This window comes from Psychrobacillus sp. FSL K6-2843 (genome assembly GCF_038626375.1).
Taxonomy (GTDB): Bacteria; Bacillota; Bacilli; order Bacillales_A; family Planococcaceae; genus Psychrobacillus; species Psychrobacillus faecigallinarum.
The window spans coordinates 692,060-1,153,432 of sequence record NZ_CP152021.1; the positions used below are offsets into that span (position 1 = coordinate 692,060).

Sequence of the window (461,373 nt, forward strand, 5' to 3'; positions counted from 1 at the left end):
ATTGAACTAAAGCAGGAGGTAGTTGAACAAATTACCACAAGATATATTGAAACGAAAATTACGAAATTCTGTCTAACTATAAAAGGGGTGACGATATTAAAAAACTTAGCCTAATTTTGTCTTTAATATTTTTATCAATAGGGTTATTGGGCTGTCAACAAAGTGTTAAAGAGGAGGAACTCAACAACGAAATTATTAAAAATGTAACCAATTCTACTAATCAAAATATGCCTAAAGTTATGCCAAGTGATTTTGGTTTTTCTATTCAGTTCGGTGTACAAAAAAAGAATGAAATTAATACTTTCAAAGGAACAGTAACTAAGGATTTAGTAGCAGATGGTACTGCAACCACAGAGTTAATCTTAACAGAAGAAGAAATGAAAGATATTTATGAGAAAATGCAAGAAATTAATATAGCCGAAAAGAAGGAATTTACACCTGAACCTATAAACGGAACGGTTTGCATGCAAGAACCATACGAAGAGGATGAGTGGAAAATTATTATCAACGGTGAAACGTTAACACTTTCAATTTCAGGGAAACACTGCGAACCAACGAACGATGGAAAACAACTAATTGAGTTGAGAAATTATGTCTTTAATATAATTAAAAGCAAGGGTGAATATAAATCAATCCCAGAGTCCAATGGAGGGTACCAATAGTTGTTCAGCTAACGAGGTGCTTTAGCAAAATATGGCCATCATTTTGGTGGTCTATTTCTATGTCCAAAATATTAAGTTGATCTCAGATATGCATTTGTGAAATGTTACACCTAAACTAAAGGTGCAGGTTAATTCAATAAATTAAAGGCAGGTGAAGAAATGAAACGAGGAATCAGTTTTGAAATTCCCAATGAATACGGAAGGTTTCTTTGGGAGGTATTAACTCCCTTTGAAATTACTAAATTCATTTGGCTAAGTGGAGGCGAGGAATCATATTTAGTTGAGGATGATGAATTAGGAAAACCACTATTCGCAGACGAGGTAAACTGGATAGAGGGCTTATCCCTTAAAGAACTTTTAGAAGATAATAGATATTATCTCATTTTTGTGGACTTAAAAGCCTACTCAAAAGAGAAAAATCCATCAGTAATTGAGACGTATAGAGATTTTTTAAATAGTGATTGTGAACTCGTATTATTAGTTGTTGATTCTGTTTATGTCACGATTTATTGTAAGGACAATGAAAAACTTGAAAGATTTTATGATAATGCAAAGATAAAAAGGTTTGAAAACCTCCAATACATTACTGATAAAAATGACACAAGAATAAAGCTATCAAATTGGTAACAGTGATTTATAACTATACCTTCTTATTCCACTAACGGGTGCTTTACTTCAGGAAGGGGTAAAGCCTTTTTTCTTATTGAACTAAAGGTGCAGTTCAATTCAATAAAGTGTGATAATATCCTTGTAAATTAGGAGGGAAAAATGATATCTAAAATAAAGAAAATTGTAAGTTATTTTATATTTAAGATTGGACTGAAATCAAAACAAAGTTCGGTGGGATGGACAACCTTTGAACCATTAAGAATCGTACCCGAATATACAAATATAGATTTAGAGAAAAAACAAGTCACAGGGGTAGTAAAATATAATGGTGAAGTATATTTAACTGTAATTGTGGATGTTCAAAATAATAAAACAAAGACAGTAGGAAGCTTAAGAAGGATTGCTGAAGTAACAAAACCTTTTAAAAAAAGTAACTACATTGAAATAATTAAATCTGAAGCAGAATTTTTAATAAAAAATGGAGAAACAAACCCCAGATAATACTACGTTAATCGTTAACTTCTTATTCAACTAAACCAGCTAATAGAATGTCAAGAAAAACATTTTAAATCGAAAAACACTTCATGTTATACTAAAAATGCACAACACAAATAACCCTCCAAATTTAATTCGGAAGGTTTTTGATATATTTGAAAATTATGTTATTTAATAGTTTCTTGGAATGGTGTTTTCGTTTTTAAAATCGCATAAATCCAGTGTAAGAGCTTATTAGCACAAGCTATAACGGCTACCTTATACGGCTTACCTTCATCGCGTTTTAAATCGTAGAAGGATCGTAATCGTTTATTTCGTGCAATGGTTTCATCTTTTGTTTTCTTTTTACGGCTATCTCGGATTGAACAGCGAACAGCTGTGTAAAGCGTGTGGCGAAGCCTAGCTGAACCGCGTTTGGTAATGTGATTTTTCGTGCCTTTAAAGCGACCTGATTCAAACACACTTGGGTCTAGACCCGCAAAGGCTACTAACTTTTTCGGATGATTAAACCGCTCAATTTCCCCGATTTCTGAAAGAATCGTGGCCGCGATTTTTTCACCTATACCGGGAAGTGACTGGATTAATTCATATTCTTCGAGTTGTGCCGCCAATTGATCCATCTCACGCTCTAACGTGGAAAGTTGTTGGCGGTACGCTTGAAGTAAATCAATATACATATTCAGACTAACGAGAAGGCTCTGATAAAGCGTTGACTGAAATGGGTTGCGTTCCGCCGCTGCGATTAAGTCCTCAGCTCTTTCATACGCCCAATTAAATGAACGTGCTTTACAATGCTTATCAATAAATTGTGCAATCTCTTCTACACCTGCTTTTAGTACTGATTCAGATGTAGGAAAGGACTGTAAAGTCCTTAATGAAATCTCAGCGTATAAATCACCATAAACTCCTTTATACTCCGGGAATACTTGATCTAATATGGCTTGAAATTGTAGCTTTGTTTGAACCATAATTCCCGTCATATTTTCGTGTTGTCTTGTGAGATGTCGAAGGTTTAATAGCTGAATACCACGCTTTTTCTGAGGCTCTAAATCCTCTTTGTAATATAGTTCACCTAAGTGATAGGCATCAATGGCATCAGTTTTAGTTTTTCGTAAGTTAGAGCTTTTTGCTCGATAAGATACCAGTGGATTTACGATTATGACAATGTACTCTTGTGCCTCTAAAAACTGTACAACTGGGGCATGATAGTGACCTGTTGATTCCAAAACAACAGGTGGTTTTAACCCTGTTTTGCGCTCTAAATCTAGTAAATAAGCGTGTAACTCTTCAAGACCTTCCACGGTATGTTGAATCTTCACACTGTTTTTATAGGGCATTTTTTTATCCAAGAACATTTGAACCTGACTTTCACCTTTTGCGACATCCAGACCGACTACTGGATTCATATTTTATCTCCTCCTCATAAAGTGTATTGACCGGTAACCTCTATCTAGCTTGTTATTCATATCTTCGCTTGTTATGCGGGATCATCATGTCCCAACCAGCCTAATCATGTGTTAACAAGTAGAGGGTGAACTGTTTAGTTGTCGGGATCAAGTCCCACGAGTGCTTCCGTTCTACCCCGGCTACTATCAATCTATAAATTGAATAAAAAATAGTCAACCAGTTATCTGGCTGACCTTATAATACGAACGGGTGCTTTAGTAGAGATTATTGATTTACTTCGGGAAAGTAAGATAAGAACACTGATCAATCAAAGGGGTGATGTAAATGTTAGAGTATATTTGGTTGGACGATAAATCCCCCATTTTAAATCAATTACCAAAGAATTTTAAATCAGCAGCTATTTTGCTTCATCCTTTTATCCAAATGCCCTTAGGGTGGGAAAAAAGTAAACGGAAAAATGAATTCGAACATATATATCCAACAGATCAAGAAATATTACAAAGTGGAAAACCGATTAGTTGGGAGACAATGAGAAAACAGAGTGGTTTGAATAATTTAGAAGAGCTGGCAATAGCATTAAAGTCTTCTATCGGTGCTCTAAATGAAAATTACTTAAGAAAAGATTTAGCTAAGAAATTAGTTGCATGTATAAAAGATGACCTATATTATCCTTATGAAGATCTCCCATCGGTATTTTTAATCACTGATTTACTTAATATCCTTAGTTCAAAAGGGGCAAAGCAATTAAGCTACTCAGACCCGTTGTTAGATAAAAGTGAAATTGTAGACGTAAATCAGTTAGATCCATTAAAGATATTTGAACTGGCACTGAATGAACTATTAATTACCGATGAAAATATGGATTTCGCTTTCATGAATGTTTATGACTCATTTATTACAATAATTATGGGAAAAGATGATACATTAAACGACATTGTTAAAACGATGAGCTTGGAAGCAATTATATGTGACAAAAATACTTATATTAACTGGTATTCAAAAGCTTATTAAGCTAACGGGTGCTTAGTTAAACAAGACCATCATATTTTTCGGTGGTCTATTTTTACGTCCAAATCATCAATTAGATATCGACGATATGATGTGAAATGTTACACTTAAACTAACGTAGGGGGGTTATAAAGTGGTGGAAATCTCATTTATAAACATAAGCGAGGACTATGAAGAAGAAGTGAATTTCGGTATTAAAACAAAGGAAATACCTATAAGTATTTTCGAAATAAAGTGTGAGGACATTGAGCAGTACCATAACGTTTTTAGAGGTGTCATATCCATTCTCGCTGATTTTTCAACTAGGCTAATTACAATTATATCGGAACCTGTTCCATTGAAAATCCCCTTTCATTATAAACAGACTGTTTTAAAAGGGAAAAAGATGATTCAAACTGACTTCATAGATTCCTCAGCAAGTGGTTTTCTTGAAAACTATTTTTCCGAAAGTGAGTATCGAAATTCTAATGATTTTCTTTGCATAGGTGAAGTCCAATCATGGGAAGTAAAACCTAGACCTGAATTTACCCCACTATCTTTTATAGACTTAAAAGGTTTGTTTGCCTTTTCTGAAGACCTAAAAATAATTCAGTGTGTAGTATTTGAAGCAGGCTTTCAAACTGAATTTTTAGCGGAATTGAAAGATATCATGTCCTAATCCTTATTCAACTAACGGGTGCTTAGCAAAACATGGCCATCATTTCGATGGTCTACTTTTATGTCCAAATCATTAGGTTGATCTCAGATATGCATTGTGAAATGTTACACTTAAACTAATGGTGCATTTAATTGAATAAGTGAATATCTGCATCTTTTATAATGATGCAGTTTTATTAAAAGTGTTGTAACGAAATCAATAATTTTGTGATACATAGATAAATGGCCAGACGGAAGAAGGAGGGTGGCAGTGGATAAGGACAATATATACCAAGATTATGGAGATTTTATTTTTAAATACTTGTTAACTTTGACAAACAACCTTGATTTAGCAGAAGAGCTAACCCAAGAAACATTTTATCAAGCGATTAAATCCATTAATAACTTTTACGATAATGGTACAGCCAAGTTTTCCACGTGGCTTTGCGCAATTGCTAAAAACGTTTGGCTACAAGAATTAAACCGTAAAGATAAAAATCTACAATTGAAGGAATCACTACAAGGTGAAAGTATAGCGTTTTACGACTTGGAAGATGACTATATAAAAAACGAAGATAAAGTTATGTTTTTTAAAAAGGCCCATCAACTCAATGAGGATAAACGAGAAATACTTTATTTAAGATTGTTGGGGGACTTATCGTTCAAAGAAATTGGTTCAGTTCTTGAAAAGTCGGAAAACTGGGCAAGAGTAACTTTTTATAGGGCAAAACTTGAACTCAGAAAGGATGAGTAAGGTTATGAAACATAGTGTATTTAAGGATTTGGCTCCAGCTTATATTGATAAATTAACAAGTGAAGAAACAAACGAACAGATAGAAAGTCATATGGATCAATGTGAAGAATGCCGAAATTATTTAAATAAAATGAAGGAAGATTTATTTTCAGAATATGAAAATGAAAGAAGAAAGGATAAAAGGAATGTTGATTATTTCAAAAAGGTACGCTCCAAAAATAGAAAAAAGATAACAGTTATCGTCTCATCACTACTAGCTATGTTTCTTGTTCTGATAACGGCTTATTACTTTGTGTTCGTAAATATGTGGCAAGCAAATTCCAGTGATGTTGATACAAACATTCAGACTCAAGGAACGTTGTCTACACTTTTATTCAAAGCAAAAAAGGACAATCATTATATAATTTTAACCACTTCACTAACGGATGGGGAATATACAGATACTATATTTGTATATGAAAAAAGAAACGATTTCTCTTCCCCATCGAAAATCTTAAAAGATGGGGGTGGCATTACTTTCACATTTGAAGATGAAAATACGTTATTACTGTACAATGGGAAGAAAAAGAAACTAACGGATGAGGATAAGATAACTATACAATATAAAGATAAAACCGATGTAATTCCTATAAAAGATTTATATGATAAAGGTAACGATGCTGAATGATTTAAAATGGGATAGACGACGGCCATTGTTGAAAAAAATATGATCATCATTTCGATGGTCTATTTTTATTTTTACAAAACATTAATTTGATCCTAGATATGCATTGTTCAAAAACGGTGCAGTATAGTTGAACAATGATAACCAACTATAAGGAGTGAGAATATGATTTTTGTTGCTGGATTAATAGGAGGGTTTTTAATGCCTATCTTGTGCGTTGTATTTTGTTTAAATTTGGTTTCTATAGTGAAAAAGGTTAAACACGAAGAAAAAACTACGGCTAGTACTTTTTGGCTTACAATATCGTTTACTCTTATTATGTGGAGTATTGCAATAATAGCAGGAAGCAGTTATTAAGCTAACGGTTGCTTTAGCAAAATATGACCATCATTTCGATGGTCTATTTTTATGTTCAAAACATTAAGTTGATCCCAGATATTCATTGTGAAATACTACAATTTAACTCACTCGGCAGATTAGTTCAATAATAGGATCGATCCTTTTAGTCAAAATTGCAAAGTAAATGGGGAATAAACAGATGGGTAAAAAAGTTACCTTTTCATTTAGTACAGAACTTGAAGATTCAAAGATAGTAGAAACATTCAATTTTGAAAATTTAGGTATTGACGAGGGTATGGATGATGAAGTAGAAAAAAATGTAATAGATAATCTTTTTCAAAGATGGGTTTGGCATAAGCTTAATATTTCTTATAGCATAGTTATAGAAGAGGAATAACCTACATGGACGACAATATTTTACAATCAAATTTTATTCAACTAACGCGAGCTTTACTTCAATAAGAAGAAATAACTTTTTAACAAAGCGGCGGGTTAGTTCAATAATTCGAGGGGGAATTGAGTTGAAATTTATTAAAATAAATCTTGCTTTAGTTGTAATAGCGATTTCAGTATACGGCTTAATTACAAAAGTTTTTTTGTATGGTCTAATACCATCTTTATTGCTGGGCATTTTTATTGCAATTATTGGAATAGAGGAGTTTAAAAATAAAGGAAGAAATAGTTGGGGAATGTTTTTTATACCAGTATCTTTATTAGTTATTGTGGTGGCTCTATTTAGTATCTAACTTAAACTAATGAGTAGTTTAGTTAACAGGGGGCTACCTGTAAGGGTATATTTTTCTTATTGATCTAACGTGGCAGGCTTGCTTAAATGTCGACATAAGAATTTAATTAAGGGAGGCAAGAAATGACTGATAACAATAATAGATTACTCCTCTTATGTGAGAAGTTTATAAAAAAAGAATATGGTCTTATAGAATTTCAAAGTAGAATGGGAACAGCTAACTTCCCAGATCATTTAAGTAATTTTCAGGATGAAATTATAAATCGGTTAGAAATTATTAAGTTTACCGAGAAAGAAATAGACTACTATCGACAAACATTAGAGGTAATAGAAGAATTAAAAAAACAACTATTAAAATAAGTATTCTTATTCAACTAACGCAACAGTAAAAAAGGATAATTGCATATTAATAACTAATTGTTAATGAACAGAGTAAAGAAGGATAATTAAGTGATAAAAATGAGTTCAAACCGTGTAGAGACATTCAATGGCGAAAATTTATTTGTAGGGTGATAAGTAGATGATAGGAATAAGTATTGCAACGAAGTGGGAATATGAAGCGACATTGGAATACTTTAGCGTAAAAAATAACGAACGTTTTGGTTATCCATATGGCGAGTATTTCATAAGAACAATTAATGATACTGAGCTTGTTTTTTATAGTACAGGTGTAAGAAAAGTAAATGGTGTTGGTGGTAATCAATATATGATTTCTAAATTTAATTTAACTAAAGTAATCGTTGCTGGAACATGTGCAGGAATAGATGAGAAGTTCAGTAATTTGGATATTTTTGTGCCCGATAAAGCCGTTCAATATGATTGTACAGTAAAAGAAACTGAGCCTCTTATTAAACAATCCTTCATAGTCGATATTGATTTATCGAAATATGGAAATGATTTTTATACAGGAACAATTGGCACCGCTGATAAAGCAGTAGTTATGTGGAAGGACTATATAGAACTTAAAGAAAACGATATAACAATAGCCGATACAGAAGCGGGTGCAATTGCTTATATCTGTAAGAAGAATGATGTTGAATGTATTATTATTAAAGGAATATCTGATTTCCCAACAGATGAAAGAAACTCTGATAAATTCGAATCGAACATTGAACAGATTAATGTTTATTTAGAAAACACACCCAAAGTTATGAACAAAATATTTGGCGAATATTTAAAAAGATTTATATAAATAAATTTAAAGTTAAGTAGAAAGATTATGATTGTTGATGAAACTTGTCTTTTATTGAACTGTTGTTTTCCGATAGTTCCAAATCCTTTATTTTTGGGCTTCCGGTAAATATATTGTATGACCATTACACATATCCCCATTATAATAAAGGCAGGAAATTTGGGGCGGAATACTTTTCTGTATCGAGAGGTTTAAGTAGAATTTAGAATAGCTTCAAAAATAATAAAACCAAAAAACGGTGAATATTTAGGAAGTATAAAAGAAAATAAATATCATCTTATCAAGCTAACGAGTGGTTTAGTTAACAAGGGGCTACCTGTAAGGGTATTTTTTTCTTGTGGATCTAACGTGGCAGGCTTGCTTAAATGTCGACATAAGAATTTAATTAAGGGAGGCAAACAATGACTGATAACAATAATAGATTACTCCTCTTATGTAAGAAGTTTATAAAAAAAGAATATGGTCTTATAGAATTTCAAAGTAGAATGGGAACAGCTAACTTCCCAGAACACTTAAATGATTTTCAGGATGAAATTATAAATCAGTTAGAAATTATTAAGTTTACCGAGAAAGAAATAGACTACTATCGAAAAACATCAGAGGTAATAGAGGAAATAAAAAACAAATACTAAAATAAGTATTCTTCTTCAATTAACGCAGCAAGTTAGTTGAACAAGAAATGTTTGGTAGGATGTCGAATAGTTAATAAAAAGGGGAGGTAGCTTACATTGAAGAAAATTTCTATGTACGTTTTTATTATCTGTTCAATGTTGACGTTAGCGTCTTGTCAAAACAATAGTGGTCTTACATTCAAAGGCGAAGGTGAAAATTGGAATGGCGAACTAATTACTAAATATGATTTTTTTGGAAAAGAGATTCAGAGTATAAAGATTACCTATAAAGGGGAAAAACCTGAACAACTAAGTGTACTTAATATACTTGTAGAAAGTCCTGACTTCTTAACTTTGGGTATGGGCGAGATAGAATTAGATAAAAATGGTATCTATTATGGTGAAGATGTTTTTGAATTGGAAACTAAAACTCCCTCTTCGTCCCAGATAATATTAACAATAGATGGTGAAGAGTCTGAAAGTATAACGTTAAATTCAAATTCATAAAATTTTTTAGCTAATGGGTGCTTTAGTAAAGATTTTAGAGCTAATTAGGCAACTCTTTTTCATATTGTACTATCGGGCAGGACTAATTAGATAAAAATTAGGAGAGTGCTATGAGAGTTTTTTTAGAGTCAGCACTAATTTTAGTTATATTCGTATTTGTTAGTAGCATATGGGTTATTTTTTTCGGAAGTATATATTTAGAGATTGGCATTGATATTGAAAAATATGGTTGGACGCCTTATGTCTCTATTCTTATGCTGTTTTTGGTGCTATATACAAATAAATTGCAATTTAGCAGAAAGAATAAAGGAAAAGTTAGAGAAAAACTACCGAAATTGATTTCTAAAATACTTGTTTTCACTGCAATTAGTCTGCTATTCTTTCCGCCAGTACTGAGTTTCTTCTTCAACTAACTGGTGATTTACTTCAATAAGGGATCCCTTCAGAAAAATGCGGATTTACAACGGTAAGGATTTTTTTCTGACGGAATCGCGTACAAGGCTAAGGAATTCGTAAAGGTCTAAGTTCATTGGGACTAATCATGTTCCTAAAATCCAATCGAATCAGCTAGTATATGCATTAAATCATTTCGTTGATTTTCCGTTAATACTTTCCGTCCTCTTGAAGTTTTCATGATTCACCAACCTTGTAATTAATGGCTATGTTAAAGGTAAAGGTGGATTTAAAATACAATTAAAAAATGAGCTAGGATATTTTTTCCTGACTCATTTTACTATGATATTGTTTTTTACGAACGCAACCGTTAGTTACGTTATTACAAACTAATTTCTTCACCTATACTTATAGCACGAAAAGGATTTTTTTCCTTTGACTTTAACGATTCAATAAAGTCTGAAGTTAAGTCCTCTTTGTTAATAATTATTCTTGTAGAACCAAATACTACACCGTGTAAAAAAATGGGTTCAATAGATTCTGGATTCTTAAGTCGTTCATAAAAAAAACTGTCTAAAACAATAGTTGCATAACTAAAATTGCCTGTATTGTTAGTGAATTGATAGTTAACTTCAATAATAAGTTCGTCATTGTTTTCCTCTATCTCATAGGTGAAACTTTTTACTTCTGCACTTTTATTAGGAAATAAAATCCACACTAAGCACAACAAAAAAATCCCAGATATAATGAAAGCTATTACTTTGTTTCTTTTCAAAAATTCCCCCCCATTTTATTTTATTAAACTGCACCGTTAGTTTAAGTGTAACATTTCACAAACAAAACCACCTCACGAAAAATCAACCGAAGCCTTTAACATAGCATAATTAATAATAAAAACAGCAAGGCGACTGTCATTGACAGTCACCTACTTATTGTAAAATAATTTTTTAAATGCTCCGCACAATTACTCTTTCTTTATTAATTTTAATTCTTCATAGTCCTTCACTTTTAACGAAAGTGATTGCTGTTCATTCCACACACTGTAAGGGAAAACAACGGTAATAACTGTTTGTTGTTCTTGCTCTAATCGTTCAATGTTGGCGCCCTTTGCATAAAAGGATTCCCCGTTACCATTTATCAACGCTGTTTCAAAAGTAATATTTTCGTCTTCATTACTGATACCATTGATTTTAAAACTCACTTGCATCGACCCGTTTGTTACGATAGCCTGTTGTAATGTTAAACCAGGAACTGAGTTTTCTGCTAGATACACTTGTGTAACAACGTTTGCTGATGTTAAATCAAATGCCCATTCACCATCAATGGAAGTAATGCCATCTTCCTTGTTTAAAAAGTGGACGGTTTCAACGACTAATCGAGCACCTTCTAAAGATGGGGCAGTTGTCGTCATTGACTCCGCAAGCAATTCAAGTGTAGCTCTATTATTTTTCACACTTGTCAGATGGAACTGTAAACCACTATAAATGCCTGGTCCTGCAATTTCTTTAGTATCTGATACATGAGCATCAATTTCTTTACCAGCTGCATCAAACAGACGATATTCAAAGTCCAAGTAGTTTAAATTGTCCTGCGAAATATGCTCGGATTCAATCGTTAACTGCGATCCTAGGCGATAGGCATCTGCAAAGAAATTATCTAATGTAATGGTAATGTTTTTAGATTCCTGTGTTTGCGCAATATATTGTAAATCACCATTTTCAGCAGCTGTCTCTAAGCCAGGATCGCTTATGCCTAAAAAAGCTTGTAGTTTTGCTAATGCTGTATCATTTGTTAGTAAAATACTTGAACTTAAGGCGATTGCAGCAGCAGCTACTGATATAGGTTTTAGCCATGATTTTTTTGCTTTTTTCTTCGATTGCTGACGAATTTGTTCGTATGATTGGTCAAAAGCTGTGCGAATGGAAGTAGGTAATTCTTGCTCCTGATTTATATCCTCTTTCATTAACTCATCCACATTACGTTTCATATTAAATTAGCTCCTTCCAAATAATACGTATGTTTTAATTGTTTTTTAGCCCTTGAGATACGTGATTTGATAGTCCCTTCAGATTCATGCAAAAATTCACTAATTTCCTTTGTCGTAAAGCCGTTTACATAATAAAGCGTTAATGCAAGCCGGTGATTATCATCTAAACTATTTAGTGCATCATCTAGCTCCAACGTCAAAAAATCTTGATGCGATAAATTATTGAGTACTATTTCATCCATTGCAGCAAATGGTTTATTTTTTTTCATAAAGCGGTAGCAATTATTCAATAAAATTCGACATATCCACGTATTAAAATACTGTCCTTTTTTCAACGTCGCAATTTTCTCGAAGGCAATCATAATTGTTTCTTGCAATAAATCCGCAATGTCCTCATCCTTTAGTTCTAGTCGCTTTGCTGTTCGATACAAAATAAGTTCATATTGCTGAATAAGCTGTATAAACGCTTCGCTATCTCCTTTCTGCGCTTTTTTCACTAAAATGTCATTCTCCATTGTCAGCACCTCTCATTTCATTACATACCGTTAGAGCATTTGATGGGATGTTTAGTTGCATAAAGATTAATATTTTTATTATTTCATTTTCTAGTCTAGAAAACGATGGTTAGTTGAAGAAGGGGTTTTATTTCAAATTGCAGAATAACTATGAAAAGGTATGGGTTAACAAAATAGATAGCAAAAGCAGGGGGCGGCACTATTGAGCGAAGAGATTTATAAAACAGTAGAACAACTGATAAAGAAAACAAAAAGAAAAGAGACTGTAATTGCGATAAATAACTTACAAAAAAATAAAGATGGATTTAGTAATGACATTTCAATGTTTCATCTTACTTACTCCCAAGGTGAGGAAATATTCTCCAAGGAAGTTGTCTTAAAAGAATTTAGTGAAAATGTGAAGTTTAATAAAGAATTAAATGTTTTAAGGAGTAAGGATGTAAATACGTCCATTAATATTCCAACTATTTATTTTGAAGATAAAGAAAAGAGAATATTATTGATGGAACTAGTAAAGGGAGTCACTCTGGACAAATATTACTTAGCAAACCCAGAGAATATACAGTCAGCATTTAGAGATTTTGGTGTCACGCTCGCACAAGTTCATTCAATTTGCACGGATACGGTTCGTGACTTTTTTGCGGATAACAATTTGCGAAAAAAAGAATATATCAATTTCTACATAGAGAGTTTAAAAAATAGGGTTGCGAAGTTTGAAGACCCTGTATACATAAATTGCCTTCTAAATATCTCTGAAATGTTCAATACTGTTTCATTTACTGAAGTTTTAAATCACGGAGATTATCATTTTTGGAATACAATATTAACTAATGATAATAAATTGTATATTTTGGATTGGGAAAAAGCTTTTATAGGAGACCCTCGTTATGATATAGCGAATACACTTGTCTTAGGGTATTCGTGGTTCGGGACTAACTTCAAAGAACCTATGTTAGATGCTTATCAGAACATCACAAACAAGAAAATTGAACATTTGGAGTGCTTTGAAGCCTTATCAAGTTTTGACTCATTTACTAAAACGGTTCCGTTAATACAAGGTGCTGATGACTCCCATATTCGAGACAGATCGTTTGAGTGGTTAAAGAGACGTTATGAACTTTTTGTAAGACACAACGGAAAGAGAATAAATGAAGCTGAAGAATACTTATTGTCTAAAGGTGTAGTATTCAAAATTTAGTAACTTTTCTTATTCAACTATCGGTCCTTTAGTTAAACAAGTGGCTGCTGTTATGACAGCTTTTTTTATTGAACTAGCGGCAAATAGTGAAATATTGAATAATTATAAACAATAAGCCTGTATCTATGATTGCTTGGTAATCTAAGATACAGGTTTTGTATTTCAGTTATAATTGTAGGCATGCATTTCTACGGAATATTATAAAGAACAATTAAATATTAAACGCCGATTAGAATAGAATCTGTCTTCAATATTAAATAATTTAAGAAATTGAACCTATTATGAATTGATAATCGTCTAATAGCAGAATTTGAAGTAGGTTGAAAGGGGGGAGTAAATTGGACAGAGAAGAAAAAGATTACATATTAGAAAAAATGATGATTGAATATGGTAATGAGTTGGTACGATTGGCATTTTCTTATGTGAAAGATACAGAGACTGCTAAGGATATGGTTCAAAATACGTTCATCAAATGCTACAAAAACCTTGATTCGTTTCGGTTTGACGCACAAATAAAAACATGGCTATTTCGTATAACAATTAACGAATGTAAGGATTACTTAAAAAGTTGGAATTACAAAATGGTACAGGTGAAAAGTTTTATTAATGAAACAGCAAAGTCGATATTACCATCAACAGAAAAAACAGTTATTGATAAATACAATAATGAAGAATTAAAAGATACTATTTTTTCTCTACCAAAAGTGTATCTAGAAGTGGTTTATCTATACTATTATGATTCATTTACGACGGAGGAAATTGCCGAAGTTTTAGATATTCCAGTGAATACAGTGAAAACTCGATTGAGAAGAGCAAAACAAAGGCTAGAGTCGATGATAAAGGAGGCGGAACTAAATGGCAGATAAACGATTAAGAGATAGATTTTATAATGCGTCAAATCAAGAACTAAGGTTTACGAAAGAAGATCGTAATGAAGTATTTGAACAAATTCATAAACTGGAGAAGAATCATCATAAACAAAAGAAGTTTCATGTTTCTTCTAAAAAAATTGTTCCATTTACAGTTTCTTTATTATTGATAGGCTTGAGTATGTTCTTGTTTCTTCCATCGCTTCTCTCTGCAAACTTCAATAAAGAATCTAACAGCAGTAATGCAAGTGAATCAGTATTTCAGGAAGATGAGTTATTAACCACTCTATTTACGGTGAAAGATGACAATCTTAGAATTCCTCTTAACCTTTTACTTACTTATAGTAAAGATAAAAAGACGATGAAAGTTCTATCTATCCCTCGTGATACTTATGCTCCGATAGTGGATAAGAATGATGGGACTACTTCATATGATAAATTGACATTTGCTTATGCCTACGGTTCGGGAGGGGCTGAAAGTGTAAGAACAACAGTTTCTAAGTTATTTGATTTACCCATCGATTATTATGCTGTTATGGATCTAGAAACTCTTTCAACGTTGATTGATTCAGTGAATGGTATAGATTACTATTTGGAAGAAGATATTCAAGTAAGAGCTATATCTAGAGTGTCATTTGAATTCGAAAAAGGGCCGAATCGTTTGAATGGAGAAGAGGTTGTGGCATTAATGATGGCTGCTACAGTAGGAAAATTGGGTGAAGAAAACCAGTTAAACCTAATGAATGCGGTTATAAATCAAACATTAAACGAATTACCACAAACACAATTAAAACAAATTGCTACTAAAATAGAAGGCAATATTCCAATTGAACAATTGTTAGAGAATAAAATGGAATCTGACTCGATACAATCGGTATCATTAATCGATGGAATGAAAGATGTAAAAATAGATGAGAATTACTATATTAAATTTGAAAAAGAGTTTTTAAATTCTATTTCAAAAGAGTTAACTACATTTAACTAAATAAAAATTAGTATATTTAGGAATTACTTACGGATGTAAATTTATACTTAGAAAATTTAAAGGTATATTAATTATAAATGTAGATTAACGCACTTTTTAAGAGTGATGTTCAGCTAATGGGTGCTTTACTTCAATAAGGAATTGAATGGAGGTAGAAAAGTTGAGGAGAAAGCAAATACTCTATTACCTGTTTTGGAACAGTTTTGTGATTGGGTAGAAAAAAACCGCAATAATTAACATGAAGTTAAACAAGTAGCTGTCTGTAAGGATAGCTTTTTCTTATTGAACCAATGCCGCAGGTTAGTTTAATAAGTTATGTAATGGAAACTTTATTGGTTGGTTTAACGTATTTATTACAAAGAGTTTAAATTTTTAGGTAATTAAAACGAAAAGGAGGGTGGCTTTGGAGCATAATAAATCAAATGTTGAGTATAAGAAAAAGAAACTTAATAAATTGTTAAAGATATTCATAATGATTGGTTTGTTAATTGTTGGACTTATCGGATATGGAGTTTATTGGGCTTTCTTTGATATGAATAGGTTGCCGACAGGAGAATATCTAACTGAAGAGATATCACCTGATGGAAAGTATACATTAAAAGCATATGTCATCAATGGTGGGGCAACAACATCATATTCTGTTCGTGGTGAGTTGGTATTTAATATTAAAGATAAAAAAACTAAAAATATCTATTGGAACAATCAAGAAGACACCGCCACTATTTCTTGGAAGGACAATAACACAGTAGAAATTAATGGACATACGTTAGATGTGAAAAGGGATAAATTTGATTTTAGGAATCAATAATAATTTCCTTTCTTATTCAACTAACGAGAAGCTTTAGTTAACAAGGGGCTACCTGTAAGGGTAGCTTTTTCTTATTGAACTAACGGTGCAGATTAGTTGAACAATGATAAACAACTACAAAGGAGTGAAAATATGATTATTGCCTATGCCTTTCTATTAATAGGGGCTTTTAATGCCTATCTTGTGCGTTATATTTTGTTTGAATTTGGTTTCTATATTGAAAAAGGTAAAACACGAAGAAAAAACTACGGTCAATACCGTTTGGCTTACAATGTCGTTTACTTTTATTATGTGGAGCATTGCAATGCTAGCAGCAGGCATTAATAATTAAGCTAACGAGGTGCTTTACTTCAGAAGGAGTAAAGCTTTTTCTTGTTGAACTAAAATCAAGAAAAAAATATATTGACGTTCGGAGGGGGCACTTTGTCAACAGAACGATAAGCAATGATTAGATTCTTGAAACAACAAGTTACTCAACGTTACGAGAACGAGGTTTTAAGGGTTCTTTTCCTCACTTTTATAGGAAGTCAGAAATGGAGTACATATCCGAACTGGCGGAACAGCTAGATTAATTCACTGCTTGTTCAACTACCGTGTGCTTAGTTCAAGAAGGAGTAAAGATTTTTTCTTCTTAAACTAAAGGTGCAGGATAGTGTAAGAAGGAGTTTATTTTTATTTGTAGAATTATTATCAAAATAAGCAAAGGTAATGGGGGCAGACAGATGACGAATAGTAGTAACCAGGTAACCCTAAGAATTGGGAATATAAATGATGCAGAAGCTGTTCTAAAACTTCAAAAGGAAATTCTTTCAGAAAGTGAATTTATGATTTCGGTATTAGAAGAGTTTGAAGAAACTGTGGAGCAAATAAGAAACTGGATAGAGAAAATCTTAGCGAATGAAAGAGAAAAGCTAATCATGGCGGAAAGCAATGGGCAGATTGTTGGTTTGATTGTTTTTCGCGCAAAAAGTACTAAAAGGCTTTTACATACTGATTCTTTTACGGCAATGGTCAAAAAAGAGTTCCGCAATCAAGGCATTGGTAAACTGCTGATTAAAGAACTTTTAAACTGGGCGGAACACAACCCTTTAATAGAGAAAGTTAGTTTAGGTGTTTTATCAACAAATCAACGAGCAATCGAATTGTACAAAAATATGGGATTTGTTGAAGAAGGACGTAAAATTAAAGAAGTTAAGTTTAATGATGACTTATATGTAGACGATATACTTATGTATAAACTGGTTTAACAATCTATTTAAACGGAGAGCTACTATATAAAATAATTGTTTGTGAAGAAATGTACTTAAGCTAACGGGTCCTTTACTTCAATAAGGAGTAAAGCCTTTTTCCTTCTTCAGGTGATTGCATGAAATATACTTGTCCTTGCTGTGGATATAAAACTTTGGATGAAGAACCAACAGATACAGATGCAATTTGCAAAATATGCTTTTGGCATGATGACGGTGTTCAATTTCGAGACCCTGATTATGAAGGTGGGGCAAATGAAGTCTCATTAAAACAAGCACAAAAAAAATTATTAATTTTGGGGCATGTGAAGAATACTGTATTAAATTTGTCAGAAAGCCAAATAAGGAAAATATAAAAGACACTAATTGGAAACTACTTGATTAGTGATTTCTTATTCAGCTAAAGGGTGGTTTAGCAAAATATGGCCATCATTTTTGTGGTCTATTTATATGTATAAAACATAAGGTTGAACCCAGATATGCAAAGGGGTGTTATTGTGAAAAATATAATCACAATAAGTTTTTTATTATTGATTTTTTTACTTTTTGCTGGTTGTTCTAATTATCAAGAGAGCTTTACTATCACAGGGACAGTAGAGGAGATACTTGTTGAGGAAGAAATGTTAGTAATTAAAGAATACGGCGGAGTTGATGAAGGTAGAAAAGATGGAAATGTATACGAAATACCTGTTGATGATGTAGAGAAATATAATATTGGGCAGAAACTTGAAATAACTGTCTTTTCTAATACTACTGCTGATATTTGGGATTTAGATTATATGAAGTTCGATATAAAAACAGTCGAAAGTTAAACTTCTTATTCAACTCCCATGAAAATTAAAAAATGCTCCAAATATACATAATTGCATAACAAAAGAGACTCAGAAATTGCTTTTTTTAAAAAAACTGAGCCTTCAGAATGTTTATATTAAGTTAAAAGGTAAATCAAGAATCAACTCCATATTCTTGTAAGAATAAAGGCAGGCTGGTGCAATAACCAGAGTAGGATTAATCTACCATGAGTGCTACTCATATAGAGTGCGACAGCCTGTGATGCAACGTGGTCGTCGGAGTCAGACTAACGGATGGGCTCAATGGCACCATAGTTGATCGACCTTCTTCGCCAGCCATAGTATCCTATACCCGATTTTCACATTTTCATTCTCTGTGGCGTAGCGCTGGTTTTGCGCTATATGGATGGCTAACGGTGCGGTTTAGTGCAAGAAGGATAGTGATTACATATATCTCTTTTTGATGGAAGGCGTGTATGAATGAAATTATTAATAATCCAACCAAAACTTGAAAAACATATTGAACAGCTCGAAGCTGAACTAAAAAATAACCCTGATGTTGATGTAGTCATTTTTCCAGAGGGGTATCTAAATGAAAATGTTAAAAAAGCATGTGATTTAGCTAAAAGATATAATACTATCTTAATCGGCGGACATAAAAGGCTACAAGAAAGACCAAAAGACAGAGTTATAGTAATAAATCGTAGGGGTGAGATAATTTTAGATAGAGTAAAGTATAGTACAACATCTTTCCTAGTAGTAGAGGGCTTGAAAATTGGTCACATTCTTTGCGATGAGTTAATAGTACAAGGAATTAAGGGTGAAGAATATAATGACGTAGACTTAATTGTACATCCAATTGGTGTGGGGATGTTTAGCAATGAACAGTTCGAAGAATGGATTACAGAAGCAGCAAAAATCGCAATCAAATATAAAACAATGGTTATTGGGACTAGCCACGCTGATGGTTTATTTGGAGATACAGGTATTTCTATACCAATTGCTTATTGTATTGACAAAGATGGTTCAGTTGTTTTTATATCAGAGAACGATGTCCGAGCACGAATTTTAAATTTTGAAACAAAAGAAGTGTTAGTTCTAAGTGAAGGCTTAATTCTTCAAGATTAGTTTGTGAAGAATTGCACTTAAAGTAACGGGTGCTTTAGTAAAGATCATTGGGATGCTTAGGAAACTCTTTTTTCTTATTGAAGTAAAGTGGCAGTTTGTTCAATAAGAAAAAAGAAGATAAAATCAAGAGGTAAAAAATGAAAAAAACAAATAGTTATACTTATTTGGAATAGGTAGTAAAGGAAAAATAGATCATAGAGGCTTCGTTGCTTATGAAAGTGGTATTTTCAATCCAGATGATATAACTAAGCTACTTGGAATACAACCATTTAGCAGTTGGAACTATGGTGATACAAGAAGGAATGGTTTGAAGTATTTGTTTTTGGATTGGTCTGCTGAAAAATCTAACGTAGATAGGTTAGATGTTGAAGCGAAATGTATGGACACCATTAAAAATCTAAAAAATAAAATATCACTACTAAAGGAAATCAAGGAACAATATGATGTACACTATGTAATCATGATTGTTCCCAGTATTTATGGCGAAGAAAAACCACTAATGGGTTTTAATGAAGAAATAATTGAATTCTGCTATTTAACAGGTACAACCATAGAGGTTGATATGTATGTGTATCCAGATGAAGTTGAGAGTATATAGATACTAAGCTAACGGATGCTTTAGCAAAACATGGCCATCTTTCGATGATTTATTTTTATATCCAAAACATTATGTGGACCCAGCTATGCATTGTGAAATGTAAGACTTAAACTAAAGGTGCAGTTTTAGTCTAAGATTTCGCTTTGAATATGGTAAAATATAGTTTATATTTCATTACTTGGGGATAGGGGATGTAATATGAATAAGACGGTTGAAGCTTTTAAAAATATGTTCTTGGATTTAGTTTCGATGGGTAAAGGCTTAGTATATGGATTTGTAATGATTGGATTGTTGATTTTAATTGGTGGTGCTTTATTATACGGTATTCTGTTTCTAAGAAATCTTATGTTTTAACCATTGTTTATGAATTTGAAATTAATTTCCTTGTTCAAAGAGGTGCTTAAGCAAAATATGGCCGTCGCATTTCGAAGGTATATTTTTATGTCCAAAACATTAAGTGGATCCCAGATAGCATTGTGAAATGTTACGTTAAAACTAACGGTGTAGGTTAGTTGAAGTACAATCTATAACTTTAGTACGTATTATGCATCTAATTTTTTAAAGGGGTTGTTATTGTGAAAAATAAAATCACAATAAGCTTTTTCAAACTTGCGAACAGAATAGCGTACAATGGACGGTCTTATCCGTCTATATTTATAGTAAAAGCCTCATTACTAAATAAAATTAGTAATGAGGCTTTAAGCTTAAAAAATACTATTTTTCTTCGATATAAGTCAGTGTTTTTCCAGTCAGTCCAAATAATATAGTCAAGATCGGACTAAGCAAGCAGAAAAATGCAAATGGTAAGTAGTCGAGTGTTGTAACAGCCAATACATTCGTAATGAAAATTCCACATACACTCCATGGTACAAGGGGGTTTACAACCGTACCAGCATCTTCCATTACGCGTGCTAAGTTTTTATTCGCTAAACCAACTTTTTTAAATTGTGCTTGGAATGCTTCTCCAGTCAATAAAATTGATAAGTACTGCTCTCCGATAAGTGTATTCACCCCAATTGCGGTAAAAGCAGTTGCTGCAATAACAGAACTAACTTTCTTTAGCGAACTTTCCACTTTCATCAGTAAGCTTTGAACTATGCCGAGTGTAAACAAAAGTCCACCCATACTTAAGGCAAGAAGAACAAGCCCAATCGTAAACATCATGCTATTAATGCCTCCCCTAGAAAGTAAGGAGTCTATTGCTTCAATACCTGTGCTAGATGTAAAACCATAAAATAGTATATTCAATACTTCACTAAAACTAATAAAGTGATGGAAATAGGAAATAAGTATAGCAACAACTGATGTTAAAGCTAAAGATAATATAGCAGGCACTTTCTTAATGGAAAGTATAACGAGTAAAACAAGGGGGATTAATGTATACCAATGAATCATCCCTGTTTGGAGTAGTCCTGCTTGAAATTCATTTAGTTGCTCGAGCTCTTGAAATTCTTTGTTTGGCGATAAAATTCCATATCCAATTAGCGAAATAAAGAATGCTGGGATCGTTGTCCATCCCATATTCCGAATATGTTCAAATAAATCTACCTGAACGATAGCAGATGCAAGATTTGTAGTATCTGACAGTGGAGACATTTTGTCTCCGAAAAAAGCTCCTGAAACAATGGCTCCAGCTGTAATAGCTAAAGAGATATCCATAGCACTAGCCATTCCAATAAAAGCAACACCTATTGTAGCTACTGTTGTTAGGGAACTTCCTATCGATAAACCAACGATACAAGTTACTAGAAATACAATAGCATAAAAAAAGTGTGGCGTAATAAATTGAAAGCCTAAGTGAATAAGTGTTGGAATCGTACCACCTATCATTAAGCTACTTACTAATATACCAATAAAGAAAAAGATGAAAATTGCGCCAAGGCCCGCTTTGGCACCATCTACTAGTCCTTCTTCTAGTTTTTTGTAAGGTACTTTCTTCATAAGACCATAAGTTATAAGTAATAGAACTGCCAGTAAGATAGGCATATGAGGAACTGAATCAAATTTTATGATACAAAGCGCCATTATAGCGATAATCATAGTACTAAGTAGTGCCGCCTCCGCAAATGAGGGGGAGATTGTGGAACGAATACGAAACATTGTAAATCCTCCTAATAATAGTTTTTAGGAATGAAAAAAACCTTCCAATCCCTATAGCTAGGGACGAAGGAAATCTCCGCGGTACCACCCTATTTGTCGAACAATTTGTATGTTCAACCACTTCATTAAAAACGAGTTTACTTGATTGTTGTAATTCATCTATCATGTTTACCTGAACTTTCACCAACCGTTCAGTCTCTTTGTGCTGGGTACATGCAGATTACTAGGACAATCACTCGTACATATTATGCTTTCGCGATTCAACGCTTTCAATCACTAAAGTAATTAGAATTTTATCATGTTTTACCGCACTGTCAAGAGGTATTATTTAAAATGTAGTGAGTTTCCTAGCTAACTTGATTTTACCAATGATAGTAGGAGCGGCAATAAGGGAGGATGAATTCCAAGAATTAACCCGATGGTTTTTTCGTTTAAAAAACAGTTCTTCAACTAGCGGGTGCTTTACTTCAAGAAGGAGTATAGCTTTTTTTCTTATTGAACTAAAGGTGCAGTTTATTTTAAGAAAATAATTGGAATTTTTATGGTAAAATATAAATGATTAATAGATGATTTTATGTTAAGGATTTTCAATCACAGGGGGTGCAGAATAATGAAGCTAATAACATTCGCATTTACAGGATTATTGGTAAGTGGATTATTAACTGGATTTACGAAGGAAGAAACGAAAGTTGAACAATCTAAAACAGAAGACACGGAAGTTGAACAAGTAAAAGCAGAAGCCGAAGTCAACGACCCGAAGACGTGGAAGGATGTTTCAACGCCTGAAGGCTTCAACAGTAATGGAATAGAACCAACGTTGGAAGCTTGGATTGCCTATCACGCTGAAGATATTGCCAAAACAACCGACGTCAAAGAATATTACCCGAGGGCAAATCGTCTCAGATCGGAAATGAAATATTTTCGGATTCAAGGTGAAGACCTTCAAAAAGACTTTGAAAATTTGGAGGTGCTTCAAACTTTGATGGGTAATCTTGTTTATTCTATTTCGGTGGCAGAAGAGCAAGGGATTGAAACGGCAGGAACCTATGACGAATTAAAAAAATCTTTTAGGTATTTCACCGAACTAGTTCACGATATCGACATTGTAATAAATCGCGACGGAAAGGGCGAAACTTTTGGGTTCACGCACCAATTAGACGGGAAAAAGGTTAAGGAAATGGAAACGTTTATCTATATAGATTAACTAGTTTTGAGGTCACTTCAAGAAGGATTACTGCTTTTTTTGTTGAACCTATTAAGCTAACTGGTGCTTTACTTAAACAAGACTATCAGTTTTGATGGTCTATGGTTGTGCTTAAACTATCGGGTGCATACTTCAAGAAGGAGTAACGCCTTTTTTCTTGTTGAACTAACGGATCAGTAATTTAGTTGAATAATAGTATTTAACTTGTTTTCAACAATCTGAAGATTAGGGGAGTTGTGTTAATAGAAGTTTTTCAAGAAGATGAATAATAAAGAATCACTTAACTGGAAAAAGGGAATTGCTTTTGGTTTTTATACTTATATGTTAATAACAGTTGTAAACTATTTTTATTATTTATCAACTGAAAATGGCTTTTTTTCTCCGACTTTTATTTTTTGGAGTGGTCTATTAGCTGCTTTTGCGTATGATTTTATTTTAAATCTTATAGATAAAAAACAATCCAACATTAAATTATCTTAATTGAGAAAGTCATTCTTATTGCACTAAGTTGAGCTTAGTTATAGATCATGGATTGCAAATGCATTTCTTTTTTTCTTGTTTAGCTAATGTCACAGGGTGAAACAATTGTGATTATTAAACGTAGAATGAATTGAATGGAGGTAATGTTACTGTGTATGGTATTGAACCGATATTTTGGCTTAAGTTAATCTTCTTGATAGTAATCCTTTCATTATTGTTTATTGTTTTTGGTTCAGTTATGAGAAGATGGTTGAAAGTTGAAAAGAAGAAGTTTTTTTCACATAATCACGTGAATGAAAAACACAAAAAATTGGATTGGACGATTAGAATAGTTTTCATCGCTTTTATAATATTGGGATCTTTTATTAATGCCACTTTAGAGTTTTCAGAACGAATTTGGTTCTTAGAGCCATGGTATTTATTATTCGGTCTAACTATATTGTCTGAGACGGTTCGAGCATTGATGGAATGGAAATATGCGGATAATAAAAACTCATATATTTTTACTTTGAGTCAGTTAGTTTTTGGCATGATATTAGTAATTTCAATATTAACAACTAACTTTTGGGGGATAGTTTAAGGAACTTTGTTTCTTAAACTAACTGGTGCTTTACTTTAAAAAGGGTAAAGCTTTTTTCTTGAGGACTAAATTATTTTATTTATACTTTTGCTTTTCGTAATATTATTAGGAGTTTTATGGTTTTAAACTTTATTGCTTTTTCGAAAAACTTAAAGAATGGAAAAGCACTCTTAAACCTTGCTCTATTGTAGTTTAATTTAATAAAACTTTTTGAAAGGATGTGTCTAAAGAAATGGAAATAACAAATAAACGGAAGTTTTTTCAGTGGGGCGGGTATTTTGTAATAACGCTTACTCTTCTTTTAAGTATAGTGCTGAATATATCTGAAAACACACTGGATGCTTTCAAATGGACTGGGCTAGGGCTAGGGGTTTTTCTAACGTTGATTTCCTTTTTATTTCCCGATAAGAAGTAAAAGGATGGTACAAAGAATATCAACAAATGAGTGCTTTAATTGAAGAAGTAAAGCTTTTTTCTTATTTGAAAGGTGCATTTTAGTTGAGGAAGGAAATGATAAAATTTGTTATCGTATTTTAAAATAGATAAAGTAATCTTATATTAAATATTAAGAGAATGGGGGAATTCAATTGAGTATTAAAGAAATAACGATAGTAAATAGAGAAAAGGTTGTTTCATTTTTTAAGGAGCATTGGGGAAGCACTGAAATGGTAATTTCAACAGGTGTTTATCAATGTGATACATTGGATGGTTTCATTTTTGAGGGAACTAATCAGATTATTGGTTTGGTTACTTATGTCATTAAAGATAATGAAATGGAGATTATTTCGTTAGATAGTCTCCAAGAAGGGAAAGGTATTGGATCTTCATTAATGAAAAGTGTTGAATACATAGCAAAGCAGAAAAAAATACAAGTAGTAAGTTTAGTAACAACAAATGATAATTTGAACGCTTTAAAATTTTATCAAAAAAGAGGTTACAGAATAACGTCTGTTATTCCTAACGGTGTAATCAAGGCACGAAGCTTAAAACCTTCAATACCTTTAATAGGACATGAAGGGATTCCATTAAATGATGAATTAATATTAAAGAAAATATTGTAGTTACATAAAAATTATTGAGGATTGCTTATTTATGGGATTTCTTCTTTGACTAACGGAGTTTTAGTAAAAAAGGGACATTGGAGAAAAATGAGCTTGTAGATTCATTTTCCTGCTCATTTTTTATATGTATTTATAAATAACCTATGCATCAAGACATAAATTACTTATGATTACAGCGACAGGTGGCGACTCCAGTGGGATAAGTGAGTCAGATAAGACAACACAAACGACGCGCAAGCGGCGGTGGTGGCTTATCGTTCACCCCACGGAAAGCGTCCATCCAAAGCGGAAATCTGCCATCTATTGTCCATATTTTTACGTAAAACAATTATATAGATAGAAATATATCCTTCTTTAAAAAAGGTTGTCTATAATTTGTATTCTCTTCCCTTTTTTTGCATACATTTAATTATGCAAATAGACGGGAGAGATTTTTTTGTGGACAGAAATAATAGCAGGACTCTTAATGTCGGTCGATGTACTTATCTTATTTTCTCTTGTATCATATAGAAAACAGGTTTTGACTCTTGCGGCTTGGGTGGCATCATTACATATGCTCTTCCCCTTAATAGGATATTATGCAGGTGTTTTAGTACAAACCTACTTACAGCAGGCAAGTCCTTATTTGTCAGGGGTTCTTCTTTCGTTGGTTGGACTTCAAATGGTACTATCCAAATCACCAAAAGAAACTCCGATCATGCCCCCCTTCGTATTAGCGATAGTGGCAAGTCTAGATACCTTTTCTGTGAGTATTTCATTTGGTATGCTTCAAGTGGAAAAGCTAATCTTTATACTAAGCTCTGGATTCTTCGCATTTGTCGGCGTAATAATTGCCCAGAAGATTATATTTAAAAAGACAGTGATGAACAGAGGAATCATTATGAAGCTTGCAGGTGTAGTTCTATTAACAATGGGCCTATTAACACTTCAAAACATACAATAATATCAAAGTATATTCGTAATCCAATATATAATAGAGACGAGGAATGATCGCAGTGAATATTTTATTTGTTTGTACTGGTAATACATGTAGAAGTCCCATGGCAGAGGCTATTTTAAAATCTAAAAATCTAAAAAACATACAAGTTCAATCCGCAGGTATTTATGCTTCGGACGGCGAGAACATGTCCGCTAACAGTCGTAAAGTACTAGAAAATAAAGGAGTTCCTTTTGCTCATAAGTCTTCATCTTTACAGCCGTCTACGGTTGAGTGGGCAGATCTTATATTAACGATGACTGCTGCTCATAAGCAAGCTATTATTTATGCCTTTCCAGAAGCAATTTCTAAGGTTTATATGTATAAAGAATTTGCAACTCCGGACGATATACAGGATGTAATGGATCCTTTTGGTGGGAATATAGGTATATATGAACAAACATTTGAAGAACTAAATGTATTAACAGAGGAACTAGTGAAGAGACTATAGGGGGAAAAGGGATGAAAGAAAAGAGAAAGAGGAACGCTTTTGGCATTCAAAAGAAAATTGTTCTATTTGTAACGGTACTTGCTTTAATTACTTACTCTACAAGTGCATTCTTTATTAATTATGTACAGCCTTATTTGCAATCCTTAGACATTAATATTGGAACAATTCAATTTGAAATTCTTACATATGCGTTAGGAATTTTTTGGTCAGGCCTTTTAGCTTATTTTTTCAGTGGACTTATTATCAAACCCTTATTTAATCTAGAAAAGGTTGCCACTCTTGCTTCAGAAGGAAAAATAGGAGTCGATGTGGAAGTACCAAACTCAAAAGATGAAATACAATCAGTTGCTATAGCTTTTCAAACGATGCTAGAAAACCTGCGAGAAATGGTTCAAAGTATCGAAAAGAATTTTGATAAAACAAATAAAAGTGTGCAAAAGCTTTCTGAGGAATCGTCAGTTGCCTCTGAACAAGCGGAGGCCATTGCCTCCACAATTGCTCAAATTTCTGAGGGAGCAGAGCAATCGGCAATAGCAGTCCAAGAAACTGCAGAGTCTGTCGAGGATGTTCGAGTGCTAGCATCCGAGGTAAACAAGCGTGCAGAAAAATCTTCTATACATTCAAAAGAAATGATCACAGAGCTTTCGGAGACAACAGAAGTCATACAATCACTTGTCAGTGGAATCCAAAAGATTGCAACAGGAAGTGAGTCAGCTTTAGGTAATGTCCACCAGCTGGAAGAGAATGCTGGGAAGGTGGAAAGTATTATTCAATTAGTTGGGGATATAGCAGCCCAAACTAATCTACTTGCTTTAAATGCTTCTATTGAAGCTGCTCGTGCAGGTGAGCATGGTAAGGGCTTCGCTGTAGTAGCAGAGGAAGTTCGTAAGCTAGCCGATGAGAGTGCGAAGGCTGTTCAAGGAATTTCAGAACTAATATTAGCAATCCAAACGGATGTTAAAACGGTCGTACAGCAAATGACTAACCAAGTTAGCTTTGCTGTTAATGAAGCAAAACGAGTATCTGAGACAAACGCAGCAGTCGAAGGAATGACTATAAAAATTCATGAAATGGCTGAGTCAGTAGTCGAGATTTCATCATTAGTTGAAAAACAGCTGACTAATATTGAAAGCACTGCTCGCCAATCACAGGATGTTGCAGCTATTGCGGAGGAGACATCAGCTGGTGCTGAGGAAGTAAGAAGTGCTACAGATGAACAAGCCCGTTCTATAGAAGAAATTGATATTTTAGCAGCTGACTTGAAGCATCAATCGGAAGATTTATTCAAGGTAATCTCTCAATTTGACCGCTCTTCCAAATAATTCATATCAAAAAGGTATGTTAAAAAAACAGATACAACTCATACTATATGAGTTGTATTTTTTTGCTCAAAAAGATGTTATGATTGGGTTGAGTACTAAACAGAAAAGAGGGAACAAGATGAAAATTGCAATTTCTTCTGATCACGGAGGGAATAATCTTCGGAAAGAAATTATTCAGCAGCTTGAAGAACTCGGTCTTTCCTATAAGGACTTTGGTCCACAAACGAATGATTCTGTTGACTATCCAGATTATGCGGCACCAGTAACAGAGGGTGTAGCTAGTGGGGAATATGATCGCGGAATTTTAATTTGTGGAACAGGTATTGGGATGTCCATTGCTGCTAATAAAATGAAGGGCATTCGCTGTGCATTAGTGCATGATGTTTTTTCTGCTAAAGCTACACGATGCCATAACGACTCAAATGTTCTCGCTATGGGAGAACGAGTGATTGGTCCAGGACTTGCCAGAGAAATCGTAGCTACTTGGTTAGCTCAAGAATTTGAAGGTGGCCGTCACGAACGACGTATTGAAAAAATTTCAGCATTAGAAAAATAAGCTTGAATAGAGGGATTTCAGATGGAAGCAAAAAATTTGTGGCAACAACAAATGGAACAGCTTCTCCTGGAAGTAGAGCAGCAAATTACTTTTTCTAAGGATGATTTGTTTGTCGTTGGCTGCTCTACCTCTGAAGTCATTGGGGAAAAGATAGGAACTGCTGGCGGTTTAGAAGTGGCTGAGGTTTTATTTGAACCAATTAAGGCTTTTGCTGAACGAAATAAAATCCATCTTGCCTTTCAAGGCTGTGAGCACATCAACCGTGCTCTAACGATGGAAAGAAAAACGCAGCAGCTCTATAGACTGCCAGAGGTTTCTGTTATCCCAGTAGTTCGCGCAGGGGGTTCCATGTCTGCATATGCGTACACACAGCTTGAAGAGCCTGTAGTAGTAGAAAGCGTTCAAGCCAAGGCAGGGATTGATATTGGTCAAACTATGATTGGTATGCAGCTACAACCCGTTGCTGTACCGATACGTGTATCTATCAAGAAGGTTGGAGAAGCGATTATTACCATTGCAACAACCCGTCCAAAGCTAATTGGTGGGGCACGGGCATTTTACGGATGATATTAGAGGAGGAACTAGAAGTGGAAAAAGTGGAAAAAATTCAATCACAAGATCCAGCGGTATTTGAGGCAATGTTAGCGGAGAAAAAACGTCAACAATCAAATATTGAACTAATTGCGTCAGAAAATTTTGTTTCAGAGGCTGTAATGGAAGCTCAGGGCTCTGTTCTTACAAATAAATATGCAGAGGGCTATCCGGGCAAACGTTATTATGGTGGCTGTGAGCATGTAGATGTAGTAGAAGATATTGCTCGTGATCGTTTGAAAGAAATTTTTGGGGCAGAGCATGCAAATGTACAACCACATTCTGGTTCCCAAGCGAACATGGCGGTTTATATGACTGCTCTTCAACCAGGTGACACTATTCTAGGTATGAACTTATCTCATGGTGGACATTTAACACATGGCTCTCCTGTTAACTTTAGTGGTATTCAATATAACTTTATTGAATATGGAGTAAATAAAGAAACCGAAATGATAGATTATGAGGAAGTTCGCTCAATAGCTTTAGAGCATAAGCCTAAAATGATTGTTGCTGGGGCAAGTGCTTACTCACGTACAATCGATTTCGCTAAATTCCGTGAAATTGCAGACGAGATTGGAGCTTATTTATTCGTAGATATGGCTCATATTGCAGGTCTAGTTGCCGCTGGTCTTCATCCAAATCCAGTGCCACACGCACACTTTGTAACTTCTACAACACATAAAACTTTACGTGGCCCACGTGGTGGTATGATTTTAACTACAGAAGAATTTGCGAAGAAAGTTGATAAAACAATTTTCCCTGGTATCCAAGGCGGACCGCTAATGCACGTAATCGCTGCAAAAGCAGTTGCCTTTGGAGAAGCTCTTCAACCGGAATTTAAAGAATACCAAAAGCAAGTTGTAGCTAATGCTAAAATTCTAGCAGATAGTTTAACAGAAGAAGGTCTACGTATTGTATCTGGTGGTACAGACAACCATGTAATGCTATTAGATGTATCTGCTTTAGGACTAACTGGTAAAGTAGCAGAACATGTACTAGACGAGGTTGGTATTACTGCAAACAAAAATACTATTCCTTTTGATACTTCTAGCCCATTCATCACTTCTGGGGTGCGTATTGGTACACCAGCTGTAACTTCAAGAGGTTTTGCTGAGCAAGAAATGAAGGAAATCGCTTCTATTATTGCTAAACTATTAAAAAATCACGAGGATGCTTCTGTAATTGCTGAAGCAAAAGAAAGAGTGAAAGCTCTAACTGATAAATTCCCTCTATATAATTAATTGATAATAGGGAGGCTTATGACAACATCATAAGTCTCCTTTAACTATGATTAAATAGGTTGCGCATATGATTGTTTGATTTTATCCCAAAAGCAAATATATTCCTGCTAATCGCTTGAACCAAAGGACAATCTAAGGCTGTTGTTTCTATAAATGAAATAGACGAAATATTAAGTCCCAAGGATTAGTGGTATGATGTGTATCGTTTTTGGTATAATGACAAAGATGTAAAAACAACAAAAGGAGAGATGTTAAATGGCTAAAGTATACGTATTTGATCATCCACTGATTCAACATAAACTTACATATATCCGTGATGTGAAAACTGGTACAAAAGAATTTCGTGAGCTTGTAGATGAGGTTGCTACATTGATGGCCTTTGAAATTACGCGTGACCTTCCTTTAGAGGAAGTAGAAGTAGAGACTCCTGTTCAACTTACGAAATCTAAAGTAATTGCAGGAAAGAAATTGGGACTAGTTCCAATCCTTCGTGCAGGTATTGGAATGATTGATGGCATGTTAAATCTTATTCCAGCTGCAAAAGTAGGTCACATCGGACTTTATCGTGATCCAGAAACATTGAAGCCAGTCGAATACTACGTTAAGCTTCCTGCAGATGTTGCTGATCGTGACTTTATCTTAGTAGACCCAATGTTAGCAACTGGAGGCTCTGCAATAGAAGCAGTTAACTCTCTGAAAAAACGCGGTGCTATGAGCATTAAGTTCATGTGTCTTATTGCTGCTCCAGAAGGCGTAAAAGCACTTCAAGATGCTCACCCAGATGTTGATATTTATATTGCAGCACTAGATGAGAAACTTAATGATCATGGTTATATCGTGCCTGGTCTTGGAGACGCAGGAGATCGCTTATTTGGAACAAAGTAAAATTGAATCTCTCTTAAAGATATTCGGTTGTTTAAGCAATGGTAGCAATCAGCTGACTTGTGCTTTTTTTAAGGCATGTCAACTTATTATACAGATGGAAGATAAGACTGTGAAAATGTGTCTAAACGGATGATAAGTTTTAGAATTTATGAATGAAATTGATTATGAAGAAAAAGTTTCTACAATATTCTTTAAAATTTGTCGATAAATTGTCAATCTAATCATCTACGTGAAGTTTTTCACTGATAGCAATTGACATCAAATAGCCCCTATTGTATGCTTACTTAGGATAATCATGATAGGGGTTTCATGCGTGGAACACTTGATGTATCAACTTTCTACTAGATTCACAGTTTTTACTTATTTCAAGGAAAACGTGAGGATACTTTTATGCGTCATTTTGACGTCCGTTACAAGGGATAGCTCATTATTCAGCGATTCTCTCACAGCTTGTCGGTTCTATAATGATAGGTATTCACAAAAAGTGGATTGATCATACTTTTGGAACCACTCCAATTTTTTAGTAAATTGTCTACTGCCTGCTTTGCGCATTGACAATCCTTACTACCATTCGAAAATATGATTCAGGAGATTAGACCAATGCTAGAAATGCAACGTATTTTTACGAGGCAAAAGAAGTGCATATTTTTTTTGCTTGCGTTATGTGTGTTAGGGTGGGCATTTACGCCGTATTCTTCCATTTTTGCAGGCTTAGCAGTAGGTTCCATATTCGGTCTGTATAATTTCTGGATACTAGTACGTAGAATGGAGAAATTTGATCGTGTGATGATGGGTGAAAAAGGTCGAGCACGCTTAGGGACAAGCTTTAGATTTGCCTCTGGTATTGCTGCCGTTGCAATTGCACTTCTTTTCCCAGATGAAATTCATCTTATCAGCACGGTTATCGGATTAATGATTCCCTATGTTCTACTTATTGTGGAACGCATTTTGTTAGTTAGAAATCAGCCATGAGTATGTGAAAGAGAGGTGAAAGAATCGTGGGACACTCAAATCCAGAGTTTGTGCTTTGGGGTATGACAGGGAACTGGTCAAACATCCTTATGTTGTTTGTAACTTCTCTAGTTGTTTTCTTAATTGCATTTATTGCAACAAGAAACTTGAAGCTTAAACCAACGGGTATGCAAAACTTCATGGAGTGGATTATGGACTTCGTGAAAGGAATTATCAAAAGTAATCTCGACTGGAAAACAGGCGGTAGATTCCATATTCTAGGGATTACATTAATTATGTTTATCGCGATAGCCAATTTGCTTGGACTTCCGTTTTCAATTTCGTATGACGGAGTACTTTGGTGGAAATCACCAACTGCGGATCCAACAATTGCAATGACACTATCAGTGATGATTATCGTTTTAACTCACTATTACGGTATTAAGATGAAAGGTTTCAAACAGTACAATATTGATACCTACTTAAAACCGATGCCGGTATTATTCCCACTTAAAATTATAGAAGAATTCGCAAATACGTTGACACTTGGTCTTCGTCTTTACGGAAATATCTATGCAGGGGAAGTATTATTAGGTCTTATTGCAGGCTTAGCAACAGCGAGCTGGTTTGGCTTTGTTGGTGCAATTATCCCAGCAATGGCTTGGCAAGGATTCTCTATCTTTATCGGTGGAATCCAAGCGTTCATTTTCGTTATGTTAACAATGGTTTATATGTCACATAAAGTGTCAGCAGACCATTAATATAACTGTTTAGGAAACTAAGCAGAAAAAATAAAAACAACATTCCAAGGAGGAAATTAAACAATGGTAGGTTCAGTTGGTCTTTTAGCAGCAGCTATAGCAGTTGGTTTAGGTGCACTTGGTGCAGGTATTGGTAATGGTCTAATCGTTTCAAAAACAGTAGAAGGTATTGCTCGTCAACCAGAAGCACGTGGAGCTTTACAAACAGTTATGTTCATCGGGGTAGCGTTAGTTGAAGCCGTGCCGATTATCGCAGTAGTTATCGCGTTCATCGTATTAAACCAATAGTATGTATAAATAAAGTCAATAATGGCGGAAACTAACTCCGCCATTCTCTTTATGAATAAAACCTGAATTAGAAAATAATAAACAAAAGTTTAAACATTATATAAGTAAGATCTCTTAATAGCGTTTGAAAGGAGTGAAACAATCGTGTCTTTTGAATACCTCGCACTTGGTGCTGGTGATGCCCATGATGGGTTAAATGTTTTGGATATTGGAGCTACATTATTCTTCTTCATCTTACTGATGATCTTATTGAAGAAAGTGGCTTGGGGTCCTTTAATGGGGATTATGACACAGCGTGAAGAGTTGATCGCGAGTGAAATCGAAGCAGCAGAAACTAGCCGCCAAGAATCTCAACGTTTACTTGAAGAACAACGTGACTTACTAAAAGAAGCACGCACAGAAGCGTTAGCGATTGTAGAAAATGCGAAGAAGCAAGGGGAAGCATCACGTGAAGAAATCATCACAACTGCTCGCTCTGAAGCTGCGCGTTTAAAAGAATCTGCTATTCGTGAAATCGATACAGAAAAAGAAAGAGCGATTGCAGCGGTACGAGAAGAAGTCGTTTCACTATCAGTACTTGCAGCAGCTAAAGTTCTTGAAAAAGAAGTTTCGGAAGAAGATAACCGTGCGCTGATCGAGGCAACGATTGCGAAGGCAGGCGAAGTTAATTGAGTAATTCAACTGCAGCAAAACGCTATGCCATCGCGTTGTTCGAACTAGCACAACAAAAAAATGAACTTCAATCGGTTGAAAATGATTTACGTGAGCTTAATGTTGTATGGAAAGGCAATAAGGATTTGAAAACATTGTTTACTTCTCCTAAGCTTTCTTTAGACAAGAAAAAAGCGCTAATCCGAGAAATCTTCTCAAACGCTAATCCGATCGTTATCAATACACTACTAGTGCTTATTGATAAGAAAAGATTACATGAAGTTACTGATATTATTTCAGAGTATATGGCACTTTCCAATGAAGCACAAGGTGTTGCAGAAGCGAAGGTCTATACAACACGCGAATTAACAGAAGCAGAACGTGCAAACGTTTCATCTGTATTTGCAAAAAATGTAGGGAAACAATCTTTACGCATTCAAAACATCGTAGATCCATCAATTATTGGTGGTATCCGCGTTCAAATCGGAAACCGCATTTACGACAGCACTCTTAGCTCTAAGCTAGATCGCTTAAAACGTAACTTGATCGGTTAATATTATGAATTATGAGAGGTGACATACATGAGCATCAAAGCTGAAGAAATCAGTGTCTTGATTAAACAGCAGATTGAGAATTATGAATCTGAGATGAAAGTTAGCGACGTTGGTACGGTTATTACAATTGGTGACGGTATCGCGCGTGCTCATGGCCTCGACAACGTCATGGCTGGAGAGCTTTTAGAATTCTCAACTGGTGTGTTAGGTATGGCACAAAACTTGGAAGCGAATAACGTTGGTATCGTTATCCTTGGACCATACACAGACATCAAAGAAGGCGATGAAGTACGTCGTACAGGCCGTATTATGGAAGTTCCAGTTGGTAAAGAATTGATTGGCCGCGTTGTCAATCCACTTGGCCAACCAGTTGACGGACAAGGTCCTATTGCAACTACAAAATCTCGTCCAATCGAAAGTCCTGCACAAGGGGTTATGGCACGTAAATCTGTTCATGAACCACTTCAAACAGGTATTAAAGCGATTGACGCTCTTGTACCAATCGGGCGTGGACAACGTGAGTTAATCATCGGTGACCGCCAAACAGGTAAAACATCTGTAGCGATTGATACAATCCTTAACCAAGCAGACCAAGATATGATTTGTATCTACGTAGCAATCGGTCAAAAAGAATCGACTGTTCGTAATGTAGTAGAAACACTTCGTAAAAAAGGTGCTTTAGATTACACAATCGTTGTAACTGCATCTGCATCTGCTCCAGCTCCATTATTATACTTAGCTCCTTATGCTGGTGTAACAATGGCAGAAGAATTTATGTTCGAAGGTAAGCACGTATTAATCGTTTATGATGATTTATCTAAACAAGCTGCTGCATACCGTGAACTTTCATTACTTCTTAAACGTCCTCCAGGTCGTGAAGCATATCCAGGGGATGTATTCTACTTACACAGCCGTCTACTTGAGCGTGCTGCGAAGTTAAATGAAACATTAGGTGCAGGTTCAATCACTGCATTACCATTCGTTGAAACACAAGCTGGAGATATCTCTGCTTACATTCCAACAAACGTAATTTCTATTACGGATGGTCAAATCTTCTTACAATCTGATTTATTCTTCTCTGGTGTACGTCCAGCGATCAATGCTGGTTTATCCGTATCACGCGTAGGTGGATCAGCTCAAATTAAAGCAATGAAAAAAGTTGCCGGTACACTTCGTCTTGACTTAGCTGCATACCGTGAGCTTGAAGCATTCTCTCAATTTGGATCAGATTTAGATGCTGCAACACAAGCTAAACTTAATCGTGGTGTACGTACAGTAGAAGTATTAAAACAAGACTTGAACTCTCCTATTAAAGTAGAAAAACAAGTTATTATTTTATACGCTCTAACACGTGGCCATTTAGATGATATTCCAGTTAAAGATATTTCTCGTTTTGAGGCTGAACTTAGTAGCTGGTTAGATTCAAACCACACAAACGTTTTAGATCATATTCGCACGACAAAAGATCTTCCTTCAGAAGAGGATTTAAACAATGCAATCTCTGCATTCAAGAAAACTTTTGCTATATCTGAATAATATCTTTGTCTAAGTGAAAAAAACAATAAGGTGGTGAAATACCAGTGGCATCTTTACGCGACATTAAAAATAAAATTACGTCAACTAAGAAAACAAGTCAGATAACAAAAGCTATGCAAATGGTTTCTGCTTCTAAATTGAACCGTGCGGAGGAAAATGCGAAAGCATACGTTCCTTACATGTCTAAAATGCAAGAGGTAGTAGGCTCCATTGCTTCAGGAACAAGTGATAGTGGACATCCAATGTTAACTCATCGACCTGTAAAGAAAACTGCATATATCGTCATTACTTCTGATCGTGGTTTAGCAGGGGCATATAACAGTAATGTTATACGTGCTGTTGCGAATGCTATTACTGAACGCCATGCTTCAAAGGATGAGTATGTAATTTTTGCAATTGGACGCATGGGACGTGACTTCTTCGTAAAACGTGGTTCAAACGTAATTGGAGAAGTGATAGGGTTACCAGACCAACCTTCTTTTTCGCATGTTAAAGAAATAGCGCGCAAAGCTGTTGGTATGTTCACGGATGGTACATATGATGAACTTTATATGTACTATAACCACTTTGTAAGTGCCATCTCCAGTGAGGTAACTGAGAAAAAGGTGCTACCGCTTACGGATATTGCAGCAGAAACTACAGGCTCAACTGCTTCTTATGAATTCGAACCTTCTAGTGAGGCGATTTTAGAAGTACTTCTTCCACAATATGCGGAAAGCCTAATTTTTGGTGCATTACTCGACGGTAAAGCAAGTGAACATGCTTCGCGTATGTCTGCTATGAAATCTGCAACAGACAACGCAACTGATTTGATTAGTAACTTAACGTTAGTATATAACCGAGCACGTCAAGCTGCGATTACGCAAGAAATTACGGAAATTGTCGGCGGTGCATCGGCTCTAGAATAGGTAAAGAAAGAAAGTAAGACAGGAGGGAACAGTAGTGAACAAAGGACAAGTACTACAAGTAATGGGTCCAGTTGTTGACGTTAAGTTTGACAACGGCCACTTACCAGCTATCTATAATGCATTAACTGTAGCGATTGAACGTCCAAATGAAGCTCCTACTACATTAACTTTAGAAGTAGCTTTACACTTAGGTGATGACTCAGTTCGTACAATTGCGATGTCATCTACTGATGGACTTAAACGTGGTGCAGAGGTATTAGATGCTGGCGCAGCAATTTCTGTTCCAGTTGGTAACGTAACTTTAGGACGTGTATTCAACGTTCTTGGTGAAGTAATTGACTTAGGAGAAGAAATTTCTACTGCTGAGCGTCGTGACCCAATTCACCGTCAAGCACCAACATTTGAAAACCTTTCAACTGAAGTTGAAATTCTTGAAACAGGTATCAAAGTAGTAGACCTTTTAGCTCCATACATTAAAGGTGGTAAAATCGGTCTGTTCGGTGGTGCCGGAGTAGGGAAAACAGTTCTTATCCAAGAACTTATCAATAACATTGCTCAAGAGCATGGCGGTATCTCAGTATTCGCTGGTGTTGGAGAGCGTACGCGTGAAGGAAATGACTTATTCCACGAGATGAGCGATTCTGGCGTTATTAAGAAAACAGCAATGGTATTCGGTCAAATGAACGAGCCACCAGGAGCACGTATGCGTGTTGCACTAACTGGTCTTACAATGGCTGAATATTTCCGTGATGAACAAGGTGCAGACGTACTTTTATTCATCGATAATATCTTCCGTTTCACACAAGCAGGTTCTGAGGTATCAGCACTTTTAGGGCGTATGCCTTCAGCAGCTGGTTACCAACCAACACTTGCTACAGAAATGGGTGCACTTCAAGAGCGTATCACGTCAACTAATACAGGTTCTGTTACATCTATCCAAGCGATCTATGTACCAGCCGATGACTATACGGATCCAGCTCCTGCAACAACATTCGCTCACTTAGATGCAACAACAAACTTAGAGCGTAAATTATCTGAGATGGGTATCTATCCAGCGGTAGATCCATTAGCTTCTTCTTCTCGTGCGCTTTCTCCTGAAGTAGTAGGACAAGAGCATTACGAAGTAGCACGTCAAGTACAATATACTTTACAACGCTACAGAGAGCTTCAAGATATTATTGCGATCCTAGGTATGGATGAATTAGGAGACGAGGATAAGGTTGTAGTTAACCGTGCTCGCCGAATTCAGTTCTACCTATCTCAAAACTTCCATGTTGCTGAACAATTTACAGGTCAAAAAGGTTCTTATGTTCCTGTTAAAGAAACTGTTGAAGGCTTCAAACAGATTCTTGAAGGAAAATATGACCATTTACCAGAGGATGCATTCCGTTTAGTTGGACGTATCGAAGAAGTTGTGGAAAAAGCGAAAAGCATGGGCGTAGAAGTATAATAAATCGGACCTGGAGGTAAAAATATGAAGACAGTTTCAGTCAATATTGTCACTCCCGACGGCCCGGTATACGATTCTGAAATAGACATGATTATCGCTAAAACAGCATCGGGTGAAATCGGTATTTTACCTGGCCATATTCCAATGGTTGCACCACTTGAAATTGGTTCGGTTAAATTGAAAAAAGATGGTAAATCAGAATTTGTAGCAGTGAGTGGCGGATTTATTGAGGTTCGTCCTGAAAAGGTTACAATCTTGGCTCAATCCGCTGAAATTGCTTCAAGTATAGATTTAGCTCGTGCTCAAGAAGCGAAGAAACGTGCAGAAGAACTACTTCAAAGTAAACAAGAATCAGTTGATTTTAATCGTGCTGAACTTGCTTTGAAGAGAGCGCTTAATCGTATCAACGCTTATGAGGGTAGATTATAATTGTTTTTTTGATAAAACGGGCAGAGATTATTTCTGTCCGTTTTTTCTTTCTTGACTGTTAAGAATGTACTTGCTTTGCTAAGTGTTTTTCCTAATTTGAGGGTCTTTAAACTTTATGGTCAGATTTGGGAGCTTTGAATTTCTTGCTATAAAAAGTGGGAGATTTTACAGTAATTTGACGAGGGTATTTTTGAAACGACAATAACATAAACATGTTAATTGTTTTGTTGATCAGTACATCGTTCTAGGAAGGCTTTCGTTTTTAAAAACTGGAGGGAAAATAATGGGTCTTTTGACTTCAGAGCAAGCTGTTATCGCTATATTAGCTAATATCTTTTTTATCGGTATTTCTTTTTATGCATTACAAGCTCTTATGGTGGACAAATTTATTAAAAAGAATCATGTATTTCAAGCCCAGCTTTTCTTTATTTTGGTAAGTATTATGTTAGGCTCGACAGTAGCTAATTTCTTTTTAAATTTAACTTCCTGGTCTAACCAATTACAGTACTTATTTTAGTAGAAGATCCTGCATGCTCATGCAAATTATGGACAAGTTTGTATGAGCATGTAGAATCTCCTCATATTTCCTGGGAAATATGCTGTCGAATATGTTTATTACATAACATGTGGGGTAATTTATAAATATCTACACGAAAAGACTGGGTATTACGTATAATAGACTAAGAAAATTTACCAAAAGAGGACAAGAAAATAGGGTTTTCGGTGCTTGTATATAGTCGAAATACGTTGTATGATGATATTGTTTTGAAATAACAAAAAACAACACCATACATATTTCTTTTATATATTAGCTTAAGAGGATTATGAACGCGGAGGGAACTAAGTGGATAAAATTGTTGTTAAAGGCGGCCAAAGGTTAAAAGGTAACGTACGGGTCGAGGGTGCTAAAAATGCAGTATTACCTGTACTTGCAGCAGCTTTGCTCGCGACAAAAGGGAAAAATGTGATTAAAGATGTACCAACACTTGCAGATGTTTTGACGATAAATGAAGTATTAAAAAGTTTAAATACAGAAATCAAATATAGCCCAGAGCACAACGAAGTAATTATTGACTCACAGCAAAGACTATCAAGTGAAGCACAATTCGAATATGTGCGCAAAATGAGAGCGTCAATCCTTGTTATGGGTCCAATTCTTGCGCGCAATGGTTTTGCTCGAGTAGCTCTTCCTGGGGGCTGTGCTATTGGTTCAAGACCTATTGACCAACATTTAAAGGGCTTTGAAGCAATGGGTGCAGAGATTTCATTTGGTCATGGATTTGTAGAAGCGAAAACTGTTGGACGTTTAAAAGGTGCTAAAATTTATTTAGATGTACCTAGTGTGGGCGCTACAGAAAATATTATGACTGCAGCAGCTTTAGCTGAAGGAACAACGATTATCGAAAATGCTGCTAAAGAACCGGAAATCGTAGACTTAGCAAACTTTATCAATGAAATGGGCGGTAAAGTAAAAGGTGCTGGTACTGATACTATTCGTATCGAGGGAGTCGAAGAACTTCATGGCACTGAGCATCACATTATTCCAGATCGTATTGAAGCTGGTACTTTCATGGTTGCAGCAGCCATCACAAAAGGCGATGTATTAATTGAAAATGCAGTACCAGAGCATATGACAGCTCTAATATCTAAAATGCAAGAGATGGGTGTGGAAATTACTGAAGAGAACCAAGGGCTACGTGTGCGTTCTAAAGGAAACTTGAAATCAGTAGACATTAAAACTATGCCACATCCAGGTTTTCCTACAGATATGCAATCGCAAATGATGGCATTGATGATGACAGCCTATGGTACCGGTATCATTACGGAAACTGTATTTGAGAACAGATTTATGCATGTGGAAGAGTTTAGACGTATGAACGGAAACATGAAAATCGAAGGTCGCTCTGTCATGATGGATTCCCCATCTAACCTTCAAGGTGCAGAGGTAGCAGCTACAGATCTTCGTGCAGCGGCAGCTCTAATCATTGCAGGTCTAGTTGCAGAAGGCGTAACTCGTGTAACTGAACTTTACCATTTAGATCGTGGATACGTTGATTTTGACAAAAAGCTAGCAGCTTTAGGTGCAGACATCGAACGTATTGGAACAGAAAACACAGAAAAAGCAGTTCAACTCGTTTAATAATATATGTAAAGCACAATACACCTATTCGTGTATTGTGCTTTTTTTGATGTAATTTTTCACCCTGTTTTAGGCGTTTTAAGAGTGAAAATTAACATTTTAGTATAAATTGCTCATCTATAAGATTAAATAGCCTCTAAGGGGCTAAAATAGTGTATAAAGGCTACTTAAATATAAAGATTCAAATAGATTCTTATAGCATTCCATAAATTTAATAAGAATTCATGTCCATATACTATTGGTTAAATGGATGATTTCAGAAATGATAGAATATAAACACTTTCCAATTACTCATCTGTATGACAAGAGATAGATCAAGCAGCTTTTCTATAGCTTGTCCGTCATTAGATTCTTTGTAGCTGCATATATTACCCCTATGAAACAAAACATTCTCTTAGTAATCGTATGCATCTGCCTTATGTTATTACCTTTTTTATTGATCAAAGACAGAGTGAAAGAAAAAGCTGCACCAGAAGTCGTACCGGAAACTGAAGTTGACTGTCCAATAGAAATTGAGGTGAAAGGGGTAAAGGAAAAAATTCCTCTAGAAACGTATGTATTAGGAGTAGTTGCCGCGGAAATGCCAATCACATTCCATGAAGAAGCATTGAAGGCGCAGTCTATTGCTGCTAGGACCTATGTTTTAAGAGAAACCGATTACGGAGCAAAGTCAATCGACAAGACGGTACAGAAGCAAGTGTATGTTGGTCCAGAGGAGAGAAAAAAGCGTTGGGGTGCTTCCTTTGAGGAATACGAAAAGAAGCTTCAAAAAATCGTAGCTTCTACAGAGGGAGAAATTATTGTTTATAAGAATCAGTTAATCACTGCAATGTTTTTTTCAACAAGCAATGGGCAAACAGAAAGCGCGGAGAATTATAGCGGATATGCAATTCCCTATTTAGTATCAGTGCCGAGTGAAAAGGAAGAGCAATTCTCAAATAAAATGAAACAGAAATTTGAATTTACGAGTAAAGAATGGTCGGACACTTTTAAGATGAAGTGGTCTAATAATATTGGGGGTACTGTCAAAATAGAACGGACAGACTCCAATCGAGTAAAGTCAGTAGAAATGAACGGCAAAAGTTGGACAGGCAGAGAAATTAGAACTTTACTTGGACTACCCTCTACTGATTTTTCAATAGCTTTTCAAAATGATAAAGTTGTAGTGGAAACTATTGGATATGGGCACGGAGTAGGAATGAGCCAGTATGGAGCTGAGGTAATGGCTAACGATTCTACGAAGGCTCATGATATTTTATTGCATTATTATACAGGAACCGAAATAAAAAGTTTTTCTCCATGTTTAAAATCTCCTTAATATGCCAACAATGCAATTAGAGGTGATGAAAATGAGAGAAGAACAATCTAAAAAGCCTTCTCAGAAGAAGAGTAACAGCCCGAAAAAACCTTGGTTTTGGCCACTAGTATATGCAGGTTTTTCGGTAGCATTTGTTGGAATGATTTGGGGTTATAATGTATATGTCAGCGATGATTCTGCAGAAGAATCCGAGTGGACCGATGCAAGTAATCCAGACAAAGTAACAATTGAAACGAACGCTAAAGCAGAATCTATGAAATACCCTTTCAAAGAAGCTATGCTAGATAACGTTGAAATTGTTCAGCACTACTATGATATGGAAGCAGACGAAGCGACTCGTGAGAAATCTCTACTTGTTTTTGATCAAACTTACGTAGCTAGCACAGGAGTTTCCCTAACTATGAAGAACGAGCCATTTGAAGTTGTTGCAGCATTAAGCGGAAAAGTAGAAGAAGTAAATCTTGATCCATTTGTTGGTGACGAAATCGTAATCTCTCATGCAAATGGTATGCTAACAAAATATCGCTCTGTCACTGGCATTCTAGTAAAAGCAGGAGATGTAGTGGAACAAGGACAATCCCTTGCAACCGCAGCGGAAAATGAGTGGAATCCTACTGCTGGAATCCATCTTCAATTCGAAGTATTAGAAAACGGAGTCCTTGTAAATCCGGAATCATATCTAGCATTTTAATTCATATTAGCCCTTCGCTATGCATAAAGTGGTGAAAAGTGTTCCTTTACTAACGAAAGGAAGAGTTGGTGCACGAAACGATTCGTCATAGATGCATACGTTTGGGTGAAATGGTAATTGAAACAAAGAAAACAGTTCGCGCTATTGCGAGCAAAACAGGTCATTCCAAAAGCACCGTACACAAAGACTTAACCGAAAGACTCCACCTTGTGGATCCTGTGCTGGCTAAGGAAGTCAAAGAAATCCTTGCTTACCATAAGTCAGTCAGACACCTACGAGGCGGAGAAGCTACGAAGCAAAAATGGAGGACCAAAAAGGAAGATAGGTAAGGTCGTGAAATGTATTATTTCACGGCCTTTTCTTATATCCGAAATAATTCGTTGTCTGAGTAGTATGAGTAAGTCTTTATAAAATATACATAGGTCAATAAAAATAAATTAGCATCAGGAAAAGCCCATTTTAAAAGAGAGAGCGCAAGGAGGAAAGGCATTCTAATAACAGGAGAGCCTGCAACAGATTCTTTGACTTAAAAGTTGTATACTCTAAAAAGTATGAAACACTGCTTGTATAACGAAGTCCAACGTTCGAATCCTCTAGGGAGGGAACTATTGCTAGGAAAGCTCTTATGGACAATTAATCCCCTTACATATGGTAACTAATTGTGATACTTGAAAAAAATCCGTAGCTCAGGAATAGTCTTTCAAGAACACACAAAATAATTCGTAACTATCAACTGAAATACTATATCTTTCAAACAGACAGCTTCCTACTCAATTTCCCCTCTAAAGTCACAACATAAAAATGAGCGTACTGACCTATAGAAGAATCGGGATAATAGTTTATAATTCGTCAAAAATTTCTAATTTCTTCATAATTTTTTCCGAAATACTCTTCAAAAAAACTGTTTTTATGACAAAACTATGATAAAATTAGAAGTTAGATACATTACGGAGTTTACAAACAAAAGTTATAGCAAGGAAGGGGAAACACTGGTAATGTTTGCAAAGGATATAGGAATAGATTTAGGAACAGCAAATGTATTGATTCACGTGAAGGGAAAAGGGATTGTGTTAAACGAACCTTCAGTGGTCGCTTTAGATAGAAATACGAATAAAGTACTAGCAGTCGGAGAAGAAGCTCGACAAATGCTAGGTAGAACCCCAGGAAATATTGTGGCTATTCGCCCGTTAAAAGATGGAGTAATTGCGGATTTTGATGTGACAGAAGCTATGCTTAAGCATTTCATTAATAAATTAAACGTAAAGGGATTCTTATCGAAGCCACGAATTTTAATTTGCTGTCCGACAAACATTACAAGTGTAGAGCAAAAGGCCATTAGAGAAGCGGCAGAGAAATCTGGTGGTAAAAAGGTTTATTTAGAAGAAGAGCCTAAAGTTGCAGCAATTGGAGCAGGGATGGATATCTTCCAACCAAGCGGGAATATGGTTGTAGACATAGGTGGGGGCACAACTGATGTTGCTGTTCTATCTATGGGGGATATAGTTACCTCGGAGTCTATTAAGGTAGCAGGAGATGTGTTTGATAACGATATTCTTCAATATATCAAAAAAGAGTACAAGCTTCTAATCGGTGAACGAACAGCTGAGAATATAAAGATTGAGATTGGAACTGTTTTTCCAAACAGTCGTCATGAAGAGATGGATATCCGTGGGCGAGACATGGTTTCAGGTCTGCCAAGAACGATTACTATTAAATCTGATGAAATCGAACACGCGTTAAGAGAGTCTGTATCTGTCATAGTACAAGCTGCCAAAAATGTGTTAGAAAAAACACCGCCTGAGTTGTCCGCAGATATTATTGACCGTGGCGTTATTATCACTGGTGGCGGTGCGCTACTACATGGTATGGATAGTCTATTGATGGAAGAATTGAAGGTTCCCGTGTTTACTGCGGAACAACCGATGGATTGTGTGGCTATTGGCACTGGAATTATGCTAGATAATATCGATAAAATAAGTAGAAGATAAGAGTGGAGGCTTCATCATGTTTCGTGGATTTAATACTGTAGCATCTGGGATGATTGCTCAACAGCGTAGAACCGAGCTACTAACTAATAATATGGCTAATGCGAATACACCAGGCTTTAAGGCTGATCAGTCTACCATTCGTTCTTTTCCAGATATGCTAATGTCACGTTTAGGGCCAGCTAAAATTCCTACGGAGAATCCGATCAGTGGGAAAAAATTGTCAACTGTCGGGGGAATTAGCACAGGCGTTTATATGTCAGAAACCGTTGCTCTGCAAACACAGGGGCAGCTTCAGCAAACAGGCTTGAACACTGATATAGCTTTAATCGATGGAGTACTTCCAGTGGATGCAGAATCAGGGCAATCAGGTGCGCTATTTTTCCGTTTAGAACACCCAACTGAGGGAGAAGCATATACACGTAACGGAAACTTCACATTGGACGCTTCAGGTTTTTTAACGAATGCAAGTGGACTATATGTTTTAGATGATGCAGGCCAACGTATTCAATTGCAAAATGATGATTTCCGTGTAGGGGATAATGGCCAAGTTTTTGTGGATGACGTAGCGGTTGCTCAGCTAGGGGTTTCATATGCTGCTAATCCGGATCGTTTATTGAAGCAGGATAATGGTTTATATAGAACGGAAGATGGCACGGAGCTACCATCTGCTTATAATAACGGTGATGTGAGCTTTGCTATGCAACAGGGCTATATTGAAGGATCAAATGTAGACAGTGCCAAAACAATGACAGAGCTTATGTCAGCATATAGAACATTTGAAGCCAATCAAAAAATTCTACAAGCATACGATCAGAGCATGCAGAAAGCTGTCAACGAGGTTGGTCGTGTTAACTAATAACCAAGGAGGTGTGGTTGAATGTTACGCACAATGATAACAGCAACAAACACAATGTCCCAATTGCAAAATCAACTGGATATTATAGGGAATAATCTTTCCAATTCAAATACCCATGGATATAAGTCAAAAGAAGTAAAATTCCAAGAATTACTTTATCAGCAATTTAATAATGATAAATTAGATAAAACAGAGAGACAATCACCTGTTGGGATACGCTATGGAGTGGGAGCAGCACTTGCACAGTCTCAAATGAACTGGAAGCAAGGGAGCATCCAGTCTACTGGCAGAGATCTAGACTTTGCTTTTCAGGAGCCTAAGCAATATTTTCAAATCATTATGCCCGACGGACAAAATGGAGAAAAAACTGCATACACTCGTCAAGGAGCTTTCTATGTTTCTCCAATAGAAAATGGACAAATGATGCTTGTTAACGGAGATGGTTATCCTGTTTCCGACTCACAGGGACAGGCTATTACGATTCCTGAGGGAGCTTCTAGCTTTTCTGTAAATGAAAGAGGAGTGCTAACTGCAACATATCCTGATGGTACTACAGCACAAAGAGAGTTAGCTGTTTCCGTTTTGCAAAAGCCACAATTCATGGAACACTTGTCTGCGACATATATTGTAATGCCCGAGAATTTAGATGAGTTAGGTGCAAATGCTGAGGATGTAATGACCGACCTTCAGGGAGCAGACAGAGAAGAAATTTCCTTGAGCAATCAGGTTTTAGAAATGTCTAATGTAGATGTTTCCAAAGAAATGACCGATTTAATGACAACGCAGCGTCAGTATCAGTTTAGTGCTCGTTCTATTACAATCGCCGATCAAATGATGGGCTTGATCAATGGAATTCGCTAGTAAGGAGTTATTTTAATGACGGAAGAAGTAAAGGCTTCTAGCCGACAACAGCGTAGGTTAGAAAAAGTACAAGAAGAAGTAAATAAGAAAGAAACGGTAGACAATACCAAACCAACCAAGTGGGTACAAATTCGTATGTTTCCTATATGGCTGCGTATACTAATTGTTATTGCTCTTTTTTGCATATCTGCAATAGCTGGACTAATGATTGGCTATGGGGTTATAGGTGATGGTGAGCCGAAGGATGCGCTAAAATGGGAAACGTACCAACATATAATTGATATAAAAGACGGTAAATAATTGGAGGACGATTCCATGCTAACAACGGAGCAATTACAAGCTATTTTGCCTCATCGATATCCATTTTTAATGGTTGATCGTATTCTAGAAATTGAAGAAGGTAAACGAGCAGTTGGATTAAAAAATGTAACAATTAATGAAGAATTTTTTAATGGTCACTTTCCTGGCTATCCAGTAATGCCGGGCGTTCTTATTGTGGAAGCGTTGGCTCAAGTAGGAGCAGTGGCTGTGCTTCAAATTCCCGAAAATAAAGGAAGACTTGCTTTTTTTACAGGAATTGATAACTGTCGATTTAAAAAACAGGTCAAACCAGGAGACCAGCTTAAACTGGAAGTTGAGCTTACTAAGCTCCGCGGACCAATGGGCAAAGGACATGGCATAGCTACTGTCGATGGAGAGCTTGTTTGTGAAACAGATATCCTGTTTGCATTAGGTCCAGTTGCAAATAACGACTAATAAATAGTATTATTCCACTTCTTTTAAAGTATATGCGAGTATGCTGAGCATTGAAAAAAGAGGTAATAATGCCATAGGATAGTTCCTTCTTTTCTTGGATAACCTATCGTAAGTCACGTGAAGAGTGTGATGACGATATCAAGAAAGGAGGAATTTTTATGTTGAAAAAAGTCGTTCCTACTGTGGCATTATGTTCGCTTTTACTCGTTGGATGTAATAATGATGAAGCAGTACCTTCAAACAATGAAACACCAATGGGGGAATTAAACAACGGTAATCGTGTAATTACTCCATCTCCTGATGAGAACACTGGTAATAACGGAGCCGGAACCACTAATGGTGGTATGAATGAAGGCACAAACGGTAAGAATGATATGAATGGTCTTAACGATGATCTGAACAATGGTCTTAACAATGGTGATAATAATGATTTAAATGGAAATATGGACCATTCAAACATGGATGAACGTACATTTGTAGATGAGCCAGAGGTTAATGGAAATAAAGATAAATAGTCCCTTTCTGTAACTTATGGAGCGTTTTTAAATTGGAAATGGTTGATCAAACAAAAAATAGGCAACTTCTTGTATTGTAAACAAGAAGTTGCCTATTTCTTTAGGCATTAGTCAGTATGCCTATATCAATTTTCTTTGTCTTTCTTTAAGGAAGGACGCGTTTTCATATCCTTTTCGAATTGTGTCAACAATTCTTCTCCAATTAATCCATCCTCAATAAGTTCAGCAAGTAACGATTCAGCGTATTTTCTACGTGCACGCTTTAATGTTCCGCGAAGTAACACGGAAAGATGATCTCCTATTTTCTTAACGGAGTAGGTTGCCACTTCAAAATGTGCAGGCTCATTCTCGGGGTAAGAGATAACGACCTTAGCATTAAATAATTCATTGGATGTTTTTAATTCATTAAAGAAATCCTCATGTTTTTGATCAATAAATAATTCTAAAATCCAAGAACGACTTGTGTTTTCTTGATTAATTACTATGCCATCCTCTAGTAAAATCGGCATTTCATCATTATTGCGGATAAGGGACACGGATATCATTTTAAATGTTTTCATATACAATCCACCTTTTAGTAGGACTAATTAATCTTCATTATAGCATAGGGATTCTATGGAAAAAAATAATTGTGAAAATGCCAATTTCTTATTTTTGATTTCAATGAATGCGGTAAGATGAGGAATATTCTTGAAAACAAATAACATTATTTTATTTTGACCCAGAAAAACGACCCAAAATGAAATAACTGCGCTTTGCCAACAAATTTTCAAAGGATTATGATATGGCTAATGAAAGGGAGGTGACAGATTGAATACAGTTTCGATAATTGGAAGAATGACGAAGGCTCCACAGCTGAAGCACTTATCTGAGGGGAGAGTGCAAACAGGATTTGTTGTTGCAGTGAGTAAGGGCTATAAGAGCGAAGAAGCTAATTTCGTGCTTTGCACAATTTGGGGGAAACTAGCTGAAACCACGGTAAAGTACTGTGGAAAGGGCTCTTTAGTAGGAATCACTGGCCGCTTGAACACAAGATCTTATGAAAAAGGGGAAGGCATAAGAGTATTTGTAACAGAGGTTATTGTGGAGGATATCAGATTTTTAGCTACCAAAAGTCGCGACGAAACAGAACAAACTAGAGAGGAAAATAAGCAAGTAGAAAGTGATTTTGAATTTCCAGCAGAACAAATAAAAAAACTTCCAGTGTAAAATTTTGAATGGCCGCAACCATCCAAATGATACAAGAGAGAAAAAACCTGACCAGAATATGGCCAGGTTTTTGTTAACAAGATATCAGTTAGATTGAAAGAGTAAGCAAATCCTTTAGATCTGCATCCGACATTTCTGTAATCCATTGACTAGAGTGGATCAGTTCTTCAGACAATGCTTGCTTCTGTTCAAGAAGTTTGTCTATTTTTTCTTCAATTGTACCGATAGTTATGAACTTATGGACATGGACGAAATTAGTTTGACCGATACGATAAGCTCTGTCAGTTGCCTGGTTTTCGACTGCAGGGTTCCACCATCTATCCGCATGCAGCACGTGGCTTGCGGCAGTAAGGTTCAAACCAGTTCCACCAGCCTTTAAGGAAAGAAGGAATACAGGGAATTCCTTTGCCTGAAACGCCTCTACTAAATGGTCACGCTGATTTTTTGGCATGCTTCCTGTCAAGAAAGGAGCATCTATATCGAACAGCTCAGTTAGGCAATGCTGCAGCAAATGACCCATTCCGATATACTGTGTAAATATCAGACATTGCTCACCACGAGCAGCAATTTCTCCAGCGAGTGTCACAATACGAGCAAGCTTCTCAGAGCGTTCAAGCATATCTTCTGCATCATCAAATGGCTCCTTCAGATAAAGGGCCGGGTGATTACATAGTTGTTTTAGCTTGCTAAGCATTTTGAGAATAAGCCCCTTTTTCTCAAAGCCGGTTAGTGTATCAAGCTTGCTAACGGTTTCTTGAATAAGGGATTCATATAACGCTGCTTGCTCGGTAGTTAAACCACAATACTCGCGTTGCTCTAATTTTTCTGGGAGGTTTAACAACAATTCTGGATCCTGCTTGGTTCTTCTTAATAAGAACGGCTGAATTTTGACCCGGAGTTTATGCTTAACCGAGTCAGAGTTATCTCGCTCAATCGGCGCGATATAATTTTCCTGGAATTTACGGAAGGAACCCAAATAACCTTTATGAATAAAGTCGAAGATAGACCAAAGCTCGGACAATCTATTTTCAACCGGTGTTCCAGTTAAAGCAATATGATGCTTGCCTGTAAGCTTGCGAATCGCACGAGATTGCTTTGTATGCATATTTTTAATGTTTTGAGCCTCATCGAGAGTTATACTAGCCCATTCTAAATCCTCTAATGCTTCAATGTCCTGCATTGCTGTACCAAAGGTTGTGATTACTACGTCAGCTTCTTTATCAATTTCTCGGGTTCGCGCTGTGCCATAATGTGTTTGGACATTTAAAGAAGGAGCAAATTTAGCCAGCTCTTTCTGCCAGTTTCCAAGCACGGAGGTTGGACAAATGATCAAAGAAGGCGTTGTTTGTTCACCGCTTTCATGGACATGAAGTAGATATGCGATTAATTGGACTGTCTTACCAAGACCCATATCATCAGCTAAGCAGGAGCCAAATTTTTCATTTCGCATAAATACAAGCCAGTCTAAGCCCAGCTGCTGATATGGTCGAAGAGTCGTCAACAGATTGGATGAGACCTCCACAGTGGGATAACCTTTTTTCTCAGACAGCTGTTCCATCAATACTTTAAGAGATTGCTGCATTTCAAATTGGAATAATGGATCCTCATCAGATTGCTCATCATCATCGATAGCTAAAGCAATTTCCTCCGGGATTTCTCGGAATAAAAGCTCCTTCACAGTCCAATTTTCATCCTCGGACTGCTTCATCAGTTCTCGAATTTGATGCATCCACGCAGCATCTATTCGGAACCACTCATTGCCTGCCTGTATATATGATCGATTTTCAGTGACCATTTTTTGAAAATCCTCTGCAGAGATTTCCTGTCCGTTTAGAGAAAAACTCCAGTTAAATTGCAGGATTTCATTTAAGCCAGCGGCGGTTTTATAAGTATTGGCAGTCTTTGCAACAGTCTTAACACGCATTTTAGATTCTTTCAAGCTCTTCAGCCAAGACGGCAGAATAACTTCGAAACCAAGAGCCTGCAGTTTGATTAGGTCATCACGTAAAAAACGTCGCACTTCTTCATCGGTTAATGGAGAGGAGAAGAAGGTCGACAGTTCTACGGCATCTATCGAGGAGACTAGGGAAAAGATTTTTGCCTGAGTTTCTTCGATATAGGTGTTATATTCATTCCATTTATCAGGAAGAGCCTGCTTAATAGGCAATACTTTTTTTCGGAAGGATGGCGTCCAGTATACACTGCTTTTCTTACCGCGAACGACTGTTTCTAATAACCAGGTGTCATCAAATTCATCCGGCTCGGACAGGCGCAATGCTACTAACAGATTTGGATGGGTCGATTGCGATTTTAGGGGCCAGCCGCCTTGTTGAAAGAAAGGAATGAGGGCGGGTAGGTCCTCCATCGTAAGCCCTGCCTGAAAAAGCTTTTGCTTGATAGCATTTTCAACTAGCTGCTTTCCTTTGTCCTCTATGGGAGCAGACAACTCTAAATTGTCTTCCTGTAATTCGACTGTCTTCCAAAGATCAGGTGAATTCCAAACACTTCCTGCTTCTTTAAAGGTTTTAAGCCATTGAAGCGAGGGCTCGGTAGCTCCAGAGAATGTGATGAAGGGATGAGCTTCAGATGAAAAGAGTTCAATGACTTCTACTGGAGAAGCTATTAATACGTCATCCTCAACTTGTGCGTTAAGACCAAAAAAGCTTTCTCTATGATTTAAGTAGAGCGTCTCCACCCATTTTTCGATAGGCGCATCATTACATGATAGAAGAAAGCTTCCATTTGCTGCTTGATCGATATACAGGGAAAATTCTTTTGTAATAGATAAAGGTTTATTCATAATGGCAGGTTTCCTTTCTCTATTTCTTGTTGTAAGGCACGAAGACGGCGATACTTTTCACGAATACTTTCCACATAAGCATTCCAGTAATCAATTTCGTTTGCTTTCTTCGCTACCTGTTTCATTTTCTTCCAAATACGAACAGCTTGCTTATAGCTATATCTGTTTTTTTCTTGGATAAACCTCATGGCATAATGGTGGTAAAGCGGAAGAAGGACTTCTGGTGCCTCATCCTTCACTATAGATAATCCACAGGACTCAGCATATTCAAGAGATGAGTTGGCAGATTGGTGCAATGCCATCCATTCCCTATAACGTTTTTGTTCGATTAGTAAGTTGGAGTATGATTGGATTCCATATAAACCGAATGATTGATACAGTTTTTCCAGTTCCTCCGTTTTTAAACTTACTTGGTTGAATAGCAATTCTAATCTTCTAATGAGCATGACTCTAGAAGGGTTTTGTATGACTTCATTTAAATAATAAGAAATGTGAGGGAGTAATTTTCTAGCTAGCTCGCTAACTAATTCCTTGTTGGAGGAATGAATGGCCTTTTCACAAACCTCCACCCACTCCAAGAGCTGATCCTTCTCCATATGCTCAGCAGAATCTAATAGCTCATCCATCATCGACAAGGTGAGGTAAAAGTATGGAAGTACCATATTTAACGGGATTCCGTCCTCTTCAATGGTCAGCTCTTGAAGATATTTGACTTCCTGCATTCGCGCTGCTTTATCTGTTACTAAAGCTTCCCAGCAGGCTAAATATACGTGCTTCCGATAACGAACAAGGCCTTCCTCTTCAAAGTAAAAGGACCGTACGTTTTCCATCATTTGATCGAAAAAGGGGTCCGCTGCAAACATTTTAGGCTTTGCAGCAAGCTGGGACAGGCTATCATCAATATCCTCTATATAATCATTTAAAAACTGGTAAACGCGATTACGCATATTAGTATCGTTGTATTCAATTAAATAAGGCCATGCGCGTGTTAGTATGGCCAGATTGACATATACATCAAAGATAGGTTGCCATTCTCGTTCAAATGGTCGAGATTTACGAACCTGGGCCTTCAAGTCATGAATAGCAAATTCTAAAAGATAAAAGCTTGTTGGCGGATAGCTGGAGATAAACTTTCTAAAAAAGTTATCCACTAGCATATCCCAGCTTTTGGGACTACGTTCATCTCGAAGTAAAGATAGCTGTAGGTGGTCTATGTTAGCTTTCCACTCCGAGATCCAAGTGGATAGGGAGTTGTTTTGTTGATATAAATAAAAAACCGCTGCGACGATATGTCTACATGGCTTCTGCATTTGGCAAGGGCAATGGATCAGGTCAACCATTGGCAAGTATCGTACCTCGATGTTAGTTACATCTCTAACCACAAAATCAATTCGATTGTCCTTTAGTGAATAATTTGCAATTGAAACCGCGCCATTACGCACAAAAAAGGTCGCTCTTCGAACGAGCTCCTCATCTTCCGTAACAGTAGGGTTAAGTTTCTCTTCAATCGTCCGCATGGACGCATCTATATATTGGTTATAATGATTGGCTAATTTTTGATACGAAGTTAGGTTCAAACAAATCTCTCCTAATGAAAAAAGGCTTTCCTTCCATTATACGTTTAATCCTGCTCGAATAAAAGCCAGAGGAGTGTAAAAGTGATTCACTAAAATAAAAAGCCTTACCTATGCTGATCATAAGTAAGGATTTTAATCTTTTTTTAATAAGCCTTTTATGTATCGTTTAAGTTCCTTTTCCTCTTTCGAAACGGATTTAATATCCATTACAAGAAGACGAAACTCTTTAAAGGATGCAAGTGGGGTAACATATTCCTCCTGAAATGTTTCTATATACTTTGATCGACTTTCACGCGCCTCAAATCCCGGATTCTTACTTTTAGAAGGCTTATCCTCCAGCATATTTAGAAAATCGTCATTCGAGATCGCATACACCTCTTTAATTTTCATAAGTAAGTCAATGGGAATGGCTAAGTCACCCTTTTCGTATTTAGACAAAACTGAATGGTCAATGCCTATTCTTCTCGCTGCTTCCATTTGAGTAATATCTAATTGTTCTCGATAAGCACGGAGATGCTCGTAAAATGCCATATAATTACCTCCTTTACAATGCAACAAGAATATCGAAAAGATAGGATTAAACTGTAATAATCGCCAAATTGGAGATATTTATTAAAAGAGCGGTTAAATATAGTATATAAAGCTTATAGGACAATTTACATAAGAAAGGAGTGGGGAGTAGTAGAAAGAATTCAATTGCATATACCTTTTTTATTAGAATCTCTGGACATTTATTCGAAAAATGGATTCAATCATGTCAAGGTAATAGGAGTAAAGGCGCGGAACATAAAATACATTGTGGAAAGTCCTATAAACAATTTAAAGCACATACCGTTAATCGCATCAGAGTACTACAGCATATATGATCTACAGCTTGATTTTGAAAAAAATATGCTTCAATTTTATATTAAAAGCGTGAGAGAAGCATCGAAGGAAGAAATCCTGCAAAGGGTGTTTGAAGCCATTTTAGTAGAATACAGTCCTAAAAAATACGGTTTCTTTACAAGTCCAAGAGAAAAAGGAAGAGCAGAAAGTGCATTGCAATTTAAATAGAAATATTTTAATGGCGAATGCATATTGCGTTCGCTTTTTTGGATTTTAAGAAAGTATATTCTCTTTTTTGATTATTTGTCTATCTTTGTCTATCTTGAAGGGTATTTTCTCATAAGAAAAAAATAGAAAGCTCGACTATAGAACCGGAACTTGGCTCCCTCTCCTATAGTGGAAATTAACTATCATTTATTCTAAGATTCGCTGTTTTAAATTTGAATAGAGAAGCCTATACCTACAAGGATATGAATGCGTTTTTTTGGATAAATACACTACACGAAAAATGTAGAATATGATATACTAATATAAATCAGAAAATTCAAAAAGGACAGGAGGGGATATGGAATGTTACTTGTACAATTAATGAAGCCTTTTTATACTCAGCTCGAGGGAGATAGGATAAAGCTTGTATTTGCCTATCAATACTTTTCCTTGCGCAAGGACGACGAGCTATTTGATTTTATTCCTGTAGAAGGAAAAGAGATAATAGTCAACGCTAACTCGTTACAAGTCGAAAACCTGTCCGAGGTATTTGTCTTTCAAAAAGGAAACCGATTTATACGACTTCCTTTATACCAACTCCTACTAGTCTCTGATATTCATGTGCATTTACAAACAATTATTAATTCAAACAATAATGTAGAAGAATCTAGCTCGATGCTATTGGAAGGAACAAAAGAGATTATTAAACAATTGGAAAAAGAGAATTTTGAACGTATGATAGATTATGCATTACTTCATAAAGACGCAGCACTATTCAAAGAACTACAACAATACAAAGACACATACGGAGGACACCATGTGGACTAATTTTTCAACATAAAAAACACCTTACGAAAAGATTATTTCGAAGGTGTTTTTTATATGAGCAAAAAGTTAAAAGGAAGTAAAATAGTAAAGGAAAAAGATAAACGCACTTGAGCCGAGCACCCCAAACAAAATATCCTCCCAACTGAAACCAAATTTAGTCATTTTCATGCCTACCCTCACCTCTTTTCTGTTTAATAGATAAGTCGGAATTAAGTCTATAAAGGTTACAGCTAATATATTACAGGTGCCTGGCACCTGTAATATATTAGCTGTAATAAAAAAAAAATTTATCTATTGATATTTTTGTGGGATAAGACGATATAAAGGTTAAATAGATGGGGTGGGGGTGGAGAGATGCTAGGCAAGTGGAATGCGACTGGTTTGAATATTCTTCGTAATATGAATAACCAATGGGCAATTGCTAATCGGTCGATGGAACGGCTTTCTTCTGGCTATCGTATTAACCGTGCAGCGGATGATCCTGCGGGTTTAGCGATTTCTGAAAAGATGCGAGCTCAGATTAGAGGCCTTGGGCAGGCAGCACGTAATATTCAGGATGGTATTTCATTGTTGCAGACGGCGGAAGGTGCACTAAATGAAACGCACGCTATTTTGCAGCGGATGAGGGAATTGGGTGTGCAGGCGGCTAATGATACGCTGACGGACAATGACCGTGATTTGCTTAATATCGAGTTTGAGGAATTGAAGAAAGAAGTAAATCGAATTTCTAAGGATACTAATTTCAATACAAAGACGTTATTGGATGGCACTCAAACCTCCATCAAAATTCAGGCAGGTGCAAACTCAGGGCAATCTATCGAGCTTAACATTGGGAATATGTCTGGTGATAGCTTAGGGTTAAAAGATCTCTCGATATCGACAAGAGAGAAAGCAGATGCTGCGATAGCTGGCATGGATGAAGCCATTAAGCAAGTGTCTCGTGAGCGTTCCAGAATGGGCGCCTATACTAATAGGCTGGAGCACGCTTATAATAACGCAGTTAATATGGAAGAGAACTTAACAGCTGCTGAATCTCGCATAAGAGATGCGGATATAGCTAAAGAGATGATGACACTCGCTAAAGCAAATATTTTAATGCAGGCCGGTCAATATGTTTTAAGCTTGCATATGCAGCAGGCTCAATCCGTACTACAGCTACTAAAAAGTTAACTCATTCTAACAATCGTGAATTGAAATTTTCACGGTTGTTTTATTTTGCTGAGTAGTTAAATGCATTTATGTTGTAATAAAATTGAATTTTTATATTGCCAAATATATAAACTTTTTAGCATTTCATATTTTTTTAAGTTAAGATAGGTTTATAGCATATGGGAAGTGGGAATTAGTTATGAAGAAAGTCTCTGCATTAACTACATTTTTATTAATAATAGGACTGCTGTTTGCTCCTATTTTAACATTGGCTGCCCCTATTGATGAGGTCAGGCAAGTAATAGAAGAAAATTATAAAGGGGAGCTTCCAACCAATTTAATGGAACTAAGCTCTATTGATGCTATCATCGAGCAGCTCGACCCTTACTCAACCTATTTTACAAAGGAAGAGTTTAAGAGATATACAGACTCTATTAATAATACAACAACAGGTATTGGGGTTGTTATAGAAGAACACGAGATGGGTATCCAAGTAGTGAGCACATTTGAAGGAACTGCAGCAATGGAAGCTGGAATTGAATCAGGAGATATTATTATATCTATAGACGGGACATCGACTGAGAAAATGTCTGTGCAGCAGGCTTCTACCCTGATCACTGGAAAGGCTGATACAAAGGTTAACATAGAAGTTTTGAAATCAACGGGCCAAAAGAAAACATACATATTAACGAGAAAAAACTTTAGTGTCCCGGTAGTTACACACAAGCTTTTAAATGAGGGTGTAGGTTATATTGGTGTCAATTCCTTTTCTGAGGATGGTGCCTCCCTGGTAATTTCGGCAAAGGAGGAGCTAGCGAGGAAAGGTGCAACCTCCTATATTTTAGACCTTCGTAACAATGGCGGAGGTTTTGTTAAAACCGCAGAGGAGCTAATTGGTTTATTTCCGAACAGTCCATACGCGTATATGCTTATGATGAAAAATCAGGTTGGTCTTGTTGAATCTATTCCGCAAAAGGCATTGTTTCCAAAGGATACAAAGGTGCTTGTGAATGGATATAGCGCGAGCGCATCTGAAATGACTGCAGCAGCGCTCTTGGACCAGAAGTCTGCCAAGCTTTATGGTCAAAAGACTTATGGGAAAGGCTCCATGCAATCGTTCTATCCGTTAACAGACGGCTCCTATTTGAAGCTGACAATCGCGGAGTTTGCAGGTCCTAAAGGCAGCTCTGTGAATAAAACCGGAGTGAAGCCTCAAGTAGTTACTGAAGAAGGTATGGAGCTAGAAAAAGCACATTTAGACGCAATTCTTGAAAATTATCAAACATATAAGAAAATGCCGGCCATAAAAAACGTGATGACCAATAAACAATTTACTATTACATTTTCTAAAACGATTCAACTGAATGACAAAGAGAGAGTTGAATTGATTAAATTGGGTGAGACAGAGGGAACTCCAGTCACAATAGAGCAAAAGTCAGCAAAACAATTAAAAGTCATACCAAAAGCAGCATTAGAAAGAGGAGCAGCATACCTCCTACTCATCCACCCAACCTTCCAGTCAAACAAAGACACTAAGATGGAAAAAGGTGCATATGTCGAGGTGACTGTTCAACCATAAAGGGGGAACACCTAGTGTTTTTTGAATTTAGATTTTGGAAATATCTTTTTCATCAACAAGAATTAGCAATGTCATTAAAGGATTCGACCATGCGCGACTTTAAAGGACGCGTATGGTTCGTTGTATTATGCGGGGTGCTTCTGTTTGCACTTCGAGACGTTTGGGGAATGCATACAGAAGGACTTACCTCCCTATTTGCAAAAGGATTTGGAGAAACATATGTGATTGCTAGAATCGTTTCCCTTATAGGAGCTATTCTTTGGTCGCTTATTTATATCGCATTTTATTTTTTCGGGATTTCATACATACTTCATAAACTAACGAACGTGGACTTAGCAAAGATTGCTGTATTACAGCTTTTTGTAGTGAGTCTGCTGTTAATGGAAAAAGCATTTGTTTTTATTTTATATTCATTAGTTGGATATACAACAGACTTTTCGGTCCTATCATTTGGTCCGATGGCAGCCTTATTTTTAAGCAATAAGTTTTTTATATACTTTTTTAATGAATTAAGCCTAGTTACGGGGTTAATTGTTGCTCTTCAATATCAGTTTCTACGTATCTACACAGACTTGTCGGGTCGTAATCTAATAATTATTTTAATAGCAATCCCGGTAGTGCTGGCGTTGCTAGTAGCAGGATTCGAGATCCTTCCTATTGAAAAATGGATAGAAGGGGGGCAAGCAGCATGAACAAGTGGCTAGTAATCGGAATTTCTATCATTGTATCTACCTTTGTTGCGGCTAATGCAATTCTGCTGTTCTCGGATAAGAGTGAAATTGCGAGATCGTATTATTTAAAGGATCACGAGAGAGTGAACACGAATACATATGCGAAAGAATTAGAGAAAGAATCCGTTGTTGTACCTACAGATGAAATAACGGTGACAGTCGATGCTGAACAAGTAAGTAACATCATGGTAAAAGAAGGAGAAGAAATAGCAGCAGATTCGGAGCTTGCACAATTAAAGCAAGACTCCGCTGAAGAGCAACGAGCGATTTGGGAAACAGAAATACAGGCTTATATGCAGGAGCAAAGCCAGCTGCAACAAATTATTGGAAACCTTGAGTCGGAGAAATCTAGCTCCCAGGGCAGTTACTCTGATACAGACACAACTACTAGCAATGAAGGCAACGACGTCACAGATGTGAATGTGCAAGTGGATGTTCAGCTTAAACAAGACGGAAGCTATGCCCAAGCTATTGCAGCAGCAGAGCAAAAGCTAGCTGATATAGAGCGCCAAATGCAAATCATTAACGCACAGCTCAGTCAGGAGACAGGAGCAGTCTCAGTCCTTAGCCCAATTGCAGGAACCATTGCATCTGTTGAAAATCTAGACGGTAAATACAAAATAGACATCTATTCACAGGAAAAGTCGCTACTTACCTTCGTTCCTGAAAAGGAATGGCATGAGTTAGAAAAGGATCAGCCAGTTCGAAACTACTCCTCACATAGTGAAACTGTGGTAGAAGGTGGCATTATAACGAAAAATCAAGTCCCGACTAACAGTTCGCCATGGCTGTCTGCCTACAAGCAATTCGACTCAAAAGCTGAGGAGCCATTATATGGGGTCATGATCCAACCAACCGGGGAGCCAGTAAATTTGCCATTCGCTGCAAATATGAACTCCGTTATTACAACTGCTCAAACAGACAATGCAGTAAAAATAAAATCCGATTGGCTGTTAAACCCTTCAAAGGAAAAAGCAGAGCTTTACATATTAACTGAAGAAGGAAAAATTGCCCGAACAGCAGTAACCATACCCTTCTATCTAGATAACTGTGCTATCCTTTCGGGACTTGAAAGTGGAATGATTGTCCTAGAAAAGGATACAAAAACAGATAAGGCACCAGCATTCTTACCATTTCCATTAGAAGCACCATCCTGGAACAGCATAAAAGCAGTAAGCTGGAAAGATTACCTTAAATACCTAACGTACAAATAACTATATAGACAGTCTACTAAATAATTAAGAGGATATTATGTTCATTAGGGCATATATTCTCTTTTTTGTATTTTACAGTGTTTTAAGGATGGTAGCTCGAAATAGGAAAACAAGGGCGGTCAATTGTAATAAGGAATATATTTTCAATTCTACGCTTTCCATGGGTGGAGCGTTAAGTCATTACAACAGTCGCTTTCGCATCGTGTTCATGAAACACACTTAACTAAAAAGAAAGCTCGAACATCTTGTGTGCTTTATTCGTCTTATAAAATACTTATAAAGAATTACACGTTTTAAAGAAAGTTGCGTATTTACTAGAAAATATGTAAGCAATGCTTAGCTGAATAAAGATTTGGAGGAAATCACTTGGAAAATGAGAAATGGGAAAAGCAAATGATAGAAGAATACGGCTGGTATATGGATATTATTTACGCTGAAGAATATGACCAAATTCACTCTAATTATCATACTCATGGAGTGAAAGAGAATTTTAATCATATTGATTTTCAAATAGTGCTTAATATTGACCCAGAAGTTGCGAATGGTATTTTCTTCAATTTAGTAGAGGACATCCGAAATGGGAAAATATTTGAGGAAAACAAAAAATACTCCGACATCATAGAGGGCTATAGAGTGGAATTTAAACAGTATAGAGAAATGGGACGGGATGTGTTAAGAGTCCTTCTTCCTGATGAAGGTGGAGTGTTGCCAACTGAAGAGAACTGTCACGAATTTTATAAAAGTCAGCTAGATGATTATGATTTTGATAGCGATGTTTAATATGGAAGAACGATAAAAAGATATGGGAAGCGGGAAAATTAGGTGTTAAAAACACTTACCAAAGCTTATTGCAGATGTAGTCATTAACAAATGAATAGATAATAGAAAGTGCATAACATATTTGTTATATAGTTATGTCTTTTCTTATTTTGTGTCGGCTGGCGAAAACCCGAATACATACAGGATGATTCTCTTAACATATTACCATTATTTCGATATACTAAGGTTTAACCTAAATGAAAGCAAGGCGAATAACTATATGAACCAGTGGAAAATATACGGTATGCTCGTATTTGTAATGTTAATATGGGGAGTTAATCTACCAATGCTAAAGTATTTAATAGCAGAGGTTTCACCGGTAACCCTCACTGCCTTCCGTATTTTGACAGCTGGTATAACAGTATTTCTAATTTTGTGGAAAATGAAATTAATCCGAAAGCCGTCTAAGCAGGAATGGAAGTATATAGCGATTGGGTCACTGACGAACGTAGTGGGTCATCATTATTTTTTAAACATGGGGCTATCTATTACAAGTGGCACGCACGGTGGATTGATTCTTGGGACAGGACCAATGCTAACAGCTATAGCGGGGGCATTTATCCTAAGATACTTTCCTTCTAAAATACAATGGCTTGGAGTTATTTTTGGGACAATCGGAGTAAGTCTCTCAGTGGCTGGGGGCAGTGATATTGGTAGTTCCGGTCTAGGGGATTTCTTTGTTTTTCTTGCTATAATCGCGCAGGTAATGAGTTATATGGTCATCAGTAAGGCCGCTAGAACATTGGATCCTAGACTGCTGACAGCATATATGCTAGTAATTGGTTCGCTAATTCTAATCATAATTAGCTTTATCCAAGAGCCGAAAGCGATCACTCAATTTGCAGAAATGGATTTAAAGTTTTGGGCAATTTTCTTCGCCTCTGCAATTTTCAGTACAGCAATCGGTCATATGCTATACAATTATGCAGTCGGCAAAGCAGGAGCAACCAAATCCGCCATTTTTATGAACCTGAACACTGTATTCTCCCTAATCTTCTCTGTCATTTTCTTAGGAGAAGTACTAGGGTGGAATCACCTTGCTAGTCTAATATTCATCATAGCCGGAGTAATCCTCGGCTCAGGAGCAGCAGAAGATCTATGGAAAAAGCATAAAACCAAAAAAGTAGCTACCTGAGGGTAGCTACTTTTTTGATTTCAGCTTTATGTCAGGTGCCTGGCACCCGTAATGTAGTAGTAACAATATTACAAGTGCCAGGCACCTGTAACAAAACAAAAAAAGTTTAAAAAGTTTTAAAAGCGACCCCCATAAAAATTGCTCATGGTTCGAATAACTAGGTGTCCGCATAAGAAACGCTGGGCAAATTCTATTCGAGGTGATCAAATGCAGAAATGGAAGAAGACTGGAGTAGCTGTATTAGTAGCTACTTTGACAGTATCAGGGGCAGGTTATGCGTGGGCTAGTGGAAATTATGACACGGTCAGCATCAATGATGTATACAAAAACAAACAGGTATCAACAGAAACAACTCAAACAACGACAACACCAGAAACAACAAAAGCTGTCGCAGAATCAACAAAAACAACTCCTACTGCAACACCAGCAACAAATTTGGATATTCCAGTGGAAGTGTCGACGGAAAAGCTAGTTGGATTGATGAAGGCTTACGAAAATGCTGACAGCACAGAAGCAAAAGCAGCAATTTTAAACGTGATTAATCGAGTTATTGCAGAGTATGAAACTACTCAAAAAAATATCTATAAAGAGAAAGCACCAGAGCTTACGGCTGCAATCGATCGATTAATCGTGTTGTTCAAAACTTATCAGCAAGCTCCTAGTGCAGACACAAAAGCGGCAATTATCACACAAGTTAAAGCAGTGATTACTGAGCTTCAAAATTATTTAAATAAACAAGAAGAGCCTAAAGAAGACAAACCTGTCATTGTCCCTCCAGTAAACGATAAACCTAACAAAGACAAGGAACAGGACAAAGCAGAAAAAGAAAAGAAAAAAGCTGAGCTAGAAAAGAAAAAAGCAGAAGAAAAAGCAGCTAAGGAAGCAGCAAAAGCAGAAGCTGAGGCAAAAAGAGCTGCAGAAAAAGCTGCAAAAGAAGCAAAACGCGAAGCTGAAAAAGCAGCAAAGCAAGCAGAAATAGAAGCAGCGAAAAAAGCAAAAGCAGCAGAAATTGCAGCAAAAAAAGCACTACAGGAACAAAAAGTGGCTGATAAAAAAGCAGAAAAGCAACATAAGCATCCACATGGGAAAGACGACAAACAACATAATCATGGCCCAAATCACAACCAAAATAATAACCATGACAAGCACAATAAACATGATAATAACAACAACCAACACAACGACAAAAATGATAGAAATTAATCATATTTCATAATACCGCTTTTCATTTCCCGAATAGACAGCTACAATACAAGTTTATACGGAGCTTATGAGAACGGAGGGTATGTATGCTTTTGTCGATTATTCAGGGCCTATTCAAAACAAAACAGAATAAAAGAAAGCTAGGTTCAGGGACATTAGCTGGCGAAGAGGAGGCAATTAATGACCTCCTTTTAGCCAATACCTCTTTTATAAAGAAGACTGCAGCTTATATTTGTAAGCGGCCAATCGATGAGCAGGATGAAGAATATAGTATCGCGCTTAATGGCTTTCATGAAGCATTACTTGCTTTCAATCCAAAAGAAAATGCATCACTACAAACACTTGCTCATCTAATCATTAAAAGGCGACTCGTTGACTTTATTCGAAAAGAAGCTGCCCGTAAGGAAAAGGTGCTCTTACTCCATACTGGGGCATCTGATGAAAGCGTAGACGAGCAACATTTTATATGGAATGAGCAATCGATTGAATCATATACGGAAGAACAATTGACGGAGGCTAGGAGAGAGGAACTAATTCGATACGGAGAGCTGCTTGCGGAGTATAATTTATCATTTAATGAATTAACCGTGGCTGCACCAAAGCATAAGGATGCAAGGAAGACTGCCTTTTTAGTGGCACAGATCATCTCCGAATCAGAGGAACTCTATCAATCCTTTATCAAGCACAAACGGCTTCCGCTCAAAGATATCGAAGCACTGGTTGATGTATCACGCAAAACATTAGAACGGCATCGCAAATATATGATTGCTGTAATATTGTTGCTTAACAGTGACTTCGTTTATATAAAAGATTATGTGAAAGGAGAAATCATATGATGCGCACGTATAGAGGCGTTGTCTGCGAAAAGAAAGACGCCTACTACGTCTTTCTAACAGGCGAAGGCGAATTTCTGCGCGGTACCCCATTGGTTGATGACCCAGTGATTGGTGCCGAGGTAGAATTTCAAGTGCTAGAAGCAGGTGCTCCATTTTTACTGACACAAATAAAGCCAAAGATTCTAGCACCAGTGCTTGTAGCGGCAGTTGTTCTCATTTTCTTTGTCGCATCATTGATTCCTCAGCAAAACAGTGCTTATGCGTATGTACAACTTGAAGGGGAAAGGGCTGTCGAAATCGGTGTAGATGAGGAAGGGGATGTATTTTCTCTCCGTTCCTTAGATGAAGACGCCCCCCTTGATGTTACAGAGTGGGAGGATCTAACGCTAGCTGCTGTCTTAGTCCACGCAGTGAAGCATGTAGGAGCCAAACAGGATGAACTTGTAATCACCACAGTTTATGAGAAAGATGCTAACCCAGAAGTGAAATCTCAGGTAGAACAAGCGGTGAAGGAAGTACAGGCTGTACAAACAGAGCAAAAAGTGAATGTGAAGGAAAGCTCTGCAGAGGAACGTAAAAGAGCGAACGAAGAAAAAACCTCCATTCAAAAGTACAAACAAAAAGAACAAAAGCCAGTGAAAGAAAACAAAACCGGCAAAGAACAACAAAGCAACACCAGTGTAGATAAACCAAATAACACAAGTGTAGAGCAACCAAATAACTCAGTCGAAAAACCAGTCGTTCCATCTCATGCTCCAGCTGCCACTGACAAGCGGGAGAAGGAGAAAAAGGAACAACCGAACAAAGATGTAAAAGAACAAAAAAATAAATCTCATAATCCCGAAAACAAACCGAACCCTAACCAGTCAAAAGAAAAGCAAGAATATCAAAACAAACATGAACAACCCCAGTCTAATAAACATGATCAGCCAAGAGGCAAGGATCAGAACAACCGAAATAATAATTCGCAAAATAACAAGCCAGACGGCAATGATGGTAATAAAGGTAACAATAATAAAGACAACCATCATGGTAACCAAAAAGATAATAATGCGAACAAACAACAACATGAGCATAGATAAAGAAGAAGACCCAGAAACTTTTCTGGGTCTTCTTCTCTTTTTATGACCTTGATTAATTATTACAGGTGCCTGGCACCTGTAATAATCGTTTTGTGATAATAATAAGATGTTTTTCATATATATCCATGATGGTTTGGCAAAAATAGAATAGGCTTGAACTATATTCTCCTTGAACATAAGAACATTATGTTCAAGGAGATTTTTATTGGAAAGATTTTGGATTTGGCCATTATTTTAAAGGTTAATAAAAATAATTTTCCTAAAAAGGTAATATACTTTGAATTTGAACATATATTAATTCTAGTCCAAACGATATAGGATATTTTTCATGAACATCATATTTTGAGATTGAATTAAGTGCAAGAGTATATAATTCAAACTTTTTCGTTAGAAAGAGATACAAATTTATGTTTAACAAAATATATTTGAGTTAATTTTATTATTCTTATTACTATAAAGAAACATAAAGAAACACGAACAATCGAGAAGAGAATAATGATATCTAAAGGCTCAGTAAAATATAATTGATTTCCGCTTTCGGCGGACGCTTTCCGTGGGGTGAGCGATAAGCCATCACCGTCGCTAAAGCGAGCGTTTGTGATGTCTTATCTTTCTCACTTATCCCACTGGAGTCGCCACCTGCCGCACCAATCACCCGTGGACAAAAGTCCGTATTTTACTAATAAAGTGCTATTTTTGAAAGATATTAGAGAAAGAAATCTAAAAATTTTCTTACATGAAAGGAGCGACTGTTAAAAAGTATGTAATTATAACAACGGCAATAATAGAAAAATACTTTCATCAAAAATATGTTTGGGGGGGAATAATACACATGAGGAGAACTGGGATGAAAGTGCTCATAACAGGGGGCTATGGTTTTATTGGATCACATGTAGCGGAAAGGTTTTTTAATGAGGGCCATGAAGTGTTCATTATTGATAATTTGTCCTCTGGAAAAAAAGAAAATGTTACGTTTAAGCATGAGCATTACCGAGTATCGGTGATAGATTCTTGTTGTGAACAAGTTTTCCAAGCGTATAACTTTGATATAGTCGTTCATTTAGCGGCCCAAGTTAGCGTAGCCAAATCTATAATAAATCCAAGGCTAGATACAGAGATTAATACAGTAGGTCTAGTGAATATGCTTTCTTTATCGCAAAAGTATAACGTCAAGAAGTTTATTTTTGCCTCCTCTGCAGCAGTTTATGGTATGAACGAGAAAATTCCTCTAACAGAAGACATCCCATGTAGTCCTATCTCTCCGTATGGCATAAGCAAATGGATTGGGGAGTCCTATTGTCAAAAATGGAAGGAGCTATACGGGTTAGAGAGTGTCGTACTTCGATTTTCAAATGTGTATGGACCACGCCAAAGTAATGAAGGAGAGGGCGGAGTAGTATCTATATTTTTAGACAGGCTTTTAAAAGGAAAACCTCTAGAAGTATTTGGTGATGGGGAACAAACTAGAGATTTTATCTATGTAGCAGATGTAGCAGATGCTATATATAAAGCTTCCTATACTAACTTAACTGGAGTTTATAATCTCTCCACTCAAAGTGAGTGTAATTTAAAGAATCTCATAAAACTAATGGCAAATATACACGGAAATCTTCAAGTCACCTATTCACCAGCCAAACAGGGAGACATTTATAAATCCAAGCTTAGCAACGAAAAGTTGAGAAAAACTCTTAACTGGAGCCCATCCTATGGAATGGAAAAAGGAATAGAACAAACTTATAACTGGCTAGTGGAAACAAAAACAGAAAAGGAAGAACAAACAATCTTAAACCCAGTCTTAATATAAGATGAGTTCAATGTGGATGTGATGTTACAGGTGCCTGGCACCTGTAACATCAAAAAAACGAAAACTAACAAAGAAAATCTGATCGGAGCTGTACAAACAGCTACTTTGATCAGATTTTCTTTTTACATCGCTTTATTACAGGTGCCAGGCACCTGTAATAAAGCACCTGTAATAAACTACTTATAATAAAATACATCAAAAACAAATAAAAATACAGTTGACTTTATAATTATGCATAGTTATAATATTTTTAACAAATGGTAAGAGGTGGGTATATGAAGGTAGGAATTATAGGAGCTACGGGCTACGGTGGACTTGAGTTAATACGGCTTTTACATAATCATCCTGAAGTGCAAGGTATTGATCTATTTTCTTCATCGGAAGAGGGTATGCAATTTTCGCATAAATATTCATTTTTAATGAATATTTACGACCAGCCATTATTAAAAATCGAGACTGATAGATTAGCAGAGTATGATGTATTGTTCACGAACACTCCCTCAGGGGTTTCCTCTGAGCTATTGCCAGCACTGATTGGAACGAAGCCAAAACTAATCGACCTATCCGGTGACTTTCGTCTGAAGGACCTTCCGACATACGAGCAGTGGTACAAAAAGGCTCCAGCTCCGGCTGATGCAGTCGAAAAAAGTGTATATGGCTTAACGGAATGGAATACTCCTGCTATCGCCGAAGCACAGCTCATTGCTAACCCGGGATGCTACCCAACTGCCGTCCTACTTTCCTTGCTACCGCTTATCAAAGAAAACCTGATCGACGCTAGACATCTCGTCATTGATGCTAAAAGTGGTATCTCTGGAGCGGGCAACAAGCCGAGCCAGATGACACATTACAGTGAGACAAACGAAAATACAGCAATATACAAGCTGCACGAGCACCAGCATATACCGGAAATCGAACAGGCAATTCAAATGTTTGCGAAACAGTCGACGCCAATCACCTTCACGACACATCTTGTTCCGATGACAAGAGGAATTCTCGCAACGAGCTATGCGCCAGTAAACGAGGGGGTCAAAGAAGCGGATCTAGTGAACACATTACAGGAAACATACGCAAACCAACCATTTGTCCGAATAATAAAAGACACCAATAAATTCGGCACAAACCAGGTATACGGCTCCAACTATTGCGATATTCATGTGAAGGTAGACCCGCGTACGAACCGAGCAACCATTGTTTCGGTTATCGACAACCTAGTCAAAGGTGCTGCAGGGCAGGCCGTTCAAAACATGAATGTCCAATTCAATCTTAAACAAACAACGGGCCTCTCGCTCGTGCCATTATTCATTTAAAGGAGGAAACCATATGTTAACGGAAACGATGACGATGAAGCGTATTACATACAAAAACATCGCTTCACCAAAAGGTTTTAAGGCGACCGGCATCCACTGCGGCGTTAAGCACAAGAAAAAAGACTTAGCTCTACTGACAAGTGAAGTGCCCGCAAGCGTTGCTGGGGTTTTCTCCACAAATGCAGTTCAAGGGGCTCCGCTTGTCGTGACGAAGGAAGTTGTCTACACCACACAGAAAATGCAGGCACTAGTCGTGAGCTCTGGCATTGCGAACTCCTGCACAGGAAAGCAGGGCTTAATCGATGCCTATACAATGCAGGAAAAAACAGCAGAAAAGCTTGGTATCGAGCCAGGATTAGTCGGCGTTGCCTCAACAGGAGTCATCGGTGAAATGATGAAAATGGAGCCAGTCCTATCGGGAATAAAAAAACTTGAGCCAACCGACGAGTTAGAAGGAGCCATCAACTTTTCCCAAGCAATCATGACAACCGACACCGTTACTAAGGATACTTCCTATAAAACAATAATCGATGGCAAGGAAGTCATTATCGCAGGAACTGCCAAGGGCTCCGGTATGATTGAGCCAAACATGGCAACAATGTTCGCTTTCATAACAACTGATGCCAATATCGAATCAAACCATTTGCAGTCAGCATTAAAATCCATTACTGATGTGACCTTCAATGCTATCACGGTGGACGGCGATACGTCCACGAATGACATGGTAGTAGTGATGGCAAATGGCTTAGCAGAAAACAATCCGTTGACTCCATTACATCCAGACTGGGATAACTTTGTGCAAACACTCCATACCGTTTCATTGGATTTAGCTAAAATGATTGCAAAAGACGGCGAAGGAGCAACAAAGCTCATTGAAGTTGAGGTGCAAGGGGCTCTTAGCGATGAAGAGGCACGTAAAATTGCTAAGACTGTCGTCGGCTCACCGCTTGTGAAAACTGCTGTATTTGGTAGCGATGCAAACTGGGGGAGGGTTATATGTGCGGTCGGCTATAGCGGCGCAACCATAGATTCGAACGCCATTAAAATTTCTATTGGACCAACGCCGGTGGTAGAGAACGGAGAGCCAGTCTTATTTTCCGAGGAAGAGACGATGCTGTATTTGAAGCAGGCTGAAGTAAAATTTTTAATAGAGCTCAACCAAGGGAATGGCCAAGGAACTGCATGGGGGTGTGATTTGACTTATGACTACGTCCAAATCAATGCAACCTATCGTTCCTAATCGTATCGTCATCAAGCTCGGTGGCAGTATGCTCGAGGGATTGAACGAAGAATTCTTTGCAAACTTTAAAAAGCTACAAGCCGAGGGCAATGAAATAATTATTGTCCACGGTGGTGGTCCGGCTATCAACAAATCGCTAGCTGATCATGGAGTAACATCCACAACAATCAATGGTTTCCGTGTAACATCCGAGGAAGCGGTTGATATCGTACAATGTACGTTGGTCGGTAAAGTCAATCCATCTCTAGTGCTCCAGTTAAACCAAAACGGAATTGCAGCACTAGGCATGAGCGGATATGACGGTAACTTATTGGAATGCGACTTCTTAGACAAGGGAGTTTACGGTTTTGTCGGGGAAATAAAAAAGGTGAACACTGCCATCCTAGATATACAACTCGTCAACGGCATCACACCAGTCATTTCCTGTATCGGCTGCCTACCTGACAGCACTCCGCTCAATATAAACGCTGACACAGTTGCAAGCAAAATAGCTCTGGCAATAAAAGCAGAATGTCTGCTGCTAGTAACGGACATACCAGGTATTAAGATAAACGGAGAAATCCAAGAGGTTGTCCAAACATCCTCTATCAAGGAGTGGATCGAATCCGAAGACATATATGGTGGCATGATACCAAAAGTGAATGCAGCCATGGATTGCCTTAAGGAAGGGATCCCATCTGTGAAAATTGTAGATGAGCAACTACACGGCACAACCATTGTACATCAGGAGGTTTACGCATGAGTTCTTTATTTCCAAACTACGCCCGACGACCTATCCATTTAATAGAAGGAAAAGGCACAATCGTCAAGGACGAACAGGGTAAAAGCTACTTGGATTTCACTAGCGGTATCGCCGTACTCAGTCTAGGGCACGCGCATCCTGCCATTGTAAAAGCACTCCAAGAGCAAAGCGAAAAGCTATGGCATACATCTAATTTATTCGAAAGTCCAAAGCAGGAGCAGCTTGCAAACATTCTAATAGAAGAAACTCATTTCGCCCATGCTTTTTTCTGCAATAGTGGAGCAGAGGCAAATGAAGCGGCGATAAAGCTTGCACGAAAGCACACAGGCAAGCACGTCATCATCACCTTCGAAAACTCCTTCCACGGGAGAACATTCGGAGCAATGTCTGCAACTGGTCAGGAAAAGGTGCGACAAGGCTTTGGCCCGGTGCTGGAAACCTTCCGTACTGTTCCCTTCAATGATGTAGAGAAGCTAGAAGCGGTAATTGATGACGAGGTCGGTGCCATCATTCTTGAGGTTATCCAAGGTGAAGGCGGTGTCAACAAAGTAACGCCTGAGTTTGCCGAAGCCATCTCTAGCATATGCGAATCCAAGGGCATCCTACTAATTGTCGACGAGGTACAAACCGGCATCGGCCGAACTGGTACGCGCTACGCCTACGAGCAAACCGTCTTAAAGCCAGATATTATGACACTCGCTAAAGGACTTGGCGGTGGCTTTCCAATCGGAGCAATGCTAGGAACAAGCGAACTAGGAGAAACATTCAGTCCAGGAACACACGGTACCACATTCGGGGGCAATCCACTTGCAGTCAGAGTTGCCCAGGCAGTATTAGAAAATGTCTTTGTCCCAGACTTTCTAGACGAGGTCAATAAAAAATCCGAATACTTCGTGCATAAACTAAACGAGGCACTCCCATCCTATAAGGTAGTTGGTGCCGGCTTATTACTAGGACTTGTCTGTGAAGACGAAGCGGCACCATACATAACCGAAGCTGAAAAGGCAGGACTTCTATTAGTAGGAGCAGGACCAAACGTCATCCGCCTACTGCCACCCCTAACCGTTTCTCATGAAGAAATCGATCAAGCAGTAGACATACTGCGTACAATCTTAAACTAAATAAACTTGAATTAAAGCGCTCAGCGAACCGCTATTCACAAAACAGGGACCACTCTCTATATGAAAGTGGTCTTTTTATATTTCATTTAACAAAGATTTAATTACTACTTCGGGCAAGTCGAAACTGTTTTTTTCCTTCCGTTGGAATCTAAATTCGTAACGAGCTTGAACCACTATAACAAACTCTATTGGTTTTTCTTTTATATAGAAGAAACTCAATATAACACTAGGTGCCTGGCACTTGTAATAATTAGCAGTTTGGAAGGAAAACATTATATAAATATAGAGAAATCTCTTTGAAACTTTCCATATAGCTAAATCATTGTTCCTATTAGAAATAGACTAGTGTTTCAAGTTATTTACAGGAGTTTTACATTCAAAAAAGAGATATTACAATGAAAAATAGCTCTTCATTAGATTTATAAGGTAATATATGAGTTCAATCGGACTAGGTTGCTAGAGTCATATAAATACCATACTAATATAAGAATTCTTGGTTGGAACTGCTAGAAAAGAAGAAAGAGTGAAGATGTGTATCTATTATATAGAAGGAAAAGACAATGAAAAAGCATCGACCCAGTGGAGAGTCGATGCAAATTTGAATGTCAATTTATATAAGCCAGATAAAATAAGAAAAGAAGCATCCGAAGTTCAGATGCTTCTTTTCTTGAGCGATAAAACGAAGGAAGTAGAAGGCTGCACACTAATGAATGTACAAACAAGTTTACGGCGTTACACATCTATAAGTAACCTTCTATACTGTACATCATAACATATATTTGGAAAAATGCACGCCTTTTTCTAAAAAATATAAAATAATTTTTTTAATCAGACTTATCCTAATAAAAGTAAAATCATATAAATCTATCAAGCTTAAGAGTATTAAGAAAATTTTCTAAAAAAGACTAGCATAATTGGTAATATTACTGTATTATGGAAAGTGTAATGTAGTCACTGGTGCTTTCATAACATCATTCTTTAAAAAAATTGGTAAACTTACTAGTTTATTGGTTGATTTTAGTATAAGAGTTGGATATACTCATATATTGTTAGGGTGATGATAATGGACGCGATCAGGCGACCGCTTTTACACACTACAAAAAATGCAACACACAAGCGAAGGGAGATCACAAGTTTATGAAGAAAAAAGCTATCAAAATTGCAGCTTCAACTGCAGTAGCAGCTTCAGCATTCGTTGCAGCAGCACCAGTTCAACAAGCTGATGCAGCAACAAATGTAAACCAATTAGCAACAAACGCACAAAATGCAGGTACAGTATTAAAATGGGCTATCTCATATGAAGGTTCTGCAGACTTCAAAACTCGTCCATTTAACGAATTCAATGCAGCTAAAAAAGCAGTTGCAGCAGCAGAGGTAGCAGCTAATAAATTATCGGCTACTGAAAAATTAGCTGTTCAAGCTAAATTAGTAGATGCTAAAGTACAAATCGTACGCGCTACAGCTTACATCGATGCAATCACTTCAAGTGAAAAAATTAAATCTTTAACAAGCAACCTAACTGCAGCTACTGCATCTGGTGACCTTGGTAAAGTAGAAACTGCTTACCATGCAGCATCTTTCGAATATAAAAAACAAGCTAAATTATTAGACCGTGTATACGGACAATCTACTCGTGACGGAATCCGTAACGCTGTTAAACCAGCTATGGAATCTGCACTTGACGCAGTTAAGTATGACGTAACTGTTAAAATGCACTTAGACAAAGCTTCTGCTTTGATCAAAGAAAGCAAGTTAGAAGAAGCAGCTGCTGAATTAGCAAAAGCTGACTATAACTTAACTCTTAAAGATGCGAAATTCACTTTCAAATCTCAATTAGAAAAAAGCTATGCAGACGTAGCAGCTTCTCTACCATTACAAGCTATCTCAGCTACTGGTGACGGAGCAAACACAGTAACAGTTAAATTCTCTAAAGCTTATACTTTAGACAAAAACCTTACTACTTTAGAAGCTGGACAATTTAAAATCAATGGTTTAACAGTTCAATCTGCTAAATTATCTGAGGATAAAAAATCAGTTATCTTAACTACTTCTACTCAAAAAGCTAACACTGAGTACACAGTTACTTGGCAAGGTAAATCAGTTACTTTCAAAACTGCTGCTGTAGCAGATACTTCAGGTATTGCAGTTAACCAAACTGATGTAACTTACAAAGAATCTTCAGAGTCTCGTACTTACGAAGCTAAATTAACAAACACTGATGGTACTGCATATGTTGGTGCTGTTACTATTGATTTAGATACACTAATTCCTGCAACTGGTAAAACAAATGACCATACTGACGCAGTAATTACAGCTGTTAACGGTCAAGCTTACTCTGTAAACAACACTGCAAGAACGTGGACTGGTGTAACTGATTCAAATGGTAACTTAGTGTTCACAATTGCAGCAGCTACTAATGCTTCAGTAAACACTCCATCTGTACTTTACGTTCAACCAACTATCAAAAAACTTGATGGTGATAAAAAGACTAAAGTAGCAGCTGTAACTCATTTCTTCCGTTTACAAAATGCAAACGTTATTGATACTTTAACTATTTCTGATTTACATGTAGATGCTGCAAATGATTATGTTTTTGCTGAAGGATTTAAATACAAATGGGATAATAATGACCAATTCTTTATCCGTAACCAAAAAGTAACACAAGATGCATTCGAAGCAGCTCTTTCTGAGGGTGATGATGTATCAGTTGATTACAAAACAAGTGCTGCAAACGTATCAACTTGGAACATTGTAAAAGATGTAACTTTATCTAAAGGTGTATCATTTACAAATCCAAAAGCAGATGTACGTTTTGATGGTTTCAATTATGATTTAAGTGGTAAAGGTCAAGCTGGAAATACTGTTAAAGTTTACCGCGGTTATGATTTAATGGGTACAACTACAGTAAACTCTGATGGTACTTGGACTCTTAGAGCAGTAAACTTAACTCAAGATGTAACTAATACTTTCACTGCTTACCAATTCCTACCAGGTCAAGATAGTGCAACACCATGGAGTGCTACAAACGTAGATTCATCTAAATCTGTAGTAATCTCTGAAGGTGCATTTGCTTCAAAAGGAATCTCTTTAAAGGATAATGGAGATAATGGTTTATCAGTAACTGATGAATTAACTTTCACATTCTTGAACTATGATTCTACTGATAAATTTAAAGAAGATTTAACTGGAACTATTACTGTAAGTGATGGCTTAAGTAAAACAGCAGTATTCGAAGTTGAATATGTAAATGCTAAAACTCTTAAGGTTGTTAAAGCAGTATCTGCTCAAGAAGGTTTCAAAAATAATTCTTCAACACTTACAATCGAATCAGCAACTGGTGTAGTTAACGAAGACGAACTAGCTTATAATGTAGCAGTTTCTAAATCTAAAGGTACTGCAACAATTGGTGGTACTACTATAAATCCAGGAGCTGGCGTGGTTTCTTATACAAACACTACAGTTGATGCAACAACTGACGAAGTAGTTAAAGTTACTTTACCTGCTGGAAACACAGATTTCTATAAAGTAAAATTATTTAATTCTAATACTGGTGCTCAAGTAGGAACTACACAAACAACATTAGTTTCTAAAGCATATACAGCAACTGATTTAGGAGTAGTTACACCAGGGGCTGCAAACCAAAGCTATATTGTTAGAGTTTACAAAGAAATTAACGGTGTTGATACTCAAATTTCAAGCTCAGTTATTAACAATGTAGATCCTGTTAAGGCTAAATTAACATCAACTACTTTAACAACTGATAATGCAATTGCTAAAACTGCAACGCTTTCAGCTGGAGATATTAAAGTAGATGCTAAAACTGCTGGTGTTGCTGGTAATAACATTAAATTTGCTGTAGTAGCAAATGGAAATAACACACCATTCACTGTTGAAGTAACAGCTACAGATGTAACTGTAAACCTACCAACTGATAGTGGTGGTGCTATTGTACCAACGACATTACAACAAGTTGTTGATAAAGTAAAAGCTGATGCAAATGCGAGTGCGTTAGTTAACGTATCAGTTGATTCTGCTAAAGCAGCAAACGCAGCAGTAGCATATGCTCAAGCTAATCTTGCTAATGGTGCAGCAGCAACAGATGCAGTATTTGCAGTAACATCTGATATTGCATTAGACACTACTAAAACAGCAGTTAACGTAACAATTGGTGGAAAAGCTTATACTGGTACTGCAGTTTATACTGGTGGTACAGTTGCAACTATCACTATTCCAGGTAGCCAATTTACTGCTGATGCTACATTAGCTGGTAAAACAATTCAAGCTATTGATTTAGTTAAAACTACTGGTACTGGTGTAGATTTAACTGCTTCAACTGATGTAACTCTTTAATAAAAATAAACGAAACGTTGCTTTATTAATCGTTAATTCGATGAAATAGGCTGAAAATATACCTCATGTCCTTACTTTATAAATCTAGTTGTTTATACTCTATGATTTAGTAAGTAGACATGAGGATTTTTTCTAACTGTTACTTCCAATTGATAGGTGGAATTCCTATCCTAGCTAAACAGTCTTAAAGCAAGTGCCTAATCCTCCTGGATCCAGTGATGCTCTGATAAGCAAAAGGGATTAAGTCAGGTGAAGTCGTACTCATAGAATGAGGCGGGGCTCTTTAAAAGACAGCTATGGTCAGGTAGACGAATCCATGTAAGCAGGGTGAGGTAGTGGATACTGCGAAGAATGCTAGGAGTTCGGTATTCATCCTTACAGATGAAATGATGTAATGGCGCTCAGTATAATTGACTGTTAAACTAGGCGTTCTCACTCCTGAATAGTGGAGACCTACGGTTGTAAAAATAAGGGATGGAAGTAACGGAACGTTTGAAGTTCTCTTGGAAGAGGTGTATCAGCACCATAGAAGCTAAGAGAATGGCAGCGGGTTCATAGTAGTGTTGATTGCTAGCCGTTTGGACTTGGATGGTAACATACGAGAAGGATAAAACTAGCAGGAGCGAAGGAACCCAGTCAGTGGTAAGTATCTAGATAACTTGTTTCCCTAAACAATGTTTATAAGTTTAAGAGGACCAATCATATTATATGATTGGTTCTTTCTTTTAACCATTACATTGGGAAAATTACAGACGTAAAACTACTTTATAATTGAGGATATCGGGTTAATTAATGTTTTTAATAAAACATTAGACACGCATCATACATAACGATAGGTTAGGTGAAGGTAATGGAAATGGTTTCTTTTTATAATATTGTCAAAGAAATAATGGAAAAGAAAAGTAAAAAGAAAAGTTTTAAAGTACCATCGGATATAGTATCAAAAGAAACATCTAAATATTCCAGATACTTTAAAGAAATACTATATGGTGCAAAAATTAATCTTGCTTACTTCCAAACTGAGAAGAGTGAGTATGAGATTCCAGTAGAAGCAAAAGATGCGGTTAAAAGATTATTGCAATTGTATACTTCCAAGCCTATGAAAGCCATTCGAAAAAGCCAATTTGAGCATCTAACGTACCAAGAAATGCAGGAGATTGTTGGTTGTCTCGAAATATTACTGCGTTCGAAACTGCAAGGGAAAATTCTTCTGTTAGAGATAGATAAACTTGCATTTCTCATGAAACATCCATTAAAAGAAGCGATTTTTGAATTAGAAGAAGAAAGCTTAGAAGAATTGATGAGTGATGCTAAATTGATGCTTACTTCTAATGCTGAATTAGACTTACAATTAAATCAACGAGATCGAACTGTGTTAATGAAGTATTACAATCAAGAAATTAAAAAGTTAAATAAGGGTTTGCGAAGAATAATAGATATAGTAATGGAATTGAGAGAAGAAGAAATACTTCTAAAAAGTGATAAAGCAACTGAAAAATATGAGCATGAAACCTATAGAGAAAAGACACCTATACATAACAAGGTTCTAGAAGAAATACTAGAAAAACCAGATGAGTACATAAAAGATTTAAGAAAAATGGTAGGCTTACCACCCGGTTCAGATATTACAACGATTTTAACGGAATTAGAAACATTGAGACAATCCAAAGAAGATACTTTACATTTCCGATTAGTAATAGATGATGATGCTAATTTCAGTCAGAAGTATACCGATACAGTGGATTTAATCAACAATGCAATAGAAATATACCAAGAAGAAATAAGAAGTAATAAGCTCACATAGGGCTTATTTTTTTTTGCCTTAATACAGTGGTTGCATGAAAAAAAGAAATTACTTTAACATGTAGTTTGTTTTAGCAGCGTGTCTTAAAGTAATAGTTGTTAGCAGGGGAAATATTGCTTACAGAAAACACCGAGGAGGAAAAGAAATGGAATATTACACAGACGTAGATGGTTATGGTGTAGAGGTATCTTTTGATGTAAACGGCTCTAACCTATCGAAGAAATCTTATTATTTTAGAGATTGTTTTGTCACAATTAATTTAAGCAATCTTGCACAGAGAGAAAAGGTGGAAAATGAGGTTAATATTCCAGAGAAGCTTTCTGGATTGTTTTCAGGTGTAGCAAAAAGTGTGACGTACACTCAGTCCGGAAATATAGTTGTCTATTCGATTCAACCGAAGAAACTAATGGGATTTAATACACTGGAGTTATTTGAACTGTCCATATTAGACCAGGTGAAAGCGCTAAAAGAAAAGTTTAATGAGTGTGACTATTATTTAAATAATGCAGCACATTTCAAATTAGTGATAGATATGTTGTATTAACCATTCTAAGCACTCATTCCATATGATATACGATAAATTACTAGGAGGAATCATCATGTTAACAACTATTGTAAAAGAGCAAGAAGTGGAAATTCAAATGAATTATCTACAAGGTTTTCCAAAACCGGGAGCATACTTTGCCTATCATAGTATCAAGGTCGATATTACATCCTGTGAAAACAATCAAGAGGTAGAAAATTTGAAAAAAGTCTTTATGGAAAAACTGGCAGATGTGGAGTTTCAACTCATTAATGAAGGTCTACAATTTAGATATTTATATCCAGAGATGAAACACATTTACGAAATTCATTCCATGGATAAATATATCGAAGAAGTTGTAGATGAGATTCAAGAGAAACTAAAAGGAATAGAAATACCTTATGTAATAGAAATTGGTATCTCTATTTTGAATTTCTATTATTAATTTTCATTGCATCATTACACTGAAACCATCATAGTCCATAAAGTGGCTATGATGGTTTCATATATTCCAATGTTTATAAATGGAAAACAGAATGATCATGTAGCGCGTTTCGGATTAATCGAAGAAAATTACATAAAGGGGCTGACAAATTGGATAAAAACTTAAAGATAATTGACTATATAATTGAATTTGAAGAAGCTGGAAGTCCACGTTTAGTGAAAATCCAAGCTATTTATATTAGACATAATTTCACTAAAAAACAGAAGAAAGCATGTGAACTGTTTCTTTTTGAACCAAATAAGAAAAATGCACTTCGAGCAATTGAAATAACACCTAAAGCATGGTTGTTCCTTAAAAAATTTCCTGCTATTCATCCAGATATTGTCCAAACAATTGATAGTGTATCAGTAAGCACAAGAAAAAAATCGTATTTGAAGGAATTAATATCCTACCAAAATAATTTCTTGGACTTGTTAGAATTACTTCAAAAAACCTCTAGTAATCGAGAATTAGTAAAGCAAATAAAAGTCATTATGATGGAGAGGAAACTAAGTAAATCAATCTGATAAAAAGTTGAAATCGATTCCATTAAGAAAATAAGCTTATATTATAATCATGTATCAATAATAGCAGCGCTACTCCCATCTCATGGAGTAGCGTTTATTTTATTTGGAGGGATTCTATATGAAAAAGTATCAAGTACAAGAGGGTGAGCAGTTGGAGTTATTAACCGTGAAAGAAGACAACAAACGAAAACCAGCAAAACGAGTAGATATTGTATCCCTAAGGATGGTAAAGGAATCAAGTCTACTATATAAGGATCGAAACGTGAAAAGCCCGCAAGATGGTTACAAGTTGTTCAAACAGTTCCTAGGCGAGTTGGACCGGGAGTATTTTGTGGTGATGTGTTTGGATGTAAAGAATCAACCAACTGTAATTAATGTTTGTCACATCGGTAGTTTAAATGCGAGTATCGTCCATCCAAGAGAGGTGATGAAAACAGCAATCATGTCTAATTCAGCTTCTATTATAGTGGCACATAATCACCCATCTGGTAAACCAGAACCAAGCCAGGAAGATATTGACGTGACCAAACGATTAGTGGAAGCAGGTAAAATTCTTGGAATAGAAGTATTGGATCATCTGGTCATTGGCGAAAACACCTTTGTTTCTTTGAAAGAGAAAGGGTACATGTAATGGGAAATAATCAATCAAGGGAGCTACAGTGGTTTGTGGACATATTACAAAATGTATTTGGAGTAGAAGTAGATACAAATGAAATTGGGGTGGAAGCAACAGAATTAGGCATGGAGGAAGTAGAAGATTTCTTTGTTCCGAGAGAATTATTTGAAGTACTGCCTGAATCATTTGTTTATGAAATAATGATTGCGGATGATCCAGCAGCTAATGTATGGGTTGGTGCAGTAGCTTTCTATCCAGACAGTCCAGAATGGTGTATACAGGTAGTCACAAAAAATGGCGACATGGTACTACGAAAAGTACTACCGTTTACTGATTAGGGCTCACGACAAAACTCTTCTAGGGTGACTCAAATCTCACGACAGTTCTTTTGGTTTATGATTCGTTTGGTTAGAAACGTAATGAACAAAGGAAACTACCCATTCTTAGTTACTAAAATCTCACGACATTATCTAAAGAATGTCATGAGTTACTAAAACTCAATGAAGGAGGCGAAGGAGTTATGTGGGGGAAAGTAATTACACTTGTCCTGGTGACAGTGGCAACAGAAGTTGTAAGACATCTAGTAAAAGAAATGAACGAATACTAAGAGTTTTTCAAAGGTGACAATGAAATTTATTAGGAATAGTAATTAATCACTTCTTTATTGAAAAAATTAGCATTGACTTAAGGGTTTAATTTACCATAATATAGAATTTGTAGTAGTATATATTTACTAAAATATATTATATTGCCTCTTTCTCTACTTTGGAGAAAAGAAAAATAATGTAAGGGGTATACGTGTTGAGAAAAGTTAGAAGATTCATAATGAATGGTTTGATAGTTGGAAGTATATGTTTGTTAATAGGTTGTGAAGAGGCTACGAAGACAGCAGATAAGGTAGTTGCGGATGTAGAGGAGAAAGTTCAGGCAGAGATGACAAAGGATAATGAAATTTTACTATCTGTAAAAAATGGAACATTGACTAATTATCCAGATATAAAAATTGATGATGCATTTACTAATTTCTTCTCGTCTCCTACATGGAAGTATTTCCAAGCAGAAACAGGTGAACATGTGGTTGAATTTACTGGCTATTGTACGTACGTGGAAAAAGAGGTCAAGGCAAAGTTACAATTTCTTGTAGAGGAAGGTGAGGAAAACTTTGAAATTGGTGCGCTAGAATTTAATGAAGTACCTCAAAATGAACTAAATAAGTTAGCTTTACTAGCAGCAATCTATGAAGATGAAACATTAGATGAAGTAAATACCGCAGAAGAGAAAGAAATAACTGAAAGTACTCCTACTGAATCTAATAAAAACCTACAAAGCTTCGAGAAATGGTCATATGGTGAACCTGATAAAATAATTCCGGTTTCCCTTGATGGCGAACAAGAATCTATTATTTTGGGCCTCGATTCACCTAATGGGATAAAAACGCAGGTACAAATAAATAGTATTAATACTGCGTATCATTTACCGCTAGAAACAGAGAGTGAATTTACACCTTTTGATGAATTAGGAGAATTACTTCCTGGATTTGATGTATACGCACTAGGGTATGATTTTGATTCTGATGACACAGATGAGGTCATCATCGCAGTTAGTGACGGTTTAATCGAGACGTACTTCTGGGTTTTCTCTTATGATTTTATGGCACTTGAATATGGAGATAACCCTCTCATGCCAATATTCTACGGTGAGGGTCAGTCAGATATAATCTTAGAAGGCAATACACTTACTGTTCCATATGGTTCACAAGGGCTCTTCGAAGAATATATTTACTCAAATTATGAGTTTATAATGCAATAGTAGGTCCTTTTTGATTGCAAAAAAACGTAGTAAAATAATTAAATGATAACTAAGAGTCGTTGGTGCATCCTTGCATCAACGATTTTTTTGTCTGATAGAGGTGAAATAGATGGACTATATCCAAGCGTTTCAGCAATGGCTAATAGAGGATGGTAAGAGCCCTAAAACCATCGAATCATACTGTAATGATGTGCATAAATTCCAAGTATATCTTGCAGAGAAAGTAACGGATGAAATGCAGTCACTTTCCCGATTTTCTTTTGTACGATACAAACAATATCTGCTCGACCAAGCGTTTCAAATAACCACCATCAATAAGAAAGTGAATAGCCTTAAAGTATTTAATGACTTCTTAGAGGAAAAAGGAATCGTGCCGGAAAATTACATTCAACTAAAAAGGGATCGTGTACCAATAGCAAGTGGAAGTGAGCGAGTAGTAGAAGCTCTTTCCGAGGAAGAAATAGAGAAGGTATTGTTCTATGTAAATGATCCGTCAAAAGTAAATTTGCGAAATAGATTAATTGTTTACCTTCTGTTGTATACAGCAGTAAGGGTATCAGAACTTGTTCATATTAAACTAAAAGATATTGATGCGATAAATCGAACATTAACGGTTAGAGGAAAGGGAGGGAAGGTTCGAGAGATTGGTATACGAAGAGATGTCATGGAATTAATCCAAGCGTACTTGGTAGGTGAAAGAAAAGAATCCCGTTTCTCTGACAGTGAATATCTGCTACTTAGTCAGCGAGGCAGGAAGATGCATCGAGATGCAGTTCGGGACTGGCTAGCTAACATATCGAAAGAGGTAGGAATCAAGCTACATCCCCATTTGTTTAGGAGAACTTGTGCGACTTTGCTTTTAAGAAGGGGAGTACCAATTGTCACTGTCAGTAAAATTCTTGGACATCATTCGGTAGACATGACTTCCCAAATGTATATCCAAACTTCTCGAAAAGATAAACAGGATGCTTTGGATTTGTTGTAGAGCAGGACAGTGTGAAGGGAAAATGGAAACTGAAATCGGTAGCAATCGCTTCCTAATTCGAAAAAAAATTTCGTAAATCTAGTGATGAAACTAGAGCGAGTGCAAAAGGTATCGGAGAGAAAATCGAAGGTGAATTTTTGTATGGTCCCGTCCAAACAGAGTGGAATATATAGGATGCATTTCCTAGGGGGAATGTTAAATCCAAGGTTCAGAACAATGGCTAATGAATTGAAGAGATGAAAGATTGTTTGATAACAAAGAAAATCGATTTATGACAAGAAGCATTGCTGAATCCATACATCCAGAAATTGCGCTTCTATTATGGAATCTAATCGATTCTAAAAAGAAACTAAATGCACCGTTGGATTATCTACAAGTATTTGAACTATCAGAGAGTAATGGAAAGCAAGTGATTATACAATCTCAAGAAGTTCCAGAAATGCGGTCATTTCATATACTTCCTTTGAAGCAAGCTGTTCCGATTACTAAGACTATCTGGTGTATCGACAATAGGGAAACAGAAATGATGTTGTTTCCAGAGGATTATTAAAGAGTCTGTCCTGTCTGTTACGAATGAATAGTGTAAACAGGCAGGCATTGCTCTGACTTTAAAAATTGAGGATGCTTATTTTTTTTTCCTTTTTACTGTACATAGATATAAAAACATTAAAATAATGGGTCTGCCTGAAAGCCTACGTAAAAGTCGGCGTGGGAGCCGTAGTTGTGTAAAATCAGATGTTTTATATGAAAAGATGAAAAGAGGTTGTTCAGATGACAGGATATTATGAAAGAAGAAAAAGAGTATTTGATTCAAGTAACATGAATAGTAATGATACTGCAGTCCACACAATTCGAGAGTGGAATCATGAAAAGAGCAAATCTTATACAGAGGAACTTGAAGAGGATGAGGAAGAGTATGAAGTAGAGGAGGAAGATTATGAATATGAAGAAGTGCTAGAAATAGTGGAGTCAGAGGAAAAACATTCAAAATTTCTTATCGATGGAAAGCAATTTATTCCGAAAACAGTGACTAAAAAACAAACATTCGCTGATACGCATGTCAAACTGACCACATATGTCGAAAGGAATCTAAATCAGATAATACGTATGCTGCAAAAGCAGGGGCAAATAAAATCCATTACGAATTTCATCAATGATAGTATTAAAGATCACTTGCTTAATCATTACCATAAGGATAATTAATATCAATTTCTATTAATCCGTTTTAATTTTTCCTAATTACATCTTATTCTCTTATAAAAACAACTGACCTATCTTTAATTGGTAGGATAGGTCAAAATAATCATTTTCGAATCATTACGATTAAAGTAAATTCATACATAAAGAAAGTAAAAAGCCTAATGGGGAGTGAGGACTGCCCATTAGCAAAAGTAGTGAACAAACTAAGAAAATGAACATTCTAGTAACAGAAGAAAGAACCAAGCGAAGAGTATTGACAATAATAACTAGAGTCATATATTATGATTACAACAACCAAGTCACATTCTGTTTGTGACTTTTGCATTAGGGAAGCTTACTGGTGGATGAATTATTTATCCGTGTCCATGCTTACTAGAGTCACTACTCAAGAAACCTCTCTTTAGAGGAATTCTTGCTACAGACGCCTTAGCGCAACAAAGATTTCACTATATAGGAACGGGATACGTATGCCCATTTCTATGAAATTTTTGTTCTTGCTTTGGCGTCTTTTTGTTGTCTAAAAAGGTGATGAAGTAAGAATTGGGTCTAATTTGAGAGGAGTGAAGAAAAATGTCAGTTAGTAAGCAAATGGTAGAAAAAGAAAACGTAATGATGATGGAGCAAGAAGTAATCATAACAGACAAAATGGTAAATGAGGACTTGGAAACGGATGATCTGGATCTAGATTTTTCAGGACTGGATGAAGTGTTTGAGTTTCCGGGTAGTGAAGAGGACGTATCGGCTAGGGAAGTAGATGAAGGATTGAAGTACGAGCGAGTACAGCATGAAGACACAGATGAAGAAGAACTGGAAGAAGCAGACTTTGCCATTTCTGACCTGATTCCTTCCATTTCTACTGTAGTATCTCGAATTGCAGAAGCAGGCGTTTTATCAGTAATTAATTCCAACAATGGTAAACGTGTTTCATTTTCTTCTGAGATATATGAACGACTAAAGCAACCGACCACCTTACAAGTTGCATACTTGGAATCTCAAATGGTTATCGGACAGCATCTGGGGGATGAACATCCATCCTACTATTTAAAGAAACAAGGAGCGAAGAGAGTCATTTACAACAAAGAATTAGTGGACCAAATTACGAAACATTGTGGTCTTGATTTTACAAATCGTACTTCTATCACGTTTCCAACGGCAACTTATCAAAAGATAAACGGTAACATAGTTGCTGTTATTGGAATGGAGTAAGTGATCTTATAGAGATTCCATACCTTAGTAATCACTGGTCACTAACCAAATCTTTTGTACGCAATAACACCAATTCGAGAAGTTCCATCAGTGGGCTTCTCGAATTAAATACTCGTTTTCATCAAAAAATAAAAATGGGCTTGTACTCAAAGGAGAATGAACAATGAACCTACCAAAACAGCGAAAAAAATCAACTACACTTAGCAATAGCAAACGTAAACGCAATCAACAAAGTGGATTGGTTGTAGAGAATATCAACTTGCCTGTTCGTATTCTTGATTGTAAAGAAGGTGAGCAAACGCAATATGGAACAAATACATTACGCTTCAATTTTCAGCACTTAGTGTCCAAAGAAGAGTTTCCATCGACTGTTTTTGAACAGAGTGCACCTGCATATATCGATGACCAAATCGTAAATGCTGTATTACCTCCTGACGTTGAAGACTATTTATTAGAAGACCTTGTGAATCGAGGGTTATTCGTTCAATTGAAGTTTAGAACGAGAGGCGATAACACATACATCAATGTGGTAAAGGCACAAGCTCTAGATGATAAGCATCAACAAATGCTAGAAGAGCTACTTAAAGAAGAAAATCGTGAATCGCTAGAGTTAAGTGGGGGAATAGACGATGACGAAGAAATCGAACTAGGCTTAGAAGAAGATGAAGAATACGACGAAGATGATTCAGACCTAGTAGATGAGGATGATATGGAATAAGCAGATATATGGTAGTAACTAATTCAAATAAATAAAGGAGGATAATAGGTTTCTCACCTATTATCCTCATATATAAACAGAAAGTAGGAAAACAAATGATGTGGTTAGAAGCAAAAAAACAATTTTTAGAACAGCTTTCGGCTGCATCTACACGCAAAGGGTATAGTCAGAATTTATTGCAGTTTGAGCAATACCTTGCTACTACGGGTTTACTGATGCCTTTTCAAATGGATGCGGTGACAAAAGAGCATATTAACATGTACCTTCATCACTTAGAAACAGAGAAACAGTGTAAAGCATCAACTAGTCAACGCTATTACTATGCTTTATCATCCTTTTTCACTTATGCATGGGAGAAAGAATGGATAGCTTTTCGACCAACAATCGGAGTTGAATTGAAAACACCTGATAAGAATAAACCTGTATTCATTACAAAGCGTGAGTGTCATGAATTAATACAACAGATACAAAATCCAGTCATCGCAATGGCGGTTCTCTGTCAGTTTGAAACGGGTCTTCGAGTAGCAGAATGCCTTGCCTTGAAAATAGATGATATTAGTTTCTTACGTAATAGAATCCTTGTGAAAGAAGGGAAAGGTAGCAAGGATCGTTTTGTACCGATGAATTCTGCCTTTTCGAGAAAACTAGCAAATTACTTAAAACATGACCGTCCCCCAGTAGAAGGTTCTTATGTTTTTGCCACAAAACGAACTGGTAAACTATCTTCTGCTTACTTGAATAGAGAGATAAAAAAAGCAGTACAAGCGCTTGGTTGGGAACAGCACATCACTTGTCATACCTTGCGACATAGTTATGCTTCTCATCACCTGAATGGTGGTGTTCCAATCGTCCAGATACAACGGTGGTTAGGGCATGAAAGTTTAGCTTCAACGGGTGTGTACGCACATCTAGAATTAGATAGGGAAAATAATCAGCTTGTGGACATATAAACAGATAATAACCATGAAATAGGGAGTGAAGATGGGATGGAAACAAATAAAAAGAAAATAGAAATAGTCGAAAGCACCAAGATAATGCAATCAACAGCAACTAATCTGCCAGCAAAAAGACGGAAACAAAAGAATATTAGAGAAGACGCTTTTATTGAGAATACAAGGGGGTCCATAGAAAAAGATAATACCGAAGTTCCTAGTATTATTAAACCGGACAAGCATTATTTATTAAAAAATAAACAGGCCACCTCTTCTGTGCGGATGACATACGGAAACTATTATATTCTAAATAACGACCTGTTCCTAAAAGAGATTAATAAAAAAACGGAAGAAGTAGAAGTCAAACGAATCGGAAAAATGATACGTATTAAAGCGATACATCAAGATATCGAAACCCATAATGTGGAATGGGAATTAGAATTCTATAACTATGAAAAATTACAGACTGCCATGATATTAAGAGAAAATTTACAGAAAAATAAGCTAACACAATTGGTGAATATAGGCTGCGACATTATAGAGAGCAATGTGGTAGCGATTCAAAACTTCCTTCGTTATCAAGAAGACTTTGCTGATTATAAAAATACGCATAAACAACTGGGGTGGGCAGTATTTGAGGATAAGGAAGTTTTTAAACATCATTCCTTGATCGGTACAGATATTGAATCAACGTATAATGGACCGTTTGTGGTTGAGTCTAAAGGAACTTTTGAAGGATGGGAAGAGACTATAATAGATCAGGTCTTACCATCTGTTCCCTTGACTCTAGCACTTATTGCTGGCTTTGCTTCACCTGTAGTCGCTTGGATTGCTAAAGACTTTGACCTAGAAGTTATTTTGTTTCACATTTATGGAGATAGCACTATGGGGAAAACAACAGCAGCTCGTGTTTTTGTTTCCCCATTCGGTGCACCGACAACCAAAACAGGAGGTACATTAGTGAAATGGAATGGAACCGCTAATGGTGTTATTGGGCAATTGGTCAATAACTTAGGTGTACCTATTGCTATTGACGAAGCATCCATGAATAAAATGAAGGATTTCACTGAAATGATTTACACATTAGCAGAAGGTGTGGAAAAGGCTCGTATGACCAAAACATTAGATAATCGAGAACGGCGCAGATGGGCTGGTGTCCTCTTTTCCACAGCAGAACATCCCTTGATAGAAAAGACAAATTTCAATAGTGGCTTACAGGTCCGGTTGATGGAAATAGGGAACGTTCAGTGGACAAATTCTAGTGAACATGCGAACAAATTGAAGGATAACTTGCTAGCAAACTATGGTCATGCAGGTAGCAGGTTCATTGAATATATATTAAACATTGGAAAAGGAAAAGTGATTGATTGTTGGAGGAAATGGCAGGTCAAATGTATGGGAAGTATGACCGAAAAGGATAATCTGTCCAATCGAATTGCAGATAAATTTGCATTGATTATGATGGCTGGTGAAATGGTTCAAGACTGTTTCAGTTGGGACATGCAGCTAGACGAAGTACTGGGAATGTTGATAGAACATGACCAAAAAAATGTGGGACAGCGTTCAGTTGGGGAAGAAGCATACAACCAGTTCATTGGTTTGGTAAAGCAGCATAGAAGTAAATTTATTACCCAATTCCGAGATGAAAAAGGAACGGAATGTTGGGGCCGTATAAATACAAAAAATAATGCCAAAGTGGAAGTAGAGATTTTGACAAATGTATTCCGACAGAAGATGGGAGAACTAGGTTTTGAAAACTATGGAGTGATACTAGATAGTTGGAGAGAAAAAGGTTTCTTAGACCATGACTACAACAAGTTTACTCGTAAACGTACTGGCGTTGAGCCGAAAAAACAGCGTCAAAACTATTATTGTATCCAACTGCCAAAAGAATGTTTGAGTTTAATACAAGAGCAAAACAATCAACATACAGATGAATTCAACCTTTTAACTAGTGAAGTAAAATCCGCTAAAAGAAGAGTTCATTTGGATAATCTGCCAGAAGATATGGATGTGGTTGATAGCATAGATGAGATGGATTAATTATGTGCTTCCATATGCATTATCGGTATTAGAGGCTTTTAAAAGGGACGCCCCGCATGACCTGGAGCGCCCCGTCCCTTTGCCCCGTTAATAATCCATACAGGACAAGGCTTCAAGGGAAATGCCCCGATAGCCCCACCAAAAGAAGTCCTATTAGATAGGATGAATCAGGTTTGGTCAGAGTTGTGTACTTATCCTTACTACTAATGATGATGAATTTGGTAATCCATGTTTATATGTAATAAATAGATGGATAGAGATATTTCTTTTCTTACTTGATTTAAATTATCTTTTAATTTTAACAATTCATAGTATGTTTATTGGTTTTTGGTTGGACAAGTTTATAACTTTGTACAAAGCATTTTTTTTACAAAATATTCTTTTCAATTTATTTATAACTTTTAAAAACTAGATGGGCATATGGGGCAATTGGCTGTTTTTCTTGTGGGGCCTAGTCTTCTGCTGGGGCAATCATTGGGGCGCAACTGGGCATCTTGGGCATGAGTTCCTCTCTTCCAGCTTTCTAGTAGGTTATCTAAAATTGAGCAGTAGCAGAAGGATGCAGTTAATGATGACTGCTATTCTTACCAGAAGCGAACTAAAGCACACTATATTTATATATTATATTTTAGAAATAGATTAGGAGGAGAAAAAGAATGAATGAATTATTGACATCAACAATCCCCACATTACAACAAGCAGAGGAGTCTTTTATCCAATCCATCAAAGCAAGTAAAAGTACTGAAACACTACGGGGATATGGCATTGACCTCAAACAATTCCGTTGTTGGCTTTCTACGGATATCAATGGACCGATGTTTGTAGATATTATTTCCGAACAACATATTCATGATTATATTAGTTATTTAAAGTTTGAGAGACATATTTGTGCAATGTCCATCAACCGTAAGGTTAATGCGATTTCTTCTATGTTTAATTATTTGATGCGTAAGAAAATCGTACTGGATAATCCTGCAGCTGGAGTTGATCGTTTAAAGGTCACTACAAAAGAACGGACACATTTAACTAAAGATGAGGTTGATGCCCTATTGCAAGCGATTGACCATCCGATTGTGCATTATGTGGTGGTCATGATGTTAAACACAGGTATTCGAATTCGGGAATGCGTCGAACTATCCCTACAGAATGTGGATTTAACAGAAAAAATAGTGCGTGTCATTGAAGGAAAGGGTGGTAAAAATCGAGTAGTACCAATGAATGATTATCTGGTAGAAGAAATGCGGGACTACTTAGATAACCATAGACCTTATACTACTTCTTTGAATTTCTTTGCGACAGAGCAATCTGGTCGCATAAGCGCCCAGTACGTCAATGTTGTCATTAAAGAAGCGGTGAAAAAAGCAGGTATCCAAAAGAAGGTATCGAGTCATATTTTACGCCACTCGTTTGCGAGCCATTTAGTTAATGCTAATGTTTATGTTGCAACCATATCTAAATTATTGGGACATGCTGATGTTCGGACAACAAGCGTATACATGCACTCTACTAACCAACAGATGAATGATGCTGTGAACAAAATTGACTGGTAAGGGGGGATAGGAATATGAGCCAAGTATTTGATGAATCAGTTTTAGAAAATCCAAAGATTAAAGCAGTTTTAGCTATGTTAGCAGAGGGAAAATCACAGGATGAAATAGTGGAGCATTTTGGTTATGCCAATTGGAAGAGTGTGTACCTTTACTTTAATAGGCATGGTTTCCGATGGGATAAAGAGAAAGAAACCTTTGCCCCATACACAAAAGAATCAGAAACGATTACTTCATCAGTAGAAGATGTTCATTTAGTACAAACAAAAGCAGCAAAGATCGTCCGTCAATTGAGTAAAAAGAATACGAATATTCGTCAAATTGCACAACAGCATCGATTTGAAGATGTGAGTGCCATGGGTGAATATATGAAAGGACACGGTTATCGGTGGAATCATGAGGAGAATAATTATGAGTATGATGCTAGTCTCCAACCAACTCCCACTGCCACTTCGCAGCCGAAAGCAAACTTTTCTGGGGACATTCCAACTTCTCTTATGGAGTATGAGGAATTGCTACAGTTCTTGCTTGCTAGGCAAGAACAGTTGCGAGATTTGTTGGAACCTACTTCTACTGGAACTTTACCTCGCTACACCTTCCGAGGTGCAAAAGTTACTAAAACACTAGGACTCCCCTCGTCAGTCCCTGTTTTATTAAAAGATTTCAGTGATGAGTTCAATATTACCCAGCGAGCGATTATGGAGATTGCACTTGCAGAGTTTTTTCAGAAGTATGGATATGAGGAGCAGCTCATGCAGGTATTACAGAACTAATGAAAAAAAGAAAAGAGAATTGCCGAAGCGATTCTCTTCTTTTTTCCGTTTCTAACTAGGTAATCAAGAATGCAAACCATCTTCTAATTATTACTTTTTACTAATCCAATCTTGGAAATCTACTTTGATTTTATTCATATTACCTATTTCTTTTTCTAGTGCTTTTTCAAATGTTGGTTCAGGGCTCATTAAAACTTTATGAATTGTTTCAGTACTATATTTTTCATGTAAGAACTGCATTAAAACAAGACCATCAACATACACACTATTAACTTTAATTTCTTTATCCGTAAATTGTATTGAATTTTCATCAATGACTCTATCAATCATGAGTCGTAACTTATTAGTATTAGCTGCATATTTAACTGCCATATACTCTGAGTATCCTTCTTTAAACCACGCTGGACTACTATACATACTTTTCCATCCCATGGATTTATTAATTAATATTGCATACATTACAGAATGGGTCATTTCATGCATCATTGTGTCTTTAAAATATGCATCATTAAAATTAGAACCTGTGCTTGTACAACATTTTACTTTATGTGCTGATTCTGTTAAGAGGTATATTTCACCTTTACCGTTCCCCGTGGTAACGAAATTCCAGAGACCAACATTCGCATATTTATCTGGTGTATCTTGGACATGAATTTTGAGATCTAAGCCTTCCAGCATTCCTTGAATGTCACCAAGGTACCCAAGTTCACCGAGTATCCCTTCATTTGCAATTTCAGCGTACTCAGTATACTTTGCTAATTCTTCTCTTGTAACTTTACTGTCTGGAACCATTGTGAAATAATACTTATCCAATTTTACTCGTGGTTTGTTAATATCGATAAAATTAGATGGCTTCTCAAAAGCAGTGTTTTTTCTTACAATCTTTGCAATTTGTTTTCCAATATCCTTATCTAGTGTATTAAGTTCTGCAATGGCATTTTTATTTAGACCATTTGCAATTTTAGCTGAATTCTTTTTCAAAGCATCAAGTTTTTTAAATTCCTTTACAGCTTGTTCTTCTTTAGTTTCGATTAATAAATTTTTAATCGAATTTAAAGAACGGTACTCAGAAATAGGATGAATAACTGTATCTCTAAGTTTTAAAGCGGGTGTAAGATAAGCAGTTTTTAATTTTTCACGTTTAGATTTGCTGTTTACTTTATTAATTTTAATTTCAGTAGCCTTTACACTATTACTGAAAGTGTAGAACTGCTGGTTAATAGTATCAAGGTTTCCACTCGTAATTGTTTTAGAGAATGAACTGTAAGTTGATATTAATTTTTTCCCTTCTTTTTCAGCTGCTGCATAATCAGAAGCAATTGATGCCTCAACTACTGTTGCGTCCATTGTTGTAATGAATGGACTAAATAATATTGTAAATATTAAGATGATTGATATTGCTTTTTTCTTTCTCATAAATATTCCCCTTTGTTATTTATTTCCATATTTCTTTATTATAATATATATTTTCAGATATATTTGAAACTACAAAATAGGTATAATGTATGCAATGTAAACATGTGAGAGGCTTCTTACAATTTATTTGTATCCTAATGCAATCATTGTTTCTTTAAAATATGCATAGAACACTTTTGGACTAATTCGATACATAGGATGATACATTTCAACGAAATGTAAATCCATATATTTTCCTACCCTAGCTCCAGAATCACAAGTAGTTGTTTCGAACTTTAGTATTTCTTGTATTATCGAAAATGTACCACCACAAATAACAACATCAGGACGTATAATCTCAATTTCTTTTAACCAGAGCTCTTTGTTAGTGATAGCGTGTTCTTTTATTTCTTCATAATTACTTTCCCCAGTTCCCCCTGTTTTTTTGAGGTTTGTTGTGGCTAAATTTAGTAATCCATCAGTTATATTTGCTTCTTTCATATAAATTAATTTCTGATATGATGGGAAACCTTGTAGTAATCCAAAGTGCCAAAGTCCGACTGTTTCCCAAATGCGATAAAATTTCATTCTTTCTATTTGGTCATGCATTAGCTGCACTAAAGACCAATTCTCTAATTGGTCTATATCATTTACTTCTTTTAAAAGGAATAATATCTTAACATCACAACTATCATACATATCTTCATCAATAACACCACCTGAAACAAAATGCCCTGGATGATTTAGTATCCAATCATTATAAATAACTGCTAGTTTATCGTTTATGGACATAGTATTTTACCCCTTCGCTAACCACCATATTTTCTTTCTATCCTTTATTTGTTTTTGAAAGGATCTAGGAATGATTGCATATTATTTTACTCATTGCGATAACCTTTAGGGACAGTGTCCTTTTCAATTATATATTTGTAGTTATAATCAAGTTGTTTAAAATCTGTAGTTTGCTGAGTTGATGTCCTTACGCCTGTATTAATTACTTGTGGGCTTGGGTGATAGAGTGGGTAGACCCATCGATTATTCCATTTTGTAAAGGTTGCTACATCATGATTCAAAACTAATTGATGGTTCTCTATTTCTTTTATTGCTTCTAATGCTTTCTTTCCTAATGTAACAATTACTTTTGGATTGACCAAATCAATCATACTTGAAAGATATGAACGACAATTTTTAACTTCTTGTCTAATAGGACTTCTTACTGTACCATTTTCGCTTGTTGGACAACAAAGAACTGCATTCGTAATAAATACCTCAGATCTTGTCCATCTAGTGGATGCTAGCAGTTTCTCAAAGTTTTTGCCTGTCGCATCACCATGTAATGGAATACCTGTTACATCAGCACCTCGTGGTCCAGGAGCTTCAGCTATAAACATAATATCTGCATTAAGGTTACCATTTTGATAACCAATTACTGCTTCTATTTCTTGCATAGCTTCACACTTTGTGCAGCTTTTTGCTTGTTTTATTATTTTGTTGTATTCTATCTTTTTATCTGGCTTATTAATGATGACCATTTTACCTCTAATAGTTATTCTCGCAATTCCTTCATTCACAAAGAGGTAGACTTCAAAAATTGTATGGTCAGTATTTCTATATTCATTAATAGTATCTATCCAGTCAAAAAGTATTGTTACACTCAATCCTTTTTCATCGGAAATTATTATTTGTTTATTAGGAGGAATATTCTCTTCTGTTACTGATATTAAAAGGTTTTTTCCTCTCATATCAATTGAATCTTCCCAGCCTTCAATATGTGTAACCATGTTTATTTCATAAGGTTTTACATTGTTTGCAATTTCCTTTAGTCTAGTAAAATAATCAATACTAATCACTCTCGACCACCTTTCATCTAAATATTACCATAATATAATTTGTTTTTACTATTTAAGTTTTGAATGATTGAAGTAAAGTAAAGAAGCGGACATAACAAAAGAGAAGGTTGTATTTAAATAGAAGAAACTCAAAATTTAACTATCGATACTTTTTATTTTTTCTTATGTCTTTTTTCATTTTTCTTTTTCTACACTATACTTTTTTTCATATTTCTTTTTGCTTTCTTTTTCTACAATCCAAAAATATCCAGTACCCCAAACGCTTGGTACTATTGGGTTTGAGGAGAATTTGTAAATGGGAATTTATGGAATTTTATTTTTGCAGTTAACGAAACTGATGTTGCTTACTTAGAAACTACAGATTCTCGTACTTACACTGCTAAATTAACAAACTCTGACGGTACTCCATACGTTGGTCGTGTAACAGTTGACTTAGCTGAGGTTAATCCTGCAACTACTACAACAAATACAACTGCAGTAATTACAGCAGTTAACGGAACTACTTATACAACTCTTGGTCAATCTTGGACTGGAGTAACTGATACAAATGGTAACCTAACTTTCACAATCGCTGCTGCTTATGGTGCGACTGATTCGACTGATTCTGTTACTCATGTACGTCCTACAATCACTAAAAAAGATGGTGACACACAAGCTAAATCTACTATTGCAGTAACTCACTTCTTTGAATTAGCAACTACAAATGGTCAAAAGAATTTAAATATCGCAAGCCTGCATATCGATAAGGACAAAGACTATGTATATGCTAACGGATTTAAATACAAATGGGATAGCAATGATCAATTCTTCATTGCTGGACAAAAGGTTTCACAATCTGAATTCGAAACTGCTCTTTCTAACGGTGATGAAGTAACAGTTGACTACAAAGTTAAAGTTGAAAACTCTTCAACTTGGAACATCACTAAAGATGTAACTTTAGCTGACGATGTTGAATTCACAAACCCTGCAAATGATGTAGTGACTTACGATGGCTATAACTATGATTTAAGTGGTAAAGCTCAAGCTGGTCAAACAGTTAAAGTTTACCGTACAGTAGATGGCGTTTCTACTAGAGATTTAGTTGGTAAAACAACTGCTGACTCTAGCGGTAACTGGACAATCAAAGCTGTTAACTTAGCACAAGATAAAGCTAACAAATTTGAAGCATGGTCATTTGCTCCAGGTAAAGATAGTGCTACTCCATGGGCTACTAATTCTGGTGCGGAATCATATGGTTCAACTGTAATTAACGAAGGTGCATTTGCTTCAACTCAAATCAAAGCAACTGATAACGGAGATAACGGTCTATCTGTTACTGACGTTCTAGAATTCTCATTCCTTAACAGTAATTATGGTCACAAATTTAACGATAATGTAAAAGCTGGAACAATCACTGTGACAGATGGTCAATCACAAACAGCTACATTGACAGTTAAAAAAGTTGGGGATAATAAACTTGAAGTAACAAAAGTTGAAAAAGATGTTAATTCAACATTCAACTTCAAATCATCAACTATCTCTATTACATCGACTACAGGTGTAGTTAACCAAGATCAACTTGCTTATAATGCTTCAGCATCTACTGGGAAAACATTTAACTTCGTAGCAAATATTGGTTCTACAACAGGTATCGCTTCTGCTGCTACTGCAGATGCAATTGTAATTGATGGTAAAACATATGCTCTTAAAACAACATCTCTTTTATACAAAAAAGATGGCACATCTGTACTAGGTGGAACAAATATCGCAGCGTATATTAATGGTGCTGGAACTAATGCACAGGTAACTATTAGTGGAGATGTTCTTACAGAACTAAATACTCCAGCAGAAGTAATTACAGCGCAAGTTGCTGCTTTTAAATCAGCTCATGCAACTGCTTTAGCATTGACAGTACCTACAGTTGCAATAACAGATGAAGCAGCAGTAAATAATGCACTTACAGCACACAGTCAGTTAGTATCTGGTGCTAAAACAGCATTATCTGCTGAAAAAACACTACTTGATAATCTTAAAAATAAAATTGCATCTTTAAAAGCAGCATCAGCAGACCAAGCATTGGTAAATGGTGAATTGGCTAAATTAACAGATATAGTATTATCTGCAGATGTAGTGGCAAGTAATGCAACAGTTAAAGCAGAAGTTGAAAAATTAGTTAACCTTAATACAGTAACTGTAGCAGTGTCACAAGTTGCAGCAACAGATAAATGGACTGTAACATTAACTTCAAAAGTGGCAGGAGCAACTGCAGTTAAAACTGTTACAGTATCAGAAGTAGTATCAGCTGACCAAGCTTTGGTTAATGCAGAATTAGCTAAAGTTGATTCTACTCTAGTGTTGCCTTCAAGTGCAACAGCTGATGAAGCAACAATTCTAGCTGCTGTAGGAAATAAAGTTAACCTTAATGCAGTAACAGTTGGAGTTTCACAAGTTGGTGTTACAAATGTTTGGACTGTAACAGTAACTTCAAAAGCAGCTCCAACAAAAACGGCTAATAAAGGCGTTACAGTAACTGTTGCTCCTTAATAAAAATAAACGAAACGTTGCTTTATAAATCGTTAATTCGATGAAATAAGCGGAAAATATTCCTCATGTCCTTACTTTATAAATCTAGTTGTTTATACTCTATGATTTTAGTAAGTAGACATGAGGTTTTTTCTAACTGTTACCTTCCAATTAATAGGAGAGGTTCCTATTCTTGCTCAACAGTCTTAAAGCAAGTGCCTAATCCTCCTGGATCCAGTGATGCTCTGATAAGCAAAAGGGATTAAGTCAGGTAAAGTCGTACTCATAGAATGAGGCGGGGCTCTTTAAAAGACAGCTATGGTCAGGTAGACGAATTCATGTAGGCAGGGTGAGGTAGTGAATACTGCGAAGAATGCTAGGAGCTCGGTATTCATCCTTACAGATGAAATGATGTAATGGCGCTCAGTATAATTGACTGTTAAACTAGGCGTTCTCACTCCTGAATAGTGGAGACCTACGGTTGTCAAAATAAGGGATGGAACTAACGGAACGTTTGAAGTTCTCTTGGAAGAGGTGTATCAGCACCATAGAAGTTAAGAGAATGGCAGCGGGTTCATAGTAGTGTTGATAGCTAGCCGTTTGGACTTGTATGGCAACATAAGAGAAGGATAAAACTAGCAGGAGCGAAGGAACCCAGTCAGTAGTAATTTTAATATGACTTATTTCCCCAAAAGTAATGTCATATGTTTTACAAATGAAAAGATGAAGTCAATCACATTCGTGTGGTTGACTTTTTTATTTGCTAATTTCTCACGAACGGAAAGATACAAATAGGTATAGAATTGAAGTTTTTTCTATGTTTCGAAGATTAAGTTCATATCCGTTAGTAAGCTAAATTTTATGCAGTTCTATAAATGAAGGATAATTTGCGGAAATTGTATAATGTAGCATGTAGAATTAACTTCATAAGGTTTCTTGGTACATTTTGTAATGAAAAATTTAATTTCTAAATTATTTTGTAATATTATAATTACCCCCTCATATATTTGTAGTGGGGAAATAAGAAAATAAAGAATTATCGCTGATGGCACGCCGTATGCGGTGAAAGTCGCATGTGCGGTGTAGGCTCGTTATAAAATCGAAAGTTAGATTAGATATAAGACGAGAATAGCAAAAGTATAACGTATTTTAACTTTAATGGGATTAGTGATTCTATAAGTGTAGTACCGAACGAAGAAATAAGTTTAACTTCTTCATTTACAATTGAGGCTTGGGTGAAACCTGAAAGTTTTATAGGACCAGGTGGCATAAAAGGAATTGTATCCAAGTACCATGTCGATGGAGTCCCATCCTATGCTGTAAGACTTATCAATGGAAAAGTCAATTTCACAGTGGGTGATGGAGATAGAAATGAAGTAACATCTTATCAAGAGTTACCACTTAATCAATGGACCCATGTAGCTGCTACCTTTAATGTCCACGATGGTGTAATCAGTATTTATATCAATGGTGTACAAGATATAATGAAATCAGGAGCAACATTAGCTACAAATACATCTGACCTACGAATTGGTGTTGATTTTAACAATCGCTTTTTTGAAGGAGGAATTGATGATGTTCGTATCTGGAGTGGTGCAAGAACAGCTGCACAAATTTTACAACTAAAGAATAACGACTTAGTTGGTATTGAAGCTGGATTAATGAATTATTGGAAACTGAACACTGCAACTGACGGAGTTACTCCTGATTTAGCTGGGTTTAATAATGTAGGCATAGTAGAAGGTACACAAATATTAATAGAGAACAGTAGATAAATCCGAGGTACTTAACTAGTATTTTCATCGAATTGGTTATGCTAAGTTAGTTTATGGATAGAGAGCATTTTTCCGCGTAAAATTTAGATAAAAGGGGTGAGGTGGGTTCAGAAAGGGTCCTGTTTCACCTCTTTACTGGTTTTCTAGATTAATAAAGCTGATTATGAGGATAACAGTATGGTGCATATCTCAAATCGAAAACGGAGTTGAAAGTCCTTTTTCAAATATAGTGACATTCCTGTAAATCTTATTTTCTGACTTATTATTTGGTAGTTTTTTTCTTATGAAGCATTCGGAACAAAAAGCGTCAGAAAACATAATGATCAACAGTGTGAGCATCCATCGGGTGCTCCTTATATTTAAAATGATTTCGGAACATAAAGCGAATCATTTCAAAATAGCACTTAACAAAACTATTAACATTCCTCAGTATTCGTTTTTATATAGTTACTATATAGTCAGAAATGGGGAAATAAGTTTTAAGAATTACTGCTGATGGCACGCCGTATGCGATGAAAGTCGCTTGTACGGTGTAGGCCCTATCGAAAGCCGAGAGAAAGAGAAGGTATAAGACGGGAATAGCTTAGTATTAAAAAATGCAACTGAACTAAATAAAGCTGGTAATTATAACGGTTCCTATGGTATTACAAATACTGGAACATATGGTCCTAATGATATGGAATCTGTTGCTTACTTAAATGGTAACCTATATGTTAATTCGACCGCGACATTGAGATGGATTTTTGTTACTGGTGGTAAAATTTATATTGATGCTGGTCCAACCGGTGTTGTAACACTGCATCCATCTTGGCAAGAACCAGGCAAATCCTCTGTCAAAGGTGATATAGTGATTATTTCTGGTACTGTTAATTAGTAGGATCGTTCTTATCTAACCTCACCCATTAAACGGTGGGGTTTCTTTTTGTACCCTTAGGGTATTTTTATTATTGAAGCTTAACTTTCTCTCAAATTGTGCAGTAACTAATACTCTATTGTTAGTTTATTATTTTGTACCTACTTGTCCATTCGGAACAAAGGCGTCGGTAGAAAACATAACGATCAACAGTGTAAGCATCCATGGTGTGCTCTTTTAATATTTGTAACCTTTATCCTATTTAATTGTATTTTATTAAAAATATATTGCGGAATATAAAACTAATGAACTATAATATGTGTGGGGAAATAAGCTTTTAGAAGTGTACAGCTGATGGCACGCCGTATGCGGTGAAAGTCGCACGTATGGTGTAGGCTCGTTATAAAACCGAGAGATAGTAAAGGTATAAGTCGAGAATAGCATAACACCAGTTCCAGCAACTGTAGGAAGTTTTTGGATAAAAGATCCGATGGTATTGAAAAGTGCTAGTTATACAAGTGGTCAAGCTACCACGATAAGGTTAGACTATTATACTGATACTTTATTTGTTAATGGTACTCTCACAATTCAATTACCTAGTGAAATTACCGTAACTACGGCCGATAATGTTAATTTTGGGGTGTGGAGATCTATAGCGGCATCAGAAATTAGCGCTGATGGACATACTTTAACTTTTACAGGAATAAATACAAGTGGAGATTTTGCTATTCAATTAGATAACAAATTAATTCCAACTCAAGGAAGTTATGATATATTTGCTCAAGCAGATGCAGATGGATCAGAGAATTCTTATTCGGCAGATACAGAAACAGTTACATTGATATCACAATAGTTTTTTTGACCTCACTTTTCTGGTGAGGTTTTTTTATGCATCTGGAAGACTAAAAGCAGCATAAGTTAGTAGTGTTAGCGTTATTTTTTATTCAAAATGTTAATAATAACTACCTTTAGTATCGAGTTGTATTTAAAATATATTTATTTGATAGACAGATCCAGTAAGTAATCCCCCTACAAAATCTAAACCTACTGCTTTTTTTAAATCCTCACATGCTGGATCCCACAATTTAAATCCAATTATGCCCCCATGAAGAAACTCCTCCAAATACTTTATAACACAAAGACATATCTATATACCTCCATGAATATATTGTTGGTAATACAAATTTCCGATATGGACAAGTTGCCATAGGAAAATGGGGGGAAGAAAAATGGGGAGAAAGCGGTTGGGATTTATCAGCTTGTTTATTGTACTTGCACTTGTTCTGTCTGGCTGTAATTGGTGGAAGCAATCGGATTCCAAGGGAGGTTCGGGGGAGGTAGTTGTTGGTTTGGTGTCGGAGCCAGATTCTGTTGATATTCATCGAACATCGTCGACAGGAGAGGCGAATACTCCTTTGTATGATACCTTACTGAAGCTTGATGATGAGGGGAATATTGTTCCAAATCTAATCACTGATTATGAGATTGTAGGAGATGGGAAAGAGGTAATCTTTAATCTTAAAGAGGGAGAGAAGTTCCATTCGGGGAAGCCAGTCAATGCAGAGGCAGTTAAACTATCCTTCGAAAGATTAGTGGAATCGTCTCCTTTTAGTACAAATGCTGGGGACATAGATAGTATAGAGGTAATTAGCGAACACTCCTTCAAGATCACATGGAAGAATCAGTTTGCACCATTTTTTATTAATGCGACCACTTCCTTTTTGGCACCGATAGACGTTTCTGTTTTAGATGAAAAGGGAGAAGGGTTTGAGAAAAATCCTAGTGGTTCAGGCCCGTTAAAGCTAAGTAAAATCAATCGCGGAGACTCCTTGGTGTATGAGCCGTATAAGGATTTTGATTGGAATGATGGTGGTCCAGGATTTGATAGCGTGAAATTTAGATTTATACCGGATGAAGAGACTAGGATTTTAGAGTTTAAGAAAGGTAATGTGGATGTTTTATTGAATGTGCCTTACCAATATATTGAGGATTTAGAGAAGGATTCAGAAGTGACAATCGAACGTGTGCCAGGGGATGTTTTAAGTTATTTAGGCTGGAACAATAAACTCCCTATTTTCCAAGATAAAAAAGTTAGACAAGCTATTGCAATGGCAATTGATAGAGATTCTATTATAGATAATACATTAAATGGTGAAGCGAAAGCAGTATTTGGACCATTACCGAAGGCTGCATTTGGCTATAGCGAGAAAATAGAAACGATGGCAAACGAGAAATATACAAGAGACACAGAGCAGGCGAAGAAGCTATTAGCGGAAGCGGGCTGGAAAGAGTCGAACAATGATGGAGTGGCTATGAAGGATGACAAGCCGTTTGCAGTAGATTTATGGGTAGACGATGATCCAGCCAATCAACGAGCGGCTCAGGTTATACAAAATCAACTAATGGAGATTGGTATTAAAATAAACATCTCTGTGAAGGAATCAGCAACTATTATTGAGCAAACACCTAAGGGAGCACATCAAATGTTGCTTTGGAGCTTTGGTTGGCCGGATGCGGACGTGCTGAACTTCTTGTTATTCGGGAAAGAAAAATCGAAGAGACTTCATTATGAAAATGAAGAGATTTATAGCATTTTGGACAAGGCTGCGATTGAAATGGATCAGGATGCAAGATTAAAGCTGTATGAAGAGGCGATGGAAATGCTAGTGGAGGAATCTCCATTTGTACCGCTATATGTGAAAGAAAATATTACAGCAGTTCGTAATTTTGAAAGCTTTAAGATTCATCCAATCGAGGGCACGATCCAATGGCAGGATGTAAAAGTAAAGGAATAGAAGAAACTTACTCTGTACAAAAGGAGGCGTTTATTTGTCATCCTATCTATTCAAAAGAATCACTACAATGCTTATTACCATTATTGGAGTCTCCATTTTAGTGTTTATGATTATTCATTTAATCCCGGGTAATCCAGTCAATCATATACTAGGTGACTATGCAACAGAAGAGTCTATTCAAGAATTAGAATCTAGATTAGGACTAGATAGGCCAATAACCGTTCAATATGTATCCTATATGGCGAATGCAATTCAAGGAGATTTGGGAACTTCTTTTATCACTGGTTATACGGTCGTTGAAGAGATTATGAATCGAATACCAGTGACTGCCCAATTAGCTTTTTATAGTATCATATTTGGTTCGTTTTTAGGGATAGGCATAGGAGTATTAGCTGCTGTCAAAAAGAATACTATATACGATCAGCTAGCAATGACTTTGGCTCTAATTGGTATTTCTGCACCGGGTTTTTGGATTGCTTTGTTTTTAATTCTTCTATTTTCTTATCAATTAAGTATTTTTCCAATCTCAGGGTACAGCGGGTTTTATTCACTTATACTACCTTCTATCACTTTAGGTTTGGGAACCGCAGGAAGTATTGCAAGAATGACACGCTCCAGTATGCTAGATGTGATTAAACAGGATTATATACGAACTGCTCGAGCTAAAGGAGCAGGCGCGTATCGGTTAATCTTTCAACATTGTTTGCAAAATGCTGTCATACCGGTTATTACATTAATCGGTATGCAGTTCGGTTATTTGATGGCAGGAGCAGTAGTTACTGAGACTGTATATGCACTGCCAGGCCTCGGCAGTCTAATTGTTTCAGCAATATCTACCCGAGATATTCCAACTGTTCAAGGATTATTGTTATTTATGGGCTCTATTATTATACTTGTTAACTTTGTAGTTGATTTGCTTTATACCAAATTAGATCCTCGTATTCAATACGAATAAAGAGTCGTGTGAGGGGAGAGAGAAAGCTGAAATCAGTAGATAATTCGACTATTTTAACAGCAGAATCTATTCATAGGAAATCTTCTTTAGCTATTTTTATTCAAAAAATGACGAATAACAAAGGGGCCGTCATTGGCTCCCTCATCTTACTATTTTTCATCATCACTTCAGCGTTTGCTCCATGGTTTGCAACTTATCCTGTAAATGAAATGAACTTTGAGGATAGCCTAAAGGGTCCAAGTGTAGAGCACTGGCTAGGGACAGATGAATTTGGCAGAGATATTTGGACACGCATTCTCTACGGAGGAAGAGTTTCCTTATTGATGGGGTTATTTGCAGTAGTTGTTTCAGGGTCGATCGGTGTCATTTTAGGAGTAGTGGCTGGGTATTATAGAAAATTAGATATGTATATCATGCAATTTATAGATATTCTAATGGTTTTTCCTTCATTACTGATGGCGATTGCAATAGTTGCAGTTTTAGGGGTAGGTCTAACGAATGCAATGATCGCAGTCGCTATATCGGCTGTTCCCTCCTTTGTAAGAGTAGTCAGGGGAGCAGTTTTAACAATAAGAGAGACGGAATACGTGGAGGCTGCTAGAGCGTTAGGGCTACGGAACTTCAAAATAATATTCAAGCATATACTACCGAATGTCACCTCACCAATCATCATATTAGCTACTTTGGAATTTGGAAGTGCCATCCTCTCCGCAGCATCCTTGAGCTTTTTAGGACTAGGAGCACAACCACCTAATCCTGAGTGGGGAGCGCTAGTCTATGTAGGAAAATCATTTTTAAGTCAAGCATGGTGGATGACCTTGTTTCCCGGACTAGCAATAATGCTAGTAGTACTAGGCTTTAACCTGCTAGGTGACGGTCTAAGAGATGCATTAGATCCAAAATCAAAATAATAATCAAACAAGGAGTGACTCAGGTGAGCTTACAGCAAATAATAGAATCTTATGTGACGACTATTGAAGCTGACTTTGGAATTTATATTAAGCATCTACAAACAAATGAGGAAGTAAATATACAGGGTGACAAGCTATTTCAAACGGCAAGCGTGATGAAGCTTCCAGTTTTAGCAACCTTATATGAAAAAGCGTATAAAGGTGAAATTAATCTTCAACAACGAATACAGCTGACTGAACAAGACTATGTGCCAGGCTCTGGGGTATTTCAGGAAATGGAGTATGGCATAAAGCCAACGATTAAGGATTTAGCTACGATGATGATCATCGTAAGTGATAATCTTGCCACAGATAAATTATTAAAAATTCTTGGTGGGGTTAACCCAGTGAAAGAAACAATGGACAGATTAGGACTTAATAACATTTATATTAAGCATTCTATTTGGGAGCTTCTAAGCTTAAGTGTAGGGATATCGTATCAGCCATACAGCTCTGAACTTTTTGATGAAATCATTAGACGCTTGAAGGAACAGGAAATAGATTGGGAAAGTGTCGTGTATCAGCACAATAAAGAGAGCAATGTGAGTTCAGCAAAGGATATGTCTCTTTTACTAGAGTTGTTCGCAAAAGGAGAGTTCGTCTCTACGAAATGTTCAAGAGAGATAATAGATATATTGCATAGACAGCACTACCAGCAACGTATTGGAGGGCTTCTGCCGCGCAATACGCCTGTAGCCAATAAAACCGGTAGCCTTGGAGCTATGTACAATGATGCAGGAGTTGTTTACTTACCTGAAAATCAAGGTCAGTATGTCATTTGTGTCTTCTCTAATGGACATTCCTTAGAATATGAGGGGGACGAGCCCATTGCTCAAATTTCCAAAATAGCATATGAATATTTCTTGGATGGGAGGTAGATTCATTGACTATCTCACTAGATTTGCTAACTGTGGAGCATGTAAATATATCTTTCAAAAATGATAAATCGCTAAATATACCTGCAGTAAGAGACTTGTCATTTCATATTCAGCAAGGGGAAACAGTTGGCTTAGTTGGAGAATCGGGCTGTGGAAAAAGTGTAACAGCACTTTCATTGATGCAGCTAGTGGAGAAAAATACGAGCTCTATTGAAGGAAACATTGTCTTTGAAGGAGAAAATCTAAATACATTTTCAGAAAAAGAGATGCAGGAGGTTCGTGGAAATAAAATCTCTATGATATTTCAAGAGCCTATGACATCCTTGAATCCAGTCCATAAAATAGGCAAGCAAATTAGTGAGGTTCTTTTTCTACATGGGTTTGCCACGAAAGCTAACAGCAAGGAAAAAACAATTGAGATTCTAAGAAAGGTAGGGATTCCTCGAGCAGAAAGCATTATAGATGAATATCCCCATCAGCTTTCGGGAGGTATGAGACAAAGGGTGATGATCGCTATGGCAATGGCATGTAACCCTAAACTCCTTATCGCGGACGAGCCTACCACTGCCTTAGATGTAACAATTCAAGCACAAATACTAGATTTGATGAAAAACTTGCAGCAGCAATATCATACGGCAATCTTACTCATCACGCATGATTTAGGGGTCATCTCAGAAATGGCTGATCGGGTCGTTGTCATGTATTACGGACAAATAGTAGAGCAGGCAGATGTTAGAACGATTTTCAAGAATCCAAAGCATCCCTATACAATTGGTTTGTTGAATTCTGTACCGAATATCTATAGTGAGAGTAATGATCGGCTCACTCCTATTGAAGGAAATGTCCCAAATATAGGGGCAATAAAGGAAGGCTGTCCATTTCGTTTTAGATGTCAGCAAGTACATGCAAAATGTCATGAGCATAACCCATCCTTATTTAAGCTCGATTCTCAGCTAGTACGTTGCTGGTTATACGAGGAGCAGGGGGTGAAGGTTTGAATAAACCTCTATTAGAAGTTAAAAACCTAAAAACTCACTTTCCTATTAAAAAGCGTTTTCTAAAAAAAGGAAAGCAGTTTGTAAAAGCCGTAGACGGACTCAATTTTTACGTAAACAAAGGAGAAACACTAGGGATAGTAGGAGAGAGTGGCTGTGGGAAATCCACAATGGGCAGAAGTATTCTTCGTCTTATAGAACCTACTGAAGGTAGGATTACCTTTCAAGGAAAGGAAATAACCTCATTAAATGATAAGGACTTAAGAAAAATGAGAGGCGAAATGCAAATAGTATTTCAGGATCCCTATGCCTCCCTTAATCCTAAAATGACAGTTGGTGCTATATTAGGCGAAGCACTTCAGACTCATGGTATCTCCCAAGGATCTAAGGAAAGAACAGAAAAAGTTCAAGAGCTATTAGTGAATGTAGGGCTAAGCCCGATTCACATCGACCGCTACCCACATGAATTTAGTGGCGGTCAAAGACAGCGTATTGGAATTGCCAGGGCTATCGCTGTAAATCCATCCTTAATAATTGCAGACGAACCAGTATCTGCTCTAGATGTATCGGTTCAGGCACAAATCCTCAATCTATTTCAAGACTTAAAGGAGTCTCTAGGACTTACTTATATATTCATCGCTCATGACCTTAGTGTCGTCAAGCATGTCAGCGATAGAATAGGAGTTATGTATTTAGGAAAAATAGTAGAGTTATCTGATAAGAAAGGGTTATTCCAAAATCCACTACACCCTTATACGCAAGCACTCATGTCTGCCGTACCCTCATTAGATCCTGATATAAAAAAGGAAAGAATTATCCTAACTGGTGACGTACCAAGCCCCTCCAACCCACCAAGTGGCTGCACCTTTCATACAAGATGTCCCTATAAACAAAATGTATGTGAAACAGTCATCCCAAAAGAAATCAATGTTGCTGAAGGCAGGTATGTCAGCTGTCATAAGTATGACGATCAATATAGTAAGCAATTCTAATAGTCCCCCTGTTCTCAGAATAGAGAACAGGGGATATTGCTTTAAAGATATAAAATATTGTTTTCAAGACATTTACCGATTGAAGTAACTTTGGCAAGCAGTCCATTTCTTTATTTTTTCGTTCTCCTCTCCAAATTAAACCCGAACCTCTTTTCTCTATTGATTAGAGCTACAGGTGGCGACTCCTGTGGGATGAGTGAGATGATAAGACATCACAAACGACGCGACAGCGACGGTGATGGCTTATCGCTCACCCCACGGAAAGCGTCCACCTAAAGCGGAAATCAAACATACTTTGCCTCTTTTTTAGTAAGAAAATGAGTTATTATCCCTTCCCCGAACACTATTCACTAGATTGATTGAAGCGACAGGTGGCGACTCCAGCGGGATGAGTGAGACAGATTAGCCATCACAAACGACGCGACAGCGACGGTGATGGCTTATCGCTCACCCCACGGAAAGCGCCTACCTAAAGCGGAAATCAAGCATACTTTGCCTCTTTTTTAAAGAGTAAGTAAATAAGTTAGTTACAAAATTATCCCTTCCCCGAACACTATTTACTAAATTGATTGAAGCGACAGGTGGCGACTCCAGCGGGATGGGTGAGACAGATTAGCCATCACAAACGACGCGACAGCGACGGTGGTGGCTTATCGCTCACCCCGCGGAAAGCGCCCACCTAAAGCGGAAATCAATTACTTTATTAATTGTAAAGTATCTAGATATCATTATTTACTCTTCATTTATTCGTGTTCTTTCACATAAATGCTACAAGAATCATAAGAAAGCAGAAACTCATATTTAAAATTTTCCAAACATAGATAGCTAATTTTTCACATTCTAAATCATACAAATAGGGACTAGCACATAGATTAGAAAAGTATCAAATTATAAGTTTGTTACTTCATCTCATAGGAAGGATGCGATCCTCATATTACGACATTAGCTAATGGAAGGTGCAAAATCACACTTTTAAAAGTGAAAAACATTTGTGCTAAAGGGGGATATTAAATGAAGAAAAACCTAGTTAATAAGTTTTTTAGAGTATTTTTGGTACTAGCTATGGTCTTGACGATGTTCAGTCCAATGATGACTGCATCGGCAAATGGTGCGACAAAGCAGTTTAAACCAAATACTACTAGTGAAAGCACAATGCAGTTAAAATCAGCAATCGCTGAGCAAACAAGTTTGGGGAACGATGGACCGAAGCTTCACAAAGACTTACAGAAACTATCGGGTAATCAGGAAGTTGCAGTTATCATACATCTATCCGAGAAACCTGTTGCTCTTGAAAAAGGTATTAGTGAATTAAAGGGAAAATCACTCTCTGCTTCTCAAGAAAATAGTATAAGAAATAAGGTAAAAGCTCAACAAACAGCTGTAAAAAAAGAAATAAATATAAAAAAGATTGCTATGAAGCAAGGCTATACATTTGATACAGTATTAAACGGTTTTGCAGCGGTTGTCAAAGCGGATGACCTTCCAAAACTATTAGATGTTAAAGGTGTAACACTAGTGGAGCCTGATGCAATCGTTTACGCATCAGAAGAACCACAAAAAACGAAGCCTGTTAAATCTACTGTCACTAAAAAAGAAGATAAATTAGATGCAAAGATGAATACAAGTATTTCATTCCTAGGCATTGAAAGACTATAGAATGAGGGAATAGAAGGGCAAGGGATTAAGGTTGCAGTATTGGATACAGGTATTGATGCAGATCATCCAGAATTTGCAGGTATCTATAAGGGTGGTAAGAATTTCATCCCTAATTCATCTACCTATACTAGAGCTCGTGCAGATAATGACGCATCGGAAACTTCACCGGCTGAACGTCCTGCAGGAACTCCAGAATTTAATGCGAAAGGAGATGCATTCTATACTTCTCATGGTACGCATGTAGCGGGTACAATCGCAGCAATAGGCGCGAATGAATACGGCATTAAAGGGATTGCTCCAAAAGTGGACCTTTATGCTTACCGCGTACTAGGTGCTTACGGCAGTGGATCTTCCTCTGGTATTGTAAAAGCCATAGATACGGCAGTAATAGAAGGAATGGATGTTATTAACCTTTCACTTGGTGGAGGAGCTAACTCAGAAACGGATAGCGGATCCTTTGCAATCAATAATGCGATGATGGCTGGTACTATTTCTGTCATTGCAACAGGTAATTCAGGTCCGAATCGTGGGACAATGGGTACTCCTGCGACAGCCCGTTTAGGAATTGCTGTTGGTAACACTACTAATCCTGAAGTCATGCATAACGGAAAAGTAAATGTTACGATTGGCGAATATAAACTTACGAAACAATTACAATTGATGGGAACTACTTTTGGTACGGATGTTTCCACTCAGCTTCAAGGCGAATTTGACTTAGTCGCTGTTCCTGGTAACGGTGAAGCTAAGGATTATAACGGGCTTGATGTACAAGGAAAAGTTGTAGTAGTTTCTCGTGGTGCGATTGCTTTTGTTGATAAAATTGCACATGCAAAGTCAAATGGTGCAGCAGCAGCCATTATTCATAACTTTGCTGGAGGCTCAAATGCACCAAATGCCTCTGGAACATTCTTAGGAGATTCATTTGAATTTATCCCAACGTTTGATATGTCTCAAACTGACGGGGATGCAATTCGTGCAGCATTAGAAAATGGCGCAGGGAAGGTTTCATTCGGGGACTTTGGCTCTGCACAAACTACTGGAGATGAAGTAAATAGCTCTAGCTCACGTGGACCTTCTACACCAAATTTTGATATTAAGCCAGATGTAAGTGCACCTGGAACTAATATTATGTCAGCAATTCCTATGTATAAAGCAGATTTCCCAGATGTAGTATATGGAGAAGCGTATGACCGCAAAACGGGAACGTCCATGGCTACGCCACATATCGCAGGGATTGCGGCGCTTGTTAAACAAGCAAATCCATCATGGAATGCTTTCGATGTAAAGGTTGCTCTTTCAAATACGGCTAAAATCTTGAACACTACTAACTATGATGTGTTCGCTCAAGGTGCTGGTCGAGTAGACGCATATAGTGCTGCTCATCCGAATGTACTTGCCTATGCAATCGATCAAGCTGTTTTAGATGCAAGTGGAGCAACTGTTGAAAACTTGAAGGGAACTGTAACTTTCGGTCCGCAGTCTTTGAAGGATAAAAACATTTTTGTCACAAAACAAATTAGAGTAAAAGATTTAAAGGGTCAAGGTGGAAATTATAATGTAACAGTTGATGTGACCAAAAAGTTTGGTGATGCCAAAGTGACTGTTGATAAGCCTTCATTTACATTGGCTGGAGAGCAGGTATTAAATGTTACATTGACTGCTTCTAAAGCAACAGCTCCAAATGGCTCTGAAATTCTAGGTTATATCCGTATTAACGGTGGAGGTTCAGAGGTTTCATTGCCATTCGCCGCAGACTTCTCTGGAGTGACTGCTACAGAAATTAGAAATATGGCCATATCAGGAACTGATCTATCCTTTAATGGAGATGGTGTGAAGGATTCAGCCGAGCTTACATTTACTTTGACTGGGAACGTGACAACGAACTATATCGAACTTTGGGATATCATGGATCCTGAAGGTGGAGAATATGGTGATGGTTACATTGGTTATTTACATGCAGGTTCTTCACTTGCAGCAGGCTCATGGAGACTACCGGTTGATGGAGAGTATCAACCATGGAGTGGTGCACCTGCAACAACAATTCCAGATGGTCTTTATACAATTGACTTTAATGCTATTGCAGCATCAGGAGCTGTAAGTGCTTATGTTGGTCCTGTCGTTGTAAAAACAACAAAACCTGAAATCACGGGTTCTGTGAAGAATGGAGTGGCAACAGGGAAAGTAACAGACAAATATATAACGTATAACGAAGAATTATATTTGTATGGACTAGAATATGATTTGAATGAAAAACTAAAAGCTTCGTATATTGCAACTGTAAACGGTGTGCCAGCGGAACCTGTGAAATTCAATTTGGCACAGGACGGAGCATTTACGTTCCCAGTAACAGCTGAGACTGATTCTATTAAGGTTGTTGTGAACGATGCAGCAGGTAATGTAGGGGAAGCACTGATATATGAAAGCGAAGATCCAGAGCCAGTCGTAACACTTTCTGTTAACCCGACTGAACTTACTTTAGAAACTGGAAAAACAGCTAAGCTTTCTGTTACGGAAACTTCAACGCCAGCTGAAGGTGCAGCGACAACTAAAGATGTTACTGAAGCAGCTACTTACGCTGTAGCGGACGAAAGTGTTGTAAAAGTTTCTAAAGGATTAGTAACTGCAGTAGGTAAGGGATCTACAACAATTACTATTACTTATGGTAAAAATACATTGACTGTCAATGCGACTGTCAAAGATTCAGTTGTGATTGTACCTGGCGTGAAGCTAGTTGCAAACAAAACACAAGTTGACTTGGAGCCTAAAAAAGAAGCACAGCTAACTATTAAAGAGGTAACAACAACATCGGATGGTAAAACAAAAACACAGGATGTAACGAAAGCTGCCACTTACAAAGTAGCAGACAGTAAAGTTGCATCAGTAAAAAATGGTTTAATCACTGCTAAAAATGCAGGAAGTACAACAATTACCGTTAAATATGGCAAAAGCGAATTGACGATTAATGTGAATGTTATAGAACCTGTCGTAACATTGACTGCTAACAAAACTGAGCTTGCTTTGGAGCCAGGAAAAGAAGCACAGCTTACGATTAAAGAAGTAACAACTGGAGCAGACGGAAAAACAAAACAGGTTGATGTAACGAAGGCTGCAACATACAAAGTAGCAGATAGTAAAGTAGTGTCTGCGAAAAATGGATTAGTTGTTGCTAAAAAAGCAGGTAGCACAACCATCACTGTTAATTACGGTAAAAATGAGTTGACTGTCAACGTGACTGTCACAGAACCAGGAGTAACATTAACTTCAAACAAAACACAGGTAGACCTGGAGCTAGGCAAGGAAGCACAGCTAGTTATTAAAGAAGTAACAACAGGTGCTGACGGAAAAACAAAACAAGTTGATGTAACAAGATCTGCAACGTATAAAGTAGCAAATAACAAAATTGCTTCCGTGAGCAATGGTTTAATTACAGCGAAGAGTGCAGGTGACACAACAATCACAGTTAAATACGGTAAAAATGAATTAACAGTAAATGTGACTGTTACAGAACCAATCGTTACACTTACTACTAATACAACAGAAGTGAATCTGGAGCCAGGTAAAGAATCACAGCTAAAAATTAAAGAAGTAACAACTTCAGGTGGTAAAACAAAAGAGACAGACGTAACTAGCTTTGCAACATATAAAGTAGCAAATAACAAGGTTGCAACCGTAAGTGGCGGTCTAGTAAAAGCTAAAGGCGTCGGTAATACAACCATCTCGGTTAAATACGGTAAAAATGAATTGACTGTAAATGTAACGGTTACAGAACCGGAAGTAACATTAAGCATAGACAAAACCGAAATCAGCCTTGAGCCAGGAAAAGAAGCGAAACTGAAAGTGAAGGAAGTAACAACAACTGCAGATGGAAAAACAACTGAAAAAGATGTCACTGCAAACGCAACTTATAAAGTAGCAGATAGTAAAGTTGCCTCTGTAAGCAATGGTTTAGTAAGAGCAAAAGCTGCCGGAAATACAACCATTACTGTTAAGTATGGCAAAAACGAATTAACGGTAAGCGTGACAGTTACTGAACCAGAAGTATCCCTAAGTGTAGACAACAGTCAAATCACTTTGGAGCCAGGAAAAGAGGCACAGCTGACTGTTAAAGAAGTAACGACAACAGCAGATGGAAAAACAACAGAAAGAGATGTTACAACATCCGCAACTTATAAAGTAGCAGATAGTAAAGTGGCTTCTGTAACTAGTGGATTAGTAAGAGCAAAAGCTACAGGTGACACAACCATCACTGTTAAATACGGTAAAAATGAGCTAACAGTAAATGTTTCTGTTTCAGCTCCAGAAGTGACAATAACTGCAGATCAAACACAAATTGACTTGAAGCCTGGAAAAGAGAAACAACTGAGAATTACAGAAGTAACGACAACAGCAGATGGAAAAACAACAGAAAGAGATATTACGATAGCAGCTACGTATAAAGTAGAAAATACTAAAGTAGCATCTGTTAGCAATGGTTTAGTAAGAGCAAAAATCCTAGGAGAAACGATTATCACTGTTAAATATAATAAAAAGGAAATTACAATAGCTGTTACCGTTACAGATACAGGTAAATCCGGGAACGACGTAATAGAAAATGAGTTACATGCACCTGAACTTCCTTTACCTTTGGCAGAAGAAACGTTAGCAAATTAATAAAAGATGAAAAGAAGTAGCCAGATTCTGGCTACTTCTTATTTTTGAATCAGAAAATGCAGCTTTTTATAGAGAGATTTCTTATTTATGACCGTTCACGGTGATTTATGACCGGATAGAAATTTTTATGACCGGATAGCCCGACTTTATGACCGGATAGAATTTTTTATGACCGGATAGCCCAATTTTATGACCGTTCAGCATTTTCTATACCTTTAAGGTTTTAAAAGTTTGAAAGAAGTAGCCAGTGAGAAATCATCTGGCTACTTCTTATTTTGGATTAGAAAATGCAGTTTTTTATAGATAGATTTCTTATTTATGACCGTTCGCGGAGATTTATGACCGGATAGAAAGTTTTATGACCGGATAGCTCGACTTTATGACCGGATAGAAATTTTTATGACCGGATAGCCCAATTTTATGACCGTTCACCATTTTTAAGGTTTTGAATGAGAAGTAGCCAGCGAGAAAGTGGCCACTTCTTTCTGATTAAAAGTCCTATTAACGTCATGTCATTATATAGAATTATAAGATACTATAAAGTTATATATTTCAGAAAAGTCAATTAAAGGGAGGGTTAAAAATGAACGAGGGTGCAAAAATTGGGGTTGCTAGTAACACTAAGGTCGGTAGAAAGAGTATTTTTAGTTATTTGGGTCCGGCATTAATTACCTCTGCGTTAGTTTTAGGGCCGGGGAGTGTGACTTTGTCCTCGAAGATTGGGGCTATTTATGGCTCGCAGCTCGTATGGACATTAGTTTTAGCGGTTGTGTTGATGATGGTGTACACGGAGATGAGTACGCGGATTGGAATTGCTGCAAAGGCTAGCTTCATAGGGGTTATGAAGGAAAAATGGGGGTTTTGGTCAGGGCTGCTTATTGGGATTGGCGCATTTTTGGTAACGGCTTCGTTCCAGGCGGGGAATGCGATTGGAACTGGTCTTGCTATTTCCACGGTGACTAATATGAAGCCGACTGTTTGGATTATCGTATTTACGCTTATTTCTATTGGGCTATTGTTTGCGAAGCAGTTCTATCAAATACTTGAGAAGCTTATGCTTGTTTTGGTAGTAGTGATGCTATTGGCATTCCTTATTACAGTCATTTTAGTAAAGCCATCGATCGTTGAAATTTTTCAAGGATTTATTCCTGTGATCCCTGATGGAAGTATGGGATTGATTATTGCCTTATTTGCAACAAGCTTTTCCATAGTTGGTGCATTGTATCAATCGTACTTGGTTAAAGAAAAGGGTTGGACGCTTACAGATGCAGCCAGTGGAAAGAAGGAGTCTTTCTTAGGTATTTTCCTGCTTGGATTTATCTCTTTTTTAATCATGATCACAGCTGCCACTATCTTAAAACCACAGGGCCTAGTCGTGAATAATGCAACGGAAATGGGCTTGGCATTAGAGCCTTTATTCGGTAGTTGGTCAACTTTCGTGTTTATGCTTGGGCTGTTTGGTGCTTCGTTTTCTTCGCTTATGGGAAATGCGACGATTGGCGGCTCGTTGCTGGCAGATGGATTTGGGCTAGGAAGTAACCTTTCTAATATGAAAGTAAAGCTTCTCATTATTTTAGTGATTTTGTTTGGTTCGGTTATTGGAATTGTATTTGGTTCCGCACCGCTCAATTTAATCGTCTTTGCTCAGGCGGTGACGATCTTTGTTGTTCCGTTTATAGCAATTGCAATTTTAGTAGTGGCGAATGACAAGCGGGTGATGGGTGAGTTGAAAAACAAATGGCTAAGTAATGTATTAGGAATCATTGGTTTGCTTGTGTTGATTTATCTTGCATATAACAACGTACAAAATATCTTTTTTACTTAATAGACTGGAGGACAATATGAAAACAGTAGAAGAATTAGAGAACCTGATGACGCAGCCATCTGCTGCATTGATAGATGACTTAGTGAAGCTAGAAGGAAATATTATGGTTTTGGGTATCGGCGGGAAGATGGGCCCGACGCTTGCGATAATGGCAAAGCGAGCGATTGATGCGGCAGGCTTGGATAAGAAGGTGATTGGGGTTTCCAGATTTTCGAATGGCACGCTGAAAGATGAGCTAGAGTCCGCAGGTGTTGAAACGATTGCCTGTGATTTGTTAGATGAGGATGAGCTAAAAAAATTACCGGTAGAAAAAAATATCATTTATATGGCTGGGAATAAATTCGGGACGACTGGTAACGAGTATTTCACATGGGCGATGAATACGTATTTACCAGGTAGAGTAGCAGAACATTTTAAAGGCTCAAATATTGTGGCATTCTCTACGGGAAACGTTTATCCATTAGTTCCTGTTTATGCAAGCGGCTGCGATGAGAATCATCCTGTGGCTCCAGTCGGAGAGTATGGTCAATCGTCCTTAGGGAGAGAGCGCGTGTTTACTTATTTCTCCCAAAGAGACAATACACCACTTGCTATATTCCGATTGAATTATGCAATTGATATGCGCTACGGGGTTTTATTGGAAATTGCCAAGTCCGTCTTTAATGAAACACCACTTGACCTTTCCATGGGGCATGTCAATGTGATCTGGCAGGGAGATGCAAATGAGTATGCGATTCGTTCACTTCTTCATGCGAGCTCGCCTCCGACAATCATCAATGTGACAGGTCCAGAGACGCTTTCAGTTCGCTGGCTGGCAAAAGAGTTTGGGCGCTTGTTCGATAAGAATCCTGTGTTTGTTGGCGAGGAGCAAGAAAATGCATTACTCAACAATGCGAGTAAAGCTCACCAGCTATTTGGTTATCCTCGTGTTTCTATTAGAGAAATGATTGAATGGATAGCTGACTGGGTGGCTAATGATGGAGAGACGATTAATAAGCCGACCCACTTCCAGGAGAGGAAGGGTGAATTTTAAATGGCATTAACTGACGAGCTGAAACAGCATTTACACGATGGAGCTTTCATACCTGCTCATCCACTGGCAATCACACAGGATAAACAGCTTGACGAAGAGGCTCAGCGCCGATTAACTCGATATTATATCGATGCAGGTGTTGGAGGAGTGGCGGTTGGTGTCCATACGACGCAATTTGAAATTCGTGATCCGCAATTTAATTTGTATGAAACGGTATTGAAGCTTGCGATGGAGGAAATCGAAAAGGCAAAAATTGATCGACCATTCCTTAAAATTGCAGGTGCTTGTGGGAAAACAGAGCAGGCAATAGAAGAGGCAAATACTGCAAAAAATCTTGGATATGATATGGTATTATTAAGTAACGGTGGATTAAATGAATATTCAGAAAAGGAATTGATTGAGCGCACAATGGCAGTGTCAGATATCATCCCAGTTTTCGGATTTTATCTGCAGCCAGCTGTAGGAGGACGTGTATTTAGCTACGATTTTTGGGAGCAGTTCTCAGCTATCGACAACGTGTTCGGTATTAAGATGGCACCATTTGACCGCTATTTGACGTTAGATGTTATTCGTGCGGTAAACGCCTCTCCTAGAAAAGATGAAATTGCACTGTACACAGGTAATGACGACAATATCGTGACTGACCTATTTACAGAGTATGAAGCAGAAGTGAATGGTCAGAAAGCATCGAAACAAATTGTCGGCGGCTTGCTCGGTCATTGGTCTGTCTGGACACATAAGGCAGTAGAGCTTTTTGAACAAATAAAAGAAGCGAGAGTAAATGAACAAATTGATAAAAAGTGGTTCTCCATCGCTCAACAAGTGACGGATGCTAATGCAGCATTCTTTGATTCTAAGCATGATTTTAAGGGGAGCATTGCTGGAATCAATGAAGTGCTCAGAAGACAGGGGCTAATGAAGGGAAATTGGTGCCTGATGGAACATGAAGTGCTAAGTGATGGGCAGCTAGAGGAAATAGACCGTGTTTATGCTGCTTATCCAGAGCTGAATGATGATTCTTTTGTAAAAGAGTTTTTGGAAAAGGAAAGCGCAGTGCCTAGACTCTCTTGAAATATATGTCTAGGTAAGGAAGAGGATATCGCAGGAAAAGAAACAGCATTCTACAGACACATCAAAAGGTGTGTCTTTCTTCTATTCCAAGGGGGTGGGTTTTGTGGAAACTAGTATTAGAGTAGGAGTTATAGGGCCACAGTGGATTCGAGAAACAATGGTGAGATGCTTTGGACTTTTTCCGAATATCCAACCGATTTTTAGTTTATCGGATGAAATAGTAGATGCTAGGCAATTAACGACGGAGCTTATCGATCATGTAGATTGTTTGTTTTATTCGGGAAGAATACCGTATTTAGTTTCGAAGGATGAAATCCCTATAGAGGTTCCAGCTTTTTATATACCTTTGAAGGGAGCAGGACTTTATCAAGCACTTTATAAGCTGAAGAGCAAAAAGAGTCTATCGAATATTAGTCTAGATGGTATTCAGAACAATTACATGGAAATAGTGAAAAATAATTTAGAAGAAACGTTTACCTATCAAAGCTTTCAAGAAATCGTCTATATGGAAAACAAAGAAGATGTAGTAACCTTCCATGAAAAGAATGTATTGGACAACCCCGATACAGTAGTGATTACTAGCTTAAAGCTAGTAAGTGAACAGCTGACAAGTATGAATATTGTAAATGAGTGGCTGAAGCCAACAGACCAGGATATTATTGTGGCAATCGAGCGAATGCTGCTTGCGACCAATCAACGAAAGCAAAAGGAAATGCAAATTATTATAGGTAGGATCTTTATAGAAAGTTCCGGGGATGTCCATGAATTTATGACGGAGCAGCAGGTACATAAACGAAGTCATGCTATTCACCGTATGCTGCTTCAATTTGCAGAGCAAATAAACGGGTATCTCGTTGCACTCAGCAGCAGTGAATATATATTCGTTACCAATCGAGGCATTTTTGAAAGAATTACAGAGGGTTACAAATACTTGCCAATTGTCGATGAGATGAAGAAAAAGCTAGAGGTATCTCTATCAATTGGTGTAGGTTTTGGCTTCTCAGCTTTAGAGGCTGGCTCGCATGCCAGGGTTGCTCTCATTCAGGCACAGGAAAACGGAGGGGGCTGCTGCTTCATCGTCCGTGAAGATCGCAGTGTTTTCGGTCCAATTGATTTAATCGTACCAATGAAATACCCACTCACAGTGACCGATCAGTTACTGATCAGTAAAGCAGAATTTGTTGGCATGAGTGCTGCAAATATAGAAAAAACGATGGCTGTTATCAAGCGAAAACAAAAGAATGAATTCACAGCACATGAATTAGCAACTATCCTTAGCATCACACCAAGAAGTGCACATCGAATCATTCAATCCTGGTTAGATGCTGAGCTGATCAAAATCATAGGGATGGAGAAAATTTCAAGGCGAGGCAGACCGAGACAGGTATTTGCAATTATTATGAACGAGGAATAGGAGGAGCTCTATGAAAATAGGATTAATAGGTCTAGACACCTCTCACAGTGAAATATTCACGAGATTATTAAATGACCTGGACGATACGTACCACGTGAAAGGTGCTAAAATCACCCATGCCATTCCGACCTTCTCAGAGGATTTACCAATCAGCTCCAACAGATTCCCTGATTACTACCAAATTGTTATAAAAAAATACGGAGTAGCAGAGGTAGAGACAGTTGAGGAAATAATGAATGAAGTAGACGCAATTATAATTGGAACAGTTGACGGAAGAAACCATCTGGACTGGTTCAAACAGGTTGTGACCTATCGTAAGCCAGTTTTCATCGATAAGCCAGTCGTCATGAGCAGTGAGGAAATGGCTGAGGTCATGGGCCTGAGTAAAAAAAATGGAACACCGGTCATGAGCTCATCCGCTTTACGTTTTTCTGAATCAGTCATGACTGTTAATAGGAAAGGGAATTGGAGTAGCGGCTATTTCTACGGTCCTACCCCAATGCAGGAGCAAATGCCCGGCTACTTTTGGTATGGCATTCATTTAGTAGAAATGGCTGTCACGCTTTTTGGAACAGGCGTTGAAAAAGTACAGGTCGAGTACATGTCCGATTGTCATCAGGTTCATCTGACATATAAGGATGGTCGACATCTCTTAATTCGCGGAGAATCAGAATGGCATGGCCGATTCGGAGCGGTACTTCATTCTGCAGACGATGTTCAGACGTTAAAGCTATGGGAAGAAGAGAAACCCTTTTACGCTGGACTCGTCGAGCATATTGTAGAATTTTTTGAAACTGGGAAGGGGGCAGTTTCTCTAGAAGAAACAGCTGAGATTGTTAGGATTATTGAAGAGATTAATAAGGGGTTATAAGATAGATGGTGCCATTCGGAGCTAGGGGTTGAATGGCACTGTTTTTATGGGGCTGTTGGAGGAATTGAAGAAACTGAGCAGTAATTAAATTTTCTTGAACTCCTGGATATTATACGAATGCTTATTGGGAGAAAATGATTGTTGTTTGAGTACCACTGCTCTCACAAGGAAGAAATATTACTATTAAGGAAATGTATATTACTAAAATTCTATTAGTATTTTTTGCTTATTTCAGGTAAAGTTGAATTAGTTATATGGTATTTAATGTAAAAAAGTTAAGGGGGAATATGATTGGTGAAGAGGAAGTTTCAAATAGGATTGATTTTATTGCTTTTTGTAATGCAATTCACATTCAATCCATTTCAAGCAAGTGCAAGTACTAAGGTGATGTGGGGGAAAACAGAGTTAAAGGTGGGACAGCTTGGTAAAGCCACGATACTCAATGATACAACATTGTGGAAAATAGAGAGTGATAATTCTTTAAAGAAAATTCGAACATTGAAAAAAGGGGAAGAATATCGAGTTTATAACTATAAAGCTATTCATAATGGACTTTATGGAGTAGGAGGTGGAGCTTTTATTCAAAAAGGAAATGGAATTAAGTATGATACACCCTCTAAAGGCAAACTAAAGCTTTTAGAAGAAGTGAATACCAAGAAACCGAGCGACAAACCTATAATTCTAGATCCTATGAAAGTTGCAACAAGTGCAATTGATGGCAATAATCATGTTTTCTATGTTAATGGTGATGCATCAGCAGGTCAACGATTGATAGCTGCAAATAAAGTGACTGGTGAAAATTACGTTATTCCTGTAGACCATAAGTTACTAGATGAAGGAAGTATGTACAATCATGTTCCAACAAAAGATTATATATTTATTAATCACTACGAAAATAAGAAAAGATCTGCTTATCGTTTAACTTTACAGCCACCTTATAAAGTAGAGAAGGTATTAGATAATATTCGAGAATTTGTTGTTCATGATAATCAGATATTTTATTTTCATGTTTACGACATTGACCGTGAGACTCATAAGGTGAACATGCTAGTTACTGACTTGGACGGTAATAACACAGAAGTATTTGCAGAATTTGAACAAAATATCTTTCCTACCTTTAGAGGACAATCTAATAGCCAAGTGGTGTTAGATTATACAGATTATGAAACAGGCATTGGAAGTTTATATCACTTTGATTTAGAAACTAAAGAGTTATATGAAATTGCTAAAACTAATTCTAATGGTAGTGGAATAAGTTCATATACGGTGAACAGCCTTGTTGTAAACGAGGAGATGGGTGTGCCTAATCCTACTATTCAATTATTTTCAACAACTGAAAAGCTAGGAGAATTTAGGCTGAATAACGAACGCTTAAGCGGAGTATCACAATTTAACGGAATTTTATATGTTTATACGTTGAAATCAGATTATAGTCATCAGTTTTATGCTATAAAAGATAATAAAGTGACTCCTTTGAGAAACGAAATTAATGACATTATTCTATTAGAAGAAAATTATTATTACTACTTTGATAAAACTGACCAGAAAATAAAGAAATCATTAATTGAGAAATAAATAAAAGTACTTCCAATCATTAAATGATTGGAAGTACTTTTTAATAGTATAGGACTTCAAAAAGTACACCCAGCACACAAGTTTACTCCACAATTTCCCCATCAAAAGCAGCTTGATAGATCGCAGAAATTTCTTCATGTCTTAGCTCCATCGGACTTCGAGCTAATATACGCTTCTGTTTCAATGCATCCTCAGTTAAACTTTCCAAGGCACTTTCTGGAATGTCGAAGCCTTGTAAGTTAGAAGGGATTCCAACATCTTCTACTAATCTTTTTAACTCAGCGACACATTTATAGGATGCTTCCTCCTGTGATAGATTAGCAGAGCTGAAGCCCATTACATCGTATATGTCCTTCATGCGTTTTTCGCAGCTTTTACGTATGTAGCCCATGACGTAAGGGAGAAGCACAGCATTGGAATCTCCGTGTGCGATATGGAACTGCCCGCCAAGCGGGTAAGCGAGTGCATGTACTCCAGCAACTCCTGCATTGAAGAAGGCAAGGCCAGCTAAATAGCTGCCGTAGCTCATATCTGTACGAGCTTGTTTATCATCACCATTCGATACAGCAGTGCGAATAGAATTGCTGATCAACCGAATTGCCTGTAGCGCTAATGCATCCGACACAGGACTTGCATTCTTAGAGATATACGCCTCAACGGCATGTGTCAGTGCATCTACTCCCGTTGCAGCAGTTACCTTCGGAGGCAAGGAAATTGTTAATGCTGGATCTACAATTGCCACGTCCGCCAATAAATAATCATGCGTCACCACGTCTTTTGTAGTTTCCAAGGACAACACCGAGATGTTTGTAACCTCTGATCCAGTACCAGAAGTGGTAGGGATTAAAATAGTTGGTAAACCTTTATGGGTAATATGCTTCGTACCAGTTAGGTTCAAATAATCTGCCACATTACCATCATGAGAAGCTAGCACTCCTGCAAGCTTGGATAAATCCAAAGCACTACCACCACCGACGCCAATTACCATATCAAAGGCATGTTCACGTGTATAGGAAACAAGTTTTTCGCCGATTGCTAGAGGTGGCTCTGGCACTACATCTGTATATATTTGAACGTTGTAGCCAGCATTCTCTAGTGGCTCCGAGACTTTATTAGTCAATCTGATATCCTTTAAAAAAGGATCTGTGACGATTAATATTTTCTTCACTTCAAAGCGTTTCACTTCAGCTAGAAGATGGGAAAGTGAATCCCATCCTGTATAGCTGATTGGTGTAAACGTAATTTTTTCTGACATATTGCACACTCCTTACTGATTATTCCATACAACAAGCTTTGTTTCAGTCATTTCATGGATTGCATATTTTATGCCTTCCTTGCCAGTTCCGCTGTCCTTCACACCACCATATGGCATTTGGTCTACACGATAGGTAGGAATGTCATTAATCATTACGCCGCCAACCTCTAAAAGCTTCGAGGCTTTAAATGCAGTTTGAATGTCGTTAGTAAAAATCCCAGCCTGTAGTCCGAAGTCCGAGTGGTTGATGGCTTCAATTCCCTCTTCAATAGAAGATATGCGACTCACCCCAACAATCGGTGCGAAAACCTCCTGACAGGAAACCTTTGAGATAGCATTTACATTTTTTAAAATAGTAGGCTGAAACACATCGTTTTCAATCTTACCGCCAGTGATGATTTCAGCACCATGCTCTACAGCTTCCTCGACCCATTCCAAAGCTCTCTCCGATTCGCTAGCAGCAATCATTGCAGAAATGTCAGTCGACTCATCGAATGGACTACCGACAACAAGCTTCTTCGTCATCTCACTAAATTGCTCGATAAACTCATCGAAAATCTCATCCATTACATACGTACGTTGTAACGAAATACAAACTTGCCCCTGGTTAGAGAAGGCACCCATCACACATTTCGGTACAATTTTAGATAAATCTACATTTTTATCGATGATTAAACCTGCGTTAGACCCAAGCTCGAGCGCCACCTTTTTTAAGCCTGCCTTATTACGAATGCCCTTACCTACTGCAGGACTACCAGTGAAAGTAATCATCTTCACCTTGTCGCTTTCAACTAAAGCATCGCCAACCTCGCGACCGCTACCAGTCACTACATTAAAAGCACCTTTTGGAAGTGCCGTTTGCTCGATCAATTCTGCTAAAAATAAAGCAGAAAGAGGAGTCTGTGAAGCAGGCTTCAATACAATCGTATTTCCTGCTGCAATAGCAGGTCCGACTTTATGTGCTACTAGATTTTGTGGGAAGTTAAAGGGAGTAATTGCTCCGATTACACCGATAGGCTCCTCGATTGTATAGCCAAATCGATCAGCGCCATTTTTTGCAGCATCCATCGGAATCATTTCTCCAGTTAAACGCTTAGCTTCCTCTGCAGCAAATTTATACGTTTCAATCGTCCGATCGATTTCTCCATACGCATATTTCAAAGGCTTTGAAGCCTCTAAGGAAATAATCTTTGCAGCTTCCTCACGATGAATTATAAATAGCTGTGTAATCTGTTCCAAAATAGCAGAGCGTTCGAATGCTGTTAAAGCAGCCATTTTTTCACGTGCACCGTACGCCACTTCAATTGCTTCATCCACTTCCTCACGAGTTGCCTGAGGTATTTTCGCTATAAGCTCTTTCGTATGAGGGGAGTACAGCTCCGCATATTTCTCTGAAGATTTCCATTCACCATTTACAAAATATTTTCTTTCCATTTGAATCATCCTTTCGATAGTTATTGCATTAACAATATTTTACCATGTCTCGGATGCCTTACCTGTTTAGTTCGCTTCCTGATCCTTTGAAAATGTATTGTCCACTTCACCTTTAAAGAAGTTTTTACCATAGATTAGCAAGCAAAGGATAATTCCGACAGCGAAGGCCCAGGCAGCTCCCTTGATGCATAACACGGCTGCGATAATTCCTGCAATTCCTAAGTCTGTTTGGCTGCGTGCTTCTAAAACACCAACCTTAACACTAACATACCCCTGAATGAGTAATGTTAAAGCTAAAGCTACACCTAGTATTGGTTGTACCAAGCTCACAATTGGCAGCAAGAATAGTCCCGTATTCGTGCCCCAACGGAAAGAACCAATTCCACCGAAGAAGGAATCCATTGCCTTGCGCCCTTTTTTGTAGCGTTCAATCATAACGACCTGCATTGCCGTCCAGTTAGGACCACACATCGTTACATCCGGTCCAATAATACTCATAGCTGCGTTTCGTATACCAAAGATAAGGTGAGCACGACTTGGTTGATACTCAATTTTCTCATCTGGACGAGCAGCTGAACCATCTGCTACAAGAACCTTGTTTTGCAGAACGTCTCCAAAGAGTACGATATATGCTGCAAGAACAGTTGGCAGTCCAGTTAAAAACATGAGCAATGGAGGGAATCCTAATCCAAATATCGTGTACTCATTCCATAAAGTTATAAAGTCCGGAGAAGAGAATCCCCACTGTATAGTTGGCCAAGCAGCTTCACCAAACAGTGGAGCAATTACTACTGCAATAATAATTACTGGGAAGATTCCTAACTTAGCGATTGTCCCCCAGAAGGGATTACGTTTTTGAAAAGTAGCAAAATGCTTAGAGAATAATAGATAAAAACCGATACCTATCGCAATTGTTATTGTCCAAGGGAACTCTTCAAATTTACCTCCTATTTGGAACACTGAGATAACGGCTGCTAAACCTGCTCCTAAAATAATTCCTGATTTCATAGCAGAAGGTATCATTTGGACTACTTTTGAAGCCAAACCAGTAGCTCCAAGTAAAACAGATAAAATACCGAGCGTCAGCTGGAAGGAAATAAGTGCATGAACACGCTCAGGACCTTCAGGAAATTGCTGACAGTACAACATAATCAGTGGAATAGCTGGTGTGATCCAACCAGGAACTACAGGGTCGCCTAGTAGATGATGCGTTAAATAAAAGAGTCCGTTTAAAACAACGATCGCTAGTGCTACCTCAAACGGCATACCTAATAAGGTAATTAATAGAGGAATTGCCGATAAATCCACCGCGCACATCAGTAATCCTTGCACATAATCTGGCCACTCAAACCGGTAATGAATAAAAGGTAAGCGGATCTTAAACGGGCCCGCCGGTATGTATGGAGATTCTTCTCCATACTTTCGATTTTTCCACAACATAAACTAAATCTCCTCCCAATTTCATATGTAACCCCTTACATAAAACCCCTTTACATATTATGAATACGTAACCATTTTAAACTAGTAGAAATGGTTACGTATTCATTTAAAAAGGAAAAATAAAACAAACCTAATATTAGTTTGTTTTAAGTACCCTCGTTGTGCTTCTTTTAAATACTTTAACAGACTCTGTAATTTGAACGCAACTGTTTTTTTTATTTTCAATCATTTCAATTAATTCATGGATAGCTAAAAATCCTAAATTCTCTTCAGAGATACTTCCTACTGTTGTTAGCTGAATGGAGCCATGTCTGCTTAAGTCTACGTTATCAATTCCAATAATACTCAGGTCATTTGGTATAGAGATACCATGTTGAAAAGCTTCGTCCATTAAAAATAATGCTAGTGAATCAGATCCTCCACATATTGCCGTTGGACGTTCCTGTAAATTTATTAATTGTTCAAATGCTCTAGCTATATCTTGCTTGGAGGTATCCGTATTAAAGATAAATTGATCAGGTAATGTCAGTTGATAGTCTTTCATAGCGGCCTTATAACCAAGATAGCGATTATTAAAAGTGCTGACAGATAAGGGTCCGCCAACCCATGCTATTTCCTTATGCCCTAACTCAATCATATACTTAGCTGCTAAATAGCCTGCCTGAAAATTATCTATTTCTACAAAATACTCATTGTTCTTATGTTTACGGTTATAGGTGATAAAAGGTATGTTCATACGCTTAAGCTTATCAAAGATCGGGTCATCGATTAAAATACACGACAAAACGATACCATCAATCTTATGCTCAAATGCTGTAGCATAGGCCTCGCTAAGCTTTTCGTCATTCACAAACTGAACATTCACACGATATCCCTTTTCATTGGCATAGTTAACTATGGCAGTTGTAGAGTCAACAAAAAATGGATTGTGTAATGGACCCGATAGGAGAGCGATAGACCCAGTTTTATTTTGAACCAATGAGCGAGCATGAAGATTCGGCATATAATTTAGTTCATCAATAGCCTTCATCACTTTTTCAAGTGTCGGTTTTTTTACTAATTCTGGTGTGTTTAAAACTCTCGACACCGTCGTCTGTGAGACACCAGCTTGTCGTGCAACATCTTTAGAGGATACCAAGAAAAAAACTCCTTTTATGCAATATATATGTATCCATTCTATACGGTTTTGGAGGATGTGTCACATACAATAATGTAGAAGGAATTTATAAAATAATGTGGAATTAAACGAAAGAGGGGGAGAGGAAGTCATGTTTCAAACAATCATAGAGCCGCGAGTTTCTGAAACCGATGGAGTAGGGCATATCAACAATACAACCATCCCTATATGGCTGGAGGGTGGGAGAAATCAATTATTTTCCCTGTTCAACCCAGAACTAAGCTTTCAAAACTGGAAGATGATTATCTTAAAAACAACCATTGAATATAAAGCGCAAATTTATTATGGCCAAAACGTAGAAATCAGGTGCTGGATTAAGCGGATAGGTAACTCGAGCTTAGAGTTATATGAAGAAATATGGCAGAAAGAAAAATTGACCGTACAAGCCAATACAATCTATGTGAACTTAAATGTACAGGAGAATAAAAGCGAAGTAATCTCAGACGATATTCGAAGAGAGCTGGAGAAGCATATGTATAAGAACTGAAAAAATTTTAGCTGGATTATCTATTTCAAGCTTACAGTAAAAACATATTACATAAATATCCCTTCAATTCAACTTAATAGAATCATAGGAATGACCTAGTATTATCATAGGAGTCTTTGTGCTATAATATCCATATAGTTCGTATTTTGAAAGGAATGTTTTCATGTTTAAACCAAATCAACCAAAGACATCCAATAGATTAAAAACATTGCTAGAGTTTAGCGAGCATTGGGATTTAGACCAACAAGAACGTTATGTTTTCCAATATTATCACAACAAATTAAAGGGATTAGACCCAGATCAAATAAATATCCATGGTGTGGCATTACACAAAAACAACGATGGTTTTATTATGACTGCAATCATTCGTCATTCCTTACAAAAGAAATTGAATCTACAAGACATTAGATTAGTAGTAAGAGATATGGATGGAAAAGAACTGGCACGTAAGGATTTCAATATGGAATACTTTGGCGTGTTAAGTTCTTTGAGAGCTCGTCCATGGATCTTCGAATTTGATAGTGAATCCTTACTTGTGTCAGAGGATGAAATTAAAGAAAAAATGGAGTTCGAAGTGTTATTTGAAATCCAAGAGCCTGCTGTTACTGACTTTGCTTTACAATTAGATGAAAACTGGTCAAATGGATTATCCGATGAGCAAGTTGCTTCTTTAGAATCTTCTATGGTAGCTATGGAGCCAGTGAAGCAAAATGAAATTTCCGTTGCAGCGTTCAATCTTGCAGAAACAGAAGACGGTGTAAATGTTTTCGTTCTAGTGCGCAATGCGTTTGACGAAGAAATTACTATTAGCAACCTACCATTGCAATTGTTCGATGGATCAGGAGATCTAGTTGCACAACTTGGCTTCCCTCTTGAGCAATTTGCTGTAGGTGCTCGCCAAGCTCGACCGGTTAGCCTTCATTTCCCTAAATCAGTATTCCAAAAAGAATCTCCAGACTTGTCTAACTGGAATATCCAGTTGACTGCACAATGATGATAAAAAACTCTTTACCTTTAATTAGGTAGAGAGTTTTTTTAATATTCGATGCCCTTTGTTACCATACTCTAAGAGTCGAAACAGGAGGAAAAAGGATATTGGTGAGTTATTAAAAAGAAAAAATCAATTGCATAATTAACGGTTACAAGCAACTGTGGATAAAATACCCATTTCCAGAGAGCTATTTGTCAGGCTCAAATAGTATAATATAAGTTTAATTAGAATTTTAGAGAAATATTTTACATCCTATTAGCTGGTTTAGTTAAAGATGCAGAATATTTTATGACTAAAAATCTTAGGTGAAGTAATGTTTAATCGATGGAAGAAAATGTAGAAATGGGGATATAGCTAATGACAACACCAAAACATGTAATTTCACGTCACGAGTTATATGGGATATTAATGATACATTATTACAGCCGCCATGGGGAGATAACATAAGTTCCGATATAACGAGTTTAGCTAATAATTTTGTAACAAGTGAGGGTGTAGCCTTGATAGAGGTTTTCTTTAATGCTTTACAAACCTCCCATAATGAAAGAGAAGATATTGAAATTGAATAATATGCTAAATTAAGAGAAAGATTATTCAACTACCTAGTGTGCTATTCCACTCTATTTTTGTTGAATTCTTTCTCGCTGACCAAATAGGACAGTTTAGTTTTACAGGATATTGAAAAAGGAAATATAAAAGCTAAGTTACCTTACAAGTTTTATTTCTTGATATGATTGATTCTTATAGAAGTGAAAGGAGTGACATTACAGAACATGGAATTGATAAAATTTAGGGATATAGATCTTGAAGATGTTGTGACCTTGTTCTATGAAACGATTCATTCAGTGAATTCCAAAGATTATTCACAAGAACAACTAGATGTTTGGGCACCATATGACGAAAAAGATATTAAAAAGGAAACTTGGAAAGATTCCTTAAATGAAAATATAACATATGTTGCTAAAATTAATGACAAGATTGTAGGTTTTAGCGATTTAACACATAGTGGACATCTAGATAGACTTTTTGTTCATAAAGACTATCAAGGGAAAGGTATAGCTTCAGCTCTAGTTAATATGCTTGAATCTGAAGCAAGAAAATTAAAGATATTAGAAATTGATACGGAAGCAAGTATTACAGCCAAGCCCTTTTTTGAACGTCTAGGTTACAAAACGATTTGCTTACAAACAGTAGAACTAAAAGGCGTTAAATTGACTAATTATCAAATGGTTAAAAAGATACAGTTATAAGATTCCTATTCAGCTAACAGAGTGCTTTCATTCAAGAAGGAATAATAGCTTTATATACTAAAACAGCAGTTTAGTTGAATAATGAGTTATAAATAAAAGTGTTCAGGATTAGGAGGAAAAATGGAATATAAAAACTTAGCAGCACACTTTACAGGTGAATTTGAAGAGTACAAGGGTTACTTACAGGAACATATTGAATTTAGTGGAGAAATCTTAAATCATGTCTTCTTCGGTGAGTGCAGCAATTATTTTATTGAACTCATTGGAAAAGAGAGGGATATACCAAAGTTAAAGGAATTGTTTGATTATCTGGAACTGATGGCCACTTCAGGAGATGATGAAGTGAAAGAATTACTAAGCGTTACTATACTTGCAAAAATTGGCGACTCTAAAGAAATACTAAAAAAGTCTTATAAGTATATGAGTTCTGAGACGATGAAAGCCTCAATTGAAATTGAAAGGTTTTGGGGTAGAAATTGAACTAATGGCTGCTAGCTTAATATCTATTGTCTAGAACATCAAATTAGTTTAGGCTTAGCAACAATAGTAGTCCCTATATTAAATTCAAATTAAATATGGCTGAAGAATTAAAGGTGCCTATTAAGGTAACTTAGTGCTATTGTAAAAAATGAGAGAATGAGCATAGAAATACTTCTCCTAGCTCGTTTCTATAAAAGTCAACATTCACTTTAACATAGCTAATACATAAAAGGACCATAGACAGGTTCTGGTTTGATGCATGCTTTTGATACATAAATGAATAAGAAATAATGAATAATCTGACATTTTAATAATAGAATATATAGAGAGGTTTTTGTATTCCATACTTTTGAATTTTCTCCATTTATTCTACATATAAAAATTATTGCGCGATTACCTTTTGTGGTTCTATTTCTTCAAAATTAACGGTACCGTTTCTTGTAAGCTTGTTCCAGTTAGTTCTACTTCCAACGAAATATAAAATAGTTCCATAGAAGAAGAAAAATGTATCAAGGAAGCGATAGGTGATAGACTCCCATATAGTAAATAGGATGATGTGCAGCCAATGTAGAACAGAAAAACTATAGCCATAATGTCCTGCTCTTTGAACAGCTACTAATCTGATTACAAATTCACTAAACCAGGCAACAGACATTAATATAATTGTAGTTACAGATATGTTTCCTAGTATTATTGAAATGGGAAGTATGAACAATGCCAATAAGCCAATAACACTGAGTGTTATGGATTCAAATAAGAGAAAGCTAGAGAACTTTTTACCCAAGCTAAAGAAAAAGTCTTTTTTATATAAATTAATACAATCTATAAATCCTTTCTGCCATCTAACACGTTGATGCAGTAATGAGGAAAAACCAACTATCTAAACATTGTTTTAGAACCTTTTCCTCATTGTAGGCTGGTATCAATACGGATATCTTTTTCTCAGGGCAAATAGTAAGTTTAGTTTTAGAAGTTTTTAGTGAGCTATAAATATATTTTAGTTGTAACAGTAGGTAAAATATAAATATTATTGTCAAACTGATTGATATTAAATTCAATTAAATCCTTCTTTCTTTATTAATTATTTTTTTGATATATTCTCACGTAGTCCACTTCCATATAGGAAGGAAATTCAGTGGTTGAGTTTGGATCACCAACCCAAGTTCCGCCTACTGTTACGTTCATTAGTAAATACATTTTTGTATTAGAAATATTACTTGTTCTAAACGTTACTTCATCATCAATATAAAAAACCAGTTCATCTTGTGACCAATCGAGCGCATAGGTATGCCATTCTGACCCATCTATTTGTTCGTTAAGATGAAAAGCTCTGTTTCCATTTTCTATATGTGCTACATGCCAGAGCTCATTTGGTAATTGACCCAGCATTTCTACTATGTCAATTTCTGGGAAAGATGAATGATCAGCAGGAAGAAGCCAGATGGCAGGAAAAAGGCCCTGACCTTTTGGGAATTTAGCTCGTACCTCGAACTTTCCATACAACTGTTCATGCAAACCTTGAGTGGTAACAGCTCCTGAACGGTAGGGATAGCTTTGATAAGGGGAATCAGTAACCGATAACTTTAAAATGCCAGATGAGGAAGTTACCCGTTCTGGTAAGTAATGATGGAGTCTACCGTGCTCTTTATAACCAATATTTAATTTGTTCCATTTTGATGTGGAGATTTTCTCAAGATCAAATTCGTCCTGAAATGTAAGCTCCCAACCAGACTCTGTATGCTGGTCTTTGTATGGAACCTCCACATTCACCGGTTCAGAATGCTTTATTATCTCAATCTCTTCTTTTTCTATTATTGGAGCGTCAATCACTCGCTCACTACAGCCAGCTAATAAAACTATGAATAGAATAATACAAGCCCTCATTGGTAGCTCCTCTCCATGAGAAGTATATTCATATAACAGGAAATTAATTCATGATATTAGGAATATATGTATATAAGGTTCGGTCTTTCTTCTCCTTATAAAATAATTTTTATACTTGTGAACGTACAAATCATGTACTCCCTAAGATTAAAACAGTTTTGTTGATGTTAAAATTGAGGAATGTTAAACGTTTTTTGCTTACTAATACTGAGGAATGTTAAGAGTTTGTTTTTATCCATACAAAAAGAACGCTCCTTTAGGAACGCTCTTTCAATGGTTTTTTTCTAAGTCGATATAGTTATTATGTCCTACTTTTTCTTCTGAGCCACTAAGTGATGATCGAACGTCTCATAGTACCTTTAAGCACCCCAGATCCTTCTTCGAAAGTAACTATCCACTAGGTGAATACCAAAAGTATAAAAGACTTCATCAAGCAATTCGAAACCCTTTATTTGGGGCATTCGAGCGAGCTCGAATGGATTTTATTGTTTTTCAGGGAAGCTAAAAGTGTATTTGTCACTTATTTTTCCTGCAACCCTAAAAAGTACTTGTGGAACGACACATCATTGAAAGCTGAACCCCATCCAAACGCTCTAGCTGGTTTCGGTGTTTGTTTAATTATTAATCTTAGAAAAAACTATTATAGGAATATACATTCTTATAAATACAATAATAGGATTATTTGTATTGTCTTAGAATCATTCATGATATAATGTCTGCATTGTTAGAATTTTGAAATGAGTTTCTAAATCTTAGTGATCATTGCAAGTGCTAAAAAATACTGTGTCGTATAACTGGCTTCCACAATAACCTGTGGCTGTTTACGACAATCCCGGGCTAGTTTACGACAATCCAAGCCTAGTTTACGACAATAGGTCGCTAGTTTACTACAATCCAGCGTTACTTTACGACAATCGGCATCCTGCTCCACTCCGCGAGTAAGGTTTATGACAATCCAAGGCTAGTTTACGACAATAGCTCGCTACTTTACTACAATCCCGGCTCAGTTTACGACAATAGGTCGCTAGTTTACTACAATCAAGCGTTACTTTACGACAATCGGCATCCTGCTCCACTCCACGAGTAAGATTTACGACAATCCAGGGCTAGTTTACGACAATAGGTCGCTAGTTTACTACAATCCAGCGTTACTTTACGACAATCGCCATCCTGCTCCACTCCGCGAGCAAGATTTATGACAATCCCTCGACCGCTCTATATATTTAGCGAGCTATTGGAGTCTTTTGGCCATTTGAATTGAGAGAGATTTTTCATGGAACACCAGTTAACTATACAAGGTTGGAACAAAACTCTCTGCCTTAACTGAGGTAGAGAGTTTTTTTGAAGCGGTATGGTCTTAAAAGACTCTAATTTCTTAGAAACATGTAGCAATCAGCTATCAAATCACAATCCCAATAACAGGAGGACAAACATGGTACACATTCTTTACATAGAAGATGAAGTGGATATAGGAAACTGGGTGAGAAAGGATTTAACAGAAAGAGGGTATGAGGTGACATGGCTGAAATCTGGGCAGGATGCTGAAAAGTATATTTCAAGTGTGGATATGGCAATTTTGGATGTGATGATCCCAGGGTTAGATGGCTTTTCAATTGGGAGGCGTATTAAAAAGGAAAAGGGAGACCTGCCTATTTTAATGCTCTCTGCGAGGACTGCGGTGGAGGATAAAATAGAGGGGCTAAATTTTGCAGATGATTATTTAACAAAACCGTTTCATCCGGATGAGCTTGCAGCTCGTGTCGAAGTATTGCTACGGAGATACCAAAAGAATGACGATATATTAAAGCTTCAGCATCTGATGATCTATACAAAGGACATGAGAATAGTGGACGGTGAAAAAGATGAGGAAATCCAATTAACCGGCAAGCAATATCATCTTTTGCAGTACTTCGTTCGTCATTTGAATCAAATATTGACAAAGGAACAGCTGTATGAGGGGGTATGGGGAGAGCGTTATATCGAGGGAGATAAGACGTTGATGGTTCATATTCGTTATTTACGAGAGAGAATTGAAAGGGACCCAGCAAAACCATCAATTATTGAAACCATTCGCGGAATTGGGTATAGGGTAAAAATATGAAGAGGTTTTTCCGGTCCTTACTAGCGAAGTATATGTTTCTGATTCTATTAGCAATGTCTATTGTTCAAGTTTCCTATTTAATTATTGCTTTATTTGTATTTGGTGTTTCTAGTAACACGCAGGGTGACACTTTAAACAACCATACTATAGAGGAAGGTGACGTAGAGGAAAAATGGCATCAAGAAGCAAATGGTATGCAAGTTGTGACTTCTGAAACAATAGAAGAGCATTTTACTAAGTGGAAGCAGCAACATCCAAAAGCATCAATGTTCTGGGTGGATGGTCAAGGGACGCTCGCTAATCAAGTGAACGTAAAGGAGCAGTTGCCTGCCGAGTGGTCGGCAGTATATACAGCAAAATTTATAAAACAGCACTATGGAGGGGACCCATTTACAGTTATTGCGTTTGTTGGACAAGATGAAATGAATGGTTTCATTGTACTGGAGATGCCTAGGTCAGAGTTTGATCCACCTCTTAAAAATATTTATGATGAATATGGACTTATTTTTGTATCTGGTGTTATTTTTATTATTTTTCTGTTTTTATTAGTATCCTTTTTATTCTTTAGGAGTATTAGAAAACGGTTATTGCAATTGCAAGAGGCAATGGAAATACGGGATGTGGACGGGCTACCGATTGAGATTACGGTGAAAAAGAAGGACGAAATTGGACAGCTTGAAAAAACGTTCAATCAAATGGTATTTGAGCTAAGGGAAAGCAAACAGAGCGAGCAGAAAGAGGAACAGCTACGTCGAGAGCTAATCGCTAATCTTTCTCATGATCTTCGTACACCTTTAACAAAGGTAAGGGCTCAAACTTATTCCATTGCTAAAGAAGATTTATCGGAGGAAGGTCAAAAAGCGATAGAATCCTTGGAAGCCTCTGTTGTAAATATTGACAGACTGATTGAAAACTTGATGTCATACACGTTACTAATGGCTAGTAAATATAAATTTGAAACAAAGGATATTGATGTTATTCGTTATGTACGTGAATGTTTAGCTTTATGGTACCCTGTCTTTGAAAAGGAAGAGTTTAAATTTGAAGTCAATTTGACTCCGTTCGAACAAAATAAGTGGAAAATCGACCCTATTTGGTTAGGAAGTATAATAGATAATTTATTGCAAAACGTGCTTCGCCATGCAAAAAGCGGAGGATATATTTGTGTTAAAACCGAATCTACAAATCTATACGATGCTATTGTAATTTCAGACAAAGGAAACGGGATGAAAAATGAATCCGATGAAGCAGGTGCAGGAATAGGCTTGTCTATTGTTGATATGATGGTAAAGGGCATGAAGCTAGAGTGGGATATTGAGTCAAGTGAAGCGGGAACAACCATTAAATTAAAGAAATACAAATAATGGTGTATTTGAAGGGGCATCCTTTCAAATACACTTTTTTTAAACAAAATTTAAACTTGCCCCTTACCTAGTTTTAATATTCTATCTCTAAGATAGAAAATGAGGTGAGGGAAATGGAATATGTAGTGCAGACAAACAATTTATCCAAACGTTTTGGTAAGGAAAATGCCGTAGTAGGATTGGATATGAAAATACGTAAAGGAGAAATATACGGATTTTTAGGACCTAATGGAGCAGGAAAGACAACAACCATCCGAATGCTTTTAGGTTTGATGAAATCAACATCCGGTACGATTCAAATCTTTGAAAAAGATTTAAAAAGAGAAAGAATAGACATTTTAAAAAGAGTGGGCTCCCTAGTAGAGAATCCATCCTACTATCCCCATTTAACTGCTTATGAAAATTTAGAGGCATTAAGAAAGATTTTAGGTGTTCCAAAAACAAGAATTCACGAGGTGTTAGAAATTGTTCGGTTATCCGAAGTAGCAAATAAAAAGATTAAAGGATTTTCACTAGGAATGAAACAACGATTAGGGATTGCAGCTTCCTTATTAAATAATCCGGAGTTACTAATCTTAGATGAGCCGACCAACGGGCTAGACCCATCCGGTATTATTGAGATCCGTAATTTAATTAAACAGTTGCCCGCCGAAACAGGTATGACCATCTTGATTTCCAGTCACTTATTATCGGAAATCGATCAAATGGCGACAACAGTCGGAATAGTTACGAAAGGAAAAATGATTTACCAGGATTCCATCGAAGCTTTGCGCAAGTACGCACAACAGAAGATTCTATTAAAGGTTAGTGATAGTGAGCAAGCTTGGCGCTCATTATTAGGAAATGGAATAAAAGCTGAGTGGCAGGATGGCATCATTTTATTGTCGGAGCATTCAAATGAAGGAGTGGCAAAAGCAGTCTTTACGCTCGTTCAAGGGGGCTATTCAATTTACCGTGTAGAAGAGGAAAAAAGATCACTGGAAGATACTTTCCTTCAAATGACTACTGAGGAGAAGGTAGTATGATTGGGAAACTTTTACTGGCGGATTTTTTGAAAATAAAACGTAAAGGATTATGGTTTCTAGCGTTTTTAGGCCCTTTCGGAGTTATTGCCTTGCAGATGGTTAACTATGGAGTCAGAAAAGATTACTTATTACAGCAGAGTGAGGATGATTGGAGATATTATTTTATGAATGTACATTCTTTTACCCCTCTTGCACTTGTATTAGGAATTGCCATATTAACTTCTTTTATAGCGAGTATAGAAAATGAAACAAATGCTTGGAAGCAACTGATTTCGTTGCCTGTCTCCAAAATGGGTGTGTATTTATCGAAATTTACTGTACTTGCAAGCTTACTATTTGTGTCTTCTCTTCTACTATTAGTGTTTTCACTTTGTTATGGAGTTTTACTAAATTTAGGAAATGATATTCCTTACTTGGAGTTATTGAAATATAGCTTCTATCCTTATTTTGCAGCCTTGCCAATACTTGCGTTGCAACTCTGGATTGCATCCGTGAGCCAAAACCAAGGGATTCCGATTACGACCGGGGTCTTAGGTGTGATTTTTGCCTTTTCCGCTTTTGTTTTACCTGATTGGATGATATGGAAGTGGCCATCTTTAATGAACGAATGGGATGAGCCGTTGATCAATGTGCTGCTTGGGATTGGAGTAGGTATTGTATTGTATATCGTTGGAATGCTCGACTTTATGAGAAGGGATGTGAAATAAATGATCTCAATTCTACAATCAGAATGGTTTAAGTTTCGACATTCAAAGATTATGTTCATAATATTTACCGTACCAATTATAGGAATTTTTCTTGGATTAACAAGCAGGTTTTCCAATGAAGATATGGAGATTAATGAATGGTATTTATCATTACTCTCCATGAATTTAACCTATGCTTTACTATTTTTACCCTTGATAACAGGAGTTTTAGCAAGTGCCATTTGCAGATATGAACATCAGGCAGGTGGGTGGAAACAGCTTCTAGCATTACCTGTAACGCGGGGAAGAGTATTTACGGCGAAGTATTTATTGTTGATGCTGCTTGTATTGGTTGTACAAATATTATTTTTTGCTGCTCTATACATAGTAGGGATGATAAAAGGCTTCACCGATCCTTTCCCAATGAGGATAGTGTGGAAATGTTTGGTTGGGGGATGGGTAGCGACATTGCCATTAGTTGCTCTGCAGTTATGGATGTCTATACTATTCAAGAGCTTTGCAGCGCCTTTTGCTGTTAACGTTATCCTGACATTGCCTACAATACTTGTTGTAAACTCAGAGCGTTTAGGTTCTTTCTATCCTTGGGCACAGCCTTTTTTGATGATGTATATCGGTGGTGAGACTGGCGATACATTTTTCGTTCCTTGGGATCAGTTATTAACCGTTGTAGGCGGAAGCTTTATATTATTTTTTGTCGGTGGATATTTATATTTTCAAAGGAAAGCAATTTAAGAAGGAAGTTTAAGGGGATGATGAAAATTAATAATAAGAGTTTTATATTATGTTTGGTAATTTTTATTTCTGTTTTATTGATCGGGTGCAATGGCGAAGCAGTTGACGATGCAGAATCATACATTACCCAAGTGGAGGATATTGACATCCCAGATAATGTGAAGTTAATCGGCTTAGGGGAGGCAACACATGGAAACATTGAATTTCAAAAACTGAAAAAAGATGTATTTGAAGTGTTAATAAATAATGAAAATGTCCGTGTATTTGTCTTAGAGGGTGATTTTGGGGGTGGACAGCAAATTAATCAATTCATTTTAAATGGAAATGGCACAGCTGAAGAGGCAGTAAACACGCTAGACTATAGTATTTATAAAACAGAGCAAATGGTCAATCTTGTACAATGGATGCATGATTATAACGCGACAGCGAGCGAGGAAGAGAAGATTTATTTTTATGGTAATGACATGCAACGCTATGACTATAGTAAAAAAGGCGTACTCGAATACTACAAAGCCGTAAACCCAAATATGTTCAAAAATTATGACTCAAAGTTGGAGCTCGTCACCAATGAGAAAATGCGTGAGTTAACGAAGGAGCAATTGCACGATATCAATGAAACAGTAGAAAATATCATTTTAGACTTACAATCAAATAAAGTAGCTTATGTAGAACAATCTTCCGAGGAATCCCATGTCTTTGCCCTACAAAACGCGCAAATTCTGAAGCAGCGTACGCAATTGTTTTTGAATGAAGGAGAATACACGCAGCTTCGCGATCAATATTTAACGGACAACTTACAATGGATTATTGATTATGAAGCAACACGAGGAAACGAAAAAGTATTTATCAATGGTCATAATGGACATATTGAAAAAACATCAGCATCTTTAGCCGGCTATAAATCGATGGGAAATTATTTAGATGAACGATACGGTGAAGAGTATTTTGCAATAGGTAGTGACTTTATCAAGAGTAAGTTTCAATCGAAAAATGGTAGTGGGGAACGAAAGAATTTTACAGTGAAGAATCACAATGATTTAGTGGATTCCTTCAGTGAGGTGGAATCAAATACTTTCTTTGTGGATTTTGAAAATGCGAGTGAGTCAGATGAGTTATCGGATATAATTTCTTCGGAGCAAAAGATGGCTAATATCGGGGATGACTTTCGTATGTGGTACAAGTTTTTAAAGATGTTTTATACGATTGAAATGACACCGAATGAAGCATATGACGGGATGATTATCGTAAAGGAAGCAACACCGACTAGTGTAAAAGAATAAAAAATAAACGAATCCATTTTGATATTTAGTTATCTAAATGGATTCGTTTTGTTTTTTATAACATATTGGAATATGGGAGTGTATAAGCTATGACTAGGACTTGTTTTTGTTATTAAAACTGAGCTCATTTCAAAAATAGCACTTTACTAATAAAATACGAACATTTATCTCTTTGTTGATTGCCACGGAAAGCGTCCGCTGAGAGTGGAAATTTGTGATTTTTCATTCATGTTTTCAATATTAGTAGGATAAATTTCAGCACTTAATTCGGCATTTCGTAATATGCAAAAGCATCTTTGAAAAGGTAGCATATTTATTATACGCGACCGTCGAAAGTGTAAAACAATCTTTATTCAACGACAACTGAGAAAGCATAGTTTCCGTCTCCTTGCTTCCAATCAGCTGTTATATAGTAGACATATACTCCTTTTTCCTTTGGAGCTACGATTGAATTATCTTTCATTTGAATAGCATTTACATTTTCTTCATCGATCCATTGCTCCACTATTAATGATTCATCGATGGGGTCTTTTCTAAAATCAATTTTAATTTCTTCTCCTGGAGAAACAGATGTGGGCGTATGTTTTTTTGCCATATCTAACGGACTGGTATAAACCATATCAACACACTTGGCTGATATCGGTCCGTTCCAACAATAAGAACCCTGTGTGGTAGAAATTTTTGTTTTTCCAACTGTTACAGTCGGAGAAGGAGGCTCTGAACAAAAAGGCTCAAAAACAAAAAATCCAATAATAATTAGACCGATGATACTTACTGTTAAAATCCTTCTAATGATTATCACCCCTTTATCTACAATAGACGTAGAGATTCGGAATGTGTTACATAAAATGGTAGAACTATATTTTTATCGAAGGTTTAGTGCGTGTTATAAAACTCTTCACCTTATATACACCCCATAGCACAAAAGTTACGGTTAAGGCGGAAATAGTATATTGTAGGTAGCTCGCCAATTCTAAACCATTTGTTGTTGAGTAAGAATTTGGATTATAAAGCAGTGTTAAAATAACTCCCTGTATTAAATCAGCTACTCCAACTGAGATAAGTACAATGATGAAAATACTAATTATTTTTTTCATTATTCTTCCTCCTATCTATCATACTTACTGATTTTACACGTAAAAAGTTTCAACATTATTCCTGATCGCGCAAATTCGGCTTCTTTAAATAGCTTAGGAATTCAAATTAAAAAAACTGCTGCCTTAGCCGCAGCAGTTTAACTAAATTTTTTCCTCCATCTAATCAGTCCAAATATCTACGCGCACCTGCATAATTCGTCTTAAACGTCCCAACATTCATCGACTCAATTTTTACCTTAGAGGAGGAGCTAGGGGCATGGAGCATTTTACCTTCTCCGATGTAAAGACCCACGTGATATACCTTTCCTCTTCCTCGATTACCTGCAAAAAATACTAAATCTCCTGGTTGAAGGTTAGCCTTTGACACAGCTTTCCCTTTTGTTGCTTGAACAAAGGAGTCTCTTGGAATGATGATTCCGTGATTTTTGTAGACAGAGTAGATGATGCCTGAACAATCATATCCAAAGGAGGAGGTTCCTCCCCAGAGATATGGGAGGTCTAGGAACATTTTGGCACTATTCACGATATCCTTTTGATTTGGTTTAGGGATAGATTGATAGTTTTTATATAATTTCGCTTCTTTTTTTTGCATGTACTTCACGCCGTTTTGTGGAGTTTGCACGTGTAGCCAATCGCCTTCTTCCTTGATGACTGGAAGGATAGTAGAGTAGCTGAGACTGATGTATTTATTTTTTTTTGCAGTATCGCTATAAAGCATGGTGCTTTTTGCATTTACTACTGCAATGTAGCAATCTGAATAATCCTTAGTTGTTTCTATTATATGTGATTTTGGCACCCAGCCCGGATAGCCTTCCTTTTGGTTAGGAACATATTGGTCCTTTACAGCTATTTTGACCCAGTTGCCACTAGTTTTCAAAATGGTTACTTCATCTCCAAACAATGCTTGGGTGTCGACTCTATTAACCAACCACCATTTTTCCTTTAGACTCATATTTTTTGTCCATTTATGAATGTCTACAGGAGCCGTTATAGACGGTTTATCTACAGTACGATAAGCGTTTGGCAGCTTCCACAGTGTAGTGACTTGAACATTTACTTTCACTATTTTTTTATTGCTAGGTTTCTCACAGGACTTAGTAGGAGGAGCAGCAGGGGTGGGGGTTTTACGTAAATCTGGCTGAAGGCTACGTGCTAACCAAACAGCAAAGTCTCCTCTTGTTACATTTTCTAATGGTCTAAAAGTATTGTCGGAAGAGGTGCTAATGATATTGTGAAATTGTAGTGTTTTTATATCATCCGTCACCCAATATTCCGGTAGTACATCTTTAAAGGTCTTCGGAACAGTTCCGGTCAATCCAAATGCTCGAACAAGAAAAACCGCAGCTTCTCCTCTAGAAAACGGCTGCTCTCTATTAAATGCACCTTCTTCATCGAGGCTCATAATCCCCTTTTCTACTACAGCTGCAATGATTGGATAGCTAGCGTGATCTGAATCTAGATCCGTCACTATTACTTCAAATGGTTTAGTAGTATCAAGGTCAAGTGCTTCGACGAATAATTCAGCAGCCTCTAAGCGAGTCATATCCTTATTTATACCAAAATTACTAGACGAATTTGCAACAATAATACCTTTTGCAACTAAGAAATCAAAGGCGGATTTGTCTGGATGGGTATCCACAATATCCTTATATAGTGCAGCGGCTGATGCAGTAGTGAAAGAGGACAATAGCAGAACAAACAAGGTGACAATCATGATGATTTTCTTCAAATTCTTGCTCCTTTCCTATTAACAACTATATATACCGAATGGTTGTTTATCAATCTATTATATGGTTTAAAATGGAAAAATAAAATGCTATTTTATCCCTAAAAAATGAAATTAATAAAATCTTATGATTTTAATATACTACTAATTACTAAAAAATAATTTTATATTTATGAATATATTGAAGGATAAATATCCTAAAAAAGGAATTTGTAAAATAGATATAATTTACCATAGTTAATTAAATTATCCATATAAATGGTACGAAAATTGTGAATTTATGGGGTTTTTGTTTGAAATTTGTCGAAACGGATAGTACTATGAAGCTGTTGAAATATATTGGTCATTCTCAACAGACTTTACTATTAGATAAGAGGAGGAGTAATATGACAAGGATTTGGAAACAAACGGCAGCAGCAGTATTGTTAACATCTTCAGTTCTATCATTTTCATCCGTGGCTTATGGGAACACATCAAATGTAAATCGATCCATTGAGGCAACGAAAGCTGAATTGAATCGAAGCACGACACATTATGTTTACCCGGCGTTGGAAGACAAATTGGTACCAAGTAACTCACTTAATTCATCGTTAAATAGTGCAAAGAAGAACTACCAACATACTAGAAATCTGATAGCTTCGTCTACCTATTCTTCTTCACAAAAGCAATCATATCTAAGAGATTTAGATGCACTCTACGATGAGAAGATATCAAAAGGATTGGTTCCATATATTGACGCATATAATTACGCAACAAAATATCTTGTACCTATTATGAATAATATTAACAATGCTCAATCTAGGAATGATTTTGCAACAGTTGAAAAAGAATATCATAAATTATCCTACCAGCTAAAAGGTAGAACAGCTATCTTATATAGATTTTCAGGTAAGGCAGCTCGAGATTTGTTACTTGAGCAGTACAAAAAGCCAGCTGATGCTAAGCGCGCTGAGCTAATGGTTCCTGTAACTATTTATATGAAAACTGTTAAAATTAACGATTTCTTAGCTGCGGGTAAACTTATAGAAGCCCAAGCTTCCTACAATGAAATTAATGCTCTTTTAAGCAGTCTACCATCTTCCACGAACAATCCGTTTATAACGGCATTATTAGAGGAGGTTGCTAAAGTTAAAAATGCAATTGATAATGCAGTTAATCCGCTACAACAAGAGATTCTTAACTCTAAAATTGCTAACTTAGTCACAACATTAAACGCAGCTCAAAGTAATATTGCTACGTTAGAATCAACTGGACTGAACGCTGTAACTGTGACAGTTAAGGCTGATGCAAAACCAGAGGATGTAGCGAATTATTTAGGGCAAGATCTTTTTAATAATGTGGTTAGTCAATTGGGAGTAACTCATGTTAATGGTTTCACTCCTCTTTCACCAGAGGGACTGGCTTACATTAAAGCACAGGTTCCTGGAGCTGACTCATTGAAAGATGTAAAAGGAAAAACAATTTCACTTCCTTTAACAGTAAACAATGGCGCGCCGATGAATGTGGATTTTACCATTACATTTAAATAAGTTACTAATCTATTAGGCCCACCACATATAAAAAGTGGTGGGTTTTTATACATAATGTTGGCATATTATATACTATTAGAATATTTATCATGCTAAACTAAGGTTACTTTTCAGGAGGGATATATCAATGAAGAAGTTGAAGATTTTTGCTATTATTGTCCTTGTTTTAATTATAGCAGGGGGCAGTTATTTACTGTATACGTTTAAATTTAAGGAATATGATGTTGCAGATGACGAAGTAAAAGAAATTGTAGAAAAAGAACCGTATAAAGTAGAGCTGCCAGGTGGAGCTACTATTTCTATGGATGAAAATGGTGAAGTGATAGAAGAAGAGGGAACAAGTGAAGAAACAGCAGGGGACAATGCTGCCGATGGAAACGAGAGTAGTGGGAGTGGAAATGGAGAGAGCCCCAATAACGTAACTGGAAATGGTGGTGCCGATAATTCTTCAGGGACAAGCTCTGGTTCCTCCAATGAAACTACGGTTGCTGCGATTAAAGAAAAATATACACCTGCTTTAGAAGGATTAGAGGATCAAGCAGATACGAAAGTAAATGCCTTGATTGTTAAAGCTAAAAAAGAATACGTAGACAAACAAGCAAATGGTGAAAAAATTAATGTTGGATATTTTTATAATAAATATATGGCTGCTGCAAAGGATTTGGAAGGAAACACAGACAAAGTGTTTGATGCAGTTTTGAATGCAGTAGAAAAAGACTTAGCAGCAAATGGCTTTGATAAGACTGAAGCTAAAGCAATGGAAGAAGAATATGAAGCAAAAAAGAAAGCCCGACGAGATAGTATATTGAAAAAGGCTTTAGGAAATTAAACTATTGAATAAATATTCATTTAGTTTGCATAAGGGTAGTGAGGATTGTTATCAGTAGTTTTAATAAGTTTGACTATGATAGAATAATATAAACTTTTTAGCATTGTCTAATTTAGTAATAAACGATAGAAGGAGTTATCAATTTGAATGGAAGAAACAATAACACTTCAAGATATTTTTAAAACACTTAAAAAGCGATTATCATTAATTATAATATTGACGATAATTGCACTAGCTATCAGTGCGGTAGTGAGCTATTTTGTTATAACTCCTATTTACCAATCGTCAACACAGATCTTAATAAATCAAGAGAAAACAGAGGTAAATACGTTTAGTTCACAGGATATAGAAACCAATCTTCAACTTATTAATACATATAATGTGATTATTAAAAGTCCAGCGATCTTATCATTAGTAATTGATGAGTTGGATTTAAATACTACACCTGCTGCCTTGACCAATAAAATTACAGTAAATAATGCAGAGGATTCGCAAGTAGTCAATATTACGGTTCAAGATCCTGATCCTCAAAGAGCGGTGGATATTGCTAATAAAACTGCTCAGGTTTTTCAAGCACAAATAAAGACTCTGATGCAAGTAGATAATGTTAGTGTTCTCACTCCAGCTGTTCTTGGAGATAATCCCTCACCTGTTAAGCCAGATCCAATGTTAAACATGGCAATAGCAGCGGTAATTGGTCTGATGCTTGGAGTAGGGCTTGCTTTTCTATTAGAATATTTAGATACGACTGTAAAAACAGAAGAAGATATAGAAGAATTATTAAAACTGCCTGTATTAGGTTTAATCAGTAATATTTCAGAAAAAGATCTTCAAGACACCAAACTAGAAGTAATTGATAGACGAAAGAGGTTGTGAAATGCCAACTAACAAAAAGAAAAATAAACCATTATTGACTGCAGCTAGAAAGCTGATCACATCATCTAATCCAAAGGCAATTGTTTCAGAACAATTTAGAACGCTAAGAACAAATATCAACTTCTCGATGCCAGATAAAGAAATAAAATCTATGTTATTTACTTCTGCCTCCCCTAGTGAGGGGAAATCCACAGTGGCTGCAAATAGTGCTGTGGTATTTGCACAGGAAGGAAAGAGAGTGCTTCTGATTGACGGTGATATGCGAAAGCCAACAGTGCATTATACTTTTCATCTAACTAACACTTTAGGTCTTTCTAATTTGCTTACGCGTCAAGCTCTTTTAGAGGAAGTTATTAAGCATGATGATGTACAAAATTTAGATATAATTACATGTGGCCCAATTCCTCCGAACCCAGCTGAATTACTTGGTTCTAAGACGATGGAAAAGGTCCTGGAAGACTTGAAAGAAAAATACGATATGATTATTTTTGATGCTCCTCCTGTATTATCAGTGACCGATGCACAAATATTATCTAATTTATGCGATGGTACAGTTATCGTGTTAAGTGCCGGAAAAACAGAAAAGGATGCACTATTGAAGGCTAAAGAAGCATTAATTTCTTCTAAGGCAAATATTTTGGGGGCGGTTTTAAATAACTATGTCCTTCAAAAAGATCATTACTACTATCAATATTATGGATCTGAAGAGTGATTGGGAACCATCCTAATCACTCGTTTTTCTATTTAAATTGAATGGAGGTTATATTATGGTAGATATCCACGCACATATTCTTCCGGGAGTTGATGATGGTCCTGAAACGTTGGTAGAATCGCTTGGGCTTGTATATCAAGCGGTAAAAGAAGGTATTACAGATATTATTGTGACCCCTCATGCATATCATCCACAATATAAAGTGCTGAAGGAAGCTGTAGTAGAAAAATACAATAATATCAAAGAGGAAATAGCTAAAGAAAATTTGCAAATAAAATTGCACCTAGGGCAAGAAATAAGAATTGGGGATTCTATCGTAGAACAACTGAGAGAAGGGAGTGCTTTAACATTAGCTGGTTCAAAATATGTTTTGTTAGAGCTGCCATCATCGAATGTGCCCAATTATACGATAGCTATCATTCAAGAAATATTAAGCATGGGAAAAGTACCGGTCATTGCACATCCCGAAAGAAATAAAGCTATCGCAGAAAAACCGAGTAGATTACTTAAGCTTATAAATCATGGTGCTATCTCTCAAATTACAGCAGGTAGCTTAGCAGGACACTTCGGTAAAAGTATACAGAAAACCTCTATACAGCTAATAGATTGTAATTTAGTCCATACGTATGGTTCCGATGTGCATAGCAAAAAAACAAGACCATTCTTATTTGATGCAGGACTATGCTATCTAGAAAAGCAAAAAAAGCTAGATACTGTAGATATTTTTCTAGAAAACAATGCAAGAATTGTAGAAAATAAAGAAGTTATTCTTTTAGAACCAACGGAACCCACTCCTAAAAAATGGTGGAGCTTTATCGGATAACAATAACTATTCTTTTATCATATTTTTAATAAGAATTAAAGACATACATGAGAGAGAAATAAGCCATCACCCTCGCACAACAAAAGCGAGGGTGATGGCTTATTACTTTGCCTAATGAATTTCTATATTTGTTTGTTCTCTTTAAGGAAATCTATTCTTAAAAACACTTATTAATATACCCTTTTTCAAGGGAAATAAACTATAAGGTAAGCTAAAACTATTAAAATAAATTTAGAATCAAATGAACTATTCTGTAAATATAATTGTAAAATAATTGATTTTTATCATAAATAACGGTAAATAATAACAGTTAAAAAGGAATAAAAAGGAAAGTAATTAGGATATGTAAGATAAAATTAAAAGGACAAAATACCCACATAACAGTTATATTTCAATTGCATTACAATAAAATTACAACAAATTTATATCCAAAGTGCTATAATTATGTGCAGTGAGAATAGAAATTATACATAGGTAAAAGAAATAGCTTACATAGGTAAAAGAATAGGAGAGTGACACGATGTCATTAAAGCGAAGAATGTCGATGCTGATATTAGTCGATTCATGTATAGTGTTATTTTCAATATACATCGGCTATTTTCTACTGCATCCAATCGATAATCCATTTACGGATGTATTATTATTGATTAGTTCGCTTACGATATTTGTAGCGCATCACAGTTTTGCAATGTATTACGGACTGTATCGGAAGGTATGGGAATATGCATCCGTGAAAGAATTATTGTCGATATTTAAGGCAGTAACTTTCTCCATACTAACAGTCGCTCTTATCCAAGTAATCGTAACGGGAGACGTACTTGTTAGAGCATTATTCGTTACATGGATGTTGCATATGCTACTAATTGGTGGGACAAGATTATCTTGGAGAGTGATAAGAGACACCTTCATAAGTGGGCAAAATTTAAAAGGTTCTAAAAAAAGGACGCTTATTATTGGTGCAGGTGCAGCTGGGACAATGATTGCTCGACAATTATTGAAGAATGCGAACTCGCCGCTTAAGCCAATTGCTTTTTTAGATGATGATATAACTAAAAAGGGATTGGATATCTTTAACATGAGAGTGTTAGGTGGAATCGACATAATTGAGGATGTAGTCTTGGATCAGAACATTGAACACATTATTATTGCTATTCCTTCAATGGAAAAGACGCGTCGTGCAATGCTTTTACAGCTATGCTTGGATACTGGAGTTCGTACTCAAACAATGCCTCTTATAGAAGACCTACTAACAGGGAAAGTATCAATCAATGAAATAAGAGATGTGAGAATTGAGGACTTACTTGGTCGTGACGAAGTAGAACTTGACCTTGAAACAATTTCATCTAAACTAACTAACAAAACTATTCTCATTACTGGAGCGGGCGGCTCCATTGGTTCAGAGATTTGTAGACAAGTAGCCAGATTCAATCCAAAGGCAATTATTCTACTCGGTCACGGAGAAAATTCTATCTATACTATAGACATGGAATTGCGACAAAAGGTTTCCATGATTACAAAAATAATTCCGATAATCGCAGATGTTCAAGATCGTGGACGTATTTTCGACATTGTATCGGAGTATAAACCTGATGTAATTTATCACGCGGCTGCACATAAGCATGTTCCATTGATGGAACACAATCCAATGGAAGCCGTAAAAAACAATATTTTCGGTACAAAAAATATTGCTGAGGCAGCAGATGTGTTTGGAGTGGAATACTTCGTTATGATTTCTACTGATAAAGCAGTAAATCCTCCGAATATTATGGGTGCTACCAAACGTTTCGCAGAGATGGTTGTGCAAAATCTTGCTAAAGAGAGTAAGACGAAATTTGCAGCGGTTCGCTTTGGTAATGTTCTTGGATCTCGTGGTAGTGTAGTGCCACTCTTTAAAAAACAAATTGCTGTAGGCGGACCAATAACTGTCACAGACCCAGAAATGACGAGGTATTTCATGACAATACCCGAAGCCTCTAGACTTGTTCTTCAAGCGGGCAGCTTAGCTAGCGGGGGAGAAGTATTTGTTCTAGATATGGGCGAGCCGGTTAAAATTGTTGACCTAGCTAAAAATTTAATTAAGCTCTCTGGCTATAGAGAAGATGAAATAGGTATAGAGTTTTCAGGTATTAGACCGGGAGAAAAATTGTATGAAGAGCTCTTAAGCGAAAATGAGATTCAAAGCAGATTTATCTTTCCAAAAATTCATATTGGAAAGGCAAATCCGATCAGTCAGTCTGAATTGAAATATGTGATGGAGAAGCTTCCTCATATGAACAATGCAACACTTAAAGAAACGTTAATAGGATTAGCGAATCATAAGTTTGTCGACTCCCCTATTAAGGAACACGTTTAAAAGATAAATCTTTATAAATTTGAGAAAACATTATGTTTGGAAATAAGGTTAGATGTATGAATGTTGAAAACCTATCCAGATGCTATTTAAATAGGAAGGAAGTCAAATAATGAATGAAAGAATTTTCCTTTCGTCCCCTCATATGAGTGAGGAAGGATATGAAATACAATATGTGAAAGAAGCATTTGATACTAATTGGATTGCTCCATTAGGAGAAAATGTAAATAATTTTGAAAAAGAACTTGCTGCAAAGGTAGGCTCGAAAGCAGCAGCAGCTCTATCATCTGGAACAGCCGCGATCCATCTGGCGCTAAAGGCTGCGGGAGTAGGGGAAGGGGACATTGTATTTTGTCCGACACTAACATTTTCTGCTACTGCTAATCCTATTATCTATCAAAATGCAATACCTGTTTTTATAGATAGTGATTATGAAACGTGGAATATGTGTCCAAAAGCGTTGGAAGAGGCTTTTGCTAAGTATCCTAATGTTAAAGCTGTTATAGTGGTTCATTTATATGGTTTATCTGCCGATATGGACAAAATAGTAGCGCTTTGCAATAAGCATAATGTTGCTTTAATAGAGGATGCAGCAGAATCGTTAGGAGCATATTATAAAGGGCAGCATACAGGGACCTTTGGTGACTATGGTATTTTTTCTTTTAATGGAAATAAAATCATCACTACTTCAGGTGGTGGAATGCTCGTATCTAACAATGAAGAGAGAATTGAAAAAGCAAGATTCTGGGCTACCCAATCTAGAGATCAAGCTAGACATTATCAACATAGTGAGCTCGGTTACAATTATCGAATGAGCAACGTGGTTGCTGGAATTGGTAGAGGGCAGCTTAAGGTCTTGGATAAGAGAGTGGAAAAGAAAAATTACATATTTAATTTTTACAAACAAGAGCTCAGCGGTCTAGATGGTATAGAATTTATGCCTAGTAATGAATGGGACAAGCCTAACTACTGGTTAAGCGCCTTAACTTTAAATGGACATGTTAGACCGATTGATGTTATGCAAGCCCTAGAAAACGAAAATATTGAATCTAGACCAGTATGGAAGCCAATGCATTTGCAACCGTTCTTTGAAAGATATGACTATATCGGTAGTGATGTTTCGGAAAATCTATTTAATAATGGAGTTTGCTTGCCATCTGATTCGAAAATAACAGATTCAGAACTAGAGAGAGTTACTAAGACTATAAAGAGGATTTGGGAGGCATAACTCATGAGGCAAAAAGATGGGATTTACAAAAAGCTCATTAAAAGACCATTAGATTTTATCGTTTCCCTTACGATGCTTATCATCCTTAGTCCTCTACTGCTAGTCGTAGCGATTCTCGTTAGAAACAAATTAGGGAGTCCGATTTTATTTAAACAAAATAGACCTGGTTTACATGAAAAGGTTTTTACAATGTATAAATTTCGAACAATGACAGAGGAGAGAGATGAACATGGAGAGCTGTTACCCGACCATGTAAGGCTTACTCGCTTCGGGAAATTCCTCCGTTCTACTTCCATAGATGAACTACCAGAGCTTTTAAATATATTAAAAGGAGATATGTCCTTTATTGGTCCACGACCTTTATTGGTTGAGTATCTTAATTTATATAATGAAGAGCAAAGAAAAAGACATAATGTTCGTCCAGGTTTGTCTGGTCTTGCCCAAGTAAGTGGTCGAAATTCACTTAGCTGGGAAGACAAATTCAATTTAGATGTTAAATATGTAAAGAATATATCTTTTCTAGAGGATCTTAAGATTATATTTATGACAATTAAAAAAGTGTTTGTAAAAGAAGGCATCAACTTCGACAATACTAAAACAAATAATCGATTTCAAGGAACTGGAAGTAATCAAAAATGAACCAAATTTGAACTCGAGGGTGACATATGAAAAAGCTTTTTATAATAGGTAGTGGTGGTTTTAGTAAGCAGGTTATAGAAATTGTAGAAAAGCTAAACGTAAATGAAGAAAGATATAAACTCTTAGGTTTAATAGATGATAATGAAAATCTCGTAGGAAGCAATATAATGGGCTATGAGATTCTTGGTACAACCGATTATTTGAAAGAATACTCAGAGCAAAATGAAGTATTTGGTGTGATAGCAATAGCTAATTGTAACGTCCGAAAGCTCCTAGTTAAAAAATTAACATCCGTTAACTGGCTAAACTTAATCCATCCAGACGCTATAGTAAGTAACTATATTCAACTGGGAAAGGGTAATATTGTTTGCGCCGGTGTGGTTATTAATCCTGATTGCTATATTGAAGATCATTGTCATATCAATATAGGAACAACCATGGGACATGATATACAAATGGAGAGTTTTGTCACAGTCATGCCTGGAAGTCGAATCTCCGGTAATGTTACTCTAAAGGATTGCTCAATGATTGGGACTGGTTCTACTATTTTGCAGGGCTTGACTATCGAGGAAAACGTAAGTATTGGTGCTGGTGCAGTAGTCACAAAAAATACAAGTGCTAATGGTCTATATAAGGGTTTACCAGCTAAGAGATATTAGATAAATAGAAGGCGATTAAATGAAGGGTGATTATAATGGTAAGAAAGACTCTTAGAGGAACTGTGTTTTGGGGAATGGATGCATTAAAAGGTAAGACAATCAAACAGAACTATAATGATATTAAACAAATAATGGAAAGTAATACTTCGAATCTTAAACGGCTTCAGTCAATTTGTAATCATGCTTATGATACTGTTCCTTTTTACATTCCATTAAAGTCATCCAATTTCAGTGATTTACCTGTTGTAACAAAAAACCATTATAAAGAAATGTATACATCTTTTCAATCTCAAAAACATTTGAATAATGTATATCATCAAATGTCCACTAGTGGTTCCACGGGTACTCCTTTTACGGTAAATCAAGACAAAGCTAAGCGTGAAAGGACAATGGCAGAGGTAATCTATTTCAATGAAATAGAAGGACAGACGCTTGGTCAAAAATATATGTACTTTAAAGCTTGGCCAGAAAAGAAAACTACAATTGAAAAGCTTAAACAAAATTTAGTTCCTATAGACATATTGCGATTAGATGAAGAGGCATTAGAAAGTATTCGAAGAACATTACAGAACGATAAGCATATTAATAGCTGCTTGGCCTATGCTTCTTCCTATGAAATTCTAAGTAATTATATATATGAAAAAGGCGATACACCGGATATGTATAATTTAAAGGTTATCTTTTCTAGTTCCTCGTTATTAAAAGAAGAAACGAGAGAAAAGCTAGAGAAGATTTTTGGTTGTCCTATTATCGACAGATATTCCAATCAAGAAAATGGGATTTTAGCCCAGACAAAATCTAATGATAGAGTGTTTAGGGTAAATAGAGCAAGCTACTTTATTGAATTATTAAAGTTAGATAGTGATGAACCGGTAAACGCTGGAGAACTAGGGCGGATAGTTGTCACAGATTTATATAACCACGCGATGCCTATTATTCGATATGATACAGGAGATTTGGCTATATCAGATGATTTAGATCGTTATAATATTTCTACCTTGAGAAGTATTCAAGGTAGAAGAATCGATATGGTGTATGATGCACAAGGAAATGTTTTAACGCCACATACTATAAGTGTACATATGAAACGATACAAAAAATTAAAACAATGGCAATTTATTCAAGAGGATAAAACGTATTATATTTTAAAGGTCAATGGAGCAGAGGGCATTTATACGGAAAATGATTTTATAGATTCGTTTAAAGGAATTTTAGGTGAGGATGCCCGTATTGATGTGAAGTTTGTAAATGAGATCCCTGTTTTAGCTTCAGGTAAGTTTAAGAATACTATATGTAATTATAAAGTGCCGGAGAGAGTAAAATAATTACAACAAACAGAAGAGGATATGACAATGCAGAAAAAAACAGTATGGATTTTCAATCATTATGCTCATGGTACATACTTCAATAAGGGTGGGCGACATTATTGGTTTGCCAAAAATCTTATTAAAAAAGGTTATGAGCCCACTATTTTTTGTGCAAGCACTAGACATAATAGTGATTCTCAGATATCGATAACGAACGGAACTTACGAGTTAAAGTCTGTAGAGAAAATACCTTATGTTTTTGTGAAAACTACCAAATACAAAAATGGTATAGAACGACTACAAAATATGTGGAATTTCTACAAAAACCTTTTTCCCACTACAAAGGAATATAGTAAAAAGTATGGTAAACCAGATATAATCATAGCTTCCAGTGTACATCCACTAACTCTATTAGCAGGTATTAAGATAGCTAAAAAATTTAAGGTTCCCTGTATTTGTGAGATTAGAGATTTATGGCCCGAGACAATTGTCCAATACGGAACTCTTAAAAAGAATAGTTTTGTGGCAAAGCTTTTGTACAAAGGTGAAAAATGGTTATATAAGAAGGCGGACAAGCTTATCTTTACTATTCCAGGAGGAAAGGATTATGTTGAAGAAATCGGACTCGACTCATCTAAAGTAAGATACATCAACAATGGTGTGGATTTAGAAGAGTATAATAAAAACAAAAACGAGTTCATTTACTCTGACGACAATCTTGATAATCCTTCTACTTTCAAAGTTCTTTATACTGGTAGCATGGGCGTAGCTAATGAATTAACATATTTAGTAAAAGCAGCAGAGGAAATCCAAAATAAAGGAATAGACGATATTCAATTCATCTTATTTGGCCATGGCAGCCAAAGAGAAAAGCTAGAAGAATATGTTGCTAGTAAAGGATTAACTAATATTGTTTTTAAAGGTAAGGTCGATAAAAAGTTAATTCCTAATATTTTAAGTAAATCTAATTTAAATATATTCACTGGTAAGCATATTCCTTTATATAAGTATGGCTTAAGCTTGAATAAGCTCTTTGATTATATGGCGTCTGGAAAGCCTACGCTGTCCAATATGGAAAATGGCTATGATATATTAACAAAGCAAAACTGTGGGAAAACCGTAAAAGGTGGCTCAGTGGACGCTTTAGTACAAGGTATTTTAGAGTTTTACCATATGGATAAGCAAGAATACAATCAATACTGTCAAAACTCTTTATCAACTATACAAAATTATGACTTTAAAACGCTAACGGATAAATTAGAGAGCATTATTATAGAAAGTTAATCGATTTTTACATACTAGTGAAAGTAACCAATGGGGTGGAGTAAATATGAAGGTTTTACATATAAATTCATATTACGGAGGCGGAATGCTATATAAAAATATATACGATCGCCAAGTAAGAAATGGCATCCCTATTGATGTTTATGTCCCAACCCCTTTTACTACGGACTTATCTCATTTACAGTTAGGGGAATATACAACTGTTAGAAAAAATCATTATAAATTTGATCGTTATTTGTTTTATGTGAAGCATAAAAAAATTTATAAGGATTTAGTAAAAAATTTCAATGTGCAGGATTATTCACTAGTGCATGCACATACTCTCTTTTCTAATGGTTATATCGCTTTGCAGACAAAGAAAAAATTTGGCATCCCTTATGTAGTAGCTGTAAGAAATACAGACGTAAATCAATTTTTTAAACGAAGAGTTTTTTTACGTAGTTTGGGTATTGAGATATTAAAGGAAGCAGAGTCTATTATTTTTCTTTCCGATTCTTATAAAAATATTGTTGTAGAAACTTATGTTGCTGAGAAAGACAAAAAAGAAATCCTAGAAAAGTCTATCATTATTCCTAACGGGATTGATGAATTTTGGTTCAATAATTTAGGAAATCCTAAAACACTATCTCAGCCTAAAAGTATTAATATAATTTTTATAGGAGCAGTAAACAATAACAAGAATATACTGACCTCAGCGAGAGCGCTTGAGATGTTACAGGGGAGAGGCTACAAAGTTAAGTTCACTGTTGTGGGGAAGATAAGCAATGAACAAGTTTATGAAGAGCTGATGAAGTTTTCTTTCGTAAATTATTTAAAGCCTCAGCCAAAAGAGAGTCTTTTAGAAATATATCGTTCTCATGATATTTTTGTTATGCCATCTTTAACAGAAACTTTTGGACTCGTATATCCAGAAGCTATGAGTCAAGGCTTGCCACTGATTTACTCAAAGGGACAAGGATTTGATGGTCAATTTGAAGAGGGGAAAGTTGGATATCACGTTGATTCTCTTGATCCTACTATGATAGCGGACCGAATAATAGACATTATGAAAAATTATGAGGATATATCAAAAAATTGCTTGGCGCTAGTAGACAATTTTAATTGGGATAGATTGCTGACTCAATATGATGATGTATACGCTAGAGCATTGCAGAATGAATCCAAAAGATAAGAGGAATGTGAATAATTTATGGTGAAAAATAAATCAGATGATCAAAAAATAAGCATAGCAATAATGGCATCCTTTATAGTTCTTACTATACAATATTTTCTTCTGATTTATTTTAATCTTATTGGGACTGCAGCGGGCTCAGGAGTACAACTGATATCGAAAGTACTAGTAGGTGTATTGTTTTTGTATGCCTTACCTGCAGTGCTAAAAAGAAGCTTAGGGAAATTTATAGGAGTATATTTTGTAGCTATTCTCATCTTTCTTTTAAATTATTTATTTTTCCCTCAAAATCATTTCTATTTAAAGCAGTTAATATTCCCGTTATTTGGAATGTGCTTGCCGGCGTTTATATATACGATGAGCTTAAGAGATTTTGAGATTTTTAAGAAAGTGATGATCAAGTCAAGCTATATAGTATTCTTTTTTGGAGCATTATTGGGTCTCATAATAGTTTCAGGAAATGCAACTGCCGGTTCCTATAGTATGGCTCTTTCCTATTATATGCTACTGCCAGCAATTCTTTTTTTAGATAGTCTGATAGATAAATATTCCAACAAGGCTCTTCTTTTTTCTTTAATATCTATTTTTGTTATTCTAGCCCTTGGTTCAAGGGGGGCGCTATTATGTATTGTTGTATTTATTGCGTTAAAAATGATTCGTTTGATCTTTCAGATTTCCTATTCTAAAGTCTTTTATAACCTTTTAGTAGTGGTCAGTCTAGTTTTCTTAAGCCTCAATTTAGATAAATTATTTAATATGCTATATGAAATATTAAATAAATACGACATTAATAGTAGAAGCATAAAACTATTTTTGAGCGGTGAAGTACATCTAAGCGGTAGAGATTACATATATGAAAATCTAATAAAGGCTGTTATGAACAACCCCTTCCTAGGACTCGGACTAGGGGCGGATCGGCGGATTATTGGTAAAGAGGGAGGATATGCACATAATTTCTTTCTCGAGATGGTTGTTAACTTTGGTGTAATAGCTGGAGGTATAGCAATCCTTATCATCTTGTTTTTATTAGTAAGAAGTCTATTAACAAAAAATCTAAATAACTATTTTTTAATAATCATTTGGATTGGTTTAGGGTTTGTCCATTTAATGATAAGTAGTTCCTATATTACGGATATTAAGTTTTGGATTTTATTAGGTTTACTTATCAAACTAAATTTAGAAAACGGTGAGAGATTAACATGAAAAACAAGAAATTTCTCGTGGATTCCCTATTAAATATTATATCAGCTGCTCTACCATTACTTATCCTACAGCTTGTATCCTATCCTCTAATCGCAAAAGCTTTAGGAGGAGAAGAATACGGGCTAATAATAACACTAATCAGTGTGTTTACGGTTGTGAGTTTTCCATTAGGTAATGTATTGAACAATATACGTTTATTGAAGGATAATGAATACAAGGAAAAAAACGAAGAAGGAGATTTTAATCCTTTACTGGTAGGTTCTTCTTTTGTAAGTATTCTTCTAATTATTGCTATTTCCTTCTACATAGACTCCAGTTTAACCCTTCTGGATTATCTATTATTAAGTCTGATAACTGTTGCATCAATCTGGAAGGAGTATTTAGTAGTAACTTTCCGATTAGTTTTGAATTATAAAGGGATTCTTTTAAATAATATCTATATGAGTGTCGGTTACCTAATAGGTTCCATCATATTTTTATATTTTGAAAGCTGGCAGATTATCTATTTCACCGGACTGCTATTTAGCTTGATCTATATTTTTCGTCACACAAGCTTACATAAGGAAAAGTTTAAATTATCTGCTCTATATAAGGACACTGCTTCAAAAGGTGTATTATTGTATATAGCCAATCTATTGAAAAATGTTCTTTCATATGCTGACAAATTAATCTTACTTCCTTTGCTAGGACCTGTTAGTGTAGCTATTTATTATAGCTCCACTATTCTGGGGAAAATTATTTCGATGATGATTAACCCAGTGAACTCTGTCATTTTAAGCTATTTAGTTAAGGTAGATAATATTAGTTTGAAAAAAGTAATAAAGATGTTTAGCATCTCTTGTGTATTAGGTGCAGTCGGCTATCTTGCAACTGTTTGGATAAGCCCATACTTCTTAGGTTTTTTCTATAACGACTGGGCAAAAGAGTCGCTAGAGTTGGTTTATATTACTACAGCTACTGCTATTATAAGTGTGCTATCTACAGTAGTTCAGCCATTCAATCTTCGTTTTAACAAAATTAGCTGGCAAATTTACATGAGCGGACTTCATTTAGTCGTTTACGTTTCGGCAGCCTATTATTTTTACAAGATAGGTGGATTGAAAGGATTTACATTTGGTGTTCTTGTAGCAGCAGTGTTTAAGCTAATTATGCAGTTAAGTGTTTTTATGCTTAATTATCGAAGAAGCAAAACAGTTAAAAGTTCCAAAGGTGGTTAAGTCCAACCTAAAGGACTTCCAAAATTGGTACTAAATAAATTTACATAAACAAATAAAAAACGTTAGAAGAAAGTAGGACATAGAAGATGAAAAGAAAATTATTAGACAAGATTGAAAACAAACAAATTACAGTAGGTGTAATAGGGCTAGGATATGTTGGACTTCCATTAGCTGTTGAAAAAGCGAAGGCGGGCTTTAAAACATTAGGCTTTGATGTTCAACAAGAAAAAGTGGATATGGTCAATAAAGGACAAAATTATATTGGAGATGTAGTTGAGACAGAATTATCTAGTATAGTTGAATCTGGCTTGCTATCAGCTACCACCGATTTTAGTCATATAAAAGATGTCGATTTCATTGCTATTTGCGTTCCAACTCCTTTAGACGAATATCAACAACCAGACGTAAGCTATCTGGAAAGCTCTTCAAAAGAAATAGCTAAGTATCTTACAAAAGAAACGATGGTTGTCCTTGAGTCAACAACTTACCCTGGAACAACAGAGGAATTAATTAAACCAATTTTAGAAAATGGTTCTGGCTTAGTTTGTGGAACTGATTTTTACTTAGGATTCTCTCCAGAGCGTGTAGACCCAGGTAATTTGGTTTACAAAACAAACAATACACCGAAAGTAGTTGGTGCAATTGGAGAAGAAGCTACAGAGGTTATTGCAGAAATGTATCGTGCAGTTTTAAAAGGAGAAGTAATTACTGTTTCCTCTCCGGCAATTGCAGAAATGGAAAAAATTCTTGAAAATACATATAGAAATGTTAACATTGGGCTTATAAATGAGCTTGCGATGTTAAGTAATAAAATGGGGATTAATCTATGGGAAGTTATTGATGCAGCTAAATCTAAGCCTTATGGTTTCCAAGCGTTTTATCCAGGTCCAGGGTTAGGTGGTCATTGTATCCCTCTTGACCCATACTATTTGTCATGGAAAGCTCGTGAATTTGGTTTCCACACATCAATGATTGAATCTTCGATGATGGTTAATGATCGTATGCCTGAGTATTGTGCAGAAAGAGCAAGTAAAATCTTGAACAGAGATAGAAAACCTATGAATGGATCTAGAATTTTAGTGCTAGGTGTTGCTTATAAGCAAGATATTGAAGATTTTAGAGAAAGTCCGGCTATTCGAGTAATTGAGGAGTTAGAGAAAGAAGGAGCAGACGTAGTTTACTTTGACCCATTTGTTCCTGAATATCGCGAAAATGGTGAAGTGAAAAAAGGTGAACCTGAGTTAACTGCTGAATTACTAGGTAATGCAGATCTAGTAATCATAACAACAGCTCACACAACTGTAGACTATGACTTTGTTCAAAAACATTCTAAAGTGATTTTTGATACGAAGAATGCTATGAAATCTATCACTAATAGAGAAAATGTAGAATTATTATAGTTAAGTTTATTTCATAAATAGCAATTTACCGATTAAACATGAACATTTCTTCTTTGTTGAATGTAGAGGCAGGCGGTGATTGCGAAAGAGATGAGGGAGCCAGATAAGCCATCACAACGCACTCATAGAGGACGGTGATGGCTTATCGATCACTCCGCCGAAAGCGGCCGACAAGAACGTCAATTAAATTATAAGAAGAAAAGCATGTATATATCATATTCCTTCTTGATTGTTCGTGTTTTTCATAAAAACAGGAATTATGAAAATGATTCAATTTTAAAAGATAACTGTATTTACGATATGGAGGCCTGAACATGAATTTCTATGTACATCCGAGTAGTTACGTAGACGAAGGTGTTATAATCGGTGAGGACACAAAAATTTGGCATTTTAGTCATATTCAAAAAGGCGCAAAAATTGGTGAAAAATGTTCTTTAGGTCAAAACGTCAATATTTCTAACAATGTCCAAATAGGTAATGGAGTGAAGATCCAAAATAATGTTTCCATTTACGAGGGTGTAGAGTTAGAGGATTACGTATTTTGCGGACCATCGATGGTTTTTACAAATGATTTGACTCCTAGAAGTAAGTATCCTAAGGGAGCAGAAGGATACAAAAGAACGTTAGTTAAATACGGTGCTTCGATTGGGGCAAATGCAACTATCGTGTGTGGTAATACGATTGGTCGTTGGGCAATGATTGCTTCAGGAGCGGTAGTAACCAAAGATGTACCTGATTATGCTTTAATGACAGGAATACCTGCCAAACAAAAAGGTTGGGTTTGTGAATGTGGGCATGTACTGAAAAATGAGTTAAAATGCAGCGAATGTGAAAGAGAGTATAATCTTTCTAACGGGGTTCTAACAGAAGGTAAATAAAATATAGTTAAATATTTAGGCGACCAATTTTAAGTGTGTGGAGTGATAAGTTACCCCGCTAAATTTGTCGCCTGTCGTTTTAACTAGCCAGATGACTCTGGATATTTTATGATGATAAAATAATCCCTACCAAATTCACTAAAGTAACGACTATTAAGAATAGAAAGCTGGGCTATCATGGAATTTAGAGATTTAAAAACTCAATATCAAACATATAAAGATGAAATTGATACAGCAATTCAGAAAGTGATTAGTAATGCAAACTTTATAGGTGGCAATGAAGTAAAAGAACTAGAACAACAATTATCAAAGTATACAGGAGCCAAACATACTATTACATGTGCTAATGGAACAGAGGCATTATCTCTTGTTTTAATGGCCTGGGGTATTAAAGAGGGAGATGCAGTATTTTTACCTGATTTTACTTTCTTTTCAACAGGTGAAGTAGTTTCATTTGTTGGAGCTACTCCCATTTTTGTTGATGTAGATAGAAACACCTTTAATATTGATACGAAAAAACTAGAACAGGCAATCATTAAAACAATGGAAGAAGGAAAACTATCTCCAAAGGTTATCATTCCTGTAGATCTATTTGGACTTCCAGCTAATTATCCAGAAATCTTAAAAATTGCTCAAAAGTATAATCTTTTAGTTTTGGAAGATGGTGCTCAGGGCTTTGGTGGAAGCATTGATGGAAAAAGAGCTTGCAGCTTTGGTGATGCGGCAACTACATCCTTCTTTCCAGCTAAACCGTTAGGAGGCTATGGAGATGGAGGAGCTATCTTTACTGATGACGACAATTTAGCAGAGTTGTTACAGTCTCTAAAAGTACATGGAAAAGGAAGTAATAAATACGACAATGTAAGAATTGGTGTGAACTCGAGATTAGATACTATCCAAGCTGCCATTCTTCAAGTCAAACTAAAAGCCTTTGATAAGCATGAGGTTACAGATGTCAATCGTGTAGCAAGTCATTACAATGAACGCTTAAAGGATGTCGTTGAAATTCCTTATATTCCTGAAGGCTATGTTTCTAGTTTTGCTCAATACACGATTAAGCTTAAGAATAAGACTGAACGAGATAATCTCCAAAACAAGCTAAAAGAAGAGAATATCCCAAGTATGGTCTATTACGTAAAACCAATGCACAAACAAGAAGCATTTGAAAACTTAGAGTATATAGAAGAAGATTTCATCGTAACAAATGAGCTATGTGATACAGTACTTTCCTTACCGATGCATCCGTATTTGAGTGAAGCGGAAGTCGATCAAGTTTGTAAAGTTATTAAAGAATTTATGAGTTAAAATCATGAGCAGTCGAAGTAATTCGACTGCTTTTCTATACTTGATAAAGATCTAATTGGAAATTATTATTTGCTGATTTAGTTTCATCAATTTAGACAAAGAAACAAAGAAGAATATTACAGGTCAAAGAAGTTATTGTGCATCTGTCACGCAATCAACCAAGTAATAAATATTAGTACTTCACTGAACAAATGTACTATCTATGAAATTAACACAGCTATTTATTTAATTCAAAAAGGTGGATGTGCTTTTATGATAAAGAATAAAGCGATTAATCTATACCGTCAAACTAATATCTATCGTACTTTTATGAAGAAAAACTTAAAATCCTCTGTGAATAAAGGAATTAGTAAGAAAATCAATTTTTCTAGAAAAGGTTTCTTAAGTGAGTCTGCGATAATTTATAATTTTACTAAAAATGATCCGAAAGAGTACTTATCCGATATCCAACGATTAAATACTAGATACTTAAATAGCCCCTATAGTTTTATTTTAGATGAAAAGTTAGTGTTCGAATCCATGTACAAGCAACATATTACTATTCCTAAAAATTTTAGTTTAATTGAAAAAGGAAAGTTTTTATGCTTAGAAAATGAGGAAAAAATTGATTCGGCATTAAAAATTTTAAACTACTTAGATAAACATAATGCCTGTGTTATTAAGCCTATACGCAATGGCGGTGGATATGGGATTTTTGTTTTAAAGAAAATCAAAGAAGAATATTACTTAAATGAAAAACAAGTAGATGAAAAAGAATTAGAAAAAGTAATTTCTAAGTTGCACAATTATGTAGTGAATGAGTTCGTAGGACAAAGTAATTTCAGTAAGGAGTTTTATCCAAAGACTACTAATACTATTAGAATCCTAACTATGATAGACCCAGTCACTAACAAACCTTTTATACCTATAGCTGTTCAAAGAATGGGGAACTTAACATCCATTCCTGCTGATAATTGGACGCAGGGCGGTTTAAGTGCAGCGATTGATCTGAATAGTGGAGAGTTAGGCGAAGGTGTGACGTATCCTAAAAACGGAAAACTAGAATGGTATAGTGAACACCCAGAAACTAAGTCTAAAATTAAGGGAAAGATAGTTCCCCATTGGCATGAAATTAAAGAAAGTATATTAAATGCAGCCTCTCTCTATCCATATATTAAATACGTTGGTTGGGATATTGTAATTACAGATGATGGATTTTCTGTACTTGAGGGAAATAATTTTAGTGACGTAAATTTATTACAGGTCCATCGACCATTACTAAGCGATGAAAGAGTATCAAAATTTTATAAATACCATGGAATCATATAGTAATGATTTCCGCTTTCATTTCTTTCCTCAGGATGAATAGTTTAAATTTTTTAGAAAGAAAATAAAGACGAGGTCACAGAAATCATAAATTCTGTGGCTTTTTTATATTTAAATGGAAAGTAAGTTTATAAAAACTATTAATTGTATCTAGTACAAGAAAGATGACAAAGCTTGGTGGGCCATATTGTATATGGTTGGGAACAGTAGATAGCTTAATGCGGTAAAGAGACATTGACAGTCTGGGGATAAAGTAAGGGCTACACGAAGCCGACCACAAAAATTGTGAAGCATTGTTAGTTGAATTGACGAAGATTCTAAGTGAACAATGACTAAGACAAAATTATATCATAGGAAAATAGTTTATAGAAAAAGAAGCAGTTATTTTGGTAATCTAATTAGCTGCTTCAATTAGATTAGTTTTTAGAGTTAAACTCAAACCGTTTTATATAATTACAACCCTCACAAGCCATGCCGAGTTGTTTATTAGTTTCTGGATCGATAAAATAATATTCATTATAGCCACAAATTTCACATTCTTTTATGTGTAGAATTTTTCGAGGCCCAATCTCCTTGTCTAACTTAGAACGAAAGTCTGATAACAATCTTTACACCCCTTCATATAATCTCTTTTATTTCCCTTATAATTCGACAAAAATCTTGTGCATTTAATAATATTTTGTGCATATATTCGACGAAATCATGTCTTTTACTTTCAATTTTATCTTACAAGAAAATTAATCAGGAAAAATAGAAGTTTAAAAAATATAGATTTCATATTTTGTGATTCTTTTCATAAATAAATTCATAAAATTAACATTTAAATAGATTTTTGTGTTTATGAAGTGGTGAAAATAGGTATAAAAGAAATGGTTCAAAAATATAATGAACATTAAAATTATAATGGGGAGGTACACAGGTGGTCAACAAGAATTTCCCAGAGATAGAAGAGAGGTTGCTAGGGGCTTATGTTGGAGCTAAAAACAGAGAGTATTATTTTAATAAATGGGCGAAGAGTGCTCAATCTTGGAACTGGGCAGCTTTTTTCCTTTCTTTTTTATGGCTAGGCTATCGTAAGATGTATTCCTATATTTTCATGGTGATTGGTATTTTCCTTTTGTACGACATAATCATTGTTTTTAGTGGATTTGAATTTGGTATGGATAGCACGATAGGCATAACAGTATCTGTTATTTGTGGTCTATTAGGCAATTATTTATATCTAATGCATGCAAACAAGGAAATAAAAAGAGTTACTGAACAGAATTCAGCGAGTATGGAAAATATTCATGCAGAGCTCGAAAAGCGTGGGGGAACTAGCTGGCTAGGGGTGCTGGTAGCTTTTGGAATGATAATTATGTATATCATACTAGCAGCATTTATATATGGAGTTTAATAAAATAATACTTTCGTAAAAACCGATGCAGTTACGTTACTGTACATCGGTTTTGTCGTTTTTAATACATAATGATTAATATTGAAATTTATAGTATCAACTATTAGTAGTAAGTGCTAATATAAATGTTAAAAGTATTATTAGGAGGAAAGAGTTTAATGATATTAGACATTCAAAAAATTAAAGAAGTAATTAGACATCGCTATCCATTTCTTTTAGTGGATAGAATTTTGGAATTAGAAGAAGGAAAACGAGCAGTTGGTATAAAAAATATTACTGCTAACGAGAATTTTTTTAACGGACATTTTCCGGATTATCCAGTGATGCCAGGTGTATTAATAGTGGAGGCATTAGCTCAAGTAAGTGCAGTTGTAATGTTAACAAAAGAAGGGAACAAAGGACGATTAGGGCTTTTAGCAGGTATAGATAAATGCCGTTTCAAAAAACAAGTTAAACCAGGAGACCAACTTAGGCTAGAGATCGAGATTACAAGATTAAAGGGTCCTATAGGGAAGTGCAAAGGTATAGCAACAGTCGATGGAGAACTGGTTTGCGAAGCAGAAATAACATTTGCGTTCGGTGATTAAAAAATACTAGGGAGAACTTATTCAACTAACGGATGTTTAAAATTTGACCATCGTTTCGATGGTCTATTTTTATGTACAGAACATTAAGTTGATCCCAGATATGCATTGTGAAATGTTACACTTAAACTAACGGTGCAGTTTAGTTGAAGAATTTAACTGTTTTTTTTTTACTTGTTTCAATAGTTTGGAGAGTAGCCTAAAATTGAGTTCTATAGTGGTAAGAAAGAGGTTTATATATGATTTTCAAGAGAACGTTTATTGTAATATTACAGGCAAGGAATCTTTAAGTAATGAATGAAGCAAGTTTAGTATCAGGAGTTTTATTTTTTGTGTGCTTTATTGGGTTAATACTAGTTATTGGTGTTAAAGAATCCAGTCTTCCAAAAGAACATTCCACCATAAGTAGTGCACCTTTTTGGTTGAATTTAATTATAGTAGCTATGTCATATTTGCCGTACAGAGTCTGGAAATTGATAAATGTGATTTTCTTATTATTACTAACTATTTTGTTTGGTTATCTATTTTTAACTACATTGGGAATAAATTAATAAAACTAAATCTTTTTCAACTAATGCGTGCTTTACTTGAAGAACATAGAGATGCTTAGACAACTCTTATTCTTATTGAACTAAAGGTGCAGTTTAGTTGAAGAAATTGTTATAAAGACGTTCAGCAACAGGAGAAAAAATGGAATATAAAGACTTAGCAATACACTTTACAGATGAATTTGAAGAGTACAAGCGTTACTTACAAGAACATATTGAATTTAATGGTGAAATCCTAAATCATGTCTTCTTTGGTGAATGCAGCAATTATTTTAATGAACTCATTGGAAAAGAGAAGGATATACCAAAGATAAAGGAATTATTTGATTATCTTGAACTGATGGCAACTTCAGGAGATGATGAAGTGAAAGAATTACTAAGCGTTACTATTCTTGCACAACTTGGCGACTCTAAAAAACTATTAAAAAATGCTTATAAGTATATGGGTTCAGAGACGAGGAAAGCCTCAAATGAAATTGAAAAATTTTGGGGTAGAAATTGAACTAACAAGTACTTTAGCAAAATATGGCCATTTTTTAGATGGTCTATTTTTATGTCCAAAACATTAAGTTGATCCCATATATGCAATGTGAAATGTTACACTTAAACTAAAGGTGCAGTTTAGTTGAATAAGGAACAGGAAATATTTTTATATAGCGTATTCGATATAATAATGATTAAAATGGGATGACGTATGTTTTATTACTAAGTTTTATTAAGAGTGGGAGATTGTATGAAAACCTATATGAAAATTTTTATGTATTTCTTTGTAATGATAGCTATAATCGGGATGACGAGTATTTATTCTAGTGAATTCAAAGGTCATTTAATACTTTAGATGTTATGGATATTTCAAGAATGATTTTGATATACATAATTAAATTAGTGAGTGGATTACTTCTTATTGATACTCACATGAGATTTAACGAAATATCCAATGTAAAAAAAACATTATTATTAGTAATTGCTATTCCAAGCTCAATGTTTGTTTGTGCATTTCTCACAACCATTGAGCTTTAAAAAAATTTAATGTTCATCAACTAACGAGGTGCTTAGTTAAACAAGTGGCTGCCTGTAAGGGAGCTTTTTCTTATTGAACTCACGGGGCAGGTTAGTTGAATAATGTTGTTTAACTTGTGAGAAAATCTTTTGTTTAAAAAAACAGTTTTAAGAAGGTGAAAGTTCTGGAAAGAAAAGTTGAATTAAAACACTTTTTATTAGGTGGTTATACAATCGGTTTTGTTGCTGGATGTCTAGGGGGCCTTCTATCCACGATCAGCACCACATTTACTCTTAGTTTTTCTTTTGAAAGTATTTTTTGTATTGTTGTGGTTTTACCAATATTTTATTGGGTGTATCGCTATTCAGGAATGGTTTTCAATGACGAAACAATGAAAATGAAGTTGTTATACTTTTTTATTTCAATGTTAGGTTTATTTTTTGGATTATTCTTTTCTGAATTACTTTTAAGTTAATAAATAATCTCTCAACGTAGAGGGTTATGAAAATTAAGTACGAGCCAGCTTCAATAACCTTTGATTTTTCAATCGGACGATTATTTTAAGAAACGTCTCTGTTCTTCTTCAACTAACGGGTGCTAGACTTGTAGAGCATTGATGCTTAGACAGCTCTTATTCTTATTGAACTAAAGGTGCAGGTTAATTCAATAAATTAAAGGAAGGTGAAGAAATGAAACGAGGAATCAGTTTTGAAATTCCCAATGAATACGGAAGGTTTCTTTGGGAGGTATTAACTCCCTTTGAAATTACTAAATTCATTTGGCTAAGTGGAGGCGAGGAATCATATTTAGTTGAGGATGATGAATTAGGAAAACCACTATTCGCAGACGAGGTAAACTGGATAGAGGGCTTATCCCTTAAAGAACTTTTAGAAGATAATAGATATTATCTCATTTTTGTGGACTTAAAAGCCTACTCAAAAGAGAAAAATCCATCAGTAATTGAGACGTATAGAGATTTTTTAAATAGTGATTGTGAACTCGTATTATTAGTTGTTGATTCTGTTTATGTCACGATTTATTGTAAGGACAATGAAAAACTTGAAAGATTTTATGATAATGCAAAGATAAAAAGGTTTGAAAACCTCCAATACATTACTGATAAAAATGACACAAGAATAAAGCTATCAAATTGGTAACAGTGATTTATAACTATGCCTTCTTATTCCACTAACGAGGTGCTTTAGCAAAATATGGCCATCTTTTCGATGGTCTATTTTTATGTCCAAAACATTAAGTTGATCTCAGATATACATTGTGAGATGGTACACTAAATTAACGTCGCAGGTTAGTTGAAGATCATAATGTTTTCAACTTATCAAAATTGGGGGGCTTTATAATGAGATATAATATTAAAGGAATATGTAAAATTTATCATAAGAAGAGGGGTGGGGCTGGATTTCAATCGAAGGGGAGGATGACGTATGGGTACATTTCAGTAGTATTCAATTGGATGGGTTTAAATCACTTACCAAAGGTGAGGCAGTATTGTTTGACCTTGAAGAAAACTCAAATTTAAAAGAACAATCACGTCGAGCTGTAAATGTTAAGAAACTAGTAAATAAGTTCAACTAATGGGTGCTTACTTCAAGAAAAGAGAAAAATCTTTTTCTCAAACCAAAGCGGAAGGGTAGAAATATTTACAACTTCCGAAACATCTATTTTGACTATATCTGAAATGTTTTTAATTTTAATCAATAATAATCGATTATGATTTTAAATTACTTGGTCCCTTATTAAGCTAACGGGTGCTTTAATTCAAGAAGGAGTAAAGCCTTTTCTCTTATTGAACTAACGCAGCAGTTTAGTTGAACAAAAAATTAGGGAAAAGTAAAACATATATTAGAACGGGTGTGGGTTAATTATGTCTGAATACATTATCCATTTAGATAACGATTTTGATAAAGAAGAAGCTTTTGAAATAACAGGAGACAACATTGGATTAGTAACCGTTATGGATAGTAGCGGAAATGATATAACAACGAATTGTAGAGTACAAATTACTCTAAGTAAGAATGCATTACTCGGATTAGGTACTGAGTTAATTCGTTTAGCACACGATTATGGTGATGGAAAGCACTTCCATATAGAACCGATAAATAAAGAATATGTAGTCCAGTCTAAAGGGATTATGCTTCACCCAGAGAGTTGTGAACTTATATTGGGTTGTGGAGATTTCGATTCATATACTGAATATACAAAAGAAGAGGTTTAGTTGAGATTGTGAAGCAATGTACTTAAACTAACGGGGGCTTTACTTCCAGAGGAGTAAAGCCTTTTTCTTGTTGTATTAAAGCATCAGTCTAGTTTAAGAAGGAGTTCTGAAAACGATTGGTGAAATAACCAATATGTATATTCAGGAGGAGATTATTTTGAATGGGGTGAGTCAAATAATTATCAGAAAACTTGTTTCAGCAGTAATGGCTTGTGTATTGGTTATGTTCATCTATTTCATAGAAGAACAGACTGGTTTTGTATTCATAATAGGTATTTATCTATTTCCTATTCTTTTGATTTATGGAGTACCAGTATCTATTCTCTCCGATTTTGTTACAAAAAAACTAAGAGGATTCTTTAGAGGTAGTATTGCGTTATTCATCCACTTATTTCTAGCCGCATTGTTTGTTATGATTCCAATCTTATTTTCAGAATGGGAAAGGGAATTGTTGATTTCTGACACTAGTAATTTATTTGATAACTTTTTCTTCATTACTTCTCTGCTATCTTCATTTCTTTTCTACTTTTTAGATGAGTTTCTTAGGTCTCAACTAGCTAAATATTTGCATCAGAAGATACTATTGTCTAAAAGAGCTAAAGCTCTGTGTGAAAAAATTGGTGATATGAGAATTTAGGGAAATGTATTAGCTTATTTAACTAACGGGTGCTTTAGCAAACTATGGCCAACATTTCGATGGCCTATTTTATGTCCAAAACATTAAGTTGTTCTCAGATATGTATTGTGAAATGTTACACTTCAACTAAGCAGCAGATTAGTTGAAGTAGAATTTGGAAAGCAAAAGGGTTTTAAATGTGTTTATTGAACTAATATTGATGATTTATTAAAAAGGGGGAGAGTATTTTGGGTTCAAGAATAATGCACTCGATTATTGGGGAAAAAATTGCGGAGGGTTTATCGATGGAAGACAAAACATCATTTTTGCTTGGAAGCATTGCTCCAGATGCAGTTTTTTCACACGAAGAAAAGAACTTTTCACATTTCTTTATAGGTGAAGTGCAAGATTATTCAAGAAGCGTTGATTATAAAGGTTTTATCCATAAATACAATTCGCAATTAGAAAATCCTTATATATTGGGGTACTTTGCACATTTAATTGCTGATGATATTTGGTTAAGAGGTTTTAATCTTTCTTGGTTAAGAAACAGAATGAATGCTGATGAAGGATTATATAAGTTATACCATAATGATTTCCGATTGCTAAATGGAAAGTTACTAGAGCACTATGGTTTTACAAATAAATTGAGAAAAATATTTAGTCAGTATCCTGCAATTATAGATTTGGATGAGGTTTCTTCCAAAGATGTTGAGAAATTTGCTTCTTATGTGTTAGAGGATATGAATTACGACAAGGAAGTTCTAAATGAAAAACTTAATATTTTTACTTTTAATCAAATAATTGGCTATATAGAGACATCAATTGAACTGGGTATAATGAATATAAAACCAATTATTACAAAATAAATCTTCAACAAATGGGTGCTTTAGCAAAATATGATCATCATTTTGGTGGTCTATTTTTATGTCCAATACATTAAGGTAATCTCAGATATGCATTGTGAAATGTTACACTTAAATTAACGCAGCAGGTTAGTTGAACAAGGAAATCTGATAAAATAAGGATTCATTTATAAAAAAATCTAAGCTATATGACTGATTAGCAACCAGTCGTGATTATTATGATTATTGAAATTGACGGTTTTTTTCAACAAGTTCTACTTACGGGTAAAAAGTGTTCAAAACAGCAACTAAAGCTAAAGTACCTCAAAGCTAAAGAATTAGCATTAGAGACAAGTAATAGTAATCTTACAAATGTCTTTTGCAGTCTTCACAATTTTGAACAAATACCTTATTCCAACCATATTAAAGTTGATTTTGTAATTGATACTGATACAGATAGGATATATTCACCCTCTTATTAAGCTAACGGGTAGCTTTACTTCAAGAAGGAGTAAAGCCTTGTTCTTATTCAACTAAAGTAGCAGTTTAGTTGAATAAGAACAAATAAAGGATTTTATTATTTAACGTTGAATTATCTAAATTAATCAAGTGCATTTTCATCGTTATAATGTTACTTTTTGAAATTAAATTAGGGGGTTATTAAATGCAGTTTCATATCAGAGTACGAGCAGGTGCAATTATCATAGAAAATAATAATATATTATTAACAGTATATAATGACCCGATAAGAGGTATCGTCTATGATTTACCTGCAGGTGGAACAGAACCAAATGAATCTATTACTGATGCAGTTAAAAGAGAAGCCAAAGAAGAAGCATGTATAGATGTAGAAGTAGGCCCTTTAGCATTTGTTTATGAATATACACCACATCTTAATCTTGAAAAGTTTGGAAAAACACATACATTAGTTATGATGTTTGAATGCAAAATAATAAACCACACGACTCCAAAATTCCCCAAAAATCCGGACTCGAATCAAATAGATGTTAAATGGCTACCTATAGCAGAGTTACAAAATGTTGAAATGTATGCTAATATCGGTTCTTATTTACAGAGTTACACCACTAACGGTAGAAACATTGAACTAATCGAAGAACATAAACTAAATCAAGCTGTTAGGTGAAATTTTGAGGAATTAAATATGACCATCTTTCGATGGTCTATTTTTATACCCAAAACATTAAGTTGATCCCAGATATGCGTTGTGGAATGTTTGATTTTGGGGATGCAATTACAGGACTTGTTGAACTACCAATACAAATCGAATTCGTTGGATGGACATCACTAGAAGGAACTTACCATTTGATGCAAATAGAATGTAAGAATGCCTAAGTGATTATAATGAAGAGGGTTATATTGTAAAATGTGATTTCTTATTCATCTAGCGGTGCAGTTTATTGTACCAAGGATTATAGTCAGATTTACAAAGCTAAGTAAAGAAATCTTATCAAACAATGCTTTGGGAAACTTTTAAAACAACTAAACTATTCTTCCATTTTTCGAAACTTTCAGTTCATTGTATTCGTAAAGATAAACGAATGGATTATTTTTGAATGCTGAGATTGGAGGATACATATGTCAAAATTAGACTTAAATAAATTTGGGGCACATTTTATCAATGAAGAGTTTGAATTACTTTATAAAACTACATCAAAAGATTTTCAAAATCTTCTTGGGTTAAATGAATTTCAAAATATATGCCATTCTTATAAACAAGGTATACAAAAATTAGAGAAGTTTTCCGAAAAGGAATGGTTTGGTACAACTCAAGTTATTTGGATAGACCAAAATAAAGAAAAAGCGATTCAGTTAGCATATGATCCTAGGCAAGTAATTACAGGATTTTATTTGAAACCTTTTATCACTTACGACTCTGACAAAAGACGGACAAAAAACCAATATCGAATGCCAATCCGTGATGAGTGGTTCGTATTTTGGGGCGGTACAAATGAGTTTGATAATTATCATTATGCGTATGAAAACCAACGCTATGCTTACGATTTAGTACGTGTAATAAACGGGGTAACATATGAGGGTACAAATTTAATCAATGAAAATTATTTTGCTTTCGGCAAAGATATTGTTGCTCCGTTGAATGGGAAAGTTGTAGAAGTAGTAGATGGTATTAAAGATAATGTACCTGGTAAAATGAACGAGCAATATCCAGCCGGCAACTATATAGTAATTGAACATTCAAACAAGGAAAATAGTATGATTGCACATTTTAAAAACGGCTCGATTTTAGTAAAGGAAGGCGAACATGTTAAAGAAGGCCAACTATTAGGGCTATGTGGGAATTCAGGCAATTCGTCAGAGGCACATATCCATTTTCAAGTAATGGACTGCCCACAATTTGAAAAAGCTAAATCAATTCGCATCCAGTTCCAAAATCATCTTGAACCAGTACAGGGAGATACAGTGACGTCATGGCCTTTGGATGACAATAAGATGGATACTTTTGATAAAATAGAAAATTCATTAACCTTTACAGATATAGTACTAACGATTCCAAAAATCATTGGACAGTATTTTAAGGGATAAAGAAAAAATTTATAAAGCATGCAAAACAAATTCAAAAAATGTTCCCAAATAAAGTTTGGAATTAAATATAACCTCTTAGAATTTTGATTTAACAGCGTTGTAGGAGATTTCTCTTTGTTTAACTTTAAACAGCTTTTTATTAAGTCGTTTAGTGATGGATACCACAAGACTTTTTTATTGTTCACCCTCAGAGTTGTGAACTTATATTGGATTGTGAAGATTTCGACTCATATACAGAATGTACAAAAGAAGAGGTTTAGGTTAGATTGTGAAATATTGTACTTAAACTAACGGTGCATTCGTATTATAAGGTTAACCAGTTTTTACTGGTTGACCTTATTTTTATAGGATTTAATATATCAGTAGCCAGGGTAGGACGTACGGGTGCGTGGGACAATGATCCCGTCGGCTAAACTGTCCACCCCCTACTTGTAGAAACATGTTTGAGGCTGGTTGGGACATAGATCTCGTATAACAAGCGAAGCTATGACACTATAAGGAGGAACAGGGGTACTGGTGAGTTAGTCAGAGGAGGAAGTTAAATGAACCCAGTAGTTGGTCTGGATGTGGCAAAAGGAGAGAGCCAAGTTCAGGCATTTTTAGATAAATCGAAGCCGTTTGGAAAGAGTTATTCTATGAAGCATACACAAGAGGATTTAGACCATTTTATAGGCTTCTTACATGAGATTGAAGTGATGACCGGGCAAATGCCTATAGTCATTCTAGAATCTACAGGCCATTACCACTCTCCTGTTATTCAATGCTTGGAGGAGAATGAGGTTTTATATATCTTGCTTAACCCTATTATTTCTTATCAAGCGAAGAGATCTAGTTTAAGAAAGGTAAAAACAGACGCAATTGATGCGTATCAGTTGTGTATGCTTTATTACAAAGAAGATTTTGAACCTCATAAAAAAAGAGGGATTCAACTCTTAAATCTTAGAAATCTATCGAGACAACAGGAGCTTGTGACGAATATGTATGTGGAGGCTAAGCTACAGTTTCACACTATTCTAGATCAAGTGTTTCCTGAATACCGCAAGGTTTTTGGTGATCTTTATTCAAAGGTTTCTTTATTGATGTTAAAGAAATACCCAACTTCAGAAGATGTAATAGCAGCTGGAGAAAGTAAGCTAGCGGAGTGTGTGATGGAGTTTTGTCCAAGACGTTCTAGTCAATGGGCATTGGAAAAGGCAAAAAAACTAATGGATTCTGCCTATCGAAATCCATTTCAAAAAGTGGTGTATCATAGTCACTTGATCAATCTTCAAATGTATATTGAAATGCTTTTTCAGTACCAAGGGCACCTTTCGGAGTTGGAAATTCGTATAGTGACCTTGGCAAATGAATTAGAAGATTACAAGATTGTCCAATCGATTCCAGGAATCGGAGAAAAGATCGCTGCCACGATAATCTCTGAGATCGGAGAAATCGAACGGTTTAATCATCCGAAAAAACTAGTTGCCTTTGCAGGAGTAGATCCCAGTGTTCACTGATCAGGAAAGTTTACTGCCACAACCAATCGTATTACAAAACGAGGTTCAAGTAGATTACGCCATGCTTTGTATCTTGCCGTATTGTGTGGTATCAGAAGTTCAAGAAACAACAAGCTGAAAGAATTCTATGATAAGAAGAAATCAGAGGGAAAGCCTGCAAAAGTGGCGATAGTAGCCTGTATTAACAAACTGCTTCATTGGATTTATGCTTTATTAAATAGCAAAGAAACTTTCCAAGATATAGCGTAATTACTGGTTACAAGTAATTAAGAGAAAACCTTCCAAAAGGTTTTTGGAGGGCTATTTGTCATGCATAAAATAGTATATCATAAGATTAATAATAATTTTAGAGAAAAATATTGACATCCTATTAGCTGGTTTAGTAAAATGTGGCCATCATTTCGATGGTCTATTTTTATGTGCAATATATTAAGTTGATCTCAGAATATGCATTGTGAAATGTTACACTTAAACTAACGCAGCAGGTTAGTTTAATAAGGTGAAAAACAGGTACAATAACACCATTGATGGAATTGAGGTAATAATTTTGTGGGAAGCAGTTATAGTTGGATTATTTGGGATTGGCTTCTTTGTTTTAGGTTTTAGACACAACAAGAAAATCCATAAAGAAGAGGGCACAGGCACTGGGATAAATGAATCATTAATACTTTCATTCATTGTTGAAGGGTTATTTTGGATATTTGATAAACTTCCATACTGGGTCGCTAAAACTTTATATTTTATATTATCTATTGTTTTATTTGTTTGGAGTTATATTTTATTTAGAGATTCATATTAAATTAACGGGTGCTTTACTTCAAGAAGGAGTAAAGCCTTTTTTCTTATTGAGAAGAGAATCCTTTAAAATGATTGTAGGTTTCAAAAGTTAGAATATACTGTAAATAAAGGAGAGATAAATATGATTTGGTTAATAGTTTTTATTATTCTTTTTATTATTATCACCTTTGCTGTATTAGTTGACAGGAGAAATAAGAAAATTAATAACAATAATCAAAATCCAATTAATTCAAATGCAAAACCAGGAGAAAGATCTAACTATATGATGGGAGATAATAAATATACAAATGGGGAATAATTCGCTTAATTTATAGAGTTTGTGAAGTGGTGTACTTAAACTAACGGGTGCTTTAGAAGAGTTATAAAGCATATCAAATGAGGAGGTTGGAAATGAAAAAAAATACTAGGTTTTTCGAAGAATATAACATTAGTAGCGTAATTATTTTTTATGGAATTGTTTTGCTTTACACCTTGTGGATTGGTATAGAGATAGATGTAAAAAAAATATTTACAATTCTAGTTTTCACAATTATTTTTTGGTTAGCAAATAGTTTGCAATCATCCAAATCACCCCAAAAGTAATTTATTTTTGCAATATTATATATATTTTTGAAATAAACAAGCGGCTGCCTGTAATGGTAGCTTTTTCTTATTGAACTAACGAAGCAGTTTAGTTGAATAAGGATTTATGTCGATTGTCATTAGAAAAGGAGAAAAATCATATGTTTGACATAATCTATGCATTAATTGGGCTAATCATTTGCACCTCTATAGTAATCTTTTTTGTGAAAAAAAAACGGGGGCATAAAGATTTTTATTTTAGTGTTATTACAGTAACCTTTTTTGGAATCCTATGTTTGTTTCTTATAATTTGGAATACAGTGGATTATATTGCCATTAAAAATAAGGACTTTCAAACAGTGAGTGGTCAATGTGTCGTAACAGAATTTGAATCAACGGGTAGAACAACTAACCATCAACTTCACGTAGAAATTAATGGTCTTGTTGTTTTTGGAGAGTTTGATGATTTTAGTGATGTTAGACGAGGGACCTATCCTTGCACTGTAAAATATATCGAGAAAACTCGTACACTGTTTAGTATCAAGCCAAATTCCACTAACAAGTAAATTTGGATAAAAATTGATGTGAATTGAATAATATAAAAAAAGTCTTAGTGAACATTTCGCCCATTACTTGAATTAGATGAAAAGGTGCTTGTTCAACTAACGGGTGCTTTAGAAAACAGGGCTATCAGGTAAGACAGCCTTTATCCACAAATGAAGGAAAAAAGTGTTGCAAGCAGCACTTTTTATCTTTAAAATTTTCTTCCTTTGTCGCCAAACCAGTAGATAGAACCCATGATAAAACAGAAAACAAAGAATATCAAGGCGAAAAATGCCATAACGACAAGACCCAAACTCATACCTCCTTTTCTCAGCAATCGTTATTAGTATTATATTTCATCTTTCGGAATTATATTTAAATTATGTTAACCGTGATTAAGAAGGGGAAAAGGAAGTTTGTGAAATAATGTACTTAAACTAAACCAGCTAATAGAATGTCAAGAAAAACATTTTAAATCGAAAAACACTTCATGTTATACTAAAAATGCACAACACAAATAACCCTCCAAATTTAATTCGGAAGGTTTTTGATATATTTGAAAATTATGTTATTTAATAGTTTCTTGGAATGGTGTTTTCGTTTTTAAAATCGCATAAATCCAGTGTAAGAGCTTATTAGCACAAGCTATAACGGCTACCTTATACGGCTTACCTTCATCGCGTTTTAAATCGTAGAAGGATCGTAATCGTTTATTTCGTGCAATGGTTTCATCTTTTGTTTTCTTTTTACGGCTATCTCGGATTGAACAGCGAACAGCTGTGTAAAGCGTGTGGCGAAGCCTAGCTGAACCGCGTTTGGTAATGTGATTTTTCGTGCCTTTAAAGCGACCTGATTCAAACACACTTGGGTCTAGACCCGCAAAGGCTACTAACTTTTTCGGATGATTAAACCGCTCAATTTCCCCGATTTCTGAAAGAATCGTGGCCGCGATTTTTTCACCTATACCGGGAAGTGACTGGATTAATTCATATTCTTCGAGTTGTGCCGCCAATTGATCCATCTCACGCTCTAACGTGGAAAGTTGTTGGCGGTACGCTTGAAGTAAATCAATATACATATTCAGACTAACGAGAAGGCTCTGATAAAGCGTTGACTGAAATGGGTTGCGTTCCGCCGCTGCGATTAAGTCCTCAGCTCTTTCATACGCCCAATTAAATGAACGTGCTTTACAATGCTTATCAATAAATTGTGCAATCTCTTCTACACCTGCTTTTAGTACTGATTCAGATGTAGGAAAGGACTGTAAAGTCCTTAATGAAATCTCAGCGTATAAATCACCATAAACTCCTTTATACTCCGGGAATACTTGATCTAATATGGCTTGAAATTGTAGCTTTGTTTGAACCATAATTCCCGTCATATTTTCGTGTTGTCTTGTGAGATGTCGAAGGTTTAATAGCTGAATACCACGCTTTTTCTGAGGCTCTAAATCCTCTTTGTAATATAGTTCACCTAAGTGATAGGCATCAATGGCATCAGTTTTAGTTTTTCGTAAGTTAGAGCTTTTTGCTCGATAAGATACCAGTGGATTTACGATTATGACAATGTACTCTTGTGCCTCTAAAAACTGTACAACTGGGGCATGATAGTGACCTGTTGATTCCAAAACAACAGGTGGTTTTAACCCTGTTTTGCGCTCTAAATCTAGTAAATAAGCGTGTAACTCTTCAAGACCTTCCACGGTATGTTGAATCTTCACACTGTTTTTATAGGGCATTTTTTTATCCAAGAACATTTGAACCTGACTTTCACCTTTTGCGACATCCAGACCGACTACTGGATTCATATTTTATCTCCTCCTCATAAAGTGTATTGACCGGTAACCTCTATCTAGCTTGTTATTCATATCTTCGCTTGTTATGCGGGATCATCATGTCCCAACCAGCCTAATCATGTGTTAACAAGTAGAGGGTGAACTGTTTAGTTGTCGGGATCAAGTCCCACGAGTGCTTCCGTTCTACCCCGGCTACTATCAATCTATAAATTGAATAAAAAATAGTCAACCAGTTATCTGGCTGACCTTATAATACGAACGAGTGCTTTACTTCAAGAAGGAGTAAAGCCCTTTTTTATTAAAATAAAGCAGCAGGTTAGTTCAATAAGAAGGGTATCTTTTACGATATTGAATTAGTTGATGAATTCGAAAGAATACACTGTCATTTTGAACAATGATAACAAGTTTTATTCCAAGCCAATGTTAAAGGCTTGGAATTTTATTTTTATAAATAAAAATTAGACTTTCATGCTTTTTAATTCGTCTAATATGTAGAAAGGGGATGCTTATGAATCAACTTGAGGATGAAAGGTTTCGATCTATTATCAATGAACATAATGATTATTTACTTCAGCTAAGCTATCTCTACGTGAAGGATTGGAATACTGCAGAGGATGTTGTACAAGAGGTATTTATCAATTATTGGGTTAAGTCTGAGCAATTTCAAGCTCAAGCAAGTTTGAGAACGTATTTAACACGAATGGCAATTAATCGATGTAAAGATTATTTGAAGAGTTGGCGTTACAGGACACAAACATTAACCAATGTTTTTACAGATATTATTCGAACCAAAAATCAGCTTATTTTACAAGATGAACAATTGATTGTGGCAGAAGCGGTCTTATCCTTGCCTATTAAATTTCGAGAAGTAATTATTCTGTATTACTTTAATGAACTAACCATACAGAAAATCTCCTATACGTTAAATACGTCAGAAAGTACGATTAAGTATCGATTAAAAAAAGCGAAGGAACGATTGAAGGAAAAGCTATCTACTCAACAATGGGAGGTGTTTGTAAATGAATGAAATCAAACGACAATTAAAAATGAAAATCGGTGATACAACGCAACAACAGAGAAATGTAGTTCATAAAATTCAGCAACTATACCCAATTTCCCCCAAAAAGAGTAAATCATTATTACCTGTTGTATTAAGTATAGCTGTTTTCGCAGCAACACTTATTTTTGTTTTTTCTATAATTGGTGAAGAAAGTACGTTGAACCCTACTAATTCAGCAAATTTTCCTGACTCTATTACAATGATTGATTCAACAAGTGGTGAATTAGTGGAACTTAATTATCAGGAGTATAATGGTTTCTTGAATTACATATCAGAAAATAACTATGGCAAACGAGAAGATGTACTATCGACTTTAAAATATACACCCATAAAAAATGAGTTACCATCATATCTTGTAACATTTGATTGCGGAAAAACTGTTTGTGCTAGTGCGTATCTTACTTTAGATCAAAAGAGTACAATGGCTCCTTTAGGAGAAGGTATTCTTACAAGTGAACTAATCTATTCTCCAAATCAAGAAAATGTCATGTTTTTACTTTCAAATAGCGAAAAGACAAAACAACGAATTGTTGTCATTAATTTTGAATTTCGAGGCGAATCTAGAATTCCATCTTTACATCATGAATATTTTAGTAATTATAATTGGCCCATTACGAATGTTCATTGGCTTACTGACAATAAAATTAAAGTGACAGTTGCAGATTTAGAGGAATCGACAGACGTAATCATAAAAGAATGGGAACAAGACATAAATAGACCTACTAAGACTATTGAAGTGCCATTACCATAAATAAATTAATTATTAAAAAATCGTCTATATTTCGGTGTGTTGGACTAAACAATTGATTAATGGTGGCTTTGGAGATATTGTGAAGGTTTGTACTTAAAGTAACGGTGTGCTTTAGTAAAAAGGAAATCAAATTAAAATGAGCTTGGAGAAAATATCCCAGCTCATTTTTTGTGTCTTAAATCAACCTTTGCCTTTAACGTAGCTATATTAATTTAACTGAAGATGTCCTCTTTTATTTCTGAGATTATATACAGTTTTCACCTGAATAAAGAATTTTAGTTGTTTTGAGCGAAGGCGGCGAATCCTAGGGGACAAGCGCGTAGGAGATACTACAGGCTCGCTCCGTGTCCCCAGAAAAGCGTTCACTGTAGCGGAGAACACAGCCTCTTGAATTTCTAAGAAAGGTTTTGTCCTAGCCTTTCAACTTCATAAAATGTTCATACAAGGATTCTAAGCGTCTCTTAAAATAGCTAATCAGTGAGGTGCAAAGAACCCCGGGCACCTATATTCGTCCTTCTAACACCAAACAATAATTTTATACGGCGTGGTTTGGGCAGGAATGCTTCGGGTGGTGGGGCCATAGATTACAATTAGATTTCGGTTTGCTGGACTTTTTGTAAAAGCTTGCCCGTTTGTCAAAATTATGGGGGTATACGGTGAAATATTTAAGCTCAATTGACCATCGCTACTAACAAACTGGCTGTTAAAGAAGTCAACTTTTACAAATTGATTTGGATTATTTTTTACTATAACAAGTGCCTGATATTGTGGTGGAAAGATTAAAGGAACGGGTGCATTTCCATCATAGTATCCAGTAACCCAATCTCCAACCCCTACCATTTCTTGGTCTACAAAATAAGTAGAGGGTGATACTACAAAATTTACTAAAGCCCCGTTACCGTTGTCTACTGACATTAACGTATAACAACCATCTTCTCCATTTAACCCTGTTGCAAAATCACTTATCATAGTAACAATCCCATGAAAAGATTGGAAACTCACCATACTTTATCCCTCCAACGCTATTTAAGCATTTCCTTATACATGTTATGCATTTCTAAGACTTTGTGTTATCCGTCCTCAGTTATGGAAAGCGTTTTCTAAAAATATTAAGAAAATTCTTGATTTTATATCAATCTAGTTTTATAATTCAAATTGAAAGCGGTTTCACCTTCTAATAATCGCTCTTTTTCATCAAGTTTAGAAACCGGTTTCCGAAGTATGGTAAATAAGTTTAGTTTTTATGAGGAAAACAATATGGGAGGTGAATGATACAAAAATAATAACTTTCATTATTTTTGTTGAAGAATTACAACCTGTAAGAAAACATTAGTCAAAAAAATAGGGGGAATCAAATTGAAAGGTTTGAAAAAATTAAGTGCAATAGGCTTGTCAACAGTTCTTGCATTTTCATTGGCAGCTTGTAGTGGAACCGAAAAGGAATCGTCTAATAGCGAAAAAGGCGGAGACAAACAAGAACAAGTTACATTAAATTTTTGGACTTTTGGTGCTACTGGCTATGAAGACTTGGCGAAAGCATATGAAGAAGAAAACCCTAATGTGAAAATAAAAGTAAGAGCTGCTGAAACAGCAGAGCATCATGATGCATTATTTACGGCATTATCGGCTGGAAGCGGAGCTCCAGATATTACGATGTTAGAGATTGATCAATTAGACCGTTTTAAAGTAGCACAAGACCAATTTGAAAACCTCTATGATCTTGGTGCAAAAGATATTAAAGATCAATACCTGGATTGGAAATGGAACACAGGGGAGAATAATGCTGGGGATTTCTTAATCGGCTTACCAACAGATATTGGTCCTAAAGCTTTATACTATCGTACAGATGTATTTGAAGCAGCTGGGTTACCAACTGAACCTGAAGAAGTAACTAATTTAATAAGTACTCCAAAAGCATTTGAAGAAGCGGGTATAAAGGTGAAGGAAAAGACAGGAAAACCATTCGTAGATAGTATAGAAATGGCATTCAGAGCTTACTTAGACGCAGCTCAAGAAACCTTCCTTAATCCTGAGGGTGAATTACTACTAGAGCAAGATGAAAATGCTGTTAAAGCAGCATATGATTACGCTGTACATTTAAATGAGCTTGGAATTGTTGGGAAATTTGAAATGTGGTCACCGGAGTGGGCAAATGCTGTGAATAAAGGTGAATTTGCAGCAGAATTAGGAGCTGGTTGGTTAAAAGGTTGGATGGAAGGTAATGCACCGGAAGCTGTTGGCAAATGGAGAGTAGCTACTTTACCAACTGAATTTGCTGCAAACTGGGGCGGTTCTTTTATCTCCATTCCAAAGGAAACTAAAAATGCTGATGAAGCTTATAAATTCGCAGAATGGTTAATCTCTCCAGACAATCAATTGAAATCATTCCAAACAAAAGGATTATTCCCATCTGCACCAGCTGTTTATGATATGGATGCCTTCAAAAACAATGAAGATGAATTCTTTGGAGGACAATCGACAGCACCAGTATTTGCAAAAGCTGCCCAAGACATTAATGGAGCAGTTTATAAAGGAGAGAAATACTTCCCACTTTATCAGGAAGTGTTGAATGCCTTGAAGAATGTTCAATCTAAAGGAGCAGATCCAGAAAAAGAATGGACATCGGCAGTTAAACGTGCAAAAGATTTATTAAATCGCTAGATAAAAAGATTACTAGATATGAAGGTGGATGAGGGGTTAATGAGCTCCAATTCCACCTTTGATAGGGATGAGGTGAGTACATGAATACTGTAAGTAATAAGGAAAAGGTAAGAAAAAAAAGGTACATGTCTGAACAGAAAAAAGATATGGCTTCAGGCTATTTATATATAGCCCCTTTCTTTATTATTTTTGCTATTATTGGGTTATATCCAGCATTATTTAGTATTTATTTAGGGTTTCAAAAATGGAACGGATTAAGTCCTATGACATTTGTTGGCTTAGCTAATTTTAAAATAGTCTTAACCGATCCTCTTTTTTGGAAATCAGTTTACAATACAATCGTCATGGGAATCATGGGTACCGCCCCACAATTACTGTTCGGAATCATTTTTGCCTATTTGTTAAATCTTGCATTTCTTAAGTTTAAGAACTTCTTTAGAGTAACGATTTTTATGCCGTATATAACTTCCATGGTAGCTGTAGCTCTTATTTTCAGTGTGTTGTTTAGTGATCATGAATCTTCTTTAGCCAATTATGTGTTAAGTTTGGCGGGTCTAGATCCTGTGAACTGGAGCAGCTCTGAATGGGGAACGAAAATTGCCATATCGATTATGGTATTTTGGAGATGGGTAGGGTATAACACCATTATTTATCTTGCTGGTATTCAAAGTATTCCAAATGATTTGTATGAAGCTGCAACGATTGACGGAGCAAATAAATTTCAGCAGCTTATGTACATTACCATACCGATGCTTAAGCCATTTATCATCTTAACTGTATTCACATCGACTGTAGGGGCTTTGCAGTTATTTTCTGAACCAACTATCTTTTTAGGAACTAGTGCTTTCACAAGAGACGAAGGCATGACTATTGTGATGTATTTATATCGGGATGCCTTTAAATTACAATCTTTTGGAACAGCGTCAGCTACAGCTATTATATTATTAGTATTGATAACTGTTTTTGCTGCCATAAATACTTTCTTAACCTCAGGTATTGGCAGGAAGAAAAGAGGTGGAAACTAGTGAATAAATCGGAGAAGGGAAAAAAACCGTCCATTAGCAGAATCCTTGCTTATGTACTATTATCCATTGCATCGCTACTTTCGTTGTTTCCGTTTTATTGGATGTTTGTAATGGCAACAAGCCCTAGTTCTGCTTACAATTCCATTCCACCAACGGTTACACCAGGGAGCTTGTTAATAGAAAATTTTAATAAGGTCTTGGATAAAATCGATTTCTTTCAAGCAATGTGGAACTCATTTATTGTTTGTTCCATTGTCACCATTGTGGTTTTATTTATTAGTTCATTAGCTGGGTTTGCCTTTGCGAAGTTTAAGTTTCGAGGTAAAAATGTACTTTTTACAGCTATCCTCTTAACAATGATTATACCGCCGCAATTAGGGTTAATCCCACAATATTTCCTGATTTCTAAGGCAGGATTACTTGATACATTACCAGGTGTGATGGTATTGTTCTTCCTTAATCCTCTGGGGATTTTCCTGATGAGACAATATATTAGTCAATCTGTACCGGATGAGTTAATTGAAGCAGCAAAATTAGATGGGTGTTCCAACTTTAAAATTTATCGTAGTATTGTGCTTCCAATTATACTTCCGGCATTTGCAACTTTAGGGATAATTGTCTTCTCAGCTGCATGGGGCGAGTTTTTATGGCAATTTACCGTTTTAAGAGATCCAGAGATGTATACGATTCAAGTTGCTTTAGCCCAATTAAGTAATACACAATATGCAGATTTTGGCATGATCTTATCAGGTGTTTTTTGGGCAACTGTACCACTTTTGATTATTTTCCTATTGTTTAACCGCTTATTTATATCAAGTATTACTGAAGGATCTGTGAAATAAAGTAACGTGAAATAGAAGGGATTAGAGATGAATTTAACAATTAAAGATATAGCGCAAATGGCAGGTGTTTCCCCAGGGACTGTTTCAAAAGTCATCAACAACTATGAAGGCATTAGTGAGAAAACAAAGAAACAAGTAATGGATGTCATTAACCAAAAGGGTTATGAACCCAACTTTTCTGCAAGATCACTGGCAACAAAAAAGTCAAACCTAATCGGACTGATCTATGCTGGGAAGATTAATGTTGAAATGACACATCCTTATTTTAATGAGGTTATATCAGCTTTCAAAAAGAATATTGGTCTACTAGGTTATGATATTATCATGTTTTCAAATGAACGCTTTCAAACGGGGCATGGCAGCTATTTAGCAAGATGTCGACATTTTCATGTCGATGGCTGTATAGTGATTGCGGGTGAGGAAGTGGAAGAGGCTATCTATGATGTGGCAAAGGAAGGAATTCCGTGTATTGGGATTGATATTGAGTTAAAAGGTCCAAAATCTAGTTACATCATGACAGATAACGTGGATTTATCGAGAAAAGTGATCGAATTTTTTTATTTACATTCTGTAAGAAAGATTGGTTATATAGGCGGCAAATGGGATTCAGCTATTTCTCGTTATCGGAAACAAGGTTTCTATGAAGCCATGCAACAATTTGGTCTTGAAATACGTGGAGAATGGATTCAGTATGGTGACTTTCATGAAGAAAGCGGATATGAAGCGATGAAGAAAATACTTCGATGCAAAGAGTATCCTGAAGCTGTTTTTGCCACATCTGACTTGATGGCATTGGGTGCTCTAAGAGCGATAAAGGAAGAGGGACTTAGTGTTCCACAAGATATTCAAATTGTCGGGTGTGATGACATTGTAGCTTGCCGCTATAGCGAGCCGAAACTTACGACAGTAAAGCAGGATAAAGAAAAATTCGGGAAATTATCAGCTTATATGTTGAATGATTTGATAAATGGAGAAACACAATTAAAGCCAGTATTGATTGACTCAGAATTAATCATTAGGGAGTCGTGTGGAACGAAAAGGGTTGATAGGAGGTAATTGTGTGAATTACTACGCTGTTTTTGATGTTGGAGGTTCTTCTATTAAATATGCCCTTATGGATGAGGTAGGATTATTTATTGAAAAGTCCTCTGCTCCTACACCTGAGACTAGTCTTGAACTGTTTGTAGATACGGTAGAATCCATCGTGAAGAATTTTCAAAAAAGGTATGCATTAAAAGGTATCGCTATAAGTTTGCCTGGTGCAGTGAATGTAGAAACAGGACATATTGGTGGAGTCACAGCACTTCCGTATATCCATGGACCGAGTATAAAGGAACTTGTTCAGGAACGGACACATATACGTGTTGAAATTGAAAATGATGCTAATTGCGCTGGATTAGCAGAAGGATGGATTGGTGCTGCAAAGGATGTACAGGATTATATTTGTATTGTGATTGGCACCGGTATCGGAGGCGCGTTAGTTCTTGATAAAAAAATCCGGCATGGTAAGAATCGATTTGCTGGAGAATTTGGTTATATGATCATGGAGGATTATTTCGAAGAGCCAATAGGGAAAACATGGAGTACTTTAGCTGCAATCGGTGGATTGATCAACCAAGTGGCAAAACGAGAAGGAATGGATCCGAATTCCCTTACCGGCAAAACTGTGTTTGAATTGGCCGAAGATGGTAATAAAGAAATACGAGATGAAATAGAAAAATTTGTGAAGCGATTAGCAGTAGGGATTTATAATTTACAGTATGTAATTGATCCGGAGAAAATCTTGATAGGTGGAGCCATCAGTACTCGAGAAGGTTTCATTGATCAGATTAATGAAACCTTAAATCAAATGAAACACAATAAGGATAGCTTAACCATCCAAGTAGAAAGATGTCAGTTTGGTAACGATTCTAATTTAATCGGTGCTTTGTATCACTTCTTACAGAGACAATCGATGAATGTGAAAAGATAGGAGGATGAAAACAGTGATACATCAAACGCTTAAACCGTTTCCAAAGGATTTCTTATGGGGAGCAGCCTCTGCAGCCTATCAAGTGGAGGGTGCTTGGGATGAGGATGGAAAAGGTGCTTCAAACTGGGATAAGTTTGTTCGTATACCCGGTAAGACCTTTAAAGGGACAACCGGTGATGTTGCAGTAGACCACTACCATCGTTATAAGGAAGATGTTCGTTTGATGGCGGAAATGGGTATGAAAACCTATCGTTTCTCTGTTGCTTGGACACGTATTTTCCCCAATGGTAGAGGAGAAATCAATCAAAAAGGCTTGGAATTTTATGATCACTTAATCAATGAATTAAAGGTAAATAAGATTGAGCCGATTTTGACATTGTATCACTGGGATTTACCACAGGCACTTCAGGATGAATATGGAGGCTGGGAGTCTAGGAGAATTATAGAGGACTTCACGAATTATAGTGTTGAACTATTTAAACACTTTGGTGACCGTGTGAAATATTGGGTTAGCTTAAATGAACAAAATATTTTCACGAACCATGGCTACCATTTGGCGACACATCCACCAGGTATTAAAGATGAGAAGTTATTTTATCAAGTCAATCACCATGCGAATCTTGCGAATGCTAGTGTGATTAAGGAATTCCATAAATATATTCCCGATGGAAAAATTGGCCCAAGCTTTGCCTACTCACCTTCCTATGCCGCATCTTCTAGTCCAAAAGATATTATGGCAGCTGAAAATGCCGAAGAGCTCAATAGTCATTGGTGGATGGATACGTATGTATGGGGCAAGTATCCAGAAGTAGCATGGAATTACTTAGAGGAAAAAGGACTAGCTCCTTTAATTGAAAAAGGCGATTTTGATTTATTAAAAGAAGGTAAGCCAGACTTTATTGGTTTAAATTATTATCAGACAACAACTTTTGAAGAGAATCCCTTAGAAGGCGGTATTGGTTCATCGGAAATGAATACAACCGGTAAAAAAGGAACATCCAAGGATTCTGGAATACCAGGACTGTATAAAACAATTGCCAATCCAAACTTGGAAAGAACGAATTGGGATTGGAATATCGATCCTCAAGGGTTAAGAATTGCTCTACGTAGAATGACTAATCGTTACGGACTCCCTATTTTGATAAGTGAAAATGGGTTGGGGGAATATGACAAGTTAGATGCGGATGGAGTAGTTCAAGATGATTATCGGATTGAATATCTGCGTTCCCATATAATCGCCATTCAGGAGGCAATTTCCGACGGAGTAGATGTAATGGGTTATTGTGTCTGGTCCTTCACTGATTTGTTAAGTTGGCTAAACGGCTTCCAAAAACGCTATGGGTTAGTTTATGTAAATCAGCATGAAGAGGGTGTACATGATCTCCGTCGCATAAAGAAGAACAGCTATTATTGGTACAAAAAAGTCATCGAATCGAATGGCACCTCCTTGTAGTTGATGAAAATAGTAAGTAAAGTTACACAAATAATTTAACGACTTCTAAGATCTGAGTTCGGTATTCTACTGGATTTAGGTCTTTTAATTTTGCCTTCATTCGTTTGTGGTTTTAATACTCGATATATTCATCTAGTTTTCCTTGGGATTAATAAGATTACTTTCAAGAGAATCGCTTTAAAAAAAACAAAAAATGATGTCGAAAAATTGGGAAATTAGTCTTGACTAAAGAAATATTCTAAACTAGTATTAATACAATAATCAGAAAATACTTTTATTTCCGAATATTATATTAAATAAATTAAATAGGAGGATTAAATGAAACACAAAGTAGTAGAAGAAAACGTTTTGCTTAAAGAGGCACTTGACCTTAAGGATAATTTAATACAATGGCGTAGACATCTTCATGTGAATCCGGAACTATCATTTGAAGAATATGAAACTTCAAAGTTTGTTTTGGAAAATTTAAAAGAACTTGGTTTAGAAATTCAAGCACCAGTGGCGAAAACTGGAATAGTTGCTCTTCTACAAGGTACTCATCCAGGTCCGACTGTTGCTTTAAGAGCAGATATGGATGCACTTCCTATACAAGATGAAAAAAATGTTTTATACGCCTCGTCTGTTCCTGGGGTTGCACATTTATGTGGACATGACGCTCATACAGCCATTTTGTTGGGAGCAGCCAAATTACTAAGTAAACATAGACCCCAAAAAGGGAATATCAAATTTATATTTCAGCCAGCAGAGGAAGGTTTAGCAGGGGCCCTACATATGGTTCAGGAAGGGGTGCTTAACAATCCTGATGTAGATGTTATTGCCGGTTTGCATGTACATCCTACAGCAAACACAGGGTATATAACTGTTGCGAAAGATGTCGCAATGGCATGTGCGGATTCCTTTGACATAGAAGTGATTGGAGAGGGGGGGCATGCGGCTCATCCACATATGTCGATCGACTCGATAACGGTAGCAGCCGAAGTTATCTCTTCGTTACAGCAAATTGTGAGCCGATCAATCGACCCTCTAAAACCAGCTGTTTTGACAATAGGTAAAATAGAAGGTGGCTTTAAAAGAAATGTTATTGCACCGTCCGTCCGATTGGAAGGCACAGTTAGAGTCTTAGATCCTTCGTTAAGAGAGGTCATTTCTCAAAGAATGGAAAGATATATTAAAGGTGTCTGTGAAGGGATGGGGGCTAGTTATAAATTTGATTATCAATTTGGCTATCCTTCCGTTAAAAATGACAATACATTGATCCCATTATTAGATTCAGTTGCTGAGAAAATATTGGGCGCCAGTACGCTTTCAATTGTGAATCCGAGCATGGGGGGAGAGGATTTTGCTTACTATGCTGAGAAAGTGCCAGGTATTTTCTTTAGATTGGGTACTTACAATGAAACAAAAGATTGTATCTATCCAAATCACCATCCAAAATTTGATATTGATGAAGATGCACTGCCGTATGGCTCTGCTTTATTGGCCCAATTCGCTCTTGATTACATAGAGAATAATTCAACCGAACAATAAGTATTTGATTCATGAAAAATATATAGATAAAGGGGTATGAGTATGAGGAAATGGGTAGGGTTAGCTAGTTCTATACTTTTGACAGTGGGCTTGTTGGCAGCCTGTAATGGAGAGGAATCTTCCACTTCGACGCCAAAAAAAGAGGATGATAGAACATTAACGATTGCAATGGGAACGGACATGGTAACATTTGACGTTCATAATCATGTAAATACTTCCACAGAAGCAATTCACGTGAATATGTTTAACTATTTGTTTAAACGAGATAACGAAACTGGAGAGATTTTACCAGACTTAGCAGAAGGTTATGAAAAAATAGATGATAAGACTTGGGAAGTGAAACTAAAAGAAGGCGTTACTTTCCATAACGGCGAAACTTTAGATTCTGAGGATGTTAAATTCTCACTTGAACGTGTTGCACATGATTCAACACTTCTTGATCACATTAACTATAACTCTATTAAAGAGGTACAAGTTATTGATGAACTTACAATCCGTATTATTACAAATGAACCAGATCCAGCTTTGCTAAATAGAATTTCAAGAATTGCATCTAGTATCCTTCCTTCCGAATATATTGAAGAAAATGGAATGGATTATTTCTTGGAAAATCCAGTTGGGACAGGACCATTTAAGTTTTCCAAATGGGTACGCGACGATAGAATTGTCCTAGAAGTATATGATGATTATTTTGAAGGAAAAAATGAAGAATGGGACGAAGTGGTGTTCCGTGTAATCCCGGAAAACTCTACACGTGTCTCTGAGCTACTAACAGGTGGAGTTGATATTGCAACAAACATGCCTCCAAGTGAGTGGAAACGTATTGAGGATAACGATGGCACCCATTTATCACAAGGAACTTCTAACCGGACAATGATGATATTTTTGCGTTCAACTGAAGGATATCCAACTTCTGATCCTCGAGTTAGAGAAGCTTTGGACTTGGCAATTGATAACAAGGCAATAACGGATAATTTATTAAATGGCGCAGGAATACCTACCATTACACGAGTAGCGCCAGGAAACTTTGGTTTTGCTGAAGATCTTTATGACACCTATAACTATGATGTAGAAAAAGCAAAAAAATTATTGGCAGAAGCAGGCTATCCTGATGGCTTTGAAATGACCTTCCATTCTCCAAAAGGACGTTATTTACAGGATGCTGAAATAGCTGAGATGGTTGCCGGAATGTGGACTGCGATTGGGGTAAAAGCAAATGTAGAATTCATGGAGTGGAGTAGTTTCGTTGAACTTCGTAATTCAGGCAAAAATAAGGATGCTTATTTACTAGCTTTGGGTAACTCTATGTTTGATGCTGCGAATGCATTAGATTGGTATAACTACGAAAGATTTAAAGGACAAATTGATTATTACAATGAAGAAGTAGAGGGATTATTGGCAGCTGCTGCTCAAAATATGGACCCAGAAGAAAGAGCACAGCAATATATTAAAGCACAACATTTATTAGCTGAAGACACAGCTCACATTGTTTTACATCAAGAATCTATTAACGTAGGTGTGAGTGATGCAATTGATTATACTCCTACAATGGATGAAATAATTTACGTGGATTCCATTAATAAAAAGTAGGTACGGTTATCGGTAGGGAGAGCTTGCTCTTCCTTCCTTTACTATTTGGTTGTGTAAAAAAATAGTAGGTTACAATAAATCATTTCAAAATATGTGTGAGGTGACAATTGATGAACAATTACTTTGTAAGGCGAATACTACAAATAATACCTGTTTTATTAATCATTTCATTTATTGTCTTTTCACTAGTCTTTATCGCGGGAGACCCAGTTGCATTAATGCTCCCTGATGACGCATCCCAGGAAGATGTGGAGCTATTAAGAGAATCCTTAGGTTTAAACGAAGCCTTTATCGTTCAATACACTACATACCTTATGAACCTTGTACAAGGTGACTTTGGAGAATCCTACCGTTATGGTCAGGACGCTATGGAAATCGTCCTTGAGCGTCTCCCCGCAACACTTGAACTAGGTATCGCAGCGCTTATAATCGCAATTGTTGTATCGATTCCACTTGGTATTTGGTCTGCTACAAAACAAAACTCTAGTCTAGACTTAGTGGCGACGGGTGCGGCTGTCATAGGAAAAGCAATGCCGAACTTTTGGTTGGGTATCATGTTGATTTTATTGTTTTCTGTCACTTTAAGTTTCTTCCCGGTTTCAGGAAGAGGGACGCTGTTACATTTGGTTCTCCCTTCCATAACTCTTGCTACTGGGATAGCTGCGGAAATGACACGACTCATCCGGTCTAGCATGATTGAAACCTTGAATCAGGATTACGTACGGACAGCGAAGAGTAAAGGTTTAAAGGATAGAATCGTAGTTTATAAGCATGCTTTCCGAAATTCACTTATTCCTGTCATAACCATTACTGCATTACAAACCTCCACTTTGGTTGGGGGGACATTGATTACTGAAACTGTCTTTTCATGGCCGGGTTTAGGTCAATTATTAATACAGGCTGTAAATACGCGTGATATGGCAATTGTTCAAGCCAGTGTATTTGTCATTGCAACACTCGTAATTCTTATGAATCTAGTAGCAGATATTCTTTACCGACTATTAGATCCACGGATTAAATATAGCTAGGGGGAAGTTAAGTTGACCCAATCACAGACAATAAGCATGACACAAAACAAACCCTCTTCTTTTAAAAGGTGGAGTAGATTATTACTTAGAAGTAAGACAGGCACAGTAGGATTCTTTATCGTTTTCTTTGTTTTCTTAGTGGCCATTTTTGCACCACTACTAGCACCACATGATCCCGCTGCTATTAATGCGGCTAATATGCTAAAGCCTCCTTTCTGGATGGAAGGTGGTAGTACTGCAAATCTATTGGGAACGGATAACCTTGGTAGGGATATTCTTAGTCGGATTATCTATGGTTCTCAAATTTCCTTATTAGTAGGTATTACCTCTGTCGTTGTTGCGGGAATTATCGGTGTTACTATTGGTTTGATAGCAGGGTATTATGGTGGTTTTATCGACAATGTGTTAATGCGCCTTGTAGATTCCTTCCTAGCAATACCAACTATTCTTTTTGCGCTAGTAATACTTAGTGTTTTTGGACCAAGTGTTATTACTCTTATTTTCGTTCTGGGTGCTACGAATTGGGTAAACTATGCACGGCTTGTACGTGGCGAAGTGCTAACTATAAAGGAACGTGATTTTGTAAGAGCTGCCCGTTCAATTGGAGTAAAAAACAATAAGATAATTATTCGTCATTTACTACCGAATGTTATTTCCTCTTTTATCGTAATTTCTACGTTAAGTGTGGCAACAACGATCATTCTTGAAGCATCACTTAGCTTTTTGGGGCTTGGTGTTCAACCACCGACTGTTTCATGGGGGTCTATTTTGAGTGATGGAAGAGATTATTTAGCCACAAGTTGGTGGCTTGCGACTTTTCCGGGTCTAGCCATTACAGTAACAGTTCTAGGAATAATATTCTTGGGTGATTGGTTAAGAGATGTTCTAGATCCTCGCTCTATCAAAAAATAATCTTAAGGAGGAATCCCTAATGGCGGAAGAAGTACTGAATGTAAAAAACCTCAAAACTTATTTCCATACTGAAAATGGGATTGTTCCCTCAGTCGATGACGTTTCAATTAGGATAAAAAAAGGAGAGACATTAGCTATAGTAGGTGAATCGGGATCAGGGAAAAGCGTGACGTCCCTATCCATTATGCGTTTAATTGACTCTCCTGGAAAAATTCAGGATGGACAGATTTTGTTTAAAGGAAGAGACATTGTTCCTATCTCGATGAAAGAGATGCGTAACCTTCGTGGTAATGAGATTGCGATGATTTTCCAAGAGCCTCTTACTTCTTTGAATCCAGTTTTCACCATAGGAAATCAAATGGCAGAATCCATTATGTTACACCAAAAGAAGGGTAAGAAAGAAGCACGAAAGCTCAGTATTGAAATGCTGAAAAAAGTAGGAATACCAAGAGCGGAAAAAGTAATTGATTCATTTCCACATTCATTAAGTGGAGGTATGAGACAACGTGTAATGATTGCAATGGCACTCTCCTGTAATCCTGAATTATTGATTGCAGATGAGCCAACTACTGCTCTTGATGTAACAATCCAGGCTCAAATTCTTAAATTAATGAAGGGGTTAATTACGGAGTTTGATACTTCTATTTTGTTAATCACCCATGACCTAGGTGTAGTGGCTGAAATGGCAGACCGTGTAGTTGTTATGTATGCAGGTCAAGTAGTGGAGGAAACGGATGTATTTACATTATTTAGAGAACCTAAACACCCGTATACGAAAGGGCTGATGGACAGTACGCCTAAGATTCATGAATTAAAAGATGAATTAACCTCAATACCTGGAACTGTTCCAAATCCGTTAAATTATCCAAAAGGTTGTCGTTTTATGGATCGCTGTCCATATGCTATGCAAAAGTGTGCAGAAGCTCAACCAAAACTTGAAGAAATTTTGACAAATCACAAGGTCAGATGCTGGCTTCATGAAGAAAAGGTGGTTGATTTGTATGAAACAAAATCATTTGCTGGAAGTTAGAGGATTGAAAAAAGCATTTGATATATCTGAAGGTTTCTTAAAAAGAAAAAAACAGTTTCTTTATGCAGTCGATGGCTTGGACTTTTATGTGGACGAAGGAGAAACGCTTGGTATAGTAGGTGAATCAGGATGTGGAAAGTCAACTACAGGAAACTTGATTGGTCATTTACTTGATGCAACGGAAGGAGAAATTCTTTTTGAGGGAGAAGATTTGACTAAGCTAAAAGGAGAGGCTTTAAGAAAGAAACGAGCAGATATCCAAATGGTTTTTCAGGATCCTTTCTCTTCTTTAAATCCACGTATGCGAGTTTTTGATTTGATAGCCGAACCGTTGAGAACTCATAAATCTTTCAATAAAAAAGAACTCTCTGAACGAGTAATGGAACTGATGGATCTAGTTGGTTTAAACCGTTCTTATGTCAATCGATATCCACATGAATTTAGCGGGGGACAGAGGCAAAGAATCGGAATTGCCCGTGCTATTTCCTTAAATCCAAAGTTGATCGTATGTGATGAACCAGTTTCTGCACTTGATGTATCAATTCAATCCCAAATATTAAACTTACTATCTAAATTACAAAAGGAACTAAATCTAACTTTCATTTTTATCGGACATGGATTACCAGCTGTAAAGCATATCAGTGACAGAATTGCTGTGATGTATCTCGGTAAAATAGTGGAGCTGACGACAAAAGAAAAGTTGTTTCTACATCCGATGCATCCTTATACAGAAGGTCTATTGTCCGCTGTGCCAGTTCCGGATCCTCTTCAACGAAACATTGAGGGAAGACAACTTCTGGAAGGCGATATCCCGAGTCCAGCCAATCCACCACCTGGGTGCAATTTCCATACGAGATGCCCTTATGCTCAGCAAATATGCAGTAAAAACGAACCTGTATTTGAGGAGAAATCACCAGGTCAATTTGTAGCATGTCATTTTCCTCTTAAGGATGGAAAAGGAATTATCAATGAAGAGAAAGTGATGGTAGATACTCATGGACTATCTTAAAAAAAAACTTGAACCAATGCTTAACCTCATTGAAAAATTAGTGAACATCGATAGTGGTTCAACAAATAAAGTTGGAGTCGATAAGATTGGAAAAATACTTATAGAAGAATATAAACAAATGGATTTTACTATAGAAGTTAAAGAAAACAAAGACTTTGGGAATAATATCCTAATTAAGCATAAAGAAGCTATGAAGCCTGAAATTCTGCTTATTGCTCATATGGATACTGTATTTCCGATTGGAACAGCAGCAGAAAGGCCGTTTACTATTAAAAATGGCCTTGCCTTTGGTCCAGGAGTGGCTGATATGAAAGCAAGTCAGGTTACATTATTGTATGCTATGAAATATTTGTACGAGAAAAAAGATGCGGCAATGAAAAACGTCATCATTATATTAAATAGTGATGAGGAAATAGGTTCACCTACTTCAAGGGAGCTCATTGAGGAAATTTCAAAAAATGTTAAATATGCATTGGTTATGGAACCTGCCCGTAAAGATGGATCGATTGTGTCCTCGAGAAGAGGGGGAGGCAGGTATACGTTGCATGTACACGGAAAATCTGCACATTCAGGAGTAGCTCCAGAAGAAGGCAGAAGCGCTATTGAGGAACTTGCGTATAAAACGATAAAACTTAATCATTTAACTGACCACGAACAAGGAATATCAGTAAGTGTAGGCATAGTTGAAGGTGGAGACGCGGTAAATATGATACCAGATAGCGCCACTGGATATGTGGATGTACGCGTTGAGAGTGATGAGCAAAGTTTAGAAATCGCAAAGAAAATCGAAAGTATTTGTTCAGTACCAGATGTACCAGGGACAACAATTGACTTAGAAGGCGGAATTACTCGCCCACCAATGGAACCTGATGAAAAGAACCAGAAATTACTAGAGATAGTTAAGGAAGTCGGGAATTCCTTTGGCTTGATAGTAACGGATTCTCATACGGGTGGAGGATCAGATGCATCATTTCCCTCTCACCTTGGCGTAGCAACTATAGATGGTGTAGGACCGATTGGCGGAAAACTGCACAATGAAGGTGAATACCTTGAAATAGACTCACTGACTGAAAGGTGTTTTCTGTTAGCCGAAACAGTATCTAAACTATCAGAAAGCAATTAGCAAATAATCATGTTTAAATTTATGTACACAATGCAAAATCTCTATTAGTATACGATCTACAAAGATTAATCGGATTAGAACTATTTACTAAATTACATAGTGGTGCGTAAACCTAAAGAAAAATAAACCTTGCAACCTTAGAGCGAGTGTTACTTGTAGAACCTAACTTGCTTTATAATTACTACACAACATGTGATAGTAGCGAAACATGATACTTAGCGAGATGAGCAAGACACTACAAGCAACGCGTGGAGGCAACATATTATCATCCCACGGAATTCAACCATCTATAGTTCGTTTTTATGTATATAATTCATTAAAAGCCGAGGAGGATTTATTCGCTCGGCTTTTTAGATTTTTAAGGCTATGTTTAAGGCTAGGGTTGTTTTTTCGTGAATCGATTTAGTTTGTGAAATGTTACACTTAAACTAACGGTGCAGGTTTAGTTTAATAAGAAGGTATATATGAAATGAATCGAAATAGTCAATAAAAGAGAGTTATTTTATATTATAATTAATTTATTAATTGGGGAAAGAGGTAAGAAAATGAAAAAAAATATGTTAATAGCGATTGCATTTACTTTAGTAGCGATGTTTACGTTCAGCATCACTTCAGAAGCTTCATCCACAAAAGTAATGTGGGGTAAAACGGAACTTAAAGCAGGGCAGATTGGTAAAGTAACACTTTACGGAGATATGGGAACATTTAAGACAGATGGCTCTAGAGGAAAAGTGTTACCAGCGGGTGGTGAGTACCGTGTCTATTCATTCCGTAAAGATATTTTCGGAGGAGAATACGGCTTAGGCGGCGGATTGTTTGTCCATATGTACGGTCCTTTGGAGTACAAAACACCTTCTAAGGCTAAGTTAGCATTACTTAATAAGTAATAATTCAATAGATTAAAAGAAATAGAAGGATAGATATTATACAATGTAGTCCAGTTTTAAGCTGGGCTATTTTTTTATGGAGGAAAAAATGTGTTTAGTGAATGCAAGGATAGTACAACGACAAGAAATTCATGAGATTGGTATGTCAATGGTTGAAGTGACAGGTTCTCAAACAAAATTAGGCGATGGTGTACAACATAATCAAGATATTTATCTCAATAAGAAAGATGGTAGTTTATTTGTAATCAGTATAGATGGACCAGTCGAACGGGGGGGTAAGTTATACCAATGAGGGATAGTATAGACCTCTTTGTTCAACTAACGGGTGCTTTGGTAATATATGGCCATCATTTCGATGGTCTATTTTTATGTGCAATATATTAAGTTGATCTCAGAATATGCATTGTGAAATGTTACACTTAAACTAACGGGGCAGGTTTAGTTGAAGAAGGAAAGATCTAAAGAACAATATAGAATCAAGAATAGTAGGAGGTAAAACATGGCTAATGAATTAAAGGGACCAATAGATTTTGTTAATATCAAAGGACAAAAACTGCATGTCAATATTATTGGTGACGGAGAAGTTATCGTCTTCCTTCATGGTGGTCCTGGAAGTGAGCATCGTTTTTTTCTTCCTCACGTTTTACCATTAGCCCAAAAGTTCAAACTTGTTTTATATGATCAAAGGGGTTGCGGTAAATCAGAACACGCTAAAAGTAATACATACTCCATGATGGATGAAGTAAAGACATTAGAATTATTGCGCAAAGAATTGAAGTTGGAAAAAATGAACCTTTTCGGAGAGTCTTGGGGTTCTATGCTTGCCTTGCTTTATGCAACTACCTACCCGGAAAGAGTTAATAAAATACTTCTAACAGCTGCTATAGGAGTTTCGGCAAAAGGATATAAAAGCTTTGAAAAAGAACTTTTGAAAAAAATCTCCTTGAAGGATAAAATAAATCTTTTTAAGGCAGATAGAAAAATGAAAAAAGGTTCTGGATCCTATGAAGATATTTTAAATATTTTAGACCCATACTACGTATTTTCAGTCGATACATTAAAAAGGAAAGAGAAGTCCAGTATGAATAGTTATGTCAATCAATTAATAGGAGAAGATATTGAAAAGAACTATGACTTAAAAAGCGAAATCTATAAATTATCTGAAATACCAATTCTAGTCGCACAGGGAAGTCATGATATTATTACACCTGCAAAAATTAAAGAGTTATTAATAAAGTACGTACCACATGCAAAATTAATTGAAATTGAAAATTGCGGTCATTGGACTGTTGTAGAAAAGCCAGACAAAATGAATACGATAGCAGAAAATTTTTTCAGCCCCAGCTTGTTCAACTAACGGTTGCTTTAGCAGAACAATGATAAACAACTACAAAGGAGTGAGCATATGATTTATGCCTTTATATACATAGGATGGCTTTTAATGCCTATCTAGTGCATTATATTTTGTTTGAATTTGGTTTCTATATTGAAAAAGGTAAAACACGAAGAAAAAACTACGGTCAATACAGTTTGGCTTACAATATCGTTTACTCTAATTATGTGGAGCATTGCAATGACAGCAGCAGCAGGCATTAATTAAGCTAACGGGTGCTTTACTTCAAGATGGAGTAGAGCCTTTTTTCTTATCGAAACAATGACGGAGTTTAGTTGAAGAAGGAATTCGAATATAAAATAAAGAATAAGTAATAATTAAAAAATGGAGATTGTTAAGAGGGAGATGTAATGAAAAAATCATTATTCATTTTTATATTGATGTTACTTACTTTTACGACTGGGTGCAGTTCTACCACTCCGACTAATCCTTACACTGGGCGTGTTTTGAACATTGGTATCATTGGAAATTCACCTACTATAATAGAAAATAAGACGGTAAATTTTGTTCCGATTACTTTTGAAGATTTATCTAACGACAATTATAAAAACTATGATGCTGTCTTTATCATGAAAGAACAATTAGCAGAAGCCTCTAACGATAATTATTCAAAAATTTATGCTGAATTACAGAAACCAATAATATTCATTGGAACCGATTCATTGACCCCCTTCATCTCGGAAGCTATTGACTATCGTCCAAAGGATTTTCAAGAAGGATTGTTGTATTCAGTTGGGTTAATTGAAGGAACTGAATATGGCTTTGGATTATATAACGATAAAGAAAATGAAGCAACGATAAAACTTTTTTATTCTGACCTTTTTAGATTGATAGAGTAAAACAGGTAAAGTTAAAGGGAATTTCCTTCTTCCACTAACGGGTGCTTAGTAAAATGAAGAGCTGGTAGTACAGCTCTCATTTCTTGTTCAACTAAAGACGCAGTTTAGTTGAACAAAGAAATCTATTGGGGATAGTAGAATGAATACTAAAGACAACAATATACGCTCCATAAAAATTAGAAATTTAAGAATAGATGACTATGAAGTTGTTTTAAATTGGAGTAAGGATGACATTTTTGTTCAGCGAATGGCTGGGAGAAAAATAGAAGTGAAGAAGAATTGTATAGATAGTGGCTTCATTGTATAAGTAATGAATCTGAAGACTTTGTTCGAATGGGAATAGAATTGAAAGAAAGGTTAGTTGGGTATGCAGATTTAGCCTGTATTAAAGATAATGCAGCTGAATTAGGTATTGCAATTGGTGAGAGTACATTATGGGGAAAAGGAATTGGGACTAATTCTATTCTATGTATGATGGATTACGCTTCTATAAACTTAGGAATTACAATTTTTAATGCAGAAACCCACGAAGAGAATATTCGCTCCAGAAAAATGCTTGAGAAAATAGGATTTATAGAGATAAGCAGGATTGGCAATGAAGAATACTTAGGAACGGAAAACCAACTAATACAATATAGATATAAATAAATATACTTCTATTTCTTATTGAACTAACGGGTGTTTTGCAAAATATGACCATCTTTTCGATGGTCCATTTTTATGTCCAAAATATTAGGTTGATCCTAAATATGCATTGTGAAATGTTACACTTAAACTACGGAGCAGGTTAGTTGAACAAGGAAAGAGGAAAATAAAAGGAGGAAGTGATGGAAACTAAAATGTTGTATTATAAAATATTCGAAAAGAAAGTAGAACCTGTCGATTATGTTAATTGGTCTACCTAAATGTCAGAAAATAGTGATACATCTACATCACTAAATATACTTTCTTCCCTAAGAGAAACTCTAAATATTTTTGAGGTAGAAGATTATTTTCATAGGGCAGTAAGAGAATTAAGTATGGAAGAACCCACACAGGATGAGTGTTCTAAGTATTACTTCTGGTATTTGCTAAAACAAATAATAGATAATGAATCTATTGCAATTAACTATGCATATGAAATTTACCAAGTAGTTCGTGAAGAATTTGTTAGCGAAGAATTAAATGTATGGTATGAGATCAGTGAAATGATAGACGACTATCGATATGGTGATAATGTAGAGGGAATTACAAGAGAATCTCTAATTACAACCATTGTAAAAGAAGCGGAAAAACAATTAAATTGTAACTTCTTATTGAACTAACGCGTGCTTTAGCAAAATATGATCATTATATAAAATTTTATTATGGTAAATGACAAGGAGTTTGGATAAGTATTATGGACAATAATTCATTAAGATTTGCAATAGAAAATGAAAAGTTTGATGAAGCAGAAATCATTTTAGAAGAAATTAGCAGAAGTAAGGACATTCAAGCAATTCCTTTACTTATTGAATATTTACAAAGAACTGAAAATCCTTTATTAAGAAACGAAACTCTATTGCTTTAACGTTAAGTGATATTGGGAACGAAGAAGTGGTACAACCGTTAATAGATGTTATTAATGACCCAAAAACTTTAGGTTATAGAGGAACACTATTATACGCACTAGAACCATTCGATTGTTCAGCACATTTAGAAACACTAATTTACCATTTGATAAATGGAAACTTTGAAGTACAAGCACAAGCATATCAATTGATAGAATCAATTAAAGGTGAAATATCAGATGAAGTTTTATTGAACTGTATTATAGAGGTAAAAGAAGAGTTAAATGATAAAGAAAGACAAATGGAGATATTATCAGATACGATAGAAACTTTGTGTACTTTTAAGAAAAAATAATTAAGCCTTTTTCACTATTGGTGCTTACATAAAGAAAGTAGAAATGCTTTGGTGTCTTCTATTTCTTATTCAACTAACGCGTGCTTTAATAAAAAGGAAATCAAATTAAAATGAGCTTGGAGAAAATATCCCAGCTCATTTTTTGTGTCTTACATCTACCTTTAACATAGCCATTTTTAATAAAGCTTCCCTTGTCTATACAGCACAGTAGATAAGCGAATAACCGCATGGATATAGCAATTTTGGCGAAGTGGTAAAGGATCTCCAAAATATAATGGCAGTAATGTATCCATTGTATTTTTCATTTTCGCTAGAAGCTGGTTGTACACTTCTTCCTCTGAGTAAAACTGTGTTTCGCGTCCCTGAAGCCATTCTAAATAAGAAACAATTACCCCGCCGGCATTTGCTAAAATGTCTGGAATAATGATGACACCTTTTTTGCTCAAGTAGTCGTCTGCTTCCTTAGTAGTTGGGGCATTCGCTCCTTCTACGATAATTCGAGCCTTAATATCAGCTTTATTGGAGTCATTCAATTGATTTTCTAGTGCTGCAAGGAATAAAACATCTACGCCCATTGTAAGAATTTCTTCTCTGCTTAATATAGACGCGGTGACTCCTGTCTCTTTTAGCTGCTCCTCTGAAGTCGGAAGGTCGCCTTTGTTCTCGGATGAAAATTGTGCAAGAGCCTGAATATCCAGCCCATCTGAATTATATAGAGTGACATTACGATCACTTACTGCAACGACCTTGTTTTGAAGATGTGTACAGCGAGAAGCCTCAAGTGCTGTAACTGAACCAACATTACCGAATCCTTGCACCGCAATTGTTAAAGGGCGGTTGGAATATTCCAGTGCCGTTTTGGCAAAAGGGTTTTCAGAGCTTTCTAATTTTTGCGCATGTTCCTTTACATAATTACTTAACATGTAGCGGAAGGTGAAGTAAACTCCCTTGCCAGTAGCCTCTCTACGGCCTAAAGATCCACCATTTGCAATACTTTTTCCTGTAAAACTGCCCAAGTAGGGTTGTCCTTGGTTAATCTTTTTGTACTCTGCCATCATCCAATCCATCTCTCGTTCACCGGAACCAACGTCTGGTGCTGGAATATCACGGTCAGGACCGAGGACATCGTTAAAATAGCGAACATATTTTATGCAAATACGATGTAACTCCTTGTCGGTAAAGTTTTTAGGATTGATGACGATTCCACCTTTTCCTCCACCGAAGGGTACATTATGAAGTGCATTTTTTAGCGTCATTAGAAATGCCAAATTAATAACCTCTAACTCATTAACCGACTCATGAAAACGAATACCACCCTTATACGGACCAAGGGCATCATTATGATGCACACGATAAGAGGGAATCCGAACAATTTCTCCGCTTTCCAGCGGAACACGCAGGAAAGACTTATGTATCTGATTCGGTGTAGATAGAATTGCATTCAATGAAGTAAATGCCTTTGTCCGCATCTCTCCTTGTAAATCAGGCAAAAAGGTCTCGTTCTCCAATAATGCATTTAGCGACTGCTTTACAATTGATATTGTTTGTTCTTCCACTTATTTCAGCACCTCCGTAAATATAGTTCATCGGAGTTAGTTATACCCTAAACTGCTGGGAAAAAACGTAGGGAAGTTCATTAAATTTTGATAAATTCATATCCGAATGGACAAGACAAAAGGGACTTAAACAACGCTTAGATCCAGTACAACAAATTATTGAATATTCAAGGACAATCAGACCTATTAGCGAAAGCAACGCAAGCAGTGTTAAAAGCGAAAGGAAGGTGAATACTACTTCATTATATCCATCAAGTTTATTAGAAAGGGTGATTCATTTGACTAAATCTTATATGTTAAATGAGTTTGAATACACGTTATCAAACTATCGAATGAAATATAATTCAAGTTTCCACGAAAACCGTAGTAAACCGTTTACAGAAGAATGGCTCGGTTACATATGTTCGATATGTGATGTTACTAAAAAGGATAGCATATCGAGAGTTCTGGGTAGAGCGCATGTAACAAGTTTGAAGAAAGTAAGTGATTTAAGAAGGAATGGCCAATTTGAAAATTATTAACGAAAGGGTTTAGACCTTTATCATATGCAATTATATGGGCAGACTGCAGACAAAAACAAAAAATTTGAAATTGTCTATAGTCTTTTTAATTTTAAAATCATTTATCCAGTAAAACACCTTTATTTCAATACTGGCGGTCCATGTATTAAATATGTTGATTTCTGATTAGAAAATTTGGAAACCCAAAAAGAGATTGGCTACCTTGCAGCAGCCAATCTCTTTTATTCGCTAATTCCCAAACGGTATTTCATTTTCATACTCTATTTTATATTCTTGGATTAGATTATTTTTTTCATCATTATTATTAATTAAAATGTCCCCATACACGGGTACTAAGGTATACCAATTTTCTTCTTGCAGATACTTTGTAACAAATAAATATAATTGTCCCTCTTTAAGTAGTGGATCATTTTCTACTAATATTAATTCTTCTTTTGTGTATCCACCTTGTTGATTCACTATTATGGTTTCTTCAAGATCACCTTTAATGTTATCTGTAACTTCTACTTCAAATTGAGTTTCGGGGATACCACCCAATGATTTAGTACCAGATTGTTTTATAACTTTTCCAATGAATACATTGTCTGCCCAACCAATAAGGCGAGGAGTGTCCGACAAATCAAAGCTACTGCTGTATTCCATTGTTTTTATTATAGGATTTTCCGGTACTGAGTCATTTGTAAAGTAACTTGAAGTAAAAATACCTATTGCTAATGAAGCTACTATCGCTGGTGCAATTATAAAAGAGCGCTTAAATTTATGTTTACCTCTTTCTGATTTCACTTTTGAAATTCCTAATTTACTTCTTTCACTAATTTCTTTTGGTATTTCTATTTTACTCATTTCTTGTTTAATTTTATTGCTCATATATATGATCTCCTTCCAAATTTTTTCGAAGTTTATTTAAGGCTCTATACAAAATAGTCTTTGTTGTACCTAAAGGAATTTCCAAAGTTTTAGATACTTCTTTTATAGTTAAATCATCATAGAACCTTAAAATAATTACACTTTTTTCGTCTTCATTTAAACATTCGATTAACTCATTTAACGTTATTTCTTCAAATATATCTTCGTTAAAATCTCCTGCTATAAAGTTTTCAAATTCGGAATTTAGAGGAAGAATATTTTTCTGTTTTCTAAGTAAATCAAGTGCACAGTTTATCGCAATTCTTATCAACCAAGTTTTAAAATATTTAGGTTCTTTTAGATTTTTTATTGATTTAAAGGACTGATATGCTGTTTCTTGAACAACATCAAGGGCATCATTTTGATTTTTCACATATACAAAAGCTACTCTGTAAATGTCATTTTCATACTTTTGAAATAATGTCAAAAATGCGTTGTCATTACCTTTTTGAGCTTTATTCACTAAATTTAAAATTTAAAACACCTCCTTATTTTCTATCAACTATTAGACGGTCTAGAACTCCATTTGGCTTTAATTTCAAGCGGAAATATAGTTTCAAACGTTATTCAGTCCCTATACATATGAACACTTATTGAAGGGCAAACTAAGAGAAACTATATCAGTGTGCTTTATATTTTATAATTCACTTGTTTAGAGTAGAAATCAATGTAAATGAGTTTACTTTAATTTTCAATAAATTCACAATATATTTAATTCATTTTTAGAAAGTTTACAATACCTTTACATTCAGTTAATAAAGGGTTAAAAAATTAACATTATGATGGAAAGTAGATAGAAGTCTATAACTCTTGGAGGTTTCCCATGTTATTTAAGAAAACGATCGTTTCTCTTGTTATTCCCTTGGCGATTCTTACTGGCTGTGGAAGTGATGATACAGAACACTCAAGTGGCGATAAGCAAACTATCTCTATATCAGGATCTACTTCGGTCGGACCTTTGGCAGAGAAGTTAGCGGTGAAATATGAAGAAACAGAATCGGTCAATATAGAGGTCAATCAGATCGGATCATCTGCGGGTATTACGAATGCAACAAACGGTGTTTCTGAAATAGGAATGAGTTCTCGTGATTTAAAGGAAGAGGAAGCTGCACAATTAGAGGAAATTATCATTGCCTATGATGGGATTGTAATTGTTACACATCCATCGAATAAGGTTCAGGATTTAACGATGGAGCAGGTGAAGCAAATCTTCACTGGTGAAGTGACGAACTGGAAGCAGCTTGGCGGAGAGGATTTAGAAATTGTGGTAGTATCGCGTGAGGATGGCTCAGGCTCCCGTGATGCCTTTCAGGAAATTGTCGGCTATTCCTCCGGTGAATTGATTCGAAATGCGATTGTCGCAAGTGGAAATGGAAATATAAAGACTACTGTGGCAACTAACAAGCACGCAGTTGGATTTATATCCTTCGAGTATATTGATGAAACGATTTACCCGATGAAGATAAACGGAGTAGAGCCGACTGCTCAAAACGTGTTAGACAACAAATACAGTCTTTCAAGACCATTTTTGTTCGTATACAAAGATGGTGATTTAACGCAAGGAGGACAGAAATTTATCGATTATATTTTAGGCTCTAATGGACAGGAAATAGTTTCCGAAGCGGGTGCTATCCCTATTCTGCAATAAACAACATATGTTGAATTTACAAAATGGGAGGAAACTTGCGTGACTACACCACCATTCGAAAAGCAAACTGAAATAGAAAAAGCAAATAAACGTAAGTATTTTTTAGAAGGTTTATCTGCAAAGGTTTTCCTTGCTTGTGCATTATTATCTGTAGTGAGTTTAGCGTTAATTGTAGGCTTTGTGTTTTATAAGGGCTCTTATCCGTTTATAGCAGAGGGCTACAGCTTTATAGATTTTATTTTCGGCACAGACTGGGTTCCGAGCGAGGATAAATTCGGTATTTTTCCAATGATCGTAGCATCTCTATTCGCTACACTTGGTGCACTAATTATTGGAGTTCCGATTGGTTTATTTACAGCCATCTTCCTAGCGGAAATTGCACCTAAGAGATTAGCCAAGCTCATTTCTCCGGCTATTCAGCTTCTTGCTGGTATTCCATCTGTTTTATACGGAGTATTCGGACTCGCGATTATCGTTCCTTTATTACAGGACAATTTTGGTCTTGCGAGAGGGCAAAGCTTACTAGCTGTTATTCTAGTGCTTGCTATTATGATGCTTCCTACTATTGTTACTGTGGCAGAGACATCGATAAGAGCGGTTCCCAAATCTTACACAGAAGGCTCTTTAGCTCTAGGGGTTTCACATATTGGGACCATTTTTAAAGTAATCGTTCCTGCTGCAAAGTCCGGGATTATGGCGGCAATCGTCCTTGGTTTAGGACGAGCTATCGGGGAGACAATGGCAGTTATATTGGTTGCTGGAAACAGTCTGATTATCCCTACAAGTCTTACAGACAGTGTTCGTCCGCTAACTACGAATATTGCATTGGAGATGGGATATGCGTTTGGTACTCATCAGGAAATGCTATTCGCAACTGGGATAGTGTTATTCTCCTTTATTCTCATCTTAAATTTCGTACTAGCTAGAATTACAGCAAGGGGAGGCAACTAATATGAACAAGGTAAAGGACAATATTCTCCGAGGTCTCTTATGGTTTTCGGCCTTTATATCTGTTGCCATTCTAGTTGTAATTGTCGGCTACATATTCTACAAAGGCTTTCGATTGATCAATTTAGAGTTTATCTTCGGTGATTACTCGCCAACTGGTGGAGGAGGCATTTGGCCTATGATCGTCACCACTGTTTATTCAATTTTAATATCGTTGGCTATCGCTACACCAATCGGGATTTTGGCTGCAGTGTACTTACATGAGTATGCGAAACAAGGTCGACTAGTGAAAATAATTCGTTATGCGACTGAGAGCTTAACAGGGATTCCTTCTATTATATATGGACTGTTCGGAGCGGTGTTTTTTGTTGCAACCTTGAAGCTGGGTATGTCTATCATCGCGGCATCTTTAACCTTAACCATTATCGTATTACCGGTTATTATTCGAACAACTGAAGAAGCGTTAAAGACAGTGCCTAATACTTATAGAGAGGGATCTTTGGCACTTGGGACAACCAAGCTGCAGACTCTTTATAAAATTATTTTACCGAGTGCAATGCCGGGAATTCTTTCGGGAATTATACTATCCATTGGGCGGATAGTGGGCGAATCGGCAGCTATTTTCTTAACAGCTGGTACAGTGGCTGCCATGCCAGAAAGTATTTTTTCTTCTGCTCGTACACTAACGGTGCATTCTTATTTAGTTACTCAGGAGACAGGAAATATTGAACTGGCGGCGGCCATTGGTATTGTGTTAATCGTGATCATCTTAATACTTAACTTATCTGCTACGTATATATCCAAGAAATTCAATAAGGCAAATCATTAAACGAAGGAGACCAACATGAAGAAATTACTTTTTAAATCTACCTCTGAGAGCTTTGGGTCAACGACTACTACTGAGCATTCGAAAATCAATGTGTATGATCTCAATTTATTTTACGGGGAGAAGCAAGCATTGTACGGTGTTTCCCTAGGTATTCAGGAAAAAGAAGTAACAGCATTGATTGGCCCTTCTGGTTGTGGGAAATCAACCTTTCTACGTACGTTAAACCGTATGAATGATTTAATCGATGGAGTTAAAATCACTGGAAAAATTGTAATTGATGAAGAGGATATATATGCAAGTCAGGATGTTATAAAGCTTCGTACGAAAGTGGGAATGGTTTTTCAAAAGCCTAACCTGTTCCCAATGAGTATATATGACAATGTTGCTTACGGTCCACGTATGCAGGGCATTAAAAACAAGAAGGCTTTAAACGAAATTGTAGAAGAAAGTCTTCGTGGCGCTGCCATCTGGGATGAGGTGAAGGACCGCCTAAAAACCTCTGCCCTTGGTCTTTCTGGTGGTCAGCAACAGCGTGTTTGTATCGCTCGTGCTATTGCAATGAAGCCAGATGTTATATTAATGGACGAACCGACTTCTGCCCTTGACCCAATCTCAACATTGAAGGTAGAAGAGCTTATCACCCAAATGAAAAAAGACTACACGATTGTCATCGTAACACACAATATGCAGCAGGCTGCCAGAATCTCCGATAAAACAGCATTCTTCTTAAATGGAGAAGTAATTGAGTACGATAAAACAGACGTTATCTTTTCAACACCGAATGATTCAAGAACAGAAGATTATATAACTGGACGTTTCGGATAACAAGATGGGAGACGGAAAATGATACGCGAAAACTTCGAAAACAATATGCAGGAGCTGGAAAATAAGCTTGCGGAAATGGTTCGAATAACTGAAGAGCAATTGGAGCAATCATACAAAGCTCTAAAAACGCAGGACATTGAGCTTGCTTTGAGAACAATAGAAAAAGACAATACGATAGATGAAATGGAAAAGGAGATAAATCAAATGGCTATTTGGTTTATCTCCAAGGAACAGCCACTTGCACGTGACTTACGCAGAATCATTGGTGTTTTGAAAATTTCGAGCGATATCGAGCGTATTGCTGATTTCGCGGTTAACATTTCAAAGGCAACTATTAAAATAGGAGAGCGACCGTCCCTATTGTATTTGACAGAACTCGAGCCGATGAAGACAGTCTCCATAGTCATGCTACAAAAATCACTAGAATCCTTTGTGAAAGAAAATATTACGCTAGCAAAGGAAGTAGCAGACCTCGATGATCAGGTCGATGCTAACAGCAAGACTAATTACCAAAATATCACACATTATTTAAGTGAACACCCAGAAGACACGAGTCAGCTCGTACAGCTCCTGTTCATCAATCGTTTCTTAGAACGTACAGCTGATCATATTACAAATATAGCAGAAAGCACTGCCTATCTGATCAAAGGGCAGATGTATGATTTTAACTGATAAATTGATCTATTGAGTAAACTCCATGTAACTTTACCTTTAAATATAAAGGAGCCTTCGAAATTAAATTTTCCGAGGCTCCTTAAAATTGAACTCATTTACATACATGATTTGAAATTCACAAATAGTACTTTGTCATTAAAATACAAATATATATCATTATGTTGAGGAAAGACGATATGGTTAACTCAGACCGGATGAGTATGGCGCATAAGCTATTAAAAACAACGTGTGAACTACGATGGTAGCCTATCACTTATCCCGTGGGAGGTGCCCAGTTGTAGCCAAAATAAACTATATTCAAGGTAAAGGACATAATTCTTTAGTTTCCTCTATATTATTCGTATGAATCAATTATATAATTGATTCATATGTAGTTGATAAAACTATAGATTGAATTATGATATAATAGTGGAGGCTTTATGTGAAGATAATCACTTAGAGTATAACTTTGAGTGTTTGGGTAGCATAAGAGCATATAGACATTGGGTATTCCAAAGGAGGAACACGAAAGTGAGTTTAAAATATGCAATTATCGGGTGTGGACGAATCTCTCCTAATCATGTTGCTGCAGCTATAGAAAATAATTTAGATATCGTGGCATTATGTGATGTAGATGAGAGCAAAATGGATGCAACAATATCCATGTTCGAGCTTCCGGAAACAGTAAAAAAATATACTGATTACAAGGAAATGCTTCAGCAGGAATCTCCTGAGCTAATCGGGATTTGTACAGAAAGTGGAAAGCATGCTCAAATCGCTTTAGATTGTATTGAACATGGAAGCAACCTAATCATTGAGAAGCCAATCGCTTTATCTTTAGAAGAAGCAGATCAAATCATTGCATTAGCTAAAGAGAAAAACGTTAAAGTAAGTGCTTGTCACCAAAACCGTTTCAATAAATCTGTTCAAAAAATGAGAGAAGCTGTAGAAGAAGGTCGCTTCGGAAGATTACTTCACGGAACTGCTCATATTCGTTGGAACCGTGGAGAAGATTATTATACACAAGCTCCATGGCGCGGAACTTGGGAGCAAGATGGCGGCGCGTTGATGAACCAATGTATACATAATATTGACTTGTTACGTTGGATGATGGGTGACGAAATCGTAGAAGTCGTTGGTATGACAGACAACTTAATGCACGGCTTCATCGAGGCAGAAGACCTTGGTATGGCTTTAGTTCGCTTTAAAAACGGAAGCTATGGAATTATTGAAGGTACTACTAATATCTTCCCTAAAAATCTTGAAGAAACGCTTTATGTTTTTGGTGAAGAAGGTACTGTTAAAATCGGTGGTAAATCCGTTAATATTATTGAAGAGTGGATGTTTGCAGATAACAAGGATAACTCCGAAGAAGTAAAAGCAAAATACTTCGAAAATCCACCATCCGTTTATGGCTTTGGTCATAACCCACTATATACTGATGTGATCGATGCGATTAAAAATGACAGAGATCCTTATGTAACAGCAGTGGACGGTAGAAACGCACTTGAGCTAGTGTTAGCAATTTATAAATCAGCTGCAGAAGGCAAAAGTGTTAAGCTTCCAATGGAAAAATGCAGCACAATGGACTTTAAAGGAAGATTTTCAAAATAATATAGAGTACTCTAGCAGCCGAATTTACATTCGGCTGCTTTTTTCATATTTCTTGCGGTGATAATATTATTCAAATAATGTAGAAAATATAGAATAAAATACCTTTTTCCTTCTGAAGGATTTATAATAGAGTTACTTACTATTAATTAGATAGAAAGAAGGGAAGCATTTGTCTTCTATTAACCAGCAACTTTATAGTTATTTAATTGAAAACTCTCAAAATATTACCAAACAGTGGTTTGAGGAAAAAAGAAAGTTTACAGATCCTTTTTACTCGAATAATCCGAACCCTCAGATAGATGTGATACTTCAAGAACAGCATGCGCTAACTATTAGAACGGTAGCTAGTGCTTTATGGGAGGGTGAAAATTCCTTTCCTGAACTTTTAGACATTTGGGCAGAAAATGTTGCGAAAAATAGAGTTGAAAATAGTATAGCCATTCATAATGTAATTGAAGCACTCAATAAAACTAGGGAGACCATTTGGAGTTTTGTAGAATCTTTTGTGAATGAAAAAACAGATAGCATTACTCATGGTGATATATTGAAATGGAGCTCTGTCTATAATATATCTTTCGATCGGTTAATTTTTGAGTTTTCTAAACGCTATTATCTTCTTTCTAATACTCGTTTTAATGCACAGCAAACGCTAATCCGAGAATTGAGCAGTCCAATTATCCCTATTTTAGAAAAGGTTGGTGTATTGCCGATCGTTGGGGATATTGATACATATCGTGCGAAGTCTCTAACTGATGAAATACCACAAAAGTGTATAGAACTTGGTATAGATAAGCTATTTATCGATATTTCCGCAGTACCGATTATAGATACGATGGTCGCAAATGAGTTGTTCAAATTTATGGAGATTTTAAGCTTACTAGGCATTCAGCCATTTGTATCAGGTATTAGCCCAGAGGTTGCTCAAACTTCTGTCCAATTAGGATTGGACTTCGGGAATATTTCTACTTATAGTTCATTAAGACAAGCTTTGCTACGTACGGGTGTTTACAAAAATATGTAATATTTATAGTGGAGCAGCTGAAGTTCACTCTTTAGCTGCTTTTATTAGGTTTCTCCTGTTTAAGATAAGGAGTAGCTAGAAAGTGCAAGGTGAGTATAAATGTCTAAAATTCTTTCTTATGTTGCGGTGATTTTATGGATGGTTTTGATTTTCTTTTTCTCCAGTCAACCAGCTGCGGATTCAAAAGAGTTAAGCTTAGGAGTCACGGAAATGTTTTTATCGATAGTGGAGATGGCAGCTCCTGATTCGGATTTGTTTATGGAGAACTCTCATCATTTTGTACGAAAGAATGCACATTTTTTTATTTATTTCCTTTTAGGAATATTGGTAGTACGTGCATTAAGGTTGAGCAAATTTTGGAACAAGAAAGATATTGGGTTAGCGTTCTTGATTTGTGGCATTTATGCGATTAGTGATGAGCTGCATCAACTGTTTGTACCTGGAAGAGGGGCACAAGTGAAGGATGTATGGATTGATAGCGCCGGTGCTTTAGTTGGTATCTTGCTATACAGCTGGCTGATAGGATTAAGGAATAAACGTAAAGCATAGTATTGTGGAAGATGGGAGTGAAGGGTCATATTAAAGGGAAATAGTTCTACAGAAATTAAGAAATACATAGATTCTCCAGAAGAAATACAGAGACTTTATAAAAGAACTCTATGGATTGTCGTTTTGTCACAGATATTCGGAGGAGCAGGGCTTGCGGCTGGAATCACAGTGGGTGCTTTGATTGCTCAGGATATGCTAGGGACGGATAGCTATGCAGGAGTGCCTACAGCGTTATTTACATTAGGGTCAGCTGGAGCAGCGTTAATCGTTGGGAGAATGTCTCAGCGTTTTGGTAGGAGGTATGGCTTGTCTTCTGGGTTTATCGTTGGTGGTATAGGAGCTATAGGGGTAGTTATCGCTTCTCTGAGTGAAAGTATTGTATTGCTGTTTGTATCACTTTTAATATATGGCGCTGGGTCTGCAACGAATTTACAGGCAAGGTATGCTGGTACGGATTTAGCTAGTGCAAAGCAACGAGGAACGGCAATTAGTGTGGCGATGGTATCTACCACTTTAGGCGCGTTTGCAGGTCCCAATTTAGTTGGGGTGATGGGTGAATTTGCTACTTCTATAGGAGTTCCATCTCTTGCAGGTCCTTTTATATTGGCAGCGGCTGCTTACATTTTAGCTGGAGCTGTTCTTTTAATTTTATTGAGACCAGATCCTTTAGTTATTTCGACTGCTATTAACAAGCATAAGGCAGATGTGAGTGCTAGTAACGATTTAGAGGAGCAAGTAGAGGATAAAAGGGGTATTTATACTGGAGCTGCGATTATGGTTATCACTCAAGTCGTGATGGTTTCCATAATGACGATGACACCTGTTCATATGAGGCATCATGGGCATGATTTAAATGCTGTCGGTTTAGTGATTGGATTTCATGTGGCGGCAATGTATTTGCCTTCACTGGTTACAGGAATGCTTGTAGATCGCTTTGGACGAATGGCAGTGGGTGTTGCTTCCGGTTTTACTTTGCTTGCAGCAGGGATTGTGGCTGCGTTTGCTCCCGGAGATTCCTTAGGGATGCTCATTTTGGCATTAGCGTTGTTAGGTTTAGGATGGAACTTTGGTTTAATTAGTAGCACCGCTTTGATAGTAGATTCTACTGTGCCTGCGACGAGAGCTAAAAGACAGGGTTCGGTGGATGTATGGGTTGCACTGGCCGGTGTCTCAGGTGGTGGATTGTCCGGTGTAATCGCTGCGCAAACTAGCTACATGATGTTGTCTTTAGTTGCTGGAATTTTGTCGTTCGTGTTAATAGTTGGTTTGTGTAAAGTTCCTAATCGGGTTTGGAGATTTTCTTGGAAAAGTTAAAGATTTTAGTTGAATGGGTTGTCTTTTTTGTCTAATACTCAGTCATTTTAGTTGTTTTACGACAATTTTGGCTTGTTTTACGACAATCGAGACCTATTTTACTACAATCAACACGAATTTTACTACAATCAACACGAATTTTACGACAATCTACAATTATTTTACGACAATCGAATATCAAGAATAAAAAGCTCCCGAATCTGGGAGCTTTTTCTATAGTCCTTCTATAAAAGGAATCATTTTAAAGGCTAGTTTCTTGTGACCAGCATCATTTAGATGAATACCATCGATCATATAACGCTCACGGTACCAAGTTAGCCATGGATATTGATTGGCTTGGTGATAAAGATTAAAGCAAGGGGTTCCGTATTTTGCAGTTACTTCTAACTCAGCTCTCACCATTGCTTCCAGCTGAGGGTTAGTGGGCTGTCCCACATCGCGTCTAAACTGGGTGAATGTAGCGATGGTTGCGTTTGGGAACATATTGATAGCTGTGCTGATAGTGTGATCTAATGCACCATAAAAGGAAGAGACGGGATCAGTATCACCTAAAGTACCTAAAACAAAGGACTTCTCCGTTTCAGCATAATCATTACCTCCTCCTAAGAAGGTGATTAAATCTGCCTCTTTATCTACCTCATCTAATCTTAGGTAGAATGCCTCGTAACCAGCCTTCCAAGTATTGAACCACCCAGATCCACTTTTTCCCAAGTTTTGTACTTTTAACCCAAGATTTTCAGAGATGTAGCCGGAATATTTTATTTCACCGGCCCAATTGAGCTCCGTGTTACTGTCACCAACGACTGTCCAATTTTTATTGTTCCATCTGCTTGTGTACGAGTTTAGCTGCAACTACGTATACCTCCCATCACTATTTATTACAAGCCGTTACACCTTATTATTTACCTTTAATTATACAATTGTTCTCGGTAATTTCTTTATTAAATTGAAAGTAGAAGTAGGGTTCTAAAATTCACATATAGGAGATATTCTTCACCTCGGTTATTAGTTAAATGCAGTGTAGAAATATAACAAGAGTATTGCAGGTGCCAGGCACCTGCAATACTCTTGTTATAAAATGGATTATATATTGTATGTGTGGTAATTCTGTTATAATAAAGTGAGTTTTTGTGTATTTAAAAGGCCTGCAAGGTTGCAGGCCATAAAAAGAGTTTCTTCCTATTAAATATAGAAGTATTATAGAGCTTCGGAGGTAGTTTTTGCTTGCACATGAAGCTGTAAGTAGTCGGGACCACCGGCTTTAGAGTCTGTTCCAGACATATTAAAGCCTCCGAAAGGTTGGTAGCCTACGATAGCACCTGTACAACCGCGATTGAAGTATAGGTTTCCTACATGGAAGCGTTGGCGTGCATATTCAATGTTCGTTCGATTAGTAGAGATAACTGCACCGGTTAGACCGTAGTCTGTAGCGTTAGCAATCTTTATTGCTTCTTCGAAGTTAGCTGCTTTCGTAATGGCAACAACTGGTCCGAAGATTTCTTCCTTCATGATTCGTGCATCAACCGAAACGTCTGCAAATACTGTTGGATGTACGAAGTACCCTTCTGATTGGTCAGCGGTACCACCAGCAATTAGGCGTCCTTCTTGCTTTCCGATTTCAATATAGTCTGTAATTTTGTTAAAGGCAGCCTGGTCAATAACTGGGCCTGTATAGTTTGTTGGATCCAGTGGACTTCCAACATGTAACGCCTTTGTTTTTTCTTCGACTCGTTTCACGATTTCGTCGTATACATCTTCGACTATAACTGCTCGAGAACAAGCGGAGCATTTTTGACCACTAAAACCAAAAGCTGATTTGACGATAGAGTCTGCTGCTAATTCTAGATCTGCTTCCTTGTCTACTACAATGGTATCTTTTCCGCCCATTTCAGCAATGACGCGCTTAATCCAAATTTGACCTTCATTTACAACAGATGCTCGTTGGTTGATACGAAGACCCACGTCACGTGATCCAGTGAAGCTAATAAAGCGAGTAAGTGGGTGATCGACTAGATAATCCCCGACCTCTGCACCAGATCCTGGAATGAAGTTCACTACACCTGCAGGAAGTCCTGCCTCTTCTAACACTTCTACAAATTTGTACGCAATAACAGGGGTAGTAGAGGCAGGTTTTAATAGAACTGTGTTACCAGTTACAACAGCTGCCACTGTAGTGCCAGCCATAATGGCAAATGGGAAATTCCAAGGGGAGATAATAACGCCCACACCTAACGGAATATAATCATAGCGATTTCTTTCACCGGGACGGCTTTCTACTGGTTGTCCGTCCTTGATAGTTAACATCTGACGTCCATAATATTCTAAAAAGTCGATTGCTTCAGCAGTATCAGCATCTGCTTCATTCCATGGTTTTCCGGCTTCATAGGTTAACCAAGCAGAAAATTCATGCTTGCGACGACGAATGATTGCTGCAGCTTTGAATAAAATATTTGCACGAACCTCTGCAGATATGTATTGCCACTCCTGAAAAGTTGAGTAAGCAGACGTCATTGCTTTTTCAGCTAATTCTTGAGTTGCCTTTGAAACAGATCCGATTAGCTCAGATTTCTTGGCTGGATTATATGAATTTATCTTTTGTTCGGTAGTTATTCTTTCACCATTTATAACTAAAGGATAATGATTTCCTAATTGATTTTTCACAAGCTCTAGAGCTGCTTTATATGCTTCAGTGTTTGTATTAACTGTAAAATCTGTGAATGGTTCATGTTTATAAGAAATCAATTTTTATCCTCCTAAGTGAAAAGGTGCAAACTCATTTTGCACTTTTGCGAAAAGTATATATATAATAATGCAATAACATTTGGCATAATTCAACTATTAAATTTAGAAAACTTTAATAAATTTAGAACAGTTGTAGTTTTTGGTCACTTAAATACTATACTTTGTTTATATACTGTCTAATTTTCATACATATTTGCTTTATCCATATCTATGAGTAAAGGAGCTGTGAATCCAGTGGAGCATAAACACCTACTCCAAATATATGAATTTATCACAGAAATGAGTGATAACGGAATTCGTGCAATCGATATACAAGGCAGACCTGTTGTCTACAATCAAAAAATGAAAGAGCTGGAGGGACTAACTAACGAAGAAGCGGAGAAGCGTATCGCCAAAGAGATTATTCAGTTTGGAATGGAAGAGAGCATTCTACAACAAGTTCTTCAAAGTGGACAGTCCATCAAAAATCAGAAGAAGACCTTTTGGAATGAAAAGGGACAAGAAATCACTACCATTCGTAATATCTTACCGATAGAGAATGATGGTCATATTTTAGGAGTAGTAGAGTTTGCGAGGGATATTTCAGCACAAGAATTTATGATGTATCAGCCGCTTCGTAGATATGGACAGCCACTCATGTTTGAAACGATTACTGCAGTTTCGGAGGTAATGAGAAATGTTATTTCAACAGCAAAGGTGGCGGCAGCTAATCGAATCCCTGTTATGCTAATCGGTGAATCGGGTACAGGGAAAGATATGATTGCTGAAGGAATCCATCATGCATTATCTGAACCAAACTCCCAGTTCATTACGCTGATTTGTAGAAGAGATGAGGCAACTGTCATAGCTCAGCTTGAAAAGTATGTAACTGAGCTATCTAATATTACTTTTTTTGCCGAGCGAATTGAATATTTATCAATGGATGCTCAAGAAAAAATCGTGAAGATGCTTAAACAACATGAGAAAAAGAATCATGTTTTTATTGCGAGTATTGGTGACGATCCAATTGAACTTATCAGTACTGGTAAGCTTTCTAAGAGGTTATATTATTTCTTTTCTACCATCACGATACAGATTCCATCACTTCGTGAACGAAAGGAGGATATTATGCCCTTTGTGGTCGATTACCTTTCTAGACTTCGGCAAAATGTTGGTTGTATTGTGAAGGGACTTGAAGCAGACGTTGAACAAATCTTTTTATCTTACGACTGGCCTGGAAATCTAAAGGAGCTGGAGGTACTACTCGACGAGATTGCCTCCCTCATATCTACAGAAGAATATATAACGAAGGATATGTTACCGATTTATTTTCGTTGGAAGACACAGGAGATTAATCCGAAAGACCAGCATACAGATACCGATTTATTTATCGTTCAATCGGAAAAGGATCTCCGACCACTCGACCAATATATTCGAGAAGTTGAAGATTATTATATTTTAAATGCGTTGAGTTTCTTCAAGGGCAATGTCTCTCAGACTGCTAAAGCGCTAGGGATAAAGCGTCAAAGTTTGCAATATCGCATGAAGAGGATGAAAGCAGTGGAAGAAAAAGAATATAGTGAATAAAAAACTGGACCACCTGTAAAGAGGAGGTCCAGTTTTTTTAGGATAAGAGAATATAGCTATACCCATCTGATTGCAGATGCAGAAATAGATGCTTGTACTTCTCTTATTTGCGTTTTGTTAAACGTCCAGCTAGGAATGCAGCAGCAGCTAATCCAATAACTGTGTTTGTTTTTTTAGTGAAGACCTGCTTGGTCACAAGGGTTAAATTTTGTGGGCGTTCAGCTAGACGGCGCATGAAGTATCCATACCAATCACGACCAAAAGGAACATAAGTACAGAAATTATATCCTTCTTTTGCTAGCTGTAGCTGCATGTCCTTACGGAAGCCGTATAGCATCTGGAACTCAAATTTATCATTAGGAATGTTATTAACTTTTACAAATTGCTTTACATGATCAATAACGTTATGGTCATGTGTTGCGATAGATGTAAATTTGCCATTTAGTAAATGATACTCAATCAATTCAATAAACTTCTGGTCAATTTCCGCTTTGTCCTGATATGCGATGTTAGCAGGCTCTTTATAAGCGCCTTTAACAATTCTTAAACGATAGTTTTTATATTTTTCAATATTTTCATCGGACTCATGGAAGTATGCTTGAATTACAGTTCCCACGTTTTTATGCTCTTCGTTCAACTCCTCCATCAATTCAAAAGAAGGATGTAAACGGTCATAGTTTTCCATATCGAAGTTAACAAAAATATTGTATTCGTCAGCAAGAGCGACAATTTCTTTTAAATTTTGATAGCAGAAATCACGCTCAATATCTAAGCCCAGTTGAGAAGGCTTTAGAGAGATATGCGCATCCACTCCGTTTTCGTGAATTGCTTTAATCACTTCGAGAATTTGCTCCTTAGCCGCAGTAGCCTCAGACTTTTCATATACGAACTCGCCTAGGTTATCAACCGTGCAAGAGATTCCTTGTTTGTTTAACTCTTTAATACTTGCGATTGTTTCTTGAATGTTAGTTCCCGCAACAACGCTTTGGGCTCCCATTTTTAAACCATATTTTTGAGCTGCACTATTTAGTGTGCGGTTTTCTGATAAAGCGATAAAAAAGTCACGTAATGCCATCTAAAACCTCTCCCTTATTTTGGTGAAATAATTTCCAAAGCATTATATCACAGAAATTAAAAAAACAATAAATTTCTCTTATTTATTTTTAGAATATTTGTTGATTAAACCGCTAACCCACAGGCTTTGTTATATATAAATAATTATTTTATAAGAAATATATGAATTCATTATACTTTTCAAAAGATATAAAATAATATATGTTTTTAATTATGTAAAAAATTTTTGTGAAGGAGGAATAGTATGGAACAGTATGTTTTAAGCATTGAAACAATCGATACACATACTATGGGAGAAGCTACACGTATAGTTATCAACGGTTTTCCAAAGATTATTGGGAAAACGATGATGGAAAAAAAGGAATATGTTAAGAAAAACTATGACCATATTCGCAAGTTGTTGATGAATGAGCCAAGGGGACATAAGGATATGTTTGGTTCCATTTTGACAGATCCTACAAACAAGAAATGTGATATTGGAATAATTTTTATGGATAGTGGATCATACTTAAATATGTGCGGTCATGGGACTATTGGCACTGTAACGATGTGCTTGACTAAAGGTATTATTCCCAAAAAAGAACTTGTTTATGTGGATACTCCATCAGGAATAATAGAATGCAGAGTGAGCTTCAATGGAGAACGAGTGGAAAGCGTAGAATTTACGAATGTGCCTGCATTTATCCTACATAAAGGCTTGTCCATAGACTTAAAAGAAATTGGAAATGTTTCAGTGGACATAGCATTCGGAGGAAGTTTTTTTGGAATAATAAATTCCTCTGATTTAGGGGTCAAAATTGATTTGTCTGATAAACATAGAATAATAGAGCTGGCTACAGAGGCTAGAGATTATATTAATAAAAATATAAACATTGAGCACCCGACTATTCCCAATATCCGAACAGTGGATCTAATCGAAATTACTGACAAGATTAGTGACAACCACTATAAAAACGTAGTTGTTTTTGGAGATGGACAAATCGACCGTTCTCCTTGTGGAACGGGAACCTGTGCAAAAATGGCAGCATTGAATTTAGAGACTGGTGCATCTATTATTCAAGAAAGTATTATAGGTTCTACATTTGAAGGAAAAGTTTTAGGGAAAACAAAGGTTGCAGAAATGGAAGCTATTATTCCAGCAATTAAGGGGTCTGCTTGGATCACTGGCGAGCACAAATTTATCCTACAAGACGCAGATATTTATGCGGAAGGTTTCGCTATATAATTATATTAAAATATCTTTTGTTTAAAAGTTTTTAAAAAAAGGGAGAAAATAAATGGAAAAAAAATTATCGTTTTTTCAAATTGTAGCCATTGGGTTTATGTTATTCGCCATGTTCTTGGGAGCTGGTAATGTAATTTTTGCTCCAGTTCTAGGGCAACAAGCAGGTACAAATACGCCGATTGCTATGGCAGGTTTCTTGGTAACAGGGGTAGGGTTAGTTTTGTTGGCAATTATTGCACTTACAAAGGGTGGAGGCACTGTAGAAAAACTTGCAAGTCGTGTCTCTCCTAAATTTGCTATTGTTTTCTCGGTGTTATTATTCCTAACTTTAGGGCCAATATACGTTATTCCAAGAACTACGTCAGTTGTCTATGAGATTGCTATAAAACAGCTGATCGCCGACAGTAGTCAAATTGGTTTGTTTTTACTTATCTTTTCTATTATTTTTATCGCTTTAACGGTTTACCTATCATGGGAAACTACTAAATTTGTTGATAGATTAGGGAAGTTGATCACACCTGTTTTTGCAACTCTTTTAGTGATCATTGTTGCAAAATCTATTTTTACTCCAATGGGTTCTGTATACGGACCGATAGAAGGAAAGGGCTACGAAACTGCTAGCGATGCATTTCTGAAGGGTTTTACTCAAGGTTACTTTACTATGGATGTGCTAGCTGCATTTGTGTTTGGTGGAATTTTCATTAAATCGATTGATGCTTTGGGAATTCGTTCAAAAAAAGAAGTATCCAAAGTATTCATTAAGGCAGGCCTCATCACTGTGGTGGGACTAGTTCTTCTGCAGGTGTCTATGTCATGGATAGGTGCAACTAGTGTGGATGCTGTTGGTTATACAACAAATGGTGGAGAACTGATTGCGCTTGCTTCTAAGGCGTTATTTGGACAAATCGGTATTTATTTAATTGGAATAGTTATTTTCTTAACAGGTATTACAACAAATGTAGCATGTTTAGCTGCTGTTGCAGAATACTTCGAACGCATTATTCCGAAAGTTTCCTATAAAAAATGGTTAATAATCTTCTCACTTGGAAGCTTGATCATCACAAACTTTGGATTAACAAAAATATTAACAATGGCTTCTCCAATATTAATGTTACTCTATCCAATTGCCATTGCGTTAATAATACTTATTTTTACAGATAGCTGGTTCAAGGGATCACGTTCGGTTTATGTAGGTACTATTATCGGAGTTGGTATGGTAGCAATTACAGATGCGCTTAAAGAAGCAAACATTGCTGTGGAAGCGCTTAATAACGTATTTGGTTTTATTCCTTTATTTACAAGTGGAGCTGGCTGGATCGTGACAGGACTTATCGGTGCGGTGATCGGTTACTTCTTTAAAAAGGAAAAGCAAGAAGAGACAGGGGAATTGCAGGAAGTATAGAAATTTTGACATAACGTTTGATCTTGGTGGCTATGAGATTGGATTGCAAATCGACATAGAGCGAATAACGGAAAAAAGACTTTAACGATATATTAAATGATTTTAAAAATGTCCCTGTAAGATTTAATCTTCGCAGGGACATTTTTTTGTTAAAAACGATGCTAGTTAGTTATATTAAACTTTTTAAGCATTGCTTCGCGTGTACTTTTCCCATAAACGCGATAAATCATTGTATTAGTTTTTTGTGTTTGCTTTTGAAATGCTACATATGCTTGTTTTGTTTTCTCACCGTTTGAATCAAGTTTATTGAGTGATTGATAATCTTGAAATTGATTTAACAGTTTTTCTCCCGAGTTAATAGCATCGATATATGCCTGAGTTCTTAGGTAAATCTCTGTTACTTTCTTCAGTCTCTCTTCTAAATCATTATATAAAGTAACGTTTGAATTAGCTCTTGCAGCCGTGATAGCTTTTTTAGTATTGTTGTAAAGCTTCATATCAATTTGACTAATTGGGTTATTAGAATATTTTGTTGCTCTATAATCGTAAGAAGTTTCCCATTTAAGTGACCCAGCGTAGCTTTCTGCTTGTTTTATTAGTGCCTCAGCTTCTGTGTAAGGATCGATGGATACTATATTCTTTTGGCTATTCACAGTATTACTTGTGTTGCTTTTAGTAGTCTTGTTAGTCGCTGGCTTCTTGGACGTGCCGCCATTATGATAATGATACTCACCATAATTTAACCCCCATTTTCCACAATTTGTCCGACAAGTGTGTCCACCGTTTGAATCTGTACGCCCTGGGTGTGCCATAGCAGGTGTGGTCAGCCCTACTAATAATAAAGTGAAGGTTAATAATGATACAACTAGCTTTTTCATAGTTTCTCTCTCCTTTTTATGTAAAACAAGTGTTAATTTTACCATAAAAAATACAAAAAGAAATATAAAAAAGTAAATTAAAGGTAAAAATAGAGACAAAAGAGGTGAGTGATATTTGCTATAGAAAAATTTGCATTGCGTGACAAATATAAATAGTTACTTCAGTAATATCGCCTTTGCTCTAGAAGTGACACCAAGCTTACTGTAAATAGTTGTCAAGTATACACGAACGGTTCCTTCTGTTAGAAAAAGCTTTTTTGCAATTTCGCGATTGGTTGTACCATCTACAAGCAGATTAAAAACTTCCATTTCTCGTGGTGTGAGTGTATCTAATACATTGTCCGCTACCCTTGAATTTTCTATTAGAAGTTCTACGTAGCTCAACGGCACTGAATTCCAAGATATTTTTTTATTCTTTTGGCGTATTTTTAAATAAGCTTTTAACAGATTTAAACAGGCTTCTTCATCCACGAAAGTTCGGACATATCCATAATTTGAGCCATGGCTTAATGCTTCATGCAATGCTTTTACAGCACTGTCTTTATGCCCCATCTCCATTTCACATATTGCCTCTAACATAGTAGCTTCTATAATAGTAGATACTTGCTCTTCCTGTAATGCTTTCGTTTTTACCTGGATTATTGTCTTTAGAGCTTCTTCTAACTTTGCTTTTGCTAATAAAAAGCGAACATGCGCGAGTAACCAAAAAGGTTGTTTCGACTCCGCTTTTCTCAACTCGACTTCCGTGCGTAACATATCTCCTTCAAGTAGATAACATCGTGCTTTCATCGTGCGCAATATATTCCACCAATGCTTCTCACTTACCAAATCCATCACATTATCTAATAATGCATGAGCTGCTATAAAGTTTTTATTTAGGACGTAAATCTGTGCTTTTAATACATACATAGGTATAAATAATCCTGGATCTTGTAAGCTATGTCCATATTTTATAGCCACTTCTAATTCGGATTGAGCTGCATCTATATAGTTTTTTTCATACATTGTTTCTGCGGAAACCCCGTAGCTAAAAGCGGTCATACTTTTATCTTTGAATTCTGTTTCTCGAAATAACTTGGCGAATGGAATGGATTTCTCCCAAGACCAAAATTTACCTTTAGATCCAATGCTCGTGCGCAAAATCTTATGTTCAAATAAGTTATATTGCATTGGAATATGGTCCCATCTAGAACCAACAATTCCTTTTTCTAATTGTTTTTGAATTATTTCTGTCGCTTGTTCAATATCCTTACCCATTCCAATAAGACCATACGCCTTCACTGTAACAAAAATATCTGCAATTCCTCTATTTTTCTCTTGGTCCATCCATTGGCCTATACGTTGTTTTTCATCCAACTCATAAATAAGTAGACCAGCCTCTACTATTTCAAATGTAGATATTAATGTGATTATATACATAACGAGTATTTCAAAATTAGCATCGTAATGATTACTACGTAAAATTTTTACCCACCTTGCAAAGGTAGCGGTTTGGCCGGTCTGAAATATATCTACAAGATGTTCTATTATCCACGATTCAGCAAGTTCATATTCACTTTCATTTAAAGCTATTTCAATCGCAGCTATAAAATCCCCTTTGTTATGCAGAAGTGTTGCAGCCCCCAGATTTATCGACGAAACGATTTCCTTAGAATAACGATGTCTTAGTTCAATTTGTAAAGCTTCGGCAAATAAATGATGATATCGAAATAATGGTTGGTTAGAATTTAATCGGACAGTAAATATGCCCTTTTTTTCAAGCTCTATTAGCACTGTATAACTATCCGTTCGATTCGTTAGGATATTACAAATTTCTGGCTCTAATGATTGTAACAAAGAGGTACGAAGAAGAAAGTCCTGTATTGATGAAGGGAGCGTATTCAGAATCTCCTGCAATAAAAAATCAGTTATAGAGGGCTGCAAATGATCAGTTCTATCAACTATTAAAGCATTTTTTGAGGATGCGATCTTCGAAATACTTGTTAATTGGATTCCGGCCGCCCAGCCTTCTGTTGTATTTAACACATGAGAAAGTAATTTATCTTCCTTGTAAAAGAGGTTTTTATTTTCATAAAACTGTTTTAATTCTTCGAAGGTAAAACATAGCTGCTGCGTATCGATCTCCCAAAGACAAGATTTAACGCGCCATTTGGCGATAGGAAGGGGTAGATTAATGCGAGTAGTTAGATAAATGTGAACGTTGTCAGGTAAGTTTTCAATTAATTGAACGAGCATTTGATGAATAACATCATTTTCAATTAAATGATAGTCTTCCAATACGATACATATTCTGTGTTTGAATTGACTCATTTCGTATAAAAATGAGTCAATTAAAAATTCTAAAGTAGAAGGATCCTGGGATTGGAGCAAAGAGGAAAGAGTATTATACATATTGCTTTGAGTGATATTAGATGTTGTATGAATGACATATTTCCAAAATCGAATTGGATCATTATCCGAGGTATTTAAGGAAATCCATGCAACAGGTTCGGTTGAATAACTAAACCATTGGCTTAATAAAGTTGTTTTACCATAGCCTGCTGGAGCTTGAACAACGGTGATTTTTTTTGCTTGATTGTTGCGAAGTAATTCATATAACCGTTCTCTTTCAACAGCTTCAGCCATAGCTCTAGGCACCGTTGTTTTAGAACTCAACCAAACCATTTGCATTCTCTTACCTCCATGAAATTATTTTTTTGCAAAACATAAGGATAAATCACTAGTTCGTATAGCTATTATACTATTAAGGTATGTCTTTTTCTTCTAAAAATTCAAAAATATTAACATTCTTCCATGTTTAAATGATTTCGACTATTTTAGAGTCTAACGGTATTTGTTTATGGCAGAGCATCAACAGATGAGCAAAAAATTTTAAAGAGAGGGGAGAAATATTGAATAAACTCTGGCCATCCATTAAAGACAACCACGTTAATAAGTAACCGAAGCGTGTTAATGCAAGTAAGTAGAAAAAATGGTACATATCAGGAAGGATTTTTTTAAAGAGGAATGTATTTAAAACGACAACAGCAGCAGCTTTATTGGCAAGTTCCATAATGGCATTTTCCCCGACTGCCTTTGGAAAACTATTTCTGTGGATCAATCTATACGAATGTGAAAAATTATATGAACATGGCAGTGAGCCAATATGTTTTTCGAGCACTTGAAGTTAAATTATCTCCAAGCGATACATTTCTTTCTGAAAAAAAAAATACACCCTAAGCTGTGGCTATAATTAAAAAGAGGTTATGCAAATTTATATGTTTGCATAACCTCTTTATTTTTTACCTACAGAGTGAAAACAATATTATTTATTCTTATTGTTTATATCCATATAAATTAGACTGAGGGTTTAGGGAGAGATAAAACCTAAAGAAAGCTGCTCTTGAACAGTCAAAATCTCATATACACTTTTTTTATTATGGGAGTATAGAGTCATTTTCTCCATTAAATAAAGGATTTCAACTAGGTTTGTCGAATCTTGGGAGGGGGATTGAGGATGCTTATGGGTGTAAGAAATGAGGGATGCAAGATGATTGAACTACGTGATGTGCAAAAGAAATATCGATCAGGAACTAAGCAGTTGGAAATATTGCGTGGGATGAATCTCCGAGTAGAGCAAGGAGAATATGTAGCTATTATGGGGAAGTCGGGCTCAGGCAAGAGTACAATGCTCAATCTATTAGGGACATTGGATTTATTAGATAAAGGAATATATGAACTAGCTGGAAAATCTGTACATAAAATGGGAAAGGCTCGTCGTGCAAGACTTAGAAACGAGGAGATTGGATTTGTGTTTCAGCATTTTCAGCTCATCCCAAACTTGTCAGTTTATCAAAATGTGTTACTTCCCTTAACATATGGGAAGAAAAGATTTAAAAGGAAGAAAGCAAGAGTTCTTGCAATGCTAGAAGAAATGGGCATCCTGGATAAGAAAAACCAAAAGCCTGACCAATTATCTGGTGGTGAAAAGCAACGGGTTGCTATTGCAAGGGCTTTGGTCAATGAACCATCGCTTATACTTGCAGATGAGCCGACAGGGAGCTTAGATGAAGAAACCACCGAAAGCATTTTAAATCTGTTTGACCGTGTGCATGAAAAAGGAGCGACTCTTATTGTTATTACACATGACATGGAAGTGGCTTCTCGTGCTCAACGTGTTTTACAGCTGCAGAACGGGGTGCTCGTATGAAACTACTTACTTCGTTTAAACTAGCCTGCTTTGGTTTATGGTCTAATCGCTTTCGAGTATTGTCGGCCATGATGGGCGTGGTCATTGGTATGTTTGCTGTTATTGTTTTAACTGCGATTGCCATCGGGGTCAAAGATACATTGATGAAGCAGATGGGTAGTCTTGGGGCAGAGCAGATTCTCGTAATGCCAGGACGGCTTCTAGACACCACAACTGGTGAGAAGGATTTACTTAGCGGATTGACTAGCGTGCCTAGCACACTTACATATGAGGATGCCGAAGCGGTGGCAGAGGCCGAAGAAGTTAAAACTGTTACTCCTATTTTAGAAACTATTAATGTGGTGAAGTATGGAGAAAAAAGTGCTCAGTCTTCAATGGTCGGGACAACTGATCAATTCTTGCGCGTTCAGCATGCAGAGCTGTCGGAAGGTCGTTTCTTTACACAAGAGGAGCAGGATGCAAAGGCAAGGGTAATCGTGCTGGGTAACAACATACATAAGACTCTTCTTGATAAGGAAGTGTCTACCACGGAAGGAGAGTCTCCGGAGGATACCAAAGTGGAGCCAGAGCCCTGGTGGAAGCGAATAATGAACAAGATTCTAGGAGAGAGCGCCTCTGCAGAGGAACTTTCTACGTTGGTTGGTCAAACCATCACGATAAATGAAGAAACGTATGAGGTCATAGGTGTATTGGCGCCAAACGCCACTCTTGGCTCTAGTACTGACAATAATGTCGTTATTCCTATTCAAACTGCTCTTGAAACTACCGATATGAAAAATTTAACCAAAATCATTGTAGAAGCATCTAGTGTGGGAGCGGTTGATCGAGTGGATAGTGCGGTGTTTGGTGCAATTAAGACCAATCATTCAGAAATAGACTTCAGCGTCGTAAAGCAGGAGCAAATGCTTGGAGCATTAGGGAAGGTAACTACTATTTTACAGGTTATGCTGTTTGGTATCACTGCAACTGCATTGGTAATTAGTGGGACTGGTATTATGAATGTAATGGTCATGTCTGTTAGAGAAAGAACAAAGGAAATCGGTATTAGAAAGGCGCTCGGTGCAACTACCTTTGAAATTTTGATGCAGTTCTTCTTTGAGACCTTGTTGCTTTGTATCTTAGGAGGAGCGGTAGGGATCGGCCTCGGCTATGTGTTCATAGAATTCTGGAACAATAACGTGGAGATTTTCGCATTGGTGTTACCGCTTTGGGCAGTAAAACTTGCACTGTATACTTCTTTTGGAATTGGAAGCTTGTTTGGAATTTATCCTGCCTTAAAAGCTGCACGTATGAATCCTAGTGAGGCTTTGAGATATGAATAATCTTAAGTAATATTTAAGCAGTCGAGTTTTTTCTCGGCTGCTTTTTATCATTTTTTAATTTTAAAGGATTTAAAAGCAAATATAGGGAAATAAATAAGGTATAGAGCTTTTAATATATATGTAGGGAAAATTGCTTTAGAGAGTTCTAATGAAGGGAGTTTTGGGAATGAAGCAAAAAATGATGGTTGTGATGGCTTTATTATTGTTGGTGTTTAGTATCAACATGCCTGCTGCCTATGCGAACAATGCAAAGGTGGATTACGTAGCTCTGGGAGATTCGATTGCAAGTGGTCATACTCCTTACGGGGAAAAGATCGGTCGAGGCTTTACAGATATGATTGCAGAGAGACTTGAGAAGGAAGGGAAGTTAGGTTCATTTACTAAAGAGTTTGCTACATCTGGCGAAACAACTAATGGACTTTTAGAAAAATTGAAGCGAAAAGACGTTCAGCAGTCTCTAAAGGATGCTGAGCTTGTTACCATTGTCAGTGGAGCGAATGATTTTATAAAAGCCTTTTATGATCCAAAAGATGAGAGTGTGGATGTAGATTTAGCGGCTGCAACATTGTTATTGAACCAGGTTTCAGAAAATTTAACTTCTGCGGTAAAACAGGTAAAGGCAATAAACCCAAATGCGGAGATTTACTTGTTTGGCTATTATTTTCCATTCCCTTATTTAAAGGATCCAGCAACGAAGCAGCAGATGCAAATGGCCTTCACTATTGTGAACAATCGAATAGCTGCTATTGCAGAACGTGAAGGTGTCCATTTTGTCAATGTAGCCCCCGCCTTTGATATTAAGGGTACTGACTATTTGGAGAATCCAAAGGATATTCATCCTAATGAGGCAGGCTATCAAGTGATTGCAGATCAATTTTTCTTAAATACTTTACCAGAGCTACCAATTGGCTGGGGCAAAGTGATGGAAAAAAATATTCCGGTGGCTTCTAACAAGAAGTGGACAATTACGTTGAGCCAAGAAATCGACCCAACAAGCTTGGACCAATCGATTTTCGTGACGAAAGACGGAGCAAAGGGAATTTCAGTTGAGAAATCTGTTTCTAAAGCAAACGGAAAGCAAATAGAGGTATACGCCCCTAAAGAAGGATATTCCCCAGGTGCATACGAGCTAATGATCACCAATGACCTGAAGGGAAAAAGCGGCACTGCGTTAACTGAAAGTGTTTTAGTCAAGTTTGTAGTGAAATAAGCATATATATCAAAAAGCGTTTCCATCCTTATTAATAGGTGGGAAACGCTTTTTCATTGCCCATTTGTGCAATTTTTTATGTAACAAGTGGATTATAGGTGCCAGGCACCCGTAATCTATCTGTAATTATATTTTCTTAACTTTCTGCTAATATAGTATTTAAGTATATTAATAGTTGTGTGAATAGGGTGAGTGATTTGATGTCTATTGAGCGATTGGCTCCGAGGTTAGAAAAGTATGGCATTCGTTTAGTTAGTGGTTGGCAGGGGAAACAGAGAGAAATAGATTATATAAATATACAGGAGCTGCCGCTTAGAAGTGAGCGGGTTCATCCAGGTGGGTTCATTTTGACGACGTTTGCTGCTTTTAAAGATGAGTATGAAATTTTATCTCATGTAGAATGGTTAATCACTCGAAAGATTTCCGCACTAGGGATCCATGAAGCTGGCTGGGCGGTTATTCCCGATAGCTTGTTGCAGCTTTCTAATACGAACAGTCTACCTATATTCACAATCCCAGTGGACTTATCCTATAAAGAGGTTTTTAAGGAGTTTAATGAATTGCTGTTAGGTGAAAATGATGCTCTTCGTGTTCGGATTGAGGATATGAACCTTCAATTACTAGAAGCGGTTGCCAGGGATAAGGGAGTCAGTTATATTGTTGCTACATTAGGTAAGTATCTTTCCTGTCCCATTGTATTTCTAGATCAAAGCTTAAGCATTGTTTCCATTTGGACTAACAATAATTTTAATCGTCAGGAATTTAGCCTACTAGTAAAATCTGTTTTAGAGAAAGAAAGAGACTCTCTATACAGAGAAAAATACTTGGAGGTCGGGAGCGCCTTGACAGAGTCCTTTTCTTTGCAGCATGATTTAGTGTTTTTCGTCCTTCCTATTATGGAAAAAATCGAAAAGCATGGATATTTGATCATAGGTAATAACGGGGTAGAAGAGTTAATGATCAATTCAGCTATTCAATATGGAAAGACGGCCTTGTTGCTTGATGCGGTAAAGAAAAAGTCTTTAGAGCGTTTTTTAAAGAATCAAGAGATACAGTTATTAGAAATGGTTTTTGAGAACAGGAACAATTTACCGAATCGTACCTCCAATCTATCCTCTTCTCTAAAAAAAATGTCCCAGATTTATGTGTTTCATTTTGAAAATGAAGACCTAATCAATTATGGATTTACTGTAATTTACGAAAAATTGGATGGAAGAAATTCAGATAAGATTATTTGGATCTATCAACAAGAGGTAATTTGCATTGCATCCACCTCCATAGAAATACATAGCCTACAGGAAATATTGTCTTCTCTGCAAGGCACCTATTGTGGTGTGAGTGAGTATAAGACTAGTAAAGTAGAAAAAGATCTCCTTCTAAAATATAAGCAAGCGAAGCATTGTATAAAGCTAAGTGAACAAATGAACGTAAAGCTTATACTCTTTCAGGATATAGGAGTAGACAGGTTTTTGTTTATGATAAAAGAAGAAGATTCTATGCAGGAGGCAGCGATAGAGTTGCTCCAGCCCCTGTTAGATTTTGATAAAAGTAACCAGGCAGACTTAACCAAAACTTTGGAGGTTTATTTGAAGCATTTCTTTAGCCTTAAAAAAAGCGCAGAGGAATTATTTATTCATCGTAATACCGTAAGCTATCGAATGGAAAAAATTCAAGAGCTTTATCCGGGAATTATTTTTGAAAATCAAAATGAATATTTGCTTTTTTCTATTGCATTGCGCTTAATCAAATAGCTTATTGTCCAGAGACTATAAAACAGTCTCTTTTTTTTGTGCTCTAGATACAATGAAAAAGATTTTAGAAAAATCTAAAATTTCTATTAACAAACAGAAAGAAGGGATGAAGATGCAGACCATCTTATATAACTGTTCATTAATTAATGGACTGGATGAAGAAATTATAGAAAATGCTTATTTAATTATAGAAGATAAGAAAATTAAAGAAATTGGGACTGGAGAGATAGAAAAAGTCGAGTCAGCAAATTTAGTGGATATAAAAGGTCAATATGTTATGCCAGGACTAATTGATTGTCATGTACATCTAGTATGGGATGGAAGTGAGGACCCTCAAAAGAACATACAGCATTTAGATGAGTCCACTATTGCATTGGAGGCTTACTCCCATGCACTCCTAACTTTAAAGGAGGGTATTACTACCGTTCGCGATGTTGCTTCTCCAAAGAAAAGTGTATTAAATCTTCGAGATGTTATTAATAGTGGGGATTTGATTGGACCAACCATTATTGCTTCAGGACCAGCTATTTGTATGACTGGGGGGCATGTTCATTATTTAGGAAAAGAAGCAGATGGACCAGAAGATGTTCGGAGGGCAACTCGTCAGGTGATGAAGGAAGGAGCAAATCTTATCAAGCTGATGGCGACGGGTGGAATTTACACGTTTGGTGAAGAGCCAGGATCTCCACAGCTAAATGTGGACGAGCTGAAAGCAGCTGTTGAGGAAGCACATAAGAAAAATAAGAAAGTGGCTGCCCATGCAGAGGGGCTAGAAGGTATCCATAACTGTATTGAAGCAGGCGTAGATACAATAGAGCATGCTATTTATGCAGATGAAAGTGCACTTCAGAAAATGAAGGAAAATGGAACCTATTTAGTGCCTACGATGATAGTGATGAAAAGATTGGCAACAGATGAAAACATACCAGAATGGGCTTTAGAAAAGGCAAGGCATGTAGTGCAGCCTCATGCGGAAATGCTTGAAAAAGCAGTAAAGCTTGGTGTGAAAATTGCTACGGGAACTGATTGTGGTTCACCGGTAACTCCGCCTAATTATTATTTTGATGAATTACAGATTATGGAGGACGCAGGTATGAGCCGAATGGAGGTCATACATGCATCTACTCAAATAGCTGCTGAGTGCTTAGGATTGGAGGACAGGGGAGTCTTAAAAGAGGGCATGTTTGCAGATTTATTAATTGTAGAGAGTAATCCATTAGATAGTATATTAGCTTTAAAAGATTCTAAAAGAGTTATGAAAAACGGTCTTTTTATTAATAACTAGGTAGAAAAAAGAAAGGGGTTTATGAATGTGAATTTAGAAAAGAGGATATATCAATTGCGAGAGGTGATGGCTAAGAAAGAGGTAACTCTTTCGGTCATTATGAATTTTGAAAATCAATATTATTTTAGTGGGTTTAAAGCCATTACTTATTCTCGACCAATTGTTTTATTTGTAGGTGAACAGAACACAAAGCTAGTCGTGCCATCATTGGAAGAAAATCACGCAAAAGATAAATCAATAGCGGATCAACTACTAGTCTATTATGAAACGCCTTTGCACCAAACTCAGGCAAATTCTTATGTAGAGCTTTTTGAAGAAGTAATATCAACTTATCCTGAAAGTTCTAGAGTCGGGGTAGAGTTTAGTGCCTTACCTTTTGAATTAGCAAGAAGATTACGTGATAAGGGATATGAGTTAGTTAGCTTAGATGAAGAAATAATACAGATGCGGGCTATAAAAGAGGAGGAAGAAATAGAACAAATTATTGAATCCGGTAAATTGGTAAGCCTTTCATTGACTGCATCACTAGCGCATGCTGCTCCAAATATAACGGAAATGGAGTTAGATCAATTTGGAAATACAGCACTATTTTTAGAGGTCGCTAAGAATCATCCAAACTCTACATTAGATTATTTTGTTATGTCTCCATCCGGTATTGAGAGAACTAATATGCCACATGTGTTTTCTAATACTAGAGCTCTAGGTACTAACGATATTATTATTCACAGTCGACAGGTTGGAGTCAATGGCTACAGAGCCGAATGTGAACGTACTTTTTTTGTTGGGAAACCAACAATTGAGCAGGAGGAAGCGTTCAAGCTGGCACAAGAGGCGCAGCAGGCTGCGCTGGATTTTATACGAGTAGGGGTGACTGCAGCGGAGGTAAATGAAGTTGCATTGAATGTATTTAAAGATGCGAATGTGGAGCAGTATGTCAGACATCGCACAGGACATGGAATCGGGATAGGACTTCATGAAGAGCCATCGTTAAAATATTCAAATGATCTTGTCCTACAAGAGAACATGGTATTTTGCGTAGAGCCGGGGCTTTATATTCCAGGAATTGGAGGTTTCCGTCACTCCGATACTGTCATTTTGACCAAGCAGGGAACTCAGTTAGTCACTCATTATCCAAGTAAGCTGGAAGATTTAATTCTTTAACTAATTTAGGGGAGGGAATAAAATGAGTATTTATTTAATCGCAGTTGTAATTTATTTAGCTGTAATGGCCTTGATGGGGGTATATTTTAGTAGAAATTCGATTGATACAAGTCAGGACTTTATGGCAGCTGGAAGATCACTCCCCTTATGGGTTATGACTGGAACTCTGCTAGCTACCTTTGTTGGCTCTGGGACAGTGGTCGGTGGGGCAAGCTTCATATATCAGTACGGTCCGTGGGCTGCAATTTTCAATTTATCAGGTGGAATATTCGGCATTATTGTACTTTATTTTATCGCAGGAAGGGTTCGCAAAGGGGAAGCATATACGGTTCCAGAAATTATTGAGAAACGGTTTGGAAGTCAAGCCCGACTTGTTGCGAGTATATTAATACTTCTTGCATATGTGGGAATTACCGCTTATCAGTTCACTGGTGGTGCGTATGTACTGCAAATTACGACTGGGTTACCGATTGAGACTGGTGCGATTATTATCGCGGTGCTTGTTATCTTCTTGACGGTGAGCGGTGGGTTATTCTCTGTTGCCTATACAGATGCTTTAAGTGCTCTGTTAATAGTTTTTGGATTTTTAATAGGTTTACCTTTCGTGTTGAACGGAGTAGGGGGACTGGAGGGATTATCTTTAAATCTTCCGGAACAGGCCAAGCAATGGAATGGAGGGCTTAGTCCACTACAATTGTTAGGGTATTTCCTGCCCCTGTTCCTGCTTATTTTAGGGGATCAAAATATGTATCAGCGTTTTGCTGCGGCAAAGGATGAGAAAACGGCGAAAAATTCAACAATTGGTTTTTTCTTAGGTAGTGTACTTGTCATTGGGTTAACTATTACATTTGCCACTGCGGCTATTGTAATGTTTCCGAATATCACACCAGATACAGCTGTGTTGAATATGGCTATTAATGGATTACCTTTAGCAATAGGATTAGTTGTGCTCTGTGCGTGCGTTGCCTTTATCATAACCACAGGAACATCTTACCTACTCTCTGCTTCAGGGAATATTGTGTATGACTTGTATAAGCGCTATAGCAAAAAAGAGATTTCCGATAAAAAACTATTAAAAATGAATCGTTATGTAGTTGTAGCATTAGGGGTTGTTGCATATGTGCTTGCTATGTACTTCCCCTCTGTGTTAGCTATTCAAATGTACTCTTATACAATGTACGGCGCATCCGTTACACCTGCACTGCTTGCCACCATCCTATGGAAGCGAGCAACAACAACTGGAGTGTTAAGCTCGATGGTGGTTGGTGGTGTAAGTACAATCGTCTGGGAGGTTGTCTTAAACAAACCATTTGAGCTAAACAGCGTCTTATTTGCCTTACCAATGGCTGTAATCACATTAGTAGTCGTGAGTCTATTAACTCAACCAAAAGAAAACATGTCAGGAATCTTAGCTAAAAACTAACCTATATTGTTTCAAAAGTATTACGGGTGCCTGGCACCTGAAATATATTAGAATACTAATATATTTGGAAATCCTGTCCCTGTTTGGAGGGATGGAGGGTTTATCGAACAATATCAACTTTAAATATTATAGAAAAATTATTACGGGTGCCTGGCACCTGTAATAATTTATACATACTTTGGAAATAGATAGGTTTTTATGTATTTTTACCCATAATATAAATCTTTTGAGTGTAAATAGTTTGATTTTACGATATTTTTACATTTATTGCATTGTTTTGATTAGAGTATTTGATTATCTTTAGATAGTAGCCCAATTGTTCGTTATTTATGAATAGAATGATAGGCTGGGGGATTTTAAAAATCAGAAATAGGGGTGGAAATGTGAATAGGAAATCTTTAAAAAAATCGGTAGTCTCGGCTGTGCTTGCAACGTCTTTATTTGCTTCTGCAAATGTTACTTTTGCAAGCAGTTCGACTCAACAGATCGTCGATCAAGCTCGTATGGACATGAAAAATGCAGCGTATGCTTATGTGGTGCCTGCCCAAAAGGGGAAAATTGTTACTAGTAAAGAATTATACCCTGCTTTAAACAAGGCGAAGGCAAGTTATGCAAAAGCGAAGGCTACAATTTCAAAATCCAATGCTAAAAACAAAGCTACTATGTTAAAAGATTTGGATGCTTTGTATTATGAAAAAGTAACAAAAGGAATTGTTCCTTATATTGATGCTTATAACTATGCGGACAAGTACTTAAATCCAATTATGAAAGACATTGAAAAGGCTGAAGCAGCTCGTGATTGGTCAAAGGCAGAGAAATCTTATCATCAATTATCTGCTCAACTGAAATCACGTACAGCTATTCTTTACCGTTTTACTGGTAAGTCAGCTCGTGATCTTTTGTTAGAACAATATAAAGATCCGGCAAATGCTAAGCGTGATGAGTTAAAAATACCTGTCACTGTATATATGAAGGTTCTAGAAGCTGAGAAAGCTTTAGCAGCTGGTAAAACAGAAGAAGCTAAAAAAGCTATACTTTCTATTTATCCTTTAATTGATATGCTGCCTCAATCTAACTCTTTACCAATGATTAAAGATTTGATTGACCGAGCTTATGACAATAAATTTGGTGTTGATAAAGAAGCTGCGACAGGGACATTTTCCCTACGTATCCTAGGTACTTCTGATATTCATACAAATATTGTAAATTACGACTACTATAAAGACACAGCTTCAAATAGCTTAGGTCTTGCTAAAACTGCGACATTAATTAAAAAAGCACGCACAGAAAATAGTAATACATTGTTATTCGACAATGGAGATTCTATTCAAGGAACTCCGCTAGGATCTTATAAATCTTCAGTGGACAAGCTAGAGGATGGAGAAGAGCATCCATCTATTACAGCTATGGAGCTTTTAGACTATGATGGAGCTACTTTCGGTAACCATGAATTTAACTACGGCCTTGATTTCTTAGATGAAGTTTTAGATGATGCAGACTTCCCTTATGTAAATGCAAATGTTCGTGACGCAGCTACTGGTAAATTAGCATACACACCTTACGTATTAATCGATAAAGAAGTGGTTGATGCGAAGGGGAATAAAGCAACAGTAAAGGTCGGGGTAACTGGTATTGTACCTCCACAAATCCTGAAATGGGATAAATCACATTTAACAGGAAAAGTAACAGTAGATGATTCTGTGCAAGCTGTGGAAAAAGTTGTTCCAGATATGAAAAAAGCTGGAGCAGATGTAGTAGTAGTTCTTTCTCACTCAGGTATGGGAGACGCTACTCATGAGGTTGGTGAGGAAGATGTAACCTACTTATTGACTAAAGTAGATGGCGTTGATGCGATTATCACTGGTCACGCTCATCAAGTATTCCCTGGAAAAGTAGATGCTTCTTTAACTAATGTGGATATTGCAAAAGGAACTATGAACGGTGTTCCAGTAGTAATGCCAGGTAAATTCGGAAGCCATTTAGGTGTAATTGATTTGACATTGGAAAAAGACGGACAAGGCTGGAAGGTTGCTTCATCTAAAGCTGAGGTTCGTACGATTGCAAAGGATGCATCTGATGTAGACCAAACAATCGTGAATGCAGTAAAGGAGGCTCATGAAGGGACTATTTCTTATGTGCGCCAAGCTGTTGGAACTACAACGGCAGATATTCATAGCTACTTCTCACAGGTGCAAGATGACCCATCCATACAAATCGTAACCAATGCACAAACCGAATATGTAAAAGCAAAGCTTAAAGGTACGGCAAATGAAAAACTTCCGGTTCTTTCTGCTGGAGCTCCGTTTAAAGCTGGAACAAGAAGCGACCCTGAATATTACACTTATGTACCTACAGGTGAGTTAGCAATTAAAAACGTTGCAGACCTATATTTGTATGACAATACAATCTCTACTGTAAAGGTTACAGGAGCTGATGTGAAAGAATGGTTAGAAATGTCTGCAGGACAATTCAATCAAATCGATGCAACTAAAAAAGATGAGCAACAGCTTATTAACACAGATTTCCGCTCATATAATTATGACGTGATTGATGGAGTAACATATGAAATTGATGTAACACAACCAGCTAAATATGATCCAGACGGTAACTTGGTGAATAAGGATGCTTCACGTATCGTTAACCTTCAATTCGATGGCAAGCCTATTGATTTGAAGCAGCAATTTATCGTAGCAACAAATAACTACCGTGCGAACGGAACATTCCCGGGTGTGCGTAATGCGACAGAAACAGAAGTATACCCAGATGAAAACCGTCAAGCAATTATAGACTTCATCCTAGAGAAGAAAACAATTGACCCTTCTGCAGATGGAAACTGGAAATTTGCAACACTTCCATCAACTGCAAAAATCATATTCGAATCTTCTAAAAACGCAGCGAAGGTACTTCCTGCTGACGGAAGCATTCAATATATTGGTGAAGGTACTGACGGATTTGGTAAGTACTCTATCAAATAAATAAAAATATAAAAGATCCTTTCTAGCGCTCTGGCTAGGAAGGATCTTTTATACTTTGAGCTATTCTACTTTAAATTCAAACTTCTTTACATAGTTACATTGTTCACATGCCATCCCATTTTGTTTGCTAGTATCGGGATCTTGATAGTAGATTAAATCAAATCCGCAAACATCGCATTCCATTTGATGAAAAATAATACGTGGACCTATAACTGAGTCAAGTAAATTAGTAAATTCTATATGTTGCATTCTCCATGCTCCTTATTGTTGGTATGTATAAATATAGCAAAAACGTTTTTCAAAATTCGTCGAAATTTGGAGGAAACTAAATTATTTCCGTAGACAATTTATTTTGTACTTGGATTACATGAAGCCATAATAGTTGAAAAATAGCCGACATTTTTTCTAGCAGGCTCTAAATTCCACTCGCCCTTAGTTTTTGCAAAATCGAAATGACAATCAAATTGATTTTGTAATCCACTTATATTGCTCCATTTTTCATCATACTTATGAAGATCGACAAGTTTGTTCCACGCATCTAATCTCTTTAATGTCGAAATTTCATAGTTAGCAGAAGTTAATAGATAAGGACTAGGTATCATGCTGACAGAATCTAGTTTGCCTCTTGTAATCCACTGATTTTTAGAAAAGTAGGTAGTAATATCTGGACTGGAAATTTCTATATCAATAGTTACTGGGTCTAAAAGTTTATTTGTTTCAATTTTTAATTCGAGTATGTTTTTATTTTTTACATTTGTAGTCACTTTTAATTTGTTTTGAGCTTTTTCTGTTGAAATGAAAAATAAACCGATAGATTCATTTTTCTTATTGAATATATGTCCTGCATTGTATTGCTTCCCTGAATCCTCTTTGTAGAGAACTAGATATTCATCATTATAGAAACTAAAAGGAATTTCTACTACGGTAGATGATGTTGAAGGAAGAACTGTAATAGATTGTTTTATACGAGCATCTTTTTTTTCTTTTATAGTTTCTTTAGGCAAAATTATAAAAGGAGAAACCTTTTGAGTAGCCGGTGACCCAACGCCTATTTTGTTTCCTGAAGATGTAGTTATAAAGGCATTGTTGTTTGATGGATGTGCAGAAGCAGTATTACCAAATAACGTTAGTGAAGCGAAAAATACGATGAATATGTACCTATTAAATTTCATGATATAAATTACCCTTCTGTGTTTTATAAATTACATTATAGCAGGACTTATTTCATAAAAAAAGACATTTTTAATTAAAAAAAGGAATATTTTTGATTTAGATTTATTAAATAGTATTAATGACTTATTCTTTGTGACTAAAAAAAGTCTAAACAAATAGTTCTAGTGTTTTAGACCTGTTATTTCAAATGTATTACAGGTGCCTGGCACCTGTAATACATTTGAAATAAGTTGGAGGGTATTTTGTTATTTTTTTCTTAAATATATGTTATTCTAGTAAGTAGAATTAATATTCAGATATTAAGGTGGAGGGCTTATGACGATGAAAATAAAAAGGTATCTCTCTTTGTTTGTAATTACCGTTTCTTTTATTCTTCTTACTAGTGTGTATGCTGAAGCCGCGGTAAAAGTCATGTGGGGAAAAACAGAATTAAAAGTAGGGCAAATTGGGAAAGTAACTGTACAATCTAATACAACTCTTTGGAAAATAGGTCCAGATCAGTCTTTAATAAAGGTGAGAGATTTGAAGAAGGGAGAGGAGTATCGAGTGTATCGTTATACAAATGATCACAATGGTCTTTATGGGGTAGGCGGAGGGAACTTTGTGAAAAAGGATATTTCTATTAAATATGAAACACCTAGCAAAGCTAAATTAAAGCAGTTAAACGGTGACAAGCCGGATGTAGTAGAAACTCCTGCTAACCCAAAACCTGGCGATACTCTCCCAGTTGAGCCACCTATAACCGATAAGGTGGAGGTTATTTCTGTGGATTAATGAAGTGACTGTCTTATTATAAGAGGCAGTTTTTATAAAAATTTTATACTTCTAGAAAATATACCGTGAACTTAATGTTCGCGGTATTTTTATTATTTAGAGCGAAACCACTCTAGTATATATCCGGATTATTAGTTATAACAAGGCAAGTAATTATTCAATAATCTTAAAGTCCAATTAATTGTACATTTAAGCAGGAGGATAACTATACTTTTATCGTTCGTACTCAATGTAAAAAAGGTCTTAATCGGAACGCTTGATAAAGTCAGGTTCCGTTTTTTTTGTAGGCACACGTTTTCGGAAATTTAAGGATAATAAAGGAAATTAAATAAAATTAATTGGTAAAAAATTCTTCCTTAATTTAGTAAAAATTTTACCTGAATTTACATGTTATGATTAAACAAAAAGAAGGAGCATAATACTATCTATGATTAAATCTACTAAAATTTTAGTTATTGCCACGGTCTTTATTGCTACGGCCCCCGTCCCTTCAGTTAATGCTGCTGGGAATGTAAATCAGTTAGTCACCAATGCGATAAACGCAGGCACTATATTAAAATGGGCAATATCTGTTGAAGGCTTTGCGAACTTTAAAACAAGGCCGTATGCGGAATATAATACAACGAAAAAGTACATAGAAGCTGCCGAAAAAGCTTCGTCAAAACTTTCCCAATCGGAAAAGTTAAATGTGCAGGCTAGATTGGTCGATGCTAAAATACAAGTAAAACGAGCTCAGGCTTACATAGACGCAATCACCTCCAGTGAAAAAATTAAAGAACTCACCAATAATATGAATTCATCTATAGCATCGGGGGAACTTGATAGGATTGAGGCAACGTACCATTTGGCAACTGCCGAATATCGAAAACAAACTAAGCTACTAGATCGAGTCTATGGGCAGTCCACACGTGATGGAATTCGGAACTCAGTGAAGCCTACTTTTGAAGCACTAATGAATTCTGTTCAATATGATGTAACTATACATATGCATTTAGAAAAGGCGAATAAATTACTAAAGGAAGAAAAATACATAGAAACTGATCTTGAATTAATGAAGGCTTATGAATACTTAACTGGCTATAAGGATAGCTTAAGTTTTTACTCAAAGTTACAAAATAACTATGAATCCACACTAAATTCAGTTCCGTTGCTTCCACTTTTTGCAACTACAGATGGAAAAAATACTGTGACTGTGAAACTATCTAAAGCTCTGTTAACCAACTCTTCTAATTTAGAGGCTGGCCAGTTTAAAATTTCCGGGGAAATTGTTCAGCATGCCAGATTATCGGAGGATAAGAAGTCCATTACATTAACAACCACCGATTTAAACGGAGACACTGATTATTTACTTACCTGGAAAGGAAGTGAAATAATCTTTACTACACCAGAGGTTCCGGATAATTCTGGTATATTGTTAAATGATTTAGAGGAGCGATATCTCGAAACTACAGATACGCATGTATACATCGCTAAACTTACGAACAGTGATAATTCTCCTTATAATGGCCGGGTAAGAATAAGTCTAGCAAATAATAATGGAGAACCAACGACTGGAGTAATAACTTCAGTAAATGGCCACGTAGAAGAAGCGAGTCAGGAGTGGAGATCCTATGCGGATCAGAATGGACATGTTGTTTTCACTGTTACGGCAGGTGCTGGTACATATACTAATGTGCAGCCAACCATTCAAAAGCTAGATGGCAATGAAACGAGTAAACAAGCAGCGGTCACTCATTTTTATCAGCTGCAAACTAACTCAGGTGTATATGATTTTCAGATAGAAAATGAAACCATACATAAGGAAGCTGGTTATATAGTAGTTAATGGGATGAAATATAAATGGGATGCGAATGATTTATTCTTTATTCATGGTCAGCTTATCTCTAAGGAAGAATTTGAAAGAGCTTTGACTAAGGGAGATATGCTAACCTTGGGCTATGATGTGAGATTAGAGAATGCATCCACTTGGAATATAGTATCTGATATCACTCAACACGCAGCTGTAAAAATTACAAACCCGGCTCAAAGCCCACTTACCTTTGATGGTTCTTTCTATGAAATAAGTGGCACAGCACACCCAGGTAACAAGGTGAAGGTTTATCGGAACAGTGTTTATGTAGGAATGGTAACAGTAGATGAAGATGGATATTGGAGCCTAGGAACAGTAAGCCTTCTTCAAAATATGGAAAATACATTTGTTGCCTATCAGTATACACCTGGACAGGACGGAATTGATGGTGAAGGGGCAATCAATACTGCAACTAATACTATTTTGGAAGGAGCTTTTGCCTCTACAGCAATTACTTACCATGATGAAGGATCTAATGGTATCTCTATAACAGACATGTTTGATTTTTCCTTTTTGAATCCTTCCTACGGTCATTCCTTTAAACGGTCATTATCTGGAACGTTAACTATTAATGACGGGTTAGGGAAATCTGTTGTGGTAAAAGTAGATTACATAGACGGGAACACATTAAAGGTAATCGACTTTATCTCCAGAGAAGAAGGCTTTAACTTTGAATGCTCTTTGTTTGTTATTACGTCCACTACAGGAATAATTAATCAAGACCAGTTAAAGTATAGTGTGGAGGCTTCAAAATTAGAGGGAACACTTCTAAAAAAGACATCCTATTAAGCTATTCCTCGACATATTTCCCGGGGAATTTTATTAAAGCAGAGGTTAGTCTTGTTTAGGGAAAATTATTAAAAAATATTTATTGGGTTTCTGACCGGTTTCGACATTTTTTTTAGTATCCTTTCTATAGAATATAAAGTAGCAATATCTAATATTGAAAAAGGGTGATAAAGTGCTAAAGGTAAATGTTATTCTAGGTAAAACATCCTTTACGGAGTACATGATTAAAAAATTACAGGAGGACTACGAGAATATCCTAATTGTCATGGACTATAATCATTTGGATGAAACGGAGCCCATTATTGAAAACGGAGCTCTCTATTGTTCGCCGAATCAAGCAAAAACTTACATAGAAATTGCAGGAGAAGTTTCATTTCATCGATATGGTTACGTTAAACCACGGCTTAATAACTAAGAACAAGCAAATAGTCGTTCATGGTCAAACCATGAACGACTATTTTAGCGAAGGACAGCCTCATCTAAATTGGATTTTATTGCTTTTCCGGAAGTCTATAGATTAGTAACATAAAGTGTTGGAAAAAGGGTAAACTATTAGAAAATATTCCGTAAGTAGCAACAAAATGTGAGGAGGAGCTAGAGATGAAAATTCGTATAGAATGGACCTATACTACGCCTAGAGGAGCAGAAACATTTTTTCGCTCAGATGAAATGCCTGTTGCTCAGGCGCTTCTCATGGCGGAGGATATACAGAAAACTGGCAGGGTAAAACATCTAGATTTCATCGATCAGTATGATAGTTCATGGATGATGAAGGAGTTAAAAAGCTATCTTAAAAGTATCGAAACCGAGCCACACAATGTACGTGTATTTTTTGATGGGGGTTTTGACATACAAACAAAGATGTCAGGCATGGGATGTGTTATCTATTATGAACAAAACGGAAAATTCTATAGACTTCGAAGCAATGTGCCATCCGAGCATTTAATATCAAATAATGAAGCAGAGTATGCAGCACTCAATATGTGCTTACAAGAGCTAGATATACTAGGTGTTAACCATATACCTGTGACATTTATTGGGGATTCCCAAGTGGTCATTAACCAATTGAGTGGAGAGTGGTCAGTGATTGAGCCAAGTCTTTCAGGATGGGCAGATCGTATAGAAGCGAAAATGAAGAAACTAGGAATTGATCCTACATACGAGCTAATTCCCCGTAAAGAAAATAGCGAGGCAGATCGATTAGCAACCCAGGCGTTAAACGGGATAGAAATCCTGGCAAACAGCGAATTATTATAAAGCTACTTAGAGCAAATTCAAGGCTTAAATTACATTAGAAAAACCCACATCCAATAAGTCAAGGATGTGGGGTTTTTTATGGCATGTATTAACGAAGATTCATCTCGTTTGGATGAGAGCCTTTTCGTCGGTCCTTATTTAAGTTGTTAATAAGTTCTATTTCATTATTGGTCAGCTCAAAATCAAAAACCTGGAAATTCTCTTCTATTCTAGAAGGAGTCACCGATTTAGGAATAACGATTGTATTGTTTTGTAAATGCCAACGCAGCACAATTTGTGCAGGTGATTTGCCATGTGATTTTGCTATTTGTAGAATAGTCTCATCCTGCAAAACTTCTCCACCTTGGTCAAGTGGGCTCCAAGCTTCCACAAAAATATCATGTTGGGCGCAGAAATTCTTAATTTCATTTTGCGCTAAGTATGGATGGCATTCAATTTGGTTCAATACAGGCTTAATTTCACACTCTTTTAATAGACGCTCTAAATGTTCTACTTCAAAATTACATACACCAATTGCTTTTACGCGCCCTTCTTTATAAAGCTTTTCCATAGCTTTATAAGTCTCAACATATTCATCAAACTGGGGAGTCGGCCAGTGAATCAAATACAAGTCTACATAGTCCAGCCCTAAACGTTCAAGGCTCTCATCGAATGCACGTAATGTATTTTCATAGCCTTGGTCGCTGTTCCAGACCTTTGTAGTGATGAATAACTTCTCGCGAGGAACATCTGAATCCTTTAAAGCTTTTCCTACACCATGTTCATTTTTGTATATCATTGCAGTATCAATTGAACGATAGCCCACTTCAAGGGCTGTGGAGACAGCAGCAGTTGCTTCATCATTAGGTACTTGCCAAACTCCGAACCCTAGCTGAGGCATTGTTAATCCATTGTTCAAAGTAATAAAGTTCATTCTACATTTCTCCCATCCTGCTTAGATTAGTTTACTTTTGTTATTACCCTTTAAGTTTAATAGATAATCTTACAAGACGCATCTATTTGGTATTAATATGAAAAGCCTGTACTTTGCAAATAACAAAGTACAGGCTTTTCATCATTATTTAGGTGGTATTCTTTTAGTGTTTTCTTGTTTAGCGGGGGAATCATTGTTATCTTCCTGCAGAGATTCCTCCGTAATTGGTGCTTGTTTCTTTTTTTGTGATTTAGGGAAATCTTTTTTGCCATTCCCGTCTTGTACTTTTTCATTGTAATATTGCACGCTTGTCATTGCACCTTCTTCAATCATACGGTTATCATCTGGATCTCCAGGATCCGAGAAACCTGCTTTTGTCATTTGAGTAGGTGCGTGTCTTCGTGAGTCTCTATAAGATTCCACTTTAGCTTTAGTGTTTTTCATTGCAACCTTTGCTTTTTCACGATTTTCTAATTTATATAAATACATAATGGCGAAGGCAGCGATGCCTCCAATGAGTACTGCTTGCTTGTCGATTTTTGACATTCCTATCACTCCCTCTTGGTCTTGTTCTAATAATACCCATTTAAAAAGTTAACCAAACACAGAAAAATTTAAATGTGCTGGAGCTATTTACTAATGTAACGTTCTTAAAGCAGTAAATTCTTAGGTATTGTAAACTTATAAAAATAAAAACAAACGGTGGCACAAGCGCTAAGAGGATTTCATTTACCAGTAATGATGCAGTTAATTACTCATCTCCTTCCTCAATTTTTTTAGCGACCGTTCTTTGCGTTTTTTTATACCGGAAAGAGATATTCCGGCTTTTATTGCAGCTTGCTGTAGGGAAACTTCTTCAACATATATCCATAGTAATAATTCTATTTCGTGGGAAGGAAGTCTTTTTAACACGGTTGCCAATTGCTCATTTTCTATATGCAAAAGCTGGTCATGATCTATCAGATTGCTCAACCGGTCATGTTCTAGTAATTGAAATCGTTCTTCTATGAGGTTTTCTTTTTTTAATTCATCTAGCATTGCTCCATAAATGGTTCTATTAGCAAATGGAGTAAAATCTCCTTTCGAAGAGTCATATTTTATCCAAGCCCTCCATAGAGCGATAAATCCTGCTTGTTTGAATGCATCATGATTTTTATAAATGTTTAATCTTCTTAAGCAGGCAGAAATCATTGGTTTATATTTCTCTAGAACCTGTTCAAAATTATTCACTATATATCCCTTTTCCATCATGCATGATTGTTTTTTCCTAGGTAGCAACAATATAACCTGTCAAAATAAAAGGAGCGAACAACCGAATTTAAAGTATGCCTGGGGAAACGTGAAGAACATACTAAGAAATCTTAATATAAGATAATAAAATATATAAAATTACATAATATATTAATAATTACAATTATTCAGTATAATTTAACTATACAAGAGATAAATGTTTTAGTATTATTTAACTAAGGAGAAACTTGGGGAGGGAGTTAGCTGATTTATTGTGATTCTTTGTTCATAACGATGAATACTCTTATGCTTGAGTCAGGTTTTACTAATGGATATAATTCCAGAATAACTACTAAGCATGGGATCCTTCAATCCAATTTATCAGTGGTTCAATTGCTAGAAAATGCTTGTCTTCGTCATGCTTCTACACTAGAAGGTCGAATGCAGGCGACTAAAAGGTTAATGAGTTATTTTCAAAAACCTCCAATTATAATAGAACCAGGGAAGATTGCTGCTTTTCCAACGATGTCCTATAATAATTTGGAGTGTATATGGATATTTAATCACTTGTTTCATATAGAGGAGCTAGGACAAGGGGAATGTCTTCTTACGTTTTATAACAGAATGACTGTTAAGGTTGCCGCTTCCAAATACGTCCTTATTAAACAACAGGAAAGAATGCACGCGATGATTAATACTTTTGGCTTGTTAGGCAGATACTCCGACATACAAGGATGACTTATTGCTGACTGCTTGACGAAAAAATATATAGGGTTTCTCCTTGAGGAAACGACTGTTGGCTCCATACGCAGTCGCTTTTTTTTTATTAGATAATAAATTTGAAGTTCATATTATTGTCAAAAATAACTATACTTTTAAGTCTAAATATCTATTATGATAAATGAAGATAAAAAATAAGAACTATTCACAATACTAAGGGGAGAAAATGATGGATACAGCTAATGTGTACATAGATTATCAGCTTAATATGGAGGAAGGTACTTCTCTCATTAATGTTCTTGCTCAGGGAATTGTATATGAGGATGGAACAGAAGAACCAATTCAAATCGGAGAGGCTTGCTTACATTTATTTAATACGCAAAAGAGTTCTTATATAGAAGTTTGTGGTGAAGCAGATTGTTTATCTAAAAGTTTATCCTATTCTCTCCGAAACTTAGACAGGTTATGCGATATTAATAAACTCTCTGGACTTATTGCGATTTTTCATTCTTTAAAAATTGATGCTAGCTGGAGTGGCAAGGGGGTTGGTCAAGTTTTTTATAAGAAGATTGAGGAGCAGCTTGTTTTATTAAATGTTGAAATGATCTTACTTACCACCTGTGAAGATGAAATAGGTAAGGATAATACTAGCGATTTACCTGTTTATTTTAAAAATCTAGGCTTTTATCCATTTCAACAAAGCGGAGAACCTATTATGTACAAAAAGCTTTTAAATCCATATATTAAAATATAGAAAACAGCTGAGTTTTTCAGCTGTTTTTCTTAAGTATAGAGGATAGTTTTAAAGTCTTGCTGCGATGCCTTGTCCCTTTAGGTAAAATAGGAAAGTTGTATTAGCATGTTGAAGCATTCTCAGCTAATATTAATAACTTATTTTCTTTATTAAGCGATAAAATAAGCACTTAGAAAGCTGTATGAGCTTCAAATTAAAAAGCAGAAATAATTAATCACGCTTTAAAAATTGCATAGACGGAACACGCATCTTAAGATCAAACAGTCTTTAAATATCTTCCAACTGGATCTGATAAACTTTTTTAGGTCTCCCTCTCAGCTTCTTTTGCTGTTGAGTTGTAACAATTGCAGCCCCACTCTCCTCTAATTTTTTTAAAACTCTGTTGGCAGCTCTTTCGGTAATACCTAAATGAATGCTTAAATCCTCTGCCGCAAGGATGTTAGTTTGCAATTTGTCCATCACGGCTATTATTTTTTTTATTTGTAGCGACGAGGTGTGTAATTTTGCGCTTAATAGTTCTATTTTGGAATCGTATTTTGTGTCTACAAGAATCTGCTCCTCGTTACCTAAAGGTCCTATCAAATGAGCTTCCTTTGTTAATATGTAAGATTGTGTTTCGGTTGCTGTACAAAGATGAGATGCCTTTTCTGCGTTTAACTGAGCAACCTGTATGGAATGACCAATTCCCCAACCAATTTTAACTGCAAAGGGTAGTTCGGTTGTTAGAAAAGTAACTAGCTGACATTGTTTCATTTCCCCGGTAATAATTTTGAAATCGCTAAAGTTTGTAATAATTTCATAATATAGAGCGCTTTGATGAATGATAAACTTCATATTATTCTTTCTGCTGAAATCTAATATCGCCTTATAAAGTGACATTTGGCGGTATTCTAAATCTCGGATATTATCGCGGCTGATGGTAAACTCCAAATGGGCAATGACTACTTGATTTTCGATTAGTTGTAGAAGTTGAATTTCTTTTAGTAATGCCTCAATCTGGATAATCATACTTCTTTCTGATGGAACAACTAGTATAAGGTTAACTCCGTAAGGCTTTAACATGTCAGGTAGTCGGCTTAGTCTAGTCATACATACATCTACTTTATTTTCCTGCCATAGCTTTATGTGATATTCTGACATTTTTTCGTACACTTGCTGATCAGCATAAGATTGCATAGTAGCTCCAAAGATATATGGAAAGTCCTCCTCGGTTGTCCATTCCTTTACCCCTAAATAATCGTTCTCATCATATAAAAAATCAATCAAACATCTTTTCATTTGAATGTCTTTGTTAGTATACATATACTCCGTCAATGTGCGATAAAAATCATTTTGAGTGACATCAAAATGCAACATAGGGATGTCAACTTGGGGGAAGTGCTCTTTCACAAAAAAATGTGGGATTTGACCACTAAATAAAATACCGTCGACTAAGGTAATTTGCTTTAAAAATATCTCTTTTAAATGTTCAAGAGATTCATATACCCTAAAAATATATTCACACGGATCAGTCGGAAGAAATTCTACCTTCTTGACCCATCCCAGTGAGTTTTCAGTCGTAAAAATTAATATACGAGCCATTGTTTTAATGTTCTCCTTTTTCTAAAAATTTGTTGAATTTTGTTTTATTATAGTTTACCCTATTGTTTAAAGACAGGTGCAAAAAGTGTCTTTTAATAACAGAAGGGGTGATTATTATTACAACTAACAGTGTAGAGGTGAATGAGAACGGCAAGTTTTCCAAGTTTCTATCTTTGATTGAAAGAATAGGTAATAAGTTACCAGACCCATTTATTCTTTTTTTCTACCTAACTCTCGCATTAACGATAGTTTCTTGGATTTTAAATTTCTTCCAAGCAGAGGTCGTCCATCCGAATACTCAGGAAACGGTTGTTGTTAAGAGTATTCTGTCAGGGGAAGGTCTGCAGTTTATTCTAGCTAATACTCTTACAAATTTTACTAGTTTTGCTCCACTTGGTCTAGTACTGACGATCATGTTGGGAATTGGGTTAGCTGAAAAAGTAGGCTTGTTAGAAATGCTTATGAAGCGTGCAATTGTTAACACACCTAAAAAAATTATTACCTTCGCTGTATTCTTCATTGGTATTTTAGGAAACATTGCTTCAGATGCTGCTTTCGTAGTAATTCCGCCATTGGCTGCCTTAGTATTCTTATCAGTCGGAAGACACCCTCTTGCTGGTTTAGCTGTAGGGGTAGCGAGTACCGGAATTGGTTTTACAGCAAATGTTCTTATCGCTGGTACAGATGCATTACTATCCGGTATTTCCACTGAAATTGCTAAGGGAATAAATCCCGACGTAATAGTAACACCTTTAGATAATTGGTTTTTTATGAGTGCCTCTACGTTTTTACTCGCAGCTGTAGGTACTATTATTACTGAAAAATATGTTGAACCGCGCCTTGGTACTTATACAGGGGAGCAACAAGCGTTTACAAAAGAAATTAGTCCTCTGGAAAAGAAGGGCTTACGTAATACGTTAATTGCTGCCATTATTTTTATTGCTATTGTAATTATTGGTATGCTGATTCCAAATTCACCACTTTTAAATGAGGACGGCACTCTTTTGCGCTCTCCATTTTTGTCAGGAATTGTTCCTATATTGTTCTTGTTCTTTGTAACTGTTGGTATTGTATACGGCGTTTCTATTAAAAAAATACAATCCACAGCTGATGTACCTAAAATTATGACAGAGGCTATTGGTAGTTTGTCTGGTTACATAGTGTTAATCTTTATGATTGCTCAATTTGTTGCCTATTTTAACTGGTCTAATATAGCCATTTGGTTAGCCGTCAATTGTGCGGATATTTTGAGTGCACTCAATATGACGAATATTTTTGTCATTGTATTATTTGTTATTTTGGTTGCATTTCTAAGTTTATTTATCATCAGTGGTTCGGCATTATGGGCACTAGTTGGTCCAGTGTTTATCCCAATTTTTATGCTATTAGGGTATCATCCAGCGTTTATCCAGCTTGCTTACCGTATCGGGGAATCCTCGACGAATATGGTGACTCCCCTAAATCCTTATTTTGCGATTATCTTATCGTTTATGCATATTTATGATAAGAAAGCAGGTATTGGTACGCTTATGTCGTTAATGATTCCATATACGATCATCTTCTTAATCGTATGGATAGCTCTAATGTTAGTTTTTGCATTTTTCGGAATTCCGATTGGACCAGGAGTGTCCTTATATTTATAAATAAATGAATGAGGAGTGAACGTATTGAATTTATTTACAATCCCTTCTAATTCATTGAAGCAAATTATTGCATGGAGAAGAGATTTTCATAAGTATCCGGAGGTAGGCTGGACGGAGTTTCGTACAGCCTCAATTATCGCCAATGAACTGCAGAGTTTAGGCTTTCAAGTGCAGGTTGGAAAAGAAGTGGTTTCGGAGGAGCGCATGGGTGTCCCTTCAGAGGAAATTTTGACGAAGGTTTATGAAAGTGCTAGAACGAATGGCGGACATATTGGATTTATAGACAAAATGGTCGGTGGCTATACTGGAGTAGTAGGTACGATAGAAGGAACTAAAACAGGACCAACGATTGCCTTCCGTTTTGATATGGATGCTTTAGACATTTTGGAATCAAAAGAAGCAGGTCATGCTCCTGAGTTAAACGGGTTTAGCTCTACTCATGCAGGAAGGATGCATGCTTGTGGTCATGATGCCCACAGCTCGCTAGGCTTAGGACTGGCAACCGTACTATCGCAAAATAAAGAAAAGATAGAAGGTACCATTAAAATTATATTCCAGCCAGCAGAAGAAGGGGTTCGTGGAGCAAAATCGATGGTAGACGCAGGTGTTGTGGATGATGTCGATTATCTCCTAAGTATGCATGTTGGCACCGGTGCCCCTTTAGGAACAGTTATTGGGGGATCAAATGGTTTTTTAGCTACTTCCAAAATAGATGCAAAATTTACTGGGAAGGCTGCACACGCTGGAGCAGAACCTGAAAAGGGAACAAATGCATTATTGGCAGCAGCGTCTGCGATTCTTGGTCTTCATTCTATTTCACGACATAGCGGAGGAGCCTCTCGGATTAATGTAGGAACTTGTGTGGCAGGGGATGGCCGAAATATTATTCCCTCTCATGCCACATTGAAGCTAGAAACTCGTGGTGAGAATAGCGAGGTGCATACATATGTTCATGACCAGGCTATTTCTGTATTAGAAGGAGCAGCCCAAATGCACGGTGCAAACCTTTCCTATGAAATTGTTGGAGCCGCAAGAACCTGTTCGTCTTCAAGAGAATTGGCAGAACTTGTGATAAATGCAGCCAAAGATGTGTCAGATGTAAATCAAACAATTCCAATTGCTGATTTTGCAGCTGGCTCCGAGGATGCGACATTCATGATGGAGCGTGTCCAACAAAATGGCGGTCTGTCCACTTATTCCATTTTTGGTACTACACTAGCAGCTGGCCATCATCATGAGAGATTTGATATCGATGAAGCGGTGCTACCTATTGCATTGCATACTTGGTTAGCTACAATCGAACAAATTTATCAACATGAAAGAAGGGGCGCTAATGATTAACATAGAAGATCAAATAGCTAGTTTAATAGAGACATATCAAGAAGAAGTTATTCAATTGAGTGATCGCATTTGGGATATTCCTGAAACACGCTTTCAAGAATATGAATCGTTTAAGATATTGAGTAATTTTCTAGAGAGAAAGGGCTTTAAGGTAGAGCGTGGAGTAGGTGACATTGAGACAGCATTTACTGCTACCTATGGTGACGGTGGACCGGTCATCGGCATATTAGGTGAATTTGATGCGTTGTCTGGTCTTAGCCAAAGAGCAGGTTCGCCAGTAAGAGAGCCACTCATTGAAAACGGCAATGGCCATGGCTGTGGGCATAATTTATTGGGAACTGCAGGCATTGCAGCAGCCCTTGCTTTAAAGGATTTAATAAAAGAAGGCATAGTGAAGGGAACGATTAAATACTTCGGCTGCCCTGGAGAAGAAGGCGGATCAGGTAAGACATATATGGTTCGTGATGGAGTGTTTGAAGGAATTGATGCCGCTCTTACATGGCATCCAAATTCATATTCAGGAATATTTTCTTTTTCATCTCTTGCAAACTATCAGGTATATTTCTCGTTTGAAGGGAAGGCAGCCCACGCAGCAAACTCACCTCACCTTGGCAGAAGTGCTTTAGATGCGGTGGAGCTTATGAATGTCGGGGTTAACTATTTAAGAGAGCATATTATCTCAGAGGCAAAGGTTCATTATGCGATAACCAATTCAGGGGGAGCATCACCAAATGTTGTGCAATCAGATGCGGAGGTATTGTATTTAATCCGTGCCCCCCATTTAAAAGATGTGGAATCCATCTACCAGCGTGTTGTTAAAATTGCCGAGGGAGCTGCATTAATGACAGGCACCAAGATGACCGTGAAATTTGATAAAGCTTGCTCTAACTATATCCCTAACCATGCGTTGAATGTTGTAGTGAATGAAAAGCTACAGTACTTTGGCTTGCCTACTTATAATGAAGAAGAGATGGCATATGCTAAGGCGATGGCTGCAACGATTACTGCCGAGGAAGTGGAGGCTGCAGTGATTGATGCAGAAAAGCTTTCGGCATACACAGTATCGGAAGGATTTTATTCTGAGGAATCACCATTTTTCACTGAAATCATTCCTTATGTGAAAAATCGTGAGGTTATGCAAGGTTCAACGGATGTTGGCGACGTCAGTTGGATCGTTCCAACCGCTCAATTTTTCACGACTTGCTTTGTAGCAGGAACACCGTTGCATACATGGCAGCTTGTTTCACAAGGGAAAACTACTTTGGCACATAAAGGTCTCCTCAATGCAGGTAAAGTAATAGCAGCAAGTGCAGTGGAACTATTTGATAATCCACACCTCATTGATGAAGCGAAGAAAGAATTGTTGAAGCAGGTAGGAGATGGGTACAAAAATCCTTTACCGGCAGATTTACGCCCAAGCGCCATATAAAATAGAAAAGCCCTATGACAATTAAGTTTGTCATAGGGCTTTACATGTGATGATTTGTTGTTCGTTTTTATTTTATTCAAAAGTTCCGGGCTGCTTTACGACAATGCCTTCTAATTGGGACAACTCCTGGCTGCTTTACTACAATCAGAGCCTAGTTTACGACAATTGGTGGCTGATTTACTACAATCCCACGGTTCTTTACTACAATGCCTTCTAATTAGGATAACTTAAAGGCGATTTACTACAATTAGAGCCTATTTTACGACAATCGGTGGCTGATTTACTACAATCCCACGGTACTTTACGACAATGCCTTCTAATTAGAATAACTTAAAGGCGATTTACTACAATCAGAGCCTAGTTTACGACAATCCGTTCCAATTGGGACAAATCAGGGGGATTTACGAGAATCATAGCTTAGTTTACGGTGGAAAAGCGATACAAGTAAATGACTATGAGAATAGCTTTTATATTAGCCCCACAATCATTGTCATGATAATAATTACGTACAGGAAGAAATCTGTTTTAAGCGTTGTCCGCTTTCATTCAATAGAAGAAGCGATTGGGCTTGCCAATGATACGGAATATGGTCTCGTTGCGGGCGTATGGTCAAAGGATATTGACGTTGCTCATTATGTGGCTGCCCGTGTGGAGGCAGGTCAGGTGTTTGTAAATACATATGGAGCAGCTGGTGGTGTGCAGATGCCTTTTGGTGGCTATAAAAAGAGTGGGATTGGAAGAGAAAAAAGTCATTTAGCCGTTCAAAACTATGTGCAAATTAAAAATCTAGCAATTCATATAAAATTATAAAATGAAATAACCAATCTTCTGAGCAGAGATTGGTTGTTTTTTATAGGGGAGAAAGATTATTTTAAAAAAATCGGAACGATATGCCTAAACAGATTGCTAGGATGCGAGATTTCACCTATTTAGAAATAAAAACAAATAGTGTAGAATGATTCATGCTTTGTCATACATAAGAAAAAGGAGAATAATTTAGCATGACAGGAAACACTCACATCATTGGCGGTCTTGCAGCAAGTCTTGCTATTTCACAGGTAACAGATTATGACCCAGTGCTTTTAGTAGTAGGGGGTGTAATAGGAGCTATTTTACCGGACATTTGTCACGGTGGAAGTAAGATAGGAAGAACTTTCCCTTTCTTGTCCAAAATTATTAACAAGATTTTCGGACACCGCTCCTTCACACACAGTCTGTTATTTATATTACTATTAGCTGCTATGATGAATTATTTTAGTTGGAATAAGGCAATTATGATGGGGATATCCGTTGGAGTAGCTAGCCATCTTATATTGGACATGGCGACAAAGAACGGAGTAAAACTATTTTTTCCATTAAAGGTAACAGTACGATTACCAATTACGACTAGAACAGGTAGTATAGTTGAAAGTATTGTATTTGCCGTATTATCGTTATTGACAGTTTACTTTGGATATGGAGCTTTTACTAATTACTTTTAATGGATTGTTATCTTTTAATAAACGAGTAAAAATCTAATAGTAATTAAGCTTAATATACTGGAAAAAAGATAGGCAACAAAAGTTAATAATATATCTTTCTCGTGAAGCCTAACAAATTTCTTTAAATATCTTACACAGGTTTGATTAAGTCAGAAACTATTACCTAAAAAAGCAGAAGAATTATATTTACCTAAAACTCAATGTAAAAGACTCCACTTATAGCTTATGAGCTTTGGTGTGGTTTTTTGATAGTGAAAAATAATTCTTTTATTTTAAATCTATTTGTCTAGGTGACTTCCTTTCATAGTAAGGCTTTATCGTTCGGTTAACTTTATGGGCTAATAGTATTGAATATCTATTATTTTCATAAGTTTATTTGGGAGTAACATATATTAACTTGAGCGACAAACGAAAGGAAGGGAGAAATATTCAATGAGGGAAAAAATGAAAAGGATGACCGCTTCAGCAGTGGTTGCTGCTTCTGCCATTGTTGTTGTATCACCTACTTTGCAAGTGGAGGCTGCTATTAATATTAAACAGCTAGTGGTTGATGCCCAAAACGCAGGAAATGTGTTGAAATGGGCTATTTCTGTAGAAGGCTCTGCAGATGGAATAACTCAGCCATGGGAACAATTTAATAATGTTAAGCAAGCAATAGGAAATGCGGAGGCAGCAATTGCAAAGGAAAGCTTTTCAGAGAGATTGAAGTATGAATCTATGTTAATAGAGCCAAAAATTCAACTTCAGCGAGCCCAAGGTTATTTGGATGCTATTACGGCAAGCACTAAAATTCATGTCAAAACAAATGCACTTTCCTTAGCTGTACAGGCAAATAATTTAGAACAGGTGGAAAAAGCCTATCATGAAATGACTGCAGAATTCCGAAAGCAGACGATACTGTTAGATCGGGTTTATGGTCAGTCGACTCGTGATCGTATAAGAGGTGCAGTTAAAGGACCGGCTGAAAAGCTAATTGCAGAGTTAAAAAATGATGTGACGGTTCATATGCTAGCTAAGGGTGCAGAAGAGGATATGAGGAAGAACAGACATACAGAGGCCGCGAAAAAAATATATGAGGCACAGGCCATTTTAAATGCTGAAACATTAAGATGGGAAAACAGCCTCCAGGCTAGAATAAATAATATCCAAACGATTTTACCGATTCAAGTTGTTTCTGTCTCTAGAGTGGATAACACAACTGTTCTTATTAAATTGAACCGGTCTATATCTTCAGTAAAGGCAGCTGAATTTACAGCTAATAATGGTATGACCGTTAGCAGTGCTACGTTAAGTGGCGATGGTTTTAGCGTTACATTAAAAACTTCCGTTCAACTTCCAGGCACGGCTTACACGATTAAATACAAAACTAGTTCAGTCAGTTTTACTGTTCCTGGTAATATTTCACCGATTTTTATTGGAGACCAAACTGTCCAACACAAAGAGACAACTGATGTTTTAGCGCTTACTGCTGCTTTTAATAACGCAAGTAACCAATCTATTCGGATTGATGTGCCAGCTGGTCTCAAATTGATTTCTGTTAATGGAGTGGCAAATAACACCGCAGGATCTAAGTCAGTAAATGCAACTACTGATAATAATGGGGTTGTCAGCATTGTATTCACCGCTAAGGATACTAGCACTCCAGCTTTGGATAAGACCGTTTCCTTTCATAAAATCAGTAAAAATAAAGTAGTAGAATCTCAAACTTCAGGAGTATTTAATCTTTATTCTCCTGCAAAGGAAGCTGCAATTACCAAGAAAAAAATAAGGTATATTGACATTAAAAATAATTATTTTGTGTCTACGGAAGGGGTCAAATATAGCTGGAAGCTTTATAATGATATATTCCAAAATGAAGGAGTGAATATTTCCTTAGATTCATTTAAAGCAGAGCTTGATATTGGTGATGTGATTAACGGGACCTATCATTTGACATCCAGTTCATTATTTAATATTTCCGCTAATGTCTCTGTAGCCCCAGTCAAGCTGGATACTAAGTTTAACGTTAAAGCAGGAACATCTGGTTATCGTATTAACGCCAGCAAAATAGAGTTAAAAGGCACAGCACAGCCAAACTACGAATTATTCTTTTTCCAAAATAATGGGCTTTCTATTGGGAAAGTAAAGGCTGATAGTAAGGGGAATTGGACATTTACTGCAAATGTAGAAACAAATTCGATAACTGATTTCTCCATTCTTCAGCAACCAGCCGGAAAAGCAATTCCAGCATTTGTTGGATGGGGGGAAGTAGCTTTAAGAGTGATAGAAGGACCATTCTCAATTGGAGAAGTAAGTGAAGGGAAAACTAAGGATAACGACCTGAATAACGAAAAGATTACGTTTGCGTTAGCACCAATAAAGTATTTAAATGGGGCAGTTCTAGCCCAAGATCAAGCTACTATTTCCAAGCAGGCATCCATAATAGTGGTTGATACTGATGGTACAAAGGTGAAATATACAAATAGCCAAAACAAAACTGTCTTTTCCACAGAGAAAAATGCTTTCTCTATTGACTTTGGTCCGATCAATCCAAAAAGAAACGGAGAGCAACTAATAGACAAAGGCAAGGATGGCAAACTATCTGGTCCATTATCTATTGTATCAATTGAAGGTGTTACAAACGAATACGGTCTAATGCTCAAAACCAAAAACGGAGACCAAATCATCAACTACTAAACAACAATATTACAGGCTTGTATCAGGTGCCTGGCACCTGATACAAGCCTGTAATAGTTCTATTTAGTTATTATTGTACGCGAGCAAAACCAAAGCCAGAAGCGTAGTCGTCTCCAGTTGCTGCTCCGTATCCGCCTTTAATGTCTACTGCTTTTGCTCTATTTTGTAAGTTTGAGCGTAGTTGAGTATGAGACCATGAAGGATTTTGTGCCCAAATTTTTGCAGCTAATCCTGCGACATGTGGTGTTGCCATTGAGGTTCCGCTAATTGTGTTGTACCCACCGTTATACCAAGTAGAGTATACAGCGGAGCCTGGAGCTGAGATTTCGATGTCACCTTGTTGGATGACATAGTCACCGTCTGTGGAAGTATATCCGCGAGAAGAATAGTTAGCTACGCGATAAGTTCCATTTTCTTGTGTATTTTCAAGAGCTGCTACCGCTACTGCATTGACTAAAGCACCTGGGTAACCGATTGTTCCTTGTGCGTACCCAGAGTTACCAACTGCAGCGATGATTAAAACACCTTTACCATAAGCGTAGTTAACGGCATTTGATATTAAACTATTATTTCCAGAAGATCCTAAAGACATATTAATAACTGTTTTTGTTCCTGTAGAAGAAGCTTGATCTGCAGCGTGTCTGATTGCTGCAGCAATATCGTCCGAATAACCAGAACCGCTATCGCTCAGTACTTTGTATGCCCATAGGTCAGCAGCAGGTGCTACCCCATATACTCCACCTTTGTCACTTCCTCCATCTGCAAGAGCTGTTCCCGCAACGTGGGTACCATGTCCATTACCATCTGCACAGCTATTATTGATGACTGTAGTTGCCCCAGTAAAGTTTTTACATTGTTCTACTCTATTAGCTAAATCAGGGTGGGCTATATTTGCTCCAGTGTCCAGTACGGCAATATTGATACCACTTCCTCCAGAAGTAGTAGTTAAACTACTATTATTATAAATAGCTTTAATACCCCAAGGAACTTGCTGGGATGCTCTAGCAGCAATCTCGTTATCTGCTATTTCATTAATAGATTGTTCTGCTGGTAAATCTAGCGTTACAACAGGTACCTTTGTAACAGTAATATTTTTATTGTTTTGTAGAGCCTGGAACTGCTTTTCGTTCATTTCGGTAGAAAATCCATTATCCGAAAGCTCCCATCTAACTTCATATTGGCTTGCTAGAGATGCTTTGGATGACTTGTCGTTCGTTTCTACATAAACTCGAAACTTTTCTTGGCCGATTCCAGAATTTCTGTCCTCGCTAGAAGATGGTGTTTCTGCCACAGAGCTAGCTTGTACTGGTGCTGCTAGTGACCCTGCGATTAAGAGACTTGCGATTGCCATTTTTACTTTGCTCATCTGTGAAAACTCCTTTTCGTTTTAGTTTTGTAGTACAATAATAAAACTACCATGTTTTGAATATTTTGTTTATTGGGAAATAATATTTTGCAATAATTAGGAGGGATACCATGAGGATTGGCTCTTTGATCAAATTTTATCGTACAAAAAGAGGGTTAACACAAAATAGTCTTGCCATGGGAATATGTTCCGTGCCTCATCTCAGTAAAATAGAAAACAATAGCAAGGAAGCAAATGTGGAGACAATCCGCTTGTTGCTTGAACGGTTAAGCATCGACTTACAGGACGTTCAAGCTAACGAATGGAATATTCTAGAATTATTAAAAGAGTTTTTGAGTCATATCCACTATTTAGAAGAGGAAAAGGCAAAGAATGCTTATAAGCAACTAGAAGGGTATAGAGAATTAATCGTTTTTACGGACTTTATCTATTTATATGAGCTTTACAAATTACGCTATTATTTATTAATAAATAACAGAGAAGCAGCAGATTATCAGTTAAAATGGCTCCATGCACAAAGGCAAAATTTTTCCCAATATGAGAAGTATTTACTTTTATACTTTGGTGCTTTAATTTTAATGTTAAGGGGGAGATATGAAGAGGCAGACAGGCAGCTAACGCGAATCATTCAAGATAAAGCAGAAATGGGAACATTTGAAGGCGAAATTTATTACCATCTTGCAGTAGTGAAGGGGCATGTGGATGAAGCTAGCCTAGCCATTATTTATGGCAAAAAAGCTTTGCAATTTTATAGCAATCAATACAATTTTAAGAGAATCCTTCATACACTAATGTCACTGGCTTTAAACTATTCACGTGCCAAAATTTTTAATGAGGCTTTGGAAACATATAATCATTTATTAAGAAGCATAGAGATGCTAAATCAAAAGCATTTGCTTCCAAAAATTTATCATAATATAGGTGATCTCCATCAACGTATGGGAGATTACAAGCAAGCTGTGGAATACTTTCAAAAAAGTGCCGCGAATATCCCCAAAGATACGGAAAATTATCTCCTCTGTTTATATAATTTGGCACAAACCCAGTTTCGTTTAGAACAATGGGATGAGTGCCGGGAGAGTTTTACATTATTGAAAATGGAGACGAAAAAACAGAAAGTCTTACATTATCGTTTGTTCACAAACTTTTACTTGTTATTGTTAGATAACGAAAAGGAAAAGGCTATGCTTTTTTTAGAGGAAAAATTAGTACCTTATACAGCAAGGGTAGAGGATTTTAAAGAGGCCCACCATCAATTTTTAGTTATTTTGACAGATTACTATAGACAAGAAGGGAAGTTTGAAAAGGTAGTTCAGCTTACTAATCGATAGAGGGGAGTGTAAACCATGAAAAAATCAGTAAAGGCTTTGTTTTTGGCTACACTAGCAGGTGTAGTGATTACACTGATACCGATTCATCCACCAATTGGATCTAGCGCAGCAAGTGATGTAGCATCCATTCCAATTCATCCGCCAATTGGTCACAGTTTTAGTCCAGATGATTCTAATTCCATTCCCATTCATCCACCTATTGGGTGAATTAAAAAAAGAGAAATCCGTTTGGGTTTCTCTTTTTTATATTAGTCTAGCTCCAGTTACGCAAAACCTTTCGCTAGTTTGATATTGCTTACTTAAAATTTAACAACCGTTTAAAAGAATAAACAATGCAGCTACTTCAACAAATAAGTTAAATTTTGTACATAGCTATTAATGGTCAGATTGCCAATCATCATAGTAATCATTAGCATAAGCATAAAGAAAAGAACAATATATAAAAGGAATCCATACAATGGTTCAAAGCTTTCTTGTTTGCTCGTCAATATAGCGCTAATGATATAAAGGGGTATAAATAATATAGCCAAAATTAAACAAATAGTAAGAATCCCATTTCCAAAGGAAAATGATTTTAAAAACATAAGGATAAGGGATAGCGTTGCACCTATTAATAAAATTGGTAACTGCCCACCATAAAAGCTGATAATACTCTTAAAAGAATGCTGCGGTCCAAAAATAGTATTAATAAAAAATATCGAAAGTACCGCTATCACTACTAAAATAATGGTGACAAAATACATTTCTGTAAATGAAGATAGGAAGCTCGGTGGATTACTCCAATGTTGATTGAGTGTAAATAAATAAATAGATATACAAAAAAGAGCTACAAATAATAGAATACTGACAACTGCATTTGAATAGTCACCTTCCCCTTTGCTGAATGCATGCGAAGGGCTTTTTAACTGGCGAATAAAGTAGCTACTATATTGCCTTGCATAATTCTTTAAAGAGGCTAAGTGATCTTTTGCTGCAACGGAGGGAATGCTTGTAGCGATTACCGATTCCTTGACAGCCTCTCTTTGATGTCTTAACAAATAATTACCACAACCTGAGCAATAATTCCCTACCACTTGATCATGACTACAATTTGGACATATCATCTTTTTCCTCCTATTTGATTTTAGTCTATAAACTTTGCAATTTCTTCGTTAAATTTCTCTTTTTCCTCGTAAAACAATCCATGACCGCTATATTCAAATGACACTAATGTAGAGTCTTTAATATAGACATGCATGAGTTCACCTAGCACATAGGGACAAATTTTATCCCATTTACCATGAAGGATGAGTGTTGGTACTTGAATCCCAGGGAGATCTCTCCTTAAGTCTTCGTCTCGTAACGTTTCAAGACACTTCGCTGTTGCGTGTCCGGAAGCGGTTAGGCATAGACTTTGAAACCAATGTTGGAAACTTTCGCTTAAGTAACTTTGAAAGAAGATGTCAATAAAATCCTGTACCATCCTAGGTCTATCACTATTAGTCTTGTTTAATAATTCATTTACTATTTCCACTGAGGTGCCATAAGGGAAGTCGGGCTGCATTGTGAAAACCGGGGCTGCTGCACCAGCAAGAGTAAGTTTATTTACTTGGTGTCCTTTATAACGGGACATATAACGGATAGCTACCGCTCCCCCCATCGAATGACCGATTAGAGTAATACTTTCTAGCTGAAGGGTGTCTATAATAACTCGAATGTCGTCTGCCATCCGATCGTACGAGTAGCTACTCCATGGATTGGAGGATTTTCCAAAGCCGCGCAAGTCAACGCCGATGCAACGATATCCTAGTACAGGGAGTTGGTTGAATTGATATTCAAACATTTGATGATTAGCTGGCCATCCATGAATGAATAAGATGGTTTTATTAGCGGAAGGATTGACATCCTCTATGTAAATATTCACACCTTTTTCAACCTTTACATAATATCCCATATAAGCCTCCCTTTATAACCGATATATAAATATATGAAAGAATAGATATGGTTATTCTTTTGTGTGAGGTTCATGAAATACATAAAAGATAGATGGGGAGGGCTGCAATCATGTTCCACATAAATAAATTTCTTGAGAAGACGATGGCGTATTTTATTCCAATAAGTGTTGTTATCGGCGTACTGATCTCTGACTATATTGTAGATTTTGCTTGGTTAATACCTTGGATTTTCGCGTTCATGACCTTTGCCGGAAGTTTAAATTCAAACTTTGCTTCGTTTAAAGATGCTGTTTTACACCCGTTACCAATATTTGTTACATTAACTATTTTGCATATTATCATGCCACTAGTCTCACTTGGAATCGGTCATCTTATGTTCCCGGGAGAAACCCTAACTATTACAGGGATGGTCTTAGCCATGGCGATTCCTACTGGAATTACGAGCTTTGTATGGGTTGCAATTTCAAAGGGAAACAATGTGCTAGCACTGACTATAATTTTAATAGGTGCACTTCTTTCTCCAGTTATTGTTCCTCTAACGCTAGACCTCCTTGTAGGAGGAACTGTGGAAATTAATGCAGTGGGTATGATGCTTGGTTTACTTTGGACTATAGTTATCCCATCTATTGCAGGGATGATTTTAAACCAGGTGACCAAGGGGAAGGTAGTAGACATTTTAAGTGCCAGGCTATCACCATTTTCGAAATTAGGGATGAGTATTGTAGTCATGCTAAATGGTGCAGTTGTTGCTCCGTATTTATTGGAGGAGAACTATAGGTTAATAGGACTTGGAATAGTAGTAATTATTATTTCCATATTAGGCTATGTCTTTTCCTTTCTAGCTGGAAAGCTATTAAAACAAGAAAAAGTTACCGTTATCGCGATGACCTTTACGGGAGGAATGCGCAATATTAGTGCCGGTGTAGTGCTAGCAACTACGTATTTCCAACCAGCCGTAGCCATACCAGTAGTTCTTGGGATGTTGTTTCAACAAGTGCTGGCTTCTATTTTTAAAGGGTTTCTACAACGGTATTACGATAAGCTAGATCAACAAGAGGATTGAGTTCTAGCTTATCCTTGTACTTCATATATATTTTTGGACGATTGCCTTATTTGAGATGAAGAGTCCTATGTTTTCAAACGAATATAGCAAAATATTGTTTTTATTTTCTAAAAATTTAGTCTTTTGAAGGTGGTATTATGATAAAATATTTCCAAGAGAATGGACAAGCTTAAATGTGCTAATAAAGGGGGACTTCAGAATGGTAAACAAAATTGAAAAGATGGATCTTTTCGAGCAATATGCGAATGATTTAATAGAAGAGCATTTGATCCCTGGAGTGGGAATTGCTTTTAACCAAAACAATAAACGAATATATGAAAAAGCATTTGGATACAGAAATGTCGAGAATCTTCTCCCAATCAATGCTGATACTGTATTTGGGATAGCCTCGATGACAAAATCCTTTACCTGTGTTGCGATTATGCAACTTCAGGAGGCTGGAAAACTATCTGTTCATGATGAAATTGTAAAGTATCTCCCTGAATTTAAGACCAAGGATGAAAAGAAAACAAAGAAAATCACGATTCACCATTTAATGACCCATACCTCAGGGCTACCCCCTATTGCAACTCATGTTTATGCTAGGAAGCGAAGCATTGACCAAGATCCGTCGGCCAAGGATTATGGGCTGGATTTAGTTAATAATCCGGAGGCGGCTATTGATACGTACGAAGAGCTAATCTCTTACATCTCTAATCAAGATTTTCAATTGCTTGGAGAACCAGGCATGGAGTTTAGCTACTCTAATGATTGCTATGGGCTGCTTGGGATTATCATTAACCGTGTCAGTGGACAAACCTATGAGGACTATATTATAGAATATATTTTACAGCCTATTCAAATGGATAATAGCTTTTTTGACCTATCAAAAATAGAAGAAAAAGATAATGTAACGAGCTTATATATGTCTAAGCATACCTCTAAGGGACTAGAAGTTTATGAGGCTCCCCTATGGTGGGATGCGCCTTCTATGAGAGCAGCAGGTTATTTGAAATCCACTCAAAATGACATACTTAAGTATTTGAATATTTTTCTAAACAAAGGCATGGCTGGGGATAAGAGAATCCTTCAAGAGCATAGTGTAGAGCAGATGATCTACCCTCATGTGGAGTTTGAAAAAGGACGCTTTTATGGTTATGGACTACGTGTGGTTCCTGACTATTTTGGAACGACCTTTATTAATCACGGTGGTGGATTGAAGGGAGTATCTTCTTTTATGGGTATCTTACCCGAAAAAGCAATTTCTGGTGTGCTATTAAGTAGTTTAGCGGATGTTCCATCTGACAAGTTTTTCCTAGGAGCATTAAATGTGCTGGAGAGTAGGGAGCCAACTGCAAAGCATATTCAGTTTACAACCAAAGACTTGCCTTTAGAAAAGCTTCAAAAATACAGAGGAAAGTTCGTATCTGGTGAAGGTATGAAGGTTAATGTAGACATTGTGGATGGCAGTTTGGCTATTATATCTAATGCAGGCAATAATCCTCTCCGATTTATAGAGGGTAATTTATTTATCGGTACGTTGGAGGACCAAGAAAATCCAATCGAGTTTTTAAAAGACAATAACGGGGAAATAAATCGTATTTTTTATAGCTCTCGTCAAATATTCAAAAGTTACGATTAAATTTGTCCGATTAAGAGTGTAGTGTCTGTTTATGATAGCGAGCCGTCCGATTATAGGTCAACTCTCTGCATTATGAGAACTAATAAGAACGAAGCAACTCGCTCGTCAGAAAGGAAATGAAAAAATGAAGATAATTGATACGCATTGTGATGCACTGTTGAAGCTACAGTTAGCCAAACGAGGAAGAGTTTATCAAGTAAATCCCCTTACCTTTACGGATGCTCCTGAAATAGAAACAAACGTTGAGCGATTGTCAGAGGGAAATGTCCTTGCGCAATTTTTTGCCGTTTTTATTTACCCGAATATACCAGATGATCAGAAATGGGCACATGCTTTAGAGCAAATCGATTTGTTCTATACGGAAGTGTTGGGAAAAAATCCAAGGATGAAGCATATAAAAAAGTGGGAGGACTTAGGAAAGTTAAAGGATGGAGAGATTGGTGCCATTTTAGCATTAGAGGGAGCAGATGCGTTTGGGAACGATCTGATGAAGCTGCGTCATTTATATAGGCTCGGTGTGCTTTCCATTGGATTAACGTGGAATAATGCCAATTTATGCGCAGATGGAGCAGGAGAGCCAAGAGGAGGAGGACTAACGCTACTTGGTAAGGAGGTTGTGCTCTTAAACAATGAGCATAAAGTTTTAACAGATGTGTCGCATCTAAGTGAAAAAGGATTTTGGGATGTGATGAATCTAGCAAATTTTCCATTTGCTTCTCACTCGAATACAAGTAATCTATGTGAACATCCAAGAAATTTAAATGATGAACAAATAAAAGCAATGTTTGATAAGGGTGGGCATATCCATGTCGTTTTTTATCCTCCTTTTATTAATGGTAAGGACACAGCCGAAATATCTGATCTCATCAAGCATATTGATCATCTATGTTCGTTGGGAGGAGTTAAGCGAATTGGATTAGGCTCTGATTTTGATGGCATGGATTTCTATACAAATGGTCTTCACAAATCCTCTGATTTCCCAGTTTTGATAAATGAGTTATTGAAATGCTATTCAGAAGAAGAGGTACAGGGATTTGCTTACAAAAACTTTATGAATTTACCTGTTTTACAGAAGAATTAATAGTCATTTTACATTATTCGCTATATTTATATTTATTGTATAATTATAGGAAAATTTTAAGGAGGTTTCTATGAAACCAGTCATTGGTGTTTCCTCGAATTTAACGGATCTTGTACTTTCTGTACCGACCGACAATATTCATGCGATTGCAAGATTCGGTGGCGTCCCTATTGTGTTACCAAATATGGAGATCGATGTCATTGAGTCTATTTCAAATTTAATAGATGGACTACTATTAACAGGTGGCGGAGATATTGACCCAACTCTTTTTGGCGAAGAGCCCCATAGAGGTCTAGGAAATATCGTACCAGAACGGGATGAATTTGAAATAGCTCTGATTAAAAAGATGCTTGAGCAAAATAAACCAATCTTAGGAATTTGTAGAGGGGCTCAAATCCTAAGCATAGCTGCTGGCGGTGATATGTATCAGGATATATACGATCAGGTGAAAGTAGATCTCCTGCAGCACGATCAAAAAGCAACAAGAACTCACGCCTCACACTATGTTCAGGTCAATGAAGGAACAGTTCTGAAGCAAATAATTGGAGAAAATCGCATAAAAGTAAACAGCTTTCACCATCAGGCTGTACGAGAAGTTCCTAAGGGATACAAAATTTCGGGTTTAGCTAGTGATGGAATTATAGAAGCATTTGAAAGTGAAAATCATCCTTTTGTATTAGGTTTACAGTGGCATCCAGAATGCTTGGTAAATAAAGAAGATGCCCCATCCATTGCCATTTTTAAAAAATTTATTGAAGCGTGTAAAAATTGACTTTAACGACTGTCTTACATTGGACAGTCGTTTTTATTTTGTTCAAAAGACCATTAAATATGTTTCCATTTTTGATTCATGAAATTAGTTTGTTTGGGGAAACTACTGAAAGAATAAAAAAGGAGGTATTTTGATTTGATGCGCTTACTTGTAAAATCTTTATCCATCGGCTTCCTATTTCTGTTCTTTACCTCCGAGGTTTCGGCAGCCGAGGAACTCACGCGCGAGCAAATTTTAGACAAGCGGATGGATTATTATATAAGGTATTCTACAGATACATTACCTTGGTATTACTTGGCGGCAGTGGACCAATACGAAAGAAATATTCAAGAGGTTAGAAAAGATTTACCAGAGCGTGATGGAGTTGTAGCTATTCAGTTTACAGATGACTTTTGGGTGGGACCACTGAATCCGCTAGGGGATGATACTAATTTAACCACTATTTCATTTTTTGATGGACAAGGTCGAGATGGTAATAATGACGGATTCGCTGATCGTCAAAATGATGAGGACGTCATGTTTACGCTTGTCCAGTATTTAAGTCCAAGAGTGCATTCTGAAAAGGATTTCCAAAGGGCTTTAAGGGAATACTACGACAAAGAAATAACGGTCAAACAAATCATGACGAATGCTAAAATTTATAAGACATATGAAGTGCTAAATTTAGATAAACGAGCCTTTGTACTATCTATTCGGCATGACTACAGCTACCGCAGTACGTGGGGAGACAGACGGGGATGGGGCGGTAGACGTATGCATGAGGGAACAGACCTTTTTGCCTATAGCGGAGTTCCAGTAAAATCAGCAACGTACGGGATAGTGGAAACTAAAGGGTGGAATGACTATGGCGGCTGGCGGGTAGGGATTAGAGATGTTAATAATACGTATCATTATTATGCCCATCTTTCAGGCTACGCTAAAGGAATAGAGGAAGGAAGCATTGTAGAGCCAGGCACAGTGGTCGGCTATGTAGGAAGTTCTGGCTACGGCAAGAAAGGTACATCTGGTAAGTTTGCACCACATTTACATTATGGAATGTACAAATACAATGGACGTACAGAATGGGCCTACGATCCGTTTCCTTTACTGCAAAAATGGGAACGTGAAGAAAAAATCCGATATAAGTTAAATCCAGCGGCTAAATAGTTGCTGGATTTTTTTCGCCATGCAAATTTTACTTATGCAATAAACAACATATATAACCAAAATATATGTTTGAACAGTACAAATGCATAAAGGAATAGGGCACCCGCTATAAGGAGCTGCAAATAAGCTTTAGGCTTTAATTTTGTCATAATATACATAAACAGAAGCGGCAAAACGATTTTAATCGAGAAGAATATAAATACACTGTTTTCATATACATAGCGCATAAGTGGATTGGATTCTTCTATATAGCTGTTACTTAAACCGAAATGGGTGATTAAGCTATCGCAAATAGCTAATACTAAAAGAAGAAACGTTGTAAAAAGCCACCTATTTTGTTCGATAGGCTCGTTTTTAATTTTTATGTCCATAAGAGAAGAACTCCTTAACATTGTTTTATTTCTTGAAAAAATAGTCTTAGTAGTATGACATTTAAAAAATCTTTTTAACCCTTTTTATGGAATAAAATTAAAATAATATAACCTGAAATATTTAATTTTATTAAAATTTTTGTATTATTTTAATATTTTAAGTAATATTTTTACATTTATATTTTTTTACTTTGAAAAGAGAAATGCCTTTGGAATCATAGGTTGTTTATTAATAAACTAAATTTTCTTGAAATTAAAAGTATAGATAGATAGAATTGATAATAATATGTATATCTTTGGAAAATATTAAATTTTGATAATATTTAAAGAAGATTCATACAAAATAGGGGGAATTCGATGAATGGGAAGCATATGAAAAAAATAGTAGTTGCGTTTGTCTTAGTAATATCTCTTCTTTCTAATTCTTTTGTGGGTGCAGCTTATGCATCTCCAATTGATACTGTAGAAAAGGCTCAAATCCAAATAGAAAATACGATGAAGACTTCTTCTAAGTCTCCTTTTTTAAGTTCAATAATTGATCAAACTGTAGCAAAGCTATTTATGGCAATGCTCTATGTAGTACCTCCAGCTTCTAAGGTGAAGGAAAGCGATGAAAAAGTTATTAAAGTAGTCCGTGCTACGTATGAGAAGTTGACCAAAAACCAGAAAAAGCTAGTAGACATAACTAGATTAGTGGACGCAGAAAATGCATTAATAGCGTTAAAAGCGGCTAAGGAAGATAAGTTAATTGCTGCAAAGGTAGTAGCATTAATTGATCAAATTAAAAAAGATTCAAGTGCTTCAGAATATAAAAATGCGATTTCAGTAGCGCAAGCTGAATATAGTAAACTAACTAATAATCAAAAAGCTTTAGTTACAAACTCGGACAAGCTAATTAAGGAAGTAGCTGATTTGAAAGCTGCTGAAGCAGAGACGGCTAAAATTACTCCAAGCACAATTGGAGAATTGGTAGAAGGAGATATTTTACTTGATAAAATATCAGCTTTAATTGGTGAAGATTATTCAGTGACATTAACATCTACACCTGTGGGTATGGTTGTAGACGGTCGAATTGTACAGCCGGAAATTGGTGAAGAAGCGAAGTCAGGCACAGTTGTAATGTTGTTGACAAGAGCTGACGGCACAAAGGTTGAGCATTCCGTAGAGCTTACAGTAAAGGCTAAGGTAAAGGTTGAGAAAGGTCTTGCTCACATAAGTTTATACAAGGATAGTACCTCTTCTATGAATAAAATTGACTTTGCAACTGTTTCTAATTTTGCATTGAAGAATAAAGAAACAAACAAAGTTTATAATGTAGGGACTTCTCCAAGCAATCAGAAGCATGTATTTCAAATGAAGGATCTCCCAGCGGGCTCATATACGATCGAGGTAAATACTCCAGACGTATTCAATGTAGAACGCATTGACCTTGGAGATACCTATAAAGAAACAGTCTACCACCCAGATACTAATCCTGTAGTAATTGCGAAGGATAAAACGACTTATGTAAAAATTGTATTAAAATCAGAGATTACATTACAGGATATTAAACCATTAGAGAACATAACTGTTCCTTATGATATTACCTTCGAGGAGTTCCAAGCAGCCTTACCAAAACAAGGTAAAATTGTCGATTCAACAGGCGAGGAGCATGCTGTTGCATTGAAATGGGACGTACGACCTTTTCAATTTGAAAATTATAAAAAGCCGGGGACTATGACCCTTTCCAGTGAATTCTTCAGTTTACCTATAGAGGTATCTAATAGTACGCCAGCACATCGTCTAGATATGACAATTCAAGTGACTTTTGCAGAACCTGAAAAGGGGAATACACAAGTCAGCTTATTCAGAGATAGCACTTCCTCTATGAATAAGATAGATTTCACCAATATTAGCAACTTTAGCTTGAAGAATAAAAAGACAAATAAAGTTTATCAAGTAGGCACCACGCCAAGTAATCAGAAGCATGTGTATCAAATGAAGGACATTCCAGAAGGTGCTTACACGATTCATTTCGATACGTTAGATACGATGAGTGTAGACAAAATTGAATTAGGAGAAGCGTATAAAGAAACAACTTATCATGCAGACTCCAACCCACTGGTAATTACGAAGAATAAAACGGCTTATGTAAAGATTGTTTTAAAGTCAGAAGTTACTTTACAATCTATTAATCCATTAGAGCCTTTAACAGTTCCTTCTGACATTACTTACGATGAGTTCCTTGCACAACTGCCTAAGCAAACAACTATTGTTGATTCGGATGGCGATGAGCATACAGTGGCAATTTCTTGGGATATTCGACCATTTCAGTTCACTAACTATAAAAAACCTGGTACAACTTCTTTAACTAGTCAGTTCTTCCAGCTGCCAGTGGAGGTGTCTAACAGCACTCCTGCACAGCGATTAGAGGTAGGCTTACAAGTAATATTCGAAGCACCAGAGACATCTAATATAGTTCAAGACGAGGAACAATAATATAAAGAAATCTCTTTAGAGCCGAGTGCTTTAAAGAGATTTTTTAATTTATAAGAAAGTAGAAATTGTATATCTTTTCACTCGAAGATAAATAGGAAGAAGCTAGTGATTGGAGAAATAATATTCGAGGTGAGCCTATTTAAATGTATAAGAGTTATATATATTTACGTGTTTCTTATAGCTGGAAAGATTATTTTTCTGTATATAGGGTACTTTAATAAGGCTATAATTATAATTAATTATTCTTAAAACAATAAAATACATAGTTCAATGGAGGTTGCATAGATGACAAAAATGAATCGAGGCATTATTACTGCTTTATCGGCAATAGGTTTGGCTCAAGGTTTAAAGGTGCTCACGCATAAAAAACTAACAGGGGAATGGGACATCAAGCAGGCATTTACAACAGGAGGAATGCCAAGCTCTCACTCAGCAGGTGTTGCAGCCCTTGCATCATATGTAGCAGCCAACAAAGGAACACGACACACAGAAACAGCCTTAGCCGTTGTTTTTGGTGCAATCGTCATGTACGACGCACAAGGTATTCGTCGTCACACTGGGGAAATTGCACAACTAGTTAACGACCTAGAGGACAATGTCGTGGCGCTTTCTGGAAATTTTCCAAGCTTCGAATTAGTTCAAAGAGAGGAAGAACTAAAAGAGCTACTAGGTCACCAACCAATCGAAGTGTTGGCGGGAGCAGCCCTAGGCACAGTATTTGGCATTGCATGCGCCCGTTTCGAAGACCGATAACCATGCCAAGTATATTACAGGTGCCTGGCACCTGTAATATACTTGAAATATAAAAAAGTGCCAAGGGGAAAAAATGTCCGCTTGGCACTTTGTATTTTAGTTAACTGTATAATTCATGGTTTCACCGTCATCGTATTGTACATCTAAGTTAAAGGCTGTATATTCATCTACTTCGAATGCTGCTGTAACCTGTTGCACAACTTCTTCGGTGTTCATGTCTTTTTTAAGGTTTAATTCCTTAAAGACTGGGTCTAGCGTTTCTGCAGCTCCATCACCTTCTGTATTTACAGCAGTATGCATATTTTTATACACTGCTGAAGAAGAATCTACTTTATATTCGACTATTACAGATTTCTGGTTATCAGGTGTATCAATGGTTAATGTAAATTCTTGAAATCCATAATCCGTTTCAGGTTCAGAAATAGCTTCTCCTGACTTTTCTTCTGGATTAGGTTCAACAACGTCCGATTTCAAGACATTTTCATCTTTGTCATCGTTATTATCACCACAAGCTCCTAACAACAAGGCAGTGGAAAATATAGATGCCATTATTAACGTTCGTTTTTTATATATCATTTAAATATTCCCTCCTAGAAGTTATAGTGCCTATTCTTTTAATATCCAAATATAATATAGGTTAAACAATTATTTACCATTTATTAATGAAGCTACTTTTAAAAACTATGGTCATAATCTGTAAAAGCGATAAAATAATTTCAGTAAAATGAGTTTTAGTTAGCTAATACGGATAATTAACCTGGTCACTAAAGTAAAAAAACTAGCATGGGAGATTCAAGATTTCTCCAAGCTAGGCTTGTTTTATTTTGTTCGATTATATTTAATTTCTTTTCCCTCCACATAGTCAATCTCCAATTCGAAGCTAGAATAATCTTCCGCTCCAAAAGTATTCATTACATGCTGAATAACTTCCTCTTCGCTCATCTCTTGATTTAACTGAAGCTCGATGAGAATGGGCTGTAAAAGAGCAAATGCAGGGTCTCCCTTAAGATCGGTAGAAGCATAATCATTACGATATATAGCCTCGGTTTCACCGTCTTTTTTATCAAACTCTGCTAGCACAGTTGCATCCTTATTTTCTTTTGTATAGATAGCTAGCTTAAATTTATTATATGGAAGATCTTTAATTTGCTCTTCCACATTAGCTGGCTGTTCAACAGTTGCATCTTGTTTTGGATCTGAAGCCATGCCTTCCGGAATTGCTTGAGTATCCTCTTTACTATCCCCACAACCTGAGAGCAACAAAGTAGAGATCAAAAATAATGAAGAAACTAAGCTATTTTTCATTGGTAAACCTCATTTCTAAAGTATTTAATATATATTTAATATTCTCTTCTTGATAGAGCCCTAAACAATAATTAATCAGGATAAATAATTTGTACAAATACTGTACCTTTTTTAACAGCAAAGAGCATAAGAATGAGTTTTGTTTGGGAGGATATTTTTATTACAAAGGTGTTACTGGTGCCAGGCACCAGTAACACCTTTGTAATAATTGTTTAAAGTGGCTAATGGAGGGTAAGAGTAAGGAATAAGGAAGGTGATTTAGTGTCCAATTTTAAGGAAATTACAAATATTGAAGAGTGGAAAGATGTGTTGGAACAGTCAAAAAGCCATAAGATATTAGTTTTAAAACATAGCACTACTTGTCCGGTTAGCGCTCATGCATATGCGGAGTTTACTTCTTTTGAATCGCCAGTGGAAAAATATTTAGTGAAGGTAATTGAAAGCAGGGCTGTGTCTAATGAGATAGAACATGATCTTGGAGTTAAACATGAGTCTCCACAGTCCTTTTTGATTGTAGATGGGAAGGCCTCCTGGGGGGCATCACATTGGAAGATTACAAAAAAGGAACTAGCTAACGCCACGGAATCTTTCTAGAGGGTGTGTACTTAAATGAACGAGATTTTAACAGTAAGCGAGTATTTAGTAAAAAATGCAGAATCCATTGGTGATGAGCTTACAGAACGAATATTAGCAGAATTAAATAGTATAGAAAAAAATATTAAGCTTGAACCCTATTTGATCAATAAAAATAAAAATCAACAGCTCATTGCCATTCTTGGTGATGCTTTAACTAAACCGAGAGCGCTTGCAGAGGAACAATTAGTTAGTTGGATTAAGGAAGTTAAAGAAGAAGGGATAGCAGATTTTTATAGCTTTTCTGCTTATATTAAGCCGAACGTGAAAAGTAAGTCTATCTTTTTGGAATATATCAATGAAGTGTGTTTAAAGCTAAAAATTTCAGCTGAAAACATAGTGAATATTAACAACCAAGTTAGCCATCTAATTGATGTGTGGCTCGTAGATAAGATGTATGCCTACGAGGGATTTAAAGACCAAATGATGAGAGAACATCAAAAAGCAATCAATGAATTAAGTGCTCCAATCGTTCCAATTCAAAGTGGAGTAGCAGTTCTTCCGCTTGTTGGAGCAATCGATTATATTCGTGTTCAGCATTTGTTATCTTATGTCCTTCCTACTATTCCCAACATGAATATTGATGTATTAATCATTGATTTTTCAGGTATTTTAACCATTGACGAAGAAATTGCCCAACATATCTTTGCTATTCACAATGTGCTTCAGCTACTTGGTATCAAAGTGCTGTTTACAGGAATCCGTCCTAACTTATCAATGGTAATTGTTAAAGCAGGTATAGATTTTTCTTCTTTTCAAACCTTTGGAAGTGTCAAACAAGCGATAGAAAGTGTAAAACTCTAATTCACCGTTCTACTGGAACGGTTTTTTTTGTTAGTATTTTTAATTGCAAGATGGAGATCAGTCTAAACTATTTTAAAAGTGTTTAATCGGTCTTAAGAAACTTTCTCTGTCCAAAGACATACAACTTCAAATAAGTTGGAATAAGGAAGAAAGAGGATTTGTTTTTGTACATAAAGCAATAAGAAAAGGGGGGAAATAGGTTTTCATTTTTGAATATAAAGTGGGGTATTTTTACTTTTAATAAATTATTGAGAATTTATAGTTTGAAGTATAAAGCTAAGGGTAATTGGTTATTGTGAACATTTAACAAACAAAAGGAGGACACAGAATGTTTGATGAATTCTATTGGAGGGACACTCTTCATTTCTTACCAGAGTTTTTATTAGCATTATTAGTCTTGTTAATAGGATTTTTTGTAGCCAAGCTACTAGAAAATGCTACGTTTAAGCTTTTAAGAAAATATCGAGTAAATGAACGTCTTGGAAATGTTAAAGGGGAGTGGTCAGTAGAGAAAATACTTAGCAAGGTAGTATTCTTTATTGTTCTAATCTTTGCATTTATTCTATTCTTCTCTATTCTAAACATGGGTACCTTAGTATCTCCATTTGTATCTATGTATTCAGGGATTACAGAAGCTATATTAAATATTTTAAAAGCAGGTCTCATCTTACTGTTTGCATGGGTTCTAGCTACGTTAGTTAAAAAAGTGATTAAAATGGTTGGTAATAAGTTTAGCCTAAATAAATACATTATGAAAACTGGAGGAGATCCTTCAAAGGTAGACCAAGTAAAATGGACAGATACTGCAGCGAATGTTGCGTATTATTTAATTTTCCTTTTATTCATTCCAGCAGTATTAAGTGCACTTGGAATTGATGGATTGAGTGGACCTTTTGAAGGTATGCTTGCTAGCTTCTTTAATTTCATTCCTAAATTAGTGTCGGCAGCAATCGTGTTTGCTATTGGATGGTTTGTGGCTAAGCTTGTTCGCACTTTAGTAGAAAAATTTCTACAGGCTGCTGGAGTAGATAAACTAGCAGACAAATTAAAGCTTTCTAGTTTCATAGAAGGTACAAGTATTTCTAAGATTGCAGGAATTATAGTATTCGTACTGATTATAATTCCAGTTTCAATTACAGCACTCGATATTTTAGATTTACAAGGAATATCACAACCAGCGATTGCAATGTTAAATAATATCTTAGCAATGCTACCTAAGATTTTCGTAGCAATTGTGCTTGTTCTTGTTGGTATTGTAGTTGCTAAGTGGATTAAAGATGTAGTTGTTACTTTACTGCAAAACCTAGGAATCAATTCTATCTTTGGCAAAATGGGCTTTTCTTCTACTGGAGGTTCAGCACCTTCGTTTGCGGGTATAATTGGTACTATCGTACAGGTTGTCATTATTTTATTGTTTGTTGTTGAAGCATTACAAGTGTTAGACCTAGAATTCATGGTAACCCTTGCTACGGCAATATTTGCTTATTTACCACATGTCATTGCAGCGGTAGTTATATTGGCGGTAGGCTTCTGGCTAGCTAATCTAGCAGAGAAATTAGTAGGAAGCGTGATGAAGCATTCTTCAGGAACTCCACATTTCTTACGCTACGTTGCTAAATATGCTATTCTAGCATTTGCGTTTTTCATGGCATTGAGTCAGCTAGGGATCGCAGCAGCAATCATTAACTCTGCTTTTATATTAATTCTTGGAGGAGTTGCACTAGCATTTGGCCTAGCGTTTGGTCTAGGTGGACGCGAGCACGCATCTCGTTACTTGAGTAAAATGGAAAAAAGCATTGAGGAAGCTGATGTTTCGAAGGAAAGATACGAAACAGAAAAAGAAGGCATAAAAGAATCATTTAAAGAGAATTTCCGCGATCCTTCAGAAGCGGAAAAGAGTTTAAAAAGAGGAAAAGGACCTCACATTGACGAGGTCAAACCAGTAGGTGATTTTGATCAGCAAACTGGCGAAGACCACCCAACTGGAAATCCTATGAAGCAAGCTCATGAAGAGGATTCTCCAAGCACAGGCTATAATATCCCATCAACGGATGACTTACATCCATATGAGGACTTGCCTCCAAATGATAATAATAAACCGAATAACTAAGCATTTTAGGAACACTCTAGCATTAATTGCTAGAGTGTTTTCTTGTGCAACAGATGATGCGATATTTTAAATGATTGATAGTGGGAGCTAGATTACAGATATATTACAGGTGCCAGGCACCTGTAATATATCTGTAATATTTGAACGGCGTTCAATTTTTAGTTTTATTTTGTTTCTCTAATCTATATAATAAATAATAATGACAATTTTCTGAATAATATAAAGAAGGGTGTGATTGAATGAAGGGTACGTTTTTAACAGAGGAGCATGAGCTGTTTCGAAAGTCTTTAAGGAAGATGTTAGATAAGGAGGCTTATCCTTTTTATGAGAAATGGGAGGCTGAGCGAGAGATACCTCGTTCCTTTTGGACTAAGATGGGGGAGAATGGTTTCTTGTGTCCTTGGGTCGATGAGACATATGGCGGATTAGGCTTGGATTTCTCTTATTCTATGGTGTTAATAGAAGAGTTGGAACGTGTTGGACAGGGTTTAGCTAGTGGTATGTGCCTCCATTCTGATATTGTAAGCCCTTACATCGCGGAGCTTGGAACAGAAGAGCAAAAGCAAAGATGGCTACCCGGTTGTGTTAGTGGGGAGCTAATAAATGCGATTGGTATGACTGAACCGGGTGCTGGCTCTGATTTGGCAGGCATCAAAACAACTGCACGTCGAAATGGTGACCATTATATCTTAAACGGAGAAAAGACCTTTATCACAAATGGTACGATAGCTGATTTTGCTATCGTGGTTTGTAAGACAGATCCAACAGCTCAGCCTGCCCACAGAGGTATTAGCTTACTTGTTGTGGAAAAGGGGATGGAGGGCTTCAAGCATGGAAAGAAGTTAGATAAAATTGGGATTCATAGTGGAGACACTGGTGAATTAATATTTGAGGACGTCAAAGTTCCCGTAGAAAATTTACTTGGGGAAGAGGGCAAAGGGTTTTATTATTTAATGCAAAACCTTCAACAAGAACGACTGATTGTGGCTAGTCAATGTCAGGTGGAAGCAGAGGAAATGCTTCGAATCACGATAGATTATGTAAAAAGTAGAAAAGCCTTTGGACAGTCTATTAGTAAATTTCAAAACACCCAATTTAAAATTGCTGAAATGGCAACGGAAATTGATATCGGAAGAACCTATATAAACCAATTGACAGCGCGTCATATTGATGGAGAAGATTTAGTCAAGGAAGTTTCTATGGCTAAATGGTGGATTAGTGAAATGGCAAAACGTGTTGCAGCAGAGTGCTTACATCTACACGGTGGCTACGGGTATATGGAAGAGTATGAGATTGCTAGAAGATATCGAGATATTCCAGTAGCTAGTATTTACGCCGGTACGACGGAGATTATGAAAACAATTATAGCTAAAAAGTTAGATCTATAAGGCATGCAAGGAGGTTCTATTTTGACGCTCTCTGAGAATAAAATCAGGAAGAAGAAAGAGGAAATTATCTTATCAGCGGTCAAAATTATGAATGAAAAGGGATATCAGCGAGCCACGATGGAAGAAATAGCTGCTGAGCTACAAATGACGAAGGGATCACTCTATTATTATTTTAAAAATAAGGAAGATCTTATTTTCCAATGTCATGAGCTAGTACTGGAACAAGCCATCGGAGAGCTTCGAGAGGTTTTTCATAATTGTATTTCTAATGAAGCAATACTTCGCCAAATGATTGCTGTTCATATTAAATATGCGGTGCTAGAGAAGGAATCCTTTAACATGATAATCAAGCCAGATGAAACATTTTCTACAGATCAGCTTCATCCGATTTTGAAGAAAAGAAATGAATACGCTAGTTGGTTCGATCGCGTTATTATAGCAGGAATTGACTGTGGAGAGTTTAGCATTAAAGAATCTAAGATGGCAAGAATGCTTTTATTGGGATCCTTAAACTGGATTCAGCAATGGTACAAGAAAGATGGAGAGAATTCTCTTTTAGAATTGCAAAATATTTATAGTGATTATTTATTGAAAGTAATGAAGTAAGTCTAATCAATTAAAAAGGGGATTGGTTAATATGTTTATTACTGAAAAATTGGCATGGCATGTAAAGGAGCAACCTAATCACATTATCACGCAATTCAATGGAAAAGAGACAACCTATAGGGAGTTTTATGAGCAAGCAAAACGTCTAGCTGGTTACTTTCAAGAAAAAGGCTATAAACAAGAGGATATTATCGCCCTATACCTACAAAACTCCGATTATTTTTTAGTTTGTTATTACGCATGTCAGCTAGGTGGTTTTACGGTGATGCCAGTCAACACCAAGTTAGCTGCTCCTGAGATAGAGTATATATTCAAGCATTCGGAGGCAAAGGCCCTTATATATGACGTTCGATTAGAATCTGTGCTAAATGAAATTACGGAGACATTTGAAAGTTTTCATGATGTACTTGAGGTTGGTGAAGATAATACGCTAGAAGCCATCCTTGGAGACTCGAGTATACAGATGAATGAAATACCACCAATGGAAGAGAAAACAAGTGTGATTTTTTATACTTCAGGAACTACTGGCAAGCCTAAAGGAGTTATGCTATCTGCTAAGAATGTATATTCGACGGCACAAATATGGGGAGAGGCAATGGAGCTGAATGGCAGGGATAGAATGCAAATAGTAGCTCCGCTGTTTCATTGTGCAGCAAGTCATGTATTTAGCATTCCAGTTATTTATGCGGGAGGAACTATTGTCATAGAAGAGGCTTTTTCTCCAGAGCAAGCGTTAAATACGATGGAGAAAGAGAAAATTACCATTTTCTTTGGCGTTCCAGCAATGTATAGCATTCTATTAAACACACCAAAAATTCAGCAGATGAAGCTTCCTCACTTAAGGTTATTGACTTATGGAGCTGCTCCTATGCCCTATGAACTTGTTCGAAAGGTGAAGGCTTTATTTCCAACGGTAAATGTACAAAATCTGTATGGTCAAACGGAAAACTCTCCAGCTGCAACTACGTTGAAGGACTATTATGCTTTGGAAAAAGTGGGTTCAGTTGGAGAACCTCTACCGCTGACCGAAGTTCAAGTTGTCGATGAGTTTGGTGAGTCTTTGCCGACTGGGCAGGTTGGAGAAATAGTTATAAAAGGTCCTCAGGTCATGAAGGGCTATTTAAAAAATGAGGAAGAGACAAACAGAGCTATCCAAAATGGCTGGCTATATAGCGGGGACCTTGGGAAGTTTGACGAAGAGGGTCTGCTTTATATTGTAGATCGTAAAAAGGATATGATCATTCGCAGTGGTGAAAACGTGTATCCAGTCGAGGTCGAAGAGGTATTGTATCAAATCCCTGAACTGCTAGAGGCTGCTGTAATAGGGGTCCCTCACCCGGTTTACGGAGAGGTTCCGAAGGCGTTTGCAGTGATTAAAGACGGTCAGCAAACTACGGAAGAAGAGGTTTTAGCTTTTTGTTCCAAACATTTAGCGAAATTTAAGATGCCAGCAGAGGTAGATTTCATTGATGGCTTACCTAGAAATGCAAGCGGAAAGGTTTTGAAGAATTCTCTTCGAAACGGTTAGGAGGAAAATATGAAAACAGTATTTTTAATTGATGGTGCAAGGACGGCTTTTACGAGTTTTGGTGGGTCCCTAGCAAGTGTAAAAGCGGATGATTTAGGAGCAGTAACTGCAAAAGAGGCGATGGAGCGGTCACAAGTTAAACCGGACCAAATAGATCATGTTATTTACGGAAATGTCATACATTCCAGCACCAACGCCGCTTTTCTTTCTCGACATATCGGTTTAAAAGCAGGAATACCAATTGAGGTTCCAGCCATGAATGTCAATCGCCTATGTGGCTCCGGTTGTCAATCTATTGTTTCTGCGGCTCAAATGATTTTGCTGGGAGAAGCTAATATAGTTCTTGCTGGTGGTGCAGAAAATATGTCGATGTCACCTTATACAAACTTTACTGCTAGATTTGGTGGTAGCAAAATGGGAACAATGAAGTACGAAGATATGGTACTGAGCACGTTAACGGATGAGTACATCGGAAGTGGTATGGGGTTGACTGCGGAGAAATTAGCAGAACAATACAGAACATCACGAGAAGAACAGGATGAGTTTGCTCTACTTAGTCAAAAACGTGCAACCTATGCACAAGAGTCTGGTAGATTTGCAGAGGAAATCGTAGGCGTTGAAGTATCGAGTAGAAAGGGCACAACTTTAGTCGATCAGGATGAGCATATTAAAGGTCAGGTAACTGCAGAAAAGCTCGCTTCATTAAAGCCTTCATTTCAGAAGGACGGTACAGTTACTGCTGGTAATGCAAGCGGCATTAATGATGGTGCTGCCTCAGTAGTGATTGCAAGCGGAGAAGCTGTAGATGAGCATGGTCTAAAGCCAATTGCAAAAATTGTGTCTTGGGGCATAGCTGGCGTAGACCCTTCCATAATGGGAATTGGACCCGTTCCAGCAATTAAACAAGCACTTTCTCGAGCAGATTTAACTTTAGAGGGTATGGATCTAGTAGAAATAAATGAAGCATTTGCCTCTCAATATTTAGCTGTGGAAAAAGAATTAGGTCTTAACAGAGAAAAGACTAACGTCAATGGGGGAGCAATTGCTTTGGGACATCCTGTTGGAGCGAGCGGAACACGTATCTTTATTTCTTTGGCATATGAGCTAAAAAGACGAGGGTTAAAGTATGGGATAGCCAGCCTTTGCATCGGTGGCGGTCAAGGTATTGCTATTATTATTGAAAATGTAAGCTAAGGAAGAAATTTATGCAAGGATTCTATAAGCTGTCCCTAGGGCTAATAATAATTTACCAATATTTATCATGTTTCGCTAGATAAGTATTTCTATTGGAAGTATAATAATATTATCGGGCAATTTTCTGATAATTGAAGTGGCTTTAAATAGTTATATCAAAAGAGAAGTTAGAAAGAACATCTTAGAGTTTTAGGAGGTAACCATGATGAAGATTGGTGTATTAGGAGCAGGAACCATGGGGAACGGAATCGCACAAGTGATGGCTTCAGCAGGGCATGAAGTGACGCTATGCGATATTGACAACGAAACACTGAGAACAGCAGCTTCCACGATTGATGCTAATTTATGGAGACTCTATAAAAAAGAGAACAAAGAGTTTAGTGAAATTGGACAGGTGCTAGGTAGAATCACATTTACAGCTGATAAAACAAAGCTAGTAGGGTTAGACATCGTAATAGAAGCTATATTAGAAAACAGCGAAATAAAGAAAAGAGTGTTTGCTGAATTAGATGTTATTTGTGATTCAAAGACAATTCTAGCTTCTAACACTTCAGGCCTTAGCATAACAGAAATAGGAGCAGCAACTGAGCGTCCGGACCGAGTGATCGGAATGCATTTCTTCAACCCAGTGCCTGTGATGAAGCTAGTAGAGATTATAAAAGGCTCTGATACAAGTGATGAGACGTATGAAATGGTGAAAGGGTTAGTCCAGCACATCGGGAAAGAAAGTATAACGATACAAGATGCTCCGTTATTTGTTGTTAACCGTATTCTAGTTCCTATGATCAATGAAGCAATTTTTGTCTTAGGCGAGGGAATCGCAACCGCTGAGGATATAGACAAAGGTATGATGCTTGGAACAAACCAACCAATCGGTCCACTAGCATTAGCTGATTTGATTGGTTTAGATACACTTTTATCAGTAGCAGAAACATTGTTTGAAGAAACTGGAGACAGCAAATACAGAGTCCCACCTCTACTTAGAAAAAATGTAAGGGCGGGTAAACTTGGTCGAAAAACTGGCAAAGGGTTCTATACTTACTAAATTAAAAACCATCATCTATTAAAAAATAGATGATGGTTTTTTCAGTTCTATATATTAAATAGATAATCGTGTCAGGAGTGTTACAGGTGCCTGGCACCTGTAACGATTTTGTAACATAAGGGTGTTTAGGGATTGAGTTTGTGTTGGGATTTGTCATAGGTTCAAGTATCTTTGAACTAAGATATTTGGGCGATGCTATATTACAGAAAATGAGGCAAATTACTTGGTTTATGTTAAGGATAATAAAATGTTGATATTTAGAAAAAGTTTTTATGGAGATAATAGCTAGAAATTTGTTATAAATTTTAATTATTAAAAAAACGTGACGAAAGTCTGTGAGTTATTAGTGCTAGAAATTAAAAATAGCAATTTTGGAATTCTTTGACTCCTTAAAAAGAGAATGTTATTTATTATATTAGGCAATGGAAATAATGTGTTTTATACCCCTTAAAAAATATTTTTATTAATAGGTTTATAGATTGCCAAACAGGGGGATAAGACTATAAGAATTGGATTTATTTAGTATAATTCATGGCAAAAAGTATCTAAAAGTAAAATATATCCATTTGCAAATATTTTATGTAAAATATTTGTAATCTAATTGGATAAAGGAGTAAAAAGAGGAAGTACCTGTGGAGGAACATAAAGAACTTCTTTACGTTAGCTATCACAGTTATTTTATAAATTGCTAAAAAACTTAAACACAAGGGAGATGTAATGAATGTCAGGAATTATTCGCGTAACACCAGCAGAATTGGATGCTATGTCATCACGTTACAGTCATGAGTCAAGTGAGGTTGCTTCTCAAATCGGCCGTTTGGACGGAATGATTGGCGAATTGCAATCCATGTGGGAGGGTGCTTCTAGTGCAGCCTTTGCAGAACAATATGAAAGACTTAAACCGCATTTCAACGATATGCGTGAGCTTTTAAGTGAGGTTAGTGTGCAATTAAGTCGTACTGGTCAAGCTCTTCAAGATGCTGACCAACAAATTGCTAGCCAAATCAGAGGGTAAGAGTTGCAATGTGAAGGATGAAAACATAGAGCGTCATTCCACTGCGGAAGGCGCTTTTCCTTCTTTTTCTTCTATTTTGGTTAGCTTTAATACTCTTTTCGAGAGGTGAGATTTGTGTATATAGAGATTACAGTAGACCTTTCTAAGTATAACGGGAAAATTATTGACCTCCGGCTATCCGATTATTACACGATGAAAAAAATGATTGATATTGCCTGGCAGGCTGCTTCCATCTCAGAACCAAAGCGAGAAGGGCATTGGATACGCGTGGTAAACAAAGATAAGTTGTTTCCAGGGCATTTAACTATGTCTGACTGTGGAATTACGACCGGCGATCGAATTGAAATCATTTAAGGAGAAATGGATATGGCCTCTAAAAAGAAAGAAAAGATTAAACAAAGAGCTAAAACAATTAAAACTTATACATATTTAAAAAACAGAACCGGTGCGGAAATAAATGAAGAATCAAATAAAACCACATTTGTATTCCAGAAGGAACGAGTTGCTTTTAAACGTACAGAGGAAATTATCTTCTTAAAAGAAGTAAATCCTAAAATATCTAAAGATATAGTTATCACAGATGACGAGCTAATTCTTCAGGCAATGATTCCAAAGGATTATATGCGTTTTAAAGACATTCAGAGGGAAGAGGAAAAATCCAGATGGATGCTTGGTTATCAGCTAGTAGAAAAAGTATACTCACATCCATATCCTCGATTAAATCTGATTGTATGTCCTGAAAATATTGTATATAGCAAGGCTGTTGAGCCGATGTTTCTCTACTACGGTGTTCTAGGGAGTCTTCCGCCATATGAAACGGATGAAGAGAGGCTTTGGCTAGAGACAAAAGCAGTAGTAGCAGCTGCAATTGATGGTTCATTTACCTTTGAAGAGTATTTAAAGTACTCCGAAATATTAGAGCTAAAAGAAATTGGAGCTACCATAATGGGGATGAAGAATAGTCAATCCCTTTTAGACTACATTGCAGAACAAATGGAACAACTAGAAATAAAAGAAAGGAGCAATGTAAAACTACCAAGAAAGAAATGGAATTGGACAAAATATTTAGCTATAGGTCTAGGCATTTTAATTCTTCCTGCAATCATATTTACTATTATTTATTTCGTACATGAAAAGCCTAAACATGAGGCATATACATTGAGTCACGAATACTTTCTTGGCCAGAATTATAGTCAGGTAGTGACATTATTAAGTCCATATAGCGTAAAAGGGATGCCTTATGTTGTTCTTTATGAGCTAGCTTACGCCTCTGTAACAAATGAAAGACTTGATGAGGAACAGAAGAAAAACGTACTATCCAATATCACGTTACAGACCGATTCCTCCTATTTAAAATATTGGATACATTTAGGGCGTGGGGAGGCAGAAGAGGCCGTTGACCTAGCGCGAGGAATGGAAGACGGTGAGTTAATTACATTTGGTTTATTAAAAAGACGTGAAGAAGTTAAGGCAGATAAGGATCTGAGTGGGGAAGAAATGCAAATACAGCTTAATGAAATAGATCAAGAGGTAGAAGAATACGAAAAATTAATGTTAGAAGCAGAAGAGGCTGAAAAAGAAGCGGAAGAAAATTCTAAGAACTAACATTGTAAATACGACATATAGCGTTCTATTCGTTTTATTATGTATTCAGTATTTGCTCGCACAAAATTATGAGTGATTGAAAGAAGGTGTTCAGATTGTTACAGCTATGGGTGTTTTATGGAGAAGATTATCAACGAATAGAACTAAAAGAAAAAGACTTCACAGCGCTTACCATTGGCCCAGCTATTGAGCACGATGTGACCGTACAAAACTTTCCGTTTCTTTTTGGAGAAATTAAGATAGAAAAAAAGGAAAATCGTTTAGTAGTTAACGATGGGTCCCAGGAGGTTGGTGAGTTAACAGATGAAAACAGTTTAACGATCGAGCAAAGAGAAAGATTTCTAAAGCTCTATATAACATCAGCTGCGCTCCAAGCAAAGACATACTATACCGACTATGAAAATGAGGTATCTTTTGACAGTAAAGGGGATAATGCAACGTTTTATCGTCATAATTTACAGTTTCCTGAGATAGAGCTTGGACATTTCTCTGTAAATAAAATTAATGATGGTTGGATAATAAAGAAGGATTTTCTTTGTCCCTTATATTTGAACGGAAAAAGATGTCAAGCAAATCAAATTATCCAATTAGGGGATGTCCTTCAATGGGCTTTCATGGAGATAAAGCTCGTTAAAAGGGATTTAATCGAGGTAGTTACTAGCTCAAACTATACAAGTTTACTACCTGAAATAGAGCTTCCCAAATCCGAAAGATATAGTATGTATCCTGAATATAGACGAACTCCTCGGATGATATATGACCTCCCGGAGGATAAAGTATCCATATCCTTTCCAGCTCAGGAAAGTGATTCAACAGGAAGAAGTTTGTTATTAACGATTGCCCTACCACTTGTAATGCTTATTGCGATAGGTACAATCACGATCTTTGTACCACGAGGACTATTTGTCATTATCTCCATTACGATGTTCATGGCGGTTCTTGTAACCTCGACGATTAACTATTTTAAGGAACGAAAAAAGCGAAAAGAAAACGAAGAGAAGCGAAGAAGAGTATATGCAGCGTATATGGCTAATTTGCGTGAAGAGTTGTATGAGCTCTCCGAAAAACAAAAATTTGTTTTAGAATATCATTTTCCTTCATTCGACGAAATGAAACAAATGACTGAGGAGTTATCCGGTCGTATTTGGGAAAAAAGCTTAGAGAGTCATGACTTCCTACAGTTTAGATTGGGTAAGGGGGATATTCCTTCTAGCTACGAGATAAAGCTTACATCAGGAGACCTGGCAAACAGAGAAGTCGATGATTTGTTAGAAGAGGCTCAAAGAATGGAAAAAGTATATCAAACGATTCCATCTGCGCCAGTCACAACTGACCTCCATAAAGGTATTTTAGGTTTGATAGGTAAGGAAAGTGTTATTAAACGCGAGCTTCAACAGATTATTGGACAATTGGCATTTGCTCATAGCTATCATGATATTCGTTTTATTAATATTTTTAAACATGAAGAATATGAGGATTATGAATGGATGAAGTGGCTTCCCCATTCCACCCTTCCAAATATGCACGCGAAAGGCTTGATCCATAACGAGGAAACTCGCGATCAACTTCTTTCTTCTCTATATGAAATAATTCGAGAACGCGACGTCGATGAGATGAAAGGGAAAGTGAGATTTGCTCCCCATCTTGTTTTTATCATCTCGGATACCTCCTTAATAGCGGAGCATGTCATTATGGAATATTTAGAGAAAAAAGACACGAGAGAATTAGGCTTCTCTGTTATTTTTGCGGAATCTGCTGAGGAACGAATGACTGAGAATGTTCATACACTTGTCCGATATGTAAATGAACAAGAAGGAGATATTTTAATAGAAGAAGGGAAGGCAGTTAACAAGCCATTTCATCTGGATGAGTACGATTCAGCTACGAATGAACGATTTTCTCGTATGCTAAGAACTTTAAATCATCAAATTGGGATGAAAAATTCTATTCCTAATTCTGTAAGTTTCTTAGAAATGTTCGACGTCAAAGATGTGGATGATATTCCGATTAGCCAATACTGGAAAATGAATGAATCAGCTAAATCATTAGCCGTTCCCATTGGATTAAAGGGTAAGAAAGAGCTTGTTCATTTAAATTTGCATGAAAAAGCTCATGGTCCCCATGGATTGTTGGCAGGGACGACAGGTTCTGGTAAAAGTGAATTCCTTCAAACATATATTTTATCGCTAGCAGTTCATTTCCACCCACATGAGGTTGCGTTTCTATTAATCGACTATAAAGGAGGAGGTATGGCTCAGCCATTTAAGAATATTCCTCACTTATTAGGAACAATCACAAATATTGAAGGTAGTAAGAACTTTAGTATGCGTGCCCTTGCTTCGATTAATAGCGAACTAAAGCGGAGACAGAGGCTCTTTGATCGCTATGAGGTTTCTCATATTGATGACTATACAACGCTTTATAAAAATGGTGTGGCATTAGAGCCTCTCCCGCACTTATTTCTTATTTCTGATGAGTTTGCGGAGCTAAAGAGTGAGGAGCCAGAATTTATTCGAGAGCTAGTAAGTACTGCTCGGATTGGGCGTAGCTTAGGAGTTCATCTAATACTGGCAACTCAAAAGCCTGGCGGGATTATTGATGAGCAAATTTGGAGTAACGCTCGTTTTCGTGTTGCTCTGAAGGTACAAGATGCAAATGATAGTAAAGAAATCCTAAAAAATAGTGATGCTGCTTCTATTACAGTCACAGGTAGAGGTTATTTGCAGGTAGGGAACAACGAGGTTTATGAGCTATTCCAATCGGCTTGGAGCGGGGCACCTTATATGGAGGAAACACTTGAAGGAGAAGAAGACATTGCTGTTGTAACTGATTTAGGACTCATTCCGCTTACCGGAATCGAAACGAAGGTAAGTAAGAAAAAAAGCAATATGACCGAAATCGAAGTAATGGCAGCTAAAATTGCACAAACGCAAGATGATATGTCAATTCAAAAGCTACAAAGTCCGTGGCTGCCTCCTTTAGCATTAAGAATCACCCCGTTCGAGTATGCAGAACCACAAAAGGATTCATTTTTGTTAGGTATGATTGATGAACCAGAAAAACAGGCACAAAATCCAATCTATTACGAGTGGAAGAAGGATGGGAATGTAGGTATTTTTGGTTCCTCTGGATATGGAAAATCGTATACCCTATTAAGAATCCTACTAGGCATAGCGCAGAATCTTAAACCTACAGAGGCTCATCTATATATTTTAGATTACGGAAATGGTTCCCTTCTTCCTTTAAAACGACTTCCGCATACGGCGGATTACTTTACCATGGATGAGGAATTAAAGCGTGACAAGCTAGTTAAGCTATTAAAAGATGAAATTTCCAATAGAAAGGTAGCCTTCCAAAATGCCGAGGTAAGCAATATCCATATGTACAATAAATTATCGGATACTCCTTTACCATTAATTTATGTTGCCGTGGATAATTACGATATTGTGCGTGAAGAAATGGAAGAGCTAGAAGCACAGCTGATACAGTTTGGTCGAGACGGTCAATCTTTAGGTATTCATCTTCTTATTTCCGCAACTAGAGTGCAATCGATCAGACAGTCTCTCATGAACAATTTAAAAACGAAAATAGTTCATTATCTAATGGATAACACGGAGTCTTACGGTGTAATCGGTAGAGTCCCATTTGACTTAGAGCCTTTCCCAGGGAGAGCCATTATTAAGAAGGAAGACGCTAAATTTGCACAGCTTTTCCTACCAGTGCAAGGGAAAGATGATTTTGAGGTACTTGAATCTTTAAAATCAGAAGTACAAACATTAAGAGCTGCTTATGCAAGTCAGCAAGGTCCTAAGCCTATACCAATGTTGCCGCTTGAGCTAAGCAGCAACAACTTCCAAAATTATCTAGAAGAAAAGCCTGCCCAAGGTATGGTTCCACTGGGCTTAGACGAAGAGACGGTTCGACCAATCATGATCAACTTCAAAAAGAATCGTCATCTAATGTTAATCGGACCTGTTCAACGAGGCAAAACGAACACAATCAAGTGGTTAATACACCAATTAATGGACCAAGAGAATGGTTTTGTTGCTATCTTTGATTCATTCGATCGGGGACTTGCAACTTTCTCAGACGATCCACAGGTGGAATATTTGGAAACGAAGGATCGATTGATCGAATGGATTGCACGCGTAGAGCAACATTACACAGAGGTAGAAAACAGTTATCTAGAGAGCTTACAAAATGGTCAATCACCAAAGATTATACCTGCTCACTTTATCATTGATGGCTATACAAGATTTTTACAGGTGGCAGATGTGGGCATCCAAGATCGCCTATCTAAGCTTATGAAGAAATATACACATCTAGGCTTTAATGTGATTGTATCTGCTAACAATTCAGAAATAACTAAGGGATTCGATGCGTTCACTAATGAATTGAAGCTAGTTCGACAAGGATTAGTCTTTATGAAAAAATCGGAGCAAACGCTATATACAGTTCCTTATGAAAGAAAAGAGGCTGAGCTGCCACTAGGCTATGCTCATTACGTATTCAATGGAAATGCTACAAAGGTTTTAATTCCGTTATGTAAGATGGAGAGGAAGATCACGCAATGAAAAACTTAAAAAGCTCGGGGTTGTGGAAAATAGTTGCTGGGATTGTTTTAATATTAGCTCTCCCTATTTTGTTCTTCCAACTGATGGGGGTCAGTATATTGGATTTGGATAACCCAAATAAACGGGTTATCGCAATTGTAAATGAGGACCAAGGTATTACAAAGGGGCAGGAGAATATTGACATGGGGGTAGAGGTAGTTACAATTCTAGCTACCGACTCACCATATGAATGGAAGGTAGTTGGTCGAGGGGCTGCTGAGAATGGGCTAAAATCCAATCAATATGAGGCAATCGTGTATATTCCTTCTAACTTTTCATCCAATATTATGTCCTATGATCAGCAAAACCCTGCCAAGGCAGAGTTTTCGTATAAAGTGCACTCTCAAAAGGCTGGTCTTCGTAAAGAGCGTGTACTACATGAAATAGAGTCAGCTAGCAATCGAGTGAATGAAAAAGTATCAACTCTATATTGGACGTATGTGGCTCAAGAGATGGATCACATCAAAAAGGAATTCGCCAACATTTTAGGTAAAGAGACTGAGTTTTTAACGACAATGTCTGATTACTATAAACCTGAATCTGAAACGCTTGCTGAGGAAATGAAACGACAAAAAGAGCAGATGGCCGGATTGCTTTCCACGATCAGCTCCGCAAATAATTCTCATGCATCTAGAATTCAAAACGCAGAGACCTTTGGTAACCAAATGGATGGATTTATAAGCTATGTTCAGCAATATAAAGTCTTCCAAGATAGCCAAAAAGAAATTTTGAAGCAGGTTCAGGATGATAGCTTGGCCAAGATAAAAGTAGCGGCATTTTCGCAGGCGGAGAAATTTAACAAAACAGTACAACAGCTTGAAGAAAGCAATGAAAAGTTAAACGATGAAATATATAAGGTCAATGAAATCATAGATGTCAATCAAGAAAAATTTAATGCTTTGTCTGAGCTACGAAAAGGTGAGGTAGACAGACAATTGAATGATCTGCTTGCCGTCCAAAAAACTGCAATTGATCGTTACAATTTCTCTGTTCTTAATAGTTTAGAAAAAGGAATTGAGGCTAGAAAGAATGGTACAGCTGTTTTAGGTCTAATGGATATTGGGACAGATCCACAGCAGCTAAATACAATTCGCGAAGAAATGGAGCGCAAGGCTGCAGCTAAGTCGGAAACTCTTCTTCCAGGCTTAGAGGAAGAGCGTACAAAGGTCAATGAAATTCTGACCGCGCTACAATCTTTAAAAACAAAAGTAGCAGAAACAGACCCTACTTCTACTTTAGTAACTGATTTAGAGCAGCTGCAAGGAGAGCTGACGAATGTTACTGCTCTTATTTCTCAAAAGGAAGGTATTTGGAATAACTCAAAGCAAGAAGGAACAAATGATTATGCTGCAGCAACTGAGGAATATAAAAATCTTTTAACTAACTATAATACGGTATATGGAGAATACAAATCCGTTCAACAAATCATCGACACCTATCCGGCTGATACAGTGAGATTGGGATTAGAGATTAGCCAAAAAGAAGAAGCTCTATTGAATCACGCTCAACTAACAGCAGAACAGAAAACTAGATTACAAGAATTATTTAGTAAAAGAGTTACCAATACGGAGCTAAGCTCTTTATTGTCCTATTACGCAACACTAGAGCAGTTCGAATTCACATTAAATGAAGGTGGAGATAGCGTCAATAAGGATGCACTGCTTGAGGATGAAATTTTAACTGCTTTACTAAAAAATGTCGTAGACGTAAATGATTTGGAATTAGAAAGCTGGACTGCGGTTGAAGAAAGTATTCCGCAAACGCAATTAGGTATGACAGACCTTAGCACAACGTTTGCGGCTATTATGTCAGGTCAAAGAGAAACGGTAGAAGAACAGCATTTATCACTACTCAATGATTTAGACACTATTGATAAGCAGGCAAATCTTTTGCTACAACAGATTCAAAACCCAGCTACTATGTTAGGCACTGGTGAGCCTCAACAAACGGTAGGTGAAGGAGAGGTTGTTTCTAGTCAACAAAATGTAAGTAATCAGCTTCTTTCACTTAGCGAAATGATGAACACCTTATCAGAGCGCCAGAATAACCTAGTGAATTATGCGAATGATTTACATGCTAAAGCAGATGATATTAAGTCAACTTCTAACGAGTTTAGTAGCAAATGGGAAACTAACGTGGATGCAATGACCGACTTTGATGGAGACATACAAAGTTTCCTAGCTAACACATATGTGGATGGACAGGAGAATGGATATGCATTTAACCATTTTGTTAATCCATTAGGAGTAAAAGGAGCAACTGCCGTATCAGAAGATGGACAAAAAGTTCCGCCAGTTATTTTATTTATCATATTACTCATTAGCAGTTTATTAATAGGGTATTTTACTTATCAATTAAAGGATGGGGCAATTGGGCTTCGCGTAGCGATGACGATAATTTTATCCGTTCTAGTAGGAATAATTATCAGCTTATACAGTGTCAATATGTATATTCTTAATGATGAACGTGCCATTCAGTGGACGATTTTTACAGTGCTATTGCTATTGGCAAGTGCTTCTATAGTTCGAGCGGCATTAGAATTTGGTCAGGCAGCAGGCTGGCTGGCTAGTATAGCACTTATGTGTGTGTATATCGTTCCTTTACTAATACTTGCAGTTCCAGATGTAAGTGTTCCAGATATTTTATCGAATGTATATTTATCTATTAAATATGAGGCAGACACAAACTTTTTGGTGGGAGTAATTATTACAGGCGCTATTGCTATAGTGATGCTAGTAATTTCGTATTTTGTGAGCAAGAATAATGGCCAAAATGCTACAACTGTAGATGAAGCCTATGAAAGCTAACAAAATTATTTTGATTATCTTCTGTGCAGCACTACTCTGTTTTTTTAAAAGTGGAGAAGTGCTAGCAGATGAAAATAAAACAATTGATGAATTAGAACCTTTGCTATATGAAAAATTAGAATTCAAGAAGAATACCGATTATCTACACGATGTAAAGAAGACCGAAATGAAAAATACTATTCCTGTTAAGCAATTTAATATCTATTTTGATGGTAGAAATAAGTTACCTGATCGAAACGACTCCTCGTTCTTATTTCAACATGCTGAAAGAGGAGAGAATAGTACGGTAGCAGCAAGATCGGTAGAATTAAAGCTATTTACTTCAGGCGACAAAGAGACAAAAGTACAAACGAACACCTCTTTTCAAGAGGAAGAAAGCTCAAGCAACAATCTTCTTATCTTCATTTTTCTTTCCATTATAGTCATTGGGATTATCATTCTTTTCACTGTATTTTTACCGAAGCTTGCTCAACCAGCAAATGGTGTTTCTAGAAGAAAAGATCAAAAACCTTTAGGAGAGGGGTAATAGAATTGATCGCACATTATTATGCCATGATAGCAAAAAAAGAAGAGGAAATAAGAAGATTGAACGAGTGTCAATCCTCTTTAACTGGAAAACAATCTGAGTTTACATCGAATGAACCGAAATGTATGGAACCGGAGTTAACTACTACAACCTGGTACGGGACGCTAGCCACTGCTTTTGATGAAATACGTGAGTCAGGAATAAAGGCTCCTTACCAAGAAATTATTGGGACGCAATTTAGCGCGGTGTTTAGCGCAATTTCAGCTAAAATAGCAGAAATTCAAGCAGAAATTGCCGCTCTAAGGGCAACAATCGCAAGAATAGCGGCGGAGGAAGCTGCTAATCCGGGAAGATATACAGGAGTATAACAAAGGAGGTCTTTTTATGACTGAGGTAAAAATTGTCTACGCTGATGTAGAAAATCAGTTAAAGGAAATGACGGCTGCAAATGAGGGACTAAATCCTACAAAAGAGTCGCCCATTGAAGGAAATGTATTAGATGTCGTTGATAAACTAAATGAACTTTCTACAAATCTAGAAACCTTATTGACTAAATACCAGAATTTATTGAATGAAAATATCCTTACTACTACTAGTTCTGTTGAATTTATGAAGGAAACGGATGAAACATTATCCACGGGTATCAAAGGCTCTGGAGGATATAGGATGTTGGCGCAATGAAGGTACTAGATGTAGATTTACTTCAAACTGGTATAAAGAGCAATTTGGATATGTTGACTCGTTTGGAAGAAGAAATAAAAGAAATAGAGAAGACTATAACAGGCTTAGTGGGAATGGATAGTAGTCTAAAAGGGCAGGGTGGAGAAGCTATTCGCTCCTATTACAATGATTGCCATCTTCCTTTTCTGAAATTCTTTTTACAATTTAAACAAAATTTTAAAACAAAGCTTGACCAGCTAAAATCTGCTTTAGATTCATTGGAGCCAGACACAGAGGGGTATATTCAGGAAAGTTTCCTTTTAAATGAGGTAGAAGAAGGATTAGCTGAAATATCTAGAATTACTGGTAATTTAACAGATGAGTCCAATGCCATAATGGACCAGGTGTCCGATATTGTGGCACTTCCTCATTTAGATGATAGTGACGTTCAGCAAGGGGTCATCGATTCTAGAAAAAAGAAAGATGACACAATAACTGACTTGAATGAGTTTGACTCAACTCAAGTATCCTCTATGCTATCAGTCGAATCGAATATAAAAACAATGGATACATGGTTACAGGAAATGGAAGGAATGATGAGCTCAGGGCTCTCCGACATTCATTTTCCTGCGGAAGCTTGGGCTCAATATACGGCTTATACCCCAATTTTGAATAATCTATCGAGCAGTGTAAACGATCCAGGTTCTGTAGCGGAAAAAGATGCTTCTGAAAGTACTGGGGATGTTTCAAAAGATGGTAATTTTAGTGAGTATGTAGGTCATTATGGTAATGCTAGCACTATCATAACTGACACTAAATCGGGTATTCACATGTATAATGCTACTAAAAACGGGCAACTATCTACTTCTAGGCATTTTGTTCCTGAATATGGTAAAACTTCCTACCGAATTAATGCTAGTGCTACAGCTATGGGGAAATTAGGTTTTCCTAATGAATCTGGAGGAATGCTTAAATATGCTGGAAAGAAACCTGGACAGTCAGGCTGGTCAGCAAAAGGAGAAATGGTTTTAGAAAAACATCCCCATCTTCGGTATTGGGGAGATAGTGCCACTTTTGGTGAGAAGGTAAAGACCGTTGGTTCTGCAACGTTTAAAGGAGCTGGAACTGGTTTTACTGATTTAGTAGACTTTAAAGGAGTTACACAAAATGGTGTGGCAAAAGGATTACTAAAAGGAGCTACTAAAGGAGTTGCCCCTCTTACTGCTGCGTTGAGTTTTAATGATAATTATAATACCGCTAAGGATGATGGATTGAGTGGAGGAGAAGCCGTAGCAAGAGCTACAGCAGATACCGCTGCTGATGTCGCGATTGGGAGTGCCATTCAAGTAGGCCTGACTGCAGCTGGTACTGCATTTATACCAATACCAGGATTAGGAACATTTGTTGGAGCAATAGCAGGAGTTGGGGTCAATATGTTACTAAACGCTAAAGGGAAAGATGGTAAATCCGCTTTGGATACACTGAAGGGGTGGTTCCATTAAGAAAGAGGAGAGAAATTTGGCAAGTAGGTTAAAGGAAGAGGATTTTGAGGTATTAAGGATTCCTTTAGAGTCCGGGAGACAAGGGCCAGCTCAATTGGCAGTAGCATTAATTTTAGGGGCAATTTTTATGCCACTGATATATGCTTTAGAATACTATGTGGCATCATACGATAGTATTTTTCCTTATAAACAGGAAATTCTGAATGTGCACTTTTGGTTTACAATTATTTTAGCCGCTTTGTCAATTGTTTATGCTATTCCATTCATTTATCGTAGAAGCCAAAAATTCCAATATTTATTAAGCATACTAGTTTCTCAAAATCTTTTTACATTTCCCTTATTTATTTGTGCTTTATTTTTCATCGGGAGAGACGGAGAAGGGATGAAGGCTACGCCTGAATCTCTTCTAAACTTTACATATGTTTTATTATTTATTGGTTTACTGGTTTTTGTTGTAACATTTATAAGATTTTATATTTTATTAAGAAAAGGGCAGTATAGAAAGGGTTCTCGTAAAGAGCAACTTCGAACAAAATTTGAGAAGAAGTCCTTGTTATCTACTGCTATATTTGTGGGAATTGGTTTAGTATTGGTTCTCCAATTTATCATTAGGAAATCTGCTATCAATGATTTCAATATGTACGGTGTAGTCCTAATTGGTATAACTCTTTTTTATGTTATGCTTTTTATTCTTCCGGAGCAGCTTATTATTCTATATTGTAAAATGCGTTTTAAAAGCTTTAATTATAATGAACGTGGTTATTTAAATGGTTTGGAAACTGATCTGAGAGGGTGAACTTGATGGGGATTGAATTATGTGCACTAATGTTTGAAAATTTGCTAGTCTTTAATGCCGAGGGGAATAAGGAAGATTGGCAGGAAGGTATTTATCATTTAGAGGATATTGCATTAACCAAGGATGTATATAGAAATGGACCTTTGTTTTTCTCGTTTAAAAGTGTGAAAGATAACGAGTCTTTTGGAAAATTTACTTATTATCTTCCGATAAATAGTCAAGTGGAAGTTGCAGAAGATGCGAACTTTTCTTTTCAAAAACACTTTAAAGTGGATAGAGCATTATTATTACGCCAGGCGGATGAAAAACTTAATATAAACACTGCGTTCGATGAAATAAAATCCTATTCCAATTTAAATAATATAGAAATTGAGGATTATTATTATTGTATCCTTCTAAATGTTTATGGGGAATACATAGTAGATTTATATGTACCATTAAAAAGCCAGGGTGATGAATAATGATAGTAGAGGACCATCAAATTGCTTATCGTAACGTAGTATCAAAAAAATATAATTTTGTTCCAGAAGAGATTGAATTAGCCTTTCAAGACTTCGTACAGCTATTATCGAAGCATAATTATTCACCAGCAGGTGTAGTATTTTATACTATTCTTAGTGAACCAACCGCAGAGGTTATGACTGCAGAGATATTTTTGACAATAAATGAAGATAGCTTAGTTATTCCTAGTGAGGAAGCTGTTAAATTTACTAGCTATTTTTGCGTAGACAATTTACTGATGACTAGAGTAAAAGATGATTTCGTTTTAAAATCTCAAGAAAAATACTGGGAGTTATTTAGCTATATGGAGCAAAAAAAATATGTTCAGAAGACCCCACTTTTCATTCAAATGAAAAAAATGCATACAACTAATTCTACATACGTGGAAATGAGCTTAGGCGTATTTTAAGGTTAATAAGTGCCCGGTTTGTAGCATTTTGAAGATGAAAATTCAAGAGCCCTTATTAAAGCCTGTACCCGTGATGGTATGGGCTTGCTTATTATTTATTACAGGTGCCAGGCACTTGTAATATATTGGTCATAATTCATAAGAGTATAGACATTTTGAAAACGCATCCTTTTAAGAAGGATGCGTTTCGTTTTATTTGGTATAAGAATGACTCTTTAATGTTAACTTCTAGCTCCAACGTGGTTATCGCTGTTTCTTAACTTGAATTCGTGCAACTTGGTTTAGATTAATGGTGTATTGGTTATCTGTCACCACGAACATTCCACCATTTATGTATTCGCGCTCTGCTGTTCTAATATCCGTGTTTGTTTCAAATAATAGTTGATGGCCATCGTGAAAAGATAATAAAAATTTATATTTTTTTATTTCATCGACGTTCTCCAATTTTTCACCCCCTTTTAATCGATAGTATCATTTGAATAAATTAATTTCAATATAATTGGTAATAAAGTGTGAAAATTTACTCATTGTATTTGCTGAGTAAATATAAATAGGTATAAGCCCTTTCTTGGTATATAATAAGTGGACAAACATAATTGTTTTAATAGAAGCTAAAAGGAGTTTGAATTGATTGAGTAAAAAGTCTATAAAAAATGAGTTGCCTGAAAACTATGAAGAGCTAAAGAAAGCAGCCAATCGTACTGGAAGCTGGAGAACTCGTCTTAGTGCCGTTGAAGAATTAGGAAATTATAATACAAGCCAAGTAATAGATATCTTAAAAGTTAGATTAACCCATGATCCTGTATTCCAAATTCAAGAAGAGGCTTTCCGCGCATTGCTAGAATTAGGAGAAAATGTAGAATTACCTAAGCGTAAAAAGTTTGAACTAGTTAAAGGAGCGAACAAGGTGTTCGTTCGAGTGAAAAAAAGCTTACCAAAAGATCATACTTTTGATGAGTATTTAACTAAGCTAAAAAGAATGAGAATCGATGTTTATGATGCATATGAGGGTGAAAAGGGCTTAGACTGGTTAGAAGAAGAGTGGAAAAATTTAAAGTAACCTTTTAGAACAAGGTCAATCGAGCTAGATGATTGGCCTTTTTTTATTATAAAATACATGATTTCTGGCTTTATATAAATAGCTTGAGAGATTTTATTTGTACAAAAACTTGATTAACTTTATAGTTCTTTGAATTTTTTAAATATTTATATAAAATTAACTTTAAAGATAGAGTATAATATTATTTTAGGAAAAGTTTTAATTTTTATTCTAGCCCAGCTCCTATCCTTTGAGGTAAATGGGTGCTTGGATTTAATTATATTTATTGAAATGGAGGGAATACAGTGACACAACTATTATGGAATACTCCCCAAAAGCTTCGCGAATTATTATGCGAGCTAGTGAGCTGGAATAGTATCACCTTAACTGACGGAGAAAGAGAATTTGCACCAAAATTATTAGAAAAAATTAGAGAAATAGAATATTTTAAAAATCATCCAAGTCAACTGCAAATGCATGATGCTGGTTTGGGGAGACAAGCGGTTACAGCTTTATATAAGCATCCAGAAGCGACTGAGACAGTAGTGCTTATCAGTCATTTTGATACAGTTCAAACGGAAGAGTATGGAACATTGGAGCCACTGGCATATTTCCCAGAGGAACTGACGAAAGTGCTAATGGAGAATCCAAGTGAACTGCCTGAGGGAGCACGAGCTGATTTAGAAACAGGTAAATATTTATTCGGCCGTGGGACTATGGATATGAAAATGGGTTTAGCCTTACATATGCAATTAATAGAAAAAGCAACTTTGGAAGAGTGGCCAATTAATTTAATTCTTACAAGTGTCCCAGACGAAGAGGTAAACTCTGCGGGGATGCGAGCCGCAGTAACTCAGCTAGTAAGGCTGCGAGAAGAATTTGGACTTAACTATAAACTGTTTTTAAATAGTGAGCCTTCCTTTTCTCAAAATCCTACTGACATAGACGAATATATATATTCAGGAACTATCGGTAAAATAATGCCTGCCGCATTGTTTTATGGTAAAGAAACACATGTAGGGGAGCCAATGAAGGGAATGACGGCAAACTATATTGCTTCTTTCTTAACGCAGCGTATGGAGTTTAACCCTTTGTTTACAGAAAAGGATCTTGGTGAAAGTACGCCACTACCTGTATCTTTGCAACAAAAGGACTTGAAAATGTCTTATTCTACACAGACTCCTTACCGAGCGGTTGCTCTATATAATGTATTTTTATTTAAAAGAACAGCTAAAGAAATTATGGATTTGTTTGAACAGGTAGCTAATGAGGCAATGACGGAGTTGAATCAAACTTATAAAAATATTTGCGAGCGTGAACATGTAAAAGGGGTAGGACAGGTCAAAGTCTTAAAATATGAAGAACTGCTTGCTTATGCAAATAAAAAGCTTGGAGAAGAAGAAGTATTTAGGTTAAAGCAAGAGGCTTTGCTAGATGAGGAATGGGATGACAGAGAAAAATCTCTTCGTATAGTCGATAGTTTGATGATTCAATGTCAGGAGCTGGCGCCAGCGACGGTTCTACTATTTGCACCACCTTATTATCCTGCAGTGAATACTTCTCATGATCCAATCATCAAAAATGCGGTTGAGCTAATGAAGAAATCGGCCAAATCCTTTGATAATATAGTAAAGCAAGTTCACTATTTTAATGGAATATGTGATTTAAGCTATGTAAATTATGAGGACGAAGGAAATGGCTGGACCTCATTTGAAAGTAACACGCCAGTATGGGGTGATACGTATAGCATTCCATTTGGAGACATGGCAGAACTAAAAGGACCGGTATTAAACGTTGGTCCATTTGGGAAAGATGCTCATCAAAAAACAGAGAGATTACATATAGATAGTGCTTTTGTTGAAATGCCTGTAATGTTGGAAACACTCATCAAAAGTTTATACTGATTTATACAGAATATTGCTTGGTTCTTAAGAGTGTAGGGAAGGTCATTATGACTTTTTCTACACCTTTTTTATTGGTTCATGATTAGAATTTGCCATTCTGAAAATTTATTGACCGGGAAATAAATGAATTGTTACAGGTGCCAGGCACCTGTAACAATTTAATCACGAAAGGGCTTCTTCTGTTTTCTCTATGTGGTTTTTTAGATATTGAAGAACGCCGGTTGTAAATAATTCTACACCTACGGAAAGCATATTTTCGTCAATATCGAATTTTGGATGGTGATGACCGAAAGAGTTTTCTTTTCCGATGCCGATAAATGTAAATGATGCAGGGATTTCATGTGAATAATAAGCAAAGTCTTCTCCTCCGAGAATTGGATCTATATCGATTACTCTCTCTGCTCCAAATAAACGAGTTGATGTTTGTTTTATAGAAAGAGTAAGGTCTTTGTCATTCATTAACGGTGGATCACCATGAAGGTATTCTAACTCATATTTAGCTCCAAATGACTTACAAACGCCGTCTACAATTTCTTCGACTCGCTTATGGATTAATAGGGAGATGTCTTTGTTAAAGTAGCGAACAGTTCCAGATGCAAAAGCAGTGTCAGGAATAACATTGTAATTACTGCCAGCGCTTAATTCTCCAATACTGATAACGGCATGGTCTATTGCCTTAATACTGCGACTAACAATAGTATGAAGCTGAGTAATGATATGTGAAATGACAAGTGTCGGATCAATAGTAGTTTCTGGCATAGAGCCATGACCTCCACGTCCAAGGAGTTTAATAGAGAAGCGATCAACTCCTGCCATTGTTGCTCCTTCTCTTACACCAATTATTCCTGTTGGAATTGGCTCCCACAAATGATAACCAAATATAGCATCTATACCTTGAAGTCCATTTGCTTCAACTATTTCTACCGCACCGCCAGGAACTTCTTCCTCAGCATGCTGAAATAAAAGATGAATTTTTCCATATATTTTATCTTTGTTCTCTACTAAAACTTTGGCGATTCCAAGTAAAATGGCCATATGCCCATCATGGCCACAAGCGTGCATTACTCCACTATTGTCTGATGAAAATGATAGGCCGGTTTCCTCTAATATTGGTAGGGCATCCATGTCTGAACGGATAGCGACAGTTTTCCCAGGATGAGCTCCCTCTATAACTCCAACTATATCCTTACCGGTAATAGAATAGGTGTAAATATTAAGTTCATTGAGTCTCTCCTCAATATAAATTTTCGTTTTTGTCTCGAAATGAGATAATTCAGGGTTTTTATGTAAATGTCTTCTTTGCTCAACAATCCATGAATTTAAAGAGGTACTAATCTTCATAAAAATTAACTTCCTTCCTTCAAATCTTTTTTAGTAAGTATACATTCTTCCTTTAAAAGTGGGAATAGGAATTACAGAATTATTGCAGGTGCCAGGCACCTGCAATAATTCTGTAATATAATTTGCCGATTAATACAAAAAGCTGCTCAGGTTTAATGAGCAGCTTTGTTGTTTATAGTTTGAATTTGTTAATGAGGTTTTGGAGTTCCTGTGCAACCTCATGGGTTTCTGCTGAACGATTGGATATCTCATCGATAGAAGCGGTTGTTTCTTCTGTCACTGCTGAGATGCTAGTAGTAACCTCTTCTATTTCACGCATAGATTCAGTCAGACTTTCAATAAGTGCCACTACTTGTTTAGAATTGTTGGCTTCTTTGGTTGTCATTTTGGATATAAGAGAAATTTCTTCAACTGTTTTAGAAACTGCTGTAGAGATGTCACGTAACGATTGAGAGGTTTGCTGAACTGTAGCATTTCCATTTTCGATTAGCTTTGTGCTTTCATTAGTGGAATTAACTACATGGCCAATGCTCTCAGTGATTTCACTTACAATTTTTTCAACCTGACTGACTTCTAGATTAGATTGTTCTGCAAGCTTACGAACTTCCTCTGCTACTACTGCAAAGCCTTTTCCGTGCTCTCCAGCACGAGCGGCTTCTATTGATGCATTTAGAGCTAATAGATTTGTTTGAGCTGCAATTCCTGCTATGGATCCGGTAATTTGCTGAATTTTATTAGTTGCTTCATTCAATTTTACAATTGTTGCACCAGTTTCAATGGAGGAGCTGTGTATTTTCTCCATATCCCTGCTTGTTTCTGCAGCACGTTTAAGCCCTTCTTGAGCAGTTTGCATTGTGGACATGGAGTGTGTCGCACATTGGTCTGCAGTTCCTTTAGAATGTTGTAACCCTTCTGCTAGATTGTTTAAAATAGCGGAGGAGCTTTCTGCGGAAGCTGTTCCAGTAGAAATAGATGCAACGTTTTCACTCATATTATTGGCGATTTGGTGAATGGCTTCCTTCATTTCATTTAAAGAGAAGGAAGTCTCCTCGGAATTTCTCGTAAGTTGGGAGGAGGTATTTTGGACAGTGCCAATGATAGTGCGTAAATTTTCAGCTACTGTATTAAGCGTTATACTTAAATCGCCAATCTCATCCTTGCTAGTAAAATTCGTATCCTTAACGGACAGATTTCCTTTTGCAATCTCGCCAGCGTGAGCAATCAATACCGATAAAGGTTTCGTCTTTCTTCTTATTAAAAATAAAGTCGCAAGAGAAGCTAAGATTAAAGGAATTATACTTACTAATAATCCCTTGCTTACTACGTCCCAAGTACGCTCCGATACGATGTCTGCATTGAAATCTATTACACTAATTGCAATTATTTCTTTCGTAGGATCGTGATCCTCAAAAATAGGTGCATATCCTGATAAGCGATTCATCCCAGCATATTCGTAGCTTTCTGAATAAGTAGAGTGACCCATCGAGACAAGCATATTTATAGCTTCTTCGTCTATGTAAAATTGATCTCCTGCTTTAAAGCCGGTTTCTTTTAAATTATCGTCTAGAGCTAATATCTTTCCATCTAAATCTAGTATATATTGCGTTTCAAATATATCTTTGTGTGCAGTTGTCCAATTTAGCTTTTCACCTATGCTGTTAACTGCAGCAGAGTCTCCGGATAGAATTTTTTGGACATCCTCTGGCGTCAGTAGGCCAGTAGTTATATTAGCGCACCCATATGCTTCAATACCAGCTGCTTTATATAGTTCCCCATAGGCAGTTTTATAGGTAGCGATAGAAGTGATAGTTAGCATGACAATCATTACTCCCACAATAATAGCCCCAAGATGGGTTGTAAGAGTATTCTTCCATTTCCATTTCACAATAGATATCTCCTATTCTATTTTTTAATTGATGAAAACTTATTAACCTTCTATTTATAACACGTTTTTACTAATAAAAGATAGAGTAAATGTACATATTACTTATAATACTTACATAACAATTAGGTATATTTACTTAAAAATACATATTTTTAATTAGGGAGAGAGTATTAGCATAATTTTTGCTTGTAATCTTTTTGTTACACAAATGTAAAAGCGCTAGTGTTTATTCCATGTTAGGATGGGTATAGATAAAATTTCAACGAGAAAGTAATAGAGAAATTTTTCAATACTTCTTTGGGGGAACATCAACTTTGAAATCTATGTTAAAAAAAATCATCACTATCTTTACTCTGACTCTAGTTTTAGCCATGGGAACATTTGCAGGAAATACAGAAGCTGCTAGCACTGTAGCGTCCAACAAAATAGTATCAAGTGCGAATAATTTAATAGGAATAAAATATCGATATGGTGGTACAACTAAAGCAGGATTTGATTGCTCAGGATTTATTGGATATGTATACAAAAGCAACGGAATCTCTCTTCCTAGAACAGCTGCTGGAATGTATAGTAAAGGAACATCAGTAAAAAAAGCTAACTTAGCTGTTGGTGATCTAGTTTTCTTTAATACATCAGGTAAAGGTGTTTCACATGTTGGAATGTTCATCGGCAACGGAAAATTCATTCATGCTTCTACTTCAAAAGGAGTAAGAGTTGATAAAATAAACGATCCATATTATTGGGGCAAGAAATACGTAGGCGCTAAAAAAGTAGCGAACGTACAAGTAGCGAAAAAATAATGAGATAAATAAAACCGTTTCGGCTAAAGCTGAAACGGTTTTTTGTGTGCATAAACTCTAAGGTTAGTCTTTTAATAATAGGGCTAGTTGGAGTGCTAATGCATCCTGAAAGTTATTAGGATTATAGCCTGTCAAATGGGCTATTTTGTTTAATCGATAGGTAAGCGTATGGCGATGAATTCCTAGTTCTTCCGCGCAAATACCTAGTTGCAGATTGCTTTCAAAATATTTTTGTAAAGTTAGCTGTAACTTCGAGTCAAGGTGTTGAAGTAATCTTTCTGTATACGTTTGAATTTCAAAGGCTTCTTTACTTTTGAAAAGAGAATATATTTCTACTTCCTCAAAGGAAACGATTGGTTTATTAGGATTACCATACTGATGGGCAAGCTTAGCAGTATGGTATGCATAATGAACCTGTTCTAGGTTGGCAACTTCTCTTCCCAATCCTAAAGAAATAGAATAATATTTTGTCAATTTATCAGCTAGTAAAGAAACCTTACGGGAAAACGTTTCTTGATCTAACCCAGATATTAAAATAAAATGCTCACTCACCTGATAATGTCCTACTAAAATGGAGTCAGTTTCTAAATAAAACTCTATCTCCTCTATAATATTTTGATAGGAGGGAGACTCAGGATCAACCTCAAGCATCATAGCATAAAATGGAGCTTTATTTTGAAAGCCAATTTTATTTAGTCGTTCCTGTAAATACTTCTGGATAGGCTGTCCACTCATTAATTCTTCAAATACCAACTCTTGAATTTTTCGCTTCCACTCTCTTTCTGAAACGATTAAGGCTTGATGAACCATCATTTCTGTTGTGAGTTGAACGAGTTTTGAGATTTCTTCAATCTCTTGTGGCTCTCCGGTGACTCCCATGACTCCAACTAAATCCTCCTGAAAAAATATAGGCAAATTAATGCCTGGTTTTGTTCTAGGAAAAAGGTGATTATTATCTTTTGTAATCCATAGAGGAGACTTAGTTCGGGCTACTTCAATTGCTCCTTCATGAATTCGGTTAACTCTCATCTTGTCTCCCGAGGCAAGAATGACTCCATTAGTTTGCATAATATTAATGTTTCGGTGAAGACGAAGCATAGTCTGTTGGACAATTTGCTCGGCTAATTGTTTGGTTATCAAAGTATTCACCTCAATGTATAAAAAATCTTCTGTTATAATACAGATAATTTATACTTTAAGTATAATGCAATGACTTTTCCTTTGCACTATAATTTTTGTAAGCGCTTCACTTAAAAGGAGGAGATCTTATTAAAATTGTTGTTAGCCCTGATTCCTACAAGGGTTCATTGTCTGCGACTGAAGTTGCAAGAGCCATTGTAGAAACTATTAATCAAATTAACCCAACTATTGAAACTGTATTACTTCCTGTAGCAGATGGTGGAGAGGGGACATTAGAGCCTCTTATTTTTGCAACTAAGGGACGTTTTGTGAATGCTACTGTAAGTGACCCGTTAGGAAGACCTATACAGGCATTGTATGGCGTTTTAGGAGATGGAGAAACCTGTGTCATAGAAATGGCAAGGGCTTCAGGTCTTACTCTTTTAACTGAACAGGAAAAAAATCCGCTAGAGACATCTACCTATGGAACTGGAGAGCTTATTCGACATGCTCTCGATCAGGGATTTAGAAAATTCATCATTGGGATAGGTGGAAGTGCAACCAATGATGGCGGGGTAGGAATGCTTCGTGCATTAGGTATGAAATTTAAGAATAAAGTAAAAGAGATAATCCCTAATGGAGGGGGCTATCTTGGGGACATAGAAGAAATTGATATTAGTGGATTGGACGAAAGATTGCAAGGTTCCCAGTTTATATTGGCTTGTGATGTAGACAATCCTTTGATAGGTGCTAATGGAGCAACTGCTGTCTTTGGTCCTCAAAAAGGCGTGACCCCTGATATGATCAGTCATTTGGATGCGAATTTACATGTTCTAGCAGACAAAATTGCTGAAGTAACAGGTATTCATGTGCATCATACACCTGGTGCCGGTGCAGCTGGAGGACTTGGAGGTGCATTTCTTGCATTTTTTCCTGTCCATTTGAAGCCTGGTATTGAGGTGATTATGGAAGCCATTCATTTTGAAAATCAAATAGAGGGTGCTGATTTTATTATTACAGGTGAAGGAAAAACAGATCAACAAACTCTATCTGGAAAAGCACCAATGGGTATTGCTAAAGCTGCAAATAAAAGAGGTATTCCGGTTATATTAGTCTCAGGATTCATAGAGGCTGAAGATAAAGGTGAATTGTCATCCTACTTTTATAAGCTTGTGAGTATAGTAGACGATTCCGTAAGTGTAGATGAATCTATGGAAAATCCGATTCATCATTTGAAGGCAAAAACAAAGGAAATAATGCAAGCTATCCTAAAGAAAGAGGTGTAGGAAGATGTTGTTTTTAGTTATATTGTTAGGGGTAATTTTTGTTGTTGTTGCTACAGCCATTTTTAAGCTCCACCCTTTTTTAGCTTTATTAATTAGTGCTTTCTTTGTAGGAATTGCCTCTGGTATGCCATTGCTAACAGTGGTAGAGAACGTAAACAGTGGTTTTGGTGGGTTGATGACAAGTATTGGTATTGTAATTGTTGCGGGAACAATTATTGGAGTTATCCTAGAAAAGTCTGGTGCAGCATATCGGATGGCAGAGGTTGTCCTTCGTATTTTAGGTGAAAAACGACCACAGCTCGCTATGTCAATCATAGGCTTTATTGTTTCAATTCCTGTATTTTGTGATTCTGGTTTTATTATTCTATCAAGCTTAAAAAAATCATTAGCAAAACGTGCGAAGGTCAAGGTAGCTTCAATGGCAGTCGCTTTATCTACAGGTCTTTATGCGACTCATACATTAGTTCCTCCTACACCCGGTCCTATCGCAGCGGCAGGTAACATTGGGGCAACAGATTATTTAGGTACAATTATTTTAGTTGGTTTATTTGTTGCAATTCCAGCTACTATTGTTGGGTACTTATGGGCTGTTAAGGTAGGTACAAAAATTGATGTACCTGCTGACCATGAAGAGGCGCTAGATTATGAAGAGGTTATCAAGTCTTTTGGGAAAATGCCTTCTACATTTAAATCTTTCTTGCCAATCGTCTTGCCTATATTATTAATAGGAATCGGGTCAGTAGCTGCATTAGTTGGGGATGAGTCAGGATGGACGAATTTCCTTAGATTCCTAGGTTCACCTACAGTAGCACTGTTGTTTGGTGTGTTTGCATCTTTCCTATTGTTACCTGAAATTAGTGAAAAAACGTTGTCAGGCTGGATCGGTGAAAGTTTAAAAGAGGCAGCACCGATTCTATTAATCACAGGAGCTGGTGGTGCGTTTGGTACTGTTATTAAAAACTCGGGAGTAGCAGAATTACTGCAAGAAATGGATTTAGGAGTTCTGGCAAATGGAGCATTATTCCTGTTAGTACCATTCCTAATTGCGGCAGCTTTGAAAACTGCTCAAGGCTCCTCTACAGCGGCGCTTGTTATTACATCATCTTTAGTAGCCCCAATGCTTCCAACTTTAGGAATAGAGGGAGCATTACCGCTTGCATTAGTCGTAATGGCGGTAGGAGCAGGTGCAATGACAGTCAGCCATGTCAATGATAGCTATTTCTGGGTAGTGACACAATTTAGCGGTATGAATGTTACAGATGCTTACAAGGCGCAAACAATGGCAACACTACTGCAAGGTATTACCACTATCATCGTCACAGCAATTCTATGGTTCATATTTGTGTAAGTCGTTTAAGAGGTTGACTAGTATGTTACAGGTGCCTGGCACCTGTAACATAATACACCCTGTAAAATAAAAAATTGCAAAGTAAAAAACCCCATTTAGACACTACTTGCCAGTGCTTAGATGGGGTTTGTTTTAGTTGAAGGTTACTTTCCCTAATTGTAATCGGGTACCGACCGGAAAGAAAAACTTTTCACATTAAATATAGAAAGTAATATTAAAATGGCAGCTTCAATTTAATTAATCATAGGAGGAAAATAAATATTTCTAAAAAATCCACAAAATGTTTTGAAAATTTTATAAAAAGGTATTTTCAAATTTAATAAAAGGAGTATAATTGCATATAATATATTGCACATCTATAAAAGTCGCAATTTACAAAATATTTAATTGATTGGGGAAATACGTCATGAATAGTGTAAAAATTAGAATCACTGAAAATGAAATGAAGAACGAAAAAACGCCAGCTAGTCAACTTGCTTTTGGTACGAAATTTACAGATCATATGTTTATTGCGGACTATACTGCAGGAATTGGGTGGCATGATCACCGTATTGTCCCTTATCAACCGCTTACGTTAGATCCTTCAGCTACGATATTACATTATGGGCAAACTGTATTTGAAGGAATGAAGGCATATTTATCGGAGGATGGAGTAGTCAGACTGTTTCGTCCCGAACAAAATATGAAACGAATGAATAGTTCATGTGACAGATTGAGCATGCCTCAAATAGATGAAGATTTTGCTTTGGAAGCATTAAAAGAATTGCTAGAGATTGATAAGGAGTGGATTCCAACTGAGCCAGGAACCTCTCTATATATTCGACCATTCATGATTGCAACGGAGGCTCATTTGGGTGTTTCCGCTTCTAAAACGTACAGCTTTATGATCATTATGTCGCCAGTTGGTTCTTATTATAAAGAAGGTATTCATCCTGTTAAGATATTAGTAGAAAGTGAATATGTTCGTGCTGTTGCAGGTGGAACAGGAATGGCTAAAACAGCTGGAAACTATGCATCAAGCTTAAAGGCGCAGGAAGTGGCTGACAGAGAAGGCTATTCACAAGTTCTATGGTTAGACGGAATTGAACGTAAATATATTGAAGAAGTAGGAAGCATGAATGTGTTCTTTAAAATAGACGGAGAGGTTGTTACTCCATCATTGAATGGTTCTATTTTAGATGGTATTACTAGAAAATCCATTATTGAATTATTAAAATATTGGGGAGTGCCAGTAACAGAACGTAAGGTGTCTATGGAGGAAATACGCGAAGCTTATTTAGACGGTAAGCTAGATGAGGCATTTGGTACCGGGACTGCTGCAGTTATTTCTCCTATTGGTGAGCTACGTTGGAAAGGCGAATTATTCTATGTGAATAATGGAGAAACTGGCGAGATATCTAAGAAACTATATGATACTTTGACAGGTATACAACATGGCACTATTGAAGATCCATTTGGATGGGTCGTTGAACTAAAGCAGTAATAAGTATCGCTCCTAAAATTAGGAGCGATTTTTTTATGGCTCTCTTAAGTTTGAATTATATCAATTAAAATTCATCTCGTAACTAAAGTGCAAGTCCTGTCTAGTACGAAAGTTTTCACAATAAGCTACATAGTTTTCTTCTTTGATTTCTGGATATTTTGCTATCAAAGAGGGGAGTAGTTCGGTGTTTACAAAAGGATAGTCACTTTTTTTATCGTAAAAGTAAAAGGCAAAGGAGCTATAAGGATAATATTCCATTCTACTAGCCATAGCTTTAGAAGTTGTAAGTGGATTTTGGTGAATATAACTACTAACATTTAATAATCCAATGGGATCAGAAACCATACTGGAAAAAAATCTTGTTTCGTAAAGTTGTCCAAAATAATTATATTTTCGTTTGAAGTATTCAGAGTAGGTCTTGTTAATGGATAACATAACATCCGAAAGTGGTGTTTCAGGGGAGCGTATTAAAAGGTGATAATGATTATTCATAATGCAATAAGCAACAATAGTAAATTTTGATTTTTTATATGTACGTTGTAAAGCTCTAAAAAAGAGAGATACATCGCCCTCATTTAAGAATATATTCTGTCGATTATTCCCTCTCATTGTTACATGATAATAAAGCTCCGGCTGCCAAATCCTCCTCATTCTGCCCATTCCAGTTACCTCCATCTGTCCTTTTAAACTAACATACTATAAAGCTCTCAGTTCTTCAATGACTTAAATTATGTAATATTCATAATAATTTGATTTTTTTATGTAAAAAGTCGTTTGAATTCCTATTTTGCCGCTAAATTATAGCCTAAAATATTATAAAGCAGCTTTATTACGAGAGTATTACTGGTGCCAGGCACCAGTAATACTCTCGTAATGTTTGGTTTAGGTTGCTTAAATAGGTTGTAGTAGATTGTGTTAAAATAGGTATAAAGAGGAGGGGTGCGTATGAAAGAGAATGTATTAATTATAGAAGATGAGGAAAATATTGCGCGTGTTCTTCAGTTGGAGCTGGAATTCGAGGGTTATTCTGTAGAGATTGCTTATACAGGTACAGATGGCCTTATAAAATATAGAGAGCAAGCATGGGATCTTGTGTTGCTAGATTTGATGTTACCTGGCTTAAATGGGCTGGATGTTTTAAGACGCATAAGAGCGACTGAGGCTAATACTCCAGTTATTTTGTTGACAGCAAAGAGCGGCCTAGAAGACAAAGTAAAGGGTTTGGATTTAGGAGCGAATGATTATGTGACGAAACCTTTTGAAATTGAAGAATTACTTGCGCGAGTGCGCTCTGCCATTCGCTTCAACAAGTCCTCTCTCCCTATACCGGTTAAGCAGGAGAATGTTCATGTCTTTCATTCTATCGTTTTAAACGAGCAAACTAGAGAGATTACTAATGAAGGGGATCAGGTAAGTCTGACTCCGCGCGAATATGATTTGTTGCTGTATCTAATGAAGCATCCTAACCAAGTGTTAACAAGGGAACAACTGTTGGATGCGGTATGGGGATTTGATTATTATGGTGATACGAATATAGTGGATGTTTACATAAGATATGTGAGAAAAAAATTAGAGGAAAACGATCGCCTCTCTTACATACATACGGTAAGAGGCGTTGGATATGTTTTAAAGGAGCTGAGAAATGAAGCTTAAAGTTAAGATTCATTTATTCTCAACTTTTTTGACGTTAATTATTTTAGGCTTAATGAATGTAGGAATCTATTTTATATATGAACAAATGGCATTCGACACTGAATACAATCAATTGAATAGTGACGTGGACGAGCTAGTCTCAGCTCTCAGTAAGATGGGAGTAGATGATGACCCGGCTACAATTCTGAGAGCTTTTATTCCACCAAATGGGGGTATTAGGGTTTTCAATAGTGAAAAAACCCCCATTGTATTTGTAGAATCTATCGAAGAGATGAATGAATATTTTCCAGAATTACAAGAGGGAGAACGATATACCTCAGGTTATTTTCATGGTGTTCCGGTTCTTACGATTATAAAGCCGGTAATTTGGGCGAATGGTGAAGTAGTCGAAGTACAAACTATGAAACAGCTTATTGAAGTGGATAAAAACTTGGACTTTCTACGATGGACTTTAATCAGTGTGACATTAATAGGGATGCTGCTTATGACTATTTCAAGTGTCGCTTTGGGAAACATCATTACGAAGCCTATTAACAAATTGATCAATACGATGTCTCAAAGTAGACTATCTGGAAAATATCAAAAAATAGAGTTAAGTAAAAACCGTAAAGATGAAATGACACAGATGGGCATTGCCTTTAATGAAATGATGGAGCAGTTAGAGGAAAACTACAACAAGCAGGAGCAATTTGTGTCTGATGCCTCTCATGAATTAAAAACGCCTCTAACTGTCATAGAGAGTTATGCGAAGCTATTGTCTCGACATGGCTATAAGAATAAAGCGATAGCTGAGGAATCAGTGAATGCGATTATTAATGAAACGGCCAGAATGAAAGAGATGATTACTCAAATGCTTGTATTAGCTAAAGGGAATGGTCAGCAAACACAAAAAACAGAAACAATTGATTTATACGAACTTGTTGAAAGCACTCTACAATCTATGCGTACAGCTTATAATCGAAACTTTATCCTAAAAGGTGAGGGACCAATTTATGTAAACACAGATATGGAGCAGCTAACGCAACTTCTTTTTATTATTCTGGATAACGCTAGAAAATATAGTGAAAAGGAAATAAAAACAACAATATCAGAGGATGAGGAAAATACAGTGGTTGCGATTCTGGACTACGGTAATGGAATTCCTAAAAAAGATATTAATTATATTTTTGATCGTTTTTACCGAGTGGATGAGGCTAGAAATAGGAAAACTGGGGGAACGGGTCTGGGACTATCTATTGCTAAAGAGATAGCAAATCGACTATCTATAAAATTGGAAATAGATAGCACAGTTGGATTTGGTACTACAATTTATATTTTTATTCCAAAATCTCCAATTCTCATCAATTTTTAATGTTTGTCTTTTAAAATAGAATTGGGGGGAGGGAAAGCATGAATGAAATTTACTAAAATCAAAAAGTACTCATTGATTTTTGTATCAGTGACAGTTATTGTGGGCACTGGGTTCTTGTTGAATGTCACCCAATCGAACAGAAATTCTATATCAGAAAGTGAAGTTCGTTCCCAGCTAGAGCAATTATATGGTGCAGAGGTAACAGATATAACATTAAAAGAAGATGTGTATAAAGCACTTATTATGAAAAGCGGGACAGTTTATTTAGTTGAGATTAACCCTGAAAACGGTGACGTGTATTCATTGGAGCAAACTACTGAATATATGATTGAGGATTCAGCTTATTATGCAGGTAAAACACAAAGTGCTACATTTGACGATACTTTTGAAGTAATGGAATACCCATTGACTAGCAATATTCGACAAATAGAAAACAATAATAATATTGTGGTAGAAATGAGTCCAATCACACAAATTGAAATAAAAGAAAACAATAAAAACTCTATAAATAAAGTAGAAACTGCCCAAGCAACTGAGATTAAGTTAATCAAGTCTAGTATTTCTGCAACTTCTAAGATTGAGGAAAAGACTAACGATACTAAAGTTGATAAGCCGATAACAGAAGTGATTAAAAATGCAATAAAGGATGCCTTGAAAACTGAAAATACTAAAGTAGAGGAAGTTAAAAAAGACACCGTCAAAGAAAACGTTGCAAAAGCGGATGACACAAAAACAGAAGTAAAAACAGACTCTACTAAAATCGAGGGTATCAAAACAGATTCATCAAAATCAGAACCTGTAAAAAATGAAGTTTCTAAGACTGAAACTTCGAAGACAGAGAGTAATAAAACGGAGTCTGGTAAAGTGGAATCCGTTAAAACTGAAACTAGTAAAACAGAAACGACCAAAGCAGAAGAGGCAAAAAAAGAGGAAGTAAAAAAAGAAGAGGATGACTCTAAATCTTCCACTACTAGCACTACTCAAAGTGAGTCTAAAAAGCCTGAAGAACTAAAACCAGAGAAGCCAGCTACTGTTTTGATCACAGCTGAGCAAGCAACAAAAATAGCACAGCAACAACATAAGGGTACAGTTGAAAGTAATTCCTTTATAAAAACAAACGAAGGCGGTTACTATTTAATAGTAATGCAAACAGCGTCTACAGATGGTGAGTCAAAGGATAGTAAGGATAAGAAAACGAAAGCAACGATTCAGGTGCATGCGATTTCTGGAAAAATTCTTTCTGTGACATGGGAGTAATTAATTCTCATCAATTTCTAATAAAACTCTCTGTGTATTCTCATTTAGTTCCTATATGATGAACTTATAGCAAAATTAATATAAGTTGTTGAACAAGTTTTGAAGGAGCTTTTTCACCAACTAAGCATAATAGGGGATACTTTTTACACACGAGCGATAAAACGATGTGGAAGTAACGAAGGTAAAAAATTACGGCGATTTAAATATACCCTTGAGCGATAACAAGGAAAAACATCTCATTCTACCATCCCCGTAGAATGAGATGTTTTTATTATGTCTAAAGATAATTGCCTAGAGAGTATACAATTTGTATGATCGGACCTCTATTTGATTTCGCTTTTATTCCTAGTTTAAAATAAATGGACAATATAGGAGCAATATGGAAAAATTGTTTTGAATAAATAATCTAAATAAAAGTACTGAATAATTTTAGCTTACAATATTAATAGAGGTGAAAGACAAATGTATGACGTAGTAGCATTAGGTGAAATATTAATCGACTTCACTCCTTATGGTAAATCCGAAAATGGGAATATTTTATTTGAAAGAAATCCGGGCGGAGCACCAGCAAATGTACTAGTTATGCTGAGTAAGCTTGGATTAAAAACGTCCTTCATCAGTAAAGTAGGTGCAGACGAATTCGGAAAATTTCTAAAGGAAACTTTAGATTCCTATAAAGTAGATACAACTGGACTAGCTATAACTGACGAAGTGAACACCACTTTGGCTTTTGTTCATCTGCAGCCTAATGGAGATCGCTCTTTCAGTTTTTATCGAAAACCAGGTGCAGATATTACTTTGGAGGAAAAAGAAGTGAACTACAAATTAATAGACAGAGCCAAATTATTTCATTTTGGTTCTGTTTCAATGACTAATGAACCTGCAAGGCAAGCCACTCTTAGTGCAATTCAATATGCTAAAGATAAAGGATTACTTATTTCTTATGACCCCAATTTACGTGAAAACCTGTGGGAGGATTTGAAAGAAGCGAAGAAAATAATCTCCGATAGCTTATACTTTGCGGATATATTAAAAGTATCTGAAGAAGAGCTTCTTTTTTTAACCGATTCATCTGACTATAAAGAGGGAACAGAAACATTATATAGAAACTACGGAATCTCATTAATTTTTGTAACTCTTGGAGAAAATGGATGCTTTTTTAGATATAAGGATAAAACTGAAATTATTCCACCTTATGTAGTGAGAGCTATTGATACAACCGGATCCGGTGATGCATTCTTCGGAGCATTGTTGTACAAAATTTTAGAGAAATCTCCTATTGAAGAAATGAATATAGAAGGTCTAAAATCTAGTGTGCTCTTTGCAAATGCTGCAGGAGCATTAGCTGCTACTAAGAGAGGTGGCATACCTGCTCTTCCAGATTTAAAGGATATTACTCAGTTCCAAGAGGCAAACCATAAAATATAATTAAGAAATAAAATATTTTTGAATTATCTTCATGCTATTAACGAAAAAAACTGCACTACCTGTTGGTAGTGCAGTTTTTTTGTTTACTATTTTCTTTTTGTTAGTCTTCCGATGGCAAATGCACCAGCTGCAATACCAAGGATTGTATTTGTTTTTTTGTTGAAAACTTGTTTTACGACAAGGTTCATGTTCGCTGGTCGTTCTGCAAGGCGACGCATGAAGTATCCATACCAGTCTTTACCGAAAGGAACGTATGTGCAGAAGTTATAACCTTCTTTAGCAAGCTCTAGTTGCATATCCGTGCGGAAACCATATAGCATTTGGAATTCAAATTTGTCATATGAAATATTGTTGTCTTTGATAAATTGTTTAATATGGTTAATCACATTATGATCATGTGTTGCGATTGAAGTGAATTTACCATTCAATAAATGCCATTCAATTAATTCAATGTAATTTTTATCGATTTCTTCTTTTGTTTGGTAGGCTACATCTGCTGGTTCTTTATAAGCACCTTTTACGATTCGAAGTCGGAAGTTTTTATACTTTTGAATATCTTCAGCAGCTCGGAAGAAGTATGCTTGAATTACTGTACCTACGTTATCAAATTCCTTAGACAATTCGTCTAGGATATCAAAGGAAGGTTGTAAATGTTTGTTAGATTCCATATCGATATTAATAAATGTATCGTATTTTTTTGCTACTGCTGCGATATCTTTTAAGTTTTGTAATGCAAAATCATAATCTATATCTAGCCCTAATTGAGAGGGTTTTAATGAAATATGAGCATCAACCTGATGTTCTTCAATTGCTTCAATAACAGCGATAATTTGAGCTTTTGCTTCTAAAGCTTCTTCTTTTTCAAAAACAAACTCACCTAAATTATCTACCGTACAAGAGATACCTTGAGCATTAAGTTTTTTAATACTTTGCATTGTTTCTTCGATATTCGTTCCTGCTACAACATGTTGAGCACCCATTTTTAAACCATATTTTTTAGCTGCTCCGTTTAATGCTTTGTTTTCTGATAATGTCATAAAAATATCTTTTAACATGATAATACTCCTATCTCTATTGGGATAACTAATTATAACATAAATCACTTTCATTCGTAAAAATTAGCGTGAGTCGACAGGGAATTAACAAGAAAAATGATGAATTATTAAGATATTATAAATATTTGAAAACATCTTGCTAAATCTATTGAATTACGATAACTTTTAGTAGTATATGAATATTTTGACAGATCATATATTAGATAAACTAGGAGGTAAGACATGAAGAACAAGACGATCAAAAAAACGGCGGTAGCTGCAATTGTGGCGACATCATTATTTTCTGCATCTAGTATTTCCTTCGCAAGTACATCTATCCAACAGGTGATTGACAACGCAAGAAAAGATATCAAACAAGCTTCTTATTCTTATTCGACACCTGCTCAAGCAGGCAAATTGGCAACGAGCAAAGAATTATACCCTATATTAAATAAAGCAAAAGCAAATTATCAAAAAGCTAAAAACGAAATTAACAAATCTAATGTAAAGAATAAAGCAGCACTTCTAAAAAGCTTAGACGATTTATATTATGAACGTGTAACAAAAGGACTTATTCCGTATATCGATGCGTATAACTATGCTGACAAATATTTAACACCGATTATGAATGAAATTGAAGCAGCAGAAGCTAACAAAGACTGGGCTAAGATCGAAAAAGGTTACCATAAGCTATCTGCTCAATTAAAAACTAGAACTGCTATCTTATACCGCTTTACAGGAAGAGACGCTCGTCATCTATTACTAACTCAATATAAAGATCCAGCTAACGAAGTAAGAAATGAATTGATGGTTCCTGTAACTGTATTTATGAAAGTTAACCAAGCTGAAGCCCTACTTTCTGCAGGAAAACAGGATGAAGCAAACAAAGTGATTGCAACAATCCAGCCACTTCTAGAGAAACTCCCGAATGAAAAGGATCTACCAGCGGTTAACCAGCTTTTGGAGATGGTACACAGCTTAAATTCTCAAGTTGACGCAGATTTTTCTCTATCTCTAATGCATGTAAATGATACTCATGGTCATGTGGAGAAAGCACCAAAGCGAGTCACTGCAGTAAAGGAGTATAGAGCTTCTCACAAAGACGCTCTACTTATAGATGCAGGGGATGTATTCTCTGGAACGCTTTACTTCAATGAATTTAAAGGCCAAGCAGATTTAGAATTTATGAATCTAATGAAATATGATGTGATGACATTTGGTAATCATGAATTTGATTTAGGAACTTCTACAGAAGGACATAAAGCATTAAAAGAGTTTATCGAAAAATCTAATTTTCCGTTTGTTAGTTCAAACGTGGACTTCTCACAAGATGATTTGTTCAAAGGGTTATTTAATGTAAAAGTATCAGATGATCCTAAAAATGGACAAATCTACAGCGGTATTGTAAAAGAAATAAACGGTCAAAAAGTTGGTATCTTCGGTTTAACTACTGCTGAAACAGAAGGTATCTCAAGTCCAGAAAAAGTAAAATTCACTGACTACATTAAAGCAGCTCAAACTATGGTTGATGAGTTCGAAAAGCAAGGAATTAATAAGGTTATGGCTGTCACTCATATTGGTTATGATGACAACCCGGCAGTAGATAATGACTTAATGCTAGCAGCTGCAGTTACTGGAATTGATGTAATAGTTGGTGGACATAGCCATACAGAGCTGAAAAAGCCTGTAGTTGTAAGTAAAGATAGTAAAGGTGCTGAAAAGGATCCTACTGTTATTGTGCAAGCTTATCAATATAGTGATTTCCTAGGAACTTTAGAGGTAGACTTTGATAAAGAAGGTAAAGTAATTGCTCATGAAGGTGAGTTAATTCCAATTAAAGATCAAAAAGATGATGAGGAAGCCCTAAAGCTTTTTGAAAAGTACTCAACTAAAGTAAAAGAAATTGAATCAAAAGAAATTGGTGTATCTACGGAGAAGGATTTAGAAAATCCTCGAGTAAGCGAAGATGATTCACAGCCAAGCGTACGTAAAAACGAAACAATTTTAGGTAATATCATTACAGAAGGTATGCTAGCTAAAGCTAAAAAGTATGATAATAAAGTAATTATGGCGCTTCAAAATGGCGGAGGTATACGCTCAGAAATCAAAGCGGGACCAATCACAGTTGGTGATGTAATTACTGTTCTTCCTTTCGGTAATACACTAGCTACAATGGAAATCAGTGGTGCTGACTTAAAAGCAGCATTTGAGATTAGCTTCAAAACCTATCCAAAGGAAAATGGCGGATTCTTACATGTGGCAGGTGGTAAGGTAACATTTGATTCTTCTAAACCTGCTGGAGAGAGAGTCGTTTCCATTCAATACTATGGAGCAGATGGTAAATTAGTAGATATTAAGGATAATGAGACATATGTAGTTGCCACAAATGCGTTCACCGCTAAAGGTGGAGATAGCTATGATGTGTTTAAGAAAATCTACGAAGCTGGTAAAGTAACTGATTTAGGTCTTTCGGATTGGGAAAACCTACGTGAACAATTAGAGTCTCTTGTTAAAATACCTACAGAAATTGAAGGTAGAATTGTTGATGTAAAAAAATAAAATAAATCCTTTAAACCCCTTATCTTTTTAAAATAGATAGGGGGTTTTTATATGCACACTTATTTCCAACATAACGTAAAAAATAAACAAATATATTGTATGTGTGGTCGGAAATGGATTTCTATTACTCTAAAATTCACTTCTTTTTTATTTGTTCGTAATATTATGTCAGAACCTTCTCTTTCATAACAGTTGATTAACAATGATTTTACAACCGTTTAGTAAGAATTATGCGGGGTATTTTAAAGATTAGGCACCTGATATTTACACTTAGGTGTATATCTAACTTCCAGCTTCAAGTCGAAGCGAATGCTTACTTTCCAAAAGAAAGAGGAGGCGTTTTCTTATGAAGAAAACAGGTATAAAAGCAACAGCTGCAACAGCCCTTCTATCAGCTACAATTTTAGGAGGACCTTTAGTTGGCAGTGCACATGGAGGACCAGGAGATCACGGTGGCCCTAGTAAAGATAAGGGACATTCAAAAAACGGATATAAATCTCATCAAATGATGGAGAAAAGGGAACAGCAGAAAGATGAGCGTAGAGACGGATTAGAGCAGAAACGTGGCCAGTGGAACAATAATGTTGATAACGTCAGTAATGTACAGGATAAAAAAATTGATAGAAGTAAAGGAAATGCGGGAGTGGCCCATCAGGATAGGGAACATGTGAAACCAAATATGCCAGAAGTTTCAGGAGTTACTTTTGCAGTAGCAGACGCTTATGGTAAAAATACTATTTTGCCACTGTTAGCAAACATTAATACAGCAGAGGCGAACTTAGATTGGCCAGTCCTTGCAGAAAATTATCATCTGCTATCTAAGGAATTAAAATATGGCACGGCTATTTTTTATAAAACGACCGGTGAAGAAAATAGTAGTACCCTGATCGCTAACTATAAAGCACCTGCAGAAGAAGCAAGGGGAAAGCTAGCTTTACCATTGTCCATTTATACAGGACTAGTCCAAGCTGAAAAAGAGCTGGATGAAGGTAATGTAGCGAAGGCATGGAAAAAAATTGAGAAACTTAAAGTACTAGCGAGCAAATTAGACAATGTGGAAAACAATGCTTTACAAAAGGACATAGTGAATAAAGTAAATGCTTTAGAGGAAAATGTAAAAAATAATCTCCCAGATCAAACTTTCTCTAAGCAACTATAGGCTTTAATAAAGTGATCTCCCTTACTTGCTAAAGTTGTAATTTGATAGCTTAAACAGAATAAAATTAATAAAAGGGTTGTAAGTGTAGCTTGGCACTTACAACCCTTTTAGTAAAGTATATGCTTTCTTTTTATCTACAGCGAGCCTCTATAGAAAAAGCTATAGTAGATGGTCGTTTAATTGTTTACTAACTTGATTTCTTAATATGCTGATTTAAATATCCAACGGTCTATTGTGAATTTTTTTATAGTCTCCATATTCGGTTCATAGCCTATTCCGTATCCAGTCGGGGCAGTAATGTATCCATCTTTAGCAATAACCTCTGGACTAATAATATCCTCATCCCAATAACGGGAAGAACTAGATGTATCTCCTGGAAGAGTAAAGTTTGGTAAGGTTGTAAGCGCAATGTTGTGTGCCCTACCGATACCGGCTTCTAGCATACCTCCACACCAAACAGGTATATTTTTTTCCATGCAATAGTCATGTATTTTTTTCGCTTCTGTAAGTCCGCCAACACGACCTATTTTAATATTAATAACTTTAGCGCTGCCTAATTCTACTGCTTTTTTAACATCCTCTAGTGAGAGAATACTTTCATCCAAGCAGATGGGAGTTTGTATTTCATTCTGTAGCTTAGCGTGGTCTACAATATCATCGTAATCTAGTGGTTGCTCTATCATTAATAGATTATATTGGTCGAGCTCTTTTAATAATGAGATGTCTTTAAGTGTATAAGCTGAATTAGCATCGGCCATTAAAGGTATATTTGGGAAAGCTTCTCTTAGAGCTGCTATTAAATTGACATCTTGTCCAGGTTTTATTTTGACTTTAATACGTTTATAACCTTCATGTATGTAACGACGGACTACGTTTAATAGCTGCTCTGTGCTCTTTTGTAAACCAATACTTACTCCTACTTCAATTTTTTTAACTGAACCACCGAGTGCCTCGGAAAGTGTTAAGTGATTTCTTTTTGCGTAAAGGTCCCAAATGGCTCCCTCTATACCGGCCTTTGCCATATTGTTTTTTCTTATAGGAGAGAATATGGCAGATACTTCGTCAGGGTGGTTTATTTGTTTATTTAACACTAAAGGGATTAAAAAATCTTTTATGATATGTAAATTGGTTTGAAAGGTTTCCTCGTTATACCAAGGCGCTTGGAAGGCAGTAGTCTCACCCCAGCCGATATTTCCCTCTTTATCCATGACTTCAACGAGTAGGAAAGGCTTCTCTTGAACACTACCAAAGCTAGTGACAAAAGGGGTTTTCATATTCATATTCAGATGATGTAACGTTATTTGTTGAATGATCAATTTTATATGGCTCCTTTGTTTGGAGGTACTTCAGGATTTTTTAATAAACTGATAATAATTCACCGGCTCATTGGTTTTTCGAACTGCAATAATAGAGTAATCCTCTATAAATAAAGTTTGAATAATTTTTCTAATTTGCAGATTCCACTTTAATGCTAAATCAGGCTCGGTAACCCGCATTTCCTGTATCAGTTGAGGAATTGGCACCTCATATGCGTCCTCTGTCGGAATAAATAAACAAGGTTCAATTAATACTGGATAATTATGTTCTGTAATGGCAATTTGAAATGGTTGTTTAAAAGTTTTATTTTCCGACATCCAATTATCCTCCACTTTCTCACTCTTAATCTACCACTTTTTCATAACTGTTTCATTGATATTCCATGTAATTTTATGAATCCTCGTCAGTACTTTCAAAAAGAAAATGACTCGGAATACTTTGATACATAATCTGCCTATTTTTGAAGGCATCCTTTTGCTCCACAATTAACCCAGAAACGATAGCATTCATAAATGAAAATAAGGGGGCTACTGCATCAAAGGTCGATTTATTTTGAGAAAACACAGGAAATAATACGTCGCTAAATTCATGAATAGGAGCGAGCATAGAATCACTGATACCAATAACATAAGCCTTTTGTTTTTTGACAAGCTCAGCAATTTGAAGTGTTTCCTTCAAATAACGATGAAACGATATAATGATGACAACTGAATTCGAGTTCATCTGGGAGACAGTTCTAATCACATCTTCAGTATCTGGTCTTATAAAGTGAACATTTTCTTTTACTAGCCCTAAAGAAAAGGAAAGCCAATTCGCTGCTGGATATGAAGTACGTAGGCCCAAAACGTATATTGCTTTAGCCTTTGACAGGCGCTGAACAGCTGCATAATAAGAAGCAGCATCTATTTGATCCATAGTTGTGAGGATGGATTGGCGATCTTTCTCCATAACCTGTTTATGAAAACTATCTTCTTGAGACAGCTCAATTTCTGTGTGCTGATAGGGGCTAGTCGTGGGTTCATTTATAAAAAAATGTTCTCGCATTCGTTTTTGAAGCTCCACATAGCCTGAAAAGCCAAGAGAATATGAAAATCGTATAACAGTTGATTCACTTATCCCTATTCTTCCACCTAATTCGGCGGCGGAACAAAGCGCAATATCTCTAGGATGATCTAGTACATAAGTAGCCATCTTTTTTTGACTTTTAGACATACTAACGAAGTTATCTCGAATCAGATTATGTAATATCACATTGTTCTCCTTTTGAAGTTAAGGCATTATTTGAGATCCTTTTTGAAGTAGAAGCTTCATTTTCTATTATTGCTTAATTTATCATAATATTCCATTGATTACAATTACTTTTTGGTAAATGGTAGTTATTACGTAAATTGTTTATAATAGCTTAATCGTAAAACGAAAAAACCCACTTATTAGTGGGTTGAAATTATTTTGTATTTTCTTTTTTCTCGTTTTTTTTATCCTCTTCGGCGTCAAAATCAGGACAACCTTCTCCAACCATGTTAAGAGAGGCGATCTCATCTAAATCTCGCCTTCTTTTCATTTCATTCGGATCAACAGGATTTGAATGCAATTATTATCCCCTCTCAACTTTTACTTCAATATATTCTTTCAAAAAAGAAAAAAGTCCAAAAAAATATTTTGTCCATAAAAAATTGCTTAAATTTGTATTATGTGCAGGAATTAAATCACAAAATGTAATAATCACGTCAAAAAAATGATTCTGATAATTGTAAAAATAAAATGAAATAGTAAAATAAAATTAATAGAGGGGAGCGTTAATCGTGCCAGTTAAACATTTTGTCCATGGAATGAATAAAAGTATTAGTCATGTCGAAAAATCTGTAGAACAAATGGTATTTCAAACGAGTATGACTAAGGCGGAACAACAACAAATTATGCAAGCTTTACTAGAACTAAGTGAAAAAGTAAAACTGATTGAAACATATATTAATATGGAAAAAAGAAAAGACATCTCTTAATGTCATTTCTTTTAACAAATATTTAAGCAGGCCCAGGTTATAAAGACTCGTAAGAAAGTGCCTCAGCAATTTTTGTGATCTCTGTCAAAGGTGGATGACAAATATTGTTTTGACATATTTGCACAGATAAAGCCTGTGGCGATTCGTTCATTGACCACACATCAAATGGTCTGTATGTTGTCTGCAGGAGAGTGGTAATATCTCCAAATGGATGACCGCTTAATTTTATTTGTCTACCATTACTATTTTGTGACATAAAGCCAATTAGTAAAGAAAGATGAGAGGTAGGGTACAGTGTGATTTCCTCAGCAAAAGTTGTGACTGTTCTTTCAGCCTCTTTCAGTAGAGCCATGTCATCTGTAATTTTTGCTAGTTTCCATAACTGCCAGGCAATGGTTCCGTTTCCGGAAGGAATAACCTGATCCATCACGATTTTTTCTCGAACCAATAGTTTTTCGGCATTATTGCTTGTAAAATAAAATCCTCCGTTTACTTCATCCTTAAATTGCTGTGTAATTATTATTGCTGTTTTTTTAGCTTTTTCTATATATTTTTCTTTTCCTGTAGCCTCATATAGTTCGATAAATGCCCATAATAAATTAGCATAGTCACCCAAATATGCGATATGCTTTGTCTCGCCTTCTCGATATGTTGCATATAGTGTGCCTTCCCTTATAAGATGGGATTCTATAAATTGAAGTGCATCTTTTGCTAATTCGATAAAGGGAGAGTTAGTAAATACGGCTCCTGCCTTTGCAAGTGCAGCGATCATCAACGCATTCCAAGAAGTAATCACTTTGTCATCCAAATGAGGGGAGACACGTGATTGACGCTGCATTAATAGCAAGGTCCTTGAATTCTCTATACGTTCCTCCCATTCATCCTCTGATATATTAAACTCTTCTAGAATAGAAGCTGGATCGATATAAATCAGGTTCGGTATGTTTTCGCCCTCGAAATTTCCTTCTTCCGTAATATCATAGGTCTTAGCAAAAAGTAAGCCTTCCACGTCTCCTAAGACCTCCATTATTTCATGATAAGACCAAGTATAATACGTACCTTCTTTACCTTCACTGTCTGCATCAAAAGCAGAATAAAATGCACCATTTGGATGTAACATTTCTCTTTTAAGAAATTTAACCGTATTATAAACAATTTCTTCATATTGCGGGATTCTGGTGATTTGGTACGCCTCTGTATAAACCATTAGAAGTAAGGCTTGATCATATAACATTTTTTCAAAGTGAGGTACAAGCCAAACCTCATCTGTAGAGTATCTAGCAAATCCATAGCCAAGATGATCATAAATTCCACCACGAGCAATCCCATCTAAAGTAGTTTCTACTATGTTTAGAGCGTCTGCATCCTTTGTTGTATCATAGTATCTCATCAAAAAGAGCAGGTTAAGAGGAGAGGGAAACTTTGGCTCTTTTCCGAATCCGCCATATTGGGAATCAAACATACTCGATAAATGTTTGAACGCAGTTTCAAATATAGAAGGTGGTAGAGTTTTGTCTTGACCCATTTCCTTTTCGGTAGCTTGAAGTGCCGCAGTGAGCTTTTCACTAATCTCTTCTATATGTTCAAATTCGTTTTGAAATACATTATGTAATCGTGGCAGCAATTCAAGCAAGCCGGGTTTTCCGTACTTTTGTTCCTTTGGAAAGTAAGTTCCTGCATAAAAGGGCTTTTGCTCAGGTGTTAAAAAGACATGGAGTGGCCATCCTCCTTCTCCAGTTAGCATCTGGCAAACGGTCATATAAATAGAATCAATATCCGGGCGTTCCTCTCGATCAACCTTTATGGATATAAAATACTTATTTAAAATGTCGGCGATTTCTTGATCCACAAAAGATTCTTGTTCCATCACGTGACACCAATGACAACTACTATATCCAATACTAACAAAGACCGGCTTGTTCTCTAGTTGTGCTTTTTCAAATGCCTCCTTGCTCCATGTAAACCATTCGACTGGATTATAAGCATGTTGCAGTAAATAAGGAGATTTTTCAGTGATTAGTCTATTAGGTTTATTATTAGGCATTAAATCAACTTCCTTCTGTAAGAATGATTTATTTGTACTTTACCCAATAATTGATCTTTTAATAGTTATCAATGGCTTTAGTATTATATTTTCTTATATATAAAGCAGAGTTAACATCTAGTTTGTATAGAAAAATATATAAATATAATTATATTATATTTGTCTTTTTAAATGGTACAATGTGGAATGTATATAGTGTAAAGGGATTTATATACATAAGATTTTAGTAACTAATAGGTAATAAATACAAAAGGATTGTGTATGTAAATGAAATTAGAATTGCTTTTAAATGAAGTAAAGAATATTAAGGGAAATCATGAACTTATTCAACGGAAAACTGGAGGCTACTATAATATTTTTGAGATTACCAATATTGCTCATGATGAGGTACGGATATGCCGTTTCCTCTATGATTTATTAAATCCGAAGGGTAGTCATTATCAAGGAAATATTTATTTACAACTTTTTATCGAACATGTCCTTCAATTAGAAATACCTTTAACGGAAATAGAACACGTTAATGTATATCGTGAATTCTTAATTGAAAATAATCGGAGAATTGATTTAGTCATTCAGACGCCTAATTATTTTATTCCAATTGAAGTTAAAATTTTTGCAACAGATCAAGAAAATCAGTGCGCAGACTATTTAAAAGTAGCCCAAAATGCCAACGTTTTTTATTTAACTCGTTTTGGTGAAATGCCTTCTGATAATAGCATTATAGAGAAGAAACACATTACTCCAATCTCTTTTTCTCTAGATATTATCAAATGGTTAGATAAATGTCTTGAGCACCGTGATATTATCAAGGTTGCATCCATACGAGAGGTACTTTTTCAGTTTCAATCAGCTATTAGGAATTTTACAAACCAATTGGAGGATGAGCAAGAGATGGAAATAAAAGAGCTGCTAAAAACCTCGTCTGCATCAATGAAAAGTGCTGTTGCAATTGAGAAGAGTTTAAAAGGGGTAAAAACTGATTTATTGCTTCGTATATTTAAAGGATTAGAAGAACGCATAGGGTTGGGAAAATTACATAATACATATGATTATGAATTTAATAACATGAAAAAAATAGAAACCTTTTATGATGTAAAGGGCAGTACTTGTCCAGGGATTAGTTATTTATATAAAGAAAATGTGAAGCCAGGAGTGGATATTTGGTTTCGACTTGAAATAGAAGATTATTTAGATGCTGGATTTGTCGTGGCTAAAAATTCAGAGCTTACTCAACAGGTTTTAACTGAAGAAGAAATTAAACTTCATATTCCTCATTTAAATCCCGAGCTCTTAAACTGGTGGGCGTATTGGGAACACTTACCTGTAGATGATGCAAATCAAGTTCCTAATTTTAAATATTTAGATGATGAAAATTTATATTTTAAGCTTTTTGATGAATGGTATTTTAAAGAATTTATAAACGAGTCAATGAAACGAATTGAATTAATTTTTCCATATAGAAAGTAAAGTAATTTTCGAGGTAGGATTTTTTTGCTCTATCATTATACAGTTGCTAGTAGAACGCGAACGTAGCTAATACCCCTCAAAAAGCCCAAAAAATGAATCATGTTTACATAAAAGTAAACATGATTCAAAACAAATCGGCTACAAGCTAATACCGGTAGAAAGTAGTAAAAAGTTTAGTGAAACAATTGCTACTGAGATGTGCATTAAAACTGTTAACCAGTTTTTGCTCGAGCTTTGGAAATCCTGTACAGTCATAGCTACTGACCATATGAAAATAAACAAATATGCTAATTGTAAAAATATTGCTGGCAACATCATAACACCTCCTCTTTTCTATCATATTGCGACGAGAGGAAAAGAACTCCACTAATGTCTATCTTTTATTTATTAGACTTTTATTGAATGTAAAAATGTTAACAATGGCATGCTAAAGCTATGAATTTAGTATCTCTCTTACAACTGTTAATTTCACATAAAGATGAGATAACAAATGCAGAAGTTAAGTTGCATAAAGTATGGTGATTTCTACTAACTATGAACGCATTAGCTTTGGAAAGCGACAAGTTCTCTATGAAGCCTATGGATCTTTTTGATGCTGTAACTGTCTCAGTCGTCCTAATGGTTTTCGCGACCTCCTGGAAATAAAGTTATAAAACCTTTGACAAGCTATAATAAATCGTGTAAATTATCCAATGTACGAACAATTTATCTTTTATACAATAAAAATATTCGTGTTTGGGAGTGTTGTAACGTGGAAAACGTATTTGATTATGAGGATATTCAATTAATTCCTGCGAAGTGTGTGGTTAACAGTCGTTCTGAATGTGATACTACAGTTTCTTTAGGTGGACATAAATTTAAATTACCGGTTGTGCCTGCAAACATGCAAACAATCATTGATGAAAAAATTGCATTGTATTTAGCGGAAAATGGATATTTTTATATTATGCATCGTTTTCAGCCAGAGGAACGTGTAGATTTTATTAAGAATATGCAATCCAAAGGTTTAATCGCATCTATTAGTGTAGGTGTAAAAAAAGAAGAATATGATTTTGTTGAACAATTGGCTAATGAAGCATTAGTTCCTGAATTTATTACAATAGATATTGCTCATGGTCATTCTAACGCAGTAATCGATATGATAAAGCATATTAAAAAACATATACCGAAAAGCTTTGTCATTGCTGGTAACGTGGGAACGCCTGAAGCTGTGCGTGAGTTAGAAAACGCTGGTGCAGACGCTACGAAGGTAGGAATTGGACCAGGCAAGGTGTGCATTACAAAAATCAAAACTGGCTTTGGAACTGGCGGTTGGCAATTAGCTGCATTACGCTGGTGCGCAAAAGCTGCTAGTAAACCAATTATAGCGGACGGTGGAATTCGTACCCACGGTGACATAGCTAAGTCTGTAAGATTTGGAGCATCCATGGTAATGATCGGTTCGCTATTTGCAGGACACGAGGAATCTCCTGGAGTAACAATTGAAAAAGATGGTAAACGTTTTAAAGAGTATTTTGGATCAGCTTCTGAGTTTCAAAAAGGTGAAAAGAAAAATGTAGAAGGCAAAAAAATGTTCGTTGAGCATAAAGGGAATCTTGAGGATACCTTAAGAGAGATGGAGCAGGATTTACAATCTTCTATTTCTTATGCAGGTGGAAACAAACTTGACGCTATACGTAATGTAGACTATGTAGTCGTTAAAAACTCCATCTTTAATGGAGATAAAGTATATTAAAAAGTATCTTATTTTGGAAATAATTTCTATTAATTAACAAGGTGATATGGTACAATTTCTCTGAGATTATTATTTCAATAACAAAAAATAGGGAGTGTTTCATATGGCTGTTAATGTATATATTAACTTTAATGGGAATTGTCGAGAAGCAGTAGAATATTATAGCCAAGTTTTTAAAACAGAAGAGCCACAAATAATGACTTTTGGTGAAGCACCAAAAGATCCAAACTTTAGTCTTCCAGATGAGGTCAAAGATTTAGTTATGCATACTCGTCTTAATATTGGTGGTAGTAATGTGATGTTTTCAGATACTTTCCCTGATTATCCTTTTGTTGTTGGAAATAATATTAGTTTAGCTTATATGAGCGAAGACGAGGCAGAAATTAAAGCCGCTTTTGAAACTCTTAAAGAGGGTGGAAAAGTTGGTATGGATATACAAGAAACCTTTTGGAGTAAGTGCTACGGAATTGTAACAGATAAATTCGGGATTGAGTGGCAATTGAGCCTTGAAATGAATAACCATTAGTACATTTTAAAGAGGATGGGACAAAACCCACCTTAGAAAATTACGAGTCCCGAAAATTTACCGATTAGTAAATTTTCGGGACTCTTTTCTATTACATAGTGGTGTTCTCCGCTACAGTGGACGCTTTCCTAGGGCACGGATCGAGCCCATAGTCTCTCCCACACGCTATCTTAAATAAATATCTTGCCTGGATTTAAAATACCATTCGGATCAAAAAGTAATTTAATAGACTTCATCAATTCTACCGCTTCGCCATGCTCTTTTAGTTGATACTTCATCTTCCCGACACCTACACCATGCTCACCTGTACAGCTCCCACCTAATTCTATTGCTTTCATGGCAATTTGGTCGTCTGTATATTTTGCTTTAGCTTTTTCTACAGGATCGTTAGGATCATACATGACCATCGTATGGAAATTACCGTCACCTACGTGTCCAAACACACCACCGATAAGACCGCTTTCCTCTAATAGTGTACGACCGAATACTACCATCTCGGCTAGCTTAGAGATAGGTACGCATGCATCGGCACCAGTAGAAGCTTTTCCTTTAATATGCTTGTAAGAATAGGCTAGCTCATGACGAGCCTTCCACAAATCGGCACGATCTTTTGGGGTATTGGCGCGTTCCCAATTGCTACAACCGAATTCCTTCATTAATTCTTCTACAACCGAAGCTTCCTCTTCAACAATGTTAGGTGTACCTGCAAATTCAAAGAATAGTGAATGCTCTTCTGGGAACGCATAGCCCCCATAACTATTCACTTGTTTAATACTCTCAGCATCTACTAGCTCCATTCTAAGTACTTGTATCCCACAGGACAAGACTGCCTGAGCAGCTTCTGCACATTCTCCAGGTGTATTAAATGTACAACGTGCAGCTAAAACCTTTTCAGGTATGCCATGTAGCTTGAGTGTAGCCTTTGTAATAACTCCTAACGTCCCTTCGGAGCCAGCCATTATTCCATTCAAGTTGTAGCCAGAAGAGGACTTCTTCGCCTTTGAACCAGTATGTATGACAGTGCCATTTGCTAGAACAACCTCTAAATCTAATATTTGGTCTCTCATAGACCCATATCGTACGGCCGTTGTGCCGCTTGCATTATTTGCGATCATTCCACCAATCGATGCATCCGCACCGGGATCAATTGGAAAGTAAAGTCCATGCTTATTTATAAATTCGTTTAGCTGAAGTCGGGTGATGCCTGGCTCTACTGTTATCATCAAATCCTCAGGATAGAATTCTATAATTTTTTTCATATTATCGAAGTTCATAGAAATTCCTTTGTGAATCGGAATAGCTTGACCTTCTAGTCCGGATCCTGCTCCATAGGGGGTAACAGGAATTTTATGCTCATTTGCTATTTTCAATACTTTCACAATATCTTCTACGCCTTCTGGAAAGTACACAAAATCTGGCTCCACGTAGGGATGGGAGGATTCATCTCGACTATGTCTATATAATTCTGATTCGCTTTTACTTATTTTTTCTTTTCCAAGTACCTCTAAAAATTGCTCATATAAATAGGTTTCCATGACAATCCTCCTGTAAATCTAAAAATTCAAAATATTTATTTACAATAATATTAACATAATATATTATTCATGTATACAGTATACAGAAAGGAGAATGCTCTTTGTGAAAAAGCTATTTCCAAAAGAATCTCTTGCTGATCAAGCTTTTAAGGCTTTAAAGGATGCAATTATTACGGGCAAACTTCCCCAGCAGGAAGAATTACCAGAAGAAAAGTTAGCGGTAGATTTAGGGATTAGCAGAACTCCAATACGTGAAGCTATAAAAAGGCTAGCAGTCGAGGGTCTTGTACAGTTAAATAAGTCTAAACCAGCAACTGTAGCAACTTTTAAGAAAGAGGACGGACTCCATTATATGGAGATACGAAGGCTTTTAGAAATCTACAACATCGACAAACATGCCCATCAAATCTCTGAGGAGATACTGTGCGCCTTACAGGATAACCTAGTGGAGCAATTAGCATCGATTAAAAACGAAAGCTACAATACATTTATTGACTTAGACCAACAATTTCATTTGCTAATCGGAAGTATAGGAGCCAATCGCAAATTGAGTGAGCTGATAAATGAAGCCAATGCTGGAAGTAATCGTGCTTTTTTAATACTCTCCAACACGTTAGAGGTCAGTGCAGAGGAAGCCTATTATGAGCATGAAGAAATTTTAAAAGCGCTTCGAATACATCATAACGATTTAGCCAAACAACTTATGACTCGTCATCTAGATAATGTAGAAAGAAGATTTTTATCATATTTTAATGAGGAGGATAAGAAATGAAGAAATTATTCACATTACTAATTATTACATTAATTACGTTAAGTGCATGTGGAAGACCATCCACCAATACATCAACATCTAGCTCGGGGGAAGAACAAGATCAATATACTATTAATCTTGCATATTTGGTGTCCGAAGAGCAGTCCACACATTTAGCAGCCAAAACATTTAAGGAAAAGCTAGAAGAAGAATCTGATGGACGTTTAAAAGTAGAGTTATTTCCAAATGGACAGCTATACCCTTCAGACAGAGAGGCTATTGAAGCTGTTCAGTTAGGTAACATCGAAATGACTATTCCAGCAGTAGCACCATTGGCATCTTTCAATAAAAAGTTCATGGTTTTTGATTTGCCATTTTTGTTTAATGATCATGAGGCAGCATATAGAGCGCTTGATGGAGATTTAGGGGATAAGTTGCTTGCGGAATTAGAGAGTAATGATATGAAGGGATTGGTTTTCGCTGAGAACGGCTTCCGTCATATGTCTAATAACAAAGGTCCAATTGAAGGTATAGCAAATCTGAAGGGGTTGAAATATCGAACGCTTGAAAACCCCGTACATACGGATACCTTTAAGGCCTTTGGGGCAAATGCCTCTCCATTTGCTTTTGGCGAATTATACACAGCACTTCAACAAAATACATACGAAGCAATGGAGTCTCCAATTTCTTTGTATTATACTAACAAATTTTATGAGGTTCAGGATTATCTAACTCTTACTAGTCATGTTTACGCTGCAACTATTTTGTTGATGAACAATGATTTCTATAATAGCTTACCTGATGACTTGCAGGAGCTAGTACAAACTGCTTCTGAGGAATACAGAACAGAACAACGAGAAATTGCACAAAAACAAGATGTAGAATTCCTAAAAAAATTACAAGAAGAAGGAATGAAAGTCAATGAACTGACTGAAGAGCAACGCAACGAATTCAAAGATGCAACTCAATCTGTTTATGACAAATACGTAACTGAAATAGGAGAGGATCTTGTCAATATGGCAGAGGAAGCAAACAAACAATAATGGAGCAGGGGTGAAATGTATATGCTAAAGAAATTTGCCAAGTTCGAAGAGATATTGCTAGTCTTCTCCCTAGTTTTAATGGTTGCACTTATTTTTGGTCAGGTAATAGGCAGATATGTCTTCTCCTCAGCACCAAGCTGGACAGAGGAAATGGCAAGATATATTCATATTTTCCAAGTTTGGATTGGCGCAAGCTATGCGGTCAAATTAAGGCAGCACATTAGAGTGGAAGCGTTTATTACTCGCTTCCACGGGGTGTTTCGCCAAGTTCTAGAAATATTATCTATCCTGATTTGGTTTGCAATGGCACTATTTTTGGCGGTATTTGGTACAGAACTTGTTCTGAGTAGTATTAATCATGGTCAACTGGCACCAGCTATGCAAATTCCTATTTGGATTCCTTATTTGGCTATACCACTTGGTGGAATTGGAATGGCAATTCGGTTAGTGATTCAAATAAAAGAAGTCATACGCGGCAATTATGAAAAGCCTGAAGAAGAGGAGATCATTCTATGACAGTAGCTCTTTTGTTTGGTACTTTGTTTATTTGCCTATTGATTGGTGTTCCTATTGCAATCTCCTTAGGGGTTTCTGCTTTAGTCGCTATTTATTTCGGTTCGAACCTTCCACTCGGCATTATAGCTCAAAAAGCATTTACATCTTTGGATTCTTTCCCGCTATTGGCAATCCCTTTTTTCATGTTAGCAGGGGTTCTGATGAGTAAAGGGGGAGTCTCTAAAAGGTTATTGGATATGGCTGCAGCCTTAGTAGGTTGGATTGTTGGAGGGTTATCGTTAGTAACTATTGTGGCATCTATGTTTTTTGCAGCTATATCAGGATCAGGACCTGCAACGGTAGCAGCAATTGGTGGTTTTATGATTCCTGAAATGAAAAAAAAGAAATATGATGGTGGATTTGCCGCTGCTGTTTCCGCTTCTGCAGGATCCATAGGTGTGATTATTCCACCAAGTATTCCTTTTGTTCTTTATGGAGTAATTGGGAGTGTGTCCGTAGGAAGTATGTTCCTTGCAGGAATATTACCTGGTATTATTATCGGTATTGGTCTTATGATCACTGCTTATTTTATTGCTAAAAAACGTGGCTATAAGTCAGAGGACAACGGAAGCTTTTCATTTAAGGATGTATTAAAAGCTACATACGATGCAAAATGGGCATTGCTAATACCTATAATTATTTTGGGTGGGATTTACGGGGGCTTTTTCTCTCCTACAGAAGCTGCAGTAGTAGCAGTCGTCTATGCATTAATAATTGGATTGTTCGTGTACAAGGAGCTTACCTGGAAATCTGTTTTTGAATGCTTCCGTGAAGCGGTCGTCATTAATGCTACTACGATGATCATTATTGGACTTTCAGTATCTTTTGCGTATTTCATGACTTTAGAACAGGTACCCAATGATATTTCTTCTTTCTTGACTGAATTATCTACCAATCCAATTGTCATTTTAATAGCTATTAACATCATACTATTAATAGTAGGAATGTTTATCGATACAATATCTGCATTAGTCATCCTAACACCAATCCTTTTGCCAATTGTTATTGCAGTCGGTGTCGACCCTATTCATTTTGGGGTAATATTAGTTACTAACTTAGCGATTGGTTTTATCACACCACCACTTGGTGTAAACTTGTTTGTAGCTTCTAGTGTAGGTAATGTGAAGTTTGAAAAAATAGTAATGGCTGTCATTCCGTTTTTATTCAGCATGATCGTTTGCTTAATCCTAATTACATTCTTACCGAGTCTGTCTTTATGGCTTCCAAGCATTCTAGGCAATAAATAATTGTGAAAGAAGGATAAATAGATATGTCTTTACACATTAATCCACGTGCAAGAGCACTTGAACAACCTGGCATTCGTCAGTTTTCTAACCAGCTCGTTAACTTCCCAAATGCTATTAATCTTACAATAGGACAACCAGATTTTCCAACTCCACAGGCAGTAAAGGATGCTGGAATAAATGCTATTCAAAATAATTTAACTGGATATTCTCATAATGCTGGATTAATAGAATTACGAGAAGCAGTTAATAATTTTTTTACAGACAAATATGGTTTCTCCTACAATCCTGCTAAGGAAATTGTCATTACGAACGGTGCCAGTGAAGCCATCGACACAGTATTTCGAACAATTTTGGAAGAGGGCGATGAAGTTATATTGCCAGCTCCTATCTATTCCGGCTATGAACCTGTCATTAAATTTTGTGGTGCTAAGATTATTTATCTAGATACGACAAACACTGGTCTTCAACCATCAACCGATGCACTGGAAAAACTTATAACCGATAAAACAAAAGCTATTTTGTTTAATAATCCATCTAATCCTACGGGAATGGTCATTGAAAAGAACGTAATGGATGAGCTAGTTGAAATGCTGAAGGATAAGGAAGTTTATATTGTATCTGATGAGATTTATAGTGAAAATACCTTTTTAGGAGAGCATGTTTCCTTTGCTTCATATCCGGTGCTACGAGAGAAATTATTTTATATCCACGGCGTTTCAAAATCCCATTCAATGACAGGCTGGAGAATTGGATTTATATTAGGGCCTGAAAAAATTATGGAGCATGTGCTTAAAGTACATTTATACAATTCAATTTGCGCTTCCTTGCCATCACAGTATGGTGCGTTAGAGGCATTAACGAATTCGAAAGATATCCCAAGTGCGATGAATGTAGAGTATGTAACAAGACGTGATTATGTATATAATCGTTTGTTAGAAATGGGCCTACCTGTCATTAAGCCTAATGGAGCATTTTATATATTCCCTTCTATAGAAGCATTTGGCATAAAGTCATTTGATTTTGCTACTAAGTTGCTACATGAAGGCGGTGTTGCTGTTGTTCCCGGTAGTACATTTACTCCATATGGAGAAGGATATATTAGAATTTCCTACGCTTATTCCATGGCAGTTTTAGAAGAGGGTTTAAATCGTTTAGAACGTTTTATAGAAAAACTATAATTAATAGTCCCAAAGAATTCTATTACATGACGAAATGGAGAATACAATGAAAAAAATTATTTCGTATTCACTTGCAATTGGTATTTTTAGTAGTGCTCTTTTTACTCCAGTGGCTAATGTACATGCGGCTTCTCTAACAAAAGCGGAAACACTTGTTCAGAGAGCGCAGAAAGAAGCGACGGCTCTAAAATGGCAAATTTCCTTCGAGCATACTAAGTCTATTAAAACTCCAGATATGAGGGTTTTTAATTCGACTAAATCAGCTTACCTAGCGGCACAAAAAGAAATTGCAGCGATCAAGGACTCTGCAAAAAGAGTTGAACTAGAAAAAAGGTTAGAGGAAACGGTAGGGAGCCATTATAAGCGTTCCATGGGATACGTGGATGCAATCACGTCTGGAAATAAAATTCAGAAACTATCAGATACTCTGGAACTAGAGTACAGGAAGGACCCAAGCTCTAAACTTACGGAAACAGCTTATCGTGCCTTGTCTGAGGAGATTAAAAAACAAGGAAAGCTTCTCTATAAAGTATACGGCAAGTCTACGCGTGAAGCTTTTATTTCTAAATATAAGTCGCCTGCCGAACAGATGCTGCTTAATGTAAAGTCTGCAAAAACAGCTACAGGCTTAATCAATGACCTGGATCAGGCGATTCAAAAGAAAGCAAAACAACAGGAAAAGGATTCTATTTTAAATCAGTTGTTTTTAAGTTTAGAAGCGCTAAAAGATGATTCTATGTATTATCAATTATTTGATGAATACAGCAAGATAATTCGAAAAGACTCTAATTTTCTTTCTCAAGAAAAAGAATTAACAGCTTATTTTGAACATATGAATCAGCTAATAAATAAAAAGGATATAGCTGGAGTTTTTGCATTGTATAGTGAGGAATTTCCGGACTATCAATATTTGAAAGAAGATATTCAAGGCTCTTTCAATGAAAATGATACAAAATTCGAATTGTTAAATGCATATGTCTATACAATCATTAGTGATTATGCCTATGTTGAAGTGGAGGACTTGGCGACAACTGGGAATAAGAAGGAATCTATTTTAAATGTATACTTACTGAAAAAAGAAAGTAAGGAATGGAGAATTGTGGATATTTTTACTCCTTACTAATACATGAATTCTAACAACCAATGGGTTATAAACTTGTTGGTTGTTATTTTTTGTTTGAAAGAATGTTAGAATTATTAATATAGAAAATTCTAATAACTTTATAATTGCTTTCAAGGAGGAAAATAAATGAAGAAACTTCTTTTAACAGGATTTGAACCGTTTTTAAATTTTACAGTAAATCCAACTATGAAAATTGTAGATGAATTGGATGGTTTAGAAATCAATGGTTATAAAGTGGTTAGTAGAATCCTAACGGTAGACTTTCTTTTGTCTGGGCAACAATTACTTCAATTATTGGAGGATGAAAAGCCAAATGTCCACATTTCATTGGGCTTAGCAGCTGGCAGATATAAAGTCACTCCGGAGAGAATTGCTATTAATGTTAAAGATGGAGATGCAGACAACGTAGGAAATAGACCAATTGATGAACTTATTCAACCAGAGGGAGAACCAGGTTACTATTCCACGCTACCAATTCGTAAAATGGTTAATAAGCTAATTGAAAGAGGTTTTCCTTCAGAAATTTCTAATACCGCCGGCACTTATCTTTGTAATAATGTGATGTATGAAGCATTACATTACGTGAATACGACTAAGAGTTCTATAATATCAGGGTTTATTCATATCCCAGCCTCTCATGAACTGGCTATTGAGCATGGTAAAGTTCCAAGCTGGTCTCATGAAGATTTAAAAAATAGTGTTATCACTTGTATAAGTGTTTTAGATTCTAATGAATAGAGATAAGCCTACGTTCTTTAGAACAGGTGAGAGAACCCTGCGTTTTAGTTTCCAGGAGGCTATTAGTCACGAAATACTAAGTAACGTACATTCCTTTGCCGAAATGATTTCTTTGGAATGGAGTCATTATATAGAAGAAATCGTACCAAGCTACCATACGGTTACTGTTTTTTTCTACACTTCGTCTACTTTAGAGAAGGCAAATATAGAGGAATTACTAATAAAATGGCAACATCAAAAGCAAATGGATAAAAATAAATCGACTAGATTAGTACATATTCCGGTTTGTTATGAAGAGTCATTTTCAATTGATATAGATAGAATAACTTCTATTAATAAATTATCTAAAGATGAGATTATTAAACTTCATACGCAAACTTTATACACCGTGTATATGGTTGGATTCTTGCCTGGTTTTCCTTATTTGGGTGATTTAAATAAAGATATTTGCGTGTCACGTTTAGATAAACCCAGAGCTTTTGTACCAAAAGGATCTGTTGGAATTGGTGGGAGTCAAACAGGTATATATCCAATCGACTCTCCAGGAGGCTGGAATATAATTGGTAGGACCCCTTTGGAAATATATTCGGTTAATCGAAAATCACCATTTTTATTGAAAGCAAGAGATCTTCTTCAGTTTTATCCTATTTCTTTGAATGACTACAAAGAGTTAGAAATCGAATTGAAAAAAGATCCGGAGGCAATTTACCGTTTTGTAGAGGAGCTGTGACCATGAGGATTGATATAAATGCTGATGTTGGAGAAAGCTTTGGTAGCTTTAAGATAGGAGAGGATGAAGAATTATTTAAAGTAATTACATCTGCAAATATTGCTTGCGGATTTCATGCTGGAGATTTCACGGTAATGAACAGTACAGTCCAAGAGGCAAAGAAAAATAATTTATCTATTGGTGCTCATCCTGGTTTTCCTGATAAACAAGGATTTGGACGTAGAAATATGAATATGTCTCCAAATGAAATTTATGAAATGATCATTTATCAAATAGGGGCGTTAAAGGCTTTTTGTCAGATTCAAAATGTACAGCTTGCTCATGTAAAACCTCATGGAGCACTATACAATATGGCAGCTATAAATAGTTCTATTGCTAGAGCAATAGCTAGAGCAGTCTATGATATTGAACCGAATGCGATTCTATTTGGCTTAAGTAATAGTGAAATAATAGTCGCTGGAAAAGACCTTGGACTTCAAACTGCCCAAGAGGCTTTTGCTGATCGACTTTATGATGAAGAAGGTTATCTCGTTAGTCGAACTGAACCAAATGCTGTGTTAGCTACTGTGGAGGATGTTGTCAATCAAGCATTACGAATTGTAAAAGGGAATGAAGTAAAGACCAAGACAGGTAATATAATAAGTATCCATGCCGATACTTTGTGCTTTCATGGTGATGGAAAAAATGTTTCGTCTATTGTTAAGAAAGTGAGAATGGTGCTAGAGGAAAATAACGTAAAGGTTGCACCTATGGAGTTGAGAATGTGAAAGCATTATTTAAAGTTATAAAAGAGGGGGTATACGCCTCCTATCAAGATTTAGGAAGAACAGGCTATCGAAAATTTGGTATGCCAGTGGCGGGGGCAATGGACAAGTTTGCTTTTCAAATAGGTAATAAAATAATGAATAATTCTCCAGATTCTCTTACATTAGAAATATTTTTAGGAGGAATTTCACTAGAAGTATTAGATACTCATAAAATAGTCATCTGTGGAGCAGACCTCGAAGCGGCTTTAGATGGAAAGCCCATAACTTTATGGAAGTCTTTTAGTGTCTTTAAGGGACAAGTCTTAACTTTTAAAGGACCAAGGGTAGGAAGTATTGCATATATAATACCAGTAGGAGGGTTTTGTGCTGACGCAGTCATGAACAGTAAATCTGCATATCCACGAGCTGACATAGGGGGTGTGTTGAAGCCAGGAATGATCTTGTTTGTCCCAGATATCCCTTATAGTAAAGTGCAAACTGGTTTAATACCATCTTTTATTCCTAATTATGAAAAAGAAGTTACCGTAAATGTATGGAAAAGCCCCCATTTGTCTTTGTTTAAACAAAAAAGTATCGAGACTTTTTTGGACTCGACATACATTTATAAAGCTGGTGATCGAATGGGGTACTACATAGAGGGCGCAGAGCTGGAATTTGTTACAAATGGAGACATCTTATCCGAGGCTACACAGTTTGGTACTATCCAAGTCTCTAACAATGGTCAGCCTGTTATTTTAATGGCAGATGCACAGACAGTTGGCGGATACGCAACCATAGGAAAGATAGCTGAGGAGGATTTGTGGAAGGTTTCTCAGTTGAAAATTGGTGGGAAAATACATTTTCAATGGATTATATAACTAAACTGTCATAATTTACGAGTATAGAGTTACCGTATTTTATGACAGTTCTAAAAAATGATATTTATAGTTGGTTTGTAAAAGATAATATTTGCGCTTCTACAGAGCTTTTACTACATTTTTAAATGCTCGTTCATTTCCCTGGAAATATCATTTAATTCATCCTCGTTCATCATATAATACCAAATACCATTCTTTAATTCTCCGACACCGTCCTCAAAGGATAAAGATTCAATCGTATTTATGCTTTTTTTATATTCCTTTTGTATATTTAGCATTTGCTCGAAGGTCATATTGGTTTGTATATTTTCTTCGATAATATGAAGGAGCTCATTATGCTTTAAGAGTATGTTAAAGTTGGCTCCCTTTTTTAGTAGGGATTGAATTACTTGTTTTTGACGTAATTGCCTCCCAAAATCTCCCTGTGGATCATCCTTACGCATTTGTACATAATCTAAAGCCTGTTCTCCGTGTAAGCTAATTTCTCCTTCTTTGAAGATAGTATCATTCACCTGGAAGCTCCTGTCATTGTTAACTGTCACGCCACCTATAAAATCCACAATGTCCTTAAATCCTTCCATATCTATTTGAATCACATAGTCAATTGGAACATTTAGTAGATTTTCAACTGTATTTACAGACATTTCTATGCCCCCGAATGCATAGGCGTGATTGATTTTGTCTTGAATTTCTTTTCCGATGATCTCTGTATAAGTATCTCGAGGAATGCTAACCATTTTAATGGATTCGCTAGTAGGGTTCACTGTTAGGAAAAGAATTGTATCAGAACGTCCTTTATCTCCTTCTCTTTTATCCACACCTAAGATTAATAAGGAAAAAGGGATTTTCTTCTGTAACACAATCTCATCTTTTCTTAATACAGAAACTTTTCTTAGCTCTGGCTCATGTATTTCTTGAAGAGTGGTCGTAACGTCACTATATACATTTTGGGCATAAAAAAATAAACCTATAAAAATACAACAGAAAAATAATAGAACTAACAGGATGATATTCTTTTTAGACATAAAAAGTCTCCTTAAATAACATATTCTTATGTATTTGTATGAATTTATTGAAGTAAGTAGTAGTAATATATGTCCGGTTAGAAAAGTATTTTTTATGCTTGAACTAGCAAATTGAATATTTCAATATATAGATAGTTTTTAGTGAATATTTGATTTAGATTCTTCTGCATTCTCCATCAGCACCGATTCATAAAATGATTAAAAATAGTTGTTTGATGTAATTTTGTGATAATTATCACAGGGTGTTAGATTGAATATAGGTATAATTATTCGTGAAAGGGGTGTAATTATATGAAGGGGTCTGTGAGAAGTAAACTTTTAGTCCTAGCTTCAATCGTGATATCAATACCTTTACTAATGGTAGGTCTAAACAATTATTTATTGGCAAAAAACGAATTAGATGAATTAGGCAAATTAGGAATTCAAAATGGCACCTACGCAATTTTGGATTTGATTGATGAGTTAAGCAAAGAGGTAGAAAAAGGTAATTTAACTTTAGAAGAGGCACAGGGTCGAGCGGCCGATAAAATCATAGGTCCTTTAAATGAAGACGATAAACGAACGATCACTAATCCGGCAACCTTTGGGGATAACTTCTATTATTATGTAATGGATGAGAAAGGTACATTATTGGTGCACCCTAGCATGGAAGGAGAAAATTTATATAATAATCAATCCGAAGATGGTAAGTATTTTATAAGAGATGTAATAGAAAAAGCAAAAAATGGTGGGGGGTTCGTTTCTTATAAATGGCCACTCCCTAGTGACCAAGAGCAAGTGGAGCCTAAAATTACATACAGCATATTAGAACCTAACTGGGGTTGGGTGGTTGTTGCTGGCACGTATGAAATGGAATTTAATAAAGGTGCAAACACCATTTTACTTACTACCATTATTACTATTATTATATCTCTTTTATTGGGAATTGGTCTCTTCTGGTTCTTTGCGGGAAAAATGACCTCTTATATAAAGAAGATTATGGTGACAACCTCGGATATAGCAGGCGGAAAGCTTAGCGGAAACGTTATTCCTATAGAAACAAAGGACGAGCTTGGCCAGTTAGCATTAAATGTAAATAACATGAAAAAGAGTCTAGAGGAAATGGTAAGTCAAACAAAAATATCATCAGAGCATATGAGAGATTCCTCTGAAGCACTTAGTGCGGTGACGGAAGAAACAACTGCAGCAACTAGTGAAATTTCTCATGTCATCACAGAAATCTCTAGGGGGGCAGTTATACAAGCGGAGGAAGCGGAAGTTGCTTCTGACAAAGTAAATGACCTTTCTGCTGTGATAGAAAAAACGCTAGAGCAATATAAAGAGATTATAGATGGTGTTAGCCAAATGACGAACGTGCAAGAGAATGCCGTATCTAACATAAATATTTTGACTAATAATACCGATAGATTTCAAATCGTTATGGATGTGCTTCAGTCGAACTTTACTCAGCTTACTAGTCGGATGGGAGAAATAGGGCAAATTGTTCAAACGATAAATGATATTTCTGCTCAAACTAATCTACTTGCTTTAAATGCTAGTATAGAAGCTGCTAGAGCAGGAGAGCATGGCAAGGGTTTCGCGGTGGTGGCAGAGGAAGTTAGAAAGCTTTCAGAAGGTACCCAAGATGCTACGAACAGTGTACGCAGTCTATTAAAACAAATTGAACAGGATACACGATCGGCAGAAGAAAAAATGAGAGAAACCCAATTTATCTCAAATGAACAAATTATTTCAGTAGGATATACAAAACAAGCCTACCTCGAACTATCTAATTCAATCCAACGAATAAAGGAAGGGCTTATTTATTTAAACGATGAAATGAATAAAATGTACTCTAATAGAGAAGTAGTTGTCGGAGCAATTTCTAATATTGCTGCAGTTGCAGAGGAATCTGCAGCTGCTACTGAGCAGATGAATGCTTCTATAGAAGAACAAAGTAATGCAATTGCTTCTATTATGAATTCAGCTCTTCAACTTCAAGATGAGGCAGAAAACATGCATGAATTGGTATCGAGATTTGAATGATAAAAATAGAGGTAGTCTCAAAAGTATAAATTTTGGGACTGTCTCTTTTTATGTGAAAAATATTGTTGAGTTTCCCCTGATGTCATTAAAACTATAAAAATCACCATCTTATTTAAAGTTCTTAGGTATTGTTATAAAAATCTATCAAGTACTAAAGGAAGAGATGAGAACTGGCAATCAAAGGCAGTTTGCGTTTTCAAAATAATAGACTGCAGTTAAACTCAAAAGGTTATTTGAGCTTGTCTGCAGTCTATAAGTATTAATCATGCTCTATTATTCTTCATTGTTTGCTGTATTTACCTGTAAGAAATATCTGCTGATATCGCGGAAAAAGGAGTTAAGCATATGGTTAAACAAATCTAGAGCGTCAAAAGAATATAATCTATAAGGATCTTCCTGTCCGTATCCACGAACTGAAATTCCTTCTCTTAAATGATGTAAGTCTCCTAGTTGGGATATCCAATATCTATCTAGTGTTTCAATATAGATGGTTTGTACATCCTTCCATGTGTCAAGGTCTACATCACTGTCTAATGCGTCTATTGCTTTTCTGTATACTGTATTTAGTTCCTTTTGTAGCTGTTCCTTGCTTTCAAGTTTGAAGTTAGAGTAGTCTATTTGACCCTCGGCAGTAAGAGTGCCAACAATCTTTATTTCATCAATGACTTCCTGGTGCTTTGTCGCATCGATTTCAGTGTCTATGTCTAAGATGTCTTTTAAAAAGTAATTTAAACGTTCTTGCATAGCAATCTGCACTAAAGATTTTATATTCTCAGTTTTTAATGCTTTTTCACGGTAGTTATAAATAACCTTTTGTTGGTCATTATTAACATCATCGAGCTTTAATAAATGAGAACGACTTGAGAAGTGCATACCCTCAATCACTTTTTGAACGTTATATGCGAATTTAGTAGGGTTTGGAGAAATAATTAAACCAGTATCATCCGCTTTAGCTTTCTTTTTGAATCTAGCAAATTCTTCTTCGTCATAATAGTGGAAAAGCTCGTCTTCTAACGAAATAATAAACTGGGTGCTACCTGGGTCACCTTGACGACCACCACGTCCACGTAGCTGCATATCTATACGGGCACTACTATGAAGCTCAGTCCCAATAATATGTAAGCCACCTAATTCGGATACGCCTTCTCCTAAGATTATATCTGTTCCACGTCCTGCCATGTTAGTAGCAAGCATAATCTTGTTCATTTGACCCGCGTTAGAAATAATCTCTGCTTCGTCTTCCTCTGATTTAGCATTTAAAATATTGTGTTTCAATCCTGTCTCTTTTAAGTAATCAGAAAGCTTTTCTGATTGCTCTATAGAAGTTGTTCCAATCAAAACTGGTCTTCCTGTTTCATGAAGTCGTTTGGTTTCTTCTACAATTTTTTTCATTTTATCCTCATAGCTTAAATATACAAGAGTTTCCATATCAATTCGCTTGTTCGGTTTGTTAGTAGGAATTTCTGTAACTCTTAAACTATAAGTTTCCCAAAACTCTTCCCGAGAAGGCATAGCACTGCCTGTCATCCCAGAAATATGACTATATAGACGGAAATAATGCTGCACAGTTACAGAAGCTTGTGTATTGTTTTCCTCTTTGATCGATACCTTTTCTTTAGCTTCTATTGCTTGATGAAGGCCATCGCTATACGTTCTGCCTTCCATTACTCGTCCAGTATATTGATCGACGATTTGTATCTTATCGTTTTTCACAATGTAATCGACATCTTTTCTCATGACTACTTTAGCACGAAGCGTTTGCATAGCTATGTGAAGAAATTCTCTATGCTCACGGTCATATACATTGTCGATGCCAAAGGCCTCTTCCAATCGGTCCGCACCATTATCTAACAAAACAACTTGTTTCGTTTCTGGGTAGTAATCATATTCTTCGCTATCCTCAAAAGATTCCACAACTAGTTGCATGATCGGGAATAAATTTAAGCTTGCATTCGATTTTCCTGCAATGATAAGAGGAGTTCTTGCTTCATCTATCAGAATGCTATCAACTTCATCTATTAATGCATAGAAAAGAGGCCTTTGAACAAGTTCATCTTCATGATGAATCATATGATCTCTTAGATAGTCAAAACCAAACTCAGTTCCAGTACCATAAGTGATATCGCAATTGTATGCGGCTTGTTTCTCTTCTTTTTCTAGACCAGATACATTTAGTCCTACTGAAAGTCCAAGAAACTCAAAAAGAGGCTTCATTTGTTCAAAATCTCGAGTGGCTAAGTATTCGTTTGCTGTGATAATATGTGTTCCCTTACCGTATGCTGCCATTACGTATGCAGGTAGTGTAGCAACTAATGTTTTACCCTCACCTGTTTGCATTTGAGCTATTTGAGATTGAGTTAACACAGCACCACCCATTAATTGGGAATCGTAATGTCTCATTCCCAAAACACGTTTAGATGCTTCTCGAACCACAGCGAATGCTTCAATAATAAGTTCTTCTGGTGAAACACCTTCATTTAATTGCTCGCGAAATTTATTTGTGTACGCTTGTAGCTCTGTGTCATTTTTATGACTGAATGTTTCTTCTAAGGAATTTATTTTATTAACAATCTTATTTAGCTGCTTTAACTCTATAATTTCTCCTGAAATCATTTTCTTAATAGATTCTAGCATATATGTCTAATCTCCTATCTTTTATTTCCAGTATTATTATATCATGAAACATTAGTGGTAGCATTTGCTATATAAAATGCTAACATTACATTTTAGTTACATGATTATATTTTAAAAGTTACCAAATCATGTTAAAGTTAGAATAGTTATGAAAGGGGTTAGAATGTTGAAAAAAATTAGTACAGCAATGCTTGCTATGGTTTTAGCAGCGCCAATGAGTAATGTTTATGCAGCAGAAATAGTTAATGAGCCAAAGGTAGAAGTAAAAGAACCAGTAGTAAATGAAGATGCACCAGTAGGAGAGAATATTGGTGAAGGTAACGTTGAGGTAGATAACTCAGAAGATTGGTTAGACAATATTATTGATGATAAGCCAGTTGAAGAAGTAATTGAAGAAGGCTATGAGAACTTAGGTCCAATGATTTTTAAATCTTCAGCTGTTTCATCTAAAATTGCAGCAAATAACGAGGGCGACTATTTTATTTATTACATCATGCATGGCTCTCCAGCGGCACTAGTTGTCGTTGACTATAAGTCAAAGGAAATCTTACATACGTTTACGTTAGAAGATTCGAAAAGTGCATGGGGCTTGGACGTAGATGAGAATGGCAAGCTTTGGGTTGGTGGATCGGTATCTAGTGTGCTTTACAGCTATGACCCTAATGAGGAAGTATTTGAAAAGCATGGTGCCATCTTTTCAAACAAGAGCGATACATCTATTCAAGATTTAATAGTTTCTGGCAATAAAGTTTATGCTGGTTCTGCCTATGGTGGATCATTAGTAGCTTATGATACAGAAACCAAAGAAATAGAAGAGTTTGGACAAATTCGTAAACGTAAAGAGTTTGTTAAAGCGATTGTAGCAGATGAAGAAAAAGATGAGATTTATGTATCGATCGGATCTCCAATGGATCTATTAGTTAAAAAACCGAATACTAAAAATTTCACTTCATTCTTGCCAGCTAAATATATGTCCGAAAAATATGCACAGGACTTAGTTTTAACGGATGACTATATTGTAGCTAGATTGCATCCATCTAATATGGCTGTTATTTTTGATCGTAAAACACTTAAAATCGTAGATGAATTTGAACTGAATTCCAAAACTGTTTCAGCCGTTTCTCCAAATGGAGAAGGAATTTATTATACAAAAGGGCAACAACTGATTAAATATGATTTTGAAACAAAAGAGCACTCGGAGCTAGGCGTTTTTCTACCAAAGGGGACAGAGGCTATTAATCTTGATTTTATCGTAAAAAATCCAGTTGTTTCTGAAGAAGAAGGAAATAACCTACCTGAAACAATTCCACCAGTAGAAACTGGTTTAAAGAACACAGAAATCGTAATACCAGAACCAACTGTGCCGAAGGAAGATAATCCAATAGACGATGAATCTTCTGAAGAAATAGTAGGAGAAGAACCTACTGAGACACCAAAAGAATGGGTTTTATCTGGAATGGTTGATAACTTAGGGCAATTATTTGAATACAATCCACAAACAGGAGAATTACAATACCATCAATTTGAGTTACCTGAGCAGCCGGTAGAACTTTATACTCTAGCTTCTAGTACTGATGGAAAAAGTATATTTGCAAATGGATACATGTCTGGTGGTCTCGGGATTTATAACGTGGAAACTGGCGATAAGGAACTTTATCGTAACATAAGTCAAGTGGAGTCCATGTTTGAAATAAACAACAAGCTTTATATCGGTGCTTATCCATTAGCGAGATTGCTAGTATATGATCGTTCAATCCCATGGGCAAATGGAAATCCTGCAGAAGTGATTAGAATGAGCCCGTATGGTCAGGAGCGATCTACAGCAGTAGCGCCATACAATGGTGGAAAAGAAATTATTCTTGGTACTTTACCTGATACTAGTGTTGGTGGAGGGGCGTTAGTCTTTTATGACACCACTACTAAAAAAACAGATATTTATGAGAATTATATATATAACCAAAGTATTGTATCACTAGTTAGTAGAGGCACTCAGGTTTTTGGTGGAACGTCAATTCATGCCAATCAACAGGTTAATCCTAGAGGAGCTAGATTATTCTATTTTGACCGTTTTGATCCTGAAGCGAAAAAATATATCCATCTTCCATTTAGCGCAAGTATGATTACTAGTTTAATAGTAGATAAAGACAAAAATGTCTGGGGAATGGCCGACGGAAAGCTTTTTAGCTACAAGGATGAATGGACGGATATTAAGACAGTTGAATTATTACCTTTAATATCTGGTCGTTTCCGTAATGCTCAAATTTTAGAAGGTGTCGATGGCTACATTTACGGAAGTGTGGAAGGTAAGCTGTTCCGAGTAACTAAAGACACTTTACAGGTTGAATGGTTGAAGGAAGAAGGAGTTTATGGTCTTGAACAGGACTTAAACGGTAACCTTTATTACTACGATGGAAGCAACCTTTGGAGATATACGATTGAGAAGAACAGAGGAAAACAAGCTGAAAAAGCTGGGAATTAAAGGAGAATTAAATTAAAATGAAACGAAAATTGCTATACCTTTTTGTCGTTTTTGCAGTTGTCACGAGTTCACTATTCCAACCAAGTCAAGTAGAAGCGCAAGCAACGAAAGTATATTGGGACGGTATTTTAATGGTTCCAGGTCAAGTGGGAAAAATTAAAGTAGTAAAACCGATCAACCTATGGAAACGTACATCAAATGGTCTAGTGTTTGAGAAAATTCTAAAGCCAGGGGAACAATATCGTGTTTACCGATATGATAATTTATACGGTGGCCAGTACGGTCTAGGTGGAGGAATGTATATAACAAAAATGGCGGGATATGTTGAGTATAAAACACCGTCTAAGTCAAAGCTAAAAGAATTGGAAAACGCTCAGGGAGGAACTCCTTCAGTAGGAAATCCTTCATCAAATCTGTTTCCCAAGGAAGCTATTCCTAACCTATCTATTGGAAAGGTAGCAGCTCAGGCAATTACGCAAATAGCTCCTGGAGTAAGGAAGAAGCTAATCGATATTGATGGGGCTGTAGGTCCTCAAAAGTTATTTGTCATTGATTATGATGGTAAAACATCCAATATCCAAATGAAGGCAGAACTTGCTAAAGATCAAATAATCGGGTTTGAGACTACTTCTTCTCAGGCAAATAGTGTTCCTCAAAACGATTCTTATCACGTAGTAGCAGGTGTCAATGGAGATTATTTTGATAAGCAAGGACAGCCTGTTGATTTAATGATGATTGATGGAACAATTGTATCGACACCACAAACAGCATTGAGTGATCTAGCAGTACTAGGTATTACATCGAAAGGGAAAGCAATTATTGGTGCTCCTCAAGTTGCGATGAGCCTTTCTGTAAACGGAAAATCTTATCCAATTAACTCTGTTAATAGAAAAAGGTTAGCCAACCATCTAGTAGTATATACAAGAGATTTTGCTCCAACAACTAACACAAATGAGTTAGGTACTGAAGTTCGTGTCAAAATTGACTCAGGGAAACTCAATGGCGGTGAAACGTTAGTAGGTACAGTGACAGAGATAATAAGTGGTGCTGGAAATGCTGCTTTAAATCCAAATGAGATTATTTTGTCTGGACATCATTTTGCAGGTGATTTCTTACAAGGTATTACTGTTGGTGACCAAATTCAAATTGCTACTAAGTTTACTCCAGCCGAATGGAATGATGTTAGAGAATCGGTAAGTGGAAGATATCACTTAGTTAAAAATGGGGCACTTCAAACTATTAAAGTTGCGGGAGTTGCACCTAGAACAGCGGTCGGAGTCAGAAAAGACGGAAGTCTATTTACAGCTGTAGTAGACGGGCGTACAACTGGAAGTAAAGGACTTACATTACAAAATACTGCAAAGCTAATGAAAGATCTGGGAGCTAACTACGCGATGACTTTTGACGGCGGAGGTTCTTCCACAATAGTAGTAAGAGAGCTTGGAAACAATAAAGTAACTGTTGCCAACAAACCCTCGGATGGCTACGAACGTTCTGTAGCTAATTCTCTTCTATTTGTTAGCACATATAAAACGGGTCCAGTCGCAACAATTGCTCCCGCATCTGATGTGGTGGAAGTGTTCCAAGGTGCTTCTTATACTAATTTATCAGTACCTGTTAAAGGGATAGACCAATATATGAATCCCGTAGCAATTTCTGGATCAGGAAAAGTAACATCCTCTATTTTAACTAACTCAAATGGGAAGCAGGTCGTAAATGCAAAACCTGGTACCTATGCAGGGATAGTCAATTATGAAGGAAAAACTACTAATATACAATTAAGAGTAACAAACACACTTGATAGTATAAAAGCTTCAGAAAGCTCTCTGCAAGTAGCTAAAGGACAAACTGTACAGCTGTCAGTAAGCGGTATGAAAAATGGACAAGCGGTATTAACAGATGCAAGCGCGTTTACTTGGACTAGTTCGGTAGGTAAAGTCCAAGCAAACGGTAAATATACTGCACCAAATAAAGATGGTATTGGTACTATAACTGTTAAATATGGTTCTAAATCGTTAAGTATTCCTATTATAATAGGTGACGTTCCACCAACTATTCTAGAATCATTTAACAAAGGGATATTAAACTATGAAGCAACGAGCGACCGAGCTAATAATGTTACTGTTTCCTCTGTAGTCAATGATCGTGATGGATCAAAAGCTATTAAACTAGCATATGATTTTAAAAATACTACGGGTACTTCTGGTGCATATATTAATGCTAAAACTAATTTAACTATTAGCACTCCTTTGAAGAAAGTTGGGATGTGGGTTAAGGGAGATGGTAAAGGCAACTGGTTAAGATCCCAGGTAGTAGATGCTTCAGGTAAAACGGTTCAATTAGACTTTGATAAAAATGTTACCTGGACTGATTGGAGATTTGTTACTGCTGAGGTGCCTGCGGGACTTTCATATCCATTAAAAATGGATCTTCCTGTTCGTTATATGCAAACTGAAAATGCTAAAAAAGCAAATGGCGAAATTATCATCGATGACATTCAAGCTATTTATAAGGACTAAAGTCTAGCAAATAGTAGTAGGTATTGCGTGGCATTTTAAGGTATGATAACTTAATAAGTATCGATTTTTGCTAACTATGGAGGGAAGTACATGGCTTCGGAAGAAAAGAGTAATGAAAATAATGAAAAAACTGAAGGAAATGCCCAGAAGGTTATAGGTTTCTATAAGAGACAAGCTTGGGCAGCAAAGGTTTTTGAAAAGATTGAACAAGAAAACATTGTTGAAGACGGAAAGAACATAGTACTTGTTTCTTCTATTATTCAATCAAGCAACAACTTATACTTTCCTGCCTTTATGAGAATAAACCTGAAAGAAAATGGGAGAGTAGCTGGAGCTTATATGATTATGGAAGAAGATGATAGCTTCAAACTATTACCGTTAGAGATATTGCTAGAAGAACCTGAAATGGAAGAACTACTTCCACTTAAGTATCGAACGATTGAAAAGATAGAAGGCGACACTTATCAGGTTAATTGGCCAGAATTCTCGTAATAAAGTACTAGAGAAAAAGTAAAACTTTTTACTGGAATAGAAAGGACTGATTTTTGCTCATACTAAAGCGAAAAGTCAGTCTTTTCTTTCTTTATATTAAATTTGGTTACAAAGCTATTTTTATAGTATAATCATTTATTGAAGAAACTTTCATGTCGTTAGTTCGTCTATTTTGTAGAACCTAGCGATAAATGAAAATAAAAAAACAAGGATGATATTTTTGGATATAAAATTACTTCTTGCTTTTATCATATCTATGGCCACGGCAATCGCAGTTACCCCGTTAGTAATCAAGCTTGCTCATAAAATAGGGGCTGTGGATAAACCTTCTGAAAGAAAAGTTCATCAAAAAGTGATGCCTCGATTAGGCGGACTTGCGATTTTTATAGCAGTAACAGTTGGTTATTTCGTTGCGGGATTGTATGAAGCAAAGATTACTGGAATTATGGTTGGGGCTATAATTATTATTGTCTTAGGTATTATCGATGATAGACATGAAATCTCCGCCAAAGTAAAATTATTAGGTCAAATTTTAGCAGCTTGTGCAGTAATGGGTAGTGGACTAACGATTGAAGTACTAAATATTCCTTTTTTAGGAGTATTTGATCTTGGTATCTTCTCGTATGTAGTAACTCTTTTTTGGATTTTAGCAATTACTAATGCTATAAATTTAATTGATGGATTAGATGGGCTATCAGCTGGAATCTCTTCCATTGTATTTGCAAGTATTGCATTTTTAGCGTTTTCTGCAGATAAAATGTTAATCCTGACACTTTCTTTAATATTACTTGGAAGTACATTAGGGTTCCTATTCCACAATTTTCACCCGGCGAAAATTTTCATGGGTGATACGGGCTCTATGTTTTTAGGGTACGCTATTGCTATTTTGTCTCTTTTAGGACTATACAAAAGTGTTACACTCTTTAGTTTTGTAGTTCCAATTATGATTTTAGGAGTACCAATTTTTGATACTTCGTTCGCGATAATTCGGCGATTGGTTAACAGGAAGCCTATTTCAATGGCAGATAAATCACATTTACACCATAGATTATTAGCTCTTGGACTTTCGCACAGAGATACAGTGTTGGTAATATATGGTTTTGGTTTGATATTTAGTATATCAGCCATTACTTTTGAAACACTAACGTTACGCTGGGCTATTTTCATTATTTTATTTATCTTAATTGCATTTGAAATAATTGCAGAGAAAATTGGACTTGTGAATGAGGAATATCGACCAATTATTTCTGTTTTTCAAAAAGTTGTTGGGTATAAGCGTAATTAACCACTAGAAAACTCTTTAGAAGTTCATTTGGCCACTTATGAGTGGTATACGCTTTTCACATATTAAATAATTCATACAGGGTTGGTGTAAACAAAATGAAAGTACCAATGTTAGATTTATCGGAGCAATATGCATCGCTGAAAACAGAAGTATTAGAAGCATTAGATGGAGTTATGAGCAATTCGGTCTTTATTCTAGGAAGCAATGTAAAAAAACTAGAAGCAGATATTGCTGAGTATAGCCATGTGGCGCATGGAATTGGTTGCGGTAATGGTAGTGATGCAATCCACATTGCACTACAAGCAGCAGGAGTAGGACCTGGAGATGAAGTAATTACAACTCCATTTACTTTTTTTGCTACTGGTGGAGCAATCGTTAGAGCGGGTGCAACACCTGTTTATGCAGATATTGACCCTGTTTCTTTCAATATAGATCCAGCTGAAATAGAAAAGCATATCACAGATAAAACAAAGGCGATTATACCGGTCCATTTATATGGCCAAATGGCTGATATGGTAAGTATTCGTAAAATAGCGGACAAGCATAATTTAATTGTTATTGAGGATGCTGCACAAGCAATCGGAGCTCGACAAGGAGACTTTACTGTTGGAGAGTTAGGAGATGCTGCAACTTACAGTTTCTTCCCAACGAAAAACCTTGGGGCATACGGTGACGGTGGTATGATCGTTACTAATAATGAAGATATCGCTGAAAAGTGTCGTGTAATCCGTGTACACGGTAGTAAGCCAAAATACTATCACAGTGTATTAGGTTATAATAGCCGACTTGATGAGCTTCAAGCTGCTGTATTGAACGTTAAGTTCCCTCATTTAGAAGATTGGAGTAATCTACGCAGAACTCATGCGGATTTTTATACTCAGCTATTGAATGAAAAAGTTGGAAACTATGTTAAAACTCCTGTTAAGGTAGAAGGTTTCCATCATGTATTCCATCAGTACACAATTCTAACTGAGCGTCGAGATGAGCTTCAAGCTTACTTAAAAGAAAATGGTGTGGAAACTATGATTTACTATCCACTTCCATTACATATACAACCGGTATTTGAAAGCTTAGGGTATAAAAATGGGGATTATCCTAAAGCTGAAAAAGCAGCCAATGAGGCTCTTTCTTTACCAATGTTCCCTGAGCTAAAAGAAGAACAGCAAAAATATGTTGTAGAAAAAATTGCTGAATTCTTTTCTGGAAAATAATGATTGAACAAGTAAAGGGAGACGTTTTTGCGTTTCCCTTTAACTACCTATATGAATGTATTTAAAGGAGAAGAGATATGTCAGAAAATAAATCGTATCGTCTATATGACTCTCTAGAGTTTTTCTGGAGGAAAAAGATTTGGTTCATTATTATACCGATCATTGCAGCTTTAATAGGTTACGGAGCATCGTTCCTAGTGCCATCAGACGGAAAGTATGTTGGAAAAAGTACAATCTTTACGGGCTCAGTAAAGCTAGAGGCCTTAACTAATCCAGACCATATTATGACTAAATATGGAGAACATTTTACTGGTAAGACTGAAGTTTTTGTTCCTACAAGAAGTTACATAAAAACGGAGACTTTTGGAGATAATGAAGAACAAGTATCAAAAGAATTAACGCAATTTAATGACCAATTACTCGCAGGTTTAATGGAACAACATGATAAAGTAATTGGTGGAACAGAAACATACGCTTCTGTTCAAGCAGAACGTATCGCTTCTCTTAAAACTGCTATTGAGGAATACAGAGAGATTTTAAACGAATCAGATAATCTAACAGTGATTAATAATTTTACAACATTGTTATCCACAGCAGAAATGGATTTAACTAATGCATTAGCAACAGAGCAAAGAGTACGAAATGACATCATTGCATATGAAAAGCCAAGCCTTGCAGTTGAAACTTATGTTGTAAAAACAAAGACATATGGATTAGAAGCTGCAATAGCAGGATTCATTTTAGGGATTTTATTAGCGATTCTTACTTTATCTATGTGGAAGTATATTATAGATGCTAGAAAGAGCAAAAGAGCATAAATAAAGAACCCAGTCTTATAAGACGTGACAATAGCATCAATTATTAAATAGTGGGTTGATATGTGAATCCTAGAGGTGCTATTGTACGTTATTAAAGTGAATAATATTAAATGATAAATTGCTTAGGATATGATGGTGTGATAATTTACTATTTATATTTTGAGTTATCTTAGATTAGTGAATAATCGAGCAACACCTATAAAAGGAGAGAAAAATAATGTCTACATATTATGAAGAATTATTGGCGAAAATTGAAAATCATACTGCTGTTATTGGGGTAGTAGGTTTAGGTTATGTTGGCTTACCGCTAGCAGTAGAAAAAGCTAAAGCCGGTTATCACGTTATTGGCTTTGATGTACAGGAATCTAAAGTACAACAAGTAAATGAAGGTATTAACTACATTGGCGATGTAGTAGATGTTGATTTGAAGCAAATGGTAGAGTCTGGTCATTTAAAAGCTTCTTCTGATTATGGTTCAATTAGTTCGGTTGATGCTGTAGCTATTTGCGTACCAACGCCTTTAGATATTTATCAACAGCCTGATACTTCTTATGTAGAAAGCTCAGTACATGAAATTGCTAAATACGCTAAAAAGGGAACATTAGTTGTACTTGAATCTACTACATACCCTGGTACAACAGAGGAAATTATTAAAACAGCGCTTGAAGAAAAAGGGTTTGTAGTTGGAGAAGACATCTTTATTGCTTATTCGCCTGAACGTATCGATCCAGGTAATAAAAGCTTTAATACTAAAAATACTCCAAAAGTAGTTGGCGGTATAACTGATAACTGTACAACAGTAGCAGCCGCTTTATACAGCAATGTACTAGACGGAGACGTGCATAAAGTTTCTAGTCCGGCTATTGCTGAAATGGAGAAAATTTTTGAAAATACATTCCGTCATATCAATATTGCACTTGCTAATGAAATGGCAATTCTTTGCGAAAAAATGGGTATCGATGTATGGGAAGTAATTGATGCAGCTAAAACGAAACCATACGGCTTCATGGCATTTTACCCAGGGCCAGGTCTAGGCGGTCACTGTATTCCAATCGATCCATTCTACTTAACTTGGAAAGCAAGAGAGTATAACTATCACACAAGACTAATCGAGCTTGCTGGTGAAATTAACAACTCAATGCCGGAATATGTAATTACTCGTGCAATGCAAATTTTAAATGATGATGGTAAAGCTTTACGTAATGCTAAGGTTCTTTTATTGGGCGTAGCTTATAAAAAAGATATCGATGATATGCGTGAATCTCCATCCCTAAAATTAGTTGAGTTATTAATGCAACAAGGTGCAGAATTTAAAACGGTCGATCCGCATGTAACTTCATACAGAGTAGCAGGACAAGTAATTGAAACAGTTGAGTTAACTGACGAATTATTGGAGTCAGCAGATATCGTTGTGTTAGCTACGGATCATACTGGTTTTGACTATGCGAACATTGCTCAAAAATCTAAAGTTATTTTTGACACTCGTAACGCGTTTAAAGGAATCGAAACACCAAATCGTTACATTAAACTTTAAGGGCGGGATTATAAATGAATTTTATACATGAAACTGCTGAAATAGGCGAAAATACGACAGTTGGACATTTTTCTGTAATAGAAGAAGGAGCAAAAATTGGCGATAATGTTCGCGTAGGCAATCGTGTTACAATTCACGCTGGTACCATCATTGGAGATGGTACCACCATCGATGATGGTGCAGTAGTTGGTAAACAGCCAAAGCCTGCTAAAACAAGCACAATGCAAATTACTAAAGAGATACCGCCGCTTGAGCTAGGTAAGGAATGTACAATTGGTGCAAATACAATTGCCTATAGAGGGGCTAAAGTTGGTGAAAGTACATTAATCGCTGATTTAGCAACTGTACGTGAAGATGTGGAAATTGGTTCTTATGTAATCATTGGTCGCAATGTAACAGTTGAAAATTTTGTTACTATCGGAGATCGTACAAAAATTCAATCTAACTCATACATTACTGCACATTCTACTTTAGAGGATCATGTATTCATTGCTCCTTGTGTAACTACTACTAATGATAACTTCATGGGTAGAACAGAAGCACGATTTGACAAGATTAAAGGTGCAATTGTTAAGCGTGGTGCTCGTGTGGGCGGAGCATCTATTATTCTACCTGGTATAACAATAGCTGAAGAAACATTCGTAGCGGCTGGAGCAATTGTGACAAAGGATACGGAAGAAAAAACTGTAATTAAGGGATTCCCAGCAAAATTCTTGAAAAATGTACCTGAGGAGGAGCTTCTCTAAGTGTTCTCTCAGTTAAAACGTTTAGGAGCGGATTCGCTCCTTTATGCATTTATGAACGTAGGAACTAAACTAATCGCTTTTATATTGTTTCCTTTGTATGCACATTATCTTGAAAAAGAATCCCTAATTGGTGTGCTTCAAATGGTAGATACTACCGTATCTATGCTTACCTTCCTGGTGATATTTGGAACCGATTCTGCTCTTGCCTATTATTATTTTGAATATAAAGATAAAGAAACCCGTGAGAAGTACGTTCGCTCAGTTATGACTTTCCGTTTATCTATGGTTATCTTACTTTTTGCCATATTTTTAATCGGTGGAGATTGGCTGGCTGCTATAATATTAGAATCGGCAGGCTACTCACAACTATTCTATATTGCTTTAGGTACGTTGTGTTTAGATACAATCATTACACTTGTCCTAACCATTCTAAGATACGAGTTTCATACTAAAAGAGTGGTATTTACAACTATAGGTAAAATGTTATTAATCGCAGTTGTTTCGATACTTTTCTTAATGTTTGTATGGACTTCTCTAGAAGGAATACTTGTAGCTCGTTTAATCAGTGTCGCAATTATTGTAGTAGTCTTAATAAAGCCTACTAGAGTATATTTAAAACCACTGTTCGATAAAGTAATTTTAAAGAAAATCTTAGTTTACGCAGCTCCTTTAGTGCCAGCGTCTTTAGCATTTTGGATAATTGCCAATGCCAATAATTTCTTTATACGCGCATATGGTACGTTAGATGATGTTGGTATATATGGGACAGCTATTAAGTTTGCAACATTTATCACATTATTGACTAGTGGGATCCAGCTAGCCTGGAGACCATTCTCTATGTCTTTAAAGGATAAAAAAGATAGCCCTCAATTATTTGCAACATTATATGCGGCATTTTTAATAATTGGCAGCTTTGGAGTTTTAGCTTTAGCGACCTTCATGCCACTGATTATTTTGGTTATGCCGGAGAATTTTAGAATTGCATTTCAATATGTGGCACCAATATCGATTGCAACATTTTTAAGTTTTTACTATATGATTGTTTCTACAGGGATATTTTACTCTAAACAGACAAAACATATTTCTATAGCATTTGGTATTGCAGCAGTTGTTTCGGTTGTATTGAACTTTATATTCGTGCCGTACCTTACTATTTGGGGAACTGTTATTTCTTATGTAGCAGCATATTGTTTAGCCTTGTTTATGGTATTTCGTAAAAGTCAGAAACTATATTATGTTCCTTTTTCGGGATTTAAAATGGCTTGGACAATATTATGGCTAATAGCTGCAACACTTGGAATTGTATATATTCAATTAAATGATTTAAATAGCTGGTTAATCCTAGGAGTATGGATAGTATTTATCATCCTGGTTTTACTAGTTCGCATGGATAAATATTTTGTAAAAAGAAAGTAATGGGGGATAAGGCATGTCGAAAAAATGTATAACTAACCTTAGGCATAAAGATTTTTATCCTATAAAAGGCGCTGGGTATGAAGGTTTTTTGAGAGGATACTTCTACTATGAAAATCAATATGTCACCCATGAAAACTTCGCTAGCATTATTAATGAAGAAATATTAGCTTCCAAGGACTTTGCTAAGTGGAATGGAGAATATGCACTTATCTTTACTAATGATGAGTGCACAACTCTTGTTACGGATATGAAACGTTCTATTCCGCTGTTCTATTCAATGGATGACTCAGGAAACTGGCTAGTACAAGACTTCATACAGCCTCACGAAGGAATGAAGATGAATTCGGAGGCAGAGGAAGAATTCCTCATTACGGGCTTTGTTTTTAGAGACAAGACCTTATTTGAGGAATGGAAGCAAGTTCCTGCAGTGTCTTATCTTATTTTAAAAGAAGAAGCATTCCAACACTATTATTATTCATATGTATTACCAAAAGAGACAGAGCCAATTGATGTATTCGCAAAAGAGCTTAAGCAAGTTTTCAATGACTTGTTTGATGATTTAGCAGATAGATTAAAGGATCGTCAAATTGTCATTCCGCTAAGTGGTGGGTATGACTCACGGTTAATAGCATTAAACTTAGTGGAACGTGGTTTAAAGGATAATATTACTGCCTTTACATACGGTAGGCCAGGAAATGGAGAATCCACTGTAAGTAAGCAGATTGCCGACAAACTTGGTTTAAAGTGGAAGTATTTTGCCTACGACAAAAAGATGTGGGAAGATATGTACAAGTCTGAGGAATGGAAGGACTATGTAGTGTATTCTAGCAATGGTGTTTCAGTAGCACACTTGCAAGACTTTCCAAGTACCAAGCTACTTGTGGAGCAAGAAGGCTTACAGGATGCTGTATTTTTACCAGGTCATTCATTAGATTATCTAGCTGGCGGTCATTTACCCTATGAATCCATTGTAGATAAGCAATTTGAAAAGAATGAAATTCAAACCTTTATCATGAACAAACATTTCCGTTTGTGGGAGCTTTCTGGGAAAGATAGTTACGCAGAAACGGTTATTGGAAAAGGGTTGTATCAAGATATTGAAGAACATTCGAATTATACCAATGAACGAGTTACTTCATTAATAGACGAATGGAACTGGCGTGAAAGACAAGCAAAATTTATCATTAATTCTGTTCGGGTATATGAGTATTTTGGACAAGGATGGTCCATTCCATTATGGGATGACCGTTTGATCCACTTCTTTAGTAAAATACCAGCGAATTTAAAGTATAAAAAGTATTTATATGATTATACATTGCATCAAATGTATCCAGAATATTATCCATTGCCACAAAAACCGGGACCTGAAAATTCTCTTAAAAATAAATATGGAATTCTCTACCCTATGTTGCGCAAAATATATAGAAAGAAAAATCTATATCGCAAATATTTTGATGAGCCGATGGAATGGTATGGGATCTATCCAACCTACAAGCAATATGTTCAGTCTCTGACATTTAAACGAAATGGGCAGAAGTATGAGCATCCGTATAATATAAATTCGTTTATCGTAAAAGATATGATTCAAATGATGAAGGAGATTACAAAATGAAAGTTCTAACGATATTAGGAGCAAGACCTCAGTTTATTAAAGCCGCCGCTGTTTCACGCGTTATTCGTGAAGAGGTAACGGAGCTTATTGTACATACTGGACAACATTATGATGCCAATATGTCTGATATTTTCTTCGAGGAGTTAAATATTCCAAAGCCAGATTATCACTTAGGAATTGGTTCTGGGAATCACGGCAAACAAACCGGTGAAATGTTAGCAAAAATTGAGGAAATTATTTTAAAGGAAAACCCAGATTTCTTGCTAGTATATGGAGACACTAATTCAACTTTAGCTGGAGCGCTTGCCGCTGCTAAATTGCATATTCCAATTGTGCATATCGAAGCAGGTTTACGCAGCTTTAACATGAGAATGCCAGAAGAGGTTAACCGTATTTTAACGGATCATGTATCGACTTTGTTACTATGTCCGACAGACACTGCTATCCATAATTTAACTAACGAAAATATTACTGCTGGTGTTTATAATATTGGTGACGTTATGTATGATGCAGTGCTGTACAATAAAACATTGGCACAGTCTTCTTCTACTATTTTAAAAAATGAAGAGCTTACTCCTAAAGACTATTTATTAATAACGATACATCGTGCTGAAAATACGGATGATGTAGAGCGTATGAAAGCCATTTTAGATGCGTTTACTCAAATACCTGAGAAAAAGGTTTGGCCAATACATCCACGCACTAAGAAAAAGCTGGAGGATTATGGATTCCAATTAAACGAAATTCCTAATTTAAAAGTAATTGACCCAGTTGGATACCTAGATATGCTTTCTTTAGAAACAAATGCAAAGAAAATCGTAACTGACTCCGGTGGCGTTCAGAAGGAAGCCTATTTTGCAGAGGTTCCTTGTGTGACAGTTCGTGATCAAACAGAGTGGGTAGAGACATTAATTGAAGATGCCAACATTTTAACTGGAACTGATACAAAAAAAATCGTTGAAGCGGTTAAAAAAGAAGTAACTCCTTCTTATACTCCTGTTTTTGGTGATGGAAAAACATCGGAAAAAGTGTTAGCTTTACTAAAGGAATATTCAAGTAAATAAAGTAGGTGTGAGCATTGTTAATATTTAGCATATGGCTCTTTACTGTGGTGGCTTCCACATACCTTTTCAAAAAGGTTTCTGGAAGCCTTTCTCTTGTAAAGCCAAACATGATTTCTATCGTTTATTATTATTCTTTCCTTATCTCCAGTTATATTGGCGGATTATTAATAGCTTTAGGAATAGATGATTACTATATGATCAAAAGAATGGACCATGAGGAATATCGAATCATAGGTTTTATTTTATTGACCCTATTAATGATTTTATTCCCACTAACTCAGTTAGTTGTAGGTAGAATTTTAGGCTTTAATGCGGAACTAGAATTCAACAAGTATCTACAAGAACCCGTTCGTACAAGTGTAGATAAAAATAAGCGTATTTTTAGATTGGCATTTGGGGCTTTATCCGCTATTTCTGTTTTAGCAGTCGCTTATACCTTATTGAAGACGGCGAACGTTCCGTTGTTAGAACTATTAAAGGGGAACACATCAGAGCTTGCAAAGCTTCGGATTGATGCTAGCAGAGGCTTTAGTGGAATTGATGTATATATCCGAAACATCTTTGGAATTGCATTAACACCAGTACTCTCTATTGTTGCATTTGTATATATGACTAAGTCGAGAGCTCTATACTGGAAAGTAGTTTTTTTCACATTGTTTATATCTAGTATATTGATTTCTACTTATGATTTAGCGAAATCTCCAATATTCTTCTATCTAATCATGTTATTGTTGGCGGGTGTATATACTCAAAAGCTCAAGCTAAATTGGAAGAGAATAAGCGGTTATATTATAGCAGGTAGCGCATTATTGATTGTTATGTATGTAGCTATACAAGGGGTAACTGAGCTAGAAAGCTTTTTGGCTTATAATTCCGGACCAATTGGACGAATATTATTAGCACAAATTTCTCCTTTCTTTTTACATCTGGATACTTTCTCTCATTCCTTGAGCCCATTAGAGGCGAAGGGATTACCATCTTTTATCGCTGGTATTTTTGATATTGAGCAAGTGCGTTCGGCACGAATGGTAATGGAAAATGTATTTCCGGAAAATATAGATAAAGGGACGGGTGGAGTACTTAACACTATTTTCCTTGGTGAAGCCTTTGCATCATATGGTTATCTTGGGGTTATTGTAGCTATCATTTATATCGCTGCTGTCATTCAAGCGTTATATATTATCTTTTTACGTTTACCGAAAACACCAGTTGTCATTGCATTATTTGTTTACTTTACGATTAATATTCCTAGAACGCTTGTAGGGGGAGTTGCAGACTTTTTCTTTAATCCTATTTGGATTATTATGACCGTTGTATTAGGAGGTTTGTTTATTCTGGAGCAGTATTTCCATGTTATTTGGAAATTCCTATTAAGCAAAGTACGAAAAAAAGGAGTAACACAATGAAGAATATTTTAATTTACTATCCTTTTACTCTTGCTACTAATCCTAAAAGTGGTTCTGCAATTCGTCCCATTGAAATGATTAAAGCATTTGAAAATTACGCTCAGAAAAATAACGTAGAAGTAATTGTCATCTCCGGCACAAGTACCGAAAGAAGACAGCTTTGGAACAAGATGATATCCGAGAAAAAACAAGAGCAAACATTGTTTTGCTACTCTGAAAATCAGACGATTCCCTTATGGCTTACAGATCCTGGACATATTCCGAAGGATTGGATTATCGATCATGATGTGTTTAAGACATTGAAGAGACTTCATGTACCTATTGGTGTTTTTTATAGAGATGTATATTGGAAGTTTGACGAGCTTTATAAGTTAAAGGGTATGAAAAAGACTGTTATGAAAACCATTTATAAGATGGAAGAAAAGTTTTATAAAAAGTATGTGCACACTTTATTTTTGCCTAGTGACGCTATGGGTAAATTTGTTAATATTGATACAGCTAAAATGGCACTTCCCCCGGGAGGACGCTTCACTGATATAACTACTAATGATCAAAATATTCAATCACCATTTAAGGGTATCTATGTGGGTGGTATAAACAGTGAGGATTATGGTTTGCCAACTTTAGTAGAAGCGTATGCAATATTAAATGAAACGCAGACTAATGGTGAATTGGTAATTGTCTGTCGAGAAGAAGAATACACGCAGCTAAGCAAAGAGGAAAAAGAAAAGCTAAACAAAGCATATATTGAGTTAAAGCATGTGAGTGGAACAGAGCTTCAAGCATTGTATGAGCAGGTTGATTTTGCTTTTATCCCACGTAAAAGATCTACATATAATGATTTTGCTGTCCCAATCAAATTAGTAGAGTATTTAACTGCAGGCTTGCCAATTGTAGCTACAAATTGCTCCGCTCAGGAGGATTTTATCCAATCGGGTCCCTACGGTGTTATCACAGAGGACAGCGCAGAGGGATTAGTAGAAGGTATGCAGGCTATACAACCAGACTATTTGCAGTTTAAGAAAAATATTCAACAAAGCTTTTTACAGCAGCATGCATGGAATACACGTGCTGAACAAGCTGCACAAGCACTTCTAGGAGGTAAAAAATGAAAATAGCAGTATTAGCTCCAAGTAAGTCAATTCATACTCATAAGTGGGCTTTATTTTATCAGTCTAAAGGTATTGATGTGAAAGTTTATACATTTAAGGATCACTATTCAGAGAACAATGCAAAACAGGTGCCAACAGAAATATTGCCAAAGGTTTTACCAGGTAAGGCTTCTTATATTGCCGCAGCACCTGCTTTAAAGAATCTTCTTAAGGAATGGAATCCAGATATTCTGCACTCTCATTTCATCTCAAGTTATGGTTTATTAGGAGCAATAGTCGATTATAAAGTACATTTTGTTTCTGTATGGGGTAAAGATATATTTGATTTTCCTAAGAAAAATAAGTTAAATGAAAAGCTAGTAAGATTTACTTTAAGTAAGGCAACTGCCATATGTTCTACAAGCCATATTATGGCAAAAGAAACTAATCTTTATACAGATCGTCCGGTTTATGTTACACCGTTTGGAGTTGATTTAGGGATATTCCACCCTGCTCAAGAGGATACTGAGTTTACAGATAAAATTATTGTTGGAACGGTGAAAGCATTAGAGGACAAGTATGGGATTGCAGACTTAGTAAAGGGCTTTGCCTTATTTAATAAAGAATATCCTAACTCAGAATTGCTTATCACTGGTGATGGTCCTCAAAGAAAAGAATATGAACAACTCGCAACTGATTTAGGAATTTCTGATGTGACGACTTTCACGGGGAAGGTTCCTAACACAGAAGTTCCGAATATAATTCGCAAGATGTCCATCTTTGCTGTACCTTCTACAGAAGACAGTGAAAGCTTTGGAGTTGCAGCAGTTGAAGCAATGGCATGTGGCGTTCCCGTCGTCGTTTCTAATGTTGGTGGGTTACCAGAGGTTGTAGTTAAGGATGTTACTGGCATTGTCACAGACAAGGAAAGTCCAGACCAGCTCGCAGCAGCTTTTAAAAAGCTAGCTAGAAATAGTGAGATGAGAATGAAAATGGGTGAAGCTGGAGTCGCTCATGTTAAGAATCATTACAGCTGGATAGATAACGCAAATTATATGTTGACATTGTATGAAAAATATAATTTAGAGCGATAAAGGTTACTTCATACGCTCTCAAGAAGAAAAGGTGATTATATGATTAAGAAAGCAGTTATCCCTGCAGCAGGCTTTGGAACAAGATTTCTTCCTGCAACAAAAGCATTGCCTAAGGAAATGCTTCCAATAGTTGATAAGCCCAACCTTCAATATATCATCGAGGAAGCAATTGCTTCAGGAATTGAAGATATTATCATCGTCACTGGACGAAACAAAAAATCAATGGAAGATCATTTTGACAAATCCATTGAATTAGAGCTTTTACTAAAAAATACAGGAAAACTAGAGCTGTTAGAGCAGGTAGAAAATATCTCTAATCTAGTTGATATCCATTATATGAGACAGAAAGAACCGCTTGGACTTGGGCATGCTATATTATGTACGAAAAAATTCATCGGTAACGAGCCCTTTGCAGTGTTACTTCCGGATGACATTATAGATGCTGAGGTTCCAGCATTGCAGCAAATGATTTCAAAGTATGAGGAAGTACATAGCAGTATCTTAGGAGTAAATGAAGTACCTACAGAGGATGTACATAAATATGGAATCGTGGATTACAGTGCTGCTGAAAATGGTTTGTTTTCGGTAAAGCGATTAGTGGAAAAGCCGTCTGCTCAGGAGGCACCATCTAACCAAGCTATTGTTGGGCGATATATTTTAACCCCTGGAATTTTTGAGGAATTAGAAAAAGTAGCACCGGACGCTAAGGGAGAAATCCAGTTAACGGATGCTATTGATTCTTTGGTTAAGAAAGAATCAATTTACTCCTATATGTTTGAAGGAAAACGCTATGACGTTGGGGACAAGTTTGGATTTTTACAAGCAACATTTGACTTTGCATTAAAGCGTGACGATTTAAGAGAACCGTTACTTGCTTATTTGAAGAATAAATTGAAAGATTAACGGTGATAGCTATGCGTATTGTATATTTATGTCAACATTTCCCACCTGAAACTGGTGCACCCCAAATCCGTGTTTATGAGGTAAGTAAAGAATTACTTGCTCAAGGACATGATATTCAAGTCGTGACTGCATTCCCACATCATCCTCATGGGATTATACCGGATGAGTACAAGGGAAAAAAATATGAATTTGAAATGTGGGATGACATTCCCGTTCATCGCACATGGATCTATCCTTCTAAAAAGGGTACCTTTTGGAAGCGTTTAGTCTCCTACTTCTCATTCACCTTTAGTTCCTTCTATGGATTGATGAAAACAGGGAAGGTAGATGTGATTATCGTCAATTCTCCGCCGATCTTTTTAGGTTTGACAGGTCTAATTGGCGCTAAACTTAAAGGAGCAAAATTTGTTTTTAATGTAGCTGATGTATGGCCTGAATCTGCAGTAAAGCTAGGACTTGTGAAAAACAAAATGTTCATCAAGCTTGCTGAGATATTAGAGTCGTTTCTATATAAGCATTCATGGAAAATTGCAACTGCCACAGATGGCATTAAATCATATATTATTAACCATTCCCAGCCGGAGGAAAAAGTATTTGTATTGCCGAATGGTGTAAATACAAATTTCTTTTATCCACAGGAAAAAAATGTAGAATTCTTAGAAAAATACAATCTCCATGAAAAATTTGTTTTTTCATATGGAGGGAATCTAGGCTATGCGCAAGGCTTAGAGTACATTCTATATGCTGCTAAACAGATGCAAGAAACAGTTCCTCATGCACATTTCCTAATTGCAGGAGCGGGTCCTGAAGAAGAAAAGCTACATAAGCTCAAAGAAGAGCTTGGCTTGCAAAATACAACATTTTTAGGGCATCTACCTTTAAAAGAAATGCCTAAACTATTTTCAGTGAGTGATGTAAGTATTGTTCCGCTTCGTGATATACAATTATTTGAGGGAGCTCGACCTTCTAAAATTTTTCCGGCTGCTTCATCAGCAGTTCCTGTGCTTTACTGTGGAAAAGGAGAAAGCGCGAATATCATTACTCAAAATAACATAGGTTTAGTAGCACAACCTGAAAATGTTGACTCAATTTCTGAAAAAATGTTTGAATTTGTGGAAATGCAGGTAAATGATAGAAATGCCATGAAAGAAAATGGAAGACAGCTAGCAATGGGAGAATTTAGTTGGACTACCATCGTAAAAGAATTACTACAAAATATTACACAAAAGTAATTTTCTTTGCAATATACACCATCCTTTAAATTATGTATAATAAATTAGATAAAATTTAAAAGTAAAGTAGGGAACTAATATGACTACTTCACGTCAAAAGAACAGGAAAACGAAGACGAGAAGAAAAATTTTATATACAATACTTATCGTTGCGATGGTGTTATTGTCTGGAGTTATCGTCTTTGCAACTAATTTGTCGTTTCAAACCAAAAATGCTGTAAATAAAATTTATGAGCCACTAGAGCGTGAAGAAAAAACAGAGAACGAGGCAATAGACAAATATGACAAAGCTAAGGCGGAGGATTCTGCTTTTACCATTTTATTAGCCGGTATTGAAAATCAAGAAAAAGCAAAATATGGTCGTTCCGATGTTCTTATTGTCGCAACAGTAAATCCAAAGACAAATAAAGTATCTATGGTTAGCATCCCGCGTGATACTAGAGTTTATATTCCTGATTTAGGATATAACGATAAGATTAATCACTCGTATGCAAACGGTGGTATAAATTATACTATTAATACGATAGAAGAATTATTAGATATTCCAATAGATTACTATGTTTCAACAGACTTTCAAGGCTTCGAGGACATCGTAGATACTGTTGGTGGAATTGAAGTAGATGTGCCATTTACGTTTAAAGCGCAGCTAACAGGTAGTTTAAAATGGAAGACGTATACACAAGGTACAATGGATCTTAACGGTAACGAAGCTCTTGCTTATGTTCGTATGAGAAAGAGTGATCCAGAGGGCGATTTAGGACGCAATAAACGACAAAAGCAAATTATTCAAGAAATAATTGATAAAGGCACGAGCTTATCAAACATAACTAAAATAGATAACATGATTGAGGATATTGGTAATAATGTCAAAACGAACATACCATCATCTGAATATTTTGGTTTGATCAAAACATATCAAAAGTTAAAATCTACTCCATTTGAACAACTTCAATTAGAGGGTTACGATGACACACGTAATGGAGTATACTATTTCATTCCTGATGAAGAAGCTTTAGATGAAATCAGTGAGCAATTGAAACTTAACTTAGATGATTTTGGACAAAATGCTAAAACAGAATTGAATCAATCAACTAAAATTACAGATTTAACAATAGGCGAGTAAAAGGAACAGTCATTTGGACTGTTCCTTTTACTCTTTTTGCTATTTTAACCGATAATTAAACACCTATTAATCCATTTGTTGGATTGTTTTATGGTAATATGTGCATTAAAATGTAGAAAACACACGTTTCAAGGAGGAACAAATGAAAAAAGTAATCGCATCATCTGTTTTAGCAACTTCTGTCCTTTTGCCCATTAATCTTCTAACGAGTGATACACTTCACACGAGTGCTGCTACCAATTCAGCAATAACTTCTGCTCAATTATCTGGTAAGGCAATGATTACAGCAAACAATGTCAATATTAGAAAAGGAGCTACGACTAGCTATAGCAGTGTTGGAAAGGTCCAAAATGGACAGCTAGTTACTATAATTGACCGCTTTACAAACGCTAGCGGTGAATTATGGTATAAAGTTAACTTTGATTCAACTACTGGCTGGGTGATTAGTAATTATGTAAAAGAGGTTTCCAATGCTGTAGGAGGAAACTCGACTATTAATGGCAACTCTTATGTCGGTTCCACACAGAAAATAGGAAAGTCTGCAACAAATATGAGAAGTGGCGCAACTACTTCTTATAAGTTATTAGAGACAATTCCTGCTGGAACTTCACTAAAAATATTAAGCAGCTTTACTAATGCTCAAAATGAAGTCTGGTTTAATGTAGAGTATAAAGGCAAAAAAGGCTGGGTGCTTTCCGAGCTATTTCTTTTAAATGCTACGAATGGAGATACAGCGACTTCTATGAAGGTAGTGAAGCAATCTACTGTACATAAAGGAGCAACCACAAGTTATGCAGCAGTAGCTACAGTGAAGGCTGGAACAACTTTGACTGTTCACCAAGAGTTTACGAATGCAGCTAAAGAAAAATGGATGCAGGTAACCTATGCAACAGGTAAAAAAGGCTGGATTCAAGCTACAGCTTTTGAACAAGCTACTATTGATTCGAAGACAGTAGTAAAAGCATCTACTGTACATTCAGGAGCTACAAAAAGCTATAAGGTCGTAGCTACGATTAAAGTAGGAACAAAATTAACTATCCATCAGGAATTTACAAATGCTTCAAAAGAGAAGTGGTATCAAGTGACCTATGCTACTGGCAAGAAAGGATGGATATCTGGAGAAGCATTTGATAGTGTATCTACTTCACCAGAAACACCACCAACTGAAACACCTGATATTGGACAAGCTATTGAACAGAATACAAATCTAGTAGTCTCCGTTTCAGTCGCTAATATGCGTTCAGGCCCTGGAACATCCTACGATGTTGTAACTCAATCACGATTAAACGATTCCTTTATCTCTACCCATTATGCATTAGATGCAAACAATGAAAAATGGTATAAAGTAGGTACAACAAGCGGAGAAGCATGGCTACATCAATCGGTAGTAACCGTTGGTGGCGATGTCACTCCAGGCAATGGAGAAACTGGCACTATTCAACGATATAATGCTTTAGTTTATGCTGATAGTAAGTTTAACTCAGCAGTATTACAGGGGTTACCGAGAAATACAACCTTCACTATTTTAAATAAAGTAACCGGTACAGACGGGACGAAGTGGTTAAACATTAAAGCAGGCTCTGTTGTAGGTTGGGTTCCAGATTTTGAGGTAAGTGAAAGTATACCGACTAAGTATGCTACAAAGGCGTCCACTGTTTACAGCAGTGCAAGTGCTACCTCTAAAAAGATAGAATCTATTTCTGCTAGCTCGCCACTAAGAGTTTTACGTTCATTAAACAGCTGGTTAAACGTTGAAACGCAAAGTGGAAAACGCGGATGGATTCAAGCATCTCTAGTAGGCGATGCGTCTCCAATCTCACTTATCAATGGAAGAGCAGAAGTACGCAATGGGCAAAATTATTTAGTTTGGACGAAGCCTACAAAGTTTAATATTACTTACACAATGCCTTCAGCAAATGTCTTAAAAGTTAATGGTAATCTATCGAACATTAGCGAGATTGCTTCAGGATTAACGGGAGTAAAAAGCATGAAGGTTGAGAAAGTATCCGGTGGAACATCAGTATTGACTGTAACATTTGATCCAAATTATACGTACACAATAAGAGATTACGATAAAGAGTTAACGATTAAAGTTGTGCCTAAAGGATTGGCAGGTAAGAAAATAATTATTGATGCTGGACATGGTGCTAAGGATCCTGGCGCAGTTGGATCTAAAGGTACTAAGGAAAAGGATGTAAACCTTGGAACAGCTAAGTTTCTAAAGGCCGAGCTTGAAGCAGCAGGTGCTATTGTAACCTTAACGCGAAGCACAGATGTATTTTTAGAGCTAAAGGACAGAACAGATATTGCTAATGCTTCTGATTATGATGCATTTATCAGTATCCATGCTGATTCATTCTCTTCTACATCTAAAGGGACTACTACCTACTACAATTCGTCTGTAAGCTTTAATGGTCCTAAGAGCTTTACCCTTGCAAAGAGTGTCCAAGCGAACCTTGTCAAAGCGGTTGGAACATACAATCGTGGCGTGAAACAGCAATCATTCTATGTAAACCGTATGAATGAAATTCCATCAGTATTAGTAGAGTTGGCATTCATTTCAAATCCTTCTGAAGAGGCATTATTAGCTTCAGATGCCTTCCGTAAAAAAGCAGCAGTTGGAATTCGTAAAGGAATGGAAGAGTTCTTCAAACAGTAAAAATTTAAGTTTAAGAAAAAGTAACCGATAAATCTCCTAGGAATAATTCCTAGGAGGGCATATCGGAAGTTTTTTTGACAGATTTTTTTCAAATAGTTAGTTTAGCTCCAGCGCCTTGTCTCTCGAGGAAAATGGGAAAATACTGTGGTGGCTTGTTAGTTGCCTCTTTGCTTATTCTCCATTTGCTTTTCGGGGCACATAGGCGCTGCCGCTTTTTTTAAAAAAAATATTTATCGATATGTCCAAATGTTGTGTTATTTCTAGCGATAAAATAATAAGAGCGAGGAAGGTAGACAAAATGAAAAAGAAAATACTAGCAACGGTTGGTGTCGTATTAGGTTTAAGCTTTCTAATTGCAATTAATACACCTGCATCTACAAAAGCAAATTCTAATCTACTATTAGCTTCCGTTGACTGGGTACAATCACAATTGAACCCTTTAACTACAAGAGTATCTACTCTAGAAAAACAAATAAAAGAACAGGATGCTTTGATTAAGCAGCTACAAAAAGCAGTTGAAGAGGGTGGAACAGTTATAACTCCTCCTACTACAACACCTACGCCACCTGATAACTCTACTGATCTACCATCAGTTGTATATACAAATGCGAATAATGTGAAGGTACATAGTGGAGCAACTCGTAATTACAAGGTGCTTGCAACATTTACAGCAAACAAAGCATTGAACGTTATTGACAAGCATGGTTCTGGCACTAATTTATGGTACCGTGTAGAAGTATCTTCAACTGTAAAAGGGTGGATTCATTCAGAGGATGTTACAACAACAAAACCTAGCACTGCAACACCAAGTTCCGTTGTAGCAAAAGAAGCACTTAATATACGAAAAGGTGCTACAACTAGCTATGCTTCAATCGAGCTAGTAGCTAAAGGAACTTCTTTAAAATACATAAGCTCCTTTAAAAATGCAAAAGGTGAAACATGGTATAATGTTCAATCCCCAAAAGGAAACAAAGGTTGGGTGCTAAGTACGCTAACTGAGGTGAGATAATTGAATAAAAAATTTATAGCAGTATTAGCGGCAATTTCTTTAAGCTTTGCTTGTGCTAATACAGCATTTGCATATAAGCAAGAGACTTATTCGAAGCAAATACAAGTTGAGGTACACAACACCTTTACATCCTCCTTGAACCTAAATGGTATATATAAATTAGAAAATCTTACAACAAAAGAAATGTTTTTTGCTTTACCTAATACACCTATAACATTTTCACAGGTAAATGGTGAGGTTTCCATTTATCAAAAGGGAGCAGCAATGTATTCTTCCCAAGGATATGCCTTACATGCTCTTACAGGAAATGAAAAAATAGTTGTTTTTAATGCTCCAGTAGATGGAAGAAAGGGTGCAACCGCAGATTATGCAGTTGTTAAGTCCTATAAGCCATTCCAAGGTGCAAAATATGTAACTGAGTTCACGAATGTAAAGGGAGAGCTTTGGTATTCTATAACCGATGAACAAGGTGCCTCCTCTTGGGTTCCAGCAACAAATGCAACCGTAGAATCTGTTGTATCTCAACCACTTGGGAAAACACCAACTGGTACACAGTATCGAGGTAGCTTCAATGTAGTAAAATCAGGAACTAACGTACAAATTGTTAACAGACTAGACTTAGAAAATTATTTAAAAGGCGTTATTCCTAATGAGTCGCCTGCTTCTTGGCATATTGAAGCGTTAAAAGCTCAAACAGTAGCAGCACGCAGTTACACTTTGAGTAAGGCTGGAATTTTAAGTAGTACTACTAAGGACCAGATGTACAAAGGCTATACATCTGAGCACAAAAACTCAAATGCAGCTGTAGATGCTACGAAGGATTTAGTAGTTAAATATAATGGGAAGCTTGTACAGGCATACTATTATTCCACTAGTGGAGGTAGAACGGCAAATATTAGTGATGTTTGGAATTCAACACAGGTGCCACAATTTGTTTCAGTAGATGATTCAATTGAGCAATCCCCTTACAAAAACTGGTCAGTTCAAATTTCAGCAACTAATATTTTGAAGAAGTTTGGTTTTAGCACATCTGATCAGTTGCTAGATGTTAAGCTTACAAAGGGCGGAGCAAATGGAGAGGTCACAGCAGTAACAGCTATCACGAACTCTGGAGAGAAAACTATCACAGGTAACGAAACAGTAATGAGAAACGTTTTCTTAGATGCAAGCAACAAATCTTTAAAATCGAACTGGTTTGATATTTCATTCACTAAGCCAACAGGCGGTGTAAATGACATTACAGTGCAGCAGGTAAATGGAACGACTCCGATAGATTCATTAAATGGAGTTTCTGTTCAAACTGCTAACGGTGTCGTATCTATACCGGATGGCTCAGTAAGCATTCAAACAAGTAGCGGAGTCGTAAACACAGAAACGGTTCAAACAGGCATTCAGTCTATAACAGTCAACGGTAAAGGCTACGGACACCGAATTGGTATGAGTCAGTATGGCGCGAAGTCACGTGCAGAAGCTGGTTGGACATACGATCGGATATTGAAGCACTACTATCAAGGCGTTACAATTGAAAAATATTAATAATACCAAAAGAAAAGGCAAGTATGTTGATAAATCAACATGCTTGCCTTTTAATATATTTACTGAGTTTTAGTCTTCATGTGCCTCTTTCTTATCCCCAAAACTAAACAGTAAATACATTGTAGCCGTAGCAATAGCGAAAATGATTGCCCCCGTAATTGGTAAGTAAATCGTCTCTATGAAAAGTGAAATTGCCATAATGAGTGTAAATGATACGATCATATGCCCAAAATATTTATGGAATTTTTGATGATTATTTGCCTTTAGTTCTATGAAAGCATCTAGAGCCATTATGACGATAAATTCAATGACTCCATAAACAATAATAAACCAAATTAAACTTGACCAACGTTCAAAAGCAAGGCCTACAAGCAATAGGATTCCAATCTCAGCTGCAATGGAGATAGCAAGTGTCCCGATGACGATAAGGATAACTATAAGAATAGCAAGTGCTTTTCCAAAATTTTTTTTCATGCAGTTCCCTCATTATTCTTGATGTAATTATTCATTAAAAAGAGTGGAGACAAAGTAAAAAATAACTTTGTCTCCACTCTGAAAGCTATTATTATGGTTTGATAAAGTTTTGAGTGTAATAAGGAATGGAGCCATGTGTCCATTTGGCAAAGTAGACGCCAACTCCTACATGAGTGTATGCAGTGTTTATAACGTTTTTACGATGTCCTAATGAATTCATCAATGCTTCATGTGCAAAATATGGATCTGTGTAGCCCATTGCGATATTTTCCCCGGCATTTCTAAATTGTACTCCGCCATTTGCTAAGCGGTCAAAAGGAGATTCACCTTTTAAGTTATTATGATTGAAGTAATCATTGACACCCATGTCTACACTATGCTTTCTTGCCACATCTGCTACCTTTGGAGCGGACTGTAGCACAGGAACCCCATGAGCTTTTCTTTCTGCATTAATCAAATGAAATAATAGATTCTCGTAGCCTGTTTCTAGAGTAGTAGATTTTTTAGGATATAGATTTGGATTTTTATTGATCAATTGGTAGTCTACTAAGTAGATTGCCGAGATTTTATTGTCATTATGCACGTCTATAAAGAAATTCGCTTCATACTTTGGTAAGGAGTATGTAATGATTTCCACAGGATATGTGTTTCCAGTAGTTTCATAGCTTTTACCAAACTCATTTTCTAGCTGACTTATAGTATTTGATACGGAAATTCCGTTTACTTGAAAGGCTTTGTCCTTAGTATATAAGGAAGATATTTTATTACTTAATGTACTGATTGCATAAAATTTATCGTAATTATTATGGTAAATTCCAGTAATAGCTCCAAACTCATTTACTACTGATTTCTTGGCTGCTCCCAATTGAGCGTTCACAGTTGAAATATTGTTACCAATTGTAAAGTTTGTAGTTGCAGCCTTTGTTGGCTTGCAATTTAATTGATTGAGCTTAGTTTTAGACGGCGTTTGATATAAAATTGTTGAATCGTCCTTAATTACTAATCCGCCGCCAAGATGGTAGTATGTAGATTTATTTGCATAAACTCGAAAATTTTCACCTGGCTTTACTGTTCGAGAGGATTCAAAGCTTCCATTCACATTTTTGTATATGGTTGTGGGCTTTTGTATGATCACCCTCCCAATTTGTCCTTTTTTTAACTCTACTCCGTCCCAAAAGACCTTGTCTGGACATTCAGCTGCTAAAGTAATTGCCGGAGCAATACTTAATCCGAATAATAAAAGAAATAAAATTGAGAATTTTTTCATGTTTTTCCATCACTCCTCATTACTTTATTATAAATCAAACGACGTCAAACTCCAAAAATACTTTCTCTACGGTGTCGATTATTGCTTGTCCATTTGTTATTTCTGTTACCCACTCTAAAAATTTTACCTCATCCTCCGCTTTTGTGTATACATAAATTTCCACTAAATCTGCATAGGCAATTTCTTTTAATTGGAAAATAGAGTTTCTTATTTCATTCTCCACTTTTCCTAGCCATGTATAATCTATGGAAACTTTCATTAAGTGATGAAGCTGGCATTCTACCTCCCCAGTAGCATCTATCCCTTCTGTAGTAGCTTTGCCATAAGCCCTTATAAGGCCTCCGCCTCCCAGCTTAATACCACCAAAGTAACGCGTCACTACTACTACTGTATCCTTTAGTGCTCTTTTTTTAAGGACTTCAAGCATAGGAACTCCGGCTGTACCGCTTGGTTCACCATCATCGTTTGCTTTTTGAATATGATCATGCTCTCCAATCATGTAGGCAGAGCAGTTATGAGTAGCATCTTTATGCTTTTGTTTAATTTTATTAATAAAATCTTGCGCTTCCTCCTCAGACTCAGCTCGTTCAATATAAGTAATAAATCGGGACTTTTGAATAATAATTTCACTTTCTCCGTGACCCTTAACTGTTTTATAATTGTTTCTCATAATAAATTTCCCTCCTAAAGGCTTTGAAACATACTTGTAAAGTAAATTTAATTTATTTTTAGTCAATTAGTGCTATAATAGAGTTTGTCAGTAAAAATGAATGAAGACTCATGTTGAATGTCTAAAGGAGAAAAAACAGATGACGAACAAGAATCTCGAATTGCAATCGTTAGATGTTATTTTCGATAGGATGGTCGAAGTAATGGACCATTCGAAAAAGGATATATTCATTATAAGCGAACAAAGTCGTCAAAGCTTCGAAGAAATGAAAGTTGAGTTGGAAATAATTCGCGGAAGCATTGAGGCTGTCATACTGGAAGGCGACTCGCTTGAGGCAAAATCGAGACTTGCTCGTAATAGATTAGCAGAGGTTTCGAAGAATTTTAACTCATATGATGAACCACAAGTCCGAAGCGCTTACGAAAATGCAAATGAGCTTCAAATTAATCTTTTAATCAAACGCAATGAAGAAAAACAACTAAGACAGCGTAGAGATGAACTAGAACGAAGATTGCAAGGACTATTAGAAATGATAGAACGTGCAGATCAGCTTGTCAATCAAGTCAATATTGTCATCAATTATCTTACTTCTGATTTAAAGGAAGTTGGAGAAGCGCTTGAAAACGCAAAAATTAAACAAGATTTTACATTGAAAATTATTGAAGCCCAAGAAGAAGAAAGAAAACGTCTCTCACGAGAAATTCATGATGGCCCAGCTCAAATGCTAGCTAATGTGTTGCTCAGAACAGATTTGATCAACCTTACTTATCAGCAACGAGGTGGGGATGAGGCGATGAAAGAAATTATCGAATTGAAGAGCACCGTTCGAGATGCCCTTTCTGAAGTTCGCCGAATCATCTATGATCTCCGTCCAATGGCTTTGGACGACCTAGGTTTAATCCCAACGCTTAGAAAATATATTACAACCACTGGGGAATACAACCCTGCAAAAAAAATACATTTTCAAACGTTTGGAGAAGAAATTCGCTTACAGCCCAATTTTGAAGTAGCTATTTTCCGTCTAATCCAAGAATGCCTGACAAATGGACTGAAGCATGGTCAATTTACAGAAGCTTGGGTAAAGATTGAATGGGTGAAACACAAAATTAACATTATCGTCAAAGACAATGGGGTCGGTTTTGATCCAAAGGTAGTAAAAGAAAAATCATTTGGCTTAATCGGTATGCAAGAGAGAGTCGATTTATTAGACGGTACGATGAAAATTATATCGTCACCAGGAAATGGAACAACAATTTTGTTTAGCATTCCGCTAAATGAGGAATAGTAACTACAGCCGTTTTTAATAGGAGGAAATGACCAATGACAAAAATTATCATTATAGATGATCACCAACTTTTCCGCGAGGGAGTAAAGAGAATACTAGACTTCGAAGATACGTTTGAAGTGGTGGCAGAAGGAAGCGACGGTAGCGATGTACTACGCTTATATGAACAATACTTACCAGATGTTGTTTTAATGGACATCAACATGCCTACAAAAAATGGCGTAGACGCTACAGAGGAACTAATGGAAAAATTTCCGGATGCAAAAGTTATCATGCTTTCTATCCACGACGATGAATCATACGTATCTCACGCGTTGAAAACTGGTGCATTAGGCTATATGTTAAAAGAGATGGATGCTGTGGCAATCGTATCAGCGATTAAAGTAGTAGCTAAAGGCGGCTCTTATTTACATCCAAAAGTAACACGTAATCTAGTGGCAGAATTCCGTCGTTTAAGCGAGCGCGAAAACAAAGGAAACTTCCACCAAACAGAAATCCGTCGTCCATTCCATTTATTAACGAAACGTGAATGTGAAGTTCTTCAATTATTAACAGACGGACAAAGTAACCGCACAATCGGAGAAACTCTTTTCATCTCCGAAAAAACAGTAAAAAACCATGTATCTAGTATTCTACAAAAAATGAACGTAAACGACCGTACTCAAGCCGTAGTAACCGGCATCAAAAACGGTTGGGTTGAAGTTCGATAATACTTCATATGACATTTACACCCCCTCTAATCTTTTGATTGGAGGGGGTTTTGTTTTTTGGGAGAGGAAGTGTTGCAGAAAGCGAGTAAAGTGTTGCGGGAAAGGTAAAGAGTGTTGCGGGAAACCGGTGAAGTGTTGCGAGAAATAAAACCGTTACGGGAAAGAAGGGAAGTGTTGCAGAAAAAGAGTAAAGTGTTGCGCAAAGGACAAAGAGTGTTGCGGGAAACCGGTGAAGTGTTGCGAGAAACAAAAGTGTTGCGAGAAACAAGGGAAGTGTTGCAGAAAAAGAGTAAAGTGTTGTGCAAAGGACAAAGAGTGTTGCGGGAAACCGGTGAAGTGTTGCGAGAAACAAAACCGTTGCGAGAAAGAAGGGAAGTGTTGCAGAAAAAGAGTAACGTGTTGCGCAAAGGACAAAGAGTGTTGCGTGCAACTGGTGAAGTGTTGCGAGAAACAAAACCGTTGCGAGAAAGAAGGGAAGTGTTGCAGAAAAAGAGTAAAGTGTTACGCAAAGGACAAAGAGTGTTGCGGGGAACAGGTGAAGTGTTGCGAGAATCAAAACCATTGCGTGAAAAAAAGGAAGTGTTGCAGAAAAAGAGTAACGTGTTGCGCAAAGGACAAAGAGTGTTGCAGAAAACAGGTGAAGTGTTGCGAGAAACAAAACCGTTGCGAGAAAGAAGGGAAGTGTTGTAGAAAAAGAGTAAAGTGTTTAGCAAAGGACAAAGAGTGTTGCGGGAAAATAAATGTAGCATATTATTTCAACTTAAAGTATCTTTTGTTTGCATTTCCATAGCCTTGTAAATTTTCCATGCTGTTTAACATACGAGAAGCGGAGTATTTTGACTCAATTTTACAGAAGTCTCGGAAAGCTCTATTTGTTATCTCGTTATTTATTAGCTGAAAGTATTCATATACGGCAGCAATATGTGCATTACGATCATTCTTCCCACAGCTCCGACATTTCCAAGTGGAGTAGTGTCGAAGCATTCCGAGCGTACCACACTTTGGACATTCCACTCCTCGCACCAAATCTCTCGGTGAAATTCGGTAATATTCACATAACGGAGGCATAATATACGGGGATAGATTTTTCTCGATGTACGACGTAATTTCTTCAAACTTGACCAACGAAACTGGCTCATGCAAGCCGTTGCTATGCATTTGATAAATTTTCTCCATCATGCTTTCTAGCTTAAATATAGGATAATGGGAAGGTTTCTGGCGAATGCGACTAGATTTAGCGGTTATAATGACTGCACCAGTGACTTTCATGGTAGGGCATACGTTTCGGAGAAATTCTTTCATGAAGCGAATGTTGCGTGTGAGTTGAAAGTAGGGGTTGGGGAAGGGAGTTTCTATTCCATCAACTTCTTTATAAAATTCTTCCTCTTTAAAATACAAGTTACCACTCATATTTTTGGATTCGATGACCATACAACAGCGATCGCTGACTATTAAACAATCAATTTGTACTTTCCAATCTTCTAACACCAATCCCACATCAGAAAACACTTGTAAATTTCCAGAAAGCCTTAATTCATCTAGCTTAGCTACCAACCGATCTTCTCCTCGGTCACCAGCTTCACTACGACGAATATCATCTGCCACCAGCATATATTTCTCATGCTCACCTAACAATCTTTTTAATAAAATCTTCTGTACAGGATACAATACTAATATTCACCTCCATTCTAATTATATATGTTACTTCAAACGTCAGAAAATTTCATTATTTTATAAATTGAAACTTATTCATTGAGTTTTCGTCATAACTATGACAAAATAACCAACAGCAGGAGGGAAACAGATGAGACTAATAATCCAAGTACTTACTCTCGCAGCAATTACACTAGGACTTGCTGCTTGTAATGATAAAGAAGAGGTAAATCCAAGTTCGGGATCAGTGAACGATTCAACCCCATCACAAACGGAGTCAGCAATCGATCATGGAGCAGAGGATAAATCAGACGTAGGCTTCCAAATGTCTTCTGGTGGAGACATTGAAGAGGCAGCTAATGTACCCGAGGAAGAAAAAACAGCAGTATTAAATGCATTTAACGAATACATTGAAGCCTTTAACGAAGAAGATATAGACCGCTATTTAAGTGTAATCTCCAAAAAACCAGAGGGCTTCAACTATGAATCCGAAAAAGAACTAGTATTGGAGACCTTCGAAAACTACAATACTGTACGTACAGCTGAGGACGTTACTATTATTGAATATAATGACAAAGAAGCTCAAGTATATTCAAATATCCATATTGCACTTCACGAGCCAGGGTCTGGAGCAAAACTCGATCGTAATGGTCGTCAGGTGACGGTTTTTGTGAAGGAAGAAGGCAAATGGGTGGTAACAAGTGTCTATTTTATAGGCGAAACAACTGAATAAATCACCATATCCCCAGCATATATGACAAATATCATGTTTGGGGTCTTTTTATGCTTTCCTTTCCAATCCATATTCAGTAAACTAGAGTTAGGAGAGTGATTTCTTACATGACAAAAACGGTAATAGTGACTGATAGTACAGCTTATATTCCAGAAGATAAACGAGCAAGTTTAAACATTAAAATGGTTCCTCTTAGTGTCGTAATTGGTAACGACACATATAGAGAAGAAATAGATATTAACGCTTATGAATTTTACGATAAAATCCGAAATGAAAAAGCACTTCCAAAAACCTCACAGCCTTCTCTAGGAAACTTCGTTAACACCTTCGAAGAGTTAGAGAAAGATTATGACACCATCATTTCTATCCATCTTTCTAGCGGAATTAGTGGAACATTGGCAGGAGCAGAGCAAGCAGGAGGTATGGTCGAAGGTATTGATGTGTATACATTCGATACAGAGATTTCTTGTATGGTTCAAGGCTTCTATGTAATCCGTGCTGCAGAAATGGCGCAGGCCGGTGAAACTCCAGAAGTAATTTTACAAGAATTAAACAAGATGAAACAATCGATGCGTGCATACTTCATGGTGGACAACCTAGATCATCTTCACCGTGGCGGCCGTCTAAACGGCTTCGAGCGTGTCATTGGATCTGTGCTTCAAGTGAAACCAATCCTTCATTTTGAAAATAAAGTCATCGTTCCATTTGAAAAAGTTCGCACTCGCAAGAAGGCAATGAAACGAATTGCAGATATGCTAGAGGAAGATGCAAGCAAATACGATAAAATCAAGGCTACTATTATTCATGCCAACAACGAGCAAGAGGCTATAGAATGGAAAATTCTTTTAGAAGCAATTATGCCAAACGTTGAATTTACAATCAGCTACTTTGGTCCGGTTATCGGTACGCACCTTGGAGAAGGCTCCATGGGACTAGGCTGGTACCACGTAGAATCATAATGAAACAAGTAAACGAGCAATTACAGCAATTTCTCACTGGACGCATATGGCTTCGCGCACACACGCCTTTTCCGCGCGAGGTCATAGACGACCATATCCTCAGCGGCCACATTCATCTAAAACCAGGAATCAAAACGATTAAACCTCAAACAATATTTCAATCAATGAAACACATCTGCAATCGATGTCATAACACAAATCCATCACTATTTTACTCTTTCCAATGCGCCCATTGTAATAAAACCTGTACCTACTGTCGTCATTGCATCCGTATGGGACGAGTTAGTAGTTGCTCTGAACTGATAACTTGGGTCAAGGAGCCAGCTATCGGAACAACCGAGGAAATTTTTGGCTGGTCCGGTCGGTTAACAGCACTTCAACAAAGGGCAAGTGAAGAGCTTTTAAACAGTGTCCAAAACAATCAGTCTCACCTTTTACATGCAGTCTGCGGAGCAGGCAAAACAGAGCTACTCTTTCCATCTATCTTTGCCTCTTTGCTAGCAGGCAAACGTGTATGCGTCGCTGCACCAAGAACTGATGTCGTTTTAGAGCTGTTCCCTCGTTTCCAAAAGGTGTTCCCAAAAACTATCATCCATGCACTTTACGGAGGAGCACCAGACCAGGAAGGCTTTGCCTCATTAATCCTGGCCACTACACATCAGCTATACCGTTTTGAAAATGCTTTTGATGTCATATTTGTCGATGAAGCAGATGCCTTCCCTTACTATGCAGATGAGACTCTTCAACAAGCGGTTGTAAAAGCTGCAAAACCAAATACAGCTATTCACTATGTAACAGCCACGCCCACCGATTCCCTTCAAACAGCCAACCAATCCATTCTCACCAAACGATATCACGGTTATCCATTACCTGTACCTAGATTCGACAGCCTTTGGGGTTACGCTAGACAATTAAACAAAGGAAAAATCCCGACAAAGCTACAGCAATGGATAGATGAAAAAATTCAAAAAAATATCCCATTTCTCGTATTCCTCCCAACTATTGAAATGCTAGAGCAATTCCCTGGTGACTTACCCCGGGTCTATGCTGAGCATCCAGATAGAAAGGAAAGAGTCATGCAGCTTCGCGAAAAGAAAGTGCCTGGTTTATTAACAACTACAATATTAGAAAGAGGAATCACTATAGAAAATGTTCACGTTGCAGTAGTAGGAGCAGAGCAGGATATTTTTACTGCTAACGCTCTCATACAAATTAGCGGGAGAGTAGGACGCTCCGTCAAGCATCCAGACGGAGACATTGTTTTCTTTCATCATGGAATAAGCCATGCGATGGATGAGGCAAAGGAGGAAATTGAAAGGTGGAATGAGCTATAAACTGTTTGATTTGTGGGAGTATATTTTCAAGCCCTGCGACATGGAGGCGATTATTCCTCTATGAAATCGAGATTGCTAGCTGTGATCGGTGCTACCAAAAATTTGAGAGAGCGGAAGACTCATTTGATTTCTCTGACTTTATTGGGACCGCCTACGAAGGAGCAGTCGATCAAGTTACTTCACTTTATACTTACAATGATGCGATGAAAAACTATCTCCATCAATACAAGTTTCTACAGGATGTTGCACTCGCTGGCGTATTTGCTCGTGAAATAAGTGAACTACTTGTCCATAAACAAGGAATAGTTGTCCCTATACCTATGCACCCGGAAAAATTAAAGGAAAGAACCTTCTCTCAAGTGGAGGAATTTATAAATGAAGCCGAGATTCCATTCCAAAACCTTCTTGTGAAAACTACTAGAAGCGTCCAGGGAAAAAAGTCAAAGAAGGAACGTCTGGAAGCTGGAATTTTATTTGAATCTATAACAGATGTCCAGCCAGTACACTATATTTTATTTGATGATATCTACACAACAGGTGCCACCATTCATCATGCTGCAAAAGTGCTGAAGGATGCTGGTGCTAAGAGTGTGGAGGCAATTACTTTAATAAAAGGGTAATCTGCCGATATAAAAGACAACTAGCAGAAATAGTGGAGGTATGGTCATGGGAGAACTAAAGAATTGTCCATCATGTGGCGAGTTTTTTAACTATACTGGGTTAAGAGAAGTTTGTAATCCTTGTGCGATGAATGAGGAAAAGCTATACGAAATCGTCTATCGATTTTTAAGAAAACGAGAAAATCGCGCAGCTACTGTTGATAGAATCGTAGAGGTGACAGGAGTGGATGAGGACCTCTTACATAAATGGGTTCGCAAGGGAAGATTACAGCCAGCTCTATTTCCAAACTTAGGCTATCCATGTGACAGCTGTGGAAAATTGACACAAGTAGGAAAGCTTTGTGCGAAATGCTCCGATGAATTGAAATCTGGGCTACGCCAGTTTGAGGCCGCAAAAGAATTTCGTGATAAGGTAAATAATCAAGAGGCAGTCTATTATAAGGATCAAAAGTAACTCTCACCTTGTGTGAGAGTTTTTTGTCTGAATCAGCACGTGTTGCCCTTTAAGGTCAACTGGAACAAAGCTTCGACCGATAGTTCTACCTACTTGCTTCAGTCATAGAAGTCTAGTCAAATGGTAATGCCCTAAGGCTCATTTCCTATACCAATCTTTTCCTACAAAAGAACTCTAAACACTTTTTAAAACTTACCGAAATATAGAATAGATACTAATAGAACGAAAGGGGTATGTATATGAAAATCACAAATCTAGGTGTCAATCAGATCAATCCATACAAACGCAATCAAATGCAAACAGAAAAAACACAAAATGCTTTGAAGGCAACTGCAGACCAGTTGGAAATTTCATCAGCAGCAAAAAGTATGCAGACGAAATCTCCGATAGAGGTAGAGCAGGCAGAGCGCGTTGCTGCTATTAAAGCAGACATCGAAGCAGGCACTTACAAAGTGGATGCAAAGCAGCTAGCTACAAACATTTTGAAATACTACCAAATTTAAAGGAGACCCGAGCATGTCCATCGATAAGATTCTGCACTCTCTAACGAACCTAAATATGCTTCACAAAAGTTTGTTAGAAATTGCGTACAAAAAAACAGAGGCCATCAAAACTGGGGACATGGACAGTCTTAACCAACTGCTCAAGGACGAGCAGGCGCACGTAGCCGGTATTTCTCAGCTAGAGCAACAGCGTCAATTAGAGGTAACGGATTACCTTAGAGCAAAAGGAATTGCTCCGATCGACAACCCAACTGTTGTACATGTCTTAGAAAACACCAACACTGAGGAAGAAAAGGAGCAGCTTAGCGCTGCACGTAAACAGCTTCTTCTCACATTGGAAACTCTCAAAAATCAAAACGATCTGAATCAAAAGCTAACTCTTCAATCTCTTCAGTTCGTTAATTTAACACTCGACATGCTAAAACCAAAGCCAGACCAAATAAACTACTCGAAATCAGAAGTGAGAGGTCCTTCAAAAGACAAAACTTACTTCGATTCACAAGCATAGGAGGAGGCTGACCCATGGGCTCAACATTTATGGGATTAGAAACAAGCAAGCGTGGACTTTATACGCAACAATCTGCTTTGTATACAACGGGGCACAATATTTCCAATGCAAATACACTCGGCTATTCTCGCCAACGTGTAAATATGGAAGCAACATTAGGTTATCCAGGAACAGGCTTAAATGCTCCTAAAATACCTGGACATCTTGGGACTGGAGTTCAGGCACAATCTGTTCAACGTATTCGTGATCAATTTATCGATCGTCAATATCGTCAAGAATCTACGAAGCTAGGATATTGGGAATCAAGATCTAATGCAATTTCGCAAATGGAAGATATCATGGCTGAACCATCTGAATTCGGCTTAAATGCATCGATGGATTTATTTTGGAAATCACTTCAAGATTTAAGTACAAATCCAGAAAATGCTGCGGCACGAAAAGTAGTTGTACAGCAAGGTATTGGTGTAGCGGAATCATTTAACTATATTCATAAACAACTTTCTGATATTCAAGGGAATATAAAAAATGAAATTTTGACGTCTACAGATGATGTAAACTCTATTTTAAAGCAAATTGCTTCTCTGAATGAACAAATCCAGGCAATTGAACCAAATGGGTACATGCCTAATGATTTATATGATGCTCGAGATGTATTGTTGGATAAGTTATCTCAAAACTTTCCTATTGATATTGAATATACAAAATCTGGTGGTAATGCATTAGCTATTGCAGAAGGATCAGTAAAGGTATCTATAAAGACAAAAACGGGCAGTGTAGAAGTTGTTAATGGTAAATCTGCAGGAGAGCTTACTCCAATAGGAATGACTGATAACAATAAATTCGAACCTTTTAATGGATTTACTGTAACAGGAAATGGAGTAGCAGGTGGATCTATCAATTATGACGACATGGAAGTAAACAAAGGGAAAATGTTATCATTGATCGATTCATATGGACATGGAGCAGACGCTACTAATGCAGTAGGCTACTACCCTGAGATGCTCGCGAAATTGGATCAAATGGCTTTAGCGTTCGCTAATAAATTTAATGAGATACACATTGGTGGAACAGATTTAAATGGTGCTAAAGGACAAGACTTCTTTGTAACAAAGCCGGGGACTACTTTGTCAGCAGGTACTATTTCTGTTGATTCAATTTTTTCAAGTGATCCATCATTAGTAGCAGCCTCTTCTTCAACAGGTAAAGAAGAGGGAAATGGTAAAAATGCAATTCTTTTAGCGAACATGAAATCTGAAATACTTGGTGACCTAAATAATGCAACTGTTCAATCGTTTTATCAATCTATGATTGGAAAACTTGGAGTTGACGGAGAACAAGCAAATCGATTGGCTTATAATTCGGCAACAATCAAATTAACTGTAGAAAATAATCGAGCTTCAGTTAGCTCCGTTTCTTTAGATGAAGAAATGACAAACATGATTACATTCCAACAAGCATACAATGCGTCCGCAAGAATGATTACAGTTATTGATGAAACATTAGATAAAATCATCAACGGCATGGGTCGTGCAGGATTATAATAGGAGGTCAATAACATGCGTGTAACTCAATCAATGCTTTCGAATAATATGCTCCGTAACCTATCGGGTAGTTACAATAAGATGGCGACACTACAAGAACAGATTAACTCAGGTAAAAAAATAACACGTCCTTCACAAGATCCAGTAGTAGCTATCAAAGGAATTGGATATCGTACTGATTTGAATAAAGTGGAACAATATCAGCGTAACTTAGGTGAGGTTAACAACTGGTTAGATAGTTCGGATGATGCACTTGACAAGGTAGGAATTGCACTTCATCGAGTCCAAGAACTTGTTACACAGGCTTCTAGTGACACATTAACACCAGATGACCGTACAAAGATAGAAAAAGAAATTACACAAATTAAAGAGCAAGTGCGTGATATGGGAAATACAAAAGTCGGGGATAAATACATCTTTTCAGGCACAAATACCAACTCACCTCTACATGATGGTACAAACTTTTTAACACCTGGAGCTGCAGTAGGTGTAAATAAAGATGTTAATATTGAAGTTTATGATGGTGTAGAAATCACTGTAAACACAAAAGGACTCGATATGTTCCAGAATATTGATAACATGATTGTCGGATTAGAGGCTGATTTAAAAGACCCAAATAAGACAGGTAAGGATTTTGACAAATATTTAACAATGAAAAATGATAACGAAAAAGCTGTTTTAGCGGCTCGTGCAGATATCGGGGCACGTCAAAATCGAGTAGAAATGATGGAAAACAGACTAGGGGCACAAGAAGTAATTGTGACCAAACAACTTTCCAACAACGAAGATATAGACTATGAAAAAGTGATAACAGAAATGATTACCCAAGAATCTATTCACCAAGCTGCACTTTCAGTAGGTGCAAAAATCATTCAATCCACATTAGTAGATTTTATTAGATAATTCAAAGCGTTTGGACAATCTGTTCAAACGCTTTCTTTCGAGGTGAGACAATTGAATTTTCCAAAGCTTCAAATACAGACTACAGATGCTAAGCTAGGACTCAATATCGTAAATGCTAAGCAAACGATCAAACAACCAAAGGCAACTCAACACATCGAACAACCCGCAGCCATTGTAGATATAGAGACAACTCGTGGTATCATGAAGATTGATTCTTCTCAAGCAAGAAGAGATGTAGGTCTAATAGGGCCACTTGAATCTACTTCTAACTTTGCCGCAGAGGGACGGAAGAAAGTCATGCAAGGGATTGCTAGACGAGTACGTGAAGGAAACCAAATGATGGATATCGCACATAACCAAAATGCGATACCTTCTATTGCGAAGCAAAACACATTTCCTCATAAAAAGGCTTTAGGTATAGATTTTATTCCATCGGTAGGTTCTATAAAATTAGATTATGAGCCAGCTAAGCTGGATATAAATGTTCAAACGCAAAAGCCTATAATAAATGCTCAAATTAACAAACCGGTTTACGGCTATACACCAGGTAAAGTATCAGGGGTTATGATGCAAAATCCAACGATTGAAATCGACTTCATAGTCTAAAGGAGTAATAAATATGAACATTGAAACGAAATTTTTAGGATCGATGGTAATAGAGGAAAAAGATATTATCCAATTTCCAGATGGAATACCAGGGTTTGAAGAAATAAAGAAATTTGTAATTTTACCCTTAGAAAAAGATTCACCTTTCGCAGTACTTCAATCAATTAAAGAACAAGAAATTGGGTTTGTTATTGCTTTCCCTTTTGCATTTAAAAATGATTATACATTTGACGTTCCAGAGGACGATAAAGAGGACTTACAAATAGAAGAAAGTGAAGATTTAATCACGTACTCCATTGTAACGTTAAGAGATCCATTCCATAGTTCCACTTTAAATTTACAAGCACCCTTGTTGATTAATTACAAAAAGCGACTTGCAAAACAATTAGTATTACAAGATGCAACCACTTATCCGATTAGGTTTCCTATTGAAGGGAGTGCTATTTAATGCTTGTTCTTTCAAGAAAGAAAGATGAATCTATAATGATTGGTGATAAGATAGAATTAAAAATATTGAGCGTAGACGGAGATCAGGTGAAGCTAGGAATTGTAGCTCCCCAAAATGTAAAAGTATATCGTTCTGAAGTGTATGAAAGCATTCAACAGCAAAACAAAGAGGCATTAAATATCTCTAAATCATTAATTGAACAAATTTCAAAAAAAAATATTTAATAAACTATTAAACTATCTTTAACTTGTACGATAATACTAGTGTAAGGCAGAAATGGGGCGGCCGACCTTATACTGCCAAACAAATTCCACAAGGATGTGGAACTAATTAAACCAAAATTCAAGGAGGAATCTCACAATGAGAATTCAACACAACATTTCAGCTTTAAACACACACAGAAACTTAACAGCTAACCAAGGATCATCTGCTAAAAACTTAGAAAAATTATCTTCAGGTTACAAAATTAACCGTGCTGGAGACGACGCTGCTGGTCTTGCAATCTCTGAAAAAATGCGTGGACAAATCCGCGGTCTTGACATGGCAACAAAAAATGCTCAAGATTCTATCTCTTTAATCCAAACTGCTGAGGGTGCTCTTAACGAAACACACTCAATCCTTCAACGTATGCGTGAACTATCAGTTCAATCTGCAAATGACACTAATACGACTACAGATAGAAAAAATTTGCAAGAAGAAATTGCTCAGTTAACTACAGAAATTGATAGAATTGCGGACAATACAGAATTCAATACTAAAAAATTATTAGATGGTACTTTAAGTGCAGCTGCTAATGCATTAACTTTCCATATTGGAGCTAACTCAGGACAAAATATTGATTTAAATATTAAGAACATGAGAGCAACAGCTCTTAAAATAGATGCTATTACTATTTCTTCACAAACAGGTGCTGATAAGGCAATCTCTACAATTCAAACAGCTATTGATGCTGTATCTACTGAAAGATCTAAACTAGGTGCAAATCAAAACCGTTTAGAGCATACTATTAATAATCTTGGAACTTCTTCTGAAAATTTAACAGCAGCTGAGTCTCGTATTCGTGACGTAGATATGGCGAAAGAAATGATGAACTTTACTAAAAACAACATTTTGACTCAAGCTGCACAATCTATGCTTGCTCAAGCTAACCAACAACCACAAGGTGTACTTCAATTATTACAATAAAAGTTCAATAAAGAGCCGAATTCCTTTATGGAATTCGGCTTTTTTGTTGATATTTATAAATTCTGGCCGATATAGAAAAAGAGGTGGGACTTGTGGATTTAAACATGGAAAAGGTAAAAACAAAAACGGATGGATTTACTTTAAAAGTAAATGGTTATTATTTGCATAGTAAATATAATCCAGAAAGAGAAGCCAAGCAATTTGCAGAACAATATTTTAAAAAAAATCATTTCCATATACTGTTTGGTAATGGGCTTGGCTATATTACAAAAGCACTGCTAGAGAAAATAAATGAGAAAAGTTCACTATTGGTAGTAGATCCTATAAAGGATGAGTTAAAACAATTTGAGATGCATAATAGTAATAAGAGTAATTTTATAAAACAACTAACCAATGAAAACTATGGCACTTATTTGGAAGCAAACCTAGATAATTTTAATAGAAAAGTTACTATTATTTCTTCACCAAATTATGAAAAGTTATTTCCAACTGAATATAAGGAGCTATTAAAGTTAGTTAAAGCTAAATTAAACCTCAATATCATTAATGAAAATACAATTCGATCTTTTGCAGAAACTTGGCAAAATAATTATATTAATAATCTCTTTTATGCTAAAAGGGATTATTCAATGAATGTATTAAATAAAAAATTTAACTGTCCCGTGGTCATAGCTTCGGGTGGTCCATCTTTAACAAAACAAATTCCTTTACTAAAAGAAAATTTGGAGAGACTAATATTAATTGCATCAGGTTCTACTATAAATACCCTCCTTTCACATGGAATAGAACCAGATTTTGTTATTTCAATTGATGGTGGGGAAAAAAATTATGAGCATTTTCAACAATTAGAGTTAAAAAAATCACATTTAATATATAGTATGACCAATCATCATAAAATTAGAGAATCATTTCACTCTAATTGTTTCTTTTTCCTATCTAATGAATTTGTAAATTATAAGGATATTATCGAGCATACTCTAGACAAGGAAGTGCCAATCATACTTGGTGGGGGCTCTGTAGCTAACTATGCATTTTCCATAGCAAGTTATATCTCAGATGGACCAATAGCAATAATAGGACAGGACTTAGCATATACTTTCAATAAAACACATGCAGAGAATAATAAACATTATAAGGTGATTGACGATAGATATAGAGAAGAAAGAGGGATGTTTTACGTTAAAGGCTATAATAACGAGTATGTCCTGACTGATTATGCATTTTTGTCAATGAAAGAAAGTTTCGAAAGACTTGTAAATTTAGTAAAACACGAAAATTCGATATTTAATTGTACAGAGGGCGGCATCTTGTTGGAAGGATATAAACATGAAGCATTTGACTCTTTCTGCAATAAATATGCAGTAAAAAAGATTCAAAAGGATACGTCGATTACATATGAAATTATAGATTATGAAGATTTTACTGAAAAAATCAAAGAAGAAATACTAAATTATAATAGGATTATAACTTGTTTAAATATGGGATTAGGAGCTCTAGCAAATAACAAAAGTAACGTAACTTTTTCAAAGAATACTTTAGGAAAATTGAAAAAAGTGGATGAGGAAATAAGAAAGTTATGTTCTAAAGTATCCATGTCCACTATAATAAATCCTATTACAATAGATATATTAAAAAATTATCAAGAAAAAGAAGGCGAAACTACAAATGAAACCTTCAATCGAATATATAATCAAAATATAGAACTCTATTCTAGATTACTTGAAGCGGCAACAATATCAAAAAAATACACTGAAAACTTATTAAGAAAATTAAAGTTTTGGAAAGGATGAAATTAATGAGCGATTTATTAAAGGATACAGTAGAGAGTTACAACAATTATTTAGTAAGATTACCTATCGGTTGCCAAGAAATTTCTAACTTACTTAGAAAAGATCTTATAATGGATGCCATGAACTTAATTACTAATTTTAGTGAAGGAGTTATATGGTTAACAACTGCTAACGACCTTTTTTTACAGAGTAAATTGCATAGTGAATTAAATGCTAAAAAAATTCATGAGTTTTTACACGAAGTAAATAATGGTTTAGAAATTCAAGATTATGTTCTTATTGCTGATATGTTTGAATACGAAATAAAACCTTTTTTTGAGGAATGTTCAGCAATAGAATTTACAAACTGATCATGAAATTAAAAGTCGAAGTTGCTAGAAATGGGGAAAATACTTTACTGTTTAATGGAAAATATATTTATAGCAAATATAATCCTTCTAAAGATGCCGAAAAGTTTATTGAGAATGAAGTAGACTTTGACGCAAAAGGTTATTTATTGGTTGGTTTAGGATTAGGTTATCATTTAGAAAGTTTATTAAATCTAGCTTCCAATAAAAATATATTGTTATTACTGTTAGACATAGAAGAAATGAATGTTTTTAAAAAACATTCAAGAAACAAACAAATAATTTGTCAGAAAACTGTTAAGCTTATTAAAGCGGGAGATAAAATTCAAGAGTATCTAGACTATCAAGTGATTTTACCGAATGTCTGGTTAAAAGCTATTTCTGAAGATCATCCATATTTTACAATTTTAGAGGATATTAAAATTAGACAAATGAGCTATAATGCTACAGCACAACTTTTAAAAAGTAACTTTTTAAGTAATATTCAAAATAGAAACTTGTATGTTAATGTATTAAAAAATACTTTTGAAAATAAAAGTGCCTGTCTGATATCAGGTGGCCCATCTTTAAATGAGACTCTGAAATGGCTTCAAAAAGCAAAAAACAAATCTTTCATTTTAAGTGTAGGTTCTTCATTGAAAACATTATTAATGAATGGTGTTGTTCCTGATGCAATTATCATCACAGATCCGTCAATAAATGTTGTAAAACAAATAGAAGATAGTCAATATAAAGGCCTTTTGTTTTATTTATCAACGGCTAACAATGAAATGTCAAAGATACATGTTGGGCCTAAAATATTGTTATTTCAGCAGGGATATTTTCTGGCAGAGCAATATGTATTAAAAAACGAAAGTCCACTAATGGAGACTGGTGGGTCTGTTGCAACAACTGCAATTTCGCTTATTGAATATTTAGGCTTTAAAAAACTTTTTTTATTTGGTCAAGATTTGGGGTTTAAAGGTAAGAGAACACATTCTAATACATCCACTTCTGGGATTGAAATAGCTGAAAGTTTTAACTTTAGAAAAATACTTTCTAACAACGGGGAAATGATTAATACAACTCCTAATTTAAGTACCTATCATCGTTGGATAGAAAGAAAGGCAAGAAAGTCAAAAATGAAAATTTTTAACACGGCAAAAGAAGGAGCTAAAATTGAGAATGTTCCAATGATAAAACAAGATATTTTTGTAGAATATCTCCAATCTCTTTCAGATTGTCAGTTTAATCAAGTATTAGAAAATAAGTTGAAAAACTAAAAAAGGTGAAATCAATGCAAAATAAGACATTATCTAAAAAAACGATATTAGTAACGGGTGGAACTGGATCATTCGGGAAAAAAATTATACGTAAATTACTAGAAATTGATGTAAAAAAAGTTATTGTTTTCAGTAGAGATGAGTTAAAACAATATGAGATGGCACAGGAATTTCACGATAATAGAATTAGGTTCTTTATAGGAGATGTTAGAGATAAAGATAGACTTTATCGTGCGTTTGATGGAGTAGATATTGTCATTCATGCTGCAGCAATGAAGCATGTTGAAGCATGTGAATACAATCCATTTGAAGCTGTAAAGACAAATATTCATGGTGCACAAAATATTATAGAAGCTGCAATAGACCGTGGAGTAGAGAAAGTCATAGCTCTTAGTACAGATAAGGCATGTAGCCCAGTGAATCTTTACGGAGCAACTAAACTAGCATCGGACAAATTATTTGTTGCGGGAAATTCTTACGTTGGTGAAAAGAAAACTCGTTTTTCTGTTGTTAGATACGGAAATGTGGTTGGTAGTCGAGGAAGTGTAGTACCATTCTTCAAAAAGTTAAAGGAGACAGGTACGTTGCCTATTACTGATGAGCGTATGACAAGATTTTGGATTACTCTTGATCAAGGAGTTCAGTTTGTTTTAGATAATTTAGAGCGAATGCATGGTGGAGAGATTTTTATTCCTAAAATTCCAAGTATGAAAGTTACAGATTTAGCATTTGCAATAGCACCTGAATGTGAAACTAAAATTGTAGGGATTCGTACAGGAGAAAAATTACATGAAGCTATGATTACCGAAGATGACGCTCGTCATACTGTTGAGTTTGGTGATTATTTTATCATACAACCTGAATTTTCTTGGTGGTCCAAAGAATTTGCTGAGGGAGGAAAGCTCCTTTCAGAAGGCTTTAAATATGCAAGCGATATTAATGATGAATGGCTATCTATTGAACAATTAAAAGAATTAGTGGAAGAAATGTAGTCTTTGACTGCATTTTTTCTTTAAGGAGATATTAGAAGTGAGAAATACTTATTTGCCTTATGGTAAGCAATTTATTGATGACGACGATATTAATGCTGTGATAGAGGTACTAAAAAGTGATTATTTAACAACGGGGCCTGCTATTGAAATGTTTGAAAAAAAAGTGGCTGAATTTGTTGGTGCAACATATGCAGTTTCTTTTTCTAATGGAACTGCAGCTTTGCATGGCGCCTGTTTTGCAGCAGGAATTAGCAGCGGAGATGAGGTTATCACAACCCCCATTACTTTTGCAGCAAGTGCAAATTGTGTTCTGTATCAAGGTGGAAAAGTCATTTTTGCTGACATCAACCCTAAAACATATAATATAAACCCTACTGATATCGAGAAGAAGATTACTCCTAGAACAAAAGCAATAATACCAGTACATTTTACTGGTCAACCAGCGCAATTAGAAGAAATCAGGGAAATTGCTAATAAATATAATTTAGTTGTTATTGAAGATGCCGCCCATGCTTTAGGGAGTATATATAAAGGAAAAAAAGTTGGTTCATTTAGTGATATGACAATGTTCAGCTTTCATCCTGTGAAACATATTACTACTGGTGAAGGAGGAATAATTACAACAAATAATATAGATTATTATAATAAACTTTTACAATTTCGTTCTCATGGGATTACGAGAGATTCAAAATTATTGCATGAAAATCATGGACCTTGGTATTATGAAATGCAAATTTTAGGTTATAATTATCGAATGACTGATATTCAAGCAGCACTTGGCGCAAGTCAATTAAATAAATTAGATAGTTTTGTTAGCAGAAGAAAACAAATTGTTGCAGCCTATAATGAGAGTTTTACTGAAATGGCAGAACTACAAATTCCATATCAGTTGCCTGACACAGATTCAAGTTGGCATTTGTATGTGCTTAAATTAAACTTGGAGAAATTAAATGCTTCTCGAAAGGAAGTTTTTGAAGAGCTACAAAAACTTAAAATTGGTGTTAATGTTCATTATATTCCTGTACATACTCTTCCTTTCTATCAACAGCTGGGATATTTAAAAGGTTCTCTTCCAGAAGCAGAGAAATTATATGAAGAAATTATTTCTCTACCTTTATTTCCTTTAATGCAAGATCAGGACATCAAAGATGTTATTGATGCTGTAAAATTAGTGATTGGAAAAGTAAAAAAATGAAAATTTTAGCGATTATCCAAGCTCGAATGGGTTCAACTAGATTACCCGGTAAAATATTAAAAGAAGTGAATGGCAAACCTTTATTATTATATCAATTAGAAAGAGTGAAAAAATCAAAACTGATAGATAAAATAGTTATTGCCACTACAACTAATAAAAACGATGATCTTATAGTTAGTTTTTGTGAACAGTATAACGTTGATTACTACAGAGGCTCCGAAGAGGATGTACTTGCTCGTTATTATGAAGCATCGCAACAATTTGGAGGAGAAGTTATAGTTAGGTTAACTTCAGATTGCCCTATTATAGATCCATCTATCATCGATAAAACTATTAAATATTATATAGACAATTTACCATATTATGACTATGTATCAAATACGATAGAAAGAACGTATCCAAGAGGGTTAGATACAGAAGTTTTTTCTGAAAAAGCATTAGAAAAAACCTATCTAAAAGCTAATTTAGAAAGAGATAGAGAACATGTTACAGCGTACATGTATTCGAATCCACAGAATTTTAATATTGGTTTTATCACCTGTAATCAGAACTTTGGCAAATATCGTTGGACTGTGGATACAAATGAAGATTTCCAATTAATTGAACTTATCTTAAAGAAATTATACAAAGAAAATCATATTTTTTCTATGAATGATGTTATTAACATTCTTGATAAGAATCCAGAATGGATGCAATTAAATATTCATATTGAACAAAAGAAATTATAAGGTGGTAAATATGCAAGTATTTATACGTACTGATGCTTCAATGCAAATAGGTTCAGGTCATGTGATGAGATGTCTAACATTAGCGAAACAACTACAAAAGAAAAATGTACTTGTAAAATTTATTTGCAGAAATATTGAAGGTAATTTGATTGAATATATAACTCAGCAAGGTTTTGAAGTATATAAACTGTCGAAAATAAATACTACTAGCCCTTTGAACTGGACAAGGGAACATTATCTTGAAGATGCTAATGAAACCATTTCTATAATTAAAAACGAAGTTGTTACTATGTTAATTGTAGATCATTACTCTATTAATATACAATGGGAAATGAATTTACGTCCTTTTGTAAAATATATAATGGTCATTGATGATATTGCAGATAGAAAGCATGATTGTGATTTAATATTAGATCAAAATTATTATTTAAATATGTATAACCGTTATAAAAATTTGGTACCCAATAATTGTATACAGTTGTTAGGACCCGACTATACATTACTAAGGGAAGAATTTCTTAATATAAATCCCAAAAATTTAATTAGAAATACAAAAATTAGAAATATATTAATTTTTTTTGGGGCAGTAGATTCTACAGGAGAAACATTGAAAACTTTAAAAGCATTTGAACAATTACAATTAAAAAATATAAAAATTAATGTAGTGATTGGAGAACAAAACCCTCTGAAAAAAGAAATAGAAAAAATTTGTAATAAAAATGATAACTATAATTTATACTGTCAGATAAACTATATTGCAAAGTTAATGGCAGCGGCTGATTTAGCTTTTGGAGCAGGTGGTTCAGCTTCATGGGAAAGAATGTATTTAAGATTGCCATCGGTAGTTACAATTATTGCTGAAAATCAGAAAGAGCTTACAGAATTACTTGCCCAAAAAAATATGATTTTTTTATTAGGATCACATGAAGAGGTAAATGAATCATTGATTATAAGTAAATTAGAAGAGTTATTTAATAATAAAGAGGTAGTCCAAACAACAATCAGTAGATTTACAAAAATAATCAATTACCAAATGATAAGGAAATACTTAGTTTTAAATAAAATTATAGAGTTAATAAAATGAAATTATTTTATAAATGTTTCTAATATTTTTAATTCTTGTATATAGGGATAATTTGAAAATGAAAGGAATGGTGTTTTGTGGTAATTAATTTAAGGGAAATACATGAAGATGATCTTGTAATGATAATGAATTGGAGAATGTTACCGGAAGTAACTAAATATATGTATACTGATCCAGATTTGAGTATAGAAAAACAATTAGATTGGTACAATAGTATTTTGCAAAATAAAAAGAGAGAAAAGTACTGGATTATACAATTAGAATCAGGAGTGGATGTAGGTTTAATCAGTATTAATAATATCGATTATGTTAATAAACAAGCTTCGTGGGCATATTATTTAGGTGAGATTGAAGCACGAGGCCAGGGACTTGCTCGAATATTAGAATGTAATATATATGATTATGTATTTGACCAACTAAACTTGAATAAATTATGGTGTGAGATTTTTGAGTTTAATGAAACAGTCATTAATATACATAAAAAGTTTGGTGCAATAGAAGAAGGAAAATTTAAAGATCATATATTTAAAGAAGGAAAGTATCTTGATGTTATTAGAATGGCGACTTTCAAAGAAAAATGGTTAATTTTAAGAGAGCAAACTAATTACAAAAAAATTACTATAGAGGACTATTAATATGAATGAGTTGGATGTTTTTGGATTAAAGGATAAAGTTGTGGTAGTTACAGGTGGCAATAGAGGAATAGGAAATGCTCTAGTAATAAAACTCGAAAAATTAGGGGCAAAAGTAGCATATATTAATTTAACCGGCAAAGGAAATAATAAAGGAATCCAGTTCAAAGCTAACGTTACTTCATATGAAGAAATGGAAAATGCTTTATTTAAAATTGAAAAAGAGTTGGGTCCCATTTATGGGATTGTTTCTAATGCTGGGATTACTAGAGACAGTTTCTATCATAAAATAAGTCCAGAACTATGGAACGAAGTAATTGATGTTAATTTAATTGGTGCATTTAACACTACTAGACCAATAATAAACAAAATGTATGAAAGACAAGAAGGTTCAATTGTATTTGTTAGTTCTATAGTTGGGGAAAGTGGAAATTTAGGACAAACAAATTATTCTGCTAGTAAAGCAGGAATTATAGGATTCTCAAAGAGTTTAGCTAAAGAAGGTGCAAGAAAACATATAAGATCAAATGTTGTTGCTCCAGGATTTACTGAAACTTCAATGACTGAAAATCTTCCTGAAAAAGTTAGAAATAACATTATTAATAACATCCCGTTTAAAAGATTTGCAAAACCTGATGAAATTGCATGGAGTATTATTTTTTTGTTATCACCTGTACTTTCTTCTTACATCACTGGAGAAGTTATTCGGGTAAATGGCGGTCAATTGATGTGAGAAGTAAGTTAAGATTTATACTTTGTGAAGATATTTTGAAAGGAGAATATAAATGAAACAAATAAAAATTCTTGATCAATTGGTGGGATCCAATCGAAGTCCATTCATTATTGCTGAAATGTCCGGTAATCATAATCATTCCTTGGAGAGAGCATTAAAAATAGTTGAAGAAGCTTCTAAAGCAGGTGCACATGCTTTAAAAATACAGACATACACTGCCGATACGATGACTTTGAATATAGAAAATCTGGATTTTAAAATTGAGGATAGTGAAAATCTTTGGGATGGTCAAAATCTTTATGAATTATATCAACAAGCGTACACTCCTTGGGAATGGCATAAACCAATTTTTGATCGTGCACGTGAATTAGGTATGATAGCATTTAGTACACCCTTTGACGATACAGCAGTTGACTTTTTGGAAGAATTGGATGTACCTCTCTATAAAATTGCTTCTTTTGAAAACACTGATTTACCACTTATAAAAAAAGTTGCTTCTACCGGTAAACCCATGATTGTTTCTACTGGTATGGCTACTGTAGCTGAGTTAGATGAATTAGTAAGAACAGCAAGAGAGGCTGGCTGTGAAGATTTAATTTTATTGAAATGTACTAGTACCTATCCAGCGACGCCTAACTATACAAACATTTCTACCATTCCTCATATGAGTGAGTTATTCGATGTGCAAGTTGGATTATCAGATCACACAATGGGAATAGGTGTCGCAGTAGCAAGTGTAGCTTTGGGTGCTACTGTGATTGAAAAACATTTTACGTTATCGAGAGCAGATGGTGGTGTAGACTCTGCATTTTCAATGGAACCTAGTGAGATGAAGGAATTAGTTATAGAGACAGAACGAGCATGGCAGGCGATGGGGAAAGTTACCTACGGCCCTACCGAAGTGGAGAAAGCTTCTTTAAAATTCAGACGTTCTATTTATGTTGCTAAGGATATTAATAGTGGAGAAAAATTTACAAAAGAAAATATAAAAATTGTTCGACCAGGGTATGGACTAGAACCTAAATACTATGAAAAAATAATCAACAAATTAGCAAGGAAAGATTACAAAGCGGGGACGCCAATAATGATAGATGAGCTATTATAGAGTTATTTAAGGAGATGATTAATAGGCAGAAAATCAAAGTATCAAAATCCCAGCACATCATAACATCTATACTGGTTATACATAAAAACAGACTAGGAACCTTAAAATGGATTCCTAGTCTGTTTTTCTATCTAACTAAACTTAATACATTATTAATATTCTGATTAGTATGCTTAACCAGCATTTCATCGCCCTTTTGACGTATTCCTTGTTTAATAAATTCTATCATTTCGCTAGCCATGTCTGGATCTCGAATAAGAGATTCTGACTTTTGAAGACTTACCTCTATATTCGACACGTTATCCTTATGGTGAGTTAGTGCTTCGTAGTCTGCTCCAGTATTTGCTAGGTGACCAGAAATAATGGATTGAGCTCTATCCACTTTTGTTATTAAACTTTCTGCTTCTTTTCGTGTGGAAAGTTTAGCAATTGCTATACCTAAAGAAGCAGTGCTCACGTTTACCGTATCAATACGAAGTGTCTGTCCAGAGTTAGCACCCACGTGTATGTATAATGGTCGGACATCACCAAGAATACTTTGAGTGTTGAATTCCATTTTGTCAGCGGTGTCGTCGATAGATTGAAGAAGCTGGTCTAATTCCTTTTGGGCAGCTCCCCTGTCCTCATCTGAAACTGTGTCAGTCGATGTTTGTACTGCTAATTCCCTTATACGCTGTAATACACTACTAACATGTTGAAGTCCTGCATCTGTTGTTTCAAGTACTGAAAGCCCGTCCTGCATATTAAGCTGAGCCCTTGCAAGTCCACGAATTTGCCCACGCATTGTTTCTGAAATCGACAAACCAGAAGCGTTATCTGCAGCACGAGTCAACTTGTCACCACCTGAAAGTTTCTCCAGAGTTCTAGTTATTGCATTGTCATTTTTTTGATAGCGATTAGTAGAGAAGGCAATCCCTGTCTGATTTTGTATTTTCAATTTATTCACCTCCATGTGAATTACTTTACTACTCTATTATTATCGTCAATTTAAATGGAAATTTTGCTAACAGCTGAAAATTAATTTAAAATTGCCGATAATTACTATAAGAACGAAGTTGGCATAGGGGGAATATAATATGCGTCTATCAGCACAGGCACAGCCAAAAGATGTTAGAATCACATCTCAGCTGAAAACAGAGGTAGTAGGTGATATATTAAAATCAAGTACTACAGAAAACTCTCTAAGAGAAATTATGCAAGCAGAACAAAAAGCTAATGAGAAAGAATTAATCCCAAAAGAAAAAGTACAAAAAGCAGTAGATGCATTAAATGAGTTTATAACTATCCAAAACAGAAACTCAAAATTTATCATGCATGATGGTTTAGATCGCTATTACGTAGAAGTAATCGACGCAGAGACGGAAGAGGTAATCAGAGAAGTTCCACCTCGAAAGCTATTAGATGCATTTTATACGATGCAAAAGTTTTTAGGCATGATAATTGACGAAAAAATTTAGGAGGTTTTTTTAAATGGCAGGTTTAAGAGTGGGTGGATTAGCTTCTGGAATGGACATTGATCAAATTGTTGGAGATTTGATGAAAGCAGAAAGAATACCATTAGATAAATTATTTCAAAAGAAAACAACAACGGAATGGCAAAGAGATTCTTACCGTTCTATTAATACGAAGTTAAATACATTTCATACAAAACTTTATGATGACTTTCTGGCGCCAAATAGTTTTAATAAAAAAATAGTCTCTGTTTCTCATGAAAATATAGTCACTGCTACAGCTACTTCTGCAGCATCGGGATCATTGTCAATTCAAAAAGTTGAACAGTTAGCTTCTGCTTCATATGGAGTTGGAAGAATTAATGCAAATACAGCAAGTACTATAACAATGAAAGAATTAGGCGTTTCGGGTGACCAGAATGTAAAACTGGGAGTTCTTCAAGCAGATGGAACTATGAAAGATTTTGAATTCACTTTTAAGGAAACAGATACTATAAGTGATGTTGTTAAACAGATTAATAATAAAGGAGCGGGAATAACAGCACTTTATGATGAAAAATCAGGTCAGTTATCTTTGAGCACAAAAGCAAGTGGTAAAAGCGCTGAGGGTGTTGAGATAATTGATAGAGATAAAAGTGGTTTTTTTGGGAAATTAGGATTTTCTGATGCCGAGAAAATAGCTTCAAATGGTAAAAATGCAAAAGTAACAATCAATGGAGCAGAAGTCGAACGTAATTCGAATAATTTTACAGTGGCAGGTTTTAATATAACTTTGAAGGATACAACAGCTGCAGGTGCATCAACAATAACATTAAATTCTACTACTGATATAAATTCAATGGTAGACAAAGTAAAAGAGTTTGTCGAAAAATATAACGAATTAATTACAGGGATGAATGATTCTTTAAAAGAAAAAAAATATCGTGACTATCCTCCTTTAACTGATGAACAGCGGAAAGACATGTCTGATAAGGAGCAAGAATTATGGGATGAAAAGGCCAAGAGTGGACTACTTCGCAATGATTCAATAGTTAATAGTGGTCTATCTAGTATGCGAAATGCAATTTATGGTAGAGTTGACGGTATGGGTGATGATATAATTGATACACTTGCTGAAATGGGGATTACTACTTCTAGTGTATACTCAGATGGTGGTAAACTAGTAATTAATGAGGATAAACTAAAAAAAGCTTTAACAGAAAATCCTGATAAAGTGGTACAAACTTTAACACAAAGTGGAGAAAAAACTAATTCAGGTGATACTCGTGGTATTATTCAACGCCTTCGTGAAACTATGAAAGAATTTACAACAAATATAGAAACAAAAGCAGGCAAAACAACACATACGGATTCTCAATATTCTCTAGGTAAATCATTAATTGACATGAATACTCGTATTTCTAACTTCCAACGCAGATTAGAAGATATAGAAACTCGTTACTGGAAACAGTTCACTGCAATGGAGCAGGCAATTAGCAAAGCCAATTCACAATCAGGTTATCTATCACAATTCGGCCAAAGCTAAATATAATTATGTTTTTCAACAAAAGGAGTTGTAAGATTTGTCAGCACAATCGGTCCACCAAGCTTATAAAAATAATAGTGTGAGTACTGCATCGCCAGGTGAGTTGACTTTGATGTTATACAATGGTTGTTTAAAATTTTTAGGTAAAGCAAAAATTGCGGTAGCAGAAAAGAATATTCAAGAAAAAAATACAAACTTGCAGAAGGCACAGAAAATTATTCAAGAGCTTATGATGACCTTAAATATGGATATTGAAGTTTCTAAGTCAATGATGCAAATGTATGAATATATGAACCATCGCTTAATTGAAGCAAATATGAAGAATGACACTGCTATTATTGAGGAAGTGGAAGCATATGTCCTTGATTTCCGCGACACATGGAAGCAAGTCATTCAATTGAATCGTCAAAAGCAATTTACTACTGGCGGACAAGCGTGATGGCTAGTGTCGACCAATTTTTAGCGGTCTCTGAAGAGCTATACAGCCATCTTTTAAAAACACCATCTGATGATGAGCGTACAGAATTTATTGAAAAAATTAATGAGTTATTGGATGCTCGTGAAATGGCATTACAATCCTTAGATCTTGAACAAATATCCAAGCTGTCAGTTTATGGCAAATTAATAGAGTTAGATCATGGGATCAATAAACAGCTAACTACTGTGATGGCTCTTGTTAAGAAAGATATTAAGGAGCTTCAGCAAAAGAAACGCCATGAAGGTTCTTACACTAACCCTTATGCGGCTACTCAAATGATTGATGGTATGTATTTTGATAATAAAAAATAATACAAAAAACGACTTTCGCTATGAAAGTCGTTTTTCTTTTTCTCTTAAAAACTATACTCCTTCAACAATCCCTCCAGCTTCAATGCCAATCCAATACTCCCGTCAACCTTCAGCTTCCCAAACATAAATGCAGAAGTGCTATTTAAATCCCCGTTAATGAGCTTTACAAAATCCTTTGAGCTTAATGTAAGGGTGCAATCAGCTTTTGAGCTAGTATCATCCGTTACAAATGCTCGACCGTCAGCTAGGACTAGCTGTTTGACGGATGGTTCGTCGCCGGTTAGGTGGAATTCGTAACGGACGTTTTGGTTTTGGATTGGAGTTGGGTGGTTATTCATTGTGTTTTCGATTTGGTTCCAGGTTTCGTTCATGTATCATGTCCCCTTTGTATTTACTGAATGGTTATTCATTAATTATCATGCCATATTTTCTGATAATTTACGAGCATTTATTTCCCAGGTAATATTTTGTTGAAAGTTGTGGATGTTACCAAAGTTTTACCGATATAAAAAGAAAGGGGGTTTAAAGTATGAGAAAGAAAGTGCTGATTATAGCATTTATACTGTTTTTTATTACAGAAACTGCAAGTGCTAGTACGCTTTATGAAGTGAAAAAAGGCGATTCGCTTACTAAAATTGCTAAATTACATAATGTAACAGTCGCTGATTTACGTACTTGGAACAAGCTGACAAAGGATAATATTTTTATTAAGCAAAAGCTTGTCGTTCAAAAGCCGGCAACTGTTAAGGGGACAACGAATACAACGCCAGTTAAAACAGCTCCTGTAGTAACAGCACCTGTAAAAAATGAGTTGGTTGTCTCACCGGCTCCTGTTATTACAGTACCTAGCAATGTATCTGGAGAAGGTTATGCTTATTACCCATTGATCATTGATTTTGCTAAACGCCTGGAGGGCATTCCTTATTTGTATGCAGGTAATACGATGGCTGGATTTGATTGTAGTGGGTTTATTTATTTCCTACATACGCAAGCTGGTATGAAAATCGAACGTAAGAGTAGCGAGTCCTACTATTTAGAAAGTATTGTGGTGACTAACCCGATTCCTGGAGATTTAGTGTTCTTCCAAAACACGTATAAAGAAGGAATTTCTCATATGGGGATCTATCTTGGAAACAATCAATTTGTCCATGCAGGATCTAAGGGAGTAGAAATCACAAAGCTAGATAATGTGTATTGGAAAGAGCATTTTGTATCCTTTAACCGTTTTGTTCAAAAGTAAATAATCAGACAGGAGATATATTATGAAGTGGACAATTACAAAGAAAATGTGGTTGGGCTTCTCCGCAATTATCCTATTGATGATTGTTGTTTCTTTTTTCAGTAGCTTAGCAGGCAAGGAAACAAATAAACAGTATAGAGAGATTCTTGAGGTGGATAGCGTAAATGTGAGGCTTATCCAGGAAATCAAAATGTCTCAAAATGAAACTACAGAAAATCTTTATGATTTTTTATTAACGAAAATGGATGCTTCTCGAAAGGGAGTCAGCTCGCATCTGGAGACCACTGGGACGCTGATGGAAGAGCTCAAACAGGGGATAAATTCAAAGGAGTCTCTTCCTTTCATCGATGACTATGAAAGAAAGTACGTAATGTTTGTAGAGGCTAATGAAAAGCTCATCTCTAACCAAATTCTTGTTGACCCGACTCAAATAAATACGTTAACGAAAGATGTAAAAACTGTTAATGACAATATGGTATCTATATTAAACAAGATAGAGGAACAACTTCAAAATGATATGGCTGTAACAGTGAATGAGCTGCAGGACTACGAGCGTGGTGCGAACATTTTCATCATGGCTATTACGATTGTAGGGGCTATCCTTGGGGCAATTATTGCATTTTACATAGGCAGAAGTATTGCACGTCCAATTAAGCGTGTTACCTTAGGTCTTACAGAAATTGCAGGAGGCAACTTGCATGTAGAGCCAATTCATATTAAGAACAAGGATGAAGCAGGCGAAATGGCAGCAGCATTTAACATAATGTCAGAGGATCTTCGTACAATTGTTTCCAACGTCCAAGACACCTCTATGCAACTAGCAGCAAATGCGGAGGAACTATCAGCCATTGCAGAAGAAAGTCTTGCTAGCTCTCAATTAGTAGCAAGCTCGGCACATGAGCAAATGACTAGCAGTGAGCAACAAGTAGAACATATGACCACTTCGATGGCAGGCATGTCTGAGCTATCTCAAGGCGTTAGTGACATTGCAGCAAGTAATGGGGAAATGTTGAACTCCGCAGAAAATGTAGGACACCTAGTGAAGCAGGGTTCTGATGTAATAGCGGCTGTGGCCACTCAGATGAATATGATTCATAATACGTTCAATGAAACGGCAAATAATATGAGAGATATGGAGAAGCACTCACATGATATTCAGGGAATCACTTCTCTCATTACAGAAATTTCAGAGCAAACCAATTTACTAGCATTGAATGCGGCTATTGAGGCTGCCCGGGCTGGAGAGTATGGCAAAGGCTTTGCGGTCGTTGCAGACGAGGTAAGAAAGCTAGCGGAGCAGTCGAAAGATGCAGCATCTGAAATTGCTAAAATGATTGAATTGATTCAGGGAGCATCTGGTACTGCGGTAGAGGCTATTACAACTGGGGAGAACAAGATCAAAGAGGGCATGAACAAAACAAACGAGTCTTTAGAGGTCTTCCAGCTTATTGAATCAGCGGTAGTGGAGGTAGGAGAGAAAGTAGAATCTGTTTCTACAGCAATTGAGCAAATTCAGGCAATTGCTCAGTCGGTGTCAGAGGGCTCCTTGGAGGTTCAAAGACTTGCTGAAATCGTTGCCCAAGGAGCAAATGACACAAGCTCCGCAACAGAGCAACAGCTTGCTTCTAACGAAGAAATTACCTCTAATGCCCAGTCTCTAGCAAACCTTGCTGAAACATTACAAAATAATGTAAGTCATTTTAAGATATAGGTAAAAGGGATCTATATTATGTTTCGTAGTATAGATCTTTTTTATTTTATTATGAATAAATATGTACATTTATCTATGTCTAAATACCTTAAAAAGAGTATAATTATAGAGGTGCATTTTTACTAGCGCTAAATATTTTAAAGGAAAAGGAGTTCCAAAATGAAATTGTCAATTTCAAAGAAAATGTGGTTCGGTTTTTCATTTGTTTTACTTTTATTAATTTTTATAAGTGTTATATCTATCTTTACTTCTTATGATGTTGCAGACAAATATAAATCTATTATTGATAAGGACATTGAAAAAATTAATCTAGTATCAGAAATTGAAGTAATTCAAAAAGATATGGCGACTGCTGTACTAGAATTCGTCATGTTCGGCTCGGAGGATGCTACCGATAAATTTGATGAGGAAATAGAAAAGGGTTCTATAGCAGCTCGTAAATTAATAGAGTCTGTTAAGGATGAAGAATCTTTAAAATTAATGAAAGACCTACAAACGGAGACAGTTCAACTGTTTGAATCAAATGATAAGATTATCTCATTGAAAAAAAGCAACCAGCCCTTTGATCAATATGCAGCTCAATCATCGGAATTAAATGAGAAGACATTAGTGATTTTAGGTGAATTAAAGCAAATTCAACAAGAAAATATGCAAAAAACTAGAGAAGACTTAGATACATATCAAACTAAAGTTAATATAACTATTATTATTTTAGCCATTGCAAGTATTATTATTGGGGTTTTAGTATCACATTTCATTAGCAAAGGTATATCTAGCCCAATCCGCAAGGTTACAGAAGGCTTAGGAGAAATAGCGGATGGTAATCTGAATGTAGAGCCAATCGTTATAAAAAATAGAGACGAAGTTGGAGCAATGGCTTTAACATTCAACAAAATGACGAGCGATTTACAGCGTATCGTTTCCAATGTACGTGATTCTTCCATGCAGCTTGCTGCAAATGCGGAAGAACTTTCAGCAAGCTCAGAAGAAAGTTTAGCTTCCTCTCAAATGGTTGCAAAATCTGCAGAAGAACAAATGGCAGCGAGCGAGGAGCAAGTGAAGCATTTAGAAAGCTCTGTTAGATCTATGTCAGAAATGCAACAAGGTGTGGAAGATATTTCGCAAAACAATAACGAGATGCTTCAAGCAACTGATGGCGTGAAAAAATTAGTAACAAAAGGCTCTACAGTAGTATCTGGTGTAGCAAGTCAAATGAATACTATCCATGAAACATTCAAAGAAACAACAGAGATTATGAATAATATGGCTAAGCATTCCCATGAAATTCAATCGATTACTGCATTGATCACGGATATTTCAGAACAAACGAATTTACTAGCATTGAACGCTGCAATCGAGGCAGCTCGCGCTGGGGAATATGGTAAAGGCTTTGCGGTTGTAGCAGAAGAAGTTCGTAAGCTTGCAGAGCAATCAAAAAACTCTGCTTCCGAAATTGAATCTATGGTTAAATTGATTCAGTCTGCTTCAACAGAGGCTGTAAAGGCGATTACAACCGGTGGTGACAAAGTAGAGGACGGTCTGTCTAAAACTACTGAATCATTAGATGTTTTCAATGAAATTGAATCTAGTGTAGAAGCCGTAGCTGAAAAGGTTGAATCAGTTACTACTGCAATCGAGCAAATTAAAGAAATGGCTAGCTCAGTAACGCATAATGCTCAACAGGTCCAAGGCTTGGCAAGTCATGCTGCAGATGGAGCAAGCGATACGAGCGCAGCAACTGAGCAACAATTAGCTGCAAACGAGGAAATTTCTACAAACGCTCAAACTTTAGCTACTCTTGCAGAAAAATTACAAAGTGAAGTAAGTCATTTTAAAATTTAATAAATAAAGTATTGGGTAGAGTCCACTTGTCTTAACTAAAAGACAGAAAAGCTTTAATCTCATGAGCGCTAAGGCATTGTCACATACTGTGGCAATGCCTTCTTTAATGATAGAGGAAGAGATTTATAAGTTTTCTTCAACCGAACAATTAGTGTAGTCTAGCAGGCTCAAATTTTAAATTCTATTTATCATGATAATTCCTCACCTAGTCACAATTAAAAGGAAAACTTTTTAGTATAATAAGGATAGGTGATCAACTATGTATTCATTCATTATGTATATGCACGTGATTAGCGCTATTCTTTCCGTAGGTCCATTCTTTGTATTGTTTCCATTACTGAATCGTATGAAAGGCAAAGCAGGAATAGAGTTAGATACACAGATAGAGGTATTTCAGGCAGCTATTCGAATTGTAAAGCATGCGGGACATGTCTTGGTTTTCTCTGGTATCCTGCTTATGTGGCAAGGGAATTGGCAATGGACGACTTCATGGGTAATAATGACAATTATTGTCATGGTAAGCTCTATCATCTTTTTGGCTAGAGCCTTTAAACCGAAAATTCGACAGTTTTATGCTGGTTATATGAATGTAGAGACACTTATTTCAAAGCTACGCTCCTCCGTATGGAAGTATATTTTCCTGCTAATGATTATGCTTTGGTTCATGGTTGCAAAACCAATCCTATGGTAAAAATTGTTTCTAAAGGATCTTGTTTAAGAATGCGTATCTTTTTCTAAAGAATTTCATCATGATTTAATATTTATGCCGTGAACCTTGTGTTCATGGTATTTTTTAGGCAAAAAAGTATTTAATTTCTTTAATGGGTAGGATAGTAGTTTCTCATTCTACAAGTCATCCATTTTTTGTTGATTGAAGCGACATGCGGCGACTCCAGCGGGATGAGTGAGATAGATAAGACATCACAACCGACGCGTAAGCGACGGTGATGGCTTATCACTCACCCCGCGGAAAGCGTCCGCACAGAGCGAAAATCAAGATTTACATATATGTTTTTCATGTGAATTGCATCTATATGAGTATTCATATAACAGGCTAATTTATAAACTGATTTAATTTACACTATATTACTTCTTTACATATCTGATTGAAGCGACATGCGGCGACTCCAGCGGGATGAGTGAGAGAGATAAGACATCACAACCGGCGCGAAAGCGACGGTGATGGTTTATCACTCACCCCGCGGAAAGCGTCCGCATAGAGCGAAAATCAGGGTTATTTTGTCATATCACTGCAAAATCAATCTAGTGATTCTCCTATAATATCTCTCGTCTAATTTTTGAAAATAATCCTTCCACCTTCCTTTTGTTCTCTTCAAAGACCAACATGCATATGCCTCCCACAATCATGTTATGTATAAATAAAATTAAAAATAATTTTTCTTTATTTAAAATGCGATATATCGCTATTGTAAGCGATTACAACATTTACGAATATTCAAAACTAACAGAAAATTTACTAAAATACTGTTGACGCAAGGATTTAAAGGCGTTATGATAGCTTCAATATATTAAATATTGCAAGAAAATTCACATAGTATTTAAAAATGAATTTCACGAATTTTGCACAGGTAAACGCGTTGAAGCGGTAAAGTATAGGGGCGATTTAAATGAGAAGTGACATGATAAAAAAAGGCGTAGATCGAGCTCCTCATCGTAGCTTACTTTATGCTACGGGAGTAAAAACAAGAGATTTAGATAAACCATTTATTGGTGTATGTAACTCCTATATCGACATTATTCCTGGCCATATGCATTTAAATAAATTTGCAGAGGTTGTAAAAGAGGCAATTCGTGAGGCAGGTGGAATTCCATTCGAATTCAACACAATCGGTGTAGACGATGGAATTGCAATGGGACATATCGGAATGCGATATTCACTTCCGAGTCGTGAGTTGATAGCAGACTCAGCGGAAACCGTTATTAATGCTCACTGGTTTGACGGTGTCTTCTACATTCCAAACTGTGACAAGATCACTCCAGGAATGCTAATGGCAGCAGTCAGAACGAACGTCCCATCCGTATTTGTGTCAGGCGGTCCTATGGAGGCAGGCGTATCTGCTGATGGAAAGCAGCTTTCCTTAACCTCCGTATTTGAAGGTGTTGGATCTTATAAATCTGGTTCAATGACTGCAGAGCAGCTCTTAGATATCGAACAAAATGCATGTCCAACATGCGGCTCCTGCTCAGGGATGTTCACAGCAAACTCGATGAACTCTCTAATGGAAATGCTAGGAGTAACTTTACCAGGTAACGGAACGATTGTTGCTACATCAGACGAGAGACACCAGCTCATTCGAGAAGCTGCAAAGCATCTTGTAAGAATGGTTAAAGAAGATGTAAAGCCTAGAGACTTAATCACGAAAGAAACAATTGATGATGCTTTTGCGCTAGATATGGCAATGGGTGGATCAACTAACACTGTATTACATACATTAGCAATCGCTCACGAGGCAGAAATTGAATATAACGTAAATGAAATTAATGAAGTCGCTAAAAGAATTCCATATTTATCAAAAATTATGCCAGCATCTGATTACTCCATGCATGATGTTCACTTAGCAGGAGGAGTCAGTGCCATTATAAAGGAACTTTGTGAAATACCTGGAGCAGTTCACCCAGATCGTTTGACGATTACCGGTAAGTCACTCTATGAAAATGTAAAAGATTGTGAGATTAAAAACGAGCAAGTAATTAGAAGAAAAGAAAATCCTTATAGTCCTGTAGGTGGATTATCTGTACTATTTGGAAACATTGCTCCTGAGGGTGGTGTGATAAAGGTTGGCGCTGTGGACCCTTCTATTAAGGAGTTTACTGGCGAGGCAATTGTCTTTGATTCACAGGAGGCTTCACAGGAAGCAATTGACAATGGAACTGTTAAGGAAGGTCACGTAGTAGTAATTCGCTACGAGGGACCAAGAGGTGGTCCTGGTATGCCAGAAATGCTTGCTCCGACATCAGCGATACAAGGTCGAGGATTAGGAACAAAGGTAGCACTCATTACAGATGGAAGATTTTCAGGTGCTTCCAGAGGAATTTCCATCGGACATATCTCACCAGAGGCGGCTGATGGAGGGCCGATTGCTTTAGTAGAGAATGGCGATATTATCGCTATTGATCTTATAAATAGAACGATAGAGCTGCAGGTTAGTGAAGAAGAACTCGCTAGCAGAAGAGCAGAGCTTCCACCGTTCGAACCAAAGATTAAAAAAGGATATTTAGCAAGGTATTCAAAACTCGTTACATCTGCAAGCACAGGTGGAGTCATGAAAATATAAATATTGCTGTAAATCATTGATGAGGTAAAAGTTAAAGGAATTTTGTATTCACAGAGAGCTGGTATAGCTGGGAGCCGGCAATACAACCTTTAACGACATCCCCTCGGAGTGAGGTGTTGAACGGGATTTCCCCCTTTAGATACTTCCGGGTGTAGTAAAAAGCTACTCTCGTTAAAAATGGACATTCGATGCTTAGTCGTATGTCTGCGAGGTAGCGGTTGCGCTGCGAACTAGGGTGGTACCATGAAAAGAATTTCATCCCTATACAAAAGAACTATGGTTTCTTTGTGTGGGAGGAAATTCTTTTCTTTTTATTTAGATGAGCTAGATGATTCATATCTAGCTTCTGGCCCCTGCCTTACGAGGGTGTCCTAGGTTTAAGAGTAACTGGACGATTGAGGAATAGGAGGAATGATGATGAAGTTTACTGTAGAAGCGGAACGTTTAAAAGAAGAACCTGCAACCAGTGTAGCTCTCAAGGAAATGAATGGTGCAGAAGTATTTATTGAGACACTGAAAAAGCATCAGGTGGAAGTAGTATTTGGTTATCCAGGTGGTGCGGTTTTACCGATTTATGATGCGCTGTATAAAAATCCGATTAAGCATATTCTTGCCCGGCATGAACAGGGTGCTATCCATGCGGCAGAAGGATATGCAAGGGTCTCCGGTAAAGTTGGAGTCGTGATTGCAACATCTGGCCCAGGTGCAACTAATGTAGTGACAGGAATTGCAGATGCAATGATGGACTCAATTCCTTTAGTTGTGTTTACTGGTCAGGTTGCTACAACAGTCATCGGAACAGATGCCTTTCAGGAGGCAGACATCATTGGTATAACTCAGCCAATTACGAAGCATAACTATCAAGTAAAAGATGTGGCAGATTTCCCAAGAATTATAAATGAAGCTTTTCACATTGCTTCCACAGGTCGTCCAGGACCAGTCGTTGTAGATATACCTAAAAATATGGCAACAGGTATTTTTGTCCCGAAGGAAGGGGCAACCGAAGCAGTAAACTTACCAGGCTATCAACCGGCAACTACGCCGAACTTCCTGCAAATTCAAAAGGCGTCACAGGCGATTACAAACGCCAAACAGCCATTAATTCTAGCAGGCGCAGGAGTACTTTTTGCGAAAGCCAACGAGCAATTGAAAGAGCTAGCGGAAAAATATCAAATACCGATTACAAATACACTTCTAGGACTAGGAAGTATAGAAGGTACACACCCATTATTTTTAGGGATGGCTGGTATGCATGGTACATACACAGCAAACATGGCCATTCAAACATGCGACCTACTCATTAATGTGGGGGCAAGATTTGATGATCGCTTGACAGGAAACTTAAATTACTTCGCTCCTAATGCAAAAGTAATTCACATTGATATAGATCCCGCAGAAATCGGAAAAAACGTTCCAACAGAGATTCCAATTGTCGGTGATGCGAAAGAGGCTTTAGAGGCTTTATTGAACCAAAATGTACCTAATGGAAATACAGCAGCCTGGCTTGAGAGCTTGAAGGTCAACCAAGTGCAATATCCATTACATTACTATGCAAGTGGAGATCGAGGACTTCTTCCACAGCAAGTATTGGAATTAGTACAGGAGTACACGAATGGTGATGCCGTTGTAACAACAGACGTTGGGCAGCACCAAATGTGGACTGCACAATACTACAAATTCAGCCAGCCACATAATTGGGTAACGTCAGGTGGCCTAGGGACGATGGGCTTTGGATTCCCAGCGGCAATTGGGGCTCAAATTGCTAAGCCGGATGCAAAGGTTGTTTCCATTGTTGGAGATGCTGGCTTTCAGATGACGCTTCAGGAGCTGTCACTGCTACAAGAAATGCGTATACCAGTGAAGGTCATTATTTTAAACAATCAGGCACTCGGAATGGTTCGTCAGTGGCAGGAGACGTTCCACGGAGAAAGGTATTCTCAGTCATTAATCTCAGTTCAACCCGATTTCGTCAAGCTGGCTGCTGCCTATGATATTAAGGGATACAAGATTGAGACATACGAAGATGCAAAGGTTCAATTAAAAGAAGCATTAGCTTCGGATGAGCCAGTGCTCATCGATTGCCGAGTAGTACAAAAGGAAAGCGTTCTGCCAATGGTTGCCCCTGGCAGAGGATTACATGAAATGATTGGAGTGAAGCCAGAATGAAACGCATTATTACCGTAATGGTTATCAACCAAAGCGGTGTACTCAATCGGGTTACCGGTCTACTCATGAAGCGCCAATTCAACATAGAAAGTATTACGGTAGGACATACAGAGCAGCCTCAAATCTCTAAAATGACCTTCGTTGTAAATGTGGAGGATGAACAGAAGCTGGAGCAGCTGTTAAAGCAGCTACAAAAGCAAGTAGATGTCTTAAAAGTAAATGATATTACGGAAAAATCGATAGTAGTTAGGGAGCTCGCCTTAGTAAAGGTAGTATCTCCTCCGTCTGCAAGAGCAGAGATCAATAGTTTAGTAGAGCCTTTCAGAGCTTCTACAATTGACACAGGAAAAAATGTTGTCACATTCCAGGTCACTGGAAACCCGGAGAAAATTGACGCATTCATCGAGCTCGTCAAGCCTTATGGTATTAAAGAACTAACAAGAACAGGTGTGACAGCCTTTGTAAGAGAAACACAAAAGGTTACGAATGCACCTTATCTTTCTATATTGCAATAACAAAACAAAAATTCAGAGGAGGAAAAGAAAATGGCGAAAATGTATTATAACGGGGATATCAACGAAGGAACTTTAAAGGAAAAAACAATTGCAATCATCGGATACGGATCACAGGGTCATGCACATGCACAAAATTTAAAGGATTCAGGATTTAACGTTATCGTAGGAATTCGTGCTGGAAAATCATTTGACCAGGCGGCAGAAGATGGGCAGGAGGTTTACTCCGTTCAAGAGGCGGCAGAAAAAGCAGATGTAATTATGATTTTATTGCCAGATGAAAGACAAAAGGCAGTGTATGAGGCAGAAATAGAAGCAGCTTTAACAGCAGGTAAAGCTTTAGTATTCGCGCATGGTTTTAACATTCACTTCGACCAAATCGTTCCTCCGGCAGACGTGGATGTATTCTTAGTAGCACCAAAAGGACCAGGACATCTAGTTCGCCGTACATTTGAATCTGGAGCAGGAGTACCTGGCTTGTTTGCGGTATATCAAGATGCGACCGGGCAAGCAAAAGACTTAGCTTTAGCTTATGCAAAAGGCATCGGGGCGGCACGTGCAGGAGTATTAGAAACAACGTTCAAGGAAGAAACGGAAACGGATTTATTCGGAGAACAAGCAGTTTTATGTGGTAGTACAACAGCAATCGTAAAAGCAGGCTTTGAAACGCTAGTGGAAGCTGGCTATCAGCCCGAGCTGGCTTACTTTGAAACATTACATGAATTAAAACTGATTGTAGACCTTATGTATGAAGGTGGAATGGCAACAATGCGCTCTTCCATTTCCGACACAGCGGAGTGGGGAGATTTCGTGTCAGGCACACGCATCATTGATTCATCTGTTAAGGAACGTATGAAGGATGTATTAACAGATATTCAAAATGGTAAGTTTGCGAAGGAATGGATTCAAGAAAATGAAACAGGGCGTCAAAAATATAATGCAATCAAACAAGCCGAATCAGAGCATCAAATTGAAACGGTAGGTGCACAGCTAAGAGAAATGATGCCTTTCATCAATGAAGGAAAAAAAGCGAAGAAAGAAGTGGTGACGAGTGGGCAAAATTGATATTTTTGACACAACCTTAAGAGACGGAGAACAATCGGCAGGGATTAACCTAAACACCCAAGAGAAGTTAGAGATTGCTCGTCAGCTAGAGAAATTTGGAGTGTCTATTATCGAGGCAGGTTTTCCTGCTTCGTCACCCGGAGATTTTAACGCAGTCCAACAAATTGCGAATACCGTAAGAAATTCGGTCGTCACAGGTCTCGCTCGTTCTATAAAAAGCGACATTGAAACGTCATGGGAGGCATTAAGAGGAGGGGTCCAGCCTCATCTCCATACATTTATCGCTACGTCTCCAATCCATATGCAATACAAGCTCAATAAAACACCGGAGCAGGTGATTGAAATTGCAGTTGAATCAGTAAAACTGGCGCGTAAATATTTTCCTTTAGTGCAATGGTCAGCCGAGGATGCAACGCGGTCGGATAAGGATTTTTTAGTTCGCATTATCAATGAAGTTATTAAAGCAGGAGCTACTACTATCAATATCCCAGATACAGTAGGCTATGCAACACCAATTGAATACGGCGCGCTATTTAGATACTTGTCTGAAAATGTGACAGGAATTGAGAGAGTGAAGCTTTCCGCTCACTGTCATGATGATTTAGGTCTTGCAGTGTCCAACACACTGGCAGCAATTGAAAATGGTGCAACACAAGTAGAGGGAACCATTAACGGAATTGGTGAACGAGCAGGTAATGCTGCACTAGAAGAGGTCGCAGTCGCTTTACATATTCGTAGCGATTACTACCAAGCGGAATCAGGAATTATCCTAAAGGAAACAAAGCGCACGAGCCAGCTAGTAAGTAAGCTTACCGGAGTAGTGATCCAGCCGAACAAAGCAGTTGTAGGGAAAAATGCCTTTGCTCATGAATCAGGCATTCATCAAGACGGTATGCTGAAAAATCCAGAAACATATGAAATTATTACTCCAGAGTTAATCGGAGATGTCGCAACAGAGCTAGTACTAGGAAAGCATTCTGGTCGTCACGCATTCTTTAGCCGTGCAGTGCAAATGGGATTCCAGCTTAGCGAGGAAAAACTAAATGCAGCATTTGCAGCGTTTAAAAAGCTTGCAGATCGCAAAAAGGAAATATCCGATGAGGACTTATTTGTTTTATTGACGGATCAGCAAGTCGACAATGGAGAAGTTGAGGTTTATGAATTAGAGGAATTAATCATTAATTATGAAAACAACATACCGACATCAACTATTACAGTGAAGGTGCCAACAGGAGAGCAAATAAAAGAAAAATGTAGCGGTTCAGGGGCAGTGGAGGCAATTTTCAATACATTAGAAAAGCTAGTAAATGGAGATGTTCGAATTTTAGATTATCGCGTGTCATCTGTTTCGAAAGGGCGAGATGCTTTAGGCGAGGCAGTTATTAATCTAACGTATAACGGCGTAACTTTCTCTGGAAGAAATGCTTCGCAAGACGTTTTAAAAGCATCTGCAAGAGCTTATATCAATGCAGTCAATCGACAATTAATGAATGCACATTATCAAGAGCGTGTGGCAGTCAATCAATAAATAAATCTATGGGAGTGAATGGGATGGAAAAAACGATAACGGTATTACCTGGTGATGGAATCGGTCCTGAAGTAACGGAAGCGGCGGTAAAGGTGCTTGAAACAATTGCAAAGCGATATAATCATACATTCAAGCTGCAATTTGCGTTAATAGGAGGAGCAGCGATTGATGCTTGTGAAAATCCACTACCAGAAGAGACAATCAGCTTATGTAGTGATAGTGATGCCATCCTCTTAGGTGCTGTAGGTGGGCCTAAATGGGATCAAAACCCATCTCATTTACGCCCCGAAAAAGGATTGCTAGCAATTCGCAAGCACTTTGGTCTTTATGCAAACATTCGTCCAGTGAAGGCAATTCCTGCTTTACTAGAATCTTCTCCACTCAAAAAAGAAATAGCGGAAAATGTTGATATGGTTATTGTTCGTGAGCTAACAGGTGGACTGTATTTTGCAGAGCCTCGTAAGAAAACAGAGGATTATGCGTTGGATACGCTTGTTTATACTCGACCAGAAATTGAACGAATTGTTGACACAGCGTTCCAGCTTGCAAGAAGTAGACGAGGAAAGCTGGCCTCTGTAGACAAAGCGAACGTACTTGACTCCAGTAAGCTATGGAGAGAAATAGTGGAAGAGAAAAAGCAAGGATATCCGGACGTTGAGGTAGAGCATATGCTAGTCGATTCAACAGCGATGAAGCTGATTACAAAACCAGGTGCATTTGATGTAATCGTTACAGAGAATATGTTTGGCGATATTTTAAGTGATGAGGCATCTGTGATCACAGGATCTCTAGGAATGTTGCCATCCGCAAGTACACGAGGTGATGGTTTTGGACTTTATGAACCGGTTCACGGGTCTGCACCAGATATCGCAGGTCAAAATAAGGCAAATCCAGCGGCATGCATTTTATCAGCGGCAATGATGCTACGAGAGGCGTTCCAAATGGAAACAGAAGCTGCGGCAATTGAAGAGGCTGTGTTTAGTGTATTGAATGATGGATATTTTACAGAAGATTTGCAGACTAAAGGAAGACGCGTTCTTTCAACAAGTGATTGGACCGACAAGGTGTTGGATGAATTGGATTCAGAGTTTGTTTCAGAAAGCATTATGTATTCATACGTTTAAAAGGGAGAGGGACTAAATGGCAAAAACGATTATTGAGAAAATTTGGGATGAACATATTGTGTATGAGGAAGAAGGGAAACCAGACCTTCTCTATATCGATCTTCATTTGCTTCATGAGGTGACTTCTCCACAGGCGTTTGAGGGCTTACGTTTAAATAATCGTAAAGTTCGCCGACCAGACCTGTGCTACGCGACAATGGACCATAATGTGCCGACTAGAAACCGGGAAGAAATAAAAGATGTAATTGCACGTAAACAGATTAATACATTACAGCAAAACTGTGATGAATTTGGAGTTCCTTTAGCTAATATCGGTCATCCTGACCAAGGAATCGTTCATATAATTGGCCCGGAGCTAGGGCTAACACAGCCAGGTAAGACAATTGTTTGTGGTGATAGCCATACTTCGACACACGGTGCCTTTGGTGCAATCGCTTTTGGTATCGGAACAAGTGAAGTAGAGCATGTCCTGTCTACACAAACTCTTTGGCAGGCTAAACCAAAGACAATGGAGATAAAGGTAACTGGTGAGCTAGGGATAGGAGTAACAGCTAAAGATATTATTCTGGCTATTATCGCTAAATTCGGAATCGATATGGGAACGGGTTATATCGTGGAATATACTGGTGAAGCTATTCGCAAGCTAACTATGGAGGAGCGCATGACAATCTGCAATATGTCTATTGAAGCAGGAGCAAGAGCAGGATTGATTAGTCCCGACGAGACTACTGTAGAATTTTTAAGAGGTCGAGAATACGTACCAGAAGGTGAAGCATTCGACCGAGAAGCGTCACGCTGGCTACAGTTGGCATCGGATAATGGAGCTATTTACGATAAAACCTTAGAAATCAATGCCAATGAAATTGAACCATTTGTTACTTGGGGAACGAATCCATCTATGGGATCTGGAGTCTCCCAAAGCATTCCTTATATAAAAAATTTTCATGAGTCATCCGATCAGCAGGCTCATGAAAAAGCACTTACTTATATGGGCCTGCAGGAAGGTATGGCATTAACAGATATTCACATTAGTAACGTCTTCATCGGCTCATGCACTAATGCTCGTCTAAGTGATCTACGCGATGCTGCTAACATAGTGGAAGGACGTACGGTGCATCCGAATGTCAAAGCAATTGTTGTACCAGGTTCTCAAACTGTAAAAAAACAAGCAGAAGACGAAGGAATAGACCGAATTTTCAAGGCAGCGGGCTTTGAATGGCGCGAATCTGGCTGTAGCATGTGTCTAGCAATGAATGATGACATAGTACCTGCAGGTGAGCATTGTGCCTCAACTTCAAATCGCAACTTTGAAGGCCGCCAAGGAGCAGGAGCGAAAACTCATTTAATGAGTCCAGCAATGGCAGCTGCAGCTGCAATAGAGGGGCATATTGTAGATGTACGCAAATTTCAGCTAACGCATGCATAAGGAGGAGAACCATGGAGCCAATCAATGAAATTAAAAGTGTCATAACACCTTTAAATAGAAAAAACGTCGATACAGACCAAATCATCTCTAAAGAATTTCTCAAAAGAATCGAGCGCACTGGCTTCGGTAAATACCTGTTCTACCATTGGCGCTTCGACGAGGAAGGAAAAGAACGAACAGATTTTGTATTAAACGATGAACGCTATAAAGATTCAACTATTTTAGTAGCACATGATAACTTTGGCTGTGGCTCCTCAAGAGAGCATGCGCCATGGGCGATTTTGGACTATGGCTTCCGAGTAGTTATCGCGCCAAGCTTTGCAGATATCTTCTATAACAACTGCATGAAAAATGGCATTCTTCCTATTAAACTATCAGTTGAAGAAGTAGAAGCAATCCTCAGCAAGGAAAACTACTCTGTGGAAGTAAACTTAGAGTCACAAACAATAATCGGAGAAGATGAAGTAACATACTCATTCCCAATCGACCCCTACCAAAAGAAAATGCTCCTAAATGGCTGGGATGAAATCTCCTTAACCTTCCAATACGAAGACCACATTAAAGACTACGAAGAAAAGAAATTTGCAGGAGCATTATAAAGGTTTAGCCACTAATCTATAGAAGATTAGTGGCTTTTTATTGGTAAAACATAGTTTATGTAGCTAGAAAGAGAATTTATCATAGACATTTTAACCAGAAAAATAGCTTTATGACCGGATAGAGCACATTTATGACCGGATAAAAATATTTATGACCGTTCAAGAGAGATTTATGACCGGATAGATTTTTTTATGACCGCATAGAAAAATTTATAACCGTTCGCAACAAAAATAGACTTTGGAGCAGATTTATTCTGCAATAACGGCAATTCCCAATGCAATTAATGGCTATTTATTAGAAAAGAGAATTTATCATAGACATTTTAACTAGAAAATAGCTTTATGACCGGATAGAGCACATTTATGACCGGATAAAAATATTTATGACCGTTCAAGAGAGATTTATGACCGGATAGAATTTTTTATGACCGCATAGAAAAATTTATAACCGTTCGCATCAAAAATCGACTTTGGAGCAGATTTATTTTGCAATAACGGCAATTCTATATGCATTTAGTGGTTATTTAATTAGAAAATAGGATTTAGTATCGACATTTTAACTAGAAAAATAGCTTTATGACCGCATAGAAAAATTTATAACCGTTCGCAACAAAAATGGACTTTGGAGCAGATTTATTTTGCAATAACGGCAATTCCCAATGCAATTAATGGCTATTTAATCTAGAAAAGAGGATTTAGTATAGACATCCGTTCGCAACAAATGCAGTTTTTAGTCTAGGTTCATCTTGTAACAAAAGTTATCCCCATTGCGCCAATAGTTCTAAAAACAGGTAATATAATTCCCGTGTTTGTCTACAATGAAAGAGAGTTGACTTTCTTAGGTAATTAAAATATAATTACTTACGAAAAGTAAGTTAATTAGAGGAGCCAATAACTATGAAATTTCATCAAAAACCATGGACTTACGTAGAGCTAGTAGAGTTAAAGGTATCAGACTTAGAGCAATCACTTAAATTTTATGAAGAAGTAATAGGGTTTAAAGTATTAGATAAACAAGCAAACAAGATATGGCTAACGGCTGATGGACAAACGGCGTTGTTATCAATTGAACAGCCTGATAATGTAGAGCCAAAGCTACCTAAAACGACGGGTCTTTATCATTTTGCATTACTATTACCTAGTCGTGAAGATTTGGGCGCTGTTTTAAGATTCTTTGCAGAAAACGGAATTCGCATTGGTGCAGGAGACCACTTAGTGAGTGAGGCACTTTATTTAAATGACCCAGATGGGAACGGAATAGAGATTTATAGCGATCGGCCTGATTCTGGATGGAAGTGGGATAATGAGTTTGTTGCAATGGATACATTGGCAATTAATGCTCAAGATATTTTAGCAGCTGGAGCAGGAACAGAGTGGAAAGGATTGCCTAGTGGAACAGTAATGGGACATATTCACTTGCAGGTGGTGGATATCGAGGAAGCCAAAGAGTTCTATGAGCTATTGGGCTTTGAAGTTGTTACTCCTTACCCAGGTGCACTATTTATGTCCACTGGAAAATACCATCACCATATTGGATTGAACACTTGGGCTGGTGCAGGGTCCAAACCCGCTACAGAAGAAATGACCGGATTAGAAGCATTTAATATTATCTATCCTTCTATACAAGAAAGAGATACTGCGATTACTAATTTAAGAACAAAAAATATTTCTATTCTTGAAGAAAACGATATCTTTTATACAAAGGACCCTTCTGAAAATAAAATAAAGATGGTTGTTAAATAAATAAAAATGCCCCCTAAATTCTAGGGGGCATTTTGCGTATAATTTCATTTCCTTCTATATAAGACAGCTTCACCAATTTAATGTTTATCCATAAAACGCTCCAACCTCTTTAAGTAAATAGAGGTTATCTCAACATATAAACTTTTTCAAAGCAATGCACGTCTTCTCCCTCATTTTAAAGAGCCTTTAACATTCCACCATCAATAACTAAATTTTGACCAGTCATATAAGTATTTGCTTCGGAGCATAAAAAAGTTATCACTTTGGCAAATTCTGCTGGCTCCCCATATCTGCCCATCGGAATCACTTGTTTGAATCCATGGCGAACTTCTTCTATTGTGATATCTCGCTTTTTAGCAGCAATTTCATCTAGCTCTGTTACGCGGTCTGTTTGAATCCGGCCTGGCCCCACTGTATTAATCAGAATATTATCATTCCCATATTCTCTCGCTATGCTTTTCGACAAACCAACCATACCTAAACGGAAAGTGTTCGACAAAATTAAACCATCTAAGACCTCTTTTGTAGAAGATGACGAAATGTTAACTATTCTGCCGAAATTTTGCGCTTGCATGTGTGGGAGAGCTTGTCGAATAGTGCGTATATAGCTAAGCAAATTTTTTTCAAAAGCCTTTGCCCAGTCCTGATCGGTTACTTGGCCAAATCCACCGGGTGTCGGGCCTCCTGCATTATTGACAAGAATATCTACACCACCAAGCTTTGTCTTTGCTTCTTTGAACAATTGAACAATATCTTCTTCCTTCGTAACGTCACAGACGGTATAAAATATTTCAGCATTACCGCTATTTTGTTTGATTTCCTCTAATGTTGTTTTTAATTCTTCTTCATTTCTACTAGAGATAAGCACCCTAGCTCCTTCTTTAGCAAACTGTAAAGCTGTTGCCTTTCCTAAACCTTTACTTGATGCAGTCACAACCACGCGTTTATTTTGAAGTCCTAAATCCATTATTGATCACTGCCTTTCCGTAAATATATGTTAATAATAATTTTACATTTAATATTCTGTTTTGTCAGTGTAAAGGTAATATTAAGAATACGTAAATCAAAACTGTTTTAGAAAATTATATGCTATATTTTCATTTAGGGGGGCTGAATACCTATGTTGAAGTGGTCAAAAATGCCAATTAGAATGAAGTATAACGTTGCTTTTTTTAGTTCTTTTCTCTTGTTTGGAGTCATGACAATATTGTTAATATACCAAGTGACAAAAAACTACAATCTTACAAACGAGCTAGAATTATCTTCTAAGAATGTGGAATATGTAGACAGAATGATGAATGAAAATGCAGGAATGTATATTGCCATTACTCATTTTACAGGAGATCCAATTGAGCAGTATGAAACTGATTATCAAACATATAAAAAGAACCTGGAGTTACTTTTAAATGAAAAAAACAGATTTACTCAAGCAGAGAAGGAAAAGGTGTTAAGTACGATCCAAGGTATCCAAACTATCTATGAAACCAATCTTAGAACATCTGTACTAAATAAAGAAAACGTTGCCAAAAGAAGGCAACTGAATGCTATACATACTCAATACAATGATCTTACATCTCTCCTAAATGATCAAAGAGAGAAAGAGTCGAATAATAGAGAAACAATTATAGAAGAAATGAATGAAAGCCAATTACAAACAATCCAATGGATGATTGGTTCGTTTCTTATATCAGGAGTCTGTTCAATTGGCTTGCTACTTTTGACTAACAGGCAAATTAAAGAGCAATTATCAATAGTTGCCTATTCTGCTAAAGAAATTTCTAAAGGAAAACTAAAAATAGCTCCAATTTCTATACTTAGTCAGGATGAATTAGGAGAGGTTTCGAGTGCTATGAACGATATGAAGGATAACCTCAAGGAGATGGTTACTATTATAAAAGCTACATCTAACAAGCTAAGTGAAGATAGCGTGTTATTAAAAGAGAATTCTTACCAATCCGTTGCTGGAGTTAACAGCGTACAGGAGGCAATCGAAGAGGCAAGCGTTAATATGAACGAGCAAAGAAATATGTCATTAGATATAAAATCTTTCCTAGAAAGATTCTCAGAGACCTTAACAATGGTAGCGGATCATGCCAATGAAGTAAAATTACAAGCTAAAAGTGCTGTAAGTATTGCAGATGCAAGTGCAATTGCTTTAAATAATGCAATTTCGGAGGTTGGGATTCTTAGATCTTTATTTAAGTCCGCTGATCAAGAAAGAAAATTACTACAGAAGAAAACAGAAGAAATAGTAAGATTAACCTCAAAGGTTCAATCTATTTCTAAGCAAACAAATTTATTAGCATTAAATGCTGGGATTGAAGCTGCGAGAGCTGGGGAACATGGCAAGGGGTTCAGCGTGGTAGCAGAGGAGGTAAAGAAACTAGCAGATGATGTCTCGGAAACCGCAGCAATTATTCGCGAAACTTCCATCTATATAACGGAGCAAGGAAATGACCTGAAAAAAGTATTTGCCGAAGGTCTTACTACAGCAAATTCCAGTGAGTTAGTGTTTCATTTATTACAGGAAAAATTAGAGGTCATCATTAAATATATCCATCAATCAAACGAACAAAACAATCAAATGGCTTTATCTATGCAGACTATAGAGAATGACAAAAACGAAACAGAAAATAGAATAATAGAACTCGCAAAGTCAATCGATGTAAATTCAGGCTATATGGATGAAACAGTTCAATTGCTTTTCCTTAATGTCAAAAATATTAAGTCCTTATCGAAGCTAATTAGTGATTTAAGCGATCAAGCAGAAATTTTAGAACAATCTACAACTCGCTTCGAACTTTAAAAAAAATCATGTATATAAGATTAAAATATGACTTAAAAGTATATAGGTAAATAGTTTGCTAAATGTTTTAAAATTGCACCTTCTAGTGATAAAATTTTTTCATATGCTCTTGGAACTTAATTTATGATAATTGTCCCAATATCCATTTTAAAAAGATTTCACAATATTAATAATGAAAAACATCGACTTTTGTCGATGTTTTTTTATATAAATCCCGTTATACCAAGGGTTGTCCATAATTTCAATTAAAAAGATCTGTTACATTAGACGTTCTTTGTAATGAAATTGTTACATAACTGTAAAATAAAAAAGGTTTAAAAAGTGATAAGATGAATTCAGTTAAGTTTTCAGAAAATTTATGACGTCGGAGGAACTACATGAACTTGAAGTCTATATCGCAAAAAGTCATTGGTATAATAATTTTATCCATGCTTTTAGTCACACTTCCATTTGCAGCAAGCACCGAAGCTTCTAGCTCAATAGATTCATCTGAATTAGTAGCAACCGCTAAAAACTTAATAGGTATTAAATATCGCGGAGGCGGAACTACAACTGCTGGATTCGATTGTTCAGGCTTTGTAGGCTACGTATTTGATGATTTAGGCATTAATCTTCCAAGATCATCCGCAGGTATGTATGCAACTGGTTCTAAAGTTGAAAAAGATAACCTAGCTTCAGGAGATCTTGTTTTCTTTAATACATCTGGTAAAGGCATTTCACATGTTGGAATATACATTGGGGATGGAAAATTTATTCATTCATCGACTTCTAAAGGCGTGAAGGTAGATAAGTTAAGTGATCCATATTATTGGGGCAAACGCTTTGTTGGAGCAAAAAGAGTCGCAGATGTAACAATGACAGCAAATAAATAAAACATATACCCGGATACCTTATCGTATAGTGCGATAAGGTATTTTTTTATTACTAAATAAATTAATACGGGCGAATGACCATCAGCATAAGCGCTTTTGGACCTTTTGTAATTTGAATAATTATGCGGTGGTTTTAAGATAACTAAAGAGAGGTATATAGGCTAATAATAACTTCCACTCTATAACCACAATATGGAGTTTGCACACCATTAATTTCTTGATAATTATTCTTCCGTTAGTCATAATGGATGGATATAAATAGGTTAATATTGGTGTGTGTGGGAGGAATTACAATGCAGTATAAGAGAAATGAATATTTTCGATACACTTTCGGTGAACCTTGTGAGGCAACATTTCGTTTAAAAAAGGACACGGGAGGTGACCGCCCTACAGAATTCTCGAATAAAGGGAAGTGTCAAATCATAGATATAAGTCCCAATGGCTTAAGGATAATTACAGAGCTTTCTATTGTAATTGAGCTATTAAAAGTGATAGAAGTGAATTTTATCATTGATGAGACACCACTTAGCATGATTGGGGAGCTCGTGTGGTCTAAGAAAAATGTCAATGGCTTCGAATACGGAGTGCGACTGAGCGAAGATCAAAATAACGAGCAAAAAATCGTAAATGACCTTAAAGTACGAAGTCGAAAAGAAATGGAATTAAAAACCAAAAATGTGTCAAGATTCGACAAAAAATAATTATTTTATTTTACGAAAAGAAGGATATTTAAAAGGAAATGTTGAAATATTATATAGAGTTAAATTAAAGGAGGAGTTTACATGCTAAACTTTAACATTCGTGGAGAAAACATTGAGGTGACTCCTGCAATTCGTGAGTACGTTGAAGGTAAGGTCGAAAAAGTCGGTCGTTACTTTAACGAAGAAATTCAAGCGACTGCAAACGTCAACTTAAAAGTGTACAATGACAAACAAACTAAGGTCGAAGTAACAATCCCGATGAAGAATTTAACTTTAAGAGCGGAAGAACGTCATACTGATATGTATGCCGCTATTGATCTTATAGTAGATAAATTAGAGCGTCAAATTCGAAAATATAAAACTAAAGTAAATCGTAAAAGCCGTGAGCGTGAGGGAGTAGGAGCATATTTTGCTGCTATCGATCCACCGGATGCTCCAGTTTCTCTTTCAGAGGAAGACGAGTACAATATCGTCCGTACAAAACAGTTTGATTTAAAACCGATGGATCAGGAAGAAGCAGTATTACAGATGAATATGCTTGGTCACAGCTTCTTTATCTTTACTGATGCCGATTCAAATGGTACGCATATCGTCTATAAACGTAAGGATGGAAAATACGGTTTAATCGAAACAAATTAATTAAACCAATAAAAATTATACCTAAAGTAAGCATATCGACATAAAGTGACAAAAACTCTTCTCTTTTCATGGAGAAGAGTTTTTGTATTTATGGCTCACCTCATTTGCGTGAGTATGTAACGAATGGTAAAATGGAGAGTAAGACTAAATGGGAAGTGAATATAAATGCTTAATGTTCTTAATAAAGTGTTCGATTTAAATAAACGTGATTTAAAACGATTAGAAAAAATCGCTGATAAAGTAGAAGCATTGGCTAGTGAAATGGAAGCTCTTACTGATGATGCACTAAGCGCAAAAACGGAGGAATTCCGTGAAAGGTTCTCTAAGGGTGAGACTTTAGATCAGCTTTTACCAGAGGCATTTGCCGTTGCGCGTGAGGGAGCTAAACGAGTACTAGGGTTGTATCCATTCCGAGTGCAAATCATGGGTGCAGCAGCACTGCATGAGGGTAATATTGCAGAGATGAAAACTGGGGAAGGTAAAACCCTTACGTCTACTATGTCTGTTTATTTAAATGCCCTAACAGGACAAGGAGTCCACGTAGTAACAGTAAATGAATATCTGTCTAGCCGTGATGCTGCGGAAATGGGTAAACTATATAATTTCTTAGGTCTATCTGTTGGACTAAATTTAAATTCTCTTTCTAAAGATGAAAAGCGTGAAGCATATGCTGCTGATGTTACGTATTCCACAAACAATGAGCTAGGATTTGATTATCTTAGAGATAATATGGTGTTGTACAAGGAAGAAAAAGTACAACGTCCGCTTCACTATGCCGTAATAGATGAGGTTGACTCCATCTTAATCGATGAAGCGAGAACGCCTTTAATCATTTCCGGACAAGCAAACAAGGCTGCTGCACTTTACAAGCAAGCAAACGCATTTGTTCGCACTTTGAATAAAGAAGAAGATTATACGTATGAAGAGTCAACTAAAGGTGTAACTTTGACTGATACAGGAGTTGAAAAAGTAGAAAAAGCTTTCCATATCGAGAACTTATTCGACTTAACTCATGTTCGATTGAATCATGCGATCAACCAATCTCTAAAAGCACATGTTTCCATGCATTTAGATGTTGATTATGTTGTGCAAGAAGGTGACGTAGTCATCGTTGACTCCTTCACCGGACGACTGATGAAGGGCCGTCGTTATAGTGACGGATTGCATCAAGCGATTGAGGCTAAGGAAGGCTTAGAAGTACAAAATGAATCGATGACAATGGCTACGATTACCTTCCAAAACTTTTTCCGTATGTATGACAAGCTGTCAGGGATGACAGGTACTGCTAAAACAGAGGAAGAGGAATTCCGTAATATTTATAATATGAATGTTATTGCTATACCAACGAATAAACCGATTGCTAGAGATGATCGTCCAGATTTAATCTATGCATCCATGAATGGAAAGTTCGAAGCGGTTGCAGCTGATATAGCAGAACGTCATAAAAATGGACAACCAGTTTTAATAGGTACTGTTGCGATTGAGACTTCTGAAATTATTTCAAAGCTGTTAACAAAGCATGGCATCAAGCATAATGTATTAAATGCAAAAAACCATGAGCATGAAGCAGAAATTATCGCAACTGCAGGACATCTTGGTTCTGTAACAATTGCCACTAACATGGCTGGGCGTGGTACAGATATCAAGCTTGGAGACGGGGTTTTAGATGCTGGTGGGTTAGCAGTAATTGGTACTGAGCGTCATGAGTCGCGTCGTATTGATAATCAGCTACGAGGACGTTCTGGTCGTCAAGGGGATCCTGGTGTGACTCAATTCTATCTTTCTATGGAAGATGAATTGATGCGTCGATTTGGTTCAGACAATATGCGCACTATGATGTCTAAGCTTGGAATGGACGATTCACAGCCTATCCAATCTAAAATGGTATCCCGTGCAGTGGAATCTGCTCAAAAACGTGTAGAGGGTAACAACTTCGATTCTCGTAAGCGTCTATTACAATATGATGATGTTTTGCGTCAGCAACGTGAAATTATATACAAAGAACGTAACGAAGTATTGGAAACAGAAAATATGCGTGCTTTAGTTGAGACAATGATCTTTGCTGCTATTGAGCGTTTAGTTACTGCTCATACCAATGCAGAAAATAAAGCAGAGTGGAACTATAAGGCAATAGAGGATTATGTTCAAGCTAATCTGCTTCCAGAAGGTGTCATCACTCAAGCAATGTTAGAAAATATTTCTCAAGATGAAGTTATTGAGAAGATTAAAGATGAAGTAATTAGCTTTTATGATGCAAAAGAAGCGGAAATGACTGCTGAGCGCATGCGCGAATTCGAAAAAGTTGTTTTACTTCGTTCAATTGACTCTAAATGGATTGATCATATCGATGCGATGGATCAGCTTCGTCAAGGTATTCACTTACGTGCATATGGACAAAATGATCCACTTCGTGAATACCAAAGTGAAGGGTTCGCCATGTTCGAATCCATGGTAGAGGCTATCCAAGAGGATGTAGCGAAGTATGCTATGAAAGCAGAAATCCGCAACAACCTGGAGCGTGAAGAGGTAGCTAAAGGGCAAGCTGTGAATCCAAAAGAAGAAGGCGGTCCTGTTAAGAAAAAACCAGTTCGCAAGCAGGCCAATGTAGGTCGCAATGAGCCATGTCCATGTGGTAGCGGAGAAAAGTTTAAAAACTGTCATGGTGCAGTTAGATAATAGAGATATTCGGAGGAACAAAAAAATGATAGAAATTTCAGTTGTAAGAAATGAATTAGACCGTACAGCCGGTAAGTTAAAAGACTTTAGGGGGTCTCTTTGACTTAGAAAACAAAGAGGTTCGTATTCAGGAATTAGAGGAGTTAATGACTTTCCCAGATTTTTGGGATGATTCTCAAGGAGCTCAAAAGGTTATTAATGAGTTAAATGGTTTAAAAGGAATTGTTGAACAATATTATAATCTTGTATCTACACAAGAAAATCTGGAAATGACTCTTGAATTATTGAAAGAAGAGCCAGATGAAGAATTACAAGAAGAGCTTGGAAAAGAGTTAAAAGAATTCACTACTGCTCTAGAAGAATTTGAACTTCAATTATTACTAAGTGAAGAATATGATAAGCACAATGCTATTTTAGAATTGCATCCTGGTGCGGGTGGAACAGAATCACAGGACTGGGGTTCCATCCTTCTACGTATGTATCAGCGTTGGGCAGATAAACGCGGCTTTAAGGTTGAGACAATTGATTACTTACCTGGTGATGAAGCTGGTATTAAATCCGTTACCTTACTGATAAAGGGTCATAATGCTTACGGTTACTTAAAAGCAGAAAAAGGCGTTCATCGTCTTGTCCGTATATCTCCTTTCGATTCATCTGGTCGCCGTCATACATCGTTTGTTTCGTGTGAGGTTATGCCAGAGTTTAATGATGAAATAGAAATTGAAATCCGCACAGAAGATTTAAAAATAGATACGTACCGTGCAACAGGTGCCGGTGGTCAGCATATCAATACAACTGACTCAGCAGTTCGAATTACTCATTTGCCGACCAACACAGTAGTAACTTGTCAAACGGAGCGTTCACAGATTAAAAACCGTGAACACGCAATGAAGCTTTTAAAATCTAAGCTATACCAATTAAAAATTGAAGAACAGGAAGCACAGCTTGCTGAGATTCGTGGAGAGCAAAAAGAAATCGGATGGGGTAGTCAAATTCGATCTTATGTATTTCATCCATACTCAATGGTTAAAGACCACCGTACGAATGAGGAAAGTGGAAACGTCCATGCGGTTGTAGATGGTGAAATAGACCCATTCATTCATGCATACCTACGCTCCAAAATAAATTAATAGACGGTAAAAACTCCCATGTTATAATAAAATTACATGGGAGTTTTTATGTGTTATTTTATATTGGGAATGGAGAAAAGGAAATGAACATTAATGAGTTGAAGCAGAAAGATCTATTAAGAAAAAATACCATACTTTATATTGCTTATGCATTAGCAGCTGGATTAGGGCTATTAGTGCAAGTTATGATGCAAGCGAAAACTGCAATTATTATTTCAATAGGTATACCCTTTGTTGCTTCTTTTATTTTTTACTATTTTGCTAGAAAATCGATGAATATTGCCAAAATGTTTCCTTATATTATTATATTGGCTACTGCAATTACTGCAGGTAGTACAGCTTATTTCAATGTAATCAGTATAGCGACAATTATTTTAGCATTCTTCGTACTTATATTAAGTAGTATTCATAATGATCGTTTCGTTTTTATATATGGTTTTGTTCTATCAATTATTGCCATGTCTATAAATGTTGTAAGGGATGAGCCAAACTTATTTGAGGGGCAAACAGTAAATGTGTTCTTTATACATTTTATAATGGCATTGGGCATCTATTTACAGGTTACTCAAAGTAAATCTTTGTTCTCAAATGTAGAAAGATTAATGGGTGAAGCCGCTCTTAAAGCTAAAGAAGACAGTCTTCTTAACGATAAATTGGAAAATGCAGTACATATCATCACTTCAAATTTAGAACAAATTCGTCAAAGTACACAATCTGCTAATATAGCTCAACAGGAAATGCTAACTGCTGTAGGGGAAGTCAGTAGCGGGGCTCAACGTCAAGCTGACAATGTAGCTGATATTGTCCATAATACAGAAGCTACTTCTAGCTCAGTGAAAGAAATGGCTATTAACTTAGAGTCGATAGTCCAGAAGGCAGAAGTAGCAGGAAAAAACGCTTCAGATGGGTCACTGGTCATGGAGGAAATGACGAAAGACATTAACCAATTTACAATCTTTTTCGAGGAATTAAACCAAACGTTTCAAAATCTTTTTGAAAAAATTACTGAAACAAATCGGTTTGCCAGCGACATTCGTCAAATTACAGAGCAAACAAATCTTTTAGCTTTAAATGCATCTATAGAAGCTGCACGCGCTGGAGAACACGGTAAGGGATTTGCGGTAGTAGCTGAAGAGATACGAAAACTAGCAGGTGTAACCAATCAAACGGTAGAGAAAATAGACGATAATCTAAACAATGTCAACAAGTTTAATGAGGCAGCTCTGCAAAAGCTTGAAATAGGTTTAGCACAAATTCACAATCAGTCAGAAACAGCTGAACAATCTAACAAATCGTTTAAAAATCTATTTGAAACGATGAGCTCACTTCAACAGTCGTTGGCAACCTATTTAAAAGAGATTGATACGATTGCAAAAAACAGTGAAGAAATTAACATAAGTACTACCGAGTTTGCTGCAATTATCGAGGAAAGTACGGCAACTGTAGAGGAACTAAATGCGACACTAGTAAATATTACAGATGATCAGCTAGCCATTGCCGATTATATTGAGGAAACCTATAAGGAAGCACAGTCCATTAATAACTAATCTATTATGTTTAAACTGCGTACCTAATTAATTTTAGATACGCAGTTTTTATGTATGATTTTATTTAACTATATAGTACATACTAATCAAATCAATCTATTAATACGTCATCTTGCTGAAGTTCACAAAAATGTCTTCTGTTGTTATACTATTTCAGGTTGAATAAAAGTATTTACATGAAAGAGGAATTACGATGACTACAACGACAAATAATAGAGTTCATAAAGAAATGGCTCCATGGATGGTACAAGCAAGAGATTATTTTTACGTCATAATAGGAGCAGCAATAATAGCTCTTGGCTTTAACGTATTTTTATTGCCGAACCAAGTAGCCTCCGGGGGAGTTAGTGGAATAAGTACGATATTAACAGGAGTATTTGGCTGGGAGCCAGGACTTGTTCAATATGCTTTCAATATTCCATTATTTATAGCAGGTTTAATATTTCTTGGAGCAAGGTTTGGTATCAAATCATTAGTAGGAACCTTAGTGCTACCAGCTGTTGTCTTATTAACAGCAAGCTGGGAACCATGGACATATAATCCATTGTTAGGCGCTTTGTTCGGTGGAATCACAGTAGGGCTAGGATTAGGAATTGTCTTCAGAGGCGGTGCTTCCACAGGTGGAACGGATCTAGCTGCTCAAATTATCACCAAGTACACAGGTTTTTCATTAGGAAGAAGTGTTTTACTTATCGATGGCTTAATTGTACTGAGTGCAGCAGTAGTATTTGATATAGAAAAGGCTTTATACGCGTTGATTGGGTTATTTGTTACAACAAAAACGATAGATATCGTGCAGCTAGGATTTAGCCAATCTAAAATGATTTATATAATTACGAATAAACAGGATGAAATAAGGGAAGCTATTTATAAGGAGATTGATCGAGGTGTGACGAAGCTTCCTGCCTATGGCGGATATACCAATGAAGAGAAATCTATCCTTATGGTGGTGGCCTATCAAACAGAGTTCACAAAGCTGAAACAAGTAGTCCAAATCATTGACCCCACTGCGTTTGTCATAGTTTCTGATGCCTATGAGGTATTAGGAGAAGGTTTTAAAAGGTACTAAATTTGGTATAATAAGAATGCAATTCCATAATGTTGAGGGAGGTTAAATTAATGAACAAAAAATTACTAGCTGTCATCTTTGGAGCAGGTCTAATGCTTGCTGCTTGTGGTGGTGGAGACGATGAAGCAAAAGACACTTCAACAACTGATGATGGATCAACAGGTTCTTCTGAAACTGCTTCTGTAGATGCAGAGAAGATTGTCAATTCTAAATGTATTACCTGTCATGGTGGAAACTTAGAAGGACAAGGTAGCTTCCCAGCAATTGCTGATGTAGGCTCTCGCTTATCTGAAGATGAAATCTTAAATGTTATTTTAAATGGACAAGGCGCAATGCCACCAAAAATCATTCAAGGCGAAGAAGCAGAAGCAGTTGCTGCATGGTTAGCTGAGAAAAAATAATTAAATGAACGAAAGCAGCTACTTGTAAAAGTAGCTGCTTTTTTGAATGATAAGAAAAGAATGTAAAAAAATATTGAGTAGTACATATGTAAAACTAATTTTTGAGAGGTCAATTGCTTAAAGAAATATCTAAATGTCTTTCATATCTTTGCTTTCCATTGTTTAATTCATAAACTCTAATAAAATTAACTTCGAATTGAGGGTATGGTGTCAATTCTATATCTGCTAATCTTTCCATTTCTTTTAGTTCTTTTTTTGAGAGCCCAGTAGAAACGTTTCCACCATACTGTGCTTTCCCAAGAGTTAAGTGAGGTACAAAGTCATCGAGTTCAAAATACTGTTTTATTGAGACTTCTGACGGTGAAACCTCCTTTACTATTTTTTGATGCAATTCGTGTAAACTATTTGAGCGAACACTCAAATATAAAATGTTATCTCCAAAATACTTTGGCTTATCTAATGACACTTGAAAAGACTTAAAATCCTTACACGTCTTTTGTACTTTGTCTATCCACTTTTTATCTGCGGTTAATCCCCCTTGTGCTTTCAAAGTAATATGTGGCTCAACACCTAATTGCTTAATCCATCTACGTTGAAAATGCTCAATTCGTTCTAAATATTCTTCTGGTGGGACAATTCCTATAAAATACTCTACTTTCATTCTAATTCACTCCTATTTTTCTACGTTTAAATAATATTAGCAGAAATAAAACAGTCTTCTTAAAAGATAAGAAATAAATGAAGTAAGTACTACATGAATTCAAAGTATATATATAAAATCGATCAATGACGCAACTTAAAAATGAGAGCATTTTCAGGAACTAAGATTTTGAGTTTGCATTATTCAATAGCATTCATTATTGATTGATTGAGACGACAGGCGGCGACTCCAGTGGAAGGAGGGAGAAATAGAAGCAATCACATCGGACGCGGAAGCAAAGGTGATGGCATATCGCTCACTCCTCGGAAAGCGGAAATCCAGTCTACTTTTTAAAATATAACGGATACCTGCCCTGTTTGATGCTAAATACTCTCTTTTAAATGCTAGTAAATGACATATATTGAAGGAAATTAATGAAAAATAGTTTAAATAATCAGAGTAATATCACGAAATGTTCAATTTATTGGTGGAAAATAGACTTTACTGTAAAAATTTTCTCTTAATCGATTTTATAGCAGGAGTTTTGAATGAATGTGTAGAAATAAGGGGTATAGTCCTTTTGTAAGGGAGCATAAAATACCAAAAAAACTGAAAAATCGATAATTATTTAGTTTTTTTGACTATATTTACCTACAAATTGAAATCTAATTGTAACATTAACAAAGGTCTCAAGTGTTATAATAGGCATTGTTGTATTTAATCAAAGAAAGTAATTAGGTGGTATACAAATGATAGAAATGACTAACGTCTATAAAAAATATCCTAATGGTATTGTTGCTGCTAATGGGATTGACGTAGCAATTAAACAGGGTGAATTCGTATACGTAGTTGGCCCAAGTGGAGCAGGTAAATCGACATTTATCAAAATGATGTATCGAGAAGAACGCTCAACGTCAGGTACGATTGTAGTCAATGGTATGAACTTAGCTACATTAAAAAACAAAAATGTTCCTTACTTGAGAAGACAAATTGGAGTTGTCTTTCAAGACTTTAAATTACTCCCACGTTTGAATGTATATGAAAACGTTGCTTTTGCATTAGAAGTAATCGAGGAATCCCCTAAGATTATTCGTAAAAAAGTAATGGATGTGTTGGAGTTAGTTGGATTAAAAAATAAGGCAAGAATGTTCCCAACTGAATTATCAGGTGGAGAACAACAACGTGTTTCGATTGCGCGTTCCATTGTAAATACTCCTAAACTAGTAATTGCAGATGAGCCAACAGGAAACTTAGACCCCGAAACATCAAGGGAAATTATGAATATTTTCGAAGAGATTAATTCCCGTGGAACTACAATTGTTATGGCAACTCACAATAGAGAAATTGTAAACACAATTCGACACCGTGTTATTGTAGTTGAGGGTGGATTAATCACTCGAGACGAGTACGGAGGAGATTACGGATATGAAGGCTAGAACAGCAGGACGACACTTCCGAGATAGTTTGAAAAGTATTAGCCGAAATGGTTGGATGACCTTTGCATCCGTTAGTGCTGTAACCGTTACATTATTACTTGTAGGCGTGTTCGTCATGATTATGATGAATTTAAATAAAGTAGCCGATGATTTAGAACGAGACGTAGAGATAAAAGTTTACGTGGAATTGACTGCAGACGAAGCATCTGTCACTACGTTACAAGAAAATATAAAAAGCATTCCCGGAGTTTCTGAGTTAACTTATGCTACTAAGGGAGAAGAATTAAAGAAGCTTGTTATGGATTTTGGGGAAGACCTTGAATTATTCGAGCAAGAAAACCCTTTACATAATGTTTTTTACGTAAAAGCAAAAAACCCTCAAGAAACTGAGAAGGTTGCGAAGGAGATCGATCAGTTAGATAACACTTTTGAGGTTAGTTATGGAGAAGGAAAAATAGAAAGACTATTTTCTGCCTTAAATATGGGTAGAAACGTAGGTATTGTACTTATTTTAGCGCTATTGTTCACAGCGATGTTTTTAATATCGAATACTATTCGTATTACGATAGTTGCTAGAAGAAGAGACATAGAGATTATGAAGCTAGTTGGAGCTACAAACTGGTTTATCCGTATTCCTTTCATATTGGAGGGTATGTGGCTTGGTATATTAGGAGCGATACTACCAATCACACTAGTTACGGTGCTTTACTATAATCTTTATAATGCATTGCAGCCTAAATTAGAATCAGGAAATTTATTTAATTTACTAGAGTTTTCCCCATTTATCTATCAGTTAAACGGCTTGATCTTGTTAATGGGAGTTTTAATCGGTGTATGGGGCAGTTTCATGTCTGTACGAAAATTTTTACGAGTATAAGTAGGTAGCTTGAAGGGAGCAGGGAGATTTGAGAAAACAGTCGAAATGGGTGCTGCGCATATTTGCAGTGGCAGCATCTGGAGCGCTTTTATTTAACACGCCAAGTGCTCTTGCCAATTCATTGAATGACCTTAAAAAAGAACAGCAAAACATTCAAGAAAAGAAAAGTTCTATTCAATCAAATATTAAAGAAACTGAAACGAAGATTGATACAAATGAGTCCAAAATTGACCAAATTATGGCTCAAATCCAAGCGTTGGATAATGAAATTATGGCAACCGAGAAAAGTATTTCAGCAGTTTTAAGTGAGATTGAAAAAACCACGACTGAAATAGAAGCTCTTAAGGCTTCTATTGCTGAGCTAGAACAGAAAATTGCAGACCGTGATAAACTTTTGAAAGAAAGAATTCGCGCAGTTCAAGTTAGTGGTGGATCTGTAAATTATTTAGATGTTTTACTTGGGGCTAATAGCTTCGTAGATTTTATCGACCGTTTTTCAGCAGTTAATACATTGATGGAAGCCGATCGAAAAATTTTAAAAGAGCAAGCGGAAGATAAAGCAAAACTAGAAGAGCAAACAGCAAGCTTAGAGAAAAAACTTCAAGAGCAAGAGGATAGCAAAGCACAACTTCTTTCATTAAAAGCTAATTTAGATAGCCAAAAATCTTCTAAGGGTACTTTGGTTGACCAGCTAGAGGCAGAACAAGCAAAACTTTTAGAAGATAAAGAGCAAATGGAAACTGAATATGAAGAAGTTTTAAACTTAGATAAAGCAATTCAAGATAAAATCGTCGCAGAACAAAAACGACAAGCAGAAATAGCTAGAAAAGCAGCAGAAGAGAAAAAGAAAAGAGAGGCTGCAGAACGTGAGCGTCAGCAAGCCGCTAGCGGATCTACAACATCTATCCCAGAAGTTTCTTCTGGTAACTGGACTAAACCTGCATCCGGTCGATTTACTTCTGGATATGGATATAGAATGCATCCGATATATGGGAAAGGCAAAATGCATTACGGAATCGATATTGCAAACAGCACAGGTACACCAGTAGTATCGGCAGCTGATGGCGTAGTTTCATATGCATCACCTTTAAGCACATACGGTAATGTTATTATGGTTACACATTCTATTGATGGCCAGACTATTACTTCCTTATATGCTCATTTAAGCAGCATTAAAGTAAGCGTTGGACAAGTTGTTTCAAAAGGCCAGCATATTGGCGCGATTGGAACTACTGGTAACTCAACTGGACCACATCTTCACTTCGAAACTCATCTAGGATATTGGGAAGGTATGGCAAGTAACTCAGTTAACCCATTAAGATATATTTCTTTATAAAATGAAAAGACACTTCTATTACTTAGGAGTGTCTTTTTTTGTACACATTTATAACAAAACAAAAGGAATAGAATAGTATTCTAAATCTACTTATGCATATAATTAGAGTAATGATATTTAATAGGTAATATGGAGGTACAAAGTGAAGAAAATCATTGGGTTACTAATTGTTGGTTGTTTAGTAGCTATTGCTACTATATCCTTTGTCAAAGAGAATATCGATGAAAAAGCAGATCCGTTTGAAGGGGAGCAGATGGGCACAGATCTTGCTGAAAACCCTGCAAACAAAGGGACTGGTAAAGGAGATATTGCACCTGAATTTACTCTGACCACTCTGGCTGGTGAAGAAGTATCGCTTTCAGATTATAAGGGAAAAAAAGTTGTTTTAAACTTTTGGGCAACGTGGTGCCCACCTTGTAAGGCCGAAATGCCTCATATGCAAAACTATTATGAGGATATGGCAGAAGAAGCTAACGTAGAGATACTTGCGGTCAACCTTACAAAAGGTGATTATGGTATTGATAAGGTTAGTTCATTCGTGGATGATTATGGTTTAACTTTTCCTATCCCACTGGATGAAGAAGGGGAGATAGGAGATGTATATCAAGCCATTACTATCCCAACTACTTACATGATCGATACGACTGGAACGATACAAAATAAAATAGTTGGACCGATGGATGAACAAATGATTATAGATTATGTCAATAAATTAAATTAAGAATCTGATTTTTGGGCAAGTATTAAACTTCGTTTTTCTCACATATATTAGTGGAAAAGTAGGAGGTTGAATTTGCGCAAAAATCGGATTTTTTTATACGGCTTTATATTAGTTGTCGCATTAGTTTTAGGGTATTTATGGTTGTCAGGAAAATCACCTAAGGGTGAGGAGAGTGAGGTTAGTAGTAGCAAGGTCATTGATGAAGCTTATGACTTAATAAAGAAAGAAGCTGTTTTTTCTAAGAACGAGAAACTATTAGTGGAAGGTGCTATAAGAGGTATGGCTGATGCACTGGAGGATCCACATTCTTCTTATTTAACAAAAGAGGAAGCGGAGGCTCAGGAATCTTCTCTTGCAGAAGAGCGAGTAGGAATCGGTGTGGAAATTATGCAGTCTGGTGGTAAGTTTATCGTTGTTGCACCAATCAAAGATTCCCCAGCGTTTAAAGCGGGTTTAAAACCTCAGGATGAAATTGTTCGAGTAAACGGAGAAAGATTAACTGCTAAATCAATGGCGGAGTTAGTCCAACTGTTAAGCGGCGAAAAAGGAAGTAGTCTTAAATTGACGGTATATCGTCCAAGCGAGAATCGTCATGTGGAGTTACATATGAAACGAGACACAATCGCGTTGCATACTGTTTCTAGTGAGGTTTTAGAGGTCGATGGTAAGTCTATTGGAATCGTAACGATTTCTATTTTTGGAGAGAAAACAGCTGAAGAGTGGGAGAAGCAAACAAAAGCTCTAGTAGAACGTGGCATACACGGACTAGTTGTAGATGTCCGAGGTAACCCAGGTGGTTATTTATTTAGTGTTTCTTCTATTATAGGTACACTTTTACAAAACGGTAGCACATTTGCATATATGCAGGATTCCAATGGAGTTTTAGAAATGTTGAATACAGTAAATAAGGACACACCTTATCTTAACAAGGTACCAGTTGTTTTATTGCAAAATGGTGGAAGTGCCTCAGCCAGTGAGGTTTTAGCAGGTGCATTGAAGGATAATAACCGCGCCATGATCGTTGGTGAAACAAGCTTTGGTAAAGGAACTGTTCAAGAAACTCACCCATTATCCAACGGTGGCAAATTAAAAATATCTACACATAAATGGTTAACTCCCAAACAACAATGGATTCATCACAAAGGGATTGAGGCAGATCTGAAGGTGGAGCAAGACGAATTATTCGATATCGATATGAAATACTATCACGGTGAGTTCCAGCTTGGAGATTATGGTGAGGAAGTGAAGTACGTACAGCAAGTCCTTGGGGGGCTTGGCTATAATGTAGCTCGCAAGGATGGCTATTTTGATGAAAATACTCTAGAAGCAGTAGACAAATATCGTGAGACGAATAAATTGGAAGTAAATTCAAAGCTTGATGAGGTATTCTTTCAGAATATGACTAACACAATTAACAATTATAAGTCTAGAAAAGAGAACGATCAACAGTTACAAATGGGAGTAAGTTATATAATTCATAAGTTAAATAAATAACTTGATACAATAAACCTATACGGAAGTTCTCCTCGTTTGATACAATAATAGTTACACTATGTTACGAGCGAGGAGGATGCGTATGGTACAAGAAATATTAATAGAATTGGTAAAAGGAATAGGACGATTCTTCCTTCATCCAGCCGTATATATTACGCTTCTTTTTTCTGTGTTAATCGGATATTTTCGAGTAAAAAGAGAGAGAAAACAGTTCCGAGCTAGAATTCTTTGGGGCTGGACAGAGGCCAAGCATTTCTTGTTAGACGGTTATGTATGGGCAATTATTATATCTGTTATAAGTGTAGCAGCGGGTTTAGTTGTACCTTCTTCATGGTTGATGGTCTATAGTGTATGGATGATTATTTTTGTGATACTCTTTATGTATCAGGCTGGTTCTGCGATATATGCAATCGCATTAGGAGCACTTACTTTATATATCATGTACTTGTATGAGTGGTCCTTCGAATTATTTACATGGGATTTTATTGGACAAGATATATTTAGTGAAATGATCGTACCGATTGCTATTTTAGCAGGATTGCTATTAGTGGCTGAGGGATTCATCATTCAAAAGCATGGAGCAACAAATGCGTCACCTAAATTGGTAAAAACGGCAAGAGGCAGCGAGGCAATGGAATATGTAACCAAACGACTTTGGTTGTTACCGATTCTATTAGTCATACCGGGAGATGTTATACATACATATCTACCCTACTGGCCGCAGTTTACTTTAGGAGAATCAACGTTTTCTTTAATATTGTTCCCATTTGTGATAGGCTTCCAACAAAAAAGCAGGCATTCGTTGGCAGAGAAATTTTTCCCTCACTATGGAAAAAGAGTTTGGCAGTTAGGAATAGTAGTGACGGTCATCGCTGCTTTTGGCTATCTAGAACCACTTATAGCTATAATTGCGGTGGGATTAGGAGTTATAGCGAGACTATTAATATCTTATATTGAATATACAAAAGAGCGTAATGGTTCGTATGCCGTTTCACCTCAATCTAATGGAGTGATGATTGCAGGTGTGCTATCGGACTCTCCAGCAGAAAAAATGGGCTTAAAAATTGGAGAATGCATCGTTAAAGTAAATGGACAAAAAGTAACAGATGAGCAAGAGCTATACGAAGCCGTCCAAATCAATGCAGCTCATTGCAGATTAGAAGTATTAGATCACAATGGAGAGCTACGATTGAGACAGCATGTTTTGTTTAGACACGATCATTACAGACTAGGATTAATCTTAGTAAGGTAGGAGAAATAATGGAAACTTTATCTATACCAACACAAGTGATACTGGCTATCGTGACACCTGCTTTATTAGTTGTGCTATTTACTCGCATAACCTTCAACCGCTATGTTGCGCTATTACTAACTGTCGCGCTATTTGCAGCATCGGTCTATGCAGGATACACCCATCGTTGGTGGATATACATTCTAGATGCAGCATCCCTGACAGTTGGATTCTGGTATGCAAGCCATATGAAAGCACGCGACAAAAAATCCGCCTCTTGAAGGCGGATTTTTTATTTTGCTTTTGGTGAAAGGAATTGGGAAAGGGAAAGACCCACATCATAGTGCAAGGGATTTTGGTAAGTGCAAGGTTGTGAGTCATTACTGCAAGGTTTGAAGCGAATACCGCAATGTTTATAGTGATCTGTGCAAGGTTATGAGTGATTACTGCAATGTTTCCTTTCATCTGTGCAAGGTTAAAGTAATGTTGCAAAGCTATTAATTATCTTCATAAGGTTGGGGGGGAACCATTTGTAGATACTTGTTTATCTGCAACACTACTCATCAAACGCGCAACAGTTTCCTCCGTTTGCGCAACACTTTGTGAAAAACTCGCAACAGTTGTCGTGATCACTGCAACACTTTGGCAGAATGCGCAACAGTTGTCGTGATCTCTGCAACACTTTTCAGCAAACGCGCAACGCTTCCTTTATTCGCAACAGTTTACACCGTTTGCGCAACACTTTGTGAAAAACGCGCAACAGTTAACGCGATCACTGCAACACTTCTCATAAACCAGCAACACTCCTACCATACATCCCTACACACCCAACTTTACCTACCTATTATCGAGCCGGCTATTCCTCAATTTCCACAGGTTTTCTTAGCTAGCGCTACTTCGTGGTCCTTTCGGATATTGTGTAGCAATTCGGCATCTGTGAGGATGCGGTAGCCAGTGGAGGCTAGAGCTTTGGCGCCTTTGATGAGTGCCTCGTTACCTAGCTGGGATTTAGCTGCTTCCCGAAACTCGATTGTGTGACCAACTAAATCATCAGGGCCAATCTTGATATGCGGGTGGGCAGTAGGGACTGCGTAGCTAATATTTCCAGCATCTGTGGAGCCTTTTCCTTTTCGTTTTTCCGTATGCACGAATTCTCCCACTGCTTCTAGTTCGGAATGTAGGATTTCGTCCAATTTTGAATTTAATACAAAGTCCTGAACCTCGTTTTGGAATCGCTCAATTCTTACCGAGGCACCGGTTGCTAACGCTGCGCCGTTAGCGATAGCATGAACCTTTTGTGCTACTTCCTCTGTATGTTTCCAGCTTTCAGCGCGGATATAAAAGCGGGCTGAGGCATAATCGGGTATGATATTCGGTGCATCACCTCCGTGAGTGATAATGCCGTGAATACGTACATTGCTTGGTAACTGTTGACGAAGTGCGTTAATACCATTGAATAGCAGAATGACTGCATCTAGAGCATTTATTCCTTGCTCTGGAGATCCAGACGCATGTGCAGCTTTACCGTAAAAATGAAAGTCTAGTGGATCTACAGCCAATGTCTCACTAGTTAAAGATGTTTTCCCGGAAGGGTGAATCATTAATGCAACATCTACATCCTTTAAGAAACCATGCTTTACGAAGCTGCCTTTTGCGCTGCCATTTGGGCCACCTTCCTCGGCAGGGGTTCCTAGTATGACCACGTTACCACCTGTAAGAGGGAGTGCTTCTGCTAGAGCGATACCAGCTGCTACGCTAGTAGTGCCGATAATATTATGACCACAGGCATGACCGATGCCTGGAAGAGCATCATACTCGGCTAGATAAGCTACAGTAGGACCTTCTTTTCCTCCTTTTTTTATAGCATAGAAGGAGGTTTCATGACCTGCAACGGCAGTAGTTACCTCAAAGCCAGCGTCACGTAGCAACTTAATATGCTTGGCACTAGCAAAGAATTCCTGATTACCAATCTCCGGGTTAGCATGAATCTCTTGGCTGATTTGAATATACAGCTCTTTATTTTCCTCAATTGACTTAATCAGAAGTTCTTTCGGTTCTTTTACAATACTCATCTTTTTTCCTCCTTATATTTTCATTTATTTATTTCAATAGATTTTCAAATGTCTCATCTAGTTGTTCCTGAGTTAAAATTACTAGAGATGAGCCACCCTTCGTGTCCTCAGAGATTGCTTTTTGAATGTCTTCCTCTTGATAAAGTTCGACGATGCGAAGATAGGCTTCGTTGTCTTTGTCTTCTCCGCGAGCTGCTATTAAGTTAACGTAAGGATAGATAGATTCATCTTCTCCAGCCTCTCTATAAATAGGATCTTCTCCAGGGGAAAACCCAGCCTGGCCGGCAACGCCATTATTGATAATGGAGGCAGCAACGTCCGGTAATACTCGTGGAGTTTGTTGAGCAACCATTGGAATGATATCTAAATTTAATGGGTTTTCTACAATACCAGTGGGATCTCCGAATAGGCCAAAATCATCTGATAATGTGATGAGCTTTGCAGACTCTAAAAGACGAAGAGCACGCGCTTGGTTAGCTGGGTCATCTGGGATAGCAATTTTATCTCCTTTTTTTATTTCATTTATGTCTTTAATTTTTTCCGAATAAACTCCTAAAGGTGCAAACATTGTAGAGCCGATTGGAACAATATCATTGCCACTTTCCTTCACGTATTGGGATAGGAAGGATAAGTGTTGGAAAGCATTTAAATCGATATCTCCTTGAGCCAATGCATTATTCGGTAATGTATAATCTGCAAATTCTACTAGTTCAATTTCAATACCTTCCTTAGCAGCTTTCTTCTGTAAAATTGGCCATTGAATGCCATCTGAACCATTTACACCAATTTTCACTTTAACTGTATCTTTATCTGTAGCAGCAGATGAGTCACCACAAGCCGTCAGTATTAAAGCAGTTATTAGAGCGAAAAATAATAAACTAAATTTTTTCATCGAAATCTCTCCTTATCTTCTCATGAATTTTTTTGACAAAGCATTTCCTAACCATTGCGCAAGCTGAACAAGAATAATAAGAATAATGACTGTTACGAGCATTACGCTTCCGTCAAAACGCTGATAGCCGTATGTCATAGCAATATGACCGAGACCACCGCCACCAACAGTTCCTGCCACTGCTGAAAAGTCTATTAAGCTAACAGTTATAAAGGTTAATCCTAGGATAAGAGGCCCTAAAGCTTCAGGGATTAATACCGTAAATATAATGCGTAAGGGACTTGCTCCCATTGCTTGCGCTGCTTCAATAACACCCGGATCTATACTAACTAAGTTATTTTCAACTACTCTAGCAATCGAAAAACTCGCAACAATTGTCATGGGGAAAATTGCAGCTGCTGTACCTATTGTTGTTCCCATTACTAATCTTGTAAGCTGTGAAATAGCTACTAAAAAAATAATGAAAGGTATCGGACGTATGATATTGATCAAGATATTTAAAACTTGAAAAACTAATTTATTTTCTAATATGTTCCTTTCACGTGTGACAAACAACAGTAATCCAATCGTTATTCCTAAAATAGAGCCGAATATAAGGGTGGCGATTACCATTATGATTGTTTCGCCTGTCGACTCCACAATTCTTGGCCAAAAAGTACTCCAATCAACCTTCATGCTTTGCCACCTCCTTTATATCCACAATAGTTTCTAACTCTGCAATCGCCTGTTGAATAGCTACTGGATCACCTTCGAACGAGATAACTAAGTCTCCAAACAGTCTTTCCTGCAATTCGCGTATAGAGCCGTATACAATATTAAAATGAACCTTGTGCTTCTGAGTTATATGCGATAAAACCGCTTCGTTAGTGATCTCTCCTTTAAAAATCACTCGGTAGAAGCCATTGCCACCTCGAGCACGCCATTCCTCTAATATCCTTGGGGAGGGAAGGTCCTGCTGTACTGATTGGATAAAACGCTGTGAGGTAAGGTGCTGTGGTTCGGTAAAGACATCGAACACATCTCCCGATTCAATAACCACACCGTCCTCCATCACTGCTACTCTTTGGCAAATGGACTGGATAACGTGCATTTCATGAGTAATCAATAAAATGGTTATACCAAATTCTTTATTGACCTTTTTTAGAAGTCTAAGTATTTCACCAGTAGTTTCTGGATCTAAAGCTGATGTCGCTTCATCACAAATTAAAATATCTGGGGAAGTTGCTAGTGCACGAGCTATTCCTACTCTTTGCTTTTGTCCCCCAGATAGCTGACTTGGATAATCCTTTGCCTTGTCAGAGAGGCCTACAAAACTTAATAGCTCATTAACACGTGTATTAATTTCACTTTTACTAAGACCAGCAAGCTTTAATGGGTAAGCGATATTACCAGCAACTGAACGAGAATGGAATAGGTTAAAGTTTTGAAAAATCATACCGATATTTCTTCTTCTAGTTCGTAGTTCTTTTGATGACAAAGAATTTACATCAATGTCCTGAATAAATACGGAGCCCTTAGATGGTCGTTCCAACATATTCACTAATCTAAGGAGTGTACTTTTCCCAGCTCCACTAAACCCAATGATGCCAAATATTTCTCCTGCATTAACTTTTAGAGAGACATTTTTAACGGCATGCACCTCCCGTTTGCCAAGACGAAAAGTCTTGGAAACATTTTTAAACTCAATCATTAATAACAACCTCCTTAGGCATCATCATTCGTTACAGACAAATGATAGTCATCTACCTTTCTATCACGAGAAAAAAGAGCTTCCATTTTCTTATCTAATAAACGATAAGAAAAAGAAAGCTCTTCAAAATATACGAAAAACCAACTTTTCTCATCTTTCAAGCATTACGCTTGCAGGAGTTGGCACAGTATTCAAATGAACCTGTTGCCGAAACGTCATAGGGCCTGATCCCTCGGTTTCTCTAGATAAGAAAGTGATGTGCTATTTAATTGTTGTAAGAATTGTTTTCAACTTTAAACAATCAAAACCTAGTAGTCAAGTATATTTAAAAAGTAAAATAATTCAGACTATTAAAATAATAAACTATAAATGGCTAAAAATCCTATAGTGCCTAAGACGACAATCATTACGTTTTGAAACAAAAAAGCAAGCGCAAAGGCAACAATAGAACCAAAGACACCAAATAATATATTGCCTTCTTGTATGTATATAACAGCAGGAAATATCAATGCTCCTAAAACAGCATAGGGGATATTACGTAAAACACCAGAGATAACAGGAGGAAGCTCCTTACCTTCCAAGAAGGTTAAAGGGAACGCCCGAGGGATATAAGTCACAATTGCCATACCAAGAAGCATCCACCAATACCAATCACTCATTCATTAAACTCCTTTCGGCAAACTTTTTTGTTTTCTTGCATAAACGATTTCAACTATGATAGAAGAAGCAAGAGTCGCAACCAAAATGGACCATCCAGTCGATAGCAAGCTAGTCCAATAAAAAAAAGCATTAATTAGCGCGGCTATTAGGGCTAACATAACAACTTTTCGGTTACCCTTCATAGATGGGACCAATAGACCGATGAACATTGCATATAAAGCGATGGCCATAGCCGCTTGAAGGAAAGCAGGAAGATTTGCCCCGATAACATGACCTATCGCAGTGAAAACAACCCAACTAGTATAAGCAATAACGACAACACCAAATGCGAAGGGGGTTGGAATCTTGTCTTCTTTCTTAGTAGCAAGAACAGAGAAGGCTTCATCTGTAATTCCAAAAGCATAAATTCCTTTGATCCATCTTTTTTCACTTTGCATCTTTTCATTCAATGATGCCGTCATAAGGAAGTGACGAATGTTTACAACAAAAGTATTTAACACAATTAAAATCGGATCTACCGATTTTGTGATAAGAGTCAAAGACATGTATTGAGCAGCTCCCGCATATACAAAGAGGCTCATGGCAGTTGCCTCTAACAGAGATAATCCAGACGTTTTTGCCAAAAGCCCGAAGGTTAGTGCAACAGGAAAATATCCGATAGCGATGCTTGATCCATCTCGGAGTCCATTTACAAAATGCTTATTCACAAAATATTCACATCCTTTTTACATAATGAAAAAATTATACTATAAGAAAATAGTTTTATGTATAAAATAAAAGGGAAAAGTACAAATATACATAGGCGGAGGAGAGAAATATGCCAGATTGGTTTTCTTTAGACACACTCACTAATTTAACGCATGACTATCGGGCGCTCGGACCGATATTTGGTATCCTACTGACCTTTCTAGAAGCTTTTTTACCATTCTTACCTCTAGTGGTGTTTATTGTGGCAAATGTAGCAGCCTATGGGTTGTTATTTGGTTTTTTAATATCGTGGGTTGGTTCCTTCGTTGGAGCTTATACAGTATTCTTAGTCATTAGAAAATATGGACGAGCACGCGTATTAGGTTTTATAACTAGGCATGAAAGAATACAAAAATTAATATTATGGGTAGAGAGAAATGGTTTTGGTCCACTATTCTTATTGATATGTTTTCCTTTCACTCCTTCTGCCTTGGTAAATATAGTAGCTGGGTTGTCAAATATTAAAAAGCATACATATTTATGGACGGTAGCATCCGGTAAACTGATCATGATTTTTGTTGTGAGCTTTATCGGGTCTGACCTTAAAGCACTTGTGACCCAACCAATTCGAACAGCAATAGTTGTAATTGTCATTGCAATATTATGGTTCATTGGAAAGCGAGTGGAAAAAAGAATTGAAAAGAAAGTAGAAGATGATTTTAGAGGCATCAAGGCCAAAAGAAAGAGAAAAAGAGGAGAGACATTTGAGTAAATTAAAGCAGGAGACAATTGAATGGGTAATTGCCATAACAATTGCTGTAGCTATAGTACTCGTAGTTCGACTGTTTATTGTAACTAATTATGAAGTTAGTGGTAAGTCAATGATGCCCACGCTTTCAGATCAAGACAGGGTCCTAATTAGTAAGATTTCACCGATTAACCGCATGGACATAATTATTTTTAACAATGGAGAAGAAGATTTCGTCAAACGTGTCATTGGTGTACCTGGAGATACGATTAAATATGAAAATGATGAACTATTCGTAAACGGAAAAAAGGTAGATGAGCCTTTTTTAAAGGGTAACATCGCATATAATAATCCAGACGAGCATTTTACAGAAGACTTTGAATTATATGATTTAACGGGTTATAAAACTGTACCCAAAGGTAAACTATTTGTACTTGGGGACAATAGAATGGCCAGTCTCGATAGCCGCTATTTTCATTTTATAGATAAAGATGAAGTTATTGGTGAAGTAAAGATGAAGTATCTTCCAATAGCTGATGCCACGTTTAATTTTTCATCCGAATAATTTCCCTCACTCGATTATGTTTTGTACAATGAGAGTAGGGAATTATTCGGTTTTTTTATGAAAGGAGCTAGTTTAGCTTGTCATTACGAATTATTAGTGGTCGATCGGGCTCTGGTAAAACAAAATTTATGCAGGAAGAAATCGTCCAAACAGTAAAAGCGGCTCCGATTGGAGACCCTATTTTTTATATAGTTCCTGACCAAATGTCTTTTTCCAGTGAATATGACTTGGCTGCAGACTCAGGGTTAAGCGGAATCATCCGTGCTCAAGTGACCACCTTTAAACGTCTTGCCTGGCGTGTCCTTCAGGAAACAGGGGGAATCGCAAAAGAAGAGATTAGCGGTTTCGGTTATCGAATGCTCATCCGTAGCTTGCTAGAGGAAAATAAAGAGGAATTCACTTTATTTAAGCGTGCCTCTACTAAACGGGGATTCACAGATCAAATAGAGGTTTTACTAAAGGAGTTTAGTCGGTATTGCTTAGATTATTCTTCGATGAGCAATGCAGTTAGTGACTTAAGGGCTGTAGATGCGCCTCAAACATTGTTAGACAAATCATCTGACATCATGATGATGTTAGATTTAATAGAACAGAAGCTAGGAACGAGTTTTGTAGATGGAGAGGGATATTTAACTCTGCTTGCCAATAAGATAGAAGACTCGTATTTACTAGAAACTGCTGAAATTTATATTGATGGTTTTACCTCTTTTACAACAAGAGAGCTTGAAATCATTCAAGCGTTGATGAAGAAAGCAAGAAGAATTTCTATCGCTTTTCCACTAGGGAGCCTGTCTGATGCTTATGATGAGCAATCCTTGTTCTTTCAGCCTGCCAATACAGCAGTTAGATTAATAGAGATGGCTCAGTCAGTGGGTGTAGAAGTTGAGAACACAGTTCATTTTAGCGAGCAAAGAAGGTTTGTTGCTGGGGAGCTAGCTCATATCGAAGCAAACTTTGATCAATTGCCACCAACAGAAATTGTCTCTAAAGGAGCTTTAAGGCTTACAGAGGCGATGAATAAACGTGCAGAAATTCATGCGGTAGCTAGACATATCAGAGACTTAGCTCAGTTTAAAAGCGTTAGATATAACGAGATTGCTATATTGCATCGTGATGCAGAAAACTATGAAGGACTAATTGAGACAACTTTTCCGCAATATGAAATTCCATTTTTCATAAGTAAAAAGAAATCCATGCTACATCATCCTCTCATCGAGCTTAGTAGAACAGTTTTAGAGATTATTCGAACGGATTGGAAATATGAACCCATGTTCCGGGCGATTAAGACTGATCTCTTTTTTCCGCTAGATGCGCCTAAAACGATGTGGAGGGAACGTGCGGATCGCTTAGAAAATTTTGTTTTGTCTTTTGGTATATACGGCGATCGTTGGTTTGATGAACGAAGATGGACTTATAAAAAGTATCGTGGATTGGAGTTTTATTCGAAAGTCCAGACTGATGAAGAACTAAGTATACAAGCGGAGATCCATGCAGTAAGAGATGTTCTCATTCAACCTATTAAGAAGCTGGCCGATACCTTAGGCAAATGCAGTACAGGAAAAGAAATAGCCACCGCACTCTATACCTTTATGGAATCCTTGCAGGTTTATGAAAAATTGCAAAGTCTCAAAAAAGCGGAGGAGGAGAGCGGACAGCTACTGTTGGCTACAGAGCATGACCAGGCATGGAACGATTGGGTCGATGTGCTTGACCAGTTTGTTTTAATGTTTGGGGAGAAAGAAATGTCACTAGAGGAAACGATGAAAATCCTCGATGAAGGCTATGACCAGCTGACCTTTTCTCGAATTCCTCCTACAATAGATCAGGTAATCGTAGGAAACGTAGATACTGCGCGTCTGACAAATATAAAAGCTGTATTTGTAGTCGGTGTAAACGATGGCGTGTTCCCAAAAAGAATAGATCATGAGGGGTTGCTATCCGATACTGAGCGGGAATGGTTTACTAAAGTAGGCTTTGAGCTAGCGCCAACCTCTCGGATGAGATTGCTCGATGAAAATTATTTGACGTATAAAGCTTTTGCAACTCCTTCTCATTATTTGTATGTATCTTATGCTATTGCGGATAGTGAAGGGAAGGCTCAGCTGCCTTCTATGTATATTAGCAAGCTTCAACAGTTAGTAGATGGTGTTCCATTGGAATTAGCTGTAATCGATCCTTCTGATATTAAAGATCAGAGCTTTGATATCACATTAATTAGTCATCCTAGAACAACTCTGGCGTATTTGTCGATGCAGCTCCGTCAGGCTTTACAAACCGGTGAATTGGCGGATGCATGGCAGGCAGTGTATCAGTATTATATGGAGGACCCATACTGGTCCACGCTCTTAAAGCGGATTATTAGACCGATGCTTCGTGGAAACAAAACCGAGCTGTTGTCTCAGGATATAACCGCTGCGTTATACGGTGAAACTATCAATTCAAGCGTTTCGCGTGTTGAAAAGTATTATAGCTGTCCTTTCGCTCATTTCGCAGGCTACGGACTAAAGTTGGAGGAGCGAGCAGAGTATCGCTTGGAGGCACCAGCTATGGGCGACTTATTCCATGCTGCTATGAAGTGGATATCTGACGAGACATCACGCTTAAATTTAACGTGGGGCCAGCTAACTAAAGCAGAGTGCATGCAGCTTGCAAAGAAGGCTGTAGACCATATAGTTCCGGTCTTTGTACATCAGCTCTTGTTAAGTACAAATAGATATCGTTACATTCAACGAAAATTAGAGCAGATAGTAGGCAATACCCTAGTGGCATTAAGCAGACATTCACAAGTATCTGGCTTCGTGCCCATTGCCATTGAAGCTGGATTTGGTCCAGGTGAGATATTACCACCTATGGAAATTCCATTAAAAAATAGCCGTAGAATGCAGCTACGAGGAAGAATTGACAGGGTCGACGCTGCAAACGTGAATGGTAATATGTTCATGCGAATTATAGATTACAAGTCATCTAAGAAAGGCATTGATTTGAATGAAGTATATCATGGTATATCACTTCAGCTTTTAACCTATTTAGATGTAGCAGTAGAAAATGCAAAAATTTGGTTGCAAGAGGAAGCTGAACCAGCAGGTGTGTTATACGTGCATATGCATAATCCATTTATTCAAAGCCAGAAGGAACTTGAAGACACAGAGCTACAGGACGCTATTTATAAGTCATATAAGATGAATGGCTTGCTTTTGGATGATCCGGAGGTAGTTATGGAAATGGATGAGCAAATAGATGGATTTTCAAAAGTGATACCGGTTCGCATGAACAAGGATGGGAATCTTTCTAAATCCTCCTCCAAAGTAGTAGAACCAGAACAAATGAAACTTTTACAATCCTTTGTCCGTAAAAAACATGAACAAGCCGGTAACGGTATGAATGCGGGAGACACTCGAGTTTATCCGTATGTCATGAAGGACAAGATGCCATGCCAATACTGCTCATACAAAAGTGTATGTCAATTTGACCCTCAGGACCCGGAGCAAAAGGTTCGAGTGATTAAAGTAGAAAAACCAGACGTTATAACGGAAAAGATTCAAAAGGAGATGAGTACAAATGAAGATTCCTAACATGCCGGCCGATTTAACATGGACCCCGGCACAGTGGAAGGCAATCTGGGCTACTGGTTCAGATGTATTAGTAGCAGCTGCCGCAGGTTCTGGTAAAACAGCTGTACTCATCGATCGACTTATCCAGAAAGTAATTGCAAAAGAAAATCCGATTAATGTGGATGAGTTACTAGTAGTAACATTCACAAATGCTTCCGCAGCAGAAATGCGTCATCGAATGAGAGAGGCACTAGAAAAGGCAATCGTCTTAGATCCAGATTCTACTCATTTGAGAAAGCAGCTGACTTTGTTAAACAAGGCGCAAATTTCCACCTTGCATTCGTTTTGCTTAAATATCGTAAGGCAATATTCATATATGCTCACGATTGATCCTGGCTTTCGAATAGCGGACGATACAGAGGCTGCACTAATGAGAGATGATGTATTGGCAGAAATTCTAGAAGAAGCATATCAAACAGACAATCCAGAAGCCATTTATTTGTTGTCCGATAGCTTTACTTCAGACCGTGATGATCAATCGATTGAGGTTATGATAGACAAACTATACAGCTATGCTCGTGTTCATCCGGAGCCAAGTAAATGGCTATTAGCAATTCCAAAGGAATACGAATTAGATGAGCAGATGACTATTGATGAGCTTCCGTTTATTGAACCATTGAAGCTTGCTTTGACTTATCAGTTGGAGGAAGCAATTGCCGTATCAGAGGAAATTAAAAGACTTGCTAATCTTCCGAACGGACCAGCCCCACTTGCCGATACTGCTATTAACGATCAAACCCTAATACAGGAAGCAGTCCGCTTGTTAAAAATGGGTACTTGGCAAGAAGTGTATTACTATTTTCAAGGGTTAAAATGGGGAAAAGCAGCATCTATTCGAAAAGATTCCTGCGATGAGGTGCTCAAAAAGCAGGCAGCGAATAAACGAAATAAAGTGAAAAAGATCGTAAATGATCTTAAGGATAAATATTTTACCCGTACACCTGAACGCTTATTAGAAGAAATGCGTCTAATGGCACCTCATTTAAAAACCTTAGTAGATTTGGCAATCTCTTATGGGGAAAGATATACTGCTGCAAAAAATGAAAAAGGTTTAGTGGATTTTTCTGACTTGGAGCATTATGCTCTGGAAATATTAACGGAGCGCGATGAGGAAGGTAATTTAATGCCTTCTGCTATAGCGGAGGATTACCAAGCTCGCTTTAAGGAAGTACTGGTCGATGAATATCAGGATACAAACAGACTCCAAGAGACAATTCTACAGCTAGTTAAGAGTGGAGAAGAACTCACGGGAAACATGTTTATGGTAGGAGATGTAAAGCAGTCCATCTATCGATTTAGACTTGCCGAGCCGATGCTTTTCTTAGGGAAATATCGAAAGTTTAAAGAAGAGCCGCATGACTCAGGAGTTAAGATAGATTTAAATGCCAACTTCCGTAGCCGTCAAGAGGTATTGCACGGAACAAACTATATTTTTCAGCAAGTAATGGGAGAAAGTGTTGGAGAAATTGACTACGACGATGCTGCTTCCTTGAAGCCACAAGCTCCTTATGATGATAGAGATGCGGCCATTGAACTCGCCTTGCTATATGAGGTAGAAGATGGCAACGCAGAATCAGAGGAAGATGAGGATGATTTTAAAACAGTTGACGCTGAGGAGGAGTTAAAAAAATCTCAGGCAGAGGCTCGTTATATTATTTCTAAGATAAAAGAAATGATTGGCAGCGGTCATACTGTCTATGATCCGTGGAAGAAAAAAGAACGGCCGTTACAGTATAGCGACATCGTTATTTTAATGCGCTCCATGACTTGGTCTCAAGAAGTCAACGAGCAATTTAAGGAAGCAGGTATTCCATTGTACGCGGAGCTTTCTAAGGGTTACTTTGAGGCAGTAGAAGTACTAATCATGCTACATACGCTGCGAACAATTGACAATCCATATCAGGATATCTCACTAGCTTCTGTTTTGCGTGCTCCATTCGTAGGCTTAACAGAATCTGAATTAGCTTTAATTAGACTAGCAGCGCCTAAGGAGCCGTTCTATGAGGCATTAAAAGTATTTGTCTCAAGTGGGGGTGCAGGACTGACAGTAGAAACTGCAGAGAAGTTGCAAAGATTTCTTCTGCAATTTGATGATTGGCGGGATCTAAGTAGAAGAGGATCTCTAGCAGATTTAATCTGGCAAATATATTTAGATACACATTATTACGAAATTGTAGGATCTATGCCAAACGGTAAGCAACGACAGGCAAATTTGCGTGTTTTACATGACAGAGCAGTAACTTATGAAAAGACCTCGTTCCGTGGTCTCTTCCGTTTCCTTCGCTTTATTGATCGTATGAGAAAACGTGGGGATGACCTGGGAGCTGCTCGTGCTATCAGTGAGAAAGAAAATGTTGTTCGATTAATGACAATTCATTCCTCGAAGGGTCTCGAGTTTCCTGTAGTCTTTTTAGCAGGCATGGGCAGACCGTTTAACCAAATGGATTTCAATGAGTCGTATTTATTTGATCAAAACTTTGGGTTAGCAGTAAAGGCGATTGACCCTATAAAGCGTATTTCTTTTACCTCGTTACCATTTCTTGCGATTAAGGAAAAAAAACAGATGGAGCTAAAGGCAGAGGAAATGCGAGTTCTATATGTGGCGATGACCCGTGCCAAGGAACATTTATATTTAGTTGCTACGATCAAGGACCTGGCAAAAACATTGGAAAAATGGGAGGATTCTCAAACACTGCTGAGCGATGAAATGATCCCTGACTATGTACGAGCTAAAGCAAAAGGTTATTTAGACTGGATTGGTCCAGCCCTTGCTCGTCATCCAGACTATAAACAACTATCTGAAGTAAACGAGGCCAATTTATTGGAGGGTCCATCTAAATGGAACATTATCGCTAAGCATATAGAAGAGTTTAAAGTCCAACATGTAGAGGAAGAAAAGGAGCAAGTAACGCTTTCCGAACTCATTAAAACGGAAGATCCAGCGATGTTAGAGGATATCAAAAATATATTTGACACAATTTATCCATTTGAGGTTTCTACCCACAAGCGTTCAAAGCAATCAGTAAGTGACATGAAAAAACTTCAACTTTTGTTAGAGCGTGAAGATGAAGAGTTTTTTGGTCCAACTACAAACACTTTAAGTGACAAGACAGCAAAACGACCATTCTTTTTGCAACAGGAAGAGAAGCTGACTGGTGCCGAGGCTGGTACCGCTGTCCATGCATTCATGCAAAACGTAGATTTAGAGGAAAAGAAAACGTCGGAGCAAGTTTTAGCTTTTGCTGAGCGTTTAAAAGAGAGAGAGATATTAACTGCTGCGGAGCAAGCGGCAATAGACCCAAACAAGATGGTTCCATTCTTCCATTCAGAAATAGCGGATCGATTGAGAGCAGCTACACAAGTAATGAGAGAATTTCCTTTCACATATGCTTTAGTTGATCCAGATGGTGACAAGCAAATTATTCAAGGGGTTGTAGATTGCTTGTTTCAAGAAGAAGATGGTCAATGGGTGCTGCTAGATTATAAGACAGATAGAGTAAAACATCTGCAAAATAATGATGATCATTTAGTTCAGGAATTGAAAAATAGATACGAGCTACAGCTTTCCTTGTATGCAAGGGCTATTCAAGACATCATGCAAGTAGAGATAAAAGAGAGAGTTCTATATCTATTTGACATAAATAAAACTGTAACACTTTAGGGGGAAATTTGGTGATTATACCAACGCAAGAGAAAGAAAGAATCATATCCATTGATGTAATGAGAGGCTTTGCTTTATTAGGTATTTTTGTCGTCAATATGTTGTTTTTTCATGGTCCTTATATTTATGTGAATCCATATGACTGGTATCAGACCCCAGGCGACCAAGAAAGCTATAAGTGGATTGATATTTTTGTACAGGGCAGTGTTTATCCTTTGTTTTCAATGCTATTTGGATATGGATTAGCGATGCAGTTTATGAAATCGGAGGAAAAGGGAACATCCTTTAACCGACTAGCAGTTAGAAGGCTGTTAATATTGCTAGGAATCGGATGTATTCATGCTTTTCTTATTTGGTCTGGTGATATATTAATAACTTATGCCCTAGCAGGATTGTTGTTAATTGTACTGATGAAATTGAAGCCGATTTGGTTGTTTTTAATCAGCGCATTATTATTTTTAATACCAAATGGCTTGTTGAGTGGGCTTTTATACTTTTTAGTAAAAGCGGCTCCAGAGGAAGCTACTCTTTATACAGGAATTCAAGAAGTAGAGAATTCCATCGTCGCATTTTCCCAAGGCTCTTGGTTTGATGTATCTAGCCAAAGAATTACTGACTGGCTTTATATGCAAGGGTACGGATTAAATATAGTGCTAATTATATGTACAATTCTTCCACTTTTGATGGTGGGAGCGGCTGCAGCAAAGCTGAAGTTAATAGAACGAGCAAGAGAGTTAAAGCTTTTCTGGATTATCACCATATTGATAACAATGGCAGCAGGTACAGCTATTAAGTGGCTACCGTTTAGTAAAGGCGATGATTTGTTTACAATGACAGTACAGGATACGTTTGGCGGACCACTTCAGGCAATTGCATACGGAGGGATTATTGCTTTAATCTGTGCAATACCTATTATTGGGAAAATACTTTCGCCGATCGGAAAAGCAGGAAGAATGTCGATGACGATTTATCTAATGCAATCTATTATTGCAACGACTATTTTCTATAGCTATGGCTTCGGATTATATGGTCAAGTAGATGTGGCAACAGGTACATGGATGGCAGTAGGTATTTATGTAATTCAAGTTATATTTGCAGAAATTTGGTTCCTTAAATTTAAACAAGGGCCTGTGGAAGCATTGTGGAGAAAACTGACTTATTCAAAAATTTAATTCGAAAAAGATGAAAATAAAGGTTATTTGTAATAGACTATACTAATAGATTCAAATTTCTTTAGAGGAGTGTTTATGGATGAAGCTATTGTCATACCGAGTAAACGATAAAATTTATTTTGGACCAAAAGTGAAAAAGGAAGAGGCAGTATGGGATGTTCTTTCTATTCAAGAAGAACTACAAGTGTTACCGAACTTTCCAGCTACTATTGTCCAAGGTGTCAGTTTCGGGATGGATTTTATTGAACAAATTCGAGTTTTAGTCGAGACAGCTTTAAAAGAAGAGGATCCTAATCGTTTTAAACGCTCATTTACGGAAATTGAATGGTTATCACCTATTCCTCGTACTCCTAAAAATGTGATGGCTATTGGTAAAAACTATGCCGCCCATGCAAAGGAAATGGGTGGAGTAGCAGAGGATTTCGTGGTATTCACTAAGGCTCCAACTTCCATTGCTGCTGACGAACAAACATTACCAGTTCATGCGGAGCTAACTTCCTCATTAGATTATGAAGGAGAGCTAGCAATCATTATTGGTAAGGAAGGGAAGAACATTCCTACTAAATTAGCTTACGATTATGTATTTGGATATACTATTGCAAATGATATTACAGCTCGTGACCTACAAAAGAAACATCAGCAATTTTTCCTTGGAAAAAGCTTAGATTGTTCATGTCCAATGGGTCCTTACGTGGTTACAAAGGATGAAATTCCAAATCCACAGGACTTAACAATTGTGACTAAAGTGAATGATGAAATCCGTCAAAACGGCGTAACATCAGACATGATATATTCTGTAGAGAATATTATCTGTGAAATTTCTAAAGTAGTGACACTTGAGCCAGGGGATGTCATTCTAACAGGAACGCCTGCAGGGGTTGGAAAAGGATTTAACCCTCCAAAATTTTTGAAATCTGGCGATATTGTGAAAGTTTCCATTGAAGGAATCGGAACGCTTGTAAACAAATTTGAGTAATGGTAGTTTAGAAGTGGTATATTAGAGATATATTAAAATTAACGTTGAGGTGAAACAATGGATTTCTTAGCAAGCACGCACTTACACATAACAACTTGGGTAGTAGCCCTAATCCTATTTTTGGTTGCTTTAGCAATGGCTAACCCGAAAGTAGTTCACATGATTTTGCGTTTAGACTATTTACTAATCATCATTACCGGAGTTGCTCTATTCATGAAAGGAATGGACTTTGGTGAAGGTATGCTTTATGGCTTGAAGTTTATAGCAGGCCTTCTAGTAATCGGAATGATGGAAATGACATTAGTTAAAAAGACAAAAGGAAAACCTTATACAACCTTCCTTGTGCTAGTGTTTGTATTTTTCCTTATCACGTTATTCCTAGGATTTAAGCTACCAATGGGTATCAATTTCTTAGCGTAACAAACAAAAGGCTCTCATCTTGAGAGCCTTTTTTATTTGTAAAAATTGAGCTTAAAAATTAATAATATAGGTTGTTTTTAAAAAAGTATCTTGTTCTACAGAATATAGTATAGTTGATTTCTGCTTTAGAAGGACGCTTTCTGCGGGGGAGAACGATAAGCCGGTCGAGTGTAATGTCTTATCTTGCTCACTCAACCCACCAAATATTTTATAATGAACCTTCAGAGTTAATACATTGTGCTTAGTGTTAAATTTACAATCACTAAATGGGAGTTCTTTTTAAGACACAGTTTGGACGAATACTTTTATATTTTTTAGCTATTTCAGTATAAAACATAGCGATTAAAACGTAGCTTTGTTAAAATTAACGGTGATAAGTCTTGTTTTTTTGGGTATAAATAGACAAGATGATTTTATATGTTAACCCGATGTAGAGGAGGATTACCTTGAAACTTAAAAAATGGCTTGTTTCTATATTACTTATTAGTAGTCTTTGGATAACGACAGCATATAGCGCTCAAGCGGAAACAGGTTCATCTATACATAATGAAAGTATTTATGACTTATATGTTGACCGATACTTTAACAGTACCGTAGCTAACGACTACAATGTAGATATTAAAGACCACCTTGCTTTTGCGGGGGGAGATTTTATAGGAATAATAGATAAGATGGATCATATAAGAGACATGGGATTTACTATTATCTCGATTGGTCCGGTTTTTTCCACTGAATCCTATGATGGAAAGGCAGTTTTAAATTTTAATGAAGTAGAAAAGCAATTTGGGACTTCTAAAGAGTTTGAAAAGCTTATTAAGACTACGCACGATAAAGAAATGAAATTAATGATTGAATTCCCATTGAATAATTACAGTGCTAACCATGCTTGGGCTTCAGAAGCAGATAAACAAGACTGGATAACTTCGACTGACAATGGAAAACTGACTTTAGACTTGAAAAATGAAGAAGTACAAGCAGCCTTAAAGGAAAGTATTGTTGAGTTTGCTACAAAATATAAATTTGATGGTGTTAAGCTATCAGAACTTGAAGGGGCTCCTACTGATTTTTTAAATGAATTAATAGAAGCATTAAAAGAAGTGCGTGACCCAATGTACATTATTGCATTAGAAGAGAGTGAGGCAGACTTTGATGTCAATTATTCAGAACAGCGAATGATTGATTTTAGGGATGCTTTTAAAAATACAGATTATCCTTCTGAGGTAATTGGCGCTACAGATTTCAATGATTTATTGATGATTGATAGTTTAACGTCTGAAAGATTTACTTATCATAGTGCATTGGAAAACATGTTTCCACCAACTCGTATTCGTACAGCGATTGGGACAATGCTGACTTTACCGGGAGTGCCTTATATGACGTATGGTACAGAGATTGCGATGAATGGACAAATTCCAGAAGAAAGTCATCAAATCATGAACTTTCGAGTAGATGAGGAACTGATTGAATATATTAAAGATATTAACTCTATTCGAGCAAAATCAGATACCATACGCTCAGGAGATACAGAACTATTAAAAAATGAAAACGGTTATGTTGTTTATAAACGTTCTTCAAATGATGAAACCTTTATTATTGTAATCAATAATACAAGCGCCACACAGCGAATTGATCTTTCTAGCGATATTGTTGGAGAAGATAAAGAGCTTAAGGGGCTTTTTGAATCAGATATCGTTAGGCCTTCAGATAATGGATCTTACCGTTTAGTTATTGACCGTGAAATAGTAGAAGTCTTCCAAGTAACAGAACGAAAAGGTCTAAACACAGCCTATATTGTTGCTATGGGAATCTCATACCTATTATTCATTGTTTTCCTAGTAGTAGTTTGGAAAAAAGGAAAACAAAGAAGAAGAGATGACGATCGTAAAAAAGCGAAATGAAAATAATGACTATCTCTTGGCTTATAGCTAAGAGATAGTTTTTTTATTAAGGATTTAATTAATTTGAAGGACTTCGAATTTTTTGTTTCAAGTATGAGCTGAGAATTCGAATAAGAGAATTTGTCATCATCTATAGAACTTATTCCTACAACTCAACATTTGATATTCTGATGAAAAGATTAAAGGGACGTGATAGTCACGTCCCTTTAAAATCATTTAGGCTCTGGATGAAGAGGAGGGAGGATTAACCAGCCCTTTTCCTTGCTCAATCTCAATAATTTAGCACCTAATTGCGCCTTTTTCATATGAAATTGACCATACATCATGCCGATGTCTTCTCTTGTGGAAATACCCATTGCTTTACTGCATGCTACCAAACCAGCAGCGCCATCAATAGCTAAAGCGGCAGCAATTTCAGGATCATTGAATCTAGCACCTGTAGGGATGTCCTCTAAATTTGCTACTGGTCGTTCAGGTGGAGCAGGAGGTAGTCCAATCCCATTTTCTTTCAAAATCTTTTCTAATTGTTTATTTTCTTCTTTCATGTCTTCAACAGAGTCTTCAATGATTTTCTTTAATTCGGTATCTCCAGTGTGGTTATAAAAAGTTTGGTGAGCTGCGATTAAACCTTGGTTTGTTGTTAGATTGGTCCAAATAGCAAACACTTCACCACAATGTAAAGGCTGTTCTTTTTGATTTCCAGATAAAATACCCATTATTTCACTCCATTTCAGCAAATGTCGACATAAGTCCAACTTATTATGTGCTAAGAGGTGTAAAATATCCTTACAAATAAAAAAGACAAATCTATTAATAGAAATGTCTTTTAAACTTTTAAGCTTCTTTATTTAAAAAGAACACAGAGATTGCTCCAGGTCCAGTATGTGCTCCGATAGTTGACCCTATCAGATGAATCTCTACATCTTCTGGTTGAAAGCGTTCTTGTATCATTTGTTTGAGCTCATTAGCTCTTTCTTCTACTTCGGCATGGCTAATGGCAACTACTTGACCTGCAAGATTTCCGCCACGTTCCTCGATTAATTCAATAATACGTTTCATCACTTTTTTTGTACCGCGTATTTTCTCGATTGGTACAAGTTTGCCATCTTCTACATGAAGAATTGGTTTAATATTTAAAAGTCCACCAATAAAAGCACTTGCTTTCGATACTCGACCACCACGTGCCAAATAATCTAAGTCATCTACCGTAAACAAATGCTCCATATTCTTAGCATTTCTTCTAATTTTATCTTCTATAGATGCTAAATCAAGACCTTCTTCTTTTAATTTAACTGCTTCCTTCACAAGAAGACCATATCCAAGTGAAGCACATTTGGAGTCGATTATCGTTAGTTTTAAATCGGGATAGGTTTCTAATAGTTGTTCCTTCATCATGACAGCCGTAGAGTATGTGCCAGATAGTTCAGAAGAGAAAGCTATGTATAGTCCCTCATCGCCTGATTTAGCTAACTCCTCAAAAATTCGAAGGAAGTGCTCTGGAGAAGCCTGAGAGGTTTTAGGCTGTTCACCTCTACGAATAGCCGCATACACCTCTGTAGATTCTATATCATTAATATCTTCATATTCTTTATTACCAACATGAACACGAAGAGGTGCTAGTTCAACTTGGCTTAACTCAAAAAATGACTTAGGCAAATCACAAGCACTGTCAGCAAATAATTTCATTTTAACCCTCCTAAAAATTGTGAATTTGTTAATTCAATTTTAATCTTTCTTTTAAGAACTCTGCAATACCATCTTCATTATTTGTGGAAGTAATTTCATTGGCTATGTTTTGAAGCGGTGAAATCGCATTTCCCATAGCTACTCCAACTCCAGCATATTCAATCATTTCAAGATCGTTGTCTTCATCTCCGAATGCAATAATTCTATCCTTAGGGATATTCAAATATTTAGAAACATGGTCTAAGCCTACAGCTTTATTTAAGCCATGCCTAACAATTTCAATAACATCCCATGGCGCACCCCATCTTCGATGGTCAATAACCTCTGCATGTACATCCCGTAAATGCTTCCTTACCAGGTCTACAGAATTTTCGTCAGCATGTATGAGAAGACTAGTAGGATCAGCTTTAAGAAAGGTACGTAAATCTCCAGTTGTTATTTGTGGATTTCCCAGTGCAAAGGCAGATAACATTTGTTCATCATGATAATGTAAGTATACGTCATCTAGAACTTCAGCGAGCATATTTTTTATAGAATAGCTCTGAACAGCTTCTACAACTTCTTTTACTACGTTTAGGCTTATCGGTTTGTGTATCATATCCCATGAACGATTATTTGGGTGATGAACAAAGGCACCGTTAAAATTAACTATTGGTGTAGTCAAGCCAAGCTCTCTATAGTACATTTCACTAGATCGAAAAGGTCTGCCTGTTGCAATCATAACTTCATGACCTTCACTCTTAGCTTTTAATAATGTAGTTTTAGTGTTTTCCGATATTACTTTTTCGTCTGTTAACAAAGTACCATCTAAATCTAATACAATTAAGTGACGTTCCATGAGAAAATTCCCCCTCTATTCTATATAAAGTTTATCTTGTTCCAAAGACAACGTCAAAATGTAGAATGTTGCGATTTTGTAAAAAAAGATTTGCTTTGTTAAAATAGTAATAATACAAATGAGGGGTGACTTAAATGATTACTAATTTAGAAAATTGGGGAGAAATTCCTGTCTTACATATATTTAATGATAACTTTGATAAAAATGCACCAGTAGTTTTTTTCCTACATGGATTTGAAAGTGGAAAAGAACATAATCTTCATTATGCGTACCAGTTAGTTAGTAAAGGCTGTAGAGTGATTATGCCCGACGCTCATTTACATGGAGATCGCGATATGAAGTTAGACCAAGTAGAAATAAGCCTTAGATTTTGGGAAATAGTTTTAACTTCCATAGAAGAGCTTGGTAAACTAAAGCAGGAACTAAGTACTCGTGGTTATGATAATGGACAAAAAATTGGGGTTGCTGGAACCTCTATGGGGGGCATAACTACTCTTGGGTGTTTAACTGCGTATCCTTGGATAGATACAGCAGCAATTATGATGGGTACTCCAGGATATGTAGAGTTAGCAAAAGCTCAAATTGAATTAATAGAAAAAAGAGGCTTTAAAGTTCCATTGAATGAAGAAGAAAAAAGAAAAATGTTTGAAACGCTGTCTGTATTTGATGCATCTAACCAAATAGAAAAGTTAGCAAACAAGCCGCTATTTTTCTGGCACGGTTCGAAGGACGAAGTAGTACCTTTTGCACCAACCTCGAAATTTGTTGATGATTTGATTGTAAAATACGGTGAGTCTCAGATTGAATTTATGAAGGAAAAAAATTCTGGCCATGCTGTTTCCAGAAAAGGTATGCTACGAGCTACAGAATGGCTAGCAAACTGTTTGGCATAAAAGCTACTTCTTTGTTATGATGAATGAAAGAAGTAAGGAGGTTATCAGTATGGATCAAGATATGAAAGATAGTATGATGTCTGCACTTGAGAATGTTATTGACCCAGAGCTGGGCGTTGATATTGTCAATTTAGGCTTAGTATATGATGTAGATTTAACAGATGAAGGACAGGCTACAGTTACGATGACGCTAACTTCTATTGGTTGCCCAATGGGACCGATGATTGTCGATCAAGTAAAAACTGCGCTTGGAGAATTACCAGAAGTAAAAGAAACCGAGGTTAACATTGTTTGGAATCCGCCATGGTCAAAAGACAATATGTCTCGTTACGCTAAAATTGCATTAGGTATTAGATAAAAAACATTCCGTCCATATGTGGGCGGAATGTTTTTTATTTGCTTGGATATTAAATTTTAGTTGCGGGATTAATACACAAACTGTTATTGAAGCATTAGGTGGCGAATTAGCGGGAGAGGGAGACACATAAGACATCTCAAACGGAGCTTAGTATCGCTTCCTCCGCGAAAAGCATCCACCTAGAGTCAAATCAAAAAATAAAACTAATCTATTCTACAAACACATAGAGGGCAGCTCTCGCATTGGTTTTCTCTTTTTAATAATTCTATATCATGAATGGTAATAACTCCTTTTTGAAAAGAAACAATACCTTCATTCTTCAAATCATTTAGCATACGATTGACTACTTCTCTACTCATAGCACATAGATTAGCTATTTCCTGATTAGTTAGCTGAAAATTTATTTTAATACTATCATCAGGGAGTTTTTCCCCATAAGTATTAGCCAGACGTATTAAAGTTGAAAATAGTGCTCCTTTTTTTCCATGAAGCATTAAATCTCGAAATCTTGTCTGATTTTTTAAGTATACGAGTTGTATATATTTTGTCCATTCTACCATTAGCTCTGTAGAACTCACGA

Annotated in this window: 432 protein-coding genes, 4 pseudogenes and 1 riboswitch (1 of these 437 running past the window's edge); of the genes and pseudogenes, 355 read left to right on the forward strand and 81 right to left on the reverse strand. The window is 36.4% G+C overall.

Annotated elements, in window-relative coordinates:
- The first annotated feature begins 116 nt into the window (after positions 1-116).
- From MKY94_RS03450 to MKY94_RS03460, 3 genes are all read left to right on the forward strand, one after another.
- A complete protein-coding gene (locus tag MKY94_RS03450; protein WP_342577999.1) occupies positions 117-662 on the forward strand; it encodes a hypothetical protein in 546 nt (181 codons plus the stop codon).
- A gap of 159 nt (positions 663-821) precedes the next feature.
- Entirely contained in the window at positions 822-1,289 is a 468-nt protein-coding gene (locus tag MKY94_RS03455; RefSeq protein ID WP_144542059.1) for a DUF2691 family protein, read from the forward strand.
- A gap of 141 nt (positions 1,290-1,430) precedes the next feature.
- Positions 1,431-1,772, forward strand: coding sequence for a hypothetical protein (locus tag MKY94_RS03460; RefSeq protein WP_342578000.1), 342 nt, complete (start codon positions 1,431-1,433; stop codon positions 1,770-1,772).
- Between the two features lie 161 nt (positions 1,773-1,933).
- On the opposite strand, the gene MKY94_RS03465 is transcribed toward MKY94_RS03460, so the two are convergent.
- On the reverse strand, positions 1,934-3,172 hold the full coding sequence (locus tag MKY94_RS03465) for an IS110 family transposase (protein ID WP_342578001.1): 1,239 nt from the start codon (positions 3,170-3,172) through the stop codon (positions 1,934-1,936).
- Between the two features lie 325 nt (positions 3,173-3,497).
- Here MKY94_RS03465 and MKY94_RS03470 point away from each other — a divergent pair, with 325 nt between their 5' ends.
- From MKY94_RS03470 to MKY94_RS03520, 11 genes are all read left to right on the forward strand, one after another.
- Complete coding sequence (locus MKY94_RS03470) at positions 3,498-4,184, forward strand: DUF2711 family protein (RefSeq protein WP_342578002.1); 687 nt, start codon at positions 3,498-3,500, stop codon at positions 4,182-4,184.
- 130 nt (positions 4,185-4,314) lie between these two features.
- The gene (locus MKY94_RS03475) at positions 4,315-4,839 is read left to right on the forward strand and encodes a hypothetical protein (RefSeq protein WP_342578003.1); all 525 of its coding nucleotides are present in this window, start codon (positions 4,315-4,317) and stop codon (positions 4,837-4,839) included.
- A gap of 249 nt (positions 4,840-5,088) precedes the next feature.
- A complete protein-coding gene (locus MKY94_RS03480) occupies positions 5,089-5,571 on the forward strand; it encodes a sigma-70 family RNA polymerase sigma factor (RefSeq protein ID WP_342578004.1) in 483 nt (160 codons plus the stop codon).
- On the forward strand, positions 5,564-6,238 hold the full coding sequence (locus MKY94_RS03485; RefSeq protein ID WP_342578006.1) for a zf-HC2 domain-containing protein: 675 nt from the start codon (positions 5,564-5,566) through the stop codon (positions 6,236-6,238). Before MKY94_RS03480 ends, MKY94_RS03485 begins: the two co-directional genes overlap by 8 nt.
- Positions 6,239-6,400: 162 nt before the next feature.
- Positions 6,401-6,592, forward strand: coding sequence for a hypothetical protein (locus tag MKY94_RS03490; RefSeq protein WP_342578007.1), 192 nt, complete (start codon positions 6,401-6,403; stop codon positions 6,590-6,592).
- 166 nt (positions 6,593-6,758) lie between these two features.
- Positions 6,759-6,971 (forward strand): hypothetical protein, encoded by a 213-nt coding sequence (locus MKY94_RS03495; protein WP_342578008.1) that lies wholly within the window; start codon positions 6,759-6,761, stop codon positions 6,969-6,971.
- 124 nt (positions 6,972-7,095) lie between these two features.
- Complete coding sequence (locus MKY94_RS03500) at positions 7,096-7,320, forward strand: DUF3953 domain-containing protein (protein WP_342578009.1); 225 nt, start codon at positions 7,096-7,098, stop codon at positions 7,318-7,320.
- Between the two features lie 122 nt (positions 7,321-7,442).
- The gene (locus tag MKY94_RS03505; protein WP_342578010.1) at positions 7,443-7,679 is read left to right on the forward strand and encodes a hypothetical protein; all 237 of its coding nucleotides are present in this window, start codon (positions 7,443-7,445) and stop codon (positions 7,677-7,679) included.
- A 160-nt stretch (positions 7,680-7,839) separates the two neighbouring features.
- A complete protein-coding gene (locus MKY94_RS03510; RefSeq protein ID WP_342578011.1) occupies positions 7,840-8,511 on the forward strand; it encodes a permease in 672 nt (223 codons plus the stop codon).
- 401 nt (positions 8,512-8,912) lie between these two features.
- Positions 8,913-9,143: a hypothetical protein gene (locus tag MKY94_RS03515; RefSeq protein WP_342578012.1), complete on the forward strand. Its 231-nt coding sequence runs from the start codon at positions 8,913-8,915 to the stop codon at positions 9,141-9,143.
- A gap of 96 nt (positions 9,144-9,239) precedes the next feature.
- Entirely contained in the window at positions 9,240-9,629 is a 390-nt protein-coding gene (locus MKY94_RS03520; RefSeq protein ID WP_340844137.1) for a hypothetical protein, read from the forward strand.
- A 775-nt stretch (positions 9,630-10,404) separates the two neighbouring features.
- Here MKY94_RS03520 and MKY94_RS03525 read toward each other — a convergent pair.
- The 3 genes from MKY94_RS03525 to MKY94_RS03535 form a co-directional block, all read right to left on the reverse strand.
- Entirely contained in the window at positions 10,405-10,797 is a 393-nt protein-coding gene (locus MKY94_RS03525; RefSeq protein ID WP_340844138.1) for a hypothetical protein, read from the reverse strand.
- 189 nt (positions 10,798-10,986) lie between these two features.
- Positions 10,987-12,009: a DUF4179 domain-containing protein gene (locus tag MKY94_RS03530; protein WP_342578013.1), complete on the reverse strand. Its 1,023-nt coding sequence runs from the start codon at positions 12,007-12,009 to the stop codon at positions 10,987-10,989.
- On the reverse strand, positions 12,006-12,524 hold the full coding sequence (locus MKY94_RS03535; protein ID WP_342578014.1) for a sigma-70 family RNA polymerase sigma factor: 519 nt from the start codon (positions 12,522-12,524) through the stop codon (positions 12,006-12,008). Before MKY94_RS03535 ends, MKY94_RS03530 begins: the two co-directional genes overlap by 4 nt.
- A gap of 202 nt (positions 12,525-12,726) precedes the next feature.
- Here MKY94_RS03535 and MKY94_RS03540 point away from each other — a divergent pair, with 202 nt between their 5' ends.
- From MKY94_RS03540 to MKY94_RS03590, 11 genes and pseudogenes are all read left to right on the forward strand, one after another.
- A complete protein-coding gene (locus tag MKY94_RS03540) occupies positions 12,727-13,722 on the forward strand; it encodes an aminoglycoside phosphotransferase family protein (RefSeq protein WP_342578015.1) in 996 nt (331 codons plus the stop codon).
- 338 nt (positions 13,723-14,060) lie between these two features.
- Positions 14,061-14,588 (forward strand): sigma-70 family RNA polymerase sigma factor, encoded by a 528-nt coding sequence (locus MKY94_RS03545; RefSeq protein WP_342578016.1) that lies wholly within the window; start codon positions 14,061-14,063, stop codon positions 14,586-14,588.
- On the forward strand, positions 14,578-15,576 hold the full coding sequence (locus MKY94_RS03550; RefSeq protein WP_342578017.1) for an LCP family protein: 999 nt from the start codon (positions 14,578-14,580) through the stop codon (positions 15,574-15,576). Before MKY94_RS03545 ends, MKY94_RS03550 begins: the two co-directional genes overlap by 11 nt.
- Positions 15,577-16,030: 454 nt before the next feature.
- A complete protein-coding gene (locus tag MKY94_RS03555; RefSeq protein ID WP_342578648.1) occupies positions 16,031-16,384 on the forward strand; it encodes a DUF5412 domain-containing protein in 354 nt (117 codons plus the stop codon).
- A gap of 132 nt (positions 16,385-16,516) precedes the next feature.
- On the forward strand, positions 16,517-16,708 hold the full coding sequence (locus MKY94_RS03560; RefSeq protein ID WP_154311459.1) for a hypothetical protein: 192 nt from the start codon (positions 16,517-16,519) through the stop codon (positions 16,706-16,708).
- Between the two features lie 398 nt (positions 16,709-17,106).
- Complete coding sequence (locus tag MKY94_RS03565; protein WP_342578018.1) at positions 17,107-17,631, forward strand: N-acetyltransferase; 525 nt, start codon at positions 17,107-17,109, stop codon at positions 17,629-17,631.
- A gap of 119 nt (positions 17,632-17,750) precedes the next feature.
- Positions 17,751-18,016 (forward strand): annotated as a pseudogene (locus MKY94_RS03570) (CPCC family cysteine-rich protein).
- A 112-nt stretch (positions 18,017-18,128) separates the two neighbouring features.
- Complete coding sequence (locus MKY94_RS03575; RefSeq protein ID WP_154311455.1) at positions 18,129-18,443, forward strand: hypothetical protein; 315 nt, start codon at positions 18,129-18,131, stop codon at positions 18,441-18,443.
- A 459-nt stretch (positions 18,444-18,902) separates the two neighbouring features.
- Positions 18,903-19,550, forward strand: a complete 648-nt coding sequence (locus MKY94_RS03580; protein WP_342578019.1) for a hypothetical protein — start codon at positions 18,903-18,905, stop codon at positions 19,548-19,550.
- A gap of 223 nt (positions 19,551-19,773) precedes the next feature.
- Complete coding sequence (locus MKY94_RS03585; protein ID WP_342578649.1) at positions 19,774-20,148, forward strand: DUF4279 domain-containing protein; 375 nt, start codon at positions 19,774-19,776, stop codon at positions 20,146-20,148.
- Between the two features lie 198 nt (positions 20,149-20,346).
- Positions 20,347-20,502 (forward strand): hypothetical protein, encoded by a 156-nt coding sequence (locus MKY94_RS03590; protein ID WP_191696654.1) that lies wholly within the window; start codon positions 20,347-20,349, stop codon positions 20,500-20,502.
- 360 nt (positions 20,503-20,862) lie between these two features.
- Here the strand turns inward: MKY94_RS03590 and nhaC are convergent, their stop codons facing one another.
- Positions 20,863-22,248, reverse strand: coding sequence for a Na+/H+ antiporter NhaC (gene nhaC / locus MKY94_RS03595; RefSeq protein WP_342578020.1), 1,386 nt, complete (start codon positions 22,246-22,248; stop codon positions 20,863-20,865).
- Positions 22,249-22,858: 610 nt separating this feature from the next.
- Here nhaC and MKY94_RS03600 point away from each other — a divergent pair.
- From MKY94_RS03600 to MKY94_RS03750, 31 genes are all read left to right on the forward strand, one after another.
- On the forward strand, positions 22,859-23,452 hold the full coding sequence (locus MKY94_RS03600) for a hypothetical protein (protein WP_342578021.1): 594 nt from the start codon (positions 22,859-22,861) through the stop codon (positions 23,450-23,452).
- Positions 23,453-23,713: 261 nt separating this feature from the next.
- A complete protein-coding gene (locus tag MKY94_RS03605) occupies positions 23,714-23,932 on the forward strand; it encodes a hypothetical protein (protein WP_340862631.1) in 219 nt (72 codons plus the stop codon).
- 130 nt (positions 23,933-24,062) lie between these two features.
- Positions 24,063-24,512 (forward strand): DUF4181 domain-containing protein, encoded by a 450-nt coding sequence (locus MKY94_RS03610; protein WP_342578022.1) that lies wholly within the window; start codon positions 24,063-24,065, stop codon positions 24,510-24,512.
- A gap of 587 nt (positions 24,513-25,099) precedes the next feature.
- Positions 25,100-25,573 carry a GNAT family N-acetyltransferase gene (locus MKY94_RS03615; protein WP_151111305.1) on the forward strand — a complete coding sequence of 158 codons (474 nt, stop codon included), beginning with the start codon at positions 25,100-25,102 and terminating at the stop codon, positions 25,571-25,573.
- A 436-nt stretch (positions 25,574-26,009) separates the two neighbouring features.
- Positions 26,010-26,516, forward strand: a complete 507-nt coding sequence (locus MKY94_RS03620) for a manganese efflux pump (protein WP_151111303.1) — start codon at positions 26,010-26,012, stop codon at positions 26,514-26,516.
- A 43-nt stretch (positions 26,517-26,559) separates the two neighbouring features.
- The gene (locus MKY94_RS03625; protein ID WP_225215891.1) at positions 26,560-27,000 is read left to right on the forward strand and encodes a low molecular weight protein arginine phosphatase; all 441 of its coding nucleotides are present in this window, start codon (positions 26,560-26,562) and stop codon (positions 26,998-27,000) included.
- 11 nt (positions 27,001-27,011) lie between these two features.
- The gene (locus MKY94_RS03630) at positions 27,012-28,322 is read left to right on the forward strand and encodes a HAMP domain-containing methyl-accepting chemotaxis protein (protein ID WP_151111299.1); all 1,311 of its coding nucleotides are present in this window, start codon (positions 27,012-27,014) and stop codon (positions 28,320-28,322) included.
- Between the two features lie 118 nt (positions 28,323-28,440).
- Positions 28,441-28,878 carry a ribose 5-phosphate isomerase B gene (gene rpiB, locus MKY94_RS03635; RefSeq protein ID WP_144540527.1) on the forward strand — a complete coding sequence of 146 codons (438 nt, stop codon included), beginning with the start codon at positions 28,441-28,443 and terminating at the stop codon, positions 28,876-28,878.
- A 21-nt stretch (positions 28,879-28,899) separates the two neighbouring features.
- On the forward strand, positions 28,900-29,445 hold the full coding sequence (locus MKY94_RS03640; RefSeq protein WP_144540524.1) for a TIGR01440 family protein: 546 nt from the start codon (positions 28,900-28,902) through the stop codon (positions 29,443-29,445).
- Positions 29,446-29,474: 29 nt separating this feature from the next.
- Entirely contained in the window at positions 29,475-30,710 is a 1,236-nt protein-coding gene (glyA, locus tag MKY94_RS03645) for a serine hydroxymethyltransferase (RefSeq protein WP_342578650.1), read from the forward strand.
- A gap of 255 nt (positions 30,711-30,965) precedes the next feature.
- Positions 30,966-31,595 (forward strand): uracil phosphoribosyltransferase, encoded by a 630-nt coding sequence (gene upp, locus MKY94_RS03650; protein WP_144540517.1) that lies wholly within the window; start codon positions 30,966-30,968, stop codon positions 31,593-31,595.
- 600 nt (positions 31,596-32,195) lie between these two features.
- Positions 32,196-32,567, forward strand: coding sequence for an ATP synthase subunit I (locus MKY94_RS03655; protein ID WP_144540515.1), 372 nt, complete (start codon positions 32,196-32,198; stop codon positions 32,565-32,567).
- A 26-nt stretch (positions 32,568-32,593) separates the two neighbouring features.
- Complete coding sequence (gene atpB, locus MKY94_RS03660) at positions 32,594-33,307, forward strand: F0F1 ATP synthase subunit A (protein ID WP_144540513.1); 714 nt, start codon at positions 32,594-32,596, stop codon at positions 33,305-33,307.
- 63 nt (positions 33,308-33,370) lie between these two features.
- Positions 33,371-33,595, forward strand: a complete 225-nt coding sequence (atpE, locus tag MKY94_RS03665; protein ID WP_144540512.1) for a F0F1 ATP synthase subunit C — start codon at positions 33,371-33,373, stop codon at positions 33,593-33,595.
- Between the two features lie 144 nt (positions 33,596-33,739).
- Complete coding sequence (gene atpF, locus MKY94_RS03670; RefSeq protein ID WP_342578023.1) at positions 33,740-34,267, forward strand: F0F1 ATP synthase subunit B; 528 nt, start codon at positions 33,740-33,742, stop codon at positions 34,265-34,267.
- Positions 34,264-34,800: a F0F1 ATP synthase subunit delta gene (locus MKY94_RS03675; protein ID WP_154311446.1), complete on the forward strand. Its 537-nt coding sequence runs from the start codon at positions 34,264-34,266 to the stop codon at positions 34,798-34,800. The genes atpF and MKY94_RS03675 overlap by 4 nt, the downstream gene beginning before the upstream one ends.
- 27 nt (positions 34,801-34,827) lie before the next feature.
- Positions 34,828-36,336 carry a F0F1 ATP synthase subunit alpha gene (gene atpA, locus MKY94_RS03680; protein ID WP_144540505.1) on the forward strand — a complete coding sequence of 503 codons (1,509 nt, stop codon included), beginning with the start codon at positions 34,828-34,830 and terminating at the stop codon, positions 36,334-36,336.
- 44 nt (positions 36,337-36,380) lie between these two features.
- Positions 36,381-37,244 carry a F0F1 ATP synthase subunit gamma gene (locus MKY94_RS03685; RefSeq protein WP_144540502.1) on the forward strand — a complete coding sequence of 288 codons (864 nt, stop codon included), beginning with the start codon at positions 36,381-36,383 and terminating at the stop codon, positions 37,242-37,244.
- 34 nt (positions 37,245-37,278) lie between these two features.
- Positions 37,279-38,694, forward strand: coding sequence for a F0F1 ATP synthase subunit beta (gene atpD, locus MKY94_RS03690; protein ID WP_144540500.1), 1,416 nt, complete (start codon positions 37,279-37,281; stop codon positions 38,692-38,694).
- Positions 38,695-38,718: 24 nt separating this feature from the next.
- The gene (locus MKY94_RS03695) at positions 38,719-39,123 is read left to right on the forward strand and encodes a F0F1 ATP synthase subunit epsilon (RefSeq protein ID WP_144540498.1); all 405 of its coding nucleotides are present in this window, start codon (positions 38,719-38,721) and stop codon (positions 39,121-39,123) included.
- Between the two features lie 283 nt (positions 39,124-39,406).
- Positions 39,407-39,640 (forward strand): DUF1146 family protein, encoded by a 234-nt coding sequence (locus MKY94_RS03700; protein ID WP_144540496.1) that lies wholly within the window; start codon positions 39,407-39,409, stop codon positions 39,638-39,640.
- 327 nt (positions 39,641-39,967) lie between these two features.
- Complete coding sequence (gene murA / locus MKY94_RS03705; RefSeq protein WP_144540493.1) at positions 39,968-41,263, forward strand: UDP-N-acetylglucosamine 1-carboxyvinyltransferase; 1,296 nt, start codon at positions 39,968-39,970, stop codon at positions 41,261-41,263.
- A 418-nt stretch (positions 41,264-41,681) separates the two neighbouring features.
- Positions 41,682-42,581: a stage II sporulation protein D gene (gene spoIID, locus MKY94_RS03710; RefSeq protein ID WP_151113774.1), complete on the forward strand. Its 900-nt coding sequence runs from the start codon at positions 41,682-41,684 to the stop codon at positions 42,579-42,581.
- Position 42,582: 1 nt separating this feature from the next.
- A complete protein-coding gene (locus tag MKY94_RS03715) occupies positions 42,583-43,272 on the forward strand; it encodes a M23 family metallopeptidase (RefSeq protein WP_313955916.1) in 690 nt (229 codons plus the stop codon).
- Positions 43,273-43,340: 68 nt separating this feature from the next.
- Complete coding sequence (locus MKY94_RS03720) at positions 43,341-43,601, forward strand: sporulation transcriptional regulator SpoIIID (protein WP_144540588.1); 261 nt, start codon at positions 43,341-43,343, stop codon at positions 43,599-43,601.
- 666 nt (positions 43,602-44,267) lie between these two features.
- A complete protein-coding gene (locus MKY94_RS03725; protein ID WP_144540492.1) occupies positions 44,268-45,260 on the forward strand; it encodes a rod shape-determining protein in 993 nt (330 codons plus the stop codon).
- A gap of 16 nt (positions 45,261-45,276) precedes the next feature.
- Positions 45,277-46,116 carry a flagellar hook-basal body protein gene (locus MKY94_RS03730; RefSeq protein ID WP_340844150.1) on the forward strand — a complete coding sequence of 280 codons (840 nt, stop codon included), beginning with the start codon at positions 45,277-45,279 and terminating at the stop codon, positions 46,114-46,116.
- A gap of 21 nt (positions 46,117-46,137) precedes the next feature.
- Complete coding sequence (locus tag MKY94_RS03735) at positions 46,138-46,977, forward strand: flagellar hook-basal body protein (protein WP_144540487.1); 840 nt, start codon at positions 46,138-46,140, stop codon at positions 46,975-46,977.
- Positions 46,978-46,992: 15 nt separating this feature from the next.
- Positions 46,993-47,277 (forward strand): DNA-directed RNA polymerase subunit beta, encoded by a 285-nt coding sequence (locus tag MKY94_RS03740; RefSeq protein WP_151111291.1) that lies wholly within the window; start codon positions 46,993-46,995, stop codon positions 47,275-47,277.
- A 15-nt stretch (positions 47,278-47,292) separates the two neighbouring features.
- Positions 47,293-47,733 (forward strand): 3-hydroxyacyl-ACP dehydratase FabZ, encoded by a 441-nt coding sequence (gene fabZ / locus MKY94_RS03745; RefSeq protein ID WP_154311442.1) that lies wholly within the window; start codon positions 47,293-47,295, stop codon positions 47,731-47,733.
- 158 nt (positions 47,734-47,891) lie between these two features.
- On the forward strand, positions 47,892-48,248 hold the full coding sequence (locus MKY94_RS03750; RefSeq protein ID WP_151111287.1) for a hypothetical protein: 357 nt from the start codon (positions 47,892-47,894) through the stop codon (positions 48,246-48,248).
- 125 nt (positions 48,249-48,373) lie between these two features.
- Here the strand turns inward: MKY94_RS03750 and MKY94_RS03755 are convergent, their stop codons facing one another.
- A complete protein-coding gene (locus tag MKY94_RS03755; RefSeq protein WP_144540478.1) occupies positions 48,374-48,808 on the reverse strand; it encodes a YwpF family protein in 435 nt (144 codons plus the stop codon).
- Between the two features lie 250 nt (positions 48,809-49,058).
- Here MKY94_RS03755 and ssb point away from each other — a divergent pair, with 250 nt between their 5' ends.
- Positions 49,059-49,457 (forward strand): single-stranded DNA-binding protein, encoded by a 399-nt coding sequence (ssb, locus tag MKY94_RS03760; protein WP_144540476.1) that lies wholly within the window; start codon positions 49,059-49,061, stop codon positions 49,455-49,457.
- A gap of 88 nt (positions 49,458-49,545) precedes the next feature.
- Here ssb and MKY94_RS03765 read toward each other — a convergent pair whose 3' ends face one another.
- The 3 genes from MKY94_RS03765 to MKY94_RS03775 form a co-directional block, all read right to left on the reverse strand.
- The gene (locus MKY94_RS03765; protein WP_342578024.1) at positions 49,546-52,257 is read right to left on the reverse strand and encodes a DEAD/DEAH box helicase; all 2,712 of its coding nucleotides are present in this window, start codon (positions 52,255-52,257) and stop codon (positions 49,546-49,548) included.
- Positions 52,254-53,834: a hypothetical protein gene (locus MKY94_RS03770; RefSeq protein WP_151111283.1), complete on the reverse strand. Its 1,581-nt coding sequence runs from the start codon at positions 53,832-53,834 to the stop codon at positions 52,254-52,256. Before MKY94_RS03770 ends, MKY94_RS03765 begins: the two co-directional genes overlap by 4 nt.
- Before the next feature lie 132 nt (positions 53,835-53,966).
- Positions 53,967-54,365, reverse strand: coding sequence for a helix-turn-helix transcriptional regulator (locus MKY94_RS03775; protein ID WP_342578025.1), 399 nt, complete (start codon positions 54,363-54,365; stop codon positions 53,967-53,969).
- 267 nt (positions 54,366-54,632) lie between these two features.
- Here MKY94_RS03775 and MKY94_RS03780 point away from each other — a divergent pair, with 267 nt between their 5' ends.
- From MKY94_RS03780 to MKY94_RS03945, 34 genes are all read left to right on the forward strand, one after another.
- Complete coding sequence (locus MKY94_RS03780; RefSeq protein WP_151111279.1) at positions 54,633-54,887, forward strand: hypothetical protein; 255 nt, start codon at positions 54,633-54,635, stop codon at positions 54,885-54,887.
- A 342-nt stretch (positions 54,888-55,229) separates the two neighbouring features.
- Positions 55,230-55,694: a transcriptional regulator gene (locus MKY94_RS03785; RefSeq protein ID WP_144540466.1), complete on the forward strand. Its 465-nt coding sequence runs from the start codon at positions 55,230-55,232 to the stop codon at positions 55,692-55,694.
- A gap of 354 nt (positions 55,695-56,048) precedes the next feature.
- Positions 56,049-56,864 (forward strand): flagellin, encoded by an 816-nt coding sequence (locus MKY94_RS03790; RefSeq protein WP_151111277.1) that lies wholly within the window; start codon positions 56,049-56,051, stop codon positions 56,862-56,864.
- 178 nt (positions 56,865-57,042) lie between these two features.
- The gene (locus MKY94_RS03795) at positions 57,043-58,422 is read left to right on the forward strand and encodes a S41 family peptidase (protein ID WP_342578026.1); all 1,380 of its coding nucleotides are present in this window, start codon (positions 57,043-57,045) and stop codon (positions 58,420-58,422) included.
- Positions 58,423-58,436: 14 nt separating this feature from the next.
- Positions 58,437-59,114: a hypothetical protein gene (locus MKY94_RS03800; protein ID WP_144540459.1), complete on the forward strand. Its 678-nt coding sequence runs from the start codon at positions 58,437-58,439 to the stop codon at positions 59,112-59,114.
- Positions 59,111-60,367, forward strand: coding sequence for a hypothetical protein (locus MKY94_RS03805; RefSeq protein WP_340844159.1), 1,257 nt, complete (start codon positions 59,111-59,113; stop codon positions 60,365-60,367). The genes MKY94_RS03800 and MKY94_RS03805 overlap by 4 nt, the downstream gene beginning before the upstream one ends.
- A 366-nt stretch (positions 60,368-60,733) precedes the next feature.
- Entirely contained in the window at positions 60,734-61,147 is a 414-nt protein-coding gene (locus tag MKY94_RS03810; protein WP_342578027.1) for a DUF4262 domain-containing protein, read from the forward strand.
- A gap of 259 nt (positions 61,148-61,406) precedes the next feature.
- The gene (locus MKY94_RS03815; RefSeq protein WP_342578028.1) at positions 61,407-62,321 is read left to right on the forward strand and encodes a DMT family transporter; all 915 of its coding nucleotides are present in this window, start codon (positions 61,407-61,409) and stop codon (positions 62,319-62,321) included.
- Between the two features lie 207 nt (positions 62,322-62,528).
- A complete protein-coding gene (locus MKY94_RS03820; protein ID WP_340844160.1) occupies positions 62,529-63,524 on the forward strand; it encodes a hypothetical protein in 996 nt (331 codons plus the stop codon).
- Positions 63,525-63,616: 92 nt separating this feature from the next.
- The gene (sigI, locus tag MKY94_RS03825; RefSeq protein WP_186318247.1) at positions 63,617-64,360 is read left to right on the forward strand and encodes an RNA polymerase sigma-I factor; all 744 of its coding nucleotides are present in this window, start codon (positions 63,617-63,619) and stop codon (positions 64,358-64,360) included.
- A complete protein-coding gene (locus MKY94_RS03830) occupies positions 64,357-65,442 on the forward strand; it encodes a hypothetical protein (protein WP_342578029.1) in 1,086 nt (361 codons plus the stop codon). Before sigI ends, MKY94_RS03830 begins: the two co-directional genes overlap by 4 nt.
- A gap of 847 nt (positions 65,443-66,289) precedes the next feature.
- Complete coding sequence (locus MKY94_RS03835) at positions 66,290-67,246, forward strand: NAD-dependent epimerase/dehydratase family protein (protein WP_342578030.1); 957 nt, start codon at positions 66,290-66,292, stop codon at positions 67,244-67,246.
- 275 nt (positions 67,247-67,521) lie between these two features.
- Entirely contained in the window at positions 67,522-68,556 is a 1,035-nt protein-coding gene (argC, locus tag MKY94_RS03840) for an N-acetyl-gamma-glutamyl-phosphate reductase (protein WP_342578032.1), read from the forward strand.
- Between the two features lie 13 nt (positions 68,557-68,569).
- Positions 68,570-69,796, forward strand: coding sequence for a bifunctional glutamate N-acetyltransferase/amino-acid acetyltransferase ArgJ (argJ, locus tag MKY94_RS03845; protein WP_342578034.1), 1,227 nt, complete (start codon positions 68,570-68,572; stop codon positions 69,794-69,796).
- Positions 69,777-70,538, forward strand: coding sequence for an acetylglutamate kinase (gene argB / locus MKY94_RS03850; protein ID WP_342578036.1), 762 nt, complete (start codon positions 69,777-69,779; stop codon positions 70,536-70,538). Before argJ ends, argB begins: the two co-directional genes overlap by 20 nt.
- Positions 70,535-71,659: an acetylornithine transaminase gene (locus MKY94_RS03855; RefSeq protein WP_342578038.1), complete on the forward strand. Its 1,125-nt coding sequence runs from the start codon at positions 70,535-70,537 to the stop codon at positions 71,657-71,659. The genes argB and MKY94_RS03855 overlap by 4 nt, the downstream gene beginning before the upstream one ends.
- Positions 71,660-72,182: 523 nt before the next feature.
- Positions 72,183-72,431: a hypothetical protein gene (locus tag MKY94_RS03860; protein ID WP_342578040.1), complete on the forward strand. Its 249-nt coding sequence runs from the start codon at positions 72,183-72,185 to the stop codon at positions 72,429-72,431.
- 365 nt (positions 72,432-72,796) lie between these two features.
- Complete coding sequence (locus MKY94_RS03865; RefSeq protein WP_342578042.1) at positions 72,797-76,009, forward strand: hypothetical protein; 3,213 nt, start codon at positions 72,797-72,799, stop codon at positions 76,007-76,009.
- Between the two features lie 889 nt (positions 76,010-76,898).
- Positions 76,899-77,813: a hypothetical protein gene (locus MKY94_RS03870; RefSeq protein WP_342578043.1), complete on the forward strand. Its 915-nt coding sequence runs from the start codon at positions 76,899-76,901 to the stop codon at positions 77,811-77,813.
- A gap of 145 nt (positions 77,814-77,958) precedes the next feature.
- Positions 77,959-78,357 (forward strand): hypothetical protein, encoded by a 399-nt coding sequence (locus MKY94_RS03875; RefSeq protein ID WP_342578044.1) that lies wholly within the window; start codon positions 77,959-77,961, stop codon positions 78,355-78,357.
- Between the two features lie 55 nt (positions 78,358-78,412).
- On the forward strand, positions 78,413-78,781 hold the full coding sequence (locus tag MKY94_RS03880) for a hypothetical protein (protein WP_342578046.1): 369 nt from the start codon (positions 78,413-78,415) through the stop codon (positions 78,779-78,781).
- 149 nt (positions 78,782-78,930) lie between these two features.
- Positions 78,931-79,347, forward strand: a complete 417-nt coding sequence (locus MKY94_RS03885; protein ID WP_342578047.1) for a hypothetical protein — start codon at positions 78,931-78,933, stop codon at positions 79,345-79,347.
- Positions 79,348-79,465: 118 nt separating this feature from the next.
- Positions 79,466-79,978, forward strand: coding sequence for a DNA repair protein RadC (radC, locus tag MKY94_RS03890; RefSeq protein WP_342578048.1), 513 nt, complete (start codon positions 79,466-79,468; stop codon positions 79,976-79,978).
- On the forward strand, positions 79,978-80,301 hold the full coding sequence (locus MKY94_RS03895; RefSeq protein ID WP_342578049.1) for a hypothetical protein: 324 nt from the start codon (positions 79,978-79,980) through the stop codon (positions 80,299-80,301). Before radC ends, MKY94_RS03895 begins: the two co-directional genes overlap by 1 nt.
- Before the next feature lie 487 nt (positions 80,302-80,788).
- Entirely contained in the window at positions 80,789-81,772 is a 984-nt protein-coding gene (locus tag MKY94_RS03900; protein WP_342578050.1) for a hypothetical protein, read from the forward strand.
- Positions 81,773-81,881: 109 nt separating this feature from the next.
- Positions 81,882-82,757 (forward strand): tyrosine-type recombinase/integrase, encoded by an 876-nt coding sequence (locus MKY94_RS03905; RefSeq protein WP_342578051.1) that lies wholly within the window; start codon positions 81,882-81,884, stop codon positions 82,755-82,757.
- Positions 82,758-83,001: 244 nt separating this feature from the next.
- A complete protein-coding gene (locus MKY94_RS03910) occupies positions 83,002-83,307 on the forward strand; it encodes a DUF960 family protein (RefSeq protein WP_340844177.1) in 306 nt (101 codons plus the stop codon).
- A gap of 221 nt (positions 83,308-83,528) precedes the next feature.
- Complete coding sequence (locus tag MKY94_RS03915; protein WP_340844178.1) at positions 83,529-83,960, forward strand: hypothetical protein; 432 nt, start codon at positions 83,529-83,531, stop codon at positions 83,958-83,960.
- Positions 83,961-84,527: 567 nt separating this feature from the next.
- Positions 84,528-85,163 carry a hypothetical protein gene (locus MKY94_RS03920; protein ID WP_340844179.1) on the forward strand — a complete coding sequence of 212 codons (636 nt, stop codon included), beginning with the start codon at positions 84,528-84,530 and terminating at the stop codon, positions 85,161-85,163.
- A 163-nt stretch (positions 85,164-85,326) separates the two neighbouring features.
- Positions 85,327-85,881, forward strand: coding sequence for a hypothetical protein (locus MKY94_RS03925; protein WP_342578052.1), 555 nt, complete (start codon positions 85,327-85,329; stop codon positions 85,879-85,881).
- Positions 85,882-85,976: 95 nt separating this feature from the next.
- Positions 85,977-86,831 (forward strand): tyrosine-type recombinase/integrase, encoded by an 855-nt coding sequence (locus MKY94_RS03930; RefSeq protein WP_340844181.1) that lies wholly within the window; start codon positions 85,977-85,979, stop codon positions 86,829-86,831.
- Between the two features lie 36 nt (positions 86,832-86,867).
- Positions 86,868-88,856 (forward strand): DUF927 domain-containing protein, encoded by a 1,989-nt coding sequence (locus MKY94_RS03935; protein WP_342578053.1) that lies wholly within the window; start codon positions 86,868-86,870, stop codon positions 88,854-88,856.
- A 656-nt stretch (positions 88,857-89,512) separates the two neighbouring features.
- Positions 89,513-90,406 carry a tyrosine-type recombinase/integrase gene (locus MKY94_RS03940; RefSeq protein WP_342578054.1) on the forward strand — a complete coding sequence of 298 codons (894 nt, stop codon included), beginning with the start codon at positions 89,513-89,515 and terminating at the stop codon, positions 90,404-90,406.
- A 14-nt stretch (positions 90,407-90,420) separates the two neighbouring features.
- Complete coding sequence (locus MKY94_RS03945; RefSeq protein WP_340844184.1) at positions 90,421-91,176, forward strand: hypothetical protein; 756 nt, start codon at positions 90,421-90,423, stop codon at positions 91,174-91,176.
- A 90-nt stretch (positions 91,177-91,266) separates the two neighbouring features.
- On the opposite strand, the gene MKY94_RS03950 is transcribed toward MKY94_RS03945, so the two are convergent.
- The 3 genes from MKY94_RS03950 to MKY94_RS03960 all read right to left on the reverse strand — a co-directional run bounded on the left by MKY94_RS03950 (position 91,267) and on the right by MKY94_RS03960 (position 94,421).
- Positions 91,267-92,592, reverse strand: a complete 1,326-nt coding sequence (locus MKY94_RS03950; RefSeq protein WP_340844185.1) for a hypothetical protein — start codon at positions 92,590-92,592, stop codon at positions 91,267-91,269.
- Between the two features lie 123 nt (positions 92,593-92,715).
- Positions 92,716-93,363: a hypothetical protein gene (locus MKY94_RS03955; protein WP_340844186.1), complete on the reverse strand. Its 648-nt coding sequence runs from the start codon at positions 93,361-93,363 to the stop codon at positions 92,716-92,718.
- Positions 93,364-93,449: 86 nt separating this feature from the next.
- Entirely contained in the window at positions 93,450-94,421 is a 972-nt protein-coding gene (locus MKY94_RS03960) for a uracil-DNA glycosylase (RefSeq protein ID WP_340844187.1), read from the reverse strand.
- Positions 94,422-95,399: 978 nt separating this feature from the next.
- On the opposite strand from MKY94_RS03960, the gene MKY94_RS03965 reads away from it, so the two are divergent.
- The 4 genes from MKY94_RS03965 (at position 95,400) to MKY94_RS03980 (ending at position 100,404) form a co-directional block, all read left to right on the forward strand.
- Positions 95,400-96,944, forward strand: a complete 1,545-nt coding sequence (locus MKY94_RS03965) for a hypothetical protein (protein ID WP_342578055.1) — start codon at positions 95,400-95,402, stop codon at positions 96,942-96,944.
- A 1,154-nt stretch (positions 96,945-98,098) separates the two neighbouring features.
- Positions 98,099-98,698 (forward strand): LamG domain-containing protein, encoded by a 600-nt coding sequence (locus MKY94_RS03970; RefSeq protein ID WP_342578651.1) that lies wholly within the window; start codon positions 98,099-98,101, stop codon positions 98,696-98,698.
- A 676-nt stretch (positions 98,699-99,374) separates the two neighbouring features.
- Complete coding sequence (locus MKY94_RS03975) at positions 99,375-99,572, forward strand: hypothetical protein (RefSeq protein WP_342578056.1); 198 nt, start codon at positions 99,375-99,377, stop codon at positions 99,570-99,572.
- A gap of 469 nt (positions 99,573-100,041) precedes the next feature.
- Entirely contained in the window at positions 100,042-100,404 is a 363-nt protein-coding gene (locus MKY94_RS03980) for a BslA/BslB family hydrophobin (protein ID WP_342578057.1), read from the forward strand.
- A gap of 132 nt (positions 100,405-100,536) precedes the next feature.
- Here the strand turns inward: MKY94_RS03980 and MKY94_RS03985 are convergent, their stop codons facing one another.
- Entirely contained in the window at positions 100,537-100,674 is a 138-nt protein-coding gene (locus MKY94_RS03985; protein ID WP_342578058.1) for a hypothetical protein, read from the reverse strand.
- 106 nt (positions 100,675-100,780) lie between these two features.
- Between MKY94_RS03985 and MKY94_RS03990 the strand changes: the two genes are divergently transcribed.
- From MKY94_RS03990 to MKY94_RS04055, 14 genes are all read left to right on the forward strand, one after another.
- Positions 100,781-102,346, forward strand: coding sequence for an ABC transporter substrate-binding protein (locus tag MKY94_RS03990; RefSeq protein WP_342578059.1), 1,566 nt, complete (start codon positions 100,781-100,783; stop codon positions 102,344-102,346).
- Positions 102,347-102,380: 34 nt separating this feature from the next.
- Complete coding sequence (locus MKY94_RS03995; RefSeq protein ID WP_340862656.1) at positions 102,381-103,301, forward strand: ABC transporter permease; 921 nt, start codon at positions 102,381-102,383, stop codon at positions 103,299-103,301.
- 8 nt (positions 103,302-103,309) lie between these two features.
- Positions 103,310-104,212, forward strand: a complete 903-nt coding sequence (locus tag MKY94_RS04000; RefSeq protein ID WP_342578060.1) for an ABC transporter permease — start codon at positions 103,310-103,312, stop codon at positions 104,210-104,212.
- A 23-nt stretch (positions 104,213-104,235) separates the two neighbouring features.
- Entirely contained in the window at positions 104,236-105,129 is an 894-nt protein-coding gene (locus MKY94_RS04005) for a serine hydrolase (RefSeq protein ID WP_342578061.1), read from the forward strand.
- An 11-nt stretch (positions 105,130-105,140) separates the two neighbouring features.
- Positions 105,141-106,127: an ABC transporter ATP-binding protein gene (locus MKY94_RS04010; RefSeq protein ID WP_342578652.1), complete on the forward strand. Its 987-nt coding sequence runs from the start codon at positions 105,141-105,143 to the stop codon at positions 106,125-106,127.
- The gene (locus MKY94_RS04015; protein WP_144540428.1) at positions 106,124-107,116 is read left to right on the forward strand and encodes a dipeptide ABC transporter ATP-binding protein; all 993 of its coding nucleotides are present in this window, start codon (positions 106,124-106,126) and stop codon (positions 107,114-107,116) included. The genes MKY94_RS04010 and MKY94_RS04015 overlap by 4 nt, the downstream gene beginning before the upstream one ends.
- Before the next feature lie 1,011 nt (positions 107,117-108,127).
- Positions 108,128-108,772 carry a protease inhibitor I9 family protein gene (locus tag MKY94_RS04020; protein ID WP_342578062.1) on the forward strand — a complete coding sequence of 215 codons (645 nt, stop codon included), beginning with the start codon at positions 108,128-108,130 and terminating at the stop codon, positions 108,770-108,772.
- 24 nt (positions 108,773-108,796) lie between these two features.
- Positions 108,797-113,422: a S8 family serine peptidase gene (locus tag MKY94_RS04025; protein WP_342578653.1), complete on the forward strand. Its 4,626-nt coding sequence runs from the start codon at positions 108,797-108,799 to the stop codon at positions 113,420-113,422.
- Between the two features lie 583 nt (positions 113,423-114,005).
- Positions 114,006-115,247, forward strand: coding sequence for an Nramp family divalent metal transporter (locus MKY94_RS04030; protein WP_340844198.1), 1,242 nt, complete (start codon positions 114,006-114,008; stop codon positions 115,245-115,247).
- A gap of 16 nt (positions 115,248-115,263) precedes the next feature.
- Positions 115,264-116,280: an NAD(P)-dependent oxidoreductase gene (locus MKY94_RS04035; RefSeq protein WP_342578063.1), complete on the forward strand. Its 1,017-nt coding sequence runs from the start codon at positions 115,264-115,266 to the stop codon at positions 116,278-116,280.
- Entirely contained in the window at positions 116,281-117,351 is a 1,071-nt protein-coding gene (locus MKY94_RS04040; RefSeq protein ID WP_342578064.1) for a dihydrodipicolinate synthase family protein, read from the forward strand.
- A gap of 103 nt (positions 117,352-117,454) precedes the next feature.
- On the forward strand, positions 117,455-118,765 hold the full coding sequence (locus MKY94_RS04045; protein ID WP_151111234.1) for a hypothetical protein: 1,311 nt from the start codon (positions 117,455-117,457) through the stop codon (positions 118,763-118,765).
- 10 nt (positions 118,766-118,775) lie between these two features.
- Entirely contained in the window at positions 118,776-119,636 is an 861-nt protein-coding gene (locus MKY94_RS04050; protein ID WP_342578065.1) for a Gfo/Idh/MocA family oxidoreductase, read from the forward strand.
- Positions 119,637-119,927: 291 nt separating this feature from the next.
- Positions 119,928-121,211 carry a hypothetical protein gene (locus MKY94_RS04055; protein ID WP_342578066.1) on the forward strand — a complete coding sequence of 428 codons (1,284 nt, stop codon included), beginning with the start codon at positions 119,928-119,930 and terminating at the stop codon, positions 121,209-121,211.
- Positions 121,212-121,293: 82 nt separating this feature from the next.
- Here MKY94_RS04055 and MKY94_RS04060 read toward each other — a convergent pair whose 3' ends face one another.
- The 4 genes from MKY94_RS04060 to MKY94_RS04075 form a co-directional block, all read right to left on the reverse strand.
- Positions 121,294-122,466 carry an iron-containing alcohol dehydrogenase gene (locus MKY94_RS04060; RefSeq protein ID WP_342578067.1) on the reverse strand — a complete coding sequence of 391 codons (1,173 nt, stop codon included), beginning with the start codon at positions 122,464-122,466 and terminating at the stop codon, positions 121,294-121,296.
- 12 nt (positions 122,467-122,478) lie between these two features.
- Positions 122,479-123,900, reverse strand: coding sequence for an aldehyde dehydrogenase family protein (locus MKY94_RS04065; protein WP_144540413.1), 1,422 nt, complete (start codon positions 123,898-123,900; stop codon positions 122,479-122,481).
- A 66-nt stretch (positions 123,901-123,966) separates the two neighbouring features.
- A complete protein-coding gene (locus tag MKY94_RS04070; protein ID WP_342578068.1) occupies positions 123,967-125,340 on the reverse strand; it encodes a hypothetical protein in 1,374 nt (457 codons plus the stop codon).
- A gap of 136 nt (positions 125,341-125,476) precedes the next feature.
- The gene (locus MKY94_RS04075; protein WP_342578069.1) at positions 125,477-126,478 is read right to left on the reverse strand and encodes a LacI family DNA-binding transcriptional regulator; all 1,002 of its coding nucleotides are present in this window, start codon (positions 126,476-126,478) and stop codon (positions 125,477-125,479) included.
- A 130-nt stretch (positions 126,479-126,608) separates the two neighbouring features.
- Between MKY94_RS04075 and MKY94_RS04080 the strand changes: the two genes are divergently transcribed.
- The 4 genes from MKY94_RS04080 (at position 126,609) to MKY94_RS04095 (ending at position 129,725) form a co-directional block, all read left to right on the forward strand.
- The gene (locus MKY94_RS04080; RefSeq protein WP_342578070.1) at positions 126,609-127,004 is read left to right on the forward strand and encodes a thioesterase family protein; all 396 of its coding nucleotides are present in this window, start codon (positions 126,609-126,611) and stop codon (positions 127,002-127,004) included.
- A gap of 163 nt (positions 127,005-127,167) precedes the next feature.
- Positions 127,168-127,998, forward strand: a complete 831-nt coding sequence (locus MKY94_RS04085) for an SLAP domain-containing protein (RefSeq protein ID WP_342578071.1) — start codon at positions 127,168-127,170, stop codon at positions 127,996-127,998.
- A gap of 770 nt (positions 127,999-128,768) precedes the next feature.
- Complete coding sequence (locus MKY94_RS04090) at positions 128,769-129,245, forward strand: GNAT family N-acetyltransferase (RefSeq protein WP_342578654.1); 477 nt, start codon at positions 128,769-128,771, stop codon at positions 129,243-129,245.
- 120 nt (positions 129,246-129,365) lie between these two features.
- A complete protein-coding gene (locus MKY94_RS04095) occupies positions 129,366-129,725 on the forward strand; it encodes a hypothetical protein (protein WP_342578072.1) in 360 nt (119 codons plus the stop codon).
- Positions 129,726-130,107: 382 nt separating this feature from the next.
- Here MKY94_RS04095 and MKY94_RS04100 read toward each other — a convergent pair whose 3' ends face one another.
- Positions 130,108-130,380, reverse strand: coding sequence for a hypothetical protein (locus tag MKY94_RS04100; RefSeq protein WP_342578073.1), 273 nt, complete (start codon positions 130,378-130,380; stop codon positions 130,108-130,110).
- A 422-nt stretch (positions 130,381-130,802) separates the two neighbouring features.
- Entirely contained in the window at positions 130,803-131,609 is an 807-nt protein-coding gene (locus MKY94_RS04105) for a glycoside hydrolase family 16 protein (protein WP_342578074.1), read from the reverse strand.
- Between the two features lie 1,432 nt (positions 131,610-133,041).
- Between MKY94_RS04105 and MKY94_RS04110 the strand changes: the two genes are divergently transcribed.
- From MKY94_RS04110 to MKY94_RS04135, 6 genes are all read left to right on the forward strand, one after another.
- Positions 133,042-133,710: a response regulator transcription factor gene (locus MKY94_RS04110; RefSeq protein WP_191696621.1), complete on the forward strand. Its 669-nt coding sequence runs from the start codon at positions 133,042-133,044 to the stop codon at positions 133,708-133,710.
- 32 nt (positions 133,711-133,742) lie between these two features.
- Complete coding sequence (locus MKY94_RS04115) at positions 133,743-135,074, forward strand: HAMP domain-containing sensor histidine kinase (RefSeq protein WP_342578075.1); 1,332 nt, start codon at positions 133,743-133,745, stop codon at positions 135,072-135,074.
- Positions 135,075-135,187: 113 nt separating this feature from the next.
- Complete coding sequence (locus tag MKY94_RS04120) at positions 135,188-136,099, forward strand: ABC transporter ATP-binding protein (RefSeq protein ID WP_342578076.1); 912 nt, start codon at positions 135,188-135,190, stop codon at positions 136,097-136,099.
- On the forward strand, positions 136,096-136,806 hold the full coding sequence (locus tag MKY94_RS04125) for an ABC transporter permease (protein WP_342578077.1): 711 nt from the start codon (positions 136,096-136,098) through the stop codon (positions 136,804-136,806). Before MKY94_RS04120 ends, MKY94_RS04125 begins: the two co-directional genes overlap by 4 nt.
- Complete coding sequence (locus tag MKY94_RS04130) at positions 136,807-137,538, forward strand: ABC transporter permease (RefSeq protein WP_342578078.1); 732 nt, start codon at positions 136,807-136,809, stop codon at positions 137,536-137,538.
- Between the two features lie 17 nt (positions 137,539-137,555).
- Positions 137,556-138,818, forward strand: coding sequence for an erythromycin esterase family protein (locus tag MKY94_RS04135; RefSeq protein ID WP_342578079.1), 1,263 nt, complete (start codon positions 137,556-137,558; stop codon positions 138,816-138,818).
- Between the two features lie 349 nt (positions 138,819-139,167).
- Here the strand turns inward: MKY94_RS04135 and MKY94_RS04140 are convergent, their stop codons facing one another.
- From MKY94_RS04140 to MKY94_RS04150, 3 genes are all read right to left on the reverse strand, one after another.
- Positions 139,168-139,620: a hypothetical protein gene (locus tag MKY94_RS04140; protein ID WP_342578080.1), complete on the reverse strand. Its 453-nt coding sequence runs from the start codon at positions 139,618-139,620 to the stop codon at positions 139,168-139,170.
- 55 nt (positions 139,621-139,675) lie between these two features.
- Positions 139,676-139,915 (reverse strand): hypothetical protein, encoded by a 240-nt coding sequence (locus tag MKY94_RS04145; RefSeq protein ID WP_144540380.1) that lies wholly within the window; start codon positions 139,913-139,915, stop codon positions 139,676-139,678.
- Positions 139,916-140,078: 163 nt separating this feature from the next.
- Positions 140,079-141,644 (reverse strand): NlpC/P60 family protein, encoded by a 1,566-nt coding sequence (locus MKY94_RS04150; RefSeq protein WP_342578081.1) that lies wholly within the window; start codon positions 141,642-141,644, stop codon positions 140,079-140,081.
- Between the two features lie 383 nt (positions 141,645-142,027).
- On the opposite strand from MKY94_RS04150, the gene MKY94_RS04155 reads away from it, so the two are divergent.
- The 35 genes and pseudogenes from MKY94_RS04155 to MKY94_RS04325 all read left to right on the forward strand — a co-directional run bounded on the left by MKY94_RS04155 (position 142,028) and on the right by MKY94_RS04325 (position 175,561).
- Positions 142,028-143,170 carry a hypothetical protein gene (locus MKY94_RS04155; protein WP_342578082.1) on the forward strand — a complete coding sequence of 381 codons (1,143 nt, stop codon included), beginning with the start codon at positions 142,028-142,030 and terminating at the stop codon, positions 143,168-143,170.
- Positions 143,171-143,297: 127 nt separating this feature from the next.
- Positions 143,298-143,999, forward strand: a complete 702-nt coding sequence (locus MKY94_RS04160) for a hypothetical protein (RefSeq protein ID WP_342578083.1) — start codon at positions 143,298-143,300, stop codon at positions 143,997-143,999.
- Positions 144,000-144,146: 147 nt separating this feature from the next.
- Positions 144,147-144,875 (forward strand): Wzz/FepE/Etk N-terminal domain-containing protein, encoded by a 729-nt coding sequence (locus MKY94_RS04165; protein ID WP_342578084.1) that lies wholly within the window; start codon positions 144,147-144,149, stop codon positions 144,873-144,875.
- Between the two features lies 1 nt (position 144,876).
- Positions 144,877-145,587, forward strand: coding sequence for a CpsD/CapB family tyrosine-protein kinase (locus MKY94_RS04170; protein WP_151111194.1), 711 nt, complete (start codon positions 144,877-144,879; stop codon positions 145,585-145,587).
- Positions 145,588-145,642: 55 nt separating this feature from the next.
- Positions 145,643-146,410 (forward strand): CpsB/CapC family capsule biosynthesis tyrosine phosphatase, encoded by a 768-nt coding sequence (locus tag MKY94_RS04175; RefSeq protein WP_340862675.1) that lies wholly within the window; start codon positions 145,643-145,645, stop codon positions 146,408-146,410.
- 520 nt (positions 146,411-146,930) lie between these two features.
- Positions 146,931-148,763, forward strand: coding sequence for a nucleoside-diphosphate sugar epimerase/dehydratase (locus MKY94_RS04180; protein WP_342578085.1), 1,833 nt, complete (start codon positions 146,931-146,933; stop codon positions 148,761-148,763).
- Between the two features lie 109 nt (positions 148,764-148,872).
- Positions 148,873-149,988: an aminotransferase class I/II-fold pyridoxal phosphate-dependent enzyme gene (locus MKY94_RS04185; RefSeq protein WP_342578086.1), complete on the forward strand. Its 1,116-nt coding sequence runs from the start codon at positions 148,873-148,875 to the stop codon at positions 149,986-149,988.
- A gap of 3 nt (positions 149,989-149,991) precedes the next feature.
- The gene (locus MKY94_RS04190) at positions 149,992-150,627 is read left to right on the forward strand and encodes a sugar transferase (RefSeq protein WP_225215886.1); all 636 of its coding nucleotides are present in this window, start codon (positions 149,992-149,994) and stop codon (positions 150,625-150,627) included.
- A gap of 26 nt (positions 150,628-150,653) precedes the next feature.
- Complete coding sequence (locus MKY94_RS04195; protein WP_342578087.1) at positions 150,654-151,286, forward strand: acetyltransferase; 633 nt, start codon at positions 150,654-150,656, stop codon at positions 151,284-151,286.
- A 35-nt stretch (positions 151,287-151,321) separates the two neighbouring features.
- Positions 151,322-152,611, forward strand: a complete 1,290-nt coding sequence (locus MKY94_RS04200; protein ID WP_342578088.1) for a hypothetical protein — start codon at positions 151,322-151,324, stop codon at positions 152,609-152,611.
- A gap of 27 nt (positions 152,612-152,638) precedes the next feature.
- Complete coding sequence (locus MKY94_RS04205; protein ID WP_342578089.1) at positions 152,639-153,877, forward strand: glycosyltransferase family 4 protein; 1,239 nt, start codon at positions 152,639-152,641, stop codon at positions 153,875-153,877.
- A 46-nt stretch (positions 153,878-153,923) separates the two neighbouring features.
- Positions 153,924-155,048: a glycosyltransferase family 4 protein gene (locus MKY94_RS04210; protein ID WP_340862678.1), complete on the forward strand. Its 1,125-nt coding sequence runs from the start codon at positions 153,924-153,926 to the stop codon at positions 155,046-155,048.
- Between the two features lie 18 nt (positions 155,049-155,066).
- Complete coding sequence (locus tag MKY94_RS04215; RefSeq protein ID WP_151111182.1) at positions 155,067-156,251, forward strand: O-antigen ligase family protein; 1,185 nt, start codon at positions 155,067-155,069, stop codon at positions 156,249-156,251.
- Positions 156,248-157,468, forward strand: coding sequence for a hypothetical protein (locus MKY94_RS04220; protein ID WP_154311396.1), 1,221 nt, complete (start codon positions 156,248-156,250; stop codon positions 157,466-157,468). The genes MKY94_RS04215 and MKY94_RS04220 overlap by 4 nt, the downstream gene beginning before the upstream one ends.
- Positions 157,469-157,554: 86 nt before the next feature.
- Positions 157,555-158,868 (forward strand): nucleotide sugar dehydrogenase, encoded by a 1,314-nt coding sequence (locus tag MKY94_RS04225; protein WP_342578090.1) that lies wholly within the window; start codon positions 157,555-157,557, stop codon positions 158,866-158,868.
- Between the two features lie 314 nt (positions 158,869-159,182).
- Entirely contained in the window at positions 159,183-159,746 is a 564-nt protein-coding gene (locus MKY94_RS04230) for a DapH/DapD/GlmU-related protein (RefSeq protein ID WP_340862681.1), read from the forward strand.
- A 177-nt stretch (positions 159,747-159,923) separates the two neighbouring features.
- The gene (locus MKY94_RS04235; protein WP_342578091.1) at positions 159,924-161,051 is read left to right on the forward strand and encodes a DegT/DnrJ/EryC1/StrS family aminotransferase; all 1,128 of its coding nucleotides are present in this window, start codon (positions 159,924-159,926) and stop codon (positions 161,049-161,051) included.
- A 252-nt stretch (positions 161,052-161,303) separates the two neighbouring features.
- Positions 161,304-162,359: a sugar-transfer associated ATP-grasp domain-containing protein gene (locus MKY94_RS04240; protein WP_186318240.1), complete on the forward strand. Its 1,056-nt coding sequence runs from the start codon at positions 161,304-161,306 to the stop codon at positions 162,357-162,359.
- A 916-nt stretch (positions 162,360-163,275) separates the two neighbouring features.
- Complete coding sequence (locus MKY94_RS04245) at positions 163,276-163,752, forward strand: DUF2628 domain-containing protein (protein WP_342578092.1); 477 nt, start codon at positions 163,276-163,278, stop codon at positions 163,750-163,752.
- A 161-nt stretch (positions 163,753-163,913) separates the two neighbouring features.
- Positions 163,914-164,339 carry a 3-hydroxyacyl-ACP dehydratase FabZ gene (fabZ, locus tag MKY94_RS04250; protein ID WP_342578655.1) on the forward strand — a complete coding sequence of 142 codons (426 nt, stop codon included), beginning with the start codon at positions 163,914-163,916 and terminating at the stop codon, positions 164,337-164,339.
- Between the two features lie 687 nt (positions 164,340-165,026).
- Positions 165,027-165,386, forward strand: coding sequence for a hypothetical protein (locus tag MKY94_RS04255; protein ID WP_144540339.1), 360 nt, complete (start codon positions 165,027-165,029; stop codon positions 165,384-165,386).
- Positions 165,387-166,059: 673 nt separating this feature from the next.
- Positions 166,060-166,359 (forward strand): hypothetical protein, encoded by a 300-nt coding sequence (locus MKY94_RS04260; RefSeq protein ID WP_342578093.1) that lies wholly within the window; start codon positions 166,060-166,062, stop codon positions 166,357-166,359.
- 214 nt (positions 166,360-166,573) lie between these two features.
- A complete protein-coding gene (locus MKY94_RS04265; RefSeq protein WP_144542059.1) occupies positions 166,574-167,041 on the forward strand; it encodes a DUF2691 family protein in 468 nt (155 codons plus the stop codon).
- A gap of 304 nt (positions 167,042-167,345) precedes the next feature.
- Positions 167,346-167,477 (forward strand): hypothetical protein, encoded by a 132-nt coding sequence (locus tag MKY94_RS04270; RefSeq protein ID WP_342578656.1) that lies wholly within the window; start codon positions 167,346-167,348, stop codon positions 167,475-167,477.
- Positions 167,478-167,766: 289 nt separating this feature from the next.
- A complete protein-coding gene (locus MKY94_RS04275; protein ID WP_342578094.1) occupies positions 167,767-168,117 on the forward strand; it encodes a hypothetical protein in 351 nt (116 codons plus the stop codon).
- A gap of 157 nt (positions 168,118-168,274) precedes the next feature.
- Complete coding sequence (locus MKY94_RS04280) at positions 168,275-168,754, forward strand: hypothetical protein (protein WP_342578095.1); 480 nt, start codon at positions 168,275-168,277, stop codon at positions 168,752-168,754.
- 227 nt (positions 168,755-168,981) lie between these two features.
- Entirely contained in the window at positions 168,982-169,602 is a 621-nt protein-coding gene (locus MKY94_RS04285) for a zinc dependent phospholipase C family protein (RefSeq protein ID WP_342578096.1), read from the forward strand.
- 640 nt (positions 169,603-170,242) lie between these two features.
- A complete protein-coding gene (locus MKY94_RS04290) occupies positions 170,243-170,722 on the forward strand; it encodes an NUDIX domain-containing protein (RefSeq protein ID WP_144542056.1) in 480 nt (159 codons plus the stop codon).
- Between the two features lie 86 nt (positions 170,723-170,808).
- On the forward strand, positions 170,809-170,931 hold the full coding sequence (locus MKY94_RS04295; RefSeq protein ID WP_342578097.1) for a hypothetical protein: 123 nt from the start codon (positions 170,809-170,811) through the stop codon (positions 170,929-170,931).
- 243 nt (positions 170,932-171,174) lie between these two features.
- Positions 171,175-172,140 (forward strand): M23 family metallopeptidase, encoded by a 966-nt coding sequence (locus tag MKY94_RS04300; protein ID WP_342578098.1) that lies wholly within the window; start codon positions 171,175-171,177, stop codon positions 172,138-172,140.
- A gap of 542 nt (positions 172,141-172,682) precedes the next feature.
- Positions 172,683-173,885, forward strand: a pseudogene (locus MKY94_RS04305) (IS110 family transposase).
- A 250-nt stretch (positions 173,886-174,135) separates the two neighbouring features.
- Positions 174,136-174,435: a hypothetical protein gene (locus tag MKY94_RS04310; RefSeq protein ID WP_191696601.1), complete on the forward strand. Its 300-nt coding sequence runs from the start codon at positions 174,136-174,138 to the stop codon at positions 174,433-174,435.
- Between the two features lie 120 nt (positions 174,436-174,555).
- A complete protein-coding gene (locus MKY94_RS04315; protein WP_191696600.1) occupies positions 174,556-174,732 on the forward strand; it encodes a hypothetical protein in 177 nt (58 codons plus the stop codon).
- Between the two features lie 92 nt (positions 174,733-174,824).
- Positions 174,825-175,016, forward strand: a complete 192-nt coding sequence (locus MKY94_RS04320; RefSeq protein ID WP_144541839.1) for a hypothetical protein — start codon at positions 174,825-174,827, stop codon at positions 175,014-175,016.
- 140 nt (positions 175,017-175,156) lie between these two features.
- Positions 175,157-175,561 carry a hypothetical protein gene (locus MKY94_RS04325; RefSeq protein ID WP_191696599.1) on the forward strand — a complete coding sequence of 135 codons (405 nt, stop codon included), beginning with the start codon at positions 175,157-175,159 and terminating at the stop codon, positions 175,559-175,561.
- A gap of 545 nt (positions 175,562-176,106) precedes the next feature.
- Here MKY94_RS04325 and MKY94_RS04330 read toward each other — a convergent pair.
- On the reverse strand, positions 176,107-177,345 hold the full coding sequence (locus tag MKY94_RS04330) for an IS110 family transposase (RefSeq protein WP_342578001.1): 1,239 nt from the start codon (positions 177,343-177,345) through the stop codon (positions 176,107-176,109).
- A gap of 496 nt (positions 177,346-177,841) precedes the next feature.
- Between MKY94_RS04330 and MKY94_RS04335 the strand changes: the two genes are divergently transcribed.
- Both MKY94_RS04335 and MKY94_RS04340 read left to right on the forward strand, forming a co-directional pair.
- Positions 177,842-178,360: a sigma-70 family RNA polymerase sigma factor gene (locus tag MKY94_RS04335; RefSeq protein ID WP_342578099.1), complete on the forward strand. Its 519-nt coding sequence runs from the start codon at positions 177,842-177,844 to the stop codon at positions 178,358-178,360.
- Positions 178,353-179,144, forward strand: a complete 792-nt coding sequence (locus MKY94_RS04340) for a hypothetical protein (protein WP_342578100.1) — start codon at positions 178,353-178,355, stop codon at positions 179,142-179,144. The genes MKY94_RS04335 and MKY94_RS04340 overlap by 8 nt, the downstream gene beginning before the upstream one ends.
- A 516-nt stretch (positions 179,145-179,660) precedes the next feature.
- Here MKY94_RS04340 and MKY94_RS04345 read toward each other — a convergent pair.
- Positions 179,661-180,149 (reverse strand): hypothetical protein, encoded by a 489-nt coding sequence (locus MKY94_RS04345; RefSeq protein ID WP_144537252.1) that lies wholly within the window; start codon positions 180,147-180,149, stop codon positions 179,661-179,663.
- Positions 180,150-180,500: 351 nt separating this feature from the next.
- Here MKY94_RS04345 and MKY94_RS04350 point away from each other — a divergent pair, with 351 nt between their 5' ends.
- The 6 genes from MKY94_RS04350 (at position 180,501) to MKY94_RS04375 (ending at position 187,097) form a co-directional block, all read left to right on the forward strand.
- Positions 180,501-181,805, forward strand: a complete 1,305-nt coding sequence (locus MKY94_RS04350) for an extracellular solute-binding protein (protein WP_144537254.1) — start codon at positions 180,501-180,503, stop codon at positions 181,803-181,805.
- Positions 181,806-181,885: 80 nt separating this feature from the next.
- The gene (locus MKY94_RS04355) at positions 181,886-182,830 is read left to right on the forward strand and encodes a sugar ABC transporter permease (RefSeq protein ID WP_154311389.1); all 945 of its coding nucleotides are present in this window, start codon (positions 181,886-181,888) and stop codon (positions 182,828-182,830) included.
- Positions 182,830-183,672, forward strand: coding sequence for a carbohydrate ABC transporter permease (locus MKY94_RS04360; RefSeq protein WP_144537258.1), 843 nt, complete (start codon positions 182,830-182,832; stop codon positions 183,670-183,672). The genes MKY94_RS04355 and MKY94_RS04360 overlap by 1 nt, the downstream gene beginning before the upstream one ends.
- 27 nt (positions 183,673-183,699) lie before the next feature.
- Positions 183,700-184,728 carry a LacI family DNA-binding transcriptional regulator gene (locus MKY94_RS04365; protein ID WP_144537260.1) on the forward strand — a complete coding sequence of 343 codons (1,029 nt, stop codon included), beginning with the start codon at positions 183,700-183,702 and terminating at the stop codon, positions 184,726-184,728.
- A 4-nt stretch (positions 184,729-184,732) separates the two neighbouring features.
- Complete coding sequence (locus tag MKY94_RS04370) at positions 184,733-185,644, forward strand: ROK family protein (RefSeq protein WP_151111153.1); 912 nt, start codon at positions 184,733-184,735, stop codon at positions 185,642-185,644.
- A gap of 13 nt (positions 185,645-185,657) precedes the next feature.
- The gene (locus MKY94_RS04375; protein ID WP_144537264.1) at positions 185,658-187,097 is read left to right on the forward strand and encodes a glycoside hydrolase family 1 protein; all 1,440 of its coding nucleotides are present in this window, start codon (positions 185,658-185,660) and stop codon (positions 187,095-187,097) included.
- Positions 187,098-187,119: 22 nt separating this feature from the next.
- Here the strand turns inward: MKY94_RS04375 and MKY94_RS04380 are convergent.
- Positions 187,120-187,233, reverse strand: a pseudogene (locus MKY94_RS04380) (IS3 family transposase); the annotation flags it as partial.
- A 182-nt stretch (positions 187,234-187,415) separates the two neighbouring features.
- On the opposite strand from MKY94_RS04380, the gene MKY94_RS04385 reads away from it, so the two are divergent.
- The 16 genes from MKY94_RS04385 (at position 187,416) to MKY94_RS04460 (ending at position 200,319) form a co-directional block, all read left to right on the forward strand.
- Entirely contained in the window at positions 187,416-188,624 is a 1,209-nt protein-coding gene (locus MKY94_RS04385; protein WP_191696595.1) for an amidohydrolase, read from the forward strand.
- A 42-nt stretch (positions 188,625-188,666) separates the two neighbouring features.
- A complete protein-coding gene (locus MKY94_RS04390) occupies positions 188,667-190,214 on the forward strand; it encodes an ABC transporter substrate-binding protein (protein WP_144537268.1) in 1,548 nt (515 codons plus the stop codon).
- Positions 190,215-190,324: 110 nt separating this feature from the next.
- A complete protein-coding gene (locus MKY94_RS04395) occupies positions 190,325-191,242 on the forward strand; it encodes an ABC transporter permease (RefSeq protein ID WP_191696594.1) in 918 nt (305 codons plus the stop codon).
- A 36-nt stretch (positions 191,243-191,278) separates the two neighbouring features.
- Complete coding sequence (locus MKY94_RS04400) at positions 191,279-192,154, forward strand: ABC transporter permease (RefSeq protein ID WP_144538221.1); 876 nt, start codon at positions 191,279-191,281, stop codon at positions 192,152-192,154.
- Positions 192,155-192,173: 19 nt separating this feature from the next.
- Entirely contained in the window at positions 192,174-193,184 is a 1,011-nt protein-coding gene (locus tag MKY94_RS04405; protein ID WP_342578101.1) for an ABC transporter ATP-binding protein, read from the forward strand.
- The gene (locus MKY94_RS04410; RefSeq protein ID WP_144537274.1) at positions 193,156-194,193 is read left to right on the forward strand and encodes an oligopeptide/dipeptide ABC transporter ATP-binding protein; all 1,038 of its coding nucleotides are present in this window, start codon (positions 193,156-193,158) and stop codon (positions 194,191-194,193) included. Before MKY94_RS04405 ends, MKY94_RS04410 begins: the two co-directional genes overlap by 29 nt.
- Complete coding sequence (locus MKY94_RS04415; protein WP_342578102.1) at positions 194,180-195,316, forward strand: M20 family metallopeptidase; 1,137 nt, start codon at positions 194,180-194,182, stop codon at positions 195,314-195,316. Before MKY94_RS04410 ends, MKY94_RS04415 begins: the two co-directional genes overlap by 14 nt.
- Positions 195,317-195,861: 545 nt before the next feature.
- Entirely contained in the window at positions 195,862-196,203 is a 342-nt protein-coding gene (locus MKY94_RS04420) for a hypothetical protein (protein WP_144537278.1), read from the forward strand.
- A gap of 76 nt (positions 196,204-196,279) precedes the next feature.
- Positions 196,280-196,495, forward strand: a complete 216-nt coding sequence (locus MKY94_RS04425) for a hypothetical protein (protein ID WP_144537279.1) — start codon at positions 196,280-196,282, stop codon at positions 196,493-196,495.
- A gap of 207 nt (positions 196,496-196,702) precedes the next feature.
- On the forward strand, positions 196,703-197,560 hold the full coding sequence (locus MKY94_RS04430; protein ID WP_151111143.1) for an alpha/beta hydrolase: 858 nt from the start codon (positions 196,703-196,705) through the stop codon (positions 197,558-197,560).
- 386 nt (positions 197,561-197,946) lie between these two features.
- Positions 197,947-198,435 (forward strand): hypothetical protein, encoded by a 489-nt coding sequence (locus MKY94_RS04435; protein ID WP_151111141.1) that lies wholly within the window; start codon positions 197,947-197,949, stop codon positions 198,433-198,435.
- A 139-nt stretch (positions 198,436-198,574) separates the two neighbouring features.
- Positions 198,575-198,742 (forward strand): hypothetical protein, encoded by a 168-nt coding sequence (locus MKY94_RS04440; RefSeq protein ID WP_225215883.1) that lies wholly within the window; start codon positions 198,575-198,577, stop codon positions 198,740-198,742.
- Positions 198,743-198,768: 26 nt separating this feature from the next.
- Positions 198,769-199,083 carry a GNAT family N-acetyltransferase gene (locus MKY94_RS04445; protein WP_225215882.1) on the forward strand — a complete coding sequence of 105 codons (315 nt, stop codon included), beginning with the start codon at positions 198,769-198,771 and terminating at the stop codon, positions 199,081-199,083.
- Between the two features lie 257 nt (positions 199,084-199,340).
- Positions 199,341-199,739 carry a hypothetical protein gene (locus tag MKY94_RS04450; RefSeq protein ID WP_342578104.1) on the forward strand — a complete coding sequence of 133 codons (399 nt, stop codon included), beginning with the start codon at positions 199,341-199,343 and terminating at the stop codon, positions 199,737-199,739.
- Between the two features lie 74 nt (positions 199,740-199,813).
- Complete coding sequence (locus MKY94_RS04455; RefSeq protein ID WP_225321717.1) at positions 199,814-199,984, forward strand: hypothetical protein; 171 nt, start codon at positions 199,814-199,816, stop codon at positions 199,982-199,984.
- Between the two features lie 26 nt (positions 199,985-200,010).
- Positions 200,011-200,319, forward strand: a complete 309-nt coding sequence (locus MKY94_RS04460; protein ID WP_340844207.1) for a hypothetical protein — start codon at positions 200,011-200,013, stop codon at positions 200,317-200,319.
- A 176-nt stretch (positions 200,320-200,495) separates the two neighbouring features.
- On the opposite strand, the gene MKY94_RS04465 is transcribed toward MKY94_RS04460, so the two are convergent.
- The 3 genes from MKY94_RS04465 to MKY94_RS04475 form a co-directional block, all read right to left on the reverse strand.
- On the reverse strand, positions 200,496-201,875 hold the full coding sequence (locus MKY94_RS04465) for a Glu/Leu/Phe/Val dehydrogenase (protein WP_151111137.1): 1,380 nt from the start codon (positions 201,873-201,875) through the stop codon (positions 200,496-200,498).
- 749 nt (positions 201,876-202,624) lie between these two features.
- On the reverse strand, positions 202,625-203,263 hold the full coding sequence (locus MKY94_RS04470) for a hypothetical protein (RefSeq protein ID WP_342578105.1): 639 nt from the start codon (positions 203,261-203,263) through the stop codon (positions 202,625-202,627).
- The gene (locus MKY94_RS04475; RefSeq protein ID WP_229653935.1) at positions 203,253-203,765 is read right to left on the reverse strand and encodes a sigma-70 family RNA polymerase sigma factor; all 513 of its coding nucleotides are present in this window, start codon (positions 203,763-203,765) and stop codon (positions 203,253-203,255) included. The genes MKY94_RS04470 and MKY94_RS04475 overlap by 11 nt, the downstream gene beginning before the upstream one ends.
- Before the next feature lie 360 nt (positions 203,766-204,125).
- On the opposite strand from MKY94_RS04475, the gene MKY94_RS04480 reads away from it, so the two are divergent.
- The 9 genes from MKY94_RS04480 to MKY94_RS04520 all read left to right on the forward strand — a co-directional run bounded on the left by MKY94_RS04480 (position 204,126) and on the right by MKY94_RS04520 (position 212,704).
- Complete coding sequence (locus MKY94_RS04480) at positions 204,126-204,950, forward strand: phosphate ABC transporter substrate-binding protein (protein ID WP_144537289.1); 825 nt, start codon at positions 204,126-204,128, stop codon at positions 204,948-204,950.
- Between the two features lie 39 nt (positions 204,951-204,989).
- Positions 204,990-205,901 (forward strand): phosphate ABC transporter permease subunit PstC, encoded by a 912-nt coding sequence (gene pstC / locus MKY94_RS04485; protein ID WP_144537291.1) that lies wholly within the window; start codon positions 204,990-204,992, stop codon positions 205,899-205,901.
- 1 nt (position 205,902) lies between these two features.
- A complete protein-coding gene (gene pstA, locus MKY94_RS04490) occupies positions 205,903-206,727 on the forward strand; it encodes a phosphate ABC transporter permease PstA (protein ID WP_144537293.1) in 825 nt (274 codons plus the stop codon).
- A gap of 15 nt (positions 206,728-206,742) precedes the next feature.
- Entirely contained in the window at positions 206,743-207,552 is an 810-nt protein-coding gene (pstB, locus tag MKY94_RS04495; RefSeq protein ID WP_151111126.1) for a phosphate ABC transporter ATP-binding protein PstB, read from the forward strand.
- 18 nt (positions 207,553-207,570) lie between these two features.
- On the forward strand, positions 207,571-208,224 hold the full coding sequence (gene phoU / locus MKY94_RS04500) for a phosphate signaling complex protein PhoU (RefSeq protein ID WP_144537296.1): 654 nt from the start codon (positions 207,571-207,573) through the stop codon (positions 208,222-208,224).
- 513 nt (positions 208,225-208,737) lie between these two features.
- Positions 208,738-209,820, forward strand: a complete 1,083-nt coding sequence (locus MKY94_RS04505) for a Gfo/Idh/MocA family oxidoreductase (protein ID WP_144537298.1) — start codon at positions 208,738-208,740, stop codon at positions 209,818-209,820.
- Positions 209,821-209,989: 169 nt separating this feature from the next.
- On the forward strand, positions 209,990-210,841 hold the full coding sequence (locus MKY94_RS04510) for an STAS domain-containing protein (RefSeq protein WP_154311380.1): 852 nt from the start codon (positions 209,990-209,992) through the stop codon (positions 210,839-210,841).
- Positions 210,842-210,940: 99 nt separating this feature from the next.
- Positions 210,941-211,390 (forward strand): VanZ family protein, encoded by a 450-nt coding sequence (locus MKY94_RS04515; RefSeq protein WP_342578106.1) that lies wholly within the window; start codon positions 210,941-210,943, stop codon positions 211,388-211,390.
- 27 nt (positions 211,391-211,417) lie between these two features.
- On the forward strand, positions 211,418-212,704 hold the full coding sequence (locus MKY94_RS04520) for an MFS transporter (RefSeq protein ID WP_342578657.1): 1,287 nt from the start codon (positions 211,418-211,420) through the stop codon (positions 212,702-212,704).
- Positions 212,705-212,917: 213 nt separating this feature from the next.
- Here MKY94_RS04520 and MKY94_RS04525 read toward each other — a convergent pair whose 3' ends face one another.
- Together MKY94_RS04525 and pruA are read right to left on the reverse strand one after the other, a co-directional pair.
- Positions 212,918-213,556, reverse strand: a complete 639-nt coding sequence (locus MKY94_RS04525; RefSeq protein ID WP_342578107.1) for an SGNH/GDSL hydrolase family protein — start codon at positions 213,554-213,556, stop codon at positions 212,918-212,920.
- 345 nt (positions 213,557-213,901) lie between these two features.
- Positions 213,902-215,446, reverse strand: coding sequence for an L-glutamate gamma-semialdehyde dehydrogenase (gene pruA, locus MKY94_RS04530; RefSeq protein WP_191696583.1), 1,545 nt, complete (start codon positions 215,444-215,446; stop codon positions 213,902-213,904).
- Positions 215,447-215,680: 234 nt separating this feature from the next.
- Here pruA and MKY94_RS04535 point away from each other — a divergent pair, with 234 nt between their 5' ends.
- A complete protein-coding gene (locus MKY94_RS04535) occupies positions 215,681-217,012 on the forward strand; it encodes a sigma 54-interacting transcriptional regulator (protein WP_342578108.1) in 1,332 nt (443 codons plus the stop codon).
- Positions 217,013-217,115: 103 nt separating this feature from the next.
- Here the strand turns inward: MKY94_RS04535 and MKY94_RS04540 are convergent, their stop codons facing one another.
- The gene (locus MKY94_RS04540) at positions 217,116-218,087 is read right to left on the reverse strand and encodes a proline dehydrogenase family protein (protein WP_191696581.1); all 972 of its coding nucleotides are present in this window, start codon (positions 218,085-218,087) and stop codon (positions 217,116-217,118) included.
- Between the two features lie 243 nt (positions 218,088-218,330).
- Between MKY94_RS04540 and MKY94_RS04545 the strand changes: the two genes are divergently transcribed.
- Entirely contained in the window at positions 218,331-219,311 is a 981-nt protein-coding gene (locus MKY94_RS04545; RefSeq protein WP_191696580.1) for a proline racemase family protein, read from the forward strand.
- 52 nt (positions 219,312-219,363) lie between these two features.
- Positions 219,364-220,713, forward strand: coding sequence for a branched-chain amino acid transport system II carrier protein (gene brnQ / locus MKY94_RS04550; RefSeq protein WP_191696579.1), 1,350 nt, complete (start codon positions 219,364-219,366; stop codon positions 220,711-220,713).
- 161 nt (positions 220,714-220,874) lie between these two features.
- On the opposite strand, the gene MKY94_RS04555 is transcribed toward brnQ, so the two are convergent.
- The 4 genes and pseudogenes from MKY94_RS04555 to MKY94_RS04570 form a co-directional block, all read right to left on the reverse strand.
- The gene (locus tag MKY94_RS04555; RefSeq protein WP_318245390.1) at positions 220,875-221,366 is read right to left on the reverse strand and encodes a hypothetical protein; all 492 of its coding nucleotides are present in this window, start codon (positions 221,364-221,366) and stop codon (positions 220,875-220,877) included.
- 60 nt (positions 221,367-221,426) lie between these two features.
- A pseudogene (locus MKY94_RS04560) lies at positions 221,427-221,636 on the reverse strand (YHYH domain-containing protein); the annotation flags it as partial.
- 111 nt (positions 221,637-221,747) lie between these two features.
- A complete protein-coding gene (locus MKY94_RS04565; RefSeq protein WP_342578109.1) occupies positions 221,748-224,261 on the reverse strand; it encodes a LuxR C-terminal-related transcriptional regulator in 2,514 nt (837 codons plus the stop codon).
- 127 nt (positions 224,262-224,388) lie between these two features.
- On the reverse strand, positions 224,389-224,643 hold the full coding sequence (locus MKY94_RS04570) for a hypothetical protein (protein WP_342578110.1): 255 nt from the start codon (positions 224,641-224,643) through the stop codon (positions 224,389-224,391).
- A 444-nt stretch (positions 224,644-225,087) separates the two neighbouring features.
- Between MKY94_RS04570 and MKY94_RS04575 the strand changes: the two genes are divergently transcribed.
- From MKY94_RS04575 to MKY94_RS04610, 8 genes are all read left to right on the forward strand, one after another.
- On the forward strand, positions 225,088-225,780 hold the full coding sequence (locus tag MKY94_RS04575) for an ABC transporter ATP-binding protein (RefSeq protein WP_342578111.1): 693 nt from the start codon (positions 225,088-225,090) through the stop codon (positions 225,778-225,780).
- Positions 225,777-227,102 (forward strand): ABC transporter permease, encoded by a 1,326-nt coding sequence (locus MKY94_RS04580; RefSeq protein WP_144537323.1) that lies wholly within the window; start codon positions 225,777-225,779, stop codon positions 227,100-227,102. Before MKY94_RS04575 ends, MKY94_RS04580 begins: the two co-directional genes overlap by 4 nt.
- Before the next feature lie 166 nt (positions 227,103-227,268).
- Entirely contained in the window at positions 227,269-228,312 is a 1,044-nt protein-coding gene (locus MKY94_RS04585) for a GDSL-type esterase/lipase family protein (protein ID WP_186318100.1), read from the forward strand.
- 200 nt (positions 228,313-228,512) lie between these two features.
- On the forward strand, positions 228,513-230,063 hold the full coding sequence (locus tag MKY94_RS04590) for a PucR family transcriptional regulator (RefSeq protein WP_342578114.1): 1,551 nt from the start codon (positions 228,513-228,515) through the stop codon (positions 230,061-230,063).
- Positions 230,064-230,115: 52 nt separating this feature from the next.
- The gene (locus tag MKY94_RS04595) at positions 230,116-231,348 is read left to right on the forward strand and encodes an amidohydrolase family protein (RefSeq protein WP_342578115.1); all 1,233 of its coding nucleotides are present in this window, start codon (positions 230,116-230,118) and stop codon (positions 231,346-231,348) included.
- A gap of 21 nt (positions 231,349-231,369) precedes the next feature.
- A complete protein-coding gene (locus MKY94_RS04600; RefSeq protein WP_342578116.1) occupies positions 231,370-232,509 on the forward strand; it encodes a Xaa-Pro peptidase family protein in 1,140 nt (379 codons plus the stop codon).
- Positions 232,510-232,531: 22 nt separating this feature from the next.
- Positions 232,532-233,932, forward strand: coding sequence for a sodium:solute symporter family protein (locus MKY94_RS04605; RefSeq protein ID WP_342578117.1), 1,401 nt, complete (start codon positions 232,532-232,534; stop codon positions 233,930-233,932).
- Between the two features lie 383 nt (positions 233,933-234,315).
- Positions 234,316-236,907, forward strand: coding sequence for a bifunctional 2',3'-cyclic-nucleotide 2'-phosphodiesterase/3'-nucleotidase (locus MKY94_RS04610; protein WP_342578118.1), 2,592 nt, complete (start codon positions 234,316-234,318; stop codon positions 236,905-236,907).
- Between the two features lie 60 nt (positions 236,908-236,967).
- Here MKY94_RS04610 and MKY94_RS04615 read toward each other — a convergent pair whose 3' ends face one another.
- The gene (locus MKY94_RS04615; protein ID WP_144537333.1) at positions 236,968-237,156 is read right to left on the reverse strand and encodes an acyltransferase; all 189 of its coding nucleotides are present in this window, start codon (positions 237,154-237,156) and stop codon (positions 236,968-236,970) included.
- 98 nt (positions 237,157-237,254) lie between these two features.
- A complete protein-coding gene (locus MKY94_RS04620; protein WP_342578119.1) occupies positions 237,255-238,079 on the reverse strand; it encodes a DUF2599 domain-containing protein in 825 nt (274 codons plus the stop codon).
- A gap of 316 nt (positions 238,080-238,395) precedes the next feature.
- On the opposite strand from MKY94_RS04620, the gene MKY94_RS04625 reads away from it, so the two are divergent.
- From MKY94_RS04625 to MKY94_RS04640, 4 genes are all read left to right on the forward strand, one after another.
- Positions 238,396-238,854: a hypothetical protein gene (locus MKY94_RS04625; RefSeq protein WP_342578120.1), complete on the forward strand. Its 459-nt coding sequence runs from the start codon at positions 238,396-238,398 to the stop codon at positions 238,852-238,854.
- Between the two features lie 427 nt (positions 238,855-239,281).
- The gene (locus MKY94_RS04630) at positions 239,282-241,492 is read left to right on the forward strand and encodes a hypothetical protein (protein WP_342578121.1); all 2,211 of its coding nucleotides are present in this window, start codon (positions 239,282-239,284) and stop codon (positions 241,490-241,492) included.
- A 154-nt stretch (positions 241,493-241,646) separates the two neighbouring features.
- Complete coding sequence (locus MKY94_RS04635) at positions 241,647-241,907, forward strand: hypothetical protein (protein WP_186318102.1); 261 nt, start codon at positions 241,647-241,649, stop codon at positions 241,905-241,907.
- Positions 241,908-242,092: 185 nt separating this feature from the next.
- Positions 242,093-242,749, forward strand: coding sequence for a ribonuclease H family protein (locus tag MKY94_RS04640; protein WP_342578122.1), 657 nt, complete (start codon positions 242,093-242,095; stop codon positions 242,747-242,749).
- 88 nt (positions 242,750-242,837) lie between these two features.
- Here the strand turns inward: MKY94_RS04640 and MKY94_RS04645 are convergent, their stop codons facing one another.
- The 3 genes from MKY94_RS04645 to MKY94_RS04655 form a co-directional block, all read right to left on the reverse strand.
- Positions 242,838-243,662: an aldo/keto reductase gene (locus MKY94_RS04645; RefSeq protein ID WP_342578123.1), complete on the reverse strand. Its 825-nt coding sequence runs from the start codon at positions 243,660-243,662 to the stop codon at positions 242,838-242,840.
- A gap of 144 nt (positions 243,663-243,806) precedes the next feature.
- A complete protein-coding gene (locus tag MKY94_RS04650) occupies positions 243,807-244,208 on the reverse strand; it encodes a hypothetical protein (RefSeq protein ID WP_342578124.1) in 402 nt (133 codons plus the stop codon).
- Positions 244,209-244,409: 201 nt separating this feature from the next.
- The gene (locus tag MKY94_RS04655) at positions 244,410-244,892 is read right to left on the reverse strand and encodes a sigma-70 family RNA polymerase sigma factor (protein WP_342578125.1); all 483 of its coding nucleotides are present in this window, start codon (positions 244,890-244,892) and stop codon (positions 244,410-244,412) included.
- Positions 244,893-245,186: 294 nt separating this feature from the next.
- Between MKY94_RS04655 and MKY94_RS04660 the strand changes: the two genes are divergently transcribed.
- The gene (locus MKY94_RS04660; RefSeq protein WP_342578126.1) at positions 245,187-245,630 is read left to right on the forward strand and encodes a competence protein ComK; all 444 of its coding nucleotides are present in this window, start codon (positions 245,187-245,189) and stop codon (positions 245,628-245,630) included.
- 250 nt (positions 245,631-245,880) lie between these two features.
- A complete protein-coding gene (locus MKY94_RS04665; protein ID WP_342578127.1) occupies positions 245,881-246,366 on the forward strand; it encodes a hypothetical protein in 486 nt (161 codons plus the stop codon).
- A 267-nt stretch (positions 246,367-246,633) separates the two neighbouring features.
- On the opposite strand, the gene MKY94_RS04670 is transcribed toward MKY94_RS04665, so the two are convergent.
- Positions 246,634-247,947, reverse strand: coding sequence for a hypothetical protein (locus MKY94_RS04670; RefSeq protein ID WP_342578128.1), 1,314 nt, complete (start codon positions 247,945-247,947; stop codon positions 246,634-246,636).
- A gap of 107 nt (positions 247,948-248,054) precedes the next feature.
- Here MKY94_RS04670 and MKY94_RS04675 point away from each other — a divergent pair, with 107 nt between their 5' ends.
- From MKY94_RS04675 to MKY94_RS04700, 6 genes are all read left to right on the forward strand, one after another.
- Positions 248,055-249,590, forward strand: coding sequence for an AbgT family transporter (locus tag MKY94_RS04675; RefSeq protein ID WP_342578130.1), 1,536 nt, complete (start codon positions 248,055-248,057; stop codon positions 249,588-249,590).
- Between the two features lie 24 nt (positions 249,591-249,614).
- Positions 249,615-250,931, forward strand: coding sequence for an amidohydrolase (locus MKY94_RS04680; RefSeq protein WP_191696568.1), 1,317 nt, complete (start codon positions 249,615-249,617; stop codon positions 250,929-250,931).
- Positions 250,924-252,360, forward strand: a complete 1,437-nt coding sequence (locus MKY94_RS04685; RefSeq protein ID WP_191696567.1) for a M20 family metallopeptidase — start codon at positions 250,924-250,926, stop codon at positions 252,358-252,360. The genes MKY94_RS04680 and MKY94_RS04685 overlap by 8 nt, the downstream gene beginning before the upstream one ends.
- 381 nt (positions 252,361-252,741) lie before the next feature.
- The gene (locus tag MKY94_RS04690) at positions 252,742-253,170 is read left to right on the forward strand and encodes an aldehyde dehydrogenase family protein (protein WP_318245380.1); all 429 of its coding nucleotides are present in this window, start codon (positions 252,742-252,744) and stop codon (positions 253,168-253,170) included.
- 191 nt (positions 253,171-253,361) lie between these two features.
- A complete protein-coding gene (locus MKY94_RS04695; RefSeq protein ID WP_151111069.1) occupies positions 253,362-253,841 on the forward strand; it encodes a metal-dependent hydrolase in 480 nt (159 codons plus the stop codon).
- A gap of 432 nt (positions 253,842-254,273) precedes the next feature.
- The gene (locus MKY94_RS04700) at positions 254,274-256,517 is read left to right on the forward strand and encodes a hypothetical protein (RefSeq protein WP_342578132.1); all 2,244 of its coding nucleotides are present in this window, start codon (positions 254,274-254,276) and stop codon (positions 256,515-256,517) included.
- A 70-nt stretch (positions 256,518-256,587) separates the two neighbouring features.
- Here MKY94_RS04700 and MKY94_RS04705 read toward each other — a convergent pair whose 3' ends face one another.
- On the reverse strand, positions 256,588-257,883 hold the full coding sequence (locus MKY94_RS04705) for a S8 family serine peptidase (protein WP_342578134.1): 1,296 nt from the start codon (positions 257,881-257,883) through the stop codon (positions 256,588-256,590).
- Between the two features lie 110 nt (positions 257,884-257,993).
- On the opposite strand from MKY94_RS04705, the gene MKY94_RS04710 reads away from it, so the two are divergent.
- Both MKY94_RS04710 and MKY94_RS04715 read left to right on the forward strand, forming a co-directional pair.
- Positions 257,994-259,214, forward strand: coding sequence for a helix-turn-helix transcriptional regulator (locus MKY94_RS04710; protein WP_191696565.1), 1,221 nt, complete (start codon positions 257,994-257,996; stop codon positions 259,212-259,214).
- A gap of 15 nt (positions 259,215-259,229) precedes the next feature.
- Positions 259,230-259,421, forward strand: coding sequence for a hypothetical protein (locus MKY94_RS04715; protein WP_340844216.1), 192 nt, complete (start codon positions 259,230-259,232; stop codon positions 259,419-259,421).
- A gap of 131 nt (positions 259,422-259,552) precedes the next feature.
- On the opposite strand, the gene MKY94_RS04720 is transcribed toward MKY94_RS04715, so the two are convergent.
- Positions 259,553-260,317, reverse strand: coding sequence for a Yip1 family protein (locus tag MKY94_RS04720; protein ID WP_342578135.1), 765 nt, complete (start codon positions 260,315-260,317; stop codon positions 259,553-259,555).
- A 20-nt stretch (positions 260,318-260,337) separates the two neighbouring features.
- The gene (locus MKY94_RS04725) at positions 260,338-261,147 is read right to left on the reverse strand and encodes an alpha/beta hydrolase (protein ID WP_342578136.1); all 810 of its coding nucleotides are present in this window, start codon (positions 261,145-261,147) and stop codon (positions 260,338-260,340) included.
- A gap of 110 nt (positions 261,148-261,257) precedes the next feature.
- On the opposite strand from MKY94_RS04725, the gene MKY94_RS04730 reads away from it, so the two are divergent.
- From MKY94_RS04730 to MKY94_RS04750, 5 genes are all read left to right on the forward strand, one after another.
- Complete coding sequence (locus MKY94_RS04730) at positions 261,258-262,211, forward strand: bile acid:sodium symporter family protein (protein ID WP_225215875.1); 954 nt, start codon at positions 261,258-261,260, stop codon at positions 262,209-262,211.
- A gap of 199 nt (positions 262,212-262,410) precedes the next feature.
- Positions 262,411-263,832 carry a serine hydrolase domain-containing protein gene (locus MKY94_RS04735; protein ID WP_342578137.1) on the forward strand — a complete coding sequence of 474 codons (1,422 nt, stop codon included), beginning with the start codon at positions 262,411-262,413 and terminating at the stop codon, positions 263,830-263,832.
- Positions 263,833-263,956: 124 nt separating this feature from the next.
- Positions 263,957-264,913 carry a dipeptidase gene (locus tag MKY94_RS04740; protein WP_151111053.1) on the forward strand — a complete coding sequence of 319 codons (957 nt, stop codon included), beginning with the start codon at positions 263,957-263,959 and terminating at the stop codon, positions 264,911-264,913.
- Between the two features lie 70 nt (positions 264,914-264,983).
- Complete coding sequence (locus MKY94_RS04745; protein ID WP_144537378.1) at positions 264,984-265,685, forward strand: gamma-glutamyl-gamma-aminobutyrate hydrolase family protein; 702 nt, start codon at positions 264,984-264,986, stop codon at positions 265,683-265,685.
- Between the two features lie 138 nt (positions 265,686-265,823).
- Positions 265,824-266,831: a M23 family metallopeptidase gene (locus MKY94_RS04750; protein WP_151113743.1), complete on the forward strand. Its 1,008-nt coding sequence runs from the start codon at positions 265,824-265,826 to the stop codon at positions 266,829-266,831.
- Between the two features lie 32 nt (positions 266,832-266,863).
- Here MKY94_RS04750 and MKY94_RS04755 read toward each other — a convergent pair whose 3' ends face one another.
- Positions 266,864-267,202: a DUF5658 family protein gene (locus tag MKY94_RS04755; RefSeq protein WP_144537380.1), complete on the reverse strand. Its 339-nt coding sequence runs from the start codon at positions 267,200-267,202 to the stop codon at positions 266,864-266,866.
- 357 nt (positions 267,203-267,559) lie between these two features.
- Between MKY94_RS04755 and MKY94_RS04760 the strand changes: the two genes are divergently transcribed.
- Positions 267,560-269,680 carry a hypothetical protein gene (locus tag MKY94_RS04760; protein WP_342578138.1) on the forward strand — a complete coding sequence of 707 codons (2,121 nt, stop codon included), beginning with the start codon at positions 267,560-267,562 and terminating at the stop codon, positions 269,678-269,680.
- A 285-nt stretch (positions 269,681-269,965) separates the two neighbouring features.
- Positions 269,966-270,433 carry a divergent PAP2 family protein gene (locus MKY94_RS04765; protein ID WP_151111049.1) on the forward strand — a complete coding sequence of 156 codons (468 nt, stop codon included), beginning with the start codon at positions 269,966-269,968 and terminating at the stop codon, positions 270,431-270,433.
- 96 nt (positions 270,434-270,529) lie between these two features.
- Here MKY94_RS04765 and MKY94_RS04770 read toward each other — a convergent pair whose 3' ends face one another.
- Together MKY94_RS04770 and MKY94_RS04775 are read right to left on the reverse strand one after the other, a co-directional pair.
- The gene (locus MKY94_RS04770) at positions 270,530-271,009 is read right to left on the reverse strand and encodes a YusW family protein (RefSeq protein WP_144537386.1); all 480 of its coding nucleotides are present in this window, start codon (positions 271,007-271,009) and stop codon (positions 270,530-270,532) included.
- 243 nt (positions 271,010-271,252) lie between these two features.
- Complete coding sequence (locus tag MKY94_RS04775; RefSeq protein WP_342578139.1) at positions 271,253-271,738, reverse strand: YusW family protein; 486 nt, start codon at positions 271,736-271,738, stop codon at positions 271,253-271,255.
- Between the two features lie 261 nt (positions 271,739-271,999).
- Here MKY94_RS04775 and ytxJ point away from each other — a divergent pair, with 261 nt between their 5' ends.
- The 20 genes from ytxJ (at position 272,000) to MKY94_RS04875 (ending at position 295,480) form a co-directional block, all read left to right on the forward strand.
- Positions 272,000-272,332 (forward strand): bacillithiol system redox-active protein YtxJ, encoded by a 333-nt coding sequence (gene ytxJ, locus MKY94_RS04780; RefSeq protein WP_342578140.1) that lies wholly within the window; start codon positions 272,000-272,002, stop codon positions 272,330-272,332.
- 15 nt (positions 272,333-272,347) lie between these two features.
- Positions 272,348-273,175, forward strand: a complete 828-nt coding sequence (locus MKY94_RS04785; RefSeq protein WP_191696561.1) for an STAS domain-containing protein — start codon at positions 272,348-272,350, stop codon at positions 273,173-273,175.
- 328 nt (positions 273,176-273,503) lie between these two features.
- The gene (locus tag MKY94_RS04790) at positions 273,504-275,285 is read left to right on the forward strand and encodes a mechanosensitive ion channel (RefSeq protein WP_342578141.1); all 1,782 of its coding nucleotides are present in this window, start codon (positions 273,504-273,506) and stop codon (positions 275,283-275,285) included.
- A 239-nt stretch (positions 275,286-275,524) separates the two neighbouring features.
- Positions 275,525-276,673 (forward strand): acyl-CoA dehydrogenase family protein, encoded by a 1,149-nt coding sequence (locus MKY94_RS04795; RefSeq protein WP_342578142.1) that lies wholly within the window; start codon positions 275,525-275,527, stop codon positions 276,671-276,673.
- Between the two features lie 21 nt (positions 276,674-276,694).
- Positions 276,695-277,279 carry a TetR/AcrR family transcriptional regulator gene (locus MKY94_RS04800; protein ID WP_225215874.1) on the forward strand — a complete coding sequence of 195 codons (585 nt, stop codon included), beginning with the start codon at positions 276,695-276,697 and terminating at the stop codon, positions 277,277-277,279.
- A gap of 31 nt (positions 277,280-277,310) precedes the next feature.
- Positions 277,311-278,807, forward strand: a complete 1,497-nt coding sequence (locus MKY94_RS04805; RefSeq protein ID WP_342578143.1) for a long-chain fatty acid--CoA ligase — start codon at positions 277,311-277,313, stop codon at positions 278,805-278,807.
- A gap of 9 nt (positions 278,808-278,816) precedes the next feature.
- Entirely contained in the window at positions 278,817-280,001 is a 1,185-nt protein-coding gene (locus MKY94_RS04810) for an acetyl-CoA C-acetyltransferase (RefSeq protein WP_342578144.1), read from the forward strand.
- A 202-nt stretch (positions 280,002-280,203) separates the two neighbouring features.
- A complete protein-coding gene (locus MKY94_RS04815) occupies positions 280,204-281,046 on the forward strand; it encodes a 3-hydroxybutyryl-CoA dehydrogenase (protein ID WP_144537405.1) in 843 nt (280 codons plus the stop codon).
- A 721-nt stretch (positions 281,047-281,767) separates the two neighbouring features.
- Positions 281,768-282,061, forward strand: a complete 294-nt coding sequence (locus MKY94_RS04820; protein ID WP_144537407.1) for a WXG100 family type VII secretion target — start codon at positions 281,768-281,770, stop codon at positions 282,059-282,061.
- A 114-nt stretch (positions 282,062-282,175) separates the two neighbouring features.
- A complete protein-coding gene (locus MKY94_RS04825) occupies positions 282,176-282,415 on the forward strand; it encodes an EsaB/YukD family protein (protein ID WP_151111032.1) in 240 nt (79 codons plus the stop codon).
- Between the two features lie 12 nt (positions 282,416-282,427).
- The gene (gene essB / locus MKY94_RS04830) at positions 282,428-283,666 is read left to right on the forward strand and encodes a type VII secretion protein EssB (protein WP_195761942.1); all 1,239 of its coding nucleotides are present in this window, start codon (positions 282,428-282,430) and stop codon (positions 283,664-283,666) included.
- A gap of 95 nt (positions 283,667-283,761) precedes the next feature.
- Entirely contained in the window at positions 283,762-288,240 is a 4,479-nt protein-coding gene (essC, locus tag MKY94_RS04835; RefSeq protein WP_342578145.1) for a type VII secretion protein EssC, read from the forward strand.
- On the forward strand, positions 288,237-291,086 hold the full coding sequence (gene esaA, locus MKY94_RS04840) for a type VII secretion protein EsaA (RefSeq protein ID WP_154311343.1): 2,850 nt from the start codon (positions 288,237-288,239) through the stop codon (positions 291,084-291,086). Before essC ends, esaA begins: the two co-directional genes overlap by 4 nt.
- Complete coding sequence (gene essA, locus MKY94_RS04845) at positions 291,067-291,612, forward strand: type VII secretion protein EssA (RefSeq protein WP_151111024.1); 546 nt, start codon at positions 291,067-291,069, stop codon at positions 291,610-291,612. The genes esaA and essA overlap by 20 nt, the downstream gene beginning before the upstream one ends.
- Before the next feature lie 5 nt (positions 291,613-291,617).
- Positions 291,618-291,980 (forward strand): DUF5082 family protein, encoded by a 363-nt coding sequence (locus MKY94_RS04850; protein ID WP_225215872.1) that lies wholly within the window; start codon positions 291,618-291,620, stop codon positions 291,978-291,980.
- A gap of 16 nt (positions 291,981-291,996) precedes the next feature.
- The gene (locus tag MKY94_RS04855; protein ID WP_144537419.1) at positions 291,997-292,293 is read left to right on the forward strand and encodes a YwqI/YxiC family protein; all 297 of its coding nucleotides are present in this window, start codon (positions 291,997-291,999) and stop codon (positions 292,291-292,293) included.
- Positions 292,290-293,774, forward strand: coding sequence for an LXG domain-containing protein (locus tag MKY94_RS04860; protein ID WP_342578146.1), 1,485 nt, complete (start codon positions 292,290-292,292; stop codon positions 293,772-293,774). The genes MKY94_RS04855 and MKY94_RS04860 overlap by 4 nt, the downstream gene beginning before the upstream one ends.
- Before the next feature lie 16 nt (positions 293,775-293,790).
- The gene (locus MKY94_RS04865; protein ID WP_144537423.1) at positions 293,791-294,570 is read left to right on the forward strand and encodes a hypothetical protein; all 780 of its coding nucleotides are present in this window, start codon (positions 293,791-293,793) and stop codon (positions 294,568-294,570) included.
- A gap of 5 nt (positions 294,571-294,575) precedes the next feature.
- On the forward strand, positions 294,576-295,031 hold the full coding sequence (locus MKY94_RS04870) for a DUF5085 family protein (RefSeq protein ID WP_144537425.1): 456 nt from the start codon (positions 294,576-294,578) through the stop codon (positions 295,029-295,031).
- Positions 295,031-295,480: a DUF5085 family protein gene (locus MKY94_RS04875; RefSeq protein ID WP_342578147.1), complete on the forward strand. Its 450-nt coding sequence runs from the start codon at positions 295,031-295,033 to the stop codon at positions 295,478-295,480. Before MKY94_RS04870 ends, MKY94_RS04875 begins: the two co-directional genes overlap by 1 nt.
- Positions 295,481-295,723: 243 nt before the next feature.
- Here MKY94_RS04875 and MKY94_RS04880 read toward each other — a convergent pair whose 3' ends face one another.
- Positions 295,724-295,924 carry a hypothetical protein gene (locus MKY94_RS04880; protein ID WP_144537429.1) on the reverse strand — a complete coding sequence of 67 codons (201 nt, stop codon included), beginning with the start codon at positions 295,922-295,924 and terminating at the stop codon, positions 295,724-295,726.
- A 187-nt stretch (positions 295,925-296,111) separates the two neighbouring features.
- Here MKY94_RS04880 and MKY94_RS04885 point away from each other — a divergent pair, with 187 nt between their 5' ends.
- A complete protein-coding gene (locus tag MKY94_RS04885; protein ID WP_144537431.1) occupies positions 296,112-296,540 on the forward strand; it encodes a HEAT repeat domain-containing protein in 429 nt (142 codons plus the stop codon).
- Positions 296,541-296,824: 284 nt separating this feature from the next.
- Entirely contained in the window at positions 296,825-298,423 is a 1,599-nt protein-coding gene (locus MKY94_RS04890; protein WP_342578149.1) for a M20/M25/M40 family metallo-hydrolase, read from the forward strand.
- Positions 298,424-298,585: 162 nt separating this feature from the next.
- Here MKY94_RS04890 and MKY94_RS04895 read toward each other — a convergent pair whose 3' ends face one another.
- Together MKY94_RS04895 and MKY94_RS04900 are read right to left on the reverse strand one after the other, a co-directional pair.
- Positions 298,586-299,764: an amidohydrolase gene (locus MKY94_RS04895; protein WP_342578150.1), complete on the reverse strand. Its 1,179-nt coding sequence runs from the start codon at positions 299,762-299,764 to the stop codon at positions 298,586-298,588.
- A 172-nt stretch (positions 299,765-299,936) separates the two neighbouring features.
- On the reverse strand, positions 299,937-301,649 hold the full coding sequence (locus MKY94_RS04900; protein WP_229653931.1) for a methyl-accepting chemotaxis protein: 1,713 nt from the start codon (positions 301,647-301,649) through the stop codon (positions 299,937-299,939).
- Positions 301,650-301,972: 323 nt separating this feature from the next.
- Between MKY94_RS04900 and MKY94_RS04905 the strand changes: the two genes are divergently transcribed.
- A complete protein-coding gene (locus MKY94_RS04905) occupies positions 301,973-302,449 on the forward strand; it encodes a C40 family peptidase (RefSeq protein ID WP_144538232.1) in 477 nt (158 codons plus the stop codon).
- Positions 302,450-302,512: 63 nt separating this feature from the next.
- Here MKY94_RS04905 and MKY94_RS04910 read toward each other — a convergent pair whose 3' ends face one another.
- The gene (locus tag MKY94_RS04910; RefSeq protein ID WP_222123061.1) at positions 302,513-303,598 is read right to left on the reverse strand and encodes a sugar diacid recognition domain-containing protein; all 1,086 of its coding nucleotides are present in this window, start codon (positions 303,596-303,598) and stop codon (positions 302,513-302,515) included.
- 125 nt (positions 303,599-303,723) lie between these two features.
- Between MKY94_RS04910 and MKY94_RS04915 the strand changes: the two genes are divergently transcribed.
- From MKY94_RS04915 to MKY94_RS04925, 3 genes are all read left to right on the forward strand, one after another.
- On the forward strand, positions 303,724-304,854 hold the full coding sequence (locus MKY94_RS04915; protein ID WP_342578658.1) for a glycerate kinase: 1,131 nt from the start codon (positions 303,724-303,726) through the stop codon (positions 304,852-304,854).
- A gap of 4 nt (positions 304,855-304,858) precedes the next feature.
- Complete coding sequence (locus MKY94_RS04920) at positions 304,859-306,202, forward strand: GntP family permease (RefSeq protein ID WP_342578151.1); 1,344 nt, start codon at positions 304,859-304,861, stop codon at positions 306,200-306,202.
- 406 nt (positions 306,203-306,608) lie between these two features.
- Positions 306,609-307,685, forward strand: coding sequence for a branched-chain amino acid aminotransferase (locus MKY94_RS04925; protein ID WP_144537447.1), 1,077 nt, complete (start codon positions 306,609-306,611; stop codon positions 307,683-307,685).
- 60 nt (positions 307,686-307,745) lie between these two features.
- Here the strand turns inward: MKY94_RS04925 and MKY94_RS04930 are convergent, their stop codons facing one another.
- Complete coding sequence (locus MKY94_RS04930; protein ID WP_186318107.1) at positions 307,746-308,345, reverse strand: transposase; 600 nt, start codon at positions 308,343-308,345, stop codon at positions 307,746-307,748.
- Positions 308,346-308,630: 285 nt separating this feature from the next.
- On the opposite strand from MKY94_RS04930, the gene MKY94_RS04935 reads away from it, so the two are divergent.
- The 4 genes from MKY94_RS04935 (at position 308,631) to MKY94_RS04950 (ending at position 313,374) form a co-directional block, all read left to right on the forward strand.
- On the forward strand, positions 308,631-309,338 hold the full coding sequence (locus MKY94_RS04935) for a response regulator transcription factor (RefSeq protein ID WP_342578153.1): 708 nt from the start codon (positions 308,631-308,633) through the stop codon (positions 309,336-309,338).
- On the forward strand, positions 309,328-310,689 hold the full coding sequence (locus MKY94_RS04940; RefSeq protein ID WP_154311332.1) for a HAMP domain-containing sensor histidine kinase: 1,362 nt from the start codon (positions 309,328-309,330) through the stop codon (positions 310,687-310,689). The genes MKY94_RS04935 and MKY94_RS04940 overlap by 11 nt, the downstream gene beginning before the upstream one ends.
- Positions 310,690-310,731: 42 nt before the next feature.
- Positions 310,732-311,946, forward strand: coding sequence for a PepSY domain-containing protein (locus tag MKY94_RS04945; protein WP_154311331.1), 1,215 nt, complete (start codon positions 310,732-310,734; stop codon positions 311,944-311,946).
- Positions 311,947-312,408: 462 nt separating this feature from the next.
- Positions 312,409-313,374, forward strand: coding sequence for a carbohydrate kinase (locus MKY94_RS04950; RefSeq protein WP_154311330.1), 966 nt, complete (start codon positions 312,409-312,411; stop codon positions 313,372-313,374).
- An 86-nt stretch (positions 313,375-313,460) separates the two neighbouring features.
- Here the strand turns inward: MKY94_RS04950 and MKY94_RS04955 are convergent, their stop codons facing one another.
- Positions 313,461-314,432, reverse strand: a complete 972-nt coding sequence (locus tag MKY94_RS04955; RefSeq protein WP_191696694.1) for a proline dehydrogenase family protein — start codon at positions 314,430-314,432, stop codon at positions 313,461-313,463.
- A 219-nt stretch (positions 314,433-314,651) separates the two neighbouring features.
- Here MKY94_RS04955 and MKY94_RS04960 point away from each other — a divergent pair, with 219 nt between their 5' ends.
- Positions 314,652-316,967 (forward strand): 5'-nucleotidase C-terminal domain-containing protein, encoded by a 2,316-nt coding sequence (locus MKY94_RS04960; protein ID WP_342578155.1) that lies wholly within the window; start codon positions 314,652-314,654, stop codon positions 316,965-316,967.
- Between the two features lie 346 nt (positions 316,968-317,313).
- Entirely contained in the window at positions 317,314-318,126 is an 813-nt protein-coding gene (locus MKY94_RS04965; protein ID WP_342578156.1) for a hypothetical protein, read from the forward strand.
- 200 nt (positions 318,127-318,326) lie between these two features.
- On the opposite strand, the gene menC is transcribed toward MKY94_RS04965, so the two are convergent.
- The 4 genes from menC to MKY94_RS04985 all read right to left on the reverse strand — a co-directional run bounded on the left by menC (position 318,327) and on the right by MKY94_RS04985 (position 321,034).
- A complete protein-coding gene (menC, locus tag MKY94_RS04970; protein WP_144537462.1) occupies positions 318,327-319,442 on the reverse strand; it encodes an o-succinylbenzoate synthase in 1,116 nt (371 codons plus the stop codon).
- A gap of 30 nt (positions 319,443-319,472) precedes the next feature.
- Positions 319,473-319,760, reverse strand: a complete 288-nt coding sequence (locus MKY94_RS04975) for a hypothetical protein (RefSeq protein WP_144537464.1) — start codon at positions 319,758-319,760, stop codon at positions 319,473-319,475.
- Between the two features lie 73 nt (positions 319,761-319,833).
- Positions 319,834-320,694 carry a MurR/RpiR family transcriptional regulator gene (locus MKY94_RS04980; protein WP_144537466.1) on the reverse strand — a complete coding sequence of 287 codons (861 nt, stop codon included), beginning with the start codon at positions 320,692-320,694 and terminating at the stop codon, positions 319,834-319,836.
- Between the two features lie 193 nt (positions 320,695-320,887).
- Positions 320,888-321,034, reverse strand: a complete 147-nt coding sequence (locus tag MKY94_RS04985; RefSeq protein ID WP_154311328.1) for a hypothetical protein — start codon at positions 321,032-321,034, stop codon at positions 320,888-320,890.
- 211 nt (positions 321,035-321,245) lie between these two features.
- On the opposite strand from MKY94_RS04985, the gene MKY94_RS04990 reads away from it, so the two are divergent.
- Positions 321,246-321,443 (forward strand): hypothetical protein, encoded by a 198-nt coding sequence (locus MKY94_RS04990; RefSeq protein WP_144537468.1) that lies wholly within the window; start codon positions 321,246-321,248, stop codon positions 321,441-321,443.
- 37 nt (positions 321,444-321,480) lie between these two features.
- On the opposite strand, the gene MKY94_RS04995 is transcribed toward MKY94_RS04990, so the two are convergent.
- Entirely contained in the window at positions 321,481-323,487 is a 2,007-nt protein-coding gene (locus MKY94_RS04995; protein ID WP_144537470.1) for a thioredoxin domain-containing protein, read from the reverse strand.
- A gap of 267 nt (positions 323,488-323,754) precedes the next feature.
- On the opposite strand from MKY94_RS04995, the gene MKY94_RS05000 reads away from it, so the two are divergent.
- A complete protein-coding gene (locus MKY94_RS05000) occupies positions 323,755-324,954 on the forward strand; it encodes a PD-(D/E)XK nuclease family protein (protein WP_342578157.1) in 1,200 nt (399 codons plus the stop codon).
- A gap of 138 nt (positions 324,955-325,092) precedes the next feature.
- Here the strand turns inward: MKY94_RS05000 and MKY94_RS05005 are convergent, their stop codons facing one another.
- The gene (locus MKY94_RS05005) at positions 325,093-325,272 is read right to left on the reverse strand and encodes a hypothetical protein (protein ID WP_342578158.1); all 180 of its coding nucleotides are present in this window, start codon (positions 325,270-325,272) and stop codon (positions 325,093-325,095) included.
- 433 nt (positions 325,273-325,705) lie between these two features.
- Here MKY94_RS05005 and guaC point away from each other — a divergent pair, with 433 nt between their 5' ends.
- Both guaC and MKY94_RS05015 read left to right on the forward strand, forming a co-directional pair.
- A complete protein-coding gene (guaC, locus tag MKY94_RS05010) occupies positions 325,706-326,689 on the forward strand; it encodes a GMP reductase (protein ID WP_144537474.1) in 984 nt (327 codons plus the stop codon).
- A 103-nt stretch (positions 326,690-326,792) separates the two neighbouring features.
- Positions 326,793-327,215: a VOC family protein gene (locus tag MKY94_RS05015; RefSeq protein WP_144537476.1), complete on the forward strand. Its 423-nt coding sequence runs from the start codon at positions 326,793-326,795 to the stop codon at positions 327,213-327,215.
- A gap of 170 nt (positions 327,216-327,385) precedes the next feature.
- Here the strand turns inward: MKY94_RS05015 and MKY94_RS05020 are convergent, their stop codons facing one another.
- Positions 327,386-328,750, reverse strand: a complete 1,365-nt coding sequence (locus MKY94_RS05020) for an FAD-linked oxidase C-terminal domain-containing protein (RefSeq protein WP_151110980.1) — start codon at positions 328,748-328,750, stop codon at positions 327,386-327,388.
- Positions 328,751-328,853: 103 nt separating this feature from the next.
- Here MKY94_RS05020 and MKY94_RS05025 point away from each other — a divergent pair, with 103 nt between their 5' ends.
- The 10 genes from MKY94_RS05025 (at position 328,854) to MKY94_RS05070 (ending at position 337,739) form a co-directional block, all read left to right on the forward strand.
- Complete coding sequence (locus MKY94_RS05025) at positions 328,854-329,522, forward strand: GntR family transcriptional regulator (RefSeq protein ID WP_151110978.1); 669 nt, start codon at positions 328,854-328,856, stop codon at positions 329,520-329,522.
- The gene (locus tag MKY94_RS05030) at positions 329,519-330,544 is read left to right on the forward strand and encodes a DctP family TRAP transporter solute-binding subunit (protein WP_342578159.1); all 1,026 of its coding nucleotides are present in this window, start codon (positions 329,519-329,521) and stop codon (positions 330,542-330,544) included. The genes MKY94_RS05025 and MKY94_RS05030 overlap by 4 nt, the downstream gene beginning before the upstream one ends.
- A 21-nt stretch (positions 330,545-330,565) precedes the next feature.
- Positions 330,566-331,060 (forward strand): TRAP transporter small permease, encoded by a 495-nt coding sequence (locus MKY94_RS05035; protein ID WP_144537484.1) that lies wholly within the window; start codon positions 330,566-330,568, stop codon positions 331,058-331,060.
- Positions 331,057-332,346 carry a TRAP transporter large permease gene (locus tag MKY94_RS05040; RefSeq protein ID WP_342578160.1) on the forward strand — a complete coding sequence of 430 codons (1,290 nt, stop codon included), beginning with the start codon at positions 331,057-331,059 and terminating at the stop codon, positions 332,344-332,346. Before MKY94_RS05035 ends, MKY94_RS05040 begins: the two co-directional genes overlap by 4 nt.
- Positions 332,347-332,369: 23 nt before the next feature.
- Complete coding sequence (locus MKY94_RS05045) at positions 332,370-333,524, forward strand: aminotransferase class I/II-fold pyridoxal phosphate-dependent enzyme (RefSeq protein WP_342578161.1); 1,155 nt, start codon at positions 332,370-332,372, stop codon at positions 333,522-333,524.
- A gap of 46 nt (positions 333,525-333,570) precedes the next feature.
- Positions 333,571-334,647, forward strand: coding sequence for a hypothetical protein (locus MKY94_RS05050; RefSeq protein WP_342578162.1), 1,077 nt, complete (start codon positions 333,571-333,573; stop codon positions 334,645-334,647).
- Positions 334,648-334,773: 126 nt separating this feature from the next.
- On the forward strand, positions 334,774-335,385 hold the full coding sequence (locus MKY94_RS05055; RefSeq protein WP_342578164.1) for a pyroglutamyl-peptidase I: 612 nt from the start codon (positions 334,774-334,776) through the stop codon (positions 335,383-335,385).
- A complete protein-coding gene (pxpB, locus tag MKY94_RS05060) occupies positions 335,378-336,115 on the forward strand; it encodes a 5-oxoprolinase subunit PxpB (protein WP_342578165.1) in 738 nt (245 codons plus the stop codon). The genes MKY94_RS05055 and pxpB overlap by 8 nt, the downstream gene beginning before the upstream one ends.
- Before the next feature lie 2 nt (positions 336,116-336,117).
- Positions 336,118-336,882, forward strand: coding sequence for a 5-oxoprolinase subunit PxpA (locus MKY94_RS05065; protein ID WP_342578166.1), 765 nt, complete (start codon positions 336,118-336,120; stop codon positions 336,880-336,882).
- Positions 336,879-337,739: a biotin-dependent carboxyltransferase family protein gene (locus tag MKY94_RS05070; RefSeq protein ID WP_342578168.1), complete on the forward strand. Its 861-nt coding sequence runs from the start codon at positions 336,879-336,881 to the stop codon at positions 337,737-337,739. Before MKY94_RS05065 ends, MKY94_RS05070 begins: the two co-directional genes overlap by 4 nt.
- Positions 337,740-337,852: 113 nt before the next feature.
- On the opposite strand, the gene MKY94_RS05075 is transcribed toward MKY94_RS05070, so the two are convergent.
- Positions 337,853-338,764, reverse strand: a complete 912-nt coding sequence (locus MKY94_RS05075) for an LCP family protein (RefSeq protein WP_151110964.1) — start codon at positions 338,762-338,764, stop codon at positions 337,853-337,855.
- Between the two features lie 291 nt (positions 338,765-339,055).
- Between MKY94_RS05075 and MKY94_RS05080 the strand changes: the two genes are divergently transcribed.
- Positions 339,056-340,789, forward strand: a complete 1,734-nt coding sequence (locus tag MKY94_RS05080; RefSeq protein WP_151110962.1) for a cache domain-containing protein — start codon at positions 339,056-339,058, stop codon at positions 340,787-340,789.
- A 273-nt stretch (positions 340,790-341,062) separates the two neighbouring features.
- On the opposite strand, the gene secA (MKY94_RS05085) is transcribed toward MKY94_RS05080, so the two are convergent.
- A complete protein-coding gene (gene secA / locus MKY94_RS05085; protein ID WP_340844247.1) occupies positions 341,063-343,423 on the reverse strand; it encodes a preprotein translocase subunit SecA in 2,361 nt (786 codons plus the stop codon).
- A gap of 163 nt (positions 343,424-343,586) precedes the next feature.
- Here secA (MKY94_RS05085) and MKY94_RS05090 point away from each other — a divergent pair, with 163 nt between their 5' ends.
- The 20 genes from MKY94_RS05090 to MKY94_RS05185 all read left to right on the forward strand — a co-directional run bounded on the left by MKY94_RS05090 (position 343,587) and on the right by MKY94_RS05185 (position 370,652).
- Positions 343,587-345,902 (forward strand): hypothetical protein, encoded by a 2,316-nt coding sequence (locus MKY94_RS05090; protein ID WP_342578170.1) that lies wholly within the window; start codon positions 343,587-343,589, stop codon positions 345,900-345,902.
- 17 nt (positions 345,903-345,919) lie between these two features.
- Positions 345,920-348,421 carry a phosphodiester glycosidase family protein gene (locus tag MKY94_RS05095; RefSeq protein ID WP_340844249.1) on the forward strand — a complete coding sequence of 834 codons (2,502 nt, stop codon included), beginning with the start codon at positions 345,920-345,922 and terminating at the stop codon, positions 348,419-348,421.
- 90 nt (positions 348,422-348,511) lie between these two features.
- Complete coding sequence (locus tag MKY94_RS05100; protein ID WP_340844250.1) at positions 348,512-348,913, forward strand: hypothetical protein; 402 nt, start codon at positions 348,512-348,514, stop codon at positions 348,911-348,913.
- A gap of 220 nt (positions 348,914-349,133) precedes the next feature.
- Positions 349,134-350,198 (forward strand): MraY family glycosyltransferase, encoded by a 1,065-nt coding sequence (locus tag MKY94_RS05105; RefSeq protein ID WP_144537513.1) that lies wholly within the window; start codon positions 349,134-349,136, stop codon positions 350,196-350,198.
- A gap of 95 nt (positions 350,199-350,293) precedes the next feature.
- A complete protein-coding gene (locus tag MKY94_RS05110; RefSeq protein WP_340844251.1) occupies positions 350,294-351,409 on the forward strand; it encodes a DegT/DnrJ/EryC1/StrS family aminotransferase in 1,116 nt (371 codons plus the stop codon).
- Positions 351,410-351,486: 77 nt separating this feature from the next.
- Positions 351,487-352,227, forward strand: a complete 741-nt coding sequence (locus tag MKY94_RS05115; RefSeq protein WP_191696530.1) for a hypothetical protein — start codon at positions 351,487-351,489, stop codon at positions 352,225-352,227.
- 217 nt (positions 352,228-352,444) lie between these two features.
- Entirely contained in the window at positions 352,445-353,761 is a 1,317-nt protein-coding gene (locus tag MKY94_RS05120) for a nucleotide sugar dehydrogenase (RefSeq protein WP_144537519.1), read from the forward strand.
- A gap of 14 nt (positions 353,762-353,775) precedes the next feature.
- On the forward strand, positions 353,776-354,507 hold the full coding sequence (locus MKY94_RS05125) for an acyltransferase (RefSeq protein ID WP_342578171.1): 732 nt from the start codon (positions 353,776-353,778) through the stop codon (positions 354,505-354,507).
- The gene (locus tag MKY94_RS05130) at positions 354,508-355,923 is read left to right on the forward strand and encodes an oligosaccharide flippase family protein (protein ID WP_151110949.1); all 1,416 of its coding nucleotides are present in this window, start codon (positions 354,508-354,510) and stop codon (positions 355,921-355,923) included.
- A gap of 13 nt (positions 355,924-355,936) precedes the next feature.
- On the forward strand, positions 355,937-357,535 hold the full coding sequence (locus MKY94_RS05135) for an asparagine synthase C-terminal domain-containing protein (RefSeq protein ID WP_340844252.1): 1,599 nt from the start codon (positions 355,937-355,939) through the stop codon (positions 357,533-357,535).
- Positions 357,532-358,599: a UDP-N-acetylglucosamine 2-epimerase (non-hydrolyzing) gene (gene wecB / locus MKY94_RS05140; protein WP_340844253.1), complete on the forward strand. Its 1,068-nt coding sequence runs from the start codon at positions 357,532-357,534 to the stop codon at positions 358,597-358,599. The genes MKY94_RS05135 and wecB overlap by 4 nt, the downstream gene beginning before the upstream one ends.
- Positions 358,600-358,706: 107 nt before the next feature.
- A complete protein-coding gene (locus MKY94_RS05145; RefSeq protein WP_342578172.1) occupies positions 358,707-360,005 on the forward strand; it encodes an oligosaccharide repeat unit polymerase in 1,299 nt (432 codons plus the stop codon).
- Positions 360,002-361,117, forward strand: coding sequence for a glycosyltransferase (locus MKY94_RS05150; protein WP_342578173.1), 1,116 nt, complete (start codon positions 360,002-360,004; stop codon positions 361,115-361,117). The genes MKY94_RS05145 and MKY94_RS05150 overlap by 4 nt, the downstream gene beginning before the upstream one ends.
- Positions 361,114-362,190, forward strand: coding sequence for a glycosyltransferase (locus tag MKY94_RS05155; RefSeq protein WP_342578174.1), 1,077 nt, complete (start codon positions 361,114-361,116; stop codon positions 362,188-362,190). The genes MKY94_RS05150 and MKY94_RS05155 overlap by 4 nt, the downstream gene beginning before the upstream one ends.
- Before the next feature lie 39 nt (positions 362,191-362,229).
- On the forward strand, positions 362,230-363,093 hold the full coding sequence (galU, locus tag MKY94_RS05160) for a UTP--glucose-1-phosphate uridylyltransferase GalU (RefSeq protein WP_144537535.1): 864 nt from the start codon (positions 362,230-362,232) through the stop codon (positions 363,091-363,093).
- An 11-nt stretch (positions 363,094-363,104) separates the two neighbouring features.
- The gene (locus MKY94_RS05165; RefSeq protein ID WP_144538234.1) at positions 363,105-364,325 is read left to right on the forward strand and encodes a glycosyltransferase family 4 protein; all 1,221 of its coding nucleotides are present in this window, start codon (positions 363,105-363,107) and stop codon (positions 364,323-364,325) included.
- Positions 364,326-364,404: 79 nt separating this feature from the next.
- Positions 364,405-365,448, forward strand: coding sequence for an LCP family protein (locus MKY94_RS05170; protein ID WP_191696523.1), 1,044 nt, complete (start codon positions 364,405-364,407; stop codon positions 365,446-365,448).
- A gap of 142 nt (positions 365,449-365,590) precedes the next feature.
- The gene (locus MKY94_RS05175) at positions 365,591-368,107 is read left to right on the forward strand and encodes an SH3 domain-containing protein (RefSeq protein WP_340844256.1); all 2,517 of its coding nucleotides are present in this window, start codon (positions 365,591-365,593) and stop codon (positions 368,105-368,107) included.
- Positions 368,108-368,405: 298 nt separating this feature from the next.
- Entirely contained in the window at positions 368,406-369,116 is a 711-nt protein-coding gene (locus MKY94_RS05180) for an SH3 domain-containing protein (protein WP_151110936.1), read from the forward strand.
- Positions 369,117-370,652, forward strand: coding sequence for a SpoIID/LytB domain-containing protein (locus tag MKY94_RS05185; protein ID WP_342578175.1), 1,536 nt, complete (start codon positions 369,117-369,119; stop codon positions 370,650-370,652). It abuts the gene before it with no gap.
- A 69-nt stretch (positions 370,653-370,721) separates the two neighbouring features.
- On the opposite strand, the gene MKY94_RS05190 is transcribed toward MKY94_RS05185, so the two are convergent.
- The 3 genes from MKY94_RS05190 to MKY94_RS05200 all read right to left on the reverse strand — a co-directional run bounded on the left by MKY94_RS05190 (position 370,722) and on the right by MKY94_RS05200 (position 373,063).
- Positions 370,722-371,126: a histidine kinase gene (locus MKY94_RS05190; RefSeq protein WP_342578176.1), complete on the reverse strand. Its 405-nt coding sequence runs from the start codon at positions 371,124-371,126 to the stop codon at positions 370,722-370,724.
- 91 nt (positions 371,127-371,217) lie between these two features.
- Complete coding sequence (locus MKY94_RS05195; protein ID WP_342578177.1) at positions 371,218-372,393, reverse strand: CAP domain-containing protein; 1,176 nt, start codon at positions 372,391-372,393, stop codon at positions 371,218-371,220.
- Positions 372,394-372,427: 34 nt separating this feature from the next.
- Positions 372,428-373,063, reverse strand: coding sequence for a YigZ family protein (locus tag MKY94_RS05200; protein WP_342578178.1), 636 nt, complete (start codon positions 373,061-373,063; stop codon positions 372,428-372,430).
- Positions 373,064-373,202: 139 nt separating this feature from the next.
- On the opposite strand from MKY94_RS05200, the gene MKY94_RS05205 reads away from it, so the two are divergent.
- From MKY94_RS05205 to MKY94_RS05215, 3 genes are all read left to right on the forward strand, one after another.
- Positions 373,203-374,348, forward strand: a complete 1,146-nt coding sequence (locus MKY94_RS05205; RefSeq protein ID WP_342578179.1) for a histidine kinase — start codon at positions 373,203-373,205, stop codon at positions 374,346-374,348.
- A 35-nt stretch (positions 374,349-374,383) separates the two neighbouring features.
- On the forward strand, positions 374,384-375,058 hold the full coding sequence (locus MKY94_RS05210) for a response regulator transcription factor (protein WP_144537553.1): 675 nt from the start codon (positions 374,384-374,386) through the stop codon (positions 375,056-375,058).
- A gap of 135 nt (positions 375,059-375,193) precedes the next feature.
- Positions 375,194-375,748, forward strand: a complete 555-nt coding sequence (locus tag MKY94_RS05215; RefSeq protein ID WP_342578180.1) for a hypothetical protein — start codon at positions 375,194-375,196, stop codon at positions 375,746-375,748.
- 60 nt (positions 375,749-375,808) lie between these two features.
- Here the strand turns inward: MKY94_RS05215 and MKY94_RS05220 are convergent, their stop codons facing one another.
- The gene (locus MKY94_RS05220; RefSeq protein WP_340844262.1) at positions 375,809-376,726 is read right to left on the reverse strand and encodes a nuclease-related domain-containing protein; all 918 of its coding nucleotides are present in this window, start codon (positions 376,724-376,726) and stop codon (positions 375,809-375,811) included.
- Between the two features lie 136 nt (positions 376,727-376,862).
- On the opposite strand from MKY94_RS05220, the gene MKY94_RS05225 reads away from it, so the two are divergent.
- The 23 genes from MKY94_RS05225 (at position 376,863) to pseI (ending at position 396,373) form a co-directional block, all read left to right on the forward strand.
- Positions 376,863-377,444, forward strand: a complete 582-nt coding sequence (locus MKY94_RS05225) for a nuclear transport factor 2 family protein (protein ID WP_144537557.1) — start codon at positions 376,863-376,865, stop codon at positions 377,442-377,444.
- 107 nt (positions 377,445-377,551) lie between these two features.
- Positions 377,552-378,403 carry a DegV family protein gene (locus MKY94_RS05230; protein WP_144537559.1) on the forward strand — a complete coding sequence of 284 codons (852 nt, stop codon included), beginning with the start codon at positions 377,552-377,554 and terminating at the stop codon, positions 378,401-378,403.
- A gap of 272 nt (positions 378,404-378,675) precedes the next feature.
- Entirely contained in the window at positions 378,676-379,737 is a 1,062-nt protein-coding gene (locus MKY94_RS05235; RefSeq protein ID WP_342578181.1) for a DEAD/DEAH box helicase family protein, read from the forward strand.
- 5 nt (positions 379,738-379,742) lie between these two features.
- The gene (locus tag MKY94_RS05240) at positions 379,743-380,357 is read left to right on the forward strand and encodes a ComF family protein (RefSeq protein WP_151110918.1); all 615 of its coding nucleotides are present in this window, start codon (positions 379,743-379,745) and stop codon (positions 380,355-380,357) included.
- Positions 380,358-380,403: 46 nt separating this feature from the next.
- Positions 380,404-380,811, forward strand: a complete 408-nt coding sequence (locus MKY94_RS05245) for a TIGR03826 family flagellar region protein (protein ID WP_144537565.1) — start codon at positions 380,404-380,406, stop codon at positions 380,809-380,811.
- A 239-nt stretch (positions 380,812-381,050) separates the two neighbouring features.
- Entirely contained in the window at positions 381,051-381,314 is a 264-nt protein-coding gene (flgM, locus tag MKY94_RS05250) for a flagellar biosynthesis anti-sigma factor FlgM (protein WP_144537567.1), read from the forward strand.
- Between the two features lie 13 nt (positions 381,315-381,327).
- The gene (locus MKY94_RS05255; protein ID WP_151110916.1) at positions 381,328-381,822 is read left to right on the forward strand and encodes a flagellar protein FlgN; all 495 of its coding nucleotides are present in this window, start codon (positions 381,328-381,330) and stop codon (positions 381,820-381,822) included.
- A gap of 14 nt (positions 381,823-381,836) precedes the next feature.
- Positions 381,837-383,363 (forward strand): flagellar hook-associated protein FlgK, encoded by a 1,527-nt coding sequence (gene flgK / locus MKY94_RS05260; RefSeq protein WP_151110914.1) that lies wholly within the window; start codon positions 381,837-381,839, stop codon positions 383,361-383,363.
- Between the two features lie 15 nt (positions 383,364-383,378).
- Entirely contained in the window at positions 383,379-384,266 is an 888-nt protein-coding gene (flgL, locus tag MKY94_RS05265; protein ID WP_151110912.1) for a flagellar hook-associated protein FlgL, read from the forward strand.
- Between the two features lie 42 nt (positions 384,267-384,308).
- A complete protein-coding gene (locus MKY94_RS05270) occupies positions 384,309-384,872 on the forward strand; it encodes a DUF6470 family protein (protein ID WP_342578182.1) in 564 nt (187 codons plus the stop codon).
- 13 nt (positions 384,873-384,885) lie between these two features.
- Positions 384,886-385,320: a flagellar assembly protein FliW gene (fliW, locus tag MKY94_RS05275; RefSeq protein WP_151110908.1), complete on the forward strand. Its 435-nt coding sequence runs from the start codon at positions 384,886-384,888 to the stop codon at positions 385,318-385,320.
- Positions 385,320-385,544 (forward strand): carbon storage regulator CsrA, encoded by a 225-nt coding sequence (csrA, locus tag MKY94_RS05280; protein ID WP_151110906.1) that lies wholly within the window; start codon positions 385,320-385,322, stop codon positions 385,542-385,544. The genes fliW and csrA overlap by 1 nt, the downstream gene beginning before the upstream one ends.
- A gap of 136 nt (positions 385,545-385,680) precedes the next feature.
- Entirely contained in the window at positions 385,681-386,505 is an 825-nt protein-coding gene (locus tag MKY94_RS05285) for a flagellin (RefSeq protein WP_151110904.1), read from the forward strand.
- 104 nt (positions 386,506-386,609) lie between these two features.
- Positions 386,610-388,295 (forward strand): motility associated factor glycosyltransferase family protein, encoded by a 1,686-nt coding sequence (locus MKY94_RS05290; RefSeq protein WP_151110902.1) that lies wholly within the window; start codon positions 386,610-386,612, stop codon positions 388,293-388,295.
- A 5-nt stretch (positions 388,296-388,300) separates the two neighbouring features.
- On the forward strand, positions 388,301-388,645 hold the full coding sequence (locus MKY94_RS05295; RefSeq protein ID WP_151110900.1) for a hypothetical protein: 345 nt from the start codon (positions 388,301-388,303) through the stop codon (positions 388,643-388,645).
- A 2-nt stretch (positions 388,646-388,647) separates the two neighbouring features.
- On the forward strand, positions 388,648-389,904 hold the full coding sequence (locus MKY94_RS05300; RefSeq protein ID WP_191963884.1) for a 6-hydroxymethylpterin diphosphokinase MptE-like protein: 1,257 nt from the start codon (positions 388,648-388,650) through the stop codon (positions 389,902-389,904).
- Between the two features lie 14 nt (positions 389,905-389,918).
- Positions 389,919-390,896 carry a UDP-N-acetylglucosamine 4,6-dehydratase (inverting) gene (pseB, locus tag MKY94_RS05305; RefSeq protein WP_151110896.1) on the forward strand — a complete coding sequence of 326 codons (978 nt, stop codon included), beginning with the start codon at positions 389,919-389,921 and terminating at the stop codon, positions 390,894-390,896.
- A gap of 37 nt (positions 390,897-390,933) precedes the next feature.
- On the forward strand, positions 390,934-392,091 hold the full coding sequence (gene pseC / locus MKY94_RS05310; RefSeq protein WP_151110893.1) for a UDP-4-amino-4,6-dideoxy-N-acetyl-beta-L-altrosamine transaminase: 1,158 nt from the start codon (positions 390,934-390,936) through the stop codon (positions 392,089-392,091).
- Positions 392,088-392,819, forward strand: a complete 732-nt coding sequence (locus MKY94_RS05315; protein ID WP_151110891.1) for a glycosyltransferase family protein — start codon at positions 392,088-392,090, stop codon at positions 392,817-392,819. Before pseC ends, MKY94_RS05315 begins: the two co-directional genes overlap by 4 nt.
- A 10-nt stretch (positions 392,820-392,829) precedes the next feature.
- A complete protein-coding gene (gene pseG, locus MKY94_RS05320; RefSeq protein WP_151110889.1) occupies positions 392,830-393,903 on the forward strand; it encodes a UDP-2,4-diacetamido-2,4,6-trideoxy-beta-L-altropyranose hydrolase in 1,074 nt (357 codons plus the stop codon).
- A 77-nt stretch (positions 393,904-393,980) separates the two neighbouring features.
- The gene (gene pseH / locus MKY94_RS05325) at positions 393,981-394,538 is read left to right on the forward strand and encodes a UDP-4-amino-4,6-dideoxy-N-acetyl-beta-L-altrosamine N-acetyltransferase (RefSeq protein WP_151110887.1); all 558 of its coding nucleotides are present in this window, start codon (positions 393,981-393,983) and stop codon (positions 394,536-394,538) included.
- Between the two features lies 1 nt (position 394,539).
- Positions 394,540-395,268 (forward strand): SDR family NAD(P)-dependent oxidoreductase, encoded by a 729-nt coding sequence (locus tag MKY94_RS05330; RefSeq protein WP_225321709.1) that lies wholly within the window; start codon positions 394,540-394,542, stop codon positions 395,266-395,268.
- A 52-nt stretch (positions 395,269-395,320) separates the two neighbouring features.
- Positions 395,321-396,373 (forward strand): pseudaminic acid synthase, encoded by a 1,053-nt coding sequence (gene pseI / locus MKY94_RS05335; RefSeq protein WP_151110885.1) that lies wholly within the window; start codon positions 395,321-395,323, stop codon positions 396,371-396,373.
- Positions 396,374-396,500: 127 nt separating this feature from the next.
- On the opposite strand, the gene MKY94_RS05340 is transcribed toward pseI, so the two are convergent.
- Complete coding sequence (locus MKY94_RS05340) at positions 396,501-397,310, reverse strand: flagellin (RefSeq protein ID WP_151110883.1); 810 nt, start codon at positions 397,308-397,310, stop codon at positions 396,501-396,503.
- A gap of 139 nt (positions 397,311-397,449) precedes the next feature.
- Here MKY94_RS05340 and MKY94_RS05345 point away from each other — a divergent pair, with 139 nt between their 5' ends.
- From MKY94_RS05345 to MKY94_RS05360, 4 genes are read left to right on the forward strand one after another with little or no spacing between them, the layout of a single operon-like run.
- Positions 397,450-397,830 carry a flagellar protein FlaG gene (locus MKY94_RS05345; protein WP_151110881.1) on the forward strand — a complete coding sequence of 127 codons (381 nt, stop codon included), beginning with the start codon at positions 397,450-397,452 and terminating at the stop codon, positions 397,828-397,830.
- Between the two features lie 13 nt (positions 397,831-397,843).
- On the forward strand, positions 397,844-399,349 hold the full coding sequence (locus tag MKY94_RS05350; protein ID WP_151110879.1) for a flagellar hook-associated protein 2: 1,506 nt from the start codon (positions 397,844-397,846) through the stop codon (positions 399,347-399,349).
- A 37-nt stretch (positions 399,350-399,386) separates the two neighbouring features.
- Positions 399,387-399,788, forward strand: a complete 402-nt coding sequence (gene fliS, locus MKY94_RS05355; RefSeq protein ID WP_151110877.1) for a flagellar export chaperone FliS — start codon at positions 399,387-399,389, stop codon at positions 399,786-399,788.
- Entirely contained in the window at positions 399,728-400,138 is a 411-nt protein-coding gene (locus MKY94_RS05360; protein ID WP_342578183.1) for a flagellar protein FliT, read from the forward strand. The genes fliS and MKY94_RS05360 overlap by 61 nt, the downstream gene beginning before the upstream one ends.
- A gap of 44 nt (positions 400,139-400,182) precedes the next feature.
- Here the strand turns inward: MKY94_RS05360 and MKY94_RS05365 are convergent, their stop codons facing one another.
- Positions 400,183-400,509, reverse strand: a complete 327-nt coding sequence (locus MKY94_RS05365) for an SCP2 sterol-binding domain-containing protein (RefSeq protein ID WP_144537613.1) — start codon at positions 400,507-400,509, stop codon at positions 400,183-400,185.
- Positions 400,510-400,667: 158 nt separating this feature from the next.
- On the opposite strand from MKY94_RS05365, the gene MKY94_RS05370 reads away from it, so the two are divergent.
- The 13 genes from MKY94_RS05370 (at position 400,668) to MKY94_RS05430 (ending at position 418,390) form a co-directional block, all read left to right on the forward strand.
- Positions 400,668-401,378 (forward strand): NlpC/P60 family protein, encoded by a 711-nt coding sequence (locus MKY94_RS05370; RefSeq protein WP_342578184.1) that lies wholly within the window; start codon positions 400,668-400,670, stop codon positions 401,376-401,378.
- 22 nt (positions 401,379-401,400) lie between these two features.
- Positions 401,401-403,089 carry a methyl-accepting chemotaxis protein gene (locus MKY94_RS05375; RefSeq protein WP_342578185.1) on the forward strand — a complete coding sequence of 563 codons (1,689 nt, stop codon included), beginning with the start codon at positions 401,401-401,403 and terminating at the stop codon, positions 403,087-403,089.
- A 159-nt stretch (positions 403,090-403,248) separates the two neighbouring features.
- Positions 403,249-404,931 (forward strand): methyl-accepting chemotaxis protein, encoded by a 1,683-nt coding sequence (locus MKY94_RS05380; protein ID WP_342578186.1) that lies wholly within the window; start codon positions 403,249-403,251, stop codon positions 404,929-404,931.
- Between the two features lie 259 nt (positions 404,932-405,190).
- Positions 405,191-405,622 (forward strand): hypothetical protein, encoded by a 432-nt coding sequence (locus MKY94_RS05385; RefSeq protein ID WP_342578187.1) that lies wholly within the window; start codon positions 405,191-405,193, stop codon positions 405,620-405,622.
- A 937-nt stretch (positions 405,623-406,559) separates the two neighbouring features.
- A complete protein-coding gene (ilvD, locus tag MKY94_RS05390; protein WP_151110866.1) occupies positions 406,560-408,227 on the forward strand; it encodes a dihydroxy-acid dehydratase in 1,668 nt (555 codons plus the stop codon).
- 417 nt (positions 408,228-408,644) lie between these two features.
- A complete protein-coding gene (ilvB, locus tag MKY94_RS05395; RefSeq protein WP_151110864.1) occupies positions 408,645-410,393 on the forward strand; it encodes a biosynthetic-type acetolactate synthase large subunit in 1,749 nt (582 codons plus the stop codon).
- Positions 410,390-410,908, forward strand: coding sequence for an acetolactate synthase small subunit (gene ilvN / locus MKY94_RS05400; protein WP_144537627.1), 519 nt, complete (start codon positions 410,390-410,392; stop codon positions 410,906-410,908). Before ilvB ends, ilvN begins: the two co-directional genes overlap by 4 nt.
- 30 nt (positions 410,909-410,938) lie before the next feature.
- Complete coding sequence (gene ilvC / locus MKY94_RS05405) at positions 410,939-411,970, forward strand: ketol-acid reductoisomerase (protein ID WP_340844290.1); 1,032 nt, start codon at positions 410,939-410,941, stop codon at positions 411,968-411,970.
- Complete coding sequence (locus MKY94_RS05410; protein WP_342578188.1) at positions 411,957-413,498, forward strand: 2-isopropylmalate synthase; 1,542 nt, start codon at positions 411,957-411,959, stop codon at positions 413,496-413,498. The genes ilvC and MKY94_RS05410 overlap by 14 nt, the downstream gene beginning before the upstream one ends.
- 23 nt (positions 413,499-413,521) lie before the next feature.
- Positions 413,522-414,622, forward strand: a complete 1,101-nt coding sequence (gene leuB / locus MKY94_RS05415) for a 3-isopropylmalate dehydrogenase (RefSeq protein WP_342578189.1) — start codon at positions 413,522-413,524, stop codon at positions 414,620-414,622.
- 16 nt (positions 414,623-414,638) lie between these two features.
- Complete coding sequence (leuC, locus tag MKY94_RS05420) at positions 414,639-416,048, forward strand: 3-isopropylmalate dehydratase large subunit (RefSeq protein ID WP_342578190.1); 1,410 nt, start codon at positions 414,639-414,641, stop codon at positions 416,046-416,048.
- Between the two features lie 11 nt (positions 416,049-416,059).
- The gene (gene leuD / locus MKY94_RS05425; RefSeq protein ID WP_342578191.1) at positions 416,060-416,647 is read left to right on the forward strand and encodes a 3-isopropylmalate dehydratase small subunit; all 588 of its coding nucleotides are present in this window, start codon (positions 416,060-416,062) and stop codon (positions 416,645-416,647) included.
- An 897-nt stretch (positions 416,648-417,544) separates the two neighbouring features.
- Positions 417,545-418,390: a VOC family protein gene (locus MKY94_RS05430; RefSeq protein WP_154311277.1), complete on the forward strand. Its 846-nt coding sequence runs from the start codon at positions 417,545-417,547 to the stop codon at positions 418,388-418,390.
- Positions 418,391-418,565: 175 nt separating this feature from the next.
- On the opposite strand, the gene MKY94_RS05435 is transcribed toward MKY94_RS05430, so the two are convergent.
- On the reverse strand, positions 418,566-419,357 hold the full coding sequence (locus MKY94_RS05435; protein WP_342578192.1) for an SDR family oxidoreductase: 792 nt from the start codon (positions 419,355-419,357) through the stop codon (positions 418,566-418,568).
- A gap of 153 nt (positions 419,358-419,510) precedes the next feature.
- Here MKY94_RS05435 and MKY94_RS05440 point away from each other — a divergent pair, with 153 nt between their 5' ends.
- From MKY94_RS05440 to cccB, 9 genes are all read left to right on the forward strand, one after another.
- Positions 419,511-421,196 carry a methyl-accepting chemotaxis protein gene (locus tag MKY94_RS05440; RefSeq protein ID WP_342578193.1) on the forward strand — a complete coding sequence of 562 codons (1,686 nt, stop codon included), beginning with the start codon at positions 419,511-419,513 and terminating at the stop codon, positions 421,194-421,196.
- Between the two features lie 377 nt (positions 421,197-421,573).
- Positions 421,574-422,068 carry a C40 family peptidase gene (locus tag MKY94_RS05445; protein ID WP_144537645.1) on the forward strand — a complete coding sequence of 165 codons (495 nt, stop codon included), beginning with the start codon at positions 421,574-421,576 and terminating at the stop codon, positions 422,066-422,068.
- A 293-nt stretch (positions 422,069-422,361) separates the two neighbouring features.
- The gene (locus MKY94_RS05450) at positions 422,362-422,769 is read left to right on the forward strand and encodes a PilZ domain-containing protein (protein ID WP_342578194.1); all 408 of its coding nucleotides are present in this window, start codon (positions 422,362-422,364) and stop codon (positions 422,767-422,769) included.
- A gap of 81 nt (positions 422,770-422,850) precedes the next feature.
- Positions 422,851-423,408, forward strand: coding sequence for a ribosome-associated translation inhibitor RaiA (raiA, locus tag MKY94_RS05455; RefSeq protein ID WP_144537649.1), 558 nt, complete (start codon positions 422,851-422,853; stop codon positions 423,406-423,408).
- A 165-nt stretch (positions 423,409-423,573) separates the two neighbouring features.
- Positions 423,574-426,084: a preprotein translocase subunit SecA gene (gene secA, locus MKY94_RS05460; protein WP_342578195.1), complete on the forward strand. Its 2,511-nt coding sequence runs from the start codon at positions 423,574-423,576 to the stop codon at positions 426,082-426,084.
- Between the two features lie 28 nt (positions 426,085-426,112).
- Positions 426,113-427,214 (forward strand): peptide chain release factor 2 gene (gene prfB / locus MKY94_RS05465; protein WP_144538236.1). Its coding sequence is split into 2 segments (ribosomal slippage): positions 426,113-426,184 and positions 426,186-427,214, totalling 1,101 coding nucleotides; the frame shifts between segments, so codons are not numbered across the junction.
- A gap of 83 nt (positions 427,215-427,297) precedes the next feature.
- A complete protein-coding gene (locus tag MKY94_RS05470; RefSeq protein WP_342578196.1) occupies positions 427,298-428,761 on the forward strand; it encodes a methyl-accepting chemotaxis protein in 1,464 nt (487 codons plus the stop codon).
- 229 nt (positions 428,762-428,990) lie between these two features.
- The gene (locus MKY94_RS05475; protein ID WP_154312336.1) at positions 428,991-429,830 is read left to right on the forward strand and encodes a YitT family protein; all 840 of its coding nucleotides are present in this window, start codon (positions 428,991-428,993) and stop codon (positions 429,828-429,830) included.
- A gap of 50 nt (positions 429,831-429,880) precedes the next feature.
- Entirely contained in the window at positions 429,881-430,231 is a 351-nt protein-coding gene (gene cccB / locus MKY94_RS05480; RefSeq protein WP_144537655.1) for a cytochrome c551, read from the forward strand.
- Between the two features lie 109 nt (positions 430,232-430,340).
- Here the strand turns inward: cccB and MKY94_RS05485 are convergent, their stop codons facing one another.
- The gene (locus MKY94_RS05485; protein ID WP_342578197.1) at positions 430,341-430,892 is read right to left on the reverse strand and encodes a 2'-5' RNA ligase family protein; all 552 of its coding nucleotides are present in this window, start codon (positions 430,890-430,892) and stop codon (positions 430,341-430,343) included.
- A gap of 728 nt (positions 430,893-431,620) precedes the next feature.
- Between MKY94_RS05485 and ftsE the strand changes: the two genes are divergently transcribed.
- The 7 genes from ftsE (at position 431,621) to MKY94_RS05520 (ending at position 438,247) form a co-directional block, all read left to right on the forward strand.
- Positions 431,621-432,307 carry a cell division ATP-binding protein FtsE gene (gene ftsE / locus MKY94_RS05490; protein ID WP_342578198.1) on the forward strand — a complete coding sequence of 229 codons (687 nt, stop codon included), beginning with the start codon at positions 431,621-431,623 and terminating at the stop codon, positions 432,305-432,307.
- Positions 432,297-433,184 (forward strand): permease-like cell division protein FtsX, encoded by an 888-nt coding sequence (ftsX, locus tag MKY94_RS05495; protein ID WP_340862790.1) that lies wholly within the window; start codon positions 432,297-432,299, stop codon positions 433,182-433,184. The genes ftsE and ftsX overlap by 11 nt, the downstream gene beginning before the upstream one ends.
- 28 nt (positions 433,185-433,212) lie before the next feature.
- Positions 433,213-434,520, forward strand: a complete 1,308-nt coding sequence (locus MKY94_RS05500) for a M23 family metallopeptidase (RefSeq protein WP_154311271.1) — start codon at positions 433,213-433,215, stop codon at positions 434,518-434,520.
- A gap of 142 nt (positions 434,521-434,662) precedes the next feature.
- Positions 434,663-435,241: a redoxin domain-containing protein gene (locus MKY94_RS05505; protein WP_144537665.1), complete on the forward strand. Its 579-nt coding sequence runs from the start codon at positions 434,663-434,665 to the stop codon at positions 435,239-435,241.
- Positions 435,242-435,313: 72 nt separating this feature from the next.
- Positions 435,314-436,735 (forward strand): S41 family peptidase, encoded by a 1,422-nt coding sequence (locus MKY94_RS05510; RefSeq protein WP_342578199.1) that lies wholly within the window; start codon positions 435,314-435,316, stop codon positions 436,733-436,735.
- An 82-nt stretch (positions 436,736-436,817) separates the two neighbouring features.
- A complete protein-coding gene (locus MKY94_RS05515) occupies positions 436,818-437,987 on the forward strand; it encodes a PDZ domain-containing protein (protein WP_342578200.1) in 1,170 nt (389 codons plus the stop codon).
- Between the two features lie 8 nt (positions 437,988-437,995).
- A complete protein-coding gene (locus MKY94_RS05520; RefSeq protein WP_144537668.1) occupies positions 437,996-438,247 on the forward strand; it encodes a CsbA family protein in 252 nt (83 codons plus the stop codon).
- A 582-nt stretch (positions 438,248-438,829) separates the two neighbouring features.
- Here MKY94_RS05520 and MKY94_RS05525 read toward each other — a convergent pair.
- The 7 genes from MKY94_RS05525 to MKY94_RS05555 form a co-directional block, all read right to left on the reverse strand.
- Positions 438,830-440,038, reverse strand: a complete 1,209-nt coding sequence (locus MKY94_RS05525) for a M20 family metallopeptidase (RefSeq protein WP_342578201.1) — start codon at positions 440,036-440,038, stop codon at positions 438,830-438,832.
- Between the two features lie 28 nt (positions 440,039-440,066).
- A complete protein-coding gene (locus tag MKY94_RS05530; protein ID WP_342578202.1) occupies positions 440,067-440,930 on the reverse strand; it encodes a MetQ/NlpA family ABC transporter substrate-binding protein in 864 nt (287 codons plus the stop codon).
- 12 nt (positions 440,931-440,942) lie between these two features.
- Positions 440,943-441,605 carry a methionine ABC transporter permease gene (locus MKY94_RS05535; RefSeq protein WP_144537671.1) on the reverse strand — a complete coding sequence of 221 codons (663 nt, stop codon included), beginning with the start codon at positions 441,603-441,605 and terminating at the stop codon, positions 440,943-440,945.
- Complete coding sequence (locus MKY94_RS05540; RefSeq protein ID WP_342578203.1) at positions 441,595-442,620, reverse strand: ATP-binding cassette domain-containing protein; 1,026 nt, start codon at positions 442,618-442,620, stop codon at positions 441,595-441,597. The genes MKY94_RS05535 and MKY94_RS05540 overlap by 11 nt, the downstream gene beginning before the upstream one ends.
- Positions 442,621-442,634: 14 nt before the next feature.
- Entirely contained in the window at positions 442,635-442,781 is a 147-nt protein-coding gene (locus MKY94_RS05545) for a hypothetical protein (RefSeq protein ID WP_154311266.1), read from the reverse strand.
- Positions 442,768-442,872: riboswitch (SAM riboswitch) on the reverse strand. (Overlaps the previous gene by 14 nt.)
- A 98-nt stretch (positions 442,873-442,970) precedes the next feature.
- On the reverse strand, positions 442,971-443,279 hold the full coding sequence (locus MKY94_RS05550) for an AzlD domain-containing protein (protein WP_151110826.1): 309 nt from the start codon (positions 443,277-443,279) through the stop codon (positions 442,971-442,973).
- A 3-nt stretch (positions 443,280-443,282) separates the two neighbouring features.
- A complete protein-coding gene (locus MKY94_RS05555; RefSeq protein WP_144537677.1) occupies positions 443,283-443,987 on the reverse strand; it encodes an AzlC family ABC transporter permease in 705 nt (234 codons plus the stop codon).
- Between the two features lie 110 nt (positions 443,988-444,097).
- Between MKY94_RS05555 and MKY94_RS05560 the strand changes: the two genes are divergently transcribed.
- From MKY94_RS05560 to MKY94_RS05595, 8 genes are all read left to right on the forward strand, one after another.
- On the forward strand, positions 444,098-444,739 hold the full coding sequence (locus MKY94_RS05560; protein WP_342578204.1) for a TVP38/TMEM64 family protein: 642 nt from the start codon (positions 444,098-444,100) through the stop codon (positions 444,737-444,739).
- A complete protein-coding gene (gene lepB, locus MKY94_RS05565) occupies positions 444,732-445,280 on the forward strand; it encodes a signal peptidase I (RefSeq protein WP_225215866.1) in 549 nt (182 codons plus the stop codon). Before MKY94_RS05560 ends, lepB begins: the two co-directional genes overlap by 8 nt.
- 77 nt (positions 445,281-445,357) lie before the next feature.
- Entirely contained in the window at positions 445,358-448,852 is a 3,495-nt protein-coding gene (gene addB / locus MKY94_RS05570) for a helicase-exonuclease AddAB subunit AddB (RefSeq protein ID WP_342578205.1), read from the forward strand.
- On the forward strand, positions 448,839-452,552 hold the full coding sequence (gene addA, locus MKY94_RS05575; RefSeq protein ID WP_342578206.1) for a helicase-exonuclease AddAB subunit AddA: 3,714 nt from the start codon (positions 448,839-448,841) through the stop codon (positions 452,550-452,552). Before addB ends, addA begins: the two co-directional genes overlap by 14 nt.
- Positions 452,553-452,563: 11 nt before the next feature.
- Positions 452,564-453,724, forward strand: a complete 1,161-nt coding sequence (locus MKY94_RS05580) for a DUF418 domain-containing protein (protein ID WP_229653924.1) — start codon at positions 452,564-452,566, stop codon at positions 453,722-453,724.
- A gap of 79 nt (positions 453,725-453,803) precedes the next feature.
- Positions 453,804-454,700, forward strand: a complete 897-nt coding sequence (locus MKY94_RS05585) for a fumarylacetoacetate hydrolase family protein (RefSeq protein ID WP_144537686.1) — start codon at positions 453,804-453,806, stop codon at positions 454,698-454,700.
- A gap of 57 nt (positions 454,701-454,757) precedes the next feature.
- Positions 454,758-455,120: a YisL family protein gene (locus tag MKY94_RS05590; protein ID WP_144537687.1), complete on the forward strand. Its 363-nt coding sequence runs from the start codon at positions 454,758-454,760 to the stop codon at positions 455,118-455,120.
- A 446-nt stretch (positions 455,121-455,566) separates the two neighbouring features.
- Positions 455,567-457,018, forward strand: a complete 1,452-nt coding sequence (locus MKY94_RS05595) for an alpha-amylase family glycosyl hydrolase (RefSeq protein WP_342578207.1) — start codon at positions 455,567-455,569, stop codon at positions 457,016-457,018.
- Positions 457,019-457,230: 212 nt separating this feature from the next.
- Here MKY94_RS05595 and MKY94_RS05600 read toward each other — a convergent pair whose 3' ends face one another.
- The 3 genes from MKY94_RS05600 to MKY94_RS05610 all read right to left on the reverse strand — a co-directional run bounded on the left by MKY94_RS05600 (position 457,231) and on the right by MKY94_RS05610 (position 459,542).
- Entirely contained in the window at positions 457,231-457,734 is a 504-nt protein-coding gene (locus MKY94_RS05600) for a DUF3231 family protein (protein ID WP_340862801.1), read from the reverse strand.
- Between the two features lie 118 nt (positions 457,735-457,852).
- Positions 457,853-458,704: a DegV family protein gene (locus MKY94_RS05605; protein ID WP_144537692.1), complete on the reverse strand. Its 852-nt coding sequence runs from the start codon at positions 458,702-458,704 to the stop codon at positions 457,853-457,855.
- A gap of 28 nt (positions 458,705-458,732) precedes the next feature.
- Positions 458,733-459,542 carry a Cof-type HAD-IIB family hydrolase gene (locus MKY94_RS05610; RefSeq protein WP_144537694.1) on the reverse strand — a complete coding sequence of 270 codons (810 nt, stop codon included), beginning with the start codon at positions 459,540-459,542 and terminating at the stop codon, positions 458,733-458,735.
- Positions 459,543-459,676: 134 nt separating this feature from the next.
- Between MKY94_RS05610 and MKY94_RS05615 the strand changes: the two genes are divergently transcribed.
- Both MKY94_RS05615 and MKY94_RS05620 read left to right on the forward strand, forming a co-directional pair.
- Positions 459,677-460,435, forward strand: a complete 759-nt coding sequence (locus MKY94_RS05615; RefSeq protein ID WP_144537695.1) for a prolyl oligopeptidase family serine peptidase — start codon at positions 459,677-459,679, stop codon at positions 460,433-460,435.
- Positions 460,436-460,484: 49 nt separating this feature from the next.
- On the forward strand, positions 460,485-460,793 hold the full coding sequence (locus tag MKY94_RS05620) for a metal-sulfur cluster assembly factor (RefSeq protein ID WP_144537696.1): 309 nt from the start codon (positions 460,485-460,487) through the stop codon (positions 460,791-460,793).
- Between the two features lie 203 nt (positions 460,794-460,996).
- Here the strand turns inward: MKY94_RS05620 and MKY94_RS05625 are convergent, their stop codons facing one another.
- Positions 460,997-461,373, reverse strand: the 3' portion of a protein-coding gene (locus MKY94_RS05625) for a Crp/Fnr family transcriptional regulator (protein WP_342578208.1). The gene runs 355 nt beyond the window's last position; only the last 377 of its 732 coding nucleotides appear in the window; the start codon falls outside the window, past its right edge; it ends in the stop codon at positions 460,997-460,999.

Excerpts from the sequence above, each read along its gene's own strand:
- MKY94_RS03455 (WP_144542059.1), top strand. The coding sequence starts at position 822 with ATGAAACGAGGAATCAGTTTTGAAATTCCCAATGAATACGGAAGGTTT.
- MKY94_RS03460 (WP_342578000.1), top strand. The coding sequence starts at position 1,431 with ATGATATCTAAAATAAAGAAAATTGTAAGTTATTTTATATTTAAGATT.
- MKY94_RS03465 (WP_342578001.1), bottom strand. The coding sequence starts at position 3,172 with ATGAATCCAGTAGTCGGTCTGGATGTCGCAAAAGGTGAAAGTCAGGTT.
- MKY94_RS03470 (WP_342578002.1), top strand. The coding sequence starts at position 3,498 with ATGTTAGAGTATATTTGGTTGGACGATAAATCCCCCATTTTAAATCAA.
- MKY94_RS03485 (WP_342578006.1), top strand. The coding sequence starts at position 5,564 with ATGAGTAAGGTTATGAAACATAGTGTATTTAAGGATTTGGCTCCAGCT.
- MKY94_RS03490 (WP_342578007.1), top strand. The coding sequence starts at position 6,401 with ATGATTTTTGTTGCTGGATTAATAGGAGGGTTTTTAATGCCTATCTTG.
- MKY94_RS03495 (WP_342578008.1), top strand. The coding sequence starts at position 6,759 with ATGGGGAATAAACAGATGGGTAAAAAAGTTACCTTTTCATTTAGTACA.
- MKY94_RS03505 (WP_342578010.1), top strand. The coding sequence starts at position 7,443 with ATGACTGATAACAATAATAGATTACTCCTCTTATGTGAGAAGTTTATA.
- MKY94_RS03510 (WP_342578011.1), top strand. The coding sequence starts at position 7,840 with ATGATAGGAATAAGTATTGCAACGAAGTGGGAATATGAAGCGACATTG.
- MKY94_RS03515 (WP_342578012.1), top strand. The coding sequence starts at position 8,913 with ATGACTGATAACAATAATAGATTACTCCTCTTATGTAAGAAGTTTATA.
- MKY94_RS03530 (WP_342578013.1), bottom strand. The coding sequence starts at position 12,009 with ATGAAACGTAATGTGGATGAGTTAATGAAAGAGGATATAAATCAGGAG.
- MKY94_RS03535 (WP_342578014.1), bottom strand. The coding sequence starts at position 12,524 with ATGGAGAATGACATTTTAGTGAAAAAAGCGCAGAAAGGAGATAGCGAA.
- MKY94_RS03550 (WP_342578017.1), top strand. The coding sequence starts at position 14,578 with ATGGCAGATAAACGATTAAGAGATAGATTTTATAATGCGTCAAATCAA.
- MKY94_RS03560 (WP_154311459.1), top strand. The coding sequence starts at position 16,517 with ATGATTATTGCCTATGCCTTTCTATTAATAGGGGCTTTTAATGCCTAT.
- MKY94_RS03565 (WP_342578018.1), top strand. The coding sequence starts at position 17,107 with ATGACGAATAGTAGTAACCAGGTAACCCTAAGAATTGGGAATATAAAT.
- MKY94_RS03580 (WP_342578019.1), top strand. The coding sequence starts at position 18,903 with ATGAAATTATTAATAATCCAACCAAAACTTGAAAAACATATTGAACAG.
- MKY94_RS03590 (WP_191696654.1), top strand. The coding sequence starts at position 20,347 with ATGAATAAGACGGTTGAAGCTTTTAAAAATATGTTCTTGGATTTAGTT.
- nhaC (WP_342578020.1), bottom strand. The coding sequence starts at position 22,248 with ATGTTTCGTATTCGTTCCACAATCTCCCCCTCATTTGCGGAGGCGGCA.
- MKY94_RS03600 (WP_342578021.1), top strand. The coding sequence starts at position 22,859 with ATGAAGCTAATAACATTCGCATTTACAGGATTATTGGTAAGTGGATTA.
- MKY94_RS03605 (WP_340862631.1), top strand. The coding sequence starts at position 23,714 with ATGAATAATAAAGAATCACTTAACTGGAAAAAGGGAATTGCTTTTGGT.
- MKY94_RS03625 (WP_225215891.1), top strand. The coding sequence starts at position 26,560 with ATGATCGCAGTGAATATTTTATTTGTTTGTACTGGTAATACATGTAGA.
- MKY94_RS03630 (WP_151111299.1), top strand. The coding sequence starts at position 27,012 with ATGAAAGAAAAGAGAAAGAGGAACGCTTTTGGCATTCAAAAGAAAATT.
- rpiB (WP_144540527.1), top strand. The coding sequence starts at position 28,441 with ATGAAAATTGCAATTTCTTCTGATCACGGAGGGAATAATCTTCGGAAA.
- MKY94_RS03640 (WP_144540524.1), top strand. The coding sequence starts at position 28,900 with ATGGAAGCAAAAAATTTGTGGCAACAACAAATGGAACAGCTTCTCCTG.
- upp (WP_144540517.1), top strand. The coding sequence starts at position 30,966 with ATGGCTAAAGTATACGTATTTGATCATCCACTGATTCAACATAAACTT.
- MKY94_RS03655 (WP_144540515.1), top strand. The coding sequence starts at position 32,196 with ATGCTAGAAATGCAACGTATTTTTACGAGGCAAAAGAAGTGCATATTT.
- atpE (WP_144540512.1), top strand. The coding sequence starts at position 33,371 with ATGGTAGGTTCAGTTGGTCTTTTAGCAGCAGCTATAGCAGTTGGTTTA.
- atpA (WP_144540505.1), top strand. The coding sequence starts at position 34,828 with ATGAGCATCAAAGCTGAAGAAATCAGTGTCTTGATTAAACAGCAGATT.
- MKY94_RS03695 (WP_144540498.1), top strand. The coding sequence starts at position 38,719 with ATGAAGACAGTTTCAGTCAATATTGTCACTCCCGACGGCCCGGTATAC.
- MKY94_RS03700 (WP_144540496.1), top strand. The coding sequence starts at position 39,407 with ATGGGTCTTTTGACTTCAGAGCAAGCTGTTATCGCTATATTAGCTAAT.
- spoIID (WP_151113774.1), top strand. The coding sequence starts at position 41,682 with ATGTTATTACCTTTTTTATTGATCAAAGACAGAGTGAAAGAAAAAGCT.
- MKY94_RS03715 (WP_313955916.1), top strand. The coding sequence starts at position 42,583 with ATGCCAACAATGCAATTAGAGGTGATGAAAATGAGAGAAGAACAATCT.
- MKY94_RS03725 (WP_144540492.1), top strand. The coding sequence starts at position 44,268 with ATGTTTGCAAAGGATATAGGAATAGATTTAGGAACAGCAAATGTATTG.
- MKY94_RS03730 (WP_340844150.1), top strand. The coding sequence starts at position 45,277 with ATGTTTCGTGGATTTAATACTGTAGCATCTGGGATGATTGCTCAACAG.
- MKY94_RS03735 (WP_144540487.1), top strand. The coding sequence starts at position 46,138 with ATGTTACGCACAATGATAACAGCAACAAACACAATGTCCCAATTGCAA.
- MKY94_RS03740 (WP_151111291.1), top strand. The coding sequence starts at position 46,993 with ATGACGGAAGAAGTAAAGGCTTCTAGCCGACAACAGCGTAGGTTAGAA.
- fabZ (WP_154311442.1), top strand. The coding sequence starts at position 47,293 with ATGCTAACAACGGAGCAATTACAAGCTATTTTGCCTCATCGATATCCA.
- MKY94_RS03750 (WP_151111287.1), top strand. The coding sequence starts at position 47,892 with ATGTTGAAAAAAGTCGTTCCTACTGTGGCATTATGTTCGCTTTTACTC.
- MKY94_RS03755 (WP_144540478.1), bottom strand. The coding sequence starts at position 48,808 with ATGAAAACATTTAAAATGATATCCGTGTCCCTTATCCGCAATAATGAT.
- MKY94_RS03765 (WP_342578024.1), bottom strand. The coding sequence starts at position 52,257 with ATGAATAAACCTTTATCTATTACAAAAGAATTTTCCCTGTATATCGAT.
- MKY94_RS03775 (WP_342578025.1), bottom strand. The coding sequence starts at position 54,365 with ATGGCATTTTACGAGCATCTCCGTGCTTATCGAGAACAATTAGATATT.
- MKY94_RS03785 (WP_144540466.1), top strand. The coding sequence starts at position 55,230 with ATGTTACTTGTACAATTAATGAAGCCTTTTTATACTCAGCTCGAGGGA.
- MKY94_RS03790 (WP_151111277.1), top strand. The coding sequence starts at position 56,049 with ATGCTAGGCAAGTGGAATGCGACTGGTTTGAATATTCTTCGTAATATG.
- MKY94_RS03795 (WP_342578026.1), top strand. The coding sequence starts at position 57,043 with ATGAAGAAAGTCTCTGCATTAACTACATTTTTATTAATAATAGGACTG.
- MKY94_RS03805 (WP_340844159.1), top strand. The coding sequence starts at position 59,111 with ATGAACAAGTGGCTAGTAATCGGAATTTCTATCATTGTATCTACCTTT.
- MKY94_RS03815 (WP_342578028.1), top strand. The coding sequence starts at position 61,407 with ATGAACCAGTGGAAAATATACGGTATGCTCGTATTTGTAATGTTAATA.
- MKY94_RS03820 (WP_340844160.1), top strand. The coding sequence starts at position 62,529 with ATGCAGAAATGGAAGAAGACTGGAGTAGCTGTATTAGTAGCTACTTTG.
- MKY94_RS03830 (WP_342578029.1), top strand. The coding sequence starts at position 64,357 with ATGATGCGCACGTATAGAGGCGTTGTCTGCGAAAAGAAAGACGCCTAC.
- MKY94_RS03835 (WP_342578030.1), top strand. The coding sequence starts at position 66,290 with ATGAAAGTGCTCATAACAGGGGGCTATGGTTTTATTGGATCACATGTA.
- argC (WP_342578032.1), top strand. The coding sequence starts at position 67,522 with ATGAAGGTAGGAATTATAGGAGCTACGGGCTACGGTGGACTTGAGTTA.
- argJ (WP_342578034.1), top strand. The coding sequence starts at position 68,570 with ATGTTAACGGAAACGATGACGATGAAGCGTATTACATACAAAAACATC.
- argB (WP_342578036.1), top strand. The coding sequence starts at position 69,777 with ATGCAACCTATCGTTCCTAATCGTATCGTCATCAAGCTCGGTGGCAGT.
- MKY94_RS03855 (WP_342578038.1), top strand. The coding sequence starts at position 70,535 with ATGAGTTCTTTATTTCCAAACTACGCCCGACGACCTATCCATTTAATA.
- MKY94_RS03865 (WP_342578042.1), top strand. The coding sequence starts at position 72,797 with ATGAAGAAAAAAGCTATCAAAATTGCAGCTTCAACTGCAGTAGCAGCT.
- MKY94_RS03870 (WP_342578043.1), top strand. The coding sequence starts at position 76,899 with ATGGAAAAGAAAAGTAAAAAGAAAAGTTTTAAAGTACCATCGGATATA.
- MKY94_RS03875 (WP_342578044.1), top strand. The coding sequence starts at position 77,959 with ATGGAATATTACACAGACGTAGATGGTTATGGTGTAGAGGTATCTTTT.
- MKY94_RS03880 (WP_342578046.1), top strand. The coding sequence starts at position 78,413 with ATGTTAACAACTATTGTAAAAGAGCAAGAAGTGGAAATTCAAATGAAT.
- radC (WP_342578048.1), top strand. The coding sequence starts at position 79,466 with ATGAAAAAGTATCAAGTACAAGAGGGTGAGCAGTTGGAGTTATTAACC.
- MKY94_RS03895 (WP_342578049.1), top strand. The coding sequence starts at position 79,978 with ATGGGAAATAATCAATCAAGGGAGCTACAGTGGTTTGTGGACATATTA.
- MKY94_RS03900 (WP_342578050.1), top strand. The coding sequence starts at position 80,789 with ATGAATGGTTTGATAGTTGGAAGTATATGTTTGTTAATAGGTTGTGAA.
- MKY94_RS03905 (WP_342578051.1), top strand. The coding sequence starts at position 81,882 with ATGGACTATATCCAAGCGTTTCAGCAATGGCTAATAGAGGATGGTAAG.
- MKY94_RS03915 (WP_340844178.1), top strand. The coding sequence starts at position 83,529 with ATGACAGGATATTATGAAAGAAGAAAAAGAGTATTTGATTCAAGTAAC.
- MKY94_RS03920 (WP_340844179.1), top strand. The coding sequence starts at position 84,528 with ATGTCAGTTAGTAAGCAAATGGTAGAAAAAGAAAACGTAATGATGATG.
- MKY94_RS03925 (WP_342578052.1), top strand. The coding sequence starts at position 85,327 with ATGAACCTACCAAAACAGCGAAAAAAATCAACTACACTTAGCAATAGC.
- MKY94_RS03930 (WP_340844181.1), top strand. The coding sequence starts at position 85,977 with ATGATGTGGTTAGAAGCAAAAAAACAATTTTTAGAACAGCTTTCGGCT.
- MKY94_RS03935 (WP_342578053.1), top strand. The coding sequence starts at position 86,868 with ATGGAAACAAATAAAAAGAAAATAGAAATAGTCGAAAGCACCAAGATA.
- MKY94_RS03940 (WP_342578054.1), top strand. The coding sequence starts at position 89,513 with ATGAATGAATTATTGACATCAACAATCCCCACATTACAACAAGCAGAG.
- MKY94_RS03945 (WP_340844184.1), top strand. The coding sequence starts at position 90,421 with ATGAGCCAAGTATTTGATGAATCAGTTTTAGAAAATCCAAAGATTAAA.
- MKY94_RS03950 (WP_340844185.1), bottom strand. The coding sequence starts at position 92,592 with ATGAGAAAGAAAAAAGCAATATCAATCATCTTAATATTTACAATATTA.
- MKY94_RS03955 (WP_340844186.1), bottom strand. The coding sequence starts at position 93,363 with ATGTCCATAAACGATAAACTAGCAGTTATTTATAATGATTGGATACTA.
- MKY94_RS03975 (WP_342578056.1), top strand. The coding sequence starts at position 99,375 with ATGGAATCTGTTGCTTACTTAAATGGTAACCTATATGTTAATTCGACC.
- MKY94_RS03980 (WP_342578057.1), top strand. The coding sequence starts at position 100,042 with ATGGTATTGAAAAGTGCTAGTTATACAAGTGGTCAAGCTACCACGATA.
- MKY94_RS03990 (WP_342578059.1), top strand. The coding sequence starts at position 100,781 with ATGGGGAGAAAGCGGTTGGGATTTATCAGCTTGTTTATTGTACTTGCA.
- MKY94_RS04020 (WP_342578062.1), top strand. The coding sequence starts at position 108,128 with ATGAAGAAAAACCTAGTTAATAAGTTTTTTAGAGTATTTTTGGTACTA.
- MKY94_RS04030 (WP_340844198.1), top strand. The coding sequence starts at position 114,006 with ATGAACGAGGGTGCAAAAATTGGGGTTGCTAGTAACACTAAGGTCGGT.
- MKY94_RS04035 (WP_342578063.1), top strand. The coding sequence starts at position 115,264 with ATGAAAACAGTAGAAGAATTAGAGAACCTGATGACGCAGCCATCTGCT.
- MKY94_RS04040 (WP_342578064.1), top strand. The coding sequence starts at position 116,281 with ATGGCATTAACTGACGAGCTGAAACAGCATTTACACGATGGAGCTTTC.
- MKY94_RS04050 (WP_342578065.1), top strand. The coding sequence starts at position 118,776 with ATGAAAATAGGATTAATAGGTCTAGACACCTCTCACAGTGAAATATTC.
- MKY94_RS04060 (WP_342578067.1), bottom strand. The coding sequence starts at position 122,466 with ATGTCAGAAAAAATTACGTTTACACCAATCAGCTATACAGGATGGGAT.
- MKY94_RS04065 (WP_144540413.1), bottom strand. The coding sequence starts at position 123,900 with ATGGAAAGAAAATATTTTGTAAATGGTGAATGGAAATCTTCAGAGAAA.
- MKY94_RS04070 (WP_342578068.1), bottom strand. The coding sequence starts at position 125,340 with ATGTTGTGGAAAAATCGAAAGTATGGAGAAGAATCTCCATACATACCG.
- MKY94_RS04080 (WP_342578070.1), top strand. The coding sequence starts at position 126,609 with ATGTTTCAAACAATCATAGAGCCGCGAGTTTCTGAAACCGATGGAGTA.
- MKY94_RS04085 (WP_342578071.1), top strand. The coding sequence starts at position 127,168 with ATGTTTAAACCAAATCAACCAAAGACATCCAATAGATTAAAAACATTG.
- MKY94_RS04090 (WP_342578654.1), top strand. The coding sequence starts at position 128,769 with ATGGAATTGATAAAATTTAGGGATATAGATCTTGAAGATGTTGTGACC.
- MKY94_RS04095 (WP_342578072.1), top strand. The coding sequence starts at position 129,366 with ATGGAATATAAAAACTTAGCAGCACACTTTACAGGTGAATTTGAAGAG.
- MKY94_RS04100 (WP_342578073.1), bottom strand. The coding sequence starts at position 130,380 with ATGTCTGTTGCCTGGTTTAGTGAATTTGTAATCAGATTAGTAGCTGTT.
- MKY94_RS04105 (WP_342578074.1), bottom strand. The coding sequence starts at position 131,609 with ATGAGGGCTTGTATTATTCTATTCATAGTTTTATTAGCTGGCTGTAGT.
- MKY94_RS04110 (WP_191696621.1), top strand. The coding sequence starts at position 133,042 with ATGGTACACATTCTTTACATAGAAGATGAAGTGGATATAGGAAACTGG.
- MKY94_RS04115 (WP_342578075.1), top strand. The coding sequence starts at position 133,743 with ATGTTTCTGATTCTATTAGCAATGTCTATTGTTCAAGTTTCCTATTTA.
- MKY94_RS04120 (WP_342578076.1), top strand. The coding sequence starts at position 135,188 with ATGGAATATGTAGTGCAGACAAACAATTTATCCAAACGTTTTGGTAAG.
- MKY94_RS04125 (WP_342578077.1), top strand. The coding sequence starts at position 136,096 with ATGATTGGGAAACTTTTACTGGCGGATTTTTTGAAAATAAAACGTAAA.
- MKY94_RS04130 (WP_342578078.1), top strand. The coding sequence starts at position 136,807 with ATGATCTCAATTCTACAATCAGAATGGTTTAAGTTTCGACATTCAAAG.
- MKY94_RS04135 (WP_342578079.1), top strand. The coding sequence starts at position 137,556 with ATGATGAAAATTAATAATAAGAGTTTTATATTATGTTTGGTAATTTTT.
- MKY94_RS04145 (WP_144540380.1), bottom strand. The coding sequence starts at position 139,915 with ATGAAAAAAATAATTAGTATTTTCATCATTGTACTTATCTCAGTTGGA.
- MKY94_RS04155 (WP_342578082.1), top strand. The coding sequence starts at position 142,028 with ATGACAAGGATTTGGAAACAAACGGCAGCAGCAGTATTGTTAACATCT.
- MKY94_RS04160 (WP_342578083.1), top strand. The coding sequence starts at position 143,298 with ATGAAGAAGTTGAAGATTTTTGCTATTATTGTCCTTGTTTTAATTATA.
- MKY94_RS04165 (WP_342578084.1), top strand. The coding sequence starts at position 144,147 with ATGGAAGAAACAATAACACTTCAAGATATTTTTAAAACACTTAAAAAG.
- MKY94_RS04170 (WP_151111194.1), top strand. The coding sequence starts at position 144,877 with ATGCCAACTAACAAAAAGAAAAATAAACCATTATTGACTGCAGCTAGA.
- MKY94_RS04175 (WP_340862675.1), top strand. The coding sequence starts at position 145,643 with ATGGTAGATATCCACGCACATATTCTTCCGGGAGTTGATGATGGTCCT.
- MKY94_RS04180 (WP_342578085.1), top strand. The coding sequence starts at position 146,931 with ATGTCATTAAAGCGAAGAATGTCGATGCTGATATTAGTCGATTCATGT.
- MKY94_RS04185 (WP_342578086.1), top strand. The coding sequence starts at position 148,873 with ATGAATGAAAGAATTTTCCTTTCGTCCCCTCATATGAGTGAGGAAGGA.
- MKY94_RS04190 (WP_225215886.1), top strand. The coding sequence starts at position 149,992 with ATGAGGCAAAAAGATGGGATTTACAAAAAGCTCATTAAAAGACCATTA.
- MKY94_RS04195 (WP_342578087.1), top strand. The coding sequence starts at position 150,654 with ATGAAAAAGCTTTTTATAATAGGTAGTGGTGGTTTTAGTAAGCAGGTT.
- MKY94_RS04200 (WP_342578088.1), top strand. The coding sequence starts at position 151,322 with ATGGTAAGAAAGACTCTTAGAGGAACTGTGTTTTGGGGAATGGATGCA.
- MKY94_RS04205 (WP_342578089.1), top strand. The coding sequence starts at position 152,639 with ATGCAGAAAAAAACAGTATGGATTTTCAATCATTATGCTCATGGTACA.
- MKY94_RS04210 (WP_340862678.1), top strand. The coding sequence starts at position 153,924 with ATGAAGGTTTTACATATAAATTCATATTACGGAGGCGGAATGCTATAT.
- MKY94_RS04215 (WP_151111182.1), top strand. The coding sequence starts at position 155,067 with ATGGTGAAAAATAAATCAGATGATCAAAAAATAAGCATAGCAATAATG.
- MKY94_RS04220 (WP_154311396.1), top strand. The coding sequence starts at position 156,248 with ATGAAAAACAAGAAATTTCTCGTGGATTCCCTATTAAATATTATATCA.
- MKY94_RS04225 (WP_342578090.1), top strand. The coding sequence starts at position 157,555 with ATGAAAAGAAAATTATTAGACAAGATTGAAAACAAACAAATTACAGTA.
- MKY94_RS04230 (WP_340862681.1), top strand. The coding sequence starts at position 159,183 with ATGAATTTCTATGTACATCCGAGTAGTTACGTAGACGAAGGTGTTATA.
- MKY94_RS04235 (WP_342578091.1), top strand. The coding sequence starts at position 159,924 with ATGGAATTTAGAGATTTAAAAACTCAATATCAAACATATAAAGATGAA.
- MKY94_RS04240 (WP_186318240.1), top strand. The coding sequence starts at position 161,304 with ATGATAAAGAATAAAGCGATTAATCTATACCGTCAAACTAATATCTAT.
- MKY94_RS04255 (WP_144540339.1), top strand. The coding sequence starts at position 165,027 with ATGGAATATAAAGACTTAGCAATACACTTTACAGATGAATTTGAAGAG.
- MKY94_RS04265 (WP_144542059.1), top strand. The coding sequence starts at position 166,574 with ATGAAACGAGGAATCAGTTTTGAAATTCCCAATGAATACGGAAGGTTT.
- MKY94_RS04275 (WP_342578094.1), top strand. The coding sequence starts at position 167,767 with ATGTCTGAATACATTATCCATTTAGATAACGATTTTGATAAAGAAGAA.
- MKY94_RS04290 (WP_144542056.1), top strand. The coding sequence starts at position 170,243 with ATGCAGTTTCATATCAGAGTACGAGCAGGTGCAATTATCATAGAAAAT.
- MKY94_RS04295 (WP_342578097.1), top strand. The coding sequence starts at position 170,809 with ATGTTTGATTTTGGGGATGCAATTACAGGACTTGTTGAACTACCAATA.
- MKY94_RS04300 (WP_342578098.1), top strand. The coding sequence starts at position 171,175 with ATGTCAAAATTAGACTTAAATAAATTTGGGGCACATTTTATCAATGAA.
- MKY94_RS04315 (WP_191696600.1), top strand. The coding sequence starts at position 174,556 with ATGATTTGGTTAATAGTTTTTATTATTCTTTTTATTATTATCACCTTT.
- MKY94_RS04320 (WP_144541839.1), top strand. The coding sequence starts at position 174,825 with ATGAAAAAAAATACTAGGTTTTTCGAAGAATATAACATTAGTAGCGTA.
- MKY94_RS04325 (WP_191696599.1), top strand. The coding sequence starts at position 175,157 with ATGTTTGACATAATCTATGCATTAATTGGGCTAATCATTTGCACCTCT.
- MKY94_RS04330 (WP_342578001.1), bottom strand. The coding sequence starts at position 177,345 with ATGAATCCAGTAGTCGGTCTGGATGTCGCAAAAGGTGAAAGTCAGGTT.
- MKY94_RS04335 (WP_342578099.1), top strand. The coding sequence starts at position 177,842 with ATGAATCAACTTGAGGATGAAAGGTTTCGATCTATTATCAATGAACAT.
- MKY94_RS04340 (WP_342578100.1), top strand. The coding sequence starts at position 178,353 with ATGAATGAAATCAAACGACAATTAAAAATGAAAATCGGTGATACAACG.
- MKY94_RS04345 (WP_144537252.1), bottom strand. The coding sequence starts at position 180,149 with ATGGTGAGTTTCCAATCTTTTCATGGGATTGTTACTATGATAAGTGAT.
- MKY94_RS04355 (WP_154311389.1), top strand. The coding sequence starts at position 181,886 with ATGAATACTGTAAGTAATAAGGAAAAGGTAAGAAAAAAAAGGTACATG.
- MKY94_RS04365 (WP_144537260.1), top strand. The coding sequence starts at position 183,700 with ATGAATTTAACAATTAAAGATATAGCGCAAATGGCAGGTGTTTCCCCA.
- MKY94_RS04385 (WP_191696595.1), top strand. The coding sequence starts at position 187,416 with ATGAAACACAAAGTAGTAGAAGAAAACGTTTTGCTTAAAGAGGCACTT.
- MKY94_RS04390 (WP_144537268.1), top strand. The coding sequence starts at position 188,667 with ATGAGGAAATGGGTAGGGTTAGCTAGTTCTATACTTTTGACAGTGGGC.
- MKY94_RS04395 (WP_191696594.1), top strand. The coding sequence starts at position 190,325 with ATGAACAATTACTTTGTAAGGCGAATACTACAAATAATACCTGTTTTA.
- MKY94_RS04400 (WP_144538221.1), top strand. The coding sequence starts at position 191,279 with ATGACACAAAACAAACCCTCTTCTTTTAAAAGGTGGAGTAGATTATTA.
- MKY94_RS04405 (WP_342578101.1), top strand. The coding sequence starts at position 192,174 with ATGGCGGAAGAAGTACTGAATGTAAAAAACCTCAAAACTTATTTCCAT.
- MKY94_RS04410 (WP_144537274.1), top strand. The coding sequence starts at position 193,156 with ATGAAACAAAATCATTTGCTGGAAGTTAGAGGATTGAAAAAAGCATTT.
- MKY94_RS04415 (WP_342578102.1), top strand. The coding sequence starts at position 194,180 with ATGGACTATCTTAAAAAAAAACTTGAACCAATGCTTAACCTCATTGAA.
- MKY94_RS04420 (WP_144537278.1), top strand. The coding sequence starts at position 195,862 with ATGAAAAAAAATATGTTAATAGCGATTGCATTTACTTTAGTAGCGATG.
- MKY94_RS04425 (WP_144537279.1), top strand. The coding sequence starts at position 196,280 with ATGGAGGAAAAAATGTGTTTAGTGAATGCAAGGATAGTACAACGACAA.
- MKY94_RS04430 (WP_151111143.1), top strand. The coding sequence starts at position 196,703 with ATGGCTAATGAATTAAAGGGACCAATAGATTTTGTTAATATCAAAGGA.
- MKY94_RS04435 (WP_151111141.1), top strand. The coding sequence starts at position 197,947 with ATGAAAAAATCATTATTCATTTTTATATTGATGTTACTTACTTTTACG.
- MKY94_RS04440 (WP_225215883.1), top strand. The coding sequence starts at position 198,575 with ATGAATACTAAAGACAACAATATACGCTCCATAAAAATTAGAAATTTA.
- MKY94_RS04445 (WP_225215882.1), top strand. The coding sequence starts at position 198,769 with ATGGGAATAGAATTGAAAGAAAGGTTAGTTGGGTATGCAGATTTAGCC.
- MKY94_RS04450 (WP_342578104.1), top strand. The coding sequence starts at position 199,341 with ATGTCAGAAAATAGTGATACATCTACATCACTAAATATACTTTCTTCC.
- MKY94_RS04455 (WP_225321717.1), top strand. The coding sequence starts at position 199,814 with ATGGACAATAATTCATTAAGATTTGCAATAGAAAATGAAAAGTTTGAT.
- MKY94_RS04470 (WP_342578105.1), bottom strand. The coding sequence starts at position 203,263 with ATGAGCAATAAAATTAAACAAGAAATGAGTAAAATAGAAATACCAAAA.
- MKY94_RS04480 (WP_144537289.1), top strand. The coding sequence starts at position 204,126 with ATGTTATTTAAGAAAACGATCGTTTCTCTTGTTATTCCCTTGGCGATT.
- pstA (WP_144537293.1), top strand. The coding sequence starts at position 205,903 with ATGAACAAGGTAAAGGACAATATTCTCCGAGGTCTCTTATGGTTTTCG.
- pstB (WP_151111126.1), top strand. The coding sequence starts at position 206,743 with ATGAAGAAATTACTTTTTAAATCTACCTCTGAGAGCTTTGGGTCAACG.
- phoU (WP_144537296.1), top strand. The coding sequence starts at position 207,571 with ATGATACGCGAAAACTTCGAAAACAATATGCAGGAGCTGGAAAATAAG.
- MKY94_RS04515 (WP_342578106.1), top strand. The coding sequence starts at position 210,941 with ATGTCTAAAATTCTTTCTTATGTTGCGGTGATTTTATGGATGGTTTTG.
- MKY94_RS04540 (WP_191696581.1), bottom strand. The coding sequence starts at position 218,087 with ATGGCATTACGTGACTTTTTTATCGCTTTATCAGAAAACCGCACACTA.
- MKY94_RS04545 (WP_191696580.1), top strand. The coding sequence starts at position 218,331 with ATGGAACAGTATGTTTTAAGCATTGAAACAATCGATACACATACTATG.
- brnQ (WP_191696579.1), top strand. The coding sequence starts at position 219,364 with ATGGAAAAAAAATTATCGTTTTTTCAAATTGTAGCCATTGGGTTTATG.
- MKY94_RS04565 (WP_342578109.1), bottom strand. The coding sequence starts at position 224,261 with ATGCAAATGGTTTGGTTGAGTTCTAAAACAACGGTGCCTAGAGCTATG.
- MKY94_RS04570 (WP_342578110.1), bottom strand. The coding sequence starts at position 224,643 with ATGGAACTTGCCAATAAAGCTGCTGCTGTTGTCGTTTTAAATACATTC.
- MKY94_RS04575 (WP_342578111.1), top strand. The coding sequence starts at position 225,088 with ATGCTTATGGGTGTAAGAAATGAGGGATGCAAGATGATTGAACTACGT.
- MKY94_RS04580 (WP_144537323.1), top strand. The coding sequence starts at position 225,777 with ATGAAACTACTTACTTCGTTTAAACTAGCCTGCTTTGGTTTATGGTCT.
- MKY94_RS04585 (WP_186318100.1), top strand. The coding sequence starts at position 227,269 with ATGAAGCAAAAAATGATGGTTGTGATGGCTTTATTATTGTTGGTGTTT.
- MKY94_RS04590 (WP_342578114.1), top strand. The coding sequence starts at position 228,513 with ATGTCTATTGAGCGATTGGCTCCGAGGTTAGAAAAGTATGGCATTCGT.
- MKY94_RS04595 (WP_342578115.1), top strand. The coding sequence starts at position 230,116 with ATGAAAAAGATTTTAGAAAAATCTAAAATTTCTATTAACAAACAGAAA.
- MKY94_RS04600 (WP_342578116.1), top strand. The coding sequence starts at position 231,370 with ATGAATGTGAATTTAGAAAAGAGGATATATCAATTGCGAGAGGTGATG.
- MKY94_RS04605 (WP_342578117.1), top strand. The coding sequence starts at position 232,532 with ATGAGTATTTATTTAATCGCAGTTGTAATTTATTTAGCTGTAATGGCC.
- MKY94_RS04615 (WP_144537333.1), bottom strand. The coding sequence starts at position 237,156 with ATGCAACATATAGAATTTACTAATTTACTTGACTCAGTTATAGGTCCA.
- MKY94_RS04620 (WP_342578119.1), bottom strand. The coding sequence starts at position 238,079 with ATGAAATTTAATAGGTACATATTCATCGTATTTTTCGCTTCACTAACG.
- MKY94_RS04625 (WP_342578120.1), top strand. The coding sequence starts at position 238,396 with ATGACGATGAAAATAAAAAGGTATCTCTCTTTGTTTGTAATTACCGTT.
- MKY94_RS04630 (WP_342578121.1), top strand. The coding sequence starts at position 239,282 with ATGATTAAATCTACTAAAATTTTAGTTATTGCCACGGTCTTTATTGCT.
- MKY94_RS04640 (WP_342578122.1), top strand. The coding sequence starts at position 242,093 with ATGAAAATTCGTATAGAATGGACCTATACTACGCCTAGAGGAGCAGAA.
- MKY94_RS04645 (WP_342578123.1), bottom strand. The coding sequence starts at position 243,662 with ATGAACTTTATTACTTTGAACAATGGATTAACAATGCCTCAGCTAGGG.
- MKY94_RS04650 (WP_342578124.1), bottom strand. The coding sequence starts at position 244,208 with ATGTCAAAAATCGACAAGCAAGCAGTACTCATTGGAGGCATCGCTGCC.
- MKY94_RS04660 (WP_342578126.1), top strand. The coding sequence starts at position 245,187 with ATGAATACTCTTATGCTTGAGTCAGGTTTTACTAATGGATATAATTCC.
- MKY94_RS04665 (WP_342578127.1), top strand. The coding sequence starts at position 245,881 with ATGGAGGAAGGTACTTCTCTCATTAATGTTCTTGCTCAGGGAATTGTA.
- MKY94_RS04670 (WP_342578128.1), bottom strand. The coding sequence starts at position 247,947 with ATGGCTCGTATATTAATTTTTACGACTGAAAACTCACTGGGATGGGTC.
- MKY94_RS04685 (WP_191696567.1), top strand. The coding sequence starts at position 250,924 with ATGATTAACATAGAAGATCAAATAGCTAGTTTAATAGAGACATATCAA.
- MKY94_RS04695 (WP_151111069.1), top strand. The coding sequence starts at position 253,362 with ATGACAGGAAACACTCACATCATTGGCGGTCTTGCAGCAAGTCTTGCT.
- MKY94_RS04700 (WP_342578132.1), top strand. The coding sequence starts at position 254,274 with ATGAGGGAAAAAATGAAAAGGATGACCGCTTCAGCAGTGGTTGCTGCT.
- MKY94_RS04705 (WP_342578134.1), bottom strand. The coding sequence starts at position 257,883 with ATGAGCAAAGTAAAAATGGCAATCGCAAGTCTCTTAATCGCAGGGTCA.
- MKY94_RS04710 (WP_191696565.1), top strand. The coding sequence starts at position 257,994 with ATGAGGATTGGCTCTTTGATCAAATTTTATCGTACAAAAAGAGGGTTA.
- MKY94_RS04715 (WP_340844216.1), top strand. The coding sequence starts at position 259,230 with ATGAAAAAATCAGTAAAGGCTTTGTTTTTGGCTACACTAGCAGGTGTA.
- MKY94_RS04720 (WP_342578135.1), bottom strand. The coding sequence starts at position 260,317 with ATGATATGTCCAAATTGTAGTCATGATCAAGTGGTAGGGAATTATTGC.
- MKY94_RS04725 (WP_342578136.1), bottom strand. The coding sequence starts at position 261,147 with ATGGGATATTATGTAAAGGTTGAAAAAGGTGTGAATATTTACATAGAG.
- MKY94_RS04730 (WP_225215875.1), top strand. The coding sequence starts at position 261,258 with ATGTTCCACATAAATAAATTTCTTGAGAAGACGATGGCGTATTTTATT.
- MKY94_RS04735 (WP_342578137.1), top strand. The coding sequence starts at position 262,411 with ATGGTAAACAAAATTGAAAAGATGGATCTTTTCGAGCAATATGCGAAT.
- MKY94_RS04740 (WP_151111053.1), top strand. The coding sequence starts at position 263,957 with ATGAAGATAATTGATACGCATTGTGATGCACTGTTGAAGCTACAGTTA.
- MKY94_RS04745 (WP_144537378.1), top strand. The coding sequence starts at position 264,984 with ATGAAACCAGTCATTGGTGTTTCCTCGAATTTAACGGATCTTGTACTT.
- MKY94_RS04750 (WP_151113743.1), top strand. The coding sequence starts at position 265,824 with ATGCGCTTACTTGTAAAATCTTTATCCATCGGCTTCCTATTTCTGTTC.
- MKY94_RS04755 (WP_144537380.1), bottom strand. The coding sequence starts at position 267,202 with ATGGACATAAAAATTAAAAACGAGCCTATCGAACAAAATAGGTGGCTT.
- MKY94_RS04760 (WP_342578138.1), top strand. The coding sequence starts at position 267,560 with ATGAATGGGAAGCATATGAAAAAAATAGTAGTTGCGTTTGTCTTAGTA.
- MKY94_RS04765 (WP_151111049.1), top strand. The coding sequence starts at position 269,966 with ATGACAAAAATGAATCGAGGCATTATTACTGCTTTATCGGCAATAGGT.
- MKY94_RS04770 (WP_144537386.1), bottom strand. The coding sequence starts at position 271,009 with ATGATATATAAAAAACGAACGTTAATAATGGCATCTATATTTTCCACT.
- MKY94_RS04775 (WP_342578139.1), bottom strand. The coding sequence starts at position 271,738 with ATGAAAAATAGCTTAGTTTCTTCATTATTTTTGATCTCTACTTTGTTG.
- MKY94_RS04785 (WP_191696561.1), top strand. The coding sequence starts at position 272,348 with ATGAACGAGATTTTAACAGTAAGCGAGTATTTAGTAAAAAATGCAGAA.
- MKY94_RS04790 (WP_342578141.1), top strand. The coding sequence starts at position 273,504 with ATGTTTGATGAATTCTATTGGAGGGACACTCTTCATTTCTTACCAGAG.
- MKY94_RS04795 (WP_342578142.1), top strand. The coding sequence starts at position 275,525 with ATGAAGGGTACGTTTTTAACAGAGGAGCATGAGCTGTTTCGAAAGTCT.
- MKY94_RS04805 (WP_342578143.1), top strand. The coding sequence starts at position 277,311 with ATGTTTATTACTGAAAAATTGGCATGGCATGTAAAGGAGCAACCTAAT.
- MKY94_RS04810 (WP_342578144.1), top strand. The coding sequence starts at position 278,817 with ATGAAAACAGTATTTTTAATTGATGGTGCAAGGACGGCTTTTACGAGT.
- MKY94_RS04815 (WP_144537405.1), top strand. The coding sequence starts at position 280,204 with ATGATGAAGATTGGTGTATTAGGAGCAGGAACCATGGGGAACGGAATC.
- MKY94_RS04820 (WP_144537407.1), top strand. The coding sequence starts at position 281,768 with ATGTCAGGAATTATTCGCGTAACACCAGCAGAATTGGATGCTATGTCA.
- essB (WP_195761942.1), top strand. The coding sequence starts at position 282,428 with ATGGCCTCTAAAAAGAAAGAAAAGATTAAACAAAGAGCTAAAACAATT.
- esaA (WP_154311343.1), top strand. The coding sequence starts at position 288,237 with ATGAAAAACTTAAAAAGCTCGGGGTTGTGGAAAATAGTTGCTGGGATT.
- essA (WP_151111024.1), top strand. The coding sequence starts at position 291,067 with ATGAAGCCTATGAAAGCTAACAAAATTATTTTGATTATCTTCTGTGCA.
- MKY94_RS04855 (WP_144537419.1), top strand. The coding sequence starts at position 291,997 with ATGACTGAGGTAAAAATTGTCTACGCTGATGTAGAAAATCAGTTAAAG.
- MKY94_RS04860 (WP_342578146.1), top strand. The coding sequence starts at position 292,290 with ATGAAGGTACTAGATGTAGATTTACTTCAAACTGGTATAAAGAGCAAT.
- MKY94_RS04870 (WP_144537425.1), top strand. The coding sequence starts at position 294,576 with ATGGGGATTGAATTATGTGCACTAATGTTTGAAAATTTGCTAGTCTTT.
- MKY94_RS04875 (WP_342578147.1), top strand. The coding sequence starts at position 295,031 with ATGATAGTAGAGGACCATCAAATTGCTTATCGTAACGTAGTATCAAAA.
- MKY94_RS04895 (WP_342578150.1), bottom strand. The coding sequence starts at position 299,764 with ATGAAGATTAGTACCTCTTTAAATTCATGGATTGTTGAGCAAAGAAGA.
- MKY94_RS04905 (WP_144538232.1), top strand. The coding sequence starts at position 301,973 with ATGTTAAAAAAAATCATCACTATCTTTACTCTGACTCTAGTTTTAGCC.
- MKY94_RS04920 (WP_342578151.1), top strand. The coding sequence starts at position 304,859 with ATGTTGTTTTTAGTTATATTGTTAGGGGTAATTTTTGTTGTTGTTGCT.
- MKY94_RS04925 (WP_144537447.1), top strand. The coding sequence starts at position 306,609 with ATGAATAGTGTAAAAATTAGAATCACTGAAAATGAAATGAAGAACGAA.
- MKY94_RS04930 (WP_186318107.1), bottom strand. The coding sequence starts at position 308,345 with ATGGGCAGAATGAGGAGGATTTGGCAGCCGGAGCTTTATTATCATGTA.
- MKY94_RS04935 (WP_342578153.1), top strand. The coding sequence starts at position 308,631 with ATGAAAGAGAATGTATTAATTATAGAAGATGAGGAAAATATTGCGCGT.
- MKY94_RS04940 (WP_154311332.1), top strand. The coding sequence starts at position 309,328 with ATGAAGCTTAAAGTTAAGATTCATTTATTCTCAACTTTTTTGACGTTA.
- MKY94_RS04945 (WP_154311331.1), top strand. The coding sequence starts at position 310,732 with ATGAAATTTACTAAAATCAAAAAGTACTCATTGATTTTTGTATCAGTG.
- MKY94_RS04950 (WP_154311330.1), top strand. The coding sequence starts at position 312,409 with ATGTATGACGTAGTAGCATTAGGTGAAATATTAATCGACTTCACTCCT.
- MKY94_RS04960 (WP_342578155.1), top strand. The coding sequence starts at position 314,652 with ATGAAGAACAAGACGATCAAAAAAACGGCGGTAGCTGCAATTGTGGCG.
- MKY94_RS04965 (WP_342578156.1), top strand. The coding sequence starts at position 317,314 with ATGAAGAAAACAGGTATAAAAGCAACAGCTGCAACAGCCCTTCTATCA.
- MKY94_RS04975 (WP_144537464.1), bottom strand. The coding sequence starts at position 319,760 with ATGTCGGAAAATAAAACTTTTAAACAACCATTTCAAATTGCCATTACA.
- MKY94_RS04995 (WP_144537470.1), bottom strand. The coding sequence starts at position 323,487 with ATGCCTAATAATAAACCTAATAGACTAATCACTGAAAAATCTCCTTAT.
- MKY94_RS05000 (WP_342578157.1), top strand. The coding sequence starts at position 323,755 with ATGAAATTAGAATTGCTTTTAAATGAAGTAAAGAATATTAAGGGAAAT.
- MKY94_RS05005 (WP_342578158.1), bottom strand. The coding sequence starts at position 325,272 with ATGATGTTGCCAGCAATATTTTTACAATTAGCATATTTGTTTATTTTC.
- MKY94_RS05015 (WP_144537476.1), top strand. The coding sequence starts at position 326,793 with ATGGCTGTTAATGTATATATTAACTTTAATGGGAATTGTCGAGAAGCA.
- MKY94_RS05020 (WP_151110980.1), bottom strand. The coding sequence starts at position 328,750 with ATGGAAACCTATTTATATGAGCAATTTTTAGAGGTACTTGGAAAAGAA.
- MKY94_RS05030 (WP_342578159.1), top strand. The coding sequence starts at position 329,519 with ATGAAGAAATTATTCACATTACTAATTATTACATTAATTACGTTAAGT.
- MKY94_RS05035 (WP_144537484.1), top strand. The coding sequence starts at position 330,566 with ATGCTAAAGAAATTTGCCAAGTTCGAAGAGATATTGCTAGTCTTCTCC.
- MKY94_RS05040 (WP_342578160.1), top strand. The coding sequence starts at position 331,057 with ATGACAGTAGCTCTTTTGTTTGGTACTTTGTTTATTTGCCTATTGATT.
- MKY94_RS05045 (WP_342578161.1), top strand. The coding sequence starts at position 332,370 with ATGTCTTTACACATTAATCCACGTGCAAGAGCACTTGAACAACCTGGC.
- MKY94_RS05050 (WP_342578162.1), top strand. The coding sequence starts at position 333,571 with ATGAAAAAAATTATTTCGTATTCACTTGCAATTGGTATTTTTAGTAGT.
- MKY94_RS05055 (WP_342578164.1), top strand. The coding sequence starts at position 334,774 with ATGAAGAAACTTCTTTTAACAGGATTTGAACCGTTTTTAAATTTTACA.
- pxpB (WP_342578165.1), top strand. The coding sequence starts at position 335,378 with ATGAATAGAGATAAGCCTACGTTCTTTAGAACAGGTGAGAGAACCCTG.
- MKY94_RS05065 (WP_342578166.1), top strand. The coding sequence starts at position 336,118 with ATGAGGATTGATATAAATGCTGATGTTGGAGAAAGCTTTGGTAGCTTT.
- MKY94_RS05075 (WP_151110964.1), bottom strand. The coding sequence starts at position 338,764 with ATGTCTAAAAAGAATATCATCCTGTTAGTTCTATTATTTTTCTGTTGT.
- MKY94_RS05080 (WP_151110962.1), top strand. The coding sequence starts at position 339,056 with ATGAAGGGGTCTGTGAGAAGTAAACTTTTAGTCCTAGCTTCAATCGTG.
- secA (WP_340844247.1), bottom strand. The coding sequence starts at position 343,423 with ATGCTAGAATCTATTAAGAAAATGATTTCAGGAGAAATTATAGAGTTA.
- MKY94_RS05090 (WP_342578170.1), top strand. The coding sequence starts at position 343,587 with ATGTTGAAAAAAATTAGTACAGCAATGCTTGCTATGGTTTTAGCAGCG.
- MKY94_RS05095 (WP_340844249.1), top strand. The coding sequence starts at position 345,920 with ATGAAACGAAAATTGCTATACCTTTTTGTCGTTTTTGCAGTTGTCACG.
- MKY94_RS05100 (WP_340844250.1), top strand. The coding sequence starts at position 348,512 with ATGGCTTCGGAAGAAAAGAGTAATGAAAATAATGAAAAAACTGAAGGA.
- MKY94_RS05110 (WP_340844251.1), top strand. The coding sequence starts at position 350,294 with ATGAAAGTACCAATGTTAGATTTATCGGAGCAATATGCATCGCTGAAA.
- MKY94_RS05115 (WP_191696530.1), top strand. The coding sequence starts at position 351,487 with ATGTCAGAAAATAAATCGTATCGTCTATATGACTCTCTAGAGTTTTTC.
- MKY94_RS05120 (WP_144537519.1), top strand. The coding sequence starts at position 352,445 with ATGTCTACATATTATGAAGAATTATTGGCGAAAATTGAAAATCATACT.
- MKY94_RS05125 (WP_342578171.1), top strand. The coding sequence starts at position 353,776 with ATGAATTTTATACATGAAACTGCTGAAATAGGCGAAAATACGACAGTT.
- MKY94_RS05135 (WP_340844252.1), top strand. The coding sequence starts at position 355,937 with ATGTCGAAAAAATGTATAACTAACCTTAGGCATAAAGATTTTTATCCT.
- wecB (WP_340844253.1), top strand. The coding sequence starts at position 357,532 with ATGAAAGTTCTAACGATATTAGGAGCAAGACCTCAGTTTATTAAAGCC.
- MKY94_RS05145 (WP_342578172.1), top strand. The coding sequence starts at position 358,707 with ATGATTTCTATCGTTTATTATTATTCTTTCCTTATCTCCAGTTATATT.
- MKY94_RS05150 (WP_342578173.1), top strand. The coding sequence starts at position 360,002 with ATGAAGAATATTTTAATTTACTATCCTTTTACTCTTGCTACTAATCCT.
- MKY94_RS05155 (WP_342578174.1), top strand. The coding sequence starts at position 361,114 with ATGAAAATAGCAGTATTAGCTCCAAGTAAGTCAATTCATACTCATAAG.
- galU (WP_144537535.1), top strand. The coding sequence starts at position 362,230 with ATGATTAAGAAAGCAGTTATCCCTGCAGCAGGCTTTGGAACAAGATTT.
- MKY94_RS05165 (WP_144538234.1), top strand. The coding sequence starts at position 363,105 with ATGCGTATTGTATATTTATGTCAACATTTCCCACCTGAAACTGGTGCA.
- MKY94_RS05170 (WP_191696523.1), top strand. The coding sequence starts at position 364,405 with ATGACTACTTCACGTCAAAAGAACAGGAAAACGAAGACGAGAAGAAAA.
- MKY94_RS05175 (WP_340844256.1), top strand. The coding sequence starts at position 365,591 with ATGAAAAAAGTAATCGCATCATCTGTTTTAGCAACTTCTGTCCTTTTG.
- MKY94_RS05180 (WP_151110936.1), top strand. The coding sequence starts at position 368,406 with ATGAAAAAGAAAATACTAGCAACGGTTGGTGTCGTATTAGGTTTAAGC.
- MKY94_RS05190 (WP_342578176.1), bottom strand. The coding sequence starts at position 371,126 with ATGAAAAAAAATTTTGGAAAAGCACTTGCTATTCTTATAGTTATCCTT.
- MKY94_RS05195 (WP_342578177.1), bottom strand. The coding sequence starts at position 372,393 with ATGAAAAAATTCTCAATTTTATTTCTTTTATTATTCGGATTAAGTATT.
- MKY94_RS05200 (WP_342578178.1), bottom strand. The coding sequence starts at position 373,063 with ATGAGAAACAATTATAAAACAGTTAAGGGTCACGGAGAAAGTGAAATT.
- MKY94_RS05205 (WP_342578179.1), top strand. The coding sequence starts at position 373,203 with ATGACGAACAAGAATCTCGAATTGCAATCGTTAGATGTTATTTTCGAT.
- MKY94_RS05210 (WP_144537553.1), top strand. The coding sequence starts at position 374,384 with ATGACAAAAATTATCATTATAGATGATCACCAACTTTTCCGCGAGGGA.
- MKY94_RS05225 (WP_144537557.1), top strand. The coding sequence starts at position 376,863 with ATGAGACTAATAATCCAAGTACTTACTCTCGCAGCAATTACACTAGGA.
- MKY94_RS05230 (WP_144537559.1), top strand. The coding sequence starts at position 377,552 with ATGACAAAAACGGTAATAGTGACTGATAGTACAGCTTATATTCCAGAA.
- MKY94_RS05235 (WP_342578181.1), top strand. The coding sequence starts at position 378,676 with ATGGGACGAGTTAGTAGTTGCTCTGAACTGATAACTTGGGTCAAGGAG.
- MKY94_RS05245 (WP_144537565.1), top strand. The coding sequence starts at position 380,404 with ATGGGAGAACTAAAGAATTGTCCATCATGTGGCGAGTTTTTTAACTAT.
- flgM (WP_144537567.1), top strand. The coding sequence starts at position 381,051 with ATGAAAATCACAAATCTAGGTGTCAATCAGATCAATCCATACAAACGC.
- MKY94_RS05255 (WP_151110916.1), top strand. The coding sequence starts at position 381,328 with ATGTCCATCGATAAGATTCTGCACTCTCTAACGAACCTAAATATGCTT.
- flgK (WP_151110914.1), top strand. The coding sequence starts at position 381,837 with ATGGGCTCAACATTTATGGGATTAGAAACAAGCAAGCGTGGACTTTAT.
- flgL (WP_151110912.1), top strand. The coding sequence starts at position 383,379 with ATGCGTGTAACTCAATCAATGCTTTCGAATAATATGCTCCGTAACCTA.
- fliW (WP_151110908.1), top strand. The coding sequence starts at position 384,886 with ATGAACATTGAAACGAAATTTTTAGGATCGATGGTAATAGAGGAAAAA.
- csrA (WP_151110906.1), top strand. The coding sequence starts at position 385,320 with ATGCTTGTTCTTTCAAGAAAGAAAGATGAATCTATAATGATTGGTGAT.
- MKY94_RS05285 (WP_151110904.1), top strand. The coding sequence starts at position 385,681 with ATGAGAATTCAACACAACATTTCAGCTTTAAACACACACAGAAACTTA.
- MKY94_RS05290 (WP_151110902.1), top strand. The coding sequence starts at position 386,610 with ATGGAAAAGGTAAAAACAAAAACGGATGGATTTACTTTAAAAGTAAAT.
- MKY94_RS05295 (WP_151110900.1), top strand. The coding sequence starts at position 388,301 with ATGAGCGATTTATTAAAGGATACAGTAGAGAGTTACAACAATTATTTA.
- MKY94_RS05300 (WP_191963884.1), top strand. The coding sequence starts at position 388,648 with ATGAAATTAAAAGTCGAAGTTGCTAGAAATGGGGAAAATACTTTACTG.
- pseB (WP_151110896.1), top strand. The coding sequence starts at position 389,919 with ATGCAAAATAAGACATTATCTAAAAAAACGATATTAGTAACGGGTGGA.
- MKY94_RS05315 (WP_151110891.1), top strand. The coding sequence starts at position 392,088 with ATGAAAATTTTAGCGATTATCCAAGCTCGAATGGGTTCAACTAGATTA.
- pseG (WP_151110889.1), top strand. The coding sequence starts at position 392,830 with ATGCAAGTATTTATACGTACTGATGCTTCAATGCAAATAGGTTCAGGT.
- MKY94_RS05330 (WP_225321709.1), top strand. The coding sequence starts at position 394,540 with ATGAATGAGTTGGATGTTTTTGGATTAAAGGATAAAGTTGTGGTAGTT.
- pseI (WP_151110885.1), top strand. The coding sequence starts at position 395,321 with ATGAAACAAATAAAAATTCTTGATCAATTGGTGGGATCCAATCGAAGT.
- MKY94_RS05345 (WP_151110881.1), top strand. The coding sequence starts at position 397,450 with ATGCGTCTATCAGCACAGGCACAGCCAAAAGATGTTAGAATCACATCT.
- MKY94_RS05350 (WP_151110879.1), top strand. The coding sequence starts at position 397,844 with ATGGCAGGTTTAAGAGTGGGTGGATTAGCTTCTGGAATGGACATTGAT.
- MKY94_RS05360 (WP_342578183.1), top strand. The coding sequence starts at position 399,728 with ATGGAAGCAAGTCATTCAATTGAATCGTCAAAAGCAATTTACTACTGG.
- MKY94_RS05365 (WP_144537613.1), bottom strand. The coding sequence starts at position 400,509 with ATGAACGAAACCTGGAACCAAATCGAAAACACAATGAATAACCACCCA.
- MKY94_RS05370 (WP_342578184.1), top strand. The coding sequence starts at position 400,668 with ATGAGAAAGAAAGTGCTGATTATAGCATTTATACTGTTTTTTATTACA.
- MKY94_RS05375 (WP_342578185.1), top strand. The coding sequence starts at position 401,401 with ATGAAGTGGACAATTACAAAGAAAATGTGGTTGGGCTTCTCCGCAATT.
- MKY94_RS05380 (WP_342578186.1), top strand. The coding sequence starts at position 403,249 with ATGAAATTGTCAATTTCAAAGAAAATGTGGTTCGGTTTTTCATTTGTT.
- MKY94_RS05385 (WP_342578187.1), top strand. The coding sequence starts at position 405,191 with ATGTATTCATTCATTATGTATATGCACGTGATTAGCGCTATTCTTTCC.
- ilvD (WP_151110866.1), top strand. The coding sequence starts at position 406,560 with ATGAGAAGTGACATGATAAAAAAAGGCGTAGATCGAGCTCCTCATCGT.
- ilvB (WP_151110864.1), top strand. The coding sequence starts at position 408,645 with ATGAAGTTTACTGTAGAAGCGGAACGTTTAAAAGAAGAACCTGCAACC.
- ilvN (WP_144537627.1), top strand. The coding sequence starts at position 410,390 with ATGAAACGCATTATTACCGTAATGGTTATCAACCAAAGCGGTGTACTC.
- ilvC (WP_340844290.1), top strand. The coding sequence starts at position 410,939 with ATGGCGAAAATGTATTATAACGGGGATATCAACGAAGGAACTTTAAAG.
- leuB (WP_342578189.1), top strand. The coding sequence starts at position 413,522 with ATGGAAAAAACGATAACGGTATTACCTGGTGATGGAATCGGTCCTGAA.
- leuC (WP_342578190.1), top strand. The coding sequence starts at position 414,639 with ATGGCAAAAACGATTATTGAGAAAATTTGGGATGAACATATTGTGTAT.
- leuD (WP_342578191.1), top strand. The coding sequence starts at position 416,060 with ATGGAGCCAATCAATGAAATTAAAAGTGTCATAACACCTTTAAATAGA.
- MKY94_RS05430 (WP_154311277.1), top strand. The coding sequence starts at position 417,545 with ATGAAATTTCATCAAAAACCATGGACTTACGTAGAGCTAGTAGAGTTA.
- MKY94_RS05435 (WP_342578192.1), bottom strand. The coding sequence starts at position 419,357 with ATGGATTTAGGACTTCAAAATAAACGCGTGGTTGTGACTGCATCAAGT.
- MKY94_RS05440 (WP_342578193.1), top strand. The coding sequence starts at position 419,511 with ATGTTGAAGTGGTCAAAAATGCCAATTAGAATGAAGTATAACGTTGCT.
- MKY94_RS05445 (WP_144537645.1), top strand. The coding sequence starts at position 421,574 with ATGAACTTGAAGTCTATATCGCAAAAAGTCATTGGTATAATAATTTTA.
- MKY94_RS05450 (WP_342578194.1), top strand. The coding sequence starts at position 422,362 with ATGCAGTATAAGAGAAATGAATATTTTCGATACACTTTCGGTGAACCT.
- raiA (WP_144537649.1), top strand. The coding sequence starts at position 422,851 with ATGCTAAACTTTAACATTCGTGGAGAAAACATTGAGGTGACTCCTGCA.
- secA (WP_342578195.1), top strand. The coding sequence starts at position 423,574 with ATGCTTAATGTTCTTAATAAAGTGTTCGATTTAAATAAACGTGATTTA.
- MKY94_RS05470 (WP_342578196.1), top strand. The coding sequence starts at position 427,298 with ATGAACATTAATGAGTTGAAGCAGAAAGATCTATTAAGAAAAAATACC.
- MKY94_RS05475 (WP_154312336.1), top strand. The coding sequence starts at position 428,991 with ATGGCTCCATGGATGGTACAAGCAAGAGATTATTTTTACGTCATAATA.
- cccB (WP_144537655.1), top strand. The coding sequence starts at position 429,881 with ATGAACAAAAAATTACTAGCTGTCATCTTTGGAGCAGGTCTAATGCTT.
- MKY94_RS05485 (WP_342578197.1), bottom strand. The coding sequence starts at position 430,892 with ATGAAAGTAGAGTATTTTATAGGAATTGTCCCACCAGAAGAATATTTA.
- ftsE (WP_342578198.1), top strand. The coding sequence starts at position 431,621 with ATGATAGAAATGACTAACGTCTATAAAAAATATCCTAATGGTATTGTT.
- ftsX (WP_340862790.1), top strand. The coding sequence starts at position 432,297 with ATGAAGGCTAGAACAGCAGGACGACACTTCCGAGATAGTTTGAAAAGT.
- MKY94_RS05515 (WP_342578200.1), top strand. The coding sequence starts at position 436,818 with ATGGTACAAGAAATATTAATAGAATTGGTAAAAGGAATAGGACGATTC.
- MKY94_RS05520 (WP_144537668.1), top strand. The coding sequence starts at position 437,996 with ATGGAAACTTTATCTATACCAACACAAGTGATACTGGCTATCGTGACA.
- MKY94_RS05525 (WP_342578201.1), bottom strand. The coding sequence starts at position 440,038 with ATGAGTATTGTAAAAGAACCGAAAGAACTTCTGATTAAGTCAATTGAG.
- MKY94_RS05530 (WP_342578202.1), bottom strand. The coding sequence starts at position 440,930 with ATGAAAAAATTTAGTTTATTATTTTTCGCTCTAATAACTGCTTTAATA.
- MKY94_RS05535 (WP_144537671.1), bottom strand. The coding sequence starts at position 441,605 with ATGAAGGTTGATTGGAGTACTTTTTGGCCAAGAATTGTGGAGTCGACA.
- MKY94_RS05540 (WP_342578203.1), bottom strand. The coding sequence starts at position 442,620 with ATGATTGAGTTTAAAAATGTTTCCAAGACTTTTCGTCTTGGCAAACGG.
- MKY94_RS05550 (WP_151110826.1), bottom strand. The coding sequence starts at position 443,279 with ATGAGTGATTGGTATTGGTGGATGCTTCTTGGTATGGCAATTGTGACT.
- MKY94_RS05560 (WP_342578204.1), top strand. The coding sequence starts at position 444,098 with ATGCCAGATTGGTTTTCTTTAGACACACTCACTAATTTAACGCATGAC.
- addA (WP_342578206.1), top strand. The coding sequence starts at position 448,839 with ATGAAGATTCCTAACATGCCGGCCGATTTAACATGGACCCCGGCACAG.
- MKY94_RS05585 (WP_144537686.1), top strand. The coding sequence starts at position 453,804 with ATGAAGCTATTGTCATACCGAGTAAACGATAAAATTTATTTTGGACCA.
- MKY94_RS05590 (WP_144537687.1), top strand. The coding sequence starts at position 454,758 with ATGGATTTCTTAGCAAGCACGCACTTACACATAACAACTTGGGTAGTA.
- MKY94_RS05600 (WP_340862801.1), bottom strand. The coding sequence starts at position 457,734 with ATGGGTATTTTATCTGGAAATCAAAAAGAACAGCCTTTACATTGTGGT.
- MKY94_RS05605 (WP_144537692.1), bottom strand. The coding sequence starts at position 458,704 with ATGAAATTATTTGCTGACAGTGCTTGTGATTTGCCTAAGTCATTTTTT.
- MKY94_RS05610 (WP_144537694.1), bottom strand. The coding sequence starts at position 459,542 with ATGGAACGTCACTTAATTGTATTAGATTTAGATGGTACTTTGTTAACA.
- MKY94_RS05615 (WP_144537695.1), top strand. The coding sequence starts at position 459,677 with ATGATTACTAATTTAGAAAATTGGGGAGAAATTCCTGTCTTACATATA.
- MKY94_RS05620 (WP_144537696.1), top strand. The coding sequence starts at position 460,485 with ATGGATCAAGATATGAAAGATAGTATGATGTCTGCACTTGAGAATGTT.